The sequence below is a fragment of the Dactylosporangium sp. CA-152071 genome, from assembly GCF_050936335.1.
GTDB lineage: Bacteria > Actinomycetota > Actinomycetes > Mycobacteriales > Micromonosporaceae > Dactylosporangium > Dactylosporangium maewongense.
In genome coordinates this window covers 4,141,251-4,538,529 of sequence record NZ_JBNJMZ010000002.1, presented here as the reverse complement: position 1 = coordinate 4,538,529, position 397,279 = coordinate 4,141,251, and the positions used below count along the sequence as shown (strand labels likewise).

Here is a 397,279-nt window from a genome sequence, read left to right as displayed (position 1 = left end):
CACCGTCTCCAGCGACGGCGCCGGCGCCCGGCTGCGGCTCGCGCTCGACCCGGCGCTCGTGCCGCAGATCCCCGCCGACGTCAGCGCCCGGCTGCTGCCCAAGACGCTGTTCGGTGAGCGGTACGTCGCGCTGGTGCCCCCCGCGCAGCAGACCAGCCGCCCGATCCGCGACGGGGACGTGATCCCGCAGGACCGCAGCGCGAGCGGCGTCGAGCTGGAGCGCGTGCTCGACGACGCGTTGCCGCTGCTGCAGTCGATCCAGCCGGACAAGCTCGCGGCGACCCTGGGCGCGATCGCCACGGCCCTCGACGGCAAGGGCGACCAGCTCGGCGAGCAGCTGGTTTCCCTGGACGGCTACCTCGCCGCGCTGAACAAGGACATGCCGCTGATCGCCGAGGACGTGCGCAGGCTCGCCAACGTCCTGGACGTCTACGACGGCGCGATGCCGGACCTGCTCGCCATCCTGCGCGACGCGTCGGTGACCGCCAGGACCGTCACGGACCAGCGTACCCAGCTCGCCGCGTTCCTCGCCGACAGCACGGAGGCCGCCGACGTGACCCGGTTCTTCCTCGAACGCCACGGCGACCAGCTCATCCAGGTCGGTGACGTGAGCCGGCCGGTCCTGGAGCTGCTGGCCGCGTACGCGCCGGAGTACCCCTGCCTGATGCGTGGCCTGGTCGCGCTGCAGCCGCGGGTGGAGCAGGTGTTCGCCTCCGGGCGGATGCGCATCACGCTGGAGATCACCCGCGACAACGGCAGGTTCGTGCCGGGCAGGGACGAGCCGGTGTACGGCGCGAGGAACGGCCCCGACTGCCGGGGCCTGCCGGACCCGCACGTCCCCGCGCCGTCGACCCCGATCAACGACGGGTACGACTACGGTGCCGCCCGGCCCGGACCGTCGAAGCTGCCCGTCGGGCTGATCCCGGGCGCGGTCCCCGCGGCGCCGCTGCCCACCGCCGACGCCGGCACCGCCGAGGAGCGCAAGCTGCTGGAGCCGTTGCTGGGCGCGACGATGGGCGTGCCGCCCGCCGAGGTGCCGGACATCGCGGTGCTGCTGTGGGGCCCGCTGCTGCGCGGAGCGGTGGTGAACGCGCGATGAGCGGTCCGGAGCGCAGCGGAGGGGCCGCTCATCAGGGGCTCAGCTTGAAGTTCGGGAGGCCGGAGCGAAGCGGAGGGCGCATGAACCGGACTGTGCTCGCACCGCTGGTGAAGCTGACCGTCTTCGCGGCCGTGACCGTGCTGCTGACCGCCCTGCTCGCACAGACGCTGGGCGCGTTCTCGACGGGCGGCACCCGCTACCGGGCACGCTTCACCGACGTCACCGGGCTCCTCGTCGGCGACGACGTGCGCATCTCCGGCGTGAAGGTGGGCGAGGTCCGCGACATCAAGGTCGCCGGCAACACCGTCGCGGAGATCGCCTTCACCGTGGCCGACGACATCCCGCTGACGACGAGCGTCCGGGCGAAGATCCGGTACCGCAACCTGGTCGGCCAGCGGTACGTGGCGCTGAGCGAGGGGCCGGGCGACGGCGTGCCGTTGCGGCCGTCCCAGGTCATCCCCGAGTCGCAGACGACCCCGGCGCTGGACCTGACCGTGCTGTTCAACGGCTTCCGGCCGCTGTTCACCGCGCTGACCCCGCAGGCAGTCAACCAGCTCGCCTTCGAGATCATCCAGGTCCTGCAGGGCGAGGGCGGCACGATGGCGAGCCTGCTGCGGCGGACCGCATCGCTGACCAACACGCTCGCCGACCGCGACGCGGTGATCGGCCGGGTCGTCACCAACCTCAACGCGGTACTGTCCACACTGGACGACCACAGCGGCGACCTCGACGTGACGATCAGCCAGCTGCAGCAGTTCGTGTCGGGGCTCGCGGCCGACCGGCTGGCGATCGGCGACGCCCTGGTGAACCTCGGCCAGCTGACCGGGGCGACCGCCTCGCTGCTCGGTGACGCGCGGCCGGCGATCGCCGCCGACGTGAACGCGCTCGGCACGCTGTCGGGCACGCTCAACGACAACGCCGCGGTCATCGACCGGACGCTCGGCGGGCTGCCGCAGCGGTACACCGCATTGACCCGCGTCGCGTCCTACGGCTCGTGGTTCAACTTCTTCCTCTGCGACTTCGACGGCAACGTGAGCGTGGCCGGGGGCGGCGACCTCAACCCCGCCACCTTCAGCTCCCAGGCGGCGCGGTGCCGGCAACCGGGAGGTGGCGCGTGAAACCGTTCCGGGAACGCAATCCGGTCGTGGTCGGCGCGGTCAGCCTGGCCGTCCTGGCGGCGCTGATGCTCGGCGCGTTCCAGCTCGACGCGCTCGCCGCGCTGACCGCTCAGGGTTCGTACCGCGCGGCGTTCCGCGACGCCAGCGGGCTGGTCCCCGGCAACGAGGTCCGCGTCGCCGGGGTCCGCGTCGGCAAGGTCACCGGCGTCGACCTGGCGCAGGGCAGCACCGGACCGTACGTGCGTGTGCGGTTCCGGTTGGAGGACCACGACGTGCGGCTGGGCACCCGCACAGGCGCGACGATCCGGATCAAGACCGTGCTGGGCCAGAAGTACCTGGCGCTCGCGCCCGACGGGCCGGGCCGGCTCGCCGACGACGCCGAGATCCCGCTGGAGCGCACCGCCGGACCGTTCGACGTGGTCCAGGCGGTGACCGGCCTGGCCGACACGCTCGACTCGATCGACACCACCCAGCTGGCGAACGCGTTCACCACGCTGGCGCAGACATTCGCCGACACCCCGGCGAGTGTGCAGCTGTCGCTGGACGGGCTGTCGCGGCTGTCCAAGACGGTCGGCGACCGCGACGCCGAGCTGCGCGAGCTGCTCGCCCGCGCGCACAACGTCACCGGGGTGCTCGCCGCGCGCGACGAGGAGTTCCGCAAGCTCGTCACCGACGGCAACGCGTTGCTGTCCGAGGTCAGCCGCCGCAAGGACGCCATCCACGACCTGCTGGTCGGCACCAACGCGCTCGCGACGCAGCTGTCCGGCCTGATCGCCGACAACCGGCAGCAGCTGGAGCCGGCCCTGCGGCAGCTGCGCGGCGTGGTGGCCACGTTGCAACGCAACCGCGACAACCTCGAGCAGACCATCCAGAGGATGGGGCCGTTCGTCGACGCGTTCGCGAACGTGGTCGGCAACGGCCGCTGGTTCGACTCGTACGTCAGCGGGCTGCTCCAGCCGTACCAGCCGACGACGGGAGGGCGCTGAGATGCACAGGCGTCGTCTCATCGCGGCGGGTGTGGTGCTCGCCGTCGCCGCGGCAGCAGCCGTCGTGTTCCTGGGCGGGCGGCCGCAACGGCGTCTCGTCGCGCATTTCAGCCGCACTGTCGGCATCCACGAGGGCTCGTCGGTCCGGGTGCTCGGGGTGGACATCGGCGAGGTGGTCTCGGTGACTCCCCAGGGTCGCACCGTCCGCGTGGAGATGCGGTACGACGCCGACCGGCGGATCCCGGCCGGCGCCCAGGCGCTGATCATCCCGCCCAGCGTCGTCAGCGACCGGTACGTACAGCTCACCCCCGCGTACAACGGTGGCCCGGCCCTGGGCGACGGCGCCGACGTGCCGGTGGAGCGCACGGCCGCGCCGATGGAGATCGACGACATCTACCGCGCGCTCGACGACTTCAACCGGGCGCTCGGGCCGGGCGGCGCCAACGCCGACGGCGCGCTCAAGGACCTCGTCGCCGCCGGGCGGGCGAATCTCGAGGGCAACGGCGACAACCTGCACGCCACGCTCGACGGGCTCGGCCGCGCACTGTCCACTGTGGCCGACGGGCGGCAGGACCTCTTCGGCACGGTCGTCAACCTCCAGCTGTTCACCACCGCACTCGCTGAGAGCGACCAGCAGGTGCGGGCGTTCAACCAGCAGCTCGCCGCGGTGGCCGGGCAGCTCGCCGGCGAGCGCGACGAGCTGGCCGCCGCCCTGCGCAGCCTCGCGACGGCGCTCGGCGACGTCACCACGTTCATCCGGGAGAACCGCGACGCGCTGAAGTCCGATGTGGACGCCCTGGCCGACGTGACGGGCATCCTGGTACGGCAGCAGAAGGCGATCATCGAGATCCTCGACGTCACCCCGCTGGCCTTGTCGAACCTCAACCTGGCCTACAACGCCACGTCGGGGACGCTCGACACGCGGGACAACGCGCTCGGGCCGTACGACCCGGCGAGCTACGTGTGCTCGGTCATGGTCGACCTCGTGCCGACGGCGCAGATCCCCAAGGAGTGCTTCGCGCTCGCCCAGACCCTCAACGCCCGGGGGCTGCCGCTGACCGACCAGCTGCGCAAGCTTCTCGGGCTGCCGGCCGCCGCGCCGCCCGCCGCGAACGGCGCCGCGGCGCCCGCCCAGCCGGCCGCGCCCGGACTGCCGGCACCACCTGGACTGCCCGAGCTGCCCGGTGTCACGCGGGATCTCACCGTCGGTGGCATCCTGGGAGGCACGCCGTGAAGCGCGCCGGACGGCACCTGGCCGCGGTGCTCGCCGGCACGCTCCTCGTGGGTGGCTGCGGGCTGCCCGACGTCGCCGGGCTCCCGCTGCCGGGCGGGGCGCCCAGCGGCGACGGGTACCACGTGACGGCCGAGTTCGCCGACGTCCTCGACCTGGTGCCGCAGGCCGCGGTAAAGGTCGACGACGTGACCGTCGGCAGCGTGGAGAAGATCTCGCTGTCCGGCTGGACGGCCCGCGTCCGGCTGCGGATCGCCCGGGACGTGCGGCTGCCCGCGAACGCGACCGCGGCCGTGCGCCAGACCAGCCTGCTCGGCGAGAAGTACGTGGCGCTCGACCCGCCGGCGACCGAGCCGCCGCGCGGCCGGTTGACCGACGGCGCGGTCGTGCCGCTGGCCCGGACCCGGCGGGCGGCCGAGGTCGAGGAGGTGCTCGCCGCGCTGGGCATGCTGCTCAACGGCGGCGGCCTGGCGCAGCTCAAGACGATCAACGAGGAACTGGCCAAGGCTCTCGACGGGCGCGAGCCGGAGGCGAAGGACGCGCTGCACCAGCTCGACACCTTCGTCGGCGGCCTGGACCAGCAGAAGGCCGACATCGTGCGCGCGGTCGACTCGCTCGACCGCCTGACCGGGCAGCTGTCCCGGCAGCGGGACGTCATCGGCACGGCGCTGGGCTCCCTCGCCCCGGGCCTGACCGTCCTCGAGGACCAGCGGGAGCAGCTCACCCTCGCGCTGACCGCCCTGGGTGAGCTGGGCCGGGTCGGCACCCAGGTGGTCAACCAGAGCCGCGACGACACGCTGGCGTCCCTGCGCGCGGTCCAGCCGATCCTCGAACAGCTGGTGAAGGCGGGCGACGCGCTGCCGAAGTCCCTGGACTTCATGCTGACGTTCCCCTTCCCGCCCAACATCACCGGCGCGATCGTCGGGGACTTCGTCAACCTCGGCGCGACCGCGGACCTCGACGCCCCGACGATCCTTTCGAACCTGCTCGTCGCGACCGCGCCGGCCGGTCCGGCGCCCGCGGCGACCGGCGGCGCACAACCGGGGAAGTCCAACCCGGGGACGGGTGGGAAGAGCCCGACGAAGCCGCCCGTCACCACGCCGCCGCTGCCCGGCGTGCTGCCGCTGCCGTGCCTGCCGGTCGGCGGGGTACTGCCGCCCGGTTGGCAGCCCCCGTCCGGCTGCGACCTGCCGAAGGGCTGCACCCTGCTGCCGCCCGGCAGCGTCGCACCGCCCGGCAGCCTGCTCCCGCCCGGCGGCATCGTGCCGCCCGGCACCGTCTTCCCGCCCGGAACGGTGCTGCCGCCCGGCACCGCACTGTCGCCCGGCTGCCTGCTGCCACCCGCGACCGGCGCCGTCACCGGGCGGCAGGGCGGGCTGCCCGACGTTCTCGGAGGAGGGCTGCTGCCATGATCCGACGCTCCGCCAAGCTGCAGGTCCTGGCGTTTCTCGCGGTCGGGCTGGTCGGCGTCGTCCATGTCGGCGTCACGTACGTCGGGCTCGGCGACCGGCTCCTCGGCCGCGGGTACGTCGTCCACGCCGACTTCGCCGAGGCGGGCGGCCTCTTCGCCAGCGCGCCGGTCACCTACCGCGGTGTGCCGGTCGGCCGGGTCGAGGCCGTCACGCTGCACGACGGCGGCGCCCGGGCACGGCTGCGGCTGGACGACGGCGTCCGGGTCGCGAGCGACACCCGGGCCGTCGTCGGACAGCGCTCCGCCGTCGGCGAGCAGTTCCTGGACCTGCGCCCGGACACCGACGCCGGCCCGTACCTCCGGGACGGCTCGGTCATCCCGCGCAGCCGCACCGGCGTCCCACTGGCCCCCGAGACGCTGCTGGCCAACCTCGACGCGCTCGTGCGCTCCGTCGACCCGGCCGCCCTGTCCGTCGTCATCGACGAGCTCGGCACCGCCTTCGAGGGCAACGAGCAGGCGCTGCGCCGCATCCTCGACGCCGGCGACCTGATCCTGCGGGAGGCGTCGGCGAACCTGCCGCAGACGCTCACCCTGCTGCGCGACGGCCGCACCGTGCTCACCACCCAGGAGGAGTCCTCGGCGGCGATCCGGCAATGGGCGAGCGGACTGGCGCAGATCGCCGCGACACTGCGCTCGTCCGACCCCGACCTGCGGCGGCTCATCACCGGCGCGCCACCCGCCGCCCGAGAACTCGTGACGCTGCTGGACGCGCTCGACCCCACGATCGGCACGCTGCTGGGCAACCTCGTGTCGGTCAACGGCGTCGCGGCGCGCCGCCTGCCCGGCATCGAGCAGATCCTCGTCGTGTACCCGATGGCGGTCGCCGGCGGCTTCACCGTCACGCCCGGGGACGGCACCGCCCACCTCGGTCTGGTGCTCAACGTCGACGACCCGCCGCCCTGCAAATACGGGCAGGGCACCCGCTGCGGCGCCGCCGACCAGGCCCAGGGCTCGAGCGTCCGGGGCACGAACAACGTACCGCGCCCGGGCGGCAGCGACCCGCCACCGCCCGGCCCGTCGGACGAGACCGGCGGGTACGACCCGGCGTCCGGGGTGGCGTTGGGCACGGACGGCCACCCGCTGCTGTTCGGCACGACCGGCGGGCAGTACGGACTCGCCGGGGACCAGTCCTGGAAACAGCTCCTGCTCGCCGGGCTCGCCCCGTAGCGCACCTTCGGATGGAGGCAGTTGTGTCCGCACCTGAGCACCGAACGCTGAAGCTCGTGCAGGGCGGCGCGGCCGGGACCGAGCTCCCGCCGCGCAGTGTCCGGCGCCGCACGGCCACCCGCCGCACGCGGCGGCAGCGTGACCCGATCACCGCGGTCCTGCGACAGCTCGGCGAGGAGCCCGTCCTGCCCGACGACGCCCCGACCCCACCGGACGCGACCGAGTCCACGACCGAGGCCACGACCGAGTCCACGACGGAGCAGAAGCGCGCGCCGGAACCGGGTAAGCGGGTCAGGCCGCGACCGCACCGCCGCACGGTGCAGCGTCGCGAGCCGGCCCCGCGCAGCCGGCTCCGGTTCTCCCGGCCCGCGCTCAGCACCGTCGTCCTGGTGGTCGTCATGTGCGTGGCCCTCACCGGGGCGGGCGTCTTCGGCAGCCGCTGGTACGGCGACCGGATGCTCGACCGCGCCCACCAGCAGGCACTCGCCGCGGCGAAACAGACGACCGTCAACTTCGTCTCGGTCAGCGCCGCCAGCGTCGACCGCGACCTGCAGCGGATCGTCGCCGGCGCCACCGGCGACTTCCGCGACGAGTTCACCCGCGGTCAGACGCAGGTGCGGGCCGCGATCGTGGAGAACAACGTCGAGTCGCGCGGGACGGTGCTGCGCGCAGCACTGGTCTCCGGCGACCGCAGCGCGGCCGTCGTGCTGGTCGCCGTCGACGCGACCGTCCGCAACGCCAAGTCGCCGGAAGGGCGTGCCTCGCACTTCCGCATCCAGATCGACGTCGCCCACGACCGCGGATCTGGCCGCTGGCTCGTGTCCCGGCTGCAGTTCGTCGGCTGAAGCAGGAGGTCCGTCATGCCGAGGTTTCCGAAGGGGTACCGCAAGGGCGTCGTCGCGCTCGCCCTTGTCATCGCGCTGGGTCTGGGTTTCGCCGGCGCGGGCTGGTACGAGCACCAGCAGGCGCACCAGCGGGACGTGGCGGCCCGCCAGTCGCTCACCGCCGCAACCGCCGCCGCGCAGGCGATCTTCTCGTACGACTACCGCAGCTTCGACACCAGCGTCGCGAATGCGCGGACGTTTGTGACCGGCCAATTCGCCGACGAGTACGGCCGGACGACCGCCGCACTCAAACCCAACGCGGTGTCGGAACAGGCAATCGTCCGCGCGGCCGTGTCCGCCTCCGGCGTCGTCAGCGCCGGCCCGGAACGCGTCGAGTTGTTGCTCTACCTCAACCAGTACCGTCGCAACACGAACATCACGGGTGAGAAGGTCGACCAGAACCGCGTGGTGCTCACCATGGTGCCCGTCGACGGGGCATGGAAGGTCTCGAACGCCGTCGCCATCTGAGCGTCCGGCCTACCGCCGGGCCGGTCCCCGTGCGGGCGTGCCGTTCGCCGGCCTGCCGGCGATCGCCATGAACTGTGATTGAGCGGGCACTATGCGAATGCCGGCTGTCGTGGCGTCGAGCGATCGACACCTGACTCGGATGCTTGCACCCCCTTTTACTTAAGTGTCCACTGTGGATGATCGCGACACATCCTGAGCGGTGAGCCTTGGCGGGCGAGCCTGCGCGACCGTCAGAGCCGATGCTGTCGAGGTGGCCGAATGCCTCGGTAGCGCCGACTTGGACTCTCGTCCGGGCCGGCTGCCGGTCAATCCTCCGATCGGCCCTTGTATCGAAATACACGACGCCTTATATTTACGCGCGCTGATGCCTGGCTGTGGGCCTCGGCTGCGGGGGAGGGCGCCATGTCAACGTCAGGTGCGGTTCGGCGATTCATCGTTTCTGCAGCGTCCGGCCTGCTGATCGGCGGGCTGTTCGTTGCTTTACCCGCTCGTGCGGCGCCTTCGGGTGCGGAGGTGCCGGTGCAGCCGTCGGCCAAGGTGTCGCCGCAGGCGGTGAAGGCGAAGACGGTGTCGCCGACAGACACTGCCCCGGCATGGAAGCCGGGGGCGGTGCAGTGGCCCGCGGCGGGATCGTCCGTGGTGGACATCTCCGCGCCGCCGACCGGCCGGCGGGCGCAGGCTGGGAGTTCTCCGGTGTGGGCCGGTCGACCGACGCAGGCCAGGACCGCGGATGCCGGCCCGTCCCGGTTGCAGGTCGAGGTGTTCGACCGAGCGGCCGCGACGGCAGTCGGTGTGTCAGGTGTCCTGATGCGAGCATCCTGGGCGGATGACCCCTCAGCGGTGGGTGCAGCTTCGGTGGAGGTGGACTATTCCGGGTTCCGGGATGCGTTCGGTGCCGACTGGTCCTCCCGGCTGACGTTGGTGCAGTTTCCCGCGTGCGCGGTGAGCACCCCCGGCCTGGACGCGTGCCGTCAGACGACCGTGCTGCAAACCAGGAACGACAAGGCGGCCGGCCGGCTGACGGCGGATGTCGCGGTCGGAGCGAAGGTCGCGTCGAAGGCCGATCTGGCCGAGGGGTCACGGTCAGGGGCTGCGGTGGCGTCGGCGCCGACGGTGCTGGCGGTGACAGCGTTGTCGTCGTCAGCGGACGGACCGGACTATTCGCACACGCCGTTGACGGCCTCGGCGTCGTGGCAGGCCGGGAAACAGTCCGGTGACTTCTCCTGGAACTATCCGCTGACGGCGCCCCCGGCGTTGGGCGGTGCGGTCCCGCAGGTCGAGCTGGGGTATTCGTCGAGCGCCGTAGACGGCCGGACGAACGCGAGCGGTGCGCAGACGTCGTGGGTGGGTGAGGGCTGGGGTTACGAACCCGGCTATATCGAGCGGTCGTTCCGTTCGTGCAAGGACGACTACAACAACCGTATCGACGTGTCGCCAGGGTGGACAGGGTACGGGCGGACGTTGCCGGTCCTGGACTACGACGGTGACGGCAAGGTCGATGCGTTGGCGGTGGCCGGGTCGGACATGTGGTTCTGGCGCAACACTTCACGTCCGGGTGCGGCGACTGTGGCAGCGCAGTTCGTCAGCAGCGGCTGGAGTTCGGTCGACTCGTTCATGGCCGGGGATTTCGACGCCGACGGCAAGGTGGATCTGGTCGGTCGGGCTGGTGGCAGTCTGTACATCTGGCGGGGGACGAGCACGCCGGGGACGTTCTCGACGGCGGCGCCGGTGGTGTGGTCGGGTTGGTCGGGGTACAGCACGTTCCTGCCGATGGCGGACTACGACAACGACGGCAAGGTCGACATTCTGGCGGTCAACTCGTCGGGGCAGATGTGGTTCCACAAGAACACGTCGACGCCGGGAAGCTTCTCGGTGTCGTCGTCGCTGCTGAGTGCCGGGTGGGGGTCCGTCAACTCGTTCATGGAGGGCGACTTCGACGGCAACGGCAAGCGTGACATTCTCGGCCGGTCCGGGGACTCGTTGTATCTGTGGCCCGGCAACGGCGCGGCGGGCACGCTGAGCCTCGGGGCGGCGACGGTCTGGGGGACGGGCTGGGCGATCTGGGGCACGTTCCTGCCGTTGAAGGACTACGACGGTGACAGCAAGCCGGACATCATGACGGTCTACGGCTCCGACATGTACTTCCACAAGAACACCTCGACGCCCGGTGCGCCGTCGAAGGCGGCGAGCCTGTTCAACAGCAACGTCTGGTATTCGGTGTCGCTGCTCATGGCCGGGGATTTCGACGGTGACGGTCGCACCGACATCCTGGGTCGTGAGGGTGACACCTTGCGGGCGTGGCTGAACATGAGCCGCACCGATGCGTACTACGCGCCGTTCTACCAGAATGCGACGTCGGACTCGTGCTGGCGGTCGCAGAACGCGACGGTGGTGTTCGGTGGCCGCTCCGGTGACCTGGTCCTGGACGACGCGACCGGCAAGTGGCGGCTGGCCAGCGATGACGGGTCGAAGTTCGAGCTGCTGACCGGGGCGACCAACGGCGACGACAACGGGGAGCACTGGAAGCTGACCGCGACGGACGGCACCCAGTACTACTTCGGCCTGAACCGCATCCCGGGCTGGGCGACGGGAGACTCGGAGACGAACTCCGCGCTGCGCGTCCCGGTGTTCGCCAACCGTGGCGACGAGCCGTGCTTCAACTCCGGTTCGTTCGGCGCGTCGTGGTGCTACCAGACGTGGCGGTGGAGTCTTGACTATGTCGAGGACCGGCACGGCAACACGCAGTCGTACTGGTACACGAGGGAGGAGAACGTCACCGGACTGTTCGGCAACCCCGGTGCGACGGCGGCGTATGACCGTGGGTCGTACCTGAACCGGATCGACTACGGCACGCGGAAAAACCAGTCGCTGTCGACGCCGGCGCCGATGCAGATCGTGTTCTCGGTCGGGGACCGGTGTCTGGCGTCGTGCTGGTCGGGTTCGAACCCGGTGACGGCGAACTGGCCGGACACCCCGTGGGACCTCAAGTGCTCCGCGGTGCCGTGCAACAACAACGTCTCGCCGTCGTTCTGGACCACGAAGCGCCTGACCGGCGTCACCACCCAGGTCAGGGGCAGTTCTGGCTACCGTGTCGCTGACGAGTGGGCATTCACGCACCAGTATCCGCCGACGAACGACGGGACCAGTCCGTCGCTGTGGCTGGCCAGTATCACGCAGACCGGCAGGGTCGGCGGCAGCAAGGCGCTGCCGGAGATCACGTTCGGCGGCACCCCGTACGCCAACCGGATGGACTTCAACGTCGGTGCGGGTGTGCCGCCGACGAACAAGTACCGGGTGACCCGGGTCAGCAACGGCACCGGCGGCGAGATCGGTGTGACCTACGAGGGGACCGACTGCTCGATCTCCGCACCGCCGGACCCGGACAACAACGACAAGCGCTGCTTCCCGCAGTACTACACGCCGCCGCTGGCCCAGCCGGGCTGGTCGTGGTGGAACAAGTACCGCGTGTCGAAGGTCCTGGAGAAGGACCTCGTCGGCGGTAACGCGGACGTCGAGTACAACTACGCCTACAGCACCGCAGGCTCCTCGACGCCGGTGCTGTGGCACCACAACGACAGCGTATGGAGCACGGCGGTCTCCATGCGGAACTGGTCGACCTGGCGCGGCTTCTCGACCGTCAAGGTGACCACTGGTCCTTCGACGGCACCACGTGGCTATGTCGAATACCTGTACATGCGCGGCATGCACCTGGACCGCACCGACAACGGCTCCTACACCCGCACCGCCACCATCACCGCGTCCGAGGGTTCGGTGCTCAACGACGACAACCGGCTCGCCGGGTTCCTCCGCGAGGAACGCCACTACGACGGGCCCGCCGTCGGGGCGCAGCTGCTGTCGGCCACACTGAACGACCCGTGGCAGCAGCAGACCGCCACCCGGACGATGACGCCCGCCTACGCTGCACCGCATGTGCAGAACGCCTCGTATCTGCGGACCTCCCGCGTCCAGAGCCGCACCTGGATCGCTGCGACGTCCAGCTGGCGGCGCACCGACACGCAGACCGCCTTCGACACCACCTATGCCCAGCCGACCAGTGTGCAGGATCTGGGTGACACCAGCCTCACGACCGACAACGTGTGCACGTCGACCACATATGCCCGGAACACCACAGCCTGGCTGATCGACTTCCCGGCGCAGGTCCTCACCACCGACTGCACCGCCAGCCCCGGGCCGGCGAACCACCTGGCCGGCAGCCAGACCCTGTATGACGGCAACACCACCGCCGGCACGATCGGCACCCGCGGCCTGACCACGAAGACCCTCGCACTGGACTCGTTCACCGGATCCACACCCGTGTGGAAACAGACCGGCCGGTCCGAGTACGACGACAACGGCCGCCCGCAGGACAGCTTCGACGCGGCGGACAACAAGACGACGATCCGGTTCACCCCGGAGTACGGTGCGGCGGTCACGTCCGCGACCAAGACCGTCTACCCGCTCATGCACGTCTCCACCGAGACGTTCGACGGCGTTCGCAACCAGCCGCTGACCACCACCGATGCCAACAACAAGGTCGTCACGCTCAACTACGATCCGTTGGGGCGGCTGACCAAGGTCTGGGTGCCGGGCCGGGCGACGAACCTGCCACCGAACATCGAGTACGTCTACAACGTGCGGACCACGCCGGCGAGCTCGGTCCAGACGAAGAAGCTCGGCCCCAACGGCAACATCATCAGCAGCTACGAGTTCTACGACGGGATGCTGCGGCCACGGCAGACGCAGTCGCCGGCTCCGACCGCCAACGGGGGCCGTGTCATCAGCGACACCCGGTATGACGGCAGAGGCGCTGTCGCGAAGTCCTCGGTCGCCTACGACAGCACCAGCGCACCCGCCGACGGCGTCAAAGCCGTCGAGGACAACACAGTGCTGAACCTGCACCAGCACAGCTACGACACCTCGGGCCGGCGGACGGTCGACGCTCTGTACGGCGCGGGAGCGGTGAACCCGACGTTCAAGTGGCAGACGACGACCGCATACGACGGTGACCGCACGACGGTCCTGCCGCCTGCCGGTGGCTTTGCCACCACGTCGTTCCTGGACGTGCGCGGCAAGGCCACGGAGCTGCGGCAGTACCTGGGTGCCACGGCCACCGGCACGTACCACACCACCACGTTCACCAATGACCGGCTCGGCCGGCTGACCCAGGTGCAGGACCAGTCGAACAACACCTGGTCGACGCGGTACAACCTGCGCGGCTGGGTGGACCAGAGCACCGACCCGGACCGGGGCACGAGCAACACCGTCGAGTTCGACCCGGACGGCCGTCCGGTCACCACGACCGATGCGCGTGGGATCAGCCTCACCACCACGTATGACACTCTCGGCCGGACGACCGCCGTGTATGACGGTATCGGCGCGAGCGGGTTCAAGCGGGCCTCGTGGGTGTACGACTCGGTGGCCAAGGGTCAGCTGACGTCGTCCACCCGCTACGTGGGCACGGACAGCTTCACCAGCACCGTCACCGGCTACGACGACGGCTACCGCCCGCTGGGCACCACGACCGTGATTCCGTCGAGCACCAGCATGCCGTGGCTGCCGAACGGCTCCTACACCACATCGATGACCTACAAGGTCGACGGGTCCGCGGACACGGTGACGTACCCGCTCGCGGGCGGTCTGCCTCAGGAGACGGTGACCAGCACCTATGACGATGCCGGCAACGCGCTCACCCGGACCGGCCTCGAGACCTATGTCGCCGCCACGACCTATCACGCGGCCGGTGGCCGGTATCAGCAGCTGCTCGGCTCGGGCAGCAAGCGTGTCCGGCTGACCACCAGCATCGACGACACGACCGGCCGGCTGACCAGTGCCAAGACCGAGACCGAGAACAACGCCAATCCGAACACCTGGGTCGAGCGGCTCACCGAGGGCTACGGCTACGACGCCACCGGCAACGTCACGAACATCACCGAGACCCTCGCCGGGTCGGTCGTGTCGAACCAGTGCTTCGTCTACGACGCGCTGCGGGAACTGACGGAGGCGTGGACGACGACGGCGGCCGCCTGCCAGCCGAGCCCGTCAGCGGGGGTCATCGGCGGGCCGGACAGCTACTGGACCAGCTACCGGTATGCCACCGGCACCGCCAACTACAACAGCGGCAACCGTACCCAGGAGATTCGCCACGCGATCGGCGGCGGCACCGACACCACCCGCACCTACACGTACCCCGGCACCGGCAAGCGGCACACGCTCACCAACGTCGTCGCCACCGGTGGGACGACGGGCACCGACAGCTACACCTACGACAATGCGGGCAACACGCTGACCCGAAACATCGCCGGCAAGCCCGGTCAGACCCTGACCTGGGACAACGAGGGCCGCCTCGCCACTGTCACCGACTCCGCGGGTGCCAGTAGCTACATCTACGACACCGGCGGCACCCGGCTCGTCGGGAAGGATCCTGCCGGCGCGACGGTGTACCTGCCCGGCTACGAACTGCGCAAGGTCGGCAGCACGGTCACGGCCACGCGGTACTACGGGGTTGCCAGCCGCACCCCGGCCGGCCTGACCTGGCTCGCCGCCGACCATCACAACACCGGGCAACTCGCCGTCAACGCGGTCACCCAGGCGGTCACCCGCCGTAAGACCGACCCCTTCGGCAACGTCCGCGGCGCGGACCCGACCTGGCCGAACACCCGCGGGTTCGTCGACGGCACCCGCGACACCACCGGGCTCACCCACCTCGGCGCCCGCGAATACGAACCCGCGACCGGCCGCTTCATCTCCGACGACAAGGTCGCCGATCCGAGCGACCCGCAACAGCTCAGCGGCTATGCGTATGCCGCCAACAACCCGGTCACGTCGAGCGATGCCACGGGCCTGAGGACGTGCAGCGGCGAGGACGACTGCGGGAACGACGAGACGCGCGGCAACCCGGGGTACGGCAACGGGACCACCGAGAAGAGCTCCGCGAAGGACAAGAACGGCAAGACCTACTACCGGCCGCGGGCCGCCCCGAAGCCGAAGTTCGAGGACCTGTGTGCCCAGGCCAGGAAGGGCTCGTGCAACCCGGATCTCCTGGCGAAGACCAAGGACGTCATCCGGATCGCGGCCGAGGTCGGCGTCGATGCCGCCTATCTGCTGGCGTTGTTGATGCAGGAGGCCTCGTCGTTCTACGAGAACAGCTTCGGGGGGATCTCCGGCTCGCGACAAATGTGGACGGCTCAGGCCAACCCTTGGACGACGACCACCACACTGGTGGCGGCTGGGTTCCCGGCGTTCTCGCTTGCGCTCGCGGGGGCATTTGGCGGTGTCGGCCTGCACAAGGGCTGGTTCGGCGGCCGCGGCGCGTCGATCGGGTTCGCGAACGTCACCAAGGAGGTGTTCAATGCGGTGGCCGAAAGTTCGGATCAGCTTGCCGGTCGTTCGTATGAAGAAATGATCTACGACGACGAGCTGTCGATCACCGTCCTCGCCGTTCGGCTCAAAGGTAACGTCACGAATTACAATGGGATGGCCGAGGCCGGCGGGACGGGATTGACGGCGTATGATCTGGCTGGGATGTCCCACATGCACGGTGAGCCCAAGGTAAGAGGTGCGCTGACCAAGCCCGAAGAGCGGCAAAACCTTCCGGGCCTTGCCAATTATGCGCAGGACGTTCGGAACAATCTTCCGCTGGCGATGTACATGGTCTGTACGCAGACGGGTGGTAGCAACTGTTGAGCGCACCTGAGCCGGTCGAGGGCGGTGTGAGGTCCCGCCGGAACGGTCGCTTTGCCGCGGTCCTGGCAGTGGCGCTCGGCGTGATGTTGGTCGGCGCGGTCGGGGTCTGGTGGTATGTGCGGTCGGAGTCACCGCCCTGCATCGCCGGGCTCCGCGTCGACGGCTTCGAGGAGACCTACCGCTGGTATGACGGCGTCGAGGACGTGTCGAGGACGTACTGGGTCGGGCCGGCCGGCGTCGACCCGATCCAGGCGTTCCACCTGCACCAGGTGAAGTTGCGGGATTCGCCGCAACTGGGCAGCTACGGTGCTTACGACGCAGTCGCCAGCGGATACCAGCCCGAAGGGGCGACACCGTCCGCGTCGGTGGTCGTCTACCGGCTGGGAAAGGCCGCCGAGCTCCGCGACGATGCGCTCAAGCTCGTGTTCAAGCGCGCTGATCTATCGGATGCGCAGCGTGCCACGGTGCAGAACGGCACGGCGACGATCCTCCTCGTAGAGGTGCTGTGCGCTTAGTGGATACCTCCTTGTTCCATGAGCCTTTGATCTCGATGACGACGGCTACGCGGTCGACTGGCCCGGGCCCATGGCTGGTCTGCGACCTCGACCTCGCTGGCGCGGCGTAGCATTGCGGCGACGATCGCGGCGCGTACGGCGGGTGAGTCGACGAGTGGGCTGTGCGGTACGAGGCTCTCTGGGCCTGCGTCTGCGAGCCACTGCGTCTCTGCACCGATCATGCCGGCCAGCCAGCCTGCTGTCTCACGCAACGCAACTGGAATGGCGTGGCCGACGCGGCCGACCGGCATGAGGAACAGCCGCCGCAGTTGCGCCTGCGGTACACGGCGTCGGACGAGGTAAGAGGCGGCGAGATAGGCCGCGAATGATGCGTGGCGAAACGCCAGCCGGTTCATCCCTCGCCCGGTGAACAGCCCGGTCGCCGGCGTTGCGGCGACAAGCCTGGGGGTGACGTGGAACGGCCCGCCAGGAAGAGCCGCAGAGTCCGGGCGCTCAGTGCCTGGGCCTTGTCGGCAAGCCAGTGATCGACGTCCTGAGCGCTCAGCTCGCGGAGCTTGCGCGCGCCGAGAGCGGCAATGATGTGCAGCTCGGCGAGATTCGTGTAGTTGGCTCGTGTTGACTGACGTGTCGACGCTCGGAAGGCCGTAGGCCAGGAAGTCTTGCACCGCGTCCGCGACGGTGAAGCCGTGCGGCGCGATCGCCAGACCGTCCTCATGGTCCCTCATCACCTCCTTGAGCTTCAGCCGCGCCTCGGTCTTGGCGTTCCCAGCAGGGCCGGTCGCCGAGCTCCATGCAGGTGACGCCCACACCTTCAAGGTCCTGCCCCGCCGGGCCCTAAGCCTCGATCCACCGCTGATCTTGCTGTCGGTGGCTTGTGATGGCTGTTGATTGATGGTGGCTGATGGGCGGGTTGGTGGGCGTGGTTGTACTGCCGGGCGTGCCGGCCTGCTCCGGTGGTGGTCGGGCCCGGATGGGCGATCGTTCGGGTCAGGCCGTTGCGGGTGGTCCGTGGATGCGGTCGAAGAGTGTCTGCCAGGTTTGCTGCCAGGGCCAGTGGGCGGGGAGGTGCAGCACGACGCGTCTGGCGCGGTGAGCGATCCGGGCCGGGATGTTGATCAGTTGCCGGCGGATGGTGGCGGTTCGGGCGGTGCTGTAGCGAGGGCTGGTGAGGCAGCCGGCAGCGCGTAGCAGGTTGTGGGCCATCGCGGTGAGGGTGAGCCAGGCGGCGTTGGCGGCGAACCGCCCGGAGGGTAGGTGGGCGAGGGGTCCGTCGATGATGTCGGCGAAGACCTGTTCGACGATGGCGTGTCCGCGGTGGGTGAGGTCGGCGTCCACTGTGGACTCATGGGTGTCGGTGAGGAAGACGTGGTGCCGCCAGAGCTGAAACAGTTCCTCCTGGCCTTCCGGGGCGGGGTTGCGTTCCTTGACGCGGCGCACGACGAGCCGGGCGGTGACCTTGTGACTGTTGGACTCGAACGCGGTGTATCCGGTTTCGGCGACCTGCGCGTCGGAGATCCATTCGCCGGTGTCCGGGTCCTGGACAGCGCGCGGGTAGCGGACCGAGGTCCAGGCGGTCTCGTCGATGGCGGCGACCGCTGCGCGGATCTTCGGGTTGGTCTGCAGGGTCACCGAGTAGTTCACCCCGGCTTTGCGGCAGGCCGACACCACGGCGCCGGAACCGAACGCGGAGTCGGCGCGGACCAGGACCCGGCCGGTCGCGCCGCACGCCCTGGCGGTGCGGATCGCCTGCGTGATGAGCGACGCCGCGCCACGGGAGGATCCCGCGCTGCCGCCGCGTAGCCGGGTCGCGGCGATCGCCGGCGCTGACAGCGGGGTGCTGATCGTGGCGAGCAGCGGTGACAGGCCACGCAGCTTGATGTTGTATCCGCCGACCTTGGCGTGCCCGAACGACGCGCCCTGCTTGGCGTGGCCGTAGACCCTGCGCAGCAGCGAGTCCACATCCACATACGTTTGCGTCGCCGCGTCCGGCAGCAACGGCGTTGCTGCCGCGAGGGCGGTCAGCAGATCCCGGCTGGCGGCTTCCAGCTGCAGGGCGTGACCCCAGGTGAAGAACCGCAGGAACGACCCCAACGTCGACGGCGCGTACACACCGGTGAACAGCCTGCCCATCCCGCCGTGCCGCAACACGTCGAGGTCATCGATGCTGTCCGCGCCCACGCACATCCCAGCCACGACTGCGGCGGCCTTCCCGCCCGGGTTCGACCCGGTCGACATGTCCGGCCGCACCCGGCCCTCGACCAGCCCGGCCAGACCGACCCGCTCCGCCAACCCCAACACCGGGACCAACCCAGCACACGACACCAGATTCGCCTCATCGAACACCGCGCCCACCGCACGGCCAGCATGCAACAATCGCACCTACGAGATGCCCTCTCGAGCAGGATGACGGAAGCCTAGAGAACTCCCATCATCCCAGTTCAGGTGTGCCACGAACGTTGATGGAGGTCCTATGTGGACAGTGCCTCCAGAGGCGGTGCTGCGTGGAAGATGAGGGTTTGGCCCCTCGGAGCCGCCCTGTGGGGGGAGGCTCCAAGCCGCCACCTGCTGCGTTGGCTGAAGACCGTCGTGGTGAGCGAGGTGGAAAAGGCGCTGTTCAAGCGTCAGGCAGGGATCGGGAAGGCGTTGCGTCACAGCCTGTGAAGTGTCGAAAGGGAAATGGTTGACATCGAAACCGGGGCATCTGAACTGCTTCGGGATGAGTCTGGCGGTTACCCACTTACTGGCCAGGCGGTGTCCGGCATATAGGCGGCGTGAGCTCGATCTGCGGCTTTCACGTGGAACGTGGGAAGGCGAAGCCGATACGGCTGTCCGGGGTTGACCGGGCGGCGAGAGGGAGCGTTCCAGACCGGTAGCTCCGGGAGGAACTGAGTACCGATGCGGCAACGCCGGCGGACTGGCCCGTAGTAGTGGAGAAGCTCCTGCTTGACGCGGTGGGGGTGGAGCGAAGGGGCCAGGTCATCCGTGGTTCGAAGATTCGATCAACCAGGCCCGGTCCGGGTCGGGGAGGAGTCGGGTGGCCGAGCAGAAATCACCAGGCAAGCCGTTCGAGATCTCGAAGATGGAGGTCTGGCGGGCGTGGGAGAAGGTCAGGGACAACAAGGGTGCCGCTGGGATCGACCGGCAGTCGGTCGGCGATTTTGAACAGGATGTTCACAACAACCTGTACAAGATCTGGAATCGGATGTCGTCGGGGAGCTACTTTCCCCCACCGGTCAAAGCGGTGGAGATCCCCAAGGTCGGGGGTACCAGAACGCTGGGGGTGCCTTCGGTCGGGGACCGGGTGGCGCAGACCGTGGTCGCGGCGAGGCTGGAAGCTCGGATGGAACAGATCTTCCATCCGGACTCCTACGGCTATCGTCCCGGCCGGTCGGCGCTGCAAGCAGTCGCGCGGACCAAGGAACGCTGCTGGCGGATGGACTGGGTGGTGGACATGGACATCGCCAAGTTCTTCGACAGCGTCTCGTGGGACCTCATGGTCAAAGCCGTGGAGGCCAACACCGACCAGCCGTGGATCATTCTGTATGTGAAGCGGTGGCTGGCCGCGCCGATGGTCACCGCGGACGGGACCGTGATCCACCGGGAGCGGGGTACCCCGCAGGGGTCGTTATGTTCAGCTGAACATAATGAACCTTATGAACAGTGCTGGGTTATGCGCAGCGTCGGCCTGTCGGTCCTGGTCAGGGCGGAGCTGGGGGTCGAGCGCTGCGCATAACGCGTGGGTGTTCGGGTCAGAGGTTGGTGAGCCAGTCGAGCAGTCCGGGGTCTTGGTTCCATTCGGACAGGTCGTCGGAGGTTGTGTCGGTGTAGGCGGCTTCGAGGGCTTTGCGTTTCGCTTCGGTCGAGGCGCGGGCGTAGATCTCGGTGGTGGACAGGTCGATGTGTCCGAGGATGTCGCGGATGTAGGGCAGGGGGACGCCTGCTTCGTAGAGGTGCATGGCCTTGCTGTGGCGCAGGGTGTGCGGGCTGACGTCGGCGCCGGCGAGTTGCGGGTTGTCTGTCCTGGCCAGGTATTTGCTGATGACCCAGGCGATGCCGCCACGGCTGAGCTTGCTGCGGTGCTGGTTGAAGAACACCGGGTGGTCGTCGTGGCCGGGTCGGTCCAGGCGATGTTCGGCCAGGTAGGCGGCCAGGATCGCTGTCGTGTTGCCTATCAGGGGGACGTGGCGTGTCTTGCGGCCTTTCCCGGTCAGGGCGGCCATGGCGGGGGGTTCGAGACGGATGTCGCGGACGGTGAGGTCGGCGATTTCCTGGACCCTGGCGGCGGTGTCGTAGAGCGTGGCGAGCAGGGTCGCGTCGCGTCGGCCGCGGTGGGTGGACCGGTCGGGTTGAGCGAGCAGCAGACGGGTCTGCCCGACGGTCAGGTGGTTGACGCCCGGGCGGGCCTGCTTCTTGGTGGGGATGGCGAGGATGTCTTGGTAGCAGGCCATCCGGGCTGGGTCTGAAGTTCCACCCCAGGATCGGACACCGGGGTTTCATGCCGCGAGGGCGGTGGTCTGACCGTAACAGACGCGGGCCTCGTACGGGGTTCGGTGACTGAGTGTCGAATGTAGACGGTTGCGGTTGTAATAGGCAAGGTACGCGAACACGGCTCGGCGCGCGTCGGCCCGGGTGGCCCAGACCCGGGTGCCGATCTCGGCTTTCAGGGTCGCGAAGAACGATTCGGCGACGGCGTTGTCGTAGCACGATCCGACGCGGCCCATCGACCCTCTCATGTGGAGCGACTTGAGCGTGGTGCGGAACTCGGTCGAGGTGTACTGGGAGCCGCGGTCCGAGTTAAACCGAATTCGGTTTAACTCCGATTATGCCGAGTCTTGCGTTAAGCCGAGGAACCGCGGGTGGCCTGCGCTGGGTGGGTTGCTCTGTTTGGTTCCTCGGCTTAACGATCTGCTGTTCGTGGCTACTGTCCGCTGTGTCCTATGCGTTGCGGAGAGGAGACGGTCATGGACACGACGGTCGCAGGGGTCGGGTCGGTTGTTGTCGCGGAGTTGCGCGCGGCCGGCTACATGGAGTCGACGGTTGGCCAGTACAGGAAGTCGATCAGGGCGTTGAGGTGTTTCGCTGAGGGGCGTGGCGGCAGCTACACGCCGTCGCTCGGCGCTGCGTTCGCGGCGTTGACGATCAGTCCGCGCACGGGCCGGTTCAGTGCGCAGCGCAGCTTCGACTACCGGCGGCTGGTCGGTGTGTTCGATGCCTACGTGAGGACCGGCCGGGTGGACCTGTCGTGCCGTAAACGCGGTGGGGGTGGTGCACGGCCCGCTTCGGGTGAGTTCACCGCGCTTGCCACCGCGTGGGACACCGACACGGATGATCGTGGACTGGCGCCGGCTACCCGCGATGCCTATGGCCGGGTGGCCCGTGCCTATCTGGTGTTTCTGGAGTCACGCGGGATCCGCTGTCTTGGTGATGCCGACGGCGCCAGCGTGTTGAGGTTTCTGGAATCACTGTCCGGCAGGTGGGCGACGTCCTCGTTGTTCTGGGTGGTGTCGAACTTTCGGCCGTTCTTGAAGTTCACCGGCCGCAACGATCTGGTCGACGCGGCCGGGCTCGCCGTGGTCAGGCGGTCCCACACGATCCTGCCGGTGCTTCCCGACGAGGTTGAACGCCTGGTCGTGCATGCATGCGCGACACCGGCGATTTCCGCGCGGGACGCCGCGATCACCCTGCTCGCGATGACGACCGGGCTGCGCGCGTGCGACATCATCAACCTGCGACTGGCCGACATCGACTGGCGTGCACGAACCGCCAGCCTCGTGCAGCAGAAGACGCACAACCCGCTGACCGTGCCGCTGACCGATCTGCTGGTCGGCAGGCTCGCCGACTACGTACTCGACGAACGGTCCGACTCGTCCGACGACCACGTGTTCCTGCGCCGCGTGGCGCCATATACGCGACTGTCCGACCACGCATCGATCCACCGGGTGATCACCACTGTGTTCGGCAAGGCAGGCGTCACCGACGTGAAGGCCGGCACTCGCCTGTTGCGCCACAACGCCGCGTCGCGGCTGCTGCGCGCGGCGGTCCCGTTGCCGACGATCTCGGCCGTGCTGGGCCACGCGAGCCTGGAATCGACCGACCTGTATTTGAGCGTCGATGAGGATCGTCTGCTCGACTGCGTCCTCGACGTCCCCGACGGGACGCGCTCGTGAAGGCCGACGGCTTCAGCAGTTCCCTCGCGCCGCAACTGGAGGCCTACCTCGCGTTCAAGGAGAAGATGGGCTTCTACGGCGCCTCCCGGAGCTGGTACCTGAAGCAGTTCGATGCCTACTGCGCCGCACACGAGCGGACCGTCTTCGACCGCGACACGGTCGAGGGATGGGTCAGCCAGCAGTTGACCCGTTCGGGGCGGTACCGGTCCTGGATGTCCTACATCCGCGACGCCGGCCGATGGCTGCGGGCCCACGGGCAGCGTGACGCCTATGTCCTGTCCGATCGGTGGAAGGCCGCAGTCGTTCCCGCCCACCCCTACCTGTTGAACAAATACGAGATCGAGGCGTTCTTCGCGGCCGCCGCAACGCTGCATGCCGCGTCCCCGTGGCGGTGGCAGGCGGTCGCGTTCTTCACGCTGATGCACTCCTGCGGGCTGCGGACCGGGGAAACCCGCCAGCTGCGCCCCGAACACGTGCACCTGCGTGACCGCAACCTCGACATCTTGGCTTCCAAAGGCAACCGCTCCCGACGCTTGCCGATCACCGGCGCAGTCACCGAAATCCTGGCAGACTGCGACCGGGTCACCCGCGCCCGGTTCGGCCCCACGCGGAGCACGTTCTTCGTCTCCGCGGCCGGCAACCAGGTCACCGCCGCGACCGTCGGGAAGATGTTCAACCGTGTCTGGGACCAGGCCGGTCTCCCACGGCTGGTGAGCGGTCAGCAGCCCCGGCCCTACGACTTCCGCCATCATTTCGCCTACGCCAACGTCGACCGCTGGACGACCCAAGGCAAAGACGTCATGGCGATGCTTCCCTACCTGGCCCGCTACATGGGCCACGCGGACATCGAGTCGAGCTTCTACTACATCCACACCTCCCCGCAGTTCCTGCACGCCTACGCCGACCTCACCACCGCGAGCCAGTCGTTGCTACCGGAGGTCGGGTTCGATGAAACGTGACCCGGCAACCGGCGCCCCGGACTTCTACCGCTTCGCCCGGGACTACCTGCACACCTACCTGCCCACCGTCGCCCGACGCTCACCGAACACGATCGAGGCCTACCGGATCAGCCTGGAATGCTTCCTGCGCTACCTCACCGAGCACGACCACATCGACCGCGCCGACGTGACCTTCGACCACTTCGACCGGCCACACCTCAAAGGCTGGCTGGCCTGGATGGCCGACCACCGGCACTACGCACCGAGGACCGTCGCGTTGCGGCTGACCACCATCAAAGCGTTCCTGACCTACTGCTCCGCCGAGGACATCACCCTCGTCGCGCTCAGCCAGTCGGCCAAGACGCTACCCGCGCCGGCCAGCGCGAGAAAGCCGATCGAGTACCTCACCGAACCCGAGACACGGGCCGTGCTCGCCGCCTTCACCGGCCGCACCGCGAAGTCGCGCCGGAACCGGATGCTGCTGATCCTGCTCTATGACACCGCAGCCCGCGTCGGTGAGATCACCAACCTGACGCTGCAGGACCTCCACTTGGGCAAGCCCGGACACGTCATCCTCACCGGCAAGAGGAACAAAACCCGCGTCGTCCCCCTCACCGGCAAGGCAATCCAGCACCTGAGCGCCTACCTCGCCGAGTTCCACCCCGGCACGACACAGCTTCCTGCGACCCGGCCGGTCTTCTACAGCCTGCACAACGGCAAGCCGACAGCACTGTCGAGCGACACCGTCGCCGCAGTGCTCACGCACGCCGCCACAGCCGCGCGCCAGAAATGCTCCTCAATCCCGGAGAACATCCACTGCCACATGCTGCGCAAGACCAAGGCCATGGACCTCTACCAGCAGGGCATCCCGTTGCCGGTCATCATGCGGCTGCTCGGCCACGAGAACGTGTCCACGACCGCGGCGTTCTACGCCTTCGCCACCATCGACATGATGCGGCAAGCCGTGGAAGCCGCCACCCCTGCAATCGACTCGCCAGCCACGCAGCAACTCACCGACGACAGACTCCAGGCCCTCTACAGCCTCCGATGACACGCCCCCGTTAAGCCGAGGAACCAAACAGAGCAACCCACCCAGCGCAGGCCACCCGCGGTTCCTCGGCTTAACGCAAGACTCGGCATAATCGGAGTGGAAGATGGCCCGTGGCTTGACCAGACCGCGCCGGTGGGCCAGCTCGACCGCGTCGCACACGAGGTCGGCGCGCATGCGCTCGGCCATCGCGTAGCCGACGACCTCGCGGTTGAACAGGTCGATGGTGGTGGCCAGGTAGAGCCAGCCTTCCTGGGTGGGCAGGTAGGTGATGTCGCCGACGAGGCGGTGCCCTGGAGCGGGCGAGGTGAAGTCGCGGCCGATCAGGTCCGGCGCGGGCGCGGCGGTCGTGTCCTGCTTGGTCAGCGACCGCCGTCGGCGGCGGGTGATGCCGACGATGCGGCGTTCCCGCATGATCCGCTCGACGCGCTTACGGTTGACCCGGCGGCCGCGCCGGCGCAGCTCGTCCGTCACACGCGGCGAGCCGTAGGAGCCCTTGTGCTCGCCGTGGATGGTGCGGATCTCGGCAGCGAGGTCGTCCTCGGCCTCAGCACGCTCCTGACGGGCGGGCTGGGCAGCGACCCACTCGTAGTAGCCCTGCCTGCGACCGACCGCCAGAACGCGGCACAGCCGCGTGACGCCATAGGTGGCGTGGTGCCCGGAGATGAACCGGTAGCGGTGGATCATCGACCCATCTGACTCGAAAATATCCGCGACCACCGGCTCAGGCTGCCGCGATGGGGTCGAGGCGGACGGTGTAGCCGAGGTTGTTGAGTTGGGTGACGAGTCGTCGGGTCTGTCTGGCGGTGCCGGCGCGTTCGGTGAAGTAGTTGGCGCCCAGGTCGTGGTAGGCGACGTCGTGTGTGAGCATGTGCCAGATCGCGATCAGCATCGAGTGCTGAACCGCGACGATCGCGCGTTTCTTACCGCGGCGGGAGGCCACCCGTTTGTATCGGGCCGCGAGGTAGGTGTCCTTGGTGCGGGTGACCGCCAACGCGGCCTCACCGAGCGCGGCTCGCAGCGCGGCGTTGCCGTTGCGGGTCTTGCCGGACAGTTGCTTGCCGGCGGACTCGTTGTTACCTGGACACACCGCTGCCCACGAGGCCAGATGGCCGGCCGACGGGAACACCGACATCGTGACACCGATCTCGGCGATGACCACCTCGGCGATGCGGGTGCTGATCCCGGGGATCGTGGCGAGCAGGTCGGCTTGACGACGCATCGGCGTGATGTGGTCGCTGATCCGCGCCGAGATCCGCTCCACGGTCAGGGCCGCGGCGTCGATGCGGTCCAGCATCGCGCGGACCAGGAAGGCGTGGTGGTCGGTGAACCGTCCGGTCAGCGCCTCGACCAGCTGCGCCCGTTTGGACTTCATGCGTCGCAGCGCCATGTCGGCCAGCACCTGCGGGTCACGTTGCCCCGCGATCATGGCTTCCAGCATCGCCCGGGCGGACTTGCCGAGCAGATCCGCCACCACCGCGGACAGCTTGATCCCGGCGTCTTCCAGCAGCTTCTCCAACCGCGCGATGTCCCGCACCCGTTCCCGCACGACCTCGGTGCGGTAGCGGGTCAAATCCCGCAACTGCCGGATCGGCGCCGGCGGCACGAAGCTTGGCCGGACCAGACCGTGCTGCACCATCCGGCAGATCCACTCCGCGTCGATCACATCGGTCTTGCGCCCCGGCACGTTGTGCAGGTGCCTTGCGTTGAGCAACTGGACGTCGAACGCGTCTTCCAACGCGTAGTACGGCGGCTTCCAATACGCTCCGGTGGCCTCCATCCCGACGGTGGTGATTCCTTCAGCGGCCAGCCAGTCCCGCAGCCGCAACAGATCACCGGTCATCGTTGTGAAGGTGCGCACCTCGACCCGCCAACGGCCGTGCGCGTCCGGCACCCGGATACATGCCTTGACATCACGCTTACCGACATCGATGCCTGCGCATCGCACAACGATGACCTCCACCAGCACCCTCCGACTCGCGAATCATCCGAACCGCCCAGGGGCACCCGACAGGCCGAAGAATCTGACTCACGTGCTCGAAGCAACACTGCGGGGAGCCTGTCACGCGGGCACCCAGCGTCATACTCCTTCTCGGGCGCGCAGCACCACGATGGAACGACGTCGCCGGGCGGCCCACCATTTTCTCCCCGCGGGGAGGCGCGCAGCGCCCGGACTACTCCTTCGCAAAATACTGAGCCGCCTTACGGAGAATCTCCTTCTCCAGCTCCAGCTCAGCGACCTTCTTCCGCAACCGGCGCAGCTCCTCCCGCTCATCCGCGCTGACCTGCCCGCCGCGCTCGGAGCTGCCCCCGCCGCCCGCGCCGGCCTGCTCAGCCCGCTTGGCGACGTTCACCCAGTTGCGCAGGGTCTCGTGGTTCACGCCGAGCTCTCGGCCGATCTCACGAATCGTCCGGCCAGGCGACGAGCGGACCAACTCGACCGCATCCCGGCGGAACTCCTCGGGGTACTTCGATGGACGGGGCACCAGGACATCCTTCCCCAGACCAACTGTCTGGTTTCAGGGTGTCCGGTCCGCAGGTGGAACTTCAGTCCTCGGTTTGCATCCAGGTGCAGAACGAGCTGATCGCGGCCAGTCGCTGGTTACGCGTCGACGCGCTGTTGTGCCGGCTGGCCTCGAGCCATTCAAGGAACCCGGTGATAGCGGCGGCATCGACGTGATCGAGGGTGAGCTTGGCTGCGGGGATTGACCTTTCGTCGCGCAAGTAGGCGATCAGGAGTTTGAACGTGTCGCGGTAGGACGCGACCGTGTTGGGTGAGCAGCCGCGCATCCCGGCCAGGTGCGTGGTGAGGAAGCGGCGCAGGAAGACCGCGAAGTCAGTAGCCATGGCACGGCCCTGTGGTGAGGGGCGGGACGACGTCGCCGGTGGCCTGCTGGACTCGGGCGGTGACGTCCGGGTAGGACTCGGCGGTCAGCCTGAGGTAGTAGGCGGTGTCGGCGATCGAGGAATGGCCCAGGTAGGTTTGCAGGACCGGCAGCAACGCGCCGACGTCCTGGCCGTGGGCGAACCAGGAACGCAGGTTGTTGACCGCGAAGGTATGGCGGAGATCGTGGACGCGGGGGCCGTGGCCTCGACCACCATGAGAGATGCGGGCCTGCCACAGAAATCGGCGGAAGTTCTTGTCGATGTTCCCGAGTGTCAGCGGCTTTCCGGCCGTGCCGGGGAAGAACCAGTCTGCGCCCGAGCGGCCGGCGACGTGGGCGTGGTAGTCGGCGAGCCTCACGCGCAGCGGCGCACTGACGGGCACCTGCCGGTCTTTGCCGCCCTTCGCGTCGCGGATCTGCAGCACGCCGGTGGTGATGTCAACGTCGTCGACGCGCAGCAGGCGGGCTTCGGAGGCACGCAGCCCGCAGGCGTAGATCGTGCGGAACAGCACTGGCATGACCAGATGCCGGAACGGGACCTGGGAACAGGAGTTGCAGCGGTCGGTCTGGGTGAACAGGGCCGCCAGTTCCTGATCGGTGTAGATGTGCGGGACGTAACGGCCGGGTCTGGGCAGCGCACCTTTGGGCAGGACGTAGGCCGGCACGCCCTGGCGGTGAAGCCACCGGGCCAACTCCCGCACCGGCGCGGCCAGGCCCTGCAGGGTCGCCGGCGTGACTGCGCGCCGCCGGGCGGCCGCGAGCCACGCCTCGACCGAAGCCTCGGTGGGCGCGGCCAGTCCGGGGAACTCGCTGCGGCAGAACGCGGCGAACCGGGCCAGCACCCGTTCTTCGGCTGCGTATTTGTAGCCGAGGGCGCGTTTCTGGGCGACCAGCGCCGTGATCGCGTCGGTCATGGTGATGTCGGCGCTCATCGTGACGCCTGCTGCACCGGCGCGTCCGGGTCCAGGGCGCACGTGGCTAGCAGACCCAGCGACGACTTCAAATACACGCCAGTCGACTGCACCGACCGGTGACCGAGGATGTCGGCGATCTGCTCGACCGGCGTGCCGTCCTCCATCAACCGAGTGGCCAGGGTGTGCCGCAGCGAGTGCATGCCGTGGCGGCGTTGCTCACTCACCGCAACGTGCGCCGCCCGGGCGTGCTTGACCAGGATCTGATGCAGATGGTCCTGCTCGGAGAACGGTCCGATCGGAGCGTGGTGCCGCAGGAACACCTGCGGGTAGTCGCAGACCGGCCGACCATGACGGATGTAGTCGATCACCGCCCAGCCGACCTCTTTGAGCAACGGCAACTGCACCCGGTGCCCGGTCTTGGCCTGCGCCACGCTCAACCGGTTGCCCGGCCAGTCGAAGTCGGCGAACTCCAGCCGTCTGACATCCACGCCGCGCAGCCCGAGCCTGGCGATCAGCACAATAATCGCGTAGTCCCGCTTCCCGCACGGATTGCCCCGGTCGATCGCGTCCAGGATCCTGGCCACGTCGCCGGGATCCCACACCGACGGGACCCTGACCCGCTTGCTGGACCGCACCGCCGGGACCGCTTCCAGGACAGCGGCGTCGACCAGGCCGCCGGCGCAGGCGAACCGGAGGAAGGACCGCACCGCGCACAGTTTCTGCTCGACAGTCTTGACCTGGTATCCCGCGAGGGTGGCGACGAACGCCTGGAGCGTCGCGGCGTCGCAACGAGCCAGCCCGCCATGGGTGCCGGCGAACGCGACGAACTCCCCGGCCACCGTCGCATACACCCGCACGGTCGATACGGCGCGGTCAGCGGAGCGCAGCCACGCCTGGAACCGCACGACCGCGTCGGCGCCCTCCCCGTCCAGCTTGGCCACGGACCGGGAGTAGCGGCGCAGCACCGCCCCGTGCAACGCGTAATCGCCCAGCATCTGCGCGACCCTGAACAGATAGATATCATTCGGTTTGAGCGCGCCCGCCCGCTCCTTGTCGAAGAAGCCACACGCCTCATCGACCCACGCCATCGCCACGTCCAGGAAGAACTCCTCGACGCCACGGGCAGCGAAGAACCTCTCCATCCGGCGCCAGCAGCCCCGATACCAGACCAACGTCGAGTCCTTGTAGCCCAGACGCCGCAACTCCGCGTCCAAACCCGACACCAGCGCAGACACAGCCGTCATCACAGCCGACCTCCGATCACGCGAGCCGGCACCATGCCGACCCTGATCAGATCCTCGGCGCGTTATGCGCAGCGCTCGACCCCCAGCTCCGCCCTGACCAGGACCGACAGGCCGACGCTGCGCATAACCCAGCACTGTTCATAAGGTTCAGCGGTGTCACCCGTGCTGGCGAACCTGTTTCTGCACTACGCGCTGGATGCGTGGCTGGTACGGACGTTTCCGGACGTCGAGTTCGCCCGCTACGTCGACGACGCGGTGGTGCACTGCCACAGCGAGGCCCGCGCCATCCAGGTGCGGGACGCGATCGCTGAGCGCATGCAGCAGGCGGGCCTGCGGCTGCACCCGGACAAGACCCGGATCGTCTACTGCCAGGACAGCAACCGGCGAGGCTCGTATGAGCACACATCGTTTACTTTCCTGGGCTTCACGTTTCGGCAACGAGGAGCACGTAATCGGCGGGGCCAGACCTTCAGTGGGTTCCTGCCAGCGCGCAGCGACGTGGCCCAGAAGAAGATGAACGCGACGGTGCGATCGTGGAAGCTGCACTACAAGACGACCCTGACGCTTGACGACCTGGCACGGTGGATCAACCCGATCGTGCGAGGTTGGATGCAGTACTACGGAGCGTTCTACCGCTCCAAACTGCACCCGCTGCTGGAGCGCATCAACGCCTACCTGATGCGGTTCCTTCGTCGCAAGCTCAAACGGTTGCGGAGCAAGAAGAAGGCCCTCCAGTACTGGAAGAGGACCGTTGCGAGGCGGCGGGGCCTGTTCGCGCACTGGGCATGGACCACCTCGCTCACGACCGCCTGGTGACCAGGGTGACAGGAGCCCGGTGAGCCGAGAGGTTCACGCCGGGATCTGTGGGAGCCGGAGGGTGAGGCCCCCTCCGGCCACCCGACAGGGCATTTCCCATACCCCGAACACCATCACATCTCGATACCTGTCGGTGGATCGAGGCTAAGATCATCGATGTGCACCGCCGCGGCGCGGGCAGCGGTGCGCCGGGCATCGCGGGCGGAAGGCTCCAACCGGGAAGAGGGGCCGCAGCGTTTGTGTCCGTGTGCTATCCGTATGTGCACACGGATCGGGGGATGCGAATGCAAGCTGGCGAGCTGACGTCTGCGCTGCTGGGTGCCGCCACATGGTCGGATGCCATGGTGGAGGCCGCGGGCATACCGGTTGTCGACGTGCCGTTCGTCTCCGTCGGTGGGGGCATCGGGTCGTTCGTGACCGTCGACTACCTGCGGGTCGCGGGGGTGCCGGTGTCGGATATCCGCGTCCTGTCCAACATCGACCATCCCTGGCAGACCTACCAGTACCTGACCCGGGTGTCACAGATCCCGGAGCGGGAGCGGATCCGGTCCGACTCGTCGTCGCGGCCCGACAACATCTGGGGTTTCCCGTCGTACGCGCTGAGCGAGGCCTGGCGGGACCGCACGCTGCGGCCGCTGGTGCACGTCCTCGGTGAGCCGCTGTTCGCGGACTACTGGACCCCGCGGGCCGGGGACGTGTTTGCCGGAATGCGGCGGGAGTCGGCGCGGATCGGGTACGAGCAGATGCGCGTCACCGGAGTCGTCCGGCTGGTCCGGCGGCGCGACCAGGGCGGCTACTTCACGATCCTCACCCCGCCGGCGGGCAGCGGACCCACGAAGCGGGTCGCCTACCGGTCCCGGTTCGTGCATCTCGCCGTCGGGTATCCGGGGCTGCGGTTCCTGCCGGACCTGCAGGCGTACCGGGAGCAGCACAACGACTTCGAGCGCGTCGTCAACGCGTACGAGCCGCACGAGCACGTGTACGAGTTCCTCAAGACCCGGCCGGGCACGGTCCTCGTGCGCGGCGGCGGGATCGTCGCGTCGCGGGTGCTGCAGCGGCTGATGGACGACCGGGAGCGGCACGGGCTGCAGACCACGGTCGTGCACCTGTTCCGCACGTTCGTGACCGGCGCACACGGCCCGCACCTGTGGGCGCGCCGCAAGGGCGGCGACGGCTTCGCGTACCAGGGATTCAACTATCCGAAGTCGGTGTGGGGCGGGCAGCTGAAGGCGCGGATGCGGCGTCTCGACGGGGAGGAACGCGCCGCGCTGTACCGCGAGATGGGCGGTACGAACACGCCGAAACGCCGCCGCTGGCAGCAGCAGATGCGCAAGGGCCGGGTCGAGGGCTGGTACCGCGCGTCGCAGGGCACGGTCCAGAAGGTGTGGCCGGACACCGACGGCACGCTCGTCAGTCTGGTCGACGGCGACGCCGGCAGCCGGGAGATCCGCGCCGACTACATCATCGACTGCACCGGCCTGGAGGCCGACATCGCCGAGCACCGGGTCCTCGCCGACCTGCTGGAGCACGGCGGCGCCGGCCGTAACCCGCTCGGCCGCCTCGAGGTCGAGCGGCACTTCGAGGTGAAGGGCACCGCGAGCGGCGACGGCGCGCTGTACGCGTCCGGCGCGACCACGCTCGGCGGCTACTTCCCCGGCGTGGACACGTTCCTGGGCCTGCAGGTCGCCGCCCAGGAGATCGCCGACGACCTGGCCCGCCGCGGCTGGTGCCGGCGGATCGGCCCGGTCCGCTCGACGGTGCAATGGGTGCGCTGGGTGCTCGGACGACCGGTCTGAAGGGGACGGAGACAGCTGATGGTGCCGATTCTGCTGGGTCGTATCCAGACCCGGATCTTCCTGCTCGCGATCGTGGGTTCGGCGGTGACCGCCCTGCTCACCCCGGTGCTGCCGGGCGACGGCGCACTCGCGGACCGCTACCGCGCGACGTTCATCGTGCTCGCCGCCGTCGCCGTCCTCGGCATCGGCTGGGAACTGCTCTATCACCTGATCATGCAGTTCCGCTGGGAGAAGGACTGGCCGTCGTTGTTCGGCCTGTTGTCGGGTGTACCGGAGGCGATCGTGCTCTGGCTGCTGCTGGACGCGGAGCTGGTCCCCGGGATCGCGGCGGTGCCTCCGCTCGCGACGTTCGTCGTGCATTTCACCGTGGTCTGGGTCGCCGTGTGGCTGGCCGCGAACGGGCCGATGCGGGTGCCGTTCCTGCGCTGGCGCTTCCGCGGTGGGCGGCTCACGTGAGCGCGCCGATGGTGCAACCGTTGCCGGGCAACGGTCTGGTGGCCAGGGCCGGTGACCTGTTCGTCGTGTGCGAGCCGGCCGGCTGCGAGGAACTGCTGGCACTGCTCGACCGGGTGGCGGCCGACGGCGGCGACGGCGCCGACCTGGCCCGGCACACCGCGGAGCTGCTGCCGGCCGGCGAGCTCAGCTGCGCCGTGGGCGGGATGACCGGCGACGGCGGTGTCGCGGTGTTCGTCTGCGGGCACGGCGTGGCCGAGCTGGCCGGCCCGCACGAGGAGGTCCGGCTGTCCGGTCCCGTGCCGCAGCAGCGGCAGGTCGCCGGTCCGGTCTCGCGGCTGCGCCTGGCGCTACCCGGTGCGGGTGCCGCGCATCCGTACGCCCGCCTCGGCGCCGGCGTGGTCACCGGTGCGGGTCTCACGGCCCGGTTCGCGCGGCCGCAACCGGCTCCGCCGCCGGCCCGAGCTGAGGACAAGGGTGCGCCGTTCCAGTCGGTACTGCTGCTGCCCGGGCAACCCGTGCCGCCGCCAGACGACGTGCCGGTGGTCGACACTGTCGCCCTGATCGAGGGCGTGGACTGCAAGAACGGCCACTTCAACGATCCCGGGCTGCGGTTCTGCCAGCGGTGCGGGATCGGGATGCTGCAGGTGACGCACGTGACCCGGCTCGGGCCGCGGCCGCCGCTGGGCGTGCTGCTGCTGGACAACGGGATGACGCTGCGGGTCGACACCGACTACGTCGTCGGCCGCGAACCCGCGCAGGACCCCGACGTGCTCGCCGGGCGGGCGCGCCCGCTGCGCATCGCCGACTCGCACGGCGGAATCTCCCGCCGGCACCTGCGGGTCAAGCTCGCCGGCTGGGAGGTGCGGGTCGTCGACCTCGGCTCCGCCAACGGCACCTACCTGCAGGCACCCGGCGAGGCGGAGGCGCACCGCGTGCCACCCGGCGACTCGACGGTGCTGCGGCCCGGCTCGAAGGTCCTCTTCGGACGCCGCTGGCTGCGGTACGAGTCGCACCGCAATCCGTGAAGCCCGGGAAACCCATGACCTGGAAGCCAGAGGGGAGCGCCGCGCAGATGCACGGCATAGCCGACTACGAGTTCGTCCGGCCGTTGGGCTCCGGCAACAACGGGCGGTTCTTCCTTGCCCGGCGCCCGCAGCGGCTGCCGGTCGACGTCGAGTATGTCGCCGTCAAGGTGCTGTCGGCCGAGTCCACCGACACCGCGTTCCGGCGCGCGGTACGGGAGCTGACCGCGTTCAGCACCGTGCAGTCCCCGCACCTGGTCGCGCCGTTCGACGCCGGCCAGCAGGACGGCAGCTTCTACTACTCGATGGAGTACTTCCCGGCCGGTTCGCTGGCCGCGCCCGCGCAGCCGGTGACGACCGCCGAGGCGCTGCGGGCCGTCGCCGACGCCGCCCGGGCCGCCGCCGCCCTGCACGCGGCCGGCATCGTGCACCGCGACCTGAAACCCGGCAACGTGCTGCTGCACCCGCAGGGCGGCAAGCTGTCCGACCTCGGGCTGGCGCAGGTCTTCGCCGAGGGCGTCACCATCACCGGGATGGGGCCGCTCGACTCGGTCGAGTACATCGACCCGGCCGTCCTCATGGGCGGTCGCAGCGTGCCGGCCACCGACGTGTGGTCGCTCGGCGTCATGCTGCACCGGGTCGTGGCCGGCACCGGTGTGCACGGCGACCTGCCCGCCGGCGACGGCCTGCTCGCGCTGCGGCGGGTCCTGTCGGTGCCGCCGCAGCTCAGCGACCGGCTCCCCGGGCCCGTCGCCGCCCTCGTCCGCGACTGCCTCGCCCCGGCGGGGGAGCGCCCGTCCGCGGCCACGGTCGCCACCCGGATCGACGGGCTGGCATGACCGCGCACGCCGTCGGGCAGCTGCTGCTCGGGCTCGCCGCCATCATTCTGCTGGCCCGTCTCCTGGGGGCGATCGCCCGCAAGCTCGGGCAACCGGCCGTCATCGGCGAGATCCTCGCCGGGGTGCTGATCGGGCCGTCCCTGTTCGGCACCACCGTCAGCGACCTGCTGTTCCCGATGGACATCCGCGGCGCCCTGGCCGGGCTCGCCAATGTCGGTCTGGTGCTGTTCATGTTCATCGTCGGCTATGAGGTCGACCTCGCCGCGGTCCGCGGCCGCCGGCGGGCCGCCGTGTCGGTGTCCATCGGCTCGGTCGTGCTGCCGCTCGGCATGGGCATCCTGCTGGCGCTGTGGCTGGCCGGCCACCACGGCGTCACGGACGTGGCGCCCTTCGCCCTGTTCATCGGCGCGGCGATGTCGGTGACCGCGTTCCCGGTGCTGGCCCGCATCCTCACCGACCGGGACATGCTGCGCACCGAGGTCGGCGGGCTCGCCCTCGCCAGCGGCGCGGTCGACGACATCATTGCCTGGACACTGCTGGCCGGCGTCGTCGCGTTCGGCGCCGGCGGCGGTGACGTGCCGTGGCAGATCCTGCTCGCCGTGCCGTATGCGCTGGTGATGTTCCTCGTCGTCCGGCCGTTGCTGCGCCGGCTGCTGACCGCCCGCGACCGGGCCGGCCGGCTCACCCCGGACATCCTCGGCATCATGCTCGCCGGCCTGCTGCTGTCGTGCTGGGCCACCGAGGCGATCGGCGTGCACGCCATCTTCGGCGCGTTCGTGTTCGGTGCGGTCATGCCCCGCGCCGGTGGCGAGCAGCTGCGGCACGAGACCCTCGAACGGCTCGAACAGGTCAGCGTCCTGCTCCTGCTGCCGGTCTTCTTCGTCATCGCCGGGCTGCGCGTCGATCTGTCCACTGTGGGCGCGACCGGCCTGACCGACCTCGCGCTGATCCTGGCCGTGGCGATCACCGGGAAGTTCGCCGGCGCGTACCTCGGCGCCCGGCTGAACCGGATCGCGCCCCGCCGGGCCGGGGCGCTGGCAACGTTGATGAACACCCGCGGCCTCACCGAGATCGTCATCCTCACGGTCGGGCTGCAGCTGGGCATTCTCGACGAGTCGCTGTTCTCGCTGATGGTCGTGATGGCTCTGGTCACGACCGCGATGGCCGGTCCGCTGCTCGCGGTCATCTACCCGAAGACGGCCGTGGAACGCGACGCCGCGGAGCTGCAGCGGGCCGCGCTCGGCGGCGCCGGCGCCTACCGCGTGCTCGCGCTCGTGCCCGCGGGCGCGGCGGCGGCACCGCTGGTCTCGCTCGCCACCGACATCGCCGCCCGCCGTGACCCGGCCGAGGTCGTCCTGAGCCGGGTCCTGCCGTACGCGCAGGCCCGGGTCGAGGTCGGCACCGGCCTGTCCGGTGATCTGCTCGCGATGACGTCGTCCATGGCCGAGCTCGCCGATCTGGCCGCACCGGTGCGGCAGCGGGGACCGGCGGCGCCCGTGCTCGCCCGGTTCAGTGCCGACCCGGCCGCGGAGATCCTCACCCAGGTCGGTACCGCCGAGCCCGACGTCCTGGTCGTCGACGCCGGCCAGGACGGTTACCAGGCGCTGCTTGACACCGCCGGACCGACCCTGGTCACCGTGGTGACGGAGCCGCCGCAGTCGTGGAGCGCGGTGCTCGTGCGGGCCGGTGGCGGTTCCGGTGGTTCCGGCGTTTCCGACGGCGAGGCGGCTCTGCGCGTCGGTGCCGAACTCGCCGCCGCGCACGGCGTCGAGCTGATCGCGGACACCGGCGGCAAGCCGTCCCGCCGCATCGCGGCCGTCATCGAGGAGCTCGGCGCCCGCACCGCGCCGATGCCGGACCCGGCATCGGCGCTGGTCATCACCGCCGGTGATACGGGGACGGCGCATCTGCGGGTACAGGGTCGCCGGGAGCCCCCCGCAAAGCGCAGAATCACGTCGACCACAACGCCGACACCCGCGGGAGCACCACAGCAATGACGGGCAACCAGGCACCACCACCGGGATCGCCGCTCCGTCCGGGCGATCCCCGGCAACTGGGCAGGTACGCGGTGATCGGCCGCCTCGGCGAGGGCGGCATGGGCACCGTGTACCTCGCCCAGGCACCCGACGGCCTCCTGGTCGCGATCAAGGTGGTCCGCACCGACCTCGCCGACGACGAGGAGTTCCGCCGCAGGTTCCGCAGCGAGGTCGACCGCGCCCGGCAGGTGCCGCCGTTCTGCACCGCCGAGGTCCTCGACGCCGACCCCGACCACGAGATGCCGTACTTCGTCGTCGAGTACGTCGACGGGCCGAGCCTCGCCACCGTCGTGCGGGACAAGGGCCCGCTGTCCCAGTCGAACCTGCACGGACTCGCGATCGGGGTCGCGACCGCGCTCACCGCGATCCACGGCGCGGGCGTCATCCACCGCGACCTCAAGCCCAACAACGTGCTGCTCGCCGCCGGCAGCCCGAAGGTCATCGATTTCGGTATCGCCCACTCGGTCCAGGGCACCAGCGGGCACACCCGCACCGACCAGATCGTCGGCACCATCTCCTACATGGCGCCGGAGCGGTTCGGGTCGGCGGGGGCCGGCAGCGCGCCCGTCACCCCGGCGGCGGACATCTTCTCGTGGGGCGCCGTCATCGCGTACGCGGGCACGGGCCGGACCCCGTTCGGCTCGGACGCCGCACCGGTGGTCGCCGCGCGCATCCTCACCTCGCCGCCCGACCTCACCGGGCTGTCCGGGATGCTGCGCGGGCTGGTCGAGCAGGCCCTGGCCAAGGACCCGGCCGATCGGCCGACGGCCCGCGAGCTGCTGGAGCAGCTGCTCGGCCCGGGACCGGCACGCTCACCCGACCTGGCAGCGGCGCTGGCCCGCCAGCCGGACCTGCTCGTCGCCGCCGAGGAGGCCCAGGCAACCGGCCGGACCGCCGCCGTCGTCCTCGGCGCGAACGAAACCACGCGGATCGCGCCGCCGCCCGGTCCGCAGAAGGCCGACGTTGCGATTTCGGCGTCGCCGGTACCGGCAACGTCGGCGCCTGCGACATCGGCGCCTGCGACATCGGCGCTTTTGACGTCGGCGCCGCCGAACCGGGGCCGCCGGTGGGGCCGGGCCGCGCTCGTCGTGGTCGCGGTCGCCGCGCTGGTCACGTCGCTCACCATCGTCGGCATCGCGTCCGGGGCGATCGACCTGCCCAGCAGTTCCGCCGGCCGGTCGCCGGCACCGAGCACGGTGGCCCAGACCGCGTCTCCCACCGCCGACCCCCTCGGCCCGGTGATCATCGCCGACCCGCTCAGCGTCGAGAAACTGTGGCACCCCAAGGACGACAAGCCCAACAACGCCTCCTGCACCTTCGCCGGCGCGCTCATCGTCACCCGGAGCACCGGCGGCTCCTACCGCTGCCTCGGCCCCCAGGACGTCATCGCCGACTTCACCGCCACCGTCGACGTGAAGCTCCGCGACGAGGGCAGCTGCGCCGCGGTCTGGTTCCGCTTCGACGGCTCCGGCTACGCGCTGCGCATCTGCGCCGACGCGTACTCGCTGGTGGCCCACGGCGCCACGGGCGCGGCCGCGATCAAGGAGCTCGGCCGGTTTCCGCTCACCACCCCGATCGCCTACGGCGAGGCGACCACGGTCGGCATCGCCGCCGCCGGGACGAACCTCACCTTCACCCGGGACGGCCGGCCCGTCGGCAGTCTGACCGACACCATGTTCAACAAGGGCCGCGTCGTCCTCGGCATCTTCCAGGAGTCAAAGCCCGAAACCCCGCCGCCGTACTCCGTGCTGTTCTCCAACATCGAGATCCGCAAGCCGGCCGGCTGACCCTGCACGACGTGGCCTTCGGGTCCCGGCCGGTTCGAACCGCTGCTGGTTCGGCGGTCGTGTAGCCGGTGAAGAGGGTCCGTCAATCGTGTTGGTCGTGGCCGGTGTCAGGTGACGCGTCGAGGGCGATGAGGCGGGCACCTACGTCGTCGGCATCCGGGGAGCCGAGGCGGGTGTGCAGGGCCAGAGCGTGTTCATAGTGGTGCCGGGCGCGGACGAGGTCGCCGAGCAGGTGGTGGGCGCGGCCGGCACCGGTGTGGGCGCGGGCCTGCTGATCGGGGATGACGCTGGTGCTCAGGGCGGTGGTGTGGTGGGTCAGCGCCTCGGCAGGGCGGCCGGCGGCGAGGGCGGCTTCGCCCAGGCCGTTGAGCGCTCGGATCTCGCCGCCGCGCTCACCTGACTCCCGGAAGAGGGTGAGGGCCCGCCTGTGGAGCGCGATGGCCTGGTCAGGCCGGCCGAGGTGGGTCTGGACACTGCCGAGGCCGAACAGCGCCCAGGCTTCCCCGCGCGGGTAGCCGGCCTGCCGGTACAGGACCAGCGCCTGCTCCTGGCGGTCGGCGGCTTCCTGGTAGCGGCCCAACCCCATCTCGGCGAGGCCGAGGTTGTGCAGCGCCATGGCTTCGCCGATGGTGTCAGAGGTCTGTCGGTGCAGGGCCAGTGCCTGCTCGAGGTGGTCGGCAGCGGCCCGATGGCGGCCCAGGTGGTCCTCTGCAACACCGAGGTTGTGCAACGCTATGGCTTCCCCGCGCGGGTAGCCGGCCTGCCGGTACAGGACCAGCGCCTGCTCCTGGCGGTCGGCGGCGGCCTGGTAGAAGCCTCGATGGTCCTCGACGACGCCGAGGTTCGTCAGCACGCGGGCCTGGCCGACCAGGTCGCCGGCCTGCTGGAACAGCACTGACGCCTGGACGAGATGCTCCGTGGCCAGCTCCAGCCGGCCGAGGCGGATGTTAATGCCGCCGAGGCCGAGCTGTGTGTGGGCCTGCCCGGCCAGATCACCGGTCTGCCGGGCGGCGTCGCGGGCGTGTGTGTGGATGGTGAGCGCGTCGATGTAGTGACCGCTCTCGAGGTAGCGGTACAGGGTCATCGACAACTGCACGGCGTGGGCGGGCCAGCCGTGGGTGGCAGTGTGCACGGCAGCGGCCACCAGGCAGGGCCGTTCGGTGTCCAGCCACCGCCGGGCGGTGCCGGGGCCGGCCAGGTCCGGGGTCGGGGTGGTGGCCGGCGCGGCGGTGCCGGGCCGGCTGTGGGCATCGACGAGGCGCAACTGTTGCGTGGCGGCCGCGGCGGTGACCAGGTAGTAGTCGAACAGTCGGGTCGACGCCGAGCGGCGGTCGGCGGCGGCGTCGTGCGCGGTGGTGAGGGTGGTGGCGTAGGCGCGGAGCAGGTCGTGCATGCCGTACCTGGCCGGGCCGGTGGGGTGCACGAGGTGGGCCCGGGCGAGCCGGTCGAGGGCGAGACGGGCCTGCGACAGGCTGGTGTCGGTGAGCGCAGCGGTGGCGTAGGCATCGATGTCGGGGCCGGGGTGCAGCCCCAGCAGCCGGAAGGTGCGGGCGGCGTCGGCCGGTAGGTGGCGCATCGACCAGGAGAACACTGCCGTGACGGCGGCGCGGGAGTCGCCGTCGGCGTCGAGCAGGTCCAGGCGGTGCTGCTGGTCGGCCAGTTCCATGACCAGTTCGGCCAGGGGTGTGGTGGGGCGGGCGACGGCGAGTTCGGCGGCGATCCGTAGCGCCAACGGGAGATGGGCGCATTGGGTGGCGAGGGTGGCGGCGGCGTCGGGGTCGGCGTCGACGCGGTGGCCGATGAGCCGGCGCAGCAGCGTGATCGCGTCGGCCGAGGGGAGCAGGTCGAGGTCGAGGCGGTGGGCGCCGTTGACGGCGACGAGTCCGGCGAGGCTGTCGCGGCTGGTCACCAGGACCATGCAGGAACCGGTTCCGGGTAGCAGGGGCCGGACCTGGTCGACGGTGGCGGCGTTGTCGAGCGCGATGAGCATGCGTCGGCCGGTGAGCTCGGTGCGGTAGCGGGCGGCGCGTTCGTCGAGGTCGGCGGGGATGTCGGTGCCGGGCACCCCGAGGGCGGTGAGGAACCGGGCCAGCACCTCTGCGGGGGTGGCGGGCTGGTCGGGGTCATAGCCGCGCAGGTTGACGTACAGCTGCCCGTCGGGGAACCGGTCGAGGGTCTGGTGTGCCCAGTGCACCGCGAGGGCGGTCTTGCCCACGCCTGCCGTGCCGGCGATCGCGGAGATCACCACCGCGGCCGGCCGGTCATGGTCGTCGAGCACCTTGGTGAGCTGTCGCAGCTGGCCGGTACGGCCGACGAAGCCGGCCACGTCGGCGGGCAGTTGCGCCGGAACGGGTCGTCCATGCGCCGGGGGAGTGCCGGCGACGCTCGTCGGAGCCTTGTCTGCGGGCAGCTGGTCGGTGCCGTCGAGCGCGGACCGGCAGAACCGGTCCCGTTCGTCGCCGGCCAGCTCGAAGGCGTCGGCCAGCAGTCGCACCGTTGCAGGCCGGGCGCGACCGGTCTGGCCGGCTTCGAGGTTACGGATGGCGCGCACGCTCACACCCGTTGTGGCTGCCAGGTCTTCCTGCGTCATACCCAGCCGCCGGCGGTGGGCCCGTACCTGCGCGCTGAACATCCGATCCTTTCCGTACAGGCCCCGGCACCCGCTGGGCCAGGACCGGCGCATCGGCCCTGACCGGTGCCGTGCCCATGATGCCAACGGGCGAAGTTGCCGGTCAACTGCCGCCCATTGACCTGGCGGTCACCACCGCGTCCGGCGATCGTAAGGGACGTTCGGCGAAAAGTGCCGGTACCAGGTATCGGCACTTCGCCAAGGAAGACGCGCGCCAGGGTGATGGCCGGCAAACGGGGGCGGCCCATCACCCTGGGGGGATGCGACGCCGGTTCGACCGGCGCATCCGGTCACGCCACCACCGTCGCCGGGCGGTGCTATGCGGCGGGGGCGAGGTCGTCCAGGTGCACGCCACCGCGTTTCACGTGGGCCGAACGACGCCCAGCCGCCCAGAACCGCCGGCGGTCAGCCGGCGCGGGTGATCCGTAGCGTCAGGATGTCGGTGCGCACCGTGATGTGGCCGTGGAAGAGGGCCAGCTCTTCGGCCGCGTAGCCGATCTGGGTGGCGTTCACCAGCGGGTGCCCGAGCGGCACTCCGAGGCGGTCGACGGCCTCCTCGTCGGCCAGGACCGCGGCGAAGTCGATCTCGGCGCGGCGGACCGGCATGCCGGTGGCGCCGGCCAGGAACTCGAACATGTCGTGGTCGATGCTGAGCAGGCCCGACGGGTCGAGGTCCCGGCCGCCGACGGCGAGCGGGAGGTGGTCGCGGATCCAGGCCGCGGCCACCCCGTCGACGGCGAAGAGGCGGTCGACGCGCCACACCGGGTCACCGGGCGCCAGGCCGAGGACCTTGGCGCAGTCGTCCGGGCAGGCGGTGCGGCTCACCGACGCGTCCTGGAGGGCCGGGCTGTGGCCCGAGGCGGTGATGCGGTCGCGCAGCGCGGTGACGTCGCTGATCGAGACCGGGACCCGCTCGGCCGGCTCCCGGACGAACGTGCCGACACCCCAGGTGCGGGTCAGGAGGCCCTCGGCGGCGAGCTGGCCGAGCACCTCGCGCACGGTGGCGCGGCTGACCGTCAACCGGTCCGCGAGCTCCCGTTCGTTGGGTAGCTTGTCACCGCTCAGGAACTCGCTGCCGATCAACTCGCGCAGCTGCATCTGCGCGGCCTGGAGCGCGGTTTCGCGCCGAGCCATTCAGTCCCACCTCTCCGCCGTCCAGAGTGTAATAGCGCCAGCCGCTACCAGACCTGTTCGAGCACGCGCAGGGTGTTGCCCCCGATGACCTTGGCGATCTCGTCGTCCGAATAGTCGTGTTTGACCAGCCAGCCGACGATGTTGCCGAACGCCTCGCCCGGGTTCTCCAGGCCGGCGACGTACTCCACCCGGGGGTGCGACGGCTTCTTCCCGCTGTCGTGGGCGTAGTTGCCCGCGTACGTGTTGTGCACCCCGACGTGGTCACCGAACATCGTGTCCGGGCCGAACGTGACATGGTCGATGCCGACCAGGTCGACGCAGTACGTGAAGTGGTCCATCACCGACTCGATCGAGTGCTCCAGGTGCTGCTCCGACAGCGTGGTGTGCGGCGCCGCCTCGATGCCGATGACGCCGCCCCGCTCGGCGCACGCGCGGATCACCTCGTCCGGCTTCATCCGTGCGGTGTCCCACACCGACCGTGCGCCGGCGTGAGTGATGAACACCGGCACCCGGCTGGCCTCGATCACGTCCAGGCAGGTCTGGTCGCCGCTGTGCGAGATGTCGATGGCGATGCCGAGCTTGTTCATCCGGTCGACGGCGCGCCGGCCGAAGTGGGTCAGCCCGCCGTCGCGCGGCTCGGAGAGCCCGCCGCCGAGCATGTTCGCCTGGCTGTACGCGACACCGAGCTGCCGGACGCCGAAGCCGTACAGGATGTCGATGCGGTCCAGCTCGTTCTCGATCGGGGTGCAGCACTCCAGCCCGGCGACCAGGGCGAGCCGGCCGTCGCGCTTGGCGGCCCGGATGTCGTCGACCGACGTGGCCAGCCGCACATGGTCCTGCTTGTACAGGTCGCTCATCCGCATCCCGAGCGCGTAGATCAGGTCGTTCCACTTCCAGCCGTTCTCGCTGGTCACGCAGGAAGCGCCGGCCATGAAGTTGTCGAAGACCGCGGTCAGGCCGGAGCGCGCGAGCCCCTCGTACCCGGTCCGCTGGCGCGCGGTGCGGTTGTAGGCGCGCAGCTGCCGCACGTCGGACGGGAGGACCACGGGGTGCTCGTGCAGCGAGATCGCGACGTGCTCGGCGAGGAGCCGGGTCACCCGCTGCCGCTGCGCGTCGGAGAGCCCGAGGTCGTGTTCGGGCACCCGGCCGACCTCCGAGGCCAGGTCGAATTCCCGGTAGTCGAGGTGCGGCTCAAGGTACGAGTAGGACTTGTGGCCCTGGTACCGGGTCGCGGGTTCTTGCAGCACAGCACATTCTCCTTATGCGGCGGACAGCGGATAGTGGCAGGCGACCGATCGCCCGTCGCCGGTCAGCAGCGGCTCGACGTGGGCGCAGGTTTCCGAGGCCTGCCAGCAGCGGGTCCGGAACCGGCAGCCGGACGGCGGGTCGACGGGGCTCGGCGGGTCGCCGGCGAGCAGGATCCGCTGCCGTTCGGCCCGGCCCACGGGCTCCGGCACGGGGACCGCCGACAACAGCGCCTTGGTGTAGGGGTGCTGCGGCGCGTCGTACAGCGGCGCCTCGGGTCCGGTCTCGACCAGCTTGCCGAGGTACATCACGGCCACCCGGTCCGAGATGTGCCGGACCACCGACAGGTCGTGGGCGATGAAGACGTACGCCACGCCGAGCTCGCGCTGCAGCCGCTCCAGCAGGTTGACCACCTGGGCCTGGACCGAAACGTCGAGCGCGGAGACCGGCTCGTCGCAGATGATGACGTCAGGCCGCAGGGCGAGCGCCCGGGCGATGCCGATCCGCTGCCGCTGACCGCCGGAGAACTGGTGCGGATAGCGGTCCAGGTGCAGCGACGGGTCGAGACCGACCAGCTCGAGCAACTCCTTGACCCGGTCCAGCCGACGCCGGCGGTCCACCACGTCCGGGTGGATCTCGAACGGCTGGAGCAGGATGTCGCGCACGGTGCGCCGCGGGTTCAGCGAGGTGTACGGGTCCTGGAGCACGATCTGGATCCGCCGGCGCAGCTCCCGCAGCCGGCGGCCCCGCGCGGTGTGCACGACGGCGTCGCCGAAGCGCACCTCGCCGGACGTCGGGCGTTCCAGCCCGACCAGCATCCGGGCGAGCGTGCTCTTGCCGCAGCCGGACTCGCCGACGACCCCGAGGGTCTCGCCGCGCCGGAGGTCGAAGGACACCCCGTCGACGGCCCTGACCACCCCGCCGGACGTGAAGGGCAGCCGGCCCTTCACCGGGAAGTGCCGGACCAGGTTGTCGACCCGGAGCACCGGGTCATCGGTGGCTGACATGCAGCAGCTCCTCCCGGTGGTGGCAGGCGCTGGCCCGGCCGTGCGGCAACGGCGACAGCGGCGGCAGCGTGGAACGGCAGGTGTCGTCGGCACGCGGGCAGCGCGGGTGGAACGGGCAACCGGCCGGCAGCCGCGCCGGGTTCGGCGGGGCACCGGGGATCGCGTACAGCTCCTCGTCGCGCCGGTCGACCCGGGGCATCGAGGCGAGCAGCCCTTCGGTGTACGGGTGGGCCGGGCCGCCGAAGACCTGCTCCACGGTGGCCCGCTCGACGAGCCGGCCGGCGTACATCACCGCCACGTCGTCGGCGACCTCGGCGACCACGCCCAGGTCGTGCGTGATGAGCAGCAGGGCCATCCCGCTGTCCCGCTGGATCTCGGCGATCAGCCCCATCACCTGGGCCTGCACCGTGACGTCGAGCGCGGTCGTCGGCTCATCGGCGATCAGCACCGCCGGTTCGAGCGCGATGGCCAGCGCGATCATGATGCGCTGCCGCATCCCGCCGGAGAACTGGTGCGGGTAGTCGCGCACCCGATCCCTGGCGGCCGGGATGCGCACCCGGTCGACCAGCTCGACCGCGCGCCGCCGGGCGTCCGACCGCGACAGTCCACGCCGGACCCGCAGCAGCTCGCTGAGCTGCTCACCGACCGTATAGACCGGGTTCAGCGCGGCCATGGCGTCCTGGAAGACCATGCCGATCTCCTCGCCGCTGACCTTGTCGCGCTGCTTCGCCGGCAGCGTCAGCAGCTCCCGGCCGCGCAGCCGCACCGATCCGCTGACCTGCGCCGGGGGCGCGTCGAGAATGCCCATGACCGCTTGCGCGGTGACGCTCTTGCCCGAGCCGGACTCGCCGAGGATGGCAAGCGTCCGCCCGGGCTCCAGGGCGAGGGACACGCCGTTGACCGCCCGTACCGGCGCGCTGCCCGGCCCAGGAAAGCTGACCCGCAGGTCCTCGACCTCCAGCAGCGCCATCACACGACTCCGGCCTCGGCCAGGAAGTCCCGGACGGTCCGCTGGAACAGCTCCGGCTCCTCGAGCTGGGGGGAGTGGCCGGACTGCTCGAACACGACCAGCCGGGCGTCGGGGATCAGCTCCGCGATCGTCTCCGACGCGGCCACCGGCGTGCGCCAGTCGTGCCGGCCCACGGTGACCAGGGTCGGGCAGGTGACCGACGGGAGCTTCGGCTTCAGGTCGTACCGCGGCATGTTCTGCCCGAACGCCGCGTTGTGCGTCCGGTAGTGGAACCGGGTCGCGGCCAGTTTGGCGGCGTCCTTCGCCGGGTCGTGCTGGTGGTCGTAGAGCGGCAGGATCGCCTTCCAGTACTCGCGCAGCTGCTCGTTGCTCTCGAACCGGCCGGTGCCGATGCGGTCGATCGCCCACTGTGGAATGACGGTCCGGTCGGTGGACTTCGCCCGCTCGACGGCGAGATGGTCGTGCGCGGTGTCGGCCGCGGTGTCCCGCAGTACGAGCGCCGAGACCCGGTCGGGGTGGGCGACGGCGTACTCCAGCGCGATGAACCCGCCGTACGATCCGCCGGCCATGACGATCCGCTCGTGGCCGAAGTACGCGCGGATCGCGTCCACGTCGGCGACCCACTGCGCGTGGGTGAACGGCTCGTGGTCGCTGGACTCGCCGGAGCCGCGGGCGTCGAAGACGATGACCCGGAACGTGTCGGCGAACGGGCCGAACGACCGCTTCGGCTCGGACCGGGAGCCCAGGCCCGGCGCGCCGTGGTGCACGATCATCGCCGGCCCGTCCTGCGGGCCGAACGCCTCGACCACCAGCTCGGCGCCGTTGACGGTCAGCCGCTCATGGAAACTCATCGAACCTCCTCGATGACGGTGGACGCCAGGTCGCGGGGGTGGCTGGTGAGCCGGCGCGGTCCGGCCGCCTCGACCAGCACCGTGTCGGAGATGCGGTAGCCGGCGTGCCCCGGCACGTACACGCCGGGCTCACTGGACAGCAGCATCCCGGGGGCCAGGACGGTGGTGTCGCCGTCCTCGACCCACGGCGGCTCGTGGTTCTGCAACCCGATGCCGTGGCCCTGCCGGTGCCGGATGTAGTCGCCGAGACCGTGGCCCCGCAGCACGTCCAGGCAGATCTTGTTGACCTCGGCGCAGGTCCGCCCGGCCACCATCGCCTGGGTGCCGACTTCCTGCGCCTCCCGGTCGGCCTCGTAGTAGCGCTGCTGCTCCGGGGTCGGCTCGCCGATCACGAACGTCCGCTCGCTCTCCACGAACCGGCTCGCCACCGCCGCGCCGAGCGAGAGGATCAGGGTGTCGCCGGGCCGGACCCGCCGCCGCGTCGGCAGGCCGTGCGGCAGCGCCGAGTTCGGCCCGGCGTAGACGAGCCCACCGGCGAGCTTGGTGGTGTAGACGACCATGTCGTAGTCGGCGTACATCCGGTCCGTGCCATAGCCGATGACGTGCCGGGCGATCTCGTCCTCGCGGGGCAGTTCGTCGCCCCGGCGCAGCGCGTCGGCGATCAGCTCCCGGCCCGCGGCCAGCATCTCGTCGCAGATGCGCGCCGCCGCCTCGTGGAACGGGATCTCCTCGGGCCGCTTGCGCAGCCGCAGCCTGGCCACCGCGTCGGTGGTCTCCAGGGTGGTGGTCTCGCCGAGGGCCGTCGACAGCGCGCGGAACGCCCCGACCGACACGCCGGCGCCCACCCCGATCCGGCGCGCCCCGCGGCCGGCCAGCGCCGCGGCGAGCGTCTGCTCGGCGGTGACCACGCCGGGGTACTCGAAGTAGCTGACCGTCTCGACCGTGACCCGCTGCTGGGCGGCGTACTCGTCGTCCAGACGGGGGATCACCAGCAGCGGGTCGCCGGAGCGCGGCATCCACAGGTACACCGGCCGCTCGGTGGCGATGTAGAAGAACCCGCAGAGGTACGCCACGTCGGCGGGGGAGGTGGCGAGGAAGCCGTCGAGGCCGCGTTCGCCGAGCGCCTCGGTCAGCTCGGCGCGGACGGACGAGTAGAAACTGTCGGGCAGGCGCACGGGTCAGCCTCCGTTCCGGCGGGGGTCGCGGATGTCGTTGAAGCGCATGCCGGCCACGGTGGCGGCAAGGACGAGCAGCAGGATCGCCAGCGACGGGAACAGCGTCTGCCACCAGGCGATGGCGACCACGCCGCTGCGCTGGGCGTTGAGCAGGATCCGCCCCCACGACCACGAGTCGGGGTCACCGAGGCCGAGGAAGCTCAGCCCCGCCTCGGAGATGACCGCGCGGGACGCGGTCAGCAGCACGCTCACCACGATCAGCGGGACCACCGCGGGCAGGATCTCGCGGGTGACGATCCGCCAGCCGCTCGCGCCGAGCACCCGCGCGCCGTCGATGTAGGGCATCGCCGAGACGACCAGGCCCTGTGAGCGGATCAGCCGGGCCACCTCGGGCCAGGCGAAGACGCCGATGATCACGGTGAGCGTCCAGACGCTCGGGTTGACGATCGCGGCCAGCATGATCATCAGGGGGAGGGTCGGCAGCGCCAGCATCACGTCGGTGACGACCGTGCCGACGGCGTCGACCGGCCGGAAATGCGCCGAGGCGAGTCCGATCGCGGTGCCGAGCACGATCGCGATGAGTGAGGCGGCCACACCGATCATCAGGCTGGTCCGGGTGCCCCAGACCACCTGGGCGAAGATGTCCTGGCCGAGGTCGTCGGTGCCGAACCAGTGCGCGCCCGAGGGTCCGACGAGCACGTCATTGCCCGTACCGACGGGCTCGTCGGCGATCAGCGGGGCGGCGAGCGCGACCACGACCATCACCGCCAGCACCGTCGCCGCGAGCAGCCCGGAGGGCTGACGCAGGAAGGCGCGCCAGGCCGGCTTGGCGCTGGGGGCCGCTTCCGCCGCCGGCTCCGGCATGAGCGGCGCGCTCACAGCCGGATCCTCGGGTTGAGCACGGCGTAGAGCAGGTCGGTGAGCGTGTTGGCAACCACGACGGTGATCGCGAGCATGATGAACGCTCCTTGCAGGACGGGGTAGTCGCGTTGCCCGACGGCCTCGAAGATGAGCCGGCCGACCCCGGGGTAGGCGAACACGGTCTCGGTGAGCACGGCGCCCCCGACCAGCGTGCCGAGCTGGAGGCCCATCAGGGTCAGCGCGGGCAGGATCGCGTTGCGCAGGGCGTGCTTCCACAGCCGGCGGCGGCCGGAGAGGCCGCGGGCGCGGGCGGCGCGGATGTAGTCCTCGCCGAGGACGTCGACCAGGTTGGTGCGCAGCGTCAGCGCGTACGGGCCGAGTTGCACGAGGACCAGTGAGAGCACCGGCAGCACCAGGTGGTGCGCCAGGCTGAGATAGGCGGCGACGCCCCGGGTGTCGGGGTCGATCGCCCCGCCGATCGGGAACCAGCCGAGCCGGGCGCCGACGAAGACCAGCAGCAGCATGGCCACGCTGGGCACGAAGAGCGCGTGCCCGCCGATGCCGAAGCCCTGCAGCACCTTGTCCGGCCAGCGGTCGCGATGGGCCGCCGCGAACACGCCGATCGGGATGCCGATGGCGATGGTCAGCACGAACGCCGTGCCGGCCAGCAGCAGTGTCCACGGCAGCCGGTCGAGCAGGATCTCGCTCACCGGCTGGATCTGCCGGAACGATATCCCGAAGTTGCCGTGCAGCAGCTCGCGAAGATACGCGACGTACTGCTCGAACAGCGGCTGGTCCAGGCCGTAGGTCTTGAGCAGGGCGGCCCGCATCTCAGGGGTCATGTCGCCCTCGACCATCAGGGTCGTGGGGTCCCCCGGGAGCAACCGGAGCAGGAAAAACGTCGCGGTGATCGCTATCCAGATCGTCAGTACGGCCTTCAGCGCCCGGTTGAGCACGAAGCGTGCCACGGGGGACCCCCTCCTTTCTTACGCTGGCGTCAGCCGGTCAGCCGACCGGCTTGACCTGGGCGAGCGAGTACGCGGTGACCATGCCGAGCAGGTCGGAGGGCGACGCGACGAAGCCCTGGAACTTGCTGGCGTTGTAGGCGAACTGGAAGTTCTCCACGTACAGCGGGGTCAGGTACGCCTGGTCGTGCACGACCTTGTCGATGTTCTTGATCTTCTCGACGAAGGTGGCGTGGTCGGTGGTGCCGGCGGCGTCGTTGATCAGCCGGTCCATCTCGTCCGACTTGAGCAGGTTGTAGTTGATCCCACCCGGGTTGCTGGACAGGTACGTGCTGCGCAGCTGGTCCATCGGGTTGTCGAAGACGCCCCACTGCGACGCGTCGATGTCGTACTTGCCTTCCTTGGTGCGGCTCAGGAAGGTGTTGCGCTCAACGCACTCGTTCTTCAACTTGATGCCGGCCTGCTCGGCGCTCTCCCGGAACAGCTGCACCACCCGGGTCATGTTGGCGTTCGACTGGTCGCAGGCGACGCCGAGCTCCAGCCCGTCGAAGAAGCCGTCGCCGTTGCCGTCCTTGTAGCCCGCCGCGGTGAGCTTGGCCTTCGCCCCCGCCGGGTCGAACGCGTACGGCTGGAGCTGGGTGTTGTCGTACTCGGCGAAGATCGGCGAGATGGGGCCGGCCATCTGCTGCGCGTCGCCCTGCAGCACCGAGGCGATGATGGCCTTGGTGTCGACCGCCATCGACAGCGCCTGCCGGACCTCCTGCTTGGCCAGGTCCTTGTTGTTCATGTTGTACGTCAGGTGGGCGAAGCCGAGCGCGCCGACCTTGGTCAGCTTGATCTTCGAGTCGCCCTGGAAGGTCTTCGCCGCGGACGTCGGCACCGGGGTGCCCATCAGGTCGATGTCGCCGTTGCGCAGCGCCAGCATCATCGTGTTGACGTCCGGGTAGATGCGGTACTCGACCTTGCTGACGGCCGCCTTGCCACCGGGCGCGAGCGGGTACTTGTCGTTACGCTTCATCACGTACCGCTGGCTCTTGGTGGCGCTCTCCAGCACGAACGGCCCGGCGCCGACCCAGTTGGAGTCGTTGGGGAACTTCGACAGGTCGCCGGCGGACTCGAAGACGTGCTTGGGCACGACCGACATCCAGAAGCCGACACCCTCGGCGAACGGCGCGTACGCCTGCGAGAGGTGGAACTTCACCGTCGTCGCGTCCGGCGCCTCGACCGAGGTGACCCAGGTGAGCTTGGCGGCGACGTTGCCGAGCTTGTACTTCATGATCGACTCGGCGCTGAACTTGACGTCGTCGGCGACCACCGGCTTGCCGTCGGTCCACACGAAGTCGTCGCGCAGCTTGAACACCGCGGTCTTGCCGCCGTCCTCGTAGCTGTAGTCCTTCGCCAGCTCCGGCGCCTTCTTCGCGTTCTCGTCGATCCGCAGCAGGTGCGGGTACATCGCGTTGAGAATCCAGGAGTCGGTCTTGCTCAGCGACTGCAGCGGGTTGAAGTTGGAGACGTCGGTCGTGGTGCCGATCCGCAGCACCGCGTCGCCGCCGCTGCTGCCCTTCGACGAGTCGTTGTCCTCGTTGAGCCCGCAGCCGGACAGGGTCAGGGCGACCGCCGTGCCGAGCGCGACGGCGGCCTTGCTCAGGTTCCTCACCAAACCTCCTGAAGTACGCGAATGATGTTGCCGCCGATGACCTTGGCGATCTCGTCATCGGAGTAGTCGTGCTGGACCAGCCAGCCGACGATGTTGCTGAAGCACTCGGCCGGGTTCTCGAGCCCGGAGACGTACGGCACGCGCGGGTGGTCGACCGCGCCGTGCGCCCGGCCGATCGCCAGGTGCCCGACAAAGCTGTCGTGCAGGCCGACGTGGTCGCCGAAGTTGGTGTCCGGTCCGAACGCCACGTGGTCGATGCCGACCAGCTCGACGCAGTGGGTGAAGTGGTCCATCACCGACTCGATCGAGTGGTGCGGGTGCTTCGCGGACAGGGTGGTGTGCGGGGCGGCCTCGATGCCGATCACGCCGCCGCGCTCGGCGCAGGCGCGGATCACGTCGTCCGGCTTCATCCGGGGCGTGTCCCAGACCGTGCGCGAGCCGGCGTGGGTGATGAAGACCGGCACCCGGCTGGCCTCGATCACGTCGCGGGACGTCTGGTCGCCGGAGTGCGAGATGTCGATGGCGATGCCGAGCTTGTTCATCCGGTCGACGGCGCGGCGGCCGAAGTGGGTGAGGCCGCCGTCGCGGTCCTCGGAGAGCCCGCTGCCGAGCATGTTGGCCTGGCTGTAGGCGATGCCCATCTGGCGCACGCCGAAGCCGTACAGGATGTCGATCCGGTCCAGCTCGTTCTCGATCATCGTGGCCGCCTCCAGCCCCGCCACCAGGGCGAGCCGGCCGTCGCGCTTGGCCGCGAAGATCTCGTCGAGGGTGGTCGCCACCACCACGTAGTCCTGCTTGGCGACATCGGCGAAGCGCAGCCCGATGTCATAGATGACGTCGTCCCACTTCCAGGCGTGCTCGCTGGTGACACAGCCGGTGCCGTTCATGAAGTTGTCGAAGACGGCGGTGAGGCCGGACCGCGCGAGCCCTTCGAACCCGAAGGAGTTGCGTCCCGTGCGGTTGTAGTCCCGCAGTTGCGTGACGTCGGCAGGAAGGATCTTGGGGTGCTCGTGCAGCGAGATCGCGGCGTGCTCGCTGAGCAGCCGGGCGACCCGTTCCCGCTGGCTGTCGGAGAGCCCGAGGTCGTGCTCGGGCACCCGGCCCAGCTGCGGGGCCAGTTCGAACACCTTGAAGTCGGTATGGGGGGCCAGGTAGTCGAACGACTTGTACCCCTCGTACCGGGCGGCGGGTTCCTGCACGCGTCCACCTCACGTCGGCATGGTTTGAAGGCCGGAGGACAGAGGTCTGACCTCCGGCCACTGGCACTGTACGTGCGGCGGCACGCGCCGGGAAAGCCGTCGTGACCGGACTGTTACGTGTTACAGCAGGATTTCGGCACCACCACCACCACCACCACCACCGCTGCCGTTCCGCGGCCATGACACCCGTCGTGGCGCAGTCGCAGCTGTTTCTGCCGCCCGGTCGGCTTTCGGTCGACGTCGGCGACTACTGGTCGCTGGTGGCCGAGGCCCGGGCGAGCAGGAAGGCCGATGCGTACGCCGCCGCGATCGCCGTGTACCGGCAGGGGCTGCTGCCCGAGGATCTGTACGAGGAGTGGGCGGCGGCGCCGCGTGAGGAGCTGCACGCCGACTTCCTCGCCCTGGTCGGGGAGTACGCCGGGCTGCTGGAGGCCGGCGGTGACCTGGTCGAGGCGGCCCGCGCCGTGCAGCGGCTGGTGGCCGCCGACCAGCTCGGCGAGGCGAACCACGCGTGGCTGATGCGGCTGTACGCGTTGGCCGGGCGACGCGACGAGGCGCAGCGGCAGTACGCGCGGCTGTGCGAGGTGCTTCAGGAGGAGCTGGGGGTGGGACCGGCCGCGGAGACCCAGCGCCTCTACGAGGAGATCCGCGCCGAGCAGGTGAGCGAGCCGGCGCTGACCACCGACCTGTGGGAGCGCGTCGGCGACCTGCGGGTGCAGTCGGGGAACCCGTCCGCGGCGGTGCAGGCCTACGCGCAGGCGCTGGCCGCGGCGCCGTCGGGTCGGGTGCACCGCAAGGCCGCGGGCGCGTGGCTGATGCAGCACCGGCCCGACGAGGCGGAGCCGCACCTGGCGGCCGCGGACGGGTTCGGTCCCGGCCCGGCCGAGCGGGGCCGGCTGAGCTGTCTGCGCGCCCAGCTGGCGTGGGAACGCGGCGACCTCGCGGCCGCCGGCCGGCACGCGGAGGAGGCGCACACGGCGGCGCTGGCGCACGGCGACGAGGACGACGTGGCCGCGGCGTTGGAGGCGCTGGCGTTCGTCTCGCACCTGCGTGGCGACTGGCGTCCCGGCCTGCAGCATCAGATCGAGCGGCTGACCGGTTCGGCGCTCGGCCAGCGGGTGGCCCGGTTCTGCGACTTCAACCACTGCCTCAGCCAGTACCAGCTGTACGGTGACGACTCGACCCGCGACGTGGACGAGTACGCCCGGGAGACGCTGGCGCTCGCCGAACGCCTGGACGCCGTGCCCGCCCAGGCGTTCGCCTGGTGCCTGCTCGGCGAGTCGCTGCTGCTGCGGGCGCGGTGGGACGAGGCCGCCGCCTGTCTGGAGCGCAGCTGCGACCTGTACGAGCCGCTCGGCAGCCGCACGGTCGCGCTGCCCTGGCTGCGCCGAGCCGAGCTGGCGGCGTGCGTCGGAGAGCACGCCGAGGCGACCGTGTTCCTCAAGCGGGCGACGACGATCGCGACCGTGACCCCGATGGCCCGGCACGCGTGGGCGCGGCTGCACGCCACGGCCGCGTTCGCGGCGGTGGAGCGCGGCGAGCCCGAGGCGGCGGTCCGCTCGGTGCGTTCGGCGCGGTCCGCGGCGGCCAGGTACGGCGAGTGCCCGACCTGCAGCGCGCTGCTGAACCCGGTCGGCGCGCAGGCCCACGTCCAGGCGGGCGCGCCGGAGGGAGCGGCGGAGCTGGCCGCGGCGGCCGCCCGGTTCGCGGGTGCGTTCGCCAGTTCCGGCTGGGCCGCGATGGCCGACCTGGCGGCGTCCTACGCGGCGGTCGCGGCCGGCGACCCGGCCCTGGCCCGGGAGCGGCGGCAGGCCGCGGTGGCCGGCTTCACCCGGGCCGATCACCCGTTCTGGGTCGATCGCACCCGCGCTGAGCAGGCCTTCCAATAAGGTAACGCCCAGGGAACGCCGCCTTCCTACTGTTCTCCTCAACGCCCGGCCACGCCGGCCGGGCGAGGATGAAGGAGCTGGGGGCCGGACGGCGCCCTGTTCGGGTTCGTGTTTCCGCAGGCGGCGCGGAACTCACCCCTCGGCGTGACGGTTCTCCAGTCGCCTGTCGTGGACCACCAGGTGATCTTCGGCATCTCCGGCGGTTGCTGGGACGTCCGGCATGGAAGGCAACGCGTGCTGTTCTGACGGTGTGTGGACGGGACCACGTGTGCTGTCGCCGGTCGCCGCTGCGGCCAGCACCGCGAGGATCGTGCCGCCGGCCAGCACCGCCAGCAGCGGCGGCAGCGCGCCGACCGGTGGCTGCCAGACGCCCGTGAACGGGTCGAGGCGCGCGCCCGGGCCGGACCGGAAACGCGTCATCACGAACGCCAGCAGGTACACGTGCAGGGCTGCGGCTGTGAAGGTCAGGACGGTGCAGTAGGGGCGTAGCCGGTGCTGCGAGGCGAGGCGGCGTTCGAATTGCGGGGCGCAGGCGGCGCACAGCACCACGCCGGTGGCTGCCGGCATCGCGTACCGGCCTTGCGCGAACCAGCCGATGATCGGTAGATAGTGCAGTTCCAGGGTGAGGAGCAGGCCGAGGCAGGCGGCGCCGAGTGCGGTGGCGACGAGGGTGAGACGGCGGCCGCCGTGGATCAGGCTCGGCACCACCACGGCGCCCAGCAGCAGGTACCACGCCGCGATGGCCACCAGTGGTGGCTTGGTCTCGCCGTAGTCGAACTGGCCGACGGCCTGCCTGAGATAGAACGGGATGCGCCGGGTGGCCAGGACCTGCGCGAGCTCCGGCGGGGCGAGGTGCTGGGCGTCGCGGACGACCGCGGCGACGCCGGCCACGTCGGAGTACGCCATCCAGCCGAGCGAGCCGGCCAGACCGAGCGACCACGAGCCGGCAACGATCCAGCGCGTCTCGCGGCGCCGCCACAGCTGGGCGATGCGGCCGGGGCGGGCCAGTGCCACGCATGCCGTCACGATGAGCGTCAGCAGCGCGGGCCCGAGTTGGCGGACGGTGAGCAGCGCCAGCGAACCGACCCCGACCAGCACGAGCAGGCGGCGCACGGCGCGGTCGTCGAGCAGTGCGTCGGGCGCGCGCAGCAGGGCGAGCAGCCCGCAGCAGACGGCAACGCCCGCGGCGATCTCGAGGCCGTTCGGGTTGACCGAGCCGGCCAGGTTCGCCGCCATCGGCGTCGCGGTGAGCACGACACCGAGCGCGAGCAGCCGGCTGCCGAGCCGCAGCGCGGCACCGGCCGCTGCGGCCAGGAGCGCGGCCGCGGCCAGCGCTGAGATGAGCCGGGCGAGCAGGATGCCGGTCCGGTCGGGCGCGATCACCAGCGGCGCACCGACGAGCAGGTAGTAGACCGGGCTGTACCTGGCCGCCCCGCTCGGGGTGAGGACGCGGGCCCGGTCGGTGGTCCAGCGCTGGCAGTCGGCCGGGCGTGCCGGGCGGGGCGCCCAGGCGCAGTCGACGTTGCTGTTGCTGGGCATCAGGCTCGCCGGCACCAGGAACGCGGGTTTGCGGTCGTCGCGCCGGTCGACGACCGTGCGGTGGGTGGTGAGCTGTCCGGTGGTCACGGCGTACGCACGGGCGATGTGGTCCTTCTCGTCGTACGTGCCGTTGACCGGCAGCGCGAGCGCCCACCCCGCTGCGATCAGGAAGAACGCCGGCAGGTGGAGCCACCACCGCGGCGCGGCCCCCGCGACGCTACTGCGCCGCATGGAGGGCAGGAAGTACCGACATGGGATCCCCGTGAGTGATGGACGCGTGTTGCGATCGGCCCATTCGTACCCGGGCACCGGGTTCGTAGGGGGTGAAAGACGGGGTTGATGTCGCAGGACGCCACGGCCGCCGGTCCACCTGGTCCATAGGTTTCTCCTGTCCGACGTACTCGTGAACAGGAGCCGGCCCGGTGACCTCTTCGGATGAACCGCACCGGTCCGGTGATCCGGTGAACGACCGGCCCGGCGGCGCGCGCGGCCGGGCGATCGTGCCGAGCGACCGGAACCAGCGCGCGTGCGGCCGGGCGATCGTGCCGAGCGACCGGAACCAGCGCGCACGGCTCAAGGCTCCGTCGTGGGCGCGGTGGTGCATCGTGCTCGGCACGACCCTGGTCGTGCTGGCCGGCGCGGTGCTCGTGGCGAAGGAGGCCCTGCTGTCGTACGCGACGCGCGGCGTCGTCGAGCAGAACCTGCTCGGCGACACCGGCAGCTGGGCCCAGCAGCCCGGCCACGCGTCAGTCACAGGGGCGAAGAACATCCTGCTCATCGGTGTCGACGCCCGCCCCGGCCAGGACCCTCGCGAACCCGTACGCTCCGACTCGATCATCATCCTGCACATCCCGGCGACGTATGACGCCGCGTTCATGGTCTCGATTCCTCGGGACACCTGGGTCGAGATCCCGCCGTACGACAACGGGGCCAGGCAGTACCCGGGCGGCGACGACAAGGTCAACGCCGCGTTCGCCCACGGTGGCAACGGCCTCACCGGGCCGGCCGCCCGCAGCCATGCCGTCGAGTTGCTCGCCCTGACGATCAGGAAGCTGTGCGGGGTGACGTTCGACGGTGCGGGGATCGTCGACTTCACCGGCTTCCAGCAGGTCGTCAACGTGCTCGGTGGGGTCGACATGTACGTGGACCAGGAGACCACGTCCGTGAGCATCGGTCACAACAGCACGGGCGGGACCGAGGTCCCGTTCCGGCAGTACACCAGAGACGACGGCGGTCAGGGCCTGGACCCGGTTCCGGGCGTGACCCCGGTGGTCTACCACGTCGGCTACCAGCACCTCGAACCGTGGCAGGCCCTCGACTACGTCCGGCAACGCGAGACCCTGCCCAACGGCGACTACGACCGGCAACGCCACCAGCAACAGTTCATCAAGGCCGTCTTCAAGAAGATGCTCAGCAAGGACGTGCTCACCAACCCGGTGCGGTTCAACAAGGTCATCGAGGGCGCCGGCAAGGCGATCACCATCGACAGCGGTGGCATCGACCTGGCCGACTGGGCGTACGCCATGCGCGGCGTGAGCGGCGACGACGTGGTCACCATCAAGACGAACGAGGGCACGTTCAACCAGTCGCCCGGCAACGGCACCGCCGAAGAGCTCGACCAGACCACCATCAACCTGCTCACCGCCGTCCGCACCGACCGGGTCAAGGGCTTCCTCGCCGCCCACCCTCAACTGGTCGCCGGCGGCTGACCGGCCGGGCGAGAACGACGCGGCCCCCCGCCTGGCGATGGGCGTCGATGAATGGCCAGGCCTTACGCAACACGGAGTTCGCCGGCGATGTCGACCGTGGTTGCCGGCTCCAGCACGCGGTCGAGGCGGATCGGGAGGATCCGCTGGCGGGTGCCTGTGGCATGCCACACGGCGTTGGCGATCGCCGCCGCGGTGCCGGCCGTGCCGATCTCGCCGAGACCGTTGAACCCCGACGGGTCCTGGGGCTCGTAGTCCGGGACGAAGTCGGCCTCGATGTCGGGTACGTCGGCGTGCGCGGCGATGTGGTAGCCGGCGAAGTCGCCGTTGGTCTGTCTGCCGGTCCGTGGGTCCCGCAGGCTCTCCTCGTGCAGGGCCATGGACAGCCCCATGATCATCCCGCCGATCACCTGGCTCCGGGCCAGCAGGGGGTTGATCACCCGGCCCACGGCGAACATGCCGAGCAGTCGGCGTACCCGCACCTCGCCGGTCGCTGTGTCGACGGCGACCTCCGTGAAGACGGCGCTGTAGGTCTGCCGCTCGCGGTCCGGCTGGAAATTGATCATCGCAGTGGTGTCCGCCGTCGCGGTCACCGGCCGTGCCGGGTCGCCCAGGTTGTCCCGGAGTTTCTTGGCGGCTTCGAGGATGGCGAAGGACCAGGACGTCGTTCCGCGGGAGCCGCCCGCGCCCCAAGCCATGCCGAGGTCGCTGTCGCCGATCCGGATCCGGATCTTGTCCGTGCCGACCCCGAGCGCGTCGGCGGCGACCGCGGTCAGCGCGGTACGGGCACCCGTACCGATGTCGCTCGCGCCGATCGACACCGTGAACGTCTCGTCCTTCTCCGCGGTGATCGACGCCGACGACGGGAACACCCCGGCGCCGAACGAGGTCGTGGCCATGCCGCTGCCGATCAGCCACGGGCCCTCGCGCCGCGAGCGGGGACGCCGGTCGCGGGCCGTCCAGCCGAATCGGCGTGCACCCTCCCGCAGGCAGGAAACCAGGCGCCGGCTGCTGAACGGCAGGCCCGACACGGGCGCGACCATGGGCTGGTTGCGCAGGCGCAGGTCCAGCGGGTCCATCTCCAGCCGCTCCGCCACCTCGTCGATCGCCGACTCCAGGGCGAACGAGCCGGGCGTCGCGCCGGGTCCGCGCATCGAGGCCGGTGGCAGGATGTCGAGGGGTACGGCGGTGAGCTGGGTGCGGATCGCCGGTGCCGCGTACAGGATTTTGGCCTGCTCGGTGCACCACTCGATGTACTCGGCGAGCGGGGAGAGGGCGTACGCCGCCCGGTGGTGGATGACGAGAAGGCGGCCGTCGGCGTCGGCACCGACGCGGATCGACTGCTCCGTCGGGGGGCGGGACGCGGTCGCCTCGAAGACCTGTTCCCGGGTCATGGCGATCCGCACCGGACGTCCGAACCGTTCGGCGGCCATCGATGCGAGGATCACCGGCGGGCCGCAGGCGACCTTGCCGCCGAAACCGCCGCCGACATGCTCGGCGCGAATGTGGACCCGCTCACGGTCGATGGACCACAACGCGGCCAGGACCTCGGACACGCTGAACGCTCCCTGGTTGGAGTCCACGGCGTACACGTGCCCGTCCTCCCACCACACGGTTGCGGCATGGGGTTCCAGGGCGCTGTGGCTCTCCTCGGGGGTGCGGTACCGCTCGTCGACCACGACCGCGGCCGCCGCCAGTTCCGCGTCCATGTCGCCGGTGTCCGCCTCCGGGCCGAAGGCGGTCGACGCCGGACGGGCGGCAGGATGCTCCAGGTGGAAGTCCAAGTCGTGCGGCTCGACGTCGCAGGTCACCCGCAGCGCTGCCGCCGCCGCCCGTGCCTGCTCCGGTGTTTCCGCCACCACCAGCGCGATCGGCCGGCCCGCGTACGGGATCACGTCGTCCTGCAGCAGCTGCAGGCTCCCGTCCGGGCCGAAGTAGTTGCCGGCCCGGGGATTGAGGCGGGGCGCGTTGCGGTGGTCGAGCACCCCCAGCACGCCCGGCATGGCCAGGGTGCCGGCGGCGTCGATGTCGCGGATGCGGCCCCGGGAGATGGTGGCGGTCACCATCCAGCCGTGGGCGAGGTCCGGCATCGGTACGTCCGAGGCGTACCGGGCCGCGCCGGTGACCTTGAGCCGGCCCTCGATCCGCGAGCGGGGGGCACCGACAGCGCCGGGAGTGGGGTCTGTGTTCATCGGTCGTTCTCCGTTCCAGCGAGTTCACCGAGCACGGCCCCGATGAGGTTCCGCGCCAACGTCACCTTGTATCCGTTGCCGGGCAACGGCTCCGCGGCGTCCAGCTCCGCCTCGGCGGCGATCCGGAACCGGTCGGTGGTGGGCCGGGTGTGGCGGAGGACGGCCTCCGCGGAGTGGGCGCGCCAGGGCCGTGACGCCACGCCGCCGAGAGCGATGCGGACGTCGCGCACCACGCCGTCACGGATGTCCAGCGCGGCGGCGACGGAGACCGTCGCGAAGGCGTACGACGCGCGCTCGCGGACCTTGCGGTACCGCGACCGAGGGTTCACCGCGGACCCCGGCAGGGCGACTGCGGTGATCAGCGCGCCGGGTGGCAACGCCGTCTCCAGGTCCGGACGCTCACCGACCGGCAGGTAGAACCGTGACAGGGGGATCTCGCCGGCGCCGTCGAGCGTCTCGTAGTGCACGACCGCGTCGAACGCGGCCAGCGCCACCGCCATGTCCGAGGGATGGGTGGCCACACAATGCTCGGAGCGGCCGAGGACGGCGTGGTTGTGGTGGACCCCGGCGAGCGCGGAGCATCCGCTGCCCGGAACCCGTTTGTTGCACGGCTGAGAGAGGTCTGCGAAGTAGCCGCACCGTGTGCGTTGCAACAGGTTCCCGCCCACCGTGGCCATGTTCCGCAACTGGCCGGACGCGCCCGCCAGGATGGCCTGGGTCAGCGCCGGGAACCGGCGTCGCACCTCGGGATGCGCGGCAGCGTCGCTGTTCGTCGTGGTCGCACCGATCACCAGCCCCCCGTCCGGTGCGTCGCGGACACCGTCCAGCTGAAGCTGCCGAATATCCACCAGCCGGGTCGGCGCCTCGACGCCGCCCTTCATCAGATCGACGAGATTCGTGCCCCCGGCCAGATACCGGGCGCCGGCATGCTCCGCCACCGCTGTCAGCGCATCGCGGACCTGAGTCGCGCGCCGGTAAGCGAACTCCTTCACCCTGTCACCCCTTCACGAACGGCCGTCTCGAGCACCGCGCGGACGATCGACGGGTGCGCCCCGCAACGGCACAGGTTGCCGCTCATCCGCTCGCGTACCTCGGCCTCGTCCAGGTCCGGCGCCCGGTCCGGCGAGTCGCCGGCAGTGACGGCGCTAGGCCAGCCGGCCGCGTACTCGGCGAGCATCCCGACCGCCGAGCAGATCTGCCCGGGTGTGCAGAAGCCGCATTGAAAACCGTCCAAACGCAGGAACGCCTCCTGGATCGGCCGCAGTTCGCCCTCGCCGGCCAGCCCTTCGACGGTCGTGATCGCGGCACCGTCGGCGGCGACCGCGAGGGTCAAACAGGAGACCACCCGCCGGCCGTCGCGCAGCACCGTGCAGGCGCCGCACTGCCCGTGGTCGCAGCCCTTCTTCGGACCGGTGACGCCCAGGTCTTCCCGTAACGCATCGAGCAGCGTCCGGCGGTTGTCCACCGACAGCCGGTGCATCACATCGTTGACCCGCAGCGATATGTCGCTGCTCGTGTGATCGGTCATCGTCGTCCTCTCACCAGTCTGAATCGGAAGCAGGAATGACATTCGGAAAAGCCGGACAATGCACTGATGTAATCAGCTGTGCAGGTGAAACGGCTATTTCAATGCTCGCAAATGCTTGCTCGATCCTCTTCGATTTCGATCGTTCCCGCCGGCGCCTCGATCGGCTGCGCGACGGCCCGCGGACTCCGTTCGTGCCGGACGGTCTCGACGATGATCAGAACGGTCAGGATCGTGACCAGGCCGGCGAGCGCGGCAATCGGCGCGAGGACGGCAGCCGCCGGGCAGGCGGCGACGAGCGCGCCGGCCGTCACCAGGCGGGGCGGGTTCCACGCATGGTGCATGAGGCGCTCGAACAGCAGATGCCCGATGAGGTGGAGCGCCGCACCGCCGAAGAGGGACAGCGCGGAGAAGGCCCCCAACGGCCGGCTCTCACCGGCGTGGGCGACCACACCCTCCACGCCGAGCGCGACGAGCACGATGCCGGCGATCAGGGGGAAGTGACCATAGGTGTACGCATCGACGGCCAGGCTGACCCGCGCCCGGCCGCGCACGTCGCCGAGGCGACGTTGAGCCGCGGGCGCCACCACGTCGAAGTACAACCACCAGAGGCAGACGGCGGCGCCGACGCCGAGGACGGCGGCAACCACCAGGGGCACACCGATGGGCTGGTCGGCGGCGCCCACACCGATCGCGACGACCGACTCGCCGAGGACCAGGATGATGAACAAGCCATGTCGTTCGGCGAGGTGCACCGGGCTGTGCAGCCGCCAGTTGCCGTGCCTGGCGGTGAGGTAGATGCCGGCCCAGTCCACCAGCAGGGCGACAGCGAACAGCAGCACCTGGGCCCAGCCGCCGAGCAGCACCCCGCAGAGCAGCAGGGCCGCACCCGCCAGCAGCGGCAGCCAGGTGACCGCAATCTGGTGCCGCAGACCGGCGTCGCCGGTCGCGGCCACGGCGTACACCGTGAGGTGCACCCATCGGACGAGGACGTAGGCGCACACCAGCACCACAGGGCCGTACAGGCCGCCGGGCGTGTCGTGCCAGGCTTCGGGAATGGTCAGGGCGACCACGAACATCGCCGCCATCGCACCGACCATTCCCGCCCGTAGCAGGCCTTTGTCGGCCCGGGAATGGTTGCCCAGCCAGGTGTAGCCGGACCACGTCCCCCACAGCAGGGCGAGGATCAACAATCCCTGCAGGACACCGTACGCGCTGTGCTCGTGCGCCAGAAATCCGGTGATCTGGGTCGTCGCGAAGACGTAGACGAGGTCGAAGAACAGCTCGAACGGCGTCGCGCGATGATCCTGGCCGACCGGGCGTACGGCGGGGAGGGAACGCTGCTTTCCCATGGCCGACTCTCCTTTCCGGTAACGGTTGTCAGGCTGGCACCAGGGCGTGCGACCGCGCCGGTACCCTGGGCCGCCGGCAGAAGTAGACGAATGCCGGCGGCACGTTGGCCCACACCGTGCGGCCGGCCACGACCTCCTCGAACCGGGTGTCCAGCGACCGTCGTAGTCGCCGGGCGGGCGGAGCCCAGCGGGCGAGGGTGTAGGCGAACGTGGCGAACGCGCCGTCCGGGGCGAGGCAGTCGGTGACGGCACCCAGGAGGTCGTCCTGCTGGTCCCCGGCGAACGCCGCCCACGGCAGGCCGCTCACGATCACGTCCGCGTGGTGGTGGCCCCGTTCGGCCAGCACTTCGCGGAGGTCGCGTGCGTCGGCCACAACGACGTCGGTCTGCGGGTACCGGCCGGCCAGGAGGCCCGCGAACCGTTCGTTGACCTCGACCGCGAGGTGGTGCCCGCGGCCGGCGAGCCGGCGCTGGACGGCGGCCGTGAACGCTCCGGTGCCGGGGCCGAGTTCGACGACCAGCGGATTCCCGTTGCGGGGCACGGGCGCGGTGATCAGGTCGGCCAGCGACGCGCCGCTGGGGGCGACCGCGGCGACGGTGAACGGGTCGCGGAGGAACTCTCGCAGGAACGCTGCCCGGTGCTCAGACCTCATCGCCCGGCTCCTTGCCCGGAGACCTGCGGCCGGGCCGACCCGGCGGCCCGGGTCAGGAGACGGGTGAGCCAGTCGCTGCGGGTACGCCGCGCCACGGCCGAGAGTCGCGCGTGCGGGTACAACGCGTCGAACCCGTGGAAGCCGCCGGCCCAGATGTGCAGCTCGGCCTGGCCGCCGGCGGCCCAGATGCGGCTGGCGTAGGTGACGGCCTCGTCGCGGAAGACCTCCGCGGTGCCGGCGTCGATGTAGACGTCCGGCAGGCCGGAGAGGTCACCGGCCGTGGCGGGTGAGACGTACGCGGGCACGGTGTCGCCGGCCGTGTCGCCGAGCACCGACCGCCATCCGAACTCGTTCATCTCCCGCGTCCACACTCCGGGCGCACCGGAGTACTGACGGCTGGACGTGGTGTCGTTGCGGTGGTCGAGCATGGGGCAGATCAGCACCTGGGCGGCGATCGACGGGCCGCCGCGGTCGCGGGCCAGCAGCGCGACCCCCGCGGTGAGGCCACCGCCGGCGCTGGCACCGGCGACCACGATGCGGTCCGGATCGACGCCCAGCTCGTCGGTGTGCTCCGCCACCCACAGCAGGCCGCGGTAGCAGTCCTCGACCAGGCTCGTGCCGGTGGCCTCCGGCGCCAGCCGGTAGTCCACGGAAACGACGACGGCGCCGAACAGGTCGAGCCACTCCAGCGGGATGTCGATCTGGGAGAAGCGATCGCCCATGACCATGCCGCCGCCGTGCATCCAGTAGACGCACGGCGCTGCGGTGGAGCGGTTCGGGCCCGCGGGGCTGAACACCGACAGCGGAATGCGCGTGCCGTCCGGGCCGGCGATGGCGACGTCGCGCCGGTCGATCGTGCGGCCCTCGAGCAGCGGCTCCACCGGCGCCGACGAGAACGGCCGGATCTGGGCGAGGACCTCATGGTTGAGTTCGGGCACGAGCGGCACGCCGGCAAGGAGCGTGCGCAGCTCAGGGTCGAAAGGGGGACTTGCCAGTGTCATGACGGATTCCTTCGCTGTGGGTGGTCGGGAACGGCCGGTTGTCCTTCGGCGGTCTCAGATGGCTGCCTTGCCGCCGATCGGCACTTCGTCGACGTATTCCGGCTCGCCCGCGATCAGCGGCTGGAGCTGCGCCATCAGCGTCCGCGCAGCGTCGGTGGCGAAGAACCCGTGGTGCGCCTCCTCGGTCGTCCAACCTTCGGTGACGTGGACGACGTCGGGGTTGCCGGCCGAGCGGCCGATCAGGAAGACGACGCAGTCCTCGTTCGCCAGCGACGGCGACGTGAGCAGGAAGCCGACCAGCTCGTCGCCCTTTCCGGGCTGGGCGGTCATGGTGGCGTGGAAGCCGTAGCTGATGGTCATCGGCCAATCTCCTCGTTCGGTGCCGCCGTGATCCGGCGGCGATCGCCGTGATGTGTACGAGCTCCACTGTCGATGCGGCCCGATCGGGCTTCATCAGTCATCCGACTTCGAGGATCCGGCCCGCCGGCGGCGGATGACCTAACCGGTCATGCCGGAACGGCCGGCGCGCGGGGCGGGTGTGACCGATCACAGCGACCCGGTTCTGGGCCGGTAGTGCCGCCCAGCGGCGGTACTCCGGCCGTCGGTTAGGTCGTTTGACGGATGCATGTGGTGCGGGCCGCGTTCCACCATCGATGACGTGACGCCATCAGGACGGGAAGAACCCGCATCGCCGCCCGCCGTGCTGCGTACGCGCGAGGTCCGCGACCGTGCCCTGTTCGACCTGGACGACGGGCCCGTCACGCCGTCGAACCGCGTCGATCTGGTGGCGACCACGCGTCTGCTCAACGTGCTGCTGGCCAGTTTGGTCGTGTCGTCGTTGCAGTACGAGCAGCACGCGATCGTCGTCCGCGCGCCGTCGGGCCGGCCGCTCGCGGGGTTCCTGTTCGCCTGCGCCGACGCGGACCGCGGTGGCGCACGGCTGCTCGCGGCGCGGATCCGGCAGCTCGGGTTCGCCGGCGAGTACGACCCGCAGCACCTGAGCGCCCGGTCCCGGGTCGCCTTCCGGACGTTCGGCGACGGCGACCTCGCCGGCATCGTGACGCAGAACCTCGTCGGGGTGCGGATTCTCGTTCAGACGTTGCAGGAGGCGGTGCGCTGGATCGGCAACGACGATCCCACCAGCAGGCGGCTGCTGGAGCGGCTGCTCGAGGAGAAGGAGACGCAGGCCGACGAGCTCAGCGCGCAGTCTTCTCAGCAGCAGGCGGCGACATCGCGTCCCGGAGTCCGGCCCGGGACGTGACGCCCAGCTTGGGGAAGATCCGGTACAGGTGAGCGCCGACTGTCCGGTGCGACAGATACAGGCGCTCGGCGATCTGCTTGTTCGTCATGCCGCTCGCCGCCAGCTGCGCGATCTGCAGTTCCTGCGCCGTCAACGCGCTCAGACCGCCCCGCTGCTGCGGGGCCGGCCGGTGCCCGGACGCGCGCAGCTCCCCGTCGACCCTGGCGAGCCACGGTTCGGCCGCCATGGCGGCGAATCCGTCGCGCGCGGCGAGAAGGTGCCGGCGGGCCTCCGCTGATGACCGGCTCCGACGGAGTTTCTCGCCCAGGACCAACTGCGCCCGGGACCCGTCGAACAGCCACCGTTTCGCCGCGGCACCGGCCAGCACCGCTTCCAGACGGGTCGCCGGTTCATCGCCGTCGAGGACAAGAGCCTCGGCGCCGGCCTGGAGCAGGGCCATGCGCGGCGACAGCGCCGCCACGTTCGCGGTGCGCATCGCCTCGACGTGGGCCCTGGCCTCGACCGTACGCCCGGTGCGTACGGCCGCCTCGACCAGGTCGAACATGACCCACGTGCAGTGCGGCACATGAGAGGCGAGGACACCGGGCGGGCTCATGGCGGCGGCGTGCCCGAACGCGGCGTCGTAGTCACCTTGCCCCAGGGCGGCGAGCGCCCGCGGATGATGGGCGAACAGTGCGGCGGCCGCCACGCCACGGGGCAGCGCCCAGTGGGTGATCTCGTCGGCAAGCGCGTACGCCTCCTCGAAACGCCCCCGGCCAGCGGCGAGGATCGCCCGGTTGTACCGGAAATACCATGCGAAGAACGGAAAGCCGCTCGTGTCGCAGATCCGCTGCCCCTCGGCCGCGAGTTCCTCAGCCTCGTCCCACCGTCCGACCAGATAGTCGTCGAGGCACAGGTGCATCAGGGCCCCGAGGTGCCGGCGGGGTGCTCCGCCCTCCCGACCCTGCTGGACCAGGCGCCAGGACGACTCCCGGCAGTCGCCGAGGCGATCGAGATAGACCGAGGCCGTGCCGATCCGCATGATGCGGGTGGGATCCGCATCGTCGGTCAGCGTCTGCAGGATCGCGTCGACCCTCGGCAGCGCAGCCGTCCCGGTGCGTACCGGATCGGCGAAACTCTCGCTCGCCAGCGCGAGTACGTCCGGCGGCTGGGGCTGGAGCCTTCGCAGGACGGAGAAGAACGGTTTCCAGTAGTCCGGCGTGCTCCCGTACCAGCACAACAGCAGCAGCGTGTGCATGGACTCGATGAGGGCGGGATCGTCGGCGCGGTAGCCGTGGTCGCCGGTCTCGATGGCGCCGGCCAGCAGCCGGTGCGCGGTATTCACGTCGCCATCCGTGTTGATCATGAGGAAGACGGCCGCGTTGGCCGCGTGCAGCGAGCCGGCGGAGTCCGGCGAAGCTCGGCGTGCATCGGTCAGCAGGATCTTGGCATCGTCGATGGCGCCGCTGGCCTCCGCGCCGATGTACGCCGCCTCCGCGAGCCGCCGTCCCCGGCCGGCGCTGGTGCTGCTCAGTTCAGCGGCGCGAACCAGGGCCGCGATCGCGGCGAGCGCATCCCCGCGGAGCATCACGCGATGCGCCGCGTCCTCGAGGAGTTCCGCCACCGCCTCGTCCAAGCCGGTGGCGGCCGCCGCCAGGTGCCATGCGCGGCGTTCCCGGTCTTCGACGAGGGCGCCTGCGAGGGCGATGTGCGCGCTGCGGCGTTCCTCATGAGTGGACATCGCCACGATCGCCGACCGGATCAGCGGATGCCGGAACGCCATCCGGGCGGTAGCGTCGTCCACGCGCACGAGATGCGCGCGCTCCGCGGGGGCCAGGTCGGCCAGGCTGGACCGGTCGGACAGGGCCGCGCGGAGCACCCGGACGTCGCCGGCGCCCTCGAAGGCAGCGAGCAGCAGTACCTGTCGGGTCGCTTCGGGCAGTCCGGCGAGGCGTGCCGCGAAGACCGCCTGTAGCCGGTCGCTGAGAGGGACCACCTCGGGTTGCGTCCCGGCGCGTTGAACGGAACCCAGCAGCGTGGACGGCAGCTCCAGCAACGCGAGGGGATTGCCCTGTGCGAGGTCGAGCAGGCGGCGCCGTACCGTCGCCGGCATCTGCGGGTGATGGGCGTCGACCAGCCGCCCGGCCGCCTCGTTGCCGAGCGGCTCGACGACCTGCTCCAACAGCCCGCGCAGGTCGAGGAAGCTCACCGTTTCCGTTCTGGCCGAGACCAGCAGCCCGGCCCGGCGGCCCGCCAGCCGCCGGGCGATGAATCCGAGGACGACCGCGGTCGCGCGATCGATCCAGTGCACGTCGTCGACCACCAGGACGACCGGCACGTCGGCCGCGACCTCCGCGACAAGCAGCAGCGCGGCGTTGCAGACCAGAAGGACGTCCGGAAGCGCGCCGGCGCCGAAGCCGAGCGCCACTGACAGCGCCTCGCGCGGACCGGACGGGAGACGGTCCAGGTCGGCGTGCACGGGCAGGAACAACTGGTTGAGACAGGAGTAGCTGACGTCGGCTTCGAACTCCGACCCGGACGCCCGCAGCACCCGCATCCCGGCGGAGATGGCGAGTTCCTCCGCGGCAGTCATGAGAGAAGACTTGCCGACACCCGGTTCGCCGCAGATCAGCCGGACGTCACCGCCACGTCGTACACCGTCGAGGAAGCCGGAGATCTGTGCCAGCTCAGCGTGACGCCCGAACAGCTCGATACCGGCCTCCCCGCACCTACACGCCCGTTGTCTGCTTGCCGGCCATCAGCCGACCTCGTACCGACTACAGGACAACCAAGGGGTCTCTGTTCGGGCAGGCTACATCGGAAACCATCGCAGAAGCGGCCGGCCGGGCAGGCGGGCAGAATCAAGCAAGAGAAGGCGAGTTCTGATCAACCGCTGCTGGGGTTCGCCGGTGCGTTGGTTCGAGCATGAGGGTTGAGGCGGGCGGCGTCCCGGCGCGGCGGACCACCGAAGAGCCGGCGGTACTCGCGGCTGAACTGCGCCGGGCTCTCGTAGCCGACGCGGCGGCTGATCCCGGCGATGTCCCCGGGGTTCGCGGCGAGCAGCAGCCTGGCGCGTTGCAGTCGGATCTGTTTCTGGTACTGGATGGGGCTCATCGAGGTGACGGCCTGGAAGTTGCGGTGGAACGCGGAGACGCTCATGCCTGCCTGCTGTGCCACCTCCTCGACCCGGAAGCTTTGCGCGTAGTTGTCGCGGATCCACTGCACAGCGCGCGCGATGTGACTGAGGCTGCTGTCGGGCAGGCCGAACTGGCGCAGCATGCTGCTCTGTTCACCGGTGAGCAGCCGCCAGATGATCTCCTGCTTGATCAGGGGTGCGATCATGGGGATGTCCCGGGGCTGGTCGAGCAGGCGCACAAGACGGACGACGGCGTCGATCAACTCGGCGGGGGCGGTGCTGACGGCCAGGCCGGGCGGCGTGCCGGGAGAGGCGTCCGGCAGTCCCGCCGGGTCGGCCCGCAGGAGCACCTCGGCGACGACGGCCGGTCGCAGGGTCAGGCCGAAGCCGAGCGCGGGTTCCTCCGGACTGGCCCGTGCGAAGTACGCGGTCACGGGCAGGTCGACCGAGGCGATGACGTACTGCCCAGCGTGATATTCGTACAGCCGGTCGTTCAGCGCGAAGCGTTTGGTGCCCTGGGCGACGAGAGCCAGCACCTTGCCGTAGGTGGTCGGCGTCGGCGGGTTGGGCCGGTCTGCCCGGAAGATACGGACGTCATCGATGGGCGAGCTCAGATCGCGCCGAGCGTGACGGGCGAGCAAGTGGCGCAACTCGTCGAGCGGCATGGTCATCATTGAAGCATCGCTCAGGGCCGGAGCCCACCGCCCGCGACTCCGCGGCGCACGGCGGGATCGGTGGTGGATCGTCCATGGAAGCCGGAAGCGCCGGGAGCACGCCGTCCCGTGCAAGGTGTCGCGGCGCGCGTTGCCCGCGCGCCGCGACGCCTTGCCGTCAGAGGGACGTCATGCGAAGGCCTCGACCGACCACAGCGAGTAGCCATACGACGTGCCCCGGGCGGTGCCGTAGATCCGCAGGTAGCGGCCCGATCTCTCCACCGTGAGGTCGTCCACGCCGCCGTCCCCTTCACCCGTCGAGTAGACCGTGTCCCAGTTGGTCCCGTCGTTGGACAACTTGACCTCGTAGCCCCGCGCGTACGCGAACTCCCAGGTCAGCCGCACCCGGGAGATCGACTTCGTCGAGCCGAGGTCGACCTGCAGCCACTGCGGGTCGCTGTACAGGCTCGACCACCGGGTGCCGGGGTCGCCGTCCACGGCGTACATCGCCGCCAGGGCCGGGATCTCCACGCTGGACGCGGTCGCGGGCTTCCCGTAGGCCAGGTCGAGCGGGTGCTTGGCGACCTGCTCGGCCGTCTGGATGGCGCCGAGCATGTAGTCCACCGCGGCGATACCCTCGGTGAATCCCGGCACGGTGGCGATCCGGACGGTGGCTTCCTCGAGGCGCTGCCGCAGCAGCTCGGACCGGGCGCCCTGCAGCTCGTTGAAGCACCCTCCAATCGGATCCTTCGTGGTGTAGTTCGTGCAGGGAACGAACGTCGGGTTCTGGCCGGCGGTCGCGGTCGGCTCCGGCTTGCCTTCCTCCGGGGCCTTCACCACGCACTTGCCGTCGCCCGCCACGGACGAGCAGTAGTTGTCGCGAGCGGTCAGGAACGGCGCCAGCACCCGCTGCTCGCCGTGGTCCGACGGCACCCGCTCCGTCCCCAGCAGGTAGAGCCCGACCCTCTCGTCCTGCCGCATCGACTTCGCGAAGCCGAGCTTCGTGTATGCCTCGAGCAGCATGACGGTCCGGGTGAGCGTCGTGTTGAGGCTGTTGAGCGTCGTACCGGGTGTGACCAGCTCTCGCGTCACGTCTGCGTAGTACTGCCCGGCTGCGCCGTACAGCCAGTCACGCACCTTCCGCACCGCTTCGCCATTGTCGGAGCGGGTGGCGGACTGCTGGAACGTCGCCTTGTACGTCGACACCCAGTTCGCCCGCATCGCGTCGTCGGGTTTGGTCAGCCACGACTTGCGGGTGTCCCGCGGCGGGTAGACCTGCGCCATTTTCCCGTACGGGATCACCTTCGTCCAGGTGCGCGCGACGACCGGCTGGCCGTTCCACACCTGCTGCACCCGGAACTGCACCTCCAGGTCGGCGTAGAGCGCGTAGGGCTTGTCGGTTTGCTCCGGCGGCTCGGTCATGTTGACCCACGCGGCCTGGTAGCAGGTCTGCACCGGGGTCTCAGCCCGTCCGCGGTTGGCGACCCACAACTCATTCAGGTCCAGGCTGACCACGTTGCTCGGGCGGGAGGCGGTCATGCCGGACCCGGCGCAGACGGAGATGCCGCCCGGCTCTTCGGCCGGCTTCGGCACCTGCTGGCTGGGCAGTCCGGCGATGTTGACGTCCGTGGCCTGGTTCAGCGCGGCGAGCTCCTTCTTCTGGAACTCGGTGGCCATCGCGGACGCGGTGGTGCGGTAGGTCTCCAGCAACTTCGTGAAGACCGGGTTCAGCCGCGGGCCTCCTGCCGGCTGTGGCAGGCTGAACTGCCGCACCGCATACTGGATGGCCTCGCCCGCGGCGGTGACGTCAGTCGTCACGCCGTTGACTGTCGATGCCTGCGCCGGGTTCTGCGCGAGCAGCGTCTTGTAACCCTCGGCGGCCAGCAGCCAGAACTCCACCGATGGCGTGTCGCTGACTCTGCTCGTCTGCGGCAGACCGAGATTCGCGTAGGCGTACTGGTTCAGCCATGCGATGGAACCGTACTGCCCGTAGTCGCGCAGCGCGTTCTCCGGAGCTTGCACGCCGAGTGGCGCGGCCTGCGGGTGAACTGTGCTCTTGTTCGACGCGGCACCCTGCAGGGACGTCGCCGCGTCGAAGTAGTAGGTGGACGACATCTCCCGGCCGGCTCTGAACCGGTAGTCCAGCGAGTTGTTCATCGTCGTGATGACGGCGTCCTTCCCGGCCTGCTGGTCGGCCGTGAGGAGTGCATGACCCCAGTAGTCCACCTGCTCCGTCAGCTTGGCGAGGTTGGCCGTGATCGTCTGGAGCTGGGCCTGGGTCGCCTGGTGCAGCTTCACCACCACGTCGAACTGGTCGTACAGCGCGTCGTAGAGATTCCCCAGAGCCGTCTCGATGCGGTCGAACCGCTCGTTCATCTCGTTCTTGAGGTCCTTGACCTGCTCCTTCAGTGCCGTCATCTGCTCGAGGATCTGCTGCTCCGGTGACGGCCCAGACGCGAACAGCGGCAACAGCGACTGGACAGCGCCGAGCACGTTGGCGGCCAGCCCGATGCCGGTCATCGAGAACAGCGCGCCGGTCAGACCCTTGGCCGCGATCGTGGGCAGGAAGTTGTTGACCGCCGTGGCGATCTGGACGGCCGCGTTCCCGGCGACCGACACGAACTTGCCCGCATCCTTGTTAGCGAAGCCGACCAGGATCGACAGCAGCTTCACCGCGCCCGCCGCCTGGTCGATCCACACCTGCCGGGCCGCCGCGTTGGCCTTCGCCACCTCATAGTCGGACGGGCTCGGGTTGGCGCCCTGCACGGGGAACTTGGTGTTCAACCGATCGAGCTCCGTGTTGGTCGCGCCGACCTGCGCGTTGATCTCCTTGAGCAGCTTGGTCAGCTGCCGGTTGCCCTCCGCGATGTAGAGATCGGAGTTGACCTGGAGATCCTTCAGCGCCTGTACGTCGACGAACGTACCGATCAGCGGGTCGGCCTCGAGCGCCTCCACGGTGGCGTCGGCCGAGACGCCGTACAGGGCGCCGATGTAGCCGTTCCACGCGGCGCGGAACTCCGGGTCGTTGGCGCCGTAGGTGGCTACCGCGGTCCACTGGTTGTCCATGACCTGGAAGACCTGGGTGAGGTATGCGCTCTCGAACTGCGACGCATAGATCTCGTCGACCATCGTCCCGTACTTGGTCAGCTGCTTGCCGAGCGTCTCCTGCATCATCTGCTGCAGGATGGGGGCGGCGATCGAGCCGGCCGGATTCTTCGCGGTCAACTCGAGAAGCTTGGTCGCCAACAGGTACATCGGGCGTTCCAGGTCGTCGGCGACCAGGTGGCTCTTGTAGTACTCGTTCATCTTGACGCCGTGTTCGAGCACCTGCCTCGCCGTGGCGTTCGGGTTCAGCTGCTTGAAGCCGACCATCTCCGCGCTGACGTACATGTTGCGCAGGCCCTCATGACCACTCGTCCGGCTGCGCATGTACGCCGAGAACAGGCCCCGGCGGCGCTGTTCCGGGTCGGTCGAGACGGGCGCCGCGTGCGCCGTCGTCGGCAGCACCACCACGTTGCCCGTGCTGACGGCCAGCGCCACCAGCACACCCGCCAGCAGCCGACCCCATCGGCCGGCGAAGGGACCTGGACGGGCCCTTCGATATCCTATTTTGACCACTTGTTCTCCTTCGTTGTACTTTCCGTGGCGCGGCAGCGGATCATGACCACGGCGCGCGGCCACCGGACGATGCACTCGGATTGGTCGTGCCGGCGGAGCGTAGGTGGGGACACTCAACGCCCGCGTGCAATTCACATGCACAAATGCACACCGGACCTCGCACAGGCCGACCGCGCCCACCGTCGTCGCGTCAGGGCCGTTCGTCTTGCAGGCTCACGTGGGCCGGTCTGCGCCATCCGCGGGCATGGCACGCGAGGCGGGCATGGGCCATGGGCGTGCGCGTGCGGCCGCGGAAGCGGCGCCGGCCTGCGCGGCGAAGGTTTGTGCAAGGTGCATGGCAGGCCTGGTCGACACCCTGAGCCACGACTCGACCGGCCGAACCGTTCGGCCGGCGTGGCGAAAGGAAACGGCTTTGAACCGATCGACCATCCGCCGGGCGGCGATCACCGCCCTGGTGCTCACCTGCGCCGCCCTTGGGATGCCCGCGCCTCCGGCGAACGCCTTCGCGATCTACGTCGTCACGAACGTCAACGACATCGGGGCCGGGTCGCTGCGGGACGCCATCGACATGGCCAACGGCAGCCCCGGGCTCGACTCGATCACGTTCGCCCTGCCCGGCGCCGGGCCGCGGGTGATCGTCCCGCAGAGCGACCTGCCGGCGATCACCGATCCGCTGATCATCGCCGGCTACACCGAACCGGGCGCGTCCCCGGCGACCGCGACCACCCCGGCCACGCTCACCGTGGTCATCAACGGAACGTTCATGACCACCGGCCTGACCATCGACGCCGACAACAGCGCCGTGTCCGGGCTCGTCATCAACAGCGTCGCCGGGGCCGGCGGCGACTGCGGCGGCGCCGGCATCTGCGTGCGCGGCGATCACAACCTCATCCGCGGCAACTACATCGGCACGGGCAACGCCGGCGCGGTCGCCCTGCAGAACAACGACTCCGGCGTGATCGTCCTCGGCGCCGACAACCAGATCGGCGGCGAGCACCCGGCCGACCGCAACCTCATCTCCGGCAACCGGCTGTACGGCGTCGAACTGCAGGGCACCGGCACCAAGGTGCTCGGCAACCGCATCGGCAGCGACGCGACCGGCACGAACGCGCTCGGCAACGGCAGTGGCGGCATCCTGGTGAACGGTGCCGGCAACCAGATCGGCAGCGACCAGGCCGGCGGCGGCAACGTCATCTCCGGCAACCCCGGCATCGGCCTCGACATCGACAACGGCGCCGACTTCACGATCGTCCACGGCAACCTGATCGGCGTCAACGCGACCGCCACCGCGGCCCTCGCCAACGACAGCGGCATCGAGGTGAGCAGCAACTCCAATGAGATCGGCGGCTTCCTCACCGGCACCGCCAACGTCGTGTCCGGCAACACCGGCGTGGGTCTCGAGGTGGACGGGATCGCCGGGTCCAACCAGATCGTCGGCAACCTCATCGGCGTCGCGCCCGGACCGATGGGCCCGGCGGACATCGGCAACGGCGGCGACGGCGTCTGGCTGCGCAGCAGCACCGTCAACTCCCTGGGCACCGACGACGCGGGCGGCGGCAACACCATCTCCGGCAACGACGGCGACGGCGTCCGGGTCGACGGCAACGACCAGGACATCAAGGGCAACCGCATCGGCACGGCGATCGGTGCCGCCGGAACGCTGGTGCCGCTGCCCAACACCGGCAACGGCATCACGGTCAGCGCCGACCGGACGATCATCGGCGGTGACAACACGGGATCGGCGAACGTGATCGGCACCAACCGCGCCAACGGCATCGAGCTCGACGCCGCCACCGACGAGACCGTGATCCGGGGCAACGCGATCGGTACAGACCCCACCGGCGCGATCACCCTGTCCAACACCCTCAACGGCATCCTGATCACGGACGCCGACACCAACCACATCGGCTCGGTCGACCCGCTCGTCCCGCCGAACCGGATTGCCTTCAACGGCCTCGCCGGGATCGCGCTGAGCGCCGGCGCGGTCGGCAACGACATCCTCGGCAACCTCGACTACGGCAACGTCGGCCTCGGCATCAACCTCGACCTGGCGCTGGCGCCGCCCGCGGTCGTGCCCAACGACTTCCAGGACCCGGACGCAGGCGCCAACAACCTGCAGAACTACCCGATCATCACGGCCGCCACCTTCGCCGCGGCCGTCACCACCATCAACTGGCGCCTGAACAGCACCCCGTTGACCATGTTCCGGGTCGAGTTCTTCGCCGCCGCGGCCTGCGGCGTGGGCGGCGTGAGCCCGGCGGAGACCTTCCTCGGCGCCGTCACGGTCGTCACCAACGCCAACGGCAACGTCGTCGCGGCGACCGTACCGCCCGTCGCCACCCCGGCCGGCACCGTGGTCATGGCCACCGCGACCGAGATGCCGGCCGCGGCCACCTACGCCTCGACGTCGGAGATCGGCGCCTGCGTCGTCGTCGTGTAATCCCTGAGGGCCGCCCGGACGTCAACCGGGCGGCCCCAGCGCCAAGCGCAGGTCAGCAGCGGCGTTTCGCCTCCGCCTCGAAGTCCGCCGAGGACATGACCGTCTCGGACACGTTGTCCTCGCCGACCGTGAGGATCTGGCCGTCGGTGAGCGCCGTCACCTCCGAGCCGGTGAAGGTGACATCCATGGGGCGACGGCGCCGGACCGGGTAACTGGCCCGGGACGTAGTCGAGGAAGCACCATGGTGCGACCCGGCCGAGCGCGCCGTCGCCGAGCGCTGCTCGGGCGACCGGCCCTGCGCGTGCAGGGCGGGGCGACTGCCCGTCCCCGGGCGGCTTCGACGGCTGGGTCACGTTCTAGCCCAGCTCCTTGAGCAGGTAGAACGCGGTGTCGCTGCGGTACTCGGCGAGGGCGGCCCGCAGCGCCGTCCGGTAGGCGTCGCGCTCGTCCTCGGTGCGCTGCGGCGCTCGGTACAACGGGAACAACGCCTGCAGGGCCATGTCTCTTCCGTCGGGACCCACCTCGGGCGCGAGGGCCATCAGCTGCGTCCACGCACCCGCACCGCTTCCGCGCGGCGTCGACGCGGCCGGTCTCCTCCTCGGTCAGCTCGTCGGGCGGTAGCAGGAGGTTGTCGCCCCGCAGCCCGTCGTCCTCCACGAGCCACAGCCGGTCGCGCAGGACCACGAACCGCTCGTCGCCCGCCGTCGCTTCGGGCCGCGGCCCGGTGATGGTGACCCCGTGCCGCCTGGCGACGTACCCGACCCGCTCCCAGTCGACGGCGACGGCGACGGCGCACCAGTGCGCCCAGGCGAGCATCGAGCGCAGGCAGCTGCCGGCAGGGCTGGAAACCACCAGTACATCCGCCGGTCCCCGGCCCGATGCGGCTCCGCGGCCGGTTCGAGCCCGTCGAGGTAGTGGTCCAGCTCGTCGTAGGCCTTGCCGCCGAGCACATGGAACCACTGCGCGAACGTCCGCATCTCCTCCCACACCGCCACGCGCGCCGTGTCGACGTCACCGTCGCCGTCAATGCTGATCGAGAACCCGATGCCACCCATGCGCGCGGACGCTACCAACCGCGCGCCACCCGCCCGGCCCACTGGATCTGGGCACCGGCCCTGGCGCAGCCGCTGCGAGGCTGACGGGTCAGCGGGACGCTGACGGCGCGGGCGAGCCGGGCTTCGGTGTCGTGACGGTGCCGGTGAGCTTCGCCTCGCACCGCGGGCTCAGCGAGTGCTGCTGGGCGACGATCGAGCCGTCGACCCGCAGGATGCACTGCAGCTGCGGGATCTGCGTGCCGATCACGGCGTCGCCGTCCGGGGCGGCGTTGCCGCCGAGGACCACGGTCGTGACGTCCGGATACACCACGTCGACCTGCTTCGTCCAGGTCGACTGCGGGGTGTCGAACGACACCGACGCGCCCCGCTCGTCGCTGTAGGCGCCGACGATCTTCAATCCGGGACCACCGGAGTGGAACAGCTCGTAGGTCACCGTGTGGGTCACCTTCGCAGCCGGAGGCGAGTCTTCCGACGGTGTGTTGCAGCCGCTCAGTGCACCCGCCGCCACCAGCAGTACAGCGACCGGCGTTGCGACCCGCAGCATGCGTGAACTCCCCCGTGGTAGCCGACGGGTGGCAGCTTAGCTTGAGATTTAACCAACGGCCCGGGCGATCAGAAGATCGTCCGGGCCGTTTCGGTGTGTCGCAAGGATATGGGTACGGCCACCCGTGATCATTCGGAGTGCTGAAGCTTCGAAGGATGCGGGGTGGCCGTGGGGCCTACTATGCCAGGTTTGCAGGCTGTGGTGGCAACAGATGCCTCGGTGTGTCGTGCGGCATTGGTCGCGTTCCGAGCCGGATTGTATGCGTGCTTCAGCAGACGCGCGGACGCGTTGTTCGAGCTCGTGGATGCGGTGTTGACCGCTGATGGTCCGGTGGACTCCCTGGTGGAACTGTCGCAGGAGAAGGTGTTCCGGCGTGGACACGGGGCGTTGTATGACGCGCTGGCCTGTGGTGATCTCGACGTTGAACAGCTGGCTGGGCTGATCGCGTCGTCGTGGCAGCCCGCCGACGACGGTCCGGTGAAGATCGCGGTGGATACCTCGGCGTGGCCACGGCCGGACGCGGTGACCTCTGCGGGGCTGTGTCACTGCTACACCTCCTGCCGTTGCGACGGATCCCGCAAGACGATTCCGGGCTGGCCGTTCTCCTTCGCCGCCGGGTTGGAGTGGGGTGCGTCGTCGTGGACCGCGCTGCTGGACGTGGTGCGTATCGGCCCGGACGACGACGTGACGGTGGTGACGGTCGCCCAGATCGCCAATGTGCTGGCCCGTCTGGAGGAGGCCGGGACGCTCGCGCGGCGGCCCGCGCCGGTGTTCACGTTCGACTCCGGATACGACCTGACCCGCATCACCTATCTCGCCGGACTCGACGGTCTGGGTGTGCAGGTCCTGGGTCGGGTGCGCAGCGACCGGGTGTTCTACGCACCGGCACCCAAGCGACGCAAGGACGGTCGGCCGGGCCGGCCCAGGAAGCACGGCAGCCGGTTCGAACTGTCCAAGCCGACAGCGCTTCCGGCGCCCGATCAGCGGCTGCGTGGGCAGAACCCGCGATACGGCGAGGTGATGGTCAGCGCGTGGCACGGGCTGCACCAGAAACTGTCCAGACAGGCCGGCTGGACCGACTTCGAGGGGGTGCTACCGGTCGTGGCTGGCACCGTGATCCGCATCCAGGTCGAGCGTCTGCCCGGCAACCGGGCGCCGCAAGACCTGTGGCTGTGGCACACCGCACCACCGGGCACCGTCTTTGACCTGGACCTGCTGTGGAAGACCTACCTCCGCCGGTTCGATGTGGAACACACCTTCCGGCTGCTCAAGTCCACCCTGGGCTGGACCGCCCCGCAGATTCGTACTCCTGAGCAGGGTGAACGCTGGACATGGCTGATCCTGGCCGCGCACGCCCAGCTGCGGCTGGCGAAGACCCTCACGACTGATCTACGCCGTCCCTGGGAGAAGACGATCCCTGCGGGGCGGTCGATGACCCCTGGACGGGTCCGCCGGGGTTTCCGTAACCTGCGCCGGCATCTGGGCACTCCGGCCGGTAGGCCGAAAACCACCAATCCTGGTCCCGGCCGTCCCGTGGGTAGCACCCGGCCTCCGCGAACCCGCTACCCAGTCGGCAAGAAGAAGTCCACAGTGGACACACCAAAAGTCAACAATCAGGCACTCAAGGGATAAAACTCAAGCTTAGAGCGACCGGCAGTAGGTGTCACTTGAGTCTGCGGGTGGTGGGTCGGGTGTCCCAGCGGTAGAGGGTGCGGGCTCGTTGGATGAGTTGACGGACGGTGACGATGGCGGCGGCCAGGTACAGGTAGAAGTCGACGATGGCGGCGTTGCGGTCGGTGCAGCGGCGGATCTTGCCGAAGCCGTTCATCCACGAGTTCGTCCGCTCCACCACCCAGCGTTTGCCGATCTGGACCGGGGCGGGTACGCCCTTGCGGGCGATCTGCGCGTCGAAGCCGAGTTCGTCGAGCAGGTCACGGGCCCGGTTGTTGTCGTAGCCGCGGTCGAGATGGGCAGTGACCCGTTCCGGCCAGTGGTGCCGCAGCTGGGTGCTGCACGCGGCGAAGGTGTCGCGCAGCAGCGGGGAGTCGTGCCGGTTGGCGGTGGCGCCGACGATGCCGAGCGGGATGCCGTACCCGTCCACGCCGGTCGAGCGTTTCATGCCGCCCTTGCCACGGTCGACCGGTGACCGGCCGGCCCGGTCGCCGCCGCACGGTGCTTTCGTGATCGCGCCGTCGGCGCTGACGTCGGCCAGGTCCAGGCCGATCATCCGGTCGTAGGCGTCCAGGGCCAGCTCGTGGATCTGCTCGCCGAGACCGGCGTCGGCCCACAGCCGCAGACGCCGGCGGATCGTGCGGTCCGAGCAGGTCTGCGAGGCGACGCGTTCATACCCGGATCCGTGGACCAGCGCGGCGATGACGTGCTCGAACACGACCCGGTCCGGGATCCGGCGGCGGTGACAACCGAGGGGATGCGCCGGGTCGAACTCGGGTTGTTCAGGCCACAGCGCGGCGAACTGGACCCAGACAGGCTCGAACAACGATGATGGCAGCGCAGGCACGGGACTCCATCGGTTACGAAGCGTAGAGAACTCCGATGATCAATGGACCCGTGCCTGCCTCGCACCCGGGGTCCCCACCCGCCCAGATCCTGACCTATTGCCGGTCGCTCTTAGCCTCGATCCGTGGATCGGCTGCGGCGTTGGTCTTTGGGTGGGGTGTAGTTGATCTTGTTGGGGTTGAGGGCGTGGTGGTGCTGCTGGCCCGCCGCGCCAGCGTGCTCGGGTTTCGTGTGGTCGGTTGCGGGTGGGTGTTGCGTTGCGGTGTGCGCGGTGGGGGCCGCTGGTCAGGTGAAGACGGCTTTCCAGAGGGCGAGCCAGGCGTGGGCGCGGGGCCAGAGGGTGGGCAGGTGCAGAGTCGGGCGGCGTTGCGGGCGGGCCAGCCGTGCGGGGATGTTGATCAGGTGGGTGCGCAGGGTGGCGCCGCGGGCGGTGGCGTAGCGGGGGATGCGGGTGAGGGTGCCCGCGGCGCGGAGCAGGTTGTGACAGATGGCGGCGAGGATGGTCCAGGCGGCGTTGGCACCGAACTGACCGGAGGGTTGGTGGGCCCAGGGGCCGTCGATGAGGTCGGACCAGACGGTTTCGCAGATGGCGTGTCGTCGGTGGGTGATGTCGGCGTCGGCGGTGGGTTCGGGGTTGTTGGTGAGGAATGGGTGGTGGCGCCAGACGGGGAACAGCGGGTCCTGGGTGTTGGCGTCCAGGACACGGCGCACGATCAGTCGGGCGGTGACGCGGTGGTGGCTGTCGGCGAACGCGGTGAAGGTGATTTCGGCGACCTGGGCGTCGGAGATGAGTGCGCCGGTGTCCGGGTCGGTGACCGCGCCGGGGTAGTGCACCGGTGTGTACTGCTCGTCGTCGATGGCGGCGATCGCGGCGTTGACGGTGCTGGTTTTGGTCAGGGTGAAGGAGAACCGGGCTCCGGCGTTGCGGACTGCGGTGATGACCTTGCCGTTGCCGTAGGCGGAGTCTCCGCGGATGAGGAGGTTGCCGGGTTGCGCGCCGGCGGCGACGGCGGTGTTGATCGCTTCGGTGAGGATGCTCGCGGCGCCTTTGGCGGATGCGGCCCGGCCGGCGCGGAGCCGGACCGCGGCGATCACCGGTGCTGTGGTGCGGGTGCAGATGGTGGCTGCGAGCGGGGACAGCCCGCGGCGCAGGATCGTCTTTCCGGCGATTTTGGTGTGGCCGAAGGAGGCGCCCTGTTTGGCGTGGCCGTAGACCGGGCGCAGCAGCGAGTCGATGTCGATGAAGGCCTGTTCGGCGATGTCGTGCAGCACCGGTGTGCGTTGTGTGAGAGCGACCAGGTGCCGGCGCAGCACCGTGGAGAGCTGCCGGGTGTGGCCGTGGGTGAACTCACGCAGGAAGATCCCGAGCGTGGTGCTGGCGTAGACCCCGCCGAACAGCTGCCGCATCCCACCGGCCCGGATCACGTCCAGATCGTCGATGCTGTCCGCGCCGGCGGCCATCCCGGCGATGATCGAGGTCAGCTTCGGGGTCGGGTTCGCCGCCCCGGATCTGACCCGCTCATCCACGAACCGCACATGCTGATCCAGCAGCTGTGACAGGCCTGCCTGCTCAGCCAGTTCCAGCAGCGGGACCAGACCCGCGTGCGACACGAGATTGCCCTCGTCGAACACCGCGCCGTCCGCCCGGAAGGCATGAGATCCTTGCACCGAGAGTGTCCTTCCGAGCCGCACCGATCAGGTCCTAGCGGTAGTTTGTTGCCTGCGGCTTCTGGGCAGTAATAGCCGTGAAGTGTTCGGACTTTTGTAGGTTTGCTGAGGTGTGAGCGATGACTGTGCGTCGTCGGTGTCCACCGGCGCCGGGTTCGTTGGAGGGCTACGCTGCCCGCTTCGATGATCTGTTCGGCAGGCTGGCCCAGCGTCGGGGGTTTCGTGAGTACCTGACCGGGCTGCTCGCGCCGCGTGACCGGAACAAGACGTTGACCTGTCTGGCCGGGGCTGAGCCGGTCATCGGGGCTCAGCATCCGGCGGTACAACGGCTGCAGTTCTTCCTGTCGGAGTCCACCTGGGACCATGAGCAGGTCAACGCCCGGCGGGTGGAGTTGCTGCTGGCTGATCCCGCCACCGCGCCGCATGCCGGTGGGGTGCTGGTCGTCGACGATTCCGGTGACCGCAAGGACGGTACCGCCACCGCGCATGTGGGCAACCAGTGGCTGGGCCGCTATGGCAAGACCGACCGCGGGATCGTCACCGTGACCACCCTGTGGGCCGACGAGCGGCTGTACTACCCGCTGCATGCGGTGCCCTACACCCCCGCGCACCACTTCCCGAAAGGCAAGCACGACCCAGACTTCCGCACCAAGCTGCAGATCGCTGCCGACCTGGCCGTGCAAGCCCGTCAGTCGGGCGTGGTCTTCCGCGCGGTGGCCGCCGACTGTGCCTACGGCGACCAGGACGGCTTCCGCGCCGACCTCCGCGCGGCGGGACTGCCATTCGTCATGGCCCTCAAACCGCACCGGGGGACATGGGCCTACGCAGACCAGGCGTACACCCCCGTCGACGCTGCCCGCGACCTGGCCTGGAACAGTCCCGAAGAGCCGGGCGACTGGACGCCGGCGCCCCGGACGTTCCGCGACGGGCATACCCAGACGTGGTGGGCCGCCGAGGCGCGGCTGGGCTGGTGGGGGCCGGACGGGACGACCCGGCTGGTCGTGGCCACCGCCGACCCGGCCACCCTGCCGGAGAAGGCCACCTGGTATCTGGCCACCGATCTGCCTCGACTCGGCGGCCCCCGGGCTGTCGACAGCCCTCATCCACCCGCGGACCTGGCGGAGATCGTGTGGATCTATGGGATCCGGCACTGGATCGAGCAGGGCTACAAGCAGGTCAAGGACGAACTCGGGTGGGCCGATTTCCAAGCCCGTTCCGACACCGCCATCCGTCGCCATCAGACCCTGGTCAACTGCGCGTTTTGCTTCTGCTGGGATGCCTGGTTAGCAGATCGAGCACCGTCACAGCCAGCAGCACCACCCCCTGATCCCGGTGCTCGAGAGAGGGGACCCGCACCCGGCAGGCCGTCGGCAGCCCTGTGCTGGCCCCGAACCATCCGGGAGGTCCGCGGCTGGCTCGTTCCCTGGATCATGTTGCGGCGCTGTTGGCGGGCGTGGTCGAACAGGCCCCCACCCGCCGAGCTCCAGGCACTCCTCGACGCCGTCGCAAGTGGACAACCCCTGTACCTGTACCACCTGAGCTAACAAACTACCGCTAGAGAAACCCGATCATCGCAGCCCGCAGGGCACTCTCATCATTTCCAAACCGCCATGACACCGTCACAGACGAAATCCGATCCACGGATCGAGGCTTAGCCTCGATGCCTCCCGACGGGGAAGGAGCGGTGCACGACCGTCGTGCTGGATATCGCGGCGGACGGCGCCTCACCTGTCCTACCGCCTCGGCCTGCGAACGTTCTCCTCGATGGACAGCCGCACCGTCCTTACAAGCAACCGTTCCGGTGCCCGGAGTGAGCATGGATCCCGGGTACTTCCGCTTCGATCGCGACCACCGTGACTCAACCGGCTTGCATTGCATCTCGGATCTGCGGGTTCGGTGGTGAGGTGACCGCCGGAGGTCGTGCGCGCACGGCGTCCCAGGCGGCCTTGCCGCTGGCGAAGTAGTCGCGCACGGCCTTGCTGGCCAGCAGGCCGGCGGCGCAGCCGTCGCAGCGGGCGTTCACGCCGTCGGTGTCGATGCCGACCTGCCGGCACAGTGTCACCGCGCGGGACAGGTGGTAGGCCTGGGTGACGACCAGGGCCCGGGTGATGCCGTAGACGTCCCGCGCCCGTACGCACGTGTCGTAGGTGTCCAGGCCGTGCGGGTCGGCCACGATGCGGCGCGGATCGATGCCGAGGCCGGTCAGGTATGCGGTCATCACGGCCGGTTCGTCGCCGGACTCGCCGCCGCCGTCGCCGGATACCAGGATCACCCGGGCGCGGCCGCTGTCCACGAGTGCGGCGGCGGTGTCCAGCCGGCCGGCCAGGCGTGGCGCGGGCGTGCGTTTGTCCGCCGCCACTTCGCCGCCGAGCACGATGACGACGTCGGCGGCCGGCGCATCCGCCTCGTCGTGCACGTGGCCGCGCGCGGCGATCTGTGTCCACAGCCATGGCGCGCTGGTGAGCAGCAGCGCGGCGGCCGCGCCGAGCACCACCCGCCGGCGCCACCGGCGCACCGGTTTCGCCTTCTCCTGTGCGTCCGTCATGCGGAGCACACTATGCGCCGGGCGCCAAGGCATCGTGCCTCCGGTGGGCCGGCCTACGCCATCGCGTGGATCGACTTCCATGGCCGCGACCTGCTCGTCGCCCTCACCTTCGCCAACACCCCCGGCACCAACCCGATGACCGTCGCCCTGGCCAACCTGGCCGGCAGCCGGGGCAGCGCCTGGTATCTGCCCTGGTGTGAGCGCTGGGAGCCCTCGGGATGGTGCGGTGACAGCGGACGTCGTCGCCCGATCGGATCACGCCAGCGCCAGGGCCAGGGCAAGGGCACCGACGAGCGGGGCGTCGTCGACGAAGGTGGCGGTCGTCAGCTGTGGCGGGAAGGGCACCGAGCGCTGGAGGGCTGTCGCCACCCGCGGGAGGATGTGCTGGGCGGCACCCATCAACCCACCGCCGATGACGACGCGTTGCGGGTCGAGGGTGATGCAGAGGTTGGCGATCGTCCGGGACAGGGTGTCCAGTGCCTCGTCCAGCAGTTCGCCGACGCCGGGTTCGGCGTGCAGGTCGAACAGTTCGGCGGCGGTCACCTCCCGGCCGAGCAGGGCTGAGCCACGGCGGGCCAGGGCGCTGCCGGAGACCGCCTCCTCCAGCGGGGCGTGGCCGTCGGCGAAGGCCGGGGCGGCGGCGGAGTCGCGCAGGTAGCCGATCTCGCCCGCGGCGCCGTGGGCACCGGGCAGGACCCGGCCGCCGGCCACCAGCGCGGCGGCCAGACCGGTCCCCAGGTTGACGTAGAGGCCGATGTCGACGCCGCGGAGGGCTCCCCAGCGCAGCTCGGCGGCGGCACCGGCGTTGACGTCGTTGTCGATCGCGACGGGGGTGTCACCGAACTCGGTCCGCAGGAGCCGGGGCAGTGCCATGCCGTCCCATCCGGGCACGTTCGGGGCCAGGCGGATCACGTCGTCGCGGACCACGCCGAAGGTCGAGACCCCCACCGCTGCCGGGGTGCTGAGCAGGTCCCGCGCGGCCGTCAGGGTGCGCTCGACGACCTGCAGCGCCCCCCTGGAGCCCTGGGTGGGCAGGCGCATCATGGTGTGCGGGCGGCCGTCGGGCGCGTCGACGGCCGCCGTTCCCAGCGCGACCTTGGTGCCGCCGAAGTCGATCGCCAGTACGTGCCGCGTCACCTGGGCTGCCCCCGCCGGGCGAGCGAGTCGATCGCCACGGCTATGGCGAGCACCGCGGCGGTGACCATGTACCGCACCGAGGAGTCGACGCTGAGCAGCAGCATGCCGTTGGTGATCGACTGGATCACCAGGATCCCCAGCAGCGCGGCGTAGGCCCGGCCCCGGCCGCCGAACAGTGACGTGCCGCCGATGACCGCCGCGGCGATCGCCATGAGCAGGGTGTCGCTGCCGCCGGAGCTCTGGTTGACCGCGGCGAGCCGGCTGGCCGCGAGAATCCCGCCGAACGCGGCCAGGGCGGACCCGGCGACGAACGCGAGGACACGGATCCGGGTGATGTTGATACCGGCCCGGCGCGCCGCCTCGGCGTTGCCGCCGACCGCGTACATGTGACGGCCGAAGACGGTGTGCCGCAGCATCAGGTCGAGGCACACGACCAGGGTGCCGAAGATGACGAGCAGCAGCGGCACCCCGCGGTCGGCCGTCAGCACCAGCACCACCACCGCGAGGACGCCGGCCAGGCCGGCCAGCCGCAGGGTCAGCCACAGGCCGGAGGTGACCGGCAGGTCGGCGTCGCGGCGCAGCCGCCGGTTGACCAGTGCGCCGGCGCCCCAGCCGGCGACGATGAGCGCGGCCACCAGCCAGCCCGCCCACGGCGGCAGCCAGGTGTCGCTCAGCCGCGCGAGAAACCCGTCGAACGGCAGGTTGATCGTCCCGCCGCGGCCCAGCAGGTACAGCATCAGGCCCTGCCAGCCGATCAGCCCGGCGAGCGTGACGACGAACGAGGGCATCCGCAGCTTGGTGAACATCCAGCCGTGCAGCAGGCCGACCAGCACGGCGCAGCCGAGCGCCGCGGCGACCGCGACCAGCGGGTGCCAGCCGTGGCGCACGGACAGGATCGTCATGACGACCGCGCACAGGCCGCTGACCGAGCCGGCCGACAGGTCGATCTCGCCGAGCAGGATCACCATGATGATGCCGAGTGAGATGGTGCCGGTGGCCGCCATCTGCAGGGCCAGGTTGGTGAGGTTCTCCGCCGACAGGAAGTGCTCGTTGAGGGACCCGAACACCACCGCGATCAGGATCAGGCCGCCGACGACCGGCCATGCGCCGAGGTCGGTACGCGTCGCCGCGCGCAACGGTTGCAGCGGCTTGACAAGCGTCGTGGTCATACGGTGCCTCCGGTGATGGCGGCGACGACGGCCTCCGGGGTGGACTCCGCGGTGCTGAACTCGCCCGCGTTGCGGCCCAGCCGGAGCACCACGATCCGGTCGCTCACGGCTCGGACGTCGGCCAGGTTGTGGGAGATGACGAGCACCGCCAGCCCCCGGTCGCGCAGGCGGCGGATCAGGTCGAGCACCTGCGCGGTCTGTTCGACGCCGAGCGCGGCGGTCGGCTCGTCGAGGATCACGACCCGCGGCTCGCCGATGAGCGCCCGGGCGATGGCGACGGACTGCCGCTGGCCGCCGGAGAGCATCGCGACGGGCACCCGGATGTCACGGATCCGGACGTCCAGCGAGGACAGCAGGTCCCGTGCCGAGCGCTCCATCCGGATGTGGTTGAGCACCGTCCAGCGACGGCGTTCGGCGCCGAGGAACAGGTTGCCGACGACGTCGAGGTTCTCGCAGAGCGCGAGGTCCTGGTGGACGGTCGACACGCCGAGCTGCTGCGCCTCGTGCGGGCTCGCGATCCGGACCGGGCGGCCGTCCTGCTCGATCGCCCCGTCGTCCGCGGTGACGACGCCGGAGAGGACCTTGACGAGGGTCGACTTGCCGGCGCCGTTGTCGCCCACCAGGGCGACCACCTCGCCGTCCGGCAGGTCCAGGCTCACCCCGTCGAGAGCCTGGACCGCACCGTAGCGTTTGCTGATGTTCGAGGCGGCGAGCACTACTGGATTCCCGCCTTGGTGCACGCCGGGACGACCGGTCCGGTGCAGATGTCGGACGCCTTGTAGAAGCCGTCCTTGACGATGGTGTCCTTGATCCGGTCCGCGGTGACCGCGATCGGGTCGAGCAGGAACGCGGGGATGTCCGCGGTGCCGTTGGCGACCTTCGTCGGCGCGGCCGGCTTCTCGCCCTTGGCGAGCGCGACGGCCAGTTCCGCGGACTTCTCCGCCTCCTGACGGATGTCGAGGTAGATGGTCATGTACTGCTCTCCGGTCAGGATCCGTTGCACCGCCGCGAGTTCCGCGTCCTGGCCGGTGATCGGCGGCAGGGTCGGGTAGCCGGCACGCTTCATCGCCGCTATCGCACCGCCGGCCATGCCGTCGTTGGCGGACAGCACCCCGACGATGGTGTCCCGGCCGAGCGCGGTGATGGCCTGTTCCATCTCTTGCTGGGCCTTGTCCGGGCTCCAGTCGGGCGTGTCGAACTCGCGGCCGATCTGGACCTTGCCGTCGAGGACCTTGTGCGCACCGGTCTTGTAGTCGGCCGAGCTGGGGTCGGTCGGGGCGCCGTTGAGCATGACGATCTTGCCCTTGTCGGCCGTCCCGGCCTTGGTCAGCGCGTCGAGCAGGGCCTGTCCCTGCATCTCGCCGACCCGGACGTTGTTGAAGGAGACGTAGTACTCGTAGCTGATCTCGGAGATCAACCGGTCGTACGCGATGACCGGCACCTTCTTCTGCTTGGCCTGGTTCACCAGCGACGCGACCGCGCTGGCGTCGACGGCGTCGAGCACCAGCACGTCGGCGCCCTGGGCCAGGGCGGCCTCCACCTGCTGCTGTTGCTTGGCGGCGTCCTGGTCGGCGTTGGCGTAGAGCAGCTTGCAGTCGGCGCACAGCGCCTTCACCTTGGCCTCGAACAGGGGCCGGTCGAACGCCTCGTACCGGGTCGTCTTGGACTCCGGCAGGAACAACGCGATCGTCGGCGCGTCGTCGCCGGTCGGCTTGTCTTTGGCGTTGCCGCCACACCCGCTGACAACGGCGGCCGCGACGACGACTGCGACGAACCATCTGGCTCTCACGGAGGGACACCTTTCCTGAGAAGGGTTCTGCAAGCATGCTGAGCCACCTGGCGAACCTTGGCAAGGTCCTTTACGAATTTGATAAATGACCTTTCTTAATTGGTATGGCACGCTGGTCAGGTGCAGACCACCGGCACCGCGAGCACGACCAGCGTGCTGCGGGTGATGAACGAGCGCGCCGTCTTCGCCGAGATCTTCCGGCTGGGCAGGGTGTCGCGCCCCGAGCTGGCCCAGCACACCGGGCTGTCCAAACCCACCGTGGCCGTGGCGCTCACCAACCTCGAACGCGCCGGGCTGCTGCGCCAGGTCGGGATGCGCGCGGGCGCGGCCGGACGCTCCGCGGTGCTGTACGAGGTGCGCCCCGAAGCGGGCTGGGTGTTCGCGGTCGACGTCGGCCGCTCGTACGTCCGCGTCGGCCTGGCCAACCTGGTCGGCACGGTCGTCGCGCGCAAGGACGAGTCGTCGCGGGGGACCCGCGCCCGCGACCTCGTCGCGCAGCTCACCCGCCTCGCCGAGGAGATGGTCGCCACGGCCGGCATCACGCGCGACGACATCACGCTCGCCGTCTTCGGCACCCCCGGCATCCACGACAAGGCGACCGGCGCCCTGCATCTGGCACCGAACCTGCCCGGCTGGGACCGGCGCGGGAGCGTCGAGCGGCTGGCGGGCATCGCCGGCTCGACGTATGTGGTGGAGAACGACGTCGACCTGGCGGCCGTCGGTGAGGCGAGCTACGGGCTCGGCCGCGGTGTCCAGCATTTCGTCTACGTCTCCATCGGCACCGGCACCGGCATGGGCATCATGATCGACGGCAAGCTGTACCGCGGGTTCCGCGGCGCGGCCGGCGAGATCGGCTACCTGCCGGTCGGTGAGGGCGACCCCCTGCTGGACGCGCCCGCCGCGCGGCGCCGCGGCATGTTCGAGTCGGTGGCCTCGGCCGACGGTGTGGTCGCGTTGGCGCAGCGGATGGGCCTGCACGACGCGGCGAACGCGAAGGACGTCTTCGACGCCGCCCGTGCCGGCGACGAGACCGCGCGGCTGGTCGTGTCCAGAGTGGTGGACCATGTCAGCCACGCGCTCGCCGGGATCACGGCGGTGCTCGATCCGGAGCTCGTCGTCCTCGGCGGCGGCGTCGGCAGCCAGCCCGGCGACCTGCTCACCGGCCCGGTCGCCGAGCGGCTCCGCAACCTCGTCGCGCTGCATCCGCCCCGCATCGAGGTCTCCACGCTCGGCACGGACGCCGTCCTGCTCGGCGCGCTCGCCGTCGGCCTGGCCGAGGCACGCGACCTGGTCCTCGACCGGACGGCACCCGCCCGCTGACACCGGCGACGCCGGGGCGGCGGGCCTGCGACCCACCGCCCCCGCGCTCCGGATCAAGGCACCGGCACCGAGACGGTCGGGACGTTGTAGCCGCGCACCCGCAGATGGGCGGGCAACCCGCCCAGATCAGCGGTGGCGTAGACCGCCGTGATCCGGGTCGACTCGCCGGGGAAGAGCGAGACGTAGTTGTCGGTGTAGGTGACCGGCACGACCTCGTTGCCGCCGCTGCCGGCGGTCACCTCCGGTCGTACGAAGAACGCGATGCTGGTCGGGCTCGTGTTGGTCAACGTGATCGTGACCGTCTCCTGCCCGCCGGCGACCGATCGGGACACGCCCGTGGTGACGCCGGTGTTGGCGGGGAGGCTGTTCAGCCCGGTGAGGTCGGCGTAGGTCTTGACGCTGGTGGAGTACCAGTTCTTCTTGTTGCCCAGCGCGTCGGCCGTGGTGGAGTACCAGTAGAGGTTGTTGCTGACGGTCGTGCCGCTGGAGTCCTTCAGCTGGAGGCGGACGAAGTAGGTCGACGTCAGTCCGGTGATCGCCGGCAGCGTCAGGATCGGCGCGGAGGCGTTCGCGGGCGCGCCGACCGCGACGCTGGTGGTGTACTTCTGGGTCAGGTCCGGGACGTTGTACACCGTGGCGGTGGCGGTCAGCCCGGTCCGGCCGGTGAGGGTGGAGTTCACGACGTATGCGTTGCGGGTGAAGTAGTCGTAGGCGATGTGGACCGGCTCGGTGGCCTTCCTGGTGCCGTAGAACGATCCGCCCGGCTTGAAGTAGTAGTCGTAGAGGTTCCAGTGCAGCGCCGGCCAGGCGTTGTTCTGCATCCACCAGATGCTGCCGAACGACTGGGTGTGCTGCCGGGCGCTCCACGCCTCGAAGAACGAGCGGGTGTTCTCGTAGTTCATCACCTCGGACTTCTTCGAGTAGTCCGCGGCGCTGGTCGTGGTGCCGTACCGCCGGTTGAGGGCAGTGGTGTAGACGTCGGTGTTGTCGAAGACGCTGCCGCCCCGGCCGACGTGGTAGTTCCAGGCCGGGTTGCCGACCGGCCAGGTCTGTGCCGGGGTGAGGAACCGCGAGAGGCTCTCCAGCGGCGGCGGCGCCTCGGTGCCCTCCTCACCGGTGGTCCCGAACGCCGAGCCCTGGCGGGTGAGGTCCCACCACAGCACCGGCGGCTCCCATTTGTAGGGGCCGTCCATCTTCATGCCCGCGTTCGCGTTGGACCAGGTCGCGACGTTGTCCACGGTCGGGTTCTGCCAGTGCAGGCCGGCGGCGATGTTCTTGTACGCGGTCAGATGCGCCGCCGTCGGCGGCTGGTCGCTGCCGTAGTTCCACATGAACGTGCTGGCGTGCGCGCGCAGGGCCCGCATCTGGGTGTTGAGCGATGCCTGGGCGACGGTGGTCTGCTCCGCCGTCCAGCCGCTGTCGTTCTCCCAGGCGCTGCAGCAGACGAATCCCGGCATGACCATGATGCCGGCCGCGTCGGCGAGGTCGTAGAGCTCCTGGTTGCCGAGCGTCCCTTCGAGGCGGATCGTGTTGAGGCCCATGCCCTTCACGTAGTCGACGTGCGCCTTGTTCGTCTTGGTGTCCCACCGTTGCAGCAGGTCCCAGACGTACCCGCCGCCGCGGAACAGGATCGGCTGGCCGTTGACCTTGTACCCGACGAAGGAGGTGCCCTGCACCGTCGTGCGGTAGTCGGTGAACTGCCGGACGCCGAAGTTGACCGTCTTGCTGTCGGACGCCGCACCGGAAACGCTTGCCGCCGTCGTGACCTGGTAAAGCTCGGGGCTGCCGAACTGGTACGGCCACCACAGCACGGGGTTGACGACGTGCAGCTGCGGGTAGCCGGCGGGATCGAAGACGAGCTCGCGGCGCTCGCCCGCCGCCAGTGTCACGGTCTGGCCGGCCGTGATCGTCGGCTGGCCCGGCTTGCTGATGGTGGCGGTGACGGTCGTGGTGACCGGCGCCGCCGTCGCGTTGATCGCGTCGGCGTAGACGGTGAGGTCGGCCGCATCGGTGGCGGGCAGTGGCAGGACGGTCTTGACGTACGGGTCACGGACGGCGACCGGACCCGTCGTGTCGACGGACGTGCGGCCCCAGATACCGGCGTTCATGTCGGGCGCCTCAGGGTTCCAGTCGACGGTGCACACCGACAGGTCGGCGCAGGCGTGCCGCGGTGGGGTCACCCGGATCGCGATGGCGTTCGACGCGCCGGGCACGATGGCGCCGGTGACGTTGTACTCGTGCGAGACGAACGTGCCGACGGCGTTCGCGTCGAGCTGCGTGCCGTTGAGCCAGACCTGGGCGCGGTAGCTCAGGCCCTGCAGCCGCAGCCAGTAGACCTGCCCGGGGCTCGTGGCCGCGGCGGTGAACTGGCCGCGGTACCACCAGTCCTGGCCGGTCAGGTCCGGCACGGACTGCAGGTTCGTGCCGGCGTAGATGTTGGTGTAGACGTTGTTCGCCACCAGCCCGGCCAGCACGGTCGAGGGTAGGGTGACCGGGCTCCAGCCGGCGGCCGGGTAGCCGACCTGGGAGATCGTGGCGCCGGTGTCGGCCAGGCCGGTGGCGGAGCGCAGGGCCCAGCCCGAGGTCAGCTCGGTGGAGCCCACGGTGGCGGCCGAGGCGCCGCCGGGGCCGAGCGCACCGATGGTCAGGACCGAGGTCACGGTGAGCATGAGCGCGACCAATGCCCGCCGATACATCATCCGATTTCGTGACATTTTGCACCTCCGACGGGTGTGCGGGGCCGCGCGCCCGGTGGCGTTGCGGCTCCGCCGGCGGTTACGAGCCGCTCGGCCAGGTGACCTGGGTCGAGTGGTAGTAGTTGATGCCCATGACGTTCCAGCGTGGTCCCTGCGCACCGAGGCGCTGCTTGAACGCGGTGAGGTTGTGCGTGCTCCATGGCGACCAGCCCAGTTCGGCGATCGCGGGCAGCCGCGGGAAGGCCATGTACTCGATGTCGGCCGTGGTCACGAGCGTTTCCGACCACAGCGGTGCCTCGACGCCGAGCACGGCGGTCTCGCCGGCACCGGTGAGGTAGGCACCCGGGTTCCATTCGTACGCCGTGTTCACGTCGATGAGACCGGCCCACTTCTGACCGAGCCTCGTGTTGTTGCGGTACTTCATGTCCAGGTAGGTCTTGTTGGCCGGGGACATGACCACCTTGGTGCCGTTCGCCACCGCCGCGGCCAGCGGCGCATTGCTGGTGGTGGTGCCCCAGAACTGGGCCACCGTCGAGGGCGGCAGGGTCGCGTTGGCCACATCGTGCCATCCGACGACGGTCTTGCCGTGCGCGGCGACGATCTGCTGCACCCGGTTGATGAAGTACGAGTAGTCGGCCGCGGTGGTGGAGCTGGCCTCGTCGCCGCCGATGTGCACGTACGGCCCCGGGGTCAGCGCGGCGATCTCTCCGATCACCTGGTCGATGAACGTGTATGTCAGCTCCAGCGGCACGCACAGCGAACTGAACCCGACCTGCGTGCCCGTGTACCGGGCCGGAGCCACGCCGTTGCAGTTGAGCTGCGCGTACGAGGCGAGCGCGGCATTGGTGTGCCCGGGCATGTCGATCTCGGGAATGACCGTGATGTACCGGTCGGCCGCGTAGTTCACGATCGCCGTGTAGTCCGCCTGGGTGTAGTACCCGCCCGGTCCGCCGCCGACCTGCGTGCCGCCGCCGTAGGTTGCCAGATTCGGCCAGGAGTTGATGGCGATGCGCCAGCCCTGGTCGTCGGACAGGTGCAGGTGCAGCACGTTGATCTTGTACAACGCGAGCTGGTCGAGGTACCGCTGGACCTGGGCCACGGTGAAGAAGTGCCGCGCCACGTCGAGCATCGCACCGCGGTGCGCGAACCGCGGGTGGTCGACGATCTGCCCGCCCGGCACCGGCCATGGTCCGGGCTGGAGGGTCGCCGCGTCGGCGGCCACGGGCAGCAGCTGCCGCAGCGTCTGCACGCCGCGGAACAGCCCGGCGGGCTGGTTCGCCCGGATGGTGATCGCGCTCGCGGTGACGTCGAGTTGGTAGCCCTCGGCGCCGACGCCGGGCGGCGCACCGGTGAGCAGCAGGGCGATCCCGTCGGCCGGGCCGGCGACGGTGGTGACGACCGGCAGCGGCAGCCCGGTCGAGACCCGCAGCCGGGCCGCGAGCTGGTTGGCGATGGCCGCCGCCGGTGCGGAACCGGGCGCGGCGTAGATGGTGGTGGACGCGGTGATGCCGTGGCTGACCCCGGGCGTGGCGGTGGCCGTGACCGGGGCCGGGACGACCGAGCTGAACGCGACAGCGGTCGCGGCGGCGGCGGGAGCGGTGGTGGCGGACAGGAGGGCGGCGACAACGCCGAGGCCGGTGAGGGCCCCGCCGAGTCGTCGTGGCAGGGACGGGGTGGCCATGACGGTCCTCTCGCAGAACGCACCGGCCTGCGGGTGGGCTCGCACCCACCATCAGGCATTTGCATTTGACGATCCCCAGTCCAGCCAGGATGGCACGGGCCCGAGCGAAAGGCAAGGTGCTTTACAAATGGCGCTCGGGTCATGCCCGATCGTGGCCACGGCGCTTGCCTGGCGGCGCACCGTCGTCAGCGCTCCACGCTTCCGTGACCGGCAGGAGCGTCTGACGTCGGCGGCGAGCCGCCGCCTTGCGGACATGACGCGGCCCACAGTGCACCGGGTGGTGCGCTGCGGGCCGTCGGCTTCGATCCCTGGCTACTTCCCGCCACCGGCGCGGAATGCCACCCAGGCGTCACTCATCCGCTCCGCCTGCCCGGCGGTGAACAACGGCTCAGCCTCGATCCACCGCTGATCTTGCTGTCGGTGGCTTGTGATGGCTGTTGATTGATGGTGGCTGATGGGCGGGTTGGTGGGCGTGGTTGTACTGCCGGGCGTGCCGGCCTGCTCCGGTGGTGGTCGGGCCCGGATGGGCGATCGTTCGGGTCAGGCCGTTGCGGGTGGTCCGTGGATGCGGTCGAAGAGTGTCTGCCAGGTTTGCTGCCAGGGCCAGTGGGCGGGGAGGTGCAGCACGACGCGTCTGGCGCGGTGAGCGATCCGGGCCGGGATGTTGATCAGTTGCCGGCGGATGGTGGCGGTTCGGGCGGTGCTGTAGCGAGGGCTGGTGAGGCAGCCGGCAGCGCGTAGCAGGTTGTGGGCCATCGCGGTGAGGGTGAGCCAGGCGGCGTTGGCGGCGAACCGCCCGGAGGGTAGGTGGGCGAGGGGTCCGTCGATGATGTCGGCGAAGACCTGTTCGACGATGGCGTGTCCGCGGTGGGTGAGGTCGGCGTCCACTGTGGACTCATGGGTGTCGGTGAGGAAGACGTGGTGCCGCCAGAGCTGAAACAGTTCCTCCTGGCCTTCCGGGGCGGGGTTGCGTTCCTTGACGCGGCGCACGACGAGCCGGGCGGTGACCTTGTGACTGTTGGACTCGAACGCGGTGTATCCGGTTTCGGCGACCTGCGCGTCGGAGATCCATTCGCCGGTGTCCGGGTCCTGGACAGCGCGCGGGTAGCGGACCGAGGTCCAGGCGGTCTCGTCGATGGCGGCGACCGCTGCGCGGATCTTCGGGTTGGTCTGCAGGGTCACCGAGTAGTTCACCCCGGCTTTGCGGCAGGCCGACACCACGGCGCCGGAACCGAACGCGGAGTCGGCGCGGACCAGGACCCGGCCGGTCGCGCCGCACGCCCTGGCGGTGCGGATCGCCTGCGTGATGAGCGACGCCGCGCCACGGGAGGATCCCGCGCTGCCGCCGCGTAGCCGGGTCGCGGCGATCGCCGGCGCTGACAGCGGGGTGCTGATCGTGGCGAGCAGCGGTGACAGGCCACGCAGCTTGATGTTGTATCCGCCGACCTTGGCGTGCCCGAACGACGCGCCCTGCTTGGCGTGGCCGTAGACCCTGCGCAGCAGCGAGTCCACATCCACATACGTTTGCGTCGCCGCGTCCGGCAGCAACGGCGTTGCTGCCGCGAGGGCGGTCAGCAGATCCCGGCTGGCGGCTTCCAGCTGCAGGGCGTGACCCCAGGTGAAGAACCGCAGGAACGACCCCAACGTCGACGGCGCGTACACACCGGTGAACAGCCTGCCCATCCCGCCGTGCCGCAACACGTCGAGGTCATCGATGCTGTCCGCGCCCACGCACATCCCAGCCACGACTGCGGCGGCCTTCCCGCCCGGGTTCGACCCGGTCGACATGTCCGGCCGCACCCGGCCCTCGACCAGCCCGGCCAGACCGACCCGCTCCGCCAACCCCAACACCGGGACCAACCCCAGCACACGACACCAGATTCGCCTCATCGAACACCGCGCCCACCGCACGGCCAGCATGCAACAATCGCACCTACGAGATGCCCTCTCGAGCAGGATGACGGAAGCCTAGAGAACTCCCATCATCCCAGTTCAGGTGTGCCACGAACGTCGATTGAGGTCCTATGTGGACGGTTCCTCTGGAGGCGGTGCTGCGTGGAAGATGAGGGTATTGGCCCCTCGGAGTCGCTCTGTGGGGGGAGGCTTCAAGCCGCCACCTGCTGCGTTGGCTGAAGACCGTCGTGGTGAGCGAGGTGGAAAAGGCGCCGGTTGAGGCGTCAGGCGGGGATCGGGAAGGCGTTGCGTCACAGCCTGCGAAGTGTCGAAAGGGAAATGGTTGACATCGAAACCGGGGTATCTGAACTGCTCTGGGATGAGTCTGGCGGTCACCCACTTACTGGCCAGGCGGTGTCCGGCATATAGGCGGCGCGAGCTCGATCTGCGGCTTTCGCGTGGAACGTGGGAAGGCGGAGCCGATACGGCTGTCCGGGGTTGACCGGGCGGCGAGAGGGAGCGTTCCGACCGGTAGCACGGGAGGAATTGAGTACCGATGCGGCAACGCCGGCGGACTGGCTCGTAGTAGCGGTGAAGCTCCTGCTTGACGCGGTGGGGGTGGAGCGAAGGGGCCAGGTCATCCGTGGTTCGGAGATTCGATCAACCAGGCCCGGTTCGGGTCGGGGAGGAATCGGGTGGCCGAGCAGCAGTCACCAGACAAGCCGTTCGAGATCTCGAGGATGGAGGTCTGGCGGGCGTGGGAGAAGGTCAGGGACAACAAGGGTGCCGCTGGGGTCGATCGGCAGTCGATCGAGGATTTTGAGCAGGATCTCCGGAACAACCTGTACAAGATCTGGAATCGGATGTCGTCGGGGAGTTACTTTCCCCCTCCGGTCCGAGCGGTGGAGATCCCCAAGGTCGGGGGTACCAGAACGCTCGGGGTGCCGACGGTCGGGGACCGGGTAGCGCAGACGGTGGTCGCGGCGAGGCTGGAAGCTCGGATGGAGCAGATCTTTCACCGGGACTCCTACGGCTATCGCCCCGGCCGGTCGGCGCTGCAAGCGGTCGCGAAGACCAAGGAGCGCTGCTGGCGGATGGGCTGGGTGGTGGACATGGACATCGCCAAGTTCTTCGACAGCGTCCCGTGGGACCTCATGGTCAAAGCCGTGGAGGCCAACACCGACCAGCCGTGGATCATTCTGTATGTGAAGCGGTGGCTGGCCGCGCCGATGGTCACCGCGGACGGGACCGTGGTCCACCGGGAGCGGGGGACCCCACAGGGATCAGCAGCATCGCCCGCATTGGCGAACCTGTTCCTGCACTACGCGTTGGACTCGTGGCTGACGAAGACGTTCCCGGACGTCGAGTTCGCCCGTTACGTCGATGACGCGGTGGTGCACTGCCGTAGCGAGGCCCGCGCCATCCAGGTGCGGGACGCGATCGCGGAACGCCTGCGACAGGTGGGCCTGCGTCTGCATCCGGACAAGACCCGGATCGTCTACTGCCAGGACAGCAACCGGCGAGGCTCGTACGAGCACACATCGTTTACGTTCCTGGGCTTCACGTTCCGGCAACGGGAGGCGCGCAACCGGCGGGGACAGCACTTCAGTGGGTTCCTGCCCGCGCGCAGCGACGCGGCCCAGCGCAAGATGAACACGACGGTGCGATCGTGGAAGCTGCACCACAAGACGAACCTGACACTCGACGACCTCGCACGGTGGATCAACCCGATCGTGCGAGGTTGGATGCAGTACTACGGAGCGTTCTACCGCTCCAAGCTGCACCAGCTCCTGGAACGCATCAACGCCTACCTGATGCGGTTCCTCCGTCGAAAGCTCAAACGGTTGCGGGGCAAGAAGAGGGCCCTCCAGTACTGGAGCAGGCTCGTCGCCACCCGGCGGGGCCTGTTCGCCCACTGGGCGTGGGTCACCTCGCTCACGACAGACTGGTGATCAGGATGACAGGAGCCCGGTAAACCGAGAGGTTTACGCCGGGATCTGTGGGAGCCGGAGGGTGAGACCCCCTCCGGCCACCCGACAGGGCATTTCCCATACCCCGAACACCATCACATCTCGATACCTGTCGGTGGATCGAGGCTAAGCTTGAGTTTTATCCTTTGAGTGCCTGCTTGCGGGCTTTCAGAATGTCCACTGTGGACTTCTTCTTGCCGACTGGGTAGCGGGTTCGTGGGGGCCGGGTGCTGCCCTTGGGACGGCCGGGGCCGGGAGTGGTCGTTTTCGGCCTACTGGCCGGAGTGCCCAGATGCCGGCGCAGGTTACGGAAACCCCGGCGGACCCGTCCAGGGGTCATCGACCGCCCGGCAGGGATCGTCTTCTCCCAGGGACGGCGTAGATCGGTCGTGAGAGTCTTCGCCAGCCGCAGCTGTGCGTGTGCGGCCAGGATCAGCCATGTCCAGCGTTCACCTTGTTGTGGAGTACGGATCTGCGGGGCGGTCCAGCCCAGACTGGACTTGAGCAGCCGGAAGGTGTGTTCCACATCGAACCGGCGAAGGTAGGTCTTCCACAGCAGGTCCAGGTCAAAGACGATGCCCGGTGGTGCGGTGTGCCACAGCCACAGGTCTTCCGGCGCCCGGTTGCCGGGCAGACGCTCGACCTGGATGCGGATCACGGTGCCAGCCACGACCGGCAGGACCCCCTCGAAGCCGGTCCAGCCGGCCTGTCTGGACAGTTTCTGGTGCAGCCCGTGCCACGCGCTGACCATCACCTCGCCGTATCGCGGGTTCTGCCCACGCAGCCGCTGAGTGGGTGCCGGAAGCGATGCCGGCTTGGACAGTTCGAAACGGCTGCCGTGTCTCTTGGGCCGGCCCGGGCGGCCGTCCTTGCGCCCCTTGGGTGCCGGTGCATAGAACACCCGGTCGCTGCGCACCCGACCCAGGACCTGCACACCCAGACCATCGCGTTCGGCGAGATAGGTGATGCGGGTCAGGTCGTATCCGGAGTCGAACGTGAACACCGGCGCGGGCCGCCGCGCGAGCGTCCCGGCCTCCTCCAGACGGGCGAGCACGTTGCCGATCTGGGCGACGGTCACCACCGTCGCGTCGTCGTCGGGGCCGATACGCACCGCGTCCAGCAGCGCGGTCCACGACGAGGCACCCCACTCCAACCCGGCGGCGAAGGAGAACGGCCAGCCCGGAATCGTCTTGCGGGATCCGTCGCAACGGCAGGAGGTGTAGCAGTGGCACAGCCCCGCAGAGGTCACCGCGTCCGGCCGTGGCCACGCCGAGGTATCCACCGCGATCTTCACCGGACCGTCGTCGGCGGGCTGCCACGACGACGCGATCAGCCCAGCCAGCTGTTCAACGTCGAGGTCACCACAAGCCAGCGCGTCATACAACGCCCCGTGTCCACGCCGGAACACCTTCTCCTGCGACAGTTCCACCAGAGAGTCCACCGGACCCTCGACGGTCAACACCGCATCCACGAGCTCGAACAACGCGTCCGCGCGTCTGTCGAAGCACGCATACAACCCGGCCCGGAACGCGACCAACGCCGCACGACACACCGAGGCATCCGTTGCCACCACGGCCTTCAAACCTGGCATAGTAGGCCCCACGGCCACCCCGCATCCTTCGAAGCTTCAGCACTCCGAATGATCACGGGTGGCCGTACCCATATCCTTGCGACACACCGAAACGGCCCGGACGATCTTCTGATCGTCCGGGCCGTTGGTTAAATCTCAAGCTTAGAGCGACCGGCAATAGGTGTCCAAGATCCGGACAGGTAGGCATCCCGAAGTAGGAAACAGGCACGAGACATCGATCATCAGAGTTCTCTACGCTCAGTGATCAACGGAGTCCCGTGCCTGCCCTGCCATCATCGTTGCTTGAACCCGTCTTCGTCCAATTCGCCGCGCTGTGGCCCGAGCGCCCCGAGTTCGACCCCACCCATCCACTCGGATGCCACCGGCGGCGCATCCCCGACCGGGTGGTGTTCGAGCACGTCATCGCCGCTCTGGTACACGGATCCGGCTACGAGGTCATCGCGACGGCCGGCTGCTCGGACCGCACGATCCGCCGACGTCTGCACCTGTGGGCCGCCGCCGGACTGGGGGAACAGATCCACGAACTCGCGCTGGACGCCTACGACCGGATGATCGGCCTTGACCTCGCCGACGTCAGCGCCGATGGCGCCATCACGAAAGCTCCCTGCGGCGGTGACCGAGCCGGCCGGTCTCCGGTCGACCGCGGCAAAGGCGGCATGAAACGCTCGACCGGCGTCGACGGCTACGGCATCCCACTCGGCATCGTCGGCGCTGCGGCCAACCGGCACGACGCGCCGCTGCTACGTGACACCTTCGAAGCCTGCAGCACCCAGCTCCGACACTGCTGGCCTGAGCAGATCACCGCTCACCTCGACCGCGGGTACGACAGCAGACGCAGCCGCGATCTCCTCGACGAACTCGGCTTCAACGCCGAGATCGCCCGCAAGGGCGTGCCCGCCCCGATCCAAGTCGGCAAACGCTGGGTGGTCGAGCGGACGAACTCGTGGATGAACGACTTCGGCAAGGTCCGCCGCTGCACCGACCGCAACGCCACCATCATCGATTTCTACCTCTACCTGGCCGCCGCCATCGTCACGATCCGTCAACTCATCCAACGAGCCCGCACGATCTACCGCTGGGACACCCGCCCCACCACCCGCAGACTCAAGTGACGCCTATTGCCGGTCGCTCTAAGCTTCGTGTTTAACGTCGTTTCGCCTTCCGGTGGGGCCTGGCGTTGGTCTTCTTGACCGCTGGATAGCGGGTTGCGGGTGTCGACTTTCGACCTTTCGGTCGTCCGGGGCCTGGGCGGGAGGGTTTCGGTGGGTTGGTTGGGCTGCCGATGCGTGGCAGTAGGTGGGCGAAACCGGCCCGGACCCGGCCGGGGGTCATCTTCTCGGCCGCCAGTGGTGGCTGCCAGGGCAGCCGGTGGTCGCCGACGTGGTCGCGGGCCAGGCGCAGTTGGGTCAACGCGGCGAGGATGAGCCAGGTCCACCGGTCGGCTTGCTCGGGGGTACGCACTTTCGGGGTGGTCGCGCCGAGCGTTTGTTTCGCGAAGCGGATCGTGTGCTCGATATCGAACCTGCGGATGTATGCCCGCCAGACCCGGTCCAGGTCGACGGTGGTGCCTGGGGGTCCGGTCCACCACAGCCACAGGGTCTTGGGTTGGCGGTGGCGTCGGCCGGGCAGGCGGGAGACCCGCAGCCGGATGATGGTGCCCTCCACGATGGTGATGGCCCCGTTCGGGTCGCGGTACGTCTGCTGGAGGGGGTGCAGCCGGTGCCAGGCGTGTACCTCGACGTGGCCGTACTGCTCGTTTTCACCGGTGTGTTTCGCGTCCGGTGCTGGCCAGGTGCCCGGTTCGTCGCAGCTGAACCGGGCGCCGTGGCGGCGGGGACGCCCGCCCCGCCCTGGTTGGTGTGGCGGCGGTGGGCCGAAGAATTTTCGGTCGTCGCGGATACGTACCACGATCTGGGCATCGGCATCGCGGAGCCCGACGGTGAGTTGGACGGGGTCGAAGCCGGCGTCGAAGGCGAACAGTGGGGTGGCCGGTGGCGGGCCCAGCCGTGGCAACAGGGCCTGGATGTGGGCTACCGCGACGGTGTTGAGGTTGTCCTGGACAGCCAGGCGGTGCACGTCGGTCGGCGCGGTCCACGAGTCCGCCGTCTGGGACAGCCCGGCGAGCCACAGGTACGACCAGCCGGCCACGATGGGTTGCCCGTTGGAGTGTCGGGACGGGTGGTAGTAGAACCCCCGCTCGGGGGAGCATTCTGCGTCGCAGCGCGCCCAGGTCGTGGCGTCCACGGCGAAGTCTGGCGGCCAGCCGGCGGGCCGGTGCGCGGCCAGCGTGTCGCGCAGCAGGTCGGTGTCGATGTCGCCGTGGGCGAGGGCGGCGTATGCGCTGCCGTGCCCGCGGTAGGCGCTGGGGGCCAGGGTGAGGTGGGCGACACCGGCCACCGGCATCGGGCAGCACAACCCATCAAGCAGTTCGAACAGCCCGTCCGCGCGGGCGGTCAGGCAGTCGTAGCACTCGTTGCGGAAGCGATGCAGTTCGTCTTGGTCGGTCTCGGCCGGGTGAGGGACACTAGCTGGGACGGTCATCTTGTCACCACTTGGGCAGATTCTTCTCTACTCCCAGAGTGGCAAGATGGCCGCCCCACGTCGACATCGGGGTGCGTAAGCCCAGGTCAGAGGTTAAAAGCGAAGCTAAGGACAGACCCCACCACCGTCTCTGCGCCAGAGCCGTTAAGAGCGACCGGCGATAGGTGTCAGGATTCGGGCGGGTTGAGGCCCGGGATGCAGGACAGGCACGGGTTCATCGATCATCGGAGTTCTCTACGCTTCGTGACCGATGGAGTCCCGTGCCTGCGCTGCCATCTTCGTTGTTCGAGCCTGTCTGGGTCCAGTTCGCCGCGCTGTGGCCTGAGCAACCCGAGTTCGACCCGTCGCATCCTCTGGGCTGCCACCGCCGCCGGATCCCGGACCGGGTGGTGTTCGAGCACGTCATCGCTGCGTTGGTGCACGGGTCCGGCTATGAACGTGTCGCGTCGGATGCCTGCTCGGACCGGACGATCCGCCGGCGTCTGCGGTTGTGGGCCGATGCCGGTCTCGGTGAACAGGTCCACGAGCTTGCCCTGGACGCCTACGACCGGATGATCGGGCTGGACCTGACCGATGTCAGCGCCGACGGCGCCATCACGAAAGCGCCGTGCGGCGGGGACCGGGCTGGCCGGTCCCCGGTCGACCGCGGCAAAGGCGGTATGAAACGCTCGACCGGCGTGGACGGCTACGGCATCCCACTCGGGATGACCGGCGCCAGCGCCAACCGGCACGACTCGCCGTTGCTGCGTGACACCTTCGAAGCGTGCAGCACCCAACTGCGCCACCGCTGGCCTGAGCAGGTCACCGCACACCTGGATCGCGGCTACGACAACAACCGCTGCCGTGACCTGCTCGACGAACTCGGCTTCGACGCGCAGATCGCCCGCAAGGGCGTACCCGCCCCGATCCAGATCGGCAAACGCTGGGTCGTCGAGCGCACGAACTCATGGATGAACAGCTTCGGCAAGATCCGCCGCTGCACCGACCGCGACGCCACGATCGTCGACTTCTACCTGTACCTGGCCGCCGCGATCGTCACCATCCGTCAACTCATCCAACGAGCCCGCACGCTCTACCGCTGGGACACCCGACCAACCACCCGCCGACTCAAATGACACCTATCGCCGGTCGCTCTAAGCTTGAGATTTAACCAACGGCCCGGACGATCAGAAGATCGTCCGGGCCGTTTCGGTGTGTCGCAAGGATATGGGTACGGCCACCCGTGATCATTCGGAGTGCTGAAGCTTCGAAGGATGCGGGGTGGCCGTGGGGCCTACTATGCCAGGTTTGAAGGCCGTGGTGGCAACGGATGCCTCGGTGTGTCGTGCGGCGTTGGTCGCGTTCCGGGCCGGGTTGTATGCGTGCTTCGACAGACGCGCGGACGCGTTGTTCGAGCTCGTGGATGCGGTGTTGACCGTCGAGGGTCCGGTGGACTCTCTGGTGGAACTGTCGCAGGAGAAGGTGTTCCGGCGTGGACACGGGGCGTTGTATGACGCGCTGGCTTGTGGTGACCTCGACGTTGAACAGCTGGCTGGGCTGATCGCGTCGTCGTGGCAGCCCGCCGACGACGGTCCGGTGAAGATCGCGGTGGATACCTCGGCGTGGCCACGGCCGGACGCGGTGACCTCTGCGGGGCTGTGCCACTGCTACACCTCCTGCCGTTGCGACGGATCCCGCAAGACGATTCCGGGCTGGCCGTTCTCCTTCGCCGCCGGGTTGGAGTGGGGTGCCTCGTCGTGGACCGCGCTGCTGGACGCGGTGCGTATCGGCCCCGACGACGACGCGACGGTGGTGACCGTCGCCCAGATCGGCAACGTGCTCGCCCGTCTGGAGGAGGCCGGGACGCTCGCGCGGCGGCCCGCGCCGGTGTTCACGTTCGACTCCGGATACGACCTGACCCGCATCACCTATCTCGCCGAACGCGATGGTCTGGGTGTGCAGGTCCTGGGTCGGGTGCGCAGCGACCGGGTGTTCTATGCACCGGCACCCAAGGGGCGCAAGGACGGCCGCCCGGGCCGGCCCAAGAGACACGGCAGCCGTTTCGAACTGTCCAAGCCGGCATCGCTTCCGGCACCCACTCAGCGGCTGCGTGGGCAGAACCCGCGATACGGCGAGGTGATGGTCAGCGCGTGGCACGGGCTGCACCAGAAACTGTCCAGACAGGCCGGCTGGACCGGCTTCGAGGGGGTCCTGCCGGTCGTGGCTGGCACCGTGATCCGCATCCAGGTCGAGCGTCTGCCCGGCAACCGGGCGCCGGAAGACCTGTGGCTGTGGCACACCGCACCACCGGGCATCGTCTTTGACCTGGACCTGCTGTGGAAGACCTACCTTCGCCGGTTCGATGTGGAACACACCTTCCGGCTGCTCAAGTCCAGTCTGGGCTGGACCGCCCCGCAGATCCGTACTCCACAACAAGGTGAACGCTGGACATGGCTGATCCTGGCCGCACACGCACAGCTGCGGCTGGCGAAGACTCTCACGACCGATCTACGCCGTCCCTGGGAGAAGACGATCCCTGCCGGGCGGTCGATGACCCCTGGACGGGTCCGCCGGGGTTTCCGTAACCTGCGCCGGCATCTGGGCACTCCGGCCAGTAGGCCGAAAACGACCACTCCCGGCCCCGGCCGTCCCAAGGGCAGCACCCGGCCCCCACGAACCCGCTACCCAGTCGGCAAGAAGAAGTCCACAGTGGACATTCTGAAAGCCCGCAAGCAGGCACTCAAAGGATAAAACTCAAGCTAAGCTTGACTTTTAACCGGTTGCCCTGAGGATCTTCGATCGCTGGGGCGGTTTCGGTGTGTCGCAAGGACATGGGTACGGCCACCCGTGATCATTCGGAGTGCTGAAGCTTCGAAGGATGCGGGGTGGCCGTGGGACCTACTATGCCAGGTTTGCGGGCGGCGTCGGTGTCGGATCCGGCGGCGTGTCGTGAGGCGTTGGTCGGGTTTCGGTTGGCGTTGTACCGATGTTTCGGTCGGCGCGCGGATGCGTTGTTCGAGTTGGTTGACGCGGTGCTGACTGCTGATGGTCCGGTGTCGTCGCTGGTGGAGTTGTCGTTGGAGAAGGCGTTCCGGCGTGGTCATGGGGCGTTGTATGACGCGTTGGCGTGTGGCGAAGTGGATGTCGCGGCGTTGACGGCGCTGATCGCTGCCTCCTGGGAACCGGCCGATGACGGGCCGGTGAAAGTCGCGGTGGATGTGTCGGCGTGGCCTCGCCCGGACGCGGTCACGTCCGAGGGACTGTGTCACTGCTACACGTCGTGCCGGTGCGACGGCGCGCGCAAGACGATCCCTGGTTGGCCGTTCTCCTTCGCCGCGGGGCTGGAATGGGGCGCCTCGTCGTGGACGGCGTTGCTGGACGCGGTGCGGATCGGACCGCAGGACGACGCCACCGTGGTGACCGTTGCGCAGATCGGCGCTGTGGTCGCACGGCTGGCCGCGGCCGGTTCGCTGGCCGGGCGGCCGGCGCCGCTGTTCGTGTTCGACTCCGGCTACGACCTGACCCGGATCACCTATCTGGCCGCTGATCACGCTGTGCAGGTCCTCGGCCGGGTTCGCAGTGACCGGGTGTTCTACGCGCCGGCCCCGAAACGGCTGCGGGATGGGCGACCCGGCCGGCCGAGGCTGCACGGGAACCGTTTCGAGCTGTCCGAACCAGCGTCGCTGCCGCCGGCCGAGCAGCAACTGAGCGCACAGAGCCCGCGCTACGGTGCCGTCGCGGTCAGTGCCTGGCACGGGCTGCATCAGCGCCTGTGTAAACAGGCCGGTTGGACCGGGTTCGTCGGTCCGGTGCCGGTCGTGCCCGGGACGGTCATCCGAATCCAGGTCGAACGGCTGCCGGGCAACCGCGCACCGCAGGATCTGTGGCTGTGGCACACCGCCCCACCGGGCACGGTCTTCGACCTGGACCTGCTGTGGAAGGCCTACCTTCGCCGCTTCGATCTGGAGCACACGTTCCGGCTCCTCAAGGGCATGCTGGGCTGGACCGCCCCGCAGATCCGCACACCCGGACAGGGCCAGCGCTGGACCTGGCTGGTGCTGGCCGCCCACACCCAGCTGCGGCTGGCCAGAACCCTCACCATCGATCTGCGCCGCCGATGGGAGAAGACCACACCCATCCAGCGGCCGATGACACCGGGCCGGGTCCGTCGAGGTTTTCGTATGCTGCGTCGGCATCTGGGCACTCCAGCCAGAATACCGAAATCCACTACCGCCGGTCCCGGCCGCCCCGCAGGCACCACCAGGCCTCCCCGAACCCGTTACGACGTCGGCAAGAAGAAGTCCACAGTGGACAACAAGAAGACTAGAAAACGGCAGGTCAAGGGTTAAAAGTCAAGCTAAGCCCTGATCCACCGATGAGATTGATGTTGGCGGGCCGGTCCGGACGCGGCAATGCCCCCGCGAGCTGGAAGGACAGAGGTTCTTGAGGCTTCTATCGTCCAGTTCGAGAGGGCACCGTCGGGGTGAGAATATCGCATGGCGCGGCACGGGTGCGCGCATCGTTTGATGATCCGAATGTGGTGTCGTGTGCCGGGCTGGTGCCTGTGATGGCTCTGGCGCAGCGGTGTGACCTGCACGGTGTCGTCGATGCCCGGCTGCGTGTGCCCACGGATAAGGGGTCCAACGCGTCGGGGAAGGTCGCCGCGATCGTGGCGGGCATGGTGACCGGCGCAGACTCGATCGACGACCTGGACGTACTGCGTCATGGCGGCATGCCGACGCTGTTCGACGGCGTGTACGCGCCGTCGACGCTGGGCTCGTTCCTGCGGGCGTTCACCCACGGCCACGTCCGGCAGTTGCAGGCCGCGGGACGGCAGTTCCTGGTCCGACTGGCCGGGCAGGCGCCACTGTTGCCCAGCGCCGGCGCGGTCACGTTCATCGACGTCGACTCGCTGCTGCGGCGGGTCTACGGCAAGCAGAAACAGGGCGCAGCGTTCGGTCACGCCAAGGTCGGCGGCTACCAGGTGCTGCTGCGTGGCCTGAACCCGCTCGTCGCCACGATCAGCACCCCCGACGCGGCGCCGGTGATCGCCGCGACCCAGTTACGCGCCGGCAACGCCGGTTCCGCCCGCGGCGCGGCCGCGCTGGCCGCCGAGGCCATCGCCACCACCAGGGCAGTTCTGGCAGCCCAGGCAGCCCGCAGCGCCGTGCCGGCGACCACGGCGACGGCGGCGACGACGACGGCGGCGGCGGCGACGGCGACGACGGCGGCGGCGGCGACGGCGACGGCGGCGAGTGAGATCGTGCTCCGCGCGGACTCGGCGTTCTACTCCCGCACGGTTATCGCCGCCTGCCGCCGGGCCCGGGTGCGGTTCTCGATCACGGTCCGCATCGACGCCAAGGTCCGCAGGGCGATCGCCACGATCGGCGAGGACACCTGGACCGAAATCCGCTACCCGCAACCGGTCTGGGACGAGGACCAGCAACGGTTCATCTCCCGCGCACAGATCTCCGAAACCGCATACACCGCGTTCGAAGGCACCCGCCACGAGGTCACCGCCCGGCTCATCGCGCGCCGCGTCCCCGACCTGAAGAAGTCCACAGTGGATGGCCAAGGTGTGCTGTTCACCGTGTGGCGACACCACGCCGCGTTCACCGACAGCCCCTACATCCTGGTCCAGGCCGAAGCCCAGCACCGTGGCCACGCCATCATCGAACAGGTCTTCGCCGAACTCATCGACGGCCCCCTCGCCCATCTACCGTCGGGCCGGTTCAACGCCAACAACGCCTGGCTGACCTGCATCGCCATCGCCCACAACCTCACCCGCGCCGCCGCCACCCTTGCCGGCCGACCCCACCACACCGCCCGCGCCGCCACCATCCGCCGGCAACTGATCGACGTCGCCGGCCGGATCAGCCGACACGCCCGCGCCGTCACCATCCACCTGCCGCAACACTGGCCCTGGCAACACAACTGGCTACGCCTGTTCACCACCGCGCACGCCCCACCCGCCTGACCCTCCACACAGGACAGTCACACGCAGCCGACGCCGCCAACCACAACGCCAGACCCCCACCAAGCCAACGAGCACGCCGGCAACCCGGCCGGCCACCCCAGCACGCCCCGACCACCACCCAAGATCATGAGCTCAGGCGAGCCGAACGTCGAAACCTCGTCGGGGTGGATCAGGGCTAAGTTGACAGACCTTTTTACAGACCCATAGTCCCGGTTGGGGGACTGTGGCCGTGTTCAAGGTCAGGGGTCAGGGCCTTTGGGTGGGTTGGGGTTATGTTGATGGTGGATGGGTCTGTTGTATTGGGGGTGGGGTGTTGACGGGTGCGCAGTGGTTGGGTCTGTGTCCGGTGTTGCGGCAGGTGCCGGCGGGGCGGGCGACGGTGGTTCGGTTGCGTTCGTTGGTGGGTGAGGTGGCTGAGGATGTGGTGGAGTATGCGCGTTCTCGTCCGGCTGATGGTGTGGTCCGGGTGGTGTTGGATGGGGATTTGTTGCGGGGGTCTGGGCTGGAGTTGGGTTTGGTGCCGTATGTGGCTGGGTTGTCGTCGTTGGTGCGTGCCGTGTTGGTGATCGATGCGGGTTTGGTGCGGCCGTTGCCGTCGGCGGCTGAGGCGTTTGCTGCGGTTGACGTTCTGGGTGTTCCGGTGGAGTTTCCGGTGGGGTTGCCGGTGGGGTTGCCGGTGGGGTTGCCGGTGGGGTTGCCGGTTGGTGTGGATGTTGGTGATGACAGCGGCCGGTTGGAGTATTGGGATGCTGGTGGTCGGCCGGTGTCGCGGCGGTCTGCGGTGTCGGTGTGGTTGTGGCCTCGTGGGTATGTTGCGGGAAGCGGCGCTGCCGATCTGTCGTTGGGGACCGGCTTGTTGGGGACCGGCTCGTTGGGGCAGCCTGTGCTCGACCAGTTCGCCACGGACCAGCGGTTGGCAGGCCACGCGCTGGTCTCGCCGGCCAACACGTTCGGCGCGGGCGACGGGTCCGACCACGCCTTCCACGCCGCTACTCACGCCGCTACTCACGCCGCTACTCACGCCGCTACTCACGCCGCCACTGACGCCGCTACTCACGCCGCCGCTGACGCCGCCACTCGCGTTGTTGCCGGTGGGGGCACCGTCGGGCGTGGGGGGCGCGGTCGGGGGGTGAAACGTCGGCGGTCTGTTCAGGGTTCGGTGCAGGGTTCGGTGCAGGGGTCGTCGGGGCGGGTGGAGCGGGTGGAGGTGGTGTGGGCGGCCGATTCTGTTGATGTTGTTGAGGCTGTCGAGGGTCGTTTCGGGCGGCCGGTGACGCCGCCGGGTCGGCCTGATATTGACGGTGGTGGTTCGTTGGGGTTCGCGGCGGTGGGTGTGGAGTTGGAGTTGCCGCGGTTGAAGCTGGCTCGTCCGAAGCGGTCGGGTGGTGGTCTGTTGCTGGGTACGGGGAAGTTCACCGAACTGGTGATGGACGGTCTGTATCGTGACGTGCCGGAGATTGTCACGGTTCCGGTTGGGTTGTTCGGGGACCGGCCGGGCCGGCCTGCCCGGGTTGAGGTGTTCGGGGAGGTGCGGCGGTGGGCGGCGGCGTTGCTGGCCGTCCCGGTGGACGGCCAGCGTCTCGACAGGCTCACCGAGGAGGTCATCGCCGAAGGTCGCGGGTTGGTGCTGGAGCCCAGGTTGGCTGGGACGTTGGTGGTTCCCGATCCCGACGAACCGAGCATCGACGTGGACTACAGCGTGGGTGTGCCGGTCACCCGGCTCGCCGAATTTCTCCGTCTTGCGCTTGAGCGGGCCCGGACGGTGCCGGCGTTCTTTGAGATCACCGCCGCCATGCAGCACACGGTTGACGCGTTGGACTACGCACGGCACGAGGCCGGTCGGCTGCTGCCCGAAGACCCGGGCTCGGCTGAGGTCCTGTCCGGGTTCCTGGCGCTGCTCTACACCCAGATCGCGGCCTTCCTGCACGTCTTCGACGATGACGACAAGGCCGGCAATCCCAAGAGATACACGCTGCTGATGTCCCGTACCTCGATGTCGGGCATCCGCGCGGCCCTGCCCGACGGCCTGGCCGGCATGCTCAAAGAGCATGTGGCAGACCTGATCGACCGCTTCGCGGCACACTTCAACAACCACAACGCAACCTTCGTCGGCCGTGTCGCCCGCAACGATGTGGACACCATCTTCCGCCAGCGACCGTACGGATACGACTTCACGCCGTACCAGTACCTCCGAGCCGCGCTGGGGGCCGGCACCAAACCCATCCACCAGGACAGGCTCCTCGTCCACACGTACTTCCCCGTAACCGACCGCGCCGGCGGGCATCACCTGGCCATCCTCGAAATGCGGTATGCCCTCGGTCAGAACGCCACTGTCGACGAAGCCCTCGACTACGTCGAACAACTCAGCACCCTCCTGGCCCCCCTCCACGACCGCGACATAAGCGACACCCCCACCACGCCGCACGCCGGACCCCACCTGCCGGCCCCGACCAGCCAACCGCTGACCAGCCAACCGTTCGAGCCGGGCGGCGACCCCATCCATCCACGCCGGCCGACCGTCCCCACCCACACCCACACCCACAGCGACACCGGCAGCGGCAGTGACACCGACATGCCTGACGCGCTGCCACCGGCCAGCCCAGCCAGTCCCACGGTCAGTGATCCGCCCCTGCTCGTGGTGACTGCTCTCACCGCGATCCACACGCTGGAACGCGGCACCGCCGACCCGGTTCAGCGCACGTCGGTCGAGACCGCGGCACGGTTGTGGACACACATGTTCACCACCCCCGGGAACTTCTCACCCACCGACGTCACCGGCATCGTCGCGTCCGAGGACCCAGCCGGAAGCGGGGAATCCCCGACCCGGCCCGGGTGGCTCGGACATACCAGCACCTCAAACTGCTGCGGTTGGCAGGCCTGGCCCGACAGGTATCCCACTCCGCCGGCGGCGTGCGCTACCGGCCCGGCCTGCCCCGCACATGGCAAACCAGCGAACACCAACAGATCCAACACTGGACCGGCCAACTCCCCGACCCCGGCCGTACCACCGCCCAACAGCGGATCCCCCCCACCACCACAGCCGACCCACCGCCCGTCCCCGCCACCATCGATACAGCACTGCAGAAAACCCCCAATGTGGTTGCCGCGACCGCGCTGCGGTTGTGGGCAGCCCTGCTCACCACGCCGCAAGCGGTCAGCGTCGACGACATCGCCGCCGGGGACCTGGGCCCGCTCAACATCAACTCGGCGTCCGCCGCTAGCAGCTACCTGTGGGCGTTGCAGGCCCAGGGGATGGTCAAGGAAGCCGCCCGTGCCGGGAACCGTCAATTCCGCACGGCGGTGATGCCACCCGGCGGTGCCTGGACCGACGAGGACCGGCGGAAGATACGGGTCTGGGCCGACAGGCTCCCCGAGTCCGACCACAACTGGGCCCGCAAGCGGATCGACGCACCCGGCCAGGTCATCACCACCACCACCACCACCACCACCACCGCAGCCGACCCACCGCCCGTCCCCACCACCATCAATACAGCACTGCAGAAAACCCCCAATGTGGATGCCGCGACCGCGCTGCGGTTGTGGGCAGCCCTGCTCACCAAGCCGGAAGCGGTCAGCGCCGACCACATCGCCGCCGGGAACCTGGGCCCGCTCAACATCAACACGGCACCCACCGCTAGCCACTACCTGCGGGCGTTGCAGGCCCAGGGGATGGTCAAGGAAGCCGCCCGTGACGGGCACCGTCGACTCCGCACGGCGGTGCTGCCACCCGGCGGTGCCTGGACCGACGAGGACCGGCGGAAGATACGGGACTGGGCCGACGAGCTCCCCGAGTCCGACCAGGACTGGGCCCTCCAGCGGATCGACGCACCCGGCAAAGTCATCACCACCACCACCACCACCGCAGCCGACCCACCGCCCGTCCCCACCACCATCAATACAGCACTGACCGAAACCCCCGAGGTGGCTGCCGCGACCGCGCTGCGGTTGTGGGCAGCCCTGCTCACCACGCCGGAAGCGGTCAGCACCGACGACATCATCGCCGGGGACCTGGGCCCGCTCAACATCAACACGGCGTCCACCGCTAGCAGGTACCTGGGGGCGTTGCAGGCCCAGGGGATGGTCGAGAAAGTCGCCGGTGCCGGGCCCCGTCGACTCCACACGGCGGTGATGCCACCCGGCGGTGCCTGGACCGACGAGGACCGGCGGAAGGTACGGGACTGGGCCGACAGGCTCCCCGAGTCCGACCAGGACTGGGCCCGCAAGCGGATCGACGCACCCGGCAAAGTCATCACCGCCGCCACCACCGAAGCTTCCACCAGTTCGCCAAAGCCTGCCAAACGTCGCCGAACCATCCCCACCACCACCACCACCGCCACCACCACCACCGAAGCCGACCCACCGCCCGTCCCCACCACCATCAATACAGCACTGCAGAAAACCCGCGGGGTGAATGCCGCGACCGCGCTGCGGTTGTGGGCAGCCCTGCTCACCAAGCCGCAAGCGGTCAGCACCGACATCATCGCCGACGGGAAACTGGGCCCGCTCAACATCAACTCGACGGCCACCGCCGGCAGGTACCTGCGGGCGTTGCAGGCCCAGGGGATGGTCAAGGAAGCCGCCCGTGACGGGAACCGTCAACTCCACACGGCGGTGATGCCACCCGGCGGCGCCTGGACCAACGAGGACCGGCGGAAGATACGGGTCTGGGCCGACAAGCTCCCCGAGTCCGACCACAACTGGGCCCGCAAGCGGATCGACGCACCCGGCCAGGTCATCACCACCACCACCACCACCGAAGCCGACCCACCGCCCGTCCCCACCACCATCAATACAGCACTGACCGAAACCCCCGAGGTGGTTGCCGCGACCGCGCTGCGGTTGTGGGCAGCCCTGCTCACCAAGCCGGAAGCGGTCAGCGCTGACCGCATCGCCGCCGGGGACCTGGGCCCGCTCAACATCAACACGGCACCCACCGCTGGCAGCTACCTGCGGGCGTTGCAGGCCCAGGGGATGGTCAAGGAAGCCGCCCGTGCCGGGAAGCGTCGACTCCACACGGCGGTGATGCCACCCGGCGGTGCCTGGACCAACGAGGACCGGCAGAAGGTACGGGACTGGGCCGACAAGCTCCCCGAGTCCGACCAGGACTGGGCCCTCCAGCGGATCGACGCACCCGGCCAGGTCATCACCACCACCCCCACCGAAGCCGACCCACCGCCCGTCCCCACCACCATCAATACAGCACTGACCGAAACCCGCAAGGTGGATGCCGCGACCGCGCTGCGGTTGTGGGCAGCCCTGCTCACCAAGCCGGAAGCGGTCAGCACCGACGACATCATCGCCGGGGACCTGGGCCCGCTCAACATCAACTCGGCGTCCGCCGCTAGCAGCTACCTGGGGGCGTTGCAGGCCCAGGGGATGGTCAAGGAAGCCGCCCGTGCCGGGAAGCGTCGACTCCGCACGGCGGTGCTGCCACCCGGCGGTGCCTGGACCGACGAGGACCGGCAGAAGATACGGGACTGGGCCGACAAGCTCCCCGAGCCCGACCAGGACTGGGCCCTCCAGCGGATCGACGCACCCGGCAAAGTCATCACCGCCGCCGCCACCACAGCTTCCACCAATTCGCCAAAGCCTGCCAAACGTCGCCGAACCATCCCCACCACCACCACCACCACCGCCGCCACCACCACCACCGCCACCACCGCCACCACCACCACCGCCACCGCCACCACCGCCACCACCGCCACCACCGCCGCCACGGCCGGCCCACCGCCCGTCCCCACCACCATCGCCCCGATCGTCGTCCCCACCGTCGACGGGACCCTGACGCCCACCAACCCCACCACCAACCCCACCACCAACCCCACCACCAACCCCACCACCAACCCCACCACCAACCGCATCGCCGGCCCCATCGCCGCCGACCGGGGTCTCACGCTGATCAGCGCAGACAACGGACGCAACAGCCCGAGCCGGATCGCGTTGCGCGATGCGGCTGCAACGCTACCGTTCCCAGTACTCGCCTTGAACGACCCGGCTGCGCTGCTGGACCTGATCGCTGCAGTCGAATGGCTCCGGTGGCGCGGCCAGGCACCGGTCGTGCTCGTCCCCCAGGGCGAGAACCCAGCAGTGGCACACGCACTGCAACAACAGCAGGTCGCGATCGTGTACCCGAGACCAAGAGGACTCGGACACGAATGGCACATACAGGGACCAGACCAACCAGCAGACCAACCAGCAGACCACCTCACCGAGACCGTCACCGAGACCTTTACCGAAGCGCAGCTGCGGCAGGCACTCGAACACGCCCACAACCTGTCCCAGCCCATGCCGATCCCGGACCGACCATCACCAGAACTGGCCGAGTTCCTGTCAGCCACCGACTGGTCCCACGCACAGCAGATACACACCACACACCACCAGGTGCTACACCAGGACGACGCACCACGGCAGATACGCGAGATCACCACCCGGTCACCCAACGACCACCGCCCGAAGATCTTCCAAGCAGTACTGGACCTAGCCCGTGCCGAACACGCCGACCTGGCCTTCAACTACCTGCAAACACCAGACCCAGCCGACCGGCAGCAGCTACTGCTCCGCAACACCCAACACGACAACGAACCGCCCGACCAGCACCGCGAAATGGACCTCTTCATCATCGCCGATCGGCGCAACCTCCTCGCCGAACTGATCAGATCAGCACGGACAACGGACACAAACACAAGCAACAGCGAAACCGCACTACAGATCGCAATGGAAATCACACTGAGCGGAAACACACTGACACTCACCGACACCGAACGCAACGCAATACGCTGCCTCGACGCCAACCGCCGCGATGAATGGCTGACCGACCGGCACAGAATCCTCAACCTCATCAACAACGAACTCGGACCAGCCGGCACAGACCTCATCAACACCATCCAGCAACTCGCAAAACTCGTAGTCCAATGTTGACCGCGGGTCTGTAAAACGAACGGCTCTGGCGCAGAAACGGTGGTACCCCGGTCGAATGTGGTCGATGGCTGGACGGAAGACTGACGGTGGTGCGATCTTGCTTGGGTCAGAACGTTGCTTCCGGAGCTGTCTTCGCTGGTCATCGATGAGGTGATCGATCAGGGCCGGGTTGTGAGGGTGCTGGCACGGACGCAGGGGTCGCCGGTGGGGTGCCCGACGTGTGGTGAGGTGACCTGGCGTGTACATGCCTACCACCCACGTTCCGCAGTTGAGCGGCGGTTCTAGTACTGCAACGGCGGTTTGTCACGTATGGTACTGTTCGAGCCGTTTGCGGTAGTGGCTTGCTTTCGCTTGTGCTTGCCGATGGCGGCGCCAGTCGGACCAGTACAGCACATGCGCGGCAACGGTCTGTCCAATGAGGACGATTTTGCCGAACAGGCGGCGGATCTCGTTGCTGGTCAACGGGATCAGTGTGTGCTCGCCGTCAACGGTGCCCCCTTTCCGGCTTCCACGGCCCGGGTAGCGACCAGGAACGCGGCGGCGAGCATGGCCAGGGTGATGTGGGCGTACCAGGCGTCGTAGCGGCGGGCCTGGTACTGATCGGTGCGACACGAGGTCGCACAGTTCCGAGTGAACGCGCAGGTAGGAGGCCGTCTATGGCGGTTGCGTGATTCTGGGCGAGTGTTCGACGCCTGTCTCCACCTCGACGTGCGTCGCGGGTAACTGCGGGGTGCGAAGCTCGGGGGCAGAAGCCCGAGGGTCTCCGATTCGTCCGGTGACTACAGGCAAGGAGAAGGCCGGACGGGTGAACACCAGTGAACCCTCGATGACGCCTCGTGAATCAGACCCCCGGGTAGACGGAGTGTGACCGGGGAACAGGGCCCGGCCGTTGCAAGACGGCAGGCGGCGACCGGGGAAGATCAGTCGGTCGCGGGAACACCGCCGGCCTCGGGGTATAGAGGGCACCCAACCCGGCCGTGTCTCGGAGGTGCGGAACGTGGAAACCCCGTCCGGGTCCAGGTGCTCGATGCCTGGTAGGCCGACCGTAAGGGGAGCCGACGTTCTGGCGGGAACAGGATGCTCAAGAAGCGAATGCCGGTGCGCCGAAAGGCGGCAGGAAACCGCATCGCAAGGCCGTGCTCCTGACGGCTGGTGCGGATAACTGGCCGGATACCGGTCCTGGTGGCTGGGCCTGAAAGGGCGCTGACGTGAGCAGGTGGCTGGTGAAGACCGAGGTCGTGAGTCGTGGGAGCCGAGGGACAAGTTAGACACCGATGGTGAACGGACCCGAGGACGCATCCGTGATCTGGTCCACTGTGGACTGGCGAAGCTGCGAGGATGACGTACGACGACTGCGCAGGAGGATCTTCAAGGCGACGCGGGAGCAGGACTGGGCCAAGGTCCGGTCGTTGCAGAAGATGATGCTGCGGTCGTGGTCGAACGTGTTGGTCAGCGTCCGGCAGGCGACCCAGCGCAACGCAGGTCGCAAGACCGCAGGGGTGGACGGGGAGGTTGCGCTGACCTCCGCGGCGCGGATGGAGTTGGCGGTGCGGGTGCACCGCTCGACGACGTCCTGGCAGCCCCTGCCGGTCAGGCGCGTGTATATCCCGAAAGCCAATGGAAAGCTGCGCGGGCTCGGCATTCCGGCGATCATGGACCGCTGCCATCAGGGCAGGGTCCGCAACGCGCTGGAGCCCGAGTGGGAAGCACGGTTCGAGCCCCGTTCGTATGGGTTCAGGCCGGGACGTGGCTGTGCTGACGCGATCGCGTCCCTGTTCACGACGTTGCGTGGTCCAACCGCGAAACGGACATGGATTCTGGACGCCGATCTCACCGCCGCGTTCGACAAGATTGATCACAATCACCTTCTGGCGGCGCTCGGGTCGTTCCCGGCCAGGGACATGATTCGGGCGTGGCTGAAGGCGGGCGTGTTCGAGCACGGCAAAGGGTTCGCGCCAACCGATGAGGGAAGTCCTCAGGGTGGGGTGATCACGCCCCCAACGCAATGGGCAACTTGCGCGATGGTCGCCCTCCGTGTCGGTGGTGTCGGCTCGTTCTCGGGTGGGGATGCTGTGCCGGATCGTGATCTTCTCTGGTCCGATGAGGACGTTTTTGACCAGCAGGCGCAGAACCCGTTGCCGTTCAACAACTTCCGCTGTTCGGGCGTTGGCGCGGAGGTGGGCGAGGAAACTCTCGAGGTTGTCGGCGAGTTTGAGGTAGGCGTCGCGGTCGGCCAGCTGGGCGTCGAGGGCCTGGATCTGGTTGCGGGCGTTGGTTTCCCGTGCCCGCAGGCCGGGCATCCGGCTGCGTAGTTCATCGAGGGTGATCAGCTGTTCGGAGTATGCCTCGATCATGCGGGTGATCGCGGTGGTGGCGCTGGCCAGTCCAAGTTCGAGGCGTTTGCGCTGCTTGCGCGCGGGATCGCTGGTACGGGCCTGTTCGAGGCGCTTGTCGATTTCGGCTGCGATCAACTGTGGATCGGCGAGCAGGCCGGTGATGTGGTCCCAGACCACGGTGTCGAGGTAGTCGGCACGCACCGGCTGGTTGTGGCAGACCCGGCCGCCTTCGTAGCGGTAGTTGTCCGAGCCCAGGCACCGATAGTAGTAGATCTTGTTGCCCGCCGATGTGGTGGTGTGGCTGCGGTAGTAGCCGTAGCCGCAGGCCGAGCACGCGGCCAGTCCTTGCAGCAGCGACGGTACCTTGCTGTTGCGGGAGGCGAAGCGCTGATTGTCTGCCAGGCGGCGGGCGGCACGGTCGAACGTGTCCGCTGCGATGATGGCCGGGACCGGGATGGCTATCCACTCTTCTTGGGGCCTGTCAACGGTTCTGCTCGCTCGTGGGGTGCTACGTCCTTGCCTGCGGGCGACCCGGTTGAGGCCAGCCGGGTCGTGCGCGACTTGGGTCTTGCCGAACATTGCCGTGCCCGCGTAGGCGGGATTGCGCAGCATCGCCCACACCACGGAGCGGTCCCAGCGGGTCTTGCCCGTGCGGGTCGGTACACCTTGGCCGGTCAGCCAGCGGGTCAGGCCGGCGATCGTGGCGCCCTCGTCGGTGTAGCGGCGGAACATTTCGGCGACCAGTGCCGCCTCAGCCTCGACAATCTCGTAGCAGGCGCCGGCCTCGGGGGTCTTGCGCAGGTAGCGGTAGCCGAACGGAGCACCGCCGAGGACGTTGACCGACCCAGACCGGGCGCGGAACGTCTTGCCCCGCCGGTAGCGTTCCATCAGCTGAGCCTTCTCGTACTCGGCGAACATGCCCTGGAACTGCACCAGGAGCTGGTCTTCGGGGCTGTCCCCGCGCGGGCCGCGCACGAACTCCACCCGGGTGCCGGCGCGGGCGAACTCCTCGATCAGTAGGGCCTGGTAGGCGAACTTGCGGGCCAGTCGGTCCGGCGCGTAGACCAGCACCACGTCCACGCCCACCGAGGCCACCAGGTCACGCAGCCGTTCCAGCCCAGGACGTAGCAACGTGGCCCCGGAGTGGCCCTCGTCCTCGAACACCCACTCCTCAGGCAGTTCGACGCCCAACTGCCCGGCGTGCGTGCGCAGCGCCGCGGTCTGCGAGCCGATCGTCTCGTCCTTCTTCTGCCGGGCCGAGGACACCCGGGCGTAGATCGCTGCACTCGTCATTGGACGCTCCCTTCTGACCGGCCCGGACGCGGGCCCGGCGTGGTGGCACCAAGATGGCGTAGGCCGCGGAGACGTCCGCGGCCGCGTGACGGTCGAAAACGACCTCGACTTCGACACCGCGCCGGCTCATTCCGTTGCACGCCAACGCTTCCGGCACAGCAGCGACGGCCGCAACCGTGCCGCCACCGGGAAAGTCCAGACAAAGGCCGTCCCGGCCCCGGCGCCCCAACGCGCCCAGGCCAGCTGCGCAGCCGCGGACCGGCCGACCATGACATCAACATACTTACATCAATGCGACTTATCGACCGCGACACGCCGCTCACGCTCCACTCGCCGATAACGCAGCGTCACATCGAACGAGAAGTTGCCCATTGCGTTGGGGGCGTGAGGATGCCCCCTTGCGGGGCACCGGTGCGGCTGTCCCGTAGCGCGCCGTCCTCACCGAGGATGCCCGCCTTGAGAAACGCCTTCACCAAGGCCAGGACGCGTTTGTCTCCGATCCGATGACGCACCCGCTCCAGCAGAGGAGCGTGCGAGATCTCGTCGAAGCACGCCGTGATGTCACCTTCGACAATCCACTCGTAAGTGTTGTTGACGAACATGACCGTCTCAGCGATCGCATCATGAGCCCGGCGCCCGGGGCGGAACCCGTAGCTGCACGGGAGGAAATCCGCCTCGAAAATCGGCTCCAGCACCAGCTTCAAGGATGCCTGGACCACCCGGTCGGTGATGGTGGCGATCCCCAGACGACGCAGCTTGCCGCCAGCCTTGGGAATCATCCGCTCACGCACCGGCAACGGGCGGAAACTACGGTCCTTCAACGAGGTCCGCAGCCCGTCGAGGAACTCCTCGACGCCCTGTCCGACCTGGATGGACACGGCGGTTCGCCCGTCAACCCCGGCCGTGCGTGCCCCTTTGTTGCCCCGCACCCGATCCCACGCCACCAACAGGAAGGCAGGATCGGCGACGAGATTGAACAAATCATCGAACCTGCGATGAGGATCATCACCGGCCCATCGGTGCAGTTTGGTCTGGATCTTCAGTACCCGAAGCTCGGCGCGGAACAGCGCCGACTCCAACTCATCGGTATTCACCGACGAACCTCCCGACATTCCAGCGTCCGCCCTGCTGACTTGCTGGCCCCCTTCGCCATGTACGCGCCTCTCGCGCGCCCGGACTACTACGGAGCCTCCGCCCTGCCCGACGACCATCAGCCGGCAACGAGCCTGCCCACCACCCAGGGCGATTGCGTAGTCCGGTGACAGCCTCTTGAGCTGGGGGTCTACGCGGTGCGCGGCCACTGCGAGGGCGGTAGAGACGGGTGAGATCACATAGGTGATCATGAAGTTCTCTACGCTGCACAACACCCCGAGGACCTCACCCGCCGATGGCATCATCGCTCATCTCCGCACTCGCCGTCACCGCGCCCACCCCCACCACCCAGACTGTGCCGGTCACCGATGGTGAACGCGGTGGTCTCCTGCACGCCCTCGCCGCGGTTCCGGACCCGCGTGACCCACGCGGTGTGCGGTACCCGCTGACCGCACTGCTGGCGGTCGCTGTGTGCGCGGTGCTGGGCGGGGCGTCGTCGTTCGCCGCGATCACCGACTGGCTGCACGACCTGGACGAACAGGCCAAGGCCAGGCTCGGGTTCACCCGCGGCAGCCCGGTCGGCACGACGGTGTGGCGGCTCCTGACCCGCCTGGACGCCGAACTGCTGTCCACGGCCCTGGCCGCCTGGCTGCGCACCCGGACCCGACCTGCCCCCGCCACGCCACGCAGGTACCGCACGGTCGTCGCCGTGGACGGTAAGACCCTCCGCGGCGCCCGGCGTCCGGGCGGCGGCCAGATGCACCTGCTGTCCGCACTGGACACCAGCACTGGCGTCGTCCTGGCCCAGGTCACCGTGGACGCCAAATCCAACGAGATCCCGGCGTTCGCACCACTGCTGGACGCCGTCACAGCCGTGCTCGGCGACCTGACCGGAGTGCTGTTCGTCGCCGACGCCCTGCACACCCAAACCAGCCACGCCCGCGAGATCAACACCCGCGGCGCACACCTACTGGTCCAGGTCAAAGCCAACCAGCCGACCCTGCACAACCAGCTCAAACGCCTGCCCTGGGCACAGATACCGGTCGGGAACCGCACCCGCGACACCGGCCACGGCCGCCGTGAGACCCGCACCGTCAAAGCCGTCACGCTGCACACCCCCGGCGGCATCAGCTTTCCCTACGCTCAGCAGGCCATCCGGATCACCAGAACCCGCACCACCAACGGAAAAACCAGCCGCGAAACCGCCTACCTGACCATCAGCCTGGCCGCTGGCCACGCCCAGCCCCGCGACCTGCAGGACTGGATCCGCCGCCACTGGCACATCGAAAACCGCGTCCACCACGTGCGCGACGTGACGTTCCGTGAAGACCTCCACCAAGCCCGGACCGGTACCGGACCCGCCGTCATCGCCACCCTGCGCAACACCGCAATCGGCTACCACCGAACCAACGACGCACCCAACATCGCCCGAGCCACCAGACACGCCAACCGCCGATCACACGACCTCATCAACGCCGTGACCAGCAGCTACCCGACTACGCAATGACCCTGGCCCACCACCGTCCTGGATGGACAGTGGGACGGGCGACCGCGGACAGTTCCCACGTTCACGTGACATCGATTGACCAGGTCGGTGGCCAGCTCTACCCCGACAGCATCGCCACACCTACGCCGCAGACCTTCAATGTGGCCTCCCCACCGACGGATTCACTCGGCTTCGGAGTTGACCCATGTCAACAGCCCACGGGTCACGCACTGCACCCCGGCCCATATCCACCAGATTTGAGCCGGCACTCTTCTTACGGGGCGTCAACCGCTGGTTCACTCACGTTCCACCTTCTGATCTCGCTTGCCGAACCCGGCCCGTCTGGCAGTGCCAGGCCGTCCCGGCGTTGTCGGGGCTGCTTCCCGCCCTCCCCGGCGTCCCCCGGATCAGGCTGCCCCCAGCTGCACTACATCGCTGCGACGATGCAGCGGGAAGGTCTCCCACCTCCCTCGATGCCACGCACCTCGTGGCGCACAAACCCGTAGGAACATGGGAGGAAGTCCGCCTCGAAGATCGGCTCCAACACCAGCTTCACGGATGCCTGAACCACCCGGTCGGTGATCGTGGCGATCCCCAACCGGCGCAACTTACCGCCAGGCTTCGGGATCATCCGTTCCCGCACCGGCAGCGGCCGGAAACTACGGTCCTTCAACGAGGCCCGCAGCCCGTCGAGGAACTCCTCGACCCCGACGCGCAGCACGATGGACAAGGCGGTCCGCCCGTCCACCCCAGCGGTCCTGGCACCCTTGTTGCTCCGCACTCGATCCCACGCCACCAGCAGGAACGCGGGATCGGTGACAAGGTTGAACAGGTCGCCGAACTGGCGATGAGGATCATCACGAGCCCAACGGTGCAGCTTGGTCTGGATCTCCAGTACCCGATCCTCAGCCCGCAACAGAGCCAACTCCGGATCGTCGGTATTCACCGGCGACACCCCTCCTGGCATTCCAACATCCGCCCTGCCGACTTGCTGGCCCCCTTCGCCCTGCGTCCGGCTCTCCCGAACCCCGACGACGGGTCGTCACGCCCGCGACTACTACGAGGCCTCCGCCCCGACCGGTCACCCAATCAGCGGCAACACGCCTGCCGACCCCCGTCCTGGACGGATGGGGGCTCGGCGAACGCCGGTCGGTTCCCACGTTCACCACATCGATCGATCAGCCAGGGAGGCGCCCAGCTCTACTCCGGCAGCATCGCCACGGCTACGCCGCAGACCTTCACCATGGCCTCCCCACCGCCGGAGCTAAACGGCTTCGGAGTCGACCAACACCAGCAGGAGCGTGTTGATCGTGCGCTGCTCACCGGCCCATATCCACCAGGTTGGAGCCGGCTTCGCTCTTACGGAGCGTCAAACACTGGTTCACTCGCGTTACACCTTCTGGCCTCGCCTTGACGAGCCCGCACCGTCTGGCAGCCCCAGCACGTCCCGCCTTCGTCAGGGCCGCTTGCCACCCTCACCGCCATTGCGCGGATCAGGCTGCCCTCAGGCTTCAACCGGGCCGCTGCGACGACCCGGCGGGAAGGTCTCTCACCCTCCTCGATCAATCAGCGCTACGTGGCGCACAGCTCCGCCGCGAAGAAACTTGCTGCGGACTTCAGGATCTGGTTCGCCCGCCGCAGCTCACGATTCTCCCGCTCGAGGGCGGCGATGCGCTCCGCGTCGCTGCTGGTTGCGCCCGGCCGCTCGCCTGCATCGGTCTCCGCCTTCTTCACCCAGGTACGCAACGCCTCCGGATGAATCCCGAGCTGGTCGGCGATCCGCCGGATCGCTCCCGCCGCGCCGGCCGGGTCCCGGCGGGCCTCGACCGCCAACCGGGTCGCACGCTCACGCAGATCATCCGGGTACTTCTTCGGTGCGGGCATCGCTGATCTTCCTCCCAGATTTCGATGTCTCCATCAAACCCGGTGCGGAACAGACCGCATCCTGGGCCGGGATGTGTCCCGGCAACCACGAATCGGCCGGGAAACACCACGGCGGCGCCACCCGCAAAGGCGACCCATGGCTCCGCGGCGCCCTCGGTGAAGCCGCCGCCGCGGCCAGCCGCAGCAAAGACACCTACCTCCAAGCCCGCTACCGACGCATCGCCAGCAGACGCGGCACCAAACGCGCCGTCTGTCAGCGCTCACCGAATGTTCCCGTCGGGGTCTGATTCGCTCACGTAATTGGGTTCTGGCGATGATCTTGTGGTCCAGAGAAGTTAGTCGCTGAGCAGGATTCGGCGACGCAGGAGATCGAAGCCAGCCCGGCCATACATAGATCGTTTTATTGTTTTGATTCTGTTTACGGCGCCCTCGACCGCGCCGGAGCTCCAGATCATGGTCATGCCAGCGATGACCGCGTCCAGGTCGCGGCGCAGGCCGGTGGCCAGAGAGTGCAGGGCAGGCAGGTTGTCGGCCTGCACCCGCAGCATCCAGTCGGATAGGCGGTCGCCGCGGTGCTTGTTCATGAGGTCGGCGAAGTCGCGGACGTGGCAGGCAAGGGCCTGGAGCTCAGGGCAGCTCGTGAGTACGTCGGCAAGTTGGGCGTGCTGGTCCGGGGCCAGGCGCTGCGGGTCGGTCATGATCCAGCGGGTGATGTGACGCGGTTTCGGGACCGCCGGCCGGGTCGGTCGCGGCGCGGTGGGGACGGCTGCCCGCAAGGGGTGGAGCCAGCGGCGGATCGTCTGGACGCTGCCGGTGAACCCGAGGGCGGCCAGCTCGGCGTGCAGGACGGCGGCGTTGGTGACGCCGGCAGCGAACCGAGAGTCCAGGTGTTGGGTGTAGCCATCGAGCAGGCTGGCCCGGTTGACGGCCTTGACGAGCAGTTCGTCGAGGGTGGCGGCGCGGGCAAAGCGACGCACGGTGCCGCGTTCCAGCTCGAGCCGCCGGCCGATCTCGGCCAGTGAGGCGCCGTCGGCCAGCAGTTGCTGCACCGCGGTATAGCGCTCGCGAGTGCGCACGACCAGCGACCGCTCGCGACCGCACACGTCGAGCGACCCGTCCGGCACGGCTGCTGCTGGTTCGGCGTCGGGGGTGGGCTCCGAGCTGGCATCGGGAGCCGGGCTGGTGGCCGGCCCGACTTCGGCGGTCATCGCGGCCCGGACGCAGGCGTGATGCGCGGTGACGGTCTTGTCCACGGCTTCGCCCACGTTGTGCCAAATATGCCATCTGTCCGCGACTTGGATTGCATCTGGTGCACCCGCACGGGCGCCTTCGGAGTAGGCGCCGGCCCGATCCCGGCAGATTATCTCCGCTCCGGGATGCTCCTGAAGCCAGGCGGTGAGGGGTTCGGCGGTGCGGCCAGGCAGTACGTCGACTGGGCGGTGGGTGTCCATGTCCAGCATAAGAAACAACCCTGGGGTTCCCGGGTGTGCTGGCCAGTACTGGAGTCCGTTGCAGGTCGCTGACGTGGTCTTCTGTCACCTGGTTGTCTCGTCGTCGGCGAGTTGACGTTACTTCAGAAATCTTGAGTCGTTGTCGTCTGCGGTGACCGGTTTGCGGTCGCGGTGAAGGCGAGGAGACTCGGGTTGAGGTTGGCGGCGGTCCGGGATCTGCGCGATGCGCGGCGACCGGCGACGGCCGAGCAGATCGCCGACTTCGAGACCGATGTGCTGGCCGGGTTCGTGCTGGCGCGGTCCTCGGCGGGGCTGTCGGACTCGACGATCCGTGGCGATGTCGGGCATCTGGAGCAGGTTCGGACCTGGCTCGGCCGGCCGTTGTGGGACATGCAGCCGGCGGACGCCGACGCGTATTTCGGCCGGGTGATCCGCGACGCAGCCAAGGGGACACGTCTGGCGCGGGCACAGACGCTCAAGACGTACTTCGCGTTCCTGGAGTTGCGGCACAAGGTCGAGATCCATCAGATGACCGGTCGGGTGGTCGAGTGCCCGATCGACGAGCTGAACCGGCCCCGCGGCGGGGTGGAGAGCAGGCTGCGGATTCCACCGTCGGAGGCCGAGATGGGCCGGTTGTTCGGTGGCTGGCGGGACGAACTCGCGACATGCCGGAAGTTCGCGCCGACGGCCCGCAACTACGCGGCGGCACGGTTGATGTCGGAGATCGGGCTGCGCGTGAACGAGGCCCGCCAGCTGGACCTGCACGACATCAAGTGGGACCTGGGCCGGTTCGGCAAGGTCCACGTCCGCTACGGCAAGGGCAAACGCGGCTCCGGGCCGCGGGAACGGATCGTGCCGCTGGTCAACAACGCGGGACGGACGTTGCGCTGGTTCATCGAGGACGTGTGGGGACACTTCGACGACGATCACGCCCGGCCGGGCGCGCCGTTGTTCCCGTCCGAACGCCGCAACACCGACGGCAGCTGCGCCCGCGTCGGCGACGACGCCCTGCGGGTGGGACTCGCCGACGCCGCGGCTCGGCACCTTCCACAGTGGACGGATGCGCTCACCCCGCACGTGTTGCGGCATTTCTGCGCGTCTCAGCTATATCAGGGTGGACTGGATCTGGTGTCGATCCAGGAGGTGCTCGGCCACTCCTGGATCGCGACCACCATGCACTACATCCACGTCCACCGGACGCACGTCGAGGACGCCTGGGTTGCGGGACAGCAACGCGCGGCCGACCGGCTGAAAGGACTGCTGCAGTGAAATGGAACCTGCGCCTGGCCGCGGCCCAGCGCGGCGTCTGGAAAGCCAGCGAGCTGCAACAGATGCTCGCCGAACGTGGTCTGGTCATCTCCGCCGGGAAGATGTCCGGCCTGTGGTCGGGCAACCCGGCCAGCATCAAGCTCGACGACCTCGACGTCATCTGCGCCGTGCTCGGCTGCGGCGTTGCCGATGTCCTCATCCCGGAGCCGGACAAGGTCCGCCAGCCCGACGCCGCCCCGGGCCGCATCGCCGCAGTGGCTGGGACCCGGGTGACCCCACGGCGTCGTGACGGCCGATCGCTGCCGCCGGCCTGATGGGCGGGATCTCGCCGCACAAGGCAGCCGCCAGTTGCGCCGAGTGCTTCGCCTGGGGTGTCCTGCCCGGCTCGTGCTGCCGCGCCTGCTACACCTTCCGCGGGCTGCATGATCGCGGCGAGTGCAGCGCATGCCGCCGTGTCGTCCCGGTCAACAAGGGCTACTGCCGGCTGTGCTGGCTGCAGGCCCTGCACGATGCGAAGGCGGCCGGCCACACGCACGTCTCGGCGCCGTTTCTGCACGCCGTGCGCCATCAGCAGTTGTTCTTCGCCCGGATGCACCGGGACTTCTACCGACTGCCGGGACGCGAGCGTCTCGGCAAACGCGGGCGCCGCGCCGCACCGGCACCGGCCGCCGCACCCGAACGGCCGGCAGCGAGCTGGGTGCAGCTGCGCCTGCCCTTTCACAGCGGCCGTGACTTCGTCGGTTTCGACCGCCGCCGTCATGCCGACCTGACCAACCCCGCTCTGGTGCAAGCCCGCCACATCGCGCAGGCCCTGGCGGCGTCCCGCGGCTGGAGCCGATGGGTCGCGAAAGACGTCGACCGAGCCTTGGTCATCCTGCTGTCCGGCCACAACGGCGACGACCGGCTCCGCTACACCGAACTGGCCCCGGCACTGCGCCTGCGCGGGCTGACGATCGAGCGCACCATCGACGTCCTCGACCGGGCGGGGCTGTTCCACGACGACAAACCCGCAGCATTCGACGCGTGGCTCGACCGCAAACTCGGCGCGCTCCCCCCGGCCATCCGAACCACCGTCGAGGCATGGCTGCGAACGCTCCGCGACGGCGGCCCACGCACCCGCGCCCGCAACCCCGAAACCGCCTGGAGCTACCTCAACGCCATCAGGCCGCTGCTGCTGCACTGGTCGGATCAGCACGCACACCTGCGCGAGGTGACCCGCCAGGACGTCCTCGACGCCACCGCCACGCTGCACGGCAGCAAGCGGCACATCACGCTCAGCATCCTGCGCTCGCTGTTCCGGCACGCCAAGAAGACCGGCACGATCTTCCGTGATCCCACGACCCGCATCCGGCCAACCCGGGTCGAGCCCACCGCGATCCTGCCCCTGCAACCAGCCGATATCCACGAAGCGATCAACGCAGCGACAACACCGGCCTACCGCGTCGCCGTCGTCCTGGCCACGGTGCACGCCGCCCGCTCCAAAGACATCCTCACCCTGCGCCTCGACGACGTCGACATCGGCAACCGTCGTCTCGTCCTCGCCGGCCGCGTCCGCCCGCTCGACAACCTCACCCGCGACACGATCCTCGAGTGGCTCGAGCAGCGCCGAACCCGATGGCCGAACACCGCTAACCCGCACCTGCTCATCAACCGCATCACCGCGCTGGAAACCGGACCGGTCAGCAGAGTCTGGATCACCCGCGCCTTCTGGGGGCTCACCGCCACCCTCGAACGACTTCACACCGACCGCCAACTCGAAGAAGCCCTCGTCCACGGCCCCGACCCGCTCCACCTCACCGCCGTGTTCGGCATCCACGAGAACACCGCCATCCGATACGCCCACGCCGCACGACAAATCCTCGAACAAGGCGCCGAGCAGCACGACACCGGTTCGCCATGAACACAAGGCCACACCACACCGCCCGGCCTTCGAACACCCTCGGGTTCCCGATGAACAACGCTCAGTCGAGCTGAACCCACGGCGGAGGCACAGTGCCGTAGACGTGGCCACGGCGCAGGGCGAAATCGTCGACGCCGAGCGCGGTGACCGCGGGCGGCTGTGGAATCGGTGCCGCGCGGAGCAGGCCAAGCAGGGTGTCCCGGCTGACGGACATGCCCAGCTTCCGAGCCAGCCGAGCGCCTGGCCGGCCGGCCAGGGCGACGCCGATCGCGGTCAACGCCGCCCGCAACGGCGGGCTGTACCTGGAGTGCGGCGTCGTCAGGCCCGGGATCTGCTCGACGAACGTGACCCGAGCACACTCGGTCTGTCCACAGACCAGCCGTCGTACCAGCAGTCGGATCACAACCGGCCGTCCGGCGAGGGCGGTGTCCGCCAGCCGCCGATGGTAGCGGCCGTGCACCCGGACCGATTCGGCACCGCAGTCTGGACAGGGCACTCGGTCCCGGCCTGACCGGGCCTCGATCACGATCCGGCCGCCCGTCTCGTGAATCCCGTCGATCGTGACCTCCGCCAGGTGCGGCAACAGCCGCTCAAGATCGCACTGCGGTCAGTTACCACAGTCCACACCGGACACCGACCGGACGCGCCGATATCGACTATCACAAGATCATCGCCAGAACCACATTCGGTGAGCGTCCACACCCGTCGTCGCCGTCGGCCACAGCATCCTCATCGCGACCTGGCACATGATCACCCACGACACCGACTACCACGACCTCGGCGCTGCCCACTTCCTCACCCGAACCGATCCAGTCAGGAACGCCAGACGACTCATCGGCCAACTCAACCAACTCGGCTACCAAGTCACCCTCGACCCGATCCACTGACGTTCATTTTCGACTCAGACCCGTCTCAGCATTCGAGTAGGGTGGTCGCTACGTTGTTGAGAGCAGTCTGGAATTGTGGGGAAGCCGCCGTCGCCATTGCGGACAGGGTGTGTACCACGGCTATCCGCTCCTGCACATCAATCTCACCGCGTGAGGCGGCCAGCCGGGCTGTCACTGACTCGGTGGTTCCGGGTATCAGTGCTGAGGCGACTGCTTCCAGCAGTGTGGCCCGCCCTTCCCCGAACCCAGCGCTGCGTACCAGATCCGCCCACGCCCACAACTGTTCCGGCCCGGCCACCGTCAGCAAGGGCGCCACGCTGCGATCACCGGACAGTAGATACTGGTATCCGAAGTCCACCTGCCCCTGCCGGGCCAGCGCCAGCAACGCCCGATCCGTCCTGAACCGGCCGTCGCCCGGCCAGACGGCGGCGATCAACGCATCCAGCGCATGACCCGCCGCATCACTGGTGAGGTAGTCCCTGACAGCGTCGAAGGCCGCCCACGACGCCGCCGGATCCGCTACCGCGTCGATGGCCAGCCACTGCTGCAACTCCGACTCCTCACCGCCGTCGCTGTCCATCAACTGCGGCAACGGCAACGCCCCCACCCGACCCAGCCCACCCCCACCCACCGACGCCCCGCCCCAGGCTGGATCAGCGAGCGGCCCACCGAGTGAGACCTGCACTCGGTGTCCGCCCTCAATCATCTGCACCCATAGCTCAGTACCGGTATACCAACATTTGGCCTGCCTCTCGTCCTTCGAGGCACCTCCGGGGACGACAGCCTTCCCCAAATGGAACATCCTTCTGCCGACCCGCAGCGACCCGTGGTTCGTGACGGTGCCGGTGTGCTCGACGGCATCCGGGGGAGGCTCCGAAGACCACCCACTCCCGACCTGCGGCGCGCGATTCGGCGTGTCGTGCAACTCCGCGTCAGTGAGCGGTTGGCTGATTAGCCGTTCAAATCTCTGTCCGTCGGAGAGCCTCTCCAGCCACAGTCCGTCCTGGGTAAACGAATACTTGACCCGCCTTTTGTCGTCCGGGAGGCCCCGAACGACATCAACCCCCACGTAGATGCGCTTTCCGGCAATCGACAGCTCCCCGCTCTTCGCGACCGTGCCGACGCCGGTGACCGCGTCGCTGGGAGGCTGCGAAGACCATCCACTCTCGACCTTCGGCGCGCGATTCGCATGAGTCCGCGCGTTGTGCAACTCCGCGTCAGTGAGCGGTGGGCTGATTAGCACTGCAAATTTCTGTCCGTCGGAGAGCCTCTCCAGCCACAGTCCGTCCCGGGTTAACGAATACTTGACCCGCCTACCGTCGTCCGGGAGGCCCCGAACGACATCCTTCCCCAGATAGATCTGCCTTCCGGCAATCCCCAGGTGCCCGCCCTTCGAGATCGTGCCGACGCCGGTGACCGCGTCGCTGGGAGGCTGCGAAGACCATCCACTCTCGACCTGCGGCGCACGATTCGCACGAGTCCGCGCGTCGTGCAACTCCACGTCAGTGAACGGTGGGCTGATTCGCACTGCAAATTTCTGTCCGTCGGAGAGCCTCTCCAGCCACAGTCTGTCCCGGGTAAACGAATACTTGACCCGCCTACCGTCGTCCGGGAGGCCCCGAACGACATCCTTCCCCAGATAGATGTGCCTTCCGGCAATCCACAGCTCCCCTTTCTTCGCGACCGTGCCGACGCCGGTGACCGCGTCGCTGGGAGGCTGCGAAGACCATCCACTCTCGACCTTCGGCGCACGATTCCGCGCGTTGTGCAACTGCACGTCAGTGAACGGTTGGCTGATTCGCCTTGCAAATTTCTGTCCGTCGGAGAGCCTCTCCAGCCACAGTCTGTCCCGGGTAACCGAATACTTGACCCCCCTACCGTCGTCCGGGAGGCCCCGAACGACATCAACCCCCACAGGGATGTGCCTTCCGGCAATCCCCAGGTTCCCGCTCTTCGAGACCGTGCCGAAGCCGGTGACCGCGTCGTTGGGGGGCAACGATGACCATCCGCTCGGGAGTGCTTGGTAGCGGCCGTCGGTCCAGCGGTAGAGCCGTATCCGTGGGTGCGTCGGGTCGGTCACGAACCCGGCCGGATCGATGTGGGTTACGTTCCCACCTTCGTCGGTGACCTGCACCGGCAGGCCCGATACGGTGACGAAATACCGCACGAACACATCTGCCGCCGAGCCCGCTGCCGCTGGGTCTGCTGTGGCCATGTTCGCCTGACCCGTCAGGATCCAGTCGATCAACCGCTGCTGCGGCACGTCCGGCTCGGCAGCGCCGTCCCGATCGACGAACACGCCGGAAGACCAGCTCTGACCGCCGGCCTCCGCCGAGGTGAGATCGTCCATGAGCAGGCCGGCCAGCCAGGACTCAACCGTCGAGACGGTAGGGACACGGTCGATCCCGAGGGCCTGCTGGACCTCGACCGGAGCCGCCGCGAGCACCGCCGACAGGAAATCACCCCCACCCAGCCCAGTGCTGGCGGGGTCGCTGATGGCGGGGTCGCTGGTGGTGGTGGGGTTGCTGGTGGTGGTGGGGTTGGTGGTGGTGGGGTTGGTGGGGACGCTGTGGAATGGGGAGGGCTGGCCGTTGGCGTGCCAGGCTCGCCGGAAGTCGGGGATGTCCGGCAGTTGGAGCGCGGCCCAGCCCCCGGCGGGTGGCTGCCGGTCCCGGCGGTACCTGACAGCCTGCCAGTGCTGGCGGTGCAGCACGACCGGGACACGCTCGTTGCGCCAGCCCGGGAACCCGACCGGCAACCCGGGCGGATCAATGGGAACCGCCCACCCGGGCATGTACACGTGCAGCGGAACTCCCGTCGACCGCACGAACAGGTGAGCGGCAAGATCGCCGATCTGGTTGTTCCACTGCCCAGGCTCACGGATCTGACGGACCCACCCATTCCGAAGAGCCCACCACTCGGCATCCCCCCAACCAAACACATCCTCAGGAACCGTCAAGAACGGCGCGAACCAACTATCCCCCGAATTGAGATCCTCCGTGAGCCGATCGGCCAACCAACCCCGCAACCCAACCACCGAACCGTCGATCCCAAGCCTGTCCCGCCAAAACTCGGCAGGCAGCACAGCAAGCAGCGTGTGAAAGAAACAATCCCCATCCGCGGGCACCTCACCCACACGCTCGAACCACTCATCCGCCCAACGCTCAAACACCTCGTCAGCCAGCCCGGCAACCCACAACGGCCCTGCAACAACCGCCTGGTCCCACTGCGCATCGGTGAGCTCTGCAGGGAACCTGCCGTACATCTGCAGCCCGCCAGTCCACTGCACCCACACCGTCGTGCGGTCATGCCAAAACCAGACCTGCCCCAACGGGGCCACACCACCATCACCCGCCCCCAGAAAGATCGACTGCCCGGCAACCTCCAGCCACCCGTCACCGTCCACAAAACCGACACCGAACGCGGCATCAGCAGGAGGCGACAACGACACAAACCCCCCAGCAGACACGGCAACAGAACCCGCACCCGCCCACCCACCCACCCCAACCCCGGAAACCACCCCACCAACACCACCCCCAGCGAGCACCACACCCACCGGGACCGGCACACCACCACCAGCACCCACATCAAGCCCATCCACCACGAGCCCATCCACCACGAGCCCATCCATCGCCATCGCCAGCCCGTCCACATCAAACCCGGACGACAAACCATCAAAATCCCAAAAACCCGGCTGCGACATCCCCCCAAACTACCCCCACAACCATCGACAACCACACATCCCTCACCAGAACCAACCCCGACCCCATTCAGGGACTGCTCCCACAGATTCCGGACGTGACCGTCTCCGGTCATCCGGCGGGACTATCGCCTTAACCCGGGTTCCGCACTCGCGGAGGTGACTAGTCCCACGCCTCTGGGGTCTGAGCTGCAGAAACCCTTGCCTACCTGGTGGTAGGGCGGAGTTGTTGTGCCTGGCGGTGATGCAGGTGTTGCTGCGGTACCCGTCGGAGCGGCACTGGCTGCGTTACGCCCGCAAGCATCTGCGGGGCATGTTCCCGTACCTGCCGGACCAGGACGGCTACAACAAACGGATGCGGAAGGCCGGTCCGTTGCTGGCCATGGTGATGCGGCATCTGGCCACCCGGACTCCGTCGTGGTTCGACCAGCTGCGGCTGATCGATTCCACCCCGCTGCCGTGCGGCGCGTCCCGGGAGACCGTCAAACGCTCCGACCTGGCCGGTGCCGCCGGCTACGGGTACTGCGCCAGCCATTCCCGCTACTTCTGGGGGTTCCGGCTGTACCTGGTCTGCACCCCGGAGGGCATGCCGGTGATCTGGGGGCTGGCCAACCCCAAACTCGGTGAGCGTGAGGTGATGACGGCGCTGCTGGAGGCCGATCATCACCTCGTGCACGCCGGTCAGGTCCTGCTCGGTGACAAGGGCTTCGCCGGCGCGGACTTCGAACGGTTCATCACCGAGCAGCTCGGGGCGCACTTCGTACGCCCGGACCGCAAGGGCGAACCGGTCCGCTACGGCAAACTGGCCCGGGTCAGGCAGTGGGTCGAGGCCGTCTTCGACACGTTGAAGGGCCAGCTCGACCTCGAAGCCCACGGCGGACGCACCCTGGCCGGAGTCTTCACCCGCGTCGCCCAACGCCTCCTCGCCCTGACCGCCGTGATCTGGCACAACTGGATCATCGACGCCCCCAGCAAACGATCACTCATCGCCTACGACCACTGAGCCCTGATCCACCGATGAGGTTTCGATGCTCGGCTGGTCTGAGTTCATGATCTTGGGTGTTGGTCGGGCGCGTGGGGGTGACCGGCCGGGTTGCCGGTGCGCTCCGTGTCTCGGTGGGGTCTGTCGTTGTGGGGTGGCCGGCGTCGGCTGCGAGTGACTGTCCTGTGTGGATGGTCAGGTGGGTGGGGCGTGCGCGGTGGTGAACAGTCGTAGCCAGTTGTGTTGCCAGGGCCAGTGTTGCGGTAGGTGGATGGTGACCTCGCGGGCGTGTCGGCTGATCCGGCCGGCGACGTTGATCAGGTGTCGGCGGATGGTGGCGGCGCGGGCTGTGGCGTGGGGTCGTCCGGCCAGGGTGGCGGCGGTGCGGGTGAGGTTGTGGGCGATGGCGATGCAGGTCAGCCAGGCGTTGTTGGCGGTGAACCGGCCGGAGGGTAGATGGGCGAGGGGTCCGTCGATGAGTTCGGCGAAGACCTGTTCGATGATGGCGTGGCCGCGGTGCTGGGCTTCGGCCTGGACGAGCACGTAGGGGCTGTCGGTGAACGCGGCGTGGTACCGCCACACGGTGAACAGCTCACCTTGACCATCCACTGTGGACTTGTTCAGGTCTGGGACGCGACGCGCGATGAGCCGGGCGGTGACTTCGTGGCGGGTGCCTTCGAACGCGGTGTAGGTGGTCTCGGCGATCTGTGCGCGGGAGATGAACCGCTGCTGGTCCTCATCCCAGACCGGTTGCGGGTAGCGGATCTCGGTCCAGGCGTCCTCGTCGATCGCGGTGATCGCCGCGCGGACCTTGGCGTCGATGCGGACCGTGACGGAGAACCGCACCCTGGCCCGGCGGCAGGCGGTGATCACCGTGCGGGAGTAGAACGCCGAGTCCGCACGGACCATGATCTCAGCCGCCACCGTTGCGGCTGTCGTCGCGGCGGTGGCGGGTTGGGCTGCTTGGGCTGCCAGGACCGCTTTGGTGGTGGCGACGGCCTCGGCGATCAGCGATGCCGCTCCGCGGGCTGAGCCGGCGTTGCCGGCGCGCAGCTGGGTCGCGGCGATCACCGGCGCCGCGTCCGGGGTGCTGATCGTGGCCACCAGGGGGTTCAGGCCACGCAGCAGCACCTGGTAGCCGCCGACCTTGGCGTGACCGAACCCGGCGCCCTGCTTCTGCTTGCCGTACACCCTGCGCAGCAGCGAGTCGACGTCGACGAACGTGACCGCGCCGGCGCTGGGCAGCAACCGGGCCTGTCCGGCCATCCGGACCAGGAACTGCCGCGACGCTGCCTGCAACTGCCGGACGTGGCCATGGGTGAACGTCCGCAGGAACGACCCCAGCGTCGAGGGCGCATACACCCCGTCGAACAGCAGCGGCATCCCACCGTGACGCAACACGTCCAGATCGTCGATCGAGTCCGCACCGGTCACCATGCCCGCCACGATCGCAGCGACCTTCCCCGCCGCGTTGGACCCCTTGTCCGTTGGCACACGCAGCCGAGCAGCCACGATGCCGTGCAGGTCACACCGCTGGGCGAGGGTCATCACCGGCTCCACACCAGCGCACGACACCAGATTCGGATCATCAAACGATGCGCGCACCCGCGTCGCGCCGTGCGATATTCTCACCTCGACGGTGCCCTCTCGAACCGGACGATGGAAGCCTCAAGAACCTCTATCTTTCCAGCTCGCGAGGGCATCGTCGCGCCCGGCCCATCACGGTCACATCAATTCGTCGGTGGATCAGGGCTGAGGTTTCAAGGCATCAATCATCTAGGGGCTGACCACAGATCCAAGATCGCTCGGCGGGGAGCCTCCGTGCGAAACGACGGGGAGCGTCGCGCGCAGTTCCGTGCCGCCGTCCGGCGGGGCCACGACGTCGATCGTCCCACCGAGCGCCTTGACGCGATCCTCCAGACCGGTCAGACCCGAACCTCGGGCGGAGGCGACGCAGCCGCAACCATCGTCGCGGACAGACAGGGTGAGCGCGCGATCCGAGTTTCTGACCCGCACCGTCACGCCCGAGGCCCGGGCGTGCTTCGCCACGTTGCTGAGCGCCTCGGACACGACGTGGTACGCGGCCACCTCGATGCCCTCGGGAAACCGGGTGTCGATGCGTATGTCGTAGTCGGCGGGAACCGCGGAGCGGCGGATCAGCGCCTTCAGCGCGGGCTCGAGACCCCCCTCGGACAGGATCGTCGGATGGATCCCCCGCGAGAGCTCACGCACACTGTCGGCCAGCTCCTTCAAGCCCTCCTTGACGGACGACAGCTGGACGTGCAGGTCGGACAGTTCCGGCGGGGCGGATGACTCGGCGATGGTCAGTTCGAGGGCCAACGAGATGAGCCGCTGCTGCACCCTGTCGTGGAGTTCACGCTCCAGCCGCCGCCGTGTCTCGTCGGCCGCGGCAACGATACGGGCGCGGGAGGTGGTCAGCTCGGCCTTGTTCTGGGTGTTGGCGATGCTGGCGGCCAGCAGCTCCGTGAAGTCACAGATGCGGGTCTCGGATTCGGCCGGAAGCGGGGCGGGCCGCGTCACGGCGGCGATCGCGGCCCCCCAGAGACGCCGGTCGACGACGATCGGCGCGGCGACGGTCGAGCAGATGCCCAGTTGTCGCGCCAGGTCCGCGGCAGGTCCGAGGACTCGGGCGTAGTCGTCGACCCGCGCCGGGCAGTGGGACTGGAACACCGCCGTCGCTACGACGGAACCATCGAGCTTGTAGTTGACGCCGGGCCGCAGAGCGCTTGGTCGTCTGCTCCAGACGGCGACCACGGTCGCGGTGGAGTCCGGCTCGAAGCGCACCACGGTCGCAAGGTCGGTGTCGAAGATCCTGCCGACCTCGGCGGCCACCGCGGCGAACACGTCGGCCGGCGGCGCGTCCTGCGCAACCAGCGTCGCCACCCGCCGTAACGCCGCCTGCTCGCTGGTGAGAAGGCTCCGCGCCGTCTCCGCCGCCACGCTCCGGCGCTGGGCCATGGCGGCGAACTCGCCGACGGCGGTCGCCAACAGGAGGAACACCACGGCCTCTGTCAGGTCGCCGCCTGCGGGGATCCCGATCGGATGCGTGGGTGGCAGGTAGTACCAGTCGAAGGCGAGGAAGCTCGCCAGCGCTACCGGGACGCCGAACACGACGCCGGCATAGTGGGTGATCGCGACGATGCCGGCGATGCCGAAGACGATGAGGATCTCGATCGGGATGTACGGCCCGACGTACTGGACAAGGACGCCCACAAGCGGAAACGCGGCAGCACCTGCCAGGAGAGCGAGCGCCGGTCTGCCACCTGCCCGTATGGACCGCCAGAGTACGGACGTGCTCACAGCCCCGACATTAACGCGGCGCCGACCCGTTTTCGGCTGCGCCGAACTCAAACGCTTGGCCGAACGGCAAGTCCTGATCGATCGAACGTGTCGACGCCCGCATCCGCCGGGCCGTGCGGGTTCTCGGGCACTTTCGGGATCCGTCTCAGGGCGTAGGCGTAGAGGGTGACCATGCAGATGAGGCTGGCGGTCGATCCGGCGAGCAGGCCCCAGGCGGCGCCGCGCAGGCCGCCGTGGTCGGCGCCGAAGGTGAGGCCGCTGAGGGAGACGACGACGAAGAAGACGTATTGCGCGAAGAGCATCCGGGCGCGGTGCATGCCGCGCATCGCGGCGGTGAAGGGGACCTGGAACAGGTAGAGCGCGCCTTGCAGGGCGATGGGCAGGACCAGTGGGGCGGCTTCGGCGAATTTCTGGGTGTGGACCAGTACGTAGGAGACGACGGGCCAGAGGGTGAGCACCATGAGCGCGCCGACGACGGCGAAGGCGATCGCCAGTCGGCGGGTCTGGCGGCGCAGGGCGAGGGCGGCTCGGGCGCCTTCGGGGCCGGGTTCGGCGGCGTCGGCGGCATTGCGGGAGACGTGGGGGACCAGCAGGTTCTGGACGGCGGTGATCAGGTTCTGCACGGGTTGGAGCTGGACGGTCTGCACGAAGCGCAGGTTGGCCAGGTCGATCTTGGACAGTCGGCCGGCGACGATGAAGCTGATCGCCAGGACCTGGACCTGGGCCACGATGGCGGTGACGGTGAACCAGCCGGACAGTTGCCTGGTGTCTGCCAGCCAGGCCAGCGGGCTGCCCTGCCAGGGCAGCCGGTGTTCGCGGATGAGGTACACGGTGATGCCGGCGGTGGCACCGAGACCCCAGCCGGTGAGCAGCCCGCCGGCGCTGGAGGTGTGGGTGAGGATCATGGTGACGACCATGACGGCCTGGGTGCCGGCCCAGACCAGGTCGATGCCGAGGGCTTTGTCCGGGCGGCGGTCGGCCAGATAGTCGAAGCGGGCGGTGTCGTGCAGCATGATCGGGACCATGAACGGCGCGAGCCAGATGAGCTGGCGCAGGTCGATCCCGCCGCGGCCGGGGTGGAGGGCCCACAGGACCACGAAGACGACAGTGGTGATCAGGCCGGAGCACAGCGCGGTGGCCAGGCCGTTGCGGGCCAGGCGCACGCGGGGCTCGCCGTCGTGGCGCGATGCCAGCGCGAGCAGCACGTCACCGACGATCGCCCGATTGAGGCACGTCGCGAAGTAGCCCACCGCCAGCGCCAGGGCGAGCGCGCCGAACTGCCCTTTGGGTAGCAGGATCCCACCCAGGAGGGTGTTCGCCGAGTTGGCGGCGGCGATGACCATCTGGTCGAGCAGCCCGGCACCGGCGAGCCGGCCTCGGGCGCGCGGGATGCGCGTCCGCTCAGACGTCCTGGGTCTGGCCGGCATTGTCGACCAGCCTCGGCGGCTGTCCGTCGGTCCGGCTCGCCAGCACCGCGGCGGGAGCGGGCACGGCGAGCATCGGGTCGTCGTAGTGGCGCTCGCCGCGGACCGTGGTCAGCACGGCGCGGACGAGCAGTTGCAGGTCGAGCAGCACGCCCTGGTGCTCGATGTAGGCGAGGTCCTTCGCCAGCCGCTCCTGCGGCGGCATGTAGAACCTCTCGATCTGGGCGATGCAGGCGATGCCGGGCCGCACCGTGTGCCGTTCGGTGTAGCCGGGCACCGACTCGAGGTGCTTGCGGACGAGCACGGTGCGCAGCGGCCGCGGCCCGACCAGGCTCATCGAGCCGCTGAGCACGTTGATCAGCTCGGGGAGCTCGTCGAGGTGCCAGCGACGCAGCCGGCGACCGACCTTGAGCGTGCGCGGGTCACCGGCCGGCGACACGACCGGTCCCGTGAGCCGCTCGGCGCCGTACTGCATGCTGCGGAACTTGAACTGGCGGAACGTGCGGCCGCCCCGGCCCACGGAGTTCTTGGTGAAGAAGACCGGCCCGGGCTCCTCGAACCAGATGAGCAGTCCGATGATCGGCCACAGCGGCAACGTGAACGCCAGGCCGACGAGCGCACCGGTCACGTCCAGGACCCGCTTGCCCCGCGGTACCGGGCGCACGGTGCAGGCATTGTGATACCTCAGGACCGCGCGCTGGACGGCGGGCGACGGCGGCGCGTTGTCCTCGACGATCCCGGCGGTGGCGCCGCTGAGCACGATCCCGCCGGCGAGCGATCCGGTGATCAGGATCATGGCGACCCGTGCCGGCACCTCGTGGTCGAGGCGCAGCCAGATCCACGGCGCGGCGATCAGCGCCGCGGTGACGACGAAGGCGACCCGGCAGGCCCAGGCCCGAACCCGCTTGGGGACGGAGGAGGTGAGGACGACGGCGGGCAGCAAGGCCAGCAGCAGCGGGAAGAGCAGCCACCAGATTCTCACGGGATTTCGGACCTCCAGAGCAGGCGGGCACGCGCCGTCGTCATCGGTATGCCTTCTCCCGCTCGGCCCACATGGTGAACAGCAGCAGGATCCAGATCTCACGGGCGTGTTCGGCCACGCCGCTGAGGTGGCGCTCGACGATCTCGTTCACCGCGTCGAAGCGCAGATAGCCCTGCCGCCGCAGGACGTCCCGGCACAGGTACTCGCGCACCAGCGGCCGGAACTCGCCGCGCAGCCAATGCGGCAGCGGGGCGTTGAAGCCCTTCTTGCCCATGGCGAGCGTCCGTGGCGGCAGCAGACCGGCCATCGCCTGCCGCAGCAGCCGTTTCGGTTGCCGGCCCGGGAACTTCATCGAGCCCGGCAACGAGAAGGCGAACTCGAGCATCGACGTGGCCAGCAGCGGGACCCGTACCTCCAGGGAATGCGCCATGCTCACCCGGTCGACCTTCGTCAGCACGTCGTCGGGCAGGTAGACGTGGGCGTCGGTGTACTGGAACCGGGTCAGCCGGTCGAAGCCGGCGCCGGCTTCGTAGTGCGCCTCGTGCGTGTCGTACGTGTCGCACAGCTCGGCGAGCACGTCCGGCTGCAGCAGCCGCGCCTTGTGCGCCTCCCGGAACACGACCCGCCACAGGTAGTGACTGCGGCCGGGCTCCTCGAGGGCGTTGTCGGCGAAGCGACGAGCCTTGAAGTCGAAGCTCGCCCTGGCGCTGGAGCGCGGAAGGAAGCGCAACAGGCCCGGCACGATCCCGGCCGTCACCGCGCGCGGCAGGTGGCGGTAGTAGCGGGCGTACTTGTCGGCCTGATACGTGAGGTAACCGGCGAAGAGCTCGTCGCCGCCGTCGCCGCTCAACGCCACCGTCACGTCCTGGCGGGCGAGGCGGCACAGGTAGTAGGTGGGCACCATCGACGGGTCGGCGAACGGCTCGTCGAAGGCCGGCAGGATGCCGTCCATGACGTCCGCGGCCGTTGGTTCGACCACGAGCTCGGTGTGGTCGGTGCCGAACCTGGCCGCGGTGAGGGCGGCCCCGGAACGTTCGTCGTACGACCGGTCGGCGAAGCCCACCGAGTAGGTCTTCAGCGTGGCGTCAGGCAGTGCGCGCCGGGCGGCCGCGACGACCGTGCCGGAGTCCATGCCGCCGCTGAGGAAGAAGCCCACCGGCACGTCGGCCGCCAGTTGCTGGCGGACGCATTCGACCGTGAGGTCACGCAGGATCGCGGACGCGCGGGCGGCGGTGAGATGGCGCCGCTGCGGCACGTCGGCGAGCGCCCAGTAGCGCTGCACCGTGCAGCGGTTGTCCTGCCAGACCAGCGTCGTGCCCGGTTCGAGCTTGCGGATCTCCCGGTACATCGTCCGCGGTGCGGGCACGTACATCAGCGACAGGTACGCGCTGAACGCCTGCAGGTCCGGTGTCCGATCGGGGATCGCGCACAGCACCGCCTTGATCTCCGAGCCGAACACGAGGCCGTCGGGGCGCTCGGCGTAGTGCAGCGGCTTCACCCCGACCCGGTCGCGGCACAGGACCAGCCGGTGGCGGGCGCTGTCGTACAGCGCGATGGCGAACATGCCTTCCAGGTGCTGCGCGAAGCCGGTGCCGAACTCCTCGTACAGGTGCGGGATCACCTCGGCGTCGTTGCCGGAGCGGAAGGTGTGGCCGCGCGCGGCGAGGTACTGCCGCAGCCTTTGATGGTTGTAGATCGCGCCGTTGAGCACCGCGTGCACGGTGCCGTCCTCGGACCGCACCGGCTGCCGGCCGTGCAGCACGTCGATGACCGCCAGCCGCCGCACCGCCAGGCCGGCGGTGGCGGTGACGAAGAAACCGTCCTCGTCCGGGCCCCGGTGGGCGAGGCTGCCACACATGGCGCGCAGCCGATCCTCGTCGACGGCAGGCCCGTCGTCGGCCACTACGATTCCGGTGATTCCGCACATGAGTCCTCCGCCTCGGTCGATCGATGAACAGGCGAGCGCGGGTCAGACCGGTGCGGGTTCGGCCGGCCGGTGCGAGGGCACGGGCACGGGCGGCTCCCACAGCCCCACCTTCTGTGCCGACAGCCGCACGAGGTACCGGGGGCCGAGGATCAGGTAACGCCGCCACAGCCGGCGCGGCTCGAGGACCAGCCGCCACATCCAGGCCAGGCCGTTGCGTTGCATCCAGCGTGGTGCGTAGCTCAGCAGCCCGGCGTGATAGTCGAAGGCGGCCCCGACCGCCAGCAGCGGCATGGCGAGCAGCGGCCGCATCGCGTGGACGAACGACTCCTGCCGCGGACAGCCGAGACCGACCAGGACGAGGCGGGCTCCCGATGCGTTGACACGTTCGGCGATGCGCGCGTACTCGCCCGGCTCGGCGTCACGGAACCGCGACGGTTCGGCGCCGGCGATCCGCAGCGTCGGGACCGTCCGGGTCAACGCCCCGGCCAGCCTCGCGACGGTCCGCTGCGTGGACCCGTACAGATAGACCGGCAACTCCTCGGTGGCCGCGCGCCACAGCACCCGGTGGGTCAGTTCCGGCCCGCTCACCCACTCGCGCAGCTCGGCCTGGTGCAGCAGGTTCAGCGCCCATCGCACCGGCTGGCCGTCCGGGACGATCACGTCGAAGGCGTTGAGCCGGGCGTTGTGCCGCCGATCGGACACCCCGGTCATCACACCGTGCACGGCCAGCGCGGTCAGGATGAACGGGCGCTGCTGCTGGGCGGCCGCGAACACCTTCGCGACCGCCGCGTCGTAGTCGATGACGTCGACCAACACCCCCATGACGCTGCGTTTTCCCGCGTCGACCAACGCTCTTCCTTTCCTCTCGCCCCGCCGGCACGCGCCGACCACGCCGGTCGGGTCGAGGCGACGAACGCCAGCCTCGACTGCGGGATGCTGAGCGCGCCTGTACCCACGCGGTTGCCGACAAACGCCGGATGGCAGCCGAGCGGAGGTGACTTGTGGTGGGCGGCCACATGCCCGCGAGGTCATGGCGATGTGTCCCTCGGCCCGCCACCCGCGTTATCACCTGTCGTCTTGACAGCTCCCGGGTGCCGCTGCGCAGACTGCTTTCACTAACTAATTAGTGAAAGCAGTCTGGAGTGATCGAGTTCCGCATCGACCGGCGCTCGGGTGTGGCGACATATCTGCAGCTGGTCCATCAGACCAGGCACGCGCTCCGGCTCGGGCTGCTGCAGCCCGGCGATCGTCTCCCGACGGCCAAGGAGGTCGTCGCGGCCACCGCGATCAACCCGAACACCGTGCTGAAGGCATACCGGGAGCTCGAACGCGAAGGGCTCGTCGAGCCGCGACCGGGGCTGGGCACATTCGTGCGGCGCTCGCTCGCCAGCGCGGGCACCCAGGCCGACGGGCCGCTGCGCGGCGACCTCGACGGCTGGCTCCGGGCGGCGAAGGCCGCGGGGCTGGAGCGTGAGGACGTCGAGGCGCTGTTCAAGTCCGTGCTCGACACGCACTACTGACCATCGCACCGCTGGTCATCGACACACGAGGGAGCAGGCACATCGGGCACCGGCACGGGTCACGTCGCACGGGATCAGCGGCTGCGTCGACATCGACGAGGGCAGGTGCAGCGCCTCGGCGATGGACGCGTTCGCCGGGCGGTACGAGAGCTACGTGGCGGTCCTCCCGCTCGTGCTGCTGTGCCTGCCGGTCCTGCTCGGCATGTTCGCCGGCGCGCCGCTCTTCGCGCGGGAGTTCGAGCAGGGCACCCACATCTTCGCGCTCACCCAGTCAGTCGGCCGGATCCGCTGGTGCTCGACGAAGCTGCTCATCGCGGCCGTGCCGGTCCTCGCCGGCACCGCGCTGCTCGGGCTCGTCGCCACCTGGAGCCTGCGCCCGTTGAGCTTCGTCGCCCACAGCTCCCCGAGTCCCTCATCTTCCTCGTCGCCGCGACCGCCCTGCTCTCGCTCGGCGCCTGGGCGCTGCTCAAACGCCTGCTGTAGCGGCGCCACACCGGGCCGTAGGTGTCCAGGCCGAAGCGGCACGGCGGAGACGAAGCGGCCCATCGCCGGGGGCCGGCCGTCAGCGACGGGTCGCCGAATATGCCGAGTAGACCGATCGGTAGGCGTGGTAGAGCGGGCTCACCGGCAGTTCCCAGGTGCCGAGGTAGTACCGGTAGTCGCCGCCGAACGACAGTTTGAACTTGGTCAGTCCGGCCCACGGGTGTTCCGGCTCGCCGGGCGGCGCCACGCCCAGCGAATCGAAGGTCTTCTGCCCACGATCCTGGGCGTCCAGGACCATCGTGGCGCGCATGATGGCGCCCGGGTGGACGTGCCGGTGGGCGTGCATGCTCCCGGAGTGTCCGACGTGGCGGGTGGTCGGGCTGTCGAAGACGATCGCCGCGGAGACCGGCTCGTCGTGGTGCCGGGCGATGTACAGGGTGGCCGCGTCGCGGGGCAGCAGCACCTGCGCCATGGTCCGGTAGTAGTCGTCCGGGTGCTGGACGATGTGGTTGTGGACGGCCACCTCGTGGACCACCATCAGCAGAGCTTCCACATCGCCGGGATCATGGCTTGCCTCGATGCGCACACCCACCTTGGCGGCATTGCGGTACCGCTGCCGGTTGTTCTTGGACATGTCCTTGAGAATCTGGTCGCGCGGCTTGGTCAGATCCTGCAGCCACACCAGTGAGGGTTGGATCTCCTTCAGCGCCGGCCGATGTTTGAGCCGCTTCAGATCGGCCTTCGTCACCGGCGCCCACGGCTCCATCCGTACGAAGATGGCGCCCTGGTCCTGGGCCAGTGCCTTCAGCTCCGCGATCGCAAGCTGGTAGCTCACCATGCTGTCGGCGACCGGACCGTATGGGCAGTAGAGGCGGGTCGTCTTGTTGGACCGCTCCAGGATGGCGAAGCACTGCCAGCCGGGGCCCTGGCCGAAGAACAGTTTCCGGCCGAGCTGCTGGTTGAACGCGCCCCAGTGGGTGCTCTGCAGGAAGTGCCCGCCGCGGGCGAACAGGTCGTCGTCCCACGACTTGCCGGGCAGCTCGTTGGACCACGCGATGGAGGAGTGCTGAGACATGCGGAGAGGGTCACCTTTCGGGGGGAAAGGAGCGGGTGAGCCGGGACAAGCGCCGCGCTGGAGGGAACACCAGAAGTCCGCACATGAGCTTCCTCATTCGTTGCGTGCCGCTCCAGCGCCGCATGTGCGCCGGTGGCGGAACCGTAGGGAGGCAGTCGTGCGGATCCGATGAAGAAGCCGTCCGGAAGTCGCGAACTGCCGGGATCGGATCGAAACCCAACGCGGGCTTCACAGGTTGCTCATGATCGGCCCGGCGGCGGCGCTGATCAATGGGCGCGTGAGCGCGCGGTGCGTGGCGCGGCGCCGGCGGGACGGGGGACGTCGCGGCCCTCTCGGGGCGCGGCCTCGGCACGGTGTCAGGCTGCGGAGCGGTACGAGATGCGCAGGTCGCCGCAGGAGAGGGTGCGGAAGCGGCGGCATTCGGCGACGAGGTCGGCGGCGAGGTGGTCGAGGGGGACGTCGGGGGCGCTGGCCAGCCGGGCCGCCACGATGCGCAGCGCGAGCGGCAGGCCGCCGCACAGTTCGACGAGGGTCTGCAGGGAAGGCTTGGAGGCGGCGGTGATGCCGGTGCCCGAGATCGTGGCCAGCAGGCGGATCGCGTCGTCGTCGCTGAGGGGGGCGACCTCCACGTGTGCGGTCGCGTCCAGGGCGGCGAGCTTCCGGGTGCTGGTGACGATGGCGGCGCTGCCGCTCGTGGCGCTCAGCAGCGGGCGGACCTGGGCCTCGTCGGTGGCGTTGTCCAGGAGGATGAGTAACCGGCGGTCCGCCGACGCGGAACGGAACCGGGCCGCCGCCTCCTCGACGTCGCTGGGCACCTGGTTCGCCGGGGCGCCCAGGGCCCGCAGGAACCAGCCGAGCACCTGTGCCGCGCCCGCCGTGCGCAGGTCGGCGTACAGCTGACCGTCGGGGAAGACCGGGATCAGCTCGGTCGCGGCCCGGATCGCGACCGCGGATGCGCCCGCGCCGCTCGGGCCGTGGATCGCCACGACGGTCGGCATCCCGGCCGGCGCGGCGCCCTCGCCGCAGCGCGACGCGACGGTGGCGACGAGCGAGGCGACCTCCCGGTCCCGTCCGATCAGCGTCGGCGGCGAGACGGGCAGCTCCCGCGGCGTCCAGGTGGTGACCGTGTTGACCATGGCCCGGGGCGCGGCGACCGGCCGCAGCTCCGCCCGGGGACGCGCGACCGGCCCGCCCAGCGCCGGGTCGCGGGCCAGCACGGCCTGGTGCAGCTGGACCAGGTCCGGCCCGGGTTCGACGCCGAGGTCCTCGATCAGCACGGTGCGGGCGCGCTGGAACGCGGCCAGGGCGGCGCCGACGTCACCGACCCGGTACAGCGCCAGCACCAGATGACCCCAGAGCCGTTCCCGCAGCGGGTGGCTCTCGGTCAGCCGGCGCAGATCGGCGATGAGGTCCGCGTCGCCGTTCGTCTGCTGCCGCGCGTTGATCCACTCCTCGACGACCGCCAGCCGCTGCTCGTCCAGCGCGGACAGGCGCCGGTCGAGGAACCTGGAGCGCGGCACGTCCTCACCTGCGGAGCCGTGCCACAGGTCCAGTGCGTCCCGGAAGTACGTCGCCGCCCGGTCGGGCTTGCCGTCGGCGAGCGCGGCGTACCCGGCGCCGGCCAGGTTCGCGAAGACGGCCGTGTCCAGTTCGTCGTCGTCGACCTCGATCAGGTATCCGGGGGCCGGCCGTGCACCCGGGGGCGCCGCCACCCGTCGATGATGGCGCCGCGCAGCCGGGACGCGTACGTGCGGATGTTGGAGACCGCCGAGTTGGGCGGCTCGCCGTCCCACAGCACTTCGAGGAGTCGCTCCATCGGCACGACGTGGCCCCGCTCGAGCAGCAGCGCCACCAGCATCGCCCGCTGTTTGCTGGGTCCGAGCGGCAGGGACTCCGCACCGCACCGCACCGCGACCGGTCCGAGCAGCTGAAATTTCACGATTGCTCCCCGTGGACAGACAGATGTTCGTCATGGTCTTGCACGAACATGTTCAATATCTGCTGCAAAGTTCGCAAACGCGCGACGGATTGTAAAGACCTCGCCCCCTGCCGGAAACAGTGCGCGGCCGCGGGGGGGGGGGCATGGATCAAGCCGGGGCGGCGGCCGTCATCGGCGATACGCCGGACCGGTGCCGAACAGGCCTGCGATGTCGTCGGCCCACACGACCAGCAGCGCCCCGATGACGCCGGCGAACCCGGCGACGATGAGACCGGCCGGCTCGGTCCCGCCATCCGCGAGACCCAGCGCGGCGAACGCGGTGAGGATCACGTTGCGCACGAGGTGCTCCGGTCCCAGCCGCCGCTCCGACACCCCGAAGCAGCGGCACGGCGCCTGATCCCCTCGCCGCAGCGCCAGTCCGACGACGGCGGTGAATCCGACCGTCATCGCCAGGGCGGCCACGGTACCGGCGGACGCCGCGCCCGGCACGACGAGCAGCACGGCGATCGTCAATTCGGCCACCGGTACAGCGGCAGCCACCGCAATCCTGTCGGTCAATGCGTGCGCGGCCGGCCCCGCCGCGGTGAGCGCCTGGCAGATAAGAATGGTTCAGGCAATACAATAGGCGTGGTTCAGGCAAAGGAATTTGATTGATTCAGGCAAATGCTTCGTGAATGATCGCGCGAATGCCCTCAAAATGGAGATCACGACACGTCGCGGGTTTCTTTTGTTGCATCGATCATGAACAATTGCTGGCATGAATTTAACGCCCACAGGGTGGCCCACCATGGTGTCCAGCCGTGCCTGGCCGCGAACCGCCACCTTCGCCGCCGTCGCCGTCGCGGCGCTCACGCTGCTCGTCGGGGTGTCCGCCACACCAGCCGCCGCGGGCGGCGCTGGGAGCACCAGTAGGAGCACCGGTAAGAGCACCGGCACGTCCACCGTCACCGGCGCAAACTCGAACGTCGCCGCGAAGCCGCTGCCGGCCGCGCCGTCGCACGGGCCGAACGTGCACCTCGGCACGGGCCTGCCGGTGAAGCCGGCCGTGCCGCAGTGGCAGTCCACGCTGGCCGCCGGCTGGCAGGTGTCCCTCAACGTGCCCGGCATGGCGCCCACCAGCGAGGGCGTGATGACCTCCGTGTTCTGGGTGACGCAGAACGCCCACATCACGGCGACGGCGAACCAGGACGTCGGCCCGACGCCGTACTACATCCGGATCTACCGCAACTCCACGCAGTTCGCGATCTGTGGCACCGGCACCACCTGCTCGGTCGACGCGACCAGTTCGGTGATCGACTCGGCCTGGTTCAGCGCCGACATCAGCGACGCCGCCGGCAACAAGATCGTCGCGTCGAACCCGCCGTTCGTCCTGGTCGACTGGCACTCGACGACCGTCGGGCTGAGCACCAGCCAGACGACGACCAGCATCGGCAGCGCCGTGACGTTGACCGCGACGACGGCGTTCGACGGCGGTCCGTCGCCGTTCTACACCCAGATCTTCGACCTGACCACCGGCGCCCGGGTGCAGATCTGCGGGACCGGCACCAGCTGCTCGGTCAGCATCGCCCAGTCGAGCGCGACGACGCACAGGTACCGGGCGTTCGTGTCGCACAACAGCGCCACCTTCCCGCTGCCCGCCGTGCAGGCCACCAGCCTGATCAACTGGGTCACCTGGTCCAACAGCGGGCTCCGGGTCAGCCTGACGGCGCCGGTGTTCACGCAGACGACCGAGACGGTCACCGCCACGGCCAACTCGAGCGTCACGCCGACACCCTGGTACATCGAGATCTTCGACGCTGACACCGGTGTCCGGATCGCGTTCTGCGGCAACGGGTCGGTCTGTTCGCTGACCGGCTACACCCCGCCCACGCCGAACGTCGACACCCACCTGGTCGCGTTCATCTCCAGTCTCAGCACGGCCTTCCCGCCGGCCAACATCCAGGCGTCGTCCAACGTGGTCACGACGATGCACTACGTCCCACGCTGACCGCCGCACGACCGGGGCCGGAGGTCCGGGCCATCCGACGCGGCGGATGACCCGGACCGCCCGGCGAGGATTCACGCCAGGTCTGGAATGGGTCGCCCAGGCTCGCGGAGCGCCCGCAGGCGGATCTCGTCGTAGGCGGTCGGCGTGCCCGCGAGCCGGTGCAGCTCCACGGCCCGCTCGTGGTGCGCGACCGCCGCGTCCCGGTCGGCGCGGGCGGCGGCCAGGTTGCCCAGCTGGCTCCAGCCGGTCGCCTCGTCCATCGGGTTGCCGAGCGCCGCGTTCATGGCGATGCCCTTGCGGGTCAGCTCCTCCGCGAGGGCGGCGTCGCCCCGCTGGGACGCCAGCATGCCCAGCTGGTGCCAGGTCGCCGCCTCGCCCGAGCGGTCGGCCAGCCGCCGGTACAGCTCCAGCGCCAGCGTGTGGTGCGCCTCCGCGTCGTCCAGGTGGCCGCGGCGTTGGGCCACGTTGCCGAGCTGGTGGTGCCCGACGGCCGTGTCGCGCCGGTTGCCGAGGCGTTCCGCCTCCGCGAGCGCCAGGCGGTACAGGCGCTCCGCCTCGGTCAGGTCGCCCTCCGACTCGGACAGCAGGCCCAGCTGGTGCCAGATCGCCGTGACCGCCGCCGCGTCGCCGAGCTCCTCCGCGATGTCCAGCGCCTGGTGGTACTGCCGGGCGGCGTCCCGCAGGTCACCCCGCTGCTGGGCCAGCTCCGCGAGCTGGTGCAGCTCCCGCCCGACCGCCTGGCGGTCGCCGAGCGCCTCGGCCATCGCCAGCGCCGAGGTGTACCGCGCCCGCGCCGTCGCGAGGTCGCCACGCAGCCGCGCCAGCAGACCCAGCTGGTGGTGGGACGCCGCGACCGTCGCCCCGTCCGCCGGGAACCGGTCCATGTTGCGCTCGAACGCGGCCGCCGCCTCGGCGTGCTCGCCCCGCAGGTACATCAGCATCGCCAGCTGGTGGTGCACCAGGGCGGTGTCCCCGGCGGACCGGTACAGCCGCTCGGCCTCGTCGTGGTCGCCGCGGTCCTGGGCGACGCGGCCCAGCTGGAAGGCGGTGGCCGCCGGGTCCGGCGCCAGGCGGATCAGGCGCTCGGACTCCATGACGTCGCCGCGGCGGTACGCGATGATGCCCAGCTGTCCCTCGAAGCGGCCGCGCGCCGGGTCGCCGGCGGGCAGCAGCCGCAGGGTGTCGTGGATGACGCCCGCCTCCACGTCCCACGCGCCCAACGTCTCCAGGGCGGCACACAGCTCGCCCGTCACCTCGACCGCCTGCGCCACCTCACCCGCGGCGAGCAGGTGGTGCCGGGCCTCGGTCAGGTCGTGGGCGTCACCCGCCGTGGGCTGCGGCCAGCTGTGCACCCGCCAGCGCCGGAACGCCGCCGCCCGCCGGTGCGCCTCGGTCGTGTCGGCGAACGCCCGCAGCCCGGTGGCGGTCGACCGGTGCACGAAGAACTCGCGCATCAGGTCGTCGCCGTCGACAAGTCCACTGTGGACCAGCGCGGTCAGCGCGTCGCCCATCTCGGGCGGTGGGCGCAGGGCGGGGCGCGGCAGCCCGCCGCACGCCTCGACGACCTCCATCAGCTCGGCCCTGGCGAGCGGCGGGCTGTCGGGGTCGCCCAGCACGTCGTTCAGGTCGGCCACCGTCGCGTCCAACCGGTCCAGCAGCAGCCGCAGCGCGTGCTTGTGCGGCGTCACCGCCGCGTCCGGGTCGGTCTGGCCCACCGCGTGCGCCACGCCGTACAGGTCGACCGGCGAACGGTGGACGCTCAGCCCCACCAGCAGGTCGACCGCCCCGGGGACCCGCGACAACCGGGCCAGGTGCTCGCCGAGCAGGATCTCCTCCGCGGCCACGGCGACCACCGAGGCCATCGCGGCGTCGCCGTCCCCGTCCCCAGCTGCGGTCGGGGTCGGGGTCGGGGTGGCTGCCCGCGCCAGCCGGCGGGTGATCTCGCTGGTGCGGCCCTCGCCGTCACCGAGCAGCGCGTCCAGGTACTCCAGGGATCTCGGGTGCCCGCCGACCGTGCGCCACACCGACTCCGGGTCGCCGTGGCGGTCGAGGTTCGGCAGCGACCAGATGAGCTTCTCGGTCTCGGCGAAGCTCAGCGGCGGCACGGTCTCGCGGCGCAACCGGTCGTCCGCGCCGCCCGGCAGCCGCACCGGGAACCGGGACGTGACGAGCAGCCGGCACCGCCCCGGGTCGCCGGCCAGCTCGGCCAGCAACGCCGCCAGGTCAGGATCTCGGACCGTGCCGGCGCCGTCGTCGCCGACGTCCAGGTTGTCCTCGAAGTTGTCGAGCACCAGCAGCACCGGCAGCGTGTCGAACACGTCCTCGCGCAGCAGCCGCGACCTGTCCCGCCATGGCTCCGCCACACGGTCGGCGACCCGGGCCGCGTGCGCCACGCGCGGGTCCACGGACTGCGCCCGCAGCAGCTGCACCCGTACCGCCGCGGCGACCGCGCCGAGCACACCGTCCACTGTGGCCGGTCCGACGACCGTCGCCAGCAACCAGCCCGCGCCCAGCGACACGACCAGCTCGGCGGCCAGGGCGGTCTTGCCGATGCCGCCGATGCCGCTGAGCACCAGGCCCGCCCACCGGTCGCCGGTGAACACCCGCGGCAGCACCCGCAGCTGGTGCCGCCGTCCCACGAACGACCGCCGCGCCCCCAGCCCGCCCAGCCGCGGCACCTGCACCGGCGGCGCCGGCACCTCGGCGGCGTCGTCGACGACGGACAGGTCCGGCTGCCCGCACAGCAGCGTGACGACACCCCACTCGTCGTACGCGGCGAGACCGTCGTGTGACTGCTCCAGCGTGCGCTGCACCGACCGGCGCGCGTCACCGACGGCCCGCGCCAGGTCCAGGTTCCGGGTCAGCCCGGCGTACACGGCGGAGAACAGCAGCGTCGCGTACCGGTCGGTGACGCTGGTCTGCGTGCCCACCACGGCCCGGGCGCCCCGCTGCGCGAGCCGCGCCGCGTACGACGGGCCCTGCCCCTCACCGTCCACATCGGAGTAGCAGGCCGCCAGCGCGAGCACCGGCGGCATGCGGCCCGGTGGCACCGCCTCCTCCAGGAAGACGTCGGCGGTGACCGGGCGGGCCGCGCCGTGCTCGTCCTCCAGGTACAGCACGCCGGGCGCGCCGTGGGCGCAGATGTGCAGCACGTGCACGCCGCCCGGCACGTCGAGCGCCTCGCGGATCGCCGCCGTCGTCGCGAACTCCACGACGGACACCCGCGCCCTGCCCCGCCTGGCCCCGCGGACCGCCGCGAGCACGCTGCGCAGTTCGTGCTCGTAGTTGAGCAGCGCCCCGCCGCCGTGCTCCGGCGCCGCCACCGCCACGACGATCCTCAGTGGACCCGGCAGCGCCTCGCCGAGGTCCGCCCCGCCCAGGCGGTACACGGTCACGAGCGGGTGCAGCGCCAGCGGCCGGCCCGACACCGGGTCGGGCAGCGCTTCCCACGGCAGCGCCGCGAACCCGGGCGCGTCGACGGCGAGCCGCACGTCGAGCGTGCCGGCGTCGGCACGACGGATCAGATCGGCGAGGGCGGCGGCGACGGGCGGCGGCAGGAAGGACTCGGCGAGCAGCCTGCCGGCACGCCGCAGCGACATTCGCCCACCGCCCTGCGCGGGCAGGTCGCGCGAGCGCTGGTGCGCCGCCCGCGCCCGGCCGCGGCGCACGTCCTGCAGGGCGTTGACCAGCCCTGCCCTGACCCCGCCGTGCGGCGCCGACACGTCGGTGGTGTCCGTCCGCAACCGCACGGTGGACGCGTTCACGGTCAGCGACGCATCGAGGCTCACGGGGAGACTCTGACGGACCGCTCGCCGGTACAGGACCGTTCGCCGGAACGGGGTCGCGCGGCGGATGAGGGTCAGGCGGCGGAGGTGCGGACCAGCGTCCTGATCTGGCGGAGCACGACCGAGATGGCGGCAAGGTCGCCCGGAGACCCGCCGAACTCGCCGATGGCGTTGCGGGTGCGGGCGATCAGGATCGCGTTGCTCTGCTCCCACTCGTGGACGCGGGCCTCGGCGTCGTCGTCGGGGGCCGTCGCGTTGAGGACCTCCGCGGTCAGGGCGGCCAGCGCGGCGTACAGGTCGTAGCGCAGCGCCATGCGGGCGAGCGTCTGCCAGCGGTCCCGGCGCGGCAGGTTGGAGATCTTCGTCAGCAGGTCGTCGACCCGGAACCACTCCGACAGCACGTAGTAGACCGTGGCGACCTCGTTGACGTCCTGGCTGGTCTGCGAGGCGACCTCGACGATGTCCAGGAGGCCGAAGCCGTACATGACCCGGGTCGTCATGTCGGCGACCTCCGCCGGCAGGCCCAGCCCGCGCAGTATGGCCGCGTTGGTGTGCAGCGCCTCGCGCTCCTGGCCGCGGAACAGCGTCTCCAGCCGCGGCAGCAGGCACGAGATGCCGGGGCGCAGGTGGGCGATCTCGCCGGGGACGTCGATCGGCAGGCGCCGGTTGGAGACCAGCCAGCGGACCGCCCGGTCGAGCAGCCGGCGGATCCTCACGTTGACCGCCGTCTGCGCCTCCGTCGGGATCTGGTTGTCGAGGGACTCGACGGCGCGACGGAGCTCGCCCAGCCCGTACACGTCCCAGATCACCACGGACGCCCGGAGGATGTCGGCGGCGCCGGCTCCGGTCTCCTCGGCGGCGCGGTGGAAGAACAACGGGCCGCCGCGGTTGACGGCCTCGTTGACCACCTGCGTGGTGACGATCTCGCGGCGCAGCGGGTGCTCCGCCATCGCCTCCACGAAGCGCTCCCGCAGCGGGGTCGGGAAGTAGTCGACGAGCACCTCGTTGGTCCACTCCTCGTCGGGCAGGCCGGAGTCGAGGATCTCCTGCTCGAGCACGATCTTCACGTAGGACAGCAGGACGGCGAACTCCGGCGAGGTCAGCGCGACGCCGGTCGCGGCCCGCGCGTCGAGGTCCTCGTCGGTCGGCAGCGCTTCCAGCGTACGGTCGAGCTGGCCGCGGCGCTCCAGGTCGGCGATGAGCAGCTTGTGGACCGGCAGCAGCGACCGGGACTGCGCGCGGGCGTTGCCCAGCGTGGTGGCCTGGTCGTAGTTGTCCTTCAGGACCAGCTCGCCGACCTCGTCGGTCATCCCGGCGAGCAGCGCGTTGCGGTCCTTCGGGTCGAGCGTGCCGTCGACGACCGCGCGGTCGAGCAGGATCTTGATGTTGACCTCGTGGTCGGAGCAGTCGACGCCGGCGGAGTTGTCGATGAAGTCGGTCGCGACACGGCCGCCGCCGAGCGCGAACTCGATCCTGCCGCGCTGGGTGAGACCCAGGTTGCCGCCCTCGCCGACGACCTTGGCGCGCAGCTCCCGGCCGTTGACCCGGATGTAGTCGTTGGCCTTGTCGCCGACGTCGACGTGCGACTCGGCGGTGGCCTTGACGTAGGTGCCGATGCCGCCGTTCCAGAACAGGTCGACCGGGGCCGACAGGATCGCGTGCATCAGCTCGTTGGGCGTCATCGCGGTGACCGCCGCCGGGAGGCCGAGCGCCTCCTTCGCCTCCGGGGAGATCGGGATCGACTTCGCCGTCCGCGGGTAGACGCCGCCGCCGGTGGAGATCAGCGACGTGTCGTAGTCGTCCCACGACGACCGCGGCAGCGCGAAGAGCCGGGCCCGCTCCTCGAACGACGTCGCGGCGTCGGGCGTGGGGTCGATGAAGATGTGCCGGTGGTCGAACGCGGCCACGAGCCGGATGTGCCGGGACAGCAGCATCCCGTTGCCGAAGACGTCGCCGGACATGTCGCCGACGCCGACGACCGTGAAGTCGGTGGTCTGGGTGTCGACGCCGAGCTCGCGGAAGTGCCGCTTGACCGACTCCCAGGCGCCCCGGGCGGTGATGCCCATCTTCTTGTGGTCGTAGCCCGCGGAGCCGCCGGAGGCGAACGCGTCGCCGAGCCAGAACCCGTACTTCACCGAGATCTCGTTGGCGATGTCGGAGAACGTGGCGGTGCCCTTGTCCGCGGCGACCACCAGGTAGGGGTCGTCGGGGTCGTGGCGCACCACGTCGGGCGGCGCGACCACCTTGCCGCCGTCGAGGTTGTCGGTCACGTCGAGCAGGGCCGAGATGAACAGCCGGTAGCACTCGACGGCCTCGTCACGGTCGCCCGGCTTCTCCTTGAGCACGAACCCGCCCTTGGCGCCGCTCGGCACGATGACCGCGTTCTTGACCACCTGCGCCTTGACCAGGCCGAGGATCTCCGTGCGGAAGTCCTCACGCCGGTCGGACCAGCGCAGCCCGCCCCGCGCCACCGCACCGAAGCGCAGGTGCACACCCTCGAACCGCGGCGAGTAGACGAAGATCTCGAACCGCGGCCGCGGCGCCGGCAGGTCGGGGATCGACTGCGGGTCGAGCTTGAAGGCCGTGTACGACTTGGGGCGCCCCTGCTCGCCGCGCTGGAAGAACGAGGTGCGCAGGGTGGCCTGGATGACGTGCAGGAAGGAGCGCAGGATGTGGTCCTGGTCGAGGCTGGTCACCGTGTCGAGGTCCTCGTTGATCGCCGCGACCATCTCCTTCGACCACTCCCTCCGCGCCGTCTCGGACAGGTGCAGCCGCAGGTCGAAGCGGGCCGTGAACAGGTCCACGAGCTTCGAGGCGATCGCCGGGTACTGCAGCAGCGTGGTCTCCATGTAGTCCTGCGAGAACACCGTGCCGGCCTGGCGCAGGTACTTCGCGTAGGCCCGCAGGACGACGACCTCGCGCCAGGTGAGGCCGGCCTTCAGCGCCAGGGCGTTGAACCCGTCGACCTCGGCCTCGCCGTGCCAGGCGGCGGAGAACGCGTTCTCCAGGTCGGGGCGCACCTCGGTGATCGCCCGCGCGCCGGGCGGCAGCTGCAGCCCGAAGTCGTAGAGGTAGATGGTGCCGTCGGAGCGGACGATCTCGTAGGGCCGCTCGTCGGTGACCCGCACGCCGAGCGAGTGCAGCACCGGCAGCACGGCGGACAGGATCATCGGCCTGCCGTAACGGAGCACCTTGAACCGGATGTCGCTCTCGGCCTGGCGGCGCCGGTAGACGTGCATCACGAGCTGGCCCGGCTCGTCGAGCAGCTCCAGCTTGGCGACGTCCTGCACCGCCTCATACGGCGTGTACTCGTTCTTGTACGTGTCCGACAGCGCGTCGCCATACCGCTGGTAGAGCAGCTTGGCCTGCTGCTCGTCCTCGAGGTTGCGCTCCAGCACCAGCCGGAAGTCGTCGTCCCACATCCGGGTGGCGTTGGAGAGCCGCTCGGTGAGGCGGCGGACGTTGATGTCGCCGGGCGGGTTGCCGGGCTCGGTGCGCACGATGAGATGCACCCGGGCGAACTTCGACTCGCCGACCCGGGTGGCGTAGTCGACGCCGACGCCGTGGAGCTCCGCGAGCAGGATCTGCTGGATGCGCAGCCGGTTGGCGGTGGTGAACCGGTCCCGCGGCAGGTAGACCAGGCAGGAGATGAAGCGGCCGTAGGTCTCGCGGCGCAGGAACAGCCGCAGCTGCTGGCGGCCGGCCAGGCGCAGCACGCCCATGACGGCCTGGAACAGCTCGTCGGTGGAGATCTGGAACAGCTCGTCGCGCGGGTAGGTCTCCAGCGTCTCCAGCAGATCCCGGCCGGAGTGGCTGCGCGGCGACAGCCCCGAGCGCTCCACCACCTCGGCGACCTTGCGCCTGACGACCGGCAGGTCACGGACGCTGGTGCGGTACGCCGCCGACGAGAACAGCCCGAGGAACCGCTTCTCCCCGACCACCTCGCCGTCGGCGTCGAACAGCTTGAACCCGATGTAGTCCAGGTAGGCCGAGCGGTGCACGGTGGCCCGCGAGTTGGCCTTGGTGATGATGATCAGCCGCTGCTCCGTCGCCTTGGCGTAGGCCTCGGCGGTCATCGAGCTCAGCACGAGCGGACGGGTCTGGTCGGCCCGCAGGATGCCCAGGCCCGAGCCGAGCACCGCCTCCAGCAGCTCCTCGCCGCCGTCGCCCTTGACCAGTCGGTACTCCCGGTAGCCGAGGAACGTGAAGTGGTCGTCCACCAGCCAGCGCAGCAGCTCGACGGAGTCGGTGACGTCCTTGTCCGGCACCGGCAGCCGCGCGCCGCCGAGCTGGTCGGCCAGCGCGAGCGCCTGCATGCGCATCTTCGGCCAGTCCTCGACCGCCTCACGTACGTCGTCGAGCACCCCGGCCAGGCCGTTGCGCAGCTCCTCGAGATCGGCCTCGGCCCGGATCCGGTCGACCTCGATGCGGATCCAGCTCTCCACGATGTCGCCGGGCGCGGCGTCCTCGGGTTCGACGCCGACCCGGACCCGCTCCAGCGCGCCCAGCGGCGCCCGCCGCACGACGACGAGCGGGTGCACCAGCATGTTCACGTCGATGTTGCGCGACGACAGCGCGCTGGTGACCGAGTCGACGAGGAACGGCATGTCGTCGGTGACGATCTCCAGCGACGTGCCGTCGGCGGTGCTCGTGCCCAGACGCAGCTTCAGCTCGCCGGGCACCCGCTGCTGGGCCAGCTCCAGGTGCGACCGCGTGGCCTCGACCATCCAGGCCGGCTGGCAACCGGCGAGCTCCTCGTCTGGCACGAGGCGCCAGAAGCGCGCGACCAGCTCGGGGTCGGCGTCGCGGGCCGCCGCCAGGTCGACGGCCTCCGCGACCAGGTGCTCCGCGTCGGGCACGTACCGCTCCGGCTCGTCGTCCCTGATCGCAGGTCCGGTAGTGCCGGCGCTCACCCGGGTGGCTGTGGGCCGGTTCATCGGTGGTTCCCCCTCACCCACGGCACTGTGGGCAAGTGTGTTGATCCGTCTCAGCGGCGGTGCAGTGGCTCGTGGCTTCTCCGGGCAGACGGCCAGGTCTGCTCGAAGGAGGACGAGCAGCCACTTCCTTGTAGTGTCTCTCGGCCTGCCCGGACCGGCCAGGATCCCCGTCGCCGGCGCCGCGAGGTCAGGTGCCGTTGCCGATGGCGCGCTGGTGGGTGGCTTCGGCGATGGAGCGGGGGAGTGCGGCGAGGCCCGGGAGTTGCAGGCCGCCGGGGCCGTACACCAGGTGCGCGATGCTGACCATGAGCCAGGGGGCTGCCGGGCCGTGCAGCATGATCGGGTCGCCGACCTCGTAGCGCAGGACGAACAGCCACTGGGTGACGTCGCCCTGGAGCTCGGTGACGCCGTTGTGCCAGAAGCTCAGCCACCGGTTGCGGTAGTCGCACATCAGGCGCTGGTTGGTGAGGATGGTCCGGACGGTGGCGTGGTCGCGCCACTGGGCGGCCGCCTGGGCCGCCGCGCGCTGCTTCGCGGACGAGTTCGCGATCGCGGTCGCGGCCATCCCGGCGGCGACGAACGCCGCCGAGCCGAGCAGGAAGGTGCTGTTGCGCTCGTACGTCACCGTGGTCCCGTAGAAGCGGGCGTAGCCGAGCATCGTGTCGGCGTACGCCACCTCGCCCGGGTTCAGGCGTACCGCGCCGGGCGGCAGCGCGGCCAGCTCGCCACCGGCGTGCAGATGCCCGTACAGCTGGCAGGCGCTGGACCACCCTTCCCGCAGGGCGTTCTCGAGTCCGCCGTCCATCCTGTGACCCACGTGTTCCTCCAGCCTTTCCGGATCCCGGTGCTCAGCGGCCCGGCTCGTGGCGCCGCAGCGCCCACCTGGCGGCGCCGGTGAGCGCCACACCCTGCAGCGCGAGGACGCCCATCGCCCACCACCACGCCGCGGCGGTGTGCTTCCACAGCGCGTCCGCGCTCGGGTTCACCACCAGCGAGCGGAGGTCGACGGTGGCCGCCGCGGCGGCGTACCCCCACCGGGACGGTGCCAGCCACGACAGCTGCTCGACACCCGAGCGGCCGACCACTTCGAACAGCCCGCCGCAGAGCACCAGCTGCGCCATCACGAGCCCGACCAGGATGGGCATCGTCTGCTCGCCGGAGGAGACGTACGCGCTGACCAGCAGGCCGGTCACGGTCGCGACCAGCGCGGTCAGCCAGACCACCGCGATCAGCTCCAGCAGCGGCCAGCGCAGCGCGAGCGCCTCGGGGGCACCCGGCCGCCCGGCGAGACCGACGAGCACGAACAGCGCCGCCTGTACCCCGTTCACGACGCCGAACGCCAGCACCTTCGAGCCGAGGTACGCGCCCGGCGCGAGCCCGACGGCCCGTTCCCGGCGGTAGATGGGGCGCTCCCGGACCAGCTCCCGGACGCCGCCCGCCAGGCCGAAGAACACCGCGCCGACGATGAGCACGACGAGGAGCTGGGACGCCTCCGTACCGCGCGCCAGCGGGTCGCCCGGCACGGCGAACCCGTCGTCGCCGGGGATCACGTGCAGCAGCGCGGCGAGGCCGAGCGGCAGCCCGAGCAGCAGGGCCACGTACATCCGGTCGGCCAGGGTGACGGCGGCGATCCGCCGGGTCAGGATCGTCAGCTGCCGCCACCAGCCCTGCCGGGCCGGTGGTGCCTGGGCCGGTGGCGTCGAGGGCACGACCGGTGCGGCGGCGGCGGGCCGGGGCGTCACCCGCGCGGCGAACCGCGCCGCCCAGCCGTCGGGGTCGTCGTACACCTGCTTGAAGACGTCGGCGTACTCCTGCACGCCGAAGAACGGCAGCAGCTCGCCGGGCGGGCCGAAGTAGGCGACCTTGCCGCCCCGCCCGAGGACCAGCACCCGGTCGCAGACGTTGAGGTGCAGCGGGCTGTGGGTGACCACGACGACGGTCCGGCCCCGGTCGGCGAGGTCCCGCAGGCTCACCATCACGTCCCGGTCCAGCGAGGGGTCGAGCCCGGACGTCGGCTCGTCGAGGAACAGCAGCGACGGCTCGGTGAGCAGCTCCAGCGCGACCGAGGTGCGTTTGCGCTGGCCGCCGGAGAGCGTCTCGATCCGCTGGTCCGCCTGCGCGGTCAGGCCGAGCTGGCCGATCACCTCGTCGATCCGCTGCTCCCGCTCCGCGCTCGTGACGTCGGAGCCGAAGCGCAGCGCCGCCGCGAACCGCAGGGCCCGGCGGACGGTCAGCGCCAGGTGCAGGATGTCGTCCTGCGGCACCAGGCCGATCCGCTGGCGCAGGTCGTCGTACTCGGCGTACAGGTCGCGGCCCTGGTAGACGACCGCGCCCTCGTTCGCCGGGCGGTACCCGGTCAACGCGCCCAGCAGGGTTGACTTGCCGGCGCCGCTGGGGCCCACCACGGCGAGCAGGCTGCACTCGTCGAGCGCGAAACCGACGCCTGAGAGCAGCCGGCGGCCGCCCGCCACGGTGACGCCCAACCCGTCGACGTGCAGCGAGACCCTTCCGGTGTCGACGTACTCCCGCAGCTGCGTGCCGTCGACGACGAGCTGGTGCCGCCCGAACGACAGCAGGTCGCCGGGGCGCAGGTCCGCCTCGGCGATCCGCCGGCCGTTGACGAACGTGCCGTTGCTGGTGCCGAGGTCGACGAGCCGCAGCCCGTCCGGCGTCCGCAGCAGGTCCGCGTGATACCGCGACACCTGCAGGTCGTCGAGCACGATGTCGTTGTCCGGGGCGCGGCCGATCCTGGTGCGGTGCGCGGCCCGGTGGATCGCGGACGGCACCCGGCCGGCCTCGAACCGCGGCCCGGATGCGGCGGTCGCCGGGTGGTTCGCCGCCGTGACCGTCGGCGGCGGCACACCCGGGACCGGCTCCGGGCGCAGGGTGAGCGACGGGCCGTCGGCGGCGCCGAGCCGCACCTGGCAGGGCCGGGTCAGGTCGAGCTCGTCGACCCGGACGCCGCCGGCGTAGGTGCCGTTGTGGCTGCCCAGGTCCCGCAGCCACCAGCCGTCAGTGCGGAGGACCACCTCGACGTGCTCCCGGGACACCCGGGGGTCGTCGACGACGATCCGGCACAGCGGGTCCCGGCCGATCCGCAGCACCGTCTCCGCCGGCGTGATGCGCCGCTCGCCGTCCGGTGAGCCGATCAGGAGGGCACCGGCGGTCATGGGCCGCTCTTCGGAAGTCGCTTCGCCATCGCGGTGGCGAGCTGGATCGCGTCCGACTGGTAGCTGCCGTGCACGAGGTCCATGAAGGTCTGCCCCGTCACCACCACCTCGATGGCCGCCTGACCGCTGCGGACGAACACGATGGCGAGCTTGGCGCTCCCGTTGTCGCTGAAGATCCCGAGCGTCTCGTCGCCGAGCTTCGTGGTCTGCATCTCCGTCCACCCGCACCGGGCGGCGGTGCTGCGCAGCGAGGCGAAGAAGACCTTCGCCTCGTCACCGAAGAAGCCGGCGACGGCCGAGCCCACGAACGGGTAGCCCTCGGCGCCTGTGACCTTGAAGTTGTTCGTCTCGGAACCGGCGATGGCGTCCCCGGCCACCGCGCCGTCGGCGCACAGCTTCAGGCTGGACAGCCCACCCTGGAGATAGTTCTCGTCGGACCTCGAGTTGACCGTGTCGCGCGACGCGCGCATCACCGTGGTGATGTCACCGACCGAGACCAGCGCCGAGCGCAGCTCCGTCACCGGCGGCGGGGGCTTGCTCTTGTCGAACGACCGGGTGGGCCTGGCGCCGGCACCGCCACCGGATCCCGGTTGACCGGTGGTGTCGGTGAGATCCGCCCCGAACTTGTAGGCGGAGAAACAACAAGCGACGACGAGCAGCAGGATCGCGCCGAAGATGATCAGCGGCGCCTTGGCGCCGCCCTGCTTCGGCGGTGGGGCACCGAGGTAGCCACCGGCGGCCGGTGGGAACGGCGCCCCGCCGAGGCTGCCGGGCGGCATCGGGTAGCTCACCGGTTGCGGCGCCGGGCCGGCGAAGGAGCCGGGCGGCAGCCGGTACCCGGGCGGGGACGCGGCCGTGGTCGTCGGCGGTGGCGCCGAGACCGGCGCCGGAAGCTGTGTCGGGAGCTGCGCCGTGCCGGCGGTCGTCTCCGGTGGCGGCATCCGCAGGGCGCGGATCCAGCGGGCGGCGCCGGCCGGGCGCGCGTCGGGCTGCGCGGCGAGCATCGCGAGGATGCCGCGCGTCTCCCGGTCCTTCCCCGGCCCGAGCGCCGACGTCAGCCGCTGCGTCATCCCCTGTACGTCGCCGGGGATCGGCGCCTCGCCCGTCAGCGCGTAGTAGACGGTCGCGCCCAGCGTGTACCGGTCGGTCGCGGGGCTGTACTCGCCGCGGGCCAGCGACTCCGGCGCCATGAACGGAGCGGTGCCGAAGATCCGCGAGGTCCGGTCGGTGCCGCGCAGGCGCACCAGCCCGAAGTCCACCAGGTAGACCCGGCCGTCGGCGGCGAGCAGGACGTTCGCGGGCTTGATGTCGCGGTGCAGCACCGGGGCGCCGTTGGTGTCCTGCCCGCTGTGCAGGTAGTCGATCGCCTCGGCGACGGGCTCCAGCGGCGCCAGCACGTCGAGGCCCTGGACCTCGCCGCGCTCCAGCGCCTCCTGCAGGTTGCGGCCCTCGATCCACTTCATCACGAAGTAGAGCCGGCGCCCCGTGGCGGAGGCGCCCTGACCGGCGGGGTGCGGCGGCGGGCCGAGGAAGACCTCCTTCACCTTCACCAGCGCCGGATGCTCCAGCTGCGTGGCGAGCGCCGCCTGCAGCCGCAGCTCCTCCAGCTGCCGGTCCGCGACCGAGTCGTCGTCGATCCGGATCACCTTCACGGCGTACGGGAACGACTCGGCGCCGTGGTGCTCACGAGCCAGCCACACCTCGCCCTCGCCGCCCGCGGCGTGCCGCTGCACGAGCTCATACCGGTCGAGCGCGTCGGCCGGGCCGGCATGACCCGGGCCCCCCTCCATCGACACCAATCCACACCATTCTCTTGCGGCCCCTGGGCAACGGCCGCCAGTTTAGGGACGCTTCGCCGCCGGCATCGATCGCTTGTTAGCGGCTTGTTAGAGGGCCGGTGTCCCGTTTGATATCAATGGCCGGTGGAGTTTGCGCTGCTAGGACCGATGGAAGTCCGGGACGCCGGGCGGCTCCTGCCCGGCGGCAGCGGACGGGAGCGGCTGGTGCTCGCCACGTTGCTGATCAACGCCGAGCGGCTGATCCCCATCGACGAGCTCATCGCCCGGCTCTGGGAGCAGCCGCCGGGATCCGCGAGGGCGCAGCTGCACAACCTCATCAGCGGGCTGCGGCGCCGGTACCGCGCCATCGACACCTCGCTCATCGAGACCAGGCCGACCGGATACCTGCTGCGGCTGGGGCCGCACCGCCTGGACGTCGCGGAGTTCCGTGGCCTCACCGAGCGGGCCCGTGCCGCGGCCGCGGCGGGCGACCACGCCACCGTCGTGGCGGCACTGGACCAGGCGCTGTCGCTGTGGCGGGGCCCGGCCCTCGCGGACCTCGCCGACGCGTCCTCCGGCGAGGTCCGCGAGGCGCTGGACCGGGAGCGGCTCGCCGCGGCGGAGGCGAAGCTGGACGCCGCGCTGGCGCTCGAGGACTACGACACCGTGCTGCGCGAGGTCGAGCCGCTCGTCGCCGAGAACCCGTACGCCGAGCGGCTCTACCGCGGGCAGATGCTGGCGCTGGCCGGTGTGGGCCGCCGCGCCGACGCGCTCGCCGTCTACCGGCGCGCGTACCGGCGTCTCGTCGACGACATCGGCGTGGAGCCGGGACCGTCGCTGCGCGACACGGAGCGGCAGATCCTGTGGGGACGCCAGACGGGCGGGGCCGCGCCGGCCGGGCCACCGGTGCCGCGGCAGCTTCCCCGGGCGGCCGCGCTCACGGGTCGCGGCCCGCTGCTCGACCAGATCGCCGGGCAACTCTCCGACGACGCCGAGGCCTCCACGGTGGTGCTGCTGGTGGGGCCCGGCGGGGTCGGCAAGAGCGGACTGGCCCTGGCGGCCGGTCACCGGCTGGCGCGGGCGTTCCCGGACGGGCAGCTGTACGCCGACCTCCGCGGCAGCCAGGACACGCCGGCGGAACCGTACCGGGTCCTGGAGCGGTTCCTGCGGGCGCTGGGCGTCGACGGCACCGACCTGCCCAGGGACCCCGACGAGCGCGTCGCGCTGTTCCGCAGCCAGTTCGCGCGCGGCCGGATGCTGGTGGTGCTCGACGACGCCGCGGACGAGGCCCAGGTGCGGCCGTTGCTGCCCGGGGCGGGCGCCGCCGTGGTGACCTCGCGGCGGCAGCTGGGAGCGCTGCTCAACGCGGCCCGCTTCCTGGTGCCGGCGCTGCGAACCGCCGACGCGATCCAGCTCCTCGCCGGCGGTGTCGGCGACGCGCGGATCGCCGCCGAGCCGCAGGCCGCGAAGGAGATCGTGCGCCTGTGCGGCGGGCTTCCGCTGGCCGTGCGCATCGTGGCCGCACGGCTGGCGCTGCGGCCCGACGCCGGCCTCGACGAGCTGCGGCGGCGCCTGGCGACGGAGCGCGGCCGGCTGGACGAGCTGGCGGTCGGCGACCTCGACGTCCGGGCGACGATCGCGCTGAGTTACGAGGCGCTGCCGGCCGACACCCGGAAGCTCTTCGTGCGCTCCGGCCTGCTCGGCACGGCGGACTGGCCGGAGTGGGTCGCCCAGGCGCTGCTCGACGCGCCGGGCGAGCGGGCCCGCGCGCTGCTCGACGAGCTCGCGGACGTCCACCTGGTGGAGCCGCTCGGCCGGGACGTGACCGGGCAGGAGCGGTACCGGCTCAACGAGCTGGTCGCCGAGTACGCCTACGAGCGCGGCACGTCCGACGAGGCGCCGGCCGAGCGGAGCCAGGCGCTGGAGCGGCTGCTCAACGGCTGGCTCGCGCTGGCCACCGAGGCCGGTGAGCTGCTCGGCCACCACGCGGGCGGAGCTGACCTGGAGGTCCCGCCGCCGCCCGGCAGCGGCGCCCGCGCCATGCGGGCCGGCCCGCTCGACTGGTTCGAGACCGAGCGCGCCGGACTGGTCGCCGGGGTCGACCAGGCATGCCGGTCAGGTCTGCCCGGCATCGCCGGCGGGCTCGCGCTGAGCCTGTCGGGGTTCCTCGGCAACCGGTCCTACGCCGACGACTGGGAACACACGCTCCAGCAGGCGACGGCGTGTGTCCGTTCGCTCGGATCGGACCGGCTCCTCGCCCGCCTGCTCGGCGGCCTGTACGACGCCCACCTGCACCGCGACGAGTACTCCCAGCTGCCGGCCATCGCGGCCGAGCAGCTGAGCGTGGCGCGCCGGCTCGGTGACCCGGAGCTCGAGGTGCGGTCGCTGCGCAACGCCGGCATGGCCGCGGTGCGCCTCGGGCGGTTCGGCGACGCGTTCGACTGGCTGGAGCAGGCGGTGTCGGCGGCCCGCGCCCGGGCGGTCCCCGGCTGGCCGCTCTGCGACGCCCTGGACGGTTTGGGCTTCGCGAACTGGGAGGCGGGCGACGCCGTCACCGCCGTGGCGCTGCTGGAGGAGGCGCTCGCCGTCGACGGCGTGGCGGACCGGTCGCTGCAGCTCGCCCTCGTCCGGTACCACCTCGGCCTGGCGCTCATCGACGCCGGACGGCCCGCCGACGCGGAGCCGGTGCTGGCCGCGGCGCTGCGGACCAGCCAGGAGATGGGCGACGACCTGGGCACGGCGTACCTCGAGCAGGCCCTCGCCGACGCGGACCTCCGGCAGGGGAGGTGGACCGGGGCCGCGGCCAGGCTGGGCCGGGCGCTGGCCGGCCACCAGCAGGCCGGGCGCCCCGACGGCCTCGCCGAGACGTTGCGTGCCACGGGTGACCTGGCCGCCGCCGAGGGACGCTGGGCGGAGGCGGCCGGCCCGCTGCGCCAGGCGCTGGACATCTGGCGTCGCATCGGCGCGGCGCCGCAGATCGCCCGCGCGGCGGCCCGCCTCGAACGGGTCTCGGCGGCCTCCGGTGACCACGCCGCGGCGGCCGCCTACCACCGGCAATGGCGCTCGGTCGTCGCCGGGCTGGACGTCGGCGACGCCGTGCTGCGCCTTCCACCGTTCCTCGCGGGGGTCTCCGGTACCGACCAGGAGCGGCCAGCGGCGGCGCGTGCGGTTTCCAGCACCGATCCCGGACCCGGCGACGGCTGGTCCGGGCTCCTGTCCGGGATGGTCAGCGACGAGGCGGCCGCGGCCTTCGGCCGGCTCCTGGCGGCGTCCCAGCTGCCCGTCGGTCACCGGCCGGGCATGCTGGACCTCGACGAGGGCCCGGGGCGGGAGCTGCTGGACGCCGGGGTCATCAACATCACCGGCAGCGGCGACGGCCGGTTCGCCCGTGCGGTGCATCCCTCCATCGCGCTGCGCCGGCTGCTCGACCGCCAGCATCGCAAGCTGGCGGTGATGCAGCGGCAGCTGGGCACGGCCTGGGAGCAGTTCGCCGGCATGATGTCGCCGACGGCCGGCCTGGCCGACAGCCCGATCGACGACGACAACGTCCGCGTCATCCGCGACTACCCCGAGGTCGCGCGGCTCGCGTCGGGGCTGTACCGGTCACCGAAACGCCTGCTCCGCGCGACGCTGAACGGCCAGTTCGTCGACGGCGCCCCCACGCACGGGGTCCTGCTCCCACCGGCGGACGCCGTCGCCGCGGGGGTCGAGTTCCGCATGATCTACGACGCGATCCACGTGTCGGACCCCTGGGGCGCGTACAGCGTCGAGCAGTCCGTGCTGGCCGGCGAGCAGGCCAAGGTACGCAAACACATGCCGGTGAAGATGATGCACGTCGACGACACGGTCGCCCTGGTGACCATCGACGCGACCGGCATGGCCGGCGCGCTGCACATCCACTCGGGGCCCCTGCTCGAACTGCTCGCCGAGTGGTTCGACCTGCTGTGGCACGACCCCGGAAGCACGGTGGTCGGCGGCGGGGCGGACGACGCCGGGCTCACCGGCGCCCAGCGCAGGGTGCTCCGCCTGCTGGCCGCCGGCCTCACCGACGAGGCCATCGCCCACCGCACCGGCACCGCCGTCCGGACCGTACGCCGCCACGTCGGCGCGATCCTCAAGGTGCTCGGCGCGGACAGCCGCTTCCAGGCCGGCGCCGCCGCGGCGAAACGCGGCTGGCTGTAGCCGACGAGCGATCCGGCGTGTGGATCACCTGGCCGGAACCGGACAATGTCCGGAACGGTCCACGCTCCACGGTCGGAGGAGGCGGCATGTACATCCCGAACCGCCGGAACCGGCGTCGGCGGCGCGCCGGGCTCCTGGTCGGTGCCGTCGTCCTCACGTTCGTCAGCCTTCTCGACGGGTGGGTCTCCATCGACGAGGCGCGGGGAGGCGTGGTCGACGCCGAGGTGGTCGGCGTCCGGAACATCTCCTCCGGCCGCCGGGTCTACGACGTCCGGTTCGACGCGGCCGGGCGGGTCTGCTCGACCCAGGTGGACTCCGGCTCCAACCCGAAGCCGCGCGACGTGCACACCGGCGGGACCTCCCGGCTGCACTACTCGGCGTCGGACCCGTGCACCAAGGTGCGCGAGACCGGCGGCCCCAGCCCCGGCCCGCTCCCGATCGTCACAGCGCTCGTCGCGGCCGGGCTCTGGGTGGGGGTGTGGCGGCTCCGGCCGGGTGGTGGTCGCTCATAGACCAGACGGATCCGTCGACAGCCAGGTCCGGTGACGTTCTTCGAGTGTGTCGCGTTCCGCCGGCGTCTGCAGGATGACGTCGGCGCCGCCGTCGTACGGGTGATACAGCCAGCGGAGGTCGGCCGGGGCGAGGATCACTCCGCCGAGCTCGTCGTCCGCGACAGCGCGCAGGATGTCGTCGACGATGCCGGTCTTCCATGGCCGTGTGCTGATGTACAGCTGGGTGTAAGCCGGGTGTTCGGGGTCTTCGAGGATGGTTTGCCAGTGGACGCCGTCGGCGGCCAGCCGGGCCCGGGCCCGGCGGAGGTCGAAGGACGTGCCGGCGACGTCGGTCCAGTCGGCGGTGATGACAAGGAGCGGACCTGGGATGTCGAGCTCGTCCAGCACGGTGTTGTGCCGGTGGAGCACGACGGCGTATTCAGACTCGGTGTCGGGGTACCGCTTCGACCCGGGGAGGCTGTGGAACCTGACCCACCGGTTGTTGTACGCGAACGTCAACTCGTGCGCGATCGGCCGGCACTCAGGCCAGCGCCTGCTCCATGCCTCCGTCACGAGGTGGGGGTCCACCGGCCCGTCACGCCTCACATCGTCCTCCCCGCGGCATGGTCCAAAGCGTGCGTGGCCAGGTGGGACCGCTTGGGACCGCACGTGGTGCACCTTAGCCGAGGACACGTGCTCGGGCGCCAGTCTGACCACAGGCACACGGGGTCTGACATGCAGAAACGTTGTCCTGACCGGGCTGGCCGGGTTCGAGCTGTGCGAGCACGGTGGCGGGCCATAGGGTGATCCGCCGTAGGTCGTTTCCGGCATCGTGGTGGAGAGAATCTTGCAGGTCATGATTGGCGGAATTACATACGTCAGCCACGAGGTCCCTGCGTGGAGGGGAGAAAAGCACTACATCGCCATGGTGGATCTCGCTCCATTCGACCTTCCGGGGATGCTCGAGCAGATCTGGCTTCGGGAGGCTGACGTCGAAGGCAGCTATGAGGTCTGCTGTATCCCCTTCCATGTCTACGGTCTGGCGCTTGGTGATGTGGTGCAGAAGGATGAGTCGGACACCGTTGACCGGTTGATCAGGAAGTCGGGTCGTCGTACCCTTCGGGTTCTCTTCGCCGAGCCCCGACCGTCGGTTGACGCCAGGTCTGCGCTGCGTAGGGCCGTGGACTCCGCAGGGCTCTTGAGTGAGTGGAATGGCGATCGTCTGGTCGCGATCGATGTCTCAGATCTCTCGGTGATGCAGCCCGTCTTCGACTGTGTTCAGGGGGAGATCCAGGGCGGAACGGCGTTCTGGGAGTGGAGTGACTCCAGAGACTTCAGGCCTGCCTGACGGGACCTCGACCTGTGGCCTGCGGTGGACGGCGATTCGCCGTCCACCGCTGCGTGGTGGGCATGGGGTCAGGCCGTCGCGAGGGCCTCGGCCTGGACGACGTCGGGGGACGTGCGGCGCACCAGGCGGGCGCCGAGGAGCATGAGCGGTGCGTAGCAGGCCAGGGCGACCACGGCGCCGACGACGGCGGGGAGCATGGCGGCGGCGATGAACGGCACGAGGATCACCGGCACGGTCCACCAGCCGACCACGCCGGCGCGGGCCAGGCCGGCCAGGAGCAGCGGCAGCATGACCACGCCGCCGACGACGCCGGTGAGGCGCCACAGGACCATCGAGGGGTCGGCGGCCACGGTGTCGAAGACCTTGACCGCGTCGGCGAGCGGGACGGCGCCGGGCATCGCGCCGGTGAACCAGTCCGACAGCAGCATGCCCGACATCTGGATCGCGCCGAACGTCGTCAGGGCGACCCCGACGGCGGTGAGGGTCCGGCCGCGCCGGCCGCGCAGCAGGGTCAGCGTCGCCGGCACGCCGAGCGCGATGAGCACCCAGGCGTAGTGGAGGAGGTTCGCCGACAGGACGGACAGGCCGTAGTCGTCGGCGAGGGAGCTGAGGTAGGCCGCAGAGGAGTCGTCGGCCTGCGGCGGCGAGGTGAGCATGCCGCCGAACATGAGGAACGGGGCCAGGACGAGGGCGCCGCCGGCAAGCCGGCGCAGCGGGGCCGGCGTGGTGCTGGTGGTGGTGACGTTATCGGACATCGCACTGAATCCTCTCGGGGTTGCAAACGCCGGTGTTCGGCGTGATGCAAACGCTATGGCGGTGCGACGCCCGGCGGATCGGCGTGCAGGGCCGCTCCGGCTGCGACCTCGGGGCGACCGGCGGGCCCCGGGGTCCTCCCCGGGGAGGACCCCGGGGCCGGCGATGTCGTCCCTGGATCTGATGCCGCCGTGGCCGCGCGCTCGATACCGTCGGGGGCGAGAGGAGGCCCGGTGCGCGTTCCACGAAGTCAGCGTCAGTGGCTGGTCGTCGGCGGGATCGCCGGCGTGCTGTTCGCCGCCCTCGCGCTCGTCGAGGCATACGGCGACCCGCGGGCCACGGACACCCGCCTGGCCGCGGTCGCGACGGTCGTGGTCCTGGCGCTGTGCTTCCCGCTCGCCGCGTGGTTCCCGGTCGCCGCGATGACCGTGGCGATGCTGTCGTTCCCCTACGCGATCCTGATCGGGGGACCGGGGGTCGGCGGCGCCCAGCTCATCGCGGAGCTGGTGCTCGTCGTCCATGCCACGTTCCGGAGCCCGCCGCGGCGGGCGCTCGTCGCGTCGGTCGCCGCCGCGGTGGTGCCGGCCGCCCTGCTCGTCTGGAGCGGCGAGGGCGCGTGGGAGTTCGTGTTCTTCGGCACGCTGATCGGCGCCGCCTGGGGGCTCGGGACGTTGCTGCGCCGCGAGCAGGCGCGCTCCCGGCAGCTCGCGATGCTGGCCGCCCAGCTCGACGCGGAGCGCGAGAACCGGGCCCGTGCGGCCGTCGACGAGGAGCGGGCCCGCATCTCCCGCGAGCTGCACGACGCGGTGGCGCACACGGTCAGCGTCATGACGATGCAGGTCGGCGTGGTGCGCCGCCGGCTGGGCGACCGTCCCGCCGAGCGCGACGTGCTGGTCCAGGTCGAGCAGCTCGGCCGGCGTTCGGTGACGGAGCTGCGGCGGGTGGTCGGGCTGCTGCGCCCCGACGACAGCGACGGCCTCGCCCCGCCACCGTCGCTGCGCCGGCTCGACGACCTGGTCGGTCATGTCCGTTCCGCGGGGCTGGACGTCACGCTGCGGGTCGAGGGGGAGCCGGTGCAGCTGCCGGTGGCGCTGGACGTCTCCGCCTATCGCGTCACGCAGGAGGCGCTCACCAACACGCTGCGGCATGCCGAGGCCGGGTCCGCCACGGTGGTCGTGACGTACGAGCCGGCGGCCGTCAGCCTCCGCGTCGCCGACGACGGGCGGGGCGGCGCCGCACCGGGCCCGTCCCCGGGCGGCGGGCACGGGCTGGTCGGCATGCGGGAGCGGGTCGCGATGTTCGACGGTGAGCTGCGGACCGGTCCCCGCGCCGATGGTGGTTTCGAGGTGTACGCGCGGTTTCCGCTCGGCGAGGAGACACGATGATCCGGGTGCTGCTGGCGGACGACGAGGCGATCGTGCGGGCGGGCCTGCGCATGCTCATCTCCGACGAGCCCGACCTCGAGGTCGTCGGGGAGGCCGCGGACGGTCACGAGGCGGTCCAGGCCGTCGCCGCGCTCAGCCCCGACGTGGTCCTCATGGACGCCCGCATGCCTGGGCTCGACGGCATCGGGGCGGCAAGGGCGATCGCCGAGGCGCACCCCGGGGTCAAGGTGCTCGTGCTGACCACGTTCGACGAGGAGGTGCTGCTGGACGGTGCGCTGCGTGCGGGCGTCGCGGGGTTCCTGCTCAAGGTGTCGCCGCCGGAGCAACTGCTCGACGCGCTGCGGGAGGTCGCCGCCGGGCGCGGGCTGATCGACCCGGCGGTGGTGTCCCGGGTGATCGGCGGCTACGCGCGCGCACCGCAGGCGCCGGTTCGCGCGCCGGCCCTGGACCGGCTCACGGGGCGCGAGGCGGAGGTGCTCGCGCTGGTCGGCCGGGGGCTGTCCAACGCCGAGATCGCCGCGCGGCTGTTCCTCGGCGAGACGACCGTGAAGACGCACCTCGGCCGGGCGCTGGACAAGCTCGGCCTGCGCGACCGTCCCCAGGCGATCGCGTTCGCCTACGAGAGCGGCCTGATCCGCCCCGGCGACGACACCGGCTGACGGGCCGCCCGCCCCGGCGGCGACGTGGGTGGACGGGCCCGCCCGCCCCGGCGGCGACATGGGTGGACGGGCCCGCCCGCCCCGGCGGCGACGTGGGTGGACGGGCCCGCCCGCCCCGGCGGCGACGTCGGTGGACGGGTCGGCCGTCCCGGCTCCGGGGCTGGTTGACGGGCGTCTGGCGAGGCGGCGGCATCGGTTTGACCGGCCGTCCGCGCGGGCAGCAGTAGGACCCCGCGTTCCAGGTCGATCGGGTCGGCAGTTCACATCGATGGGATCGTTGCCGCAGGACGCCGCTGACCTTTCGTCGGGGGAATCCGGGGACGATCGTGCGTCGGGCGTCGCCGGGGTGGGTGTGATCCGCCGTGAGAGCGCGGCCAGTCGGCAGCGGCGGGAGTGGCAGCCGCGCCAGTGCGATGTGACATCAGGCGGACTGACACCTGCGGGCGGTCCGACCTCCCGTGACGGTCTGTCGCGTGAACGGGCCGGCAGCGGGTAGGCGGCAGGTATGAAGATCGGTGTGATCGGCGCCGGCAAGGTTGGCTCCACGCTGGCTCACCTGTACGTCGCGGCCGGCAATGACGTCGCCATCGCGAACTCCCAGGGGCCGGACACCCTGCGCGACCTCGAGCATCAGCTCGGCCGTCACGCACACGCCGTCACCGTCGAGGAGGCGGCCCGCTACGGCGACGTCGTGATCGTCGCCGTGCCGTTCTGCCAGTTCGAGGACCTGCCCGCCGATGCGCTGGCCGGCAGGACGGTGGTCGACGCGACCAACTACGTCCCTGAGCGGGACGGGCACGACGCGGAGCTGGAGCGCGGCGACGTGACCAGCAGCGAGCTGATGCAGCGGCACCTCACCGGGGCGCACGTGGTCAAGGCGTTCAACGCGATGCGCTGGGACCACCTGCGCGACTACGGACACTCGGCCGGGTCGAACTTCCGGTACGGCATTCCGGTCTCCGGCGACGACCCGGACGCCAAGTGGCGGGTCCTCGACCTCGTCGAAGAGATCGGCTTCGAACCGGTCGACGCCGGGCCGCTCGTCGAGGGCGGTCGCAAGTACCAGCCCGGGACGGAGGTCTACACCGCGGATCTGGAGGCCGACGAACTGCGCGCCCGCATCGGCGTCGAGGCCGCCTGAACCTGCCGGACCACGGGCGGCGCGGCGCGGCGGGGTGGGCCGGCGCGAAATGCAGATCGGGTCGGTGGTTGTTGGTTAGCCGAGGTCCGCATGGGTAGCGGGGGCGGGGCCTGGCTGCACCTGCCTGGACGGCAGGTGGCGGGCGGGAAGGAGGACGGTGGGGATGGCGACACGGGACGGTCAGCGCGTGATCGTGGTGACCGGGGCGAGCGGGGGAGTCGGCCGGGCGTCCGCCCGGGCGTTCGCGGCGCGCGGTGACGCGGTCGCGCTGCTGGCACGCGGCGAGGACGGGCTGGCCGGCGCCGAGCAGGACGTCCGCGCCGCCGGGGGCCGCGCCCTGCCGATCGAGGTCGACGTCGCCGACAACGACGCGGTGCAGGCGGCCGCGGACCGGGTCGAGGACGAGCTCGGCGAGATCGACGTGTGGGTCAACGTGGCGTTCTCGTCGGTCTTCGCGCCCTTCGTCGACGTCGCCGCGGACGAGTTCCAGCGCGCGACCGAGGTCGCCTACCTGGGGTACGTCAACGGTACCCGCGCCGCGTTGCGGCAGATGCTGCCCCGCGACCGGGGCGCCGTGGTGCAGGTCGGGTCGGCGCTGGCGTACCGCGGCATCCCGCTGCAGAGTGTGTACTGCGGCGCCAAGCACGCCATTCAGGGCTTCACCGAGTCCGTCCGCTGCGAGCTGCTGCACGACCGCAGCCGCGTCCGCGTCACGATGGTGCAGCTGCCGGCGGTCAACACGCCGCAGTTCGACTGGGTGCTGTCGCGCCTTCGCCGCCACCCGAAGCCGGTCCCGCCGATCTACCAGCCGGAGATCGCCGCCCGCGCCGTGCTGTACGCCGCCGACCATCCGCAGCGCCGCGAGTACTGGGTCGGCGGGTCGACGGTCGGCACGCTGCTGGGCAACAAGGTCGCGCCGGGGCTGCTGGACCGCTATCTGGCCCGCACCGGCTACGACTCGCAGCAGACCGGCGAGCGCGCGGCCAGGCTGCGGCCGAACCTGTGGCAGCCCGCCGACGCGGCGCCCGGCACCGACCAGGGCGCCCACGGCTCGTTCGACCAGGTCGCGCATGCGCGCAGCCCGCAGCTCTGGGCGTCGCAGCACCACGGCCTCCTCGCCGCGGCGTGCGGCGCGGCGGCGACCGCCGGCGCCGCCGTCTGGCTGGCCCACCGCCGGGCCTGACACAAGACGGACCCGACACGCAAAGACACGAGACGGGCCTGACACCCAAAGACACAAGACGGGCCTGACACACAAAAGACAGCGGAAGGAGGCACCGCATGACTCCCGGCGCGAACGCCGGCCTGCTCCACCGCCGCGCGTCGACGCCGTGGTGGTGGCGGCGCGCGGTCGACGGGCCGTCGGCGTGGCCGCGACGCGTGGCCGTGGCCGTGCTCGCCTGCGCCGGGATGCTGGTCTCGCTGCGGCTGGCGTTCTTCCAGTACGGCCTGGTGCCGGCGGTGTGGGAGCCGTGGTTCGGCGACGGCAGCATCCGCGTGCTGGAGTCCGGCTTCTCCCGGGCGCTGCCGGTGCACGACGCCGCGCTCGGCGCCGCGGCGTTCGCGGCCGAGTTCGTGCTCGAGCTGTCGGGCGGCACGACCCGGTGGTGGCGGCGGCCGTGGCTGGTGGTCCTGCTCGGGCTGGTCGCCGGCGGCATGGCGGTGGCCGCGCTGTTCCTGGTGGCGATGCAGGCCTTCGTGGTCGGCGCGTTCTGCACGCTGTGCCTGGTCACGGCGGGCATCTCGGTGAGCGTCGCCCTGCTCGTCGCCGACGAGGTGGTCGCGGTGTGGCGGCAGCTGCGCCGCGCTCGCCGGTACGGGCGGTCCTGGGTGACGGCGCTGCGCGGAGGAGTCGTGGGTGCGCACTGAGTTCAAGGTGTTCGGGGTGATCGCCGGGTTCCTGCTGACCGCGTCGGTCGTCTACCTGTGGTGGACCGGCAGCGGCGCCGCCCACCCGGAGCTGACCGGCGGCATCGCGCTGGGCCTGTCCGGCGTGCTGAGCCTGATCTGCGGCAGCTACTTCTGGCTGGTCGCCCGGCGCATCCCGCCGCGCCCGGAGGACCGGCCCGACGCCGAGATCGCCGACGGTGCCGGCCCGGTCGGCTTCTTCGCGCCGCCAGGGTTCTGGCCGTTCGGCATCGCCGTCGCGGTGGCCAGCGCGGCGGTCGGCATCGCGCTGAGCCAGTGGTGGCTGGCCGGCGCCGCCACGATCGGCGCGCTGCTGGCCACGACCGGTCTGGTGCTGGAGTTCTACGCCGGCGCCCCGGAGTCGCGGTGAGCCGCCGGCCGCCCCGGGCCACCCGCGCGGCCCGGGCGGTGGACGAGCGGTTCCAGGCGGCCACGCCGCTGCGCCGGGCGGTGCACAAGGTCTTCCCGGACCACTGGTCGTTCATGCTCGGCGAGCTGGCGCTGTACTCGTTCGTGATGCTGGTGCTGACCGGGGTCATGCTGGCGCTGTTCTTCGACCCGTCGATGCGGCAGGTCACCTACGACGGCTCCTACGTGCCGCTGCGCGGGATGCCCATGTCGGCCGCCTACGACTCGACGCTGCGCATCACCTTCGACATCCGCGGCGGGCTGCTGCTGCGGCAGATGCACCACTGGTCGGCGAACCTGTTCATGGCGGCGATCGTCGTGCACATGGCCCGGATCTTCCTGACCGGCGCCTTCCGCAAGCCGCGCGACGCGAACTGGGTCATCGGCATCATCATGTTCTGGCTCGGTTTCGTCGAGGGCTTCGCCGGCTACTCGCTGCCCGACGACGGCCTGTCCGGCACGGGCCTGCGCATCGCCGCCTCGATCGTGGAGTCGCTGCCGGTCATCGGCACCTGGGCGTCCACCTCGCTGTTCGGCGGCGAGTTCCCCGGCGAGGTCATCGTCGGCCGCCTGTACATCGTCCACGTCCTGCTGGTCCCCGGGGCGCTCGTCGCGCTCATCAGCGTGCACCTGGGCCTGATCGTCAAGCAGAAGCACACGCAGTGGCCGCGGGTGCGGCACACCGGCGCGAACGTCGTCGGCGAGCGGATGGTGCCCGGGTTCGCCGGTCGCTCCACCGGACTGGCGCTCATCGTCTTCGCCGCCGTCGCCGCGCTCGGCGGGCTGGTGCAGATCAACCCGGTGTGGCTGTTCGGCCCGTACGAGGCCGCCGTGGTGTCCTCGGCGAGCCAGCCCGACTGGTACGTCATGTTCCTCGACGGCGCGCTGCGGCTCATGCCGCCGTGGGAGGTGCGGGCCTTCGGCTACACCCTGTCGCCGGTCTTCTGGCCCGGCGTCGTGCTGCCCGGGGTCCTGACCATGCTCGCCATCGGCTACCCGCTCGGCCACGCGTGGCGGCACCGCGGCGAGGAGTACCACAACCTGCTGCAGCGTCCCCGTGACGCGCCGACCCGTACCGCGGTCGCCGCCATGGCCGGCACCTTCTACCTGGTGCTGACCGTGTCGGCCGCCAACGACCTCATCGCCGACAAGTTCCAGATCAGCCTCAACGCGCTGGTCTGGGCCGGGCGCATCGGCGCCCTGCTGCTGCCGGCGCTCGCCTTCGCGGTCACCCGCCGGCTCTGCCTGGGGTTCCAGCAGCAGGACCGCAAGCGGCTCGCCCACGGGATGGAGACCGGTGTGGTCATCCGCACCCCGGACGGGGAGTACCGCGAGATCGAGCAGCCGCTCGCCGCCGCCGACCAGCTGCCGCTGCCGTACGCCGGCTGGGTGGTGCCGAAGCGCATGCAACGCGTCGGGGCCGCCCAGCGGGAGCTGGAGAGGTCCGCCCAGCGGGAGCTGGAGAGGTCCGCCGATGAGTGACCGTTCGGTGCTGCCGATCGACCCGGTGCACACCCCGAGGCTGCCCGGGCCGCTGCGCCGCACCGTGCCCGGGTCGCGGGTCGTGCAGGCGCTGGCGACCACCGACGCGAAGCAGATCGGGGTTATGTACCTCGTGACGTCGTTCGGCTTCTTCGTGATCGGCGGGGTGCTGGCGCTGCTGATGCGCGCCGAGCTCGCCCGGCCCGGCCTGCAGCTGCTGTCGCCGGAGCAGTACAACCAGCTCTTCACCATGCACGGCACGATCATGCTGCTGCTGTTCGCCACCCCGCTGCTGTTCGGGTTCGGCAACTACCTGGTCCCGCTGCAGATCGGCGCCGCCGACGTCGCGTTCCCGCGGCTCAACGCCCTCGCGTACTGGCTGTACCTGACCGGCGGCATCGTCACCGTCGCCGGGTTCGCCACCCCGGGCGGGGCCGCGGACTTCGGCTGGTTCGCCTATTCGCCGCTCAACAGCCACGTGCACTCGCCCGGCGTGGGCGGCGACCTGTGGACGATGGGCCTGGTGGTGGCCGGCGTCGGCACGGTGATCGGCGCGGTCAACATGATCACGACCGTCATCACGCTGCGGGCGCCCGGGATGACGATGTTCCGGATGCCGATCCTGACGTGGAACATCTTCATCACCGCGCTGATGGTGCTGATGGCGTTCCCCGTGCTCACCGCGGCCCTGCTCGCGCTCGAGGCGGACCGCAAGTTCGGCGCGCACGTCTACGACCCCGCGCACGGCGGGGCGATGCTGTGGCAGCACCTCTTCTGGTTCTTCGGCCATCCGGAGGTGTACATCGTCGCCCTGCCGTTCTTCGGCATCATCACCGAGATCCTGCCGGTCTTCTCCCGCCGGCCGGTCTTCGGTTACAAGGGTCTCGTCGGCGCCACCATCGCGATCGCCGTGCTGTCCATGAGCGTGTGGGCGCACCACATGTTCGTCACCGGGCAGGTGCTGCTGCCGTTCTTCTCGTTCGTGTCGTACCTGATCGCCGTGCCCACCGGCGTGAAGTTCTTCAACTGGATCGGCAGCATGTGGCACGGCCAGCTGACGTTCCAGACGCCGATGCTGTGGTCGCTGGGCTTCCTGGTGACGTTCCTCTTCGGCGGCCTGTCCGGGGTGCTGCTCGCCTCGCCGCCGATGGACTTCCACGTCTCCGACACGTACTTCGTCGTCGCCCACATGCACTACGTGCTGTTCGGCACGATCGTCTTCGCCGCGTTCGCCGGCGTCTACTTCTGGTTCCCCAAGATCACCGGCCGGATGCTCGGCGAGCGCCTCGGCAAGGCGCACTTCTGGCTGACGTTCGTCGGGTTCCACACCACGTTCCTGGTCCAGCACTGGCTCGGCACCCGCGGCATGCCCCGCCGTTACGCCGACTACCTGCCCACCGACGGCTTCACGGTCTACAACACCATCTCCAGCATCGGCGCGCTCATCCTGGGGCTGTCGATGCTGCCGCTGCTGTACAACCTGTGGTCCTCCTACCGGTTCGGCCGCCGCGTCGAGGGCAACGACCCGTGGGGCTTCACCAACTCCCTCGAGTGGGCCACCACCTGCCCGCCGCCGCGGCACAACTTCAGGAGCCTGCCGCGCATCCGTTCCGTCCGTCCGGTGTTCGACGCCGTGCACGGCGAGCTCGCCGGCCGTGACCACGGCAGCCCGGACCCCTCCGGCAAGGAGGCATGACATGACCGCCGTTCACGGTGCGCCGCCACGCCGCGCCGACGGCGTCTCCGCACCGCAGGTGCTGCGGCAGTACGCCCTGCTGGCCGACGGCCGCCGCGGCGCGCTCATCGGCCCGCGCGGCGACGTGGCCTGGCTGTGCGCCCCGGCCTGGGAGTCGGACGCCGTCTTCACCAGCCTCCTCGGCGGCCCGGGCGGCTACGCGGTCGCCCCGGCCGACGACCGGTTCGTGTGGGGCGGGTTCTACGAGCCGGGCACCCTGATCTGGACCAGCCGCTGGATCACCACCGACGCGATCATCCACAGCCGCGAGGCCCTCGCCCTGCCCGGCGCGCCGCACACCCTGACCCTGCTGCGGCGGGTGGCGGCGATCCGCGGCGACGCGGTGGTGCGGCTGCTGCTGGACGTGAGCGCCGGGTTCGGCCGGCAGCCGTTGCGCGACCTCACCCGCGACGAGCACGGGTGGGCCGGGCGCGCCGGCGACCTGTACGTGCGCTGGCACGGCGCCCCGCAGGCACGGCCCGACGTCTCCGGCGTCCTGCACGGCGAGCTGCGCCTGCCGCCCGGCGGCCGCCACGATCTCATGCTGCAGCTGTCGACCCGGCCGTTCACCGGGCCGGCGCCCGAGCCGGACGAGCTGTGGCCCGCCACGGCGGCGGCGTGGCAGGCGGCCGTGCCCACCACGGTGGACGGCTTCTCCGGCCGGGACGCCCGGCACGCCTGCGCGGTCCTGCACGGGCTGACCACCCCGGAGGGCGGCATGGTCGCCGCCGCCACGACCTCGCTGCCGGAGCGGGCCGAGGCCGGCCGCAACTACGACTACCGCTACGCCTGGATCCGCGACCAGTCCTACGCCGGGCATGCCGCCGCCGCGGCGGGCGCCGACCGGCTGCTCGACGCGGCCGTGCGCTTCGTCTCGCAGCATCTGCTGACCGACGGGCCGGCACTGGCGCCCGCCTACGTGGCGGGGTCGGGCCGGCCGGTGCCGGACGAACGGGACCTCGGCTTCCTGCCCGGCTATCCGGGGGCGCCGGTGCGCACCGGCAACTGGGTCAACGGGCAGTTCCAGCTCGACGCGTTCGGCGAGGCGCTGCTGCTGCTGACCGTGGCGGGCCGCCGGGACCGGCTCGACGCCGACGGCCGCCGGGCCCTGCACCTGGCCGCCGACACCATCGCCCGGCGGTGGCGCGATCCGGACGCCGGCATCTGGGAGCTGCATCCGCGGCCCTGGACCCATTCCCGGCTCACCTGCGTCGCCGGGCTCCTGCGCGCGGCCGGCGCGGTCACCGGACCCACGGCCACGCGCTGGCGCGATCTGGCCGGGTCCATCCTGGCCGACACGCAGGCCACCTGCCTGCACCCGACGGGCCGGTGGCAGCGCGCACCGGACGACCCGCGCGTCGACGCCGCCCTGCTGTTCCCCGGGATCCGTGGCGCCGTGCCGCCCGGCGATCCCCGCACCGCCGCCACGCTCGCCGCCGTGCGGGCCGAGCTCACCGAAGACGGTTACGTGTACCGGTTCCGGGCCGACGACGCGCCGCTCGGCGGTGCGGAGGGCGCGTTCCTGCTGTGCGGCTACGGCATGGCCCTGGCCGAGCAGCAGGCCGGCAACCCGGTCGCCGCCGCCCGCTGGTTCGAACGCAACCGCGCGGCCTGCGGCCCGCCGGGCCTCTACGCGGAGGAGTACGACGTCCGGCAGCGGCAGCTGCGCGGCAACCTGCCCCAGGCGTTCGTGCACGCCCTGCTCCTCGAGACCGCCGCGACGCTGCCCGATCCGACGGGCTGAAGAGGAGTGGTCACGTGCTGAGGATCCGGGCCTTCTGCTGCTCGAACTCGGCCTCGGTCAGCACGCCCTGCGCCTTGAGCGCACCGAGCTGCTGGAGCTGCGCGAGCCGGTCGGACGTGTCGTCCCCGGAAGCGTAGGCGGCCTGTCGCTGGTCCTGCGCCGCCCACCGGCCGGCCTGGCGCCGGGAGACCCGGTTGGACACGGCGGTCGCGGTGCCGGCGACCACGGTGGTGCGGGCGATGCCGCGAAGCAGTCCTGGCATGGTCGGCCTCCTATCGGCTGAACTGTCGGCTGAGCTATCGGCTGACTTCGGTGTCGACGCGCTCGACGGCCGCGAGCAGTGCCTGCACCGGGATCCGTCCGCCGGCGACGAGCTGGCCACCGCCCCGGCGCAGCGTTGTGGCCAGTGGTGCGGCCCACCGGTTCTCGTACACGAGGATGGCCGCCACGCTGCCCTGATTGAGGACGTCGGCGGCGTCGGCGAGGTCCTCGGCGTCGACCAGCCCGGTCGTGACGCCCTCGAACATCAGCAGGTCCAGCTTGCCGTCGTGGTCGACGTCGGTCAGTTCCAGCCCTTCGACCGTGCCGTCGCCGCGCTTCCTGACGAAGACGAGATCGAGAATCCTGATGATGCCGCGTTCGACGAGGTCGACGAGCAGCGGCAGCCCTTCGCCGGTCACCCGGCCGTCGGGGAACTCCACCACCAGGTAGTCGACCGGACCCATGTCCTCGAGATCCCGCATGCAGAAACCATGCCGCCGCGCGCCGGGCGCCGGCCTCGCCCGCGCCGGATGACCGGCCCGGGTGTGGCGGGGCGCGCGGACGGCGGGTGCGATGCCGTTCCATCTATTGTCCTAGGAAGCTGTAGGGGTTGGGCAGTCGCTCACGGCGCTGCGGGTGCCGGCCGACGCGTCGTGAGCCGGTCCACCGTCCGGCGGCACGGGTGAAATCCGGGGTGGCGGCAGAGGTCGCCCGGACGGGTGCGGCGCGCGGGCCGGGTCGAGGCGCGGCGGACGGCGACGCGGGGGCGGTAGCGTAAAGCGAATGTCGTTCTGATCGCCTCTGGTCAGGATCATCCCCTTGTTGCGCAGACCCTGGTCGACCTCGCTCCTCGTCGCCGCTGTGTCGGTGGTTGCCGTCGTCGGTCTGGCGAGTTCGGGGCTGCTGTCCCCGCGGTGGTCGGGGCTCCTCGACGACGCGGGGCAGTTCTCCGCGGCGCTCGCGGCGACCCTCGTCTGCTGGATCACCGCCCGCCGGCACTCCGGCGGTCAGCGGTGGTGGCGGGTGTGGATGGGCGCCGCGACGTGCGGCTGGATGATCGGGCAGTTCTTCTGGTCCTGGTACCGGCTGGTCAACGGCGACGTGCTGCCGAGCCCGTCGCTCGCGGATGCCGGGTATCTCACGCTGCCGGTGTTCGCACTCCTGGCGGTCTACACGCTGGCCGCCGAACGGCCCGCCCAGGGCGCCGCGTGGCGCCGCCGGGGGAGCCTGGTGATGGCGCTCGACGGGCTCATCGTCGTGGGTGCGCTGTTCGTGCTCACCTGGGCCACCACGCTCGGGGCGGTGGTGCGGGCCGGTGCGGCCACCACGCTCGAGTACTCGGTCGCGATCGCCTACCCGGTCACCGATCTGCTGCTGACCATCATGATCGTCCTGCTGGTCGCGACGACGGCGGCCGCGCCGAACCGGGCGCAGCTGGTCATCCTCGCCGCCGGGCTGTTCGCGCTGTCGTTGTCGGACAGTGTGTTCGCGTATGTCGTGACCAGGGGCGTGGACAGCATGTCGCCCCTGGCCAACTCCGGGTTCGTCGCCGGGCACGCGCTCATCGCGGTCGCCGCGCTGACGCCCGTCCGGGAGATGCCGCACTGGCCGGTGCGCCCGCGGGCCCGCTGGGGGCACATGATGCTGCCGTACGTGCCGGTGGTCGGCACAGGCGTGCTGGTGATCGTGCAGCTCGCCCGGGGCGTCGTGATGGACGGCACCGAGATCGTCGCCGAGACCATGGTCATCGTGCTGCTGATCATCCGGCAGGGGGTGGTGCTCGTGGAGAGCGCCAACCTCGTCGCGTCGCGGACCCGGCTCGTGCTCGCCGCCGACGAGACCCGCCGGCGGCTCGAACGCGACCTGCACGACGGCGTGCAGCAGCGGCTCCTCTCGCTGGGCCTGGAGGTGCGCCGGGTCGAGACGATGGTGCCGTCGGAGCTGGCGGAACTGCGTCAGGACCTGTCCGCCGTCGTGGACGGGTTGAACGGCGCCGTCGACGACGTGCGGGAGCTCTCCCGCGGCGTACACCCGGCGATCCTCGTGCAGGGCGGCCTGCGACCGGCGCTCAAGGGGCTGGCCCGCCGCTGCGCCGTCCCGGTGGACCTCGAGATGGAGGTGGAGGGCCGGCAGCCGGAGCCGATCGAGGTCGCGGCGTACTACGTGGTGGCGGAGGCGCTGACGAACGCCGTCAAGTACGCCAGGGCGACGATCGTCCACGTCGTCGTTTGCGCGCAAGGTGGCTTCCTGCACGTGACGGTGTACGACGACGGGGCCGGCGGCGCGGATCCGAAGGGAGGCACCGGTCTCATCGGGCTGATCGACCGGGTCGAGGCGCTGGGCGGCACGCTGACCGTCGAGAGCCCTGCCGGCCGGGGCACCCGCCTGCAGGCCGACTTCCCGCTCGGCGAACCGTGACCAGGCCCGGATCGCGGGCAGGAGCGAGCGCGGCCGTACCCCACGTGCCGCGGGTGAGGTCACCCGCATCGGGTGGTGTTGACGGTCGTCAGGAAGGCGAACGGTCGGACGTGTGCATGCCGGACCGGTGCGGACGCGGCCCAGTCCCGCAGTCACGCCCTCGCCGACCGGGAGGCCGCATGACGGTGACCAGCAGTGTTCGGCGCCGGCTCACGACGTGGTTGCTGCCGGACACGCCGCCGCCGCTCCTCGTCGGTGTCCTCGTCTCCGTGGTGGTCATCACGGCCGAGACGGCCCTGCTCGGGCTGCTGCACACCGCTGAACCGCAGAGGTCGCCGACCGCCGTCATCTACATCCTCGGCGTGGTGGCGCTGACCATCGTGTGGGGCGTCCGGCTCGGCGTCGGTGTGGCGGTGGCCAGCTCGCTGGTGTTCAACTTCGTCCATGTGCCGCCGGGCGGCCTGCACCTGACCGCGGTGCAGGACCTCCAGCGGGCCGTGGTCTTCGCGATCGTGGCACTGGCCAGCGGCGGGCTGGCCGACCTGGCCCGGGCGCGCGCGATGGAGGCGCGGCAGCTGGCGGCCGAGGCGGACATCGCCGCCGACGTCGCCCGCTGCGTCCTCGGCGCGGACGACCTGCCGTCGGCGCTGCGGTCCGGGGCGCGGTGTGTCGCGGCCGGGTTCGGCCTCTCCAGCGTGTCGATCGAGATCGGCGACGCACCGGACCCGGCGAAGGCCGCCGGCGCGACCGTGCTCGAACTGGGCGACGGGAAGCGCCGCCCGGTGTGGCTCGTCGTCCCGGACGACACCCCGCCGGCGACGCTGGAGCGCATCCGCGACCGGATCGGCTCCTCACTGGAGGAGGTCGTCAACACCGCCGTGAAGCGCCAGGAGCTCCTCGGTACTCTGCGGGCCAGCCAGCAGGCGACGCAGGCCCTGCTGTCGGAGCAGGCGGCGCTGCGGCGGGTGGCCACGATGGTCGCCGCGGGCGGGCCGCCCGGCACGGTGTTCGCGGCGGTGACGGCCGAGCTGCACCGACTGTTCCGGGGTTTTCACACCGCGCTGCTCCGGTACGAGCCGGACCGCAGCGTCAGGACGGTCTCGGAGCGGGACGAGGGCGGACGGGTGCTGCCCGACCAGCCGAGCCGGCCGATCGAGGGCGAGAACATCGTCGGCAAGATCCTCCGCACCCGCCGCACGGCACAGATCGACTACGACACCGCCAGCGGGCCGATCGCCGAAGAGCTCCGGGCCCGCGGCGTCCACCGCGGCCTCGGCGTGCCGATCATCGTCGACGGTGAGCTGTGGGGGGTCACGCTCGTCCTGTCCTACAAGCCGGGGCCGGTGCCGGCCGACGCGGAGAACCGCCTGCTCGCCTTCACCGAACTCGTCGCCACCGCCATCGCGAACACCGAGAACCGCGCCCGGCTCGTCGCGTCCCGCGGCAGGCTGGTCGCCGCGGCGGACGACGCGCGGCGGCGCATCGAACGCGACCTGCACGACGGGCCGCAGCAGCGCATCGTCGCCCTCGCCCTGCGGCTGCGCATGGCGGAGGACGCGGCGGCGGGCGACGTGCCGGCGGCGCGGCGCCTGCTGTCCGACACCGTCAGGAACCTCACCGAGATCCACGAGTCGATGACCGACCTCGCCCGCGGCATCCACCCGGCGCTGCTGACCCAGGGCGGGGTCTGCCCGATGCTGCGCACGCTGGCCCGGCGCAGCATCGTGCCGGTCGAGCTGCGGCTGCAGGTGCCGGGCCGGCTTCCCGAGCGGGTGGAGGTGGCCGTGTACTACGTGGTCTCGGAGGCGCTGACCAACATCGCCAAGCACGCGCAGGCGCCGGTCGCCCTCATCACGGTGGACGCGGACGAGCGGTCCATCTGGCTGTCGGTCCGCGACGACGGTGCCGGCGGGGCCGACCCGGAAGCGGGCACGGGGCTCGTCGGCCTGCGCGACCGCGTCGAGGCGCTGGGGGGCCGGTTCGGCGTTGTCAGCCCGCCGGGGCAGGGGACGACCCTGACCGCGGAGATCCCGCTCGCCCAGCCGGACCCGCACGCCGTCGCGGAGTCGTTCCCGATGGCCGCCGCCGGCTGAGTGCGCGCGGGCCGGTGGTCCGGCGGACGGTCAGCGGGCCGCCCGGTGGCGGAGGCGCTCGGTCGCGATGAAGTCGGTCAGGGTGTCCAGGTCCTCCAGGGCGTGTTGGTTGAAGTCGGCGGCCACGCCGTGCTCCGTCTCGATGGCGTCGACCAGGCGGATGATCGCCAGCGACGACACGCCCATGGCGACCAGCGAGCAGCCGGCCGTGGCGACGTCGTGCGGGGTGAGCCGGTCGTCGCAGGCCTGCGAGACGGCGCCGGCCAGCCAGGCGCGGATCCGGGTGCGGGCCGGGGTCTGGTCGGTCCAGACCCGCTCGACGTGGTCGAGGCACTCGTCCCGGGTGCCGCGGTGGCCCTCGGCGACCCAGCCGGCCGGCAGGTCGTCGGCCACGGGCCAGACCGAGTACTGCTCGTCGGCGTTCATCACGACGCGGTGGTCCATGAGGGTTCCCTTCACGATGGGCGGTGGGTGGCGGCCCGCGCCGCCGCGTCCAGGGCGTGCTGGATGTCGGTGGCCGGCGTGTCCAGCACGGCCAGGCCGACCAGGTCGTCGGCGAGGGCGTCGGGCACCTCGTCGTCGAAGCGGCGCAGCACCCGCAGCCCGACCGCGGCGACGGCGGCGACGGCGATCGCGAACACGGCGAACATGAGGCCGAGCCCGCGCTGCGGACCGGTGCCGAACACGGGGCCGAGGCTGCCCGCGAGGGGGCCGCCGTCGCGCAGCAGCGGGCGGAACAGCTCGGCGCCGAAGGGCGCGACGACCCCGAACCCGATCGGCATCGTCGACCACGCGATCAGCGTGTTCAGGGAGAACACCCGCCCGTGCAGCCGCTGCGGGACCTTGACCTGGATGATCGTGGTGTACACGCCGTTGAGCAGCGTCAGGGCCAGCGCGAGGCCGAGCGCGCCGGCGCCGATCAGGACCAGGTTCTCGCGCAGGCCGGTGACGAGCGCGCACACGGCCAGGCCGAGCGTCGCGACGAGGACGCCGAACATCCGCCGGTGCTGCGGGCCGCCCCAGGCGGCCATCACCAGGCCGCCCAGGAACACGCCGAGCGCGGAGACGAACGATACCTGGCCGACCTGACGCAGCGTGCCGAACGACAGGACCAGCGGCGAGAGCATCAGGAAGATCGCGGACAGCGGCACGTTCAGGACGGCGAACCAGAGCAGCATGCGGCGGAAGTTCCGGTTGCCCCAGACGTACCGGAAGCCGCCGGCGATCTCCGCGCGCAGCGTCTCGTGGCGCCGCCACGGCATGGTGGCGGGGAACCGCACCGCCAGGACGACGACGACCGCGACGAGGTAGGTCGCCACGTCGAGCGTGAGGATGCCGCGCAGCCCGATCGTGGCGAGCAGCCCGGCGCCCAGCAGCGGGGCGAGCAGCTGGGCGAGGCCGGCCCCGAGCTGGCCGATGCCGGCGGCGTGGCCGAGCAGCCGCTTCGGCACCAGCTGGGGGATCGCGGAGGTGTACGCGATGCGCTGGAACGACAGCGCGACCGACAGCGCGACCGTGGCCGGATAGAGAGCGGCGACGCTGAGCTGCCCGGCCCAGAGCAGCGCGGCCAGCACGGCCTGGACCCCGCCGGCGGCCAGGTCGCCGGCGAGCACGATGCGGCGCCGGTCGTGCCGGTCGACGAGCGCGCCGGCGATCGGCAACGTGATCAGACCCGGGACCAGGCCGAGCACCGCGAACAACGCGAACTGCGCGACCGACCCGGTGGTCAGGTAGATCCAGACCGGGATCGCGAACTCGGTGAGCGCCGACCCGAACATCGACGCCAGCTGGCCGGCGGAGACGGCCGCGAACCGGCCGAGGCTCGGCTGCGGGCCGGTGGCGACCTCACGGCCGTGCGACACACCGTGCCGGTACCAGGTGCGGCCCGGCCCGTCGGCCGGCGCCGACGGTTCGAACATGGGCGTGTCGATGATCTCGGCGATCTCGGTGGCCCGGTACTTCAGGAAGAAGTGCCCGGCCTCCCGCAGCACCACGACGGCGCTGTCGTCGGACAGGAAGTGCCACTCGCGGAACCGTTCCTCGTAGAACTCGGTGGCCGGGTCGCGGGTGCCGACGACGGTGACGAACGAGGCCCGCAGCCGCTCGGCGCCGGTCGCGTACATCCCGGTGTAGTACCGCTCGGCGTCGACGGAGTCGCGGCGCAGGTTGCGCACGATGTGGCGGGCCTCCGCCGGGTCGAGGCCGCCGAGGTCGGCGCCGATCGAGGTCAGCCAGTTGTGGTAGATCCGGTCGCCGCGCAGCGACTCCATCCGCGCGAGCTTCGACAGCGTCCGGGCCAGGCGGCCGCGCGGTTCGGCGAACGGGAACATCGCGCCGATGTACACGGTGCGCAGGTCCCGGCCGGCCGCCTCCAGCCGCCGCGCGAGGGCGACGGCGAGGGCCGACCCGACGCCGCAGTGGCCGTACAGGCTGATCGGCCCTTCGATCGTCGCGAGGATCTCGGCGACGCAGCGGTCGATGAGCGCGTCGAAGTCGAGCCGGTCCTCGATGACGCCGACGTCGTGGCCGGGGATGGCGACCGAGTACACCGCGTACCGCTCGGGCAGCGCGTCCGCGAGAGGCTGGTACACCACGGCGCTGCCGCCGCCGAACGGCACGCAGATCAGGGAGATGTCGGCCTTCGGCCGGTTCGGCGTGAGGCGCCGGATCACCGCCCGCGGGCCGTCGTCGGGCCGGTCGATGAGGGCGGCGAGCTCCCGCACGGTCGGGTTCTGGAACAGGTCGATGACGCCGACCGCGGCGCCGGTCCTGCGGAGCCGGGCCACCACCTGCGTCGCCAGCAGCGAGTGGCCGCCGAGGTCGAAGAAGTCGTCGTCGGCGCCGACCGCGGGGACGTTGAGCACGGCCGACCAGACGTCGGCGACGACCTGCTCGGTCGGGGTGGCCGGCGCGGTCCCGCCGCCCGCCGCGCGGACCGGGGCCGGCAGGGCGCGCCGGTCGAGCTTGCCGTTCGCCGACAGCGGCAGCGCGTCGAGCTCGACGAACGCGGCCGGGACCATGGCGTCGGGCAGCAGGCGCTTCAGCGCGGCGCGGTCCGGCGCGGCGCCGACGACGTACGCGACGAGCCGTTGGTCGCCGGGGTGGTCCTCGCGGACGATGACGGCGGCGTCCCGGACGCCCGGCTGCTCGCGCAGCACCGCCTCGATCTCGCCGAGCTCGATGCGCTGGCCGCGCAGCTTGACCTGCCCGTCGATGCGGCCGAGGAACTCCAGCGTGCCGTCGGGCCGCCAGCGGGCCAGGTCGCCGGTGCGGTACAGCCGGGCGCCGGGCGCCCCGAAGGGGTCGGGCACGAAGCGTTCGGCGGTCAGCCGCGGCCGCCGCAGGTAGCCCTCCGCGACCTGGACGCCGCCGATGTGCAGCTCGCCGGGCACCCCGACGGGCTGCGGCCGGAGCCGGTCGTCGAGGACGTGCATGGTGGTGTTGGCGACCGGGGCGCCGATCGGCACGCGGTGGGCGTCGCCGAGCGCTTCGGCGGTGACGGTCCAGGCGCTGACGTCGATGGCGGCCTCGGTCGGGCCGTACAGGTTGTGCAGCTCGGCGGCGGGCAGCGCGGCCAGGCAGCGGCGGGCGAGGTCGGCCGGCAGCTCCTCGCCGGAGCAGACGACGGCGCGCAGGCCGGCGCCGCCGGGCGTCGTCTCCTCCGCGAGGAATGCGGCGAGCATCGACGGCACGAAGTGGAGGACGGTGACGCCTTCGCGGTCGATGAGTGTCCGCAGGTACGCCGCGTCCCGGTGGCCGCCCGGCTGGGCGAGGACCAGGCGCGCGCCGATGATGAGCGGCCAGAAGAACTCCCAGACGGACACGTCGAACCCGGCGGGTGTCTTCTGCAGTACGACGTCGTCGGCGGTCAGGCGGAAGCGTTCCTGCATCCAGGTGAGCCGGTTGACCACGCCGCGGTGGCCGTTGGGCACGCCCTTGGGTCGTCCGGTCGAGCCGGAGGTGTAGATGACGTAGGCGGTGTCGGTGGCGGTCGGCGGCACCGAAATGTTGAAATTTCGGATATGTCGGGGAGCGGAGCGAGCCGACATATCCGCGGCGGCGGCCAGGGGATCCGCCGTGGCGGGCTGGGTATCGGTGCGGGCCGACAAGTCTGCGGTGGCGGGCCGGGAATCGGTGCGGGGCGACATGTCCGCGGCGGCAGGCTGGGGATCCGTGCGGGGCGGCAGCTCCGCGGTGGCGGGCTGGGGATCCGTGCGGGGTGGCAGGTCCGCGGTGGCGGGCCCGGGATCCGCCGGGTCGAGATGGTCGAGGCGGATCACCGGGCAGGTGGCGAACGCGTCGGCGAGGCCGGCCGGTGGGTCGAGGACGAGCACGGCCCGCAGGTCCGCGTCGGCCGCCATGAAGGCCAGCCGCTCGACCGGGTAGTCGGGGTCCAGCGGCACGTACGCGGCGCCGGTGCGCAGCACGCCGAGCAGCGCGCCGGGCAGCTGGAGCGAGCGCGGCGCGCACACGCCGATCCGCGTGCCCGGTCCGGCGCCCACCGGCCGCAGCGCCGCGGCCACCCGGTCGCAGTAGGCGTCCAGCTCGGCGTAGCTCCACGTGGTGCCGTCGAACGTCACGGCCGGCGCGGCCGGGGTGGCGGCGACCCGCGCGGCGAACAGGCCGGGCAGGGTGGCGCCGGCGTCGAACGGGGCGGCGGTAGCGTTCCAGGCGGCCTGCGCCGCGCGTTCGTCGTCGTCGCGCAGGTCGAGCGCGGCCACCGGCGTCAGCGGGTCGGCGACGGCGCCGCGCAGGAGCGCGGTCAGGTGGCTGACGAGCCGCCGCACGGTCGCCGCGTCGAAGAGTGCCGTGTTGTGGATGAACTGGCCCCACAGCCCACCGTCGGCGGTGTCGCTGATGTACAGCTCGAGGTCGTAGCGGGTCGCCCACGACCTGATCTCGTACCCGTCGAGGCCGTCGCCGCCGCCCGTGCCGTAGTTCTGCACCGCGAGCAGCGCCTGGAACAGCGGCGACCGGGACACGTCGCGGGGCAGGTTGAGGTCGGCGACGACGCGTTCGAAGGGCGTGTCGGCGTCGGCGAACCCGGTGAGCGCGGTCTCCCGCACCCGCAGCAGCAGCTCGGTGAAGGTCGGGTCGCCGCTCAGGTCGACGGGCATGACCAGCGTGTTGACGAAGCAGCCGATGAGGTTCTCCAGCTCCGGGACGCCGCGGCCGGCGATGGGGGAGCCGATCGTGAGCCGGGTCTGGTGCGCGTGCCGGCCGAGCAGGCAGGCGTAGGCGGCCAGCATCGTCATGTACAGCGAGGCGCCGTGGCTGTCGGCGAGGGCCCGGACGCCGGCCGCGAGACCGGCGTCGAGCTCGAACTCGACGCTGCCGCCGGCGTAGGTCAGCTCGGCCGGGCGCGGCCGGTCCGTCGGCAGCGCGAGGGGCTCGACGCCGTCCAGGCGCTCCGCCCAGCGGGCGACGTCGGGCGCCGGCCTGTCGCGCTGCCAGGCCGCGTAGTCGCCGTACTGGACGGGCAGGGCGGGCAGGTCGCCGCCGTCGTACGCGGTCATCAGCTCGGCCAGCAGCAGCGGCACGGACCAGCCGTCGATCGCGATGTGGTGCACGGCCATGGCCAGGATCGCGTCGTCCGGGGACAGCCGGATCAGCGCGGCCCGCAGCGGCTGCTCGGCGGCGAGGTCGAACCCGCGGGCGTGCACCGCCTCGACCGCGGCCCGGGCGGCGGCGTCGTCGGCGACGTCGACGACGGCCAGGTCGACGGCCGGGTCCTCGTCGACGACGAGCGTCGGGATCCCGTCGTCCCGGGCCGGGAACCGGGTCCGCAGCGCCTCGTGGCGGGCGACGACGCGGCGCAGCGCCCCGGCCAGCCGGTCGGCGTCGACCGGGCGCCGGATCCGCCGGGCCACCGGCACGAGGTAGGCGCGGTTGCCGGGAGCGTACTGCTCCATGAACCAGAGCCGTTCCTGCGCGAACGACAGCGGCGGCACCGTGCCGGCCGGCCGGGTGGGGACGGTGCGGGTCGCCGTGCGCCGGCGCAGTCGTTGGGCCAGCAGCGCCCGGCGGGCTTCGTCGACGGTCATCGGGTCTCCGCTTCCAGCAGGCCGGCCACCTCGTCGTCGCTGAGCTCGGCCAGATCGTCGAGCAGCCGCTGCTCGACCGCGGTGGCCAGGTCGGCCAGCCGGCGGTGCGTGAAGAGCAGGCGGATGGGCAGGTCGAGGTCGGTCATGGCGCGCAGCCGGGCGGCCACGCGGACGGCGAGCAGCGAGTGGCCGCCGAGGGTGAAGAAGTCGTCGTCCGCGCCGACGCGGTCGAGGCCGAGGACCTCGGTCCAGACGTCGGCGATCAGCTGCTCGGCGTCGGTGCGCGGCGGCGTGAACGGTCCGTCGCTGCCGTCAGCACTCTCAGCACCCTCAAGGGGCGGTGGCAGGGCTCTCCGGTCGACCTTCCCGGTTGGGGTACGGGGGAGCGCGTCGACCGCGACCCAGCGGTCCGGCACCAGGTGGCCGGGGAGCCGGGCCGCGAGCCGGGCGCGCAGCGCGCCGGTCGGTGCGGTGCCGGCGACGTACGCGACCAGGGCGCCGCCGTGCGCGACGACCACCGCCCCGGTCACCCCCGGGCACTCCAGGAGGTGGTGCTCCACCTCGGCCGGCTCGATCCGGAACCCGCGGACCTTCAGCTGGTCGTCGAGCCGGCCGGCGAAGTCGAGGCGGCCGTCGGCCCGCAGCCGCACGCGGTCGCCGGTCCGGTAGCAGCGCGCGCCGCGCCCTGATGGAGGCCACGTGACGAACCGGTCCCGGGTGAGGTCGTCCCGGCCGAGGTAGCCGCGGGCCAGGCCGGCGCCGCCGAGCAGCAGCTCGCCGTAGGCGCCGGGCGGCACCGGGCGCAGGCCGGCGTCGACGACCGCGACGCGCACCCCGGGCAGCGGCACGCCGATCGGCGGCGGGCCGGTCGTGTCGTCCGGGCCGAGGTCGGTCGAGGTCGCGATGATCGTTGCCTCGGTGGGGCCGTACGTGTTCACCAGCCGCACGGTGTCGCCGAACCGGGCGCGCCAGCGGGCCACGGCCGCCGCGTGCACCGCCTCGCCGCCGAGGATCACCAGCCGCAGCCGGGGCGGCCAGGCGATCGCGTCGATCTGGGCGACCAGGTCGTGCCAGTACGCGGTGGGCAGGTCGAGCACGGTGACGCCGGCGCCGTCCGGGCCGGCGAGCACGTCGGGCAGGCTGAGCGGGCCGTCCGGGAGCAGCCGCACCGTGGCCCCGGCGCCGAGCGCGGGCCAGAGCTCCTCCGCGTGCGCGTCGAACGCGAGCGGCGCGAACTGCACGACCGTGTCGCCCGGGCCGAGCCGGTAGTCGCGGCGCATCCAGCCGACCCGGGCGGCGAGCGCCTCGTGGTCGACGACCACGGCCTTCGGGGTGCCGGTGGACCCGGAGGTGTACAGCACGTACGCGGCGCCGTCCGGGGCCGCGTGGTCGACCGCCGGCACCGTCCCGGCAGGCGGCGCGACGACCCGGAGACCGTCGGGCCAGGGCGCGTCCCCGACGGCCGGCCCGGCCCCGCTGCCGGCGACGAGCTCCGCGATCCGCCCGGCCGGCTGCTCCGGGTCGATCGGCAGGTACGCGCCGCCGGCCCGCCAGACCGCCAGCAGCGCGACGATCGTGCCGATGTCCCGGTGCGCGGCGACGGCGACGACCGGCGGGCCCGCGACGACGGCCGCGCGCAGCGCCAAGGCAAGTGCGTCGGCCCGGCGGTTGAGCTCGGCGTACGTCAGCGACTCGCTGCCGCAGCGGATCGCGACCGTATCTGGCGCCGCGAGCCGGGGCAGCCCGGGAGCCAGCGGCTGCGGCGGGGAGGGCGGCGGGGCGGCGAGCGAGCCGACGAGCGCCTCGTCGGCGGCGGTCAGCAGCGGCAGCGCGCCGACCGCGGCGCCCGGGTCGGCGGCGATGCCGGCGCACAGCACCTCGAACCGGCGGGCCCAGCGCTCGACCGTCGCCGCGTCGAGCAGGTCGGTGTCGTAGCCGAAGACGAGCGTCAGGCCGTCGGCGGCCCGCCACGCCTCCAGCATCAGGTCGAACTTGGCCTGCCGGTAGCCGGAGTCGAAGAACGACGCGTGCAGGTCGGCGAACCGGTCGACCGGGGTGCCCTCGTCCTGGGTGTGCAGGATGCACATGGTCTGGAACAGCGGCGCCGCCCCGGCGGCGAGGTGCTCGAACGGCGCCTCGGCGTGGGTGAGCGCGTCCAGCACGCACTCGCGGGCCCGGCCGAGCAGGCCGGTGAACGGCTCGGCCGGGTCGACCTGGTTGCGCAGCACGACGGTCCTGGCGAAGTAGCCGACGGCCCGCTCGGTCTCGACCCGGTCCCGGGCCGCCAGGGTCGAGCCGACCAGGACGTCGGACTGGCCGGTGTGCCGGGCGAGCAGCGCCTGGTAGGCCGCGAGCAGCACGGCGAAGAGGCTGGTGCGGGACTGGCCGGCCAGGCTCTCGAGGCGGGCGGTGACGCCGGCCGGCAGGTGGGCGCCGAGGAACGCGCCGCGGTGGGTGGGCTCGGCCGGGCGGGGCCGGTCCGTCGGCAGGTCGAGCGCGGTCGGCTCGGCGAGGCGGTCCCGCCAGTACGCGAGGTCGGCCTCCTGGTCGCCGTCGTTCGCCGGTACGGGCGGCAGCGGCGCCAACGGCAGCCCGGCGTAGAGCGCGGCGAGGTCCTCCCGCAGGACGTTGAGCGACCAGCCGTCCCCGGCGATGTGGTGCACGACCAGGCAGAGGACGTGATCGTCGGGGGCGAGCCGGAGCAGCGCGGCCCGCACCGGCGCGCCGTCCCGGAGGTCGAACGGCGCGTTCGTCCGGTCCGCGACGGCGGCCCGGGCCGCCGCCTCCGGCTCGGCCGCGGACTCCAGCGGGATCTCCTCGAACGGCACGGTCGCGGGCCCGACCTCGACGGCCGGCTCGCCCCCGACCTCCGGGTAGGCGCACCGCAGCGCGACGTGCCGGGCGGCGAGGGCGTCCAGGGCCCGCCGCAGCGCGTGGCGGTCCAGCCGGCCGCGCAGGCGCAGCACCAGGAACATGTTGTACGACGCGTCGCGCGGGTCCAGCCGCTGCAGGAACCAGAGGCGGCGCTGGGCGTCGGACAGCGCCGGCGCGCGTTCCGGCACGCCGGCACCGGCATCGCCGGCGGCGACCGGGATCCGACGGGCGAGGGCCTCGACCGCGGGATGGTCGAACAGGTCGCGGACCGTCAGGCCGGGCAGCCGCGCCGCGACCTTGACGGCCAGCAGCGAGTGGCCGCCGAGCGCGAAGAAGTCGTCGTGGGCACCCACCGCGACGCCGAACACCTCGGCGAACACCGCGGCGACGCGCGTCTCGGCCGCGGTGCGCGGTGGCACGTACGCGGCGGTGGCGGACGGTCGCGGGTCGGGCAGGGCGGCCCGGTCCACCTTGCCGTTCGGGGTGAGCGGCAGCGCGTCGAGGACCGTGACCGTGGCCGGCACGGCGTAGGCCGGGAGGGTGGTGCGGGCCGCGTCGCGGATCGCGTCCGGGTCGATGACGGCGCCGGGGCGGGCCGTGACGTACGCGGCGAGCGCGTCGTCGCGGACCGCGGCGACCGCGGCGGCGACGCCCGGGCAGCCGGCGAGCACGGTCTCGACCTCGCCCAGCTCGACCCGGTGGCCGCGGACCTTGACCTGGGTGTCGAGCCGGCCGAGGAACTCGAGGGTGCCGTCCACCAGCCGGCGGGCGCGGTCGCCGGTCCGGTACATCCGTGCTCCCGCCGGGCCCCACGGGTCGGGCACGAACCGGTCGGCGGTCAGCCGGGGCCGGCGCAGGTAGCCGAGCGCGACGCCGGCACCGGCGATGACGAGCTCGCCGGGCACGCCGGCGGGGACGGGCCGCATCCGGTCGTCGACGACGTACACCCGGGTGCCCGGGATCGGGCCGCCGATCGTGACGGCCGCCGGGTCGCCGGGCACCGGCCAGTACGTCGACCAGATCGTCGTCTCGGTCGGGCCGTACACGTTGGTCAGCCGGCCGACCTTGCCGCGCAGCTCGGCGGCGAGCGGCACGGGCAGCGCCTCACCGCCGACCAGCGCGGCCGGCACGTCGTGGTCGAAGCCGGCCGCGAGCAGCATCCGCCAGCCGGACGGGGTGGCCTGCACGTCGGTGACGCCGGTCGCGGCGATGAGCGCCCGCAGCGCCGCGCCGTCGCCGGTCTGCGCGTCGCCGGCGACGACGACCCGGCCGCCGCGGCTGAGCGGCAGGAACAGCTCGAGCCCGGAGATGTCGAACGACAGCGAGGTGAGCGCCAGCCAGGCGCGGCCCGCCTGCGGCCCGGTGACGGCGGCCATCGCGGCGACGAACGCGGCGAGCGCGCCGTGCGGCACGACGACGCCCTTGGGCCGTCCGGTGGACCCCGACGTGTACAGCACATAGGCCGGGTCGTCCGGGCCGATGGCGGCGACGGCGGTGACAGCGGCGGCCTCGTCCCGCGGTTCGTCGTCGGCGGCGTCGATGAGCAGCGCCGCCGCGCCGAACCGGTCCGCGAACGCCGGCTCGGTGAGCACCGTGCCGACGCCCGCGTCGGCGATGACGAACGCGAGCCGGTCGGCCGGGTACGCCGGGTCGAGCGGCAGGTACGCGGCGCCGGCCCGCCAGACGGCGAGGAGCGCGACCACCATCGCCGGGCGCCGGGACAGCCCGACCCCGATCAGCGGCCCGCGCCCGCGGAGGCGGGCGGCCAGCCGGTCGACCTCGGCGTCGAGCTCGCGGTAGGTGAGGTCGCCGCCGTCGCCGGTGACCGCGACGGCGTCCGGCGTGGCCCGGGCCCGCTCCCGGAACAGCTCGGCGACCAGCGGGGTGGTCTCCCCGGGGCCCGTGCCGTTCCAGCGGGTCAGCGCCTCGCGCCGCTCGTCGTCGTCGAGCCGGCGCAGGTCACCGGCCGGGACGTCGGGCCGCCGGGCCGCGTCGTCGAGCAGGACGAGCAGCCGGCGGATCCACCGCTGCGCGGTGCCGGGGTCGAACAGGTCACGGTCGACCGTGAGCACGCCGACCGCGGCCTCGGGGCCCTGGATGACGTCGAGGGACACGTCGGTGCGGGCGACGTCGAACGGGTGGTCCAGCAGCTCGACGTCGAGGCCGCCGAGGCGCGGCCGGTCCTGCTCCTGCCGCAGGTACATGAGCATGGCCTGGAACAGCGGGGTGCGGCTGCGGTCGCGGGGCGCGCCGACCGCCGACACCACGCGTTCGAACGGGGCGGCGTGGCTCAGCGCGCCGAGCACGGTCCGGCGGGCCGTCCGCAGCAGCGCGCGGAACGTCGGGTCGCCCGACAGGTCCGTCCGCAGGACCAGGGTCTCGGAGTAGCAGCCGACGCGGTCGTCGAGGTCCGGGTCGTCGCGGCCGAGGACCGGCGTGCCGAGGCAGACGTCGTCCTGGCCGCTCATCCGGCCGAGCAGCAGCGAGAACGCCGCGACCAGCGCGGTGAACACGGTGGTGCGCTCGGACCGGGCCACGGACTCCAGGCGGCGCAGCAGGTCGACGGGGATGTCGAAGACGACGGAGCTGCCGCGCCCGCGGCGCACCGGGGGCCGGGGCCGGTCGGTCGCCAGGTCCAGCACCGGGGCGCCGGCCAGCCGTCCGGTCCAGTACCCGAGGTCCGTCGCGGCGCCCGGGGCGGCATCGTCCGGGACCGGCGGCAGCTCCGGCAGGTCCGGCAGTGCCACGGGGGCGCTGGTGGCGCCGGTGGCGTACGCCTGGTACAGCGCGTCGAGGTCGCGGCGCAGCACCTGCAGCGACCAGCCGTCGGCCGCGACGTGGTGGGCGGCGAGCGCGAGCACGTGCTCGTCCGGCCCGACGCCGATCAGCAGGAAGCGGGCCATCGGGCCGGCGGCGAGGTCGAACGGCCGCGTCACGAACGCGGCGACCAGGTCGCGGGCCTCGTCCAGGCCGGTCGCGGCGGCGGTCTCCAGCCGGACGCCGCCGGCGGCCGGTGCCAGCACGGGCGCGCCGTCGAGCTGCGCGACCCGGGACCGCAGGGTGTCGTGCCGGTCGGTCACCGCGTCCAGCGCGCGCTCCAGGGCCGCCCGGTCCAGGCGGCCGCGCACGTGCAGGACCAGCGGCAGGTGGTACGACGCGTCGGCCGGATCCAGCTGGTGCAGGAACCACAGCCGCTCCTGGCCGGGCAGCAGCGGCCTCATCGCGGCTCCTCCTGCAGCGTGCGGGCCAGCGCGGCCAGGAACCGCGCCGCCTCGCGGCCGTTGACGACGCGGTGGTCGTAGGCGAGACCGACCTGGCTCACGGTGCGGGCCGCCGGCCGGCCGTCGTCGCCGAGGTGCAGCTCGGGCCGCGGGGCGGTGACCGCGACCGCGCAGGTCTGGCCCGGGTACACGATCGGGATCGCCAGGCTCACATCGGCGTCCTGGTGGAGGGTCAGCGTGATGGTCGCACCGTCCAGTTCGGACGGACGGAACGCGCCGCCGGCCGCCGTGACCCGGAACCTGGCGAGGGCCCGGGCGATCTCGGCGACCGTCGCGGTGCCGGCGTCGCGGACCACCGGCACGTACAGGCCTTCGCCGAGGTCGACGGTGACGCCGACGTGCGCGGCGAAGGCCGGGTGCAGGGTGTGGCCGTCGTCGTCGAGCCGCGCGAAGCACATCGGGTGCTCGGCGTGCGCCGCCCCGATCGCGGCGACGAACAGCTCGGCGAGGCCGACGGGCCGCCGCACCGCGCGGGTCAGCCGGGGCATCCGCTCCAGGGCGGCGCCGACGTCGATCGTCATCGCGGTGTACGCGGCCGGGACGGTGGCGTGCGACCGGGCCACCGTCCGGGCGACCGCACGCTGGTTGCGGGACAGGCTGCCGGTCGCCCTGTCCGTCGCCACAAGCGGCGGCACGGCCACCAGTGCGTCGATGTCGGCGCGGCGGACGATCGGGCGGCCGAGCGCGGCGACCTGCCCGGCGCTGACACCGAGCTCTGCCATGCGGGCGCGGGCCGGCGCGGTGATCGTCGGGCCGTCGTCGCCGGCCGGTCCCGGGACCGGCGCCGCGCTGACGGCGGTGGGGTCGTCGAGGACGGCGATCACCTGACCGGGGGCGATCTCGGCGCCGGTCGCCGCGCGGTGGCGCAGGACGCCGCCCGTCGCGGCGGTCAGCTCCTCGACCGCCTTCGACGTCTCCACCTCGGCGACCGGCGCGCCGGCGAGGACCGCCTCGCCGTCCGGGGCGAGCCAGGCGAGCAGCACGTAGCTGTCGTCGTTGGTGTTGAGCTTCGGCACCGCGATCTCAGGCACGGACTGTCCTCACCAGCGCGTCGTGGATGGTGCCGGCGCTCACGAGCACGTGACGCTCCAGGTGTGGTGCGGCGGGGATGACGGCGTCGGCGCCGTGGACGAGCGTCACGGGCGCGGCGAGGTCCGCGAAGTGGCGCGCGTGGACGTGATGCGCGACCTCGGCGCCCCAGGTGCCGCCGGCGGTGCCGTCCTCGGCCACCACGACGTGCGGGACGGGCGGCAGGTCGAGGCGCACCGGGTACAGCCGCGAAGGGACGACCAGCAGTCCGGCGATCTCCTGCTCGATCAGCAGCGTCCGCAGCGCCGCCAGGGCGCGCTCGGCCATGCCGCCCGGCGCGATCAGGACCAGCTCCGGGCGTTCGCCGGTCCCGACGTACGCCACGCCGTCGCGCACCTCGCCCGTGAACGGGGCGGCCACGGCGGGCAGCATCCGGCGGGTGTAGAGGATCTTGTCCTCGACGAACACGCACGGCTGCCCGAGCGCCAGCATCTCGGCGAACACCTCGGCCGCGTCGCGGAACGGCGACATCTCGAACACGGCGAGGCCGGGCACGCCGATCAGGTGCTTCGTCAGGCTCTGGCTGTGCGTCGGCCCGTAGCCGCGGCCGCCGCCGCTGGGGCAGCGCACGACCATGCGCATCGGCAGCCGTTCGCCGTACATGGTGACGGACTTGGCGGCGAAGTTGACCAGCTGGTCGAAGCCGAGGGTGAGGAAGTCGGCGAACATGTACTCGACGATCGCGGTGTCGCCGGCCAGGGCCAGGCCGGCCGCGATGCCGGTGATGGCCGACTCGCTGATCGGGGTGGACAGCACCCGGTCCGGGAACCGGGTGGAGAGCCCGCGCGCGACCTTGAACGCGCCGCCGTACGGGTCGAGGAGGTCCTCACCGATGAGGTACGCCCGCTCGTCGCCCGCCAGGACCGTGTGCAGCGCGGCGTTGATGTTCTCGGCGACCCTCATGAGACGGCCCACCCGGCGGCGGGGTGCGCGGAAGCCCCGGCGACGCGGTCCTCCCGCGGCCGGCCGGTCCACTCGGCGGGTGGGCGGGCCGACACCTCGGCGACGACGCGGGCGACGCGGTCCCGCTGGGCGCGGTCGAGGTCCGGCGCGGCGGCGGCCACCGCCGGGTACCAGTCGGCCAGCGCCGCGACCTGGTCGGCGGGGCGGGTGTCGTCGCCCTTGCTGTGCGGGCCGAGCCGCGGGGTGCGGAACTCGACGATGAGCGGCGCGCCGTCGCGTACACCGGCGACGAACGGGGCGAGCTCCGCCCTGATGCGGGCCGGGTCGGTCGCGGTGACCAGTGTGTGGGCCAGTCCGAACGCGGCGGCGCGCCCGGCGACGGTGCCGGCCATGGCGTGCCCGGTGGGCGTCGACTGGGCGATCCCGTTGTGCTCCACCACGACCAGCAGCGGCAGCCGCCACAGCGCGGCGATGTTGAGCGCCTCGTACACCGCGCCCTCGCCCCAGGTGCCGTCGCCGATGTACGCGCAGGCGAGCGCGCCCGGCCGGTGGCGGCGCAGGTGCAGGGCGAGCCCGGCCGCGACCGGCAGGCTCTCACCCTGCACACCGGTGGACAGGTACCCGCGCCGGTGGATGTGCTGGCTGCCGCCGACGCCGTGGCACACGGCACCGGCCCGGCCCATGATCTCCGCGAGGAGCCCCTCCGGGTCGTCGAACCGGGCGAGGTAGTGGCCGTGCCCGCGGTGGTTGCTCAGCACGTGGTCGTCCGGACCGAGCAGGCCGCTCACGGCCACGGGCACGTACTCCTGGCCGAGGCAGGTGTGCGTGGTCCCGGACAGCTCGCCGCGTGCGAAGAGGTCCAGCAGCGCCGTCTCGAAGTGCCGGATGAGCAGCATCGCCGCCCGGTCGGGCGCCTCAGCGGGTGCCTCGGTGGGTGCCTCGGCGGGCGCCTCAGCGAGCGCCTCAGCGAGCGCCTCAGGAAGCGCTGACGGCATCCAGGACTCCGTTGACCGTCGGGTGGTCGAAGAACGTGTCGATGTCGACGTCGACGCCGAGCGTCTTGCGCATCCGCGCGATGATCTGCGTCGCGGTCAGCGAGTCGCCGCCCAGGTCGAACAGGTCGTCGTCGGGGCCGATGGCGGGGTCGCCGAGCACGTCGCGCCAGATGGCCAAGACCGGCTCCACGAGCTCGCCGCCGGCCGGTGCCGGCGCGGTGGCCGGCGCCCCGGCCGCGGCGGGCGGCACGGAGGTACCGGAGGCGCCCGAGGCGCCCGAGGCGGCAGCGGGGCTCAGGTCGCGCAGCAGGGTCCCCGGATCGGCGGCGACCCGGGTGAGCACCGCGCAGAGGTCGCCGGCGAACCGCGCGGCGACGGGCGCCGCGGCGGCCGGGTGGCGCAGCCGGGCGGTGACCGTCGTGCCGTCGTCGACCGCCTGCAGCTGCAGGTCGCCGCGCACGCTGCCGGCGAACGCCAGCCAGTCGACGGCCGCCGGGGCGCCGTCGAACCGTGGCGCGGCGCCGACCCGGCGGTAGCTGACGGAGACGGGCGCGATCGCGGCGTGCGGCTGCAGCCGGCGCACCGCGCGGGCGAGGGGCACCGACCGGTGCGGGTACATCGCGCGGAGCGTCGCCCGGACCCCGGCGGCGAACTCCGCGAACGGGGAGTCCGCGCCGGGCCGCGTGTCGACGGGGAACTCGGTCGCGAACGGGCCGACGGTGTCGAACGCGCCGGGCTCCCGGGTGGACACGTCGACGCCGGTCGTGACGCGCGGGTTGCCGTACCCGCCGAGCAGGGCGTGGACCGCGGCCAGCAGCGTCTCGAACCGGGTCAGCCCGGGCAGGTCGGGCACGGGCGGCTCGAACGCGTGCACCTGACCGGCCCTGTGGTCGCGCCCGGTGAGGACGTGCTCGCCGACGACCACGGGCAGCGGCTCGGCCCACCGGCCGGACCAGAACTCCTCCGCCGCGGCCCGGCCGGCATCCAGCCGTGCCGCCTCGGCGGCGAGCTCGTCCTCGGCGGTGCGCGGCAGCGGCGCCGGGATCTCACCGGCGTAGAACGCGGCCAGATCCCGCAGCAGCACCTCCTTGGACAGCCCGTCGACGACCAGGTGGTGCGCGGTGACGACCAGCGTCCGGCCGAACAGCGCGAACCTGACGAGCGGTCCTTCACCGAGGTCGAAGGGGCGGGTGGCCTCCTCCTCGACCGACTCGTCCGGCCCCGCCACGCGCAGCACGGGAGCGGTGCTGCGGGCGAGGTGGGTGACGCCGTCGCGCTCGACGACCGAGACGGCCAGCAGCGCGTGCCGCTCGACCACGGCCGCGCAGGACTTGGCGAGGAGCCCGGCGTCCGGTTCGTGGGCGAACGTGACGACCAGCGGCATGTGGTAGGCGGTGGGGGCGGCACCGGACGCGGCGAGCCGCATGCCGTGCTGGACGGCGGACGCCTGGATCATGTCAGGCTCCTTCGCAGGGATCGTTTGTCGACCTTGCCGCCGCGGTTGCGCGGAAGCTTGTCCACGACGTGGACGAGGGAGGGGATCTCGTGCGGCGCGAGGCGGCCGGCGAGGAACGCCCGCAGCGCCGGCGGGGTCAGCGCCGCGCCGCCGCTGACCACGATCACGGCGGCCAGCTCGACGCCGAGCACCTCGTGGGGCAGCCCGACGACGGCGGCGTCGGCGACCTCCGGGTGCTCGTGGATGGCCGCCTCGACCTGCAGCGTCGACACCCGGTGGGCGCCGGTCTTGACCAGGTCGCCGTCCCGCTCGACGAGGAACAGGAAGCCGTCGTCGTCGACGTAGCCGACGTCGCCCATCCGGACCCAGCCGTCCTGGAAGGTGGCGCCGCTCGTCGTGGTGTCGCCGACGTACGTGCGGGGCGGGGCGGGGGAGCGCATCCAGACGGCGCCGATCTCGCCCGGCGCGCAGGGCCGCCCGTCTTCGTCGGTGACGCGCAGGCCGCCGTCGGCGATCGGCCGGCCCACGCTGTCCGGGCGCTCCGGGTCGTACGTCATGGCGGTCTGCGCCGGGGCGGCCTCGGTCGAGGTGTAGTAGTTGACGATCGTCGCGTTCGGGAACGCGGCCGCGAGGCGGGCGGCGACCGGCCCCGGCAGCGGCGCGGCGGCCGACCCGAGCAGCCGGACGCTGCTCAGGTCGTGGCCGTCGGCCACGGCGAGCAGCTCCATGGCCATCGCGGGGACGACGAACACCGTGCCGGCGGACCAGCGGGTGATGGCGCGCGCGAAGCGCATCGGGGTGAACTGCGGCAGTGTGACCACGGCGGGGTGGGCGAGCAGCGCGGTCATCAGCATGACCTGGGCGGCGTTCGTGCCGATCGAGAACGCGTGCAGCAGGTGGCGCGAGTGGCGGAACGGGCGGTGCCGGGCGCCCGCCCCGTATGTGATGTTGGCGTGGGTGGCGGCGACCCCCTTGGGCCGCGCCGTCGTGCCGGACGTGTACAGGATCTGGGCCAGGCCGTCCGATGTGGACAGATCCGCGCCGTCGCCGGTGTCGTCGTCGCCGTCGGCCGTGGCGTGGGTCCACCCGCCGGTCCAGCCGGGCGCGCCGCCGCCGTGCACGAGCCCGGTGGCGGCGCAGTCGGCGAGCGCGTGCGCCAACTCGGCGGGCGCCGCGTCACCGGGGAGCGGCACGGCGACCGCGCCTGATCGCTGCACCGCCACGTAGGCGACCGCGAAGTCGAGCCACTCGGCGGCGCCGAACCGCAGGCCGACGCGGTCGCCCGGCGCGACGCGGCGCTGCCGCAGCCGCTCGGCGAGGCCGGTGGCACGGCGCTGCCAGGCGCCGACGGTCAGCGCCCCGACGCCGTCGACGACCAGCGCCTCGCGGTCCGGCTCCGATGTGGACCGGTCGGTGAGGAGGCGGGGAACCGTCGGCGGGACGGCGTGCAAAACCACGGCAACAGGGTTGCATGACGCAGTGAAGTCCTGCAATATCCATCGCACTCGACTTTAGAAACTGAACAGGAACGGGAATGAAACCGACTCGACGGGGGCCGCTGACCTGCGCGCAACGTGAGTGGTTCCTGGACGTCGGCATCGACGCGGACTCGCCGTGGTCCTCCGCCGCGAACTTCGCCGGCGTGGTCGACGGCGCCGGCGCACCGGTCGGCGTCGCGCTGGCCGCGATCGGCGACCTGCTCGACCGGCACGAAGGGCTGCGGACGCTCCTGCCCGTGACCGGCCCCGGCCTTCGTGAACAGCACGTACTCCCGGCAGCGGAGCGGCTGGGCGAGGTGGTGCGGGTCGCGCCGGCCGGCGCCGAGGCCGACGCGGCGATCGCGGCGGCCGCGGCCACGGCCTTCCGCCTCGGCGAGCAGCCGCCCGTGCTCTTCGTGCTGGCGGTCGCCGCCGGTGCCGTGCGACGGATCGGGATCGTCGCCGACCACTCCGCGGTCGACGGGTGGGGCATGCGGGTGCTCCGGAGCGACTTCTTGCAAGCCTTGCGGAGCCGGATGAGCGGACGTGCGGCGTTCGGCGGTCTTCAGGGCCGGCCCGCGCCGGAGCAGCCCCTGGAGACCGCCGAGTGGGAGACGTCCGCTCTGGGCCGGGCCCATGCCGAGCGGGCCGAGGCGCACTGGCGGCGGCAGCTGGGCGCGCTGCGCGACGGGCTGTCCGGCTGGCGCCCGGAGGGCGCGACGGCGGCGGCGGAGCCGGTGCTGCGGTCCCGGTGGCTCGCCTCGGCGCACGCCGCCCGGGCCGCGCAGGCCGTCGCCACCCGCGCCGGTGTGCCGGTGTCGGCGGTCTACCTGACCGCGTTCGGCTCGGCGATCGGCCTGGTCGAGGGCTCGCCGTGCGCCGGTGTCCAGGCCCTGGCCGCGAACCGGCTGTCGGCGGGGACGCAGGCGTCGGTGCGCAAGGCGGTCATGCCGGTGCCCGTCCTCGTGCCCGGGGGCGGCGACCTGACCGCGCGGCTGGCGGCCACGGCCAGCAACCAGCTGCACGGCCATCGGTTCGCCAACCTCGACCCCGCGCGGGCCGCGGCGATCAGCGCGGAGGTCCTCGGTGAGCTGGCCGGGACGGGCGCGGCAGCGGCCCGGTTCAACTACATCGACGCGTCCATCGTGGGCAGCGCGGCGAACAGCCGCTCACTCGGCGCCGAGGCCATCGCGTTCACCGACCCGGCGGTGCAGGACCGCGTCACCGAGCAGCCCGACCGGCCCGGCGGGTCGCGGTACATCCTGTCGGTCCAGCACCGCCCGGCCGCCGCGCTGATGACGATCGCCTGCCACGGCGACACGGCGTGGGCGCCGGCGGCCGGCGACATGCTCCGGCACGTCGAGGCAGTGCTGGTGCGCGCCGCCGGGTAGGCCCGCGGCGATGACGCGCCGGCCCGGGCGCGGACGGCCCGGGCCGGCGATCGGGAACCGTCAGGTGGTCGGGATGGTCACCTGACCCGGGGTGTTGCGCTGGGTGGTGGTGCCGTCGCCCAGCTGGGAGTTGCCGTTGTTGCCCCAGCACCACAGGCTGCCGTCGGTCCGGACGCCGCAGGTGTGGTAGTTGACGACGAAGCCGGTCGTCCAGGTGGTGGCGGTGCCGACCCGGGTGGGGGTGGAGCGGTTGGTCGTGGTGCCGTCGCCGAGGCCGCCGGCCATGTTGTTGCCCCAGCACCAGAAGCTGCCGTCGGTGCGGGAGGCGCAGACGGTGTTGTCGCCCGCGTTGGCCTTGTTCCAGGTGGTGGCGGTGCCGACCTGTACAGGGGAGGTCTGCAGCGGGCCGGCGGCGCCGAGCTGGCCGTAGCCGTTGTTGCCCCAGCACCACAGGGTGCCGTCGGTGCGGGTGCCGCAGCTGTGCGCGTATCCGGCGGTGACGCCGTTCCAGGTGGTGGCGGTGCCGACCTGCGCCGGGGTGGTCGAGTAGCTCAGCGTGCCCACCCCGAGCTGCCCGCTCGAGCTGTCGCCCCAGCACCACAGCGTGCCGTCGGTGCGGGACCCGCAGGTGTGCGCGTATCCGGCCGTGACGCTCGCCCACGTGGACGCCGTGCCGATCCGGACCGGCGAGGTCAGGTAGTAGTCGGCGGTGCCGGTGCCCAGCTGGCCGAGGCGGTTGAAGCCCCAGCACCACAGCGAGCCGTCGGTGCGGACGCCGCAGGTGTGCGCGTCGCCGGTGCTGACGCTCGCCCAGGTGGTGGCGGTGCCGACCTGGACGGGGGCGTTCCGGTTCGTGGTCGTGCCGTCGCCGAGCTGGCCGCGGACGTTTCTGCCCCAGCACCACAGCGTGTGGTCGGCCTTCACCCCGCACGTCTGGCTGCTGCCGGCGTCGATGGCCGCCCAGGTGGTGCCGGTGCCGATCCGGGTGGGCGTGGTCCTGGTGTCGTTGGTGCCGTCACCGAGCTCGCCGCTCCAGTTGCTGCCCCAGCACCACAGCGTCGCGTCCGTGCGGATCGCGCAGGTGTGCGCGTAGCCGGCGGCGACGCTGGAAACGGTCGGGGCGGCGGCCGCGGCGGGACTGGCGAAGGCCGTGATGCCGAGCGCGACGCTCGCGATGGTCGCCGCCACGGCGATCGAGCGCCGCAATCGGGCGCGCAGCCCGCCGTCCTGATATCTGCCCATGTGATGTGCTCCCTCGCCGACGTCGATGCACGGACCTTGATCGCGGGGACGCTACGGTCGGGCGAGCCCGGAGGGCAACGCCGCGGGCGCCGTGCCGCCACGGGCCTGGGCCGGCCGCCGAAACTTACAGCGATCGATCGGCTCCCGGGTACGGCGACGGGTTGACCCGGGACACCGGGTAACGCGGAGGTCGTGCGCCACGATCAATCCGCTGCCGGATGCATGGCATCCACGTCGACGAATAGCTTCGGGTCTGGCACATCCGGTGCCCACGACCAGAGGAGCCAGCATGACCCAGCGAGTCCGCAGGATCGCCGCGACCGCCGTGGCGGCCACCGCCGCGATCGCCGGAAGCCTCGTCGTCGCGTCGCCCGCGAGCGCCGACCCGGTCCGGTGCGGGTCGAGCGGCAGCGACCCGCGTGCCTGGTGCGCGAACGTCAAGGACGCCCCGAACGGGCTGACGATCCGGTCCGGCCCCGGCACCGGGTACAGCCCGGTCGGCACCCTCCGCAACGGGCAGAAGGTCGAGGTCGACTGCTGGGGGTATGGATCCAGCGTCAACGGTTACCGCATCTGGGTCCGCCTGTACTCGGCGGCCGGGAGCAGGTGGGTCAGCGACCTGTACCTGACGACCGGTCACGTGCAGGACTACCTGATCCAGTGCTGACCCGCTGACCGGGGGACACCGGCCCGGCGCCCACTCGGGTGCCGGGCCGGTGCCGTGCCCCCATCCAGATGCAGCGATGAACGACAATGTCCGGATGATCCGTGTACTCGTGGTGGACGACCAGGTGCTCATCCGCGCCGGCCTTGCCGCCCTGCTGCGGGCGGCGCCCGAGGTGGACGTGGTCGGCGAGGCGGCGGACGGCATGGAGGCCGTCCGGCTCGCCGGGTCGCTCCGGCCGGACGTGATCCTCATGGACGTGCGGATGCCGGGCGACGTGAGCGGGATCGACGCCACCGAGCGGATCATCGCCGCGGCGCCGGTCGCGCCGCCCCGGGTCATCGTGCTCACCACGTTCGACCTGGACGAGTACGTGTACAACGCGCTGCGGGCCGGCGCGCACGGCTTCCTGCTCAAGGACACGCCCCCCGAGCGCCTCCTGTCCGCGGTCGCCGCGGTCGCGGAGGGCGAGATGCTCTTCGCCCCCAGCGTGACCCGCCGCCTGGTCGAGGCGTACACCGGCGGCGGGCAGCCCGCGACGCACTCGCCGGAGCAGCTCGTCGAGCTCACCACCCGGGAGCGGGAGGTGCTGCGGCTGGTCGGCAGGGGACTGTCGAACCTCGACATCGCCGGGCGGCTGATCATCTCGGAGGCGACCGTCAAGACCCACCTGAACCGGGCGATGAGCAAGCTCGGGCTGGCCAGCCGGGCCCAGGCGGTGGTGCTGGCCTACGAGACGGGGCTGGTGACACCGGGCCTCGCCGGCTGACCTACCGCGCTGGTTGCAGGCCGCTACGACGCGAGGTTGACGGCAACGCGGGTCCATGCCGCTAATCTGCGTCGATGCGGAAGTCGATGTCCGGGTCGACGCCGGCCGATCGGTTCGGCGGGCTGTCGACGCCCGTGGTCGACGCCCTGTTCGCGTCCGGGCTGACCGTGGCGACCTGCCTGGCCGGCCTGGCGTACCAGCCGGCGGACTGGCGCCGGTTCGACGGGCTCGCCGCCCTGATGGGCTGCCTGACCTGCCTGCCGCTGGCGGCGCGCCGGCGGTGGCCGATGTCCGCGCTGCTGGCGACCTGCGCGGGGTACACCGGCTATCTCCAGCTGGGCTACCCGCCCTCGCTCCTGTGGTGGGGGCCGGTCCTCGGCCTGTACACGGTCGTGGTGCTGCGGCCCGGCCGGTGGGCCGTCGCCGGCTCGGTGGTCACCGCCGCCGTCGTGGGCTTCAGCGGCGTCAACTTGAGATTTAACCAACGGCCCGGGCGATCAGAAGATCGTCCGGGCCGTTTCGGTGTGTCGCAAGGATATGGGTACGGCCACCCGTGATCATTCGGAGTGCTGAAGCTTCGAAGGATGCGGGGTGGCCGTGGGGCCTACTATGCCAGGTTTGCAGGCTGTGGTGGCAACAGATGCCTCGGTGTGTCGTGCGGCATTGGTCGCGTTCCGAGCCGGATTGTATGCGTGCTTCAGCAGACGCGCGGACGCGTTGTTCGAGCTCGTGGATGCGGTGTTGACCGCTGATGGTCCGGTGGACTCCCTGGTGGAACTGTCGCAGGAGAAGGTGTTCCGGCGTGGACACGGGGCGTTGTATGACGCGCTGGCCTGTGGTGATCTCGACGTTGAACAGCTGGCTGGGCTGATCGCGTCGTCGTGGCAGCCCGCCGACGACGGTCCGGTGAAGATCGCGGTGGATACCTCGGCGTGGCCACGGCCGGACGCGGTGACCTCTGCGGGGCTGTGTCACTGCTACACCTCCTGCCGTTGCGACGGATCCCGCAAGACGATTCCGGGCTGGCCGTTCTCCTTCGCCGCCGGGTTGGAGTGGGGTGCGTCGTCGTGGACCGCGCTGCTGGACGTGGTGCGTATCGGCCCGGACGACGACGTGACGGTGGTGACGGTCGCCCAGATCGCCAATGTGCTGGCCCGTCTGGAGGAGGCCGGGACGCTCGCGCGGCGGCCCGCGCCGGTGTTCACGTTCGACTCCGGATACGACCTGACCCGCATCACCTATCTCGCCGGACTCGACGGTCTGGGTGTGCAGGTCCTGGGTCGGGTGCGCAGCGACCGGGTGTTCTACGCACCGGCACCCAAGCGACGCAAGGACGGTCGGCCGGGCCGGCCCAGGAAGCACGGCAGCCGGTTCGAACTGTCCAAGCCGACAGCGCTTCCGGCGCCCGATCAGCGGCTGCGTGGGCAGAACCCGCGATACGGCGAGGTGATGGTCAGCGCGTGGCACGGGCTGCACCAGAAACTGTCCAGACAGGCCGGCTGGACCGACTTCGAGGGGGTGCTACCGGTCGTGGCTGGCACCGTGATCCGCATCCAGGTCGAGCGTCTGCCCGGCAACCGGGCGCCGCAAGACCTGTGGCTGTGGCACACCGCACCACCGGGCACCGTCTTTGACCTGGACCTGCTGTGGAAGACCTACCTCCGCCGGTTCGATGTGGAACACACCTTCCGGCTGCTCAAGTCCACCCTGGGCTGGACCGCCCCGCAGATTCGTACTCCTGAGCAGGGTGAACGCTGGACATGGCTGATCCTGGCCGCGCACGCCCAGCTGCGGCTGGCGAAGACCCTCACGACTGATCTACGCCGTCCCTGGGAGAAGACGATCCCTGCGGGGCGGTCGATGACCCCTGGACGGGTCCGCCGGGGTTTCCGTAACCTGCGCCGGCATCTGGGCACTCCGGCCGGTAGGCCGAAAACCACCAATCCTGGTCCCGGCCGTCCCGTGGGTAGCACCCGGCCTCCGCGAACCCGCTACCCAGTCGGCAAGAAGAAGTCCACAGTGGACACACCAAAAGTCAACAATCAGGCACTCAAGGGATAAAACTCAAGGTCAAGGCGCCCGCCCTGCCGCCGCTGGTCGTCGTCATCCAGCCGCTGCTGGTGCTGGCCGGCGTCTGGGTGCTCGGCGGCGGGGCCCGGGCCCTCGCCGACCGCAACCGGCAGCTCGCCGTGCTGACCGCGCGGCTGCGCCGGGAGCAGCGGGACCGGGCCCGGCACGCGGTCGCCGAGGAGCGCGTCCGGATCGCCCGCGAGCTGCACGACGTCGTCGCGCACCACATGTCCGTGATCTCGGTGCAGGTCGGCCTGGCCCGCTACGTGTTCGCCTCCGACCCGCCCACCGCGCGGACCGCGCTGGACACCATCGCCGGTGCCGGACGGGAGGCGCAGCAGGAGATGCGGCGCCTGCTCATGGTGCTGCGCGTCGGCGCGGACGAGGAGGACGCCGGCCGGTTCGGCACCCTCGTGCCGGGCCTGGCGAGGATCGGGGACCTGGTCGACCGGGTCCGGGCCACCGGGCTGCCGGTCGAGGTCGAGGTGCACACCGTGGACCCGGTGCCGCCGCTGCCCGCGCACCTGGACCTCTGCGTGTACCGGGTGATCCAGGAGTCCTTGACCAACGTGCTGAAGCACGCGGGCCCCGCCACGGCGACGGTGACCGTCGAGCACCGCCCCGGCGCCGTGACGGCCCGCGTCGTGGACGACGGCCGGGGCGTCGTGGAGCAGTCGTGGCCGGAGCCGGGTTACGGCCTGCTCGGCATGCGCGAACGCGTCCGGCTCTACGGCGGCACGCTGTCGACCGGCCCCCGCCCGGAGGGCGGGTACATGGTCCAGCTGACCCTGCCGGTCCCGGTCCGGTCATGACCTGGGCCGGACGCGCCCCGCGTCACGCGTCGGTGGCGACGACCTGGTGGGCGCCGATGACGGCGAGCAGCTGGAGCTTCTCGTGGCTCTCGCTGCCGGGGACCGCGGTGTAGACCAGCAGGGAGTGCGACTGGTCGGGGTCGAGCAGCGCCTGGCACGTCAGCTCGAGGAGGCCGACCTCGGGGTGGATGAAGCGCTTGACGTGGCTGTAGTCGACGCCGATCTCGTGCTCGTCCCAGACGGCCCGGAACTCCTCGCTCCGCTCCAGCAGGAGCCGCTGGAGGTGGGCGGCGTAGGAGTCGGGCCCGCGCAGCGTGACCCTCGCGCGGAGCCCGGAGGCGAAGACGCGGGAGTGCAGCGCGTGGTCGTCGGGGTGGTACAGGGCGCGGCACGCGGGGTCGGTGAACCAGCGGTAGCCGATGCTGCGGGCCGGGCCGGTGTAGCGGGTCAGGTCGCCGGTGAGCGCGACGCCGAGCGGGGTCTGCCGCAGGGTCTCGCCGAGCTCGGTGACGACCTCGGCCGGGGTGTCGGCGAGCCGGTCGAGGATGCGTAGCAGGCCGGGGCTGATGTGGGCGCTGGTGGTGCCCCGCACCGGCGGCCGGTGACCGGCGAGCCGGAAGAGGTGGTCGCGCTCGTCGAGCGACAGGTGCAGGCCCTGCGCGATCGAGGCGATCATCTGCTCGGACGGGTGCGGCCCGCGCTCCCGCTCCAGCCGGCTGTAGTAGTCGGCGGAGATGTGGCAGAGCGTCGCGACCTCCTCGCGGCGCAGGCCGGCGGTCCGGCGGCGCTGCCCGCGCGGCAGGCCGACGTCCTCGGGCTGCAGTGACTCGCGGCGCCGACGCAGGAACCCGGCGAGCCCGGCACGGTCGATCATCTCTCGGTTCTACCACCGTCGCCGCGGCGGAGCCTGGGATTGAGAGGCCGTGGATACGGCCGCGGAGCACGCGCACAGTGGGGACATGACCCGCAAACCGGACATCACCGTTCCCAGTCTCAACGGACGGCTCGCCGTCGTCACGGGCGCGAGCGACGGCGTCGGGCTCGGCCTGGCCGCCCGGCTCGCCGCCGCCGGCGCCGAGGTCGTCATGCCCGTGCGCAACCGCCGCAAGGGCGAGGCCGCGGTGGCGACGATCAGGCAGCAGCACCCGGACGCCATCCTGTCGCTGCGCGAGCTCGACCTGTCGTCGCTCGCCTCGGTCGCCGCGCTCGGCGCCGCCCTGCGCGCCGACGGCCGCCCGATCCACATCCTCGTCAACAACGCGGGCGTGATGACGCCGCCGCAGCGGCAGACCACCGCCGACGGCTTCGAGCTGCAGTTCGGCACCAACCACCTCGGTCACGTCGCGCTCGTCGGCCACCTGCTGCCGCTGCTGCGCGCCGGCCACGCCCGCGTGACCTCGCAGATCAGCATCGCCGCGAAACGGAACGCCATCAACTGGGAGGACCTGAACTGGGAACGCTCCTACGACGGGATGCGGGCCTACAGCCAGTCGAAGATCGCGTTCGGCCTGTTCGGCCTCGAGCTGGACCGGCGCAGCCGGGCCGGCGGCTGGGGCATCACCAGCAATCTCGCCCATCCGGGCGTCGCCGCCACCAGCCTGCTGCAGGCGCGGCCCGAGGTCGGCCGGGCCCGCGCCACCGCGGGCGGCCGCCTCATCCGCGCGCTCGGCCGCCACGGGATTCTCTTCGGCACCGTCGAGTCCGCGCTGCTGCCCGCCCTGTACGCGGCGACCTCCCCGGACGCGGGCGGCGGCCGCCTCTACGGCCCGAGCGGGTTCCAGCACCTGTCCGGCGCTCCCGCCGAGCAGCCGGTCTACCCCCGCCTCCGCGGCGAGGCCGACGCCGCCCGCGCCTGGGAGATCTCGGAGCGCCTCGCCCGCGTCACGTTCCCGGCGGCGGTGTCCCCGTCCGGCAGGTAGATGCCAGGTAGGTCGTCCGCGTGGATCTGGACGACATCGCCGCCCGGCTCGGGTGGGGCCGGACGACGCCGCCGAGATCATGGCGGGATGGCGGACCCGGGTCCTCCACTGTGGACGGACGAGCTGCGGTGGCTGCTCGACCGCTCGGTCGCGCTCGTGCGCGCGGACCTTGGCAGGTACGGCTGGCTGGTGCCTGGGCCGGAGCTGCCGCGCGACCCGGGCCCGGCGTGGCGGCACCTCTACGTGTACGTCTACTTGGCGCTGATGGACGCCGTCATGGGGTGCCACCGCGAGCGCGGCGTCGCCGAGGAGGTGTCGTGGGCGACGCTCGCGGACCTCGGGCGCAACCTGGCGGTCGACCGGCGGATGCGGGGCGAGGGCTGGCCGGTCATGCAGCCCTGGCTGAGCCTGCGTTGGCGGGCGGCCTCTACGAGCTGGGGCGGCTGCAGTACCAGCGCGGCGACGGCGCGATCGACCTGTCGGCGCGGCAGGAGCCGTACCACGAATAGAGCGGCACCCGCAACGGCGTGTGTCTATGATTCACAGATCGGTCTCGATATTCCCCATGAGGCATACTTGCGACATGGAAGCGATCCTTGCGGCGCTCGCAGATCCGGCGCGCTGGCGCCTGGTCCGCCTGCTGGCGGAGCGGCCTCGGTCAGTCGGGGTGCTCGCCCAGCTCACGGGAGCGCGGCAGCCGCAGACGACCAAGCACCTGCAGACGCTGGAGCGCGCCGGCGTGGTCACATCACAGCGCACCGGGCAGCGTCGTGTGTATGCGTTGTTAGGCACCCCACTCCGCGACTTGGCCGAGGCGTTAAACGGGCTGGCCAACGGGACTGCGCGCGTCAGCGGTCCGGACGGCACGTTCGAGCCGCACGGGATCAGTGTTGGGTTGGTGCGACTCGCCGCCGAGGGCGACGAACGGGCCGACGGGTGCTCGTAGCGTTTACCAGGTCTCACAGCGCCGACCGACCTCGTCTGGCGGCGCCTGACGGAGTCGGCTTCTTGTATGATGGTGGCACCCGACGGGCTGAATGGGATGCACTTCTCAGGGTCTACGCGTCTTCCCACGCACGCCACGATCCTCGCGGGCGAGCGGTGGACGACACGGGGGCAGCCGCTCGCCGGTTACGCCACCGCCACCTTCCTTACCTGTGTCACTGAGTGCTCTGATCAGAGTGGTCGCACTGTTCCTGGTCGTCGAAACCGCAAGCGTCATTGGAACGGGCGCAGGCCAGCAGGTACCGCTGCTCGACGCGGTTCGTGGTGAGCGTGGCCGCAGTGCGATACCAGCCGGCGGCGTCGGGGCTGCCGCGCATCGCCAGAAGGTGCGCGCGGACGGCGGCCGGGCGGTGGCTGCGGGCAAGCTGCGGATCGTCGGCGAGGGTTTCGAGCAGGGCGAGCCCGGCCGCGGGCCCGTGGACCATGGCCTCGGCCACGGCCCGGTTCAGGGTCACGACGGGACTGCTGTCGAGCGCGCCGAGCAGTCGGTACAGGCCGAGGATCTGCCGCCAGTCGGTCGGCGAGGAGGTGTGCACGGCAGCGATTGCGGCCTGTAGCTGATACGGGCCTGGCGGTCCGGCCCGCAGGGCGGACTCGGCGATCAAGCGACCCTCGTCGATCGCTGCGTGGTCCCACAGCGAACAGTCCTGCGACTCCAGCGGCACCAGCATCCCGTCGGCCACCCGTGCGGCGCGACGCGCATGCGTGAGCAGCATCAATGCGAGCAACCCCGCCACATCGCCGCGGGCTGGCAGCAGTGCGTGCAGCAGGCGGGTCAGCCGGATCGCCTCCGCGGCCAGTTCTGCGCGGTGGAGCGTGTCGCCGGACGTGCCGACGTAGCCCTCCGTGAAGATGAGATAGAGAACCGTCAATACTACCTCCAGGCGCTCTTCGAACTGCTCCGGCGCCGGCATCCGGAACGTGGCGCCGGCTTGCCTGATTGTCGCCTTAGCGCGGCTGATCCGCTGCGCGACGGTCGCCTCCGGGGTGAGCAGCGCGCGGGCGATCTCGGCGGTACCGAGGCCGCCGACGGCACGCAGGGTGAGGGCCAGCTGCGCGGGCGGGGTCAGCGCGGGATGGCAGCACAGGAACAGCAGAGTCAGTGAATCGTCCTGGTCCTGTACCGCCGCGGGTGTCGGCGGCTGCCAGGTGGCCTCGCGCCGGGACCGGGCCTGTTCGCTGCGCAGGAGGTCGACGAGCCGCCGGGACGCCACCCGGATCAGCCAGGTCCGGGGTTCATTCGGCACTCCCTGCGACGGCCACTGTACGGTCGCGTCGAGCAGCGCCTCCTGCACGGCGTCCTCGCACGTGTCGAAGTGTCCGTAGCGGCGCACGAGCGCGCCGAGGACTTGCGGGACGAGCTCCCGCAGGTCCTCGACGGCGCCGTTAGCCATGCATGATTGGCCGGACCTCGACGGTGTCGCCGACGGCGTCGGCGATTCTGGCCGCGATTGACAAGGCTCGGTCTTGCCCGTCGACGTCGATGACCGCGAAGCTGGCCAGGACCTCGCCGGTCTCCGCGAACGGTCCTTCGCTGACCAGCGACCCCCGTCGCGCGGTATGCGAAAGCGCCGGGTGCCCGAGTCCCTCGGTGGTAACCAACTCGCCGGACCCGGTCAACTCCTCCACCAGGTCCTCGTAGAACTTGCAGGACGCGAGAAATTCCTCCGATGTCACATCGACGATGTTCCACTCGGCGAGGCTTGTGTAGGCGAGCAGGAGGTATTTCATACGATCCGCTCCATTTCCGCGTGGTAGCCGCCGCCGGGGAACACCCAGTCGCCAGCCAGCCTGTTACCGGTCTCGTCGAACGTGCCGCGGAAGTAGCCAGGCGAACCCTTGTAGCCGCCCCAGATCGTCAGGGTGTCGCCGTCGAGTTCGTACACGTAGTCGAGGGTGTTGCCGTCCGCGTCGTACGCGCGTGCCTTGATCTCCGCGCCCGGCTCCTCACCGAACAGGTGCTCCCGTCCGATAATCTCCGTCATCGACACGCGGTGCCCGTCATGGTCCAGGACGCCGCGTTGCAGGAGGAAGTAGCCACCGTCGAGCCATTCGTAGGTAGTGGTGCCGGTGGCGCCGCCGGTGACCTTCCAGGTGCCGGCCAGCCGGCCGAGGCGTCGCAGTTCGTCGTCCATGGTGAGCTCCTTCGTAGGTTGCAGCTGTCGCCTGATACCTCGGAGCCGGCTCGCCGGTTTCGACATTCCTTCCTCGCGATATTCGCAGATGCTACAACCTGTTCGGCAGGCAAAAGACGCTCTGGGTGAGGAGTTCGCGCTGCTACGACGGGTTTGTCTACCTCGAAACGATCAAGGTTTCGGCGCTCCACGTCGGCAGCGTTCTTGCTGTCGCAGGTGTGGGCTGTCGAAGTGGATGTCGAGGTGGACGCGATGGTGATGGTGTCGTCCGCGACCGTGGCGACGTCGAGTGGGACCGCTTTCGCCTTGCTACTTCGGGATGCTCATGCGGCGAATCGAGGCGGGCAAGTCCGGGCGGCGCAGGGCGGGCCGAAGCGGTGTGGTGAACGAGCTTCCACCGTAGCTGCGGCACCCAACCAGCACCGGCCAATTGCGGCTCACATGGCCATCAAATGTCAGTTGGGTGGCAACCAGGTTGGGTGATGGCGGCGGGGTGGTGCCGGGAGGCAACGGCGACCCGTGCTGCGTGCCGCTGGCCCTCCGCGAGCCATGGCCGCCGGCTTCCGGCCGTTGCGTTTGGACTTCAACGGTGCACCCTGCCCGGAATCTTGACACACGACGCCGTGACCTTCGCGGCGCCGGTGGGGATGTCGCCGTCGCAGTAGCGTCCGGCGCGACTATCGCGGCTGTGTGTTCCGAGCATCACGCCACCGATGCGCGCTGTTGCCGACCGAAATTTTGCTCATACCGAGTCCGAGATCGTGTCGTGATGATGCCTCCGACAGTGACGGTACAGCCCGAGCCAGGCATCGATTTCGGCTAGAGGTTCAGGTTGCAGCGTGTACATCCGTCGCTGTGCGTCAGTGCGCACGTCGACAAGGCCTGCCTTGCGTAGCAAGCGCAGATGGCGCGAGATCGCCGGCTGGGTTATCCCGGGAAAGGCCGCCACGAAGTCGCCGGAGGCGTGTTCGCTCTCCCTGAGCATTTCGAGTATGCCTCGACGCGTCGGATTGGCCACAGCGGCGAAGACGTCCATATCTACTACTATACGACATCGAACATCGACTGTAGACCTGCATTTCGGTCTTGCGACATCCAACAATGTCATGATCTACGGTAGACATATGCGCCCGTGCCGGCTGTGTACCCTGACAGGCTGGTTGCCGCAGGCTGGGCACACCGCGCCCGCAGCCGACTCCTCAGCTCTCAATGAGACCGACACCTCCGTCACCCGGACGACCGGACGTGTAGAGCAGCCAGATGCGCAACACCATCGCCAAACCCGAATCAACGCACGGAAACCATGAGTATTGATGTGTCGCCAGTGTTGTTCCCGGGTGGAATTCGCAACTTCGTACCATGGCCATTTTGCGTTTCCGCTCGCAGGCGAGCACGGAATTTGTGCCACGACCGGCTTTTCTAGCGCCCTCGACGCCGCGCTGCGGTGTCAGCGGTCATGCCATGGCGCGTGTCGCGCCGAAAGGACGTGGAAACAGCACGCACAGAGACGTGGCAGCTTCTGTCGATGTCTAGGGTGCTGGCATGGCCGCCTCACATCGGGTGGACGCGGTGGGCGGCAGAAGCCGCCCCAGTAGCGGTGAGAGGGGATCGCCATGTCTGTTTACGACGTCGACCCAGCAACGTTCGAGCCGCGCGAGTTCGCTCAGATGGTGAAACGCAGTTCAGCTGACGAACTACGCCAGCTTGTTGTCGGGGAACAGCGCTGGAACGTTCTCCAAGCGGTCTTCGTCCACATGCCGGATGTGTTCCGCGCTGATCGGGCGGGTTCGATGAAGGCGGTGCTCCACTGGAAGGTCGGTGACCGACCGGGCGGAGGCGCTGACACCTACGAACTCGTCATCGCCGACCGCACCTGCACGTTCTCGTCCACTCCGGGTCTCCCGCCGACGCTGGAACTCAGTATCGGAGGCGTCGACTTCCTGAAGATGGTGACGGGCAACGCAAGTCCCATCGCGCTGTTCATGCTCGGCAAGCTCAAGGCGAAGGGCGACCGCGGCCTTACCGCTCGTATCCCGAACCTGTTCGACGTGCCGAAGGCGTGACCATCGGCCGCGTCGCCGACCCGGGGTCGGTGGGATCGACTGGTCGCGGGCGATCATCGACTCGATCAGTGTCCGGGCCTTGAAAAGGGGATCTGACCGAGCCAAACCCAGTCGACCGCGGCAACCGGGGTTCGAAGACCCACGTCCTGTGCGACCGGCGGGGGCGTGCCGTTGCAGGTACTGATCTCCGCCGCGAACACTCCCGACGCGCGCTGCTGTTCCCGCTACTGGACGCCCTCACACTGGTGCAGAGCCGTCGCGGCCGGCCCGCCACCGGCCCGGAAACTGCACGCGGAAAGGCCTACGACCACAAGGCGATCCGAGCCGAGATCCGCCGCAGAGGCATCACGGTCCGAATCGCCCGCAAGGGCGTCGAATCCTCGCAGCGTATCGGCCGGCACCGATGGATCGTCGAGTCGTGTCTGTCCTGGTTCACCAAACAACCGCCGCCTTGCCCGCCGCTACGAACGCAAAGCCGAGCACTTCCAAGCTTTTGCCGACATCGCCGCGATCCTCATCTGCCACCGCCGACTCGCAAAGATCACCGAGTGAGACAACCCCCTAAAGGTCGTCGTTGCGCCGTCCCGCTCAGGCTGGCCGACCTCGCCGTCGCGCCTGTGGCAAAAGCGGACCTCAGGCGGACGGCGCATCGAGTGGCAGGCGGTCGCCGATGGACCGAGCCGCGGCGAGGGCGCCCCATGACGCTGCGGCGACCAGCGAGGCGTCCTGCGGGTCGTGACGTTTAAAGTCGGCGATGACGGTATTGCCGACCTGATACGCCGACTGCGCCGTCAGCAGTACCAGGCGCCCGACCGGCAGCTCGTCATCGGGCACGCCGGCCAGCGCTGTGTCCACCCAGGTCGCAGAGATGCCGGGAGGCATGCCGTCCCATTCCGACAGCCGAGTCAGCATCAGGCACCGGATGCGCTCCGGAACGACAGATGCCGCCTCATCCTCAATGGCGGCGTAGGCTCGGGCCAGCGCCTCAGCGATGCGGGTTGGTCCCGCCCACGCCAGGTCCGGCGGAATCGAGGAGGCCGGAAGCAGGTTCAGCGCTGCACCGGCGGACACCGGGCGCCGGGCGAGCGAACTCATCACGCGTCCGGCTATCCACAGCGCACCGCGCCGGGCCGGGCCGGGCAGCGGAGGCAGTGGTGAGCGCTGCAGAAAGACGCTGACCATCCGGTTGATGTAGTGGAAGACCACCGCCACGCCGCCGAGTTCCGGCAACTGCGCCGCGGGGAAGGGCAATTCGCTACCCAGGACCGGATTGCGAGCCCATCCGACGATGCTGCGCAAGTGGGGGTCGCCGACGTCATCGACCCGGTCGCTGGCGATAGCGGCGGCGTCAGGCGTGCCGTCGAGGCCGGTCAGGGTAGCTCCGTGAATGTCGACGCAGTAGGGACAGGCGTTGGCTGCGGACACGGCGGCAGCGACTGCCTCCTTCGTCGAACGCGGAACCGTGCCGGGCGCGAGCAGGCTTTCGCGCAGCATGGCCCAGGCGGCGGCGAGGACGGTGGGGGCGGGGGAATGCAACGCGATCGGCGGGGCGAGCATGCCGAAGTCGCGCTCTACCTGGCTGTAGACCTCCTTGACGAGGCCGGTCGCCCGCCTCGGATCGGCGGGCGTCACGTGTTTGACGTGAGCAAGAGCGGCTCGGCGGGTCGCCTGGGTGGTGAGCAGCGCAGTCACGGTGGGCCTCGCAGACTAGACGGGAGCCCGCCGGCAGTCTCCGGCGGGCTCCATGGCCGAAGGGGAGGAGCTAAAAGAGATTCAGGACCGGTCGAGCACCCGGCGTCGGGCGGCAGAGAAGCCGGTCGGCGACGGTGCCCCGTACTTGACGGCGACGTCGCGATCCTGCAGTGCTCGCACTATGCCGGGTACGGCGCGTTCGGCGAGTGCGGAGATGGTCAGTGCGGGGTTGACGGTGAGGGCGCCTGGCACTGCGGAGCCGTCGGTGACGAAGATGCCGGGGTGACCGCGCAGCTCGTGCGTGTCGTCGAGGGCGGAGGTGGCCGGGTCGTCGCCGATTCGGCACGAGGCGAGCGGGTGGACCGTGTAGGCGCCGACAATGTCGTTGGTCCATGGCGTCACCGTTGCCAGGCCGTCACGTTCCATGATGTCCTTGACGTCGGCGTCGGACAGGTCCCAGCCGCGGCGGGTGTTCTTCGTCGGCTTGTACGACAGCGGGCCGTGGCCGAGCATCTGCTGCGACATCCGGTGCGCGTTGCCGGTTTCCGGCGGCGGACCGAACACGCCTTCGTTGTCGTCCTCCGACATCGTGAAGATGGTCAGCCACGACTTCCAGGTCCGCAGCATCTCCTTCTTTTCCACGCCGAACCAGCTGGCAGCGATGGGGTCTTTGACCTGCGCCAGGATCGTGCCGAGTCCGGGTGGGAAGTACAACTGCTCCAGCGAGTAGCGCTCGTACTCCGGCAGGTCGCCGTCGAGCTTGTCCCAGCTGGCGACCGTAGGACCGCGACCGATCTGATACGCCTCGTAGGGCACGCCGTCGCCGCGGTCCAAGCCGAGGACGTCACGGATGCGACCCTCGTCGAAGATTGCCGTGTTCAAGCGTTCGCCGTTGCCCGAGAAGTATCGGCCGACCGCGTGCGGCATGGCCCCGAGCTCCGGCTCGGACCGCTGAAGGATCGCGGGGGTGGCGCCGGCGCCGGCCGCCACGATGACGATCTTCGCGTCAATCGCGCCTTCACCGTGCAGGATCCGGTAGTCCTCGTCGTCGACGATGCGGTAGTGCACCCGGTAGGAGCGGTCGGGGTGACGGGTGATGCGCTGGACCTCGTGCAACGGACGGATCTGCGCGCCGTGGGCGATCGCGCCGGGCAGGTAGTTGAGCAGGAGCGAGCGTTTCGCGTCGAAGCGGCAGCCGGCCATCATCCAGTTGCAGTTAGTGCACATGTCGACGTCGACCGCGGACGGCGACGGATTGGCGGTCCGCCCGGCGTGCGCGCACGCGGCGGCGAACAGGCCACCGGCGTACGGTACCTGGTCCCAGCGCTGCGGGACGATCGGCAGTGCCTCGCAGACCACGTCGTACCACGGGTCGAGGGTGTCGCGGGTGATCCTGGCCGGCCACATCCGACGGCCGATGCTGCCTCGGCGTTCGAACACGAAGTGCGGCGCCCGCGGCAACGTGGCGAAGTACACGACGCTGCCGCCGCCGACACAGTTGCCGCCGAGCACGCTCATGCCGTCGCCGACGACGAAGTCGAACGCCCGGGTGTACGAGGAGCCGAGCTTGAAGTCGTGTTCGAACTCCTGGGGCTCCAGCCAGGGGCCGCGTTCCAGGACGATCACCTTCGCACCACCGGCGGCGAGGTGGTAGGCGGTGATCGCGCCGCCGAAACCACTGCCGATCACCAGGACGTCGGTCGATTCCACGTACGTCATGCCGGGCTCCCGGTCGAGGTCGTGTTGGGGTGCAGGGGGGCGAGCTGGCGGCCGTAGGAGAATCGCGGGAATCGCCACAGGCCATCGACGTCGGCGGTTGCGTAACCGATCGCGTGGAGACCCGGGTGACCTGCCGCGAGCGCGTCGACGGTGTGCATGTGAGCCGCGCTGTCGTAGGCCATGTTGCTGAACAGGGCGAGCCCGATCCAGATCTGCTTCTCTGGATGCCCGGGGTCGGTGAGCCGGCGCACGAGTGCGGTGCGGTGCGCGAAGTCCAGTGCGACGAACGGGGGGACGTCGTCGTCGAGGGTTAGATCATGCTCGGCGGCGTACTCGCCGGCGTGCACGTTGAGCAGGACTGCGATGTCTCCCAGCTGCTCGGCGAGCCCTCCGGCGGACCACGTCAGCAGTTCCAGGGCGCCGGCAGCGACGGCGCCGCCGCCGGCTGCTGCGCCGGCGCACACCCGATCACCGGCGAAGCGTCGTTCCCCGGGGATGATCGTGTCCGCGTACGCCTCGATGGCCATTGCCTGTTCCGGCTCGATGTCCACGTCGGACACGCTGGCGGCAGGGGGGTCGGAAAGCACGGCATCTCCTGACAGGAAGGCGAAACGAACAAGGCGAATCGTCGCTGCCGCGGGAGCGGCAATGCATCTCCGGCCGTGCCCCGGAAATCGGATTCTTCTATCGTGCGCATTTTGCCGTAACGGGATGATCGGCGGTACCCGGACGCCGACGCCGCCGATACTGTGGCGCAGCAGCGGTTGGCTGCGGGCAGCATGCCATCACCGCAATCGACGGGAGAGGCTTGTGGTCGTCAGTCGGGTGGCTTCCTCTGTGGTGCAGCGACAGATCAGATATGTGGCACCGGTGCCCCTGCCGGACGCCACCGGTTTGGTCCGGGAGGTTTATGCGCAGATCGCCGACGAGATGCTGCTCGTCGTACCGCCGGCGCAGCTGCACTCACCGTCGCCGGACGTCCTGGCTGCGTACTGGATGCTCTCCCGCGAGCCACTGGCCGGCACGGCCGTCGGCCGCGCGGCGAAGGAAGCCGTCGCCGCTGCCGTCGCAGTGGCCAACATCTGCCCCTACTGCGTGGAGATGCACACCGTCGGCATGTACGACCTGAGCGGTGAGCACGAAGCCGAGGCTGTTGCCGGAGACCGGGTCGAGAGCATGATAGATCCGGCGTTGCGCGCGATGACCGCGTGGGCACGCACAGCGCACCAGCTCGACGACGCCGCACCGGAGCCGCCGGGGCTGGCCGCCGCCGAACGGGCCGAGCTGCTCGGCGTCGTCGTCGGCTTCCACTACGTCAGCCGCGTGGTCAACGTGTTCCTGTCCAACTTCCTGCTGCCGCCGGGTCTCGGCCCGCGGTCGCGCCGGCGGATGAAACAGGGGATCAGCCGGCTGCTGCGCCCGATGCTGCGCACCCCCCGCGCTGGCGGCCGTTCCGTGGGGCTGCTCCCTGCGGCCCCCATACCGGTCGACATGACCTGGTCCGCCGGCAATGAGGACATTGCCGCTGCGGTCGCCCGATCCTGCCGGACGTTCGAGCTCGCCGGGGCGCGGTCCGTGCCTGCCGGCGTCCGCCGGCTGGTCCTGGACAGGTTGGAGGCCTGGCGTGGGGAGGATACGGGTCTGAGCACGACGTGGTGCGAGGACCTCATCGCCGACCTTCCCGCGCACGAACGGGCCGCGGGGCGGCTGGCGCTGCTGACGGCGGTGTCGTCGTACCAGGTCGGCGAGGGAGTGATCAGCGAGTTCCGCCGGTTCGACCCGTCCGACGCCGGACTCGTGGACACGGTCGCCTGGTCGGCGTTCGCGGCGGCGCGGCTGATCGGCAACAGATTAGCGGCGGCGCGTGCTGACGCTCCGCCGGTGGTGAGCGACTTCGCAGAGGTGGAGGATCCCGAATGGCGCATGTCGGGTTGGCAAAGGCACCGCAGGGCGGCCTGAACGGCCGGTTTCACCGGATCGCGCTGAACGTGTTCATGGTGGTGGTCCTGGCGCACTGGGCCGAGCACCTGGCGCAGGCGTACCAGATCTGGGTGCTGCACTGGCCGCTGCCGAAGTCACGGGGCGTGCTCGGCCTGGCGTACCCGTGGCTGGTGAAGAGTGAATGGCTGCATTACGGCTACGCCCTGGTGATGCTGGTCGCGTTGTTCCTGCTGCGCGGCGCCTTCACCGGCCGGGCACGGACCTGGTGGACCATCGCGCTGGCCATCCAGTTCTGGCACCACATCGAGCACCTGCTGCTGTTCCTGCAGGCGCAGACCGGCCAGTTCCTGTTCGGCAAGGCGGTGCCCACCAGCGTGCTACAGACCGTGTTCCCCCGGGTGGAGCTGCACCTGTTCTACAACACCATCGTCTTCCTGCCGATGGTCGTAGCCATGATCCTGCATCTGCGCCCAAACCGGGCTGAGGCACGTGAGATGCCCTGCACCTGCGCCCGGCCGCTGGCCGTGGCCGGGGCTGCATGAACATGACCGCAGCCACGAGCGGAGCCCGTCCCGGCGGGCTCCGCTCGGCCCTGCGATCCAAGGGCATGTGGCTGGTCGCCGCGGTAGCGGCGACCGTCGTTGCCTTCCTGCTGCTGTCGGCGCCGGCGCCGGCCCGGGTGTCCTCCGTGGACCCCGCGGACGGCGTCACGCTCGGCGCGGCACCGACCGCGGTCACGGTGATCTTTACCGGGGAACTGGCGCCGTACGACTATCACCTGACCGTCGCACGGGAGGGCGGGGTGACGGTGGTGTCTGGACCTGTCCGGTTCGACGGGGACCGGCTGACCGTGCCCGTCTCGGTCACGGACGGCCCATGCCTGGTGGCGTTCCACGTCCGGCTCCGCGACGGTGCCGAGTTGTCGGGGATGACCCGGTTCGGTGTCGGTGTCGCGGTGACCCCGATCGGTGCCGCTGGTGCCGATCCATCCGCCGGCGGGCACCAGCACGTCAGCGACGACCCGATGAACATGACGCTGCTCGTCGTCGATGCGGTGCTGCTCCTTGCGCTAGCCGGCGCGTTGCTGCGTCGATCAGCGCGGCGGCTGCTACGCCGCTGAGGCCGGAGGCGTCCGCCTCCGGCCTGGATGATCCAAGGTTGAGGAGGCAAGGCCATGCCGACCATGCTCGGCTCTGTGCGCCGTCTGGTGCTGACCCCGTCATTCAAGGAGGTCTCGTTCGCGCACCGGGGCTTCCCGGTTGTCCCGACCGACGCGACCCGCCGGCTCGAAGCGATCCCGCAGGCGGTACTCGTCGGCTTCGAGTGGGGCATCGACACCCGCACGTCGGCGGAGCTCGTGCAGCGGCTCGAACTTGTGGAGCCGGAAATGCGCGGCTTCGCCTACGAGGGCGCGACGATGGCGGTCACCGTGCTCGACGCGATGGCCGGCGGCCGCGGTCGCCGGGCCCAGGCATTGCTGTCCGGGCCCGCCGTGCCTCACACGTTCCTGACCTACATCGGCATCGGATTCGCCATGGCCCGGCTGCCGCGGCCGCTGTGGAAGCGGATCTTGCCGGACCTCACCGGTACGCCGTACTACCCGACGATGAGCTGGCTGGCCGTGGACGGCTACGGCTTCGACCGTGCCTACTTTCAGACGGAGCGCTGGGTGACCCGCCAGGAGCGGCTGGCACCGTACCCGTGGCAGGGCGGGGCGGACTACTTCCCGCGTGCCTGCGACCAAGGCATCGGCCGCGCGCTGTGGTTCATTCATGGCGGGCAGGTGCCTGACGTCGTCGCCGCCGTGCGGCGTTTCGCCGCGGACCGGCAGGCCGACCTGTGGAGCGGCGTCGGATTGGCGGCCACGTTCGCCGGCGGCGCCGACGCCGCCGGGCTTGCCGCGCTGCGCCGCGGCGCGGGGGAACACTGGACCCACGTCGCGCAGGGCTCCGTCTTCGCCGCCAAGGCCCGGGTCTTCTCCGGCTTCGAACCCGAGCACACTGCGGTCGCGGTCGCGGCCCTGACGGACCTCACCGTCGCCCGGGCCGCCGCCCTCGCCGACGACGTCGCCGTTGACGTCGGCGACGCGACCGGAGGCCGGAACGGTGATGCCACCGACCTCGACTACGAGATGTGGCGTTCGAAGATTCGCGACGCCGTGGGAACGCGGACCGGATCCATCCGGTAGAACCGGAACCTACCGGGTACCGATCCGAATTCGGGGCCGCATCTGCGGAGAAGACGCCAGGGACATCGCTCGATGACAATTTGTCGAACCTGTCTAACTGGGGGCCCCGAATGACGATCTTTCAATCCCTTCGCCGACGCGTGCTCACTCCGAATGTCAGACAGACCCGGATGGACGTGCGCGGCTTCCACGTGAAGAGTCCAGAGGCCCGCGACCGGCTGGAGACCGTCGGGCGGTACTTCCTCACGGGCTACGCGATCGCGGCCGAGGTCCCGCACCCGGCTGACGCCGACGCACGGCTCACCGACGTCCCGCACGCCTACCGAGGCTTCGCCTACGAGGGCGCTGCCATGGCGTTCGCGGTTCGCGACGGGCTGCCCGTCGGCGGTGGTCACCACGTCGAGGACTTTCTCGCCGGACCCGCCGATGCGCACATCTACATGGCGTACGTCGGGGTCGGCTGGGCGATGGCACGGGTGCCCCGGTTCCGGTGGCCGTCGCTGTACGCGCCGGACCCGCTGCTGCGCTGGCTCGTGCTGGACGGCTACGGCTTCCACCAGGCGTACTTCAAGACCCGGCAGTACGTCGACGAGTGTTACCAGGCCGACACGTTCCCCTGGCCGGCGGACGGGCCGGCCTGGTACGCCAATCGTGCGATCGACCAGGGCGTCGGGCGGGCCACGTGGTTCGTGTGCGGCACCGACCCGCGCCGGGTCGTGAAGACCTTCGATCGCTTCGACGAGCGCCGGCGTGCTGATCTGTACGCCGGCGCCGGGCTGGCCGCCACGTACGCGGGCGGCAGCGACGAAGCAGAGCTGGCTTGGTTTAAGGATGCTGCCGGCAGCTACGCCGGCGACGTCGCGCAGGGTTCGGCGTTCGCGGCCGGTGCACGGGTCCGAGCGGGACTCGTGGTCGCGCACAACGAGGTCGCGACCCAGGTGCTGTGTGGCCAGTCGACGGCCGGCGCAGCCAAGGTGACCGACGAGGCGCTTGTCGGACTTCCCTTCGACGACGAGGTTCCCGCGTACGAGATCTGGCGACTTCGTATCAAGGCGGCGCTCACGGGGCGCGTGGAAGGTGACCTGAGATGACCAATATCGCCGTGGTGGGCATGGCGTGCCGGTACCCGGACGCCACCTCACCCAGGGAACTGTGGGAGAACGCGTTGGCCGGTCGGCGCGCGTTCCGGCAGTTGCCCAACGAACGCATGCGGCTCGAGGACTACTTCGACGCCGATCCGAAGGCCAAGGACCGCTTCTATGCCCGCCTGGCGGCGGTCATCGAAGGCTACGAGTTCGATCGGGTCGCCTACAAGATTGCCGGCAGCACGTACCGGTCGACCGACCTCACGCACTGGCTCGCCCTGGACGTCGCCGCCCTCGCGCTCGCCGACGCCGGCTTCCCGATGGCCGAAGGGCTGCCACGGGAACGCACTGCGGTCATCGTCGGCAACAGCCTCACTGGCGAGTTCGCCCGTGCCAACCAGCTGCGGCTGCGCTGGCCGTACGTGAGCCGTATGGTCACGGCCGCGCTCAAGGCACAGGACTGGGACGACGACCAGCTGCACAACTTCCTGGCGGAGTTCGAGGACGCCTACAAGCAGCCGTTCCCGGAGATCGACGAGGACACCCTCGCCGGCGCGCTGTCCAACACCATCGCCGGACGCATCTGCAACCACTTCGACCTCAGGGGAGGCGGCTACACCGTTGACGGCGCCTGCTCCTCCTCGCTGCTGTCCGTCGCAACGGCCTGCAAGGCGCTCGTCGACGGCGAGGCTGACGTCGCGGTCGCCGGCGGCGTCGACCTGTCCATCGACCCGTTCGAGATCATCGGATTCGCCAAGACCGGCGCCCTCGCTACGGGTGAGATGCGCGTCTACGACCGCGGCTCCAACGGTTTCTGGCCCGGTGAAGGCTGCGGCATGGTCGTGCTCATGCGCGAGCCGGAGGCGCGTGCGGCCGGCCACCGCATCTACGCCTCCATCGCCGGCTGGGGCATCTCCTCCGACGGCAAGGGCGGTATGACCCGCCCGGAGGCCAACGGCTACAGGCTCGCCCTGCAGCGCGCCTACGAGCGGGCAGGATTCGGCATCGAGACCGTGGCGCTGTTCGAGGGGCACGGCACCGGCACGAAGGTCGGCGACGCCACCGAACTCGCCGCGCTGTCAGCGGCGCGCCGCGACGCGGACCCGGATGCGGACCCGGCCGCGATCAGCTCGATCAAGGGCATGATCGGCCACACGAAGGCCGCCGCTGGCGTCGCGGGACTTATCAAGGCCGCGCTCGCCGCCTACCACCAGGTGCTGCCGCCGTCGATCGGTACCCGGGATCCGCACGAGGTGCTGAGCGGCGACACGGCGGCACTGCGGGTGCTGCGCAAAGCCGAGGCGTGGCCGCGGGACATGCCGGTGCGTGTCGGGGTCACCGCCATGGGCTTCGGCGGGATCAACACCCACATCGTGCTGGAGAACACGGCACTGCGCCGCCGCACACCGATGGACAGCCGAACCAGGGCCCTGTCGTCGTCGCTGCAGGACGCCGAGCTGCTGGTCATCGACGCGGGCTCGGCACAGGAGCTGAGGGAGAAGCTCGACGAGCTGGCGCACTTCGTGCCGTCGTTGTCCTACGCCCAGTTGTCGGACCTTTCCGTCACGCTGCACGCGGGACTGCGCGACCTGCCCTACCGGGCGGCCGTCATCGCGTCCTCGCCTGACAGCGCCGTCGAGCGACTGAGCTGGCTGTGCAAGATCCTCGACGACGGCGACACGAGCCACTTCGCCGCGGACGGTCACAGCTTCCTCGGTCACGTCAGCGGACCGGGCAGGATCGGGTTTCTGTTCCCCGGTCAGGGCTCCGGCCGGGGCGTCTCCGGCGGAGCGATGCGCCGCAGGTTCGCCGAGGCCGAGGAAGTTTACGTCGACGCGGCGCTGCCGAGCGCCGGTGACATCGTGGCGACCGAGGTCGCGCAGCCGCGCATCGTGACTGGCTCCATGGCGGCGCTGCGGGTGATGTCCACCCTGGGCATCGAGGCCACTGTCGCCGTCGGGCACAGCCTCGGTGAACTTGCCGCACTGCAGTGGGCGGGCGTCATGGGCGAGACCGAGCTGCTGGGTATCGCGGCGCTGCGCGGTCGCACCATGTCGCAGCACAGCGCCTCGGGGACGATGGCCGGGCTCGCGGCCGGCCCCGAGAGCGTCGAAGCGCTCGTCGCCGGGCTGCCCGTCGTCATCGCCGGCTACAACGGCCCGTCGCAGACCGTCGTGGCCGGGCCGGTGGACGCGATCCAGGCCGTCGGTGAGCGGGCGACCGCCGCCGCGGTGCCGTGCACCAGGCTGCACGTCTCGCACGCCTTCCATTCGCCCCTGGTCGCCCCGGCCGCTGCCGCGTTCGGTGCGTGCCTGGCGCAGGAGGAATTCGGACCGGTCGGGCGGCGGGTCATCTCGACCGTCACCGGCGACATCCTGGCCCGCGACACTGACGTCGCCGCACTGCTGCACCGCCAGATCACGGATCCGGTGCTGTTCAACCAGGCGGTCACGCTGGCCGCCAAGGAGGTCGACCTGTTCATCGAGGTCGGTCCCGGACGGGTCCTGTCCGATCTGGCCGCCGCGGCGACCGACGTGCCGGCGGTGGCGGTGAACACCGACGACGAGTCGATCGCGGGTGTGTTGCGGGCCGTCGCCGCCGCCTACATCGTCGGTGCGGCGCCGGTGGACAGCGCGCTGTTCCACGGCCGGCTGATTCGCCCGGTGGCGATCGGTGCGCAGTTCTCGTTCTTCGCCAGCCCGTGCGAGCAGGCACCGCAGGTCGCGTCGGTGCGCCGCGCCGACACGCTCAGGCTGGTGCCCGCTGCGCAGCCGGTCGTGCCGGTGGAACCCACCGCCCATGCCGAACCGGCAGTGGCCGAGTCCAGTATCGACCTGCTCCGGCGGATGGCCGCCGAACGGGCCGAGCTGCCGGTGGAGCTCGTGCGCACCGACAACCGGCTCCTGGACGACCTGCACCTGAGCTCCATCACCGTCGGTCAGGTGCTCAACCAGGTGGCGCAGCAGATGGGCCTGCCGGTCGCGCAGCTGCCGACGAACCTCGCCACGGCGACGATCGAGGAACTCGCCGCGACGCTGGACGCGCTCGCCGCCACCGCGCACGACGGCGCCGTGTCTGCGGTCACCCAGGTGACCGGGGCAGCGCCGTGGGCCCGCGCGTGGTCGGTAGCGCTCGACCCGGTCGCGGTGCCGTCGCCGGCCGCGAGGCAGGCAGACGGCCGCTGGGAGCTCTACGCCGACGCGGGACACCCGATCGCCGAGCCGCTGCGCCGTGCGCTGGAACGCGCCGGCGTTGGCGCCGGGCTGCTGGTCTGCCTGCCCGAGCAGTGCACACCGGAGCAGCTGCACGTGGCGTTGGACGCGGCGAAGGCCGCGGTGTCCAGCCGCAGTCCCGTGCGGTTCGTCCTCGTGCAGCACGGCCGTGGCGCGGCCGGCCTGGCCAAGACCGTCCGCCTCGAGGCGCCGAACGTCACGACTACGGTCGTTCACGTGCCGGCGGTCGATGCCGCGGTCGGCTGGGTGGTCGGGGAGGTCGCCGCGACGACCGGCTTCTCGGAGGCGTACTACGACGCCGACGGTGTGCGGCGGGTACCGACGCTGCGGGCGATGCCTGTCGAGCCGGCGATCACCCACGTGCCGTTGGAGCGCACTGATGTGCTGCTGGTGACCGGCGGCGGCAAGGGCATCACCGCCGAGTGCGCGCTGGCGATGGCGCTCGACAGCGGGGCGTCGCTCGCACTGCTCGGCCGCTCCGACCCCGCGCACGACGCGGAACTGTCGGCGAACCTGCGCCGCATGACCGAGCAGGGCGTCAGCGTCTGCTATGCCCAGGCCGACGTCACCGACGCAGCGGCAGTCCGCTCGGCCGTCGCCCGTCTGACCGGGACGCTCGGCCCGATTACGGCCGTGCTGCACGGCGCCGGACGCAACGAGCCCGCCTCGGTGACCACCCTGGACATGGAGGCGTTCCGGAGTACGTTCGCCCCGAAGATCGACGGCCTGCGCGCGGTTCTGGACACCGTCGACCCGTCTCAGCTGAAGCTGCTGGTGACGCTCGGCAGCATCATCGGCCGGGCGGGACTGCGTGGCGAGGCGCACTACGCCACCGCCAACGAGTGGCTCGCGGACCTGACGGTGCGCATCGGCCGGGACTTCCCGAACTGCCGGACGCTGTGCATGGAATGGTCGGTGTGGTCGGGCGTCGGTATGGGAGAGCGGCTGTCGGTCGTCGAGTCACTGACGCGCGAGGGCGTCGTGCCGATCACTCCCGACCAGGGCATCGCCCTGTTGAGGCGGCTACTGGCCGACCCTGAGGCCCCGCCGGTCGTCGTCATCAGCGGCCGCACACAAGGTATCGACACGGTTCGCTACGACAAGCCGGCCCTGCCGTTGCTGCGGTTCGTGGAGCGGCCACTGGTGCGCTACCACGGCGTCGAGCTCGTCACCGAGGTTGAGCTGAGCGCCGGCACCGACCTGTACCTCGCCGACCACCTCCTCGACGGCAACCTGTTGTTCCCGGCGGTGTTCGGCATGGAGGCGATGGCACAGGTCACCGCGGCCGTCACCGGCCACGACGGCGTGCCCGTCATCGAGGACGCACGCTTCCTGCGACCGATCGTGGTGCCGCCGGACGGCAGCACCGTCATCCGCATCGCCGCCGCCGTCACTGCCGACGACACCGTCGAGGTGGTCATCCGCAGCGGCGAGACGCAGTTCGCCGCCGACCACTTCCGGGCGCGTCTGCGACTCAACCGCGGCGAGGCCCCCGACGGCCCGCCGGTCCAGGTCGGCCCGGAACTGCCGGCCGTTGTGCTGGACCCGCTCGCCGAGCTCTATGACGGCGTCCTGTTCCAGGGCGGCCGGTTCCAGCGGCTGCGCGGCTACCACCGGGTCGCGGCGCGCGACGTCGACGCCGACGTGGCGGCCGATCCCGGGACGCGATGGTTCGCGGCGTACCTGCCGGACCGGTTGCTGCTCGGCGACCCGGGGGTCCGTGACGCGCTCATGCACGGCAACCAGGTGTGCGTGCCGGACGCGACGCTGCTGCCGGCGGGGGTCGAGCGCATTCACCCTGCGGGTGAGCGGCTCACCTCGATGACCGGGCTCCGGTACTGCGCGACGGAACGCAGCCACGACGGCGACCTGTATATCTACGACATCGCACTGCGTGCCGAGGACGGCACGGTGGTCGAACGGTGGGACGGGCTGCACCTTCGGGCCGTCCGCAAGCTCGACGGCCGGGGACCGTGGGTGGCGCCGCTGCTCGGCTCGTACCTGGAGCGCACGCTCGAGGACCTGGTCGGGGCTCAGGTGGCGGTCGCTGTCGAACCCGACGGCCCGACCATCGGCAGCGACCATGTGGCGCAACGACGGGCCCGCACCGCGGTGGCCGCCGGGCGGGTGTTCGGCCGCAGCGTCACCGTGCGGTACCGCCCCGACGGCAAACCCGAGGTCGACGACCCGCGGACCATCTCCGCGGCGCACGGCGCGGGCCTGACCCTGTGCACCGCCGCGACGGGGGTGCTCGGCTGCGACGTCGAACCGGTCGTGTCCCGCAGCCCGCAGGACTGGCAGGGCCTGCTCGGCGGCCACGCCGACTTGGCGGTGCTCACCGGCGGCGTGACCGGGGAGGACCACGACACCACGGCGACGCGCGTGTGGTCGGTCGTGGAGGCCATGCAGAAGGCGGGCCGCTCGACGCTGGGACCGGTGAGCCTGACGTCGACCGAGCGGCCCGGCTGGGTCGTCTTCTCCACCGGGGACGGGTGTGCCGCGACGTTCGTCACGACCGTGCGTGGCATCACCGGCCCGGTCGTCTTCGCGGTGCTGACCGGAGGGCAGCAGTGATGGACGCCTACTTCGAATATCGGCACACGGTGGGCTTCGAGGAGACCAACCTCGTCGGCAACGTGTACTACGTCAACTATCTGCGCTGGCAGGGCCGTTGCCGGGAGCTCTTCCTCAGGGACAAGGCACCCGAGGTGCTGGCGGACCTGCAGGACGACCTGAAGCTGTTCACGCTCAAGGTCGGATGCGAGTTCTTCGCCGAGATCACCGCGTTCGACGAGGTGGCGATCCGGATGCGGTTGGTGGAACTCGCGCAGACCCAGATCGAGTTCAGTTTCGACTACGTACGTGTCGCCCCGGACGGCGGGGAACTGCTCGTCGCCCGGGGCGGGCAGCGGGTGGCCTGCATGCGCGGACCGAACACCAGGACGGTGCCGGCGCGCGTGCCGGAGCCGCTCGCGCGGGCCCTGGAGCCGTACACGTCGATGGCCCGGGTCTGACCGGCCCGAACAGGAGGTGGACGTGGACGTCCAGCCAGTGCCGCCGCTCAACGCGGCGACCGATCCGAAAATGTTGCGGCGCGCTCTCGGCGCGTTCGCCACCGGCGTCACGGTGGTGACCGTCGGCGGCGTCACGGCGCACGGCATGACCGCCAACTCCTTCTCCGCGGTGTCGCTGGACCCGCCACTGGTGTCGATCTGCGTCGGCCGGCAGGCGATCATGCACTCCTCCCTCGAGAAGGTCGGTGCGTTCGCGGTCTCGGTGCTGTCCTCGGAGCAGGAAGACCTGGCCCGCTACTTCGCCAACCAGCGCCGGCCGCTGGGCTGGGAACAGTTCGACGCGGTCGACTGGTCGCCAGGAGCGAACACGGGGGCGCCGCTGGTCGATGGCGCCCTGGCGCACTTCGAATGCGAGGTGTGGCGCACCTACGACGGCGGCGACCACACAATCTTCGTCGGTCGGGTCCTGTCGATGGGCCGGACCGTCGACGACGAGGCACTGCTCTTCCTGTACGGCAGGTTCCACCATCTACGGCAGGAGCACAGTGAGGTGACGACGTGACGGCACTGGAGCGGCGCGGGCTGCTGGATCCGCCCAGCAGCCCGCGGGCCACCGCGATGGGCATGCTGATGCGGATGGGCCGCGACCGGCTCGGCATGATGACTGACGCCGCGAACCGCTACGGTGACGCGTCCCGCCTCGCGGTCGGGCCGAAGACGCTGTACTTCTTCAACCATCCCGATCACGCCAAGCACGTGCTTGCCGACAACGCGGGCAACTACCACAAAGGCATCGGCTTGGTGCACGCCCGCCGGGCGCTCGGCGACGGTCTGCTCACCAGCGAGGGTGACCTGTGGCGCAAGCAGCGCAAGGTCGTGCAGCCGGCGTTCCAGAGCCGGCGGATAGCGCTGCAGGCGGGCGTCGTCGCGCAGGAGGCCGCGGGGCTCGTCGAGAGGCTGCGCGGTCGGATCGGCGCCGGTCCGGTCAACGTCCTCGACGAGATGACGACGCTGACCCTCGGCGTGCTCGGGCGAACGTTGCTTGACACGGACCTCGGCCGGTACAGCTCGATCGGCGACTCGTTCGCCGCGGTGCAGGACCAGGCGATGTTCGAGCTGGCGTCGCTCAGCGCGGTCCCGACGTGGATCCCGTTGCCGCGGCAGCTGCGGTTCCGCCGGGCCCGCCGGGACCTGGGCCGCATCGTCGAGGAGCTCGTCGCCGGTCGCCGGTCGCAGACCGGCGACCGCGACGACGTGCTGTCACGGCTCATCGTGTCCGCCGACGCCGAGAACGATCCCGCTGTCGGCCAGGAGCGGCTCCGTGACGAACTGGTCACCTTGCTGCTCGCCGGGCACGAGACGACCGCCAGCACGCTCAGTTGGGCGCTGTACCTCATCGACTTGCACCCGGACGTGCGGCAGCGGCTGCACGACGAGGCGGTCGAGGTCCTCGGTGATCGGCTGCCGGTCTTCGAGGACCTGCACCGGCTGCGGTACACCTCGATGGTGCTGGAAGAGGTGATGCGCCTGTACCCGCCGGTGTGGATTCTGCCGCGCAAGGCGCAGCGCGCGGACGAGGTCGGCGGCTACCGGGTGCCGGCCGGAGCGGATGTGCTCGTGTGCCCGTACACCCTGCACCGGCACCCAGCCTTCTGGCCCGAGCCGGAGCGGTTCGACCCCGACCGGTTCGACCCAGGCCGCACCGCCGGCACGGCGGAGCGGCCTCGGTACGCGTACATCCCGTTCGGCGCCGGGCCGCGGTTCTGTGTCGGCAACCACCTCGGGATGATGGAGGCCGCGTTCGTCATCGCACTGTTGATGCGGGATCTGCGGATGGAGAAGGTACCCGGCTATCGGGTGGTCGCCGAGCCCATGCTGTCGCTGCGTATCCGCGGCGGCCTTCCGATGACGGTGGCTCCCGCCGGGTGAGCCGCCGAGCAAGCTGTCGATGCCCGCCGGCGCTGCCGCTCCGGCGGGCATCCGCTTGAGATCGTGCCACCGGCGTGGCCCGGGCCGAGGCCGGAAGGCGCTGTTGAGCACGTCCTGAGAAGACATCACTGTTGCCGCTTCGCAACGATGGCCATGGATCGATGAACACGGCCGGGATACGGCGGTTCTCGACCAGCTCGTGGAATCCCGCCGGTCGATCACGCAGGTGTCCGGCCGTCCAGCCGCGGGCGTCATGCCGTCGACCTCAAGGGAGAACTGTGCCATCGCATCCTGTCGGAGTCCTGCGCCGGCTCATCCCAGGCGCCTTTGTCTTGGTACTGGTTGCCGCGCTCTACGTAGCGGCCAGGCTGCCCGAGGCGTCAGCGGCCACCCGCAGCGCCCTCGCCAACCGGTTCGCGTTCAGCGAACTGCAGATCGCACTGCCACCCGGCCTGCCGCAGAACACGGTGCGAAAGGTCAACCCGAGGTACGAGCACATCCGGGCCTGGATCTCCTCCGTCGGGGCGGCGGTCGCCGTCAATGACATCGACGGTAACGGCCGGCCCAACGATCTGTGCCTCATCGACACCCGCAGCGACTCGGCGATCGTCACGCCAGCGCCGCAGGGCGGGGCGACCTACGCGCCGTTCGTGCTGAACCCGGCGCCGCTGCCGACCAGCGCCACGATGGCGCCGATGGGCTGCGTGCCCGGCGACTACAACGCTGACGGCTGGACCGACCTGCTCGTCTACTACTGGGGCCGCACGCCGGTGCTGTACATGCACAAGCCCGGTGCCACCGCGCTGGAGATGGCCGCGTTCCGGCCCACCGAGCTGGTCGCCGCGTCGAACACCGCGGCCGGCGGCTACGGCGGCCCGCTGTGGAACACCAACGCGGTGAACGTCGCCGACTTCGACGGCGACGGCCACGTGGACATCGGCGTGTTCAACTACTTCCCCGACACCCAGGTCCTCGACCCGCAGGGTGACCCCAACGTGCAGATGAACCACTCGATGTCGCGGGCGGAGAACGCCGGCGGCGCGCACGTGCTGCACTGGGAGGCCGCCACCAGCGGCGACGAGCCGAGCGTCACGTACGTGGAGCAGAAGGCGATCCCGCCGTCGGCCGCGACCGGCTGGACGCTCGGGGCCGGGTCTGCGGACCTCGACGGCGACCTGCGCCCGGAGCTGTACCTCGCCAACGACTTCGGCCGGGACCGCTTCTTCCGCAACGTCTCCACGCCCGGCCAGATCAAGTTCGCCCTCGCCGAGGGGGAGCGCGGCGCCTTCACGCCGAAGTCCCTCGTCGTCGGGCATGACTCCTTCAAGGGCATGTCGATGGAGTTCAGCGACCTGTCCGGCGACGGGCAGTTCGACATGTTCATCAGCAACATCACCACCAGCTGGGGCCTGGAGGAAAGCAACCTCTACTACCAGAACATCGCGGCGGACCCGGCGAAGGCTGGCACCATGCTCAAGGAGGGGCGGGCGCCCTTCGAGAACAAGGCCGCCGCCGCCAACATCGCGTGGGTCGGCTGGGGCTGGGACGCCAAGGCCGCCGACTTCGACAACAGCGGGCGGCTGTCGCTGGTACAGACCGCGGGCTTCGTCAAGGGCAAGATCAACCGCTGGTCGTGGCTGCAGGAGCTGGCGATGACCAACGACCTGCTGCTGCAGGAGCCGCAGATGTGGCCCAACGCGAAGCCTGGCGACGATATCGCCGGCTCGCAACCGTTCGCGTTCTGGGTCAAGGAGGGCAACGGCCGCTACGCCAACATCAGCGCCGAACTCGGCATGACCTCGGACATCCCGAGCCGCGGGGTCGCGATCGCCGACGTCGACGGTGACGGTGCCCAGGACTTCGCGATCGCGCGGCAGTGGGGTGCTCCGTCGTACTACCGCAACACCAAGGCCGGAAGCGGTGAGTACATCAGCATCGGTCTGTACCGCCCGACAACGGGGGGTGTCACCGCATCCGGAGGTCTTCCGGGTGCGCCGGCCTACAACGCCCAGGTGCGCGTCACCACGGCCGACGGCCGCACGCAGGTGTCGCAGCTCGACGGCGGCAGTGGGCACTCCGGCAAGCGCGGTTTTGACCAGCACTTCGGGCTCGGCAGCAACGGCGGCAAGCCGGTAGCGGTCGAGGTGTGCTGGCTCGACAACACCGGCGCCATGCACAAGCAGACGCTGCAGCTGACCCCCGGACAGCACGACCTCATGTTGACCACGCAAGCCCAGGAGGTGCGGCCGTCATGACCGACGTGCAGCCCCGCGTCAATGTTTCGACTGAGGCGCCGGTCGCCACGGTGCCACCCCCCGCCTCGAGGTCGGCCCTCGCGGTCGCACCGGCGGTACCGGAGCGCATCGACGGCCGTGACCCACGCTATCTCGCCCTGCGCAACTTCGCGATTTCCATGAGCATCTTCAACATCCTCGGCTACACCGTGCTCGGCTTCGAACAGCCGTGGACGTGGCCGATCTTCTCCCTCGCCATCGGCTACTCGACGGAGCTCGTCGTGGAGTGGATCGCGGCAAAAGCCGAGCGGCGTGCCCCCGGCTACTCCGGGCACGGGGGCTGGGGTCTGTACACCTTCCTGCTGCCGTCGCACATCACCGCGCTGGCCGCGAACATGCTGCTCTACGCCAACGACGTGTACTGGCCGATCGCGTTCGCCGTCGTCGTGGCCGTCGGGCAGAAGGTGTTGCTGCGGGCCCCGATCAAGGGCCGGCTGCGGCACTTCATGAACCCGTCGAACTTCGGCATCACGGTGACACTGCTGCTGTTCGGCTGGGTCAACGTGGCGCCGCCGTACCACTTCACCGAGCACGTCCCCGACGTGATCCGCATCGTGGTGCCGACCGTCATCCTCACCGCCGGCACGATCCTCAACTCGCTGCTGACGAAGCGGGTCGCGCTCATCGTCGGCTGGGTCGGCGCGTTCGTCATCCAGGCGCTGATCCGCCACTACGTGTGGGACGTCGCGCTGTGGGCGGCGCTCGGCCCGATGACCGGTGTCGCGTTCATCCTCTTCACCAACTACATGATCACCGACCCGGGCACCACCCCGACGTCGGGCAAGGCGCAGTTCATGTTCGGCTCCAGCGTCGCGTTCGTCTACGGCGCGCTGCTGCTGGCGAACGTGGTCTACACGCTGTTCTTCGCCGTCACCATCGTCTGCGCCGCCCGCGGCCTGTTCTGGTGGGCGAAGTGGCTGCGGGAGCGCCGCACGGCAGTGGCCACCACCTGAGGCAGTACGTCGGCCGGTACCGGGACAGCGTCGTCCCGGTACCGGCCGCGTTCCCTTGTCCGTCCACTTTGGAGGAAGCGTGGCATCCACCCACCTGCGGACCGGCGTCACGCCGGGCCCGCACCTCACCCCCCGACGCGCCCGCAACGGCCGGGTCGTCCTGTTCAGTGTCCTGGCCGGCATCGCGCTGGCGGTGCTCTGGTCCTACGAGTTCGTCGACTCGGTCATCGGCGACAACGTCGCCAACAACCTGCTCGGCCACGACGCGAAGAAGACCGCCATCGCCGGCACCACCGCCGGCCTGGTCTTCGCGTTCGTGTCCGGGCTCGCCGGCACCTTCACCGCCTGCAACATCGCGATGGCGGCGTCCGTCGGTCCGCTGTCACAGGCCGGTGCCGGCCAGCGCGGCGGCCCGCTGCGGCGGCTGCTGCGCCCGCTCGGGTGGCTCACCGTCGGCATGGTGGCGGTGTCGGCGGTGTACGGCTTCGTCGGTGTCCTGCTCGGCGACCGGCTGCCGCAGCTGTCCACCGACAAGGTCGGCGACGTGCCGGTCCGGCTCCTGCAGTCCTCGGTCGTCTTCGGCCTCATCGGCCTCGCCCTGGTCTACCTGGGCCTGGCCGCGCTCGGCGTCCTGCCGGACCTGTTCCGCGACCGGCCCACCGCCCGCGTCGTCGTCCTCGGCGGCCTCGTCGGCGGCTTCCTCATCGGCCGGCCGTACCCGTTGTTCAACAAGCTCTTCCACTACGCGGCGGACACCGACAACCCGCTCTACGGCTCGCTCGCCTTCGTGCTGCAGTCGGTGGGCAACGTCGTGTTCGTCGCGGCCGTCTTCGCCGTCGTCGTGCTCCTCACCAGGGGGCGCTTCCTGTCGTGGCTCGGCGCGAGCCCGCGGCGGGCCGCCGTGGTGACGGGCAGCCTGCTCGTCGCGCTCGGCGTGTTCAACGTCGTGTACTGGGACGTCCGCCTGCCGGCGATGTTCGGCATCGGATGGTTCCCCACCATGTGGTACAACGCCTGACCCTCGCGTCTTTCGTGCACTCGGGGTCGCGGAGGCGGCCCCGACTACGGTTTTATGGGAAGGTGCCGATGACCGCCGTGCCGCACGACCGCTGGATGCAGGCGCGAGCCGCCGTGTTGGACACCGGTCGCCGCTTCGACTCGCTCGTCGGGTCCGCGCCCGATCCCGCGGCGATGGCGACCGCCGAGTGGTCCATCGCGGACTCCGCCGCTCATGTGCTGTCCATCGCCGCCCTGTGCCTGCTGCTGCTCGACCCCGACGCGCCGCCACCGCCGGTGCCGGGGTTGCGTGAGCTGCTGTCGGCCACCAACGTCGACACCGTCGCCGACACCAACTCCCACGTCATGCGGCATCTCACCGAGCGGGACATCGGCGTGGTCAGGCGCGACATGCAGGCCTCGATCGAGCGCATCCTGCTCGTCACCCGCGAAGCCGACCCGGCCTCGACCGTCACGTGGCTGGGCGACGCGCAGGTGACCGTCGCGGGGGTACTGGCGCACCTTGTCAACGAGATGCTGGTGCACGGCTGGGACATCGCCCGCACGGCAGGCCTGCCGTGGCCGATGCCCGACGCCGATGCGGGGCTGTTCTTCGACCTGTTCCTCGTCGACATGATCCGCAACAGCTACGGCGCACTGCTCAACGCCGCGGTCCGTATGCCCCGTCACCGGATCGCCGTGCAGTTCCGCTCCGCTCACACGACGACAGCGATCCTTGAACTGCACCAGGCTCGGGTCAAGGTCGTGGCGGCGGACGACCCGTATGACGTCAGCCTGACGTTCCGTCCAGCCCGCTTCAACCTCATGCTCTTCGGACGGATCAGCGCGCTACGGGCGGCCGCCGGACGGGACGTGGTCGTCGGCGGCCCGCGCCCCTGGCGGCTGCGAGCCTTCCTCCGCGTCGTGCACATGCCCAACAACGCCCGTCCCTGAAGCGCCGGGACCTGCCAGCACCGCACAGCGGGAGGCGTCAGGCGGCCGCTCCAACCGAACAATGGATGGAGATCCGTTGGCCGACCGAGGTCCAGCCTGCCTCCCACCGGCACGGTTCATCCCCTGTCGGCTACAACGGGAGGAGCATGCCATGGCGGTTCCCGCCCCCATCGCACCGCCTCAACTGCTGGCGTTTCTCGTCGGAATCGGTCTGCTGCTGGTAAGCGCGCGGCTGCTCGGTGCGTTGGCCGAGCGGTGTCGGATGCCCGCCGTCGTCGGTGAACTCACGGCGGGCGTTTTCATCGGGCCGTCAGTGCTCGGCCACCTCGCGCCGGGACTGACGGCACGGCTGTTCACCGGCTCGGCCGAGCAACTGCACCTCGTGGACGCGGTGGGCCAGCTCGGGGTCCTGCTGCTCGTCGGCGTCACCGGCACGCACCTGGACCTGGCAATGCTGCGCCGCAAACGAGCCACGGCCGTCAGCGTCAGCCTGGGCGGCCTGCTGATCCCCCTCGTCGCCGGCATCGCGATCGGGTACATGCTGCCGGTGCCCCAGGTGCCGGGTGGTCCCGGGAACCGGACGGTGTTCGCGCTGTTCCTCGGCGTCGCGATGTGCGTGTCGGCGATCCCGGTCATCGCCAAGACGCTGACCGACATGCGACTGCTGCACCGCAACATCGGCCAGTTGACGCTCGCCGCGGCGTTCATCGACGACGCCCTCGGCTGGCTGATGCTGTCGGTGGTCGCGGCCGCGGCGACGATCGGCGTCAGTGCCGGCACGGTGACCCTGTCGGTGCTGTACCTCATCGGCTTCCTCGCCTTCGCCGCCACAGTCGGTCGACTGCTGGTGCGGAAGGTGATGGCGGTCGTCGCTGGGCGCCCCAGCGACGCCTCCGCGGTCGCGACGGCGGTCATCCTCATCCTGCTCGGCGCCGCCACCACACAGTCGCTGGGGATGGAGCCGGTCTTCGGCGCGTTCGTCGCCGGCATCCTGATCGCCGGCTCCCGGGCCGCGCAACCGAAACTGGCCGGGCTCCGCACGATCGTCTTCGCAGTCCTCGCCCCGCTGTTCATGGCGACAGCCGGGTTGCGCATGGACCTGACACTACTGGCCCGTCCGCAGGTCGCACTGACCGCCGTGGTGGTACTGCTGGTGGCGGTGGTGGGAAAGTTCACCGGAGCGTACATCGGCGCTCGACTACGGCGGCTGAGCAACTGGGAGGCGCTGGCGCTCGGCGCGGGGATGAACGCTCGCGGAGTGATCGAGGTGATCGTGGCCCTGACCGGGCTCCGCCTCAAGGTGCTCGACGTCGCCGGGTACACGGTGATTGTACTGGTGGCGATCGCCACCTCGGTGCTCGCGCCGCCGTTGCTACGTCTGGCCATGCGGCGCATCGCCAACACCGACGATGAGCGGCTCCGGGAAATCGACCATGACACGTGGCGAGGGCTGTCGCCAGCGCAGTCCGGGCAATCCTCCGCCGATCGCGACGACGAGCCCCGTCCCTGAGGCCGCCGCCAGCACCGGCGGCCGCCGCGGACCGAGGCCTGCGACGGTCGAGCCGGCGTCCGGACGGCGGCGGTGGGCGAGCATCCGAACGTGCCGCTGCACACGGGCACGGGCGGAGACGACACGGCCTCCGAACCGCCGCAGGCTGGAGGCGTCCATCCGATCCGTTCCGCACCAACCCTCGACCGGAGGTTGCACCGTGACCGCACAGGACGTGATCGCCGACCTGATGGCCGACGCCGAGGATGTCGACCGCATGGTTGCCGGCCTGACCGATGCCCAGTGGGCGACGCCCACGCCCGCGGAGGGCTGGACCGTCGCCCATCAGCTCGGCCACCTCGCCTTCGTCTTCCGCATCGCCGGCTTGGCCGCTGCCAGTCCGGAGGCCTTCAACGCACTGACCCAACGCATCGGCAGCGGCTTCGGTGCGTTCGACCGGGCCGTCAACGCCGCGCTGGAGGAGTACCTCGTCCTGCCCCGTGAGGCGCTGGTCACCCGGTGGCGGGCCGAGCGGGATACCGGCGCCGCGGCGCTCGCCGCAGTGCCGGACGGCACGCTCGTGCCGTGGCTCGTCCGGCCGATCCCGGCCCCGGTGCTGTGCGCGGCGGGGATGACCGAACTGTTCGCTCACGGACAGGACATCGCCGACGCGCTCGGCATCGAACGGCAATATACCGATCGCATCAAGCGGATCGTCGGTTTCGTCGCGCACACGTGGGAGTTCGGCTACCAGGCCAACGACCTCACCCCACCGGCCGAGCAGTTCCGCTTCCAGGTCACCGCACCGTCGGGTGCGCAGTGGACGTTCGGTCCGACCGACGCAACCCAGTCGATCACCGGTCCCGCCGTCGACCTGTGCCTGCTCGCGGTCCGCCGTCGCCATCACAGCGACCTCGGTCTCGTCGCCGACGGCGCAGATGCGCACGCGTGGCTCGAATTGGCGCAGGCGTACCGAGGCCCGGCCGGCAAGGGCCGGGCAGCCGGCCAGTTCGCGAAGTCCACGTCGGACGCGTGACGCGCCGTTCCACCCGCATCTGGCCGGCACCTCGCCGGGCGCGCCGACCAGCGGCGACCACTGCTGGTCGGCTGGTGCCCGCCGGGGCGCGCGAGACCGAACCGGCCGGCACCCGGCCGGAACGCGGTCGGGCGTCACCGGACCCGTCGTACGGCCCGGTGGTCGAGTCACTGTGCGGGCTGCGGCGGCGCGTCCGCCGCGACGGATGAGGAGGGCACATGTCCAGCGCCATGCGCATGTCGGAACTGAGCGCTCGTAGCGGTGTCCCGGTTCCGACGATCAAGTTCTACCTTCGGGAGCAGCTGCTACCGCCGGGCACGCCGACGGCACCGAATCAGGCGGTCTACGGACCGCAGCATCTGAGCCGGCTCCAGCTGATCCGGGCCCTGATTGGCATGGGCCACCTCAGCATCGCTGCAGTGCGGGAGGTACTGAGGGCGCTGGACGACCCCACGGTGCCGACGACGGACGTCTACGGCGTCCTCGGACGGGCCCGTGAGTCCAGACCGCTCACGATCGACGTGCCGGCCTCCGACGCCGCGCACACCCGGGTCGACGCAATGCTGGAGCGCCGCGGCTGGCATACAGAGGCAGATGAGTTCCAACGGGACATCCTGGCCCGCGCCGACACATTGCTTGGTGGCGCTGACCTGAGCGCACTAGCCGGCGCTGTCGAACAGCTCGCTGCTGGGCTGATCGAGCTGCTGGCCGACCCCGCCCAGTCGCCGGCGCAGCCGGGCCGGTCGACGGTGATCCTTCGCCTGGTGACGCTCGATGCGGCGTTGGATGCCCTGCGCCGTCTCGCCGTGCGGCACCACCTCAAGGTCAGCGCGGCGCCGGCCTCCTCAGCGGCTGCGTAGTTGCCACGATGTCGGGCCCGACCACGTGTGCGCCCTGAGCTTCCCCGTGTGTGCCGCGGTGTATTGACACACTCAATGACCCGTCAGCGATCAGATTGTAGGCTCAGGGCGTGCGCAGTCACTGGGCACGGCCGACCACAGGAGGCGCGATGCGGTGGACCGTCGGCAGAACACAAACGCTGTACCAGGACCAGTGGGTCCACCTGCAGACCGCCGACGTCGAGGTGCCCGGTGGCCGGCGGCTCGACCATCGGCTCATCCGTACGGCCAACGGTGCGTATGCGCTCGTCGTCGACAACGAGCGGGTGCTGCTGCTGTGGCGGCACCGCTTCATCTGTGATACGTGGGGCTGGGAGGTACCCGGCGGGGCGATCGAGGACGGTGAGCAGCCGTCCACGGCTGCTGCTCGTGAGCTCGTTGAGGAGACCGGTTGGCGGCCCGCGGGGTCACTCGAGCGGCTGGCCGACTTCTATCCGATGGGTGGCCTGGTGAGTGCGCGCCATCACGTCTTCGTCGGTCGGGGCGCGGTGCACGTCGGCGCACCTGTCGACGACTTCGAGTCCGCGCGGGTTGCCTGGGTGCCGCTCACCGATGTGCGCCGCATCATCGACGACGGCGAGATCATTGACGGCACGACACTTGTCGCGCTGCTGGCGCTGCTCGAACGCGCCGGCTGAGGCCCGTGCCTCGATCAGGCTGCGCACCGCCGGGCCGCGCGGCACCTGTCCGCGCCGTCGCGCCGAACGGGCGGCCGCCCCCAGTGAGTGGAGGCGGCCGGCCGGGATCAGCCGCGTACGCGGTCGAAGATCACCCGCATCGCGCCGCTTTCGGTGGAGCGAACGTCGGCGGCGGGACGCCAGCCAGACGGCGGTAGGCCTTCCTCGAGTAGGGTTGCGCCACCGCCGACGATCTCCGGACACAGCAGGATGCTGAGCCGGTCCAGTTCGTCGGCGGCCAGCAGACTGCGGATCACGCTGCTGCTGGCGAGAACGACGATGTTTCCGCTGCCTTGCTGGCGGAGGTTCTTCACCACGACGGCTGGGTCGGCATTGACGATGCGCGTGTTCTGCCAGTCGGTGTCGGTGACGGTGCTCGAGAAGACGATCTTCTCGGTGCTGTTGAGCCAGCGGCTGAAGGCGCGGTCGCGCGGATCGGCGTCCTCGTTGTCGGCGACCCCGGGCCAGTAGGAGCTGAAGCCCTGGTAGTTCTTGCGTCCCAGCAGGACGGTCGTGCTCGATGCGGTGAGCTCGGCGAGGTGTTCATGAGCACCATCGGTGATGGCGTGGGGGACGATCCACCCCATGTCGTAGTCGCCACCCGGTCCGTTAGTCCGTCCGTCGAAGGACAATGTGATGTTGCCGACGACGGTGCGGGTCTTTGACGTCCCACCGCGCTTCGTCGCCGCCGCGGCCCGCGTCGTCTTGGTCGCCTTGGTGCCCTTGGCAGGCGCCGCCTTGGCGGCCTTTCCGGGGGTCGCCTTTGCGGCGGCCTTGGCCGGAGCGGCCTTGGCGGGGGTGGCCTTGGCGGGGGTGGCCTTGGCCGGAGCGGCCTTGGCGGGGCTGGTTCTGGCGGCCTTGGCGGGAGTCTCCCTGGCCGCGGGCGTTGCAACCGTGGGCGTGATCTGTGCGGCCTGCCTGGCGCCTGGCGTTGGGGGCATCGATACCTCCTGAGTCAGCGAACTCGGAACGTGGACGAGCGGTCGTCGTTGACGGCGGACGCAATGCCGGTGACGCTTCGCACCGGCATTCGGCACGATCGGAGAAGCAATTGCCTGGCGTCGATCCTAGGGTGTTGCGTGAGTGCGGTCGACAGCCCTGCATATCGTAAGGGACATTCTTGTCCCTTACGCGGACGGCATCCGATCGGTGCCGGGCTCGTTGGCTGCAGCGACGCCCGTCAGCGTCTCATTGACCGGACCTTTCCGGTCGCTACGGCCCCCGGGCGTGTCGCGTGTGGCGGGCCTCATCGTGCGGCATCGATGTGCGTCAGACTCCCGTGTGGTGACTGGCGCGGTGCCGACGTGCGGACCGTGCAGTCAGGATTTGGCGTCATGGGTGGTGGCTGCGCAGCGCAGGGACGGTAGAGCGCACACGGGGAGAAGACTCTGCGTCATGGTGGCGGCAGTCTGAAGTCCGAAATGCACGCCCGAACCACATCTTTCATTGTCCTTCCACCACGTCCGGGTGCGGCGCCGCACCCGGACGAACGCTGGCAAGCGCGGGGAGGACTCATGATTGTGCGGGTCGGCGAAATGATTGCCGTGCACCCGGCGAGCGTATTCGGGCGGGATCGAGACCGTGGCAGCGCCGGCGGTGGCCGGGCAATGCGTCGCGGATCGACGCGCCATTGATGCCTCCCGCGGCGGCGGTTGTCGACCTGTCGGCGGTTTACCGGCGGCGTTGCCGAAGGAGGACATATACCGATGAAAGCGCTGGTGCTGTCGGGCGGAACCGGCACCCGGATGCGTCCGCTCAGCTATTCCATGCCTAAGCAGCTGGTCCCCGTTGCTGGCCAGCCGGTACTGGCCCGAGTGCTTGCCGGAGTTCGAGACCTCGGTGTGCGTGACGTTGCAATGGTGGTTGGGGAGAACGCAGAGCAGATTCGTCAGGCCCTTGGCGACGGTTCGGCCTGGCACCTGCAGATCACCTATCTGGACCAGGACCGTCCCCGAGGGCTCGGGCACGCTGTCCAGGTCGCGCGCGGCTTTCTCGGCGACGACGACTTCGTGATGTGTCTGGGCGACAACGTGCTCGACGGCGACCTCACTGGCATCAATGCGGCCTTCCGGCGCTCGGGCGCGGCTGCCCACCTGGTCGTGCACAAGGTGGCGGACCCGCGACCGTTCGGTGTGGCAGACGTCGACGCTGACGGGCGGGTCCGCAGACTCGTCGAGAAGCCGGCGGTGCCCACCAGCGACCTTGCCATCGTCGGGGTGTATTTCCTCACCCGCGCCGTGCACGACGCGATCGCGGCGGTCCCCTTGAGCCGCCGCGGCGAACTCGAGCTCACCGATGCGTTGCAGTGGCTGGTCGAGTCCGGCGCAGACGTGCGTGCCGGCGAGTTCTTCGGCTACTGGCAGGACATCGGACAGGTCTCCGACCTGCTGTCGTGCAACCGGCACCTGCTCGGCCGGCAGCGCGGTCAGGTTCTGGGCTACGTGGACCCGAGCAGCACCGTCGATCCGCAGGCGTTCGTCGCGGCAGGCGCGAAGGTGCTGCGCTCCCGCGTGCATGCCGCGACGTTCATCGGCCCGAACACCGTGGTGGAGGACAGTGTCATCGGCCCGTACACCTCGATCGGCGCCGACTGCCTGGTGCGCTCGGCCAGGATCGACGGGTCGATCGTCATGGACGATGTACGGATCGTGGATCCGGGCCACCTCGGCGGCGCCGTCATCGGCTGCGGCGCGATCGTCGGACGTGCCGACCAGGGCCCGGCCCACCGGCTGGTTGTCGGCGCCGACGCTCGCGTGGAACTCGCCTGAGCGGCATCGCGCCGGTCCGCCGGCCATGCCGCAGGAACGCTGAGCGCCAGGCAACGGCGAAGTTGTCCGGCTCTGCAGAACGTTGAGACGATGCCTTGTAGAAACAACTATCCCAGACATTTCGGCAACAGTGCGGCGTCGCGATTGAGCGCGTATCTCAATGGTCGAAATGCAATGTTCTCGTACAGGCCAGGTCTGATGTCTGTAAGACAATCCGAAGCGCAGTAGGGAGCGAAAGTCGTGAGTAGCCATATCGGAAAGCGCGCCGTGGTGCTCGGCGGAAGTGTCACGGGAATGTTCGCCGTCAGCCCGCTCGCCGAGGCGTACGACGAAGTGGTGATCGTGGACCGCGACGAACTGATCGGCGTCCGCGAGGCTCGGCGCGGCTCCCCTCAGGCGCGCCACATCAACGGACTGCTGGCCCGCGGCGCCCGCGCCATGGAGGACCTGTTCCCGGAGATCACCGCGCAGATGGTCGCCGCCGGCTGCCCACTGACGGACCTGGCCGGGACCGTGCGCTGGTACTTCAACGGCAGGCCGCTGCGCCAGACCCGGGCCGGGCTGACCAATGTCGCCGCCCGCCGCCCCGTCATGGAGCTGCACCTGCGGGAGCGGCTGCAGGGCATGCAGAACGTCCGGTTCATGGAGCAGTACGACATCACCGGCCTGCTCACCACGCCGGACAACACCCAGGTCCTCGGCGTGAAGGTGCAGCAGAAGGACAAGGGCAGCGTCGAGGAGCATCTCAAGGCGGACCTCGTCGTCGACGCGTCCGGTCGCGGCTCGCGTTCCCCGGTGTGGCTGGAGCAGATGGGGTACGGCCGGGTGGCCGAGGAGGGCACCAAGATGGGCCTCGGCTACGCCACCCGGCACTACCGGCTGCGCTCGGACCCGTTCGGCAAGGACCACTCGATCATCTGTGTCGCGTCGCCGCAGTCGCCTCGCGGCGCGATCTTCACCAAGACCGACAGCGGCACGGTCGAGCTGACGACCTACGGCATCCTCGGCGACCACCCGCCGATCGAACCGGAAGGGTTCAACAGCTTCGTCAAGACCCTGGCCGCGCCGGAGATCTACGAGGCGATCATCGACGCTGAACCGCTCAACGATCCGGTCCTGTTCCGGTTCCCCACCACCATGCGGCGGCGCTTCGAGCTGCTGCCGCGCCTGCCCGAGGGCCTCATCATGATGGGTGACGCGGTCTGCACACCGAACCCGGTCTTCGCCCAGGCGCAGACGTTGTCGGCACTGCAGGCGTTGGCGTTGCGCGACCAGCTTCGCGCCGGCAGCGCGCCGGACTCGAAGAAGTTCGCCGACGCGGTGGGGCGCATCATCGACCCGGCGTGGGAGATGACGGAGGGCATCAATCTCAGCTATCCAGGCGTCGAAGGACGGCGAACCCCCATGCTGCTGATGATGCACAGGTACATGAAGGCACTGCAGGCGGCCGCCACCCGGGACGCCGGCCTGACCGAGGTGTTCATGCGTACCGCCGCGCTCGTCGACCCGCCCACGGCGCTGATGCGTCCGGGCGTGATCTGGAAGGTGCTGCGCGACGCGCGGCAGCACGCGGCCGAAGCCGCTTAGCACTGCCGCGGTCGTCTTTCCGAGGCGAAATCCAGCCGGGCGCACCGTTGAGTCGTAGCCCGCAGGCGCAGTCGAATGCGTCCTGCGGGCTACTGGTGCGCCCGGCGACAGCCGATGAGCGGGTCGCTCGGCAGGACGCGGCTGGCGCGGTCGACGCATCGGGACCCGGTGCGGTGCCGGCCAGCTGGTCGTGGGGTTGGTCGGACCGTGTGAGGTGTTGGTGGCTCGGTTGGTGTGTCCACCCGCGACGGGCCCGTTGGAAGCGTATGCGGCGTTGTTTGACGGGCTGTTCTCGCGGCTGGCGCAGCGGCGGGGGTTTCGGGAGTATCTGAGTGGCCTGTTGGCGCCGCGCGATCGGAACAAGACGTTGACCGGATTGGCCGGTACCGAGCCGGTCGTGGGGGCGCAACACGCGGCGGCGCAACGGTTGCAGTACTTGCTGTCGGAGTCCACCTGGGACGCCGGTGCGGTCAACGACCGGCGGTTGGAACTGCTGCAGGCTGATCCGGCCACCGCCTGGCACGGCGAGGGTGTGTTGGTCATCGACGATTCCCGTGACCGCAAGGCCGGTCGGCGCACGGCCCATGTCGGGCGGCAGTGGCTGGGCCGGTACGGCAAGACCGACAACGGTGTGGTCATGGTGACCACGTTGTGAGCAGACGAGCAGGTCTACTATCCGTTGCACGCTCAGGCGTACACCCCGGCGTCGCACTTCTCGAAAGGGCGCACCGATCCCGATTTCCGGACCAAGCCGCGCATCGCCGGGCAGCTGGTTGCCGAGGCGGACACGGCCGGTGTGGTCTGCCGGGCGGTGGTAGCCGACTGCGGTTACGGCGATCATGACGAGCTGCGCGGGGAACTGCAGCAGGGCGGCTGGGGGTTCGTGCTGGCACTCAAACCGGCACGGGGCGCATGGCAGTACGGCGCTGAGGCGTATACCCCGAAAGACGCGGGCCGGGCTGTGCCGTGGAACGGGCCTGACGATCCCGGCAGGTGGAGCCGGGTACAGCGGCGGTTCCGTGACGGGCACACCGAAGCCTGGTGGGCGGTTGACGCATCGCTGGGCTGGTGGGGGCCGGACGGGCAGACCCGGCTCGTCGTGGCCACCATCGACCCAGCCACGTTGCCGGACAAAGCAACCTGGTACCTGGCCACCAATTTGCCCCGCTGAAGTTCCACCTGCGGACCGGACACCCTGAAACCAGACAGTTGGTCTGGGGAAGGATGTCCTGGTGCCCCGTCCATCGAAGTACCCCGAGGAGTTCCGCCGGGATGCGGTCGAGTTGGTCCGCTCGTCGCCTGGCCGGACGATTCGTGAGATCGGCCGAGAGCTCGGCGTGAACCACGAGACCCTGCGCAACTGGGTGAACGTCGCCAAGCGGGCTGAGCAGGCCGGCGCGGGCGGCGGGGGCAGCTCCGAGCGCGGCGGGCAGGTCAGCGCGGATGAGCGGGAGGAGCTGCGCCGGTTGCGGAAGAAGGTCGCTGAGCTGGAGCTGGAGAAGGAGATTCTCCGTAAGGCGGCTCAGCCCTGATCCACCGATGAGGTTTCGATGCTCGGCTGGTCTGAGTTCATGATCTTGGGTGTTGGTCGGGCGCGTGGGGGTGACCGGCCGGGTTGCCGGTGCGCTCCGTGTCTCGGTGGGGTCTGTCGTTGTGGGGTGGCCGGCGTCGGCTGCGAGTGACTGTCCTGTGTGGATGGTCAGGTGGGTGGGGCGTGCGCGGTGGTGAACAGTCGTAGCCAGTTGTGTTGCCAGGGCCAGTGTTGCGGTAGGTGGATGGTGACCTCGCGGGCGTGTCGGCTGATCCGGCCGGCGACGTTGATCAGGTGTCGGCGGATGGTGGCGGCGCGGGCTGTGGCGTGGGGTCGTCCGGCCAGGGTGGCGGCGGTGCGGGTGAGGTTGTGGGCGATGGCGATGCAGGTCAGCCAGGCGTTGTTGGCGGTGAACCGGCCGGAGGGTAGATGGGCGAGGGGTCCGTCGATGAGTTCGGCGAAGACCTGTTCGATGATGGCGTGGCCGCGGTGCTGGGCTTCGGCCTGGACGAGCACGTAGGGGCTGTCGGTGAACGCGGCGTGGTACCGCCACACGGTGAACAGCTCACCTTGACCATCCACTGTGGACTTGTTCAGGTCTGGGACGCGACGCGCGATGAGCCGGGCGGTGACTTCGTGGCGGGTGCCTTCGAACGCGGTGTAGGTGGTCTCGGCGATCTGTGCGCGGGAGATGAACCGCTGCTGGTCCTCATCCCAGACCGGTTGCGGGTAGCGGATCTCGGTCCAGGCGTCCTCGTCGATCGCGGTGATCGCCGCGCGGACCTTGGCGTCGATGCGGACCGTGACGGAGAACCGCACCCTGGCCCGGCGGCAGGCGGTGATCACCGTGCGGGAGTAGAACGCCGAGTCCGCACGGACCATGATCTCAGCCGCCACCGTTGCGGCTGTCGTCGCGGCGGTGGCGGGTTGGGCTGCTTGGGCTGCCAGGACCGCTTTGGTGGTGGCGACGGCCTCGGCGATCAGCGATGCCGCTCCGCGGGCTGAGCCGGCGTTGCCGGCGCGCAGCTGGGTCGCGGCGATCACCGGCGCCGCGTCCGGGGTGCTGATCGTGGCCACCAGGGGGTTCAGGCCACGCAGCAGCACCTGGTAGCCGCCGACCTTGGCGTGACCGAACCCGGCGCCCTGCTTCTGCTTGCCGTACACCCTGCGCAGCAGCGAGTCGACGTCGACGAACGTGACCGCGCCGGCGCTGGGCAGCAACCGGGCCTGTCCGGCCATCCGGACCAGGAACTGCCGCGACGCTGCCTGCAACTGCCGGACGTGGCCATGGGTGAACGTCCGCAGGAACGACCCCAGCGTCGAGGGCGCATACACCCCGTCGAACAGCAGCGGCATCCCACCGTGACGCAACACGTCCAGATCGTCGATCGAGTCCGCACCGGTCACCATGCCCGCCACGATCGCAGCGACCTTCCCCGCCGCGTTGGACCCCTTGTCCGTTGGCACACGCAGCCGAGCAGCCACGATGCCGTGCAGGTCACACCGCTGGGCGAGGGTCATCACCGGCTCCACACCAGCGCACGACACCAGATTCGGATCATCAAACGATGCGCGCACCCGCGTCGCGCCGTGCGATATTCTCACCTCGACGGTGCCCTCTCGAACCGGACGATGGAAGCCTCAAGAACCTCTATCTTTCCAGCTCGCGAGGGCATCGTCGCGCCCGGCCCATCACGGTCACATCAATTCGTCGGTGGATCAGGGCTCAGTATTTTGCGAAGGAGTAGTCCGGGCGCTGCGCGCCTCCCCGCGGGGAGAAAATGGTGGGCCGCCCGGCGACGTCGTTCCATCGTGGTGCTGCGCGCCCGAGAAGGAGTATGACGCTGGGTGCCCGCGTGACAGGCTCCCCGCAGTGTTGCTTCGAGCACGTGAGTCAGATTCTTCGGCCTGTCGGGTGCCCCTGGGCGGTTCGGATGATTCGCGAGTCGGAGGGTGCTGGTGGAGGTCATCGTTGTGCGATGCGCAGGCATCGATGTCGGTAAGCGTGATGTCAAGGCATGTATCCGGGTGCCGGACGCGCACGGCCGTTGGCGGGTCGAGGTGCGCACCTTCACAACGATGACCGGTGATCTGTTGCGGCTGCGGGACTGGCTGGCCGCTGAAGGAATCACCACCGTCGGGATGGAGGCCACCGGAGCGTATTGGAAGCCGCCGTACTACGCGTTGGAAGACGCGTTCGACGTCCAGTTGCTCAACGCAAGGCACCTGCACAACGTGCCGGGGCGCAAGACCGATGTGATCGACGCGGAGTGGATCTGCCGGATGGTGCAGCACGGTCTGGTCCGGCCAAGCTTCGTGCCGCCGGCGCCGATCCGGCAGTTGCGGGATTTGACCCGCTACCGCACCGAGGTCGTGCGGGAACGGGTGCGGGACATCGCGCGGTTGGAGAAGCTGCTGGAAGACGCCGGGATCAAGCTGTCCGCGGTGGTGGCGGATCTGCTCGGCAAGTCCGCCCGGGCGATGCTGGAAGCCATGATCGCGGGGCAACGTGACCCGCAGGTGCTGGCCGACATGGCGCTGCGACGCATGAAGTCCAAACGGGCGCAGCTGGTCGAGGCGCTGACCGGACGGTTCACCGACCACCACGCCTTCCTGGTCCGCGCGATGCTGGACCGCATCGACGCCGCGGCCCTGACCGTGGAGCGGATCTCGGCGCGGATCAGCGACCACATCACGCCGATGCGTCGTCAAGCCGACCTGCTCGCCACGATCCCCGGGATCAGCACCCGCATCGCCGAGGTGGTCATCGCCGAGATCGGTGTCACGATGTCGGTGTTCCCGTCGGCCGGCCATCTGGCCTCGTGGGCAGCGGTGTGTCCAGGTAACAACGAGTCCGCCGGCAAGCAACTGTCCGGCAAGACCCGCAACGGCAACGCCGCGCTGCGAGCCGCGCTCGGTGAGGCCGCGTTGGCGGTCACCCGCACCAAGGACACCTACCTCGCGGCCCGATACAAACGGGTGGCCTCCCGCCGCGGTAAGAAACGCGCGATCGTCGCGGTTCAGCACTCGATGCTGATCGCGATCTGGCACATGCTCACACACGACGTCGCCTACCACGACCTGGGCGCCAACTACTTCACCGAACGCGCCGGCACCGCCAGACAGACCCGACGACTCGTCACCCAACTCAACAACCTCGGCTACACCGTCCGCCTCGACCCCATCGCGGCAGCCTGAGCCGGTGGTCGCGGATATTTTCGAGTCAGATGGGTCGATGATCCACCGCTACCGGTTCATCTCCGGGCACCACGCCACCTATGGCGTCACGCGGCTGTGCCGCGTTCTGGCGGTCGGTCGCAGGCAGGGCTACTACGAGTGGGTCGCTGCCCAGCCCGCCCGTCAGGAGCGTGCTGAGGCCGAGGACGACCTCGCTGCCGAGATCCGCACCATCCACGGCGAGCACAAGGGCTCCTACGGCTCGCCGCGTGTGACGGACGAGCTGCGCCGGCGCGGCCGCCGGGTCAACCGTAAGCGCGTCGAGCGGATCATGCGGGAACGCCGCATCGTCGGCATCACCCGCCGCCGACGGCGGTCGCTGACCAAGCAGGACACGACCGCCGCGCCCGCGCCGGACCTGATCGGCCGCGACTTCACCTCGCCCGCTCCAGGGCACCGCCTCGTCGGCGACATCACCTACCTGCCCACCCAGGAAGGCTGGCTCTACCTGGCCACCACCATCGACCTGTTCAACCGCGAGGTCGTCGGCTACGCGATGGCCGAGCGCATGCGCGCCGACCTCGTGTGCGACGCGGTCGAGCTGGCCCACCGGCGCGGTCTGGTCAAGCCACGGGCCATCTTCCACTCCGACCGCGGCTCAGTACACCTCGACCGAGTTCCGCACCACGCTCAAGTCGCTCCACATGAGAGGGTCGATGGGCCGCGTCGGATCGTGCTACGACAACGCCGTCGCCGAATCGTTCTTCGCGACCCTGAAAGCCGAGATCGGCACCCGGGTCTGGGCCACCCGGGCCGACGCGCGCCGAGCCGTGTTCGCGTACCTTGCCTATTACAACCGCAACCGTCTACATTCGACACTCAGCCACCGAACCCCGTACGAGGCCCGCGTCTGTTACGGTCAGACCACCGCCCTCGCGGCATGAAACCCCGGTGTCCGATCCTGGGGTGGAACTTCACTCGGCGGTGTTTGCGTCGCAGCCACCGCCATACCGTCTGCCACAGGTAGTGGCTGAGATAGGCGAAGGTCGCCGACGACACCTCTGGCCGGAAGTAGGCGCACCAGCCACGAACTGCCTGGTTGAGCCGTCGGATCAGCTCGTCCAGCGGCTGGTTCACCTCGACCTGCCGGCACAGCGTCTTCACCTTGGCCCACGTTCCGCAGTTGAGGGATCAACTAGCGGTAGTTTGTTGCCTGCGGCTTCTGGGCAGTAATAGCCGTGAAGTGTTCGGACTTTTGTAGGTTTGCTGAGGTGTGAGCGATGACTGTGCGTCGTCGGTGTCCACCGGCGCCGGGTTCGTTGGAGGGCTACGCTGCCCGCTTCGATGATCTGTTCGGCAGGCTGGCCCAGCGTCGGGGGTTTCGTGAGTACCTGACCGGGCTGCTCGCGCCGCGTGACCGGAACAAGACGTTGACCTGTCTGGCCGGGGCTGAGCCGGTCATCGGGGCTCAGCATCCGGCGGTACAACGGCTGCAGTTCTTCCTGTCGGAGTCCACCTGGGACCATGAGCAGGTCAACGCCCGGCGGGTGGAGTTGCTGCTGGCTGATCCCGCCACCGCGCCGCATGCCGGTGGGGTGCTGGTCGTCGACGATTCCGGTGACCGCAAGGACGGTACCGCCACCGCGCATGTGGGCAACCAGTGGCTGGGCCGCTATGGCAAGACCGACCGCGGGATCGTCACCGTGACCACCCTGTGGGCCGACGAGCGGCTGTACTACCCGCTGCATGCGGTGCCCTACACCCCCGCGCACCACTTCCCGAAAGGCAAGCACGACCCAGACTTCCGCACCAAGCTGCAGATCGCTGCCGACCTGGCCGTGCAAGCCCGTCAGTCGGGCGTGGTCTTCCGCGCGGTGGCCGCCGACTGTGCCTACGGCGACCAGGACGGCTTCCGGGCCGACCTCCGCGCGGCGGGACTGCCATTCGTCATGGCCCTCAAACCGCACCGGGGGACATGGGCCTACGCAGACCAGGCGTACACCCCCGTCGACGCTGCCCGCGACCTGGCCTGGAACAGTCCCGAAGAGCCGGGCGACTGGACGCCGGCGCCCCGGACGTTCCGCGACGGGCATACCCAGACGTGGTGGGCCGCCGAGGCGCGGCTGGGCTGGTGGGGGCCGGACGGGACGACCCGGCTGGTCGTGGCCACCGCCGACCCGGCCACCCTGCCGGAGAAGGCCACCTGGTATCTGGCCACCGATCTGCCTCGACTCGGCGGCCCCCGGGCTGTCGACAGCCCTCATCCACCCGCGGACCTGGCGGAGATCGTGTGGATCTATGGGATCCGGCACTGGATCGAGCAGGGCTACAAGCAGGTCAAGGACGAACTCGGGTGGGCCGATTTCCAAGCCCGTTCCGACACCGCCATCCGTCGCCATCAGACCCTGGTCAACTGCGCGTTTTGCTTCTGCTGGGATGCCTGGTTAGCAGATCGAGCACCGTCACAGCCAGCAGCACCACCCCCTGATCCCGGTGCTCGAGAGAGGGGACCCGCACCCGGCAGGCCGTCGGCAGCCCTGTGCTGGCCCCGAACCATCCGGGAGGTCCGCGGCTGGCTCGTTCCCTGGATCATGTTGCGGCGCTGTTGGCGGGCGTGGTCGAACAGGCCCCCACCCGCCGAGCTCCAGGCACTCCTCGACGCCGTCGCAAGTGGACAACCCCTGTACCTGTACCACCTGAGCTAACAAACTACCGCTAGTGTCACGTGATGCTGGTTGCGTTATGTCGGGTCGGTCGTTGATCCTGGTGTGATGCTGACCGAGGGCCAGACCGCGGAGTTGCGGGCGGTGATCAACAGCCGGGACGTGCCGGCGGTGGTGGCGACCCGGGCGCGGATCGTGTTGTGGATGGCGGAGGGCCGGCGCCGTAAGGACGTCGCCGGGTTGGCCGGGGTGTCACTGCCCACTGTGGACCGTTGGGTACAGCGGTACGCGGACAACGGTCTGGCCGGTCTGGAAGACGGCTCCCACGCCGCGCCGCGGGAGCAGGTCCCGGCCGCGGTGAGGGCCCGGGTCCTGGCGCTGACCCGTGCCACACCGCCGGTGGAGACCGGGTTGTCGCACTGGTCGTCCCGGCAACTGGCCGCATACCTCAAACGGGCCGAGGGCGTGTCGGTGTCCTGGCACTACGTCGCGAAACTGTGGCGGGACAACAAGCTGCAGCCGCACCGGCAGGGCACCTTCAAGCTGTCGAGGGACCCCCGCTTCGCCGAGAAGGTCGCCGACATCGTCGGGCTCTACCTCGACCCGCCCGGCGGCGCGGTCGTCCTGTCGATCGACGAAAAGACCCAAGTCCAAGCTCTGGACCGGACCCAGCCGTTGCTGCCGCTGGACTTCGGGGTGACCGAGCAACGCACCCACGACTACCGACGGCACGGCATCACCAACCTGTTCGCCGCCCTGGACGTCGCCACCGGGCAGGTCACCGCCGACTGCCAGCCCGTCCGCGACGGCGCCCGGTTCCTGGCCTTCCTGCGCAAAGCCGTGAAACCCCATGCCGGCAAAGAGATCCACGTGGTGCTGGACAACCTGTCCACCCACGGCACCCCCGAGGTCCGGGCCTGGCTGGCCGCACACCCGAACGTCACGTTCCACTACACCCCGACCGGCAGCAGCTGGCTGAACATGATCGAGATCTGGTTCGGACTCATCACCCGCCAGTCCATCCGCCGCGGCACGTTCACCTCGGTCAACGCCCTCATCGTCCGCATCCGCGACTACGTCGCGCACTGGAACGCCGAAGCCAAGCCATTCACCTGGACCGCCACCGCCGACGAGATCCTCGCCAAGGTCCGCTGGGTCCAGGCCAGCGTCAAACAACTCGTCGAGAACAACGCGAAGTAACGACACCAGAATCACGCGACACTAGCGGTAGTTTGTTAGCTCAGGTGGTACAGGTACAGGGGTTGTCCACTTGCGACGGCGTCGAGGAGTGCCTGGAGCTCGGCGGGTGGGGGCCTGTTCGACCACGCCCGCCAACAGCGCCGCAACATGATCCAGGGAACGAGCCAGCCGCGGACCTCCCGGATGGTTCGGGGCCAGCACAGGGCTGCCGACGGCCTGCCGGGTGCGGGTCCCCCTCTCTCGAGCACCGGGATCAGGGGGTGGTGCTGCTGGCTGTGACGGTGCTCGATCTGCTAACCAGGCATCCCAGCAGAAGCAAAACGCGCAGTTGACCAGGGTCTGATGGCGACGGATGGCGGTGTCGGAACGGGCTTGGAAATCGGCCCACCCGAGTTCGTCCTTGACCTGCTTGTAGCCCTGCTCGATCCAGTGCCGGATCCCATAGATCCACACGATCTCCGCCAGGTCCGCGGGTGGATGAGGGCTGTCGACAGCCCGGGGGCCGCCGAGTCGAGGCAGATCGGTGGCCAGATACCAGGTGGCCTTCTCCGGCAGGGTGGCCGGGTCGGCGGTGGCCACGACCAGCCGGGTCGTCCCGTCCGGCCCCCACCAGCCCAGCCGCGCCTCGGCGGCCCACCACGTCTGGGTATGCCCGTCGCGGAACGTCCGGGGCGCCGGCGTCCAGTCGCCCGGCTCTTCGGGACTGTTCCAGGCCAGGTCGCGGGCAGCGTCGACGGGGGTGTACGCCTGGTCTGCGTAGGCCCATGTCCCCCGGTGCGGTTTGAGGGCCATGACGAATGGCAGTCCCGCCGCGCGGAGGTCGGCCCGGAAGCCGTCCTGGTCGCCGTAGGCACAGTCGGCGGCCACCGCGCGGAAGACCACGCCCGACTGACGGGCTTGCACGGCCAGGTCGGCAGCGATCTGCAGCTTGGTGCGGAAGTCTGGGTCGTGCTTGCCTTTCGGGAAGTGGTGCGCGGGGGTGTAGGGCACCGCATGCAGCGGGTAGTACAGCCGCTCGTCGGCCCACAGGGTGGTCACGGTGACGATCCCGCGGTCGGTCTTGCCATAGCGGCCCAGCCACTGGTTGCCCACATGCGCGGTGGCGGTACCGTCCTTGCGGTCACCGGAATCGTCGACGACCAGCACCCCACCGGCATGCGGCGCGGTGGCGGGATCAGCCAGCAGCAACTCCACCCGCCGGGCGTTGACCTGCTCATGGTCCCAGGTGGACTCCGACAGGAAGAACTGCAGCCGTTGTACCGCCGGATGCTGAGCCCCGATGACCGGCTCAGCCCCGGCCAGACAGGTCAACGTCTTGTTCCGGTCACGCGGCGCGAGCAGCCCGGTCAGGTACTCACGAAACCCCCGACGCTGGGCCAGCCTGCCGAACAGATCATCGAAGCGGGCAGCGTAGCCCTCCAACGAACCCGGCGCCGGTGGACACCGACGACGCACAGTCATCGCTCACACCTCAGCAAACCTACAAAAGTCCGAACACTTCACGGCTATTACTGCCCAGAAGCCGCAGGCAACAAACTACCGCTAGTGCGCGGAACCAGGCATTGAGCTGCGACAACTCACGGCTACCTAGTGGCAAGGCGTGTCACTAGGCGAGGACGTTTCCGCAGGTCAACGGCCTCGGCGGTGCTCCCTGCCCCGTCAGGCGGGAGGTGTAGTGGCATGGATCCTATCGACTCGTTGAACGTCAATTGTCGATGGGTGGGCGCGTCGCGCCCAGTCCTGTATGGCAAACTGCCCACGAATCGAAATTCGGCTTAGCTTGAGATTTAACCAACGGCCCGGACGATCAGAAGATCGTCCGGGCCGTTTCGGTGTGTCGCAAGGATATGGGTACGGCCACCCGTGATCATTCGGAGTGCTGAAGCTTCGAAGGATGCGGGGTGGCCGTGGGGCCTACTATGCCAGGTTTGAAGGCCGTGGTGGCAACGGATGCCTCGGTGTGTCGTGCGGCGTTGGTCGCGTTCCGGGCCGGGTTGTATGCGTGCTTCGACAGACGCGCGGACGCGTTGTTCGAGCTCGTGGATGCGGTGTTGACCGTCGAGGGTCCGGTGGACTCTCTGGTGGAACTGTCGCAGGAGAAGGTGTTCCGGCGTGGACACGGGGCGTTGTATGACGCGCTGGCTTGTGGTGACCTCGACGTTGAACAGCTGGCTGGGCTGATCGCGTCGTCGTGGCAGCCCGCCGACGACGGTCCGGTGAAGATCGCGGTGGATACCTCGGCGTGGCCACGGCCGGACGCGGTGACCTCTGCGGGGCTGTGCCACTGCTACACCTCCTGCCGTTGCGACGGATCCCGCAAGACGATTCCGGGCTGGCCGTTCTCCTTCGCCGCCGGGTTGGAGTGGGGTGCCTCGTCGTGGACCGCGCTGCTGGACGCGGTGCGTATCGGCCCCGACGACGACGCGACGGTGGTGACCGTCGCCCAGATCGGCAACGTGCTCGCCCGCCTGGACGCGGCCGGGACGCTCGCGCGGCGGCCCGCGCCGGTGTTCACGTTCGACTCCGGATACGACCTGACCCGCATCACCTATCTCGCCGAACGCGATGGTCTGGGTGTGCAGGTCCTGGGTCGGGTGCGCAGCGACCGGGTGTTCTATGCACCGGCACCCAAGGGGCGCAAGGACGGCCGCCCGGGCCGGCCCAAGAGACACGGCAGCCGTTTCGAACTGTCCAAGCCGGCATCGCTTCCGGCACCCACTCAGCGGCTGCGTGGGCAGAACCCGCGATACGGCGAGGTGATGGTCAGCGCGTGGCACGGGCTGCACCAGAAACTGTCCAGACAGGCCGGCTGGACCGGCTTCGAGGGGGTCCTGCCGGTCGTGGCTGGCACCGTGATCCGCATCCAGGTCGAGCGTCTGCCCGGCAACCGGGCGCCGGAAGACCTGTGGCTGTGGCACACCGCACCACCGGGCATCGTCTTTGACCTGGACCTGCTGTGGAAGACCTACCTTCGCCGGTTCGATGTGGAACACACCTTCCGGCTGCTCAAGTCCAGTCTGGGCTGGACCGCCCCGCAGATCCGTACTCCACAACAAGGTGAACGCTGGACATGGCTGATCCTGGCCGCACACGCACAGCTGCGGCTGGCGAAGACTCTCACGACCGATCTACGCCGTCCCTGGGAGAAGACGATCCCTGCCGGGCGGTCGATGACCCCTGGACGGGTCCGCCGGGGTTTCCGTAACCTGCGCCGGCATCTGGGCACTCCGGCCAGTAGGCCGAAAACGACCACTCCCGGCCCCGGCCGTCCCAAGGGCAGCACCCGGCCCCCACGAACCCGCTACCCAGTCGGCAAGAAGAAGTCCACAGTGGACATTCTGAAAGCCCGCAAGCAGGCACTCAAAGGATAAAACTCAAGCTTAGAGCGACCGGCGATAGGTGTCATTTGAGTCGGCGGGTGGTTGGTCGGGTGTCCCAGCGGTAGAGCGTGCGGGCTCGTTGGATGAGTTGACGGATGGTGACGATCGCGGCGGCCAGGTACAGGTAGAAGTCGACGATCGTGGCGTCGCGGTCGGTGCAGCGGCGGATCTTGCCGAAGCTGTTCATCCATGAGTTCGTGCGCTCGACGACCCAGCGTTTGCCGATCTGGATCGGGGCGGGTACGCCCTTGCGGGCGATCTGCGCGTCGAAGCCGAGTTCGTCGAGCAGGTCACGGCAGCGGTTGTTGTCGTAGCCGCGATCCAGGTGTGCGGTGACCTGCTCAGGCCAGCGGTGGCGCAGTTGGGTGCTGCACGCTTCGAAGGTGTCACGCAGCAACGGCGAGTCGTGCCGGTTGGCGCTGGCGCCGGTCATCCCGAGTGGGATGCCGTAGCCGTCCACGCCGGTCGAGCGTTTCATACCGCCTTTGCCGCGGTCGACCGGGGACCGGCCAGCCTGGTCCCCGCCGCACGGCGCTTTCGTGATGGCGCCGTCGGCGCTGACATCGGTCAGGTCCAGCCCGATCATCCGGTCGTAGGCGTCCAGGGCAAGCTCGTGGACCTGTTCACCGAGACCGGCATCGGCCCACAACCGCAGACGCCGGCGGATCGTCCGGTCCGAGCAGGCATCCGACGCGACACGTTCATAGCCGGACCCGTGCACCAACGCAGCGATGACGTGCTCGAACACCACCCGGTCCGGGATCCGGCGGCGGTGGCAGCCCAGAGGATGCGACGGGTCGAACTCGGGTTGCTCAGGCCACAGCGCGGCGAACTGGACCCAGACAGGCTCGAACAACGAAGATGGCAGCGCAGGCACGGGACTCCATCGGTCACGAAGCGTAGAGAACTCCGATGATCGATGAACCCGTGCCTGTCCTACATCCCGGGCCTCAACCCGCCCGAATCCTGACACCTATCGCCGGTCGCTCTTAACGACCGCACCGACGCGTTCGAGCGCGCGGTAGGTGGCCTGACCTGGGCAGATGCTCCGACCTAGTGACACGCCCTACCACCAGGTAGCCAAGGGTTTCTGCAGCTCAGACCCCAGAGGCGTGGGACTAGTCACCTCCGCAACTGCGGAACCCGGGCTTGGCCATCACCGCTTTCAGCGACTTCCTGGCCGGGTAGGTATAGACGAAGTACCGGTCGGTCCCCCTCTTACGATGACGCCGGATGCGCCACCCGAGGAAGTCCACGCCCTCGTCGATATGGGTGATCAGCGTCTTGTCAGGCGACAGGCGCAGGCCCATCGTCGACAACACTCGAACGATCTCGTCCCGCAGCGTCACGGCGTCGGACTGACTGCCTCTGATCATCAGGCACCAGTCGTCGGCTTATGCCGAGGTCCGGGTTATGCCGATGTTGGTGTCGGATCGGCTGGTCAGGGCGGTGGGCGGCGTCCCGCCATCGGCATAATCCTGTGGTGTTTGCGGGTGGTGTGCCTGTCTGGAGTGATCGGTGTTCCTCCAGGTAGGAGATGATCATGGGAACGGATGCGGGTTCGGGCTGCGGGCAGCCCGACGTTGTGCTGTTGGCTGAGTTCCGAGGCTGGCTGGACCGGGAGCGGGGCTTGTCGCCGGTGACGGTGCGCTGTTACTCCAAGCAGTCGAAGGCGTTCCTGGCTGGGATCGGCGGGGCCGCGGCGGTCGGTGAACTGGACGCGGGGAAGGTGACTGCGTTCATGGTGGACTGGACGCCGGGTCGCAACACGTGGACGGCGAAAGCGATGGTGACGTCGCTGCGGGCGTTCTTGCGGTTCGCCCACGCGACTGGGCGGATATCAGTTGCTCTGGCGGGGGCGGTTCCGGCGATCGCGTCGTGGCAGATGGCCTCGCTGCCCCGAGGCCTGAAGGCAGTGGAGATCGAGCGGCTACTGGCCAGCTGTGACCGGGACACGCCGGTCGGCTCGCGCGATTACGCGGTCTTGTCGCTGCTGGCCGGGCTCGGCCTGCGGGGTGCCGAGGCCGCCGGTCTGCAGGTCGGTGACATCGACTGGCGGGCCGGGGAGATTGCGGTCACCGGCAAGGGCAGCCGGACCGAGCGGCTCCCGCTGCCGGTCCCGGCTGGGGAGGCCCTTGTCGCGTGGCTGGAGCACGGGCGGCCGAGGTGTGAGTCGCGGTCGGTGTTCGTGACGGTCCGGCGGCCCTACCGGCCACTGACGGCGGAGGCGGTCCGGGCCGTCATGGGCAGGGCATGCGGGCGGGCCGGCCTGCAGCGGCGGGGAACGCACCGGTTCCGGCACGCACTGGCGACCGAGATGCTGCGGGCGGGGGCATCGCTGCCCGAGGTCGGACAGGTGCTGCGGCACCGCAGCATGCTGTCGACCTCGATCTATGCCAAGGTCGACCAGAACGCGCTGCGCCCGCTGGCCCGGCAGTGGCCTGGAGCCGGTCGGTGAGCGCGCTGCGGGCCAGGGCCGAGGAGTACCTGGTCATGCGCAGGGCGCTGGGCTTCAAGCTGGAGAGCTGGGGGCCGCGGCTGATGAGCTTCGTCCGGTTCTGCGAGGACCATGGGGCCACGACGGTAACCATGGACCTGGCGGTGCAATGGGCGACCTCGACCGCCAGGGGCAGCGACCACGAGGCATACCAGGCCCGCCGTCTTGACGTGGTGCGGATCTTCGCTCGCTACCTGCAGCCGCTGGATCCTGCCACTGAGGTCCCGCCCGAGGACGTGCTGGACCGCCGCCAGTGGCGGGTTCCGCCCTACCTCTACTCCCCGCAGGAGGTCACCGCTCTGATGGACGTGGCCAGGACGCTGCGGCCCGCGTTCCGAGGGCTGACCTGGCGCACGCTCATCGGCCTGCTGGCTGTGACCGGCGTGCGGCAGGGCGAGGCCTGCCGCATGCGCCGCGGCGACGTCGACCTGAACGCGGAGACGATCGTGATCGAGGACTCCAAGTTCGGAAAGTCCCGCATGGTGTTCCTGCACCCGACCGCGGCCGCTGCCCTGCGCGCCTATGAACGGGCCCGGGACGAGGCGTTCCCTCGGCCGACCGCGGGCACGTTCCTGGTCAACAGTCAGGGCCGGCCACTGGACCGCCGCAACACCCCCAAGACGTTCGCGCAGCTGGTCACGGCAGCAGGGATCAAGGCTCCTGCTGGGCGGCGGCCCCCGCGGTTGCATGACCTGAGGCACGTTTTCACCGTCGCAACGTTGCTGGACTGGTACCGCGACGGCAGCGACGTCCAGGCCAGGCTCCCGGTCCTGTCCACTTGGCTGGGGCACATCGATCCGAAGTCCACTTACTGGTACCTCTCGGCCGTCCCGGAACTGCTCGCCCTGGCCGCCACCAGGTTGGAGCCCACCGGGCAGGACGCGAAGGTGACGTCGTGACCGACCTCGCTCCTATCCTGCAGGGGTTCTTCACCGACCGGCTGGCCCGACAGAAGAAGGCCAGCCCGAACACCGTCGCCGCCTACCGGGACACCTGCCGCCTCCTGCTGGCCTTCGCCCGCGACAAGACCGGCAAGACACCCAGCCGGCTCAGCCTCGCCGACCTGGACGCCACCCTGGTGGGCGCGTTCCTGCACCACCTGGAAGAACAGCGGGGAAACGGCAGCGCCACCCGCAACGCCCGCCTGGCCGCGATCCACTCGCTGTTCAAGTACGCGGCCCCGAAGGCGCCTGAGCACGCCGCCACCATCAGCCAGGTCTTGGCGATCCCACCGAGGCGACGCGAACGGGCCATCGTCAGCTACCTCACCGCCGAGGAGATCGACGCACTGGTCGCGGCCCCCAGCCGCGAGACCTGGCACGGCCGCCGCGACCGGGCCCTGCTCCTGATCGACGTCCAGACCGGCCTGCGGGTCTCCGAGCTCACCGGTCTGAAACGCCACGACATCCACCTGGACGCCGGGCCGCACGTCCGCTGCCATGGCAAGGGCCGCAAAGACCGGGCCACCCCGCTGACCACCCAGACCGTCAAAGTGATGCGGACCTGGCTCGCCGAGCTCAGCCCCGACCCCGCCGGCCCGCTGTTTCCCACCCAGTCCGGCGGACGGCTATCCCGCGACGCCGTCGAACGCCTCGTCGCAAAGCACGCCGCTACCGCCGCAGACAGCTGCGCGTCGATCAAGGAGAAGCAGGTCACTCCGCACACGCTGAGGCACTCCGCCGCCATGACGCTCTTGAAGGCCGGAGTTGACACCTCCGTCATCGCCCTCTGGCTCGGACACGAAGGAACCGAAACCACCCAGATCTACCTTCACGCCGACATGACCATCAAGGAACAAGCCCTCGCCCGCGTCCAGCAGCCCGGCACCAGCCCCGGCCGATACCGGCCACCCGACACCCTGCTCGCGTTCCTCGACAACCTCTAACCACCGCCACCACCCACCGGGTTATGCCGATGGCGGGACGCCGCCCACCGCCCTGACCAGCCGATCCGACACCAACATCGGCATAACCCGGACCTCGGCATAAGCGGACTTATGCCGAGCTCGGCATAAGTCGGCATACCGGACCAGCTTGAAGTTCGGCATGCCTCGCCGCAGCCGCCCGGCCCTGACACCCGGGCTGGAGTTCGGACCTCCGGGCTGCTGGGCGATGTGCTCGTCCAGCACCGCCAGGGCGATGTTGCTGACCAACGGGGACAGGATTGACCCTTATGAACAGTGCTGGGTTATGCGCAGCGTCGGCCTGTCGGTCCTGGTCAGGGCGGAGCTGGGGGTCGAGCGCTGCGCATAACGCGCCGAGGATCTGATCAGGGTCGGCATGGTGCCGGCTCGCGTGATCGGAGGTCGGCTGTGATGACGGCTGTGTCTGCGCTGGTGTCGGGTTTGGACGCGGAGTTGCGGCGTCTGGGCTACAAGGACTCGACGTTGGTCTGGTATCGGGGCTGCTGGCGCCGGATGGAGAGGTTCTTCGCTGCCCGTGGCGTCGAGGAGTTCTTCCTGGACGTGGCGATGGCGTGGGTCGATGAGGCGTGTGGCTTCTTCGACAAGGAGCGGGCGGGCGCGCTCAAACCGAATGATATCTATCTGTTCAGGGTCGCGCAGATGCTGGGCGATTACGCGTTGCACGGGGCGGTGCTGCGCCGCTACTCCCGGTCCGTGGCCAAGCTGGACGGGGAGGGCGCCGACGCGGTCGTGCGGTTCCAGGCGTGGCTGCGCTCCGCTGACCGCGCCGTATCGACCGTGCGGGTGTATGCGACGGTGGCCGGGGAGTTCGTCGCGTTCGCCGGCACCCATGGCGGGCTGGCTCGTTGCGACGCCGCGACGCTCCAGGCGTTCGTCGCCACCCTCGCGGGATACCAGGTCAAGACTGTCGAGCAGAAACTGTGCGCGGTGCGGTCCTTCCTCCGGTTCGCCTGCGCCGGCGGCCTGGTCGACGCCGCTGTCCTGGAAGCGGTCCCGGCGGTGCGGTCCAGCAAGCGGGTCAGGGTCCCGTCGGTGTGGGATCCCGGCGACGTGGCCAGGATCCTGGACGCGATCGACCGGGGCAATCCGTGCGGGAAGCGGGACTACGCGATTATTGTGCTGATCGCCAGGCTCGGGCTGCGCGGCGTGGATGTCAGACGGCTGGAGTTCGCCGACTTCGACTGGCCGGGCAACCGGTTGAGCGTGGCGCAGGCCAAGACCGGGCACCGGGTGCAGTTGCCGTTGCTCAAAGAGGTCGGCTGGGCGGTGATCGACTACATCCGTCATGGTCGGCCGGTCTGCGACTACCCGCAGGTGTTCCTGCGGCACCACGCTCCGATCGGACCGTTCTCCGAGCAGGACCATCTGCATCAGATCCTGGTCAAGCACGCCCGGGCGGCGCACGTTGCGGTGAGTGAGCAACGCCGCCACGGCATGCACTCGCTGCGGCACACCCTGGCCACTCGGTTGATGGAGGACGGCACGCCGGTCGAGCAGATCGCCGACATCCTCGGTCACCGGTCGGTGCAGTCGACTGGCGTGTATTTGAAGTCGTCGCTGGGTCTGCTAGCCACGTGCGCCCTGGACCCGGACGCGCCGGTGCAGCAGGCGTCACGATGAGCGCCGACATCACCATGACCGACGCGATCACGGCGCTGGTCGCCCAGAAACGCGCCCTCGGCTACAAATACGCAGCCGAAGAACGGGTGCTGGCCCGGTTCGCCGCGTTCTGCCGCAGCGAGTTCCCCGGACTGGCCGCGCCCACCGAGGCTTCGGTCGAGGCGTGGCTCGCGGCCGCCCGGCGGCGCGCAGTCACGCCGGCGACCCTGCAGGGCCTGGCCGCGCCGGTGCGGGAGTTGGCCCGGTGGCTTCACCGCCAGGGCGTGCCGGCCTACGTCCTGCCCAAAGGTGCGCTGCCCAGACCCGGCCGTTACGTCCCGCACATCTACACCGATCAGGAACTGGCGGCCCTGTTCACCCAGACCGACCGCTGCAACTCCTGTTCCCAGGTCCCGTTCCGGCATCTGGTCATGCCAGTGCTGTTCCGCACGATCTACGCCTGCGGGCTGCGTGCCTCCGAAGCCCGCCTGCTGCGCGTCGACGACGTTGACATCACCACCGGCGTGCTGCAGATCCGCGACGCGAAGGGCGGCAAAGACCGGCAGGTGCCCGTCAGTGCGCCGCTGCGCGTGAGGCTCGCCGACTACCACGCCCACGTCGCCGGCCGCTCGGGCGCAGACTGGTTCTTCCCCGGCACGGCCGGAAAGCCGCTGACACTCGGGAACATCGACAAGAACTTCCGCCGATTTCTGTGGCAGGCCCGCATCTCTCATGGTGGTCGAGGCCACGGCCCCCGCGTCCACGATCTCCGCCATACCTTCGCGGTCAACAACCTGCGTTCCTGGTTCGCCCACGGCCAGGACGTCGGCGCGTTGCTGCCGGTCCTGCAAACCTACCTGGGCCATTCCTCGATCGCCGACACCGCCTACTACCTCAGGCTGACCGCCGAGTCCTACCCGGACGTCACCGCCCGAGTCCAGCAGGCCACCGGCGACGTCGTCCCGCCCCTCACCACAGGGCCGTGCCATGGCTACTGACTTCGCGGTCTTCCTGCGCCGCTTCCTCACCACGCACCTGGCCGGGATGCGCGGCTGCTCACCCAACACGGTCGCGTCCTACCGCGACACGTTCAAACTCCTGATCGCCTACTTGCGCGACGAAAGGTCAATCCCCGCAGCCAAGCTCACCCTCGATCACGTCGATGCCGCCGCTATCACCGGGTTCCTTGAATGGCTCGAGGCCAGCCGGCACAACAGCGCGTCGACGCGTAACCAGCGACTGGCCGCGATCAGCTCGTTCTGCACCTGGATGCAAACCGAGGACCCAGCCCGGATGGCCTGCTACCAAGACATCCTCGCCATCCCCACCAAGAAGCAGGCCCGCCCGGGCGTCAACCACCTGACCGTCGGGCAGACCCGTCTGCTGCTCGCTCAACCCGACCGGTCCACCCACCGCGGCCGACGCGACGCGACCCTGCTCGCCACGCTCTACGACACCGCCGCCAGGGTCCAGGAAATCGCCGACCTCACCGTCCGCGACATCCGTCTCGAACCCCCCGCCATGGCCGCCCTGACCGGGAAAGGCCGCAAGACACGCCACGTCCCCCTGATAGGCAACACGACAGCGATCCTGGCCGCCTACCTGGCCGAACATCGCCTGGACCGACCCGGCCACGACGACCACCCGGTGTTCTTCAACCAGCACCGCAGCAAGCTCAGCCGTGGCGGCATCGCCTGGGTCATCAGCAAATACCTGGCCAGGACAGACAACCCGCAACTCGCCGGCGCCGACGTCAGCCCGCACACCCTGCGCCACAGCAAGGCCATGCACCTCTACGAAGCAGGCGTCCCCCTGCCCTACATCCGCGACATCCTCGGACACATCGACCTGTCCACCACCGAGATCTACGCCCGCGCCTCGACCGAAGCGAAACGCAAAGCCCTCGAAGCCGCCTACACCGACACAACCTCCGACGACCTGTCCGAATGGAACCAAGACCCCGGACTGCTCGACTGGCTCACCAACCTCTGACCCGAACACCCACGCGTTATGCGCAGCGCTCGACCCCCAGCTCCGCCCTGACCAGGACCGACAGGCCGACGCTGCGCATAACCCAGCACTGTTCATAAGGTTCATTATGTTCAGCTGAACATAATGAACCTTGCGGAGTTCCGGCGTTGGTTTCCCGAAGCTGTCGATCCTCACCAAGGATCCCAGCTTTCAGGAACGCCTTCACCAGGTCCAGGACGCGCTTGTCAGCGATCCGGCCACGAACCCGCCCCATCAGGGCGGCATGGTCGATCTCATCGAAGCATGCCTTGATGTCACCTTCCACGATCCACTCGTAACTGCGTGGCCTCGTCGCCAGATGACGGATCTCGGCGACCGCGTCATGAGCCCGGCGCCCCGGACGGAACCCATAACTACATGGGAGAAAGTCCGCCTCAAAGATCGGCTCCAACACCAGCTTCACAGATGCCTGAACCACCCGGTCGGTGATCGTCGCGATCCCCAACCGGCGTAGCTTCCCGCCCGGCTTCGGGATCATCCGCTCCCGCACCGGCAGCGGCCGGAAACTACGGTCCTTCAACGAGACCCGCAGCCCGTCGAGGAACTCCTCGACGCCGACGCGCAACACGATGGACAGCGCTGTCCGCCCGTCCACCCCAGCGGTCTTGGCACCCTTGTTACTCCGCACCCGATCCCACGCCACCAACAGGAACGCGGGATCGGTGACAAGGTTGAACAGGTCGCCGAACGCTCGATGAGGATCATCACGCGCCCAACGGTGCAGCTTGGTCTGGATCTCCAGCACCCGATCCTCAGCCCGCAACAGAGCCAACTCCGGATCGACGGTATTCACCGGCGACAACCTCCTGGCATTCCAGCATCCGCACTGCGTGACTTGCTGGCCTCCTTCGCCCTGCGTCCGGCTCTCCCGGACCCCGGCGGCGGGTCGTCACACCCGCAACTACTACGAGGCCTCCGCCCCGACCGGTCACCCATCAGCGGCAACACGCCTGCCGACCCCATCCTGGACGGACGGGAATCCGGCGGGCGCCGGTCGGTTCCCACGTTCACCAACAATCGATCGGCCAGGGAGGCGCCCAGCTATACCCCGGCAGCATCGCCACGGCTACGCCGCAGACCTTCACCATTGCCGCCCCACCATCGGAGCTAAACGGCTTCGGAGTCGACCAGCCCAGGATCGTGCTGATCGTGCGCTGCACACCGGCCCATATCCACCAGGTTGGAGCCGGCTTCGCTGTTACGGAGCGTCAGACACTGGTTCACCCGCGTTACACCTTCTGGCCTCGCCTCGACGAACCCGCACCGTCTGGCAGTCCCGGCACGTCCCGCCTTTGCCAGGGCCGCTTGCCACCCTCACCGCCATTGCGCGGCTCGGGCTGCCCTCAGGCTTCAACCGGGCCGCTGCGACGGCCCGGCGGGAAGGTCTCTCACCCTCCTCGATCAATCAGCGCTACGTGGCGCACAGCTCCGAGGCGAAATACGCGCTCGCCGCCTTCAGGATCTCGTTCGCCCGCCTCAGCTCAGCGTTCTCCCGCGCCAGCCTGCGGTTCTCGTCGAGGAGGTCACTGGACGGCCGGTCGGTGCGCTCACCGGCGTCGGCCTCAGCCTGCCGGATCCAGTTCCGCAACGCCTCCGGATGCACGTTGAGCTGCTCGGCCAACCGGCGGATCACCGGCTTCGGGTCCGACTCCCGATACAACCGCACGGCACGTTGCCGCAGATCAGGTGAGTACTTCTTCGGTGCTGGCACGAATCTTCCTTCCCACGGCCCATCAGACCATGATCAAGAAGCTCCATGAAAGCGGGGGTGGCTCTACCTTGCCGGTGGCGATGTCGAGGGCCGGCGAAGAGGCTGGTGGTGCCGTGGCGGATTTAGTCGTGGGTCTGCCGGCCCGGTGCGGCGGGCATCATCGGCAGTACCGGCGCGGTGCGGTCCAGGGCCTGGATCTGTGATTTCTCGTCTACCGCGAGGACCATGGCGGCGTCGGGCGGGTCGAGGTACAACCCGACGATGTCGCGGACCTTGTCGATGAACAGTGGGTCGGTCGACAGCTTCCAGCTGTCGACCTGATGCGGCTTGAGTCCGAACGCCCGCCAGATGCGGGAGACCGCGGTCTGGTTCAGGCCCACCGCCCTGGCCATCGACCGGGTCGACCAGTGACTGTCCTGATTGGACGGTGACTCTTCGAGCGTTTTGGTGATGACCGCTTCGACCTGAGCATCGCCGATCTTCCGGGGTGCGCCGGGGCGCGGCTCATCGAGCAGCCCGTCGACCCGCTCGGCGACGAACCGCTTGCGCCACTTGCCGATCGTTGGCAGAGACACACCGAGTTTGCGTGACGCCTCGCTGTTGGACAGCCCGTCCGCGCACGCCAGTACGATCCGCGCACGCAACGCCAAGGGCTGTGCCGTCTTCGGACGCCTGGCCAGGCCTTGCAACTCCTCCCGCTCCGCAGCCGTCAGCTCCAGCGTCGCCAGCTTCGGGCCACGACCATCACCCATGCCAAGCAATCTATCAACGAATCAACGACTCAGCACACTAGACAGGAGGCAGAAAAGGCCGCCGCCGTCATCCGGCGGCGGCCTCACGGTCGCCAGGTCACGCGGGCAGCGCCTGCCTCAGGACCCGAACGGGGGCGACGGGGTGAACGTCACAGGCAGCTGGTGCAGCCGGTGCACCAGGAAGCTTGGCTTCCAGGTCAGCTCCCGGTCCGGGACGGCCAGAGCAAGGTCGGGCAGCCGGCGCAGCAGCGTCGAGAAGTAGACCTCGCCCTCCAGCCGGGCCAGTGGCGCGCCCAGGCAGAAGTGGACCCCGTGGCTGAAGCTGAGATGCCGGTCGTGCTCCCGGCGGATGTCGAACAGCTCCGGGTCCTTGAACTGCCCGGCGTCGTAGTTGGCGGCCGTCAACGACACCGCGACGTGCTCGCCGGGCTGGATCTCCACGTCACCGATGGTCAGCTTCTCCGTGGCGAAGTGATACATCACGGTCATGACCGGCGCGTCGATGCGCAGGATCTCCTCGATTGCGCCACCGATCAGGGTCGGGTCGGCCCGCAGCAGCTCGATCGCCTCCGGGTTGCGCAGCAGTGCCAACGTTCCGTTGGAGATCATGTTGACGGCCGTCTCGACGGACCCGATCAGCATGAGGAAGATGTTGGAGCGCAACTCGACATCCGTCAGGTTCTGGTTGGCCTCCTGCGACGCGAGCATCGCGGAGATCATGTCGTCGCCAGGGCGAGCGCGACGTTCGGCGATGACGGCGGTCAAGTACTCGTCGAACCAGCGGCTCGCTTTGCCCATGGCGTCATCGCCGACCGACACGGTCAGTCCGGTGATCACACCGCAGTGCGACACGAACTCGTCGCGGTCCTCCCGCTTGATGTCGAACCAGTCGCAGATCACGGCGTTCGGCAGCTGCAGCGCCAGCGACTCCAGGACGTCGGCCCGTCCGAGTGGGGAGATCGCGTCGAACAGCCCGTCCGTGATTGCCTGGACCTGGGGACGCAGACGCTCCATCTGCCGGGGCGTGAATGCCTGCGACACCACCTGCTTCATCCGCGTGTGGTCCGGGCGGTCGTTGAACACCATGGAATGAGGGAAGAACCCGTCGTTGTAGATGCCCTGCAGGAACGGGTTCAACTCCGGTGCCGCCGCGGCGCCGCGGCGGGCCAGCCGGTGGTCGGCGAGGGCCTTGCGCCCTTCGCTGTAGCCGGTGATGAGCCAGGCCGGCATGCCGTCCGGCAGCGTGACCCGGTGGATCGGCCGGGTCCTGCCCAGCCTGGACAGCAGCACACGTGGATCGTCGAAGTCGGCTGCCTCGAGAGCGACCACGCCGGTGTCTTGTGTCATGTCCACTTCCTTCGTACTCGATGACTCGCTCGAGTCCGACGACATCGGACCCGCCCGACGCACCCGTGCGCGCGGCGCTGGCATCGATTCTTCGAGGTCCGGAGCATGACGGCGCCTTCCTGTGTGCGGCATGGCGACCGACCCGTGATCCGTGCGCACGCCGGGAGGTGCACGCCGGCGGGGCGGTCCATGAAGGTGGGGCAGACGCGTCGCTTCCTGTCCGCTGGCGTCGGACGTCGCCCTGCGCAGACAGACACAGATGGAGGCACCGATGAGCACATTCCGGCGGGATGAAGCGCTGAGCAACTACATCGTGCAGTCGTGCACACCGCCTGATCCAGTCGTGACGAGCCTCGTCCAGGAAACCGCTGCGGTGGGCGAGCTCTTCGAAATGATGACGCCGGTCGAGCAGGCGGGTCTGCTGACCCTGCTGGCTCGGATCATGTCCGCGAAACTCGTCATCGACGTCGGCACCTTTACGGGCCTGTCGGCGCTGTCGTTCGCCCGCGGCCTAGCGCCTGGAGGTCGGGTGATCACGTGCGACGTCACCGAAGAATGGCTCGACACCGCGATCGAGCACTGGAAGCGCGACGGCGTCGACGACCGGATCGAGTTCCGTCTCGGGCCGGCCTGGAAGACGCTGGCGGGCCTGGCCGGCACCGGGCGGGCCGACATCATCTTCATCGACGCGGACAAGATGAGCTATCCGCGCTACTACCAGGCGGCGGTCCCGCTGCTGCGCTCCGGCGGCCTTCTGATCTTGGACAACGTTCTGCTCAAGGGTGCGGTGATGCACCCCGAAGCAGTGCCTGACGAGATGCCCCGTATGGCGGCCCAGACGATGCGCAGCGTCAACGCGATGCTGGCCGCCGATCGTCGGCTCGACACGGTCATGCTGCCGATCGCCGACGGCGTCACCCTCGCCCGGAAGAAGTGATCGCCAGTGTCCGTCACCAGCCACTTGAGCACGGGGGAGAACCCGATGACCGGTCCGGACGAGCAGCCGTCGACGCGACCGATGACCGGCGCGGAGTACACGCAGAGCCTTCGCGACGAACGCGAGATCTACCTGTACGGCGACCGGATCAAGGACGTGACCGAGCACGGTGCATTCCGCAACGCGATCGCCATGACGGCGCGGCTCTACGACGCGCTGCATGCCACGGAGACCCGCGAGATTCTGACCGCGCCGACCGACTGTGGTACGCCGGGATACACCCACAGGTTCTTCACCACCCCGCACACGGTCGAGGACATGGTCGCCGACCAGCGGGCCATCGCGACCTGGGCCCGAATGACGTACGGGTGGATGGGACGCAGCCCCGACTACAAGGCATCGTTCCTGGGCACGCTCGGGGCCAACGCCGAGTTCTATGAGCCGTTCGCCGACAACGCTCGCCGCTGGTACCGCGAGTCGCAGCAGAAGGTCCTGTTCTGGAACCACGCGCTCGTGCATCCACCGGTGGATCGCAGCCGTCCGGCCGACCAGGTGGGAGACGTCTTCGTCCATGTGGAGAAGGAGACCGACTCGGGGCTGATCGTCAGCGGAGCGAAGATGGTCGCCACGGGCTCGGCGCTGACGCACTACAATTTCATCGCACACTACGGTCTGCCGATCAAGCAACGCGAGTTCGCGCTGATGGCGACCATCCCCATGAACGCCCAGGGTCTAAAGCTGCTCTGCCGGCCCTCGTACTCGGCTGCGACGGCATCCGGCAGTCCGTTCGACTACCCGCTGTCCACGAGACTGGACGAGAACGACTGCATCCTTGTCCTAGACAAGGTCCTCATCCCCTGGGAGAACGTCTTCGTCTACGGCGACATCGGCAAGGTGCAGGTCTTCACCGGGGAGTCCGGTTTCATCGAGCGGTCGACGTTTCACGGCTGCACCCGTCTTGCGGTGAAGCTGGAGTTCATCGCCGGCTTGCTCGCCAAGGCGCTGGACATCACCGGCACCAGCTCCTTCCGCGGCGTCCAGAGCCGCCTGGGAGAGGTCCTGGCTTGGCGCAACCTCTTCTGGGGGTTGTCGGACGCGGCGGCGCGCAATCCTGTCGCCTGGCGCAACGGTGCGCTGCTGCCGAACCCCGACTACGGTCAGGCATACCGATGGTTCATGCAGATCGGCTACCCCCGGATCAAGGAGATCGTGCTGCAGGACGTGGCGGGCGCCCTGATCTATGTCAACTCCAGCGCCGCCGACTTCGCGAACCCGGCCATCCGCAAGTACCTCGACAAATACGTCAGAGGCTCGAACGGCACGGACGCGGTGGAGCGGGTCAAGGTGATGAAGCTGCTGTGGGACGCGGTCGGCACCGAGTTCGGCGGTCGGCATGAGCTGTACGAGCGCAATTACGCCGGCAACCATGAGGGCACCCGTACCGAGCTGCTGTTCGGTCAGGTGGCGACAGGCCAGGTGGAGGGTTATCGGGCCTTCGTCGACACCTGTCTCAACGAGTACGACCTCGACGGGTGGACGGTCCCGGACCTGGCCCAGAAGCCGGGCGGCTGATTACGCTGCGGCCGCGCAGCAAACAGGGGGTGTCTCGGTCGAGACACCCCCTGTTCGTGGTGTTCAGCCGCGCGGCCCGGTGCCGCCGACGCGGGCGCAGGTCAGCTCGACGAGGCGGGTGCCCACGTCGATGATCGGTACCGCGCTGGCCTTCTCGGCGAAGGGCAGGACCGCCGTGAAGTGCGTGCACGCGAAGACGATGCCGTCCATGCCCAGCCGATCTGCCAGCCGGAGCATCTCCGGCATCGACGAGTCCGCGAACGCCTGTTCCGGATCATGTGTCTCGATCATGCGGACGAGTGCGGGGTCGGCGAGACCGACGACCCGCCTGCCCGGCCGGTCGTTCATGAGCGTCCGCTCGAAGCCGACGATGGCCTGCCCGTTGCCGGTGACGACCATGACGTTGTCCAGGTCGGCCGCGGCCGAGCGGTAGATGTCCAGCGGCGACAGCACGTCGACGGCCGACATCCACCCGACGGTGCCGAGGTCGACGACCGCGGACAAGGAATTGCAGAACAGCATGGCGGTCTGCGTGCCGGTGGCAGCCACTGTGTCGAGCTGGTCGTGGAACGCGCCGTTGAGCGTGCCGGCGTCCAGGTACTGCAGCGCGTCCTGCTCGTCGGGCGAGGAGGCGAGTGGGTACGGCTGGCTGACCACCCCGGCGGCCTGCAGGAGTTCGCAGCCGAGCCGCGCGTCGTACAGGGTGCCGGAGACGACCGCCACCGTGGCGGGCACCTGGAGGGTGGCCTCGGTCCCGTTCGCATGCTCAGGTTCGGGCGGCGGGGGCCCGCGGCGTGCTGCCGGCCGCGTGGTCAACGGCTCGAGCCAGCCGCGTACGGCTTGCGCGCCGCGACGATCGCGTAGCCCATCGCTTTCGGGTCGCCGCCGAACATGTCCCGATAACCCTGTTTGAGGCCCGCGACCACCTCGTCGCCGAACGCCGCGGTCAGCTCGTCGTGGATCTCGTTCGCCCGGTCGAGGTAACGCAGGCCGAGGCCGTAGACCCGCGGGCCGCACTGAGTGTACTCCTCCACGTCGAAGCCCGCGGACTCCAGGGCGTCCACCCACCCGTTCGTGCTCAGCAGCTGCATGGACTGGAACTGCTCCGGCATGTGCGCGATGGGTTCACCGTTCGGACCCACCGCACGGGTGCACTCCGACAGCGCCAGCCGGCCGCCTGGACGCAGAACCCGACGGAACTCGCGCAGGACGTGGGGCAGGTCGGCCGCGTGCGTGAGCGATTCGATCGCCATGACGGCGTCGAAGGTGTTGTCGGCGAACGGCAGCGTCGTGTAGTCGCCGTACTGGAACCGCACCTGGCCGACGAGACCGAGCTCGTGAACTCGCCGCTCGGCGACCGCGGCCTCGACGCGACTCACGGTGATGCCGGTGACGCGGGCGCCGGTCTCGCGGGCCACCAGCACCGCCGGCGCTCCTACGCCACAGCCGGCGTCAAGCAGGTGCTCGCCGCGGCGCAGCCCCAGGCTCTCGACAACCTTGCGGGTCAGCCGTTCGCCGGCCGCCACCGCGGAGGTCCCGTCCTCGGGGCCGTACCAGTAGGCCAGGTGCTCCTGTCCGTCGTTGAACAGTTCAGCGATGCTTGTCATGCTGTCGTACAGTTCACCGATTTGCTGTGCCGTCGCCTGATCGTTCATGACGTCCTCGCCCTCGAATTTGTCAGCGTGGCTTCGGTCTGTTCCAAGCTGATGGTTCATGGGCTTCGGTGTGGGTGGCACCTTGCGGAATGCGCGTATCGCGTCGTGTCGAGCGCAATGTTGAAGATGCCGCGAACGAATTGCCCGGACGATGATGTTCCAGGGCGACATTCAACGCGTCGGTAATGTCGCCCCAACTGACGTCACGGACGCCACCGGGACCACGAGGCATGCCCCTCGTGGTCCCGGTAGGCAGACACGGGTGATACCGATGGGAACCGTCTACTGGCCGGCGGTACGGCTCAGCTGGCGAACATCTGGGTGGCGTTGACGAAGCAGCCGGAGATGCTCTTGGACCTGTCGGAGGCGAGGAACACCGCGAGATTCGCAATGTCGGTCAGCGACGGAGACTTCTTGGTCATCCGGAGGCTGTCGAGGTGCGCGAGGATGCCGTTGAGCGCGTTCTCGTCGAGCTGCATCTGGCTGTTCACGGAGTTGATCGCCTCGAGCGTCATGGTCTCGGGGATGCCCGCCGCCCAGATACCCACGACCCGGACACCGGTGCTGCCGATCTCGTTGGCCAGGTTGCGGATGTAGGTGTCGATCGCGGCGTCGGCCGGACCCGTGCTGCCCATCATCGGACTGCCGTGCGCTGAGCCGCTGTTGAACGCCAGGATGACCCCGGAACCCCGCTCGCTCATGTGCCGGGCGGCGGCCTTGGCCGTGATGAAGGTCGAGGTGATGCCGACAGTGATCGCCCGCGTGAAGTCCGCCGTCGTCATCTGCGCCAGCGGCACGCCCTGCACGTCGCCACGCTTGACCAGATTGAGCGAGATGTCGATGCCGCCGTCGTCGGCGACCGCTGCGGCGTGCTCGTCGACGGCGTCCTCATCGAGGGCGTCGACGACGGCGGTCTCGGCGCGTCCGCCCAGCTCCGCGATCTCCTTCGCCAGTCTATCCAGTTTGTCCTGGGATCGGCCGGTCAGGAAGACGCGGGCCCCCTCGCTGGCGAACGCCTTGGCGATGCCACTGCCGACCGGGCCGCCGGCACCGTAGATGATCGCGTTCTTGTCTTCGAGAAGCATGAGTTTCCTCCGCGGTAAGGCCCTGCAGGGCCCCTTGGTGCGTGTGTAGGTCAACTGTTGAGACGACGGGCGCCCGCGAAACTCATCGGTGGGTCATCCGTTCGGGGACGGAACGGCGGAAGAAGGCGCGCACGCCGACGCCCTGCCACCGTATGTAGTGGCAGGGCGCCGGCGTGTGACAGATCAGGCCGCAGTCTGCAGAGCGCGGGCCGCCGCCTTCGCGAAATACTCACCGATGGCGAAGTAGGCCTCCTTGGGCTCCCAGCGGTACGGCGAGGCCCAGTCGGAGAAGTTCTCGCGGACCGTCCTGGTCAACGCCCAACTGGCGATGTCGAGGTCATACCGCGGATCCTCGGAATGCGGATGTGTCGGGTGGATGAACTCGGCGATGCCGACACTGTGAATCCCCAGATCCTCGAACATCGCGAGCATCCGGCGGTGGAAGTCCGCCTGCGCCTGCTCGTTGCGGACGTATCCGTCGAAGATGACCGCCGGCTGACGGGTCCGATCGGCCACGTCGAAGGCCATCAGACCCCGCTCGGCCGCACCCACGTATGCCGGGCTGCCGTATTCGGAAATGACGACCGGCTTGCCCCAGCGGTGATATGCGAAGAGTTCCCGTTCGTAACCCTCGCGGTTTTCGTGCACCGAATAGTAGTAGGTCAGGCCGACGTAGTCGACGATGCTCCAGTCCACGTCCTCGAACGGTCCGGCTGAATAGATCAGCTCGCCGCCGAAATTCCGGCGGGCAACTTCGGCGGCACGCTTGAGGAACACGTTCAGCCGGGCCCGGGCCTCGTCCGGGTCGTGTGTACCAGTCGGGGAGAAGAAGTGATGGTCGGCCTGTCCCGCGTACAGATTCCCCATCCGCACGTGGTACTGGTCGCCGGGCACGATCCCGGGTGTCTGCACGGTGTGGACGCAGCCGATGCTGTAGTGGATGTCGGCGCCCTGGCGCCGGAACGACTCGGCCAGCCGGGCCCCCTCGGCGAGATGCTCGAGGGTCTCCGCCTGCGGCCTGTCCACCAGTCGCGGCTGCAACCAGATGTGCAGCCCCAGATCGGCGGCCTCGGCTACGGTCTCGCGCATGCGGTCGAAGTCGGTGCCGAAGATGGTGATGGAGTTGCTGTTCATCCCCTCCTTGATGGCACGGACCTCGTCCTTCATCCGGTCGGTGCTCCAGACCGCCCGGGAGATCGGACCTTGCCCCGTCGCGAAGTTGCACCCGGTGTCATATGACACGCCTCGATAGACGAAACCGGGGTGGCGGGGTGGGTGTGCGGGGTTCATGTCGTCGGTTACTGGCACTTCGTGTCCTTTCTCGTTCGCGCTGACGCGGGTCAGTGACCGTCGTCCTGGGAGGCCCGCTGCATCTCCACCGCCCGATAGAGGGCCGTGATGTTGGCGCCACCGAACGTGTGCGCGCCCAACCGCTCGATGATCTCGAGGAACACGGTGTTGCGCGGGTGCACGGACTTGGCGAAGATCTGGAAGAGCTGACCATCGTGGTCCTGGTCGACCAGAACGCTGAGCGCCTCCAACTGGTCGCGGCTGTGCCGGGCCGGCGTCAGCCGGTCCGCCAGCATCGTGTAGTAGGCGGCCGGTGCGGACAGGAAGCCGACCCCCGCATCCCGCAACGCCGTGACGGTCTCGACGATGTTGTCGGTCGCCAACGCGATGTGCTGCACGCCCGGGCCGCCGTGAGCCTTCAGGAACTGGTCAATCTGGCCTGGTTCCTGCGACACGTCCGGTTCGATCAGCGTCAGTGTCACCGCACCGGAACTGCTCTGCACCGCCTTGGTCTGGATGGCCTGTGCACCGACCGCGATGCGCTCGGCGAACACCATCGTGAAGCCGAGGGTCTGCTCGTAGAACGCCACGGTCGGGTCGAGCTGACCGGCCTCCACACACACCGCGAAATGGTCCGTGGTGCTCAACCCGCGCATGGACACGTCGCCGCCGGCGGCGTACGTGGCACCGCCCCTGCCGTAGTCCACGAAGGTGTGCGTGACGTCGCCGACGCCCATGATGGTCGCGGTGCGCACGCCTGCATCGGTCGTCGGCGCGGACACCGGTGCGGCGCCGCGGCTGACGGCCTCCTCGAAGGCGGCCGCGGCGTCGCCGACATGCAGCGCGATGTCGGCGACCCCGTCGCCATGCACGGCAACGTATGCGGCGCCGGGGTGGTCGTCCGTCAGCGGCTGGGCGAGGACCAGCCGGATCTGACCGCGCCCCAGTGTCACCGATCGCACCTGCGGGTGTTGCCGGTCGGTCCACGCGCCGGCAATGACGTGCAGACCGACACGGCGAGTGAACCACTCGACGCTCGCGTCGATGTCTTCGACGTAGAGCATGACGTGATCGAGGCCCATGTTCGCGTAGACCCGGTCGTCTGGTGCGGCAATGCTCGCCACTATGACGCCTCCAGCTGTCGTGGTAGTCCGGCGCTGCGCCGGGGCCGGGCTGTCCGCGCGCTGCGCCAGCGGAACGCCGCATCATGCGGTGCGCGAGGAGATGCCCCGGCCCGTCGGCCCGCAATTCAGCGTCGCCGCCGGCCGGGTGGGATGCATCCTCTGAATTGCGCACGACACCGCCCGGGCAGCCGCATTCGTCCCCGCATTTCCAGAGATGCATCGAGGCGAGCCAGATTGTCACGCTGCCCTCATGAATCGTTTTGACGGCAAGACCTTCCTCATCACGGGAGGTGGCAGCGGCATGGGCCTCGCCGCCGCGGCGACGTTGCTCGACGACGGCGCCAACGTGGTGCTCGCCGGACGCAGTCAGGCTCGCCTGCAGACTGCGGCCAAGGAGCTCGACGCCGGTGACCGCGTCCTGACCGTCGCGACCGACGTGGCGAATGTCGCCGATCTGGACGCCCTCGTCGCCGCGATCGGGCAGCGCTTCGAGCATCTCGACGGCGTATTCGCCAACGCCGGCCAGGCGAGTTTCGCCCGGGCCGCGCAGGTCAGTGAACAGGACTTCGACGCCTTGGTCGCAGTGAACTTCAAGGGCATCTTCTTCACCGTCAGTAAGGCGCTGCCGTTGCTCGTCGATGGCGCGTCCGTCGTGCTCAACGGTTCCTGGCTCGCACACCGCGGCATGGGGTTCACCTCGCTGTACGCGGCGACCAAGGCCGCTGTGGTGAACCTGGCCCGCACCCTCGCCGCCGACCTCGCCGACCGGCGGATCCGCGTCAACGCCATCAGCCCCGGCTTCATCGTCACGGAGATGTTCGAGGCGATCAGCAACACCGAGGAAGCCCGTGAAGGATGCCGCAAGCAGGTGGTGCTGGGCCGGCTCGGCCAGTCCCAGGACGTCGCCGGCGCGGTCGCCTTCCTGTTGTCCGACCAGGCGTCGTACATCACCGGCCAGGAGATCGCGGTCGATGGTGGTCTGACGACCTCGATCCCAATGTGAGTAGTGATGACACCGTTGCGAACGTGCCGCGTGTGCCAGGGGTCCGTGAGGCAGGTCCTCGACCTCGGGCGTCAGCCGTCAGCCAATGCCTTCCTCCCCCCGGCAGCCGTCGCGGACGAGGTCTTCTTCCACCTCGCCGCGGGCGTCTGCGAGACGTGCACCCTGCTGCAGCTCATGGACGAGACTCCTTCGGGCCTTCGCTACCGTGACAGCTACCGCTATGAGGCGTCCGGCTCGAAGGGCGCGCAGGCGCACTTCGCACGGGTTGCCGAGCACTTCCTCGCCGAGGAACTCACCGGCAAGGATGCCTTCATCGTCGAAATCGGCTGCAACGATGGCGTCATGCTGGACTCCGTCGCCCGCGCCGGAGTGCGGCATCTCGGGGTTGAGCCGGCGAAGGGAGTCGCGAAGCTGGCAGAAGCCAGGGGCGTAACCATCACCAACGAGTTCTTCGGACCCAGCTCGGCGGTCGACATCCGCCAGTTGCATGGCGCCGCCGACGTTATCTACGGTGCGAACACCATCTGCAGCATCGCCGACATCACTGGATTGATGCGTGGCGTGAACACGTTGTTGTCAGCCGACGGGATCTTCGTGTTCGAGGAGCCGTATGCCGGCACCGTTGTGACTGGACGGGCATTCGACCAGATCTACGACGAGCATGTCTTCTACTTTTCGGTGCGCTCCGTGATGGTGATGGCCGAACGGTTCGGGTTCGAGCTCGTCGACGTGGACCACGTCGCGCAACACGGAGGCGAACTGCGGTACACGCTCGCGCGTACCGGAGTTCGCACGCCGTCACCGATGGTGGAGAAGCAGCGGCGTGTGGAAATGGAGGCGGATCTGACCGACTCCGACATGTTGCAGCGGTGGTCGACCGCAGTCCACGACACCCGCAACGACCTCGTCGCGCTCCTGCGCGGCCTCCGCGCCGACGGCCGCCGCATCGCCGGATATGGCGCACCGGCGAAGGCGACCACGGTCACCAACTTCTGCGGCATTGGACCGGAACTGTTGCCGTTCGTGTGTGACTCGACGCCCGGCAAGCAGGGGCGTCTGATGCCCGGCTCACACATTCCGATCGTGTCGCCGGACGCGTTCAGGGACGAGTACCCGGAGTACGTGGTGCTGTTCGCGTGGAACCATGCCGACGAGATCATCGCTAAGGAACAGGCGTTCCGCGACCTTGGCAACAAGTGGATCCTCTACGTCCCCGACGTGAGGATCATCTGATCGCACCACCAGCGTGCTGACGGCCCGTTCGTCGTCGTGGCGTCATGACGACAAAACGGGCCGTCGCCGTGTGTGGCGCCCAGGTCGGGTCGTCAGTCAGGTCGGCCGGTGGCCGTCAGACCGGGCACGTGGCCGTCGGCAAGCACCGCCGGCAAGGCGAAGGCGTCGAAGAATTTCGCCTCGAACGCTGTGATCTCCGCGATCTTGCCGTCCTCGAGGCGCAGCACGTTGAGCACCTGGGCGCGGAATGTGTCGTCACCGGGGGCACGCAGGTACTGCGCGACGGTGAGTTGCCGGTTGGCCCGGGTCGGCACGCAGCGCCACTCGCCGACGTATGCCGGCGATCTCGGGTCCAGCGACCCGAGCATCCCAGAAATGAAGGCGTCGCGGCCGACGAACCACAGAGGGTGCGGCGGCATAGTGACGCGGACGTCCTCGGCGACCAATACGGTCATGGCTTCGGCGATCGCGTCGGCGTCGGACCACTCCATCGCGGTCATGTACCGCTGCAACAGCCGACGTTCCGCGACGGTCGGGTCGTCGGTGGGCCGCCACTCGTCGCGGCGGGAGGGCAGGTGCTCCTTCAACGTCAGGCGCGCCCGCTGCAGGGCGCTGTTGACCGATGGCACGGTCGAGTCCAGCACCGACGCCACGTCGCCGGACGGGTATCCGAGGACGTCCCGCAGAATCAGCACTGCTCGTTGCTTGGGCGGCAGGTATTGAATTGCGACGAGGAAGGCCAGCTCGATGGTTTCCTTGGCGACGACGGCGGCGTCGGGTTCGACGGTGTCGGGCGCGGTCAGGTTCAGCAAGCGGTCAGGGTAGGGCTGCAACCAGCTGATATCTGCGGGGATTCGGTCCGCGTCGGACGAGCGCATGCCTTCGTCGATCGACCGGGTCTGCGGCCGGCGGGCGTGCTGCGCCAGGAAGTCTAGGCAGGCGTTCGTGGCGATGCGGTAGAGCCAGCTCCGGACGCTCGATCGCCCCTCGTAGGTGTCCCGCTTCTTCCAGGCCCGCAGGAAGGTCTCCTGCACGAGGTCTTCGGAGTCGTCGAACGATCCCAGCATGCGATAGCAGTGCACTTGAAGCTCGTAGCGGTGGCTCTCCGCTAGCTGAGCAAACATCGTCTCGTCAAGGTTCAGCACAACACCACTCGTTCTCAGTGACGATGATGACGTTCACAAATGACCATATTGCTGTATATCTGTATCAGTCCTCCTGCCTGCGTCACCGTAGCATGACGTGCCGGAACTGAGCCCGATCCCTGCAATTCAAGCCCTCATTTCTCATGATCAGGGACGAGATGGGTGTTGTCGTCGGGTTGGCAGGTGATCGTGCCGGCTCGGGTCGGCCGAGGGCGGCAAGGCCGCAGCGTGGAGGCCACGGACGCCGTTTGATCATTGCAATTAGCGGTGGGTGCTGCTGTGACCGGAAGCGCCAGGGTCGGGGCGAACTCCGCGAAGCGGTCGGCGACACCGGTCAGGTGTGCCTGGCTGAACTGGGCAGTTGGCTGCCCGGCAGGGCGGCCAGCTGGGCGGGCAGGCTGGGCGTTCGACGTCCTACGGGCGAAGCCTATGGAACTGTCCACAAGCAAGGAGGCGCCCGCCGCGTGTGCGGCGGGCGCCTCGGTGCCGGCGGCTGTCAGGCTGTGACAGAGGGGCTGTGCGGTGGCTGGGCAGGGGGAACTGCCGGAGCCGCTTCCGCGGGCTCTGTCATCGGGGGTGCCGACGAGCCGGTCGGCGGTACATGGCGCAGGCCGAAGTAGGAGACCGCAGCCATCAGGACATACAGGGCGATGGCGCAAAAGGCGACGACGTGCAGGCCGTTGGTGAACGACTCCTTGGCCGAGCGGAGAAGTTCAGCCCCCGCCGCACCAGGCACCTCGCCCGCGGTGTAGACCGCGCCGGCGATGCCGCTGCGGGCCGCATCGGCCTGGGCCTCGCCGACACCGGCGGGAACCGTGAGGTCCGTGCGGTAGACCGCCGACGCGACGACGCCCAGGATGGCGACGCCCAGTGCTGCGCCGAGCTCACCGGCGGTCGACGAGACGGCACCGGCCGAGCCGGCCTTTTCCGGCGGGGCCGACGACATGACCAGGAAGCTGTTCATCATGCCGACGGGGCTGCCACCGACGTACACGAGCACCAGGCCGCCGATCAGCGCCCACATGCCCCCGGCGACGTCGACACTGCTGAGGATCAACAGACCGACGATCGCCAGCACAGAGCCGGCGACCAGGATGTACGCCGGACGGATCTTCTGGGCCATGGCCAGGGCAACGTTGCCCAGGATGACCATCGCGATCGACGGGATGATCAACCAGAGCGCGACCCTGAAGGGGGAGATGTCCCGGACCAGCTGCATGAACAGGGAGGCCGTCAGGCCGACGCCGCCCATCACGATGGCGATGAGCAGACCGAGGCTGACCCCGGAGCTCAGCGAACGGATGCGGAACAGGCTCAGGTCGAGCAGGGGGCTGGCGGCCGTGCGCTGCCGCCACACGAACGCGGCGCCGAAGAGCAGACCGGCGATGATCGTCAGGATCGCGACACCGTTCCAGCCTTCACGGCCCGCCTCCTTCACGCCGTAGATGAACAGCGTGATTCCGGCCAGCGACAGCAGCACGCTGAACAGGTCCAGCCGGCCGCCGTGCGGGTTGCGGAACTCCGGCAGCAGGGCCGGGCCGAGCAGCAGCAGCAGGGCCATCACCGGCACGGCGATCAGGAAGACCGAACCCCACCAGAACGAGCCGAGGAGCAGACCGCCGATGATCGGCCCCCCGATGAGACCGAGCATCACCGAGGAACCCCAGGCGCCCATGGCGGCGCCCATCTCCTTCGGGTTCGGGAACATCACCGCGATCAGCGCGAGCACGGACGGCATGATCGTGGCCCCGGCGATGCCGATCAAGGCCCGGCAGAGGATCAGGACCTCGGTGGACGGAGCGAAGGCCGCCAGCACGGACGCGACGATGAACAACACCGCCCCGCCGAGCAGCACTTTACGGCGGCCGATCCGGTCGCCGAGGTTGCCCATCGTGATCAGGAAGCCGGCGATGAAGAAGCCGTAGACGTCGGCGATCCACAGCTGCTCAGTGCTGCTGGCGCCCAGGTCCTCGGCGATGCGGGGCAGGGCCAGGATCGTGATGTTGATGTCGACGGTTGCCAGCATCGTGGGCAGGCACAGCACCACGAGCCCAAGCCATTGCCGCCCGGTAGCCTTCGGGGGCGCGTCCGGTGTGGTCATTGTCGTCCTCGTCTCCCTCGTTCTGTGGTCGCGCCGTCGCACACGGCTTGGTATTGAGACGACGGCGGCGCCGAAAACTCATCACGTCACGCCCTGCACGCCGCGCCATCAGGTGTCGTGCCGGAGGAGCGCAGTGATGCATCCACCACCGTGAGCCTGGCAACGGATCATTCCGCCCGCACCTTCTGTGGTGCCTTATGCCGGGTTGCCCTGCTCGCCGGCCCACCGGGTTGGCGCGGCGCTGGCCAAGAGCACCCAGTGAGGTGCATGCCCGTCGATTGCCGGGCCACGATGCACGGGATCGCCGGATGTCGAACTCTCCACGACCCGCGCACAGCCGCGACGCGGCGTGGGCCCGCCGGCGTCGACACCCCCGCTACCAGGGGCCCCGCCCCGGAGGGAGATTCGATGCGTGTCTTGTTCACCATCTACCCGAATTCGCTAGCCCACCTTTACGGGGCCGTCCCGCTGGCCTGGGCGTTGCAGAGCGCGGGCCATGAGGTACGGATCGCCGCGCACCACAGCTCCGCGGAGCAGATCATGACGACGGGGCTCACCCCGGTCGCCCTGGGCGATCCCGACGGACCGCCGATCCGCCTCACCGACGACGGCGATCCGCCGCGGGACTCCTTCGAGGTTGATCACTACGCGCGCATCATGGGCCTGACCGGCAAGGAGCGGGAGCGGTGGATCACCTTCTACCAGTACCTCACTGTGCCGTTGTCGGACTACGTGCGCATCGAGCGTCAGGAAGCCTCCGACCTCGTCGACTTCGCCCGTTCGTGGCGGCCCGACCTGGTCCTGTGGGACGTGACCACGCCCTACGCGGCGGTCGCGGCACGGGCCTGTGGCGCTGCGCACGCCCGGCTGGCCAACGGTGAGGACGTGCTGTCCTTCTCCCTGCTCAGGCTGGCCGAGTACACCAAGGAGCTCGAGGCGGCAGGGCTGGACCCCGACCCGCTGGCCACCATGCTGCGCCCGCTCGCGGACCGCTACGGCATGGAGGTCGACGACGAGATGCGCTACGGGCAGTGGACCGTCAACGCGATGCCGGAGGGTCTGAGCCTGCCGAGTCCCCTCACGCGCATCCACATGCGGCACATCCCGTACGCCGGTGCTGAGGTCTTCCCGAAGTGGCTCTACGAGAAGCCGGAGCGGCCGCGGGTGGCGATGTCGCTGGGCGAGTCGACGCGCCGGTTCATCGTCGGTGACTGGGATCGCACCCCGACGATCATGAAGGCGCTCGAAGGGCTGGATGTCGACGTCATCGCGACGTTGAACGACGTCCAGCTCGACGGTGTCGAGAAGGTCCCGGACAACGTGCGCACCATCGACTGGGTGAACCTGACCCACCTGATGCCGACCTGCTCCGCGCTGATCCACCACGGTGGCATCGGCACGTTCTCGGCCGCGGCGATGGCCGGGGTGCCGCAGCTGGTGTGTGACATCGCCGACGAGTCCCTCCTGCTCAAGCTCGTCGAGCAGGAGCCTGGCACGCTGACCCCGGGCAGCTACCACCAGGGCATCGAGCTGGGCATCCGCGAGGAGACCGTCTCGGCACCGGCTGTGCAGTGGGAGATGCCGGCCAAGAAGCTCGAGGCCGGTCCCGTGTCCGACTACATCATCTCCAAGCACGCCGGCGCGCGGCTGGACCACCGGGCGCTGTCCATCGAGGAGATGCGCGAGTTGATCCTGCGGGTCGCGACCGAGGACTCCTACCGCAAGGGGGCCGCGGCGGTGTACGAGCAGTGGCGGGCCACGCCCAGCCCGAGTGACATCGTGCCGGTGCTGGAGCGCATGACCGCCGACTACCGCACTGGCGGCAACCTCGCCCTTCGCGGGGCCCGCTCCTTGGCGGCGTCGCTGGACCGGCACCGCAAGGAGATCGACGAGGTGCTGACGGTCCTGCACGGACGCTGACGTATCCGGCAGACGGCCGGGCCTCGACAACAGGACGCGTCCCCGCCGGGGACGCGTCCTGTACGCATTGCTCAGCGACCGGCGTGCACGCCGACCCTGCCGGTGACGACGATGTTGCCGTCGGTGGTGAGGTGGACGAGGTCGCCGGTGCGGTACCAGCCGTCTGGTGTGTAGCTGGTGGCGTTTTGTTGTGGGGCGCCGTGGTAGCCGGGTGGGGTGTAGGGGCCGCGGGTGAGGAGTTCGCCGGTGTGGCCGGGGGGTTGGGGGTTGCCGTGGGGGTCGATGATTTTGAGTTCGTCGTGGGGGCTGATGGGTTTGCCTTGGGTGTGGTGGGCGATGTGGTCGGGGGCGTTGGGTGGGGTGTAGCAGATGAGTCCTTCGGCCATGCCGTAGACCTGTTGGAGTTGGCAGTTGAGGGTGGTGGCGATGGTGGCGGCGACGGTGGGGGCGAGGATGCTGCCGCCGACGTGCAGCGCCCGCAGCGTCGACAGGTCAGATCGCGTGTACGGACGATGGGCCACCCACTGCTGCGCCAGGTCCGGAGTGACGGTCGCCGCCGTGACGCCGTGACGGGTGATCGCCTCGAATGCCGCGTCGGCGCGGTTTGAGGCCAGGAGCACCACCCGGCCGCCGGCGTGCAGCGCCGCCAGGATGCCGGGTCCGAGCACCATGTGATGGCTGGCCGGTAGGACGGCGAGGTAGACGGTCGTGCTGTCGAAGCCGGCAGCGGCGGCGCTGCACCGCACGCAGCATTCGTACGCCTCGTGCGTATGCCCCACGACCCGAAGCTCGTCGCGGTCCGCATCGGTGAGCAGGAACAGCGCCAGATCCGGACCCGAGGGTGCGTGCTCGTCCAACCAGCGGTGCCGGGTGATAGCGCCGTCGCCGGCCGCCAGTAGGGCGCGAAGGTCGACGGTGTCGGGCGCCGGCCGGTCCCCGAGCACCAGAACGGAGGCCTGCCGCGGTAGGGCACGGACCATCCGCCGGGCGATGCTCTGGCGGTCGATACCCCGCCAGATCCCGGCAACGATCACCGCGGCCGCGTCGACATGGGCGCCGACGGCCGCCATCGCGAGCTCGCTGCGCTCCATCCGCATCGGGACCGGGACCACGCCGAGGCGGAAGCAGGCCATAACGACGATCATGAGGTCCAGCCCGTTGGGCAGTTGCACGAGCACGGTGTCGTTGCGGCGCAAGCCCAGCGCGGACAGGCGCATCGCGAGGTCGTCGCAGCGGCCCGCGAGCGCCTGATACGACAAGGTCTGATCGCCGGCGATCAGCGCGGGCCGCGAACCCCACCGTTCGGCGTTGGCCCACAGGTAGGCACCGAGTGGTTTCCCCCGCCAGCATCCGCTGCGGCGGTAGTGCCTGGCACGCTCTACGGGCCAGCCGACGACATCGTCACTGTTCATCTGCGGCAACTCCTGCGGCGTTCGGGCCTGCCGACCGCATCGGCTGCGGCTGGCAGAGGCAATCGTGGACGCGCCCGACCGGCACGGCACCTTCGCCTTTGCGATATGCCGGCAGAGCCGTCCACGGCACCCGTCAGCACGGCAATGCCAAAGGTGCAGCCGCCTCTTGCAATTCCCTAGATTCATGACGGCCATCACCAATTCTGAGGCGGCCGGAGGGTCATTGTGTCCCAAACGATTCACGAGGTCTTCGAAGCGCGAGCTGCCAGCGTGCCGGACGCCGCAGCGGTCACCTCTGCTCAGCTGACCTGGACATACCGTGAGTTGAACGATCAGGCGAACCGGCTGGCGCACGGGCTGCGTGCCAGGGGCGTCGACGCGGGGGTTCCGGTGGCGGTGCTCATGGAGCGCTCGCCGGACGCCGTCCTGGCGTTCCTTGCGATCCTGAAGGCGGGTGGTGTGTATCTGCCGGTGCACGCCGCCTATCCACGTGACCGCCAGGCGTGGATCCTTGAACAGTCCGGCGCGCCGCTGCTGCTGGTGGACGCGGCCACGGCGCACCGCGGCACGCCCGGTCCGGTGCAGACCCTTGTCGTGGCGGAGGCACTCGCGGCGTCGGCCGCGGTGGACTCGGCGCCCGACAGCCGGGCCGACGGGGACTCGCCGGCGTACGTCATGTACACGTCGGGATCCACCGGACATCCGAAAGGGGTCGTCGTCGGTCATCGTGAGACCGTCGGCCTGATGCTGGACTCGAGCTGGCAGCCGGAGCGTCACCAGCGGGTGCCGTTGCTGGCGCCGTTCGCGTTCGACGTGTCGCTCTACGAGCTGCTCATGCCGCTGCTGCACGGTGGCTGCGTTGTCGTGCCGCCGGCCGGCGACCTGCAGATCGCGGCACTGCAGCGGCTCATCGGGGAGCACCGGATCACGGCCCTGCACCTGACTGCCGGTCTGTTCCGGGTGGTCGCCGAGGAGGCGCCGCAGTGCCTCGCCGGCGTGCGGGAGGTGCTCACTGGCGGCGACGTCATCGCGCCGAGCGCGGTGGCGCGGGTACTTAGCGCGTGCCCCGGCATCGTGGTGCGGGCCCTGTACGGCACCACCGAGGCCACGATCTTCAGCACGCAGGCCGCGATCGAGGCGCCGCGGTCCACGACGGCCGGCCTGGACCTGGGGCGGCCGTTCGAAGGTGTCGAGCTCCGCGTGCTGGACGAGCGACTCGACCCGGTCCCGGCCGGCGTCGTCGGTGAGCTCTACCTGGGCGGCACCGGCCTCGCGCACGGCTACCTGGGGCGTACCGACCTGACAGCCGAGAAGTTCGTTGCCGACCCGGCAGGCGCGCCGGGCTCATGCATGTGCCGCACCGGCGATCTCGTGCGCCGGTCCGACGGCGGCGCACTGGAATACGTGGGCCGGGCAAACGATCTCGTCAAGATCTTCGGTTTCCGGGTCGAGCTGGCCGAGATCGAGTCGGTCGTCGCGGCATACCCCGGCATGGCGGACGTCGCGGTCGTGGCGCGCGACGCTGGCAATGGCGAGAAGCGGCTCGTGGCCTACATCGTACCGGCGGCTGCGGGGGAACCGGACCTTGCGGCGCTGCGCGAGCACGTGCGCCAGGCCCTTCCCGAGTACATGGTCCCCGCGGCGTTCGTGGTCATCGGTCGGCTGCCGCTCACCGCGAACGGCAAGATCGACCGGGAGGCGCTGCCGCAGCCGGACTTCAGCGCCACCGCCTCCTACATCGCGCCGCGCAACGAGGAGGAGCAGGCGATTTGCGCCCTGTTCATCGAGATGCTCGGTGCCAGCAAGGTCGGCGTCGAGGACAACTTCTTCGACCTCGGCGGTCACTCGCTGCTCGGCCTGCGCTTGCTCAACCGTATCCGCGCGGAGCTGGGTGTGGACCTCAATATCAGCCGCCTGTTCGACACGCCCACCGTCGCGGGGTTGGCCGGCGCCGTCCGGGCCTCGAGCGCGTCGACGTCGGCACCCAACCACCCCTGAGTTCCGAGGAGACCAGATGACCAACCCATTCGACGACGAGGACGGCAACTTCGTCATCCTGGCCAATGCCGCGCAGCGACTGTCGCTGTGGCCGGCATCCATCCCGGTTCCGGCCGGCTGGTCCGTCGCGTTCGGACCTCGCGAGCGTGCGGCGTGCATGAACTACGCGAAAGACACCTGGACGCACCTGCGTCCGGCGACTGCGCCGGACCCGACCTAGGGGGACCACGATGACGTTGCATCTGCCTGCCGTCGCTGGCGAGGAGCCGGACGCACGCATTCCACTGTCGACGAACCTGGCCATGCTGTGCCTGTTCGACAAGGGGGAGACCGACGGTGCCTTCGGCCCGCGGCATCTGGTCATCCTGGGCTGGCGGCTCACCGGCCCGCTGGACCTCGTCGCCCTGCAGGGCGCCCTCGACGACGTGGTGGTCCGGCACGAGATCCTGCGCACGGTGATCGTGCGGGACGACGGCGAACCCTACCAGCAGGTCCGTGCCCCCGGTTCACCGCGGCTGGAGGTCGTCACGCTGCCCGCCGACGATCCGCGCTCGCGTGACGTGGTGGTGGACGAATTCATCAACGGCGTCGAGGCCGGCACGATGAGCGTGAACGAGCTGCCGCACCTGCGAGCCGTGGTCGGGCGATTCGACGACAAGGACGCGGTGCTCACGCTGATCACCCACCACATCGCGAGCGACGGCTGGTCACTGCACGTGCTCCTGCGGGACATCGCAGCCTTCTATGCCGCCCGGCGCGGGTTCGGTGCACCTGACCTGCCGCCGGCCCGCCAGTACGGCGAGTACGCCCGTTGGCAGCAGGAGGATCTGGCCGGTGCCGCCGCGGACGTGAAGCGTTCGTACTGGCGCGACAAGCTCAAGGGTGTCGAGATCACCGACATCCGGGCCGATCGTCGTCTGACTCCGCAGACCACAGCGGTGTACTCCGTGTACCGCTTCGTCGTCGACGAGGAACTCACCGCCGGCACGCTCAACCTCGCCCGGACGATGCGCAGCTCGCCGTTCATGGTCCTGCTCTCCGCGTTCAACGTCTTGATGCACAAGATGACCGGCATCGTGGACCTGGTGTCGTCGACGATCACCTCGGGACGCATCGACCCGTCGTTCAACGACACGATCGGGCCGTTCTTCAACCTGGTACCGCTGCGCACCGACCTCTCCGACTGCCGCAGCTTCATGGAGCTGGTACGGCGGACCAGGACGACGTGCCTCGAGGCGTACGCCAACGAGCTGCCCTTCGGGGATATCGCGGCGCAGGCACCCGACCTGACCAACACGTACACCCGCGACGACGGTGCGGTGGTCGCTTTCCAGCTGTTGCAGAATCCGGCGATGACCGAACCGGAGCTGGTCGGCGACATGCAGTACGCCGAAGTCCGCGAGCGGTACCTGTCCTGCGCCGAGACGTCGGACATCCCCAACGGTGTGCTGTGGGGCATGGACATGATGTCCAACGGGAAGATCGGCGGCACCATCCGCTTCAACAGCAAGCAGTTCGACGAGGCCACCATCGTGCGGATGGTCGACGACTACCGGCGGATCCTGACCAACGGCGTGGCCGATCCGCAGCGTCCGATGTCCGCGCTCTGAACCGAATGGAAGATCATGACCGAGTCTGAGGACCAGTTCGACGTCGTGGTGATCGGCGGCGGCCCGGGCGGATCAGCCACCGCGGCGATGCTCGCGCTCAAGGGCTGGCGGGTGCTGCTGCTGGAACGGGAGAAGTTCCCGCGCTACCACATCGGAGAATCATTGATCACCGGCGTACTGCCGACCCTGGAGATCCTGGGCCTGCGTGAACGCCTCGACGCGATGGGGTTCACCCGCAAGTACGGCGGCACGCTGCTGTGGGGCAAGAACCAGGGGACGTGGGGCTTCCGGTTCGCGGAGTCCTCGCTCTACGAGTACGCGTACCAGGTGCGACGGGCCGACTTCGACGCGCTGCTGCTCGCTCGGGCGCGGGAACTCGGAGTGCTCGTGGTCGAGGAGGCGACAGTCAAGGAGCCGGTGTTCGACGGTGAACGCGTCGTCGGCGTGGCGTACACCGAACGCGGCAACAAGGACGTGAAGACGGTTCGTTGCACCATGCTGGTGGACGCCTCCGGGCAGAACCACCTGCTCGGCAAGCAGTTCGACCTGGTCCGCTGGCACGAGGACCTGCGCAACATCGCGGTCTGGACCTACTACCAGGGCTGCAACCTGTACGGCGGTACCAAGGCCGGCGACATCGTCGCCGAGAACCGGCCGTCGGGATGGTTCTGGTTCATTCCGCTGTCCGACGGCACGGTCAGCGTCGGCTACGTCACGCCGATCGAGGAGTACAAGGCCTCCGGCAAACGGCTGGAGGACATCTACGCCGAGGAGATGGCACGGACCGAGGAGATCAAGACCCTCACCGCGGGGGCCCGGCGGGTCAGCGGCTTCCGCACCATCCGCGACTGGTCGTACACCTGCGAACGATTCCACGGTCCGGGGTGGGCCCTGGTCGGCGATGCTGCCGCGTTCGTCGACCCGCTGCTGTCCACCGGTGTCACCCTGGCCCTGCGCGGCGCCAACGCCCTGGCCGAGGCGATCGACGTCGTGCTGGACGACCCGTCCGCCGAGACCAAGATGCTGGACTGGTACGAGAACAGCTACCGGTCGTTCCTCGCCTCGGTCATCGAGTTCGTCCGGTTCTTCTACGACCGCACCAAGAACAAAGAGGAGTACTGGGACAAGGCCCAGGAGACCATCGACCCGCAGAAGTTGCGCCCGCGCGAGATGGACTTCGCCACCATGCTGTCCGGGCTGACCGGCGTCAACGACATCTTCTACCGGCCGCCGGTGCAGAAGGAATCACCGTCGGCCGGCTGAACTCCGCTGCGCTGTTGCAGCGGCTGCGGCGGACCGCTCGCGCCATGGGCCGGCGCCTATCGAGGCGCCGGTCCGCGGCGTGTTCGTCGGCCACCCGAGTCGAACGCCGTAGCGCGGATACGGTGGCCCCGCGAAGTGGGCGACACCGGTAAGCCGCCCATCAGGCCGCAGCCTGGCTCGGGCTGGCCCCCGATCCAATAGACATCGGCCCTCCGCCGCCCGCGGGCTGCCGCCGCACGACAAGCCCAGGGTGCCGGGCCGTGACGAGCCGCCGGGTCCTGAGCGCGCCAGCAGGGGCCGCCATCTGGCATCGGCCCAGCGTGCGTGGTGCCTCGTGCACGCCGTCCACCGCGGCGGAGACGATGCGGTCGTCGGGTACCGGCTGCACGACGACCACCGGCAGGTCGAGCACCCGGACCTCCCGCCGAGCGACGTGGACCTCTGGTGCGACGACGTCCCGGCGTCAGCATGCTGTAGCGCGACCTGCGACCCGGGACCGCCGTGGACGTCGCGTCTGGCGAGGCGATGAGCACGGTGAAGGTGCGCCTGGACGGCGGACAGGAGGTCGCCGCCGCGATCACCGCCGAATCCGCGCGGGACCTGACCCTGGACGAGGGCACGGCCGTGCTGGTGCTGGTGAAGTCGACCGAGGCGGCGGTCGCCGCGGCCGCGGTGTCGCGGATCAGCATCCGCAACCAGCTGGCGGGCACAGTCACCGCGGTGGAGCACGGCGCGGTGATGACGACCGTCAAGCTGAGCATCGAGGGCGGGGCGACGGTGACGGCTACCAAGGACGCCGCGGAGGAGCTCGACCGCGCCGAGGGCGCCGCCGCGGTCGCGCTGTCCAAGTCGACCGAGGTGAGCGTGGCGCTGCCGTAGCTGGCGCGCCGTTCTACGGCAGGTGCAGCAGCGGCGCGGGAGCGCCCGTAGCCCAGGCGGCGTCCAGTACGGCGAGCGCGTCTGCCGACGCGGCGGCGCGCAGGCTTCCCGACCGGGCCCCGGGCAGGATGCGGGCGCCGTCGCCGGCCGTGTCGACCGGGACGATCCGGCAGCCGCCGGGGAACAGCTTCGCGGTGCCGGACACCGGGGCCGACGGCAGCGGGCGGGGGCGGTGCCCGGCGAGGGCGGCGATGAGCGGCTCGAGGAGGGTGAGCGCGGCGACCAGTCCGGCGTACGGGTTGCCGGGCAGACCGACGACCCACCGCCCGCCGGCCGTGCGGGCCAGGGCCTGCGGATGCCCCGGCCGGCACGCGACCCCGTCGACGTGCCAGGTCGCCGACCGTTCGTCGAGCAGGTCGCGGAGGTGGTCGGCGACGCCGGCGGACGACGAGCCGGTGACGACCAGCACCGGCGCCTGCGCCGCGTCGATCGCCGCCCGCAACGCCGCCGGGTCGTCGTCGATCCGGCGGTACGTGCACAGCCGCCCACCCGCCCGTTCGACGATGGCCGTGACGACGGGCGCGAACACGTCCCGGACCTGCCCCGGCCCCGGACTGCCGTGCAGGACCACCTCGTCGCCGGTGACGAGCACGTCCACTTCCGGCCGGGGATGCGCCACGACCCGCTCGACGCCGACCTGCGCGGCCGCCGCAACCGCCGTCGCGGTGACGATCCGCCCGGCGGGGACGAGGAGGTCGCCGGGGGCAGTGTCCTCACCGGCCCGGCGGACATGGGTTCGCGCGGTCCACGTCCCGGACACGGCGTCGCCGTCCCGGTGACAGTCCTCGTACGGCAGCACCGCCTCGGTGCCGGCCGGGACCTGGGCGCCAGTGGCGATCTCGACCGCCTCCCCGTGACCGAGCGGCGGCACTGTCCCCGGATGGCCGGCGAAGACCCGGCCGGTGATCCGCCACGGCCCGGCCCCGGCGACGGCGTAGCCGTCCATCGCCGCCGCGTCGAACGCAGGCGCCGCTGTGCGCGCCTCGACCGGCGCCGCCAGCACGTGCCCCACCGCGTTACCGACCGGCAGCGCCACCGGGGGGAACGGCCGCGCGACCTGCCACGCCGTGGTGTACGCCTGTGCCCAGGCCATGTTCGCGTGCCCTCGCGGAGCCGCCGCCGGCGTGATCACCTGTGTTCCTGTGGCGGGCATTCGTCCACCGCACCGGACCGCAGTGTCCACGCTGTGCCGTTCCAGGTTCGCCATCGCAACCAAGTCCTCTCGAACGCCCCCACCCGTCGTGCGCTCAGGATCCAACACCGCCGAAACGCCGGTACACGGTGTGCGCGGAGCATGGTCGCGGTCGACGTGTCGAGGAGGGGAGTGCAGGTGACCGACGTGCGCCGCCGCATTCACCAGAGCGCGTGGACCCTGGCCGGGTCGCACGGCTGGTAGCCCGCAGCGCTGAACCTGCGGTCCACCCTGCCCTGCGCACGTCACTGGAGGCCGTTGCGATGACCACCATCGATACTGTGCCGTCCCTGCCTCGCAACTGCACCTTCGATCGTGCCGACTGGGCGGTCCTTGCCCGCGCCTGGTATCCGGTCGCCCGCTGCGCGGACGTCGGCGCCGCACCGGTGTCGCGGCGGCGCTGCTCGACGCCCAGTCGGACGTCTACCGCGCTGGTGACACCGTGTTCGTCGCCGACGATCTCTGTCCGCACCGAGGGTGGCCGGCCCTGCCCACGGGGGCGATGCTGGGCTGGGACGAGCCGGGCTTCCAGCGGGTGACATGCCCGCCGTTCGACGTTTCCAGGTCGCCGGCCGGCAGGTCGAAAGCCTTCCCGGGAGAACGTGATGTGGCGGCGGCGCAGACCGCTCGTTCCAAACGTCACGCGTCGACGCGAAGCGGTCGGCACCGGCTGCCGAGTGCTTGAAGGGATCGCTGCCACCTGATGGACGCGGACGGCGCAACTGCAAAGCCGACAGTCACCGCCCGGCTTCCTCGAGACCAGCAACGGGTCACGGACGTGAACGTGTCGATCAGGACGTCGGCATGGTCGTCATCCGACGTCCGAGATCGACGCGGCGCAGCGCGTCGGACAACGCGGCTGCCGAGACACCATGCTGGAGACCGACGGTGATGCCGTCGCGAGGACGTCGGCGAGCCCGGACACCGCCGCGTCGTGCGCGCCCGCACGTAGCTGCATCCAGCACGGGGCGCCGTCCTGGCCGTGCCCGACGGCTAGCGGTAGTTTGTTAGCTCAGGTGGTACAGGTACAGGGGTTGTCCACTTGCGACGGCGTCGAGGAGTGCCTGGAGCTCGGCGGGTGGGGGCCTGTTCGACCACGCCCGCCAACAGCGCCGCAACATGATCCAGGGAACGAGCCAGCCGCGGACCTCCCGGATGGTTCGGGGCCAGCACAGGGCTGCCGACGGCCTGCCGGGTGCGGGTCCCCCTCTCTCGAGCACCGGGATCAGGGGGTGGTGCTGCTGGCTGTGACGGTGCTCGATCTGCTAACCAGGCATCCCAGCAGAAGCAAAACGCGCAGTTGACCAGGGTCTGATGGCGACGGATGGCGGTGTCGGAACGGGCTTGGAAATCGGCCCACCCGAGTTCGTCCTTGACCTGCTTGTAGCCCTGCTCGATCCAGTGCCGGATCCCATAGATCCACACGATCTCCGCCAGGTCCGCGGGTGGATGAGGGCTGTCGACAGCCCGGGGGCCGCCGAGTCGAGGCAGATCGGTGGCCAGATACCAGGTGGCCTTCTCCGGCAGGGTGGCCGGGTCGGCGGTGGCCACGACCAGCCGGGTCGTCCCGTCCGGCCCCCACCAGCCCAGCCGCGCCTCGGCGGCCCACCACGTCTGGGTATGCCCGTCGCGGAACGTCCGGGGCGCCGGCGTCCAGTCGCCCGGCTCTTCGGGACTGTTCCAGGCCAGGTCGCGGGCAGCGTCGACGGGGGTGTACGCCTGGTCTGCGTAGGCCCATGTCCCCCGGTGCGGTTTGAGGGCCATGACGAATGGCAGTCCCGCCGCGCGGAGGTCGGCCCGGAAGCCGTCCTGGTCGCCGTAGGCACAGTCGGCGGCCACCGCGCGGAAGACCACGCCCGACTGACGGGCTTGCACGGCCAGGTCGGCAGCGATCTGCAGCTTGGTGCGGAAGTCTGGGTCGTGCTTGCCTTTCGGGAAGTGGTGCGCGGGGGTGTAGGGCACCGCATGCAGCGGGTAGTACAGCCGCTCGTCGGCCCACAGGGTGGTCACGGTGACGATCCCGCGGTCGGTCTTGCCATAGCGGCCCAGCCACTGGTTGCCCACATGCGCGGTGGCGGTACCGTCCTTGCGGTCACCGGAATCGTCGACGACCAGCACCCCACCGGCATGCGGCGCGGTGGCGGGATCAGCCAGCAGCAACTCCACCCGCCGGGCGTTGACCTGCTCATGGTCCCAGGTGGACTCCGACAGGAAGAACTGCAGCCGTTGTACCGCCGGATGCTGAGCCCCGATGACCGGCTCAGCCCCGGCCAGACAGGTCAACGTCTTGTTCCGGTCACGCGGCGCGAGCAGCCCGGTCAGGTACTCACGAAACCCCCGACGCTGGGCCAGCCTGCCGAACAGATCATCGAAGCGGGCAGCGTAGCCCTCCAACGAACCCGGCGCCGGTGGACACCGACGACGCACAGTCATCGCTCACACCTCAGCAAACCTACAAAAGTCCGAACACTTCACGGCTATTACTGCCCAGAAGCCGCAGGCAACAAACTACCGCTAGTGTGCTGAGTCGTTGATTCGTTGATAGATTGCTTGGCATGGGTGATGGTCGTGGCCCGAAGCTGGCGACGCTGGAGCTGACGGCTGCGGAGCGGGAGGAGTTGCAAGGCCAGTTGGGTCGCTGTTGGGTTGTTTGGTGGGCGAATCGGCGCTTGGCAGCCCACCGACGGAGCATCGCGCGCCGGTTGGGATCGTGCGGCTGCCACCGCCAAGGCCCTGAGCTGCGCTCGGACACTCCCGGGAGCGTAAACCTCGACCACCTGAAGGAACGGTCGGCGAGCAGCGAAGGGCGCGTTCACAACGACAGCAGAACCACCGGGTGTGCCGTGTCAGATCGCCTCCGCCACGACGTTCAACGCATGTGTGTCGTTGACGCCGAGCGCCAGCTCGATCCGGGGGCAACCTTTGCAGGTGGCAGCGCCACATGCAGACACATCGACTGTCTGCATGTATCGACCGACATGCGCCGCTGTCACTCGGGGTCGTTGCTACTGTCGAGGGCGGATTTTGGTACGTCGTGATCTCGAAGAGCGAGTCACCTGGGGTTCCGCATGGGGCAAGCGCCGCGGCAGTTGACGCCGGAGGTGTCACCACGGCACACGTTCGGCGCCCGGCTCCGGCAGTGTCGTGAACAGCAAGGGCTGTCTCAGGCGCAGCTCGCCGCCAAGCTGTTCGTCTCCGCCGACCTCGTCGCCAAGGTCGAGAAAGCGCAGCGCCGGCCCAGTCAACGATTCGTCGAATCGTGCGACATGGTGCTGGGCGCGGGCGGAGCGCTCGCGAGATTCCTGCCCGAGCTCGTTGGCGACGGCGAGCGGACCCGACAGGCGCCACCACCGGACAACGTGGAGGGAGTCGACGACATGCGTCGGCGTGCTGTGTTGCAAGCAATGGCCGCATTGGCCGTTTCAAGTCCGGGCAGCTCGCACCGCGTGCCCGAGCCGCAGGTGGGCCGACTTGAAGACGGTGCAGACGCACTGCGCCGGCTTTACCACGAGTGCACGTCGCCGAGGGACCTGCTTGCGCTGGTCCGCTCGCACCTCGACGCGACGGCCGACGTCCTACGGCAACTGCCAAGCGGACCGCTGAGGCAACGGACGTTGAGCAATCGCAGCGAAGTCAGCACCCTGGCGGGGCGCCTCGCCTTCTTCGACCTGCACAGCGACAACCAGGCCCGCGGATACTTCGGCCTCGCGCACGAGGCCGCCCTCCAAGCCGAGAACGACGCATTGGCCGCGGCCGCGCTCGGTCACCTGGCATTTGTACCCGCACGAGAGGGCAACGTCGCGGCGTCCATGGACTACCTCAGCGGCGCGGCCCGGCATGCCGCGGCCAGCGGTGTGACGACGCTGCAGTCCTGGGTAACGGCGATCGAGTCGGAGCTGGTGACGGCGGTCGCGCCGACCCTCGCCCTGCAGGCCCTCGAACGCGCGACGGACTTGATCGCGCAGCCGAACCAGGCACCCGTACCGGTCTGGCTCGACTACTACTCCGCCGACCGGCTCGCCGGCTTCCACGGCTACACACTGCTCCAGCTCGGCCGCGGCGGCGACGCCCGTGCTGTGCTGACGGCGGCTCTGAACGGACTGGAACTGGAGGCGGTGAAGCAGCGGGCGGTGTTCCTAGCCGACATCGCCACGAGCTATCTGACCAGCGAGGACCCAGACGTGGATCAGGCGTGCGCAGTCGCGACCGAGGGCATCGCCAGCCTGCAGCGGTTCGGCTACGCCACCGGAGCGGAACGCCTCCACGCGATCGGTGCTCGGCTGCGTCCGTGGGAAGATCAGCCCGCAGTCCGTGACTTCGACGAACGATTGGCCGCCCTGACCTCATGAACAACCCCAGCGCCTTCGGCCCTATCCGCGCGGTGTACTTCGATGTCGGTGAAACACTGATCAACGAGTCGACCGAGTACGGCACCTGGGCGGACTGGCTCGGCGTTCCCCGGCACACGTTCTCCGCGGTCTTCGGCCAGGTCATCGCCCAGGGACGCGACTACCGCGAGGTGTTCCAGCACTTCCGACCAGGCTTCGACCTCGCCACCGAGCGGCAGCGCCGTGCCGACGCCGGCCTCGCCGAACATTTCAACGGACGTGACCTCTACCCGGACGTACGCACGTGCATCGCCGAACTCAGAGCAGCCGGGCTCTTCATCGGCGTTGCCGGCAACCAGACCGCCCGCGCTGGCCGCCTGCTGCACGAACTCAACCTCGGCGTCGACCTGATCGCCACCTCCGACGACTGGAAGGCGGAGAAGCCGACCCAGGCCTTCTTTGACGCCCTCATCGAGTCGGCGCCTTGCCCACCTGAGCAGATTGCGTACGTCGGCGACCGCCTCGACAACGACATCCTGCCCGCCTGCGCGGCCGGCCTCGTGACCGTCTTCGTGAAGCGCGGCCCATGGGGGTACTACTACGCTACGCAACCGGACGTGCAGCAGGCTCACATCCGCGTTGACGGCCTCGAAGGTCTGGCCAAGCAACTGACCCGCGACTGACCACGTCGGGTGGCATTCACCCGCGTTCCGCAGTCCGTGGGCATGTGAAGTCGCCTGACGGGGTGTAGGTGCTGGTCAGCGGGTTGATGCCGTGTGCGCGGCACGGAAAGGCGTGGGCACACGAGATCGACAACTGTTCCCTTGTTGTGCCTTGTGAATGAACGGGTTCAGGGTCATCGTGTGGGCATGTATCTGCGGACGACGCAGCGCCGCAACAGCGACGGGTCCACGGTTCGGTACCTGCAGCTGGCGCACAACCATCGCGTCGACGGGGTGACGCAGGCCGAGGTGCTGGTCAACTTCGGTCGCGAGGACCTGCTCGACGTGGCCGGTCTGCGCCGCCTGGTGGGTTCGATCAACCGTTATCTGGGCGAGGAGCCGGTGGACTTCGCCGGGACAGCCGGCGGTGGCCCGCTGACCGTGGTCGAGTCGCGTTCCTGCGGGTCGGTGTGGCTGCTCGACGGGCTGTGGAAGGCCCTCGGCATCGACAAGGCCCTGGGTGAGGTCCTCGACGGGCGCCGGTTCCGCACGCAGGTCGAACGCGTGCTGTTCGCGCTGGTGGCCAACCGCGCGGTGGCGCCGGCGTCGAAGCTGGCCGCGGCGGAGTGGGCATCGTATGACGTCGCCGTCCCCGGACTGTCCATGATGGACGCCGATCAGGCGTATCGGGCGATGGACCTGCTCATCGACGCTGACGCCGGCGCGCACGCGACCGTGCAGGAGACGGTGTTCTTCGCCGTGGCCGACCTGCTCAACCTGGAAGTCGACGTGCTGTTCTTCGATTATCCGGCTAATCGACGGTCGGCTTTGGCTTTGGCGGCGTAGGCGCGAGCTATCTGCTTGTGCGTTGGCCTTCGCGTTTGATGGCGCGGAGGTCTTCTTCGTGTCGGCGGACCTTGGCGGCGACGGCTTCGAGGGTCTGCCGGAGCTGGTCGAGTTGGGTGGCCAGGCTGGTGACGGAGAGGGTCTGATGGTCGGGGCGGCGGTGGGTCTCGACGATCTCGCGCAAGTCGCGGCGTCGGTAGAGGGTGGCCCGGCTGATCCCGGTCTGCTCGGCGACGGCGGGGAAGGTGACCCGGCCGTGCCGGGCGAGGTCGGTGCAGGCGGCGCGGACCTGGGCGGACAGGTCGTCGGTCTGGGCGTTCATGCGGGCTCCGTGTTGGCCAGGTGGGCGTCGAGGCGGTCGAGCAACCGCCGGTGGCGGGCGGCTTCTTCGCCCCAGCCGCGGGCCTCGGCATCGGCGGCGAGGATTTCGACGTCGGCGCGCTGGGTGGCCAGTATGGTGCGGAACGCCGCGTCGGTGCGGAAGTTCGGACAGTGTTCGCAGATGTTGGCGTAGGCGCAGGAGCCTTGTGCGGCGGTGCGCAGGCAGTAGCCGCCGGCGAGTCGGGCCTTGATCAGTGGGGTGTCCTTCCAGTCGCTGCCGCCGGTGACGTCGATGATCGGCAGGGTGGGGCGGCCGGGCAGGGCGGGACCGTGGTGGGCTTTGGCTTGGGCGAGGGCGTGCTCGTATTCGGCGCGGACGGTGGCGTCGAAGAGTTTGGCGTAGCGCAGGCTCATCGCCGCGCTGGTGTGGCCGAGCAACTGCATGAGCGCCTGCAGGGAGCAGCCGGCGTTGATCAGCGCGGTGGCCCAGGTGTGTCGCAGCTGATGCGGGGTGATCCGGTCCAGGCCGGCGGCCTGGGCGGCGCGGGCGAGCTCGGCGCGCAGCGCGTGGACCGAGACGCGTTTGCCGTGGTGGGTGAGCAGGAACTCGGTAGGTCTGCCGGTCTTCGGGTGCGGCAGTGGCCGGCCTGGGCTGCGGCTGGCGGCGATGCGGTCGACGACGGTCAGGGCGTCGTCGTCGAGTGGCACCATGCGTTCGGTGTCGAGTTTGCCCAGCGGGACCTTCAACCATGCTCCCTGTCCAGGGATCTCGTGGACGCAGTCCAGTTCGAGGTCGACCAGTTCGCCGACGCGGAGCCCGGTGGCGCGGGCCAGCAGCAGCGCGTCGGCGAGTAGCCGGTTGGGTGAGTGCTGCAGCGCCTCGCTGAGGCGCCGGTCGGCGTCGACGGGCACGTAGCGCGGCAGCGGCCGGGGGGTCTTGGGCACGTCGCGGGGAAAGACCAGTCGGCGGGGTGGGGCGTCGGGCCAGCCCCAGTCGGTGATGTCGGTCAGGAACCGGCCCAGGGTGATGACCCGGTTGCGTTGCTCTCCGACCGAGATGGGCTGTCCGCCGCGAAGCCTGCCGGCGGCGACGGCGGCCAGGTAGGTCTCGATGTGCGGTTGTCGCTCCAGCTGGGCGAGTGAGTCCAGGCCAGGGTCGATGGCGGCCAGGTGCCGGCCGAAGTGGGCCAGCCGGATCGCGATACCGTCGCATGTGGACGGTGCGTGGGTGCCGATCAGGGCGGTGGTGTAGTCACCCAGCCGGGCGGCCAGCCAGGCGGGCACACCACCGAAGTGGTGGGCGTGGCCGGTGTGGTCGCGGCGGCGCCGGTTGGGTGGGGTCACCTCGATGATGCCGAGATGGAACAGTGTCGCCCAAGCGGCGTGCAGGAAACCGCGGTCGTTGTCCCCGCCGCCGCCCCGGGCAGCGGTGTGGGCGGTGAACGCCGTACCGAGCTCGGTCAGGTCGGCCACGGTCAGTTCGTGCATGGGCCGGCCGGTCTGGATCAGCAGCCGGGCCAGCACCCGTTCGGCGGCGCGGGCGCGCACGTGGGCGGAGAACCCGAGGGCGGTAGCCGCCTCGGCGAAACCGGTCAGGTCTGCCTCCAGGCGTGTGCCGCGGGCCAGGTCAACCAGCCCGGCGAACTTCCGTGCCACCAGGTAGTCGTATCCGGGGCGCAGCAGGTCGTGCAGCAGCAGGAAGGTGATGAACGGGCGGGTGTGCGCATCGGCTGCCAGCATCTGCGCCAACGGCTGGTCGGCGAATGCCTGCGGATGCGGCCACCGGGACAGGAACCTCACCGCCGCGTCGTGGTAGCAGCGGTTACCGCGGCCCCGCCCGGCAAGCCACGCCCCAAAGCCGGCCAGTAAACGTCCACTATGGACAGCCGCGGCCGGCCGGGGCGGGCGGTCAGCCGTGGCGTTGGCGAGCGCGGGCATCGTCGAACGCGGCACGCACGTGCGCGGGTGCGAGGTGAACATACCGAGCGGAGGAGTCGATGTGGTCGTGGCCCATCAACGCCTGCACCACCGCCAGGTCGACGCCGGCCTCGGCAAGGGCAGTGCCGAACGTATGGCGTAACGCGTGCGGATGGCCGGCCGGCACGCCAGCGCGGTCGCGGTGGTAGCGGAACACCGCCCGCAGCCCCTCCGCGGACAGCGACCGGCCCCGGTGCGAGCCCTTCGCCACCACGAACAGCGCGGTCACCTCGGTGTCGGGCCGTTCTGCCAGCAGGTAGGTCTGCACCCAGCCGGCCACCTCGGCGTCGACGGGCACCCGGCGTTCCTTGTCGCCCTTGCCGATCACCCGCACCCAGCCGCGGGGGATGTCCACATCGGCGACGGCCAGGCCAAGGACCTCCGCCGAACGCAGGCCCGAGAACAGCATCAGCCCCGCGATCGACCGGTCCCGCCAGGTGCGGAAACTGTCCAGCAGCGCGGCCACCTCGCCACGGTCCAGGCCACGCGGCAACCGCCGCGGCTGGCGCACCCGCAACCTCGATGCCGGCCGGGCCCGGGCCAGATGCCCCAACATCCCGCCGCGTTCACCGCGTGCGGTGGCCCGCCGTTGCGGCCCGCGCGGCACCGGGTTGACCGCTGCCGGGTCACGCATCGCTGTGAACTCGAACAGGCCCGAGACCGCCGCCAGCCGCCGGTTGACCGTCGCCGCCGCGTAGCCGACGTTGCGCCCGTCGCCGATTGAGTACACGTTGCCGCCCGGCCGACCCCGATACGTCGCGGTCCGGCAGAACGCCAGATACCGCAGCAGCACCGGCGTGTCCACCTCGGCCAGCTCCACATCCTCAGCCATCAGCCACCGGCACCACGCCAACAGGTCGAACGCGTACGCACGCACCGTGCGCGGCGAGTACCGCCGATCGACCAGATAGCCCAGATACTCGTTGACCAGCCCGAACCCGGACGCGGCCGGACCGACCAGCGTCCAGCCGCCGGCGTGTTCCTCGACCCGCAGGCCGCCCTCGTCACTCATGGGACATGTCTCGCAGCCAGACCATCTCCGACGCAAGAACCACAACTATCGTGGGCGTGTCGCCTTCCGTTCCAATCACCGATTAGCCGGTTAAGAGGGATACCACCAGCACGTACTTCGAACTCGACGACGAGGACGGCGCCGATGGCGGCGCTGTGTCCACGCTGCGCCGGTTCGGTAAGAGCAAGGACCACCGGCCCGATCTGCCGCAGGTCGTCATCGGCCTGGCCGTCACCCGTGAGGGCATCCCGGTGCGCTGCTGGGTATGGCCGGGCAACACCACCGACGCGACGGTGATCCCGCAGGTCAAGGACGATCTGCGTGGGTGGCGGCTGGGCCGGGTGGTCACCGTGGTCGACCGGGGGTTCTCCTCGGATGCCAACCTGGCCTACCTGGCCCGGGCCGGTGGCGGGTGGATCGCCGGGGAACGGATGCGTGACGGCAGCGCCGACGCCGCCGCGGCCCTCGCCCGGCAGGGCCGCTACCAGGTCGTGCGGGACAATCTGCGGGTCAAGGAGGTCACCGTGGACGCGACACCGGGCAAGCGGTGGATCATCTGCCACAACCCGGTCGAGGCCGAACGCGACCAGGCCACCCGCGAGCGTCACCTGACCCGCATCGACGCTGAACTGGCCCGCATCGCCTCCGCCCGCGCGAAAGCGCAGGCGAAGGCCGCCAAGGCAGGCCGGATCGCCGCCGACGATGCGCACCAGCGGGCCGAGTGCGCCCTGCGCGATCATCCGACCCTGGGCCGCTACCTGCGTCAACAGGCCAACGGCCGACTCGTCGTCAACCGGGCCAAGGTCGCCGAGGAAGCCAAACTCGACGGCAAGTACCTGCTGTCCACCAACGACCCCCACCTGTCCGCCGAGGACGTGGCGCTGGGCTACAAGAACCTCCTCGAGGCGGAACGCAGCTTCCGCGACATGAAGCAGGTCATCGAGCTGCGACCCGTCTACCACCGCCTCGACCAGCGCATCCAGGCCCATGTCCTGCTCTGCTGGCTGGCGCTGCTGCTCGTGCGGGTCGCCGAACGGCGCACCGGACAGACCTGGAACCACATCAACACCCAGCTGTCACGGGTGCACCAGGTCCTGCTGCAGAGCCCCGACGGCCACATCGTTCAAACGACATCGCTCAATGCATCACAGCAGGCATTGTTCACCGCCGTCGGCGTGCCCAAACCACCGCGAATCACCGCGATCCACCCCGCCTGACCAGGTCAACGCGTAGGCACACGACCACCCGGCCCCACCACGCCCATTTCCGCAGCCCAAACCCACAATTCACCATGATCGTCTGCCCACCAACTGCGGAACGCGAGCTGCGTGTGGGAACACAAAGCCGGCCGCCGCGACGATCTACGCCGTCGCGGGACTACCCCCGCGTCCGCGGGGAACGCGACGGCACGATCGGGTTAGAGCCTGGGCGGGCCCACGCCCCGCGTGCGCGGGGATGGGCCCACGCGGGGCCCGTCCGTCGGTGCCTGGCTGAAGTTCCACCCCAGGATCGGACACCGGGGTTTCATGCCGCGAGGGCGGTGGTCTGACCGTAACAGACGCGGGCCTCGTACGGGGTTCGGTGGCTGAGTGTCGAATGTAGACGGTTGCGGTTGTAATAGGCAAGGTACGCGAACACGGCTCGGCGCGCGTCGGCCCGGGTGGCCCAGACCCGGGTGCCGATCTCGGCTTTCAGGGTCGCGAAGAACGATTCGGCGACGGCGTTGTCGTAGCACGATCCGACGCGGCCCATCGACCCTCTCATGTGGAGCGACTTGAGCGTGGTGCGGAACTCGGTCGAGGTGTACTGAGCCGCGGTCGGAGTGGAAGATGGCCCGTGGCTTGACCAGACCGCGCCGGTGGGCCAGCTCGACCGCGTCGCACACGAGGTCGGCGCGCATGCGCTCGGCCATCGCGTAGCCGACGACCTCGCGGTTGAACAGGTCGATGGTGGTGGCCAGGTAGAGCCAGCCTTCCTGGGTGGGCAGGTAGGTGATGTCGCCGACGAGGCGGTGCCCTGGAGCGGGCGAGGTGAAGTCGCGGCCGATCAGGTCCGGCGCGGGCGCGGCGGTCGTGTCCTGCTTGGTCAGCGACCGCCGTCGGCGGCGGGTGATGCCGACGATGCGGCGTTCCCGCATGATCCGCTCGACGCGCTTACGGTTGACCCGGCGGCCGCGCCGGCGCAGCTCGTCCGTCACACGCGGCGAGCCGTAGGAGCCCTTGTGCTCGCCGTGGATGGTGCGGATCTCGGCAGCGAGGTCGTCCTCGGCCTCAGCACGCTCCTGACGGGCGGGCTGGGCAGCGACCCACTCGTAGTAGCCCTGCCTGCGACCGACCGCCAGAACGCGGCACAGCCGCGTGACGCCATAGGTGGCGTGGTGCCCGGAGATGAACCGGTAGCGGTGGATCATCGACCCATCTGACTCGAAAATATCCGCGACCACCGGCTCAGGCTGCCGCGATGGGGTCGAGGCGGACGGTGTAGCCGAGGTTGTTGAGTTGGGTGACGAGTCGTCGGGTCTGTCTGGCGGTGCCGGCGCGTTCGGTGAAGTAGTTGGCGCCCAGGTCGTGGTAGGCGACGTCGTGTGTGAGCATGTGCCAGATCGCGATCAGCATCGAGTGCTGAACCGCGACGATCGCGCGTTTCTTACCGCGGCGGGAGGCCACCCGTTTGTATCGGGCCGCGAGGTAGGTGTCCTTGGTGCGGGTGACCGCCAACGCGGCCTCACCGAGCGCGGCTCGCAGCGCGGCGTTGCCGTTGCGGGTCTTGCCGGACAGTTGCGTTGAGCAACTGGACGTCGAACGCGTCTTCCAACGCGTAGTACGGCGGCTTCCAATACGCTCCGGTGGCCTCCATCCCGACGGTGGTGATTCCTTCAGCGGCCAGCCAGTCCCGCAGCCGCAACAGATCACCGGTCATCGTTGTGAAGGTGCGCACCTCGACCCGCCAACGGCCGTGCGCGTCCGGCACCCGGATACATGCCTTGACATCACGCTTACCGACATCGATGCCTGCGCATCGCACAACGATGACCTCCACCAGCACCCTCCGACTCGCGAATCATCCGAACCGCCCAGGGGCACCCGACAGGCCGAAGAATCTGACTCACGTGCTCGAAGCAACACTGCGGGGAGCCTGTCACGCGGGCACCCAGCGTCATACTCCTTCTCGGGCGCGCAGCACCACGATGGAACGACGTCGCCGGGCGGCCCACCATTTTCTCCCCGCGGGGAGGCGCGCAGCGCCCGGACTACTCCTTGGCAAAATACTGAGCCGCCTTACGGAGAATCTCCTTCTCCAGCTCCAGCTCAGCGACCTTCTTCCGCAACCGGCGCAGCTCCTCCCGCTCATCCGCGCTGACCTGCCCGCCGCGCTCGGAGCTGCCCCCGCCGCCCGCGCCGGCCTGCTCAGCCCGCTTGGCGACGTTCACCCAGTTGCGCAGGGTCTCGTGGTTCACGCCGAGCTCTCGGCCGATCTCACGAATCGTCCGGCCAGGCGACGAGCGGACCAACTCGACCGCATCCCGGCGGAACTCCTCGGGGTACTTCGATGGACGGGGCACCAGGACATCCTTCCCCAGACCAACTGTCTGGTTTCAGGGTGTCCGGTCCGCAGGTGGAACTTCAGGCCACGCGCCCAAGATGCCGTGCTCGCCGCATTGCACGTCAAGGTTGCTGAGCGGTGGTGGCGGTCGTATCCCGTCGGTCGTGTTACCCCTGGCGGCGGTGGTGCACATGGGTAACGGTCAACGACCCGGGCCTGGAGTGGTTCGATGAGTTCGGACGCGAAATACCCTTCGGTGCTCGTTCAGGCGGCTCAGGAGCCGGATCGGGCATGAGGCGCTGACCGGCTGCCGTGCCGGAAAGGTGATTCGCCGCAACGTCAGGGTTGTTCCGCTGGCGGTGGGGCGCGTGCCTCGTGAGCGAAGGTCCGCGCCAAATTAGGCGGGCGTGCCGAGGGCGGTCAGGGTGCCGTCGAATGACAGCACGACCAGCTGGCCGGCGGCGATGCCGAAGGTCCTGATAGAGGGCAGCGTCGTCACGAGCTCGGGGCGCTGCGGGAGGTCCGGGTGCACGACGAAGATCTGGCCGCGGTCGTCGGCGAATAGCAATCGCCCGTCGGCGCTGCGTAGGGTTCGATTCGCGTAGACCGTACCGCAGCCGGGCACGGCGAAACGGACGTCCGCGGTCATTAGGCCCTGCGTGAGGTCCACCGTGGACCAACCGTGCTCGTCGCCGATGTGCAGCGTCCCGCTCGCGTCCAGGGCAAACGTGTCGCGGGACTCGCGCGGCAATGCCACATCGCCAACTGAGCGCCCGTCCTCGGTTGCGAAACCGAGGAGGCGGTTGCTTCTCCAACTGACCTGCACCCACAGCACGCCGTTCACCACCGCGAGCAGGCGTGAGCCGCGCGGCAGCGCGTGTGGGCGGCTCCAACGTTCCTCGCCCGTTTTCATGTCCAGCGACACCAGCTCGCCCTTCAGCCCGGTTAGCCCCTTGTACGAGCCCTCGCTGACAAGCTGATCGTCCACAGGCATCGGCACGCTGAGGGTGCGCCCGCTTGTCCACACGATCGCGCCGGTGCTGTCGTCAATCAGCTCGGTCTGACCCCAGGCCCCGCCGTCGTTCTCCGACGACACAAGCTGGCCGCCGGGCAGTGCCACCACGCTGACGTCGTACTGCGATCGCCGGCTGTGCCAGACCGGCGCAGGCTCAGTGCCGGGGATCAGGCGGAACACCGTGCCAGCGGTGTCGGCGGCCAGCAGGCCGCCGGGGATCGATCCGCCGCATACACGGACCTTTACAGGCCACAGGTCGGTGCCGGGTTCCAGTCTCGGTGCGTCCGCACCGACGCTCAGCACGCCGTGTTCCGCCGCAGTGATTAGCGCGCCGCCGCCCACCGTGTCAAGGCGGATGTCCGGTCTGTTGAACCCGGTCAGGCGCGCCTGCCACGCCACGCCGAGCCTCGCGGCCAGAGGCCGGTCGACGACCGTCCTGTCCATTCCGAACTTCGGCACCGCGATGATGTCGGTCTGCATCGATGCATCCTAGAGCTGGGCGAGCGCATCGAAAAGATCGATGCTGTTGCATCCGGTGCTTGGTTGACGTCGCGTCGGGTGACGGCCGGGTCACACGGTGAAGATTCGATTAGTGAAGATATGTCTATGTCGTCGCGTTCCGGAGTGGTCGTGGCCGTGGACATCGGTGCGTCCCGGATGAAGGTCGCGTACGCTGGGCCGGACAGTGTCGTACACCTGGTTCGGTTCGACGGTGAGACCTGGCGACCGTCCGGAGTCCTGGTCGAGCAGGACGGCAGCCTGGTCACCGGGCGGGCGGCGGCCCGCCGGGCGGTGCACCGCCCGCACGGCTACGTTGCCGACCGGGTGGGCCGGCTGACCGCTGAGACGACGGTGGATGTCGGTGGTGTCGTGGTCGAGACCGCGGACCTCCTGGCGATCCAGCTGCAGGTCGCGGTCGCCGCCGCGGAGCGGGTCGCCGAGGCACCTGTAGCGCTGCTGCGGGTGGTGATCGCCGGTACGTGGGGTCCGCGCCGCCGGGCGGTGCTGCGTACCGCGTTGCAGCGGGCCGGGGTGGGTGACGCGGAACTGGTCGCCGCGCCGGAGACCGTCGAGGTGACCCGGTACCGCAGCGGGATGCTCGGCCACCGGTGGGCCATCAGCGCGCTGCCCGGCGCTCGGGTGCAGGTGCGTTCCGCCGCCTTCGACAACGCCCAAGTCGCCGGGATCACCGTCAGACCTGACCCGGTCGACGAGCCGCTCAAGACGGACCGGCCCGGCCTGTTCGCCCCGCCCGGCGCGTACACCGTCACAGTCGACGCCGACGTCCCGTTCGCCGGCATCACCGCCACCGTCATCGTCGCCGGCGGCGTCGACCCGGCGCCGGTGGTCCTCGCTCCGGCGTTGAGCCCCGACATCCAGCCGAAGGTCGAACAGCAGATCCGCGACCGGATCGCCCTGTGCGGCAGGCCGCAGGAGTTCCGTCCGTACCCGCCGGACTGGCGCAACTTCAGCCAGACCTGCCCGTTCGGGCACGACCCGCAGTCACCGATCACCCAACCGCCTGTGTGGACCGTCGAGCGGCTGCCGGCGATCATGCTGCGCGTCGACGAGCACGGGGCCGTCGTCGTCAAGACGACCTCGCCGGGGATCGCGACCATCCGGTACCGGTGGAGCGTCGACATCGTCGAACCACGCCAGTGGCGAGAGGACAGCAGGACCGTCGAGTTCACCGCCGGCGGGTACGTCGGCGTCGCCGACCACGCGCCCAACTGGGTCGGGTGATCGCCGCGCCGGCCGTGTGACCCCGTGTGACGGGCTGTGACCTGCGGAGCCGTTCCATCGACCACCTCCGTCGCCGACGCTTGCCGGGTAGGTACATACGTCCCCCGGTGCGTCGCGCCGACGATGGAGGTCCCGATGCACCCAGCCCGCAGCACCTCACCCGTCCGGCTCCTGGCCGGCGCGCTCGCCGCGATCGCCGGCATCGTGAGCCTCGCCGCGCTGCCGTACCCGCTGCGGCTGATGACCGACGCCGTCCTCGACAACATCGACTGGACCGGGACAATCGACGAGCCGGTCAACGGCCCACTGCTGATCCTCACTGCGGTCACCACAGGCTGGGCGTTGTGGGGTGGCTGCTGTACGCGACCGTTGCCGACACCGTCGCAGCGCTGCGCGGCCACACCCGGATGCGGCTCCCGGTGCCGGTGCACCCGGCGGTGACCGCGGCGGCCGGCCTGCTCGGTGCAGTGCTGCAACCCGCCATGGCCGCAGCCGGTACCGTACCGGCGTCGGCCGCCGCACCGCAGCTCGGCGAGGCCGGGACGTTCCCCGCGGCCACGGTCGCCGGCATCCCAGTCGCTGCGGCGCCAGTGACGGTAGTCGAGGCGGCAGGGGCCGAACCGGTCATTTCCGTCGTGCGGCGCGGCGACGCCGTGTCCCGCATCGCACGGACCCAGCTCGGCGACGCCGAACGCTGGCCCGAGATCTACACCCTCAACCGCGGCACACGGTTCCCGGACGTCGGCGGCACCTTCACCAACCCGGATGTCATCTACCCCGGCTGGAGGCTGAAGATCCCGTCAGCCGTCCCCGCGCCGCCGGCAACCACTGTGCAGCCGCCAACCATCGTGCAGCAGCCCACGACTTCCGGCGGCACGCCTCCCGCCGCCACGGCGGCACCGCCCACTGCGACGCCCACTGTCGCGACGTCCACGGCACCTGCACCGGCCACCCCCGCACCGCAACCATCAGCCGAGAGGGCGTCGAGCCATCGCCTCGCAGACGTGCTGCCCTGGCTCGCAGTGTTGCTGGCGGCGGCGGACGAGTCCGCCGCTGGCGCCGCCCGCGCCCAGGCACGGTCCGTATCCGTCCGCCGAAGACCTGGCTGGCGCAGCCGCCTGCCGCGCCCAGCGTTGGTCAGCCCCCTGCCTCCCCGCCCGCGCCCGTAGCCGTTGAGACGCCGGCCTCGCCTACTGCCGACGGTCTGCCGTCCACCGGCCCGGACGACGGCAGACAGGAGGTCACTCAAGAGCTGGTCGCGGCAGCGCTGGGCGGCGATCACGACACCGCTGTCATCATTCCGCAGACCACGCTGCACGCGATCCGGCCCGACCAGCCGGACACGGCCGGGACGGCGCTCACCGTCACCGCCACCATCGACGAGGCCATCGTCGCGGCCGAAGCGGAAGTACTCCGCCGGGCCCGGCTCACCGCCGAACACGACGCTGACGACTACGCGGAGATCCGCGACCTCGAGAATCTGCCGCCCGTAGCGCTCGTCACCCACGCCGACCACACCCAGCGGGCACAGATCGCGGCAATGGTCGAGCCCGGCCGCGCGTACGACATCGAGGCTGTCGTCATCGACATGCCACGAGCCGACGTGACCTGCGCCCCACCGCGCCCGGCGGCAACCGACACCGCCGTCGGTCCGGAGTCCGGGACGATCCGCGTGCGGATCATCGGTCACGTCGCGGTCCTCGACCCGCACGGCCGGCCGGTCCCCGGCCTCCGCGGCCGCGCCAAGGACCTGCTCACCTACCTGGCCATCCACCCCGGCGGCGCCAACCTGCCCGACATCATGGAAGCGCTGTGGCCCGCCGCCACCGTCACCCGCGCCGCCGACAGCCTCTCCACGGAGGTCGCCAACCTGCGCAGCACCGTCCGCAAAGCCGCCGGCGACAGACACGCCCAAGCCGTCCACAACCTCGGCGGCCGGTACACGCTGAACGCCGACCTCCTCGACATCGACCTGTGGCAACTGGAGCAGGCCGTCGCCGCCGACAACCCAGCCGCACCCGATCGGCAGCAGCGGCTGCGCGCCGCCGCCGCTCTGTACGCCGGCGACCTCGCCACCACCGCCGCCCACGGATGGTTGGAAGCCGCCCGCGAACGGTGCCGCCAGCACACCATCACCGCGCACCAACGCCTGGCAGCCGCCCTCGAGGTCGTCCAGCCGGCCGAGGCCGCGGCGCTGCTGGACGCCGCCGACGGCATCGACCCGTACAACGAGACCCTGGCCCTCGCCGCCATCAACGCCTTCGCCGCCCTCGGCGCCACCGACCAGGCGCAGCACCGCTACGAGTAGCTACACGCCGCGCTCGCCGACATCGGCGAAAAGCCCGAGCCGGCCCCCAGTCCGCCGTCGACAACGTCCTGCCCGGAACCACAACCATTGGGGGAGCAGCCGCATGACCGCCCTGTCCGTAGTGCCAGCCACGCCCGTCGCCGCGCTGCGGCAGCTGCACCTCATCCAGTGGACCCTGCGGGGCACGCTCGCCCTCGCGCTGCTCGTCAGCATGGCCGCCAACGTCCTGCACGCCGCGCCCGACCCCGTCGCCCGCAGTATCGCCGCCTGGTCCCCGCTCGCCCTCTACACCGCCATCGAGGTGATGACCCGCGTTCCGATCCGCAACCGCCTACTCAGAACCATCCGCACCGTCGCTACGGTCGCCATCGCCGTCATCGCCGTCATCGCCGCCGTCACCAGCTACCTGCACATGGTGGGCGTTCTGGAACGCTACGGCGAGACTTGGCAGGTCGTGTACCTGCTGCCGATCAGCGTCGACGGCCTCATCGCCGTACTCACCCTCAGCCTGCTCGACATCGCCGTCCAGGTCCGCACCATCACCGCCGAACCACCTCCACCGACGCGCCGGCACACCGACTCGACCGCTGCTACCACAGCGCCGGGCGGAGTCGAGGTCGACCTCGACACAGCAGCCGCTCCGGACGGCACCACCGGCGCTCCGACCTCGAAGACGGCGGTCGAGATGCTGGCCAGACCGGTGTCAGCAGCGCGACGAGGTGGGCGGCGATCGACGAGCCATCTGCCGGATGGCAGAGCAGCCGCCCACGACAGTGTCAACCTCGCATCACGGCTCGAAGGTGCTGTCGGCAGATCTGGAAGCTCTGCTCGAACCCGCAGCGGAAGCCTACCAGCGGCTGCAGGCAGCAGGGAAACCGATCACGCGGGACACCTTCGCCGCCGCCCTCCGAGACAGCGGACAACCCCTACGGACCACCAAAGTGACACCACTGCTGACCGCAGTCCGCGCGCAGTTCGAGTGTCCCACCACCGACGCACCGACTGGCAGACGAGACGACAAGGCTGGGTGATGGGAAGCTGTCAAGCCTAGGTCTAGGAGAGCCTGCACTGCCGGCTCCTCGACGTCAGCAACCCGTGCCCTGGGCTGTTGATGCCAGCGTCAGGTCCGAAGCAACTTCCGCGAGATCGCCCAGATCCACGCCCGCAGCATTGAGCGAGTCAAGCAATGCGCACGTTGACGGCAACGCCCGCGTGCCGTTCGGGCCGATGAGCCGATACCACACTATCGATCCAACGCCGCCGACCTCGGCGCGCCAACGCCCGTCCCACGTCTGCATCACCCCGACCAGCCCCACCACCTGACGGTATGACGGGCGGTAGGGCAGTGGAGTATCCGACGACGAACTACAGACGTGCAATTTCGTTGAAGCTCGCGACGTAACTCGTCGTCGGTGTCGTGCTGCGCCGCCATATGCTCGCAGCAGGCGTTTTCGACGTTCATGACCGAGGTGATGATCCATCCCAGCACGCCGGGACGTCGCGTGCGCTTCGCGTCGGGCAACTGGCGCGGCGGCCGGGGGAGGTGGCAGGCGTCCGTCGGACATGCAATGGCCAGACCGTGATGCGGTCTGGCCATTGATTCAACGTGTGACGTCGAGCCAGGACGGCCCCGGGCGCGGACGGCGTACAGCGTGCCGGAGCACCCGGGCCACCATGGTTGGCCGCATCAACGCTTCCGGCGGATCGATCAGTCCGGCCACCCGCATGAAGCCGTTGGTGACGCGGGAGTCCTTTGTGGCCGCGTACTGCAGGCGCGCCATGAACGCGTTGCCCACCGACACCTTCATCGTGCGCCGGCCTTCGACGCCGGGGAAGTCGAGATCCCCGCCCGCCGAAATCTCCCAGGGTGTGTCGATCGCGCGGGCGACGTCGGCGAAGAACGCCTGCGGTTGTGGCACCGCATCGCGGCGCAGGTGCTCGCGCAGCGCGAGTGCTTCGATGCTGGCCACGCTCATACCCTGGCCGTAGACGGGGTTGAAGCTGCACACCGCGTCGCCGAGCACCAGCAGGCCCTGCGGGAACCGGGTCAGGCTCTCGTAGTGGCGCCGCACACTGGCCTGGAACCGGAACGACACCGCATCGTCGAGCGCGTCGACGTCCCGGATCGCCTCGTAGACGTCCGGTACCGGCAGCGACCGGGCGAACTCCAGGAATCCCTGCGGATCCGTCGGCGGGTGATCGCCGAGGATGCCGGTCAGCGACAGGATGCACATGTCCGGCGCGACCTGGCCGAAGAACGCACCACGCGGGTGCGCCGGGGACGCAACCGGGTTGATCGACTGGACACCGTTGAACCATTCGGGCCGGGTCCGGTAGTGCCGTGTCGTGTACGCCAGGCCGACCTTGACGCGATCCTCACGGGGCCGCTGGTAGCCGATCTCCTCCAGCCACGCAGGGGTCCGCGAACCGCGGCCCGTCGCGTCGATGACCAGGTCGGCTTCGAGCGTCTCCGGCGTCGCGTTGTCGCTACGATGCTGCACGCGCACGCCCGTCACCTGCGTCGCGTCCTCGGTGGTCGTCACGCCAAGGATGTTGTGCTCCTCAAGAAACTTGACGTTGCTCAGCGACGCCACTCGGCTGCGGACATGATGCTCCAGCACGGGACGTGGTGCCGTGACCGAGATCAGCCCGGTGCGTGCCGGACGGATCCTGCGACCATTGAAGTACCAGCGCATCTCGCCGAGGTCACCGGTAGGCACGCCGGCGTCCTGCAGCTCCTGCAACAGCCCTGGGAACAGCTCCTCGAAGTTGAGCTGGCCGCGGGCGTGCAGGCCGTGCGCGTGCACTGTGTGCGGCGCACCGCGCCGCGATGTACGGACCCCGATCACGCGGTCGCGGTCGACGACAAGGACCTGCGGGTAGAACTCGGCGAGCACTCGTGCGGCAAGCAGGCCGGCCATGCTGGCGCCGAGCACGACGGCACGTCGCTTCATTTGTGTCATTTGCTGGACCTCGCAGACAGGCGGTGATGATTGAGAGGGCTCGCCGGCGGGTGCCCCGGAACCGTCGGTGCGCACGACCGGTCGATACCTGCGACGATCCGCGGTGAGTCAGTCAAGCAACGGTCACGCGTAGGTGATGACCGCTCGGAATCGGACCTCGCCACGGCCCACCTTGTCCACAGCCTCGGCCACCCGGGAGGCCGGGAACACCTCCACCATCGGGGTGACCTTGCCCGCGGCGACGAGGTCGAGCGCCTCCCGCAACAGCGCCGGGCCGCCGTGGGTGGCGCCGACGATGCTCTGGCCCTGGGCGAAGAAGGGGTACTGCATGGTCGGTGGGATGCTGAACGGCTCCCTGCCGTCCAGGCCCACCAGGACCAGGCGGCCGTTCACGCGCAGGCCCGCCAGCGAGGCGGCCGCGGCCGCATGCGAGGGTGCGGTCGCCAGGATGACATCAGCGCCGCCGATCCCGCGCAGCTGCTCGCCGTCGGCGACGACGAAGTCGGCGTTGAGTCGCTTGGCGAGCTCGTGCTTGTCCGGTGAGCGGGTGATCGCCACCGTCTCGTAGCCGCACGCGGCCGCGTACTGCAGCGCCAGGTGTCCGAGCGCGCCGATGCCGAGCACGGCGACCCGGGCACCGGGATCGGGGCGGCCGGCGCGCAGGGCCGACCATGCGGTGTAGCCGGCGCACATGACCGTCGCCGCAGCGACGTACGACAGCTGCTCGGGCAGCAGTACGGTTTCGTCTGCGTTCACGGTCATGTACTGCGCATGACCGCCGGGCGCGGTGAAACCGGTCTGCACCGCGTCGGGACAGTTCATCGCGGTCTGCCCGCCGACGGGCAGGCCCAGCCGGCAGTAGTCGCAGCGGCCGCAGCCCGACCGGACCCAGGTGGTACCGACACGGTCGCCCACCTGGCGTGAACGCACGCCCGATCCGACTTCGACGATCTCGCCGACCGCCTCGTGCCCGGTCACCGCCGGCTCGATCGAGGGGAAGGGAAGGGCGCCGACGGTGGCGAGGACGTCGTTGGAACAGACACCACACGCATGGATGCGGATGAGCACCTCACCCGCGCTGGGTCGCGGGTCGGGGACGTCGCGCAGCTCCCAGGCGCTGTTGACGGCGGGAATGACAGCAGCTTTCACGGTGGCCACCTTCACGTGGTTCGGACGCGGTGCGTACGGCGATGCCTGCCGGGACCTCAACGCTGCGGAGCCCCCGCACATCCGCCTCATCGTGCGCGCGACGTTTTGCACCGCTCACCTTCGCCAGTGCGGTCGCCCCTACTGGCCGCGGTGATCAACGCAGCACGATGGCGGGTGATGCCGTCGGCAACCGCTCCTAGTGTCTGATGCGCATGTTCACGTGACGCTCAGAAACCCCGTTCACCGAACCAGCTAAGGAGGATGCCTGTGGCGCACAACAGACTCATGAGACGAGGAGGGTTGGCCGCGGTACTGACGGGCGTTGCCGTCCTGATGGCCGGAGCAGCCCCGGCGGCGGCGGTCGGCGCCGACGTGCGGAGCGACGGCGTCGTGTCGTCGGCAGTGTCCGACGCCAGTCACCGCACGAGGCTCGGCTGCACGTACATCGACCGCCACCGCGCGCTCGCCCTGGAGCAGCGTCGGGTCCTCTCGTTCATGAAGGACTTCCTGGTCCTTCGCAACGAGGCGGACGTCGAGCGGCTCGCCCAGCCGCGCGACGGCGTCCAGTACTTCGTCTTCTCGCACGCTTACAACAGCATCCGCGGCATGGGCCTATCCATCATCAACGGTGGTGAGTACTCCGGCCCGGGCAAACCGGCGATGCTGCTGTACCGCCCCAGCGGCAAGGCGAAGAACGTGACCGACCCCGACGGCCCGGACTTCCCGTACACGCTAGTCGGCTGGGGTTATGCCGGCCTGTATATGCCCGGGCAGCCGCCGTCGTACGCCGACGATCCGGGTCTTCGCTGCCTGACCAAGCAGGACTGGCTGGTGCACGAACGCAGTGTGCATCCAGCAGACACCTGGGCGAACATTCCGGTGCCCCCGCAGGAGGCGTGGCACGGGGCGGCGACGGGGGAGATCCCGCCGAGCGCCGACGACTGCGCGTGCCCCGTCGGCATGACCCACCCGCGGCTGTGGGACCTGCACATCTTCGCGGGCCCTCTCGGGGTGCCGACGGTGTCGATGCTGAACCCGGGTCGGCCGATGCCCGGCTTCGACCCTCAGGTCGGGCTCGGCTTCTTCTACCCCAGCCAGTACCCGTCGACCAGCGGCCCTGCAGGCGGCGACCCGCACGCCGGTCACCACAATCACATGGGTGCCTGAGCGCGCAACACACCGCAAGCCGACGCCATCATCCCGCCAGGATGATGGCGTCGGCCGTTGTCAGCCGGCGGACCGGTCACCGCCGAGCACTCGCAGCAGTTCGTCAGCGTACTCGTACGGGTGCGTGACGTGCCCGACATGACTGCCAGGGAACAGGTGCAGCGCTGCGCCGATCTGCTCGGCCAGCACCACGGTCGGCCGGCAGGAGAAGTGGTCACGTGAGGTCGTGCCGCCGGCGAGCACGAGGCGGTCGCCCAGCGAGCGCAGCGCCTCGGCGTCAGGAACGTACGCAGGATAGGTCAGCAGTTCGTGCTCGAACCAGAACACCTGGTTGGGCTTGAGCCGCGCCAGCAACTGCGCCAGCTGTTCCGGCGGGAGCTCCGCACCGGGCGGGGGACGGGTGTCGCCCAGGCCGGCGTAGTCGCGGAACGCGTCGCGGGCCGCCTCGATACCCTCAGTGCGGTACGTGTCGTACAGCTGCTGATGAACCTTGAGCCAATGCGCCGCGTCGGGCAGCACAGAGACCGACGGGGGCTCGTGGGCGACGAGCAGCCGCACCCGATCCGGGAAGCGGGCGGCCAGACCCAGTGCGACGATCGCGCCGGAGCAGGTGCCGGCTACATAGCCGGGCTCGGCCGACACGTGGTCGAGCAGTCGGCGCGCGTCGTCGATGTCGTCGTCGAGGTGCCGCTCGTCGTCCAGCGGGCCGCGCAGCGGGCTGCGCGAGTAGCCGCGCCGGTCGTAGGTGACAACGGTGTAGTGCTTGGCCAGACGCTCCGCGAGTGGCGTGAACGGTGCGGCGTCGCCGTTGCCGGTGGAGATCAGCAGCAGCGTCGGGCCGGTACCTCGCCGCTCGTAGTAGATGCTGGCGCCAGGCACGTCGAGCGTGCCGATCAGCGGGGGACTCATTGCTCCTCCAGCGTCCTCGTAGCCCACATGGGTGATCGGGAGCATCGGCCTGTGTCGGTGGATGCACCCGCCAGCCATCGTCGCGCCTGCGCATGCGCGCAACGTGTTCCAGCGTGCGCAGATTCGCTGCTCCGCCGGCCCGGCGCAGCGGTGCCGGGCTCGGCAAACAGGAAGATGCCGCGCGCGCGTGTCAGCTGTGAGGCTGGCGTCGGGCGCGTCGTCGATCCGCAGATCCCGCATGTGCCTCGAGCAGACCGTTTCGACTGACTGGAGAGACAATGCCTGAATCCGCACTGCCTGATGCGGCACGCTTCGACACCATCGTGATCGGTGCCGGCCCGGCCGGGAGCACGACGGCGACGATGCTCGCGAAGAAGGGTCGCTCCGTCCTCGTTCTGGAGCGCCGGTCGTTTCCCCGGTTCCACATCGGAGAGTCGATGCTGCCGCCGACGATGCTGATCCTGAAGGAGATGGGCGTCCTGGACCGGGTGATGTCCAGCGGCTTCCCCACCAAGTTCGGTGCCGAGTTCACCGGCGGCCGCCTGGGCCGTTTCGGACGGATCCCGTTCGAGAAGCAGGGGCCCGGCCGCCAGCACGAGACGTTCCAGACCGAACGGGCCGAGTACGACAAGCTGCTGTGCGACTTCGCCGCCGAATCCGGCGCAACGGTGCTGCACGAGGCCACCGTGCACGAACTGATCCTCGACGGCGACCGCGTCGTGGGCGTGCAGTACCAGTACCAGGGGCAGACGCTCACCGCATACGCCCCATACGTCGTCGATGCGGCAGGTCGTGCGAGCAAGGTGTCGCAGAAGTTCGGGCTGCGCCGCAACGGCGACCGCCGGCGCATGGTTGCGGTGTTCCGGCACTTCACCGACCTGGACGAGGCGCACAACCCCGGCGTCGAGGGGGATATCCAGATCGGCGAGCACCTCGACGGATGGGTCTGGGCGATCCCGATCGGCAAGGACACCATCAGCGTCGGTGCCTGCATGCCGCGCGAGGTCCTGCAGCGCGCCACCGACCGGGAAGCGCTGCACGACGACCACATCTCCCGCGTGGAGCGCATCCAGCAGCGGCTCACCGGCACCCGGCCGCTGACCGACGTGATGGTCGAGACCGACTACATGTACTACTCCGACACCGCCGCCGGCCCCGGCTGGTTCATGGTGGGCGACTCCGGCTGCTTCTTCGACCCGATCTTCTCGGCGGGCGTGTTCCTGGCGATGGTCACCGGCCGCCAGGCGGCCGCGACGATCGACCTGCTCCTGAACGACCCGGAGGCGGCCGACGAGCAGCAGCAGCTGTACACGCGCTTCTACAAGACCGGCTTCGACATGTACGCCCGCCTGATCTACGCGTACTACGAGGCCGGATACAGCCTGCGAGGCCTGCTGAAGAACGCCGGCTACGACATCTCCGGCGACGAGCTCGGCGACAACAAGTGGGTGGCGCGGCTGGTCAGTGGGGACTTCTGGAACCCGCGCAACGAGCTGGTGCAGTACCTGACGGCGCAATCGCGGCTGGACACGTTCGCGCCGTTCGAGCGGCTCTGGGGCTGCCCGTTCTACGCGGAGCTCAATGCCGAGGAGGAGCGCCAGGAGCAGGCGGCGGCCGCGGCTGCGGCGTCCTAGACGCGATCCGCTGGCCGCTGGCGCGGGTCAGGGCGCAACGACCAGGAGGGGCAGGTCCTCGATGAGGACCTGCCCTCAGCCGTACCGCCGGCCGTTGGCCGTGTCCTCCCCGTCAGGCCGCGGCCATGGGGAGCATGACGGGGCGGCACCGGGTGGGAAGCCGGTGCCGCCCCGCACTCCACATCACACGGGGGAATGACGTGAAGCTGGATGTGCGATCAGACGGGTTCGGGGTCGAGGTCCCGGTCGACGGCCGGCGCCACGGGCTTCGATTCGGTGGCCAGCGAGCTCGGCCACCACATCTTCGGTCCGATGTCCAGGGTCAGTGCCGTCGCGAGGATGGAGCGCACGACGAAGGTGTCGAGCAGGATGCCGATCGCGATGGCGAAGCCCATCTCGACGATGAGCACCAGCGGCAGGGTGGTAAGGACGGCGAACGTCGCCGCCAGCACGAGACCGGCCGAGGTGATGACGCCGCCGGTGGCCGACAGCCCGATCAGGGCGCCCTTGCGCGTGCCGTGGCGCACCGTCTCCTCCCTGATCCGCGTCACCAGGAAGATGTTGTAGTCGATGCCGACCGCGACCAGGAACACGAAGATGTAGAGCGGGAAGCCGCTGTCGGAGGCGTTGAAGCCGAACACGTACTTGAACACGAAGGCGCTGAATCCGAGCGCGGCGGCGAATGACAGCACCACCGTGCCGATGAGGACGACCGGAGCAACCACCGCCCGCAGCACCAGCATGAGGATCAGCAGCACCGCGAGGAGCACGAGCGGGATGACGACCTTCGTGTCGGCGCTGTTGGCGACGTTCGTGTCATGGGTGATCGCCGCGAAGCCGCCGATGTTGGCGTCGGCCCCGGGTACCTTGGCAACCGCGTCCCTGGCACGGTCGATGGCCTTGTCGGCGGCGGCGGTGCCGGGCTCGTCGCGCAAGGTGCCCTCGATCCGCACCAGGTCGCCCTTGACCAGCGGGTCGCCGACGGCGGCGATGCCTTCCGTGCTCTTGAGCGCGTCCTGGATACCGGATGCGGCGGACGCCTTGCCGATGACGATCAGGGGCTGACCGGCTCCGCCGGCGAAGTGCTGGTTGATCAGCTTCTGGCCAGTGACCGACGGCGGCTGGTCGAGGAAGGACTCCTCGAAGGGCAGCCCGTTGGCATTGAGCTGGGTGAGTCCGATGGTCATCACAGCGAGCACGAGGGCCGTGCCGGCCCAGACCGCGCGAGGGCGCTTGGCGATGCGCTCGCCCAGCTTGGCCCAGCCTCCGCGGTCGGAGGGCCGGCTGGAGCCGAACTTGGGCCGGGACGGCCAGAAGATCCACCGGCCGAAGATGACCAGCAAGGCGGGGAAGAGCGTCATCATGGCGGCGAGGGCGATCACGACGCCGACGGCGGCGACCGGCCCCAGGCCCTTGGTCGAGTTCATGTCGGCGAGCAGAAGACAGAGCATGCCGACGGCGACCGTGGCCGCGCTGGCCAGAAGGGCCGGTCCGGACCGGCGCAGCGCGATCCCCATCGCCTCGTGGCGGTCCTCGTGCGTGCGCAGCTCTTCTCGGTATCGGGAGATGAGCAGCAGCGCGTAGTCGGTGCCGATGCCGAAGACCAGGACGGTCAGGATGGCCACGCTCTGGGAGTTGACGACGAGGCCGCCGCCGTCCGCCAGGAGATACACCACGGCCTGGGCGATGACCAGGGTGAGGCCCGCGGAGATCACGGGCAGTAGCCACAGGATCGGGCTCCGGTAGATCACCAGCAGCAGGATGATGACGACCGCGACGGTCGCCATGAGCAACGTGGTGTCGATGCCCTCGAACGCTTCGGTGTTGTCAGCGGCGAACCCCATCGGTCCGGTGACGTAGGCGTTGAGCCCGTTGTTGTTGTTCAGAACGATGGCACGGATCGCGTCGACCCGCTCGACGACCTTGAGTTGTCCGACCGGACCCATCTCGATCGGTACGATGATCTGCAGGGCCTGGTGGTCGTCGGAGGCGATCGGTCCCTGCACGGGACCGCTGACCCCGTCGACGCCCGCCAGCTTCGTGGCGTCGTCCTTCACCTTGGCAAGATCGGCGTCCGTGGTGCCGGCCGAACGCTCGTACAGGATCACCGCGGGAAACTCGTCGGTCGCCTGGAACTGCTTCTGCAGCTCGCTGACCTTGGTGGCCTGCGCATCGCTGGGGAGCCAGGCGGCTGTGTCGTTCTGCTGGGCGTCGGTCAGTTTGCCGGCCAGGGATCCTAGGCCCATGAATAGGACGATCCAGACGAGAACCACGATCCACTTGGTCCAGCGGCCGCAGACCAGTCTCGGGGCTCCGCTTACGCGTGCCATTGCGTTTCCTCCATTGTGATGGATCTCGGCTTCACTCGTCGAGCCACCCGCCCGCAGCACAGCCGCAAGAGCAGCAATGACCCTGTTACTCTTTGTGCGGGATTTAGCTTGCTATCTGCAAGTACGATGCGTCAAGTACTGCTGAGCTACCATTGGGTGATGGGTAGACGGTCATATGGGCAGTTCTGCGGTGTTGCCGCCGCATTGACGATGATCGGTGAGCGTTGGGCGCTGTTGATCGTCCGTGACCTGATGGTGGGGCCCCGGCGCTTCACGGACCTGCTCAACGGCCTGCCGGCCATCCCGACCAACGTCCTGTCCTCACGGCTCAAGGAGCTCGAAGGGCACGGTGTGATCCGCCGCCGGGTGCTGCCGCTGCCGGAGAAGGGTGTGGCCTACGAGCTCACCGAGTACGGCAGCGAGCTCGAGGAGGCGGTCCTCGCGCTGGGCCGGTGGGGCGCGCGGTCGCTCACGGTCCCCGCCGAGGATGAGATCGTCACGACCGACTCGATGATCATGGCATTACGCACGACGTTCCGACCGGGTGACGCGACCGGCGTGCGATGCGGCTTCCAGCTCAACATCGGCGACGTGACGGTGCACGCCCAGGTCGACGACGGGCGCCTCCGCGCCGCCGCCGGCCACCTCCCCGATGCGGACCTGGTCATCGAGACAGGTCCGCAGATCAGGGCGCTCATGGCCGGCGAGCGCACCCCGGAACAGGCCCTGGACGACGGCACTGTCCACGTCCAGGGCGAGCCGGGCCTGCTTCAGCTGTTCACTCGCCTGTTCGCCATCGACGCCCGGCTGCCGGCGGCCGCCTGACCAGGGTGCGTCACGGCAGCGGTGTCGGCTTGCTCACCAGCAGGCGCAATGCCTTCTTGTCGGGTTTGCCGACGGCGGTGTGCGGCAGGTCGTCCAGGACGATCATCCGCTCCGGAATCTTGAACGCGGCCAGTCCACGTGCGGTCAGGGCACGCACGACATCCTCGAGTTCGAGGGTGGCCCCGGCGTGCAGGCGCACGAAGAGGCAGACCCGCTCGCCCACATCCGCGTCGGGGACGGCGACCGCAGCTGCCTCGGCCACCGCAGGGATCTCCTGCACCAATGACTCGACCTCACCGGCGGAGATCTTCTCACCCGCCCGGTTAATGAGGTCCTTGACCCTGCCGGTGACGACGATGTTGCCGTCGGTGGTGAGGTGGACGAGGTCGCCGGTGCGGTACCAGCCGTCTGGTGTGTAGCTGGTGGCGTTTTGTTGTGGGGCGCCGTGGTAGCCGGGTGGGGTGTAGGGGCCGCGGGTGAGGAGTTCGCCGGTGTGGCCGGGGGGTTGGGGGTTGCCGTGGGGGTCGATGATTTTGAGTTCGTCGTGGGGGCTGATGGGTTTGCCTTGGGTGTGGTGGGCGATGTGGTCGGGGGCGTTGGGTGGGGTGTAGCAGATGAGTCCTTCGGCCATGCCGTAGACCTGTTGGAGTTGGCAGTTGAGGGTGGTGGCGATGGTGGCGGCGACGGTGGGGGCGAGGATGCTGCCGCCGACGTGCAGCGTCCGCAGGCTGGAGATGTCGTAGGAGCTGCCGACGGCGTGTGCCACCCACTTGAGGGCCACCGCCGGCACCGCCGACGTCATCGTGACGCGTTCGCGCTCGATCAGGTCGAACACCTGTGTCGGCCGCGGCGATGGTGCCATCACCACTCGGCCGCCCCGGTACAGCGTGCCCAGGATGCCGGGGTTGGCCAGCGGGAAGTTGTGACCGGCGGGCAGGGCGGTGAGGTAGACGGTCTCTTCGTCGACCGCGCAGGCGTCGGCACAGCAGCGGATGTTGTAGTCGTAGTCGTCGTGGGTCCGCCCGATGAGTTTCGGCACGCCGGTGGTGCCACCGGAGAGCAGGAACAGGGCCACGTCGGAGGACGCGGGCGCCGAAGCGTCGAGCCGCCGGCGTCGCGCCGCGGCGTCGCCGTCGGTGCCGAGCAGTGCACGGACGTCGACGCTGGTGGCGCGGACGTCGTCGCCCACGACCAACACCTGGACCGGGCCGGGCAGCATGGCGGCGACATGGTGGGCGAGATCCTGGTGGTCGAAGTATCGCCACCGATCAGGAACAATGACCGCTTTGGCGCCGACGTGGGCGCCGATCGAACCCAGCTCGTATTCACGATGCGACGGCAGCATCATCACCGGCGCGATGCCGGCGCGGATGCACGCGAGCGTCACAACGACGAACTCCCAGCTGTTGGGCAACTGCATCAGCACGCTGTCGCCGCATGCGAGTCCTCTGGCCGTCAGCCGCTCGGCCAGCGCATCGGCCCGGACCGCGAGCTCGTTGTAGCTCAATCGAACGTCGCCGTCGACGACGGCGATCCGTTCGCCGCTGCGCTCAGCCCACTGCCACAGCAGCGACCCGATCGGCTCGCCGCGCCAGCATCCGGTCTCGATGTACGCGGCGACCCGGTCGGCGGGCCACCGCACCTGTGCGTCAGTCTTCATTGCGTCCCTCCCGGTCAGCACGGCCACACACCCCCCGAGATCACCTCGACCAGCAGCGACGCGACCGCGTCGATCGTGGGCCGGTCCCAGAACAGCGTCGCCGGCAACGGAATCCGGAGCCTGCGCTCCAGCGCGCCGCGGATGCGCACGGTCATAACGGAGTCCAGACCCATCTCCAGCAGCGGCCGGCGGGCGTCGAGTTCATCGGCGTTGAACCCGGTCTCCTCGGCGACACTGACCCGGATCACGCTCGCGATGTAGTCGTAGAGCTCCTGGCCGGCCAGCTGCGCCCAGGGATCGTTCGTGCCCGTTACCTCCGGCTGCACCACCGGAGCCTGTGACAGCTCGCTGAGCACCGGCAGCCGGCGGTTGCCCGGATCCGACGTGAGCGTGCGCAGGACCGCCGCGTACGTGAGGTCGTGGCGAGCGACGACCTCCCAGGCCGCAAACGCCTCGTCGGCGCTGATGTCCGCGGTGCCCCGGGCCTCCAGCTCGGCGTCGATGGCCGCGGATGACGTCGACATGCCCAGCCCGCGCCAGGACGTCCAGCCGATGCTGATCGTCGCGGTGTCGCCCTGGCGGCGCCGATACGCGGCGAGCGCGTCGAGGAACGCGTTCGCCGCCGCGTACGTGCCCTGTCCAGGCAGGCCGAGCAACTGGCCGCTGGAGGAGAACAGCACGAAGAAGTCGAGGGTGGCGGCCGGGAACAGGTCGTGCAGCACCAGCGCACCGTCGACCTTCGGGCGCATCACGTCGTGCACGGCCACCTCGTCGACCGTTTCGAGCATGCCGTTGGCGACCACCCCGGCGGCGTGCACGACGCCGCAGATCGGGGGCAGGCCGAGGGCGTCGGGGCTGAGCCGTTCGGCCGCCTGCCGCGGGTCGGCGACGTCCAGTCCGACCGTGACGACCGTAACGCCGGCCCGCTCGAGGGACCGCACGGCGTCCACTTTGGACCGCAGCGGCTCGTCCTGGACGGCGTCCCAGGTGTCACGGGGCGGAAGCGCGTGGCGTCCGGCGAGCACGATGCGCCGCGCCCCGCGACCGGCCAACCACCAGGCGACCCGCAGACCCAGGGCGCCGAGCCCACCGGTGACCAGATACGTTCCCTCGGCACGGCACGCAACCGGCGGCCGGACCGGCTCGCCGCGCAGCTCGCGCAGGCGGGGCACGGACAGGTCGCCGTCACGGAGCGCAATGACGTCCTCCCGGCGCATCGTGGCGAGGACGTCGACGACGGGGGACAGGTCCGCACCGTCGACGTCGATCACGCCGCCCCAGACCTCCGGATGCTCGCCGCCGATGATGCGACCCAGCCCCCACAGGGCCGCACCGGCCAGCGCGGCGTCGTCCACGCCTTCCTTCACGCCTTCGGTCATGCACCACAGGCGGGCCGGCTTGGCGTGGCGGTTCCGGGTCAGGCGTTGTGCCGTCCGCGTCAGCAGCCAGGTCGCGTAGGCGGCGGCCGCGGCCGTGTGGAGATCCGGCCGTGGGCCGGGCACGACCAGCACCGTACGTTCGGATCCCAGGTCATCGTTGCGGAGCTCCGCTGGGTCCGTGATGACCCGGTGGACGGCGCCCGCGCGGCTAAGCGCCGTGCGCAGGCGGGTCAGCAGGTCACTATCGGGTCCCACCACGGTGAGCCTGAGCGCTCCGGTGGTGGGCTCGGGACACTCGACGGGCGCCCAGCCGAGCTCGTGGACCAGTGTCCGAGGGTTGACGGTCGCGCTCTCGGCCCGATCGAACACCCCGTAGCGCAGCCCGGAGATCCGTCCGACGACCTCCCCGCCGATCGTGCTGATGTCGATGTCGACGGTGTCTTCGCCGGTGACGACGGCCCGCACGTGTGCCTGCACCGGCGGGACCGATGCCAGACGCACGCGGTCGATGTGTGCGGGCATTCGCAGCACCGGTGCCCCGGAGAACGACACCGACGCGACGGAGAACGCCGCGTCCAGCACGGACGCCCACGTGCCGTGGAACGCCTCACCTCCGGCGTCGACCGTCGCGGCGATCGAACCCGGCCCGCCGCGCAGCTGCAGCAGCCGCCACGGAAAGCCCATGGCTGCCACGCCGAGCTCAGCGAGCCGGTGCACGACGTGGTCGGACGGCAGCGCCGCTAGATCAGCGGCGTCGCCGGCCCGGTCCGGCACGAGCTGTCCCGGCTCGTGCGGTGCCTGAGGCCTGACCGAGGCCGTGGTGTGGGTCAGCCACTCCGACTCGTCCTGGGATGGGGAAGGTCGCGCGGACAGTCGCACCGTGCGGTCCTGCAGCACCACCTGCACCTCGCGGGGGCTGGTCAGGCTGACGGGGGTGCGCAGGGTGATGTCGAGCAGATCGGACCACCCGACGGTCTGCGACGCCGCGGTCAGGAACGTGTTCAGCAGCACAGCGGCCGGCACGATCTCGACGTCGCGGACTGGGTGACGGCCCGGGTACGGCCGGACGTCTAGCTCAAGGTGCGTTGTCCAGACCTGTGCGGGCGTGCTGGCATGCACGGCGATCCGCCCGCCGAGCAGCGTGTGACTCAGCGGCTCGTGCGTCTGAGCGACTCCGGACACCGCCACCGGTTCCGCGGCCCAGTACCGACGGTGCTGCCAGACGGTGGTCGGCAGATCCACCAGGCGCCCGGCAGGGTGCGGCCCGGACCAGTCGATCCGCGCGCCGTGGCAGTACAGCAAGGCCAGGCTGGCCAGCAGCGTCGCTTCTTCGGGGCGTCTGCGGCGGGTCGAGTGCGTGACGCAGGCGTCGTCGATCCCGAGATCCTCGAGAATCTCGTTGATCGAGTGCTCGACCACGGGATGCGGCGCGACCTCGACGAACAGCCGGTACCCGTCCTTCACCGCCGCCGTGACGGCCTGGCTGAACAGGACCCGGCCGCGTAGGTTCGCGGCCCAGTAGGCGCCGTCGCGGGGTGCCGTGGAGCGCGGGTCCTCCATCGCCGTGCTGTAGAGCACCGTTGCCGGTGCCTTGGGAACGAGGTCCGCCGCGGCCGCGGCCAGTTCGTCCAGCAGAGGGTCCATCTGCGGCCCGTGGAAGGCGACGTTCGAGTCGACCTCACGGACCACGAGGCCCTCGGCCCGCCATTGCTGGACCAACGCCTGGACCGTATCCACACTGCCCGAAACGACCGTCGACTTGGTGGAAGAGGCGACCGCCGCCGTGACATCGTCGTCGCGGCCCTTCAAGCGGTGTTCGACCTCGTCCGCCGGGAGGTTCACCATCGCCATGCCCCCTCGACCGAGGACACGCCGCAGGAGCAGGGACCGCCGGCACACCAGCCGCGCCCCTTGTTCCAAGGTCAGCACGTCCGCGGCGACGGCCGCGGCGATCTCGCCGACGGAGTGGCCGATCACGGCATCAGGACGAACGCCCCGAGCGCGCCAGGACGCACTGAGCGCGGTCTGCATCGCGAAGATCATCGGTTGGGCGATATCGACGGGCTGGGGGAGCGTGGCATGGATTGCCGCGCGCAGAGACAACCCCATCTCCTCCGCGAAGAGCGGCTCCAGCCGGTCGATGACCGCCGTGAACGCGGCATCGTGGTCGAGCAGCTCGACGCCCATCCCGGTCCACTGGGACCCGTGCCCGGAGAACACCCACACGAGCCCCTGCCCGGCACCCGGCAGGACCCGGCCCTGTGCCGTGGAGGCGTCGAAGTCGGCCAGGTCGCGGAGCCGCGAGACCAGCTGCGGCACGTCGGCGGCCACGACCACACGGCGATGCGGCAGGTGCGCACGGCGGCGGGTGAGCGTGTAGGCCACGTCCGCCGGCTCGACCGTCGCGGACTCGAGGTGATCGGCCAGCCGGCCGGCGAATGCCTGCACGGCGCTCTCGCTGGCGCCGGAGATCGGGTACACCAGCAGGCCGGGCTCGGCGGGCGCGGTCACACCGCCGGCGTCCTGCCCGGCCGCAGACGGTTCGGCTGCCTGCTCGAGGATGACGTGGGCCAACGTGCCGCCGTAGCCGTACGCGGACACCCCGGCCCGCAGCGGTCCTTCGGTGCTCAGCCAGGGCGTCGGCCGGTCGACGACCCTCAGGCCGCAGGTGTCCCACGAGACGACCGGCGTCGGCGTGTCGATGATGCTGGGCGGAATCATGGCATGGTGCAGTGCCAGCACGGTCTTGATGATCCCGGCGATACCGGCACCGGCTTCCAGATGACCGATGTTCGGCTTCGCCGAACCGATCAGGCACGGCCGGTCGGCGGCCCGGCCCGCACCGAACACCTCGCTCATCGCGGCGACCTCGAGAGGGTCGCCCGCGCGGGTGCCGGTGCCGTGCGCCTCGACGTAGGAGACGGAGGCGGGATCGATACCGGCAGTCTCGTACGTCCGTCGCATGAGATGCGCCTGTGCCTTGCCGTTCGGCGCCATGATCCCGTTGGTGTGCCCGTCCTGATGCACGGCGCTGCCGCGGATCACGGCCAGGACCCGGTCACCGTCACGCCGGGCGTCGCGCAGGCGCTTGAGCACCACCACCCCGGCGCCCTCGCCGCGCCCGTAGCCGTCCGCGGCCGCGTCGAACGACTTGCTGCGGCCGTCCGCAGATGTGGCGCCGGCCGCGTCCAACACCAACGACAAGCCGGGTGCGGCCATCACGAGGACCCCACCGACGATCGCCAGCGGGCAATGCCCGGCCTGCAGGGCCTGCGTGGCGAGGTGGACGGCAACGAGGGATGACGAGCAGGCGGTGTCGACCGCCATGCTCGGCCCGCGCAGGTCCAGCAGGTGCGATATGCGGTTCGCGACCGCACAGTAGGCGCCACCGATGCCGGTCCACGCCTCGATACTGGGCAGGTCCTCCAGCAGCCGACGGCCGTAGTCGTCGGCACCGACGCCCATGAACACCCCCGTGTCCGTGCCGGCGATGTCGTGCGGCGAGATCCCGGCGTGCTCGAGCGCCTCCCATGCCAACTCGAGCGTGATGCGCTGCTGCGGGTCCATCAGCTCGGCCTCACGAGGGGTTATTTCGAAGAACTCGGCATCGAACCGCTGGATGTCGTCGAGAAACGCACCACGGCGCGTGACGTTGCGCAGCGCCTGGCTGTGTCCGGGGCTGAGCGAGCCGTACCAGTCCCAGCGGCCGGCGGGGAGGTCTCCGACGGTGGTTTCGCCGGCTAGCAGCAGCTGCCAATATTGCTGCAAGGAGTCGACATTCCCGGCGAATCTGCAGGCCATCCCGACAATTGCGATGGGTTCGGGGAGGTTCATCAACACTCCTTCACTCGCCGGGCAGCGAGATGACCAGGCGAGCCGTATGAGGACGCACGGGGTAGTGCTTAAACCGTGCTTGCTGGTGTCTCCCGGGCGCACCTTCGTGTTTGCGCGCGTCCGCGCCAGAACGCCCGAGGACGCCCGATGACCCGCGATGCCGTCGGATGGCCCCATCGCGCATGCACAGAGGTGAGGCAGCGGGCCGATCTGCCGACGATGGCGGCGACACAGATCGGTACGGCGGCGGGAGTGAGCATGCGCAATGGGCAATCCCGAAGGTTCACGGTGGTCGGGGGAGGGCCCGCCGGCCTATTCCTGGCCCGGATGGTCGGCATGACCGTGCCCGGCGCACACGTCGACGTGTACGAGCGCAGCACCGCGGATGACAACCCCGGTTTCGGAGTGGCGCTGAGCGACCGGTCGCTGGCCGGCATCGCTGCACACGACCCACAGACGCACGAGCGGATCATGCGATCCGCTGTGACACTCAACGGTGTCCAGGTACGCCTCCCGGACACGGTCATGCGGTACGACGGATTCGCGATGGCGACGATCTCGCGACGGATCCTGCTGGACATCCTCCGCGAGCAAGCCCAGCACGCCGGTGCCCGGCTGCACTTCCAGCACACGGTGAACCCCGCTGACCTGCACCCGCAGTCCGGGCACGACCTGCTCGTGATCGCCGACGGCGCGGCGTCGCGCCTGCGCGCCGCGCGGGCGGCAGAGTTCGGCACCACGGTGCGCCGCGGCCGGGCACGCTACATCTGGCTCGGCTCCCACGTGCAGCTCGGTGACGTCGCGACGTTCGCCTTCGCCGCGACACCGTTCGGCGCGGTGGCCGCCCATGCGTATCCGTTCGGCGAAGGCATGAGCACCGTCGTCATCGAGATGGACGACGCGGTATGGCGCGACTCCGGCTTCGGGCCGAAGGACGGCGCGGACGACGCGGCGGTGCCGATCGGCCAAGCCGAGCTCGACGCGCTGTCGACCATGTTTGAGGCACACCTGCGGGGCCAGCCACTGATCAGCCGGAACAACCGGTGGCACAGGTTCGCGGTGGTCCAGAACGAACGTTGGTCGTCGGGTGGCACCGTACTGATCGGCGATGCCGCGCACACAGCGCATTTCACCATCGGGTCCGGCACGAAACTGGCTATGTACGACGCCATCGCGCTTGCCGCAGCGCTGCGCGAGCACGACGACACGACAACCGCGTTGCACGTGTACGAGCAGCGCCGCCGCGGTCCGGTCGAGCGGGTCCAGCGGCGGGCCTCGGCCAGCATGCGCTGGTGGGAGACCTTCGGCCGGAGGATGCACCTGCCGGCAGCACAGTTCGGCCTGCACTTCCTGACCCGCGCGGCCGGGTTTTCCTATGCCGACCTGCGAGACCGTTGCGGCGAGCAGGTTGCCAAAGCCGAGTCCGCACTCCGGCGAAGCGGTGGAGCGCCGAGCGACGCGCGCCCATCCGGCACATCTGACACGCCCGACGCGATCGACGCGCCGTTGCGACGCGGCACCCTGCGCCTTGCCAACCGCAGAGTGTCGACGTCGCCGGATGACGCGGTCGCCGGGCTAGTGCTGTTGCGCGAGGACGATGGTCGGGCCCGCGCCGGAGCGCACGCGGTCCTGCGGCAGTTGCCGGACCGGCGCTGCGACGTCGATCCCATTGTCGGGAGCGTTGAGTTCGTCGATGTCCACTGTCCGGCCAATGCTGAGCCGTCCGGTGCGGCGGACCTGCTGGTGGCGCAGGCCGGCGGATTCGCCGCCCAAGGGTTCGCCGGTGTGCTGCTGCGCGGGCCGAACTGGCAGCAGACGCTGGTCTGCGCCGGTCGGATCCGGGAGGAGACAGGGCTTTTGGTTGCGGTCGCGGTCCCCGAGGACTGGGCGGCTGACCGACCCTACGAGCCCGCGGTCGAGCCGTGGCCCGACCGGGTACGGCTCGCTCTCGTCACCGGGCGCGCCGACCTGATCGTTGCGTGGCCGGGGTATACGGAATCCGGCGTCGCATGAGCACCGGACACACCTTTGACGCGGAGACATTTGGGAAACGCACTTGGCAAGGTGCCCTTGCCTGCGCCTGATGCGACGGTGAAGGCTGTGCCGGCTCACCGGCGAACCCGTCCAGCCGGCGCCCAATTGAGGCGGTGGACGACCGCATCCGAGACGTTTCAACAAGGAGCGCGGAGGCCATGACCACGACGATCAGATCGCAGAACGCGACGCTCAACGTCGACGCGGTACGTGCCGACTTTCCGATTCTGACCCGAGAGGTCAATGGCCACCCATTGACATATCTCGACTCCGCGAACACATCCCAGATGCCTGCGCCGGTGTTGGACCGGATGCGTGAGCACCTGCGGCGGCACAACGCAAACGCCGCGCGGTCCGCGCACACACTCGGCAACGAGGCCACCATGGCGTACGAAGGGGCACGAGCCAAAGTCGCTGCCTTCGTCGGCGCCCGCACACCTGACGAGGTCGTGTTCACCAAGAACTCGACCGAGGCGATCAATCTGGTTGCGCACTCGTTCAGCGCCTCGGGGGCCCAACGGACCGTTGACGAACGCTTCGCGCTGCACCCAGGCGACGAGATCGTGGTGTCAGAGATGGAGCACCACTCGAATCTCGTACCGTGGCAACTGCTGTGCGATCGCACCGGAGCCACGTTGCGCTGGCTCCCGCTGACCGATGAGGGCCGGCTCGATCTGTCGCGGCTGGACGAGCTGGTCAACGAGCGGACCAAGTTGGTGTCTGTGGTGCACATGTCCAACATCCTCGGCACGGTCAACCCCATTGCACCGATCGTTGCGCGGGCCCGTGCCGTCGGCGCACTGATCCTGCTCGACGCGTCGCAGTCGGTGCCACACATGCCGGTCGACGTCACGGTGCTCGATGCGGACTTCGTCGCGTTCAGTGGTCACAAGATGTGCGGACCGACCGGTATCGGTGTGCTGTGGGGCCGGTCCGAGCTCCTCGAGCTCATGCCACCGTTTCTCGGGGGCGGATCCATGATCGACGCAGTCTCGATGCGTCACTCGACCTACGCGCGGCCGCCCGCACGGTTCGAAGCCGGCACCCCGCCGATCCTGTCGGCCGTCGGACTCGGTGCCGCGGTGGACTACCTGTCCGCGCTCGGCATGCCGGCAGTCCACCGCCACGAACAGGACCTGACGGCATACGCCCTGACGGCCCTGGACAAGGTGCCGGGGATGCGGGTGTACGGCCCGAAGACCACGGTGGATCGCGGGGCGGTGATCTCGTTCAATGTCCTCGGAGTGGACCCGGTCCATCTCGGCGGGGTGCTGGACTCGCTCGGCGTGCAGGTCCGTGTCGGGCGGCACTGCGCTGCGCCGGTCTGCACCCGGTTCGGCGTTACCGCGACGACACGAGCGTCCTTCTACCTGTACACGACCGCGGCCGAGATCGACACGCTCGTGGACGGTCTCATGCTCGCGCAGCGCCGGACGCCCGGTGATCGCGGGCCACGCCGAGTGGCGACGCGATGAGCGCGATGGTGATGGTGCCTGGCGGGCAGTTCGAGCAAGGTTCACCGGAGTGGGCGTTGGACTGGCTGATGGCACAGGATCAGCCGTTGCCGCGAATATGGTTCGGCGACGAGACCCCGCCGACCACGCAGGTCGTCCGTCCGTTCCGCATGGACAGATTCCCGGTGACGAACGCGCAGTTCGAGCAGTTCGTGAACGACACCGGATACCGCTCCGATGCGGAGCGACGCGGCATGAGCATGGTCTACACCGACGTGGGATGGCAGGAACGGGAGAACGTCTCCTGGCGGGCGCCGGGAGGCCCGGGCACGTCGACCTCGGGGTACGAGCAGCATCCCGTGGTGCACATGTCCTTTGGGGACGCCGAGGCGTATGCCGCGTGGGCCGGCAAACGGCTGCCGACAGAGTCGGAGTGGGAATTCGCGGCGCGCGGTGCGCAGTTTCGGATCTGGCCGTGGGGCGACCGGTGGGATGAGCACCTGGCGAACACCGCCGAACTGCACGCGGGCCCGCTCCGATCACTGGAGCAGTGGCAGGAGTGGTGGCGCGCGCTTTACGCCAAGGACGGACCGATCCCGCGGACGACACCGGTCGGGGCCATGCCCAACCGCGCCCGCAGCATCTTCGGATGCGCCGACATGGCCGGCAACGTCTACGAGTGGACCTCCACGGTGTCCGGTCTGTACGGGCCAGACTCGGTATGTGATCCGACCGTAAGGATGACGCTGGGCCGCTACCGGGTGATCCGTGGCGGATCGTGGATGAACTTCCGCTATCAAGTCCGATGCAGCGAACGCATGCACGGGGATCCGACCGGTTGGTCGACGTTCGCCCATGGATTCCGCTGCGCCAGCGATCTCTGAGAAGGAGACAAATGATGATCAACATCGTGGTGCCGTCGGTGTGGACGAACGCCGGACGCACCAGATTCCCCGGCACAGAAGGCGCGCTGCACGACGTCATCCGGCAGTTCGCCGCGGACAACCCGGAGTTTCACCGCCGACTGCTCGACGAACATGACCAGCCATTCACCTACCTGAACATCTGCATCGACGACATCATGGTCCCGCGGCACATGCGCGCGCACACGACGGTTGAGGCCGATCGCACCGTCACGATCATCTCGCCGATGGCAGGTGGATGATGCAACAGGTCGTCACCTTCCGCCAGGGACCACCTGATGTGCTCACGCTCGTCGACGTGCCAGCGCCGACGCCCGGACCCGGTGAGGTCCTCGTCGCCGTAACCGCCGCCGGCGTGAACTACCTGGACATCCTGCAGCGCTCCGGCGCATACACGGTTGCCCTGCCATTCGCACCCGGCGTGGAAGGCAGCGGCGTCGTCGTGGCGATCGGTGCGAACGTGCCGGACTTCGCCACCGGTGACCGGGTTGCCTGGGTCGGATCCGGCGGCGCATACGCCACCCACTGCGTGGTCCCGGCCGAACGGCTGATGCGGGTACCGCCCGGCGTCGACCTGACTGACGCGGCCGCCGTACTGATCCAGGGCATGACCGCCCACTTCCTCGTCACCGACGTCGTGCCCCTGAAGGGGCATAGCACTGTACTCGTTCACGCCGGCGCCGGCGGTGTCGGCGGTCTGCTGACGCAGCTCGCCGTGGAGCGCGGCGCGACCGTGATCGCGACGGTCTCACGTCCCGACAAGGTGTCCGCCGCCCTGGATGCGGGCGCTGCGCACGTCATTGACTATTCCGCCGGTTCGTTCGCACAGCAGGCGCTGCATTACACGGAGGGGCGCGGGGTCGACGTGGTGTACGACGCCGTCGGCGCCGCTGTGGTTGACGAAAGCATCCGGTCCCTGCGACCACGGGGTACATACGTCCTCTACGGGCAGACCGGAGGAGTCGTGACGTCGATCGACCCTCGGGTGCTCAACGCCCGGGGATCGTTGTTCTTCACCAAGCCGTCCCTGAGCCACTACGATCGTGCCGCCGCCGACGTTCTCCGCCGTGCCGACCAGGTGCTGAACTACGTGGCCGACGGACGGCTACGGCCGCGCATTCACGGCCGGTACCTCCTTGACCGAGCTGGACAGGCGCACGCCGCGTTGGAATCGCGCAACACGGTCGGCAAGCTGCTGCTCTGCCCCTGACCGCAGGCCGCAGCGGCCGCCGCCTGACTGGCAGGTGGCGCAGCGGCAACACGGAAGGTGACCGCGGCGATGCGCTAGTGCGAGAATTCATGGGCCGACCAAGGCGGTCGCCGTCTGCGGTTCAGTCACAGGAGGTATACGTGTCGGATGCCGGATTCCACGACCTCGACAAGCCCACAGTTCGGAGCGGGCGTCGCCGCCTCCGCCGGGTGCTCGTGCTGTTGTCAATCACGGGAACCGCGTTGCTGGTGCGCGCCGCCGTCGCGCGACGGCGACGTGCGTTCGGCGCCGGCACATTGACCGTGCAGAATCTGGACGTGTCGGGCCACGGTCTCGACTGGCGGGCGCCGGCACACGAGGCGCCGGGCGCGGTTCCCGCGGACGCCGCAGCGCGCCGTTCCCACGTCGTGCGGAACAGCACATGATCCCGCGCAACAACCTCGACGTCGACGTCCTGGTTATCGGCGCGGGCCCCGCAGGCGCGACGGTGGCGACCCTGGTGGCGCTGGCTGGTCACCGCGTGCTTCTCCTGGAACAGTCGCCGCCGCGCCGTGGAGGCATGCTGGAACTGCTACCACCCGCCACGATCCACGGCGTGTTCGCCTTCACCGGCGCCCAGGCACTTCTGCAGCCCCATGAACACGCCGAGAGCCACGGCGCGACCCTGAACTGGGGCGCCGAATCGTATCCGTGGCCCATACAGTTCGCTGCTCCGTCGCGTTTTTCTCGTGTTGTCCCGACGGCATACCACGTCGAGCGCGCACAGGTCGATCGGGCCCTGACCGATGCGGCCCGCCGGCAGGGCGCTGAGTTCCGGGACAGCTGCGAAGTGGTTGACCTGTTCGAACACGACGGAAGGGTCGCCGGCGCATTCTGGGTGGCGTCCGACGGTGTCCGGCGGCGCACGACCAGCAGGTATGTGGTCGACGCCACCGGCATGGACGGTCGCCTCGACGTCGTTGCAGCTGACGGCGTCGATGGAGCAAGCCGGCACGACGCATTCACCACCCTGTTCAGCTATTTCACCGGAGCGCAGCGTGCCGGGGTGTCGATGCCGGGCGACAGTTTTGTTGCCGCATTCAACGGCGGAGAGTTCTGGTGTGTGCCGTTCGGGCCGAGTCTGACCGGCGTCGGAGTCGTGCTGCGCGATCACGTTGACGTCCGCACGGATGCGGACATCAAGCAGACGATGCAGAATCTCCTCGATCGGTGCCCGGCGGCGGCCGAGTACCTTTTCGGAGGTGGCCCGCTAACCGCGGGCCCACAGAGCGAGGCCTTCCGGCGTTCTGCCCGCACATACGCTCGGACGACGTTCTGGCGTCCCGGACTGGTGCGGATCGGCGAGGCTGCCTGCGCCGTGGAACCGACGCTGGGACGCGGCATCCACCTTGCAACATACGGAGCTCTGCAAGCCGCACGATCGATCAACACCGCCCTGCTGGACAACGCCGACGAGTCGCTGTTGTTCGATGAGTTCGAGGCGCGATACCGCGCGGAGCACCGCAGGATCTGCATTCCGCTGGATGAGCTCGTAACGCTTCATTACGACGAGACATTCAACGTCATCGCGCCTGAAACAGGTGTGGATGCTACAAAACTCACGTGGGCTGCAGAAGCGCTCGGCGGGTTCTCCTCGCGTGACCCGGTGCTGTTGAACGCCACGAACTACCGGGACCGTCGCGGTGCGCCGGCCAGGCTTGACGGCCAGGACGCCCCTGGCGCGGCAACGGTGGACGACACAGGCGACTCGTCCCGAGACCGTCGGCTCCTGGCGGTCAGTGTCGATGGCATGCGGTGGGACACGCCTGCAGACGTCGAAGCGGTCCGATCTCTCGTATAAGTCCCGCAATGGTCGCTGCCGCCCTGCTGTTTAGCAGGTGACGCCGGGCATGAACAGCAGGGTTGGCGGATCGATCTCCCGCCAGGCGCGCAGCGTGACGTTGATGGAGGGCTGATAGAAGCCGACAGGGATGTGTAAGGGTCCACTGCGGGCACCGACGCCAAGGCCAGCAGTTGGTGTGCTGCATGCCGCAGTGCTTCCGACGGGATACGCAACGAGATGCCATCGTCCGTTCGGGGGGCTGGCAAGTCGATATGGGCCGGGCCGTGGTAGGACGGTCCAGCTGCTGGGTCGGCCCTCGGCTATCGGCTGCGGGAAGAGTCCGACGAAGATCGGCCCCGTATCCGAGGAGCCGTCGGTGCGCACGACACCGTGGACGAAGCTGCCGCATCGCTGGGGTAGCCAGCCGATGCAGATCGTCGTCGGAGGACCGTGCCGGCCGCGGAACGCTGCCGGGCCGACGCCCACGCTGCGCGTGAAGCGGGCACTGAAGGTGCTGGGACTGGAGTATCCGACCAAAGTGCCGATGTCGGCAACGGTATATTTTGTTGACAGCAGCAGGCGCTTTGCCTCTGCGATCCGGATGGCCGACATGAAGTGGCCGGGGGAGATGCCCGTGACACTCCGGAAAATTCGGGTAAAATGAAACTTGCTGAAGAGTGCCGCCTCGGCGAGACGGTCCACCGTGACAATCTCTCCGATATTGTCACGCATGACTGCGACCGCTCTGGTTGCCGCCGCTTCTGCCGCTATGATGCACCCCCGGTGCTCCGATGTGCATGCGTCGACCAGTGAAATGAACGTCAAGTAGCGAGTGATGAGTGCTACTCGCCATAATCTCTGCGATCACCCGGATCGCCGCCAACAACGTAAAGCACGCTTGTTGTGTCGAGCAACACTTGAGCGGCGGACTTAAATGCACTACTGTGCAGTCGGGGTCTTGCGGACCAGCGGTTGGAGTATTGCGTTGGTAAATGTCTCGCTGTGCAGGCAGTCTCTCGCATGAATGCCGGTCGTATCGGATTGACCTCGCCCGACGGCACGCACATCACCTGGGCCGGCGTCGAGTTGCGGACCGCTGGGCTGGCGTCGGCGGGCGTGATCGCTGCGGGGCGGTGCTCCGAGGTGGCGTCCGCCGGCAAGGCGGTATGTTCCGGTCGGGCAGTAGCTGCCTGCGAGCCCTTGGTCCTCAGTCGGGCGCCGCGAAGATGGGGCTCCGCGGTCAGGCGTCCGGTTGCCATCCGGTGCCAATGGTGGTGTGCCAGCGGTGTCTGGCCGCGAGCGGTTGTGATCCGAATGCAGGTGCGCCGGCGCCGCCACCTGCGTGTCGGACTGGGTGCATGGCCGGCGTCGAGCGCACCGCAGACGCGTGATTCCAAATTCTGCCGCCGTCCGGCATCCGTCACGGCCGCCGTCCGGGTCCCGGTATGTCTCTCGGTCGTGTCCGCGCTGGTGGTGTAAGAGGCGGTCGTTGCTGATCCGTTGTGGTTGATGTTATGCGGCGATCAGTTAGGTGGCGTCGGTGTTGGGTTCGGCTCCCTCGGTGGTGATGACGGTCAGGCGGGCTTTGGCGAGGATTTCCAAGCCCATGTAGCGGCGGCTTTCGCCGTCCTCGTCGCTGGTGACGTCCAGGCCGAGGACCTCCCGCTGCCTGTCGGCGTTCACGCCGGTGGCGATGAGGGTGTGGACGTTGACGCTCCGGCCGCGTTCGCGGACCTTTACCACCAGGGTGTCCAGGGCGAGGAACGTGTACGGGCCGGCGTCGAGAGGCCGGTTGCGGAACGCCTCGACCTGGGCGTCCAGATGCGCTGCCATCTCCGACGCCTGGCTCTTCGACAGACCGGCGATGCCGAGTTGCTCGACAAGCTTCTCCACCCGCCGGGTCGACACCCCGAGCAGATAGGCGATCGCCACCACCGAGATCAGGGCCTATTCGGCGCGGCGACGGGTGCTGCAACAACCAGTCCGGAAAGTAGCTACCCTGCCGCAACTTCGGGATCGCCAGCTCAACCGTGCTGGCGCGCGTGGCCCACTCCCGCGTCCGGTACCCGTTGCCGCTGGTTCGTGCGCTCCTTGCTGCGTTCCCCATAGGCAGCGCCGCAGACCGCGTCGGCCTCGGCGGACATCAGCGCCTCGGCGAACGACTTCACCATCGAACGCAGCAGATCGGGTGACGCCGAGCCGAGTTCCTCACGCAGGAACCTGCCGACACCCACTCTCTTAGGTGCGGTCATCGCTTGATCTCTCCTTCGGTACTTTCGTTAGCTCGAAGATCAAGTCGGTGACCGTCTCTCTACCCTCAACCACCTCAAAGGTGGGCGATTCGTACATCACCTCGTGGACGCGACCTGTCTCATGCGCCGTGCGCGCGGCATGGGCGTTTGTATCCGATGCATGTGCTGCAGGGTTTGTCGCGTCCGCACGTGCAGCTGGTCGTGCAAGGTCGACGGTCGATCGGAGCTCGATCTGTTCAATGGGTAACGTTTCGGTGTGATGTCCTTACGGACTGCCATGCGTCGCAGAGATTCACCCATTCGGTGATCGTGGCCCACATGGCGGCATTTTCCCAGGCGGGGACCGTGTCTACTGACAGGTAGGGTGCTATGTGATGGATCACCATCGATACGCTAGGTAGCGGCTGGACGTTTCTCTCTGTAAGGTTTTCCTGCACGCGTTCGCCGTGGAGCGCTATCAGATGTTTTCGCCGTGCTGGCGCCACTTGTCGTTTTATGCAAATGGCAAATATTGAGCCGCACCTCTCGTGGCGGAGCTGTCCGTTGCGCAACCTGCCGGCGGTACTTGTTCGATCGTGCTGACTCAAAGCAATTTCTGAGATGCCCGTCAAAGATCGCATTGGCAGGATCGTCCTCGTGTCCGGATCTAAGCCAATCGACGAACGTGACGACCTCGACGCATGAGTCCGCCGTTGGTGGCGATGCGACGCGGTCGATGTCGGGTACCTCGATGTGCCGGCAGTCCCCGTATGTGAGGCACCAGGACGATCGGGAGTTTGCCGATTGCCCAGGTGGCACTCGTAAGTGCCGACGGAACGGTCGAATGGCAGCCGACGGGCAGAAGCGAATGTTCGGTGGGCGTCGGATCTTCCGCGGGTGCTTACTGTCTGGCCGGAATTGCTGAGCGAATGACAATGTCTTCTGGGGGGGCCATGGAGAATCACTTCGAACTGGCGGTGCAGCGTTCTCTCGAGATGATGCGAGACAACATTGGTGAGGACCTTACCGTCGACGACATGGCTCGCGCAGCAATGTTCAGCAAATTTCACTTCACCCGCGTCTTTCAAAGGGTGACCGGTGTCTCGCCCGGCCGATTCCTGTCGGCCATGCGGCTCCAGCGTGCGAAAGATCTCCTGCTGTCCACCTCGATGAATGTCGCCGATATTAGCGTCCGCGTCGGCTACAACAGCGTCGGAACGTTCAGCACGCGCTTCACGCGCAGTGTGGGACTCCCCCCGACGGAGTACCGCCGAATGCGCGGCGTCAGCCACCTGGTTCACCTCAACGCGGAAGAGCACAGCCCTTGCCGCGCGGACGGTGTCGTCTCCGGAACGCTGTTGGTGCGTCCGCCCGCCGAGATCGAGGTCGTCTTCGTCGGACTGTTCGCCAGTCGAATTCCTGAAGGTAAACCGGTGCGCTGCACCATCATGAACGGCTCCGGAAGCTTCATCATTGACAAGGTGCCCAGCGGTGTCTGGTACCTGCTGTGTCAGGGCATACCCCGCCGAACGGGCGATCTGCGCGGTATCGGCGATTGCCTCAGCGTGGCCCCGTTCGTGGCCAGTACGGGTCCGATCCGGGTGCATTCGAACTCGGAAGCCGTCGCGCATGTGCGGCTCAGCCCGGCGCGGGTGTTCGATCCGCCGCTGTTGCTCGCTTTGCCGGATGTGCGGACCACTTTCAGCACCACGCACAGCCGGCCGCATGCCGGACTGCTCCCGCAGGCGGCCTGACGCCGCACAGGGCGGGAGCAGCCCGCCGCTCGAACCCCTCCTGCGATGTCACCACGGACCCTTGTGAAGGAGCCAATGCTGTGAACGCCCCACGGCCCACGCCCACTGAAATCCTCCAGCGTGCAAGCGAACTGGTACCCCTGCTGCAGAAGTACTCGACCTGGTCGGAGGAGAACCGCCGGGTCCACGACGAGGTCATCGAGGCAATGGCCGCCGCAGGCATCTTCCGCATGCGGACGCCCGTGCGTTACGGCGGTTACGAGTGCGACACCGGCACCCTGCTCGAGGTTGCCGCTGAGCTCGCGCGCGGCGACGCCTCAGCGGCATGGGTCGCCTCGGTGTACTGGATCCCCACCTGGATGGCGTCGCTGTTCCCGGACGAGACCCGCGATGAGGTCTTCGCCACGGCCAACGTGCGCATCTGCGGAACACTGAGCCCGACCGCGATGGCGGCGCCGGCGCCTGGTGGCATCGTGGTCAATGGCAAGTGGAGCTTCATCACCGGCACATGGCACAGCCAATGGCAGGAGTGCATCGCCGTCATCGTCGGCCCCGACGGTCCGCCCCGCCCAGTCGTGGCGCTGGTGCCCACGTCTGATCTGCACGTCGTCGACGACTGGCAGACCGCTGGTCTGCGGGGCACGGGCAGCGTGACCACGATCGCCCAGGACCTGTTCGTGCCTGAGTCCCGCGTGCTTCCGTTGGACGTGGTCATGCAGGGCAGGGGTGCCGGCGCGCCGCTACCGGACGTCTTCCACCCGCAGGCTCGCATACCGTCGCCCGGTTACATGCAGAACGGCCAGGGGCGTTCGACGGGAGAGAGCGAAGCCATCTACAACGCACCGTTGCTTCCGGTCGCGTCGGCGTCCTCCGTCGGGACGGCAGTGGGAATTGCCCGCTCTGCCTACGAGGCCTTCATGGAGCGTGCAGGTGACCGCAAGATCACCTATACGGATTACGCGCATCAGCTGGAAGCGCCGCTGACGCACCTGCAAGTTGCCGATGCCGCCATGGCCATCGACGAGGCCGGGTTCCACGCGCACCGTCTCACGTCCGCGGTTGACGCCAAGTCGGCCGCAGGTGACGGCTGGTCGTTGGACGAGCGCGTTCGCGCCCGGGCTGACATGGGTGCCGTCGTGCGCCGGGCGGGCGAAGCCGTTGCGGTTCTGGCCGATGCGAGCGGAGGTACGTCGAACCAGCTCGCTGTGCCGATCCAGCGAATCCGTCGCGACATGCAGGCACTCAGTCTGCATGCCCTCATGCACCCGAGCACGAATGCGGAGCTGTACGGCCGCTTCCTCTGCGGTCAGGCGCCCAACAGCCAGTACATGTGACGGCCAGTACGACCGGTGCGGTCGAGGTCGATCGATTGAAGGAGTCACAGATGAGCATCAGCACCCCCGAGAAGTCCGGACCCTCGGCGGCGGACCAGGCGGCGGTTGCCGCGCTGCCGGCAAGGATCGTCGCCGCGTGGGCGGTCAAAGACGCCGACGCGTTCGCCGCCGTGTTCACCGAGGACGGCACCATGATCTTGCCGGGCGTATTCGTGTCAGGCCGTGAGGAGATCCGCACCTTCATGCGGCAGGCGTTCGCCGGTCCGTACCAGAACTCCCGGGTCACCGGCGAGCCCATCGGCATGCGCATCCTCGGCGATGGACTGTGCCTGCTGTTCACGGAGGGTGGCGTGATCATGGGCGACGATGCCGAGGTGCGGGCCGAGAACACGATTCGCGCCTCCTGGCTGTGCCGGCAAGGCGACGACGGGTGGCGGCTCGCCGCCTACCAGAACACGCCACGCGACTTCGCCAAGTAGCACGCCGGTGGCGAGCTCCGCCGGGCGGGCCGAGGCCGACCCGCCCGGCGTGGGCGGTTCGCATTCGCCTCATTCGCTGCAGGGCCAGCCGAACGTGTGCACGAGCCGCAGTTCGTGCGAAACGATATCTATAATGATTAAATGCCAAAAATTGTATTGTTAACGGCGAGTGCGACCGCATTCAGATATATGTGTCGGATGGCTGACGGTGGCGGTGGCTCCTATGCACGCGGGCGTGCGCTGATGTGTCGATGAGTTACCGCTGGCCAGTGGGGTGGGGTGGAGCTCGAGCTGCCGACGTTGCCGGGTGGTGGCAACCGTTGGCGGGACGGCGTTGAATCGGGTGTCGTTGATCGATCGCTCCGATGCCGCTAGCATTTCAGTTACACGTGTCGATGTGCTGGCGGGGGCGGGCCGTATGCGAATTTCCGATCTCAGCCGGCAGAGCGAAGTTCCGGTGGCAACCGTCAAGTTCTACCTGCGGGAAGGCCTGCTACCGCCAGGCATGTCGACCGCTCGTAATCAGGCCAAGTACGACGATTCGCACCTGGGACGGCTCCGTCTCATCCGAATCCTCACGACGGTGGGCCGCTTGTCGCTGTCGTCGGTCCGAGAGGTCCTCGCGGCCGTCGATGCGAAGGGTTTGAGCCTGCAGGGCCAGTGTGTCGCCATCAACCGGGCGCTGATGTTGGAGCAGGCCGGAGCCGTCCCGCCGGATGTGCCCGTTGCGGAGGTCGAGCGGGTACGCGGCCTGCTTCATGGCCTCGGCTGGGTGATCGCGGCTGACGCGCCGGGCGTTGGCATGCTCGCCCAGGTCCTTGAGGCGCTCCAGCGGCTGGGCTGGACTGCCGACGTACAGGCCTTCGTGCCGTACGCGCAGGTGGTCGAACAGGTGGTGGAACACGAGCGGCAACTCGTGCCCGACTTCCCTGCGGCGAGCGCAGTCGCCTGCAGCGTGCTGTTCGAGGTGGCATTGGTCGCCCTGCGAGGACTGGCCCAGGAGCACATGTTTGCCGACCTTGACACGTCCGCTTGAGTCCTGCCTGGAACGTGCGGCATCGATCACCCGGTGAGTGCCATGCTTGAGTGTGCCGCGGGCGGGTGCACGGTGCGTCGGCACACCCCTGAACCAGCGTTCGGCATCCTGCCGCCCGATCAACGCGAATGGGCCGCGGAGCCGAGCAGGTCGGCACGGTAGGGGTCAGACGGTTGTCGCACTACTCGCTTGTCGACGTGTGCAGCACAGCGCACGAATGAAGAATCGCTGCGCTCGGTGGGGTGAGAAGGTGGCTGCGGCATCGGACACGCCACCAACCGCAGCCGGGAGGACCGTCATGGCGCACATCGATCTGGGGATCGACGAGAAGGAGTTCCCTGGCATCACTGGACCGATGCGGTTCCGCCCCGAGACGGCGAAGCCGCTCAACGAACTCGCCGAGGTGCTGCTACGAGCACCGCACTCCCTGCCGGCCGGCGAACGGGAACTGATCGCCGCCTACGTGTCCGGGCGCAACAACTGCAACTTCTGCTGCGAATCGCACTCGGCGTTCGCCGCGGTCCAGTTGGAGGAAGGGTACGAACTCGTCGACCAGGTACGCGCGGACCTCGACACGGCGCCGGTCTCGGTCAAGCTGCGGGCGCTGCTGCGGATCGCAGGTGCGGTGCAGATCAGTGGCCGCGAGGTGACCGCTGAACTGATCGCCGCCGCGCGCGCGGTCGGCGCGACCGACGTGGAGATCCACGATACGGTGTTGATCGCCGCTGCGTTCTGCATGTTCAACCGGTACGTCGACGGCTTGGGGACCTTCGCCCCTAAGGGGCGGGACGCTTACGCCGAGTCTGCGCACCGCATCGTCGAGGTCGGGTACGGGCACGCGATCCCAGCCGCCTAAGCACCGACAAAGTGACCACGGCCCATGACGACGGAGCGGCCAATTTGCGAGCTGCGGCAGCGGTGCGCGGACGCCTGACGACGTCGTCAATATGCCTAGTACGGCAGCCGCACTTCGGAACCTGTCAAGTCAACTGAGACAGTTTCTTGATTTTGTTTAGCTTTGTGCTGGTGGAAGGTTGGTCGCCGCCGTGGCGGCGACCTGTTCGAGGGCGTTGTCGTCTGGTTTGTTGATCCATGCCCGTTCCGGGAGGCGGGGCGGCTGTGGACGGCGGCGGCCGAACCGTTCGGGATGCGCGGCCCAGGCGGCGTCGAGGGTGCGTTGCCGCTGTTCACGGATCTGCCCGGCGGTGCCGTGATGGACTGACGCTGGGGTGTGCAGGCCGATCCCGGAGTGTCGGTGTTCGTGGTTGTAGTAGGTGTAGAAGGCTTCGCAGTGCTGCCGGGCGTGCTGGATCGACCCGAACCGGTCCGGGAACGTCGGGTCGTACTTGAGTGTCTTGAAGCTGGCCTCGATGTACGGGTTGTCGTTGGAGGTCTTCGGCCGGCTGTGACTGCGTCCGATCTTCAGGTCGGTCAGCAGCTGGGTGACGGTCTTGCTGGTCATCGCGGCGCCCCGGTCGGCGTGCACGATCAACTGGTCCGGGTTCACGCGTTCCCGGGCGGCAGCGTCAGCGATCAGGGCTTCGGCGAGCTGCCCGTCCTCGTAGGTGGCGATCAGATGGCCGACGACGTAGCGGGACCAGATGTCGATCACCGTGTAGAGGTGGAACCACACGCCTCGGTCCGGGCCGCGTAGCTTCGTGATGTCCCAGGACCAGACCTGATTGGGCGCGTCGGCCACGAGTTCGGGCTTGGTGCGGGCCGGATGGGTGGCCTGGGCCCGGCGTTCGCCGGTCTGCCCGGCCGCGCGCAGGATCCGGTACATCGTGGACTCCGAACACCACCAGCGGCCCTCGTCGAGCTCACGGGCCCACACCTGCGCCGGTGCCAGATCGGCGTACTCGGGCTGGTTCAGCAGCTGCAGCACCTGCTCACGCTCAGCCTCCGACAGCGCCGACGGCGGCGGTTTACGCGGCGTGCGCGGCCTCGGCGGCGCGGGCGGGGTGCGGCGCCGATACAGCGTCGCCCTGGACAGGCCGGTCAGCCGGCAGGCGGGCGCAACGCCCCAGACCTCGCTCAGCGCCTGCTGCGCCTCGGCGAGGACGGGTTCGGCATCGGCGCGGCATCCGCGCTCTCGGAGAGCAGTTCCAAGAGCGCGTGCGCTGATCCGAAAATGAAGGGTGCGTGGGCAGGCGGCAGCATCCCGGCGGAGCCGGGATGGGTTCTTGGCTCCGGATCGGTTAGGCGGCTTGGGTGAGGGTGACGGTGTAGCCGAGGGCTTCGAGCTGTCGGATGTGGTTGCGTTTGCGGCGTTCGGGGTTGACGCGGGTGTCGTAGAAGTCGGCTCCGAGGTCGGTGAAGCGGGTGGCCGGGTCGGACAGCAGGTGCCAGACGATGGTCAGGATGGACCGGCCGACAGCGACGATGGCGCGCCGGTTCCCGCGGCGTCTGGCGATGCGTCGATACCGTTCACCCAGAAAGGTGTCGGTCTTGCCGGCGGCGACCGCGGCCTCGCCGAGGACTCTGGCCAGGTAGGAGTTGCCGTGACCGGTGGAGCCGGAGCCTTTGCTCTTACCGGCTGACTCCTTGACTCCTGGAGCGAACCGCGCCCAGGAGGCCAGATGCGCGGGCGTGGGGAACCTGCTCATGTCCACACCGACCTCGGCGATGATCACGTGGGCGGTGGCCGGTCCGACGCCGGGGACCTCGTCCAGGCGTTGCGCCGCAGTGAGGAACGAGCCGATCTGTTCCTCGATACGCTGGTTCACCTCAGCGATGTCCGCGGTGATTGCGTCGACGCGGGCCAGCATCTTGGCCAGCAGGAACCCGTGATGCTCGCTGAACCGCCCGACGAACGCGTCCTCCAGCTGGGTGAGCTTCAGGCGCAGCCGGCTGCGGGCCATCTGCGCCAGCACCTTCGGGTCCCGTGTCCCGGCGATCAGCGCGGCCATCATGTCCCGGCCGGACGTGCCGAAGATGTCACTGGCGACCACGCTCAGCTTGATCTGCGCGTCTTCGAGAAGTTTCTCGACCCGGCTGCGTTCCGCGGTCCGGGTGGCGATCAGATCGACGCGGTAGCGGGTCAGGTCCCGCAGCTCACGGATCGGCGGCGGTGGCACGAAACTCGGCCGGATCATCTGCCGTTCAGCGACCTTGCACAACCACACCGCGTCCAGCCGGTCGGTCTTCGGACGGCCGGGCAGATGCTTCACGTCCTTCGCATTGACCAGCCACGCATCCACACCAGCCGCTTCCAGCAGGTAGAACACTGGTTTCCAGTAGTCCGAGGTCGACTCCATCACCACCCGGGTGACGCCCAGTTCCCGAAGCCGGTCCACCATCGTCAGCAACGACCGCGTCATCGTGGAGTACGTCGCCACCTCCTGCCGCCGACGGCCCCCAGGCCCTTGACCTGGGACGCGCACGCAACACACCAGGGTGGCCTTGCCGATGTCGAGCGCGGCGACCCGCTCGATGATCTCCTCGTTGTCCTGGCTCGACTCCAACACTGCGGTCCTTCCACCCGAACGGTCACAGGGCGGCCGCAGGGTCATTGCGTAGTCGGGTAGCTGCTGGTCACGGCGTTGATGAGGTCGTGTGATCGGCGGTTGGCGTGTCTGGTGGCTCGGGCGATGTTGGGTGCGTCGTTGGTTCGGTGGTAGCCGATTGCGGTGTTGCGCAGGGTGGCGATGACGGCGGGTCCGGTACCGGTCCGGGCTTGGTGGAGGTCTTCACGGAACGTCACGTCGCGCACGTGGTGGACGCGGTTTTCGATGTGCCAGTGGCGGCGGATCCAGTCCTGCAGGTCGCGGGGCTGGGCGTGGCCAGCGGCCAGGCTGATGGTCAGGTAGGCGGTTTCGCGGCTGGTTTTTCCGTTGGTGGTGCGGGTTCTGGTGATCCGGATGGCCTGCTGAGCGTAGGGAAAGCTGATGCCGCCGGGGGTGTGCAGCGTGACGGCTTTGACGGTGCGGGTCTCACGGCGGCCGTGGCCGGTGTCGCGGGTGCGGTTCCCGACCGGTATCTGTGCCCAGGGCAGGCGTTTGAGCTGGTTGTGCAGGGTCGGCTGGTTGGCTTTGACCTGGACCAGTAGGTGTGCGCCGCGGGTGTTGATCTCGCGGGCGTGGCTGGTTTGGGTGTGCAGGGCGTCGGCGACGAACAGCACTCCGGTCAGGTCGCCGAGCACGGCTGTGACGGCGTCCAGCAGTGGTGCGAACGCCGGGATCTCGTTGGATTTGGCGTCCACGGTGACCTGGGCCAGGACGACGCCAGTGCTGGTGTCCAGTGCGGACAGCAGGTGCATCTGGCCGCCGCCCGGACGCCGGGCGCCGCGGAGGGTCTTACCGTCCACGGCGACGACCGTGCGGTACCTGCGTGGCGTGGCGGGGGCAGGTCGGGTCCGGGTGCGCAGCCAGGCGGCCAGGGCCGTGGACAGCAGTTCGGCGTCCAGGCGGGTCAGGAGCCGCCACACCGTCGTGCCGACCGGGCTGCCGCGGGTGAACCCGAGCCTGGCCTTGGCCTGTTCGTCCAGGTCGTGCAGCCAGTCGGTGATCGCGGCGAACGACGACGCCCCGCCCAGCACCGCGCACACAGCGACCGCCAGCAGTGCGGTCAGCGGGTACCGCACACCGCGTGGGTCACGCGGGTCCGGAACCGCGGCGAGGGCGTGCAGGAGACCACCGCGTTCACCATCGGTGACCGGCACAGTCTGGGTGGTGGGGGTGGGCGCGGTGACGGCGAGTGCGGAGATGAGCGATGATGCCATCGGCGGGTGAGGTCCTCGGGGTGTTGTGCAGCGTAGAGAACTTCATGATCACCTATGTGATCTCACCCGTCTCTACCGCCCTCGCAGTGGCCGCGCACCGCGTAGACCCCCAGCTCAAGAGGCTGTCACCGGACTACGCAATCGCCCTGAGGGCGGCCGCCCGCGGGAGCTGCTGGAAACGAAAGCGAAGCTGATCCGCGTGCTCGAAGCAACAATGAAGGGCCCATGACGCAGCTCCCCACACCCGACTTTTCCACGGCCTCGAAGACCAAGCGCACACGGCGTCAGCGAGCGGCCGCGATCATTTTCAGCCCGGAACGGGCCCGCTCAAAGAGCAGCGAAGGAACTTTTCCCATGATCGACAGGGCGGTCTCGGTCTTGGCCAGCTTGGCCTGCAGCCGAGCGTTCTCCCGCTGTAGCCGGGCAAGTTCGGCGTTCTCGGCCTTCTTCGCTGCCCGCGCGGCCGATTGCCGCCGGTCCGTCAGGCCAGCCGCGGCTCCGGCATCCCGGGCCTTGCGCCAGTCGAGAATGTGTGACCCGTAGAGCCGTTCCCGGCGCAGGATCGCCCCACGAGCCGCCGCATCCGGCGCCGCGTCGTACTCGGCCAGGATCCGCGCCTTGAACTCTGCGGTGGATGTCCGCCGCTGGGGCCGAGCGTCCGGATCCGGGTTCTCGTGGGGCTTCGACGTCATGCTGATGATCTCTCCTCGCAACTGTCCAGGAAGAGTATGCCCTGGTAGACGGGCTGTCTCACATCAGCGTGACAGGGAGGGCTTCGTGATCAGGTGGCGGGAGCTTGCCAGTGGGCCTCGACCGGCTAGCGGTAGTTTGTTGCCTGCGGCTTCTGGGCAGTAATAGCCGTGAAGTGTTCGGACTTTTGTAGGTTTGCTGAGGTGTGAGCGATGACTGTGCGTCGTCGGTGTCCACCGGCGCCGGGTTCGTTGGAGGGCTACGCTGCCCGCTTCGATGATCTGTTCGGCAGGCTGGCCCAGCGTCGGGGGTTTCGTGAGTACCTGACCGGGCTGCTCGCGCCGCGTGACCGGAACAAGACGTTGACCTGTCTGGCCGGGGCTGAGCCGGTCATCGGGGCTCAGCATCCGGCGGTACAACGGCTGCAGTTCTTCCTGTCGGAGTCCACCTGGGACCATGAGCAGGTCAACGCCCGGCGGGTGGAGTTGCTGCTGGCTGATCCCGCCACCGCGCCGCATGCCGGTGGGGTGCTGGTCGTCGACGATTCCGGTGACCGCAAGGACGGTACCGCCACCGCGCATGTGGGCAACCAGTGGCTGGGCCGCTATGGCAAGACCGACCGCGGGATCGTCACCGTGACCACCCTGTGGGCCGACGAGCGGCTGTACTACCCGCTGCATGCGGTGCCCTACACCCCCGCGCACCACTTCCCGAACTTCCGCACCAAGCTGCAGATCGCTGCCGACCTGGCCGTGCAAGCCCGTCAGTCGGGCGTGGTCTTCCGCGCGGTGGCCGCCGACTGTGCCTACGGCGACCAGGACGGCTTCCGGGCCGACCTCCGCGCGGCGGGACTGCCATTCGTCATGGCCCTCAAACCGCACCGGGGGACATGGGCCTACGCAGACCAGGCGTACACCCCCGTCGACGCTGCCCGCGACCTGGCCTGGAACAGTCCCGAAGAGCCGGGCGACTGGACGCCGGCGCCCCGGACGTTCCGCGACGGGCATACCCAGACGTGGTGGGCCGCCGAGGCGCGGCTGGGCTGGTGGGGGCCGGACGGGACGACCCGGCTGGTCGTGGCCACCGCCGACCCGGCCACCCTGCCGGAGAAGGCCACCTGGTATCTGGCCACCGATCTGCCTCGACTCGGCGGCCCCCGGGCTGTCGACAGCCCTCATCCACCCGCGGACCTGGCGGAGATCGTGTGGATCTATGGGATCCGGCACTGGATCGAGCAGGGCTACAAGCAGGTCAAGGACGAACTCGGGTGGGCCGATTTCCAAGCCCGTTCCGACACCGCCATCCGTCGCCATCAGACCCTGGTCAACTGCGCGTTTTGCTTCTGCTGGGATGCCTGGTTAGCAGATCGAGCACCGTCACAGCCAGCAGCACCACCCCCTGATCCCGGTGCTCGAGAGAGGGGACCCGCACCCGGCAGGCCGTCGGCAGCCCTGTGCTGGCCCCGAACCATCCGGGAGGTCCGCGGCTGGCTCGTTCCCTGGATCATGTTGCGGCGCTGTTGGCGGGCGTGGTCGAACAGGCCCCCACCCGCCGAGCTCCAGGCACTCCTCGACGCCGTCGCAAGTGGACAACCCCTGTACCTGTACCACCTGAGCTAACAAACTACCGCTAGGTGACTGGTGTTAAACGATGGTCTGGCCCTGCGGGCCAGACCATCGTTTGTTTGGTTGGGGGTGTGGGGTGTTGAGGGGCCGGTGGCAGGTGTGGGTGTGGAAGTTTGTTGCTGGGTTGGGGTTGTGGGGTTTGTGGCGCCTTGGACTGCTGTGGCGTGGGTGGTGGGTCTGCTGTGTTGTGGTCAGGCGGTGGTGAGGGTCCTGCCTCGGGTGGTGTGGGTGAGGCCGAGGGTGGCGAGTCTGGCGAGGTTGACTGCGGCGGCGAGGAGGTTGAAGTCGGCGGCGATGCGGATGCGTCCGCGCATGCGGGCGCGTCGTCCGCCGTGGCGGCGGCGCATGAGGTGCGCGATTTTGCGTTCGACTTTGGGTCTGGTGGCGCGGTAGTCGGCCTTCCAGGCGGGGTCTTGTTGGCGGGTGCGGGCGGCGGTGAGGCGGGTCTCGTGGTGGCCGATGGTGATGCTGCGGCCGGTCTTGGAGTCGGTGCACTGCCCGCGGAGTGGGCAGGTGGCGCAGGCAGCGCCGAAGTCGGCCTTGCCGGCGTGCCGGGGGTGGTCCTTGACCTTCCGGATCGTTCTGACGGTCCCGTTGGGGCAGGTGACCCGCTGTTCGTCGAGGTCGATGTCGAAGCGGTCCTTGGTGAACTTCCCGGCGGGTGCGACGGGTGGCTGGACCTTGGTCTTGGCGTCGATCCCGGCGCGGTCGAGCCGGTCGAGGATCTCTCCGGCGCCGTAGGCGGCATCGCCATAGACCGCGGCGGTGCCGTCATCAGGTCCGTCGGCGGGGTCGGTGAGGTCGGTGATGAGGTCGGCGACGGGGTCGACGTCGCCGGTGTTGCCGGCGGTGACCGCGGTTGCGGTGACGATTTCGCTGTCGGGGTCGACAGCGACGTGGCCTTTGTAGCCGTCGAAGCCGCGGTGGTTGGTCTTGTGTCCGTGCCGGGCCTCGGGATCGACGGTGGAGATGACCCGGTCCGCGGCGACCTTCCGCGCGATCCGCAGTGTGCCGTCCGGCCCGGTTTCCAGGTCCTGGCCCAGCACCGTGGCGAGCAGCCGCATCGCCTGGGTGACCGGCTCGGGAAGGTCGTCGCGGCCGTCCAGCGCGGCCAGGAGCGCGTGGCCGTCCCGGGCGCGGGAGTCGATCAGGACTTCCCGGGCGGGTTTGTCGTCCCAGTCGATCAGCGGTTTGCCGGAACTGGTGTAGTCGTCACCGCTGCCCAGCCTGGCCAGGACGGCCCGTAACGGCTGGACCAACTCGGGGCCGGCGACGCTGAGCAGACCGCGGATCGCGGAACGGATCAGTGTGATCGTGTCCATCGTGGCGACCGCGTCATACAACGGCGTGGAATCAAGGACTCTGCGCCGCCCGATCAGCCCGGCGTTGCGGGCCGCGGCGAGGGCCACCTCGAAGATCCGGTCCGGGCGGCTCGAACGGCGCAGCCGTTCCCGCATGTCGACCAGGACGGTGTGCGCGAACCCGACCCGGCCTGCACCGTCCCAGCCACCGACCCCGGCGGCATACCGCCAGCGGGCGTCGAACGTGAACCGGTCCACCGCCTCCCGATCCGACAAGCCTTCCAGCCGTTGCAGGACCATCACCGCCGCGACCACCGACGGTGGCACCGACCGGCGACCGACCGGCGCGAACAGATCGGCGAACATCCCGTCCGGAAACAGCGCGTCACGATGTTCGTGCAGAAAAGCGAAGATCGAGTTCGTCGGCAACGTCTCCCCGCAGAACCGGGACACCGCATCCAGCAGATCCAACTGCTGCGAAGCCCTTCCCAACGCCATCACGACATACTACCTGAAATAGATACAAAACGATGGTCTGACCCGCAGGGCCAGACCATCGTTTAACACCAGTCACCTAGGACCTGCACCACGCCTGGAGCGCTCACTCGCGAAGTCCGCACGCCTACGTAATGACGAACCACCCGACCTCCGCGACGCTGAAGAGGCCGGTCGTCGCGGCCGGTCCACAGACCTAGGGAGGCCAACAGGTGAGCAACGCAGACCTGCTACCCACGGTCCCGGTCCGGCACGACCGCAGGCCAGCCGCCGACATGGTTCGCGAAGCAGAGGACTTCGCGGAACGGATGGCGAAGCGCCGCTCGGTGCGGGACTTCGCCGCCGACCCGGTGCCGGACGGGGTGATCGAGGCCGCGATCCGCGCCGCCTCGACCGCGCCCAGCGGCGCCAATTTGCAGCCGTGGCGGTTCGTCGTGCTGACGGACCCGGCTCGCAAGCGCCGGCTGCGTGAGGCGGCGGAGGCGGAGGAGCGCGAGTTCTACGAGCGGCGCGCCCCGCAGGAGTGGCTGGGTGCGCTCTCCGCGCTCGGTACCGACTGGCACAAGCCGTTCCTGGAGACCGCACCCGCTGTCATCGTCGTGTTCGAGGTGCACCGGGGGCCGCACAGTCCGAAGCCGTACTACGTCAAGGAGTCCGTCGGCATCGCGGTCGGCCTGCTGATCACCGCGCTGCACCACGCCGGCCTGGTCACCCTGACGCACACGCCCAGCCCGATGCGGTTCCTCAACGAAGTCTGTGAACGTCCTCCGGAGGAGCGCCCGTACGTGGTGATGCCCGTCGGGTATCCCACACCCGACGCCCAGGTCCCCGACATCACCCGCAAAACCCTCGATGAGGTCATGATCCGCTGGTGAGGTCCACCTCCAGGAACTCCGTCAGCGGTGCGACGTGCCGGTCCGGCCGACGCCATTCGGCAAGCAGATCCTCCAGCAGATGATGCTCCACCAGTAGGCGCTCGCCACGGTACCGGCGGATCACGGGATGAATGAAGGCGCTCTCCCTGGCCCGGTCGGGGGTGGGGTGGCGCTCGATGGCGAAGACGTCACCGTAGTCGTCGCGACCCCACCGCAGCGCGAGCGTGTACCAGTGATTGGCCGTCGCGAACCGCTGCACGGCGTAGTCCTCGGGCAGGTCCTCGTAGTGGTGGAAGTCGCCGGTGTCCTCGTCGCGGACGAAGACGTCGCACAGGTACTCGAACTGGGTCCACAGCGCCGAGCTCCAGTTGACCCGGTCGAGCATCAGCTCCGCCAGCGACCCGGGGTCGGCCGGCGTCGCCGCGCGGGGCAGCGGCACGCCCTCGTAGCGCTCCCGCAGGATCCGGGTGAAGGTCCGCAGGTTGTACCGGAAGCCGTCGATGAACGGCGACGACGCGTGCTTCACGTCCCGCGCCTGCGCGATGGTGCCGGCGAAGTACAGGCCGTTGACGTTGCTGGACTGCCAGTCGGGGCGCAGCCCGGGCATCCGCCCGTCGCGGATCAACTGCGGGCTCGTGGTCTCGTCGAAGATGCCGGTGTCCATCCGGAAGCCGGTGCAGCGCAGCACCGTGTGGTAGTCGAGGACGGCGGTCTCGCCCTCGGCGTGCGTGTACGTGATCGACACCTGGAAGCGCCCATCGACGGGACGGATCTCGTCGATCGTGCAGTCCAGCACCGAGTGCAGCGTCTTGAACTGGTAGCTGTCGAGGATCGCGCCGTACTGCCCGCGGACGTCCCCGGGGTGCTTGGTGTTCCACGCGAGCCGCAGCGGCTGCCGGCTGGCGAGGTGCACCATCGACGCGCGCCCGAGGATCGCCGACGCGGTCTCGAACGCCGAGTTGCCCTTGCCGATGATCAGCACCCGCTGGTTGTCGTATGCCTTCGGGTCGATGTCCATGTCCTCGTACCCGACGGCGTGCTCGATGCCCTTGATCGCCGGCACGAACGGATACCCCCACCCGGTCGCTACGATGAGGCAGCCTGCGCGTATCTCACCCTGATCGGTACGGAGATTGAAGCCGTTACCCGCTCTCGTGACTCGCTCAACGTTCGTGCCGTAACGGACGTTGAGCTCGTGGATACCGTAGAACTCCTCGAGGTAGCGCACCAAATCGTCGGCCGCCGGCAGATATTCGTCGCTGTACTTCGTGAACAGCAGGTCGGGATTGTCGTTGAGCAATGTGTTCCAGTCCCAGCGCAGGCGGATCTCCGGGTCGGTGCTGTCGGTGCGCACCTTGTTGAGCGAGATAAGCCGGCGGTGGCGCGGAAACCGGCGGAAGAACTCGCCCGGTCCGTCGCTCCGCTCGAGCGTCAGATAATCCGCATCGTGCTGCTGAAGGTAGTAACTCAATTGAATACCGGCGGGCCCCGCCCCGACGATGACGTACCGGTGCTCGCTGTCGGCCATCCCGCGCCCTTCGACGTAGAGGAATCCCTCGTCACCTTGGAATGTATGGCCGTGTATGTCAACATCGCTTCAAGTGAATTTTCCGTACGAACAGACATTGGTCAGAGCAAGTGTTGATGCATCATATCCCAGCTTTGTGGACGCGTCTGCGGTGCTCAGGCCGGCCGCACGGTAACCGGTACGCCGTTGAAGACGGCATTGCCAGACAGCACATCCACGATTGATGCGTCGGTGAGCGTGTTGGCATTCACGCCGGAGTGCCGCGCCGCGACCGACTGCGTACTCCCGGCGTGGCCCCAGCCGTGCGGCAGGCTCACGACCCCGGGCATGATGGCGTCATTGGCAACGACGGGCACGGTCAGCTCACCGACCGCGGAACCCACCACCGCCTGCCCGTTCAACCCAAGCCGGGCGACGTCGTCCGGGTGGACGTGCAGCGTGCACTGGTTGCTGCCACCCACCAGCGACGGCACGTTGTGCAGCCAGCTGTTGTTGGAGCGCAACTGGCGTCGGCCGATTAGCAGGAACTCCGCCGGCGGTTCATCGAGCTTGCGGCGCAACCGGTCGACATCGGCGACCAAGGCGGGCGGGGCCAGTTCCACCCGGCCCGACGGTGTCATCAGCAGCTCGGACAGGCGCGGCTGGAGCGGGCCGAGGTCGATGCCGTGCGGCTGGTCGCGTAGCTCGGCAAGGGAGAGTCCGTACGGGCCGAGCTTGAGCATCGCATCCAGCATCAGCTCTGGGCCGCTGTCGCCCTCCAGTCCGGCGCGTACCTCAGCGGGGCTCTGACCGGCCAGCGGCGTGCCTGGGATCGACAAACCCGCGTTGATTACCTGGTCGAGGATCAGATCGTCAATGGCGGCGGGGTCGCCGCCGGCGCCCATCCCCGCGGCGATCATCGTCAGCCGGGCGAGGATCTCGGCCTCGGAACGCTGGTCCGGTGCCAGCGGCAGGATCTGTGGTGAGAACCGCGCGTAGTTGCGGACCGTCACAATGAGCAGCAGGAAGTCGTAGTGCGGCATCTGGGTGATCCGTGGCGGCGGCAGAATGACATCGGCGAGCTTTGTCGTTTCATTGAGGTACGGATCGACGCACACCATGAAGTCGAGCTTGGACATCGCCCGCCCCAGTGCCGGCCCGTTTGGTGCGGACAGCACGAGGTTGCCGCCGATCACGATGAAGCCCTTGACCTGTCCGGGTCCTGGCGTGCCGATCTCGTCGGCCAGCGTCGCCACCGGCAGCTCACCGATCATCTCCGGCAGTTGGCGTACCCGGCTCCGCCAGTTGCCCGCGGTAAACGGCTGGCCGGTGCGGAAGATTTCCAGGGCCGCGGTCCTGGTGAACATCACCCCGCCCGGCCGGTCGAAGTTGCCGGTGAGGATGTTGATCGTGTCGACCAGCCACTGTGCGAGCGTGCCGAACTCTACGGTTGAGGTACCGACCCGGGTGTACACCGCGGCGGTCCTCGCCGCAGCCAGTTCGTGCGCCAGCCGGACGATGTCCTCGGCGGGAACCTGACAGTAGGAGGCCACGATGCTCGGACTGAAGGACGCGGACAGCTCCCGCAGCTCGCCAAGACCGTTGACGTCGACGTCGACCTTCGTCAAGCTGTCGGCGAACAGCGTGTGCACGATTCCAAACAGCAGCAACGGGTCTGTGCCGGGCCGCACGAAGAAGTGTTCGTCCGCGACGTCGGCGGTGCGTGTCCGGCGTGGATCCACCACCACAAGCTTGCCGCCACGTTCGCGCAGCTCACGTAGCCGGCGGCGGAAATCCGGAGCTGCACACAGTGAACCGTGCGACTCGACCGGGTTCGCGCCGATGACGAGCAGGTAGTCCGTGCGGTCCACGTCCGGTACCGCGATGGCGAACGGGTCACCGAACATGTGCCCGGTTGAGGCATGCTTGGGGATCTGGTCGATCGTGCCGGCGGAGTAGACGTTCGGCGTGGCCAGCGCCTGGGTGAGAGCCTGGCGGTACATGAAGCCAGCCATCGTGTGGAAGGTCGGGTTGCCGAAGTAGACGGCCACCGCCTCCTTGCCGTGCTCGCGGGCGATCCGGCTCAGGTTCTCGTCGACCAGGCGGAACGCCTCCTCCCAGGAGCCCTCACGCCAGGTGTCACCCTCGCGGATCATCGGCACTCGCAGCCGGTCCGGGTCCTCGTCTAGGCCGCCGAGACTGGCCCCTTTAGGGCAGATATACCCCTGCGACAACGGATCGTCACGATCTCCAGTCACGGACGTCACATGACCACGGCCATCGAGGGTCAGGCGCAGGCCACAGACGGCATCGCAGATCGGGCAGGTCCGGTGGGCAGTTCGCATCTGCACTCCTGGGCGTTGGGGGGCGCCCTCAATATCGTGAATGTGTCGGCGGCCGTCATCTTTCAGCGTGCGCAGCTGCTGAACGTCACGCGCGAGCGTGTCGGCGAGTTGCTGGTCAGCCTGAGGCTCGGCGGCCGCCTCCCGGGGAGGACACTGTAGGAGGCGTGCTGACGGACAGGGCTCAGCCGATGGCGGTACCGCACGGCACGGTGCGTCCGGGGCGAACACAAGGGTGTCGCCGCTGGTCCGGTTGCCGATGTCGAGCGCGGTGCGGCCGTCGGCGAAGCGGCGGCCGTTGGCGACGGCGGTGTAGAACTCGGCGGCGAGGAGTCCGGGATCGCCCGGGAGGTGCCGACGACGCACGGCCGTGCTCGGCAATCAGGCGGGCGTAGCCGGCCGAGACGCCATTCCATGTGGTCGCGTTGCCGGCCTGCGCCGGGGTGGTCGAGTAGCTCAGGACGCCCAAGCCGAGCTGCCCGCCCGCGACGACGAACGGCCCCGCGACGAGCAGGGCTGCCACTGCATAGGCCAGCTGCGCGAGGACCGGGTCTGGCATGCGCGGCGCATCGTCGGTGGGTTCGCTCACGATCGCGTGCACGACGAATGCCACGGCGAGCCAGAACAGCCCGAGCAGCCATGCGGCCGTCAGCGCGCCGACCGCCACCCCCGCCGCCGTGCGCTGCCGCACCGATGGTTCTTTCATGCGGCGAATCTATGCACGTCGAAGCCGAAGGCCGTCGGTGACGGCACTCAGATCCGCCTGGGTAGCCAGGGCGGTAGGGTCGGCGATGTGGATTTGGAGCTCATCGCCGCCCGGCTCGGGGTGGGGCGCGAGGACATCGAACGGGTGGAGCGGCTGGCCGGGGAGCGGCGGCCCGCAGTGTTGCCCGGTAAGAACAGCGCGCCGGAGGTACTGGGGCGGCTCGGGGTCGGCGCGCAGGACACCGCTGAGATCCTGACGGGATGGCCGGAGGACGGCTCTCCACTGTGGACGGACGAGCTTCGGTGGCTGCTCGACCGGTCGGTGGCGCTCGTCCGGGCGGATCTCGGCGGGTACGGGTGGCTGGTGCCCGGGCCGGAGCTGCCGCGGGGCCGGGGGGTCGCCTGGCGGCACCTCTACGTGTACGCGTTCCTGGCGCTGATCGACGACGTCATGGGGTACCACCGGGCACACGGCGTCCCGGAGGCGGTGTCGTGGGCGACGCTCGCCGACCTCGGCCGCAACCTCGAGGTCGACCGTCGGATGCGGGGCGAGGGCTGGCCGGTCATGCAGAGCTGGCTCACGCTGCACTGGCGGGGCGGGGTCTACGAGCTGGGGCGGCTGCAGCACCAGCGCGGCGGCGTCGGCGACGTCGACCTGCACGTGCCCGACTCCGGACCGCTGACGCTGGCGGCGGTCGACGCGTCGCTCGACGAGGCGCAGGCGTTCTTCCCGCGGCACTTCCCGGATGAGCACTACATGCACTTCGCCTGCGGGTCGTGGCTGCTGGACCCCCAGTTGCTGGAGTTCCTGCCCGAAACGTCGAATATCGTGCGGTTCCAGCGGCGGTTCGAACTGGAGCCCTACGAGGAACCGGAAGGGATCGACGCCGACGTCGAAGTGCGGCGATTCGTGTTCCGGGACCTGAGCACGCCGCTGGAGTTGTTGCCACAGGACACGGCGCTGCGGCGGGCGGTCGTCAGACACTTCCAGGTCGGCGGGCACTTCCAGTGGCGCAAAGGCCGGTTTCCAATCGGGTAGGCCCGCACGGATGGAGACGTGGTGGCGAGGGGCGATGTTTTGGGGTTCTGGCAGAGCAGCCTTGCATCGGCTTGATGTGGCGGGTAGCGGAAGGGGAGGCCATGACCGTGCCTGACATCGACCCGGCGACGCTCCCCGCGGACGGAGTTCGCCTCGGTGGTGAAATGGAGCTCCGCCGAGGACAACCTGCGCCGGCTGATGGCTGGCGTGTTCCGCGTCGACCGGGCCGGTACGACCAGCGCGGCGCACCGCCTGTTTGGTGAGATCCGCACCCCGGCGATCGCCAGACTGCCCAAGTTGTGACGCCGGGGCGGCTGCCGTTCGTACCGCAGTCACCCCGGCAAACGCGAGATCTACCGGTGCCACTTCTGGTTGCTGGCGCCGTTGCAGGTCCAGATGTGCAGCTTCGAACCGTTGGCGGTGGCCACGTTCTGCACGTCGACGCACTTGTTCGACTGCGGGTTCACGAGGTCGCCGGCGGCGGTCAGCGTGAACCTCTGCGCGCCGGTGCCGTTGCAGGTCCACAGTTGCACGACCGTGCCGTCGGCGGTGCCGCCGCCGGAGGCGTCCATGCACTTGCCGAGCGCGCGCAGCGAGCCGTCGGCGGCGAAGGTCCACAGCTGGGCGCCGGTGCCGTTACAGTCCCAGATCTGCAGGCGGTTGCCGTCGGTGGCTTTGGAGCTCGGCACGTCGATGCAGCGGTTGCTGCCGTTGCCGATGATCGCCGAGGTACCGGACTGGCCGCCGCACGCCGGGGCGGTGTCGAACGTGTCGGTGAAGGTGCTGCCGGCCGCCCGGTAGGTGTTGACCTGGGCCGTCGCCGCGGCGGGCGACAGCACCTGGTTGCGGGCGAAGAGGAACCAGTCGACCTGTTGCACGTACGTCGAGGTGCCGCCGGTGTGGGTGGCGAGGTCGATGAACCACAGGTTCCAGTTCACCGTCATCGTCTGCCGCGGGTAGAACTTGCCGGAGTGGTCGCCGACGAGGACGCCGTCGATGTGGTACTTGACGTGCCCGCCGGACACCTGGACCACCAGGTCGTGCCAGCCGTCGATGCTGCGCCGCTGCTCGGAGTGGGTGTTGTCGGCCAGCCACGGCTCGTTGCGGTACGTGTACCAGCTCGTCTGGTAGTTGATCGGCCCGGCCTCGCCCCAGCCGCCGTTCGGCAGGTACTCGGAGAAGTCGAGCTCGCTGTAGGTCGGGTCGAGGTCGCCGTTGAGCGGGCTGATCGCGAAGAACGTCTCGTTGATGTGGTCGCCGTCGTTGCCGCTCGCCGGCGCGTCGGCGAAACGGATCCGGCTGGCGTAGGTGCCCTCGAAGTACCGCTTCTGGTTCGAGTACACCTCGGCGTGCCGCGTCCCGGCGCCGGTGCCGTTCGTCGACGCGGTCAGCTGCATGACCTTCTGGCCGCCGGACGTCGGGAACGTGACGTTGCCGGGCGCCCACGTGGCGCCCGGGACGCCGGGACCGCCGGCGTTGCCCCGCGGGGTCCACCCGTGGCCGGTGAAGTTCCCGTCGGCGGACGAGCTGTAGTTGAAGTCGTCGAACACGAAGCCGCAGCTGTTCGGGGCCGCGTGGGCCGGGCCGGCGGTGGCCGCGGTGACCGCGACGGCGCCGAGCGCGCTCGCGAGAGCCAGCGCGGCGCCCGCGAGCAGCGGGCGGCGCAGGGCACGTTTCGATGGCATGGCGGTGCCTCCTGAACGTCCGGCCGACGGAAATTCTTCTCATCGACCATTGATGTCGATGAAAACTACGACCGTCACTGCGGTCGGGTCAACATCGGCAATCATCATTGGCTCAGGGTGATTGCCCCGGCACGCAGTGATGTCAGGATGGCGACACTCCGTATCGAACCCGCTACTCGCCACGTCTCCATCGCCGCGAACCCACCGAGCGCGAAGGAGCTGCGATGCAACCCGAATACCGGCTGGCCCCGGGCAACCTCGTCGACCTGTACGCCGACGCCACCCACACGGGCAGCCTGAACAAACGGATCGGCACCGGCGAGGTGCACGTGGTCCTCGACGGCGGCGCGAGGTACAAGGTCCGCGTGCTGACCAGCGCCACCGTCGGGCTCACGCCCGGCCAGTTCACCGAGATCGACGCCGCCCTCGTCCACCAGCAGTCGCTGCGGGTCGAGTCCGGCACCGCCCTGTCCGGCAACGATCCCCGCGCGCTGCTCGGCGACCCGCGGGTCACCCAGTACCTGGGTGCGCGCGACCGCGGCGCGCTCGCCCAGACGGACAAGGACGGGGCCGACCGGCACGCGTCGGTCGCGGGGAAGATGGCGGTCACCGGCGACGTGCTGGGCGAGATCGTGGGCAACCTCAAGCGCGCCGAGCCGGCGCTGCGCCCGGACCTGGGCGAGGTCGGCGCCGTCAGCTGGATGATCATCGACGGCAACCCGTACACGGGCGTCGGCGGTGGCGGCGGCGCGGCCAAGGACCAGGCGCTGACCGTCCGGGTGTTCCCCGACGGGCCGCTGTCGTCGCTGCCCACCATCACCACGGCCGAGCTGGATCGCCAGTTCGAGCTGGCCATGCGCGACCGGCTCGGCCGCATCGACGAGATCGCCGAGCAGTTCCTGGCCGACGGGAAGACCGCCGCGAAGGGCACGGGCTACGCGGCCGCCCTCCGCGGCTCACTGGCGGCCTACGCCGCCACGCTCCAGTCGCTGCTCGGCGCCCGGCCGTCCCCCGGCGCGGCCACGCAGGCCGACCTCGCGGGCGACAACACCAGCATCGGCCTGTCGCTGCGCCAGCACCTCAAGACCACGAAGACGCACGACATCACGTACTTCGAGAAGTACCTGTTCCACAAGGGAGCGACCGAGAAGCAGATGTGGGCCGCGGTCGGCAGGTACGTCGAGACACTGCCGCAGCAGGCCGCGGTGGTCGACCTGGTCGGCAGCCAGTTCTCACGGCAGGGTGACGGCAGGTTCCTGCTCGTGGCCACCCGCCGCTACGCGCACCTGATCACGCCGAAGGTCCCCCAGACCACCTGAAGGCCCGGGCCTGGTCAGACCCGGCGGGTGCAGGTCAGCACGATCACGGTCGTCGTCGGCACGCGCGCGCCGGCGGCGGCCGACTGCCGGGTCACCGTCCAGTTCTGCGGCAGCACGACGCTCGTCTCGGCGGCGTCCTGCGAGCCGAACCGCACGTCGCCGAAGCCGAGCCGCTCCAGCTCGATCCGGGCGGCCGCCGCGTTCATGCCGACCAGGTTCGGCATCGCGACCGTCGCCGCCGCCGTCGTGGCCGGTGCACCCGGCGCGCCGGGGCTGCCCGGTGCGGGGGCGGTGGTGGCGGCGCTCGTGCCCGCGGTGGGGGAGCCCGGGTTGGCGTTCGCCGCCGGTGTACCGGCGGTCGCCGCCGGACCTGACGTCGCGGGGCCCGCGGCAGGGCCGCTGCCGCCGTCGCGCCCGGCGATCACCAGTCCGGCGACGACGGCCGCCGCGACGGTGACGGCGGCGGCGCCGACGATGATCCCGCGCTTGCCCCGCGGCGGCGGTACTGGAGAGTCCACGGCCGGATTCTGCCCCCGCGCCCGCGTCACGGCAATGTGAGCGGGAGGTCCTTGCGGTCGGGGTTGCGCAGGTCGGTGTCGAACACGCGCAGCGCGAACCCGCCCGGTCCGGTCGCCGGCCAGCCGAACACGAACTCGACCAGGGGTCACGGCCCGCGATGCTAATCGATGCCGCAAACCCCAGGTATCGACGGGTGACGCTGCGCGGGCGCGGGTGCGACCATCGGGCGATGGGGACCTCGCTCGGCGAACTGGCGGTCGTGCGGCACGGGCAGAGCGCGGCGAACGCGGCGTTCGCGGTGGCGGAGGCCGAGGGGCGCCTGGACAGCGGCGTCACCGGGCCGGACGCCGCCGTCGTGCTGACGGGGCCCGGGCGGGCGCAGGCGGCGGCGCTCGGGCGGTGGCTGGCCGCACAGCCGCCCGGCCGGCGGCCGGAGGCGGTCGCGTGCTCGCCGTTCCTGCGCGCCGTACAGACGTGGCGGCTGGCGCGGACCGAGGCCGCCGCGCACGGCGTCGCGCTGCCGGACGCCACCCTCGACGACCGGCTCGTCGACCGGCGGATGGGCGAGCTCGAGCTGCTCACCACCGCCGCGGTCCGCGCCCGGTTCCCGGCGGAGGCGGCCCGCCGCGCGGCGGCCGGCGAGTTCGGCTACCGGCCGCCCGGCGGGGAGTCGTTCCACGACATCGCGGCGCGCGTGCGGGCGGCCCTCGACGACCTGGAGCGCGACCACCCCGGCCGGCGGGTCTGGATCGTCGCGCACGACGCGGTCGTCCTCACCCTGCGCCACCTGCTGGAGCCGCTCACCGCCGAGGAGGTCACCGCCGTCATGGCCGCGGGCCCGGTCCTCAACGCGTCCGTCACCCGGTTCGACGGTGACGGATTGCTCACGTACAACGCCGTCGACCACCTCAGGTAGCTTGTTAGGGGGTCCGGCGGGGGTACGACGGGGAGGTGGACCATGACGGACGACTATGCGCGGCGCATCGACGAGGCGCAGCGGCAGCTCGCCGAGCTGCGGGCCACCGCCGGCAAGGGGCCCGGTCCCCAGCCCGGGGAGGCGGAAGGCGCCGGGCGTGCCGGTGACGGGGCCGTCGATGCGGTCGCCGACCGCGGCCGGCTGCTGTCGGTCACCCTCGCCCCGCAGGTCATGCGGCTCACCGACGAGGAGCTCGGCGAGCTGCTCACCGACGCGGTCAACCAGGCGCTGCGCCGGTCGAGGGCGCGGCTGCTCGGCGCTGCCGGTGACGACGCCCCGCCGCCGCTGGCCACCCTGGAGACGAGCGTCGAGCAGGTGCGCGACCAGGGTGAGCGCGCGATGTACGAGATCCAGGCCGCGCTCAACCGGGCGATCGGCAGGGTCGGCGACCGGACGGGACTCGGCGGCGACACCGGCGGGCAGGGGCTGGAGCAGCTGCTCGCCTCGCTCACCAGTACATTGCGCGCCGCGCAGCACAAGACGTCCGACCAGGACCAGGAGCCGGACCACACCGGCGCGGACGACGAGGGCCACGTGTCCGCGCGGGTCGACGCCGGTGGCACGGTCACCGGGTTCGCGTTCGGGCCGCGGGCGATGCGGCTGCCCTCGATCGACCTCGCCGCGCACGCCGTGACCGCCGTCAACGCCGCGCTCGCCACCGCCGGCACCGCCGCGGCCGAGCGGTCCGCCGCCGACCTGGCCGACCTGCGCCGCCGGGTGGGGGAGCTGCGCGAGGCGAGCGTGACCCAGATGACCCAGCTGACCGCGTCGCTGACCGGGATCATGTCGAGGATCAGGGAGCCGTGAGCCGATGCCGTCCGACCACGTCGAGATCGACCCCGAGGGCATCATGCGCTCCGGCGACGGGATCATGTCCGCCGCCGACGTGATCAACCGGGAGATCACCGCGTTCCAGGGTGAGCTCGCGGCGTACGGTGAGCCGTGGGGCGCCGACGACATCGGTTCGCTCATCGGGATGGTGTACGGCGTGATCTCCGACCTCGCGTTCGAGACCTACGCGGGCAACACGGAGGAGATCCAGCAGATCGGCGCGACCGCCCGCCAGATGGGGCAGAACTACGTCGACAACGAGGCCGGCAACAAGGCCGACCTCAACGCCTACAAGCAGATGCTGGGCGGCTGAGCATGGGCCTGCAACTCCCCGGTGAGCTGATCTCGCTGCTCGGCATGCTCGGGTACTCGTGGCCCGAGGCCGACGAGACGAAGCTGTTCGAGATGGGCGGGGCGTGGATGGCGTTCCCGGACCGGATCACCAGCGGGCTCGCCGACGCCGACGCCTCGGCTTCCCGGATCTGGACCGACAACAAGGACTCGGCCGTCGAGGCGTTCCAGGCGACGTGGCAGCAGGGCGACTCCGCCCGCACCAACCTGGAGGACGGCGCGACGGCCGCCCACCTCATCGGCGCCGGCCTGATGATCTGCGCGGGCATCGTGCTCGCCCTGAAGATCAACGTGATCGTGCAGCTGATCCTGCTCGCGATCGAGATCGCGCAGGCCATCGCCACCGCGATCGCCACGTTCGGCGCGTCGCTGCTGGAGATCCCGATCTTCAAGATGATCACGCAGTTCGTCATCGACCAGCTGATCGACCTCGCGCTGAACGCGGTGCTGGGTGGTTAGACGCAGCCACGGCGGCCGCAGCAGCGGCGTCTTCCAGCCGGTCGAGAAGTGGCTGCGGGCGCGGCTGCGGCACCCCCGCTACCAGCACGTCTTCCGCGGGCACGTGGTGCGCAAGCCGCACGGGCTGCGCGGCTCCGGCTACCACCACCGGCACAACGGCTGGAACCCGCCCGGCGCCCGGGTCCGCCGCGACGCCGACGGCATGGAGATCGTCCTGGAGCGCAACCCGTCCGGCACCTACCGCGCCCGTGTCGACGTCCAGGCGGCCGACGGGACCTGGCACCCGAAGGACGGCTCCAGCACGTTCTTCCCCGACAACTGGCACCCCCAGCGCGTCGAGGACGCGATCAAGGACGCCTTCGCCAACCGCACGCCGCACCCCACCAACCCGCGACGGTGGCGGGGGCAGTCCGACGGCCTGACGATCGAGGGCAGCTACGATAACTTCCCGACGACCAGCTCATGGAACTCGGCCTGGCCGCTCAATTAGGACGGGGTGTCTTCTGCAATGCGTGACCGGGTCACTTTCAGCATCGGCGAGTACGGGGTCCCGTCGGCGAAGACCGAGACCGGCCACTTCAACCTCCTCGCCGGCCAGCTGATCAGCGACATCATCCGGTACGCGCCCGACCTGCTGATGCTCCTGGACAAGATCGACCGGGTCCGCACCGGCGAGTCGCCCGCCGAGGAGTACGAGGGCAACTCCTCGCTCTTCCTCGCCACCCCCGACGGCGTGCAGGTCTCCGACCTCGAGGAGGACGGCGACTCGGCCCTCTACACGTTCGACGAGACGCGCGCCGTGATCCTGCAGTACCTGGACTTCCTCGCCCCCTCGCCCGCGCAGAAGCAGGACGCCGTGTCCCGCTGGGAGGCCGAGGCGGGCCGCCCGTTCCCGGCCCGCGGAGAGCTCGGCCTGTCCTGACTCTCCCCGCCCGCACGTCGGACGGTGACCGCGCCGTCGCGGGGAGTCGGCGTGTAACGCGGCGCGGGCCTCATCCGCATCTTCCGAAGCATTGATCGTTCGCTCCGGAAGGATCTCCCGTGTTCGATTCCACGCCCTTCCGGTGCGCCGTCGCGCCCGCCGACGGTGCCTGACGTTGCTCACCCCCCGGAAACGCCGGGCCGGCAGAGGTGCCACTGCCGGCCCGGCGCCGGAGCACGGCGATCCCGTCCAGGACCGGCGAGGAGAGGTGCGGTGACCGACCCCGACATCCGATGGGTGCTGCTGTACCGGACGGCCGCCGAGTGGCGGTTCTCGGTGGGCGAGTTCCCTGAGAACGTGGCCAGCGGCATCCTGCCGGACACCCCGCTGGACGCCCCGGCCGAGGCCGCCCAGCGCGACGTGCGGGCCCATCTCGCGCACGGCTGGCCGTCTCCGGACACCCTGACCTGGAGGCAGACCAGCGCCGACTCCTGGGCGGCGGTGCCTTTGTCAGGCCCGTGACGGCGATCCGGTGCCGCCGCCGGGTGCGCCGCCGCCGAGTGTGGCGGCGCTGGGTGTGGCGGCGCTGGGTGCGCCGCCGTTCGGTGCGGTGCCGTCCGGTGCGGTGCGGTCGGGTGTGGTGGTGTCGGGTGTGGTCGCGAGGAAGCCGCCGGACTGGCGGGTCCACAGGTCGGCGTAGAGGCCGCCGCTGGCCAGGAGGTCCGCGTGGGTGCCCTGCTCGGCGACGCGGCCCTCGTCGAGGACCACGATCCGGTCCAGGTGGGCGATCGTCGACAAGCGGTGGGCGATCGCGATCACGGTGCGGCCGGCCATGACGGCGGCGAGGGTGTCGTGGATGGCGGCCTCGGCCTCGGAGTCCAGGGCGGACGTCGCCTCGTCCAGGACCAGGACCGGGGCGTCCCGGTAGAACGCGCGGGCCAGCGCGATCCGCTGCCGCTGGCCGCCGGACAGCCGCACGCCCCGCTCGCCGACGTGCGCGTCCAGGCCGGTCCGGCCGTCCGCGTCGCGGAGCGCGGCGACGAACGCGGTGGCGGCCGCGCGCTGTACCGCTGCCGCGATCCGCTCCTCGTCGCACGGGCCGGGTCCGGCGATGTTCTCCCGGACCGAGCGGTGCAGCAGCGTCGCCTCCTGGGCCACCATCGCGATCTGGTCCCGCAGGCTCTCCTGGGTGACGGCGGTGATGTCGGTGCCGTCGATCGTGATCGTGCCGGACTCCGCGTCGTGGAAGCGCAGCAGCAGCCCGACGAGCGTGGACTTGCCGGCGCCGGACCGGCCGACGACGCCGACCCGCTCGCCGGCCGCGATGTCGAGGCTGATCCGGTCGAGCCCGCCCGCTCCCCGGCCGTAGTGGTGGCTGACGTCGGTGAAGGCGATCGCGCCGCCGCGCACCTCGAGCCGGCCCGCGCCGGGCCGGTCGGCGACGGCCAGGGGCTGCGCCACCGTCCGCAGCGCCCGGCGCAGCGCGCCGACCGCGCCGAAGAGCGCCGACACGGCGTCCAGCAGCCACTCGCCCATCGCGGTGATCCGGAAGCTGAGCGCCAGCGCCGCCGCGACCAGGCCGATGGGCGCGGCGTCGGTCCGCCACAGCGCGATGCCGTAGCCGGTGAGGCCGACCAGCAGCGCGCCGCCGAGCGCCAGCATGGTGCAGTTCATGGTGACCTCGACCCGCTGCAGGTCCAGGTGCGCCCGGCGGGTCCGCGCGAACACCCGGCGGTCGTGCTCGGTGCGGGCGCCCCGGCCGCCGAGCAGCGCGAGCGTGTCGACGTTGGCGTAGGAGTCGACGAGCAGCCCGGTCAGCTCCGACTCGGCGTCCTGGAGGCGCTCCGACGCGCGCCGGAACCGCGGCACCGCCCAGCGCATGAGCAGCGCGTACGCGACGATCCAGCCGGCCAGCGGCAGCAGCAGCCGGGCGTCGGTGCCGGCCATCAGCCACACCGAGCCCACGACGTACGCGACGACGTGCAGGAGGGTGTGGATCACCGAATACGCGGCGGTGCTCGCCGCGTCGCCGCCGTCGCGGACCCAGGTGGCGATCCGCCCGGCGAGGTCGTCGCGGAACCAGCCGACCGACTGCCGCGACACGTGCCGGTGTGCGCGCCAGCGGGCGAGCGGCCGTGCGTTGGCCCGGAACGCGATGTCGTCCAGGGCCTCGCTGACGGTGGTGAACAGCGGCCAGACGACGAGCACGAACGCGGCGACGGTGAGCAGCTCCCTGCCGTGCGTGGCCCAGAGCGTGTCCGGGCTGCCGGTGGCGAGCAGGTCGACCAGGTGCCCGGCGTAGCCGATGAGCCACACCTCGATCGCCGCGGACAGCAGCGTGGTGGCGGCGGCCGCGGCCACCACCGGCCGCAGCGGGCGGAACTCCTCGAGGAGAAACCGCCGTACCCCGGCGGCGGGGGCGCGGTCGTCAAGCGGGAACGGGTCCGTGGGGTTCTCGAACAGACGGAACACGAAGCGCCTTTCGGGCGGGGGAGACGGACGGGAGGCCGGGGTGAGCGCCGGATGCCTGCATGACCGTTCTCCTCTTCGTGTGTCTGTGCCTGTGGCCGAACCTATCGGTGCCCGTGCGGCACCGCACCTGATTAATCGTTTCTGAGGGCACGCCGGAATGGCCCGCCGCGATGCGTGGCGGACCATTCCTTGCATTTCACGGAATTGCTACTGTCGCGTGATTCTGGTGTCGTTACTTCGCGTTGTTCTCGACGAGTTGTTTGACGCTGGCCTGGACCCAGCGGACCTTGGCGAGGATCTCGTCGGCGGTGGCGGTCCAGGTGAATGGCTTGGCTTCGGCGTTCCAGTGCGCGACGTAGTCGCGGATGCGGACGATGAGGGCGTTGACCGAGGTGAACGTGCCGCGGCGGATGGACTGGCGGGTGATGAGTCCGAACCAGATCTCGATCATGTTCAGCCAGCTGCTGCCGGTCGGGGTGTAGTGGAACGTGACGTTCGGGTGTGCGGCCAGCCAGGCCCGGACCTCGGGGGTGCCGTGGGTGGACAGGTTGTCCAGCACCACGTGGATCTCTTTGCCGGCATGGGGTTTCACGGCTTTGCGCAGGAAGGCCAGGAACCGGGCGCCGTCGCGGACGGGCTGGCAGTCGGCGGTGACCTGCCCGGTGGCGACGTCCAGGGCGGCGAACAGGTTGGTGATGCCGTGCCGTCGGTAGTCGTGGGTGCGTTGCTCGGTCACCCCGAAGTCCAGCGGCAGCAACGGCTGGGTCCGGTCCAGAGCTTGGACTTGGGTCTTTTCGTCGATCGACAGGACGACCGCGCCGCCGGGCGGGTCGAGGTAGAGCCCGACGATGTCGGCGACCTTCTCGGCGAAGCGGGGGTCCCTCGACAGCTTGAAGGTGCCCTGCCGGTGCGGCTGCAGCTTGTTGTCCCGCCACAGTTTCGCGACGTAGTGCCAGGACACCGACACGCCCTCGGCCCGTTTGAGGTATGCGGCCAGTTGCCGGGACGACCAGTGCGACAACCCGGTCTCCACCGGCGGTGTGGCACGGGTCAGCGCCAGGACCCGGGCCCTCACCGCGGCCGGGACCTGCTCCCGCGGCGCGGCGTGGGAGCCGTCTTCCAGACCGGCCAGACCGTTGTCCGCGTACCGCTGTACCCAACGGTCCACAGTGGGCAGTGACACCCCGGCCAACCCGGCGACGTCCTTACGGCGCCGGCCCTCCGCCATCCACAACACGATCCGCGCCCGGGTCGCCACCACCGCCGGCACGTCCCGGCTGTTGATCACCGCCCGCAACTCCGCGGTCTGGCCCTCGGTCAGCATCACACCAGGATCAACGACCGACCCGACATAACGCAACCAGCATCACGTGACACTACGTCATTCCAGTGTTCAGATGGAGATGGAATAGACGTACACGCCGAGCGCGCTGATACCGCCGTGTGCGACCGCGAAGTAGGTGCCGTTGGCTGTTCGGTCAGCGGACGCTGAACATCAGGGCCCGGCCGGTGGCAGGCTGCCGCGCGCCACCAGGAATTCGCGCAGCGACTGCTGCTGCTCGGCGGTCATGAACTGCTGGGGGATCACCGTGTAGGGGAGCCGGCCGGTGAACAGCACCCAGAAGCCACGGTCCTCGGTGACCTTGGTGACGTCGTCCCAGTCGAGGCTGCCGCGCTCGGTGCCGCTGCGCATCGTCACCGTGTCGTCGTTGATGTCGTAGCCGCCGTCGACCGCGAGGCCGTCGAGGCGCCGGCGGGCGGAGCGGCGCGCCCAGAACGGGAACAGCATCGACAGCACGCCGACGATCAGGATGACGGTGAAGAACGGGCTCGCGTCGAAGTCCCGGCCGCCGATCGGCACCCACAGGCCGACCAGCCCGAAGGCGATCAGCCCGAAGCCGATGTAGCGGTACTTGCGCAGGTAGACGTCGCTGAGCACGGTGGCGACCCGGGCCGCGTACGCGGGGTCTGCCGGGACGTCGAATCGGATGTGCACCCGCGGAACGATACCGCGCTGCAACGTGCGTGCCGGCTTCGGTGCTCACGGGTGTCCACCGGTGTCCACCGGTGGCGCGGACATCGAGCGTGGGGCGGACACCTCAACGGCAACCGGCGGCGAACCGGGGGCGCTCCGCCCGCCCCGGAATCTTGTTCTGGTCAGGCCGCAGGGGCCCGGCGCGAGTACCTGGGGAGATCTTTTGACGTTCGCCACGCTGAACTCCGACCGTGTCCGTCGCGTCGTCCGCCGCCTGCTGCCGATCGGAGTGCTCGCCGCGGGTGTCCTCGCCGGCGCCGGCACCGGCACGGCCGCGTTCGCCGCGGACGCCACGGCCGCGGGCCCGCAGTGCACGGTGGACGCCAAGCTCGTCCCGACCTGCGGCGTGCTGTGGGGCGCGGCCGCCGGCGGCTTCTCCGACGTGCCCCGCGACCAGGCGCTGAAGACCTTCGAGCAGAAGACCGGCCGGACCGCCGCGATCTACCACACCTACCACAAGGGCAACGAGCTCTTCCCGACCAAGGACGAGGTCGCGATGACCGCCGACCCGGCGCGGCCGCGCACCCTCATGCTCAACTGGAAGGTCGCGTACGGCTCGACGTGGGCGAAGGTAGCCGCCGGCGCGCAGGACGCCCGGATCGACCGCGAGGCCGCCTACCTGAAGGCCAACTTCACCAAGCCGTTCTTCCTGGTGCTGCACCACGAGCCGGAGAACGACGTCAACCCGAAGGCCGGCTCGGGCATGACCGCGAAGGACTTCGCCGCCATGTACCGGCACACGATCCTGCGGCTGCGCGCCGCCGGCGTCACCAACGCCGTCTCGACGATCGCCTACATGAACTACGGGAAGTGGAACAACTCCCCGTGGTGGGGCGACCTGTACCCGGGCGACGACGTGATCGACTGGATCGGCGTCGACTCCTACCTCAACGCGCAGCCGAACGGCTTCCACAGCGGCGACTTCACCTCGCTGATGAACCGCACCACCGGCAACCAGAAGTCGAAGTACCCCGGCTTCTACACCTGGGCCACCACGAAGCACCCCGGCAAGCCCGTCATGGTCGCCGAGTGGGGCGTGTACGACTCGTCCGCGAAGGTCAACGGCGCCAACAAGGCCAAGACGTTCGACACCGTGCTGAAGAACCTCGCGGCGATGCCGGCGATCAAGGGCCTCGTGTACTTCGAGACCGCCCGTGACCAGTCCGGCCACGACATCCGCGTCGACGACACCCCGCAGGCGCTGACCGCGTTCAAGCGCGTCGCCGCCGACCCGCGCTTCGACGTCAAGCTCTAGGTTTTCCACAACCGCCACGTTTTCCACAGCCGCCCCGGGCCTTCGGTCCGGGGCGGCCGGCGTTTTGGCAGACTGCCCCCATGAGCGACATGCCCAGCGGGATCGTCATCCCCACCGTCGACGGTGCGCCCAGCACGTCCGCACTCGGGCGGGGCGTCGTCGCCGACGCGCTGCGGTCCGTGGCGCCCGACTGGGCCCGCGAGGCGGAGACGACGAAGAACTGGCGCGGTGAGTATCTGCGCCACTTCCACCGGCTCGTCGAGGCCGGGCTGCCGTCCCGCGAGGCCGCGCTGGCCATCGCCGGCGACGGGCTCTCGTCGTTGCGGTCGCGGATGCGGTTCCGGCCTGCGCCGGACGCCGACGAGCAGCCCCTGGACAGCGCGTTCGACACGCCGGCCGGCGCGCCCCTGCGGACCGCCACCGTCGCCGGGACGGGCGAGCACGGCGCTCGCTCGTCGTGCCGTACCGGGGCGAGCGGCTCGAAGGCGACCGCCTGCTCCGCCAGCTCGACGCGTGGGTGGCCGGCGGCGTCATCGAGCCGTCGTGCGCGGAGGCGGTGCGGACCGTCGCCGCCAACCCGGCGTGGCTCACCCTCGAAGGGCGACCCGTCGTGGTGCTGGGCGCCGGGGCGGAGATGGGGCCGCTGACGGCGCTGCTGCGCTGGGGCGCCGACGTCGTCGCCGTCGACCTGCCCCGCCCCGCCATCTGGCAGCGGCTCCTGGAGACCGCGCACCGCTCCGGCGGGCGCCTGCACGTGCCCGTCGCCCAGGAAGGCGCCGACCTCGCCCAGCACGCGGGCGCGGACCTCCTGCACGACCTGCGGCGGGTCGCGGACTGGCTCGGCGAGGTCGACGGCGCGCCCGTGCTCGGCAACTACGTCTACGCCGACGGCCCGCTGAATGTCCGGGTCGCGGTCGCCGTGGACGCGCTGACCGTGCGCCTGCGGCAGGCGCGGCCCGACCTCGCGCTCGCGTTCCTCGCCACGCCGACGGACGTGTTCGCCGTGCCGGACGACGCGGTCGACGAGTCCGGCCGGCGGTATGCGACCGCCAAGGGCATCGGGCGGCTGCGCGGCCCGCTGCGGGTCCTCAGCGGCGGGCGGCTGCTCGCGCCCAACTACCCGGGCACCCTCCCGGGCATCAACGACAGCCTGGTGCCGCAGCAGGGCCCCAACTACGCCCTGGCGAAGCGGCTCCAGCGGTGGCGGGCCGCGCACGCCCGGGCGGACGGCGCCACCGTGTCGCTGACCGTCGCGCCGGCGACCCGGACCCGCAGCGTCCTGAAGAACCGCCTGCTCGCCGCCGCCTACGCGGGCGCGCACCGCTTCGGCATCGAGATCTTCGAACCGGCGACGAGCAACACCCTCATGGCCGCGCTGCTCGTCCACGACCTGCACGTCCCGCCGTCGCCGGGGACACATCCGTGGCAGGACGAGGCGTTCGCGGCGGCGCACGGCGGGCTGTGGCGGCAGCCGTACGCGCCGCGCAGCGCCCTCGGCATCGCCGTCCTCTTCGGCTTCGGCACCGCCCGCGGCTGAGACCGGCGCGCGGAGGCCTGCCTGGTATCTGCCCGGTATGACGCCGCGGCGGTTGTAGCCTGGTTGTCCGGGCTTTCGTACGTTTGGGTGGTGGCAGGGTGTCCGACCTCGAGCGGATCGCCGCCGCCGCGGCGGGCGACGCGGGTGGGCTGGACCCGTCGCTGCTCGGCGGGTTCCTGACCGCGGTCGTCGCGGCGACCGCCGACGGCCGGCGGCTGCGCCGCCGTGAGCTGGAGGCGTGCGCGGCGTCCGGGCGCCGCGCGGCCGTGCAGGGCGTGGCGCTGCGCGCGCTGGTGGACCTGTACCTGTCGGCGGCGTGGCGGCTGTGGCGCGACGCGCCCGACGTGGCCGGCGGGGACGCCGCACGGGTCCGGGGCTCCGCCCTCGCCGTGCTGCGGGCCGCCGACGACGGCGTGGCCGCGCTGGTCGAGGGGTTCCAGCTCGCCCGGGCCGACGTCATCCGGCTCCAGGAGGCCGTCAAGCACGACGTCATGGAGGCGCTCCTCGCCGGCGGCCAGCAGGCGATCGAGGCGACCGGGCCCGCCGCCGACATCGGGCTCACGCTGTCCGGGCCGGTCGCGGTGCTGGTGGTCCGCCGGCCCTCGGGCTTCGGCGGGCCGGACACCGCCGCCATCCCCGGCCGCCTCGAGCGGGCGCTGCAGGGCCGCCACGGCGACGCGCAGCCGCTCGTGCTGATCCGCTCCGGCGAGGTGGTGTGCGTGTTCGCCGCACCCGACGCCGCGGCGGTCGCCACGGTCCGTGACGTCGTCACCCGCGAGCTGGACCGGGCCGTCCGGGGCCCGGGGCGCGCCTGGCGGGGCGCGGTCAGCAGCCCCCGGATCGGGGCCTCGGCGGTGCGGACCAGCCACGACGAGGCGCGGTATGCCCTGGACCTCGCCGACCGGCTCCGCCTGGAGCAGCCCCTCGTCGACGCGCGGGACCTCACCATCTACCGGGTGCTGCTGCAGGACCTGCCGGCCGTCCACGACCTGGTCCGCAGCACCCTCACCCCGCTCACCCGGGCCCGCGGCGGCGCCGGCCACCTGGTCGAGACCCTCGACGCGTACTACTCGACCGGGTGCGTCGCGACCGAGACGGCGGCCCGGCTGAACCTGTCGGTGCGGGCCGTCACGTACCGGCTGGCGCGCGTGGCGGAGTTGATCGGGAGGGACCCGGCCGATCCTGCCGAGCGGCTCACCCTCCACGCGGCGGTCACGGCCGCGAGACTGCTCGACTGGCCGTCGACACCCCTCGACTAGCGGTCCTCAAGCCGCTCTTTCTTGCCGGTCGTCGGCAACGTTCACCCGGCCGAATGTCCTGCGGCCGACGCAGCGGGAGGCCCGGGTCGCGGGTGACGCTTGAACCCAGACAGCTTGCTATCTGGAGGGATGGTTCATGCTCGACGTACCGATCTGGCTGTGGGCGACGTTCGGCATCGGTGTCGTCGTCATGCTCGCGGTCGACCTGCTCGCCCACCGCAAGGAACACGTGATCGGCTTCCGTGAGGCCGCCAAGTGGAGCGCGGTGTGGGTGGCGCTGTCGCTGGCCTTCGCCGGCCTCGTCTGGGCCACCCTCGGCGCGGAGGCGGGCGTGGAGTTCACGACCGCGTGGCTGCTGGAGAAGAGCCTGTCGGTCGACAACCTCTTCGTGTTCGCGCTGATCTTCGGCTACTTCGCGGTGCCCAAGCAGTACCAGCACCGCATCCTCTTCTACGGCGTCATCGGCGCCCTCATCTTCCGGGCGATCTTCATCGCGGCCGGCGTCGCGATCATCAGCAAGTTCACGGTCGTGCTGTTCGTCTTCGCGGCGATCCTGCTGTGGAGCGCGTACAAGCTGCTGAAGGACGACGAGGACGACTACGACCCGAGCACCAACATCGCCGTGCGCCTGGTGCGCAAGGTGCTGCCGGTCCAGGACGAGTACTCCGGTGCGAAGTTCTTCGTCAAGCAGGGCGTGAAGTGGGTCGCCACCCCGATGCTCGTCGTCGTGGTCGCGATCGAGGCCGCCGACCTGGTCTTCGCCGTCGACAGCGTGCCGGCGGTGCTCGCGGTCAGCGACGACACATTCATCGTCTACTCCTCCAACGCCTTCGCGATCCTCGGCCTGCGGGCGCTGTACTTCCTGCTCGCCGGGATGCTGGACCGCTTCCGGTACCTGTCGAAGGGGCTGGCGATCATCCTCGCCTTCATCGGCGTGAAGCTGGTCCTGCAGGCCGCGCACAAGACGATCAGCACCTCCGTGCCGGAGATCCCGTCACTGGTGAGCCTGGCGGTGGTCGTGACCGTGCTGGCGGGGTCGGTGCTGCTGAGCCTGCGTCACCCGCCGGAGCCGTCTGAGCCGTCTTCGGAGCCTTCGTTGGAGGGCGGTCCGGAGGGGCCGTCGCTGGAGAAGCCGTCGGACGCCAGGAGCGACCAGATCTCGAGGTCGTGACGGATCCCCTTGTACGGGTGAACCTCCCGCAGCACGCCGTCCCGGCGCATACCGAGGCGGCGTGCTACGGCGCTGCTGGCCGTGTTGTCCGTCCGGCAGCGCCACTCGACGCGGTGGATGCCGCGGGTGTGCACCGCCCAGTCGATGAGCACCCGCACCGCCATCGTGATGAGCCCCCGCTTCTGCCCGGCCGGCTCCAGCCAGCAGCCGATCTCGCAGGTGCCGGCCTGCGCGTCGAACGCGACGAACATCGTCCCGCCGACGAGCGTCCCGTCGAGCCAGATGCCGAACAGCCGGCCGGCGTCACGTGCGGCGAGGTCCGCGTACCGCTGCAGCGTCGCCCGCGCCGTCTCCAGGTCCGTGCTGACCCCGGCCCACGGGATCCACGGGTCGACGGTCTGCCTGGCGCGGTCCATGTGGGCGAGGAACTCCCCGGCCTGCCACGGCTCCAGCGGCCGTAGCTGCGCTGCTTCGGTGAGGGCGACGCTGAACATGATCCCTACGCTATCGTCCCCGGATTTCTTGTCGGGGGGTGGCGTTATGGTGACGGCGTCGGGGGGTGCTTGATGTCTGTTCGCCAGTTGCTCGATGATGCGTTGCCCGCGGTGCTCGGGCATGTCGAGACGCCTCCGGAGATCTCCGCCGCTCCCGCCTCCTCGCCGCTCGGGCTCGCGGTCGCCGTCGCCGTGCTCGCGCGGCGGCTCGACCGGTTTCCGGAGTCCGAGTTCGACGCGCTCGTCGACACCTGGGTGGCGACCCACGGGGCCCGGCACGTGGCACGGGCGGTGGCCGAGCTCACCGGCCTCTACGCCGGCGCCGGCCGCACGGGCGCGACGGCGTTCGTCACCTGGTCCACGCCCGCCGGCCCGCGCCAGGCGTTCCTCCGCGACGCCTGGTCACGGTTCGCCCTGCGACTGCGGCCACACCTTCCCGCGCCACTCACGACCGCCCCCGCGACGGTGGTGCCGCCCACGGCCGTCTCCGCAGCGGTGGTGCCGGGCATGGATGAGGCTGCGGCGGTCGCTCCGGGCGCGGCCGGGTCGGGCGCGGCCGGGGCTGCGGGGATGGCACCGGGCGCGGCCTTGTCCGAGGCGGCGCCGCGGGCGGCCGGGTCGAGCATGGCAGCGTCTGCGGTGTCGGGCGCGACCGGGTCGGGTGTGGCTGGGGCTTCGGCGGTCGGGCCGGGCGCGGCCGTGGACGAGGCGGCGGTGTCGGGCGCGGCCGAGGCTGCGGCGGTGGCGGAGGATCTCGCCGCGCTGCGGTCCGATCCGCGGCCGCTGCGGCGGTTGACGGCCTCACTGCTCGCGCCGGCCGTGACGGTCTGGGTCGACGAGGACTGCGCGACCTTCGCCGCGGCCGGCGACGAGACGATGTGCCGGCTGCTGCTGCCGTCGGTCCGCAGCCTCGACCAGCTCGACGTGCTCCTGCGGGTCGTCGCGCCGCAGTGGCTGTTCTGGGACGAGCCGACGATCTCCGGCCTGGCCGCGGCGATCGGCCCCGCCATCGAGCCGCACCTCACGCACTGGCTGCGCACCGAGCCGCTGATCGCCGACGCCGTCGCGTGGACGGCGGGGGTTCTCGCCACGTTCCCGACGGACTCCGCGTTCGACACTCTGGTCTCGCGCTCCGGCGAGCGCCGGGTGCGTCCGGCCCTCGCCAAGGCGATCCAGCGCTTCCCCGACCTGGCCCTGCGCCGCCTCGCCGAGGCCCCCGCCACACCGACGATCGACGTGCTGCTCGCCGCGCACGTCCGCGCCGACCCCGCCCGCGCCGCCCGCCTGCTGCCGGCCCTCAGCCCACCCGCCGCCGCCCGCGTCGGGGCGATGCTGCGCGTGGAGTCCGCACCGCCGGCCGCCGTCCCGCCGATCCTGGCCACCCCGCCCTGGACCACCACCGCGCCTGCCGCCCCCGTCGTCCCCGGCCTGGCCTGCCCCGACCCGCCGGCCGTCCCCGGCGGCGGCCCCTGGGCCGCGGCGAGCGCCGACGCGCTGCTGGACCGGGTCGGCCCCGACGTCGCGGCATGGATGGCCGGCTGGTTCGCCCGCTCGACGCAGACCCGGCCCGTCGCCGAGCAGTGGCTGCGCCGCCACCCGGCCGCGTCCGCGTCCGCGCTGATCCCACCGGCGCTGGCCCGCCCCGTCACGGCCCGCCGCGACGCCTCCGCCGCCCTGCGGTTCCTCGTCCGAAGTGGACACACCGCCACCGTCCTCGCCACAGCCGACCGCTACGGCCCGGCCGCCCTCGCCGGCGTCCAGGCCCTGCTCGCCACCGACCCGCTGCACCTGCTCCCCGCCCGCATCCCCACCACGCCCGCCTGGGCCGACGCACTGCTCCTGCCCGTCCTCCGGGTCCGCTCCACCCAGCCCGCCGACCCGGCCCGCCCCGCTGACGCGGTTCCGCCCGTCGACGCGGTTCTGCCTGCTGACGCGACCCGGCATTTCGTGACGATGCTGGCCATGTCGACCCTCGACGACCCGTACGCGGGGGTTGCCGTCGTCCGGCAGGTCTGCGACCGGGGGAGCCTGGCGGAGTTCGGCTGGTCGCTCTACCAGGGCTGGCGCGCCGCGGGTAGCCCTGCCTTGCAGCGGTGGGCGTTCACGGCGCTCGGCCTCATCGGCGACGACTCGACGGCGGTGCGGCTGGCCCCGCTCGCACTCGCCTGGCCCGCCGCAGGTGAGCTGACCAACGCCCGGGTCGCCGTCGACATCCTCGCCACCCTGAGCACCGCTCCCGTCGCTCCCTCAACCCCTGACCTCAACGCTCCGGCGCCTGGCCTGCCGGCGGCTGACCCGCCGAGCCTTGCCGGTCCGCCGTCGGGTGTCGGGTCGCTCGGCGCGCTGCGGCAGCTGGTTCGCATCGCGGGGAGCGCGCGCGGCAAGCTGAAGGAGCACGCCGGCCGCCGGGCCGCCGAGGCCGCGGCCACCGTCGGGCTCGGTGTGGAAGAGCTCGCGGACCGTCTCGTGCCCGACCTCGACCTTCCCGCCGACGGGGCCCTGACCCTCGACTACGGCCCCCGGCGCTTCACTGTCCGTCTCGACGAACAACTCCGCCCGTACCTCCTCGAAGACCCCGCGCACCACCGCGGCGACCCGAGCCGTGGGGAGCCGCGTCGCCGGGAGCTGCCGAAGCCCGGGGCGAAGGACGACCCGGTGCTGGCGCCGGCGGCGTACGCCCGGTTCGCCGAGTTGCGCAGGGAAGCCCGCACGATCGCCGCCGAGCAGACCCGCCGCCTCGAAGCCGCGATGGTCGATCAGCGGCGCTGGTCTGCCGCCGGCTTCCGCGACAGCATCGTCGCCCACCCGGTGCTGCGTGAGCTCGCCCGCCGCCTTGTCTGGGCGACGTTCTCCGCCGCTGGTGACGGCCCGGGCGGGGCGTTCCTTGCCGCGTTCCGTGTCGCGGAGGACCTCACGTTCAGCGACGTCGACGACGAGCCCTTCGTCCTTGCCGCTGACGCCGTGGTGGGGATCGTGCATCCGGTCACCCTGGGGGAAGGTCTCGGTGCCTGGGTGCGGTTGTTCGCCGACTACGAGATCGTTCAGCCGTTCGTTCAGCTGGGCCGTGCCGTACACCAGCCAGCCGCCGCAACAAGCGCCGGCAGCGCGGTCCGTCCCGGGGAGGACCTTGCCGCGCGGCTCGGTGTGGACGGGCGGACGACCGATGCGCGGCGGCTGTACGTCCTCGACCGGCGCGGCTGGGTCCGCGCACAGGCGGGCGACGGCGGGCGCATCCGGTCGGTGACGCGGCGGGTGCCAGGCGGCTGGCTGGTGGTGGTCGACCTGGAACCTGGCGTGTTCGTCGGCCGGTCCGACGGCAGCGGCGAGCAGACCGTGACGGTCCGTGTCTTGCATGACCATCCCGGAGGGCGGCGGCCGCCGGACGGGGCCGTCGCGCCCGCCAGGACCGCTGCCGGCGTGGCCTGCGCCGCGTGTGTGGCGCCGGTCGGGCTCGACGCCGTCACGTACTCGGAGATCGCCCGCGACCTGCAGGACCTCGTGACATGACCGCAAGCCCGCGACCGCTGCGGTCGGGTGTCGTGCCGGTGGGCCGCACTCCGCTTACGGGCTCGGGCAGGGATCTCCGTATGGGCCGCGGCGGGTAGGGGAGACTTCAGGGCATGAGCGACACCACCTTGCGCGTCGGGCTGGTCGGGTACGGCACGGCCGGCGCGGCGTTCCACGCACCACTGATCAGCACGACGCCCGGGCTGGCCCTGAGCGCGATCGTCACCGCCAACCCGGAGCGTCGCCGCGCCGCGGCCGAGGCGTACCCCGGAGCGACGCTGCTGGCGGCGGCCGAGGAGCTGTGGGCGGCGGCCGGCGAGCTCGACGTGGTGGTGGTCGCCTCGCCGAACCGGACCCACGCGCCGCTGGCCCGGGCGGCGCTGGAGGCGGGGCTGCCCGTGGTGGTCGACAAGCCGCTGACCGCGACCGCCGCGGAGGGTGAGGCGCTGGTGCGGCTCGCGGCCGAGCGGGGGCTGCTGCTCAGCGTGTACCAGAACCGGCGCTGGGACGGGGACTTCCTCACGGCCCGGCGGCTGGTGGAGTCCGGGGCGCTCGGCAGGGTGCTGCGGTTCGAGTCGAGGTTCGAGCGGTGGCGGCCGGTGCCGAAGGGCGGCTGGAGGGAGAGCGCCGACCCCGCCGAGGCCGGTGGGCTGCTGTACGACCTCGGCAGCCACCTCGTCGACCAGGCCCTGCAGCTGCTGGGTCCGGCGACCGAGGTGTACGCGGAGGTCCACACCCGCCGCGCCGGCATCGAGGTCGACGACGACGTGTTCGTGGCGCTGCGGCACGAGGGCGACGCCCGGTCGCACCTGTGGATGAGCGCGCTCGCCGCTTCGCCGGGGCCGCGGCTGCGGGTGCTGGGTGACCGCGCGGCGTACACGAAACACGGCATGGACGTGCAGGAGGACGCGCTGCGGGCGGGCCGCCTGCCGACGGAACCCGGCTGGGGCGAGGACGACCCCGCCCGCCACGGCGTGCTCACCGTCGACGGGCAGGACCAGCCGGTGGTGACCGAGCCGGGCGCGTACCAGCGCTTCTACGAGGGCCTCGTCCTCGCCCTCCGCGACGGCGCGCCGCCGCCGGTCGACCCCGCCGGTTCGATCGCGACGCTCGCCGTGCTGGAGGCCGCCCGCCGCTCGGCCGACGACCGCCAGGTGGTGAAGCTGGCCTGACCCGCCCCCGTGCCGCTTCGCCGTGGCGGCCCGCGCACCGGTCCGCGGCCGCCACGGAGAGCCGGGTTGGTTGAAGGGCGCGGTCCGCGGCGGCGCCGGTGGGCGTCAGGTCGCGGCGGGGCCCGCCGGTCCCGGCCGGAGGGGGCGCGGGGGTGCAGCCGTCGTGAGCGGGCCGGTGGTGGACTCGCGCCGGCGGGGCACGGCGGAGCGGCCGCCCGGGTTCCAGGGCACGGTCTTGTCGAGGATGCCGCGGGCCATGATGTACAGGCAGGCCGCCCCGTTGACGAACGACGCGACGACGTCACTCGGGTGGTGCATCCCGCGGTACATCCGCGTCAACGCCACACCGAGCGGGATGGCGACCAGTGCCCACGCGGCGGCCCGGGTGAAGGGGCGGGTGGCGGCGCGGGCCAGCAGGAACGCCAGTCCACAGTAGAGCGCGACGGCGGCGGACGTGTGCCCCGACGGGAAGCTCGACGTGGGCAGCGAGCCGTCCATGCGCTCCACCGCCGGCCGCTGCCGGTGGATCGCGAGGGTCGTGAACAGGAACACCGCCGCCTGGGCGCTCACGGCCGCGCACAGGAACAGCGGCTCGCGCCAGCGGCGCAGGAGAAGGACTAGGACGGTCGCGGCGACCGCTGTGACAGCGATGATGGCCGGCGTACTGGCGATGGTGCTGAACACGAGCGAGACGTCCGTGCGCGGGCCGGTGCGCTCCGCCGCCAGGGCACGGTTGACGCTGTCCTCGACGGTCAGCGGCCACACGCCGGGTAGCGCTCTCGTCACGAGGAGTCCGAGTCCGACGAGCAGCCCGTACAGGAGCAGCACCGGCAACAGGAGACGGACGGCGACGAGTGACGCGAGGCGCATGCCGGTGCTGGTACCCGTCGATGCCGGCCGCTACTCGCTCAGCACGACGACCAGGCCGATCAGGCCGGCGATCGTGGCGACGGTACCCATGACGGCGCTGAGCATGTTCAGGCCCTTGCCGGTGCCCAGGTTCGCCTCGAGCTTGGCGACGTGCGGGGCCTTGGGGTCGTAGAGGACGGCGACCGGTGTGCCGGGCCGGAAGCGGGGCGGGTTCGCCCCGACCGGGTCCGTCGCGCGCATCGGGCGGCCTTCGCGGGTGTGGTACTGGAAGACGGGCATCCCCAGCTGGACCCCGCCGGCGGTGACGACGGACTCCCAGCTGACGTCGACGACGACGCCGGGCACGCGGACCGCACGGGCCAGGAACCGCCGGTCGCTGCCCGAGGAGCGGACCCCCTTGACGAGGTGCACCACCCCGACGAGCAGCATCACCACGAACCCCACCATCACCATGTGCGACCATCCTCGGACCGGGCCCCGCTCGACGAGGGCAGCGTGACCCGGGCCGCGTGCAGTTCTCGTGCAAGCGCCTATCGGCGCTGCGGCGGGGTGATCCGGACCCGCTCCTGCTCCGGGCGGCGCTCGATGTCGTCCAGCTGGGCGCTGACCGTGGTGCGCAGCTCGTCGTAGTCGTCGAACGAGTAGTCGCCGAACAGCGTGTAGCCGGCCCACATCAGGTTGGCGCACACCTGCGGCGGCACCTTGCCCGTGGCCGCGCCCATACCGACGAGCGCGACCGACGTGATGCTGCCGGGCTCGGCCGCGTTCTGCATGTGGATCGCCTGGAACGCCGCCGCGCACGCGAGGGCCACGTTGAGCGTCTCGCGGACGTTCTGCACCGACTGCGTCATCGTCGGGGTGGAGATGAGGAACCTGGGGGTGGCGGCGCCGGACGGGACACACACCGCGCTGCCGATCGGCAACGTGCCGGCGAACCCGTCGCGGATGGCCCGCTGCACCCGCAGCTGGATGCCGGCGCCGAGGTGCCGCTTGACGACGGCGTCGACGCCGCCGTCCATCAGGCCCTGCGAGTTGGTCGGGCTGACCCAGGCGTCGACCCGCTGGTTGAGGATCGAACCCTTGACGATCTCGACCTCGGGATTGTCCTGGAACGCCGACCGCCAGGCCTGCACGACCTTGGCGTTGACGTCGCTGAGGATCACCTTGAGCTGCGTGTCGGTGACGCTTTCGGGCATGGCTCGCTCCGATCGGACTTCGGCTGTGGCTTCGGTTTCCGCCGGACCGTACCGGGTGCGCTTCGGCGGAAAAAATGTCAGAGGTCGGTGTTAGTCTCCGGGCGTTTTCGGGGCCTGGCCCCATCGACGGCGACCTGGGGGCATCATGAGCGACGACGAGTTGGGCCTTGCCGAGCTGTTCAGCGGTGGCGGCGAGCCGTGGCTGCCGCTGCTGAAGCCCGTCATCGAGGCGCAGCCGGCCGCGGCCTCGTTCATCGGCCCGGGCCGCAGCCCGAAGGTCGTGCCCGTGCGGGAGCTGACGTTCCAGGCGCTGAAGCCCAACCCTCCGCACAAGTGGAAGGTCGTCGTCTTCGGGCAGAATCCTTACCCGCGGCCGGAGAGCGCCACCGGCATCGCCATGTTCGACAACACGTTCCACGACTGGGACGACAGCCAGTTCGGCAAGGTCATCTCCATCCGCTGCATCATCAAGGCCGCGGCGATGTGGAAGCACGGCATCCCGAAGAAGACCCCGATCGCCGACATCCGCAAGCTGCTGCGCGAGCACGACACCGTGCAGCCGCCCGAGTGGTTCCAGGCGATGCTCACCCAGGGCGTGCTGCTGCTCAACGCGTCGCTGACCGCGAGCAGCGACGGCGCGATGGCCACCGACCAGCACACCGCGTTCTGGCGCCCCGTCGTCGAGCGGCTCGTCGAGGAGATCCTCAAGGCCAAGCAGGACGCCGACGAGCCCGACCGCAGCGTCGTCTTCGCCTGGTGGGGCGCGCACGCCCGCAGCCTGAAGAGCGTCGTGCAGCGCCTCGAGAAGCGCTACCCGGGCGTGCGGGTCCGCCACATCGACCACGCCAACCCGGCCGCCCAGGGCGACATCTTCTGCGACGGCGAGCACTTCGGCACCGTCAACGCGGCGCTCGACGACCTCGGCGCCGACGAGGTCGACTGGCTGCCGAGCAAGGGGTGGAATGCGTCGGCCGCCGCCGCCGACCGCATGGGCGCCTTCATCGCGTCCACAATGGAGCTGCACCAGCTCTACCTGGAGCGGCTCGCCAGCGTCAAGGACGAGGGCCTCGCCCTCCCCGCCATCACCGGCGTCTTCGACACGCCGCTCATGGACTTCCGCGAGGCGATCGCCCCCGCCGCGAAGGTCCTCGCCGGCCTCGACTGGCACGTCGAGCAGTCGCACCAGTTCGGCACGTCCCGCGCCGACACCGACGGCCTGTCCGCCGCCGAGGTCGCCGCCCTGTACCTCTACACCTGCGAGTCCGCCTTCTACCGGCAGATCAACGCGAGCCTGCGCAGCCCCGACCGCTCCCGTGTCGTGCCCTACCTGCCGTATCTGCGCCTGCTGTTCTCCGCCGTCTCCCGCCTGCCCGCCCGCACCGAGCCCCTGTGGCGCGGCGTGTCGATGGACCTGCGCGCGCAGTACCCGGCCGGCCAGACTGTCACCTGGTGGGGCGTCTCCTCATGTACGTCGAAGCTCAGCATCGCCGAGGCGTTCCTGGGCCGCCGCGGCAAGCGCACCCTCTTCGAGGTCCACCCCACCCGCGCTGTCGGCATCCGCCGGTTCTCCGCCTTCACCGGCGAGGAGGAGTTCATCCTGACCCCGGGCACGCAACTCCAGGTGACCGACGTGCACGCGGACCGCGGCGGCCTGTGCACCATCCGCCTGACCGAGCTCCCAGACCAGCACCAGGTCAGCTGACCCCGGGGCCCTCCCGGCCCACGCGACTTGGGCAGCGCCGCCTGGGCCCCCGGCCTGGGCGGCGCGGTGCGGCTTGGGTTGCTGCTCGGGGCAGCGCGGCTTGAGCGGTGCGGCGCGGTCTGGGTGGTGTGGCCTGACCGGTGTCGCCTGGGTGGTGTGGCCTGAGCGGCGTGGCTTGAGCGGGTCCGGCCTGTTTGGTGTGGCCAGGGATGCCGGGCGCATGGTTCGTGTCGCGTCTGCTGCCCCTGGCGCCGCGCTGGGTGAGAGGTTCGCGCCGGAAGAGATTGTCGGCGGCGGGGGTGGTTCGGAACGTGCGGCTGGCGTTCGTCCGGTGTTTCGGAAGGCGTTGGCGGGGTGGCGCAGAGTGGGGCGACGGGCGGATCCAACTCTGGGGAGGGTTCATGGTCACTCGGCGTCAGGTGCTCACCACGACGGCGGTCTCGGCCGGGGCGGTGGTGTTGCCGTTGACGGCGGCGGACCCGGCCGTGGCGCACGGCGGGTCGTTGCCGGGGCATGCTGGGGTGTTCGCGCTGGGGGTGGCGAGCGGCGATCCGCTGCCCGACGGGGTGATCCTGTGGACCCGGCTGCTGCGGGCGGCGGGGCCGCTGGCGGCGCGGCCGGTCAGGGTCGACTGGCAGGTGGCGTCGGACGAGCGGTTCCGTGATGTGGTGCGGTCGGGGCACGCGGTCGCCGTGCCGCAGCTCGGGCATTCGGTGCACGTGGACGCTCGGGGTTTGCGGCCGGGGCGTGAGTACTTCTACCGGTTCCGGGCGCTGGGGGAGCTGAGCCCGGTCGGGCGGACGAAGACCGCGCCGGCGCCGTCGGCGGACCGGGGTGGGCTGCGGTTCGGGATCGTCAACTGCCAGGACTTCCAGAACGGCTACTGGCCGGCCTACGCGGGGCTGGCCGCCGAGGACCTCGACGTGGTGCTGCACCTCGGGGACTACATCTACGAGTACGACCCGCACAGCGCGTACGCGGACCGGCAGCACACGACGCCGGCCACGCCCGGGCTCGACCAGCTGCGGACGCTCGACGACTACCGGGCCCGGCACGCGCAGTACAAGAGCGACCCGCTGCTGCAGGCGGCGCATGCCGCGTTCCCGTGGATCGTGACGTGGGACGACCACGAGACGGAGAACAACTACGCGTCGCTGACGGACGAGATCGACGACACGGGCGGGCAGCACCAGTCGCCGGAGGTGTTCGCGCGGCAGCGGGCGGCGGCGTACCAGGCGTACTACGAGCACATGCCGATCCGGGCGAACCTGAAGCCCGGCAGCGCCGACCTGCGGATCTTCCGCCGGTTCGACTTCGGGCGGCTGGCGCGGATCAACGTGCTCGACACGCGGCAGTACCGCACGGACCAGCCGGGCGGGTTCCCGGGCGACTTCGGGCTGCCTGGGGCGGGGACCGCGAACACGGGCGGGACGCTGACGGGTGAGGACCAGGAGCGGTGGCTGGCCAGGGGGCTGGACCACTCGCCGGCGCGGTGGAACGTGATCGCCCAGCAGGTCATGATGAGCCGCGTCAAGTTCCCGAACCCGACCGGCGGGGTGCCGCCGATCGTGGCGAACCTCGACCAGTGGGACGGGTACGCCCCGCAGCGCGACCGCCTGCTGCGGCACCTCGTCGACGCGAAGGTCGCCAACCCGGTCGTGCTCGCCGGTGACATCCACTCGACCTGGCTCAGCGAACTCAAGCTGGACTTCGACCGGCCCGAGCAGCCGTCGGTGGCGGTCGAGCTGACCGCGACGTCGATCAGCTCCGACTTCCCGATCGCGTTCGACGGGCCGCTCAAGGCGGTCAACCCGACGCTCAACCCGCACGTGCGCTACTTCGACGGTTCGAAGCGTGGCTACCTGCGGTGTGAGCTCAGCCGGTACGGCTGGCGCACCGACGCCCGCACGGTGGACACGATCGCGAGCCGGACGGCGCCGGTGAGCACCAGCGCGTCGTACGTCATCGAGGCCGGCACCTCGACCCTGCAGAAAGCCTGACCCGAAGGTCTGTCCACAAGCGGCGCGTGACCGGGAGGACCGGTCACGCGCCGTGGTAGAAGAAGCCGCCCAGGCCGACGGTGAAGATGAGCAGGCCGTAGGCGGCGTGCTCGACGGAGACCACGAACAGGGAGCGGGTCTGCTGGTAGCGGCGGGCGAACAGCCAGCCGCCCGCCAGGGTCAGCACGACCGCGAGGACGTTGCCGAAGATGATGTGCGCGAAGCCGAACGCGAGCGCGCCGGCGAGCGCTGCGGCGGCCGGTGAGGGGAACAGCGGCGCGTACCGGTGCAGCAGGAACGCCCGGTAGAGCAGCTCCTGCGGGTAGACGGAGGCGAGCGGGTAGAACACGACGATCGCGGCCCACAGCAGCGGCCGCTCGCGGGGCAGGTCGAACAGCCGGTCCGGGGCGAGCCACGCGACCAGGCCGGTCATCGCCACGGCGGTGGCGCACCAGAGCGCCAGCATCGGCCGCCAGACGTCGCGGGCCGGCAGCGCGCCTGGGCGCCACAGGTCGCGGCGGTCGAAGCCGGGCTGCCGCCGCAGGTGGAGCACGGCGACGACGGCGAGCAGCAGCAGGACGGGGATCGGGCCGCCGGGCGGTGCCGCCACGGCGTACACCGCGATGAGCACGAAGAACACGAGCCCGAACTCGGCGGCGAGCCGGACCCGCATCAGGCGGCGCCGGGCGCGCGGCGGACGCTCCAGTCGAAGGTGCCCTGGCACACCACGACGCCGGTCTCGTCGGTGATGTCGGCGGTGGTGGCGATCCGGACCCGGTTGGCGACGCCGATGAACACCTCGGCGAGGGTCTCACGGGCGTCCGGGTCGAGCCGGCAGGTGGCGGTCAGGTGCCCGCGGGCCGGCGCGAGGAAGCGCATGGTCGCGGCGGCGCCGAGCGGGACGACGCCCTGGACCGCGTCGGGGGTCGGGCACGCGGAGATGATCGCGGCGAGCCCGGCCGCGTCGGCGAGGGTGACGAGGCCGCTGGAGTGCAGCGAGCCGATGACGTTGGCGAGGGCCGGCGGCGCCGTCACCGTGACCACGCCGACGCCGTTGACGGCGCGCACGACCTCGAGTCCCACGGTGCGGTGCGCCGGGATGGGGTCCAGCAGCGACCTGGCCAGCGCGGTGGCGTCCATTCCGCGACGGTGCGACGTCAAGATGACGGCCGTGTCACGCCCGCACCACGGCCGGGTGACGGTCAGCAGGCCGTGTCGCGCGGGAACGGCCAGAACCGGATCGCGGCCTCGATCAAGGTGGCGCTGGTGGGGTGCAGCTCGAACGCGACCACCCGGCCGGACACCGGTCGCGTGGCGCAGAGCGGTTCGGCGGTGGCGACCGTCCAGCCGTTCGCGGCCAGCAGGTCGGCGTGCCGGGCGCGAACGTCGGCCCAGCCGGTGCCGGCGGCGAGGGTGCGCTCGACCGTCACGGACCCGCGCGTCTCCTCGCCGGGGTCGCACGGGTTGCTCCGGTGCCGGGCGGTGATCTCGGTGCCCGGCACGTCGGCGGTCAGGACCGGGTCGCCGGCGAGCAGGTCGAGCAGCTCCGGCGGCGCCGTCCGGCAGCCGCCCCCGGGCGTGCCGATGGGGACCGCGCAGGCGGCACACAGGACGGCCAGCACGATCAGCCGGCGACCCATGGACTGACCCCCATCTTGCCCGTGTTGCCGGGATCGGTCGACAGCGTCAGCGTGTGCCGCGCCTGCCCCGGCGCGGCCGCCACGGAGATGTACTCGCCCTTGGCGACGGTCGCCGCGTCGGTGGTGAGGTTGCGCCACACCAGGACCGCGACGGCGGTCCCGCCGGGCGGCACGTCGAGGCGCTTCGGCCGGACGCCGTCGTAGCGCTCGATCGTCGCCACGTTGGCGGTGCCGTCGAGGACCGCGACGTCGAGCGGCCGCTGCTCGGCGTCGAGGACGGCGATGTCGGGGTAGCCGTTCAGGGTGTACACGGTCGTGCCGCAGTTGCGCAGCGTCACCCCGACCGCGCGCAGCCCCATCGCCGCGTCGACCTCCCCGACGGACAGCGCCACCCCGGCGGCGTCGCACGTCGGTGCGGGTGCCGGCACCGGCGTCGGCGTCAGGGAGGGCGACGCCGACCTGATCGCCGGGATCGACACGTCGGGCCGGGCCGCGGGCGGGTGGGCCGGCGTCGTGCCGCACCCGGCCAGCGCCGCCACCGCCACCGCCACCGTCGTCAGCCGTCGTGCGCTCATCCCGCCGATCATGCCGTACCGCCGCGACCACCGCCGACCCGCGCCGGTCCCTGCACAAGGCCCTCACAAGGCCCTCACAAAAGCCCTTGCGCCGGCCCTTGCGCCGGCATGGAACGATCCAGCCCGTGACCGACGACGACCTCTTCAGCCGCCACGACGCGGCATCAGCCCTGGTCCCCGCAGTGTTCGGCGACGGCGACGCGGCGAAGGCCCGCGCCCGCGTCCGGGCGCTCCTGGAGGCGCTCGGCGCCGAGATCAAGGGCGACCTGCCGCGGCCACAAGACGGCCCGCCGTACCTCCTCGTCGTGCACACCAGCGACTACAACTACGAGAGCACGGTCTACGCGGTGCCGGACGACGCGGTCCCGCCGGCCGTGCGCGAGGCGCTGCGGGTGGTGCCGGAGTGCTTCGCCGCCCCCGACGACGCGTACCTGGCGTGCTGGGGCGGCATCCTGCGGCTCCTGGCGGTGTGGGGGCTCGATGGCCTCACCGCGGCCGCGTTCCACGACGTGATGGTCGAGGACTTCGGCGCCGCGCACGGGCACCGCGACCTGCCGGACCTGGCGGAGATCACCGCGCTCGGCGGCGCCTGGCGGGCGCACGAGGTGGCCCGCCTCGACCAGGGCGGCACGACCGTCGTCGACGCGTCGGCGCCATGGCTCGGGCACCGCTACCGGGAGCTGTACCTGTTCCGCCAGAGCATGTGAGTCACCGGCCGTTCGAGGAAGCGTCGGCGGCCACGCTCACGGCCGACCGGACGAACGCCGCCACGGCCGGTGAACGGGAGTCCCGCGGCCACGCCACCACCAGGGTGTTGGGCTTGAGGTCGTCGACGGTTCGGTACGCGATCTCGGGCCGGGGATGCCGGCGGGCCACCGACGCCGGCGGGAACCACACCATGCCGCCCAGCGCGACCAGGTTGAAGATCTGCGCCAGATCCAGTCTGGGCCCGGCGGGCGCGCCCTGCCCGCCGGGCGCGCCTGGTGCGCAGCGAGCCGGCTGGTCGCCGCCGAGGTCGGCCGGCGCGCCGTCGGGCAGGACCCGGCCGGCCTCCTCGGCCGCGGCGTGTCGGAGCCGATGGCCCAGGCGATGGTCGACATGTTCCTCGCCAAGGACGCCGGCCTCGACAACGCCGAACCCCGCACCCCCGCCACCACCCCGACCACCTTCCGCCAGTGGTGCGAGGAGGTCCTGAAGCCTGCCCTGGAGAGCTGAGCGGTCCCAGGGCGGTCACTGGGCGGCGGCGGTGGCCGGGGCGTGCGCGAGGACGGCGGCCGCCGCGACGGTGGCGGTGACGGCGGTGACGGCGACCGGCGCCCAGCCGGTGCGGACGTCGTCGCCGAAGAGCAGGACGCCGGCGGCGGAGGGGACGATGACCTCGACGATCCAGAGCAGGGCGGTGACGGGCCCGACCTGGCCGTGTTCGAGGGCGTGGGCGTACAGGAGCATGCCCGTCACCCCGAAGACGGCCAGGGCCCACACGAGCGGCTCCAACAGGAACGCGCCGGAGAAGCCGACGGCCCGGGCGCAGAGGGCGGCGCCGCCGAAGGCGAGCCCGGCGACGGCGCCGGCGAGGTTCGGGGCGCCGTGCCGGGCGGCGGCCCAGCCGGCGAGGGCGACGGGGACCGTGGCCAGGGCCAGGGCGAGCCGGATGGCGGTGGGCGGCGCCGCCGGGGCCTGCGGGCCGGCCGCGGCCGCGAGGGCGGCGAGGGCCACGACGGTGACCGCGACCGCCGCCACGTCCCGCCCGCGGAGGCGGGCCTTGAGCATGACCCGGGCCGCGACGACCGTGACGGCGAGCGAACCGGCGAGGACCGCCTGCACCTGGTACACCGGCAGCACCCGCAACGCGGCGAGGGACAGCAGCCAGGAGACGAGGTCCAGGCAGATGCCGGTCAGGTAGGCCGGGGCGCGCAGGGTCTGCAGCATGCCCGGGGAGCGCCGGGCGCCGGAGGCCTGCAGCACCGACGCGACGCCGTAGCCGAAGGCCGCGGCGAGCGCCAGGAGCAGGCTCATGAGCGGTTGAGCAGACGGCCGATCACGGGCAGCTCGGAGACGCCTTCCGCGCCGGCGACCGCGACGCCCTGCGCGGCCAGCTCGGTGCCGCTGAGCAGCAGGTACCGGGGGCGCCACAGCGGCTGGTACTTGTCGTTGAAGTGCCACAGCGACTCGATCTGCATGCTGCCGGAGAAACGGTGCAGCAGCCGGCGCTGCAGGTCGTTGAGGTGCCCCTCGCCGCGCTCGCCGGCCAGCACCTGGCGCATGACGGCGAAGTTGAGGCCGAGGCCCCACGAGCCCAGCGAGCGGAGCCGCTCGATGGTCTCGACGATGATGAAGTCGGTGAGGCCGTTTGGCAGGTCGGGGTCGGTGCCACGGCGCATCACGTCCAGGGACCAGCCGGCGATGTCGGCGGCCGGGATCCAGTGGCAGAAGCCGGCCGCACGGCCGTCGGGGCCGTAGGCGACGGCGAGGAGCAGCCCGGTGTCCCGGGGGTCGAACAGCCGCGACAGCGTCATCGAGAAGCCGCGCTCGACGTCGCCGCGGCGGCTCTGCGTCATCAGCGCCCGCAGCTCCTCGCGCAGGCCGTCGGGGAGCGCGGCGGGGTCGTGGAAGCGGACGGTGAAGCCGGCCCGGCGGACCCGGTTGCAGGCGCTGCGCAGCCCCTTCATCGCCCGCCCGTCGAGGGTGAACGCGCCGCAGTCGACGATCGCCTCGTCGCCCAGGTAGACGGGGCGCAGGCCGGCGCAGCGGTAGACCGGCAGCCAGCCCTCGGCGGCGCCGACGACGCTCACCGGCCAGCCGTGCCCGTCGGCGAACGCCGTGAACTCCGCCCACGCCGCCGTCCACTGCTCGGGCGGCCCGATCGGGTCGGGGGAGACGAGGCACACGCCGTCGCGGACCGCGTAGGCGACGACGCAGTCGCCGGTGAAGAACCACGACTTGTCGTCGCGCAGCGCGAAGTAGGCGAGCGTGTCGCCGCCGTGCTCGGCCACGATCCGGCGGGCCCGCTCCAGGTCCGCCCGGTGCTCCGCGACGCTCGGCGGCCGGTGCAGCCGGGGTTGCACGAGCAGCCACCCCACCAGCAGGAGCAGGCTGAGCCCGGCCGCGTACAGGGCGGGCGCCAGCAACGGCACGGCCGCCGGCAGCGGCACGACCCGGTCGCCGACGAGCCGGTCGGCGACGGCGCGGGCGGTCAGCCCGGCGTCGTGCCCGTGCCCGGCGCGGCCCCGCTCACCGGCGGCGAGGACCAGCGCGGCCGACACCGCCCCGACGAGCAGCCCGCCGGCGAGCAGCGCCACCGTGGCCCGCCGGACCTGCTGGCTCCCGGGCCGGGACGGGAACGCGCCCCGGTGCCACACCAGCCACCCGGCGACCACCGCGGCGAGGGCCGCCTCCTCGACGTCGATGCCCTTCACCACGTGCAGGACCGCGGTCGCCGCGAGCAGCAGCACGGTGGCCGTCCAGGCGAGCCGCCGCCCGCGCCGCAGGCCCCAGGCGAGCAGCAGCAGCGCGGTGCCGGAGAAGACGACCGTTGCCGCCGCCGCCTGCGGTACCTCCACCGGCAGCCGCTCCAGGAGCGCCGCGAGCCGCCCCCGCAGGGGTGTCGTCAGCGCCGACACCAGGCTCAGCGCCGCGACGGCGGCGACCGCCCACGCGGCCGCGCGCCGGGTCCGCTGGTCCCTGACCCGCCGGTCGAGCCCGGTGTGGTGCAGCGGCCAGCCCGCCGCGCCCGGCAGGCTCGCCACCACCCTCGGCGTGCCCGGCGGCACGCCGGTGGCGGGCCGGCGGCGGGCGGCGAGCCGCTCGAGGCGGGCCTGCCCGCCGCCGTCGGACTCGCCGACGACCAGGTCGACCTGGATGTCGCGCCCGGCGGTCACCTCGACCCAGGAGCGGCGCAGGACCGGGGCGAAGACCGGCGGCAGGAACCACCGGGCCGGCCGGGCCTCGACGCACCGCACGCCGCAGCCGCTGTTGGCGTAGAACCCGCCGGGGACCGCGGCCAGCTCCGGCTGGTGGGTGTGGTTGGTGACGAGCCCGGCGAGCCCGTCGGCGCACAGCGACGCCGCGACCGCCCGCGGCGTGCCGTTGAGGTGCATGCCGCGGGGACCGAGCCGGCTGCCGGCCATGGCCGTGTAGAGGACCCGGGACGTCAGGACGGCGAGCAGCACCAGCAGCGCCGCCTGCGCGATCAGTCCCGCGCCGGCCAGCGCCGTCCATCTGGGCAGCCGACCCAGCACGCTGGAGCGCGTCAGCAGCTCCGGCACGCGCAGCAGCACCGCCGCGAGCAGCGGCAGCAGCAGCCACCAGGCACGCGGGCCGAGCCTGCGGTACACGAGCCGCGACGCGACGTACTGCCCGATGGCGTTGGGGTCGGCGATCGCGGTGAGGTCCGCGAGCAGCGGGGTGTGCCGGACCTCGGGCAGCACCTCCTGCACGATGTGCTGCCCGAGGGGCGAGTCGAGCGGGTTGCGCGGGTCGCGCAGCGCGTTGGCGGGGTCGTAGGCGTGGCCGTGCTCGACCCGCACGACCCTGCGCCCGGCGGGCGTCTCGACGTCCAGCTCCACGGCCAGGGCGCAGCGGGCGCCGGCCTGCCGGGCGAACGTCTTCGCGGACACGCCGTCCCAGGCGATCGCCGCGTCGTGGTTGCCGACGACCACGACCACGTGCCGGCCGGGCGCCGCCGCGAACGCCCGCAGGGCCCCGGTCAGCCGCGGGTGCGCGTTCAGGGCGGCCTCGACGGTGCCGCCGGGCTCGCCCCACAGCTCGATCACGTCGCCGTTGAGCACGACCGCGCCCGGGCCGTCACCCCATCCGTCGAGACGGTCCGCGAGGTCGCGTTCGATCTGGGCGGACGCGTCGGTCGGGTGCGGCGCGAGGTGCAGGTCGCCGCAGACGAGCGCCTTCGCCCCCGGCGGCAGCGGCACCGTGATCAGGTCCGGCACCGCATCCTCGGCCGCCTCGACATCCTCGGCCGCCTCGACGAACTCCGCGCCGGCCGGCTCGTCGTCGGACCCCTGATCAGGCGACTCGTCAGCGTCGGGCTCGGCGGCGTCGGGCTCGGCGGCGTCGGGCTCGGCGGCGGTCACGCCGGCAGAGTCAGGCAGGCGACCCGGGGCCCGGCGTCGCCGGCCTGCCCGTCAGCGGTCTTCGTCGCCGTCGCGTGGATGACCAGGGACCTCGGCGCCGGGTCGAACGTCCACGGGTGGGTGGCGACCGCCGACCCCCGGCCGTCGGCGCGGGTCGTCACGTCGAGCCACACCTCGTTCTGCGGGTTCGCGTACGAGGGGTCGGCCTTCATCGGGGCGGCCGGGGTCTCCGGCGGCGTCACCGGCGGCGACGCCGTCTGCGGCGGCGACACCGGCCCGGGCGGCGACGGCGCGTTGGGCTGCGTGGCCGGCGGGTGCCGGTGCTGGAAGTGCGGCCCGGCGGCGTCGGGTGTCGCGCCGCACGGGTTCGTGTGCAGGTGGACGCCGTAGGTGCGGTTCGGCAGCAGCCCGGCGACGGTGAACCAGACCCGGCTGTCCGACGACGTCTCGGTGATGCTGAGGGTGGCGACCGCCCCGTCCGGGACGAGCGCCGGGTCGTACGTGATGGCGGTCGCGCCCGGCGTGTAGGGGGCGAACGTGCCGGTCGCCGACGACACCCGCGGCGACGGGGCCGGCGCGGCGCCGCCGGCGGAGCTGGTGCACCCGCCCGCGAGGGCGACGCACACGAACGGCAGGATCTTGGTGACGCTGTGCATGGCCCCAGCGTCGTCCGGGCCGGGGTGCCGGATATGCCAACTGCGCCCGTTTCACCCCATCAGTCAGTATTGGCCGGGAGGCGTACCTCCACGGGCGGACCGCCACCTCGCCGGTCGGTGGCGGTCACGATGCCCGGGTGCCCCCCGTGATCGAGCGGACGATGGGCCGGGGACTACTTGACGGCCATCGCGCCGTACATGGAGACCTCGGCGGGCGTCGGGTGCCCGGCGGCGTCGGGGCGCCACTCGCTGATCGGCACGATGCCCGGCTCGACCAGCCGCAGCCCGTCGAAGAACCGCGCGAACGTGTCCCGGTCCCGCGGCCAGGCATCCACCAGGCCCCGCGCGAGGAGCTGGTCGTACATGGCGGCGACGGGCGGCTCGACGAAGTCCTTCGTGGAGTTCGTCGCGACGATGTAGCTGCCCGCCGGGACGGCCGCGAGCAGCTCCGTCACGACCTTCCGCGCGTGCTCGTCGTCGCGGATGAAGTGCAGCACCGCGTACAGCAGGATCCCCACCGGCTCGCCGAGGTCGAGCGTCGCGGCCAGCTCGGGCGCGCCGAGGATCGCGGCCGGTTCGTTGAGGTCCGCGTCGACGTAGTTGGTGACGCCCTCCGCGGAGCCGATCAGCAGCGCGCGGGCGTGGGCGAGCACCATCGGGTCGTTGTCGACGTAGACGACCCGGGTCTCCGGCGCGATCGCCTGCGCGACCTCGTGCGTGTTGTGCGGCGCGGGCAGGCCGGTGCCGATGTCCAGGAACTGCCGGATCCCGGCCTCGCGGGCGAGGAAGCGGATCGTGCGGTTGTGGAACGCGCGGCCCTCCTGCGCGGCGGTGCGGATCGCGGGGTACGCGCCGGCGATCCGGTCGCCGGAGTCCCGGTCGACCTGGAAGTGGTCCTTGCCGCCGAGCCAGTAGTTCCACCGGCGAGCGGGCGACACGGCGCCGGCGTCGAGGCGCGGGTCGGGCTGTGGCTGGTCGGGGTGCACGGTGGGAGCCTCCAGACGGCAGTCGATAAGGCGGCATCGTAGCGGGCTTGACACAGTTCGCGCTCTTATCGATTATCGGTATATCGAAAATCGATAAGCAGGAGGTGTACCCATGAAGCGGTTGCTGGCGCGGCTGCGCCGCCCGGACTATCTCGGGGAGCTGCGGACGCTGCTGTTCGTGGCGCTCGGGGTGTGCGCAGTGGTGGCGGTGGTCAACGTGTGGGCGATGGTGGCCCGCGACCCGATCAGCGTCGTCGCCGGTGCCGGGGTGGTGGTCCCGCCGGACGCGGTGACCGGCCTGCGGCCCGGGGTGCGGCTCGACCCGGACACCGAGCTCCACGTCCTGGTCGACCACCCGAGCGTGGCGCAGGTGGGGTGGCACGCGGCGCAGTCCCTGCCGTGGTTCGCGATCGTCGTGTTCGCCCTCGTGATGCTGCTGCTCGTGGTCCGAGCCGCCCGGCGCGGCGACCCGTTCGCCGCCGCGAACGTCCGGCGGCTGAGGGCGGTCGGCTGGGTCGTGCTCCTGGGCAGCCTCGCGGCGTTCGAGCTCGAGCTGCTCGCCGGGTTCCAGCTCTCGGCGACGGTGGTGGCGGAGCCGCCCAGCACCGGCGCCGACCTGCCGCTCGGGTGGTGCCTGTGCGGTGCCGGGTTCCTCGCGCTCGCCGAGATCATCCAGCGGGGCCGGGCGCTGCAGGCCGAGCTGGCGGAGGTCATCTGATGCCACCGGCCGACGACCACCGGGTCGACGTGCACATCGACCGGCTGCTCGCCGAGCGGGGCATGACGCTGACCGACCTGGCGGCGAAGGTGGGCATCACGCTGGCGAACCTGTCGGTGCTGAAGAACGGGCACGCGCGGGCGATCCGCTTCAGCACTCTGACCGCCCTCTGCGAGGCCCTGGAGTGCCAGCCGGGCGACCTGTTCACGGTGCAGGTGCCGGAGGAAAGGAAAGAATAAGCAAACCGAACGGTGGCGTTGAGGTGCGGCGATTGACCGTGAGAGCGCTCTCTTCATAGCGTGGTCGGTGATCAATCCCCAGACCTTTCGGGAGCATCTGTGCGCACCTCCACCCGGCGCCGGCTGACGGTGATCGCGACCGCCCTCGCGCTCGCCGTCGCCGGTCTGGTCGCCACCACCCTGCACGACACACCCGAGGCGTCCGCCGGCATCGGCAACCTCACGTGGTCGGACGAGTTCAACGGCCCGTCGGGCGCCGCGCCGGACGCGTCGAAGTGGAAGCACGACGTCGGTGGCGGCGGCTTCGGCAACAGCGAGCTGCAGTACTACACCGACGGCGCGGCCAACTCGGCGCTCGACGGCGCCGGCAACCTCGTCATCACCGCCCGCAAGGAGAACCCCGGCAACTACAACTGCTGGTACGGGCGCTGCACGTACACCTCCTCCCGGCTGCTGACCGCGGGCAGGTTCACGCAGAAGTACGGCCGCTTCGAGGCGCGCATCAAGATCCCGCGCGGCCAGGGCCTGTGGCCGGCGTTCTGGATGCTGGGCGACGACATCGGCACCAACCCGTGGCCCAACAGCGGCGAGATCGACATCATGGAGAACGTCGGCAAGGAGCCCGGCACCGTCCACGGCACGCTGCACGGCCCCGGCTACTCCGGCGGCAACCCGCTCACCGGATCCACCGTGCTGTCCGGCGGCCGCGCGCTCGCCGACGACTTCCACACCTTCTCCGTCGACTGGGCGCCCGACTCGGTCACCTGGTACCTCGACGGGGCCCAGTACTTCCGCCAGACCCCGGCCGACACCCGCGGCAACAAGTGGGTCTACGACCACCCGTTCTTCATGCTGCTCAACGTCGCCGTCGGCGGCAACTGGCCCGGCTCGCCCGACGGCGGCACCACCTTCCCGCAGACGATGACGGTCGACTACGTGCGGGTCTACGCGTACACCACCGGCGGCGGCACCACGACCCCGCCGCCCGCCACCGGCAACCGCATCACGGGCATCGGCGGCAAGTGCGTCGACGTCAACGCGGCCAACACCGCCAACGGCACGCAGGTCCAGCTCTGGGACTGCAACGGCACCGGCGCGCAGAAGTGGTCCCGCCCCGGTGACGGCACGATCCGTGCCCTCGGCAAGTGCCTGGACGTCAACGCGGCCAGCTCCGCCAACGGCACCAAGGTCCAGCTGTGGGACTGCAACGGCACCGCCGCGCAGAAGTGGACCGCGAACGCCGACGGCACGGTCCGCGCCCTCGGCAAGTGCCTCGACGCCAAGGACGTCTCCTCGGCCAACGGCACCCCGCTGCAGATCTGGGACTGCGCCGCCAGCACAAACCAGCGGTGGACCTTCGCGTAACGCCCGCCCGACCTCAGGCCGCCCGGTCCCCAGGCCGGGCGGCCTGCCCGGGTCCGAGGGTCTCGAAGGCGGCGAGCGCGGCGTCCGGGTCGTCGGCGAAGCAGCGGACCGTCCGGACCTCGCAGGTCGCGCCCAGCGGGCGGACGGCCGTGACCGGGCCGGTCAGCTCCAGCTGCAGGTTGGCCTGGGACGACACCGCCACGGTGAGGATGGCGCCGTCGACGCGGACGCTGCCTTTCTCGTTGTACGCGCGGATCCGGCGCACCGAAGCGATCTGCTCGCGGGGGACGCTCAGGTCGAAGAACGCGCCGGAGCGGATGCGGACCCCGGTCGCGGAGACGACGTGCGGCCGG

The 397,279-nt window shown here is 70.1% G+C and carries 306 protein-coding genes and 15 pseudogenes (1 of these 321 running past the window's edge); 161 read left to right on the top strand and 160 right to left on the bottom strand.

Annotated elements, in window-relative coordinates; all coding sequences use genetic code 11:
- From ACQEVZ_RS59990 to ACQEVZ_RS59945, 10 genes are all read left to right on the top strand, one after another.
- Window positions 1-1,099, top strand: a 1,099-nt coding sequence (locus tag ACQEVZ_RS59990; protein WP_433386020.1) for an MCE family protein, incomplete at its 5' end; no start/stop codon positions are given.
- 80 nt (window positions 1,100-1,179) lie between these two features.
- A complete protein-coding gene (locus tag ACQEVZ_RS59985) occupies window positions 1,180-2,217 on the top strand; it encodes an MCE family protein (RefSeq protein ID WP_354903931.1) in 1,038 nt (345 codons plus the stop codon).
- Window positions 2,214-3,203 carry an MCE family protein gene (locus tag ACQEVZ_RS59980; protein WP_433386017.1) on the top strand — a complete coding sequence of 330 codons (990 nt, stop codon included), beginning with the start codon at window positions 2,214-2,216 and terminating at the stop codon, window positions 3,201-3,203. Before ACQEVZ_RS59985 ends, ACQEVZ_RS59980 begins: the two co-directional genes overlap by 4 nt.
- Window position 3,204: 1 nt before the next feature.
- A complete protein-coding gene (locus ACQEVZ_RS59975; protein ID WP_433386014.1) occupies window positions 3,205-4,437 on the top strand; it encodes an MCE family protein in 1,233 nt (410 codons plus the stop codon).
- A complete protein-coding gene (locus ACQEVZ_RS59970) occupies window positions 4,434-5,846 on the top strand; it encodes an MCE family protein (protein WP_433386011.1) in 1,413 nt (470 codons plus the stop codon). Before ACQEVZ_RS59975 ends, ACQEVZ_RS59970 begins: the two co-directional genes overlap by 4 nt.
- Window positions 5,843-7,072, top strand: coding sequence for an MCE family protein (locus tag ACQEVZ_RS59965; RefSeq protein WP_433386008.1), 1,230 nt, complete (start codon window positions 5,843-5,845; stop codon window positions 7,070-7,072). The genes ACQEVZ_RS59970 and ACQEVZ_RS59965 overlap by 4 nt, the downstream gene beginning before the upstream one ends.
- Window positions 7,073-7,095: 23 nt before the next feature.
- Complete coding sequence (locus ACQEVZ_RS59960) at window positions 7,096-7,917, top strand: hypothetical protein (protein ID WP_433386005.1); 822 nt, start codon at window positions 7,096-7,098, stop codon at window positions 7,915-7,917.
- 15 nt (window positions 7,918-7,932) lie between these two features.
- Window positions 7,933-8,424 carry a hypothetical protein gene (locus ACQEVZ_RS59955; protein ID WP_433386002.1) on the top strand — a complete coding sequence of 164 codons (492 nt, stop codon included), beginning with the start codon at window positions 7,933-7,935 and terminating at the stop codon, window positions 8,422-8,424.
- A gap of 324 nt (window positions 8,425-8,748) precedes the next feature.
- Complete coding sequence (locus ACQEVZ_RS59950) at window positions 8,749-16,107, top strand: FG-GAP-like repeat-containing protein (RefSeq protein WP_433385999.1); 7,359 nt, start codon at window positions 8,749-8,751, stop codon at window positions 16,105-16,107.
- Between the two features lie 68 nt (window positions 16,108-16,175).
- Window positions 16,176-16,622 carry a hypothetical protein gene (locus ACQEVZ_RS59945; protein WP_433385996.1) on the top strand — a complete coding sequence of 149 codons (447 nt, stop codon included), beginning with the start codon at window positions 16,176-16,178 and terminating at the stop codon, window positions 16,620-16,622.
- A gap of 472 nt (window positions 16,623-17,094) precedes the next feature.
- On the opposite strand, the pseudogene ACQEVZ_RS59940 reads toward ACQEVZ_RS59945, so the two are convergent.
- Together ACQEVZ_RS59940 and ACQEVZ_RS59935 are read right to left on the bottom strand one after the other, a co-directional pair.
- A pseudogene (locus ACQEVZ_RS59940) lies at window positions 17,095-17,347 on the bottom strand (site-specific integrase); the annotation flags it as partial.
- A gap of 262 nt (window positions 17,348-17,609) precedes the next feature.
- Complete coding sequence (locus ACQEVZ_RS59935) at window positions 17,610-19,001, bottom strand: IS1380 family transposase (RefSeq protein WP_433385993.1); 1,392 nt, start codon at window positions 18,999-19,001, stop codon at window positions 17,610-17,612.
- 655 nt (window positions 19,002-19,656) lie between these two features.
- Here ACQEVZ_RS59935 and ACQEVZ_RS59930 point away from each other — a divergent pair.
- Window positions 19,657-20,355: a reverse transcriptase domain-containing protein gene (locus ACQEVZ_RS59930; RefSeq protein WP_433376118.1), complete on the top strand. Its 699-nt coding sequence runs from the start codon at window positions 19,657-19,659 to the stop codon at window positions 20,353-20,355.
- Window positions 20,356-20,371: 16 nt separating this feature from the next.
- On the opposite strand, the gene ACQEVZ_RS59925 is transcribed toward ACQEVZ_RS59930, so the two are convergent.
- Both ACQEVZ_RS59925 and ACQEVZ_RS59920 read right to left on the bottom strand, forming a co-directional pair.
- Window positions 20,372-21,070: a tyrosine-type recombinase/integrase gene (locus ACQEVZ_RS59925; protein WP_433376115.1), complete on the bottom strand. Its 699-nt coding sequence runs from the start codon at window positions 21,068-21,070 to the stop codon at window positions 20,372-20,374.
- Between the two features lie 45 nt (window positions 21,071-21,115).
- Window positions 21,116-21,343, bottom strand: a complete 228-nt coding sequence (locus tag ACQEVZ_RS59920; RefSeq protein ID WP_433376112.1) for an integrase core domain-containing protein — start codon at window positions 21,341-21,343, stop codon at window positions 21,116-21,118.
- Between the two features lie 240 nt (window positions 21,344-21,583).
- Between ACQEVZ_RS59920 and ACQEVZ_RS59915 the strand changes: the two genes are divergently transcribed.
- From ACQEVZ_RS59915 to ACQEVZ_RS59905, 3 genes are read left to right on the top strand one after another with little or no spacing between them, the layout of a single operon-like run.
- Complete coding sequence (locus ACQEVZ_RS59915) at window positions 21,584-22,789, top strand: tyrosine-type recombinase/integrase (protein ID WP_433376451.1); 1,206 nt, start codon at window positions 21,584-21,586, stop codon at window positions 22,787-22,789.
- A complete protein-coding gene (locus ACQEVZ_RS59910) occupies window positions 22,786-23,748 on the top strand; it encodes a tyrosine-type recombinase/integrase (protein WP_433376454.1) in 963 nt (320 codons plus the stop codon). Before ACQEVZ_RS59915 ends, ACQEVZ_RS59910 begins: the two co-directional genes overlap by 4 nt.
- The gene (locus tag ACQEVZ_RS59905) at window positions 23,738-24,778 is read left to right on the top strand and encodes a tyrosine-type recombinase/integrase (protein ID WP_433376457.1); all 1,041 of its coding nucleotides are present in this window, start codon (window positions 23,738-23,740) and stop codon (window positions 24,776-24,778) included. The genes ACQEVZ_RS59910 and ACQEVZ_RS59905 overlap by 11 nt, the downstream gene beginning before the upstream one ends.
- A 99-nt stretch (window positions 24,779-24,877) precedes the next feature.
- On the opposite strand, the pseudogene ACQEVZ_RS59900 reads toward ACQEVZ_RS59905, so the two are convergent.
- The 6 genes and pseudogenes from ACQEVZ_RS59900 to ACQEVZ_RS59875 form a co-directional block, all read right to left on the bottom strand.
- A pseudogene (locus ACQEVZ_RS59900) lies at window positions 24,878-25,462 on the bottom strand (IS3 family transposase); the annotation flags it as partial.
- A 37-nt stretch (window positions 25,463-25,499) separates the two neighbouring features.
- Entirely contained in the window at window positions 25,500-26,738 is a 1,239-nt protein-coding gene (locus ACQEVZ_RS59895; protein ID WP_433376106.1) for an IS110 family transposase, read from the bottom strand.
- A 211-nt stretch (window positions 26,739-26,949) separates the two neighbouring features.
- Complete coding sequence (locus ACQEVZ_RS59890) at window positions 26,950-27,261, bottom strand: transposase (protein WP_433376103.1); 312 nt, start codon at window positions 27,259-27,261, stop codon at window positions 26,950-26,952.
- A 61-nt stretch (window positions 27,262-27,322) separates the two neighbouring features.
- Window positions 27,323-27,622, bottom strand: a complete 300-nt coding sequence (locus ACQEVZ_RS59885) for a site-specific integrase (protein ID WP_433376100.1) — start codon at window positions 27,620-27,622, stop codon at window positions 27,323-27,325.
- Window positions 27,612-28,592, bottom strand: a complete 981-nt coding sequence (locus tag ACQEVZ_RS59880; RefSeq protein WP_433376097.1) for a tyrosine-type recombinase/integrase — start codon at window positions 28,590-28,592, stop codon at window positions 27,612-27,614. Before ACQEVZ_RS59880 ends, ACQEVZ_RS59885 begins: the two co-directional genes overlap by 11 nt.
- Window positions 28,589-29,818: a site-specific integrase gene (locus ACQEVZ_RS59875; protein ID WP_433376094.1), complete on the bottom strand. Its 1,230-nt coding sequence runs from the start codon at window positions 29,816-29,818 to the stop codon at window positions 28,589-28,591. Before ACQEVZ_RS59875 ends, ACQEVZ_RS59880 begins: the two co-directional genes overlap by 4 nt.
- A 153-nt stretch (window positions 29,819-29,971) precedes the next feature.
- On the opposite strand from ACQEVZ_RS59875, the gene ACQEVZ_RS59870 reads away from it, so the two are divergent.
- The 7 genes from ACQEVZ_RS59870 (at window position 29,972) to ACQEVZ_RS59840 (ending at window position 38,570) form a co-directional block, all read left to right on the top strand.
- Window positions 29,972-30,634, top strand: coding sequence for a group II intron maturase-specific domain-containing protein (locus tag ACQEVZ_RS59870; protein WP_433385990.1), 663 nt, complete (start codon window positions 29,972-29,974; stop codon window positions 30,632-30,634).
- A gap of 278 nt (window positions 30,635-30,912) precedes the next feature.
- The gene (locus tag ACQEVZ_RS59865) at window positions 30,913-32,430 is read left to right on the top strand and encodes a hypothetical protein (RefSeq protein WP_433385987.1); all 1,518 of its coding nucleotides are present in this window, start codon (window positions 30,913-30,915) and stop codon (window positions 32,428-32,430) included.
- An 18-nt stretch (window positions 32,431-32,448) separates the two neighbouring features.
- Window positions 32,449-32,886: a hypothetical protein gene (locus ACQEVZ_RS59860; protein ID WP_433385984.1), complete on the top strand. Its 438-nt coding sequence runs from the start codon at window positions 32,449-32,451 to the stop codon at window positions 32,884-32,886.
- Window positions 32,887-32,894: 8 nt separating this feature from the next.
- Window positions 32,895-33,911 (top strand): FHA domain-containing protein, encoded by a 1,017-nt coding sequence (locus ACQEVZ_RS59855; protein ID WP_433385981.1) that lies wholly within the window; start codon window positions 32,895-32,897, stop codon window positions 33,909-33,911.
- 14 nt (window positions 33,912-33,925) lie between these two features.
- Window positions 33,926-34,747: a protein kinase domain-containing protein gene (locus tag ACQEVZ_RS59850; RefSeq protein ID WP_344508889.1), complete on the top strand. Its 822-nt coding sequence runs from the start codon at window positions 33,926-33,928 to the stop codon at window positions 34,745-34,747.
- Entirely contained in the window at window positions 34,744-36,744 is a 2,001-nt protein-coding gene (locus ACQEVZ_RS59845; protein ID WP_433385978.1) for a cation:proton antiporter, read from the top strand. Before ACQEVZ_RS59850 ends, ACQEVZ_RS59845 begins: the two co-directional genes overlap by 4 nt.
- A gap of 71 nt (window positions 36,745-36,815) precedes the next feature.
- Complete coding sequence (locus ACQEVZ_RS59840) at window positions 36,816-38,570, top strand: serine/threonine protein kinase (protein WP_433385975.1); 1,755 nt, start codon at window positions 36,816-36,818, stop codon at window positions 38,568-38,570.
- Between the two features lie 82 nt (window positions 38,571-38,652).
- On the opposite strand, the gene ACQEVZ_RS59835 is transcribed toward ACQEVZ_RS59840, so the two are convergent.
- From ACQEVZ_RS59835 to ACQEVZ_RS59785, 11 genes are all read right to left on the bottom strand, one after another.
- Window positions 38,653-41,202, bottom strand: coding sequence for an ATP-binding protein (locus ACQEVZ_RS59835; protein WP_433385972.1), 2,550 nt, complete (start codon window positions 41,200-41,202; stop codon window positions 38,653-38,655).
- A 402-nt stretch (window positions 41,203-41,604) separates the two neighbouring features.
- Window positions 41,605-42,333 carry a GntR family transcriptional regulator gene (locus ACQEVZ_RS59830; protein WP_433385969.1) on the bottom strand — a complete coding sequence of 243 codons (729 nt, stop codon included), beginning with the start codon at window positions 42,331-42,333 and terminating at the stop codon, window positions 41,605-41,607.
- Window positions 42,334-42,377: 44 nt separating this feature from the next.
- Window positions 42,378-43,580, bottom strand: a complete 1,203-nt coding sequence (locus ACQEVZ_RS59825) for a dipeptidase (protein ID WP_354903911.1) — start codon at window positions 43,578-43,580, stop codon at window positions 42,378-42,380.
- A gap of 12 nt (window positions 43,581-43,592) precedes the next feature.
- Window positions 43,593-44,585, bottom strand: a complete 993-nt coding sequence (locus ACQEVZ_RS59820; protein WP_354903910.1) for an ABC transporter ATP-binding protein — start codon at window positions 44,583-44,585, stop codon at window positions 43,593-43,595.
- On the bottom strand, window positions 44,569-45,555 hold the full coding sequence (locus ACQEVZ_RS59815; RefSeq protein ID WP_433385964.1) for an ABC transporter ATP-binding protein: 987 nt from the start codon (window positions 45,553-45,555) through the stop codon (window positions 44,569-44,571). Before ACQEVZ_RS59815 ends, ACQEVZ_RS59820 begins: the two co-directional genes overlap by 17 nt.
- Window positions 45,555-46,406 carry an alpha/beta fold hydrolase gene (locus tag ACQEVZ_RS59810; protein WP_344508875.1) on the bottom strand — a complete coding sequence of 284 codons (852 nt, stop codon included), beginning with the start codon at window positions 46,404-46,406 and terminating at the stop codon, window positions 45,555-45,557. The genes ACQEVZ_RS59815 and ACQEVZ_RS59810 overlap by 1 nt, the downstream gene beginning before the upstream one ends.
- Window positions 46,403-47,581: a M24 family metallopeptidase gene (locus tag ACQEVZ_RS59805; protein ID WP_344508873.1), complete on the bottom strand. Its 1,179-nt coding sequence runs from the start codon at window positions 47,579-47,581 to the stop codon at window positions 46,403-46,405. Before ACQEVZ_RS59805 ends, ACQEVZ_RS59810 begins: the two co-directional genes overlap by 4 nt.
- Window positions 47,582-47,584: 3 nt before the next feature.
- Window positions 47,585-48,460, bottom strand: coding sequence for an ABC transporter permease (locus ACQEVZ_RS59800; RefSeq protein WP_344508871.1), 876 nt, complete (start codon window positions 48,458-48,460; stop codon window positions 47,585-47,587).
- Window positions 48,457-49,410 (bottom strand): ABC transporter permease, encoded by a 954-nt coding sequence (locus ACQEVZ_RS59795; RefSeq protein WP_433385959.1) that lies wholly within the window; start codon window positions 49,408-49,410, stop codon window positions 48,457-48,459. Before ACQEVZ_RS59795 ends, ACQEVZ_RS59800 begins: the two co-directional genes overlap by 4 nt.
- A 37-nt stretch (window positions 49,411-49,447) precedes the next feature.
- Entirely contained in the window at window positions 49,448-51,064 is a 1,617-nt protein-coding gene (locus ACQEVZ_RS59790; RefSeq protein WP_433385956.1) for an ABC transporter substrate-binding protein, read from the bottom strand.
- On the bottom strand, window positions 51,061-52,263 hold the full coding sequence (locus tag ACQEVZ_RS59785) for a dipeptidase (RefSeq protein ID WP_433385953.1): 1,203 nt from the start codon (window positions 52,261-52,263) through the stop codon (window positions 51,061-51,063). The genes ACQEVZ_RS59790 and ACQEVZ_RS59785 overlap by 4 nt, the downstream gene beginning before the upstream one ends.
- 179 nt (window positions 52,264-52,442) lie before the next feature.
- Between ACQEVZ_RS59785 and ACQEVZ_RS59780 the strand changes: the two genes are divergently transcribed.
- Window positions 52,443-54,152, top strand: coding sequence for a BTAD domain-containing putative transcriptional regulator (locus ACQEVZ_RS59780; protein ID WP_433385950.1), 1,710 nt, complete (start codon window positions 52,443-52,445; stop codon window positions 54,150-54,152).
- 132 nt (window positions 54,153-54,284) lie between these two features.
- On the opposite strand, the gene ACQEVZ_RS59775 is transcribed toward ACQEVZ_RS59780, so the two are convergent.
- Complete coding sequence (locus tag ACQEVZ_RS59775; protein WP_433385947.1) at window positions 54,285-55,922, bottom strand: DUF2142 domain-containing protein; 1,638 nt, start codon at window positions 55,920-55,922, stop codon at window positions 54,285-54,287.
- A gap of 230 nt (window positions 55,923-56,152) precedes the next feature.
- Here ACQEVZ_RS59775 and ACQEVZ_RS59770 point away from each other — a divergent pair, with 230 nt between their 5' ends.
- The gene (locus tag ACQEVZ_RS59770; RefSeq protein WP_433385944.1) at window positions 56,153-57,400 is read left to right on the top strand and encodes an LCP family protein; all 1,248 of its coding nucleotides are present in this window, start codon (window positions 56,153-56,155) and stop codon (window positions 57,398-57,400) included.
- A gap of 62 nt (window positions 57,401-57,462) precedes the next feature.
- Here ACQEVZ_RS59770 and ACQEVZ_RS59765 read toward each other — a convergent pair whose 3' ends face one another.
- From ACQEVZ_RS59765 to ACQEVZ_RS59735, 7 genes are all read right to left on the bottom strand, one after another.
- Entirely contained in the window at window positions 57,463-59,589 is a 2,127-nt protein-coding gene (locus ACQEVZ_RS59765) for a xanthine dehydrogenase family protein molybdopterin-binding subunit (RefSeq protein ID WP_354903900.1), read from the bottom strand.
- Window positions 59,586-60,581, bottom strand: a complete 996-nt coding sequence (locus tag ACQEVZ_RS59760) for an FAD binding domain-containing protein (RefSeq protein ID WP_433385941.1) — start codon at window positions 60,579-60,581, stop codon at window positions 59,586-59,588. Before ACQEVZ_RS59760 ends, ACQEVZ_RS59765 begins: the two co-directional genes overlap by 4 nt.
- Window positions 60,578-61,117, bottom strand: coding sequence for a (2Fe-2S)-binding protein (locus tag ACQEVZ_RS59755; RefSeq protein ID WP_425552371.1), 540 nt, complete (start codon window positions 61,115-61,117; stop codon window positions 60,578-60,580). Before ACQEVZ_RS59755 ends, ACQEVZ_RS59760 begins: the two co-directional genes overlap by 4 nt.
- A gap of 98 nt (window positions 61,118-61,215) precedes the next feature.
- A complete protein-coding gene (locus ACQEVZ_RS59750) occupies window positions 61,216-62,466 on the bottom strand; it encodes a low temperature requirement protein A (RefSeq protein WP_433385938.1) in 1,251 nt (416 codons plus the stop codon).
- A gap of 28 nt (window positions 62,467-62,494) precedes the next feature.
- Window positions 62,495-63,118, bottom strand: coding sequence for a class I SAM-dependent methyltransferase (locus ACQEVZ_RS59745; protein ID WP_344508847.1), 624 nt, complete (start codon window positions 63,116-63,118; stop codon window positions 62,495-62,497).
- Window positions 63,115-64,119: an alpha/beta hydrolase gene (locus ACQEVZ_RS59740; RefSeq protein ID WP_433385934.1), complete on the bottom strand. Its 1,005-nt coding sequence runs from the start codon at window positions 64,117-64,119 to the stop codon at window positions 63,115-63,117. The genes ACQEVZ_RS59745 and ACQEVZ_RS59740 overlap by 4 nt, the downstream gene beginning before the upstream one ends.
- Before the next feature lie 54 nt (window positions 64,120-64,173).
- Window positions 64,174-64,479 carry a putative quinol monooxygenase gene (locus ACQEVZ_RS59735; RefSeq protein WP_344508844.1) on the bottom strand — a complete coding sequence of 102 codons (306 nt, stop codon included), beginning with the start codon at window positions 64,477-64,479 and terminating at the stop codon, window positions 64,174-64,176.
- Window positions 64,480-64,777: 298 nt separating this feature from the next.
- Here ACQEVZ_RS59735 and ACQEVZ_RS59730 point away from each other — a divergent pair, with 298 nt between their 5' ends.
- Window positions 64,778-65,380: a ferritin-like domain-containing protein gene (locus tag ACQEVZ_RS59730; RefSeq protein ID WP_433385931.1), complete on the top strand. Its 603-nt coding sequence runs from the start codon at window positions 64,778-64,780 to the stop codon at window positions 65,378-65,380.
- Here the strand turns inward: ACQEVZ_RS59730 and ACQEVZ_RS59725 are convergent.
- The 3 genes from ACQEVZ_RS59725 to ACQEVZ_RS59715 all read right to left on the bottom strand — a co-directional run bounded on the left by ACQEVZ_RS59725 (window position 65,316) and on the right by ACQEVZ_RS59715 (window position 72,841).
- On the bottom strand, window positions 65,316-68,036 hold the full coding sequence (locus ACQEVZ_RS59725; RefSeq protein WP_433386234.1) for a LuxR C-terminal-related transcriptional regulator: 2,721 nt from the start codon (window positions 68,034-68,036) through the stop codon (window positions 65,316-65,318). The two genes, ACQEVZ_RS59730 and ACQEVZ_RS59725, sit on opposite strands and share 65 nt — an antisense overlap.
- A 209-nt stretch (window positions 68,037-68,245) precedes the next feature.
- Entirely contained in the window at window positions 68,246-69,160 is a 915-nt protein-coding gene (locus ACQEVZ_RS59720; RefSeq protein ID WP_354903889.1) for an AraC family transcriptional regulator, read from the bottom strand.
- A gap of 177 nt (window positions 69,161-69,337) precedes the next feature.
- Window positions 69,338-72,841, bottom strand: coding sequence for a discoidin domain-containing protein (locus ACQEVZ_RS59715; protein WP_433385928.1), 3,504 nt, complete (start codon window positions 72,839-72,841; stop codon window positions 69,338-69,340).
- Window positions 72,842-73,178: 337 nt separating this feature from the next.
- On the opposite strand from ACQEVZ_RS59715, the gene ACQEVZ_RS59710 reads away from it, so the two are divergent.
- Window positions 73,179-75,206 carry a hypothetical protein gene (locus tag ACQEVZ_RS59710; protein WP_433385925.1) on the top strand — a complete coding sequence of 676 codons (2,028 nt, stop codon included), beginning with the start codon at window positions 73,179-73,181 and terminating at the stop codon, window positions 75,204-75,206.
- 52 nt (window positions 75,207-75,258) lie between these two features.
- On the opposite strand, the gene ACQEVZ_RS59705 is transcribed toward ACQEVZ_RS59710, so the two are convergent.
- The 3 genes from ACQEVZ_RS59705 to ACQEVZ_RS59695 form a co-directional block, all read right to left on the bottom strand.
- Complete coding sequence (locus ACQEVZ_RS59705; protein ID WP_433385918.1) at window positions 75,259-75,393, bottom strand: hypothetical protein; 135 nt, start codon at window positions 75,391-75,393, stop codon at window positions 75,259-75,261.
- Window positions 75,394-75,562: 169 nt separating this feature from the next.
- Window positions 75,563-75,706, bottom strand: coding sequence for a hypothetical protein (locus ACQEVZ_RS59700; RefSeq protein ID WP_433385915.1), 144 nt, complete (start codon window positions 75,704-75,706; stop codon window positions 75,563-75,565).
- 643 nt (window positions 75,707-76,349) lie between these two features.
- Window positions 76,350-76,805, bottom strand: a complete 456-nt coding sequence (locus tag ACQEVZ_RS59695; protein WP_433385912.1) for a hypothetical protein — start codon at window positions 76,803-76,805, stop codon at window positions 76,350-76,352.
- Window positions 76,806-76,985: 180 nt separating this feature from the next.
- On the opposite strand from ACQEVZ_RS59695, the gene ACQEVZ_RS59690 reads away from it, so the two are divergent.
- Window positions 76,986-78,437, top strand: a complete 1,452-nt coding sequence (locus ACQEVZ_RS59690; RefSeq protein ID WP_433359946.1) for an NF041680 family putative transposase — start codon at window positions 76,986-76,988, stop codon at window positions 78,435-78,437.
- Window positions 78,438-78,468: 31 nt separating this feature from the next.
- Here ACQEVZ_RS59690 and ACQEVZ_RS59685 read toward each other — a convergent pair whose 3' ends face one another.
- Together ACQEVZ_RS59685 and ACQEVZ_RS59680 are read right to left on the bottom strand one after the other, a co-directional pair.
- Complete coding sequence (locus ACQEVZ_RS59685; RefSeq protein ID WP_433385909.1) at window positions 78,469-79,323, bottom strand: IS5 family transposase; 855 nt, start codon at window positions 79,321-79,323, stop codon at window positions 78,469-78,471.
- 284 nt (window positions 79,324-79,607) lie between these two features.
- Complete coding sequence (locus ACQEVZ_RS59680; protein WP_433376068.1) at window positions 79,608-80,990, bottom strand: IS1380 family transposase; 1,383 nt, start codon at window positions 80,988-80,990, stop codon at window positions 79,608-79,610.
- Window positions 80,991-81,109: 119 nt separating this feature from the next.
- On the opposite strand from ACQEVZ_RS59680, the gene ACQEVZ_RS59675 reads away from it, so the two are divergent.
- Window positions 81,110-82,534, top strand: coding sequence for an IS701 family transposase (locus ACQEVZ_RS59675; protein WP_433376502.1), 1,425 nt, complete (start codon window positions 81,110-81,112; stop codon window positions 82,532-82,534).
- Between the two features lie 314 nt (window positions 82,535-82,848).
- On the opposite strand, the gene ACQEVZ_RS59670 is transcribed toward ACQEVZ_RS59675, so the two are convergent.
- The 5 genes from ACQEVZ_RS59670 to ACQEVZ_RS59650 form a co-directional block, all read right to left on the bottom strand.
- Entirely contained in the window at window positions 82,849-83,535 is a 687-nt protein-coding gene (locus ACQEVZ_RS59670) for a SanA/YdcF family protein (protein ID WP_433385906.1), read from the bottom strand.
- Window positions 83,536-83,790: 255 nt separating this feature from the next.
- Window positions 83,791-84,672 carry an ROK family protein gene (locus ACQEVZ_RS59665; protein ID WP_433385903.1) on the bottom strand — a complete coding sequence of 294 codons (882 nt, stop codon included), beginning with the start codon at window positions 84,670-84,672 and terminating at the stop codon, window positions 83,791-83,793.
- On the bottom strand, window positions 84,669-85,841 hold the full coding sequence (locus ACQEVZ_RS59660; RefSeq protein ID WP_433385900.1) for a sugar ABC transporter permease: 1,173 nt from the start codon (window positions 85,839-85,841) through the stop codon (window positions 84,669-84,671). Before ACQEVZ_RS59660 ends, ACQEVZ_RS59665 begins: the two co-directional genes overlap by 4 nt.
- Window positions 85,838-86,557 carry an ATP-binding cassette domain-containing protein gene (locus ACQEVZ_RS59655; protein WP_360560473.1) on the bottom strand — a complete coding sequence of 240 codons (720 nt, stop codon included), beginning with the start codon at window positions 86,555-86,557 and terminating at the stop codon, window positions 85,838-85,840. The genes ACQEVZ_RS59660 and ACQEVZ_RS59655 overlap by 4 nt, the downstream gene beginning before the upstream one ends.
- Window positions 86,557-87,630: a sugar ABC transporter substrate-binding protein gene (locus ACQEVZ_RS59650; RefSeq protein ID WP_344508819.1), complete on the bottom strand. Its 1,074-nt coding sequence runs from the start codon at window positions 87,628-87,630 to the stop codon at window positions 86,557-86,559. Before ACQEVZ_RS59650 ends, ACQEVZ_RS59655 begins: the two co-directional genes overlap by 1 nt.
- A gap of 120 nt (window positions 87,631-87,750) precedes the next feature.
- On the opposite strand from ACQEVZ_RS59650, the gene ACQEVZ_RS59645 reads away from it, so the two are divergent.
- Window positions 87,751-88,950, top strand: a complete 1,200-nt coding sequence (locus ACQEVZ_RS59645; protein ID WP_344508817.1) for an ROK family transcriptional regulator — start codon at window positions 87,751-87,753, stop codon at window positions 88,948-88,950.
- A 53-nt stretch (window positions 88,951-89,003) separates the two neighbouring features.
- Here ACQEVZ_RS59645 and ACQEVZ_RS59640 read toward each other — a convergent pair whose 3' ends face one another.
- The 3 genes and pseudogenes from ACQEVZ_RS59640 to ACQEVZ_RS59630 all read right to left on the bottom strand — a co-directional run bounded on the left by ACQEVZ_RS59640 (window position 89,004) and on the right by ACQEVZ_RS59630 (window position 95,260).
- The gene (locus tag ACQEVZ_RS59640) at window positions 89,004-91,619 is read right to left on the bottom strand and encodes a glycosyl hydrolase 2 galactose-binding domain-containing protein (RefSeq protein WP_433385894.1); all 2,616 of its coding nucleotides are present in this window, start codon (window positions 91,617-91,619) and stop codon (window positions 89,004-89,006) included.
- Window positions 91,620-91,725: 106 nt separating this feature from the next.
- The gene (locus tag ACQEVZ_RS59635) at window positions 91,726-93,327 is read right to left on the bottom strand and encodes a family 20 glycosylhydrolase (protein WP_344508813.1); all 1,602 of its coding nucleotides are present in this window, start codon (window positions 93,325-93,327) and stop codon (window positions 91,726-91,728) included.
- A 540-nt stretch (window positions 93,328-93,867) separates the two neighbouring features.
- A pseudogene (locus ACQEVZ_RS59630) lies at window positions 93,868-95,260 on the bottom strand (IS1380 family transposase).
- A 655-nt stretch (window positions 95,261-95,915) separates the two neighbouring features.
- On the opposite strand from ACQEVZ_RS59630, the gene ltrA reads away from it, so the two are divergent.
- Window positions 95,916-97,172, top strand: coding sequence for a group II intron reverse transcriptase/maturase (gene ltrA, locus ACQEVZ_RS59625; protein ID WP_433385890.1), 1,257 nt, complete (start codon window positions 95,916-95,918; stop codon window positions 97,170-97,172).
- A gap of 157 nt (window positions 97,173-97,329) precedes the next feature.
- On the opposite strand, the gene ACQEVZ_RS59620 is transcribed toward ltrA, so the two are convergent.
- The gene (locus tag ACQEVZ_RS59620; protein WP_433386232.1) at window positions 97,330-98,763 is read right to left on the bottom strand and encodes an NF041680 family putative transposase; all 1,434 of its coding nucleotides are present in this window, start codon (window positions 98,761-98,763) and stop codon (window positions 97,330-97,332) included.
- Window positions 98,764-99,038: 275 nt separating this feature from the next.
- Here ACQEVZ_RS59620 and ACQEVZ_RS59615 point away from each other — a divergent pair, with 275 nt between their 5' ends.
- A complete protein-coding gene (locus ACQEVZ_RS59615; RefSeq protein WP_433385887.1) occupies window positions 99,039-99,893 on the top strand; it encodes an IS5 family transposase in 855 nt (284 codons plus the stop codon).
- 31 nt (window positions 99,894-99,924) lie between these two features.
- Here ACQEVZ_RS59615 and ACQEVZ_RS59610 read toward each other — a convergent pair whose 3' ends face one another.
- Window positions 99,925-101,322 (bottom strand): NF041680 family putative transposase, encoded by a 1,398-nt coding sequence (locus ACQEVZ_RS59610; RefSeq protein ID WP_433384668.1) that lies wholly within the window; start codon window positions 101,320-101,322, stop codon window positions 99,925-99,927.
- A 260-nt stretch (window positions 101,323-101,582) separates the two neighbouring features.
- Here ACQEVZ_RS59610 and ACQEVZ_RS59605 point away from each other — a divergent pair, with 260 nt between their 5' ends.
- The 5 genes from ACQEVZ_RS59605 to ACQEVZ_RS59585 all read left to right on the top strand — a co-directional run bounded on the left by ACQEVZ_RS59605 (window position 101,583) and on the right by ACQEVZ_RS59585 (window position 114,196).
- Window positions 101,583-102,437: an IS5 family transposase gene (locus ACQEVZ_RS59605; protein ID WP_433385884.1), complete on the top strand. Its 855-nt coding sequence runs from the start codon at window positions 101,583-101,585 to the stop codon at window positions 102,435-102,437.
- Between the two features lie 181 nt (window positions 102,438-102,618).
- The gene (locus tag ACQEVZ_RS59600) at window positions 102,619-104,052 is read left to right on the top strand and encodes an NF041680 family putative transposase (protein ID WP_433386232.1); all 1,434 of its coding nucleotides are present in this window, start codon (window positions 102,619-102,621) and stop codon (window positions 104,050-104,052) included.
- 161 nt (window positions 104,053-104,213) lie between these two features.
- Window positions 104,214-105,650: an NF041680 family putative transposase gene (locus ACQEVZ_RS59595; protein ID WP_433385881.1), complete on the top strand. Its 1,437-nt coding sequence runs from the start codon at window positions 104,214-104,216 to the stop codon at window positions 105,648-105,650.
- Window positions 105,651-105,784: 134 nt separating this feature from the next.
- Window positions 105,785-107,278 (top strand): IS1380 family transposase, encoded by a 1,494-nt coding sequence (locus ACQEVZ_RS59590; protein ID WP_433385878.1) that lies wholly within the window; start codon window positions 105,785-105,787, stop codon window positions 107,276-107,278.
- A 3,096-nt stretch (window positions 107,279-110,374) separates the two neighbouring features.
- Window positions 110,375-114,196, top strand: coding sequence for a hypothetical protein (locus ACQEVZ_RS59585; protein ID WP_433385875.1), 3,822 nt, complete (start codon window positions 110,375-110,377; stop codon window positions 114,194-114,196).
- Window positions 114,197-114,499: 303 nt separating this feature from the next.
- On the opposite strand, the gene ACQEVZ_RS59580 is transcribed toward ACQEVZ_RS59585, so the two are convergent.
- Together ACQEVZ_RS59580 and ACQEVZ_RS59575 are read right to left on the bottom strand one after the other, a co-directional pair.
- Entirely contained in the window at window positions 114,500-114,658 is a 159-nt protein-coding gene (locus tag ACQEVZ_RS59580; RefSeq protein ID WP_392809804.1) for a hypothetical protein, read from the bottom strand.
- Between the two features lie 5 nt (window positions 114,659-114,663).
- Window positions 114,664-114,798: pseudogene (locus ACQEVZ_RS59575) on the bottom strand (IS701 family transposase); the annotation flags it as partial.
- A 672-nt stretch (window positions 114,799-115,470) separates the two neighbouring features.
- Between ACQEVZ_RS59575 and ACQEVZ_RS59570 the strand changes: the two are divergent.
- The gene (locus tag ACQEVZ_RS59570) at window positions 115,471-116,508 is read left to right on the top strand and encodes a reverse transcriptase N-terminal domain-containing protein (RefSeq protein WP_433386230.1); all 1,038 of its coding nucleotides are present in this window, start codon (window positions 115,471-115,473) and stop codon (window positions 116,506-116,508) included.
- Between the two features lie 195 nt (window positions 116,509-116,703).
- Here ACQEVZ_RS59570 and ACQEVZ_RS59565 read toward each other — a convergent pair.
- Both ACQEVZ_RS59565 and ACQEVZ_RS59560 read right to left on the bottom strand, forming a co-directional pair.
- Window positions 116,704-117,825 (bottom strand): annotated as a pseudogene (locus tag ACQEVZ_RS59565) (recombinase family protein); the annotation flags it as partial.
- A 347-nt stretch (window positions 117,826-118,172) separates the two neighbouring features.
- Entirely contained in the window at window positions 118,173-118,919 is a 747-nt protein-coding gene (locus ACQEVZ_RS59560; protein WP_433385871.1) for a reverse transcriptase domain-containing protein, read from the bottom strand.
- 293 nt (window positions 118,920-119,212) lie between these two features.
- Here ACQEVZ_RS59560 and ACQEVZ_RS59555 point away from each other — a divergent pair, with 293 nt between their 5' ends.
- Complete coding sequence (locus ACQEVZ_RS59555; protein ID WP_433384086.1) at window positions 119,213-120,424, top strand: ISAs1 family transposase; 1,212 nt, start codon at window positions 119,213-119,215, stop codon at window positions 120,422-120,424.
- 406 nt (window positions 120,425-120,830) lie between these two features.
- On the opposite strand, the gene ACQEVZ_RS59550 is transcribed toward ACQEVZ_RS59555, so the two are convergent.
- Complete coding sequence (locus ACQEVZ_RS59550) at window positions 120,831-121,349, bottom strand: hypothetical protein (RefSeq protein ID WP_433385868.1); 519 nt, start codon at window positions 121,347-121,349, stop codon at window positions 120,831-120,833.
- 650 nt (window positions 121,350-121,999) lie between these two features.
- Window positions 122,000-122,287 (bottom strand): annotated as a pseudogene (locus ACQEVZ_RS59545) (transposase); the annotation flags it as partial.
- On the opposite strand from ACQEVZ_RS59545, the gene ACQEVZ_RS59540 reads away from it, so the two are divergent.
- The gene (locus tag ACQEVZ_RS59540) at window positions 122,278-122,574 is read left to right on the top strand and encodes a transposase (RefSeq protein WP_433385865.1); all 297 of its coding nucleotides are present in this window, start codon (window positions 122,278-122,280) and stop codon (window positions 122,572-122,574) included. The pseudogene ACQEVZ_RS59545 and the gene ACQEVZ_RS59540 sit on opposite strands and share 10 nt — an antisense overlap.
- A gap of 48 nt (window positions 122,575-122,622) precedes the next feature.
- Here the strand turns inward: ACQEVZ_RS59540 and ACQEVZ_RS59535 are convergent, their stop codons facing one another.
- A complete protein-coding gene (locus ACQEVZ_RS59535) occupies window positions 122,623-123,747 on the bottom strand; it encodes an ISL3 family transposase (RefSeq protein WP_433385862.1) in 1,125 nt (374 codons plus the stop codon).
- Window positions 123,748-123,930: 183 nt separating this feature from the next.
- Between ACQEVZ_RS59535 and ACQEVZ_RS59530 the strand changes: the two genes are divergently transcribed.
- The 3 genes from ACQEVZ_RS59530 to ACQEVZ_RS59520 are packed head-to-tail and all read left to right on the top strand — an operon-like array spanning window position 123,931 to window position 126,907.
- Window positions 123,931-125,007 carry a tyrosine-type recombinase/integrase gene (locus ACQEVZ_RS59530; protein ID WP_433383954.1) on the top strand — a complete coding sequence of 359 codons (1,077 nt, stop codon included), beginning with the start codon at window positions 123,931-123,933 and terminating at the stop codon, window positions 125,005-125,007.
- Window positions 125,004-125,321: a helix-turn-helix domain-containing protein gene (locus tag ACQEVZ_RS59525; RefSeq protein ID WP_433383952.1), complete on the top strand. Its 318-nt coding sequence runs from the start codon at window positions 125,004-125,006 to the stop codon at window positions 125,319-125,321. The genes ACQEVZ_RS59530 and ACQEVZ_RS59525 overlap by 4 nt, the downstream gene beginning before the upstream one ends.
- Window positions 125,321-126,907, top strand: coding sequence for an integrase (locus tag ACQEVZ_RS59520; RefSeq protein ID WP_433383950.1), 1,587 nt, complete (start codon window positions 125,321-125,323; stop codon window positions 126,905-126,907). The genes ACQEVZ_RS59525 and ACQEVZ_RS59520 overlap by 1 nt, the downstream gene beginning before the upstream one ends.
- 61 nt (window positions 126,908-126,968) lie before the next feature.
- On the opposite strand, the gene ACQEVZ_RS59515 is transcribed toward ACQEVZ_RS59520, so the two are convergent.
- The 3 genes from ACQEVZ_RS59515 to ACQEVZ_RS59505 all read right to left on the bottom strand — a co-directional run bounded on the left by ACQEVZ_RS59515 (window position 126,969) and on the right by ACQEVZ_RS59505 (window position 131,497).
- Window positions 126,969-127,403 (bottom strand): transposase family protein, encoded by a 435-nt coding sequence (locus tag ACQEVZ_RS59515; RefSeq protein ID WP_433386228.1) that lies wholly within the window; start codon window positions 127,401-127,403, stop codon window positions 126,969-126,971.
- A gap of 163 nt (window positions 127,404-127,566) precedes the next feature.
- Window positions 127,567-127,791: a hypothetical protein gene (locus tag ACQEVZ_RS59510; protein WP_433385859.1), complete on the bottom strand. Its 225-nt coding sequence runs from the start codon at window positions 127,789-127,791 to the stop codon at window positions 127,567-127,569.
- A 28-nt stretch (window positions 127,792-127,819) separates the two neighbouring features.
- Window positions 127,820-131,497, bottom strand: a complete 3,678-nt coding sequence (locus tag ACQEVZ_RS59505) for an OTU domain-containing protein (protein WP_433385856.1) — start codon at window positions 131,495-131,497, stop codon at window positions 127,820-127,822.
- Between the two features lie 217 nt (window positions 131,498-131,714).
- Between ACQEVZ_RS59505 and ACQEVZ_RS59500 the strand changes: the two are divergent.
- Window positions 131,715-132,497, top strand: a pseudogene (locus ACQEVZ_RS59500) (IS982 family transposase); the annotation flags it as partial.
- A gap of 174 nt (window positions 132,498-132,671) precedes the next feature.
- On the opposite strand, the gene ACQEVZ_RS59495 reads toward ACQEVZ_RS59500, so the two are convergent.
- From ACQEVZ_RS59495 to ACQEVZ_RS59470, 6 genes are all read right to left on the bottom strand, one after another.
- The gene (locus ACQEVZ_RS59495) at window positions 132,672-134,108 is read right to left on the bottom strand and encodes an IS1380 family transposase (RefSeq protein ID WP_433359550.1); all 1,437 of its coding nucleotides are present in this window, start codon (window positions 134,106-134,108) and stop codon (window positions 132,672-132,674) included.
- A 144-nt stretch (window positions 134,109-134,252) separates the two neighbouring features.
- Entirely contained in the window at window positions 134,253-135,848 is a 1,596-nt protein-coding gene (locus ACQEVZ_RS59490) for a sensor histidine kinase (RefSeq protein ID WP_433385853.1), read from the bottom strand.
- Window positions 135,845-137,224 (bottom strand): hypothetical protein, encoded by a 1,380-nt coding sequence (locus ACQEVZ_RS59485; protein WP_433385850.1) that lies wholly within the window; start codon window positions 137,222-137,224, stop codon window positions 135,845-135,847. The genes ACQEVZ_RS59490 and ACQEVZ_RS59485 overlap by 4 nt, the downstream gene beginning before the upstream one ends.
- Window positions 137,199-138,203 carry a sugar transferase gene (locus ACQEVZ_RS59480; protein ID WP_433385847.1) on the bottom strand — a complete coding sequence of 335 codons (1,005 nt, stop codon included), beginning with the start codon at window positions 138,201-138,203 and terminating at the stop codon, window positions 137,199-137,201. Before ACQEVZ_RS59480 ends, ACQEVZ_RS59485 begins: the two co-directional genes overlap by 26 nt.
- A 40-nt stretch (window positions 138,204-138,243) precedes the next feature.
- A complete protein-coding gene (asnB, locus tag ACQEVZ_RS59475) occupies window positions 138,244-140,130 on the bottom strand; it encodes an asparagine synthase (glutamine-hydrolyzing) (RefSeq protein ID WP_433385844.1) in 1,887 nt (628 codons plus the stop codon).
- Window positions 140,131-140,172: 42 nt separating this feature from the next.
- Complete coding sequence (locus ACQEVZ_RS59470; RefSeq protein WP_344508802.1) at window positions 140,173-140,952, bottom strand: WecB/TagA/CpsF family glycosyltransferase; 780 nt, start codon at window positions 140,950-140,952, stop codon at window positions 140,173-140,175.
- A 320-nt stretch (window positions 140,953-141,272) separates the two neighbouring features.
- Here ACQEVZ_RS59470 and ACQEVZ_RS59465 point away from each other — a divergent pair, with 320 nt between their 5' ends.
- Window positions 141,273-141,650 carry a GntR family transcriptional regulator gene (locus tag ACQEVZ_RS59465; protein WP_344508800.1) on the top strand — a complete coding sequence of 126 codons (378 nt, stop codon included), beginning with the start codon at window positions 141,273-141,275 and terminating at the stop codon, window positions 141,648-141,650.
- A gap of 150 nt (window positions 141,651-141,800) precedes the next feature.
- On the opposite strand, the gene ACQEVZ_RS59460 is transcribed toward ACQEVZ_RS59465, so the two are convergent.
- The 5 genes from ACQEVZ_RS59460 to ACQEVZ_RS59440 all read right to left on the bottom strand — a co-directional run bounded on the left by ACQEVZ_RS59460 (window position 141,801) and on the right by ACQEVZ_RS59440 (window position 145,687).
- Window positions 141,801-142,142 (bottom strand): hypothetical protein, encoded by a 342-nt coding sequence (locus ACQEVZ_RS59460; protein ID WP_433385840.1) that lies wholly within the window; start codon window positions 142,140-142,142, stop codon window positions 141,801-141,803.
- A gap of 70 nt (window positions 142,143-142,212) precedes the next feature.
- Window positions 142,213-143,208, bottom strand: a complete 996-nt coding sequence (locus ACQEVZ_RS59455; RefSeq protein ID WP_433385837.1) for a lipid II:glycine glycyltransferase FemX — start codon at window positions 143,206-143,208, stop codon at window positions 142,213-142,215.
- Between the two features lie 356 nt (window positions 143,209-143,564).
- Window positions 143,565-144,920, bottom strand: a complete 1,356-nt coding sequence (locus tag ACQEVZ_RS59450; protein ID WP_433385834.1) for a BTAD domain-containing putative transcriptional regulator — start codon at window positions 144,918-144,920, stop codon at window positions 143,565-143,567.
- Window positions 144,878-145,147 (bottom strand): AfsR/SARP family transcriptional regulator, encoded by a 270-nt coding sequence (locus ACQEVZ_RS59445; protein ID WP_433385831.1) that lies wholly within the window; start codon window positions 145,145-145,147, stop codon window positions 144,878-144,880. The genes ACQEVZ_RS59450 and ACQEVZ_RS59445 overlap by 43 nt, the downstream gene beginning before the upstream one ends.
- Before the next feature lie 168 nt (window positions 145,148-145,315).
- A complete protein-coding gene (locus ACQEVZ_RS59440; RefSeq protein WP_433385828.1) occupies window positions 145,316-145,687 on the bottom strand; it encodes a MauE/DoxX family redox-associated membrane protein in 372 nt (123 codons plus the stop codon).
- Window positions 145,688-145,934: 247 nt separating this feature from the next.
- On the opposite strand from ACQEVZ_RS59440, the gene ACQEVZ_RS59435 reads away from it, so the two are divergent.
- Complete coding sequence (locus ACQEVZ_RS59435; protein WP_433385825.1) at window positions 145,935-147,134, top strand: hypothetical protein; 1,200 nt, start codon at window positions 145,935-145,937, stop codon at window positions 147,132-147,134.
- 71 nt (window positions 147,135-147,205) lie between these two features.
- Here ACQEVZ_RS59435 and ACQEVZ_RS59430 read toward each other — a convergent pair whose 3' ends face one another.
- From ACQEVZ_RS59430 to ACQEVZ_RS59410, 5 genes are all read right to left on the bottom strand, one after another.
- Entirely contained in the window at window positions 147,206-150,922 is a 3,717-nt protein-coding gene (locus ACQEVZ_RS59430) for a tetratricopeptide repeat protein (RefSeq protein WP_433385822.1), read from the bottom strand.
- Window positions 150,923-150,993: 71 nt separating this feature from the next.
- The gene (locus ACQEVZ_RS59425) at window positions 150,994-155,856 is read right to left on the bottom strand and encodes an NAD-glutamate dehydrogenase (RefSeq protein WP_433385819.1); all 4,863 of its coding nucleotides are present in this window, start codon (window positions 155,854-155,856) and stop codon (window positions 150,994-150,996) included.
- 187 nt (window positions 155,857-156,043) lie between these two features.
- Window positions 156,044-156,661 carry a hypothetical protein gene (locus ACQEVZ_RS59420; protein WP_433385816.1) on the bottom strand — a complete coding sequence of 206 codons (618 nt, stop codon included), beginning with the start codon at window positions 156,659-156,661 and terminating at the stop codon, window positions 156,044-156,046.
- Between the two features lie 43 nt (window positions 156,662-156,704).
- The gene (locus tag ACQEVZ_RS59415; RefSeq protein ID WP_433385813.1) at window positions 156,705-159,026 is read right to left on the bottom strand and encodes an FHA domain-containing protein; all 2,322 of its coding nucleotides are present in this window, start codon (window positions 159,024-159,026) and stop codon (window positions 156,705-156,707) included.
- Entirely contained in the window at window positions 159,023-160,816 is a 1,794-nt protein-coding gene (locus ACQEVZ_RS59410; RefSeq protein ID WP_433386226.1) for a protein kinase domain-containing protein, read from the bottom strand. Before ACQEVZ_RS59410 ends, ACQEVZ_RS59415 begins: the two co-directional genes overlap by 4 nt.
- A gap of 156 nt (window positions 160,817-160,972) precedes the next feature.
- On the opposite strand from ACQEVZ_RS59410, the gene ACQEVZ_RS59405 reads away from it, so the two are divergent.
- The gene (locus ACQEVZ_RS59405; protein ID WP_433385810.1) at window positions 160,973-164,986 is read left to right on the top strand and encodes a BTAD domain-containing putative transcriptional regulator; all 4,014 of its coding nucleotides are present in this window, start codon (window positions 160,973-160,975) and stop codon (window positions 164,984-164,986) included.
- A gap of 86 nt (window positions 164,987-165,072) precedes the next feature.
- Window positions 165,073-165,498, top strand: a complete 426-nt coding sequence (locus tag ACQEVZ_RS59400) for a hypothetical protein (RefSeq protein WP_433385807.1) — start codon at window positions 165,073-165,075, stop codon at window positions 165,496-165,498.
- Here the strand turns inward: ACQEVZ_RS59400 and ACQEVZ_RS59395 are convergent.
- Window positions 165,493-166,083 (bottom strand): DUF3885 domain-containing protein, encoded by a 591-nt coding sequence (locus ACQEVZ_RS59395; RefSeq protein ID WP_433385804.1) that lies wholly within the window; start codon window positions 166,081-166,083, stop codon window positions 165,493-165,495. The two genes, ACQEVZ_RS59400 and ACQEVZ_RS59395, sit on opposite strands and share 6 nt — an antisense overlap.
- Before the next feature lie 250 nt (window positions 166,084-166,333).
- Between ACQEVZ_RS59395 and ACQEVZ_RS59390 the strand changes: the two genes are divergently transcribed.
- Window positions 166,334-166,825 (top strand): DUF4265 domain-containing protein, encoded by a 492-nt coding sequence (locus ACQEVZ_RS59390; protein ID WP_433386224.1) that lies wholly within the window; start codon window positions 166,334-166,336, stop codon window positions 166,823-166,825.
- A 68-nt stretch (window positions 166,826-166,893) separates the two neighbouring features.
- On the opposite strand, the gene ACQEVZ_RS59385 is transcribed toward ACQEVZ_RS59390, so the two are convergent.
- A complete protein-coding gene (locus tag ACQEVZ_RS59385; RefSeq protein WP_433385801.1) occupies window positions 166,894-167,580 on the bottom strand; it encodes a hypothetical protein in 687 nt (228 codons plus the stop codon).
- 231 nt (window positions 167,581-167,811) lie between these two features.
- Here ACQEVZ_RS59385 and ACQEVZ_RS59380 point away from each other — a divergent pair, with 231 nt between their 5' ends.
- The 9 genes from ACQEVZ_RS59380 to ACQEVZ_RS59340 all read left to right on the top strand — a co-directional run bounded on the left by ACQEVZ_RS59380 (window position 167,812) and on the right by ACQEVZ_RS59340 (window position 178,040).
- Window positions 167,812-168,963 (top strand): sensor histidine kinase, encoded by a 1,152-nt coding sequence (locus ACQEVZ_RS59380; RefSeq protein WP_433385798.1) that lies wholly within the window; start codon window positions 167,812-167,814, stop codon window positions 168,961-168,963.
- Entirely contained in the window at window positions 168,960-169,622 is a 663-nt protein-coding gene (locus tag ACQEVZ_RS59375) for a response regulator transcription factor (protein WP_433385795.1), read from the top strand. Before ACQEVZ_RS59380 ends, ACQEVZ_RS59375 begins: the two co-directional genes overlap by 4 nt.
- Window positions 169,623-170,127: 505 nt before the next feature.
- A complete protein-coding gene (locus tag ACQEVZ_RS59370) occupies window positions 170,128-170,763 on the top strand; it encodes an NADPH-dependent F420 reductase (RefSeq protein WP_433385792.1) in 636 nt (211 codons plus the stop codon).
- Window positions 170,764-170,920: 157 nt separating this feature from the next.
- Window positions 170,921-171,946, top strand: coding sequence for an SDR family oxidoreductase (locus ACQEVZ_RS59365; protein WP_433385789.1), 1,026 nt, complete (start codon window positions 170,921-170,923; stop codon window positions 171,944-171,946).
- A gap of 98 nt (window positions 171,947-172,044) precedes the next feature.
- Window positions 172,045-172,632, top strand: coding sequence for a vitamin K epoxide reductase family protein (locus ACQEVZ_RS59360; RefSeq protein ID WP_433385786.1), 588 nt, complete (start codon window positions 172,045-172,047; stop codon window positions 172,630-172,632).
- Complete coding sequence (gene ctaF / locus ACQEVZ_RS59355; RefSeq protein WP_344508764.1) at window positions 172,622-173,041, top strand: aa3-type cytochrome oxidase subunit IV; 420 nt, start codon at window positions 172,622-172,624, stop codon at window positions 173,039-173,041. The genes ACQEVZ_RS59360 and ctaF overlap by 11 nt, the downstream gene beginning before the upstream one ends.
- Entirely contained in the window at window positions 173,038-174,561 is a 1,524-nt protein-coding gene (qcrB, locus tag ACQEVZ_RS59350; RefSeq protein WP_433385783.1) for a cytochrome bc1 complex cytochrome b subunit, read from the top strand. Before ctaF ends, qcrB begins: the two co-directional genes overlap by 4 nt.
- Window positions 174,554-176,257, top strand: coding sequence for an aa3-type cytochrome oxidase subunit I (gene ctaD / locus ACQEVZ_RS59345; protein WP_433385780.1), 1,704 nt, complete (start codon window positions 174,554-174,556; stop codon window positions 176,255-176,257). The genes qcrB and ctaD overlap by 8 nt, the downstream gene beginning before the upstream one ends.
- 1 nt (window position 176,258) lies before the next feature.
- A complete protein-coding gene (locus ACQEVZ_RS59340; RefSeq protein WP_433385777.1) occupies window positions 176,259-178,040 on the top strand; it encodes a glycoside hydrolase family 15 protein in 1,782 nt (593 codons plus the stop codon).
- 10 nt (window positions 178,041-178,050) lie between these two features.
- On the opposite strand, the gene ACQEVZ_RS59335 is transcribed toward ACQEVZ_RS59340, so the two are convergent.
- A complete protein-coding gene (locus ACQEVZ_RS59335; RefSeq protein ID WP_433385774.1) occupies window positions 178,051-178,302 on the bottom strand; it encodes an SHOCT domain-containing protein in 252 nt (83 codons plus the stop codon).
- 34 nt (window positions 178,303-178,336) lie between these two features.
- A complete protein-coding gene (locus ACQEVZ_RS59330; RefSeq protein ID WP_354901216.1) occupies window positions 178,337-178,783 on the bottom strand; it encodes a DUF6325 family protein in 447 nt (148 codons plus the stop codon).
- A gap of 340 nt (window positions 178,784-179,123) precedes the next feature.
- On the opposite strand from ACQEVZ_RS59330, the gene ACQEVZ_RS59325 reads away from it, so the two are divergent.
- On the top strand, window positions 179,124-180,719 hold the full coding sequence (locus ACQEVZ_RS59325; RefSeq protein ID WP_433385771.1) for a sensor histidine kinase: 1,596 nt from the start codon (window positions 179,124-179,126) through the stop codon (window positions 180,717-180,719).
- Between the two features lie 179 nt (window positions 180,720-180,898).
- On the top strand, window positions 180,899-182,812 hold the full coding sequence (locus ACQEVZ_RS59320; protein WP_433385768.1) for a sensor histidine kinase: 1,914 nt from the start codon (window positions 180,899-180,901) through the stop codon (window positions 182,810-182,812).
- Between the two features lie 30 nt (window positions 182,813-182,842).
- Here ACQEVZ_RS59320 and ACQEVZ_RS59315 read toward each other — a convergent pair whose 3' ends face one another.
- Genes ACQEVZ_RS59315 through ACQEVZ_RS59280 form a run of 8 tightly spaced genes read right to left on the bottom strand, consistent with a single transcriptional unit; the run spans window position 182,843 to window position 200,911 of the window.
- Window positions 182,843-183,256 (bottom strand): MbtH family protein, encoded by a 414-nt coding sequence (locus ACQEVZ_RS59315; protein ID WP_425552369.1) that lies wholly within the window; start codon window positions 183,254-183,256, stop codon window positions 182,843-182,845.
- Window positions 183,257-183,267: 11 nt separating this feature from the next.
- Window positions 183,268-188,856, bottom strand: a complete 5,589-nt coding sequence (locus ACQEVZ_RS59310) for an amino acid adenylation domain-containing protein (protein WP_433385764.1) — start codon at window positions 188,854-188,856, stop codon at window positions 183,268-183,270.
- Complete coding sequence (locus ACQEVZ_RS59305; RefSeq protein WP_433385762.1) at window positions 188,853-194,951, bottom strand: amino acid adenylation domain-containing protein; 6,099 nt, start codon at window positions 194,949-194,951, stop codon at window positions 188,853-188,855. Before ACQEVZ_RS59305 ends, ACQEVZ_RS59310 begins: the two co-directional genes overlap by 4 nt.
- Window positions 194,948-196,042 carry a 2-oxo acid dehydrogenase subunit E2 gene (locus tag ACQEVZ_RS59300; RefSeq protein WP_433385760.1) on the bottom strand — a complete coding sequence of 365 codons (1,095 nt, stop codon included), beginning with the start codon at window positions 196,040-196,042 and terminating at the stop codon, window positions 194,948-194,950. The genes ACQEVZ_RS59305 and ACQEVZ_RS59300 overlap by 4 nt, the downstream gene beginning before the upstream one ends.
- A complete protein-coding gene (locus ACQEVZ_RS59295) occupies window positions 196,035-197,003 on the bottom strand; it encodes an alpha-ketoacid dehydrogenase subunit beta (protein ID WP_433385758.1) in 969 nt (322 codons plus the stop codon). Before ACQEVZ_RS59295 ends, ACQEVZ_RS59300 begins: the two co-directional genes overlap by 8 nt.
- Window positions 197,000-197,998: a thiamine pyrophosphate-dependent dehydrogenase E1 component subunit alpha gene (locus ACQEVZ_RS59290; protein ID WP_433385755.1), complete on the bottom strand. Its 999-nt coding sequence runs from the start codon at window positions 197,996-197,998 to the stop codon at window positions 197,000-197,002. The genes ACQEVZ_RS59295 and ACQEVZ_RS59290 overlap by 4 nt, the downstream gene beginning before the upstream one ends.
- Complete coding sequence (locus ACQEVZ_RS59285) at window positions 197,979-199,454, bottom strand: condensation domain-containing protein (protein WP_433385752.1); 1,476 nt, start codon at window positions 199,452-199,454, stop codon at window positions 197,979-197,981. The genes ACQEVZ_RS59290 and ACQEVZ_RS59285 overlap by 20 nt, the downstream gene beginning before the upstream one ends.
- Complete coding sequence (locus ACQEVZ_RS59280) at window positions 199,451-200,911, bottom strand: class I adenylate-forming enzyme family protein (RefSeq protein ID WP_433385749.1); 1,461 nt, start codon at window positions 200,909-200,911, stop codon at window positions 199,451-199,453. The genes ACQEVZ_RS59285 and ACQEVZ_RS59280 overlap by 4 nt, the downstream gene beginning before the upstream one ends.
- A gap of 77 nt (window positions 200,912-200,988) precedes the next feature.
- Here ACQEVZ_RS59280 and ACQEVZ_RS59275 point away from each other — a divergent pair, with 77 nt between their 5' ends.
- Window positions 200,989-202,323: a hypothetical protein gene (locus ACQEVZ_RS59275; RefSeq protein ID WP_433385746.1), complete on the top strand. Its 1,335-nt coding sequence runs from the start codon at window positions 200,989-200,991 to the stop codon at window positions 202,321-202,323.
- Between the two features lie 60 nt (window positions 202,324-202,383).
- Here ACQEVZ_RS59275 and ACQEVZ_RS59270 read toward each other — a convergent pair whose 3' ends face one another.
- Window positions 202,384-203,565 carry an RCC1 domain-containing protein gene (locus tag ACQEVZ_RS59270; RefSeq protein ID WP_433385743.1) on the bottom strand — a complete coding sequence of 394 codons (1,182 nt, stop codon included), beginning with the start codon at window positions 203,563-203,565 and terminating at the stop codon, window positions 202,384-202,386.
- Window positions 203,566-203,854: 289 nt separating this feature from the next.
- Here ACQEVZ_RS59270 and ACQEVZ_RS59265 point away from each other — a divergent pair, with 289 nt between their 5' ends.
- The 5 genes from ACQEVZ_RS59265 (at window position 203,855) to ACQEVZ_RS59245 (ending at window position 207,880) form a co-directional block, all read left to right on the top strand.
- Window positions 203,855-204,232: an SH3 domain-containing protein gene (locus ACQEVZ_RS59265; RefSeq protein ID WP_344508732.1), complete on the top strand. Its 378-nt coding sequence runs from the start codon at window positions 203,855-203,857 to the stop codon at window positions 204,230-204,232.
- Between the two features lie 94 nt (window positions 204,233-204,326).
- Window positions 204,327-204,998: a response regulator transcription factor gene (locus ACQEVZ_RS59260; RefSeq protein ID WP_344508730.1), complete on the top strand. Its 672-nt coding sequence runs from the start codon at window positions 204,327-204,329 to the stop codon at window positions 204,996-204,998.
- A gap of 74 nt (window positions 204,999-205,072) precedes the next feature.
- Complete coding sequence (locus ACQEVZ_RS59255) at window positions 205,073-205,555, top strand: DUF7134 domain-containing protein (RefSeq protein WP_433385738.1); 483 nt, start codon at window positions 205,073-205,075, stop codon at window positions 205,553-205,555.
- Window positions 205,556-205,607: 52 nt separating this feature from the next.
- Window positions 205,608-207,059, top strand: a complete 1,452-nt coding sequence (locus tag ACQEVZ_RS59250) for an NF041680 family putative transposase (protein WP_433359946.1) — start codon at window positions 205,608-205,610, stop codon at window positions 207,057-207,059.
- A gap of 59 nt (window positions 207,060-207,118) precedes the next feature.
- Window positions 207,119-207,880: a sensor histidine kinase gene (locus ACQEVZ_RS59245; protein ID WP_433385735.1), complete on the top strand. Its 762-nt coding sequence runs from the start codon at window positions 207,119-207,121 to the stop codon at window positions 207,878-207,880.
- Window positions 207,881-207,902: 22 nt separating this feature from the next.
- Here ACQEVZ_RS59245 and ACQEVZ_RS59240 read toward each other — a convergent pair whose 3' ends face one another.
- The gene (locus ACQEVZ_RS59240; RefSeq protein ID WP_433385732.1) at window positions 207,903-208,754 is read right to left on the bottom strand and encodes a helix-turn-helix transcriptional regulator; all 852 of its coding nucleotides are present in this window, start codon (window positions 208,752-208,754) and stop codon (window positions 207,903-207,905) included.
- 85 nt (window positions 208,755-208,839) lie between these two features.
- Between ACQEVZ_RS59240 and ACQEVZ_RS59235 the strand changes: the two genes are divergently transcribed.
- The 3 genes and pseudogenes from ACQEVZ_RS59235 to ACQEVZ_RS59225 all read left to right on the top strand — a co-directional run bounded on the left by ACQEVZ_RS59235 (window position 208,840) and on the right by ACQEVZ_RS59225 (window position 210,745).
- Window positions 208,840-209,799: an SDR family oxidoreductase gene (locus ACQEVZ_RS59235; RefSeq protein WP_433385729.1), complete on the top strand. Its 960-nt coding sequence runs from the start codon at window positions 208,840-208,842 to the stop codon at window positions 209,797-209,799.
- A pseudogene (locus tag ACQEVZ_RS59230) lies at window positions 209,800-210,159 on the top strand (acyltransferase domain-containing protein); the annotation flags it as partial.
- Between the two features lie 223 nt (window positions 210,160-210,382).
- Window positions 210,383-210,745: an ArsR/SmtB family transcription factor gene (locus tag ACQEVZ_RS59225; RefSeq protein ID WP_433385726.1), complete on the top strand. Its 363-nt coding sequence runs from the start codon at window positions 210,383-210,385 to the stop codon at window positions 210,743-210,745.
- Window positions 210,746-210,959: 214 nt separating this feature from the next.
- On the opposite strand, the gene ACQEVZ_RS59220 is transcribed toward ACQEVZ_RS59225, so the two are convergent.
- From ACQEVZ_RS59220 to ACQEVZ_RS59205, 4 genes are all read right to left on the bottom strand, one after another.
- Window positions 210,960-212,198, bottom strand: coding sequence for an RNA polymerase sigma factor (locus ACQEVZ_RS59220; RefSeq protein WP_433385723.1), 1,239 nt, complete (start codon window positions 212,196-212,198; stop codon window positions 210,960-210,962).
- Window positions 212,191-212,535 (bottom strand): YciI family protein, encoded by a 345-nt coding sequence (locus ACQEVZ_RS59215; protein WP_433385720.1) that lies wholly within the window; start codon window positions 212,533-212,535, stop codon window positions 212,191-212,193. Before ACQEVZ_RS59215 ends, ACQEVZ_RS59220 begins: the two co-directional genes overlap by 8 nt.
- Entirely contained in the window at window positions 212,532-212,939 is a 408-nt protein-coding gene (locus tag ACQEVZ_RS59210) for a hypothetical protein (protein ID WP_433385717.1), read from the bottom strand. The genes ACQEVZ_RS59215 and ACQEVZ_RS59210 overlap by 4 nt, the downstream gene beginning before the upstream one ends.
- Window positions 212,940-213,681: 742 nt before the next feature.
- Window positions 213,682-213,975 carry an ArsR/SmtB family transcription factor gene (locus ACQEVZ_RS59205; protein WP_433385714.1) on the bottom strand — a complete coding sequence of 98 codons (294 nt, stop codon included), beginning with the start codon at window positions 213,973-213,975 and terminating at the stop codon, window positions 213,682-213,684.
- A 577-nt stretch (window positions 213,976-214,552) separates the two neighbouring features.
- On the opposite strand from ACQEVZ_RS59205, the gene ACQEVZ_RS59200 reads away from it, so the two are divergent.
- On the top strand, window positions 214,553-215,002 hold the full coding sequence (locus ACQEVZ_RS59200) for an SCP2 sterol-binding domain-containing protein (protein ID WP_433385711.1): 450 nt from the start codon (window positions 214,553-214,555) through the stop codon (window positions 215,000-215,002).
- 633 nt (window positions 215,003-215,635) lie between these two features.
- On the opposite strand, the gene ACQEVZ_RS59195 is transcribed toward ACQEVZ_RS59200, so the two are convergent.
- The 3 genes from ACQEVZ_RS59195 to ACQEVZ_RS59185 form a co-directional block, all read right to left on the bottom strand.
- Window positions 215,636-216,694 carry a carboxymuconolactone decarboxylase family protein gene (locus ACQEVZ_RS59195; protein WP_433385708.1) on the bottom strand — a complete coding sequence of 353 codons (1,059 nt, stop codon included), beginning with the start codon at window positions 216,692-216,694 and terminating at the stop codon, window positions 215,636-215,638.
- Between the two features lie 81 nt (window positions 216,695-216,775).
- On the bottom strand, window positions 216,776-218,413 hold the full coding sequence (locus ACQEVZ_RS59190) for an FAD-dependent oxidoreductase (RefSeq protein ID WP_433385705.1): 1,638 nt from the start codon (window positions 218,411-218,413) through the stop codon (window positions 216,776-216,778).
- Window positions 218,410-218,940 carry a DUF5987 family protein gene (locus ACQEVZ_RS59185; RefSeq protein ID WP_433386222.1) on the bottom strand — a complete coding sequence of 177 codons (531 nt, stop codon included), beginning with the start codon at window positions 218,938-218,940 and terminating at the stop codon, window positions 218,410-218,412. Before ACQEVZ_RS59185 ends, ACQEVZ_RS59190 begins: the two co-directional genes overlap by 4 nt.
- A 184-nt stretch (window positions 218,941-219,124) precedes the next feature.
- Between ACQEVZ_RS59185 and ACQEVZ_RS59180 the strand changes: the two genes are divergently transcribed.
- From ACQEVZ_RS59180 to ACQEVZ_RS59100, 17 genes are all read left to right on the top strand, one after another.
- Window positions 219,125-220,372 carry a carboxymuconolactone decarboxylase family protein gene (locus ACQEVZ_RS59180; RefSeq protein WP_433385702.1) on the top strand — a complete coding sequence of 416 codons (1,248 nt, stop codon included), beginning with the start codon at window positions 219,125-219,127 and terminating at the stop codon, window positions 220,370-220,372.
- Window positions 220,330-220,896 carry a hypothetical protein gene (locus ACQEVZ_RS59175; protein WP_433385699.1) on the top strand — a complete coding sequence of 189 codons (567 nt, stop codon included), beginning with the start codon at window positions 220,330-220,332 and terminating at the stop codon, window positions 220,894-220,896. The genes ACQEVZ_RS59180 and ACQEVZ_RS59175 overlap by 43 nt, the downstream gene beginning before the upstream one ends.
- 2 nt (window positions 220,897-220,898) lie before the next feature.
- Window positions 220,899-221,474 (top strand): copper resistance protein CopC, encoded by a 576-nt coding sequence (locus ACQEVZ_RS59170; RefSeq protein WP_433385696.1) that lies wholly within the window; start codon window positions 220,899-220,901, stop codon window positions 221,472-221,474.
- Window positions 221,475-221,528: 54 nt separating this feature from the next.
- Complete coding sequence (locus ACQEVZ_RS59165) at window positions 221,529-222,542, top strand: DUF1702 family protein (RefSeq protein WP_433385693.1); 1,014 nt, start codon at window positions 221,529-221,531, stop codon at window positions 222,540-222,542.
- 110 nt (window positions 222,543-222,652) lie between these two features.
- On the top strand, window positions 222,653-223,633 hold the full coding sequence (locus tag ACQEVZ_RS59160) for a DUF1702 family protein (protein WP_433386220.1): 981 nt from the start codon (window positions 222,653-222,655) through the stop codon (window positions 223,631-223,633).
- Window positions 223,630-229,434, top strand: coding sequence for an SDR family NAD(P)-dependent oxidoreductase (locus ACQEVZ_RS59155; RefSeq protein ID WP_433385690.1), 5,805 nt, complete (start codon window positions 223,630-223,632; stop codon window positions 229,432-229,434). The genes ACQEVZ_RS59160 and ACQEVZ_RS59155 overlap by 4 nt, the downstream gene beginning before the upstream one ends.
- Window positions 229,434-229,874, top strand: a complete 441-nt coding sequence (locus ACQEVZ_RS59150) for an acyl-CoA thioesterase (protein WP_433385687.1) — start codon at window positions 229,434-229,436, stop codon at window positions 229,872-229,874. The genes ACQEVZ_RS59155 and ACQEVZ_RS59150 overlap by 1 nt, the downstream gene beginning before the upstream one ends.
- Before the next feature lie 22 nt (window positions 229,875-229,896).
- Entirely contained in the window at window positions 229,897-230,436 is a 540-nt protein-coding gene (locus ACQEVZ_RS59145; RefSeq protein WP_433385684.1) for a flavin reductase family protein, read from the top strand.
- Window positions 230,433-231,803, top strand: a complete 1,371-nt coding sequence (locus ACQEVZ_RS59140; RefSeq protein ID WP_433385681.1) for a cytochrome P450 — start codon at window positions 230,433-230,435, stop codon at window positions 231,801-231,803. Before ACQEVZ_RS59145 ends, ACQEVZ_RS59140 begins: the two co-directional genes overlap by 4 nt.
- Before the next feature lie 278 nt (window positions 231,804-232,081).
- Window positions 232,082-234,058 carry a CRTAC1 family protein gene (locus ACQEVZ_RS59135; protein WP_433385678.1) on the top strand — a complete coding sequence of 659 codons (1,977 nt, stop codon included), beginning with the start codon at window positions 232,082-232,084 and terminating at the stop codon, window positions 234,056-234,058.
- Entirely contained in the window at window positions 234,055-235,050 is a 996-nt protein-coding gene (locus ACQEVZ_RS59130) for an enediyne biosynthesis protein (protein ID WP_433385675.1), read from the top strand. The genes ACQEVZ_RS59135 and ACQEVZ_RS59130 overlap by 4 nt, the downstream gene beginning before the upstream one ends.
- 79 nt (window positions 235,051-235,129) lie before the next feature.
- Window positions 235,130-236,068: a hypothetical protein gene (locus tag ACQEVZ_RS59125; RefSeq protein WP_433385672.1), complete on the top strand. Its 939-nt coding sequence runs from the start codon at window positions 235,130-235,132 to the stop codon at window positions 236,066-236,068.
- A gap of 68 nt (window positions 236,069-236,136) precedes the next feature.
- Window positions 236,137-237,000 carry a maleylpyruvate isomerase N-terminal domain-containing protein gene (locus ACQEVZ_RS59120; RefSeq protein ID WP_433385669.1) on the top strand — a complete coding sequence of 288 codons (864 nt, stop codon included), beginning with the start codon at window positions 236,137-236,139 and terminating at the stop codon, window positions 236,998-237,000.
- 151 nt (window positions 237,001-237,151) lie between these two features.
- Window positions 237,152-238,510, top strand: coding sequence for a cation:proton antiporter (locus tag ACQEVZ_RS59115; RefSeq protein ID WP_433385666.1), 1,359 nt, complete (start codon window positions 237,152-237,154; stop codon window positions 238,508-238,510).
- 199 nt (window positions 238,511-238,709) lie between these two features.
- Window positions 238,710-239,525, top strand: a complete 816-nt coding sequence (locus tag ACQEVZ_RS59110; protein ID WP_433385663.1) for a TIGR03084 family metal-binding protein — start codon at window positions 238,710-238,712, stop codon at window positions 239,523-239,525.
- Between the two features lie 218 nt (window positions 239,526-239,743).
- Window positions 239,744-240,385 carry a MerR family transcriptional regulator gene (locus ACQEVZ_RS59105; protein WP_433385660.1) on the top strand — a complete coding sequence of 214 codons (642 nt, stop codon included), beginning with the start codon at window positions 239,744-239,746 and terminating at the stop codon, window positions 240,383-240,385.
- Between the two features lie 149 nt (window positions 240,386-240,534).
- A complete protein-coding gene (locus ACQEVZ_RS59100; RefSeq protein ID WP_433385657.1) occupies window positions 240,535-241,062 on the top strand; it encodes an NUDIX hydrolase in 528 nt (175 codons plus the stop codon).
- A 107-nt stretch (window positions 241,063-241,169) separates the two neighbouring features.
- On the opposite strand, the gene ACQEVZ_RS59095 is transcribed toward ACQEVZ_RS59100, so the two are convergent.
- Window positions 241,170-242,042: a dihydrofolate reductase family protein gene (locus ACQEVZ_RS59095; protein WP_433385654.1), complete on the bottom strand. Its 873-nt coding sequence runs from the start codon at window positions 242,040-242,042 to the stop codon at window positions 241,170-241,172.
- A 765-nt stretch (window positions 242,043-242,807) separates the two neighbouring features.
- Here ACQEVZ_RS59095 and ACQEVZ_RS59090 point away from each other — a divergent pair.
- The 4 genes and pseudogenes from ACQEVZ_RS59090 (at window position 242,808) to ACQEVZ_RS59075 (ending at window position 246,988) form a co-directional block, all read left to right on the top strand.
- Window positions 242,808-243,869: a glucose-1-phosphate thymidylyltransferase gene (locus tag ACQEVZ_RS59090; protein WP_433385651.1), complete on the top strand. Its 1,062-nt coding sequence runs from the start codon at window positions 242,808-242,810 to the stop codon at window positions 243,867-243,869.
- A 294-nt stretch (window positions 243,870-244,163) separates the two neighbouring features.
- Window positions 244,164-245,456, top strand: a complete 1,293-nt coding sequence (locus ACQEVZ_RS59085; protein WP_433386218.1) for an NAD(P)/FAD-dependent oxidoreductase — start codon at window positions 244,164-244,166, stop codon at window positions 245,454-245,456.
- Window positions 245,457-245,646: 190 nt separating this feature from the next.
- Window positions 245,647-246,627 (top strand): annotated as a pseudogene (locus ACQEVZ_RS59080) (IS701 family transposase).
- Window positions 246,628-246,688: 61 nt separating this feature from the next.
- Window positions 246,689-246,988: a transposase gene (locus ACQEVZ_RS59075; protein ID WP_433385648.1), complete on the top strand. Its 300-nt coding sequence runs from the start codon at window positions 246,689-246,691 to the stop codon at window positions 246,986-246,988.
- A 167-nt stretch (window positions 246,989-247,155) separates the two neighbouring features.
- Here ACQEVZ_RS59075 and ACQEVZ_RS59070 read toward each other — a convergent pair whose 3' ends face one another.
- The gene (locus ACQEVZ_RS59070) at window positions 247,156-248,592 is read right to left on the bottom strand and encodes an IS1380 family transposase (RefSeq protein WP_433359550.1); all 1,437 of its coding nucleotides are present in this window, start codon (window positions 248,590-248,592) and stop codon (window positions 247,156-247,158) included.
- Window positions 248,593-248,946: 354 nt separating this feature from the next.
- Here ACQEVZ_RS59070 and ACQEVZ_RS59065 point away from each other — a divergent pair, with 354 nt between their 5' ends.
- The 3 genes and pseudogenes from ACQEVZ_RS59065 (at window position 248,947) to ACQEVZ_RS59055 (ending at window position 251,108) form a co-directional block, all read left to right on the top strand.
- Complete coding sequence (locus tag ACQEVZ_RS59065) at window positions 248,947-250,185, top strand: IS110 family transposase (RefSeq protein WP_433376106.1); 1,239 nt, start codon at window positions 248,947-248,949, stop codon at window positions 250,183-250,185.
- 37 nt (window positions 250,186-250,222) lie between these two features.
- A pseudogene (locus ACQEVZ_RS59060) lies at window positions 250,223-250,816 on the top strand (IS3 family transposase); the annotation flags it as partial.
- Between the two features lie 52 nt (window positions 250,817-250,868).
- The gene (locus tag ACQEVZ_RS59055) at window positions 250,869-251,108 is read left to right on the top strand and encodes an integrase core domain-containing protein (protein WP_433385645.1); all 240 of its coding nucleotides are present in this window, start codon (window positions 250,869-250,871) and stop codon (window positions 251,106-251,108) included.
- Here ACQEVZ_RS59055 and ACQEVZ_RS59050 read toward each other — a convergent pair.
- Window positions 251,044-251,301 carry a group II intron maturase-specific domain-containing protein gene (locus tag ACQEVZ_RS59050; RefSeq protein WP_433386216.1) on the bottom strand — a complete coding sequence of 86 codons (258 nt, stop codon included), beginning with the start codon at window positions 251,299-251,301 and terminating at the stop codon, window positions 251,044-251,046. The genes ACQEVZ_RS59055 and ACQEVZ_RS59050 overlap by 65 nt on opposite strands.
- A gap of 143 nt (window positions 251,302-251,444) precedes the next feature.
- Here ACQEVZ_RS59050 and ACQEVZ_RS59045 point away from each other — a divergent pair, with 143 nt between their 5' ends.
- Together ACQEVZ_RS59045 and ACQEVZ_RS59040 are read left to right on the top strand one after the other, a co-directional pair.
- Complete coding sequence (locus ACQEVZ_RS59045) at window positions 251,445-252,869, top strand: IS701 family transposase (RefSeq protein WP_433376502.1); 1,425 nt, start codon at window positions 251,445-251,447, stop codon at window positions 252,867-252,869.
- A gap of 66 nt (window positions 252,870-252,935) precedes the next feature.
- Window positions 252,936-254,027, top strand: coding sequence for an IS630 family transposase (locus ACQEVZ_RS59040; RefSeq protein ID WP_433376193.1), 1,092 nt, complete (start codon window positions 252,936-252,938; stop codon window positions 254,025-254,027).
- Between the two features lie 21 nt (window positions 254,028-254,048).
- Here the strand turns inward: ACQEVZ_RS59040 and ACQEVZ_RS59035 are convergent, their stop codons facing one another.
- A complete protein-coding gene (locus ACQEVZ_RS59035; protein WP_433383984.1) occupies window positions 254,049-255,488 on the bottom strand; it encodes an IS701 family transposase in 1,440 nt (479 codons plus the stop codon).
- Between the two features lie 476 nt (window positions 255,489-255,964).
- On the opposite strand from ACQEVZ_RS59035, the gene ACQEVZ_RS59030 reads away from it, so the two are divergent.
- On the top strand, window positions 255,965-257,398 hold the full coding sequence (locus ACQEVZ_RS59030; protein WP_433386196.1) for an NF041680 family putative transposase: 1,434 nt from the start codon (window positions 255,965-255,967) through the stop codon (window positions 257,396-257,398).
- 31 nt (window positions 257,399-257,429) lie between these two features.
- Here ACQEVZ_RS59030 and ACQEVZ_RS59025 read toward each other — a convergent pair whose 3' ends face one another.
- Both ACQEVZ_RS59025 and ACQEVZ_RS59020 read right to left on the bottom strand, forming a co-directional pair.
- The gene (locus tag ACQEVZ_RS59025) at window positions 257,430-258,284 is read right to left on the bottom strand and encodes an IS5 family transposase (RefSeq protein WP_433385642.1); all 855 of its coding nucleotides are present in this window, start codon (window positions 258,282-258,284) and stop codon (window positions 257,430-257,432) included.
- Between the two features lie 241 nt (window positions 258,285-258,525).
- The gene (locus tag ACQEVZ_RS59020) at window positions 258,526-258,756 is read right to left on the bottom strand and encodes a hypothetical protein (protein WP_433385639.1); all 231 of its coding nucleotides are present in this window, start codon (window positions 258,754-258,756) and stop codon (window positions 258,526-258,528) included.
- 242 nt (window positions 258,757-258,998) lie between these two features.
- Here ACQEVZ_RS59020 and ACQEVZ_RS59015 point away from each other — a divergent pair, with 242 nt between their 5' ends.
- From ACQEVZ_RS59015 to ACQEVZ_RS58990, 6 genes are all read left to right on the top strand, one after another.
- Window positions 258,999-259,865: a site-specific integrase gene (locus ACQEVZ_RS59015; RefSeq protein ID WP_433376184.1), complete on the top strand. Its 867-nt coding sequence runs from the start codon at window positions 258,999-259,001 to the stop codon at window positions 259,863-259,865.
- Window positions 259,862-260,803: a tyrosine-type recombinase/integrase gene (locus tag ACQEVZ_RS59010; RefSeq protein WP_433376181.1), complete on the top strand. Its 942-nt coding sequence runs from the start codon at window positions 259,862-259,864 to the stop codon at window positions 260,801-260,803. The genes ACQEVZ_RS59015 and ACQEVZ_RS59010 overlap by 4 nt, the downstream gene beginning before the upstream one ends.
- On the top strand, window positions 260,800-261,789 hold the full coding sequence (locus ACQEVZ_RS59005) for a tyrosine-type recombinase/integrase (protein WP_433376178.1): 990 nt from the start codon (window positions 260,800-260,802) through the stop codon (window positions 261,787-261,789). The genes ACQEVZ_RS59010 and ACQEVZ_RS59005 overlap by 4 nt, the downstream gene beginning before the upstream one ends.
- A 429-nt stretch (window positions 261,790-262,218) precedes the next feature.
- Window positions 262,219-263,448 (top strand): site-specific integrase, encoded by a 1,230-nt coding sequence (locus ACQEVZ_RS59000; RefSeq protein ID WP_433376094.1) that lies wholly within the window; start codon window positions 262,219-262,221, stop codon window positions 263,446-263,448.
- Entirely contained in the window at window positions 263,445-264,425 is a 981-nt protein-coding gene (locus ACQEVZ_RS58995; protein WP_433376097.1) for a tyrosine-type recombinase/integrase, read from the top strand. Before ACQEVZ_RS59000 ends, ACQEVZ_RS58995 begins: the two co-directional genes overlap by 4 nt.
- Entirely contained in the window at window positions 264,415-265,419 is a 1,005-nt protein-coding gene (locus ACQEVZ_RS58990; protein WP_433385636.1) for a tyrosine-type recombinase/integrase, read from the top strand. Before ACQEVZ_RS58995 ends, ACQEVZ_RS58990 begins: the two co-directional genes overlap by 11 nt.
- A gap of 16 nt (window positions 265,420-265,435) precedes the next feature.
- Here ACQEVZ_RS58990 and ACQEVZ_RS58985 read toward each other — a convergent pair whose 3' ends face one another.
- The 4 genes and pseudogenes from ACQEVZ_RS58985 to ACQEVZ_RS58970 all read right to left on the bottom strand — a co-directional run bounded on the left by ACQEVZ_RS58985 (window position 265,436) and on the right by ACQEVZ_RS58970 (window position 269,268).
- Window positions 265,436-266,251, bottom strand: a complete 816-nt coding sequence (locus tag ACQEVZ_RS58985) for a reverse transcriptase domain-containing protein (protein ID WP_433385633.1) — start codon at window positions 266,249-266,251, stop codon at window positions 265,436-265,438.
- A gap of 618 nt (window positions 266,252-266,869) precedes the next feature.
- Window positions 266,870-267,169 (bottom strand): transposase, encoded by a 300-nt coding sequence (locus ACQEVZ_RS58980; protein WP_433385630.1) that lies wholly within the window; start codon window positions 267,167-267,169, stop codon window positions 266,870-266,872.
- A 64-nt stretch (window positions 267,170-267,233) separates the two neighbouring features.
- Window positions 267,234-267,921: pseudogene (locus ACQEVZ_RS58975) on the bottom strand (IS630 family transposase); the annotation flags it as partial.
- Between the two features lie 117 nt (window positions 267,922-268,038).
- Window positions 268,039-269,268: a cytochrome P450 family protein gene (locus tag ACQEVZ_RS58970; RefSeq protein WP_433385627.1), complete on the bottom strand. Its 1,230-nt coding sequence runs from the start codon at window positions 269,266-269,268 to the stop codon at window positions 268,039-268,041.
- 259 nt (window positions 269,269-269,527) lie between these two features.
- Between ACQEVZ_RS58970 and ACQEVZ_RS58965 the strand changes: the two genes are divergently transcribed.
- Window positions 269,528-270,205, top strand: a complete 678-nt coding sequence (locus ACQEVZ_RS58965) for an O-methyltransferase (RefSeq protein WP_433385624.1) — start codon at window positions 269,528-269,530, stop codon at window positions 270,203-270,205.
- Between the two features lie 45 nt (window positions 270,206-270,250).
- Entirely contained in the window at window positions 270,251-271,777 is a 1,527-nt protein-coding gene (locus ACQEVZ_RS58960) for a 4-hydroxyphenylacetate 3-hydroxylase family protein (RefSeq protein ID WP_433385621.1), read from the top strand.
- Window positions 271,778-271,840: 63 nt separating this feature from the next.
- On the opposite strand, the gene ACQEVZ_RS58955 is transcribed toward ACQEVZ_RS58960, so the two are convergent.
- The 5 genes from ACQEVZ_RS58955 to hppD form a co-directional block, all read right to left on the bottom strand.
- Window positions 271,841-272,500 (bottom strand): glutamate racemase, encoded by a 660-nt coding sequence (locus ACQEVZ_RS58955; protein WP_433385618.1) that lies wholly within the window; start codon window positions 272,498-272,500, stop codon window positions 271,841-271,843.
- Window positions 272,501-272,589: 89 nt separating this feature from the next.
- On the bottom strand, window positions 272,590-273,432 hold the full coding sequence (locus ACQEVZ_RS58950) for an SAM-dependent methyltransferase (protein WP_433385615.1): 843 nt from the start codon (window positions 273,430-273,432) through the stop codon (window positions 272,590-272,592).
- A gap of 302 nt (window positions 273,433-273,734) precedes the next feature.
- Entirely contained in the window at window positions 273,735-274,517 is a 783-nt protein-coding gene (locus ACQEVZ_RS58945) for an SDR family NAD(P)-dependent oxidoreductase (RefSeq protein WP_433385612.1), read from the bottom strand.
- A gap of 183 nt (window positions 274,518-274,700) precedes the next feature.
- Window positions 274,701-275,684: an abortive infection protein gene (locus tag ACQEVZ_RS58940; protein WP_433385609.1), complete on the bottom strand. Its 984-nt coding sequence runs from the start codon at window positions 275,682-275,684 to the stop codon at window positions 274,701-274,703.
- Between the two features lie 173 nt (window positions 275,685-275,857).
- Window positions 275,858-276,931 (bottom strand): 4-hydroxyphenylpyruvate dioxygenase, encoded by a 1,074-nt coding sequence (gene hppD, locus ACQEVZ_RS58935; RefSeq protein ID WP_433385606.1) that lies wholly within the window; start codon window positions 276,929-276,931, stop codon window positions 275,858-275,860.
- A gap of 250 nt (window positions 276,932-277,181) precedes the next feature.
- On the opposite strand from hppD, the gene ACQEVZ_RS58930 reads away from it, so the two are divergent.
- Window positions 277,182-277,934: an SDR family NAD(P)-dependent oxidoreductase gene (locus ACQEVZ_RS58930; protein WP_433385603.1), complete on the top strand. Its 753-nt coding sequence runs from the start codon at window positions 277,182-277,184 to the stop codon at window positions 277,932-277,934.
- A gap of 6 nt (window positions 277,935-277,940) precedes the next feature.
- Window positions 277,941-279,167, top strand: a complete 1,227-nt coding sequence (locus tag ACQEVZ_RS58925; protein ID WP_433385600.1) for a methyltransferase domain-containing protein — start codon at window positions 277,941-277,943, stop codon at window positions 279,165-279,167.
- Window positions 279,168-279,259: 92 nt separating this feature from the next.
- On the opposite strand, the gene ACQEVZ_RS58920 is transcribed toward ACQEVZ_RS58925, so the two are convergent.
- Window positions 279,260-280,312, bottom strand: coding sequence for an RNA polymerase subunit sigma-70 (locus tag ACQEVZ_RS58920; protein ID WP_433385597.1), 1,053 nt, complete (start codon window positions 280,310-280,312; stop codon window positions 279,260-279,262).
- A 496-nt stretch (window positions 280,313-280,808) separates the two neighbouring features.
- A complete protein-coding gene (locus tag ACQEVZ_RS58915; RefSeq protein ID WP_433385594.1) occupies window positions 280,809-282,413 on the bottom strand; it encodes an MFS transporter in 1,605 nt (534 codons plus the stop codon).
- Window positions 282,414-282,821: 408 nt separating this feature from the next.
- Between ACQEVZ_RS58915 and ACQEVZ_RS58910 the strand changes: the two genes are divergently transcribed.
- Entirely contained in the window at window positions 282,822-284,333 is a 1,512-nt protein-coding gene (locus tag ACQEVZ_RS58910; protein WP_433385591.1) for a nucleotide disphospho-sugar-binding domain-containing protein, read from the top strand.
- A gap of 71 nt (window positions 284,334-284,404) precedes the next feature.
- On the opposite strand, the gene ACQEVZ_RS58905 is transcribed toward ACQEVZ_RS58910, so the two are convergent.
- Window positions 284,405-285,745: an AMP-binding protein gene (locus ACQEVZ_RS58905; RefSeq protein ID WP_433385588.1), complete on the bottom strand. Its 1,341-nt coding sequence runs from the start codon at window positions 285,743-285,745 to the stop codon at window positions 284,405-284,407.
- Window positions 285,746-285,970: 225 nt separating this feature from the next.
- On the opposite strand from ACQEVZ_RS58905, the gene ACQEVZ_RS58900 reads away from it, so the two are divergent.
- The 5 genes from ACQEVZ_RS58900 to ACQEVZ_RS58880 all read left to right on the top strand — a co-directional run bounded on the left by ACQEVZ_RS58900 (window position 285,971) and on the right by ACQEVZ_RS58880 (window position 291,495).
- Window positions 285,971-287,743, top strand: coding sequence for an amino acid adenylation domain-containing protein (locus ACQEVZ_RS58900; RefSeq protein ID WP_433385585.1), 1,773 nt, complete (start codon window positions 285,971-285,973; stop codon window positions 287,741-287,743).
- Window positions 287,744-287,759: 16 nt separating this feature from the next.
- A complete protein-coding gene (locus ACQEVZ_RS58895; RefSeq protein WP_433385582.1) occupies window positions 287,760-287,963 on the top strand; it encodes an MbtH family protein in 204 nt (67 codons plus the stop codon).
- Window positions 287,964-287,973: 10 nt separating this feature from the next.
- Entirely contained in the window at window positions 287,974-289,353 is a 1,380-nt protein-coding gene (locus ACQEVZ_RS58890) for a condensation domain-containing protein (RefSeq protein WP_433385579.1), read from the top strand.
- A gap of 15 nt (window positions 289,354-289,368) precedes the next feature.
- Window positions 289,369-290,616 carry an NAD(P)/FAD-dependent oxidoreductase gene (locus tag ACQEVZ_RS58885; RefSeq protein ID WP_433385576.1) on the top strand — a complete coding sequence of 416 codons (1,248 nt, stop codon included), beginning with the start codon at window positions 289,369-289,371 and terminating at the stop codon, window positions 290,614-290,616.
- A gap of 501 nt (window positions 290,617-291,117) precedes the next feature.
- Entirely contained in the window at window positions 291,118-291,495 is a 378-nt protein-coding gene (locus tag ACQEVZ_RS58880) for a TOBE domain-containing protein (RefSeq protein WP_433385573.1), read from the top strand.
- Between the two features lie 13 nt (window positions 291,496-291,508).
- Here ACQEVZ_RS58880 and ACQEVZ_RS58875 read toward each other — a convergent pair whose 3' ends face one another.
- The gene (locus ACQEVZ_RS58875; RefSeq protein ID WP_433385570.1) at window positions 291,509-292,648 is read right to left on the bottom strand and encodes a molybdopterin molybdotransferase MoeA; all 1,140 of its coding nucleotides are present in this window, start codon (window positions 292,646-292,648) and stop codon (window positions 291,509-291,511) included.
- A 1,092-nt stretch (window positions 292,649-293,740) separates the two neighbouring features.
- Complete coding sequence (locus ACQEVZ_RS58870; RefSeq protein WP_433383984.1) at window positions 293,741-295,180, bottom strand: IS701 family transposase; 1,440 nt, start codon at window positions 295,178-295,180, stop codon at window positions 293,741-293,743.
- Between the two features lie 635 nt (window positions 295,181-295,815).
- Here ACQEVZ_RS58870 and ACQEVZ_RS58865 point away from each other — a divergent pair.
- The 3 genes and pseudogenes from ACQEVZ_RS58865 to ACQEVZ_RS58855 all read left to right on the top strand — a co-directional run.
- Window positions 295,816-297,096: a helix-turn-helix domain-containing protein gene (locus tag ACQEVZ_RS58865; protein WP_433385567.1), complete on the top strand. Its 1,281-nt coding sequence runs from the start codon at window positions 295,816-295,818 to the stop codon at window positions 297,094-297,096.
- Window positions 297,093-297,758 (top strand): HAD family hydrolase, encoded by a 666-nt coding sequence (locus ACQEVZ_RS58860; RefSeq protein WP_433385564.1) that lies wholly within the window; start codon window positions 297,093-297,095, stop codon window positions 297,756-297,758. Before ACQEVZ_RS58865 ends, ACQEVZ_RS58860 begins: the two co-directional genes overlap by 4 nt.
- 186 nt (window positions 297,759-297,944) lie before the next feature.
- Window positions 297,945-298,541 (top strand): annotated as a pseudogene (locus ACQEVZ_RS58855) (IS1634 family transposase); the annotation flags it as partial.
- 49 nt (window positions 298,542-298,590) lie between these two features.
- Here the strand turns inward: ACQEVZ_RS58855 and ACQEVZ_RS58850 are convergent.
- The 3 genes from ACQEVZ_RS58850 to ACQEVZ_RS58840 all read right to left on the bottom strand — a co-directional run bounded on the left by ACQEVZ_RS58850 (window position 298,591) and on the right by ACQEVZ_RS58840 (window position 301,893).
- Window positions 298,591-298,905, bottom strand: coding sequence for a hypothetical protein (locus ACQEVZ_RS58850; RefSeq protein WP_433376029.1), 315 nt, complete (start codon window positions 298,903-298,905; stop codon window positions 298,591-298,593).
- Window positions 298,902-300,704 carry a tyrosine-type recombinase/integrase gene (locus ACQEVZ_RS58845; protein WP_433376032.1) on the bottom strand — a complete coding sequence of 601 codons (1,803 nt, stop codon included), beginning with the start codon at window positions 300,702-300,704 and terminating at the stop codon, window positions 298,902-298,904. The genes ACQEVZ_RS58850 and ACQEVZ_RS58845 overlap by 4 nt, the downstream gene beginning before the upstream one ends.
- Before the next feature lie 109 nt (window positions 300,705-300,813).
- Window positions 300,814-301,893 (bottom strand): tyrosine-type recombinase/integrase, encoded by a 1,080-nt coding sequence (locus tag ACQEVZ_RS58840; RefSeq protein ID WP_433376035.1) that lies wholly within the window; start codon window positions 301,891-301,893, stop codon window positions 300,814-300,816.
- A 98-nt stretch (window positions 301,894-301,991) separates the two neighbouring features.
- Here ACQEVZ_RS58840 and ACQEVZ_RS58835 point away from each other — a divergent pair.
- Window positions 301,992-303,110 (top strand): annotated as a pseudogene (locus ACQEVZ_RS58835) (IS1634 family transposase); the annotation flags it as partial.
- A 307-nt stretch (window positions 303,111-303,417) separates the two neighbouring features.
- Here the strand turns inward: ACQEVZ_RS58835 and ACQEVZ_RS58830 are convergent.
- The 6 genes and pseudogenes from ACQEVZ_RS58830 to ACQEVZ_RS58805 form a co-directional block, all read right to left on the bottom strand.
- Window positions 303,418-303,645 (bottom strand): integrase core domain-containing protein, encoded by a 228-nt coding sequence (locus ACQEVZ_RS58830; protein ID WP_433376112.1) that lies wholly within the window; start codon window positions 303,643-303,645, stop codon window positions 303,418-303,420.
- Window positions 303,646-303,709: 64 nt separating this feature from the next.
- Window positions 303,710-304,303: pseudogene (locus tag ACQEVZ_RS58825) on the bottom strand (IS3 family transposase); the annotation flags it as partial.
- A 37-nt stretch (window positions 304,304-304,340) separates the two neighbouring features.
- Window positions 304,341-304,610 carry a hypothetical protein gene (locus tag ACQEVZ_RS58820; RefSeq protein WP_433385561.1) on the bottom strand — a complete coding sequence of 90 codons (270 nt, stop codon included), beginning with the start codon at window positions 304,608-304,610 and terminating at the stop codon, window positions 304,341-304,343.
- A 7-nt stretch (window positions 304,611-304,617) separates the two neighbouring features.
- On the bottom strand, window positions 304,618-304,932 hold the full coding sequence (locus tag ACQEVZ_RS58815) for an IS110 family transposase (RefSeq protein WP_433385558.1): 315 nt from the start codon (window positions 304,930-304,932) through the stop codon (window positions 304,618-304,620).
- Between the two features lie 211 nt (window positions 304,933-305,143).
- A complete protein-coding gene (locus ACQEVZ_RS58810; RefSeq protein WP_433376103.1) occupies window positions 305,144-305,455 on the bottom strand; it encodes a transposase in 312 nt (103 codons plus the stop codon).
- Between the two features lie 378 nt (window positions 305,456-305,833).
- On the bottom strand, window positions 305,834-306,931 hold the full coding sequence (locus ACQEVZ_RS58805; protein ID WP_433385555.1) for a PQQ-binding-like beta-propeller repeat protein: 1,098 nt from the start codon (window positions 306,929-306,931) through the stop codon (window positions 305,834-305,836).
- A 126-nt stretch (window positions 306,932-307,057) separates the two neighbouring features.
- Here ACQEVZ_RS58805 and ACQEVZ_RS58800 point away from each other — a divergent pair, with 126 nt between their 5' ends.
- A complete protein-coding gene (locus tag ACQEVZ_RS58800) occupies window positions 307,058-308,194 on the top strand; it encodes a hypothetical protein (protein WP_433385552.1) in 1,137 nt (378 codons plus the stop codon).
- Between the two features lie 135 nt (window positions 308,195-308,329).
- On the top strand, window positions 308,330-308,635 hold the full coding sequence (locus ACQEVZ_RS58795) for a hypothetical protein (RefSeq protein ID WP_433385549.1): 306 nt from the start codon (window positions 308,330-308,332) through the stop codon (window positions 308,633-308,635).
- 331 nt (window positions 308,636-308,966) lie between these two features.
- On the opposite strand, the gene ACQEVZ_RS58790 is transcribed toward ACQEVZ_RS58795, so the two are convergent.
- Window positions 308,967-309,884, bottom strand: coding sequence for a hypothetical protein (locus tag ACQEVZ_RS58790; RefSeq protein WP_433385546.1), 918 nt, complete (start codon window positions 309,882-309,884; stop codon window positions 308,967-308,969).
- On the opposite strand from ACQEVZ_RS58790, the gene ACQEVZ_RS58785 reads away from it, so the two are divergent.
- Both ACQEVZ_RS58785 and ACQEVZ_RS58780 read left to right on the top strand, forming a co-directional pair.
- On the top strand, window positions 309,867-310,502 hold the full coding sequence (locus ACQEVZ_RS58785) for an AfsR/SARP family transcriptional regulator (protein ID WP_433385543.1): 636 nt from the start codon (window positions 309,867-309,869) through the stop codon (window positions 310,500-310,502). The genes ACQEVZ_RS58790 and ACQEVZ_RS58785 overlap by 18 nt on opposite strands.
- Window positions 310,503-310,605: 103 nt before the next feature.
- A complete protein-coding gene (locus tag ACQEVZ_RS58780; protein WP_433385540.1) occupies window positions 310,606-311,553 on the top strand; it encodes a DUF2637 domain-containing protein in 948 nt (315 codons plus the stop codon).
- Between the two features lie 34 nt (window positions 311,554-311,587).
- On the opposite strand, the gene ACQEVZ_RS58775 is transcribed toward ACQEVZ_RS58780, so the two are convergent.
- From ACQEVZ_RS58775 to ACQEVZ_RS58765, 3 genes are all read right to left on the bottom strand, one after another.
- Window positions 311,588-311,818: a hypothetical protein gene (locus ACQEVZ_RS58775; protein ID WP_433385537.1), complete on the bottom strand. Its 231-nt coding sequence runs from the start codon at window positions 311,816-311,818 to the stop codon at window positions 311,588-311,590.
- 285 nt (window positions 311,819-312,103) lie between these two features.
- Window positions 312,104-313,465 (bottom strand): FAD-dependent oxidoreductase, encoded by a 1,362-nt coding sequence (locus ACQEVZ_RS58770; RefSeq protein WP_433386214.1) that lies wholly within the window; start codon window positions 313,463-313,465, stop codon window positions 312,104-312,106.
- A gap of 123 nt (window positions 313,466-313,588) precedes the next feature.
- Window positions 313,589-314,614 carry an alcohol dehydrogenase catalytic domain-containing protein gene (locus ACQEVZ_RS58765; protein ID WP_433385534.1) on the bottom strand — a complete coding sequence of 342 codons (1,026 nt, stop codon included), beginning with the start codon at window positions 314,612-314,614 and terminating at the stop codon, window positions 313,589-313,591.
- Between the two features lie 285 nt (window positions 314,615-314,899).
- On the opposite strand from ACQEVZ_RS58765, the gene ACQEVZ_RS58760 reads away from it, so the two are divergent.
- Entirely contained in the window at window positions 314,900-315,781 is an 882-nt protein-coding gene (locus ACQEVZ_RS58760; protein ID WP_433385531.1) for a hypothetical protein, read from the top strand.
- 60 nt (window positions 315,782-315,841) lie between these two features.
- On the opposite strand, the gene ACQEVZ_RS58755 is transcribed toward ACQEVZ_RS58760, so the two are convergent.
- Window positions 315,842-316,690, bottom strand: a complete 849-nt coding sequence (locus ACQEVZ_RS58755) for an alpha/beta fold hydrolase (protein ID WP_433385528.1) — start codon at window positions 316,688-316,690, stop codon at window positions 315,842-315,844.
- Between the two features lie 278 nt (window positions 316,691-316,968).
- Between ACQEVZ_RS58755 and ACQEVZ_RS58750 the strand changes: the two genes are divergently transcribed.
- A complete protein-coding gene (locus tag ACQEVZ_RS58750; protein WP_433385525.1) occupies window positions 316,969-318,324 on the top strand; it encodes an NAD(P)/FAD-dependent oxidoreductase in 1,356 nt (451 codons plus the stop codon).
- Between the two features lie 218 nt (window positions 318,325-318,542).
- Here ACQEVZ_RS58750 and ACQEVZ_RS58745 read toward each other — a convergent pair whose 3' ends face one another.
- Window positions 318,543-320,570, bottom strand: a complete 2,028-nt coding sequence (locus ACQEVZ_RS58745) for an MMPL family transporter (RefSeq protein WP_433385522.1) — start codon at window positions 320,568-320,570, stop codon at window positions 318,543-318,545.
- 243 nt (window positions 320,571-320,813) lie between these two features.
- Here ACQEVZ_RS58745 and ACQEVZ_RS58740 point away from each other — a divergent pair, with 243 nt between their 5' ends.
- Window positions 320,814-321,479 carry a winged helix-turn-helix transcriptional regulator gene (locus tag ACQEVZ_RS58740; protein ID WP_433385519.1) on the top strand — a complete coding sequence of 222 codons (666 nt, stop codon included), beginning with the start codon at window positions 320,814-320,816 and terminating at the stop codon, window positions 321,477-321,479.
- Between the two features lie 10 nt (window positions 321,480-321,489).
- Here the strand turns inward: ACQEVZ_RS58740 and ACQEVZ_RS58735 are convergent, their stop codons facing one another.
- Window positions 321,490-323,139 (bottom strand): (2,3-dihydroxybenzoyl)adenylate synthase, encoded by a 1,650-nt coding sequence (locus tag ACQEVZ_RS58735; protein ID WP_433385516.1) that lies wholly within the window; start codon window positions 323,137-323,139, stop codon window positions 321,490-321,492.
- 14 nt (window positions 323,140-323,153) lie between these two features.
- Window positions 323,154-328,352, bottom strand: a complete 5,199-nt coding sequence (locus ACQEVZ_RS58730; protein WP_433385513.1) for a type I polyketide synthase — start codon at window positions 328,350-328,352, stop codon at window positions 323,154-323,156.
- A 147-nt stretch (window positions 328,353-328,499) separates the two neighbouring features.
- Between ACQEVZ_RS58730 and ACQEVZ_RS58725 the strand changes: the two genes are divergently transcribed.
- The 7 genes from ACQEVZ_RS58725 (at window position 328,500) to ACQEVZ_RS58695 (ending at window position 335,813) form a co-directional block, all read left to right on the top strand.
- Window positions 328,500-330,365: an FAD-dependent monooxygenase gene (locus tag ACQEVZ_RS58725; RefSeq protein ID WP_433385510.1), complete on the top strand. Its 1,866-nt coding sequence runs from the start codon at window positions 328,500-328,502 to the stop codon at window positions 330,363-330,365.
- Window positions 330,366-330,544: 179 nt separating this feature from the next.
- Window positions 330,545-331,861, top strand: a complete 1,317-nt coding sequence (locus ACQEVZ_RS58720) for a cysteine desulfurase (protein ID WP_433385507.1) — start codon at window positions 330,545-330,547, stop codon at window positions 331,859-331,861.
- Window positions 331,858-332,724, top strand: coding sequence for a formylglycine-generating enzyme family protein (locus ACQEVZ_RS58715; protein WP_433385504.1), 867 nt, complete (start codon window positions 331,858-331,860; stop codon window positions 332,722-332,724). The genes ACQEVZ_RS58720 and ACQEVZ_RS58715 overlap by 4 nt, the downstream gene beginning before the upstream one ends.
- A 14-nt stretch (window positions 332,725-332,738) precedes the next feature.
- On the top strand, window positions 332,739-333,005 hold the full coding sequence (locus ACQEVZ_RS58710; protein ID WP_433385501.1) for a MoaD/ThiS family protein: 267 nt from the start codon (window positions 332,739-332,741) through the stop codon (window positions 333,003-333,005).
- Window positions 333,002-333,973, top strand: coding sequence for a quinone oxidoreductase family protein (locus tag ACQEVZ_RS58705; protein WP_433385498.1), 972 nt, complete (start codon window positions 333,002-333,004; stop codon window positions 333,971-333,973). The genes ACQEVZ_RS58710 and ACQEVZ_RS58705 overlap by 4 nt, the downstream gene beginning before the upstream one ends.
- Before the next feature lie 140 nt (window positions 333,974-334,113).
- Window positions 334,114-334,398: a hypothetical protein gene (locus ACQEVZ_RS58700; protein WP_433385495.1), complete on the top strand. Its 285-nt coding sequence runs from the start codon at window positions 334,114-334,116 to the stop codon at window positions 334,396-334,398.
- The gene (locus ACQEVZ_RS58695) at window positions 334,395-335,813 is read left to right on the top strand and encodes an NAD(P)/FAD-dependent oxidoreductase (protein ID WP_433385492.1); all 1,419 of its coding nucleotides are present in this window, start codon (window positions 334,395-334,397) and stop codon (window positions 335,811-335,813) included. Before ACQEVZ_RS58700 ends, ACQEVZ_RS58695 begins: the two co-directional genes overlap by 4 nt.
- Before the next feature lie 30 nt (window positions 335,814-335,843).
- On the opposite strand, the gene ACQEVZ_RS58690 is transcribed toward ACQEVZ_RS58695, so the two are convergent.
- Both ACQEVZ_RS58690 and ACQEVZ_RS58685 read right to left on the bottom strand, forming a co-directional pair.
- A complete protein-coding gene (locus ACQEVZ_RS58690) occupies window positions 335,844-336,527 on the bottom strand; it encodes a helix-turn-helix domain-containing protein (protein ID WP_433385489.1) in 684 nt (227 codons plus the stop codon).
- Between the two features lie 891 nt (window positions 336,528-337,418).
- Window positions 337,419-338,047: pseudogene (locus tag ACQEVZ_RS58685) on the bottom strand (transposase); the annotation flags it as partial.
- A 932-nt stretch (window positions 338,048-338,979) separates the two neighbouring features.
- Here ACQEVZ_RS58685 and ACQEVZ_RS58680 point away from each other — a divergent pair.
- The 5 genes from ACQEVZ_RS58680 (at window position 338,980) to ACQEVZ_RS58660 (ending at window position 343,485) form a co-directional block, all read left to right on the top strand.
- Entirely contained in the window at window positions 338,980-339,780 is an 801-nt protein-coding gene (locus tag ACQEVZ_RS58680; RefSeq protein ID WP_433385486.1) for a helix-turn-helix domain-containing protein, read from the top strand.
- An 80-nt stretch (window positions 339,781-339,860) separates the two neighbouring features.
- Entirely contained in the window at window positions 339,861-341,114 is a 1,254-nt protein-coding gene (locus ACQEVZ_RS58675) for an acyl-CoA dehydrogenase family protein (RefSeq protein ID WP_433385483.1), read from the top strand.
- Between the two features lie 50 nt (window positions 341,115-341,164).
- Window positions 341,165-341,593 carry an SgcJ/EcaC family oxidoreductase gene (locus ACQEVZ_RS58670; RefSeq protein WP_433385480.1) on the top strand — a complete coding sequence of 143 codons (429 nt, stop codon included), beginning with the start codon at window positions 341,165-341,167 and terminating at the stop codon, window positions 341,591-341,593.
- Between the two features lie 310 nt (window positions 341,594-341,903).
- The gene (locus ACQEVZ_RS58665; RefSeq protein WP_433385477.1) at window positions 341,904-342,629 is read left to right on the top strand and encodes a MerR family transcriptional regulator; all 726 of its coding nucleotides are present in this window, start codon (window positions 341,904-341,906) and stop codon (window positions 342,627-342,629) included.
- A gap of 298 nt (window positions 342,630-342,927) precedes the next feature.
- A complete protein-coding gene (locus ACQEVZ_RS58660) occupies window positions 342,928-343,485 on the top strand; it encodes a carboxymuconolactone decarboxylase family protein (protein ID WP_433385474.1) in 558 nt (185 codons plus the stop codon).
- Window positions 343,486-343,641: 156 nt separating this feature from the next.
- On the opposite strand, the gene ACQEVZ_RS58655 is transcribed toward ACQEVZ_RS58660, so the two are convergent.
- The 4 genes from ACQEVZ_RS58655 to ACQEVZ_RS58640 form a co-directional block, all read right to left on the bottom strand.
- Window positions 343,642-344,754, bottom strand: coding sequence for an IS3 family transposase (locus tag ACQEVZ_RS58655; RefSeq protein WP_433386212.1), 1,113 nt, complete (start codon window positions 344,752-344,754; stop codon window positions 343,642-343,644).
- Window positions 344,755-344,827: 73 nt separating this feature from the next.
- A complete protein-coding gene (locus tag ACQEVZ_RS58650) occupies window positions 344,828-346,093 on the bottom strand; it encodes an IS110 family transposase (RefSeq protein WP_433385471.1) in 1,266 nt (421 codons plus the stop codon).
- Window positions 346,094-346,137: 44 nt separating this feature from the next.
- Window positions 346,138-347,349, bottom strand: a complete 1,212-nt coding sequence (locus tag ACQEVZ_RS58645; RefSeq protein WP_433384086.1) for an ISAs1 family transposase — start codon at window positions 347,347-347,349, stop codon at window positions 346,138-346,140.
- Window positions 347,350-347,633: 284 nt separating this feature from the next.
- Entirely contained in the window at window positions 347,634-348,041 is a 408-nt protein-coding gene (locus tag ACQEVZ_RS58640) for a hypothetical protein (protein WP_433385468.1), read from the bottom strand.
- 210 nt (window positions 348,042-348,251) lie between these two features.
- Between ACQEVZ_RS58640 and ACQEVZ_RS58635 the strand changes: the two genes are divergently transcribed.
- Window positions 348,252-349,658, top strand: a complete 1,407-nt coding sequence (locus ACQEVZ_RS58635) for an IS701 family transposase (protein ID WP_433381909.1) — start codon at window positions 348,252-348,254, stop codon at window positions 349,656-349,658.
- A gap of 197 nt (window positions 349,659-349,855) precedes the next feature.
- Here the strand turns inward: ACQEVZ_RS58635 and ACQEVZ_RS58630 are convergent, their stop codons facing one another.
- On the bottom strand, window positions 349,856-351,463 hold the full coding sequence (locus ACQEVZ_RS58630) for an IS1182 family transposase (RefSeq protein ID WP_433376196.1): 1,608 nt from the start codon (window positions 351,461-351,463) through the stop codon (window positions 349,856-349,858).
- A 272-nt stretch (window positions 351,464-351,735) separates the two neighbouring features.
- Here ACQEVZ_RS58630 and ACQEVZ_RS58625 point away from each other — a divergent pair, with 272 nt between their 5' ends.
- On the top strand, window positions 351,736-352,335 hold the full coding sequence (locus ACQEVZ_RS58625; protein WP_433386210.1) for a nitroreductase family protein: 600 nt from the start codon (window positions 351,736-351,738) through the stop codon (window positions 352,333-352,335).
- On the opposite strand, the gene ACQEVZ_RS58620 is transcribed toward ACQEVZ_RS58625, so the two are convergent.
- On the bottom strand, window positions 352,319-353,863 hold the full coding sequence (locus tag ACQEVZ_RS58620) for an NAD(P)-binding domain-containing protein (protein WP_433385465.1): 1,545 nt from the start codon (window positions 353,861-353,863) through the stop codon (window positions 352,319-352,321). The genes ACQEVZ_RS58625 and ACQEVZ_RS58620 overlap by 17 nt on opposite strands.
- Window positions 353,864-354,018: 155 nt before the next feature.
- On the bottom strand, window positions 354,019-356,187 hold the full coding sequence (locus ACQEVZ_RS58615) for a molybdopterin-dependent oxidoreductase (RefSeq protein ID WP_433385462.1): 2,169 nt from the start codon (window positions 356,185-356,187) through the stop codon (window positions 354,019-354,021).
- Here ACQEVZ_RS58615 and ACQEVZ_RS58610 point away from each other — a divergent pair.
- On the top strand, window positions 356,110-356,346 hold the full coding sequence (locus ACQEVZ_RS58610) for a hypothetical protein (protein WP_433386252.1): 237 nt from the start codon (window positions 356,110-356,112) through the stop codon (window positions 356,344-356,346). The genes ACQEVZ_RS58615 and ACQEVZ_RS58610 overlap by 78 nt on opposite strands.
- Window positions 356,347-356,368: 22 nt before the next feature.
- Here ACQEVZ_RS58610 and ACQEVZ_RS58605 read toward each other — a convergent pair whose 3' ends face one another.
- Window positions 356,369-356,890 carry a hypothetical protein gene (locus ACQEVZ_RS58605; RefSeq protein WP_433385459.1) on the bottom strand — a complete coding sequence of 174 codons (522 nt, stop codon included), beginning with the start codon at window positions 356,888-356,890 and terminating at the stop codon, window positions 356,369-356,371.
- Window positions 356,891-356,977: 87 nt separating this feature from the next.
- Between ACQEVZ_RS58605 and ACQEVZ_RS58600 the strand changes: the two genes are divergently transcribed.
- On the top strand, window positions 356,978-357,928 hold the full coding sequence (locus ACQEVZ_RS58600; RefSeq protein ID WP_433385456.1) for an acyltransferase domain-containing protein: 951 nt from the start codon (window positions 356,978-356,980) through the stop codon (window positions 357,926-357,928).
- 156 nt (window positions 357,929-358,084) lie between these two features.
- Window positions 358,085-358,231, top strand: coding sequence for a hypothetical protein (locus ACQEVZ_RS58595; protein WP_433385453.1), 147 nt, complete (start codon window positions 358,085-358,087; stop codon window positions 358,229-358,231).
- A 50-nt stretch (window positions 358,232-358,281) separates the two neighbouring features.
- On the opposite strand, the gene ACQEVZ_RS58590 is transcribed toward ACQEVZ_RS58595, so the two are convergent.
- Window positions 358,282-359,613, bottom strand: coding sequence for a ricin-type beta-trefoil lectin domain protein (locus tag ACQEVZ_RS58590; protein WP_433385450.1), 1,332 nt, complete (start codon window positions 359,611-359,613; stop codon window positions 358,282-358,284).
- Between the two features lie 224 nt (window positions 359,614-359,837).
- Between ACQEVZ_RS58590 and ACQEVZ_RS58585 the strand changes: the two genes are divergently transcribed.
- Window positions 359,838-360,932, top strand: coding sequence for a hypothetical protein (locus ACQEVZ_RS58585; RefSeq protein WP_433385447.1), 1,095 nt, complete (start codon window positions 359,838-359,840; stop codon window positions 360,930-360,932).
- Between the two features lie 14 nt (window positions 360,933-360,946).
- On the opposite strand, the gene ACQEVZ_RS58580 is transcribed toward ACQEVZ_RS58585, so the two are convergent.
- Window positions 360,947-361,450, bottom strand: a complete 504-nt coding sequence (locus ACQEVZ_RS58580; RefSeq protein WP_433385444.1) for a PASTA domain-containing protein — start codon at window positions 361,448-361,450, stop codon at window positions 360,947-360,949.
- A gap of 230 nt (window positions 361,451-361,680) precedes the next feature.
- Here ACQEVZ_RS58580 and ACQEVZ_RS58575 point away from each other — a divergent pair, with 230 nt between their 5' ends.
- From ACQEVZ_RS58575 to ACQEVZ_RS58545, 7 genes are all read left to right on the top strand, one after another.
- Window positions 361,681-362,367 carry a histidine phosphatase family protein gene (locus tag ACQEVZ_RS58575; RefSeq protein WP_433385441.1) on the top strand — a complete coding sequence of 229 codons (687 nt, stop codon included), beginning with the start codon at window positions 361,681-361,683 and terminating at the stop codon, window positions 362,365-362,367.
- 42 nt (window positions 362,368-362,409) lie between these two features.
- Window positions 362,410-363,234 carry a YbaB/EbfC family nucleoid-associated protein gene (locus tag ACQEVZ_RS58570; protein ID WP_433385438.1) on the top strand — a complete coding sequence of 275 codons (825 nt, stop codon included), beginning with the start codon at window positions 362,410-362,412 and terminating at the stop codon, window positions 363,232-363,234.
- A gap of 4 nt (window positions 363,235-363,238) precedes the next feature.
- Entirely contained in the window at window positions 363,239-363,571 is a 333-nt protein-coding gene (locus tag ACQEVZ_RS58565; RefSeq protein WP_344504473.1) for a hypothetical protein, read from the top strand.
- 2 nt (window positions 363,572-363,573) lie between these two features.
- Complete coding sequence (locus ACQEVZ_RS58560) at window positions 363,574-364,068, top strand: hypothetical protein (protein WP_344504474.1); 495 nt, start codon at window positions 363,574-363,576, stop codon at window positions 364,066-364,068.
- On the top strand, window positions 364,061-364,558 hold the full coding sequence (locus ACQEVZ_RS58555; protein ID WP_344504475.1) for an EndoU domain-containing protein: 498 nt from the start codon (window positions 364,061-364,063) through the stop codon (window positions 364,556-364,558). The genes ACQEVZ_RS58560 and ACQEVZ_RS58555 overlap by 8 nt, the downstream gene beginning before the upstream one ends.
- An 18-nt stretch (window positions 364,559-364,576) precedes the next feature.
- Window positions 364,577-364,990, top strand: a complete 414-nt coding sequence (locus ACQEVZ_RS58550; RefSeq protein WP_433385433.1) for a hypothetical protein — start codon at window positions 364,577-364,579, stop codon at window positions 364,988-364,990.
- A 273-nt stretch (window positions 364,991-365,263) separates the two neighbouring features.
- A complete protein-coding gene (locus ACQEVZ_RS58545) occupies window positions 365,264-365,512 on the top strand; it encodes a hypothetical protein (protein ID WP_344504477.1) in 249 nt (82 codons plus the stop codon).
- Here ACQEVZ_RS58545 and ACQEVZ_RS58540 read toward each other — a convergent pair.
- From ACQEVZ_RS58540 to ACQEVZ_RS58530, 3 genes are all read right to left on the bottom strand, one after another.
- The gene (locus ACQEVZ_RS58540; protein WP_433385429.1) at window positions 365,501-367,462 is read right to left on the bottom strand and encodes an ABC transporter ATP-binding protein; all 1,962 of its coding nucleotides are present in this window, start codon (window positions 367,460-367,462) and stop codon (window positions 365,501-365,503) included. The genes ACQEVZ_RS58545 and ACQEVZ_RS58540 overlap by 12 nt on opposite strands.
- 232 nt (window positions 367,463-367,694) lie before the next feature.
- A complete protein-coding gene (locus ACQEVZ_RS58535; protein ID WP_433376193.1) occupies window positions 367,695-368,786 on the bottom strand; it encodes an IS630 family transposase in 1,092 nt (363 codons plus the stop codon).
- Between the two features lie 171 nt (window positions 368,787-368,957).
- On the bottom strand, window positions 368,958-369,458 hold the full coding sequence (locus ACQEVZ_RS58530; protein ID WP_354904311.1) for a YcxB family protein: 501 nt from the start codon (window positions 369,456-369,458) through the stop codon (window positions 368,958-368,960).
- Window positions 369,459-369,660: 202 nt separating this feature from the next.
- On the opposite strand from ACQEVZ_RS58530, the gene ACQEVZ_RS58525 reads away from it, so the two are divergent.
- The 5 genes from ACQEVZ_RS58525 (at window position 369,661) to ACQEVZ_RS58505 (ending at window position 374,719) form a co-directional block, all read left to right on the top strand.
- Window positions 369,661-370,752: a glycoside hydrolase family 26 protein gene (locus ACQEVZ_RS58525; RefSeq protein WP_433385425.1), complete on the top strand. Its 1,092-nt coding sequence runs from the start codon at window positions 369,661-369,663 to the stop codon at window positions 370,750-370,752.
- A gap of 80 nt (window positions 370,753-370,832) precedes the next feature.
- The gene (locus ACQEVZ_RS58520) at window positions 370,833-371,399 is read left to right on the top strand and encodes a hypothetical protein (protein WP_433385422.1); all 567 of its coding nucleotides are present in this window, start codon (window positions 370,833-370,835) and stop codon (window positions 371,397-371,399) included.
- Window positions 371,309-372,289 carry a hypothetical protein gene (locus ACQEVZ_RS58515; protein WP_433385419.1) on the top strand — a complete coding sequence of 327 codons (981 nt, stop codon included), beginning with the start codon at window positions 371,309-371,311 and terminating at the stop codon, window positions 372,287-372,289. Before ACQEVZ_RS58520 ends, ACQEVZ_RS58515 begins: the two co-directional genes overlap by 91 nt.
- Window positions 372,290-372,387: 98 nt before the next feature.
- Complete coding sequence (locus ACQEVZ_RS58510) at window positions 372,388-373,548, top strand: PucR family transcriptional regulator (protein WP_344504482.1); 1,161 nt, start codon at window positions 372,388-372,390, stop codon at window positions 373,546-373,548.
- A gap of 136 nt (window positions 373,549-373,684) precedes the next feature.
- On the top strand, window positions 373,685-374,719 hold the full coding sequence (locus tag ACQEVZ_RS58505) for a TerC family protein (protein WP_433385416.1): 1,035 nt from the start codon (window positions 373,685-373,687) through the stop codon (window positions 374,717-374,719).
- On the opposite strand, the gene ACQEVZ_RS58500 is transcribed toward ACQEVZ_RS58505, so the two are convergent.
- A complete protein-coding gene (locus ACQEVZ_RS58500; protein ID WP_433385413.1) occupies window positions 374,605-375,213 on the bottom strand; it encodes a GNAT family N-acetyltransferase in 609 nt (202 codons plus the stop codon). The genes ACQEVZ_RS58505 and ACQEVZ_RS58500 overlap by 115 nt on opposite strands.
- A 111-nt stretch (window positions 375,214-375,324) precedes the next feature.
- Between ACQEVZ_RS58500 and ACQEVZ_RS58495 the strand changes: the two genes are divergently transcribed.
- The gene (locus ACQEVZ_RS58495; protein ID WP_433385410.1) at window positions 375,325-378,720 is read left to right on the top strand and encodes a DUF4132 domain-containing protein; all 3,396 of its coding nucleotides are present in this window, start codon (window positions 375,325-375,327) and stop codon (window positions 378,718-378,720) included.
- A 113-nt stretch (window positions 378,721-378,833) separates the two neighbouring features.
- On the top strand, window positions 378,834-379,892 hold the full coding sequence (locus ACQEVZ_RS58490; RefSeq protein ID WP_433385407.1) for a Gfo/Idh/MocA family oxidoreductase: 1,059 nt from the start codon (window positions 378,834-378,836) through the stop codon (window positions 379,890-379,892).
- A 105-nt stretch (window positions 379,893-379,997) separates the two neighbouring features.
- Here the strand turns inward: ACQEVZ_RS58490 and ACQEVZ_RS58485 are convergent, their stop codons facing one another.
- The 3 genes from ACQEVZ_RS58485 to ACQEVZ_RS58475 form a co-directional block, all read right to left on the bottom strand.
- Window positions 379,998-380,762 carry a phosphatase PAP2 family protein gene (locus ACQEVZ_RS58485; RefSeq protein ID WP_433385404.1) on the bottom strand — a complete coding sequence of 255 codons (765 nt, stop codon included), beginning with the start codon at window positions 380,760-380,762 and terminating at the stop codon, window positions 379,998-380,000.
- Between the two features lie 30 nt (window positions 380,763-380,792).
- On the bottom strand, window positions 380,793-381,215 hold the full coding sequence (locus ACQEVZ_RS58480) for a DUF3592 domain-containing protein (protein ID WP_433385401.1): 423 nt from the start codon (window positions 381,213-381,215) through the stop codon (window positions 380,793-380,795).
- A gap of 77 nt (window positions 381,216-381,292) precedes the next feature.
- Complete coding sequence (locus ACQEVZ_RS58475) at window positions 381,293-381,958, bottom strand: macro domain-containing protein (RefSeq protein WP_433385398.1); 666 nt, start codon at window positions 381,956-381,958, stop codon at window positions 381,293-381,295.
- A 145-nt stretch (window positions 381,959-382,103) separates the two neighbouring features.
- Between ACQEVZ_RS58475 and ACQEVZ_RS58470 the strand changes: the two genes are divergently transcribed.
- On the top strand, window positions 382,104-383,660 hold the full coding sequence (locus ACQEVZ_RS58470; protein WP_433385395.1) for an ADP-ribosyltransferase domain-containing protein: 1,557 nt from the start codon (window positions 382,104-382,106) through the stop codon (window positions 383,658-383,660).
- 401 nt (window positions 383,661-384,061) lie between these two features.
- Window positions 384,062-385,660, top strand: a complete 1,599-nt coding sequence (locus ACQEVZ_RS58465; RefSeq protein WP_433385392.1) for an alkaline phosphatase D family protein — start codon at window positions 384,062-384,064, stop codon at window positions 385,658-385,660.
- A 43-nt stretch (window positions 385,661-385,703) separates the two neighbouring features.
- On the opposite strand, the gene ACQEVZ_RS58460 is transcribed toward ACQEVZ_RS58465, so the two are convergent.
- The 4 genes from ACQEVZ_RS58460 to ACQEVZ_RS58445 all read right to left on the bottom strand — a co-directional run bounded on the left by ACQEVZ_RS58460 (window position 385,704) and on the right by ACQEVZ_RS58445 (window position 387,875).
- Entirely contained in the window at window positions 385,704-386,333 is a 630-nt protein-coding gene (locus tag ACQEVZ_RS58460) for a CPBP family glutamic-type intramembrane protease (protein WP_433385389.1), read from the bottom strand.
- Window positions 386,333-386,800: a PaaI family thioesterase gene (locus ACQEVZ_RS58455; RefSeq protein WP_344504494.1), complete on the bottom strand. Its 468-nt coding sequence runs from the start codon at window positions 386,798-386,800 to the stop codon at window positions 386,333-386,335. Before ACQEVZ_RS58455 ends, ACQEVZ_RS58460 begins: the two co-directional genes overlap by 1 nt.
- A gap of 62 nt (window positions 386,801-386,862) precedes the next feature.
- Window positions 386,863-387,300 carry a hypothetical protein gene (locus tag ACQEVZ_RS58450; protein ID WP_433385385.1) on the bottom strand — a complete coding sequence of 146 codons (438 nt, stop codon included), beginning with the start codon at window positions 387,298-387,300 and terminating at the stop codon, window positions 386,863-386,865.
- Window positions 387,285-387,875 carry a DUF4232 domain-containing protein gene (locus ACQEVZ_RS58445; protein WP_433385382.1) on the bottom strand — a complete coding sequence of 197 codons (591 nt, stop codon included), beginning with the start codon at window positions 387,873-387,875 and terminating at the stop codon, window positions 387,285-387,287. The genes ACQEVZ_RS58450 and ACQEVZ_RS58445 overlap by 16 nt, the downstream gene beginning before the upstream one ends.
- A gap of 125 nt (window positions 387,876-388,000) precedes the next feature.
- On the opposite strand from ACQEVZ_RS58445, the gene ACQEVZ_RS58440 reads away from it, so the two are divergent.
- On the top strand, window positions 388,001-388,582 hold the full coding sequence (locus tag ACQEVZ_RS58440; protein ID WP_433385379.1) for a hypothetical protein: 582 nt from the start codon (window positions 388,001-388,003) through the stop codon (window positions 388,580-388,582).
- 1 nt (window position 388,583) lies between these two features.
- Here ACQEVZ_RS58440 and ACQEVZ_RS58435 read toward each other — a convergent pair whose 3' ends face one another.
- Entirely contained in the window at window positions 388,584-388,775 is a 192-nt protein-coding gene (locus ACQEVZ_RS58435; RefSeq protein WP_433385376.1) for a hypothetical protein, read from the bottom strand.
- Window positions 388,776-388,940: 165 nt separating this feature from the next.
- On the opposite strand from ACQEVZ_RS58435, the gene ACQEVZ_RS58430 reads away from it, so the two are divergent.
- Entirely contained in the window at window positions 388,941-389,090 is a 150-nt protein-coding gene (locus ACQEVZ_RS58430; RefSeq protein WP_433385373.1) for a hypothetical protein, read from the top strand.
- Window positions 389,091-389,105: 15 nt separating this feature from the next.
- Here ACQEVZ_RS58430 and ACQEVZ_RS58425 read toward each other — a convergent pair whose 3' ends face one another.
- The 4 genes from ACQEVZ_RS58425 to ACQEVZ_RS58410 all read right to left on the bottom strand — a co-directional run bounded on the left by ACQEVZ_RS58425 (window position 389,106) and on the right by ACQEVZ_RS58410 (window position 394,604).
- Complete coding sequence (locus ACQEVZ_RS58425) at window positions 389,106-389,891, bottom strand: hypothetical protein (RefSeq protein ID WP_354904283.1); 786 nt, start codon at window positions 389,889-389,891, stop codon at window positions 389,106-389,108.
- Complete coding sequence (locus ACQEVZ_RS58420; RefSeq protein WP_433385369.1) at window positions 389,888-392,962, bottom strand: phosphatidylglycerol lysyltransferase domain-containing protein; 3,075 nt, start codon at window positions 392,960-392,962, stop codon at window positions 389,888-389,890. Before ACQEVZ_RS58420 ends, ACQEVZ_RS58425 begins: the two co-directional genes overlap by 4 nt.
- A complete protein-coding gene (locus tag ACQEVZ_RS58415) occupies window positions 392,959-393,618 on the bottom strand; it encodes a hypothetical protein (protein WP_433385366.1) in 660 nt (219 codons plus the stop codon). The genes ACQEVZ_RS58420 and ACQEVZ_RS58415 overlap by 4 nt, the downstream gene beginning before the upstream one ends.
- 173 nt (window positions 393,619-393,791) lie before the next feature.
- Entirely contained in the window at window positions 393,792-394,604 is an 813-nt protein-coding gene (locus ACQEVZ_RS58410; protein ID WP_433385363.1) for an SAM-dependent methyltransferase, read from the bottom strand.
- Between the two features lie 112 nt (window positions 394,605-394,716).
- Here ACQEVZ_RS58410 and ACQEVZ_RS58405 point away from each other — a divergent pair, with 112 nt between their 5' ends.
- The 3 genes from ACQEVZ_RS58405 to ACQEVZ_RS58395 all read left to right on the top strand — a co-directional run bounded on the left by ACQEVZ_RS58405 (window position 394,717) and on the right by ACQEVZ_RS58395 (window position 396,926).
- The gene (locus tag ACQEVZ_RS58405; protein ID WP_433385360.1) at window positions 394,717-395,322 is read left to right on the top strand and encodes a DUF2975 domain-containing protein; all 606 of its coding nucleotides are present in this window, start codon (window positions 394,717-394,719) and stop codon (window positions 395,320-395,322) included.
- Window positions 395,322-395,561: a helix-turn-helix domain-containing protein gene (locus ACQEVZ_RS58400; RefSeq protein WP_433385358.1), complete on the top strand. Its 240-nt coding sequence runs from the start codon at window positions 395,322-395,324 to the stop codon at window positions 395,559-395,561. Before ACQEVZ_RS58405 ends, ACQEVZ_RS58400 begins: the two co-directional genes overlap by 1 nt.
- A 99-nt stretch (window positions 395,562-395,660) precedes the next feature.
- Entirely contained in the window at window positions 395,661-396,926 is a 1,266-nt protein-coding gene (locus ACQEVZ_RS58395) for a family 16 glycosylhydrolase (RefSeq protein WP_433385355.1), read from the top strand.
- 13 nt (window positions 396,927-396,939) lie between these two features.
- Here ACQEVZ_RS58395 and ACQEVZ_RS58390 read toward each other — a convergent pair whose 3' ends face one another.
- Window positions 396,940-397,279 carry the 3' portion of a hypothetical protein gene (locus tag ACQEVZ_RS58390; protein WP_433385352.1) on the bottom strand. It continues 317 nt past the right edge of the window, so 340 of the gene's 657 nt are visible here — the last part of the coding sequence; its start codon lies off the right edge, out of view; its stop codon occupies window positions 396,940-396,942.

What these genes read in the sequence shown, in the direction of transcription:
- ACQEVZ_RS58795 (WP_433385549.1), top strand. Translation starts at nt 308,330, where the DNA reads ATGCACCCAGCCCGCAGCACCTCACCCGTCCGGCTCCTGGCCGGCGCG.
- ACQEVZ_RS58945 (WP_433385612.1), bottom strand. Translation starts at nt 274,517, where the DNA reads ATGCTTCTCGAAGACAAGAACGCGATCATCTACGGTGCCGGCGGCCCG.
- ACQEVZ_RS58615 (WP_433385462.1), bottom strand. Translation starts at nt 356,187, where the DNA reads ATGCGAACTGCCCACCGGACCTGCCCGATCTGCGATGCCGTCTGTGGC.
- ACQEVZ_RS59875 (WP_433376094.1), bottom strand. Translation starts at nt 29,818, where the DNA reads ATGACGGCTGTGTCTGCGCTGGTGTCGGGTTTGGACGCGGAGTTGCGG.
- ACQEVZ_RS58660 (WP_433385474.1), top strand. Translation starts at nt 342,928, where the DNA reads ATGGCGCACATCGATCTGGGGATCGACGAGAAGGAGTTCCCTGGCATC.
- ACQEVZ_RS59090 (WP_433385651.1), top strand. Translation starts at nt 242,808, where the DNA reads ATGAAAGCGCTGGTGCTGTCGGGCGGAACCGGCACCCGGATGCGTCCG.
- ACQEVZ_RS59865 (WP_433385987.1), top strand. Translation starts at nt 30,913, where the DNA reads ATGCGAATGCAAGCTGGCGAGCTGACGTCTGCGCTGCTGGGTGCCGCC.
- ACQEVZ_RS58565 (WP_344504473.1), top strand. Translation starts at nt 363,239, where the DNA reads ATGCCGTCCGACCACGTCGAGATCGACCCCGAGGGCATCATGCGCTCC.
- ACQEVZ_RS59520 (WP_433383950.1), top strand. Translation starts at nt 125,321, where the DNA reads ATGGGCGGGATCTCGCCGCACAAGGCAGCCGCCAGTTGCGCCGAGTGC.
- ACQEVZ_RS59690 (WP_433359946.1), top strand. Translation starts at nt 76,986, where the DNA reads ATGCCAGGTTTGCAGGCTGTGGTGGCAACAGATGCCTCGGTGTGTCGT.
- ACQEVZ_RS59880 (WP_433376097.1), bottom strand. Translation starts at nt 28,592, where the DNA reads ATGAGCGCCGACATCACCATGACCGACGCGATCACGGCGCTGGTCGCC.
- ACQEVZ_RS59115 (WP_433385666.1), top strand. Translation starts at nt 237,152, where the DNA reads ATGGCGGTTCCCGCCCCCATCGCACCGCCTCAACTGCTGGCGTTTCTC.
- ACQEVZ_RS59755 (WP_425552371.1), bottom strand. Translation starts at nt 61,117, where the DNA reads ATGACCGATCACACGAGCAGCGACATATCGCTGCGGGTCAACGATGTG.
- ACQEVZ_RS58405 (WP_433385360.1), top strand. Translation starts at nt 394,717, where the DNA reads ATGAAGCGGTTGCTGGCGCGGCTGCGCCGCCCGGACTATCTCGGGGAG.
- ACQEVZ_RS58755 (WP_433385528.1), bottom strand. Translation starts at nt 316,690, where the DNA reads ATGAGTCCCCCGCTGATCGGCACGCTCGACGTGCCTGGCGCCAGCATC.
- ACQEVZ_RS59985 (WP_354903931.1), top strand. Translation starts at nt 1,180, where the DNA reads ATGAACCGGACTGTGCTCGCACCGCTGGTGAAGCTGACCGTCTTCGCG.
- ACQEVZ_RS58645 (WP_433384086.1), bottom strand. Translation starts at nt 347,349, where the DNA reads ATGGCATCATCGCTCATCTCCGCACTCGCCGTCACCGCGCCCACCCCC.
- ACQEVZ_RS58885 (WP_433385576.1), top strand. Translation starts at nt 289,369, where the DNA reads ATGACCGAGTCTGAGGACCAGTTCGACGTCGTGGTGATCGGCGGCGGC.
- ACQEVZ_RS59095 (WP_433385654.1), bottom strand. Translation starts at nt 242,042, where the DNA reads ATGCCCCCAACGCCAGGCGCCAGGCAGGCCGCACAGATCACGCCCACG.
- ACQEVZ_RS58840 (WP_433376035.1), bottom strand. Translation starts at nt 301,893, where the DNA reads ATGAGTGACGAGGGCGGCCTGCGGGTCGAGGAACACGCCGGCGGCTGG.
- ACQEVZ_RS59175 (WP_433385699.1), top strand. Translation starts at nt 220,330, where the DNA reads ATGGCGCATGTCGGGTTGGCAAAGGCACCGCAGGGCGGCCTGAACGGC.
- ACQEVZ_RS58630 (WP_433376196.1), bottom strand. Translation starts at nt 351,463, where the DNA reads ATGGCGTTGGGAAGGGCTTCGCAGCAGTTGGATCTGCTGGATGCGGTG.
- ACQEVZ_RS58970 (WP_433385627.1), bottom strand. Translation starts at nt 269,268, where the DNA reads ATGACACAAGACACCGGCGTGGTCGCTCTCGAGGCAGCCGACTTCGAC.
- ACQEVZ_RS58520 (WP_433385422.1), top strand. Translation starts at nt 370,833, where the DNA reads ATGAGCGACATGCCCAGCGGGATCGTCATCCCCACCGTCGACGGTGCG.
- ACQEVZ_RS59640 (WP_433385894.1), bottom strand. Translation starts at nt 91,619, where the DNA reads ATGCTCACCGTGACCTCGGTCCTGACCATCGGTGCGCTCGGCCCCGGC.
- ACQEVZ_RS58585 (WP_433385447.1), top strand. Translation starts at nt 359,838, where the DNA reads ATGCAACCCGAATACCGGCTGGCCCCGGGCAACCTCGTCGACCTGTAC.
- ACQEVZ_RS59820 (WP_354903910.1), bottom strand. Translation starts at nt 44,585, where the DNA reads ATGTCAGCCACCGATGACCCGGTGCTCCGGGTCGACAACCTGGTCCGG.
- ACQEVZ_RS58550 (WP_433385433.1), top strand. Translation starts at nt 364,577, where the DNA reads ATGCGTGACCGGGTCACTTTCAGCATCGGCGAGTACGGGGTCCCGTCG.
- ACQEVZ_RS59810 (WP_344508875.1), bottom strand. Translation starts at nt 46,406, where the DNA reads ATGAGTTTCCATGAGCGGCTGACCGTCAACGGCGCCGAGCTGGTGGTC.
- ACQEVZ_RS58690 (WP_433385489.1), bottom strand. Translation starts at nt 336,527, where the DNA reads ATGCGTGACAATATCGGAGAGATTGTCACGGTGGACCGTCTCGCCGAG.
- ACQEVZ_RS58730 (WP_433385513.1), bottom strand. Translation starts at nt 328,352, where the DNA reads ATGAACCTCCCCGAACCCATCGCAATTGTCGGGATGGCCTGCAGATTC.
- ACQEVZ_RS59555 (WP_433384086.1), top strand. Translation starts at nt 119,213, where the DNA reads ATGGCATCATCGCTCATCTCCGCACTCGCCGTCACCGCGCCCACCCCC.
- ACQEVZ_RS59270 (WP_433385743.1), bottom strand. Translation starts at nt 203,565, where the DNA reads ATGGGCAGATATCAGGACGGCGGGCTGCGCGCCCGATTGCGGCGCTCG.
- ACQEVZ_RS59920 (WP_433376112.1), bottom strand. Translation starts at nt 21,343, where the DNA reads ATGGGCCGCGTCGGATCGTGCTACGACAACGCCGTCGCCGAATCGTTC.
- ACQEVZ_RS58915 (WP_433385594.1), bottom strand. Translation starts at nt 282,413, where the DNA reads ATGACCACACCGGACGCGCCCCCGAAGGCTACCGGGCGGCAATGGCTT.
- ACQEVZ_RS58400 (WP_433385358.1), top strand. Translation starts at nt 395,322, where the DNA reads ATGCCACCGGCCGACGACCACCGGGTCGACGTGCACATCGACCGGCTG.
- ACQEVZ_RS58695 (WP_433385492.1), top strand. Translation starts at nt 334,395, where the DNA reads ATGATCCCGCGCAACAACCTCGACGTCGACGTCCTGGTTATCGGCGCG.
- ACQEVZ_RS58905 (WP_433385588.1), bottom strand. Translation starts at nt 285,745, where the DNA reads ATGAACAGTGACGATGTCGTCGGCTGGCCCGTAGAGCGTGCCAGGCAC.
- ACQEVZ_RS58705 (WP_433385498.1), top strand. Translation starts at nt 333,002, where the DNA reads ATGATGCAACAGGTCGTCACCTTCCGCCAGGGACCACCTGATGTGCTC.
- ACQEVZ_RS59845 (WP_433385978.1), top strand. Translation starts at nt 34,744, where the DNA reads ATGACCGCGCACGCCGTCGGGCAGCTGCTGCTCGGGCTCGCCGCCATC.
- ACQEVZ_RS59850 (WP_344508889.1), top strand. Translation starts at nt 33,926, where the DNA reads ATGACCTGGAAGCCAGAGGGGAGCGCCGCGCAGATGCACGGCATAGCC.
- ACQEVZ_RS59360 (WP_433385786.1), top strand. Translation starts at nt 172,045, where the DNA reads ATGACTCCCGGCGCGAACGCCGGCCTGCTCCACCGCCGCGCGTCGACG.
- ACQEVZ_RS59470 (WP_344508802.1), bottom strand. Translation starts at nt 140,952, where the DNA reads ATGGGGGTGTTGGTCGACGTCATCGACTACGACGCGGCGGTCGCGAAG.
- ACQEVZ_RS59210 (WP_433385717.1), bottom strand. Translation starts at nt 212,939, where the DNA reads ATGGACGACGAACTGCGACGCCTCGGCCGGCTGGCCGGCACCTGGAAG.
- ACQEVZ_RS59740 (WP_433385934.1), bottom strand. Translation starts at nt 64,119, where the DNA reads ATGACACTGGCAAGTCCCCCTTTCGACCCTGAGCTGCGCACGCTCCTT.
- ACQEVZ_RS59905 (WP_433376457.1), top strand. Translation starts at nt 23,738, where the DNA reads ATGAAACGTGACCCGGCAACCGGCGCCCCGGACTTCTACCGCTTCGCC.
- ACQEVZ_RS58725 (WP_433385510.1), top strand. Translation starts at nt 328,500, where the DNA reads ATGACCCGCGATGCCGTCGGATGGCCCCATCGCGCATGCACAGAGGTG.
- ACQEVZ_RS59385 (WP_433385801.1), bottom strand. Translation starts at nt 167,580, where the DNA reads ATGTCCGATAACGTCACCACCACCAGCACCACGCCGGCCCCGCTGCGC.
- ACQEVZ_RS59635 (WP_344508813.1), bottom strand. Translation starts at nt 93,327, where the DNA reads ATGGCCACCCCGTCCCTGCCACGACGACTCGGCGGGGCCCTCACCGGC.
- ACQEVZ_RS58865 (WP_433385567.1), top strand. Translation starts at nt 295,816, where the DNA reads ATGGGGCAAGCGCCGCGGCAGTTGACGCCGGAGGTGTCACCACGGCAC.
- ACQEVZ_RS59390 (WP_433386224.1), top strand. Translation starts at nt 166,334, where the DNA reads ATGATTGGCGGAATTACATACGTCAGCCACGAGGTCCCTGCGTGGAGG.
- ACQEVZ_RS58640 (WP_433385468.1), bottom strand. Translation starts at nt 348,041, where the DNA reads ATGACGTCGAAGCCCCACGAGAACCCGGATCCGGACGCTCGGCCCCAG.
- ACQEVZ_RS58770 (WP_433386214.1), bottom strand. Translation starts at nt 313,465, where the DNA reads ATGACACAAATGAAGCGACGTGCCGTCGTGCTCGGCGCCAGCATGGCC.
- ACQEVZ_RS58745 (WP_433385522.1), bottom strand. Translation starts at nt 320,570, where the DNA reads ATGGGCCTAGGATCCCTGGCCGGCAAACTGACCGACGCCCAGCAGAAC.
- ACQEVZ_RS59855 (WP_433385981.1), top strand. Translation starts at nt 32,895, where the DNA reads ATGGTGCAACCGTTGCCGGGCAACGGTCTGGTGGCCAGGGCCGGTGAC.
- ACQEVZ_RS59610 (WP_433384668.1), bottom strand. Translation starts at nt 101,322, where the DNA reads ATGACCGTCCCAGCTAGTGTCCCTCACCCGGCCGAGACCGACCAAGAC.
- ACQEVZ_RS58605 (WP_433385459.1), bottom strand. Translation starts at nt 356,890, where the DNA reads ATGAAAGAACCATCGGTGCGGCAGCGCACGGCGGCGGGGGTGGCGGTC.
- ACQEVZ_RS58760 (WP_433385531.1), top strand. Translation starts at nt 314,900, where the DNA reads ATGAGACGAGGAGGGTTGGCCGCGGTACTGACGGGCGTTGCCGTCCTG.
- ACQEVZ_RS59750 (WP_433385938.1), bottom strand. Translation starts at nt 62,466, where the DNA reads ATGGGAAAGCAGCGTTCCCTCCCCGCCGTACGCCCGGTCGGCCAGGAT.
- ACQEVZ_RS58475 (WP_433385398.1), bottom strand. Translation starts at nt 381,958, where the DNA reads ATGCCCGAAAGCGTCACCGACACGCAGCTCAAGGTGATCCTCAGCGAC.
- ACQEVZ_RS59705 (WP_433385918.1), bottom strand. Translation starts at nt 75,393, where the DNA reads ATGGATGTCACCTTCACCGGCTCGGAGGTGACGGCGCTCACCGACGGC.
- ACQEVZ_RS59720 (WP_354903889.1), bottom strand. Translation starts at nt 69,160, where the DNA reads ATGCCGCTCGACGAGTTGCGCCACTTGCTCGCCCGTCACGCTCGGCGC.
- ACQEVZ_RS59180 (WP_433385702.1), top strand. Translation starts at nt 219,125, where the DNA reads ATGATCGGCGGTACCCGGACGCCGACGCCGCCGATACTGTGGCGCAGC.
- ACQEVZ_RS59275 (WP_433385746.1), top strand. Translation starts at nt 200,989, where the DNA reads ATGAAACCGACTCGACGGGGGCCGCTGACCTGCGCGCAACGTGAGTGG.
- ACQEVZ_RS59120 (WP_433385669.1), top strand. Translation starts at nt 236,137, where the DNA reads ATGACCGCCGTGCCGCACGACCGCTGGATGCAGGCGCGAGCCGCCGTG.
- ACQEVZ_RS59775 (WP_433385947.1), bottom strand. Translation starts at nt 55,922, where the DNA reads ATGCGGCGCAGTAGCGTCGCGGGGGCCGCGCCGCGGTGGTGGCTCCAC.
- ACQEVZ_RS59160 (WP_433386220.1), top strand. Translation starts at nt 222,653, where the DNA reads ATGACGATCTTTCAATCCCTTCGCCGACGCGTGCTCACTCCGAATGTC.
- ACQEVZ_RS59455 (WP_433385837.1), bottom strand. Translation starts at nt 143,208, where the DNA reads ATGTCTCAGCACTCCTCCATCGCGTGGTCCAACGAGCTGCCCGGCAAG.
- ACQEVZ_RS58415 (WP_433385366.1), bottom strand. Translation starts at nt 393,618, where the DNA reads ATGCACAGCGTCACCAAGATCCTGCCGTTCGTGTGCGTCGCCCTCGCG.
- ACQEVZ_RS58610 (WP_433386252.1), top strand. Translation starts at nt 356,110, where the DNA reads ATGACCACGGCCATCGAGGGTCAGGCGCAGGCCACAGACGGCATCGCA.
- ACQEVZ_RS59170 (WP_433385696.1), top strand. Translation starts at nt 220,899, where the DNA reads ATGACCGCAGCCACGAGCGGAGCCCGTCCCGGCGGGCTCCGCTCGGCC.
- ACQEVZ_RS59265 (WP_344508732.1), top strand. Translation starts at nt 203,855, where the DNA reads ATGACCCAGCGAGTCCGCAGGATCGCCGCGACCGCCGTGGCGGCCACC.
- ACQEVZ_RS58670 (WP_433385480.1), top strand. Translation starts at nt 341,165, where the DNA reads ATGAGCATCAGCACCCCCGAGAAGTCCGGACCCTCGGCGGCGGACCAG.
- ACQEVZ_RS58800 (WP_433385552.1), top strand. Translation starts at nt 307,058, where the DNA reads ATGTCGTCGCGTTCCGGAGTGGTCGTGGCCGTGGACATCGGTGCGTCC.
- ACQEVZ_RS58465 (WP_433385392.1), top strand. Translation starts at nt 384,062, where the DNA reads ATGGTCACTCGGCGTCAGGTGCTCACCACGACGGCGGTCTCGGCCGGG.
- ACQEVZ_RS59105 (WP_433385660.1), top strand. Translation starts at nt 239,744, where the DNA reads ATGTCCAGCGCCATGCGCATGTCGGAACTGAGCGCTCGTAGCGGTGTC.
- ACQEVZ_RS58875 (WP_433385570.1), bottom strand. Translation starts at nt 292,648, where the DNA reads ATGGCCTGGGCACAGGCGTACACCACGGCGTGGCAGGTCGCGCGGCCG.
- ACQEVZ_RS58965 (WP_433385624.1), top strand. Translation starts at nt 269,528, where the DNA reads ATGGAGGCACCGATGAGCACATTCCGGCGGGATGAAGCGCTGAGCAAC.
- ACQEVZ_RS58535 (WP_433376193.1), bottom strand. Translation starts at nt 368,786, where the DNA reads ATGCTGACCGAGGGCCAGACCGCGGAGTTGCGGGCGGTGATCAACAGC.
- ACQEVZ_RS59670 (WP_433385906.1), bottom strand. Translation starts at nt 83,535, where the DNA reads ATGACGGACGCACAGGAGAAGGCGAAACCGGTGCGCCGGTGGCGCCGG.
- ACQEVZ_RS59295 (WP_433385758.1), bottom strand. Translation starts at nt 197,003, where the DNA reads ATGAGGGTCGCCGAGAACATCAACGCCGCGCTGCACACGGTCCTGGCG.
- ACQEVZ_RS58780 (WP_433385540.1), top strand. Translation starts at nt 310,606, where the DNA reads ATGACCGCCCTGTCCGTAGTGCCAGCCACGCCCGTCGCCGCGCTGCGG.
- ACQEVZ_RS59130 (WP_433385675.1), top strand. Translation starts at nt 234,055, where the DNA reads ATGACCGACGTGCAGCCCCGCGTCAATGTTTCGACTGAGGCGCCGGTC.
- ACQEVZ_RS58870 (WP_433383984.1), bottom strand. Translation starts at nt 295,180, where the DNA reads ATGACTGTGCGTCGTCGGTGTCCACCGGCGCCGGGTTCGTTGGAGGGC.
- ACQEVZ_RS58740 (WP_433385519.1), top strand. Translation starts at nt 320,814, where the DNA reads ATGGGTAGACGGTCATATGGGCAGTTCTGCGGTGTTGCCGCCGCATTG.
- ACQEVZ_RS58680 (WP_433385486.1), top strand. Translation starts at nt 338,980, where the DNA reads ATGGAGAATCACTTCGAACTGGCGGTGCAGCGTTCTCTCGAGATGATG.
- ACQEVZ_RS59290 (WP_433385755.1), bottom strand. Translation starts at nt 197,998, where the DNA reads ATGCCGTCAGCGCTTCCTGAGGCGCTCGCTGAGGCGCTCGCTGAGGCG.
- ACQEVZ_RS58830 (WP_433376112.1), bottom strand. Translation starts at nt 303,645, where the DNA reads ATGGGCCGCGTCGGATCGTGCTACGACAACGCCGTCGCCGAATCGTTC.
- ACQEVZ_RS59370 (WP_433385792.1), top strand. Translation starts at nt 170,128, where the DNA reads ATGAAGATCGGTGTGATCGGCGCCGGCAAGGTTGGCTCCACGCTGGCT.
- ACQEVZ_RS58480 (WP_433385401.1), bottom strand. Translation starts at nt 381,215, where the DNA reads ATGGTGATGGTGGGGTTCGTGGTGATGCTGCTCGTCGGGGTGGTGCAC.
- ACQEVZ_RS58445 (WP_433385382.1), bottom strand. Translation starts at nt 387,875, where the DNA reads ATGAGCGCACGACGGCTGACGACGGTGGCGGTGGCGGTGGCGGCGCTG.
- ACQEVZ_RS59315 (WP_425552369.1), bottom strand. Translation starts at nt 183,256, where the DNA reads ATGGACCACCGCGTCGTGATGAACGCCGACGAGCAGTACTCGGTCTGG.
- ACQEVZ_RS59570 (WP_433386230.1), top strand. Translation starts at nt 115,471, where the DNA reads ATGGTGAACGGACCCGAGGACGCATCCGTGATCTGGTCCACTGTGGAC.
- ACQEVZ_RS59035 (WP_433383984.1), bottom strand. Translation starts at nt 255,488, where the DNA reads ATGACTGTGCGTCGTCGGTGTCCACCGGCGCCGGGTTCGTTGGAGGGC.
- ACQEVZ_RS59410 (WP_433386226.1), bottom strand. Translation starts at nt 160,816, where the DNA reads ATGGAGGGGGGCCCGGGTCATGCCGGCCCGGCCGACGCGCTCGACCGG.
- ACQEVZ_RS59000 (WP_433376094.1), top strand. Translation starts at nt 262,219, where the DNA reads ATGACGGCTGTGTCTGCGCTGGTGTCGGGTTTGGACGCGGAGTTGCGG.
- ACQEVZ_RS58575 (WP_433385441.1), top strand. Translation starts at nt 361,681, where the DNA reads ATGGGGACCTCGCTCGGCGAACTGGCGGTCGTGCGGCACGGGCAGAGC.
- ACQEVZ_RS58805 (WP_433385555.1), bottom strand. Translation starts at nt 306,931, where the DNA reads ATGCAGACCGACATCATCGCGGTGCCGAAGTTCGGAATGGACAGGACG.
- ACQEVZ_RS59100 (WP_433385657.1), top strand. Translation starts at nt 240,535, where the DNA reads ATGCGGTGGACCGTCGGCAGAACACAAACGCTGTACCAGGACCAGTGG.
- ACQEVZ_RS59830 (WP_433385969.1), bottom strand. Translation starts at nt 42,333, where the DNA reads ATGGCTCGGCGCGAAACCGCGCTCCAGGCCGCGCAGATGCAGCTGCGC.
- ACQEVZ_RS58930 (WP_433385603.1), top strand. Translation starts at nt 277,182, where the DNA reads ATGAATCGTTTTGACGGCAAGACCTTCCTCATCACGGGAGGTGGCAGC.
- ACQEVZ_RS58925 (WP_433385600.1), top strand. Translation starts at nt 277,941, where the DNA reads ATGACACCGTTGCGAACGTGCCGCGTGTGCCAGGGGTCCGTGAGGCAG.
- ACQEVZ_RS59330 (WP_354901216.1), bottom strand. Translation starts at nt 178,783, where the DNA reads ATGCGGGATCTCGAGGACATGGGTCCGGTCGACTACCTGGTGGTGGAG.
- ACQEVZ_RS59695 (WP_433385912.1), bottom strand. Translation starts at nt 76,805, where the DNA reads ATGCTGCGGGTCGCAACGCCGGTCGCTGTACTGCTGGTGGCGGCGGGT.
- ACQEVZ_RS58960 (WP_433385621.1), top strand. Translation starts at nt 270,251, where the DNA reads ATGACCGGTCCGGACGAGCAGCCGTCGACGCGACCGATGACCGGCGCG.
- ACQEVZ_RS58455 (WP_344504494.1), bottom strand. Translation starts at nt 386,800, where the DNA reads ATGGACGCCACCGCGCTGGCCAGGTCGCTGCTGGACCCCATCCCGGCG.
- ACQEVZ_RS59305 (WP_433385762.1), bottom strand. Translation starts at nt 194,951, where the DNA reads ATGAGGCCGCTGCTGCCCGGCCAGGAGCGGCTGTGGTTCCTGCACCAG.
- ACQEVZ_RS59190 (WP_433385705.1), bottom strand. Translation starts at nt 218,413, where the DNA reads ATGACGTACGTGGAATCGACCGACGTCCTGGTGATCGGCAGTGGTTTC.
- ACQEVZ_RS59260 (WP_344508730.1), top strand. Translation starts at nt 204,327, where the DNA reads ATGATCCGTGTACTCGTGGTGGACGACCAGGTGCTCATCCGCGCCGGC.
- ACQEVZ_RS59425 (WP_433385819.1), bottom strand. Translation starts at nt 155,856, where the DNA reads ATGAACCGGCCCACAGCCACCCGGGTGAGCGCCGGCACTACCGGACCT.
- ACQEVZ_RS59320 (WP_433385768.1), top strand. Translation starts at nt 180,899, where the DNA reads ATGACGGTGACCAGCAGTGTTCGGCGCCGGCTCACGACGTGGTTGCTG.
- ACQEVZ_RS58890 (WP_433385579.1), top strand. Translation starts at nt 287,974, where the DNA reads ATGACGTTGCATCTGCCTGCCGTCGCTGGCGAGGAGCCGGACGCACGC.
- ACQEVZ_RS59815 (WP_433385964.1), bottom strand. Translation starts at nt 45,555, where the DNA reads ATGGCGCTGCTGGAGGTCGAGGACCTGCGGGTCAGCTTTCCTGGGCCG.
- ACQEVZ_RS59965 (WP_433386008.1), top strand. Translation starts at nt 5,843, where the DNA reads ATGATCCGACGCTCCGCCAAGCTGCAGGTCCTGGCGTTTCTCGCGGTC.
- ACQEVZ_RS59200 (WP_433385711.1), top strand. Translation starts at nt 214,553, where the DNA reads ATGTCTGTTTACGACGTCGACCCAGCAACGTTCGAGCCGCGCGAGTTC.
- ACQEVZ_RS58715 (WP_433385504.1), top strand. Translation starts at nt 331,858, where the DNA reads ATGAGCGCGATGGTGATGGTGCCTGGCGGGCAGTTCGAGCAAGGTTCA.
- ACQEVZ_RS59165 (WP_433385693.1), top strand. Translation starts at nt 221,529, where the DNA reads ATGCCGACCATGCTCGGCTCTGTGCGCCGTCTGGTGCTGACCCCGTCA.
- ACQEVZ_RS59215 (WP_433385720.1), bottom strand. Translation starts at nt 212,535, where the DNA reads ATGAAATACCTCCTGCTCGCCTACACAAGCCTCGCCGAGTGGAACATC.
- ACQEVZ_RS58710 (WP_433385501.1), top strand. Translation starts at nt 332,739, where the DNA reads ATGATCAACATCGTGGTGCCGTCGGTGTGGACGAACGCCGGACGCACC.
- ACQEVZ_RS58910 (WP_433385591.1), top strand. Translation starts at nt 282,822, where the DNA reads ATGCGTGTCTTGTTCACCATCTACCCGAATTCGCTAGCCCACCTTTAC.
- ACQEVZ_RS59860 (WP_433385984.1), top strand. Translation starts at nt 32,449, where the DNA reads ATGGTGCCGATTCTGCTGGGTCGTATCCAGACCCGGATCTTCCTGCTC.
- ACQEVZ_RS59285 (WP_433385752.1), bottom strand. Translation starts at nt 199,454, where the DNA reads ATGATCCAGGCGTCCGCCGTCCAGCACGGCATGCGGCTCGCCGCGTCC.
- ACQEVZ_RS59250 (WP_433359946.1), top strand. Translation starts at nt 205,608, where the DNA reads ATGCCAGGTTTGCAGGCTGTGGTGGCAACAGATGCCTCGGTGTGTCGT.
- ACQEVZ_RS58990 (WP_433385636.1), top strand. Translation starts at nt 264,415, where the DNA reads ATGGCTACTGACTTCGCGGTCTTCCTGCGCCGCTTCCTCACCACGCAC.
- ACQEVZ_RS58470 (WP_433385395.1), top strand. Translation starts at nt 382,104, where the DNA reads ATGAGCGACGACGAGTTGGGCCTTGCCGAGCTGTTCAGCGGTGGCGGC.
- ACQEVZ_RS58860 (WP_433385564.1), top strand. Translation starts at nt 297,093, where the DNA reads ATGAACAACCCCAGCGCCTTCGGCCCTATCCGCGCGGTGTACTTCGAT.
- ACQEVZ_RS59745 (WP_344508847.1), bottom strand. Translation starts at nt 63,118, where the DNA reads ATGAGGTCTGAGCACCGGGCAGCGTTCCTGCGAGAGTTCCTCCGCGAC.
- ACQEVZ_RS58505 (WP_433385416.1), top strand. Translation starts at nt 373,685, where the DNA reads ATGCTCGACGTACCGATCTGGCTGTGGGCGACGTTCGGCATCGGTGTC.
- ACQEVZ_RS59405 (WP_433385810.1), top strand. Translation starts at nt 160,973, where the DNA reads ATGGAAGTCCGGGACGCCGGGCGGCTCCTGCCCGGCGGCAGCGGACGG.
- ACQEVZ_RS59335 (WP_433385774.1), bottom strand. Translation starts at nt 178,302, where the DNA reads ATGCCAGGACTGCTTCGCGGCATCGCCCGCACCACCGTGGTCGCCGGC.
- ACQEVZ_RS59150 (WP_433385687.1), top strand. Translation starts at nt 229,434, where the DNA reads ATGGACGCCTACTTCGAATATCGGCACACGGTGGGCTTCGAGGAGACC.
- ACQEVZ_RS58750 (WP_433385525.1), top strand. Translation starts at nt 316,969, where the DNA reads ATGCCTGAATCCGCACTGCCTGATGCGGCACGCTTCGACACCATCGTG.
- ACQEVZ_RS58560 (WP_344504474.1), top strand. Translation starts at nt 363,574, where the DNA reads ATGGGCCTGCAACTCCCCGGTGAGCTGATCTCGCTGCTCGGCATGCTC.
- ACQEVZ_RS59955 (WP_433386002.1), top strand. Translation starts at nt 7,933, where the DNA reads ATGCCGAGGTTTCCGAAGGGGTACCGCAAGGGCGTCGTCGCGCTCGCC.
- ACQEVZ_RS59660 (WP_433385900.1), bottom strand. Translation starts at nt 85,841, where the DNA reads ATGACCACGACGCTTGTCAAGCCGCTGCAACCGTTGCGCGCGGCGACG.
- ACQEVZ_RS59675 (WP_433376502.1), top strand. Translation starts at nt 81,110, where the DNA reads ATGACTGTGCGTCGTCGGTGTCCACCGGCGCCGGGTTCGTTGGAGGGC.
- ACQEVZ_RS58485 (WP_433385404.1), bottom strand. Translation starts at nt 380,762, where the DNA reads ATGCGCCTCGCGTCACTCGTCGCCGTCCGTCTCCTGTTGCCGGTGCTG.
- ACQEVZ_RS58995 (WP_433376097.1), top strand. Translation starts at nt 263,445, where the DNA reads ATGAGCGCCGACATCACCATGACCGACGCGATCACGGCGCTGGTCGCC.
- ACQEVZ_RS58950 (WP_433385615.1), bottom strand. Translation starts at nt 273,432, where the DNA reads ATGAACGATCAGGCGACGGCACAGCAAATCGGTGAACTGTACGACAGC.
- ACQEVZ_RS59765 (WP_354903900.1), bottom strand. Translation starts at nt 59,589, where the DNA reads ATGAACACAGACCCCACTCCCGGCGCTGTCGGTGCCCCCCGCTCGCGG.
- ACQEVZ_RS59235 (WP_433385729.1), top strand. Translation starts at nt 208,840, where the DNA reads ATGACCCGCAAACCGGACATCACCGTTCCCAGTCTCAACGGACGGCTC.
- ACQEVZ_RS59415 (WP_433385813.1), bottom strand. Translation starts at nt 159,026, where the DNA reads ATGACCGCCGGTGCCCTCCTGATCGGCTCACCGGACGGCGAGCGGCGC.
- ACQEVZ_RS58620 (WP_433385465.1), bottom strand. Translation starts at nt 353,863, where the DNA reads ATGGCCGACAGCGAGCACCGGTACGTCATCGTCGGGGCGGGGCCCGCC.
- ACQEVZ_RS59420 (WP_433385816.1), bottom strand. Translation starts at nt 156,661, where the DNA reads ATGGACGGCGGACTCGAGAACGCCCTGCGGGAAGGGTGGTCCAGCGCC.
- ACQEVZ_RS58450 (WP_433385385.1), bottom strand. Translation starts at nt 387,300, where the DNA reads ATGGGTCGCCGGCTGATCGTGCTGGCCGTCCTGTGTGCCGCCTGCGCG.
- ACQEVZ_RS59375 (WP_433385795.1), top strand. Translation starts at nt 168,960, where the DNA reads ATGATCCGGGTGCTGCTGGCGGACGACGAGGCGATCGTGCGGGCGGGC.
- ACQEVZ_RS59925 (WP_433376115.1), bottom strand. Translation starts at nt 21,070, where the DNA reads ATGGCCTGCTACCAAGACATCCTCGCCATCCCCACCAAGAAGCAGGCC.
- asnB (WP_433385844.1), bottom strand. Translation starts at nt 140,130, where the DNA reads ATGTGCGGAATCACCGGAATCGTAGTGGCCGACGACGGGCCTGCCGTC.
- ACQEVZ_RS58625 (WP_433386210.1), top strand. Translation starts at nt 351,736, where the DNA reads ATGGTTCGCGAAGCAGAGGACTTCGCGGAACGGATGGCGAAGCGCCGC.
- ACQEVZ_RS58735 (WP_433385516.1), bottom strand. Translation starts at nt 323,139, where the DNA reads ATGAAGACTGACGCACAGGTGCGGTGGCCCGCCGACCGGGTCGCCGCG.
- ACQEVZ_RS58590 (WP_433385450.1), bottom strand. Translation starts at nt 359,613, where the DNA reads ATGCCATCGAAACGTGCCCTGCGCCGCCCGCTGCTCGCGGGCGCCGCG.
- ACQEVZ_RS59240 (WP_433385732.1), bottom strand. Translation starts at nt 208,754, where the DNA reads ATGATCGACCGTGCCGGGCTCGCCGGGTTCCTGCGTCGGCGCCGCGAG.
- ACQEVZ_RS59055 (WP_433385645.1), top strand. Translation starts at nt 250,869, where the DNA reads ATGAGAGGGTCGATGGGCCGCGTCGGATCGTGCTACGACAACGCCGTC.
- ACQEVZ_RS59185 (WP_433386222.1), bottom strand. Translation starts at nt 218,940, where the DNA reads ATGGCCATCGAGGCGTACGCGGACACGATCATCCCCGGGGAACGACGC.
- ACQEVZ_RS59535 (WP_433385862.1), bottom strand. Translation starts at nt 123,747, where the DNA reads ATGCTGGACATGGACACCCACCGCCCAGTCGACGTACTGCCTGGCCGC.
- ACQEVZ_RS59700 (WP_433385915.1), bottom strand. Translation starts at nt 75,706, where the DNA reads ATGGCCCTGCAGGCGTTGTTCCCGTTGTACCGAGCGCCGCAGCGCACC.
- ACQEVZ_RS58570 (WP_433385438.1), top strand. Translation starts at nt 362,410, where the DNA reads ATGACGGACGACTATGCGCGGCGCATCGACGAGGCGCAGCGGCAGCTC.
- ACQEVZ_RS59340 (WP_433385777.1), top strand. Translation starts at nt 176,259, where the DNA reads ATGACCGCCGTTCACGGTGCGCCGCCACGCCGCGCCGACGGCGTCTCC.
- ACQEVZ_RS58460 (WP_433385389.1), bottom strand. Translation starts at nt 386,333, where the DNA reads ATGCGGGTCCGGCTCGCCGCCGAGTTCGGGCTCGTGTTCTTCGTGCTC.
- ACQEVZ_RS59735 (WP_344508844.1), bottom strand. Translation starts at nt 64,479, where the DNA reads ATGACCATCAGCTACGGCTTCCACGCCACCATGACCGCCCAGCCCGGA.
- ACQEVZ_RS59435 (WP_433385825.1), top strand. Translation starts at nt 145,935, where the DNA reads ATGGTGTCCAGCCGTGCCTGGCCGCGAACCGCCACCTTCGCCGCCGTC.
- ACQEVZ_RS59225 (WP_433385726.1), top strand. Translation starts at nt 210,383, where the DNA reads ATGGAAGCGATCCTTGCGGCGCTCGCAGATCCGGCGCGCTGGCGCCTG.
- ctaD (WP_433385780.1), top strand. Translation starts at nt 174,554, where the DNA reads ATGAGTGACCGTTCGGTGCTGCCGATCGACCCGGTGCACACCCCGAGG.
- ACQEVZ_RS59085 (WP_433386218.1), top strand. Translation starts at nt 244,164, where the DNA reads ATGTTCGCCGTCAGCCCGCTCGCCGAGGCGTACGACGAAGTGGTGATC.
- ACQEVZ_RS59975 (WP_433386014.1), top strand. Translation starts at nt 3,205, where the DNA reads ATGCACAGGCGTCGTCTCATCGCGGCGGGTGTGGTGCTCGCCGTCGCC.
- ACQEVZ_RS59155 (WP_433385690.1), top strand. Translation starts at nt 223,630, where the DNA reads ATGACCAATATCGCCGTGGTGGGCATGGCGTGCCGGTACCCGGACGCC.
- ACQEVZ_RS59205 (WP_433385714.1), bottom strand. Translation starts at nt 213,975, where the DNA reads ATGGACGTCTTCGCCGCTGTGGCCAATCCGACGCGTCGAGGCATACTC.
- ACQEVZ_RS59040 (WP_433376193.1), top strand. Translation starts at nt 252,936, where the DNA reads ATGCTGACCGAGGGCCAGACCGCGGAGTTGCGGGCGGTGATCAACAGC.
- ACQEVZ_RS58850 (WP_433376029.1), bottom strand. Translation starts at nt 298,905, where the DNA reads ATGAACGCCCAGACCGACGACCTGTCCGCCCAGGTCCGCGCCGCCTGC.
- ACQEVZ_RS58490 (WP_433385407.1), top strand. Translation starts at nt 378,834, where the DNA reads ATGAGCGACACCACCTTGCGCGTCGGGCTGGTCGGGTACGGCACGGCC.
- ACQEVZ_RS59045 (WP_433376502.1), top strand. Translation starts at nt 251,445, where the DNA reads ATGACTGTGCGTCGTCGGTGTCCACCGGCGCCGGGTTCGTTGGAGGGC.
- ACQEVZ_RS59835 (WP_433385972.1), bottom strand. Translation starts at nt 41,202, where the DNA reads ATGTTCAGCGCGCAGGTACGGGCCCACCGCCGGCGGCTGGGTATGACG.
- ACQEVZ_RS58500 (WP_433385413.1), bottom strand. Translation starts at nt 375,213, where the DNA reads ATGTTCAGCGTCGCCCTCACCGAAGCAGCGCAGCTACGGCCGCTGGAG.
- ACQEVZ_RS59885 (WP_433376100.1), bottom strand. Translation starts at nt 27,622, where the DNA reads ATGGCTACTGACTTCGCGGTCTTCCTGCGCCGCTTCCTCACCACGCAC.
- ACQEVZ_RS58635 (WP_433381909.1), top strand. Translation starts at nt 348,252, where the DNA reads ATGACTGTGCGTCGTCGGTGTCCACCGGCGCCGGGTTCGTTGGAGGGC.
- ACQEVZ_RS59485 (WP_433385850.1), bottom strand. Translation starts at nt 137,224, where the DNA reads ATGCCGGCCAGACCCAGGACGTCTGAGCGGACGCGCATCCCGCGCGCC.
- ACQEVZ_RS59915 (WP_433376451.1), top strand. Translation starts at nt 21,584, where the DNA reads ATGGACACGACGGTCGCAGGGGTCGGGTCGGTTGTTGTCGCGGAGTTG.
- ACQEVZ_RS59255 (WP_433385738.1), top strand. Translation starts at nt 205,073, where the DNA reads ATGCGGAAGTCGATGTCCGGGTCGACGCCGGCCGATCGGTTCGGCGGG.
- ACQEVZ_RS59505 (WP_433385856.1), bottom strand. Translation starts at nt 131,497, where the DNA reads ATGTCGCAGCCGGGTTTTTGGGATTTTGATGGTTTGTCGTCCGGGTTT.
- ACQEVZ_RS59310 (WP_433385764.1), bottom strand. Translation starts at nt 188,856, where the DNA reads ATGACCGTCGACGAAGCCCGCCGGGCGCTGCTGGCCCAACGACTGCGC.
- ACQEVZ_RS59400 (WP_433385807.1), top strand. Translation starts at nt 165,073, where the DNA reads ATGTACATCCCGAACCGCCGGAACCGGCGTCGGCGGCGCGCCGGGCTC.
- ACQEVZ_RS58435 (WP_433385376.1), bottom strand. Translation starts at nt 388,775, where the DNA reads ATGGTGTGGTTCCCGCCGGCGTCGGTGGCCCGCCGGCATCCCCGGCCC.
- ACQEVZ_RS59780 (WP_433385950.1), top strand. Translation starts at nt 52,443, where the DNA reads ATGACACCCGTCGTGGCGCAGTCGCAGCTGTTTCTGCCGCCCGGTCGG.
- ACQEVZ_RS58425 (WP_354904283.1), bottom strand. Translation starts at nt 389,891, where the DNA reads ATGAGCCTGCTCCTGGCGCTCGCCGCGGCCTTCGGCTACGGCGTCGCG.
- ACQEVZ_RS58720 (WP_433385507.1), top strand. Translation starts at nt 330,545, where the DNA reads ATGACCACGACGATCAGATCGCAGAACGCGACGCTCAACGTCGACGCG.
- ACQEVZ_RS59220 (WP_433385723.1), bottom strand. Translation starts at nt 212,198, where the DNA reads ATGGCTAACGGCGCCGTCGAGGACCTGCGGGAGCTCGTCCCGCAAGTC.
- ACQEVZ_RS58940 (WP_433385609.1), bottom strand. Translation starts at nt 275,684, where the DNA reads ATGAAGGACGAGGTCCGTGCCATCAAGGAGGGGATGAACAGCAACTCC.
- ACQEVZ_RS58895 (WP_433385582.1), top strand. Translation starts at nt 287,760, where the DNA reads ATGACCAACCCATTCGACGACGAGGACGGCAACTTCGTCATCCTGGCC.